The 393,724-nt window shown below is 71.7% G+C and carries 239 protein-coding genes and 7 pseudogenes (1 of these 246 running past the window's edge); 132 read left to right on the top strand and 114 right to left on the bottom strand.

Going from position 1 to position 393,724, the window contains the following annotated elements; translation table 11 throughout:
* Window positions 1-388: 388 nt before the first annotated feature.
* Entirely contained in the window at window positions 389-2,725 is a 2,337-nt protein-coding gene (locus BKA18_RS36580; RefSeq protein ID WP_429638757.1) for a helix-turn-helix domain-containing protein, read from the top strand.
* A gap of 23 nt (window positions 2,726-2,748) precedes the next feature.
* Here the strand turns inward: BKA18_RS36580 and BKA18_RS36575 are convergent, their stop codons facing one another.
* The 8 genes from BKA18_RS36575 to BKA18_RS36540 all read right to left on the bottom strand — a co-directional run bounded on the left by BKA18_RS36575 (window position 2,749) and on the right by BKA18_RS36540 (window position 10,578).
* A complete protein-coding gene (locus tag BKA18_RS36575) occupies window positions 2,749-3,495 on the bottom strand; it encodes a hypothetical protein (protein ID WP_366048202.1) in 747 nt (248 codons plus the stop codon).
* A gap of 108 nt (window positions 3,496-3,603) precedes the next feature.
* Window positions 3,604-4,650: a hypothetical protein gene (locus BKA18_RS36570; RefSeq protein WP_366048201.1), complete on the bottom strand. Its 1,047-nt coding sequence runs from the start codon at window positions 4,648-4,650 to the stop codon at window positions 3,604-3,606.
* Window positions 4,647-4,817 (bottom strand): hypothetical protein, encoded by a 171-nt coding sequence (locus tag BKA18_RS36565; protein ID WP_366048200.1) that lies wholly within the window; start codon window positions 4,815-4,817, stop codon window positions 4,647-4,649. The genes BKA18_RS36570 and BKA18_RS36565 overlap by 4 nt, the downstream gene beginning before the upstream one ends.
* A 205-nt stretch (window positions 4,818-5,022) precedes the next feature.
* On the bottom strand, window positions 5,023-5,223 hold the full coding sequence (locus BKA18_RS36560; RefSeq protein ID WP_366048199.1) for a hypothetical protein: 201 nt from the start codon (window positions 5,221-5,223) through the stop codon (window positions 5,023-5,025).
* A 124-nt stretch (window positions 5,224-5,347) separates the two neighbouring features.
* The gene (locus tag BKA18_RS36555; RefSeq protein ID WP_366048198.1) at window positions 5,348-7,006 is read right to left on the bottom strand and encodes a hypothetical protein; all 1,659 of its coding nucleotides are present in this window, start codon (window positions 7,004-7,006) and stop codon (window positions 5,348-5,350) included.
* Between the two features lie 137 nt (window positions 7,007-7,143).
* Complete coding sequence (locus tag BKA18_RS36550) at window positions 7,144-9,222, bottom strand: hypothetical protein (RefSeq protein WP_366048197.1); 2,079 nt, start codon at window positions 9,220-9,222, stop codon at window positions 7,144-7,146.
* Window positions 9,223-9,259: 37 nt separating this feature from the next.
* Entirely contained in the window at window positions 9,260-10,240 is a 981-nt protein-coding gene (locus tag BKA18_RS36545) for a hypothetical protein (RefSeq protein WP_366048196.1), read from the bottom strand.
* A gap of 71 nt (window positions 10,241-10,311) precedes the next feature.
* A complete protein-coding gene (locus tag BKA18_RS36540; RefSeq protein WP_366048195.1) occupies window positions 10,312-10,578 on the bottom strand; it encodes a cold shock domain-containing protein in 267 nt (88 codons plus the stop codon).
* A gap of 258 nt (window positions 10,579-10,836) precedes the next feature.
* Between BKA18_RS36540 and BKA18_RS36535 the strand changes: the two genes are divergently transcribed.
* Window positions 10,837-11,220 (top strand): AQJ64_40280 family protein, encoded by a 384-nt coding sequence (locus tag BKA18_RS36535; RefSeq protein WP_366048194.1) that lies wholly within the window; start codon window positions 10,837-10,839, stop codon window positions 11,218-11,220.
* A gap of 350 nt (window positions 11,221-11,570) precedes the next feature.
* Here the strand turns inward: BKA18_RS36535 and BKA18_RS36530 are convergent.
* Window positions 11,571-11,786 (bottom strand): annotated as a pseudogene (locus tag BKA18_RS36530) (aldehyde dehydrogenase family protein); the annotation flags it as partial.
* A gap of 477 nt (window positions 11,787-12,263) precedes the next feature.
* Window positions 12,264-12,935, bottom strand: coding sequence for a TetR/AcrR family transcriptional regulator (locus BKA18_RS36525; RefSeq protein WP_366048193.1), 672 nt, complete (start codon window positions 12,933-12,935; stop codon window positions 12,264-12,266).
* A 141-nt stretch (window positions 12,936-13,076) separates the two neighbouring features.
* On the opposite strand from BKA18_RS36525, the gene BKA18_RS36520 reads away from it, so the two are divergent.
* On the top strand, window positions 13,077-14,210 hold the full coding sequence (locus BKA18_RS36520) for an FAD-dependent oxidoreductase (RefSeq protein ID WP_366048192.1): 1,134 nt from the start codon (window positions 13,077-13,079) through the stop codon (window positions 14,208-14,210).
* 809 nt (window positions 14,211-15,019) lie between these two features.
* Here the strand turns inward: BKA18_RS36520 and BKA18_RS36515 are convergent.
* Window positions 15,020-15,412 (bottom strand): hypothetical protein, encoded by a 393-nt coding sequence (locus tag BKA18_RS36515; RefSeq protein ID WP_366048191.1) that lies wholly within the window; start codon window positions 15,410-15,412, stop codon window positions 15,020-15,022.
* Between the two features lie 588 nt (window positions 15,413-16,000).
* Here BKA18_RS36515 and BKA18_RS36510 point away from each other — a divergent pair.
* On the top strand, window positions 16,001-17,554 hold the full coding sequence (locus BKA18_RS36510) for an AfsR/SARP family transcriptional regulator (protein ID WP_366048190.1): 1,554 nt from the start codon (window positions 16,001-16,003) through the stop codon (window positions 17,552-17,554).
* 179 nt (window positions 17,555-17,733) lie between these two features.
* Here BKA18_RS36510 and BKA18_RS36505 read toward each other — a convergent pair whose 3' ends face one another.
* Both BKA18_RS36505 and BKA18_RS36500 read right to left on the bottom strand, forming a co-directional pair.
* A complete protein-coding gene (locus BKA18_RS36505) occupies window positions 17,734-19,500 on the bottom strand; it encodes a sigma-70 family RNA polymerase sigma factor (protein WP_366048189.1) in 1,767 nt (588 codons plus the stop codon).
* A 276-nt stretch (window positions 19,501-19,776) separates the two neighbouring features.
* Window positions 19,777-20,403, bottom strand: coding sequence for a helix-turn-helix transcriptional regulator (locus BKA18_RS36500; RefSeq protein WP_366048188.1), 627 nt, complete (start codon window positions 20,401-20,403; stop codon window positions 19,777-19,779).
* 574 nt (window positions 20,404-20,977) lie between these two features.
* Here BKA18_RS36500 and BKA18_RS36495 point away from each other — a divergent pair.
* Window positions 20,978-22,213: a GntR family transcriptional regulator gene (locus BKA18_RS36495; RefSeq protein WP_366048187.1), complete on the top strand. Its 1,236-nt coding sequence runs from the start codon at window positions 20,978-20,980 to the stop codon at window positions 22,211-22,213.
* Window positions 22,214-22,669: 456 nt separating this feature from the next.
* Here BKA18_RS36495 and BKA18_RS36490 read toward each other — a convergent pair whose 3' ends face one another.
* Both BKA18_RS36490 and BKA18_RS36485 read right to left on the bottom strand, forming a co-directional pair.
* Entirely contained in the window at window positions 22,670-23,077 is a 408-nt protein-coding gene (locus BKA18_RS36490; RefSeq protein WP_366048186.1) for a hypothetical protein, read from the bottom strand.
* Between the two features lie 434 nt (window positions 23,078-23,511).
* Complete coding sequence (locus BKA18_RS36485; RefSeq protein ID WP_366048185.1) at window positions 23,512-23,646, bottom strand: hypothetical protein; 135 nt, start codon at window positions 23,644-23,646, stop codon at window positions 23,512-23,514.
* Between the two features lie 102 nt (window positions 23,647-23,748).
* Here BKA18_RS36485 and BKA18_RS36480 point away from each other — a divergent pair, with 102 nt between their 5' ends.
* Window positions 23,749-24,528 (top strand): SDR family NAD(P)-dependent oxidoreductase, encoded by a 780-nt coding sequence (locus BKA18_RS36480; protein WP_366048184.1) that lies wholly within the window; start codon window positions 23,749-23,751, stop codon window positions 24,526-24,528.
* A 352-nt stretch (window positions 24,529-24,880) separates the two neighbouring features.
* Here BKA18_RS36480 and BKA18_RS36475 read toward each other — a convergent pair whose 3' ends face one another.
* Window positions 24,881-25,798, bottom strand: coding sequence for an EamA family transporter (locus BKA18_RS36475; protein ID WP_366048183.1), 918 nt, complete (start codon window positions 25,796-25,798; stop codon window positions 24,881-24,883).
* A gap of 825 nt (window positions 25,799-26,623) precedes the next feature.
* Here BKA18_RS36475 and BKA18_RS36470 point away from each other — a divergent pair.
* Window positions 26,624-26,980, top strand: a complete 357-nt coding sequence (locus BKA18_RS36470; RefSeq protein ID WP_366048182.1) for a VOC family protein — start codon at window positions 26,624-26,626, stop codon at window positions 26,978-26,980.
* A gap of 348 nt (window positions 26,981-27,328) precedes the next feature.
* On the top strand, window positions 27,329-29,737 hold the full coding sequence (locus BKA18_RS36465) for an ATP-binding cassette domain-containing protein (protein ID WP_366048181.1): 2,409 nt from the start codon (window positions 27,329-27,331) through the stop codon (window positions 29,735-29,737).
* Window positions 29,738-29,798: 61 nt separating this feature from the next.
* Here BKA18_RS36465 and BKA18_RS36460 read toward each other — a convergent pair whose 3' ends face one another.
* Window positions 29,799-30,614, bottom strand: coding sequence for a methyltransferase domain-containing protein (locus BKA18_RS36460; protein WP_366048180.1), 816 nt, complete (start codon window positions 30,612-30,614; stop codon window positions 29,799-29,801).
* Between the two features lie 179 nt (window positions 30,615-30,793).
* Between BKA18_RS36460 and BKA18_RS36455 the strand changes: the two genes are divergently transcribed.
* Entirely contained in the window at window positions 30,794-31,093 is a 300-nt protein-coding gene (locus tag BKA18_RS36455) for a hypothetical protein (RefSeq protein WP_366048179.1), read from the top strand.
* 127 nt (window positions 31,094-31,220) lie between these two features.
* On the opposite strand, the gene tpg is transcribed toward BKA18_RS36455, so the two are convergent.
* Both tpg and tap read right to left on the bottom strand, forming a co-directional pair.
* Window positions 31,221-31,778: a telomere-protecting terminal protein Tpg gene (gene tpg / locus BKA18_RS36450; RefSeq protein ID WP_358919861.1), complete on the bottom strand. Its 558-nt coding sequence runs from the start codon at window positions 31,776-31,778 to the stop codon at window positions 31,221-31,223.
* A gap of 9 nt (window positions 31,779-31,787) precedes the next feature.
* A complete protein-coding gene (gene tap, locus BKA18_RS36445; protein WP_366048178.1) occupies window positions 31,788-34,013 on the bottom strand; it encodes a telomere-associated protein Tap in 2,226 nt (741 codons plus the stop codon).
* 142 nt (window positions 34,014-34,155) lie between these two features.
* Here tap and BKA18_RS36440 point away from each other — a divergent pair, with 142 nt between their 5' ends.
* Window positions 34,156-34,545 (top strand): VOC family protein, encoded by a 390-nt coding sequence (locus BKA18_RS36440; RefSeq protein WP_366048177.1) that lies wholly within the window; start codon window positions 34,156-34,158, stop codon window positions 34,543-34,545.
* Window positions 34,546-34,751: 206 nt separating this feature from the next.
* Window positions 34,752-36,437, top strand: a complete 1,686-nt coding sequence (locus tag BKA18_RS36435) for a pentapeptide repeat-containing protein (protein ID WP_366048176.1) — start codon at window positions 34,752-34,754, stop codon at window positions 36,435-36,437.
* Between the two features lie 241 nt (window positions 36,438-36,678).
* On the opposite strand, the gene melC2 is transcribed toward BKA18_RS36435, so the two are convergent.
* The 4 genes and pseudogenes from melC2 to BKA18_RS36415 all read right to left on the bottom strand — a co-directional run bounded on the left by melC2 (window position 36,679) and on the right by BKA18_RS36415 (window position 39,623).
* Window positions 36,679-37,497, bottom strand: coding sequence for a tyrosinase MelC2 (gene melC2 / locus BKA18_RS36430; RefSeq protein WP_366048175.1), 819 nt, complete (start codon window positions 37,495-37,497; stop codon window positions 36,679-36,681).
* 40 nt (window positions 37,498-37,537) lie between these two features.
* Entirely contained in the window at window positions 37,538-38,014 is a 477-nt protein-coding gene (gene melC1 / locus BKA18_RS36425; RefSeq protein ID WP_366048174.1) for an apotyrosinase chaperone MelC1, read from the bottom strand.
* Window positions 38,015-38,348: 334 nt separating this feature from the next.
* A pseudogene (locus BKA18_RS36420) lies at window positions 38,349-38,684 on the bottom strand (hypothetical protein); the annotation flags it as partial.
* A gap of 195 nt (window positions 38,685-38,879) precedes the next feature.
* Entirely contained in the window at window positions 38,880-39,623 is a 744-nt protein-coding gene (locus BKA18_RS36415; RefSeq protein ID WP_366048173.1) for a GntR family transcriptional regulator, read from the bottom strand.
* A 141-nt stretch (window positions 39,624-39,764) separates the two neighbouring features.
* Between BKA18_RS36415 and BKA18_RS36410 the strand changes: the two genes are divergently transcribed.
* From BKA18_RS36410 to BKA18_RS36400, 3 genes are all read left to right on the top strand, one after another.
* Window positions 39,765-41,240, top strand: a complete 1,476-nt coding sequence (locus BKA18_RS36410) for an MFS transporter (RefSeq protein ID WP_366048172.1) — start codon at window positions 39,765-39,767, stop codon at window positions 41,238-41,240.
* A gap of 112 nt (window positions 41,241-41,352) precedes the next feature.
* On the top strand, window positions 41,353-42,189 hold the full coding sequence (locus BKA18_RS36405; RefSeq protein WP_366048171.1) for a purine-nucleoside phosphorylase: 837 nt from the start codon (window positions 41,353-41,355) through the stop codon (window positions 42,187-42,189).
* Window positions 42,190-42,472: 283 nt separating this feature from the next.
* Window positions 42,473-42,967, top strand: coding sequence for a nucleoside deaminase (locus BKA18_RS36400; RefSeq protein WP_366048170.1), 495 nt, complete (start codon window positions 42,473-42,475; stop codon window positions 42,965-42,967).
* 3 nt (window positions 42,968-42,970) lie between these two features.
* Here BKA18_RS36400 and BKA18_RS36395 read toward each other — a convergent pair whose 3' ends face one another.
* A complete protein-coding gene (locus BKA18_RS36395; protein WP_366048169.1) occupies window positions 42,971-43,147 on the bottom strand; it encodes a hypothetical protein in 177 nt (58 codons plus the stop codon).
* Window positions 43,148-43,212: 65 nt separating this feature from the next.
* Here BKA18_RS36395 and BKA18_RS36390 point away from each other — a divergent pair, with 65 nt between their 5' ends.
* Window positions 43,213-43,665 (top strand): GNAT family N-acetyltransferase, encoded by a 453-nt coding sequence (locus BKA18_RS36390; RefSeq protein ID WP_366048209.1) that lies wholly within the window; start codon window positions 43,213-43,215, stop codon window positions 43,663-43,665.
* Window positions 43,666-43,690: 25 nt separating this feature from the next.
* Entirely contained in the window at window positions 43,691-44,257 is a 567-nt protein-coding gene (locus BKA18_RS36385; protein WP_366048168.1) for a DinB family protein, read from the top strand.
* A gap of 98 nt (window positions 44,258-44,355) precedes the next feature.
* On the opposite strand, the gene BKA18_RS36380 is transcribed toward BKA18_RS36385, so the two are convergent.
* The gene (locus BKA18_RS36380) at window positions 44,356-44,937 is read right to left on the bottom strand and encodes a hypothetical protein (protein ID WP_366048167.1); all 582 of its coding nucleotides are present in this window, start codon (window positions 44,935-44,937) and stop codon (window positions 44,356-44,358) included.
* Window positions 44,938-45,222: 285 nt separating this feature from the next.
* Entirely contained in the window at window positions 45,223-46,053 is an 831-nt protein-coding gene (locus BKA18_RS36375) for a helix-turn-helix domain-containing protein (protein WP_366048166.1), read from the bottom strand.
* Between the two features lie 111 nt (window positions 46,054-46,164).
* Here BKA18_RS36375 and BKA18_RS36370 point away from each other — a divergent pair, with 111 nt between their 5' ends.
* Window positions 46,165-46,941: an alpha/beta fold hydrolase gene (locus tag BKA18_RS36370; RefSeq protein WP_366048165.1), complete on the top strand. Its 777-nt coding sequence runs from the start codon at window positions 46,165-46,167 to the stop codon at window positions 46,939-46,941.
* Window positions 46,942-47,019: 78 nt separating this feature from the next.
* Window positions 47,020-47,284, top strand: a pseudogene (locus tag BKA18_RS36365) (IS5/IS1182 family transposase); the annotation flags it as partial.
* A gap of 17 nt (window positions 47,285-47,301) precedes the next feature.
* On the opposite strand, the gene BKA18_RS36360 reads toward BKA18_RS36365, so the two are convergent.
* Window positions 47,302-48,198: an alpha/beta fold hydrolase gene (locus BKA18_RS36360; protein WP_366048164.1), complete on the bottom strand. Its 897-nt coding sequence runs from the start codon at window positions 48,196-48,198 to the stop codon at window positions 47,302-47,304.
* An 800-nt stretch (window positions 48,199-48,998) separates the two neighbouring features.
* Here BKA18_RS36360 and BKA18_RS36355 point away from each other — a divergent pair.
* The 4 genes from BKA18_RS36355 (at window position 48,999) to BKA18_RS36340 (ending at window position 54,854) form a co-directional block, all read left to right on the top strand.
* On the top strand, window positions 48,999-50,285 hold the full coding sequence (locus BKA18_RS36355) for an AMP-binding protein (RefSeq protein WP_366048163.1): 1,287 nt from the start codon (window positions 48,999-49,001) through the stop codon (window positions 50,283-50,285).
* A gap of 53 nt (window positions 50,286-50,338) precedes the next feature.
* Window positions 50,339-51,928, top strand: a complete 1,590-nt coding sequence (locus BKA18_RS36350; protein ID WP_366048161.1) for an acyl-CoA carboxylase subunit beta — start codon at window positions 50,339-50,341, stop codon at window positions 51,926-51,928.
* Between the two features lie 505 nt (window positions 51,929-52,433).
* Entirely contained in the window at window positions 52,434-53,651 is a 1,218-nt protein-coding gene (locus BKA18_RS36345; RefSeq protein WP_366048160.1) for a cytochrome P450, read from the top strand.
* A 123-nt stretch (window positions 53,652-53,774) separates the two neighbouring features.
* A complete protein-coding gene (locus tag BKA18_RS36340; RefSeq protein WP_366048159.1) occupies window positions 53,775-54,854 on the top strand; it encodes a Gfo/Idh/MocA family protein in 1,080 nt (359 codons plus the stop codon).
* Between the two features lie 250 nt (window positions 54,855-55,104).
* Here the strand turns inward: BKA18_RS36340 and BKA18_RS36335 are convergent, their stop codons facing one another.
* From BKA18_RS36335 to BKA18_RS36325, 3 genes are all read right to left on the bottom strand, one after another.
* Window positions 55,105-55,587, bottom strand: coding sequence for an ATP-binding protein (locus BKA18_RS36335; RefSeq protein ID WP_366048158.1), 483 nt, complete (start codon window positions 55,585-55,587; stop codon window positions 55,105-55,107).
* Window positions 55,588-55,594: 7 nt separating this feature from the next.
* Window positions 55,595-57,115, bottom strand: a complete 1,521-nt coding sequence (gene glpK, locus BKA18_RS36330; protein WP_366048157.1) for a glycerol kinase GlpK — start codon at window positions 57,113-57,115, stop codon at window positions 55,595-55,597.
* A 226-nt stretch (window positions 57,116-57,341) separates the two neighbouring features.
* Window positions 57,342-58,247, bottom strand: a complete 906-nt coding sequence (locus BKA18_RS36325) for a 1,4-dihydroxy-6-naphtoate synthase (RefSeq protein WP_366048156.1) — start codon at window positions 58,245-58,247, stop codon at window positions 57,342-57,344.
* A gap of 243 nt (window positions 58,248-58,490) precedes the next feature.
* Between BKA18_RS36325 and BKA18_RS36320 the strand changes: the two genes are divergently transcribed.
* From BKA18_RS36320 to BKA18_RS36310, 3 genes are all read left to right on the top strand, one after another.
* Entirely contained in the window at window positions 58,491-59,573 is a 1,083-nt protein-coding gene (locus BKA18_RS36320) for an arylcarboxylate reductase (RefSeq protein ID WP_366048155.1), read from the top strand.
* Between the two features lie 64 nt (window positions 59,574-59,637).
* The gene (gene mqnE, locus BKA18_RS36315; protein ID WP_006608176.1) at window positions 59,638-60,801 is read left to right on the top strand and encodes an aminofutalosine synthase MqnE; all 1,164 of its coding nucleotides are present in this window, start codon (window positions 59,638-59,640) and stop codon (window positions 60,799-60,801) included.
* 60 nt (window positions 60,802-60,861) lie between these two features.
* Complete coding sequence (locus tag BKA18_RS36310) at window positions 60,862-61,167, top strand: ferredoxin (RefSeq protein WP_006608177.1); 306 nt, start codon at window positions 60,862-60,864, stop codon at window positions 61,165-61,167.
* A gap of 244 nt (window positions 61,168-61,411) precedes the next feature.
* Here the strand turns inward: BKA18_RS36310 and mqnC are convergent, their stop codons facing one another.
* From mqnC to BKA18_RS36295, 3 genes are read right to left on the bottom strand one after another with little or no spacing between them, the layout of a single operon-like run.
* Window positions 61,412-62,635: a cyclic dehypoxanthinyl futalosine synthase gene (mqnC, locus tag BKA18_RS36305; RefSeq protein WP_366048078.1), complete on the bottom strand. Its 1,224-nt coding sequence runs from the start codon at window positions 62,633-62,635 to the stop codon at window positions 61,412-61,414.
* 46 nt (window positions 62,636-62,681) lie between these two features.
* Window positions 62,682-63,587 (bottom strand): menaquinone biosynthetic enzyme MqnA/MqnD family protein, encoded by a 906-nt coding sequence (locus BKA18_RS36300; RefSeq protein WP_006608179.1) that lies wholly within the window; start codon window positions 63,585-63,587, stop codon window positions 62,682-62,684.
* A gap of 47 nt (window positions 63,588-63,634) precedes the next feature.
* Window positions 63,635-64,405, bottom strand: coding sequence for a thioesterase II family protein (locus BKA18_RS36295; protein WP_366048040.1), 771 nt, complete (start codon window positions 64,403-64,405; stop codon window positions 63,635-63,637).
* A 324-nt stretch (window positions 64,406-64,729) separates the two neighbouring features.
* Between BKA18_RS36295 and BKA18_RS36290 the strand changes: the two genes are divergently transcribed.
* The 4 genes and pseudogenes from BKA18_RS36290 (at window position 64,730) to BKA18_RS36275 (ending at window position 69,695) form a co-directional block, all read left to right on the top strand.
* Entirely contained in the window at window positions 64,730-65,131 is a 402-nt protein-coding gene (locus BKA18_RS36290; RefSeq protein WP_366048041.1) for a DUF6069 family protein, read from the top strand.
* A complete protein-coding gene (locus tag BKA18_RS36285; protein WP_366048042.1) occupies window positions 65,128-66,111 on the top strand; it encodes an ACP S-malonyltransferase in 984 nt (327 codons plus the stop codon). The genes BKA18_RS36290 and BKA18_RS36285 overlap by 4 nt, the downstream gene beginning before the upstream one ends.
* A 151-nt stretch (window positions 66,112-66,262) precedes the next feature.
* A pseudogene (locus BKA18_RS36280) lies at window positions 66,263-66,436 on the top strand (hypothetical protein); the annotation flags it as partial.
* 238 nt (window positions 66,437-66,674) lie between these two features.
* Window positions 66,675-69,695 carry a non-ribosomal peptide synthetase gene (locus BKA18_RS36275; RefSeq protein ID WP_366048043.1) on the top strand — a complete coding sequence of 1,007 codons (3,021 nt, stop codon included), beginning with the start codon at window positions 66,675-66,677 and terminating at the stop codon, window positions 69,693-69,695.
* Window positions 69,696-69,743: 48 nt separating this feature from the next.
* Here BKA18_RS36275 and BKA18_RS36270 read toward each other — a convergent pair whose 3' ends face one another.
* Entirely contained in the window at window positions 69,744-71,090 is a 1,347-nt protein-coding gene (locus BKA18_RS36270) for a serine hydrolase domain-containing protein (protein WP_366048044.1), read from the bottom strand.
* Window positions 71,083-71,766: a TetR/AcrR family transcriptional regulator gene (locus BKA18_RS36265; protein WP_366048046.1), complete on the bottom strand. Its 684-nt coding sequence runs from the start codon at window positions 71,764-71,766 to the stop codon at window positions 71,083-71,085. Before BKA18_RS36265 ends, BKA18_RS36270 begins: the two co-directional genes overlap by 8 nt.
* A gap of 165 nt (window positions 71,767-71,931) precedes the next feature.
* Between BKA18_RS36265 and BKA18_RS36260 the strand changes: the two are divergent.
* Window positions 71,932-72,471, top strand: a pseudogene (locus BKA18_RS36260) (glycosyltransferase); the annotation flags it as partial.
* Window positions 72,472-72,636: 165 nt separating this feature from the next.
* Here BKA18_RS36260 and BKA18_RS36255 read toward each other — a convergent pair.
* From BKA18_RS36255 to BKA18_RS36245, 3 genes and pseudogenes are all read right to left on the bottom strand, one after another.
* Window positions 72,637-73,173: pseudogene (locus tag BKA18_RS36255) on the bottom strand (adenylyl-sulfate kinase); the annotation flags it as partial.
* A 1-nt stretch (window position 73,174) separates the two neighbouring features.
* Window positions 73,175-74,413 carry a sulfotransferase family protein gene (locus tag BKA18_RS36250; RefSeq protein ID WP_366048047.1) on the bottom strand — a complete coding sequence of 413 codons (1,239 nt, stop codon included), beginning with the start codon at window positions 74,411-74,413 and terminating at the stop codon, window positions 73,175-73,177.
* Window positions 74,414-74,729: 316 nt separating this feature from the next.
* The gene (locus BKA18_RS36245) at window positions 74,730-75,461 is read right to left on the bottom strand and encodes a VC0807 family protein (protein WP_366048048.1); all 732 of its coding nucleotides are present in this window, start codon (window positions 75,459-75,461) and stop codon (window positions 74,730-74,732) included.
* Between the two features lie 405 nt (window positions 75,462-75,866).
* Between BKA18_RS36245 and BKA18_RS36240 the strand changes: the two genes are divergently transcribed.
* From BKA18_RS36240 to BKA18_RS36215, 6 genes are all read left to right on the top strand, one after another.
* Entirely contained in the window at window positions 75,867-77,099 is a 1,233-nt protein-coding gene (locus BKA18_RS36240) for a class I SAM-dependent methyltransferase (protein WP_366048049.1), read from the top strand.
* 304 nt (window positions 77,100-77,403) lie between these two features.
* A complete protein-coding gene (locus BKA18_RS36235; protein WP_366048050.1) occupies window positions 77,404-78,042 on the top strand; it encodes a dTDP-4-dehydrorhamnose 3,5-epimerase family protein in 639 nt (212 codons plus the stop codon).
* Between the two features lie 15 nt (window positions 78,043-78,057).
* Window positions 78,058-79,038 carry an NAD-dependent epimerase/dehydratase family protein gene (locus BKA18_RS36230; protein ID WP_366048051.1) on the top strand — a complete coding sequence of 327 codons (981 nt, stop codon included), beginning with the start codon at window positions 78,058-78,060 and terminating at the stop codon, window positions 79,036-79,038.
* Between the two features lie 188 nt (window positions 79,039-79,226).
* A complete protein-coding gene (locus tag BKA18_RS36225) occupies window positions 79,227-80,009 on the top strand; it encodes an ABC transporter ATP-binding protein (protein ID WP_366048052.1) in 783 nt (260 codons plus the stop codon).
* Between the two features lie 121 nt (window positions 80,010-80,130).
* A complete protein-coding gene (locus BKA18_RS36220) occupies window positions 80,131-80,886 on the top strand; it encodes an ABC transporter permease (protein ID WP_040902100.1) in 756 nt (251 codons plus the stop codon).
* Window positions 80,887-82,064: 1,178 nt separating this feature from the next.
* On the top strand, window positions 82,065-82,559 hold the full coding sequence (locus tag BKA18_RS36215; RefSeq protein ID WP_366048053.1) for a hypothetical protein: 495 nt from the start codon (window positions 82,065-82,067) through the stop codon (window positions 82,557-82,559).
* A 73-nt stretch (window positions 82,560-82,632) separates the two neighbouring features.
* Here BKA18_RS36215 and BKA18_RS36210 read toward each other — a convergent pair whose 3' ends face one another.
* The gene (locus BKA18_RS36210; RefSeq protein WP_366048054.1) at window positions 82,633-83,559 is read right to left on the bottom strand and encodes a LysR family transcriptional regulator; all 927 of its coding nucleotides are present in this window, start codon (window positions 83,557-83,559) and stop codon (window positions 82,633-82,635) included.
* Window positions 83,560-83,691: 132 nt separating this feature from the next.
* Here BKA18_RS36210 and BKA18_RS36205 point away from each other — a divergent pair, with 132 nt between their 5' ends.
* Entirely contained in the window at window positions 83,692-84,951 is a 1,260-nt protein-coding gene (locus BKA18_RS36205; RefSeq protein ID WP_366048055.1) for an MFS transporter, read from the top strand.
* A 99-nt stretch (window positions 84,952-85,050) separates the two neighbouring features.
* Here the strand turns inward: BKA18_RS36205 and BKA18_RS36200 are convergent, their stop codons facing one another.
* Window positions 85,051-86,445, bottom strand: a complete 1,395-nt coding sequence (locus BKA18_RS36200) for a cytochrome P450 (RefSeq protein ID WP_366048056.1) — start codon at window positions 86,443-86,445, stop codon at window positions 85,051-85,053.
* Between the two features lie 358 nt (window positions 86,446-86,803).
* On the opposite strand from BKA18_RS36200, the gene BKA18_RS36195 reads away from it, so the two are divergent.
* The 10 genes from BKA18_RS36195 (at window position 86,804) to BKA18_RS36150 (ending at window position 99,503) form a co-directional block, all read left to right on the top strand.
* Window positions 86,804-89,569, top strand: coding sequence for a phosphoenolpyruvate synthase (locus BKA18_RS36195; protein ID WP_366048057.1), 2,766 nt, complete (start codon window positions 86,804-86,806; stop codon window positions 89,567-89,569).
* Window positions 89,570-91,225: a hypothetical protein gene (locus BKA18_RS36190; protein ID WP_366048058.1), complete on the top strand. Its 1,656-nt coding sequence runs from the start codon at window positions 89,570-89,572 to the stop codon at window positions 91,223-91,225.
* A gap of 129 nt (window positions 91,226-91,354) precedes the next feature.
* Window positions 91,355-92,536: an SDR family oxidoreductase gene (locus BKA18_RS36185; protein ID WP_366048059.1), complete on the top strand. Its 1,182-nt coding sequence runs from the start codon at window positions 91,355-91,357 to the stop codon at window positions 92,534-92,536.
* The gene (locus BKA18_RS36180; protein ID WP_366048060.1) at window positions 92,533-93,528 is read left to right on the top strand and encodes a nucleoside-diphosphate kinase; all 996 of its coding nucleotides are present in this window, start codon (window positions 92,533-92,535) and stop codon (window positions 93,526-93,528) included. The genes BKA18_RS36185 and BKA18_RS36180 overlap by 4 nt, the downstream gene beginning before the upstream one ends.
* A 15-nt stretch (window positions 93,529-93,543) precedes the next feature.
* Window positions 93,544-94,521 carry a ScbA/BarX family gamma-butyrolactone biosynthesis protein gene (locus tag BKA18_RS36175; protein ID WP_366048061.1) on the top strand — a complete coding sequence of 326 codons (978 nt, stop codon included), beginning with the start codon at window positions 93,544-93,546 and terminating at the stop codon, window positions 94,519-94,521.
* Between the two features lies 1 nt (window position 94,522).
* The gene (locus BKA18_RS36170) at window positions 94,523-95,170 is read left to right on the top strand and encodes a nitroreductase family protein (RefSeq protein WP_366048062.1); all 648 of its coding nucleotides are present in this window, start codon (window positions 94,523-94,525) and stop codon (window positions 95,168-95,170) included.
* A gap of 8 nt (window positions 95,171-95,178) precedes the next feature.
* Complete coding sequence (locus BKA18_RS36165; protein ID WP_366048063.1) at window positions 95,179-96,075, top strand: UbiA family prenyltransferase; 897 nt, start codon at window positions 95,179-95,181, stop codon at window positions 96,073-96,075.
* Window positions 96,076-96,091: 16 nt separating this feature from the next.
* Complete coding sequence (locus BKA18_RS36160; RefSeq protein WP_366048079.1) at window positions 96,092-97,372, top strand: amidohydrolase family protein; 1,281 nt, start codon at window positions 96,092-96,094, stop codon at window positions 97,370-97,372.
* Window positions 97,373-97,431: 59 nt separating this feature from the next.
* Window positions 97,432-98,301: an SAM-dependent methyltransferase gene (locus BKA18_RS36155; protein ID WP_366048064.1), complete on the top strand. Its 870-nt coding sequence runs from the start codon at window positions 97,432-97,434 to the stop codon at window positions 98,299-98,301.
* Between the two features lie 8 nt (window positions 98,302-98,309).
* The gene (locus tag BKA18_RS36150) at window positions 98,310-99,503 is read left to right on the top strand and encodes a macrolide family glycosyltransferase (RefSeq protein ID WP_366048065.1); all 1,194 of its coding nucleotides are present in this window, start codon (window positions 98,310-98,312) and stop codon (window positions 99,501-99,503) included.
* Window positions 99,504-99,577: 74 nt separating this feature from the next.
* Here BKA18_RS36150 and BKA18_RS36145 read toward each other — a convergent pair whose 3' ends face one another.
* The 3 genes from BKA18_RS36145 to BKA18_RS36135 all read right to left on the bottom strand — a co-directional run bounded on the left by BKA18_RS36145 (window position 99,578) and on the right by BKA18_RS36135 (window position 108,439).
* The gene (locus BKA18_RS36145; RefSeq protein WP_040902049.1) at window positions 99,578-100,012 is read right to left on the bottom strand and encodes a cold-shock protein; all 435 of its coding nucleotides are present in this window, start codon (window positions 100,010-100,012) and stop codon (window positions 99,578-99,580) included.
* Window positions 100,013-100,200: 188 nt separating this feature from the next.
* Window positions 100,201-101,232 carry a ketoacyl-ACP synthase III family protein gene (locus BKA18_RS36140; protein ID WP_366048066.1) on the bottom strand — a complete coding sequence of 344 codons (1,032 nt, stop codon included), beginning with the start codon at window positions 101,230-101,232 and terminating at the stop codon, window positions 100,201-100,203.
* 34 nt (window positions 101,233-101,266) lie between these two features.
* Window positions 101,267-108,439 carry a type I polyketide synthase gene (locus tag BKA18_RS36135; protein WP_429638795.1) on the bottom strand — a complete coding sequence of 2,391 codons (7,173 nt, stop codon included), beginning with the start codon at window positions 108,437-108,439 and terminating at the stop codon, window positions 101,267-101,269.
* A 532-nt stretch (window positions 108,440-108,971) separates the two neighbouring features.
* On the opposite strand from BKA18_RS36135, the gene rfbH reads away from it, so the two are divergent.
* Complete coding sequence (gene rfbH, locus BKA18_RS36130) at window positions 108,972-110,273, top strand: lipopolysaccharide biosynthesis protein RfbH (RefSeq protein WP_366048068.1); 1,302 nt, start codon at window positions 108,972-108,974, stop codon at window positions 110,271-110,273.
* A gap of 87 nt (window positions 110,274-110,360) precedes the next feature.
* On the opposite strand, the gene BKA18_RS36125 is transcribed toward rfbH, so the two are convergent.
* The 5 genes from BKA18_RS36125 to BKA18_RS36105 form a co-directional block, all read right to left on the bottom strand.
* Window positions 110,361-111,587, bottom strand: coding sequence for a macrolide family glycosyltransferase (locus BKA18_RS36125; RefSeq protein WP_366048069.1), 1,227 nt, complete (start codon window positions 111,585-111,587; stop codon window positions 110,361-110,363).
* A gap of 103 nt (window positions 111,588-111,690) precedes the next feature.
* Window positions 111,691-112,692: an NAD-dependent epimerase/dehydratase family protein gene (locus tag BKA18_RS36120; protein WP_366048070.1), complete on the bottom strand. Its 1,002-nt coding sequence runs from the start codon at window positions 112,690-112,692 to the stop codon at window positions 111,691-111,693.
* Complete coding sequence (rfbB, locus tag BKA18_RS36115) at window positions 112,692-113,693, bottom strand: dTDP-glucose 4,6-dehydratase (RefSeq protein ID WP_366048071.1); 1,002 nt, start codon at window positions 113,691-113,693, stop codon at window positions 112,692-112,694. The genes BKA18_RS36120 and rfbB overlap by 1 nt, the downstream gene beginning before the upstream one ends.
* 97 nt (window positions 113,694-113,790) lie before the next feature.
* Window positions 113,791-114,858, bottom strand: coding sequence for a glucose-1-phosphate thymidylyltransferase (locus BKA18_RS36110; RefSeq protein ID WP_366048073.1), 1,068 nt, complete (start codon window positions 114,856-114,858; stop codon window positions 113,791-113,793).
* 66 nt (window positions 114,859-114,924) lie between these two features.
* Entirely contained in the window at window positions 114,925-116,181 is a 1,257-nt protein-coding gene (locus BKA18_RS36105) for an activator-dependent family glycosyltransferase (RefSeq protein ID WP_366048074.1), read from the bottom strand.
* Between the two features lie 407 nt (window positions 116,182-116,588).
* Between BKA18_RS36105 and BKA18_RS36100 the strand changes: the two genes are divergently transcribed.
* Entirely contained in the window at window positions 116,589-117,812 is a 1,224-nt protein-coding gene (locus tag BKA18_RS36100; protein WP_366048075.1) for a cytochrome P450, read from the top strand.
* A 29-nt stretch (window positions 117,813-117,841) separates the two neighbouring features.
* On the opposite strand, the gene BKA18_RS36095 is transcribed toward BKA18_RS36100, so the two are convergent.
* The 6 genes from BKA18_RS36095 to BKA18_RS36070 all read right to left on the bottom strand — a co-directional run bounded on the left by BKA18_RS36095 (window position 117,842) and on the right by BKA18_RS36070 (window position 198,086).
* A complete protein-coding gene (locus BKA18_RS36095; RefSeq protein WP_006608219.1) occupies window positions 117,842-118,045 on the bottom strand; it encodes a ferredoxin in 204 nt (67 codons plus the stop codon).
* Between the two features lie 178 nt (window positions 118,046-118,223).
* Window positions 118,224-129,149 carry a type I polyketide synthase gene (locus tag BKA18_RS36090; RefSeq protein WP_366048076.1) on the bottom strand — a complete coding sequence of 3,642 codons (10,926 nt, stop codon included), beginning with the start codon at window positions 129,147-129,149 and terminating at the stop codon, window positions 118,224-118,226.
* A gap of 46 nt (window positions 129,150-129,195) precedes the next feature.
* Window positions 129,196-144,948 (bottom strand): type I polyketide synthase, encoded by a 15,753-nt coding sequence (locus tag BKA18_RS36085; RefSeq protein ID WP_429638756.1) that lies wholly within the window; start codon window positions 144,946-144,948, stop codon window positions 129,196-129,198.
* Window positions 144,949-144,993: 45 nt separating this feature from the next.
* Complete coding sequence (locus BKA18_RS36080; RefSeq protein ID WP_429638755.1) at window positions 144,994-170,340, bottom strand: type I polyketide synthase; 25,347 nt, start codon at window positions 170,338-170,340, stop codon at window positions 144,994-144,996.
* A gap of 49 nt (window positions 170,341-170,389) precedes the next feature.
* On the bottom strand, window positions 170,390-186,157 hold the full coding sequence (locus tag BKA18_RS36075) for a type I polyketide synthase (RefSeq protein ID WP_429638754.1): 15,768 nt from the start codon (window positions 186,155-186,157) through the stop codon (window positions 170,390-170,392).
* A gap of 58 nt (window positions 186,158-186,215) precedes the next feature.
* On the bottom strand, window positions 186,216-198,086 hold the full coding sequence (locus BKA18_RS36070) for an SDR family NAD(P)-dependent oxidoreductase (RefSeq protein ID WP_366045098.1): 11,871 nt from the start codon (window positions 198,084-198,086) through the stop codon (window positions 186,216-186,218).
* A 378-nt stretch (window positions 198,087-198,464) separates the two neighbouring features.
* On the opposite strand from BKA18_RS36070, the gene BKA18_RS36065 reads away from it, so the two are divergent.
* Both BKA18_RS36065 and BKA18_RS36060 read left to right on the top strand, forming a co-directional pair.
* Window positions 198,465-199,601 (top strand): molybdopterin-dependent oxidoreductase, encoded by a 1,137-nt coding sequence (locus tag BKA18_RS36065; protein ID WP_366045097.1) that lies wholly within the window; start codon window positions 198,465-198,467, stop codon window positions 199,599-199,601.
* Entirely contained in the window at window positions 199,598-199,999 is a 402-nt protein-coding gene (locus BKA18_RS36060; RefSeq protein WP_366045096.1) for a hypothetical protein, read from the top strand. Before BKA18_RS36065 ends, BKA18_RS36060 begins: the two co-directional genes overlap by 4 nt.
* A 48-nt stretch (window positions 200,000-200,047) precedes the next feature.
* On the opposite strand, the gene BKA18_RS36055 is transcribed toward BKA18_RS36060, so the two are convergent.
* Window positions 200,048-201,064: an NADP-dependent oxidoreductase gene (locus BKA18_RS36055; protein WP_366045095.1), complete on the bottom strand. Its 1,017-nt coding sequence runs from the start codon at window positions 201,062-201,064 to the stop codon at window positions 200,048-200,050.
* 113 nt (window positions 201,065-201,177) lie between these two features.
* Between BKA18_RS36055 and BKA18_RS36050 the strand changes: the two genes are divergently transcribed.
* On the top strand, window positions 201,178-202,230 hold the full coding sequence (locus BKA18_RS36050) for a GlxA family transcriptional regulator (protein ID WP_366045094.1): 1,053 nt from the start codon (window positions 201,178-201,180) through the stop codon (window positions 202,228-202,230).
* 97 nt (window positions 202,231-202,327) lie between these two features.
* Here BKA18_RS36050 and BKA18_RS36045 read toward each other — a convergent pair whose 3' ends face one another.
* Window positions 202,328-217,174, bottom strand: coding sequence for a type I polyketide synthase (locus BKA18_RS36045; protein WP_366045093.1), 14,847 nt, complete (start codon window positions 217,172-217,174; stop codon window positions 202,328-202,330).
* Between the two features lie 46 nt (window positions 217,175-217,220).
* A complete protein-coding gene (locus BKA18_RS36040; RefSeq protein ID WP_366045092.1) occupies window positions 217,221-229,934 on the bottom strand; it encodes a type I polyketide synthase in 12,714 nt (4,237 codons plus the stop codon).
* Window positions 229,935-230,296: 362 nt separating this feature from the next.
* Here BKA18_RS36040 and BKA18_RS36035 point away from each other — a divergent pair, with 362 nt between their 5' ends.
* Window positions 230,297-231,709 (top strand): NDP-hexose 2,3-dehydratase family protein, encoded by a 1,413-nt coding sequence (locus tag BKA18_RS36035; RefSeq protein ID WP_429638753.1) that lies wholly within the window; start codon window positions 230,297-230,299, stop codon window positions 231,707-231,709.
* A gap of 133 nt (window positions 231,710-231,842) precedes the next feature.
* Here BKA18_RS36035 and BKA18_RS36030 read toward each other — a convergent pair whose 3' ends face one another.
* Together BKA18_RS36030 and BKA18_RS36025 are read right to left on the bottom strand one after the other, a co-directional pair.
* A complete protein-coding gene (locus BKA18_RS36030; RefSeq protein WP_366045090.1) occupies window positions 231,843-232,469 on the bottom strand; it encodes a TetR/AcrR family transcriptional regulator in 627 nt (208 codons plus the stop codon).
* A 44-nt stretch (window positions 232,470-232,513) separates the two neighbouring features.
* Complete coding sequence (locus BKA18_RS36025) at window positions 232,514-233,287, bottom strand: FadR/GntR family transcriptional regulator (RefSeq protein WP_366045089.1); 774 nt, start codon at window positions 233,285-233,287, stop codon at window positions 232,514-232,516.
* 1,044 nt (window positions 233,288-234,331) lie between these two features.
* Between BKA18_RS36025 and BKA18_RS36020 the strand changes: the two genes are divergently transcribed.
* From BKA18_RS36020 to BKA18_RS36010, 3 genes are all read left to right on the top strand, one after another.
* Window positions 234,332-237,151 (top strand): helix-turn-helix transcriptional regulator, encoded by a 2,820-nt coding sequence (locus tag BKA18_RS36020; protein WP_366045088.1) that lies wholly within the window; start codon window positions 234,332-234,334, stop codon window positions 237,149-237,151.
* 318 nt (window positions 237,152-237,469) lie between these two features.
* Window positions 237,470-238,342, top strand: coding sequence for a LuxR C-terminal-related transcriptional regulator (locus BKA18_RS36015; protein ID WP_429638752.1), 873 nt, complete (start codon window positions 237,470-237,472; stop codon window positions 238,340-238,342).
* 1,033 nt (window positions 238,343-239,375) lie between these two features.
* A complete protein-coding gene (locus BKA18_RS36010; protein WP_366045086.1) occupies window positions 239,376-242,252 on the top strand; it encodes an ATP-binding protein in 2,877 nt (958 codons plus the stop codon).
* Window positions 242,253-242,365: 113 nt separating this feature from the next.
* Here the strand turns inward: BKA18_RS36010 and BKA18_RS36005 are convergent, their stop codons facing one another.
* Window positions 242,366-243,082 (bottom strand): 4'-phosphopantetheinyl transferase family protein, encoded by a 717-nt coding sequence (locus BKA18_RS36005; protein WP_366045085.1) that lies wholly within the window; start codon window positions 243,080-243,082, stop codon window positions 242,366-242,368.
* Window positions 243,083-243,454: 372 nt separating this feature from the next.
* Between BKA18_RS36005 and BKA18_RS36000 the strand changes: the two genes are divergently transcribed.
* The 8 genes from BKA18_RS36000 to BKA18_RS35965 all read left to right on the top strand — a co-directional run bounded on the left by BKA18_RS36000 (window position 243,455) and on the right by BKA18_RS35965 (window position 251,503).
* Complete coding sequence (locus BKA18_RS36000; protein ID WP_040901966.1) at window positions 243,455-243,673, top strand: DUF5988 family protein; 219 nt, start codon at window positions 243,455-243,457, stop codon at window positions 243,671-243,673.
* Window positions 243,674-244,012: 339 nt separating this feature from the next.
* Window positions 244,013-244,513, top strand: a complete 501-nt coding sequence (locus BKA18_RS35995) for a hypothetical protein (protein ID WP_366045084.1) — start codon at window positions 244,013-244,015, stop codon at window positions 244,511-244,513.
* Window positions 244,514-244,988: 475 nt separating this feature from the next.
* Window positions 244,989-245,612, top strand: coding sequence for a hypothetical protein (locus BKA18_RS35990; RefSeq protein ID WP_366045083.1), 624 nt, complete (start codon window positions 244,989-244,991; stop codon window positions 245,610-245,612).
* Entirely contained in the window at window positions 245,609-246,889 is a 1,281-nt protein-coding gene (locus BKA18_RS35985; RefSeq protein WP_366045082.1) for a sensor histidine kinase, read from the top strand. Before BKA18_RS35990 ends, BKA18_RS35985 begins: the two co-directional genes overlap by 4 nt.
* A gap of 181 nt (window positions 246,890-247,070) precedes the next feature.
* The gene (locus BKA18_RS35980) at window positions 247,071-249,155 is read left to right on the top strand and encodes a SpoIIE family protein phosphatase (RefSeq protein WP_366045081.1); all 2,085 of its coding nucleotides are present in this window, start codon (window positions 247,071-247,073) and stop codon (window positions 249,153-249,155) included.
* Window positions 249,156-249,327: 172 nt separating this feature from the next.
* Window positions 249,328-250,218, top strand: a complete 891-nt coding sequence (locus BKA18_RS35975; RefSeq protein ID WP_366045080.1) for an alkaline phosphatase family protein — start codon at window positions 249,328-249,330, stop codon at window positions 250,216-250,218.
* Window positions 250,219-250,355: 137 nt separating this feature from the next.
* The gene (locus tag BKA18_RS35970) at window positions 250,356-250,484 is read left to right on the top strand and encodes a hypothetical protein (RefSeq protein ID WP_366045079.1); all 129 of its coding nucleotides are present in this window, start codon (window positions 250,356-250,358) and stop codon (window positions 250,482-250,484) included.
* Window positions 250,481-251,503: a TolB family protein gene (locus BKA18_RS35965; protein WP_366045078.1), complete on the top strand. Its 1,023-nt coding sequence runs from the start codon at window positions 250,481-250,483 to the stop codon at window positions 251,501-251,503. The genes BKA18_RS35970 and BKA18_RS35965 overlap by 4 nt, the downstream gene beginning before the upstream one ends.
* Window positions 251,504-251,543: 40 nt before the next feature.
* Here BKA18_RS35965 and BKA18_RS35960 read toward each other — a convergent pair whose 3' ends face one another.
* A complete protein-coding gene (locus BKA18_RS35960) occupies window positions 251,544-252,275 on the bottom strand; it encodes a class I SAM-dependent methyltransferase (RefSeq protein ID WP_366045077.1) in 732 nt (243 codons plus the stop codon).
* A 176-nt stretch (window positions 252,276-252,451) separates the two neighbouring features.
* Here BKA18_RS35960 and BKA18_RS35955 point away from each other — a divergent pair, with 176 nt between their 5' ends.
* The 3 genes from BKA18_RS35955 (at window position 252,452) to BKA18_RS35945 (ending at window position 256,739) form a co-directional block, all read left to right on the top strand.
* Window positions 252,452-253,264, top strand: coding sequence for an SDR family NAD(P)-dependent oxidoreductase (locus tag BKA18_RS35955; RefSeq protein ID WP_366045076.1), 813 nt, complete (start codon window positions 252,452-252,454; stop codon window positions 253,262-253,264).
* 342 nt (window positions 253,265-253,606) lie between these two features.
* Entirely contained in the window at window positions 253,607-254,038 is a 432-nt protein-coding gene (locus BKA18_RS35950) for a protein-tyrosine phosphatase family protein (protein WP_366045075.1), read from the top strand.
* Between the two features lie 739 nt (window positions 254,039-254,777).
* A complete protein-coding gene (locus tag BKA18_RS35945; RefSeq protein WP_366045074.1) occupies window positions 254,778-256,739 on the top strand; it encodes an ABC transporter ATP-binding protein in 1,962 nt (653 codons plus the stop codon).
* A gap of 106 nt (window positions 256,740-256,845) precedes the next feature.
* On the opposite strand, the gene BKA18_RS35940 is transcribed toward BKA18_RS35945, so the two are convergent.
* Window positions 256,846-257,922: a S1 family peptidase gene (locus tag BKA18_RS35940; protein WP_429638751.1), complete on the bottom strand. Its 1,077-nt coding sequence runs from the start codon at window positions 257,920-257,922 to the stop codon at window positions 256,846-256,848.
* A 982-nt stretch (window positions 257,923-258,904) separates the two neighbouring features.
* Here BKA18_RS35940 and BKA18_RS35935 point away from each other — a divergent pair.
* A complete protein-coding gene (locus BKA18_RS35935) occupies window positions 258,905-259,174 on the top strand; it encodes a hypothetical protein (protein ID WP_366045073.1) in 270 nt (89 codons plus the stop codon).
* 104 nt (window positions 259,175-259,278) lie between these two features.
* On the opposite strand, the gene BKA18_RS35930 is transcribed toward BKA18_RS35935, so the two are convergent.
* The gene (locus BKA18_RS35930; protein WP_366045072.1) at window positions 259,279-259,899 is read right to left on the bottom strand and encodes an alpha-ketoglutarate-dependent dioxygenase AlkB; all 621 of its coding nucleotides are present in this window, start codon (window positions 259,897-259,899) and stop codon (window positions 259,279-259,281) included.
* Between the two features lie 137 nt (window positions 259,900-260,036).
* Between BKA18_RS35930 and BKA18_RS35925 the strand changes: the two genes are divergently transcribed.
* From BKA18_RS35925 to BKA18_RS35915, 3 genes are all read left to right on the top strand, one after another.
* The gene (locus BKA18_RS35925; RefSeq protein WP_366045071.1) at window positions 260,037-260,795 is read left to right on the top strand and encodes an IclR family transcriptional regulator; all 759 of its coding nucleotides are present in this window, start codon (window positions 260,037-260,039) and stop codon (window positions 260,793-260,795) included.
* 103 nt (window positions 260,796-260,898) lie between these two features.
* Window positions 260,899-262,137, top strand: a complete 1,239-nt coding sequence (locus BKA18_RS35920) for a PP2C family protein-serine/threonine phosphatase (RefSeq protein WP_366045070.1) — start codon at window positions 260,899-260,901, stop codon at window positions 262,135-262,137.
* A 191-nt stretch (window positions 262,138-262,328) separates the two neighbouring features.
* Entirely contained in the window at window positions 262,329-262,748 is a 420-nt protein-coding gene (locus BKA18_RS35915; protein ID WP_366045069.1) for a PPOX class F420-dependent oxidoreductase, read from the top strand.
* A gap of 12 nt (window positions 262,749-262,760) precedes the next feature.
* Here BKA18_RS35915 and BKA18_RS35910 read toward each other — a convergent pair whose 3' ends face one another.
* Window positions 262,761-263,645, bottom strand: a complete 885-nt coding sequence (locus BKA18_RS35910) for a SigB/SigF/SigG family RNA polymerase sigma factor (protein WP_366045068.1) — start codon at window positions 263,643-263,645, stop codon at window positions 262,761-262,763.
* A 327-nt stretch (window positions 263,646-263,972) separates the two neighbouring features.
* Here BKA18_RS35910 and BKA18_RS35905 point away from each other — a divergent pair, with 327 nt between their 5' ends.
* The 3 genes from BKA18_RS35905 to BKA18_RS35895 all read left to right on the top strand — a co-directional run bounded on the left by BKA18_RS35905 (window position 263,973) and on the right by BKA18_RS35895 (window position 267,033).
* Window positions 263,973-264,866: a virginiamycin B lyase family protein gene (locus tag BKA18_RS35905; RefSeq protein ID WP_366045067.1), complete on the top strand. Its 894-nt coding sequence runs from the start codon at window positions 263,973-263,975 to the stop codon at window positions 264,864-264,866.
* A gap of 267 nt (window positions 264,867-265,133) precedes the next feature.
* Entirely contained in the window at window positions 265,134-266,423 is a 1,290-nt protein-coding gene (locus BKA18_RS35900) for a PP2C family protein-serine/threonine phosphatase (protein ID WP_429638794.1), read from the top strand.
* A gap of 277 nt (window positions 266,424-266,700) precedes the next feature.
* Complete coding sequence (locus BKA18_RS35895) at window positions 266,701-267,033, top strand: hypothetical protein (RefSeq protein ID WP_366045065.1); 333 nt, start codon at window positions 266,701-266,703, stop codon at window positions 267,031-267,033.
* Window positions 267,034-267,103: 70 nt separating this feature from the next.
* On the opposite strand, the gene BKA18_RS35890 is transcribed toward BKA18_RS35895, so the two are convergent.
* The 4 genes from BKA18_RS35890 to BKA18_RS35875 all read right to left on the bottom strand — a co-directional run bounded on the left by BKA18_RS35890 (window position 267,104) and on the right by BKA18_RS35875 (window position 273,481).
* Window positions 267,104-268,918 carry a M28 family metallopeptidase gene (locus BKA18_RS35890; protein ID WP_366045064.1) on the bottom strand — a complete coding sequence of 605 codons (1,815 nt, stop codon included), beginning with the start codon at window positions 268,916-268,918 and terminating at the stop codon, window positions 267,104-267,106.
* 397 nt (window positions 268,919-269,315) lie between these two features.
* Complete coding sequence (gene amaB / locus BKA18_RS35885; RefSeq protein WP_366045063.1) at window positions 269,316-270,845, bottom strand: L-piperidine-6-carboxylate dehydrogenase; 1,530 nt, start codon at window positions 270,843-270,845, stop codon at window positions 269,316-269,318.
* 47 nt (window positions 270,846-270,892) lie between these two features.
* On the bottom strand, window positions 270,893-272,284 hold the full coding sequence (gene hglS, locus BKA18_RS35880) for a 2-oxoadipate dioxygenase/decarboxylase (protein ID WP_366045062.1): 1,392 nt from the start codon (window positions 272,282-272,284) through the stop codon (window positions 270,893-270,895).
* Between the two features lie 27 nt (window positions 272,285-272,311).
* Window positions 272,312-273,481: an NAD(P)/FAD-dependent oxidoreductase gene (locus BKA18_RS35875; protein WP_366045061.1), complete on the bottom strand. Its 1,170-nt coding sequence runs from the start codon at window positions 273,479-273,481 to the stop codon at window positions 272,312-272,314.
* 173 nt (window positions 273,482-273,654) lie between these two features.
* On the opposite strand from BKA18_RS35875, the gene BKA18_RS35870 reads away from it, so the two are divergent.
* Together BKA18_RS35870 and BKA18_RS35865 are read left to right on the top strand one after the other, a co-directional pair.
* Entirely contained in the window at window positions 273,655-274,569 is a 915-nt protein-coding gene (locus BKA18_RS35870) for a LysR family transcriptional regulator (RefSeq protein WP_366045060.1), read from the top strand.
* Window positions 274,570-274,947: 378 nt separating this feature from the next.
* Entirely contained in the window at window positions 274,948-276,348 is a 1,401-nt protein-coding gene (locus tag BKA18_RS35865) for an amino acid permease (protein WP_366045059.1), read from the top strand.
* A 155-nt stretch (window positions 276,349-276,503) separates the two neighbouring features.
* On the opposite strand, the gene BKA18_RS35860 is transcribed toward BKA18_RS35865, so the two are convergent.
* Entirely contained in the window at window positions 276,504-277,418 is a 915-nt protein-coding gene (locus BKA18_RS35860) for a LysR family transcriptional regulator (RefSeq protein ID WP_366045058.1), read from the bottom strand.
* 157 nt (window positions 277,419-277,575) lie between these two features.
* On the opposite strand from BKA18_RS35860, the gene BKA18_RS35855 reads away from it, so the two are divergent.
* Both BKA18_RS35855 and BKA18_RS35850 read left to right on the top strand, forming a co-directional pair.
* The gene (locus tag BKA18_RS35855) at window positions 277,576-280,530 is read left to right on the top strand and encodes an FAD-binding and (Fe-S)-binding domain-containing protein (protein WP_366045057.1); all 2,955 of its coding nucleotides are present in this window, start codon (window positions 277,576-277,578) and stop codon (window positions 280,528-280,530) included.
* Window positions 280,523-281,671, top strand: coding sequence for a Glu/Leu/Phe/Val family dehydrogenase (locus BKA18_RS35850; RefSeq protein ID WP_366045056.1), 1,149 nt, complete (start codon window positions 280,523-280,525; stop codon window positions 281,669-281,671). The genes BKA18_RS35855 and BKA18_RS35850 overlap by 8 nt, the downstream gene beginning before the upstream one ends.
* A gap of 29 nt (window positions 281,672-281,700) precedes the next feature.
* Here BKA18_RS35850 and BKA18_RS35845 read toward each other — a convergent pair whose 3' ends face one another.
* Together BKA18_RS35845 and BKA18_RS35840 are read right to left on the bottom strand one after the other, a co-directional pair.
* Window positions 281,701-282,003, bottom strand: a complete 303-nt coding sequence (locus tag BKA18_RS35845) for a hypothetical protein (protein ID WP_366045055.1) — start codon at window positions 282,001-282,003, stop codon at window positions 281,701-281,703.
* A 110-nt stretch (window positions 282,004-282,113) separates the two neighbouring features.
* The gene (locus BKA18_RS35840; RefSeq protein ID WP_366045054.1) at window positions 282,114-282,815 is read right to left on the bottom strand and encodes a formylglycine-generating enzyme family protein; all 702 of its coding nucleotides are present in this window, start codon (window positions 282,813-282,815) and stop codon (window positions 282,114-282,116) included.
* Between the two features lie 118 nt (window positions 282,816-282,933).
* Between BKA18_RS35840 and BKA18_RS35835 the strand changes: the two genes are divergently transcribed.
* Window positions 282,934-283,761 (top strand): phosphotransferase family protein, encoded by an 828-nt coding sequence (locus BKA18_RS35835; RefSeq protein WP_366045053.1) that lies wholly within the window; start codon window positions 282,934-282,936, stop codon window positions 283,759-283,761.
* A gap of 440 nt (window positions 283,762-284,201) precedes the next feature.
* Window positions 284,202-284,921: a hypothetical protein gene (locus tag BKA18_RS35830; protein ID WP_366045052.1), complete on the top strand. Its 720-nt coding sequence runs from the start codon at window positions 284,202-284,204 to the stop codon at window positions 284,919-284,921.
* A 148-nt stretch (window positions 284,922-285,069) separates the two neighbouring features.
* Here BKA18_RS35830 and BKA18_RS35825 read toward each other — a convergent pair whose 3' ends face one another.
* Entirely contained in the window at window positions 285,070-285,453 is a 384-nt protein-coding gene (locus tag BKA18_RS35825) for a VOC family protein (protein WP_366045051.1), read from the bottom strand.
* Between the two features lie 201 nt (window positions 285,454-285,654).
* On the opposite strand from BKA18_RS35825, the gene BKA18_RS35820 reads away from it, so the two are divergent.
* From BKA18_RS35820 to BKA18_RS35805, 4 genes are all read left to right on the top strand, one after another.
* Entirely contained in the window at window positions 285,655-287,463 is a 1,809-nt protein-coding gene (locus BKA18_RS35820; RefSeq protein ID WP_366045050.1) for a TIGR03767 family metallophosphoesterase, read from the top strand.
* A 165-nt stretch (window positions 287,464-287,628) separates the two neighbouring features.
* Window positions 287,629-289,245 (top strand): D-alanyl-D-alanine carboxypeptidase/D-alanyl-D-alanine endopeptidase, encoded by a 1,617-nt coding sequence (dacB, locus tag BKA18_RS35815; RefSeq protein WP_366045049.1) that lies wholly within the window; start codon window positions 287,629-287,631, stop codon window positions 289,243-289,245.
* 36 nt (window positions 289,246-289,281) lie between these two features.
* Entirely contained in the window at window positions 289,282-289,728 is a 447-nt protein-coding gene (locus BKA18_RS35810) for an RrF2 family transcriptional regulator (RefSeq protein WP_366045048.1), read from the top strand.
* A gap of 148 nt (window positions 289,729-289,876) precedes the next feature.
* Window positions 289,877-291,157 (top strand): globin domain-containing protein, encoded by a 1,281-nt coding sequence (locus BKA18_RS35805; RefSeq protein ID WP_366045047.1) that lies wholly within the window; start codon window positions 289,877-289,879, stop codon window positions 291,155-291,157.
* A gap of 985 nt (window positions 291,158-292,142) precedes the next feature.
* Here the strand turns inward: BKA18_RS35805 and BKA18_RS35800 are convergent.
* Window positions 292,143-293,132, bottom strand: a complete 990-nt coding sequence (locus BKA18_RS35800; RefSeq protein ID WP_366045046.1) for an ornithine cyclodeaminase family protein — start codon at window positions 293,130-293,132, stop codon at window positions 292,143-292,145.
* Between the two features lie 1,053 nt (window positions 293,133-294,185).
* Here BKA18_RS35800 and BKA18_RS35795 point away from each other — a divergent pair.
* Both BKA18_RS35795 and BKA18_RS35790 read left to right on the top strand, forming a co-directional pair.
* Window positions 294,186-294,443, top strand: coding sequence for a WhiB family transcriptional regulator (locus BKA18_RS35795; RefSeq protein WP_006607855.1), 258 nt, complete (start codon window positions 294,186-294,188; stop codon window positions 294,441-294,443).
* A 301-nt stretch (window positions 294,444-294,744) separates the two neighbouring features.
* Window positions 294,745-295,404 carry an NADPH-dependent FMN reductase gene (locus tag BKA18_RS35790; protein WP_366045045.1) on the top strand — a complete coding sequence of 220 codons (660 nt, stop codon included), beginning with the start codon at window positions 294,745-294,747 and terminating at the stop codon, window positions 295,402-295,404.
* Between the two features lie 81 nt (window positions 295,405-295,485).
* Here the strand turns inward: BKA18_RS35790 and BKA18_RS35785 are convergent, their stop codons facing one another.
* The 7 genes from BKA18_RS35785 to BKA18_RS35755 form a co-directional block, all read right to left on the bottom strand.
* The gene (locus BKA18_RS35785; protein ID WP_366045044.1) at window positions 295,486-295,710 is read right to left on the bottom strand and encodes a hypothetical protein; all 225 of its coding nucleotides are present in this window, start codon (window positions 295,708-295,710) and stop codon (window positions 295,486-295,488) included.
* On the bottom strand, window positions 295,707-296,114 hold the full coding sequence (locus tag BKA18_RS35780; protein ID WP_366045043.1) for a hypothetical protein: 408 nt from the start codon (window positions 296,112-296,114) through the stop codon (window positions 295,707-295,709). The genes BKA18_RS35785 and BKA18_RS35780 overlap by 4 nt, the downstream gene beginning before the upstream one ends.
* 50 nt (window positions 296,115-296,164) lie before the next feature.
* Entirely contained in the window at window positions 296,165-297,691 is a 1,527-nt protein-coding gene (locus tag BKA18_RS35775; protein WP_366045042.1) for a sensor histidine kinase, read from the bottom strand.
* Window positions 297,688-298,398, bottom strand: coding sequence for a response regulator transcription factor (locus BKA18_RS35770; RefSeq protein ID WP_366045041.1), 711 nt, complete (start codon window positions 298,396-298,398; stop codon window positions 297,688-297,690). Before BKA18_RS35770 ends, BKA18_RS35775 begins: the two co-directional genes overlap by 4 nt.
* A 151-nt stretch (window positions 298,399-298,549) precedes the next feature.
* On the bottom strand, window positions 298,550-300,799 hold the full coding sequence (locus BKA18_RS35765) for a xanthine dehydrogenase family protein molybdopterin-binding subunit (protein WP_366045040.1): 2,250 nt from the start codon (window positions 300,797-300,799) through the stop codon (window positions 298,550-298,552).
* Window positions 300,796-301,794: an FAD binding domain-containing protein gene (locus BKA18_RS35760; protein WP_366045039.1), complete on the bottom strand. Its 999-nt coding sequence runs from the start codon at window positions 301,792-301,794 to the stop codon at window positions 300,796-300,798. The genes BKA18_RS35765 and BKA18_RS35760 overlap by 4 nt, the downstream gene beginning before the upstream one ends.
* A 1-nt stretch (window position 301,795) precedes the next feature.
* Complete coding sequence (locus tag BKA18_RS35755; RefSeq protein WP_366045117.1) at window positions 301,796-302,287, bottom strand: (2Fe-2S)-binding protein; 492 nt, start codon at window positions 302,285-302,287, stop codon at window positions 301,796-301,798.
* 187 nt (window positions 302,288-302,474) lie between these two features.
* On the opposite strand from BKA18_RS35755, the gene BKA18_RS35750 reads away from it, so the two are divergent.
* The 3 genes from BKA18_RS35750 (at window position 302,475) to BKA18_RS35740 (ending at window position 305,162) form a co-directional block, all read left to right on the top strand.
* Window positions 302,475-302,933 (top strand): RrF2 family transcriptional regulator, encoded by a 459-nt coding sequence (locus BKA18_RS35750; protein ID WP_366045038.1) that lies wholly within the window; start codon window positions 302,475-302,477, stop codon window positions 302,931-302,933.
* A 256-nt stretch (window positions 302,934-303,189) separates the two neighbouring features.
* The gene (locus tag BKA18_RS35745) at window positions 303,190-304,455 is read left to right on the top strand and encodes an acyl-CoA dehydrogenase family protein (protein ID WP_366045037.1); all 1,266 of its coding nucleotides are present in this window, start codon (window positions 303,190-303,192) and stop codon (window positions 304,453-304,455) included.
* A gap of 194 nt (window positions 304,456-304,649) precedes the next feature.
* Complete coding sequence (locus BKA18_RS35740) at window positions 304,650-305,162, top strand: hypothetical protein (RefSeq protein WP_366045036.1); 513 nt, start codon at window positions 304,650-304,652, stop codon at window positions 305,160-305,162.
* A 61-nt stretch (window positions 305,163-305,223) separates the two neighbouring features.
* Here the strand turns inward: BKA18_RS35740 and tgmB are convergent, their stop codons facing one another.
* The 9 genes and pseudogenes from tgmB to BKA18_RS35695 form a co-directional block, all read right to left on the bottom strand.
* Window positions 305,224-306,153 (bottom strand): ATP-grasp ribosomal peptide maturase, encoded by a 930-nt coding sequence (gene tgmB / locus BKA18_RS35735; RefSeq protein WP_366045035.1) that lies wholly within the window; start codon window positions 306,151-306,153, stop codon window positions 305,224-305,226.
* Window positions 306,154-306,159: 6 nt separating this feature from the next.
* Entirely contained in the window at window positions 306,160-306,351 is a 192-nt protein-coding gene (gene tgmA / locus BKA18_RS35730) for a putative ATP-grasp-modified RiPP (RefSeq protein WP_040901932.1), read from the bottom strand.
* 264 nt (window positions 306,352-306,615) lie between these two features.
* The gene (locus tag BKA18_RS35725) at window positions 306,616-307,320 is read right to left on the bottom strand and encodes an alpha/beta fold hydrolase (protein WP_366045034.1); all 705 of its coding nucleotides are present in this window, start codon (window positions 307,318-307,320) and stop codon (window positions 306,616-306,618) included.
* Between the two features lie 85 nt (window positions 307,321-307,405).
* Window positions 307,406-307,567 (bottom strand): annotated as a pseudogene (locus BKA18_RS35720) (SAM-dependent methyltransferase); the annotation flags it as partial.
* Entirely contained in the window at window positions 307,567-308,886 is a 1,320-nt protein-coding gene (locus BKA18_RS35715) for a class I SAM-dependent methyltransferase (protein ID WP_429638750.1), read from the bottom strand. The gene BKA18_RS35715 and the pseudogene BKA18_RS35720, both read right to left, overlap by 1 nt.
* Window positions 308,883-309,557: a DUF1365 domain-containing protein gene (locus BKA18_RS35710; protein ID WP_429638793.1), complete on the bottom strand. Its 675-nt coding sequence runs from the start codon at window positions 309,555-309,557 to the stop codon at window positions 308,883-308,885. The genes BKA18_RS35715 and BKA18_RS35710 overlap by 4 nt, the downstream gene beginning before the upstream one ends.
* A 92-nt stretch (window positions 309,558-309,649) precedes the next feature.
* Window positions 309,650-310,915, bottom strand: coding sequence for an NAD(P)/FAD-dependent oxidoreductase (locus tag BKA18_RS35705; RefSeq protein ID WP_366045033.1), 1,266 nt, complete (start codon window positions 310,913-310,915; stop codon window positions 309,650-309,652).
* A gap of 210 nt (window positions 310,916-311,125) precedes the next feature.
* A complete protein-coding gene (locus BKA18_RS35700; RefSeq protein WP_006607873.1) occupies window positions 311,126-311,872 on the bottom strand; it encodes an anti-sigma factor in 747 nt (248 codons plus the stop codon).
* Window positions 311,869-312,459: a sigma-70 family RNA polymerase sigma factor gene (locus BKA18_RS35695; protein ID WP_093487875.1), complete on the bottom strand. Its 591-nt coding sequence runs from the start codon at window positions 312,457-312,459 to the stop codon at window positions 311,869-311,871. Before BKA18_RS35695 ends, BKA18_RS35700 begins: the two co-directional genes overlap by 4 nt.
* A gap of 297 nt (window positions 312,460-312,756) precedes the next feature.
* Between BKA18_RS35695 and BKA18_RS35690 the strand changes: the two genes are divergently transcribed.
* Both BKA18_RS35690 and BKA18_RS35685 read left to right on the top strand, forming a co-directional pair.
* Window positions 312,757-313,944 (top strand): lycopene cyclase family protein, encoded by a 1,188-nt coding sequence (locus BKA18_RS35690; RefSeq protein ID WP_366045032.1) that lies wholly within the window; start codon window positions 312,757-312,759, stop codon window positions 313,942-313,944.
* A gap of 72 nt (window positions 313,945-314,016) precedes the next feature.
* Entirely contained in the window at window positions 314,017-315,576 is a 1,560-nt protein-coding gene (locus BKA18_RS35685; protein ID WP_366045031.1) for an FAD-dependent oxidoreductase, read from the top strand.
* A gap of 42 nt (window positions 315,577-315,618) precedes the next feature.
* On the opposite strand, the gene BKA18_RS35680 is transcribed toward BKA18_RS35685, so the two are convergent.
* From BKA18_RS35680 to BKA18_RS35650, 7 genes are all read right to left on the bottom strand, one after another.
* The gene (locus BKA18_RS35680; RefSeq protein WP_366045030.1) at window positions 315,619-316,626 is read right to left on the bottom strand and encodes a DUF5914 domain-containing protein; all 1,008 of its coding nucleotides are present in this window, start codon (window positions 316,624-316,626) and stop codon (window positions 315,619-315,621) included.
* A complete protein-coding gene (locus BKA18_RS35675; RefSeq protein WP_366045029.1) occupies window positions 316,623-317,621 on the bottom strand; it encodes a phytoene/squalene synthase family protein in 999 nt (332 codons plus the stop codon). Before BKA18_RS35675 ends, BKA18_RS35680 begins: the two co-directional genes overlap by 4 nt.
* The gene (gene crtI / locus BKA18_RS35670) at window positions 317,618-319,153 is read right to left on the bottom strand and encodes a phytoene desaturase family protein (RefSeq protein ID WP_366045028.1); all 1,536 of its coding nucleotides are present in this window, start codon (window positions 319,151-319,153) and stop codon (window positions 317,618-317,620) included. Before crtI ends, BKA18_RS35675 begins: the two co-directional genes overlap by 4 nt.
* A gap of 46 nt (window positions 319,154-319,199) precedes the next feature.
* A complete protein-coding gene (locus BKA18_RS35665) occupies window positions 319,200-320,429 on the bottom strand; it encodes a beta-ketoacyl-[acyl-carrier-protein] synthase family protein (protein WP_366045027.1) in 1,230 nt (409 codons plus the stop codon).
* A complete protein-coding gene (locus BKA18_RS35660) occupies window positions 320,429-320,692 on the bottom strand; it encodes an acyl carrier protein (protein WP_366045026.1) in 264 nt (87 codons plus the stop codon). Before BKA18_RS35660 ends, BKA18_RS35665 begins: the two co-directional genes overlap by 1 nt.
* 269 nt (window positions 320,693-320,961) lie before the next feature.
* Window positions 320,962-322,563: an MFS transporter gene (locus tag BKA18_RS35655; RefSeq protein ID WP_366045025.1), complete on the bottom strand. Its 1,602-nt coding sequence runs from the start codon at window positions 322,561-322,563 to the stop codon at window positions 320,962-320,964.
* Window positions 322,560-323,375, bottom strand: a complete 816-nt coding sequence (locus BKA18_RS35650) for a thioesterase II family protein (RefSeq protein WP_366045024.1) — start codon at window positions 323,373-323,375, stop codon at window positions 322,560-322,562. The genes BKA18_RS35655 and BKA18_RS35650 overlap by 4 nt, the downstream gene beginning before the upstream one ends.
* A 438-nt stretch (window positions 323,376-323,813) precedes the next feature.
* Between BKA18_RS35650 and BKA18_RS35645 the strand changes: the two genes are divergently transcribed.
* The 5 genes from BKA18_RS35645 to BKA18_RS35625 all read left to right on the top strand — a co-directional run bounded on the left by BKA18_RS35645 (window position 323,814) and on the right by BKA18_RS35625 (window position 328,766).
* The gene (locus BKA18_RS35645; RefSeq protein WP_366045023.1) at window positions 323,814-324,782 is read left to right on the top strand and encodes an alpha/beta hydrolase; all 969 of its coding nucleotides are present in this window, start codon (window positions 323,814-323,816) and stop codon (window positions 324,780-324,782) included.
* Window positions 324,775-325,944: an acyltransferase family protein gene (locus tag BKA18_RS35640; protein ID WP_366045022.1), complete on the top strand. Its 1,170-nt coding sequence runs from the start codon at window positions 324,775-324,777 to the stop codon at window positions 325,942-325,944. The genes BKA18_RS35645 and BKA18_RS35640 overlap by 8 nt, the downstream gene beginning before the upstream one ends.
* Before the next feature lie 10 nt (window positions 325,945-325,954).
* Window positions 325,955-327,271 (top strand): sensor histidine kinase, encoded by a 1,317-nt coding sequence (locus BKA18_RS35635; RefSeq protein WP_366045021.1) that lies wholly within the window; start codon window positions 325,955-325,957, stop codon window positions 327,269-327,271.
* A complete protein-coding gene (locus BKA18_RS35630; protein ID WP_366045020.1) occupies window positions 327,268-327,939 on the top strand; it encodes a response regulator in 672 nt (223 codons plus the stop codon). Before BKA18_RS35635 ends, BKA18_RS35630 begins: the two co-directional genes overlap by 4 nt.
* Window positions 327,940-328,184: 245 nt before the next feature.
* Window positions 328,185-328,766 carry a hypothetical protein gene (locus tag BKA18_RS35625; RefSeq protein ID WP_366045019.1) on the top strand — a complete coding sequence of 194 codons (582 nt, stop codon included), beginning with the start codon at window positions 328,185-328,187 and terminating at the stop codon, window positions 328,764-328,766.
* A gap of 102 nt (window positions 328,767-328,868) precedes the next feature.
* Here BKA18_RS35625 and BKA18_RS35620 read toward each other — a convergent pair whose 3' ends face one another.
* A complete protein-coding gene (locus BKA18_RS35620; protein ID WP_366045114.1) occupies window positions 328,869-329,579 on the bottom strand; it encodes a TetR/AcrR family transcriptional regulator in 711 nt (236 codons plus the stop codon).
* Window positions 329,580-329,780: 201 nt separating this feature from the next.
* On the opposite strand from BKA18_RS35620, the gene BKA18_RS35615 reads away from it, so the two are divergent.
* On the top strand, window positions 329,781-330,737 hold the full coding sequence (locus BKA18_RS35615) for an NAD-dependent epimerase/dehydratase family protein (protein WP_366045018.1): 957 nt from the start codon (window positions 329,781-329,783) through the stop codon (window positions 330,735-330,737).
* Window positions 330,738-330,840: 103 nt separating this feature from the next.
* On the opposite strand, the gene BKA18_RS35610 is transcribed toward BKA18_RS35615, so the two are convergent.
* Window positions 330,841-331,383, bottom strand: coding sequence for a DUF4232 domain-containing protein (locus BKA18_RS35610; protein ID WP_366045017.1), 543 nt, complete (start codon window positions 331,381-331,383; stop codon window positions 330,841-330,843).
* A gap of 482 nt (window positions 331,384-331,865) precedes the next feature.
* Here BKA18_RS35610 and BKA18_RS35605 point away from each other — a divergent pair, with 482 nt between their 5' ends.
* The gene (locus tag BKA18_RS35605; RefSeq protein ID WP_366045113.1) at window positions 331,866-334,052 is read left to right on the top strand and encodes an FUSC family protein; all 2,187 of its coding nucleotides are present in this window, start codon (window positions 331,866-331,868) and stop codon (window positions 334,050-334,052) included.
* A 60-nt stretch (window positions 334,053-334,112) separates the two neighbouring features.
* Here the strand turns inward: BKA18_RS35605 and BKA18_RS35600 are convergent, their stop codons facing one another.
* Both BKA18_RS35600 and BKA18_RS35595 read right to left on the bottom strand, forming a co-directional pair.
* Entirely contained in the window at window positions 334,113-334,844 is a 732-nt protein-coding gene (locus tag BKA18_RS35600; protein ID WP_366045016.1) for a ribonuclease H family protein, read from the bottom strand.
* Window positions 334,845-334,994: 150 nt separating this feature from the next.
* Window positions 334,995-335,672, bottom strand: coding sequence for an AIM24 family protein (locus tag BKA18_RS35595; protein ID WP_366045015.1), 678 nt, complete (start codon window positions 335,670-335,672; stop codon window positions 334,995-334,997).
* Between the two features lie 442 nt (window positions 335,673-336,114).
* On the opposite strand from BKA18_RS35595, the gene BKA18_RS35590 reads away from it, so the two are divergent.
* Entirely contained in the window at window positions 336,115-337,458 is a 1,344-nt protein-coding gene (locus BKA18_RS35590) for a sugar transferase (RefSeq protein WP_366045112.1), read from the top strand.
* Window positions 337,459-337,573: 115 nt separating this feature from the next.
* Here BKA18_RS35590 and BKA18_RS35585 read toward each other — a convergent pair whose 3' ends face one another.
* A complete protein-coding gene (locus tag BKA18_RS35585) occupies window positions 337,574-338,518 on the bottom strand; it encodes a GDP-L-fucose synthase family protein (RefSeq protein ID WP_366045014.1) in 945 nt (314 codons plus the stop codon).
* 182 nt (window positions 338,519-338,700) lie between these two features.
* Here BKA18_RS35585 and gmd point away from each other — a divergent pair, with 182 nt between their 5' ends.
* From gmd to BKA18_RS35570, 3 genes are read left to right on the top strand one after another with little or no spacing between them, the layout of a single operon-like run.
* Window positions 338,701-339,714 carry a GDP-mannose 4,6-dehydratase gene (gene gmd, locus BKA18_RS35580; RefSeq protein WP_366045013.1) on the top strand — a complete coding sequence of 338 codons (1,014 nt, stop codon included), beginning with the start codon at window positions 338,701-338,703 and terminating at the stop codon, window positions 339,712-339,714.
* On the top strand, window positions 339,711-340,247 hold the full coding sequence (locus BKA18_RS35575) for a DapH/DapD/GlmU-related protein (RefSeq protein WP_006607899.1): 537 nt from the start codon (window positions 339,711-339,713) through the stop codon (window positions 340,245-340,247). Before gmd ends, BKA18_RS35575 begins: the two co-directional genes overlap by 4 nt.
* Entirely contained in the window at window positions 340,244-341,368 is a 1,125-nt protein-coding gene (locus BKA18_RS35570) for a glycosyltransferase (RefSeq protein ID WP_366045012.1), read from the top strand. Before BKA18_RS35575 ends, BKA18_RS35570 begins: the two co-directional genes overlap by 4 nt.
* A 37-nt stretch (window positions 341,369-341,405) precedes the next feature.
* On the opposite strand, the gene BKA18_RS35565 is transcribed toward BKA18_RS35570, so the two are convergent.
* A complete protein-coding gene (locus BKA18_RS35565) occupies window positions 341,406-342,617 on the bottom strand; it encodes a glycosyltransferase (protein WP_366045111.1) in 1,212 nt (403 codons plus the stop codon).
* Between the two features lie 185 nt (window positions 342,618-342,802).
* Here BKA18_RS35565 and BKA18_RS35560 point away from each other — a divergent pair, with 185 nt between their 5' ends.
* The 5 genes from BKA18_RS35560 to BKA18_RS35540 all read left to right on the top strand — a co-directional run bounded on the left by BKA18_RS35560 (window position 342,803) and on the right by BKA18_RS35540 (window position 349,597).
* A complete protein-coding gene (locus BKA18_RS35560; RefSeq protein ID WP_366045011.1) occupies window positions 342,803-344,293 on the top strand; it encodes a hypothetical protein in 1,491 nt (496 codons plus the stop codon).
* Complete coding sequence (locus BKA18_RS35555) at window positions 344,290-345,969, top strand: polysaccharide biosynthesis tyrosine autokinase (RefSeq protein WP_366045010.1); 1,680 nt, start codon at window positions 344,290-344,292, stop codon at window positions 345,967-345,969. Before BKA18_RS35560 ends, BKA18_RS35555 begins: the two co-directional genes overlap by 4 nt.
* Window positions 345,966-347,519, top strand: coding sequence for an oligosaccharide flippase family protein (locus tag BKA18_RS35550; RefSeq protein ID WP_366045009.1), 1,554 nt, complete (start codon window positions 345,966-345,968; stop codon window positions 347,517-347,519). The genes BKA18_RS35555 and BKA18_RS35550 overlap by 4 nt, the downstream gene beginning before the upstream one ends.
* Before the next feature lie 88 nt (window positions 347,520-347,607).
* A complete protein-coding gene (locus BKA18_RS35545; protein ID WP_366045008.1) occupies window positions 347,608-349,146 on the top strand; it encodes a fibronectin type III domain-containing protein in 1,539 nt (512 codons plus the stop codon).
* Between the two features lie 22 nt (window positions 349,147-349,168).
* Window positions 349,169-349,597, top strand: a complete 429-nt coding sequence (locus tag BKA18_RS35540) for an FAD synthase family protein (protein ID WP_040901940.1) — start codon at window positions 349,169-349,171, stop codon at window positions 349,595-349,597.
* Between the two features lie 76 nt (window positions 349,598-349,673).
* On the opposite strand, the gene BKA18_RS35535 is transcribed toward BKA18_RS35540, so the two are convergent.
* Entirely contained in the window at window positions 349,674-350,405 is a 732-nt protein-coding gene (locus BKA18_RS35535) for a CDP-alcohol phosphatidyltransferase family protein (RefSeq protein WP_366045007.1), read from the bottom strand.
* Between the two features lie 40 nt (window positions 350,406-350,445).
* On the opposite strand from BKA18_RS35535, the gene BKA18_RS35530 reads away from it, so the two are divergent.
* From BKA18_RS35530 to BKA18_RS35515, 4 genes are all read left to right on the top strand, one after another.
* The gene (locus tag BKA18_RS35530) at window positions 350,446-351,747 is read left to right on the top strand and encodes a glycosyl hydrolase family 28-related protein (RefSeq protein ID WP_366045006.1); all 1,302 of its coding nucleotides are present in this window, start codon (window positions 350,446-350,448) and stop codon (window positions 351,745-351,747) included.
* 245 nt (window positions 351,748-351,992) lie between these two features.
* Window positions 351,993-353,066, top strand: coding sequence for an HpcH/HpaI aldolase/citrate lyase family protein (locus BKA18_RS35525; RefSeq protein WP_366045005.1), 1,074 nt, complete (start codon window positions 351,993-351,995; stop codon window positions 353,064-353,066).
* Between the two features lie 5 nt (window positions 353,067-353,071).
* On the top strand, window positions 353,072-353,947 hold the full coding sequence (locus tag BKA18_RS35520; RefSeq protein ID WP_366045004.1) for an HpcH/HpaI aldolase/citrate lyase family protein: 876 nt from the start codon (window positions 353,072-353,074) through the stop codon (window positions 353,945-353,947).
* A 260-nt stretch (window positions 353,948-354,207) separates the two neighbouring features.
* The gene (locus BKA18_RS35515; protein WP_366045003.1) at window positions 354,208-354,588 is read left to right on the top strand and encodes a hypothetical protein; all 381 of its coding nucleotides are present in this window, start codon (window positions 354,208-354,210) and stop codon (window positions 354,586-354,588) included.
* A 139-nt stretch (window positions 354,589-354,727) separates the two neighbouring features.
* On the opposite strand, the gene BKA18_RS35510 is transcribed toward BKA18_RS35515, so the two are convergent.
* Window positions 354,728-355,138 (bottom strand): hypothetical protein, encoded by a 411-nt coding sequence (locus tag BKA18_RS35510; RefSeq protein WP_366045110.1) that lies wholly within the window; start codon window positions 355,136-355,138, stop codon window positions 354,728-354,730.
* A gap of 194 nt (window positions 355,139-355,332) precedes the next feature.
* A complete protein-coding gene (locus BKA18_RS35505) occupies window positions 355,333-356,616 on the bottom strand; it encodes a PAS domain-containing protein (RefSeq protein ID WP_366045002.1) in 1,284 nt (427 codons plus the stop codon).
* A 338-nt stretch (window positions 356,617-356,954) separates the two neighbouring features.
* On the opposite strand from BKA18_RS35505, the gene BKA18_RS35500 reads away from it, so the two are divergent.
* From BKA18_RS35500 to BKA18_RS35485, 4 genes are read left to right on the top strand one after another with little or no spacing between them, the layout of a single operon-like run.
* Window positions 356,955-358,328, top strand: a complete 1,374-nt coding sequence (locus tag BKA18_RS35500; protein ID WP_006607917.1) for an ATP-grasp domain-containing protein — start codon at window positions 356,955-356,957, stop codon at window positions 358,326-358,328.
* Entirely contained in the window at window positions 358,325-360,340 is a 2,016-nt protein-coding gene (locus tag BKA18_RS35495) for a PEP/pyruvate-binding domain-containing protein (RefSeq protein WP_366045001.1), read from the top strand. Before BKA18_RS35500 ends, BKA18_RS35495 begins: the two co-directional genes overlap by 4 nt.
* Complete coding sequence (locus tag BKA18_RS35490; protein WP_366045000.1) at window positions 360,337-361,668, top strand: MFS transporter; 1,332 nt, start codon at window positions 360,337-360,339, stop codon at window positions 361,666-361,668. Before BKA18_RS35495 ends, BKA18_RS35490 begins: the two co-directional genes overlap by 4 nt.
* A 22-nt stretch (window positions 361,669-361,690) precedes the next feature.
* Window positions 361,691-362,512, top strand: a complete 822-nt coding sequence (locus tag BKA18_RS35485; protein ID WP_366044999.1) for a class I SAM-dependent methyltransferase — start codon at window positions 361,691-361,693, stop codon at window positions 362,510-362,512.
* A 123-nt stretch (window positions 362,513-362,635) separates the two neighbouring features.
* Here BKA18_RS35485 and BKA18_RS35480 read toward each other — a convergent pair whose 3' ends face one another.
* A complete protein-coding gene (locus tag BKA18_RS35480) occupies window positions 362,636-363,775 on the bottom strand; it encodes an agmatine deiminase family protein (RefSeq protein ID WP_366044998.1) in 1,140 nt (379 codons plus the stop codon).
* Window positions 363,776-363,867: 92 nt separating this feature from the next.
* On the opposite strand from BKA18_RS35480, the gene BKA18_RS35475 reads away from it, so the two are divergent.
* The 11 genes from BKA18_RS35475 to BKA18_RS35425 all read left to right on the top strand — a co-directional run bounded on the left by BKA18_RS35475 (window position 363,868) and on the right by BKA18_RS35425 (window position 381,071).
* Entirely contained in the window at window positions 363,868-364,443 is a 576-nt protein-coding gene (locus tag BKA18_RS35475) for a TetR/AcrR family transcriptional regulator (RefSeq protein WP_366044997.1), read from the top strand.
* Between the two features lie 360 nt (window positions 364,444-364,803).
* On the top strand, window positions 364,804-366,114 hold the full coding sequence (locus BKA18_RS35470; protein ID WP_366044996.1) for an MFS transporter: 1,311 nt from the start codon (window positions 364,804-364,806) through the stop codon (window positions 366,112-366,114).
* 101 nt (window positions 366,115-366,215) lie between these two features.
* Window positions 366,216-367,511, top strand: coding sequence for a condensation domain-containing protein (locus tag BKA18_RS35465; protein WP_366044995.1), 1,296 nt, complete (start codon window positions 366,216-366,218; stop codon window positions 367,509-367,511).
* Window positions 367,512-367,653: 142 nt separating this feature from the next.
* Window positions 367,654-370,842 (top strand): non-ribosomal peptide synthetase, encoded by a 3,189-nt coding sequence (locus BKA18_RS35460; protein WP_366044994.1) that lies wholly within the window; start codon window positions 367,654-367,656, stop codon window positions 370,840-370,842.
* Window positions 370,839-372,752 carry a non-ribosomal peptide synthetase gene (locus BKA18_RS35455; protein ID WP_366044993.1) on the top strand — a complete coding sequence of 638 codons (1,914 nt, stop codon included), beginning with the start codon at window positions 370,839-370,841 and terminating at the stop codon, window positions 372,750-372,752. The genes BKA18_RS35460 and BKA18_RS35455 overlap by 4 nt, the downstream gene beginning before the upstream one ends.
* A gap of 1 nt (window position 372,753) precedes the next feature.
* Window positions 372,754-374,670 carry an amino acid adenylation domain-containing protein gene (locus BKA18_RS35450; RefSeq protein ID WP_366044992.1) on the top strand — a complete coding sequence of 639 codons (1,917 nt, stop codon included), beginning with the start codon at window positions 372,754-372,756 and terminating at the stop codon, window positions 374,668-374,670.
* Complete coding sequence (locus BKA18_RS35445; RefSeq protein ID WP_366044991.1) at window positions 374,660-377,515, top strand: condensation domain-containing protein; 2,856 nt, start codon at window positions 374,660-374,662, stop codon at window positions 377,513-377,515. The genes BKA18_RS35450 and BKA18_RS35445 overlap by 11 nt, the downstream gene beginning before the upstream one ends.
* Window positions 377,516-377,742: 227 nt before the next feature.
* Entirely contained in the window at window positions 377,743-378,468 is a 726-nt protein-coding gene (locus tag BKA18_RS35440) for a TetR/AcrR family transcriptional regulator (RefSeq protein WP_366044990.1), read from the top strand.
* Entirely contained in the window at window positions 378,465-379,700 is a 1,236-nt protein-coding gene (locus tag BKA18_RS35435; protein WP_366044989.1) for a cytochrome P450, read from the top strand. Before BKA18_RS35440 ends, BKA18_RS35435 begins: the two co-directional genes overlap by 4 nt.
* A gap of 126 nt (window positions 379,701-379,826) precedes the next feature.
* Window positions 379,827-380,312 (top strand): hypothetical protein, encoded by a 486-nt coding sequence (locus BKA18_RS35430; protein ID WP_366044988.1) that lies wholly within the window; start codon window positions 379,827-379,829, stop codon window positions 380,310-380,312.
* A gap of 249 nt (window positions 380,313-380,561) precedes the next feature.
* Window positions 380,562-381,071 carry a mycothiol transferase gene (locus tag BKA18_RS35425; protein WP_366044987.1) on the top strand — a complete coding sequence of 170 codons (510 nt, stop codon included), beginning with the start codon at window positions 380,562-380,564 and terminating at the stop codon, window positions 381,069-381,071.
* A 55-nt stretch (window positions 381,072-381,126) separates the two neighbouring features.
* On the opposite strand, the gene BKA18_RS35420 is transcribed toward BKA18_RS35425, so the two are convergent.
* Both BKA18_RS35420 and BKA18_RS35415 read right to left on the bottom strand, forming a co-directional pair.
* Window positions 381,127-381,630, bottom strand: coding sequence for a metallophosphoesterase family protein (locus BKA18_RS35420; RefSeq protein WP_366044986.1), 504 nt, complete (start codon window positions 381,628-381,630; stop codon window positions 381,127-381,129).
* 40 nt (window positions 381,631-381,670) lie between these two features.
* The gene (locus BKA18_RS35415) at window positions 381,671-382,492 is read right to left on the bottom strand and encodes an SDR family oxidoreductase (RefSeq protein WP_366044985.1); all 822 of its coding nucleotides are present in this window, start codon (window positions 382,490-382,492) and stop codon (window positions 381,671-381,673) included.
* Between the two features lie 221 nt (window positions 382,493-382,713).
* Between BKA18_RS35415 and BKA18_RS35410 the strand changes: the two genes are divergently transcribed.
* Window positions 382,714-383,217 carry a C40 family peptidase gene (locus tag BKA18_RS35410; RefSeq protein ID WP_366044984.1) on the top strand — a complete coding sequence of 168 codons (504 nt, stop codon included), beginning with the start codon at window positions 382,714-382,716 and terminating at the stop codon, window positions 383,215-383,217.
* A gap of 127 nt (window positions 383,218-383,344) precedes the next feature.
* Window positions 383,345-383,731, top strand: a complete 387-nt coding sequence (locus BKA18_RS35405) for a thiol-disulfide oxidoreductase DCC family protein (RefSeq protein WP_366044983.1) — start codon at window positions 383,345-383,347, stop codon at window positions 383,729-383,731.
* 100 nt (window positions 383,732-383,831) lie between these two features.
* Here the strand turns inward: BKA18_RS35405 and BKA18_RS35400 are convergent, their stop codons facing one another.
* A complete protein-coding gene (locus BKA18_RS35400; protein ID WP_366044982.1) occupies window positions 383,832-384,563 on the bottom strand; it encodes a L,D-transpeptidase family protein in 732 nt (243 codons plus the stop codon).
* Between the two features lie 192 nt (window positions 384,564-384,755).
* Complete coding sequence (locus BKA18_RS35395) at window positions 384,756-385,181, bottom strand: hypothetical protein (RefSeq protein ID WP_366044981.1); 426 nt, start codon at window positions 385,179-385,181, stop codon at window positions 384,756-384,758.
* Window positions 385,182-385,487: 306 nt separating this feature from the next.
* On the opposite strand from BKA18_RS35395, the gene BKA18_RS35390 reads away from it, so the two are divergent.
* Complete coding sequence (locus BKA18_RS35390) at window positions 385,488-385,976, top strand: EF-hand domain-containing protein (RefSeq protein WP_366044980.1); 489 nt, start codon at window positions 385,488-385,490, stop codon at window positions 385,974-385,976.
* Window positions 385,977-386,034: 58 nt separating this feature from the next.
* Here the strand turns inward: BKA18_RS35390 and BKA18_RS35385 are convergent, their stop codons facing one another.
* Window positions 386,035-387,654: an FAD-dependent monooxygenase gene (locus BKA18_RS35385; RefSeq protein WP_366044979.1), complete on the bottom strand. Its 1,620-nt coding sequence runs from the start codon at window positions 387,652-387,654 to the stop codon at window positions 386,035-386,037.
* 644 nt (window positions 387,655-388,298) lie between these two features.
* Between BKA18_RS35385 and BKA18_RS35380 the strand changes: the two genes are divergently transcribed.
* Window positions 388,299-388,988 (top strand): transglycosylase family protein, encoded by a 690-nt coding sequence (locus tag BKA18_RS35380; RefSeq protein ID WP_366044978.1) that lies wholly within the window; start codon window positions 388,299-388,301, stop codon window positions 388,986-388,988.
* Window positions 388,989-389,177: 189 nt separating this feature from the next.
* Here BKA18_RS35380 and BKA18_RS35375 read toward each other — a convergent pair whose 3' ends face one another.
* Window positions 389,178-389,768: an LppU/SCO3897 family protein gene (locus BKA18_RS35375; RefSeq protein ID WP_429638792.1), complete on the bottom strand. Its 591-nt coding sequence runs from the start codon at window positions 389,766-389,768 to the stop codon at window positions 389,178-389,180.
* 311 nt (window positions 389,769-390,079) lie between these two features.
* A complete protein-coding gene (locus BKA18_RS35370) occupies window positions 390,080-390,514 on the bottom strand; it encodes a CBS domain-containing protein (RefSeq protein ID WP_006607942.1) in 435 nt (144 codons plus the stop codon).
* A gap of 300 nt (window positions 390,515-390,814) precedes the next feature.
* Between BKA18_RS35370 and BKA18_RS35365 the strand changes: the two genes are divergently transcribed.
* Window positions 390,815-392,839 (top strand): M3 family metallopeptidase, encoded by a 2,025-nt coding sequence (locus BKA18_RS35365; RefSeq protein WP_366044976.1) that lies wholly within the window; start codon window positions 390,815-390,817, stop codon window positions 392,837-392,839.
* An 82-nt stretch (window positions 392,840-392,921) separates the two neighbouring features.
* Here the strand turns inward: BKA18_RS35365 and BKA18_RS35360 are convergent, their stop codons facing one another.
* Window positions 392,922-393,539, bottom strand: coding sequence for a maleylpyruvate isomerase family mycothiol-dependent enzyme (locus tag BKA18_RS35360; protein ID WP_366044975.1), 618 nt, complete (start codon window positions 393,537-393,539; stop codon window positions 392,922-392,924).
* A 98-nt stretch (window positions 393,540-393,637) separates the two neighbouring features.
* On the opposite strand from BKA18_RS35360, the gene BKA18_RS35355 reads away from it, so the two are divergent.
* Window positions 393,638-393,724, top strand: partial view of a LysR family transcriptional regulator gene (locus BKA18_RS35355; RefSeq protein ID WP_366044974.1) — the start only. 918 nt of this gene lie beyond the right edge of the window; the window shows 87 of its 1,005 coding nt (coding positions 1-87); its start codon is at window positions 393,638-393,640; its stop codon lies beyond the right edge, outside the window.

Below are 393,724 nucleotides of genomic sequence, written 5' to 3'. Positions count from 1 at the left end.
CACGGCGGGAGCACGGAACACCGCCGGGCGAGTTCGTTGTCAAGGCGCCCGGCCGTGATCGCGAAGGTCAGCAGTGCAGGGACAGGGTGGCGCTGCGGCGAAGGCACAGCACGCGCAGCAGGGCGGTGGCATAGGTTGCGCGTCGATCCGAGCAAGCAGGCCGGCCGCTGCACCTACGAGCGTGCAGAACAGCGTGAGGACCGTCAGGAGCAGGGCCAGGAGCATCAGGTGTGTGGGTGAGGTCATGTCTTTTCCAAGCTGATCGGACGGTGATTACTCGGTGAATTTCGCGGCTTTGGTGTTCACCAGGGTTCGGGCCGAACAAAGTTGAATGAAGACGGTCGCCGGAGGGACGGAGCAGGCAGGACATGGGGGAAGTACAAGATCGTTGTCGGAACTCGGGCTACGGCTGCGCGTGCTCACGGCGCAGCGTGGTCTGCAGGTAGGTGGGCTGAAGGTACGGAGCGGTTTGGGGCGGACAGTGGTCAGCCAGGCGCTGAACGGCAAGAAGGTGCCGTCCGAGGCCACGCTGGTGGCCCTCGCCAAGGCGCTGAGCACAGATGTGAGGCCGTTACTGGCCCTACGCCAGACCGCTGTGCAGCGGTCTGCTGGCCAGGCTCGGGGCAACGCGCGCGAGCGGCTCGGGTGGCTGGTGCGCAACGTCCGTGATCCTTTCGACCTGGAGGTCCAGCGGGCGATCGACGTCTCCGGCGATGACGGATCCGGCCCTTTGCCGGTGCTGCCGGTGTACGTGGAGCGCGAACACGATGCGCTGCTGCGTGAGTCGGTTCTCGGCGCCTTGGATGGCCGCAGCACGTTGGTGACTTTGATCGGTGGTTCTTCCACCGGAAAGACCCGAGCCTGCTGGGAGGCGGTTCGACTCCTGTCGGACGAGTGGCGTTTGTGGCATCCGATCGCACCAAGCCACACTGATGCGGTGCTCACGGGCTTGCCAGAGGTCGAGCCGCGCACCGTGCTCTGGCTCAACGAGATCCAGCAGTATCTGCTGACCAGTGACCCGGCCGTCGGCGAGCAGGTTGCTGCCGGCTTGCGTGAACTGCTGCGTACGCCCGGGCGCGGTCCCGTCCTCGCGCTCGCCACCACCAATCTGGATGACTGGGACCGCCTCACCGCCACTTCTCCGCCGCACGATGGCTACCCCCAGGCTCGGGCCCTGCTCACCGGAGTCGGTGTCCACGCGCGGATCCCGGACCAGTTCGTCTGTGATCCCGCGGTCCTTGAGGAGGTGGCACAGGCCGACCCGCGCGTGGCCGAGGCCTCCGCAGTCGCCATTGACGGGCGGCTCACCCAGTACCTCGCGGGCGTGCCGGCACTTCTGGAGCGCGTTGAGCACGCCTCCCCGATGGCCCAGTGCCTCATCATCGCCGCGGTGCAGTTGCGCCGCCTCGGCCACGGCCCGATGCTGCCCTCGCGTGGGCTGGAAGCCACTGCGGCTTCTCTCGCCCCTGACCACATGTGGGATGAACATGCTCGCCCTGGGTGGTTCGAGAGCGCCCTGGAGTACCTTTCCGCCCCGTGCCGGGGCGTCCCCGGCCCCCTGAGCCCGGTCCGGCCCAGGCCCGGCACTCCCCCACCGGACCAGCCGCTCTACCGGCTGTCCGACTATCTCTTCGAAATCGGCCGCTACGAGCTCCGCCACGACTGCCCGCCCGCGCCGTTCTGGGCAGCCGCCCTGCAGCATGCCGGCACCGACGAGGACCGTCTGGCCCTCGCCCGGTCCGCGTACGAGCGAGGGCGGGTACGCGTGTCCGCTTCGGTCTCAGACGGCAGGGACCTGTTCGGTCTGTACGACCGCAGCTCCTCCTACCTGCTGGGGCAGGAGGCCGACAGGGCGCGTGCGGAGAGCGCTCTGACCACGATTGGCGAGCAGCGAGCGTCCGGGGAACTCCAGCGCAATGCCGTCCTCGCCTACTTCTACCGGCGCAAGGAAGCACGCCATCTCACGGAAATTGGCGAGCTCGAGCGGGCCGCGGCCGTCTGGTGTGAGCTCGCAGACCAGGGGCACCGGGATGCCTTCGTGCACGTCGGGCGCCATCACCTGGAGCTCGGCCAGCGGACGGAGGCCGAGCGGTGGTTTCGGCGAGGTGCTGAGGCCGGCGAGGATGACGCCATGCAGGCGCTGGTGTTCATGCTCGCCGAGGACAGGCTGTTCGACGAGGCTGTCGAGTGGACCGAACGGATCGCGAGAAACGGGAGCGGGGATATCTACGCCTATTCCCGGCTGGCCTACCGCTATGAGCGGGCAGGCAATCTCACGCAGGCCAAGAACTACTTCCGCAAGGCGATCGACGCCGGGCTCGTGGGCTGCTACCAGGAGCTGGTCCGGCTGCACTACCAGGAAGGTGACATCGAAGGGGCCCGCCGCCTGTATGCGGAGGGGATCGAGGCGGGCGAGACCACTGGCCCCATGATGCGGGCCGAGGAGCAGGGAGAGCACGCCAAGGCCGACGAACTCGCTTTCACCGCCCGGGACCGCGGCTGCACTGTGGAGCCACTGCGGCTCCTGCTGTGGCATCGGCTGCAGCAGCCGGACACGGTCGACCTCGGAACAGCCCTCGCGACCACAGCGATCGACGCCGGCGAGGCCTTCATCGTCGAGGCTGTGGCCAGCGAGCTCTCGGCAGCCGGGCACCACCGTGCTGTCGAAGCTCTGCAGGACGTCTTCGATCAGGCCGACGAAAGCGGGGAGGCTCCGGTTCTATAGGGCCCGACAGGGGGAGGCGGTGGTCAGCCAGGGACGATCGCCTCCGCCAGGCCTGTACCACGGGCGATGGCGTTGAACAGGTCCGGGAGCGAGCGGAGCTCCTCCAGGTAGGTCCTCCAGGTCTCGTCCCTCGCCTCGCCGAGGTGGGTGGTGGTGAGGTAGAGCGCAACGAGGTAGCCGGGCATGGCACCGCCCCAGGTCTGGCCGTTTTCGTTGTCCCACCACGCCCTGAGGACAGCCTTCGTATCGTCCAGGCTCATCAGGCCGGCGCTGGGCAGGACGGCGGTACGAGCGACGAACTCGCCCTCGTCGAAGCTGCGCACGCCCATGAGCAGGCCGGGCAGATACGGGAGGAAGTAGGGGTCCGGTCGGATACTGATCACCCGGGACCGCTCGGATACCGGGAGCTTCTCGAACGCGTCCGTCAGAGCGGGCAGGCTCGTACGGACCTCGGAATGAATTACCAGGGCAAGGGCTCGGGTCTCATCGGGCCTGAGGTAGACATTGTGCGGCACCTGGTCGGCAATGGTCGTGATCTTGGTGTTGTAGAGCGTGCGCATGGGATCGGGCAGAGTTCCCCAGAACGCCGGCAGGTCGCCGAGGGCCGCGAGCTGAATGGCAGGCTCGGCCTTCTCGAATCGGGGCATGTGCCTGGCCAGGCAATTACTGGCCAGGCGCTGGTCACGGTCGGCGAATAGACGCAGGCACTGCGCCATACGGTCGGCAAGCACCGGGGCCGCAAGAGCGAAGTCGGGGACCTCGATCTGCAAGAGGGTGAACTTGGCGGCGAACTCGACGACCTTCTCCCGGGAGGTGGGGCGGACACGGTCGAAGAAGGCGTAGCTGCGCCGGCAGCCGGGAGGTGAAGGCGGAAGGCGTCACACGGGGCGGCCGTCCGGTGTTGGCGCAGTGGGTGCGGCCAGTAGGCGGTCCATGCGGTCCTGGTAGCGGTGGAGGTCTTCGGCCCAGGCAGGGACGAGGAGATACTGCACGGTGCTCAGGGTGATCGCGGCCTCCCCCAGCCGGCTGGCGGGGGCGATGCCTCCGACGCGGACCCATTGGTCCCACATCACATCGCTCATCAGCTCTGCCAGCATCTCGGCGTCGGCGCGTTCCAGGAGCAGTTTCATCAGCGTGGAGGAGGCTTTGGTGCATGCGCGGACCGCCTCGCATAGCAGGTATGCGTCTGCTTGTTCGAAGACGCGGACGAGCCCTGGCAGTCCGTGAGCCAGTGGGGAGATGGCGCGCAGGTCGGTTCCGGCTTCGTCGGCGGCGAGGTGGGCGGCGGTGATCCGGTCGAGCTGCTCGGGCGGGCCGGTCCATACGCTGCGCCAGGCATCGGTGAGTTCTTCGGGGCTGACGTCGGCCATGCCGCCGGTCAGCAGCCGGGCGCCGATGCGGATCAGCGTGGTGTCGAAGGGGTTGGACACGGTGCGGGGTTCGGGCAGGGCGATGCCTGCGGTGTCGGCGTGGTTGCGCAGGAGGCCGTCCAGGTCCCGTCCGATGGCGCGTCGCCCCTGCAGTAGCCGCTCGGCGAGGTCCTGGCGGGCTTCGAAGGCGGTGTCGCTGTCGCCCTGCGGGATCTGGGTCAGGGTGATGCCCGCCTGGCGCAGGGGTAGTTGGATGGTCCGGATCAGGGCCTGGCGCAGCAGTGCAGCGGTCTGCTTGGTGTCGTCGATCGCCCAGAACGTCCAGCCGATCCAGCTGATGCCGCGGCCTGGCCTGGAGAGGGCGGCGAGCCATGCGGCTCGGTGGACGATGTCGGGGCGCAGCGCGCTGGTTGCGGGGTCGGTCCACTGGTCGGTGGGGGCCAGCCAGCGCTTGGCGCGCCAGCGTTCGAGCTGGTGGGAGGTGGCAGTCAGTCCGCAGCGGCTGACCTCGGCGGCCAGGGCGAGTTCCGCTGCGGTGGGCGGGGTGCGGGTCACAGTCGGCTCCTGCGGTCCGGGCCAGCGACGGCGTAGACGGCGGTCGCTGTGGTGACGGCGCTGGTCCACTGCTGGTTCCGGGCGGCCAGCACGGCAGCGGCAGTCACCAGCAGCCACAGCAGGACCCAGTGACCGGTATCTGGGCCGGGCCGTCGCGTTCTGTTCACGATCGGACTCCTTTCGTGCCGGCCCCTTGAGGCGGGGACGGCACTTCTATCTGGTCACACCGGTCGGGCGGGGACGGGAAGAACCTCGCGGGGCAGTCCTTCCCGGGTGGTCGCGGTATCGGTGGGCTCGCTCGTTGCTGGGCACGGCGGGACCGGTTGGGGTCCCGCCGTGCGCAAGGGCGCGCCCTGGTTGACGCGTTGGGCGTTACTGGTGGCGGCGGCGGTCGCGCCACCAGGCGAGCCGGTGCGCGGACTCCTGAGGGAAGACCGACTGGAGGGCGACGACGCCCAGGCCCAGTGTGAGGCAGCCGAAGGCGGTGGCGGCCAGCCACCACGGGGCGCCGGTCAGCGCCACGACCAGGCCGGTGACGCCGGCGGCCAGGAACGAGATCAGCGGTCGGGACATTGCGAGGTCTCCCCCATTTCAGGTGGGCGCCCTTTGAAAGGTGCGCGGATGTCGTGCCCGGCTTATGTCTTTGGGCGTGCATCCAGCTCACAGGACAGGGGGTCAGTCTGTGTATCGGTGGGTGTCACATACGGAAGCCGTATTGGTCGAAGGCGCGGTGCCAGGCCGCTTGCATCGCCTGCTCCAGGAGCAGGGTGCTGCGCTGGTGGGTTGCGGTGGCCAGCCACTGCAGGAGGTCGGGCGGGGCTCCGGCGACGAGCTCGGCGGCCACCGTTCGTCCGGGCCAGCTCCAGGTGGCCCGGGCCACGCCGAACGTCGGCCTCTTGTGCTCGTTGTACTTCAGGGTGAGGCGGTGGAACTCGCGGGCGTTGCGGCGGGCCTCTTTCAGCTTCTGGAGGTAGATCTCGCTGGCCCCCGTGTCAGCGACCCGGTCGATGAAGCGGTCCATGTTCTCCAGGGTGATGGCGCGGGCCTCGGCCATGATCCGGTGCTGTTCCTTGGTGGTGATGAAGCCGAAGCGGCGCGCCTTGTCGGCGGGCAGGTCCAGGGCGATCCGCAGGGAGGGCTCCTCGGCGAAGGTGTGGTTCCAGTCGATGAGGAGGGCTTCGATGAAGCCGAGGACCTGGTCGGGGCGCAGCGTGGCGGCCGCTGCGGCCACGGGTTCGAAGCCGGGCACCGGCTGCCATTCCGAGCCCGGCCTGGGCAGGAGCGGCCAGAAGGCCTGCCGTCCCAGGTAGGGGAAGGCCAGCAGTCGGCCGTTTGCCGCCCAGGCAGAAAACGGCTCGGGCGGTTGAGCGGCGGCCCGGGCGGGGGCGTGGGCGAGCCAGGTGGGCGGTGTGCGCAGCAGCCAGCCGGGCGAGGCCGGTTCCTCCATCACGCCGGCTGCGGGATCTCCTTTCGTACGCTTGACCAGCCACTCTTCGAAGTACTCGAGGCTCGCCCGGCGCTGAGCGCGCCAGACCGCGGTTCCGCCCCGGCCAGTGAAGTCGTAGCTCGTGATCCCGTGCCGCCTGCGCCACCGCCTGTCATCGCTGTCGTCGGCCTGTAGGCGGTCCTGGTACATCTCGTTGAACGCCTCGTCCTGGTCGTACAGGACCTGCTCCCAGCGCCCGGCATTGGGGCCGGTGAGGTAGCCACGGGCAAGGCCGGTTGCCTGGCGGAAGCGGTCCGCTGCGTGCCATGCCTCGTCCCGCTCCAAGATTTCCGCGACGCGCAGCACGTATTCATGGTCGGGGGTTAGGGGGACGTTAGACAGGTGGAGGGCGGCTCGCACGGCCTCCGCTTCCACCAGCCATGCCTTTTCGGGACCGGTACTGGTTGCGGCCACCGTCAGCCGCCACAGGCCAAGCGCGGCGCCGTGACGCAGCAGCGGGAGCAGGCCGGTGAGAAAGTTGTCGTCGAAGCGCTCGTTCCGTGCGATGGCGGTCGTCACCGCGTCGGTGAGCATGCGGCCCTGGTAGTCCCGGTAGGCGCGCGGGTGCTGGCCCGGTAGCCGCAGCGAGACCGCGCGGGCTCGCTCCAGCAGGCCGTGCGGCGCCCGCACACGTAAGGGCACGTCTTTCCTTGCATCGCCCCGCCAGCGCGGCGGCGGGGGGTAGCGCAGCACGGTGGAGGTGTGAGTGAGCCGGTCCTCTGGGTGCTTTTGTTCTTGTGCTGTGAGGTGTTCGGTGAGCAGTTGGCGGACCGTCTCGTCCCGAGAGGTGCCCCGCCGGGCCATGATGCGGCGCAGGGCGTCAAGGGTGCAGGGGGCGATGCGCACATTGGTCTCTGCGTTGATGGACACCTCGTCAGTCCTTGCTTTTCCAGAGGTCCCATGCCAGCGACGAGCCCGCGTGATCATCGCCTCGAGCACCATCATGTCGTCGGCGGAATCCTCGTCGAGTGGTAAGGGCAGTGGTCGCAAACTGATGGATGCTTGGCTTACTTGCGGGAGTAGGCGGAGGGTGTGGCGCGGTTGCCGGCGACGATGCCGACAACGACTGCCCGGTCTGTTGTGGCCCCGCGGGGCCGATGGGTGGTGGTCCAGGCGACTTCATCGACGCGCAGGTTGCCTTGGGTGTCGTTCTTCGGGGTGAGGTCCAGGACGAGGAGTTGTCCGAAGGGGGCGTTGGTGTTGCTGTACTCGGCGGCCTGGGTGAGGTAGCAGCTTTCGAGGTACTGGGGATCGTTGTCGGTGGCGTCCTGTTTGATCTCGGTGAGGTAGCGCAGGGAGCCGAAGTGCGCCATGACGTCGGCGCGGCCCATGCCCACGTCAACGGGTTCGACGAGGACGACGTTGTGCAGGGGGCCTTTTTGGAGCCACTGATGGAAGTCGCGTTGTAGGTCGGCCTCGACGGGCTTGCGTGTTCCCTCGGGTTTGCGCCGGTAGTCGAAGGGGGGTGGTTCGCCCTTCTTGGTGGAGCCGAAGAGGTTGGTGCGGGTGATGTCGGAGCGGCTCTTGAGGAAGAGAAGGGTTTGCTCGACCAGCACGGAGAAGGTCTGGCGGACTTCCCCGGTGAACGAGGGATGGGCGGACAACTCGGCCATGAGCTTGTCGAGTCTGGGCACGATGAGCGGGTCGGTGGCTTTGAGGCGGGCGACGTCGCTGGCGTGGGCGAGGCCTTCCAGTGTGAGGAGCTGCTGGTCATCGAGTGTGCTGGCGATGCCCAGGGCTTGGTCTTTGAGCTGGAGGAGCAGGGTGGGTGCCAGGCGTTGCAGGCGGGCGAGCGCCGTTCCGCCGGGGTCGTCGTCATCGCTGCCGTCGTCGGCGGCGTTGGAGGAGTTGGCGGAGTTCGTCTCGCGCTGGGCTGCGGTTTCGATTGCGGTGAGCAGGGTGTTGGCGGTGGCGACATCGAAGCCGCGGGCGGCGTGCTGGGTTGTTTCCTGGGCGGCGCGACGCAGTTGTGCCAGGAAGGCCTGCTGGCGCAGGAAGCTGTCTTCGATCGCGGGCTGGACCAGCAGGGCCAGGCCTTGGCCGGTGTCGCCTGCCAGGGGATGGACGGTGCGGGCAGCGCTGTAGGCGGCGAGGACGGTGTCGAGGGCGTGCCAGGCGTCCATCCAGGCATCGTCCTGGAGGGTGGTGGCCGCGGCGCGTAGTTGGAGGACGAGGTGGTGCCAGGTGATTTCCGCTGAGCGGCGCGGTCGGAGCCATTCGGGCTGGTGGGTGCGGTGGAGCCAGGCCTGGCTCTGGTCGAGGGTGTCGGCGATCTCGTCGGCGGCGTGGTTGATGGCTGCTGCGTCTTCCCGGCCGAAGGCGAGGATGGCGTCGCAGACCGCTGCGTAGGTGAGGGCGTCGTGGCGGGCTTCTTCGGCCTGGGCGGCGGTCTCGAACTGATGGCGGGCCTGGACGAGGTGGGTGGTGACGGTGCCGATGTCCTGGGAGGAAAGGGCGCGGCGGAGCAGGTCGCAGCCGAGTTCGAACATCGCGTCCACGTCGGTGGCTTCGTCGTGGGTGAGTTGCTGCAGCAGGGTGCGTACCGTGTCGGCGATGGTTTCCTCGTCGGCCCATCGGTCGAGGGTGAGGCCGAGGAGGCGGGGCAGGCGTTCAAGGAAGTCTTCGGGGCCGTCGGTCGGCACGTCCTCGAGTGCTTGCCACAGTTTGAAGGGGGTGACCGCTTCGGCGACCGCCAGGCGTACGGCGGCTTCGAGGCAGGCGGCGGCCAGGAGTGGTGCGGCCTTAATGCGGTCGGGCAGTCCGTCCAGCAGGGCTGCGGTCAGGGGCTTGCCCAGTGCCTTGGCGGCGGCGGGGCTGTGGAGGAGGGCGTCCATGGCCGCGGTGAGGTGCAGGACACTGTGCTGTGCGGCGAGTCCTTCGGGGAGTGCGGTGGCCGCGGGCTGCCATTGGGTGTCGCTGCGGTTGTATGCGTCGGCGACGGCTTCGGCGAGGTAGGGGGCGAAAGGGCCGGCGGCCACGTCGCCGGCCTGGCTGGCGACGGTGTCGAGGGCGAGGCCGAGGGCAGGGAAGGTGATGGGCTGGCCGTCCGCGGCCAGTTCGGTCAGCCGGTCGGCGAGTTGCGGCACGGCAGCCGTCCTTTCCTGCGTGCTCTCGGGTGAGGCATCACCATAGGGAAGCGCCGGGCTCGGCCTGCCGGATGCTGTCGGCGGGCAGGGCTGCGCGAGCCAGGTCGAAGTCCGCGGTGGTGATGACCACCTGCAGGTCGCTCTCGGCTGCGACGGTGGCCAGTTCCTTGAAGAGCTTATGGGCGTCGGCGGACTGCATCTCCTCGGACTTGGGGCTGTCGATCAGCAGCAGGCCGGGGTGGGTGGATACGCCGTTTGCCCGACCGACCCTGAGCAGGGCGATGGCGACCGCGATGCGCAGCCGCAGGCGTGCGCCGGCGGTCTGGTCCTTGAACCATTCCTGCTTGCTGCCGAGGGGGAAAATCTTCAGGCGGGCGCCGCGGTCGATCGCCACCGACTTAAGGGAGGGGACCCCGAACAGGGTCGCCAGCTCGGCGGTCTCCTCGTTGACCTCTTTGAACAGTGCCTCGGCTGCCGTCTTGCTGTCCTTTTCCAGCAGGTCGGCGGCGGCCGCCAGGACCTTGATGGCCTTGGCCTCGCTTTCGTCCAGGGCCGGTTCCTCGGGCTCGCGGAACACGCTGAATGCGCCTTCCAGCCGCAGCACGTTCTCCTGTGCGGCCAGGCGAGCGGGCAGGTCGGCGGCGGACTGGGCACGCCGCAGCTGCTCCTGCGCACCTTCCAGCTGGCGTGTCAGGCCATCGACGGTGGCCTCGGCCTGCTCCAGAGCCTGCTTGGCTGCCGCTTCGGCGGCGGTACTCGTCACCAGCCGCTGCTGTGCCTCGGCGGTGATGTCCTGCGGGTCTTCGTCGTCTCCGGCCACCTCGCGCGCACATACAGCGCAGGTGTGGGCGTGCCGCTCCTGCTGGCGGCGCGTGTCGTCGATCTGCTGGTCGCAGCGGGGGCAGCTGGTGGGGTTCAGGCCATGGAAGAGCAGGCGGGCAGTGGCGCTTTCGGTGACGTCGTTGAGGAGCTTGGCGGCCTGCTGGCGTTCGGTGCGCGCCCGGCGGAAGACGCGCACAGCCTCGTCCCACGCGTCCTGCGCGTCGGCCAGCGCCCGAGCGAGCTGGACCGCGTCGTGGGCCAGGTCTGTCAGGGAAGCGTCCTCGCCGTCCCTGGTGCGGCGGCCGTCTCGGGCCGGTCGTCGCCGGTCCAGACGGCGGTGGCCCGGTAGTCACATCCGTCCTGCCCACCACGCTCGAACTCGAACGAAACCGTCTGGCCCGAGCTGAGTGAGCGGTAGCCGCTCATCAATACGCTGCCGAAATGGGCCCAGCAGCCGCCTGGGGTGGTGTCGGAGTCGATGACTCCCCAGCCCTCGTCGCTGTGCCACTCCCGCACGACGCCAATCGTCCTCATGGAGTCAGTGTCGCATCTGACCGTGGCGACGGTGGGGCCGCTGTTGGCACTGGCACCGGTACGTCGCCGTCCCACAGGTCACAAGATCCGCGCTCGGGAGGTAATCGCAGATCGCCTGGTGCCGTGCTCGTTCAGGCTCAAGCAACCTTCGCGAGCGCCGGGCGGTCTTGCCAGATGCCGAGGGCGGGGCGATGCCGGTGCCGACGCGCCGGCATAGGGGCAAAAGACGACGTGCCGAGTGCCTGAGTGAGGGTGAAGATGACCAATCCGAACACCGTGGTGACGTGGGTTGACGCACGCGAGAGGCTGCCTCGGAGCGGTACACCGGTGGCAGCAGCGATCACGGGCCGATATCCAGCTGACAGCGCCACCGAGTCCGACACGGCGTTGGGTGAGGAATTTTGGCTGGTGAGACCGATGTACTTCACGACTCTGCACTGGAGTGAGGACGGGGCTGAGCACAGAGACTGCTTCGTCGACTCCGACGGGGTTGTCCGTTTGCCCTACGGCCTTACCAGCGCTGAAACCGTGACTCACTGGGCTGAGCTGCCCACCCTGCCAGGCGGGATGACGCACGTCGTACTTGGGGAAGACGTGCAGCCAGCTCTCCGGAACGCGTGGGCCGCTCGTCCCCTCACCTGACCCACAGCTGCTCGGACCCTCTACGCGAGTCCCACATGGCGGCCGAGCCAACTTGCCTGTGACGGCATCAGTTTGACGGCCACTCACTGCTCGCCGGAGGGGGCATCCGCCCCAGGGATGCCCTTCTTATCGAGTGATGGACACACCAAGGCCAGCAGCGACCTCGGTGAGTTTCTCGTTCTTACGCAGGTGCGCCAGAGCGAGAACGGCCTGCACGGAACAAAGCCCAACCTCCCCCAGCACGAGCCGAGTTCACACACTTTTGCATAGGCGAGCCAGGAGATGCGCTCACGACGAAAAGGGTTCGGTCAGAGTGCAGGGCAGACCCGCCAGTGGCGTCACCCGGTACATCAGCACTGTCGGAGTTGTAGCGACTTCGTCCGTAGAAATTCCATGAGCCCGTGCTTGCCGAGTTCTCGCCCAACGCCTGATTGCTTATTGCCGCCGAAGGGAGCGAGCGGGTTAGATGCCCCGCCGTTAACCCTCACTTGGCCGCACTCCATCGAGCGCGCAAAGGTGATTGCCTGGCCCTCCTCGGCCGCCCAGACGGCCCCTGCCAAGCCGTAGTCGCCCTGCCGTGGGCGCGTCAAGGTATACGAGCCCTGTCTACGATCGTTCGTGAGCGAACTGCACGGCTTCCTGCGCCTCGGCACCGGGTGCGAGTGCCGCAAGGCCGGCCAGGTGGCCGCCCGCGGAGAACCCCACCAGACCGATGCGGTCCGCCCCACGCGCGCGGCGTTGCCGGATCTCGGCACGGAGGGCATGAGGCGGTGCTGGATGCCTGGCGTTGAGCGAATAGCGGAAGACACTCGCCTGGATCCCGAGCCCGCCGAGCGGGTACTGCTGCGTGCCGCCGACGTTCCTGCCCCCTACGTTCTGGTCGCACACCACCCTCGGCTGTGCCTACGCCCGCCGCTTCCTGCAACTGTTCCCTGACGAGGTGGCGGAGCGGCCGCGGCGCCTGACCGTCGAATGTCTCGGCTGCGCATGCCCGAGCGACGACCAAGGGATGCCGGCTGTGACGGTGGGGGGCGGCTGGTCGGCTACTGGCGAGCGGTGATTCCGGTGAGGATGAGGTCGATACCGGCGAGGAACTCTGCTCGGTCGTCGTGCTTGCGCAGCTGTCCGGCGACGGTTCGGGTGAACGCGTACTGGTCGGGGTCGAGCTCTGTCCATGCGGTCGCCACGGCGTCGAGGAACTCCGTCCGGTCCGTGCCCGGCTGGAGCGTCCGGAGGTTGGCGGCGTTCTGACCCGCCACCCCGAGGATGTAGTTCATCAGCGCGGACGCTGCCGTGAACTGGGCGGCTTCGGGCACCCGGAGCGCCTGGACCCGGCGTCCGATGCGTTCGAAGACCCGCAGCATCGGCGACTGTCCGGGCGTGCGGGCGAGGTACGTACCGACCCATGGGTGGGCGTCGAAGGCGTCGAACACGCCGAGCGCGAGGGCGCGGATCGCCTCCTGCGGCGTCGCGTCGGTGTCGTCGCCGGTGATGGTGGTGGTGACGACAGCGTCGGTGGCGGCAGCGAGGAGTTCGGCCTTACCCGTGACGTGCCAGTAGATCGCCCCTGGACCGGTCGTAAGGCGCTCGGCCAGGGCGCGGAACGTGAGACCACTCTCGCCCACCGTGTCGAGGAGTTCGACGGCAGCGCTGATGATGCGCTCCCGGGAGAGCGGTTCCTGCCGTCGTTCCGGACGACGCGTCCTGCTTGCCATGCCTCCATTCTAGACACCTTGGAACACTGTTCCACCTTGACAAGACATGGAACGCCGTTCCACTCTGAGCCGTCTGGAACGGCGTTCCAGGCGTGCCGTCCGGGCGACCGCCCAACGGTCCGCGATCAGGAAGGAAGCACCATGACCACTCCGGTCACGATCATCGGCGCGGGGCTTGGAGGACTGACGCTCGCCCGCGTCCTCCACGTCAACGGCATCCCGGCGACGATCTACGAAGCGGAGACGTCGCCGATGGCTCGCGCCCAGGGCGGCTTGCTCGACATCCACGACTACAACGGGCAGCTCGCGCTCAAGGCGGCCGGGCTGTTCGAGGAGTTCCTCGGGATCATCCACAAGGGCGCCGAGGCGTCGCGGGTACTCGACAAGGACGCAACGGTCCTGCTCGACGAGCCCGACGACGGTACCGGCAGGCGTCCGGAGGTACACCGCGGCGCCCTCCGGCAGATTCTGCTCGACTCGCTGCCCGTCGGCACGATCCGGTGGGGGCGCAAGGTCACCGCGGTCCGGCCCCTCGGGGGCGGCCGACACGAGGTGACGTTCGCGGACGGGGCGACCGTGACGGCCAGCCTGCTGGTCGGTGCGGACGGAGCATGGTCGCGGATCCGTCCGCTGCTGTCCGATGCCAAACCCGAGTACGTCGGCACGTCCTTGATCGAGACCTACCTGTTCGACGGCGACACCCGGCACCCGGCCAGCGCCCGGGCCGTCGGCGACGGCTCGCTCTTCGCCCTCGCCCCCGGCAAGGGGATCTCCGCCCACCGCGAGCCGGATGGCGTCCTGCACACCTACGTAACGCTCATCAAGTCTCAGGAGTGGATAGACGCCATCGACTTCACCGACGCCGACGCGGCCACGGCCCGCGTCGCCGCGGAGTTCCATGGCTGGGCCCCGGAACTCACCGCCCTGATCACGGACGGCGACACCGACCCGGTCCCACGCACCGTCAACGCCCTGCCGATCGAACACCGCTGGGACCGCGTGCCCGGCGTGACGCTGCTCGGCGACGCCGCCCACCTGATGCCCCCGTCCGGCGAGGGAGCCAACCTCGCCATGTACGACGGCGCCGAACTCGGCAACGCCCTCGCCGCGCACCCGGACGACATCGAGGCCGCGCTCACCGCATACGAGGAGGCCCTGTTCCCGCGCAGTGCCACCGCTGCCGCCCAGGCTTCCCGCATCCACCAGCTGTGCCTCGACGACAACGCCCCACACAGCCTCGTCCGTTTCTTCACCAACTACGGGCAGGCCGGGTGAGCCACAGCCGCTCCGGAACGGGCCATCAAACGGAAGCCGCCTGCGGGCGCGTGGGACGGGGCCTGGTCCGGACGGCGTCTAGGGCGACCTGGACGACGAGAAGCGCCTTCTCGCCAGCCTCGGCGACGACCAGGACGCTGCGGCAGGCCGCGGGAGCGGGCTGAACCATCCGGACCGTCGGTCGGTACGGGCCGGGACCACCGCTCTGGACCAGGCCAAGCGCACCGGGCGGTCGGTGGAAGTCACCTCTCTGCGGGGTGAGTCGGCTGATGTCGTGGCGACTCCGGAGGGCAAGCTTCAGGCCCGCCAGCGCCGGTGGCGGCGCTGTTCTTCTGCTTCCAGCGCTACTTCGTGCAGGGCGCCAACCCGGGGCGGCCAAGGAGTAGCCCTGGGGAACTCGCTGCACCCGACCCCCAGCATGTCGTCGCTGTCGGCGGGCGGCGGATGCGGCGGCGCCACAGCATCAGCTCGCGGTCACCGCGGCCGTGGGTATCGGGCTGACCGTCGTCACGGCAGGCTTTTCGAATCTGGTGGCCGCCGGGAGCACGGCTTCTGGGAGAGGACAGCTACGGGCGCAGTCATCAGCGGGGCCGGCCAGATGGCCGCCGACGGGGTCGATGCTTCTTCCCGCCGTTCGTGCTGGTGGGCCGCCCGTCCCTCCTGGTGGGCCGCCCGTCCCTCTCCGGTGGCGAGGGGTACCGAAGAGGGACGGGACGGCTGGGCGGTCCGCCCGCCGGCGAAGGCGGACCATGCCGTCCGCTGGGGGAAAGGACGGCGTCTGGGGCCGGGCACCCGTGCGTCATCTGGCTTCAAGGGCCACAGAACGGTGCGACCGCGGCCTCGATGGCCGCTCGTAGCACCCGGACGTCGGTGATCAGCCAGCCGTCGGTGGGGCATTTCCGCCAGTGCGGCCCCGGCCCCTCGACGCGGGGCGGCGGCGGGACGACGAGGTGTTGCGTCACACCGAGCGGACGGGTATCCGGGACGTCCCACCCGGCCGTTGAACCCACCCGTACGAACCAGTAGACAGCCGGCTCGCGCGGGTCCTCGATCACGGCACCGCTGCGGTTCCCCAGGATCGCCAGCGCGCGTAAGCCGACACTGCGGGGCACACGGACCGCGTCCCAGTCGACGCCTGCGGCCTGCAACTCGCAGCCCCCGATGGTTGGCAGAGCAGCTGGTCGGTATGTCCTGGTGTGCATGGGTAGCGGCTCCTCACCGTCTTCGTCGCGCGCAGGACCGATGTCCGGACCGGCTCGTCGTTCTCCAAGGGCCGATGGGGTGCGACAGCGGCGGGACTGCCGACGTGTGCACGTCCGATTCCGCGCCGGGCGGGATGGCTCTGACGAGATCTCCCACCGGTTGCCCGCCGCCGCCCGACCGGCCGGTCTCCTCCCTCCCACAACAGGAACCGGCCGCGTCGGGCGGGCCAGGGGCGGCGCGTCCGCGACCGCGAGGAGGAGTCGTACGGCGACCGCCAACGCCCAAGGGAACGGGTAGGTGTCCCTCAGCCGACGCCGTCGTCGTACGGTCATTCGCCTCGCCTCTGCGGTCACCGTTCGCATCGGCCACCCGTCAGATGGTCAGCGTCCGGGCCGTCTTCCGCAGCCGCCATCAGGGCGGCCTTGGGGGCAGTTGAGCCGCACCAAGGGGCGCCCACTCGCGAGCAGCTTTTGCCACACCACCGGAAAAATCTTGGAGTTCTCCCGTCATAACGCGGCACGGGACGTCTCTGAGTAGGTGTGGACACGAACTGTGAAGCTCAGCCAGGAAAGGAGAAGGATGCCGAAGTGCGGAAGCCTGACGCGCCCTTGCCGAGGGGACACCTCGTCGATGACGAGGACGGCACCTGCGACACCGGCTCAGAGCCGAACGACCTGTCCGAGGCTGACATCGGACTGCGGCTGCTGCGGATCGCCCTGCGCCTGATCCAGGATGCCGGGGGCTGCGGCGAGGACACAAAGATGCTCGAGCGGGTGGCCGGTCATCTGGGCTCGACCGCCATGGACCGGGCAAGCGAGGCGGTCCGTACCGCCTGGCTCATCGCTGCCCGGAGGCCGGACGCCGCCTCGTGCACCGCTGAGTGCGGCTGTCGTGACGACCACGTCGGCCAGGAGCTCTGCCGCTCCGTGTCCTGCCAGGCCGAACTCTCCTGTGAAGGGTGCGGACAGCGCCTGACCTCGTCGGCCCGGTTCCGCCGCGCGAAGGACGCCGACCTGGTCCGCTCCTGGGCCCGGGAACTCCTCGTGCTGCTCGATGCCGGCGAGGAGCCGTCAGGCCTGGACCCCGGGACCGTGCTCAGCGGGCACCCCGCGAGCGCCGGGGACGCCACCGCGCCGCGCGCGGTTCCCCGCTCCGACGGGGAGCGACACCGAGGTCCACATTCCACTGTCTCGCCGGGCTCCACCGATGCTTCACGCCTCGCCGTACCGAACGGCCCGCACGGCCCGCACGGCCCGCACGGCCGATGGCATCCGTCGCCGGCCTTCGCGCGCCCCCACCAACGGAGGCCCCAGGTGGCGATCAGGTGCTTCGGCGGATTCCGGATGACCGTCGGTGACCTGCTGATCGACTGGATGAAGGTCCGTCCCCGCGCCCGCGCCGCAATGAGGCTGCTCACCATGCGTGCGGGCCGGCCGGTGCACCGGGAGGCCCTCATCGAGGCACTGTGGCCGGACGTGCCTCCCAAGTCGGCCACGGCCAATCTGCAGGTGGCTGTCTCCAGCCTGCGGAGTCTCCTGGAACCCGACCGGGATCGCGGCAAACCACGACTGGTGGTCCGGGTCGGTGACGCGTACCTGCTCAACCTGCCTTCCGACGCCTACCTGGACACACTCGCGTTCCAGACCGCGCTGACCCGGGGTAAGCAGGCGAGGGCAACAGGGGACACCGCCACGGCCGTACAGGGCCTTCGGGATGCGCTCGCCCAGTACAACGGCGAGCTGCTCCCCGAGGACGGCCCCGCCGAGTGGCTGCAGGAGGAGCGCGAGAGCTACCGGCGCCAGGCGGCCGACGCCGCCGCGGAACTCGCCGCCGTCGAGTTACAGGCCGGCAACCCACAGGAAGCCGTGACCGCAGCCCAGAAGTGTCTCGCCATCGACCGCTTTCACGACACGGGGTGGCATCTGTTGCTTCGGGCCTACCACCGCAGCGGCGCACCCGCCGCCGCCGAGCAGGCCCGACGCCGTTATGCCGCCACGCTCGCCTCACTCGGCATCGATACCGACAAACCGACGGCTGGAGGCTTCGCCACCGCCCCGTCCACCGCTCTTCGAAGGGTAGCCCCGGAAGGAGGCAGCATCCGGGCCGAACGCTCCACGTACGCGGTTCACAGGCATTGTTGAAACCCGCAAGTGCGGTATCGCGGTATCGCCGCCGTCCTGATCACGACGTAGGCCTCCGGGCGCGGTGCGGAGGCTCGACTGCGCACCGCCCCCGGAGCCCCGGCCGGACAACGCTCCGGTCCCTCGTCCCCCACGCGGACGAGGTGACGGACCGGCTGCCGGCCGCGTGACCAGGTGGATCAGTGTGCCCTCTTGCCGGCAGTGACCTTGAGGTCGTCGATGGCAGGCCCGCAGGGGCTGTTGGGGTCGGTGGTACTGGCAAGGCGCAGTGTGGTCCGCTCACCGGTCGCAGTAAAGGGGACGGTCACTGACCGCCACCCCATGGCGGAGGGCGTATGCCCGGTGTTGTCGAAGAAGAAGCCCTTGGAGACGCCGGCGACCTGGACGATCAAGGTCATCACAGCGGCCCCGCAGGTGGGATTGCCGGCCAGGTAGAAGCTCGCTGTGTACTGCTGACCAGGCTTGGTGGCGAAGCTTTGGCTGATCGCTCCGTTCGCGGCGGGCGGATCGCCGTTCAGATCGAGTGACTGTTTGCCGCTTGCCGGGTGCCACCCCTTCGTACCGGTCAGGTTCACGGAGTTCTCGACCCGCCACCCTCCGATGAACTGTCCATTGCCGTAGCGCATGTTGTCGGCTTCACCGATGGACGGCGACTCGAAAGCACCGCCGCTCAACCGGGGGTTGGGAACGGGGCCGGGGCTGGCGGACGGGGAGCGGGACGAGGCGCCGGACGGGGCGTCGGCGGTGTGGCCCGCGGAGGTGCCTGGGGCCGGCACCGAACGTGGGCCGGCCCTGCGGTCGCCCGGCCGGGTCTGCGCCGGCCAGGGCGGCATCGGGCCGGAGGGGGCGGACGTGGGCGATGCGGGTGGGGTCGTGAGCCTCGGGGTCTGGCTGGGCCCGGTGACGGGGGCTCTGCCTGCTGTGCGGGGGCGCGGGACGGAGTTCTCGGGCAGGAGGAACGCGCCGGCCACCGCGAGAGCGGCAACGACGGCGGCCAGCGAGGTGACAGCGAGTGCGGAACCGGAGGCAGCACCGCCGCCCGCCGCCCCCCGGCCGAGCCCGGACTCGGCATGCTCCCCCGCGCCCTCCGCCGTCTCCCCCGGTGATCCGTCGGCCAGTGCGGCGAAGTACCCGGCAAAGGTCGGTCCCAGAATCAGCGGAGCCAGGATGCCGCGCAGGCGACCGGAGATCTCACGAAGCTCCGGCACCAGCGGCGTGCACCGGTCGCACTCGGCGAGGTGCTCTTCGACGCGGCGACTGGCCCGCGCGCCGAGCGAACCGCGCACATAGGCCCCCAGCCTGGACGCGCACCGGCGGCACTCCCGCTCCATCTTCTCCGCCGACAGATGCGCCTGCAGATACTCCTTGCGCAACCCCTCTCGGGCGCGGACGGCCAGTGCGGCAACCCCGTTGGCCGATAACCCGAGGTGCTGCGCCACCTGAGCCGGGCTCTGCCCCTCCACTGCTGTGTGCCACAGAACGGCCTGCCAGCGCTCGGGCAGAGCCGCGAACGCACGTGCAATCAGCGACGCTTCCAGGTCGGCCAGGACGGGGTCGTCGAAGGGGACTTGGGGCGCGTAGCTCTCCAGCTCCGGCGTGGGCATGTCCCGCTTCGCCCCCGCTGCTTTTCTGGCCGCGATGCGGCGCACCGTGGTCAGCAGGTAGGGCCGGAAAGCCTCCCGTGGCCCGCCGCCGGCACGCACCGCGCTGAGTACCTGGGTGAAGCCCTCGGAGGCTACGTCCTCCGCATCCGCCGCGCTGGAGGCGTAGAGCTGGGCCAGCCTACGGGCCGACTCCACATGACGCTCATAGAGCACGCCGAACGCGGAATCGTCCCCGGCCCTGGCCCGCACCACGAGTTCCGCGTCGCACTGCTCGCCGCCTGCGCCGGCCCCCGACTCCACGAACTCCTCCGAGTCCCCGCCCTGCCTCGGCTTCGCCGCCATCCCAGCCCAACCTCTGTACCATCCGGACACGCCTCCCGGCCGCTCGGTGCACGAATCCCGACAGCGCAGGCGTTGCCCGAAGGACCCTATCCACCCTCGTGGTCGGTGTTCCCGCGTTCCGCGAAAACCGCCCCATGAGGCAGCGTCCACCACACCATGGGGCACCGTCCGCACCGAACGATGCGCGACCGGGGGAAGCGACTGCCGTTCACGCCGCCCCGGGCCGGGAACCAGCCGGGGTCCGCGTTGCCCAGTGGACCGGCGTCCGTCCGCCCTTCAGATCAGGCCGTTCCGCATGGCATAGGCCACGGCATGGCATCGATTGCGGAGCTGAAACCGGTTCTGGAAGTCGTGGAGGACCTGCTTCACCGTTCGCGCGGAGTAGGCGACCGCAGCCGCGATCTCATCGGTGTCGAACCCCTCGGCGGCCAGCCGCAGCACCTGCGCCTCCCGCTCCGTGAGGTCGTTGAAGTTCAGGCCGCGCGGCCGCAGCACCTGACGCTGTACCCGACCGACCTGGTCGAGGAGCCGGCCCAACAGGTCGGGGGGCACAGCTCCCTCCCCCGCCGCGGCTGACTGAAGTACTTTGACCAGCCGTTCCGCTGTGGCCTCCCTGCGGCGGACCACCCCCATCACCCCCGCCTCCACCACCGGCACCAGGTCGGCCTCCTCGATCTCCGGGGTGACCAGCACCAGTCGAGCCTCGCTCATCCGGGCAGCGACCGACCGCAGGACGCGTGGGGTTTCCGCGGTCACGGCCCCGGTGACGATCACGGCGACCCTCGCCTCGTCCGTCTCGTCGGCGCCGAGTACCCGCACCTCCGGTCGCGGCCTGAGCTCCGTGGTCACTCCGAGCTGTGAGATCGGATCATCCGCGCGGATACACACGGGAATGCGGTCCATCCATGCTCCTCGTCAAGCGCACTGACGTCGCCGCCTGATGCAGCGTCTCGGAGGGCAAGCATCCTCGTCGCGCTGGGCGTCCGCTTAACGTGCACTTAACGCACGGTTGTCACGCCGCCCTCCCCCGCAGCAGCGACCGATCCCGCTGGTCACGGCCGCGAGCTGCGCAGCGTGCGCACCCGCCGGCGGCGCCGCCTGGCTGGTCCGGTCGCCCACCCGCGAGCGGCAGCGCCGACGCCGATTGCGCAAGCACCGCTTCACCAACCCTCTCACTCCGCAGGCGCACGGCACACAACGCCGCATGGACGCAATGCCCCATCGCGCAACAGGAGTTCCCGAACCACTGCCTTCTTGGCCGTGACGACACCTTGGCCGTGTCAGCACGCTTTCGGTGAGCCGGAGCGGCCCCGCCCCCGGGCCCCTCCGGCTCACCGAAACCAATGTCGTCGATTGCGGCAGGAGTCACACACCGACGACGGCTGCCAGGCCCTGATCCATCGGACAGGCCCCGGCCCGCCGCCGTGACGATCCCCAGCGACATCAGCCCATCCGACGAACCTCTACGGGAGAACGCATGACGGCCACGACCACCTCCGAAGAGACCACCGCGGGAGTGGACCTTCCGCTCGGACAGCGAATTGTCCGCCGCGCTCTCACCAGCGAACTCATACGGCTCGGCAGAGTCGACGGCCCCCGTGCCGGCCACTCGGCCGCCGCGGTTGCCGAGGGCTACGAGAAGGCGTGGCAGATCGCGGACAGGTGGCTGCCGCTGGCGATGGAACGCCGCCGGGCCGCATCGGGCTCGGCGGCGGACCACGCGCGGTGGGACGGCCTCGTCAGGGCGGTCACCCGGCCCGACACGAAGGTGGGGAACCCGTCCTTCACCGGCCTCGTGGAACTGGTCGGACACACACGTGAGCTGCTGCGAACCCTGCGCAACACCGAACCGTCCTACGTCCCCGTGGCAGAAGTGGCCGCACAGATCACCGAAGCGGTCCAGAACGGCAAGTACCTGGCCGGCATGTCGCTCTCGCCCGGCCGGATCGCGACCGACCTCGGCCTCCCCCGCGCCAGTGTGAAACTCGCCCTGACCGATCTCGCCGAGGAGAACGTCGTGGAGCTGAGCGGAACCGGCCGCGCCCGCCTCTATGGGCTCGGCCACACCGACCGCGCCCAGCAGATCGCGGACTGGTTGCGCGAGCTCATCGCCGCCGGCGCATATCCACCCGGTACGAAGCTGCCGACCCGGCCGATGCTCGCCCGCAGCTTCATCTCCGCCGAGTACCACGTCGTTGCCGCGATCCGGATCCTCACCGCGGACGGAACCCTGATCTGCCACCCGGGCCAGCGTCCCGTCGTGCGACCGGGCCATCCCCACGCGGGCACGAAGGCCACCGAAATCTCCCGGACGTTTCGCCAACTCCCCTGTCCCACCACACCAATGGATCTGAGCGACACCGGCATCCGCGAGGCCGCACGCGTGGCCCAGTCCTGGTGGAGAGCCCACCTCAGCCCACACCCCGCCACGCTGGACCACCACTACACCCAGCTCGTCGCCATCGCCCGGCACCTCATCACCCGGGCCGGCACACGGCACCACCGCCCACGGGCCGGCGACGCCGGTCACTGGGAGGACGTTGATCCCGTGATCGCGCGCATCACCGCCACCGCAGCCGGTGTCGCCCAGGCCGGCCCCGAACACCGCGTCTGGCGCACCGCCTGCCTCGCGGCGGCCGTCATCGACCTGCTGAAGCTCACCCTAGAAGCCGGTGAGGCCACCGGACCTCGGCCACGTCACGCGTTCCGGTAGCTGCGAACGCATCTCCTCTGCGTCGAGTCCGTCTTCGGGTCCCACACTCACCACCGGGGCCGTGCAGGCCCGATCCGACCCACCCGCCAGTCACCAGGTATGGCAAAAACCTACATTTTGGTGATCAAGGACCGCTCTCCGCTCCCCATCTTCCCCAGACACTCAAAGACCAAGCGAGTGGGGCGAGGAGCAGCCCCGGCCGTTTTCAAGGCTCTGACCGGAGTTCCGTGAAGCTCATGGTTGGGTGAGGATCCGGGTCCGAAGGGAGCGTGAAGGACGCGCGTCCGTACATTGCCCTCTTGAGCGTTTTGATCCTGCTGACGTGGCCTTCGACGACGCCTTGGGGCGGCGGTCGCGGGCGGAGACCAGCAACTGGTCGAGGTCGGTGTCGCGGAAGCGGCGTCTACAGGTCGATGGTGTACCGGCCACGGCACGGCCGGTACACCGTCGGTAAGGTCACCAGAGTTTGATGCCCATCACCTCCGCCGCCTTGTGGATGACCTCCCAGTGCCACACCGCCATACCCGCCCGCTTGTTCGGGGCACTGGCGTCCAGTCCCCGGAACTCCTCCCGCGATTTGGCCAGGAGGGCGGTGCCGTAATGGACCGCTACGGAACTAGTGCCGTGGATGGGATGAGACTTGGCCGCCCAATAGCTGCCGGCCTGTGCCAGGATGCTCCGGGCTCGGTTGTACGCGCCGGTGTTGATCTGCGTCGGGTTTTTCGACGCACGGGTGTCAAGCTGATAACGCACCTTCGCCGGTTGGTCGGGCTTGGCGTTGGCGGCGACGGCTGGAGAGACGGCTACTGCGAGGGCTGTGGCCGCTACCGCGGCGGCCAGTCCGGTGCGGAGAGCATGCTTCATGGCTGTAAGTCCTAACGCTGGTGCATTATGGCGATCCGAGTTCGCAATGAAGGAGCATTGGCTCACCCGTTCGCAATCATGAGGACGCCGGGCTTCGCCGGAGCGGTTCAATCCGGGGGCGAATTCCGGCCACTCCCGTACACCAGGCTCAGGGGAAGTACCGGCTCGAACGCCTCGCCACGAACAAGGGAAACAGCACATCTTCGATCGTCTTGATCACCACGGAGCACGAGACCTGTGAAACGATTCGTCGTTCCCGGCGCTGACCTGGGGATTCACGGAACTGCGGTGAGAGCCGTTTTCAAAGGTCCCCATCAGCTCTCACTGGCAATGACGGTTCCTCAAGTCCGATACGAGCCGCACCCTTCGCCATGCGGTGGGTTACCAGGCAGCTGGTGTCTGTCGCTCTTGGATCTGTTGCGGCCGTGGCGGGTTCAGGCCTTCGAGTCGATGATGTGGTGAGGGTCATCGCGCAGGGCGGCATTGTCGGCGTTGCTATCCCAGAGGTAGGTATGGCGGTCCTGGTAGACGTTCCGGCAGTTGTCGTGGCCGATGCCGGACGCGGACACCCCCTCCTGCCCTCCGTTCGTTCACGAGTCCGTCGGTCCCGCAGGCCGTCAGATGCGGCCCCGGCCAGGGGGTCCCTGCGCCACCAGTCCTAAAATTCAGGCATGACCTCGCAGGCGTACCTCTCTGAATTGTTTTCGCTGGACGGCCGGGTGGCGGTGGTGACCGGCGGCAGTTCCGGCATCGGCCGGGCTATCACTGAGGCCCTCGCGCGTGCAGGGGCGAGCGTGGTGGTCGTGGCCCGTAGGAAGACCGAGCTGGCCGCCACCGTCGGTGAGCTGACGGCTCAGGGGTGCCGGGCGGCCTGGGTGAGCGCAGACCTCGGCACGCGCGACGGTGTTCGCGCGGCGGCCGAGGAAGCGGTCGAGGTGTTCGGTGAGCCCGACATCCTCGTCAACTGTGCCGGGGTCAATCTGCGACCGCCGATAGGGGAATTGGACGACGAGGTCTGGGACACCACGATGGCGGTGAACCTTGAAGCGCCTCATCTGCTGGGACAGCGCTTCGGGCCCGGCATGGCCGAACGGGGCTACGGGCGCATCATCCACATCACCTCACAGCAGGCGCACCGCGCGTTCGTCAAAAGTGGCGCTTACGGGGTCTCCAAGGGGGCGTTGGAGTCGCTGGCCCGGTCGCAGGCCGAGGCGTGGTCGCCGTTCGGCGTCACCTGCAACACGCTCGTGCCAGGGTTTGTGATGACGCCGCTCAATCAGAGGCTGTCGTCCGACCCGGAGAAAGTCGCGGCGCTGGCGGCACGCACGATGGTCGGGCGCAACGGGCTGGCGGAGGACTTCGCCGGCGCGGCGGTTTTCCTGGCGAGCAGCGCGTCTGCGTACGTCACCGGACAGGCGGTCTTCGTCGACGGCGGCTTCTCCGTGCACTGAACCCGGCGCTGGGAGTGCGTACTGGGCTGCCGGTGCGCTGGCCGGCGTCCGGGCTGCCGGTGCACTGGCCGGCGCTGCCGCACCGTGGCGGATGCGGGGATGGAACTCCTCCGCTTCGGTGGGCGATCCTTCTCCTGTCTCCTGCAATGTGTCTCCCTCCGTCCGCTCTCAGGAGCAATAACCCTGCGGACGCCAGTGCCTGTTTCGGCTCGCCGGTGCACTACGGAGTCGGATAGGCGCTGGTGTCAGGTGTGCGTTGTCTCCGCTCGGGGAGGAAAGACGGACGGCGTACGCTCGCTCGGCAGCCTCCGCTCCCGTATGTGCTTCGTGGGCGTCGCTTGCGCGTGGAGGGTCAGGCCTCGCGCGTTCCCCGGCCGACGGTGCCGACCGAGGCCAGCGCCACCGCCGCCACTCCGGTCCATTGCTGCGGGGCGAGGTGCTGGCCGAGGAACGACAGCCCGATGACGGCCCCCACCGCGGGTTCGAGGCTGGTGAGCACGCCGAAGACGCCCGGCGGCAGGCGGCGCAGTGCCGCCATCTGGAAGGAGTAGGGCAGCACGCTGGAGAGGACGGCGACCGCGAAGGCGATGGCCAGGGTTCCCGGGTCGAGCAGCCGTGTGCCGGCCTGGAGGATGCCGTACGGCAGGCTCAGCAGCGCGCCCCAGCTCACGGCGAGCGCGAGGCCGCGGCCGTCCGGCAGATGCGCTGCGAGCCGCTTTCCGACGAGGATGTAGCCGCCCCAGCAGCCTCCGGCGAGGACGCCGAAGAGGAGGCCGATCCCGTTCATCGGGACGCCGGAGCGGCTGAGGAGTACGACGCCGGTGGCGGCCAGCGCGGCCCAGAGGATGTCGGCCGGCCGGCGGGAGCCGGCGAGCGCGAGGGCGAACGGACCGATGAACTCCATCGTCGTCGCCGCGCCCAGCGGGACCCGGTCCACCGCCTCGTAGTAGCTGAGGTGATGGACGGCGATCAGGGTGCCGGCGCCCAGAGCCAGGCTCCACGTCCTGCGGTCCCAGCGCCATCCCGGGCGCCATAGGGCGACCAGCAGCACGGCCGCGAGCACCAGACGGAGCGCGACGACGCCCGCCGGCCCCACGAGCGGGTACAGGCTGGTGGTCAACGCGGCACCGCCCTGGAGTCCGAGCACTCCGCCCAGGACGAGCACCGGGGCGGGCACCGTGTTCAGGCCGTGGCTGAGCGCCTCGGTGACCGGTCGGCGCAGAGTGGCGGGCGCGGCGATGGGTCCTCCTGGGGCGGCGGCGCCGGACATTCGGTGGGGGGCAGCGGGGGCCGGCGGCCACCCCCTCCAGCGGGCGTCCGGGGTGTGGCGGCCACGCTGCCTCCCGGTGTGCGGTCGGTATCGGCCGCGGGTGGCGGGCGGTCGGCGTCGGTGACGGGTGGCGGGTTCGGGTGTCCGTGGTGTCCGTGAGCGCGGTGTGGCTGTGCAGGATGCGTCAGGGTCGGAGATGGTCAGGTTGCGACACCGGTGACCTTGACACTCAACGAGCCGCTCTCACAAGGCTCGTTGGACGATGGAATCCGCAGGGTTAGGCGGACGCAAACCCTGGAAGCGACGGTCGGTCCCGTATGACTGCCCTCCTCCCCCGGCCAAGGGGATGCGCAGCGCACACACTCGGCGAAGGCCGCTTCTTTGCCCGCTCTTTGTGCGGGGCATGCCCGGCTCTTTGTGTGGGGCGTGCCCGGCTCCTTTTGTGTGGGGCATGCCCGTCCGTCACCGGCCGCCACTGACGGCACTCCTCGGAACCGCGAATCGCTGCCGGCACGACTTATCCACAGGCAACGACGAATCCCTGGCTCAGGGCGCTAGCGTGACCGCCATGGACATCCCTCACGCGGGTTTCCTCCCGCACGACGCCCCGGACGCATCCCTGGCCTTCTCCTACGACCGCCCGGAGGTGGTCCCGATGGTCTTCCTTCTCCGGGCCCCGCCCGGTTAAGACAGCGGCCAACCCGCCATCTGGGGCGATCGGGCGGTCGATGTCCGAATTCCCCGCTCTTCCCCACTCTTCCCCGCCCTTCCCCGTTCGTCTCGAACCAGACCACCCCGCCCAGACCCACGACTTCAGGAGTGACCATGACCGGCTCTTCCACTCAGGGAATCAAGACCGTGCTGCATCCCGTTTCCGATCTGGCGGCGGCCAAGGAGGTGTACACCGCCCTGCTCGGCGTACCGCCGCAGGCCGACGAGCCCTACTACGTCGGCTTCGATGTCGCGGGTCAGCACATCGGGCTGGTACCGGGCGGTGGAGGTCAGGGCATGACCTCACCGGTGGCCTACTGGCACGTGCCGGACATCGAGGCGAAGCTGGCCGAGCTGACCGCCGCGGGTGCCACCTTGAAGGAGCCCGCGCGCGACGTCGGTGGCGGCCGCCTGGTGGCCACCGTCACCGACCCCGATGGCAACGTCCTCGGTCTGCTTCAGGACCGATGAGTGCCGGCCCGCCGGTCAGTTCCGGCCCGCCGATGAGTACCGGCCCTCCGCCCCGCTCGCAGCATCGTCGCGACACCCGTGTGAGCCGGCCACGCCGTACCGCTGGGTCCGCATCTCCCGGCGCCGCATCCAGGCCTGGCGCGAGGTGAACGAGCTGTCCGACCGAGAGCTGGTGCGCGACGACCGCTGATGGGTTTGCAGGCTCAGCCCGGCGCGCCGCGGGGCCGGGCCGCAAAGCTCCACGGGCCGCAGCGAAAGAGAACCGGACGTACTGCTTAAGCTGGCCCAATCGAGCCAGGCGACGCCGACGGATGCCGCCAAGGCGGCCGCCCGACAGAGGGAGACACGATGAGCATAGCCGCGAGGACGGATACGCAGTCGCCTGCGCTGCACGTTGCCGACAGCCACGGTCTGATCCGCGTGCACGGCGCGCGCGAGAACAACCTCAAGGATGTCAGCGTCGAGATTCCCAAGCGCCGGCTGACGGTGTTCACCGGCGTCTCCGGCTCGGGCAAGAGCTCTCTGGTGTTCAGCACGATCGCCGCGGAGTCTCAGCGGATGATCAACGAGACCTACAGCGCCTTCGTGCAGGGCTTCATGCCGACGCTGGCTCGGCCCGAGGTCGATGTGCTCGAAGGGCTGACGACCGCGATCATCGTCGACCAGCAGCGGATGGGTGCCGACCCGCGCTCCACCGTCGGCACCGCCACGGACGCGAATGCGATGCTGCGCATCCTCTTCAGCCGGCTCGGGCAGCCACATATCGGCTCGCCCAACGCGTTCGCGTTCAATGTCGCCTCCGTCCGGGCGCGCGGCGCGATCACGGTCGAACGCGGCGCCGCCACCAAGGCCAAGCCCGTGACCTTCACCCGCACCGGCGGCATGTGTACCCGTTGCGAAGGCCGGGGCACGGTCTCCGACATCGACCTCACCCAGCTCTACGACGATTCCAAGTCGCTCGCCGAGGGCGCGTTCACCATCCCCGGCTGGAAGTCCGACAGCTTCTGGACCGTGCGGGTCTACGCCGAGTCGGGCCTCCTCGACCCGAACAAGCCGATCCGGAAGTACACCAAGAAGGAGATGCAGGACTTCCTCTACCGGCAGCCGACCAAGGTGAAGGTCGAGGGCGTGAACCTCACCTACGAGGGGCTCATCCCCAAGATCCAGAAGTCGATCCTGTCGAAGGACAAGGAGGCGATGCAGCCGCACATCCGGGCGTTCGTGGAGCGGGCGGTCACCTTCACCAGCTGCCCCGAATGCGACGGCACCCGGCTCAGCGAGGCGGCCCGGTCGTCGAAGATCAAGCGGATCAGCATCGCCGACGCCTGCGCGATGCAGATCAGCGATCTGGCCGAATGGGTCCGCGGCCTCGACGAGCCATCGGTGGCGCCGCTGCTCGCCAAGTTGCGGCACACCCTTGAGTCTTTCGTGGAGATCGGGCTTGGCTACCTCTCGCTCGACCGGCCGTCGGGCACGCTGTCCGGCGGCGAGGCGCAGCGCGTCAAGATGGTCCGCCACCTCGGTTCCTCGCTCACCGACGTCACCTACGTCTTCGACGAGCCCACCATCGGCCTGCACCCGCATGACATCCAGCGGATGAACGACCTGCTGCTGCGGCTGCGGGACAAGGGCAACACGGTGCTCGTCGTGGAGCACAAGCCGGAGGTGATAGCGATCGCCGACCATGTCGTCGACCTCGGCCCCGGCGCCGGTACGGCGGGCGGCACCGTCTGCTTCGAGGGCACCGTGGAGGGGCTGCGGACCGGCGGCACCGTCACCGGACGCCACCTCGACGACCGGGCCGCCCTCAAGGGGACGCTGCGCACGCCCACCGGCTCGCTGGAGATCCGCGGCGCGACGACGCACAACCTGCGCGGCGTCGACGTCGACATCCCGCTCGGGGTGCTGGCCGTCGTCACCGGGGTCGCCGGCTCCGGCAAGAGCTCGCTCGTGCACGGGTCGCTGTGTCAACAGTCGGGGGCCGCCGGCGCCGGTGTGGTATCGATCGACCAGACCGCGATCCGCGGCTCGCGACGGAGCAACCCGGCGACGTACACCGGACTGCTCGACCCGATCCGCAAGGCGTTCGCGAAGGCCAACGGTGTGAAGCCGGCGCTGTTCAGCGCCAACTCCGAGGGCGCCTGCCCCACCTGCAACGGCGCCGGCGTGCTCTACACCGACCTGGCGATGATGGCCGGCGTCGCCACCACTTGCGAGGAGTGCGACGGAAAGCGGTTCCAGGCCTCTGTCCTTGACCACCACCTCGGCGGCCGCGACATCAGCGAGGTGCTTGCGATGTCGGTGGCCGAAGCCGAGGCGTTCTTCGGCGCCGGCGAGGCGCCCACGCCGGCCGCGCACCGCATCCTCGGCCGGCTCGCCGACGTCGGGCTCGGCTACCTCACCCTCGGGCAGCCGCTCACCACGCTGTCCGGCGGCGAGCGGCAGCGGCTCAAGCTGGCGACCCACATGGCCGAGAAGGGCGGCGTCTACGTCCTCGACGAGCCGACCGCCGGCCTACATCTCGCCGATGTCCAGCAGTTGCTCGGCCTGCTCGACCGGCTCGTCGACTCCGGCAAATCGGTCATTGTCGTCGAGCACCACCAGGCGGTCATGGCGCACGCCGACTGGATCATCGACCTCGGCCCCGGCGCCGGCCACGACGGCGGCCGGATCGTCTTCGAGGGCACACCCGCCGACCTCGTCACCGCCCGCTCCACCCTCACCGGCGAGCACCTCGCGGCCTACGTAGGCGCGTGAGCGAGGCCCTTGCGGACACCGTGGGGGGAGTTTTCTGGCGACGGGCCGGGCCGGCGGGCCCTCATGGACGGCGGCCCCACGCAGAGATCATCGGGGAGGTAGCGAGGTCGAGCCGTCCCGAAGTGACGTTCGCGAGATGCCGATTGATTTCCTCGTCCGTCGCGAGGCCTGCCGCGACCAGTCCGTCGCGCACGTGTCCGACCGTCGCGGCCTCCAAGACGTCGCAGGCCGCAGACGTGATCGGGAAGTAGGCGTCCGCGGTGACATCGGTCAGCCCCGCCTCCCGCAGCAGCCGGGGGAGTTTGCGTCCGTAGGCCAGGTCGACACCGCGAGCCGTCAGCAGCGAGCGGAATCCGGCTCGCAGCCTGTTGGCCAATGCCTGCTCGGGCCCGTACTCGTCCAGGCAGATCAGCGGCTGCGATGCCGGATCAGCGTCTTCCAGCAGCAGCCACCCGCCCGGCCGGAGTGCGCCGACCATCGCGCGCAGGGCACGTTCCCGGTCGGCCACATGCACCAACACCAACCGGGCGTGGACGAAGTCGAAGCCGCTCCCTGGCGGCTCGTCCCGGCCCACGTCGTGGCGCAGCACCTCGATGGCCCCTCCCGCTGCCCGAGAGGCCCAGGAAGTGTCGATGTCGGTCGCCACTACCCGACCGGTCGGCCCGACCCGGTCTGCCAGCCATGTCACTACCGAGGGGCCGCCCGCCCCGACCTCCCAGCACTGCCACCCCGGAGCGATCCCCAGGCCCTCGATGTGCCGGAAGGTGGTGGGGTCGAAGAGCTCGCTGAGCGCATCGAAGCGGGTGCCCGCCTCGGGCTGTGCATTGTCGAGAAGATAGCCGCCATCGTTGCGGGAGTCCGGTGCAGAGCTCGTCATGAGGGGATTGTCCTCCTCCGGCACACCCTCGTCGCGATGCGGTACCGACTTCCGGCACGTCGTCCCGTAGCTGTGCCGATCCTGTCGGCCGTGCCCCTGGGGCCCGCCCGGAGCCCTGGGAGAGCTCTCGGGACGCGAAGCGCGCCGTCAGTCGCCCCGACTCCGTCCCGCAAGGCGTGGTGCTCCCCACCACCATCGACTGGCGGCCTTGGAACGAGGCCCTGAGCATGGTGAACCTCGTTGCTGACAGGGACATCGCGGAAGCCGCGCACGCCCTTGACGAGCAGATATGGCGATTCCACATCATCGTCAGGCGGGGCCTGACTCCAGAGGAGAGCTGGCTCGTTCTGCGCGGGCATGTGGTAGCAGCGCAGAACGACTTCATCACCGTCGCACGCCGCCAGCTGTCGCCGGCCGGAGATCCGCTTGAGCGCTTCTCCGGGCGGCCTGCTCCAGATGATCCGATCCGGACTTCGTGACAGCCCACCCCTGCGGATCCCGAAATGAGGCCCCGTGGTTGGCACTGACGACGTCAAGCCTGCCCTTGTGACAACTACTGCGCTTCGGCTCAGTGTCACGGCCTCGCACATGCAGGGATCACAAGGATCAGTAGTCGAGTTCTACGTAGTCGATGTCGGTGAACTCGACCAGGAGGCCGTCGGCGCGGCGGCCGCGGTCCTTGAAGTAGATCTCCTGCAGGCCCTCGGCGGCGATGTTCTGCAGCTCCTGCTCGGCGGCGCCCGCGGCCTGCGCGTCGAACAGCCGGGCCGCGTAGGCGGGCGGCAGGGCCTGGGTGATCAGGCGGATCCGGCCGTCGTCGGTCGAGCCGGGGGCGGCGGTGAAGCCGAAGCGGGCCCGGGTCTCGATGACGATGCCGTCGGTGGTCGCCGCCCGCTTCTTCGCCCGCTCGCGGACCCGCGGCTGCCACCGCTTGCGGACCTCCCGCTCTATACGTGCGGCGAGGTCCTTGCGGGGCCGCTTGATCTGCGCCTTGACGTAGCGCTCGACCGTACGCTGCGAGATGCCGAGCAGTTCGGCAACGGCCTTGGTGGAGCCCTTCTCCGTCTTGACCAGGAACCGCATCTGCGCCGGCCCCGACTTGGGGATGGGTCGGGTGGTGGTGTGCTCCGCGGCCTTGTCGAGGCTGTCCTGGATGATGCCCATCGCGCTGGTCTACTCTCCGTCGGCGGCGGCGTCGGTGCCCTTGATGTGCCGGGCGGGATTGATCTGCTCGTCCTCGATCATCGAAGCCAGCCACAGGAAATCCTGGGTGCCCTCGTGCTTGACCATGCCAGGGGACACCCCGAGCCGGAACCCGCCCGGCACCGGCTTGCCTTCGGGGGTGTACGGAAGGAAGTCGAGCGGCGAGGGGCCGCGGGAGAGGTACACGGCGCAGTCGGACAGCACCGCCACGGGGAACAGGCCGGCGGCGGCGAGCCTGGTCATCTTGCGATGCATGTTGGTGCGGGCCTTGCCGATCAGCTCCGCCCGGATGTGCGGGCTCCACGTCGGGCGTTCCAGGGCCGGCCAGCGCTCACCGTGCTTGTGCTTCGCGCTCTGCGGGCGTTCGCGGAGCTTGCCGATGCCGCCCTTGACGCTGGATTTGATGGCGGAAAGCACCGCAGCCCGGCCCGGGTCGACGTTCTTGTGGCGGGCCATGGCGGCGAGGAAGTCCTCGTCGGTCATGCCGGTGGTGACGCCGAGGTCGGCCATGGTGGCCAGGTAGGCGTCGCGCAGTCTGGTGTACCAGGGGTCGAGGTAGGCGCCGCTCTCAGGGCGGACATACGCCTCTGCCGGCTGCACCCGGGCACCGAGTTCCACGGCGTAGGCGACGGTGGAGGTCGCGTACCAGGCCGGTCCGGTCGGGCGGATGCCCTTCGGAGTGAACGGGGACGGGAGGCGGGGGTCGAGGTCGACGTGGGACAGATCCACGAGCCATGAACCGGGCAGCTTCGGGTCGAAGTCGGGGCGCTTCTCATGGGTGGCGGGGCCGAGGCCGACGACGAGACGGTTGGCGGCCGCGGCGAACGCCATGTTCACATCGAGGCCGACCGCGTGGGTGTAGCCCGCGGTGCACTCCTCGTCGGTGAGGGGGCGGAACCAGTCGTACGCCTCCTCGTCGACGACCTGGTCGGGGGTGCGTTCGTGGAAGCGGGGGTAGCAGGCGGCAACGACGGGATGTTCCATCGGGGCCTCGGGCGGCGCCGGATCCACCGCTTCCGTGAGCGAGCCCGGCATCGGACCGGACTCCCAGGATCCGGACGCGTTCTTGACGGCGCGGGTCGGCGGGCGCAGCGCGGTCATCAGTTCCAGGCCGCATACGGCGGTCGAACCGAGCGGTGTGATGACGCGCTGGGCGTAGGAGCCGAGGACCGCGGCGACGTCGGCCGGCGGCAGCTGCCCCGTGGCACCCCAGGAACGCTCATCGAGTGCGCCCCACGGCAGGACGGCCAGCTGCACGCACTGGCGTCTGCCGCCCTCCGTGGGACGGTAGATGCGTGCCCAGGGACCGAAGCCGCGCCGGGTCAGCTTCCACTCGGCACGCGCCAGCTGCTTGATCACCTGGTGGTCCTCGGGCAGGCGCAGACCGCGCCGGTCCTCCAGTTCGGCCGGCAGACCGAGGCGTTCGGCGGCCGCAGCGGTCAGCACGATCAGCGGGTCGGCGTCCTTGCCGGACCGGTGCAGGCGCGGTGCACCGAGCTTCGCCTCGGACAGCGTCCATTCGACCAGCGCCGGGAGGGTCTTGGCCGGGCAGTCGAGGACCAGGCCGCCGACGCAATACAGCGAACCGTCCTCGTCCAGCACGCCCAGCGGTCCGTGGGCGAAGCGCGGGTCGGTGCCGGCCGGGGCATCGGCCGGCTTCTTCGTCGGGGTGTTTTTCGGTGAGGCGTATCTCGGCGGGGTTTTCTTCGGGAGTCCGTTTTTCGGCGGGGTGTTCTTCACGGCCGGTCGCCCTGACGGGGACGGCGGCTCGCTGTGGTCGGCCGGGCGGGGCGCAGCGCCGGCGGCAGCCGGGGCCGGTGTCTGCTCCGGGGCGGCCGGGGCCGGGATGGCGGGTGCGGGGGCGACGGTCGGCGGCGCGGTCGGCACGGAGGCCTCCGGCACCGTCGGCGCGGGACGGTCGGCCGTGGTGGGGTCTGCGGGGTAGCGGGCGGCGAGGCCTTCCAAGAGCCGGGCGTATGCGGCGCGTTTGGGCGGCCGCGGCTCGGTCCTGCCCACCTCCCAGCTCGTCACCGTCTCCCGCCGTACCGACAGGGCACGCGCCACCTGATCCTGGCTCAAGCCGCCCGCCTCACGGAGCCGCCGGCGTTCCGCCGGATCCGGCAGCGCGTCCTGGTCCGCCACCTGCTCCAGCAGCGCGTCGACCGATGCGAACAGCTCGTCCTGCTCGTTGGGCACAGGATCACCTCCAGGCCCCACTCTAGTTGAAACACACCTGGCGTCGCACTGAAGCGCACGGCCGACACCAGGCAGAATGCCGGCCCGCCCGGGCAGCCGGCAGCGCCGTGCGCGGCCTTGCCTGCCCTGAGAGGATCAGGGCATGGCGGACTCACCTATGCGGATCAATGCCCTCATCGTCGATGCCAGCGACCCCGAGCGGCTGGCCGCGTTCTGGTCCGAGCTGCTCGGCAGGCCGGTCGTGGGCCGCACGGGACCGTACGTATGGCTGCGGCGCGAGAACGGCCTGGGCCTGGGCTTTCAGCAGACGGCCGCACCCAAGGCGGGCAAGAACCGTATGCACTTCGACATCACATCACCCGACCCGGCCGCCGAGCAGCAGAGGGTCGAGGCGCTCGGCGGGCGCAGGCTGGAGCAGTACGCCGACGGCGGGTTCCTGGTGATGGCCGACCCCGAGGGCAATGAGTTCTGCATCATCCCCGAGGGCTCTTTCGAGCTCGACGACGAGGGACGCGCGCACTACCTCAGCTGACCGACGTCCCACCACCCAAGGTGCCTTGGCACCCCCACGGGTTCGATGGCCCAGGACAGGCACGGTCCTCGACCAAGAGCGGTGGGCGACGGGCGGCCGACGGGGCGGCGGGTCGTATCACGTAGCCGGAGCACGGACCTTCTTGAGCGCGCGCGGGACGTGGAAAGTGGCTGCGCACCACACGCGGTGCCTGTTGAGATCAAGCCATGGAGTCGACTTCACCAGAATGGAACCACTGCGGCACCGGCGCAACGGACGCCGACCCGGTGGGGTGCCGGGGCGTCCGAGCCGGCGGGCGGGCCAGGTGCCTGGCGCACTTGGCGGCGGGTGCCCGTGCGGTCTATCTCGCGCGGCTGGCTGCCGGGGCGGACGTGGACTGCCGGGGAGTCACCTTCGACGACGGCCTGTTGGCGGCGGTGCTCGCCGGCGTCACCGGTGAGGACGGGTATCCGGTATTCGGTGCCGGGCTCTTCGCGCAGGCGCGGTTCGCGGAGAGTGCGTCCTTCGCCCGCGCGGAGTTCCGGGGCCCGGCCTCTTTCCAAGGGACCGGGTTCGAGGGCTCGGCGGACTTCGGCAGCGTTCGCTTCCGGCACGGCGCCTGGTTCAAGGGGGCGTGCTTTGCCGGCCCTGCCGAGTTCGGCGGGGCACACATCAGCGACGACGCGGGCTTCGCCGACACGTGGTTCGGCGGGACGGCGTGGTTCGGCGGGGTACGGATCGAGGGCAGACTGTGGCTGGAGCGGGCGCGGTTCACCGGGGATGCCGTATTCCTCCGTGGCGTGTTCGGCGCGGACTGGGTGGGTCCTGTGACGTGTGACGGGACGCTGTCGTTGTCCGAGGCGGAATTCAGGAGCCCCTTGCGGTTGGCGCTGGCGGCGTCCCGGGTCGATGCGCGAGCGGCACGATGCGAGGGACCCGTAGCCCTCAGCGTCCGTTATGCCGCGATCGATCTGACCGGTGCCGTGCTGCTGCACCCCTGCCGGATCTCCACGGACCTGGCCACCGAGCTGCGGCAGCCGGCGGCGGCGCGCGCGGACGGCGCGGACCACACGGCGTCGATCGTCTCCCTGCGCGGCGTGGACGCGGCGATGCTCACCGTCGCCGATGTAGACCTCCGCGGCTGCGTTTTCGCCGGCGCGCACCACCTCGACCAGCTCGGGCTCGAAGGAAACTGGCGGCTCGGCGCGTCTCCGAGGGGTCTCCGGTGGCACCGGGGGGTGCCACGCTCCTGGACACGACGACTGGTCCTCGAAGAGGAACGGCAGTGGCGTGCTCTGCCGGGCCGGGGCGCAACGGCCCGGCAGGGCTGGGGAGCGGCCCCCGACAACCCCGATACCGTCCCGGGACTGGCCACCCTGACCTCCCTCTACCGGCAGCTCCGCAAGGCCCGCGAAGACGCCCTGGACCAGCCCGGGGCCGCCGACTTCTACTACGGCGAGATGGAGATGCGCCGCCACAGCCACACCTGGCGGCGCGCCGAGCGGTGGCTGCTCCAGGCGTACTGGCTCCTGGCCGGCTACGGGCTGCGTGCGTCCCGCGCACTGGGGTGGCTCGCCTGTGCGATGGCCGGCACGGTGGTTTTGATGATGGGACTCGGGCTCCCCGACACCGAGCCGCAGCAGCAGGTCAGACGGGTGCAGGGCGGCGGTTCCATACGGATGGTCATGGACAAGGCCGAACCTCACCTCACCCTTCCCGTGGGCGAGCGGTTCACCGGGGAGCGGTTCGAGAAGTCCCTGCGGGTCGTTCTGAACTCCGTCTTGTTCCGGTCCTCGGGGCAGGATCTCACCCCCTGGGGCACGTATACCGAGATGGTCTCCCGGCTCACCGAACCGGTGCTGCTGGGACTTGCCGCACTTGCCGTCCGCGGACGCGTCAAACGCGGAAGCTGAGGGCCCGTCCCGGCCTCCCCTTACCGTCCGGGCCTCCCCCGCCGGCACGGCCACGCACCGCGGCGAGCGGCCGTGCCCGCAGAGCCCGAAGGGCCGTAGAGCCCGCACCCCGTGCGCACCGCGCAGTCGGGGCGACCTTGGGCGGCGGAGGAGGCGGGCCCACGGTCACGGTCCGGCCCGGACGGAGCCGCGATCAGGCACCTTTCACGGTCCTGGATGGGCAAAGAATGTCATGGACCTGTCACACATAGTTATAGAACTTGGTGTGGTCCAGCATGTCCGCCGGCGTGACGTCGTTCCATGGCTTCATCGTGTCGTGGAGGTCGACCACGTCGGGTGTGTCGCCGGTGGGCAGATAGCCCGACTTGGGGTGCATCCCCTGCCAGTCGGCCCAGAGCTTGTCGATGAAGCAGTGGTGCAGCCAGAAGACCGGGTCGTTGGGCGACGCCCCGGTGGTCATCTGCCCACCGACCCAGACGTGCACCCGGTTGTGCAGATTCGGGCCGCGCCAGCCCTCGATGTTGTTGCGGAAACCGTCGGAGGAGCTGTTCCAGGGGGCGGCGTCGTAGACGCTCATGGCGAGCACCCGGTCGACCTCGGCGCGCGTCGGCAGTTCGCGGACCCCGGTCCCGAGCGAGCGGCGCAGGAACGTCCGGCCGTCCACCCGTATGTTCATCGGCCACTTGCCGCTGCCGAAGGCGAACGGCCCGGAGGTCACCCGGCCGTCGCCGCTCCGTCCATCACCGCCCAGGAAGTCGTCGGCCCACAGGGAGCTGCGGGGCGTGCGGTCGGCGGTCCAGTCCCAGTAGGGAAGCATGACCGACGGCGTGACGCTCTGCAGGGCTTGTTCGAACTGCAGCAGGAACCTGCGGTGCCAGGGAAGGAAGGACGGTGACCGGTGGCCGGTGCGCTCTCCGTCGTCGGTGTCACCGATGATGAAGGCGTTGTGGGTGCTGATGAACTCGTCGTAGCGGCCGCTGCGCTTGAGCTCCAGCACCGCGTCGACGAAGTTCCGCTTCTCGGTGGCGGTGAGGTCCGCCTGGTTCTTCCGGACTGCCATGTCGAGGACTCCTCGGTGGGGGGACGGTCAGCGGCGGGCCTCAGCCGGTGACGACGGGGACCAGGTCAGCGCCCTGGAGTTCACGGACGGCGGCGCGCGCCAGGGCGCGTGGCGTGGTGAACGTCTCGTAGTGGTTCACCAGGCTGATCCAGGTGCCGTCGGCGTTCCGCATCACATGGAGGTCGTCGTTGTCGATGCGGACGACGAAGTCCATGCCGTCGTGCGGGCCGGCCTGGCCGGCGTGGTGCCCCGCATGCGCTCCGCTGCTGTGGTGACCTCCGCTCTGTGCACCTTCTTCGTCTGCCGGCCAGCCCTCTATGTGGCGGCCCTCATATATCTCGTCGAAGGGCTCCGGCATCTCGTGGCCACCGGAGGGTCGGTCTCCCGCTGCTTGCCCGTGGCTGTCGGCGGGGCGGGCGGCAGCGGCGTCGGCGAAGGCGACCGGTGCGGCGAGCGCCGCTCCGGCCAGGGCCGCAGCGCTGCCGTGCAGCACCTGGCGTCGGGTGGGACGCGACATGTTCCACTCCTTGGTTCGTCTCGGCTCCCCTCCGGGGCCGGGCCGCAGAGGGTTGTGAGCCGGCGCGCCGACGGTCGGCCCGCGCCGCCACATGCTGGCAGGGACGAACGGATCATCAAGTTGCACCGGCGAATCAAGCAACGAACGAGACAACACCTGGGCGGAGGTGCAGAATTCAACGGCCGTGATCGTACTGATGGGCCGTCAGGTTTCTCCGCGGAACCGGATATTCCGTGTTGCGGGGCGCCCTCGGCCGCAGATCCTTCTCCCGCGCGGTCGAAACCGTGAGACCTCGCACGGGCGGAACTCGGCGCGAATGCAGGGGGCTTCGGGCCTACGGGGTTTGAGAGGCGGCCCGGCGACGACGGGGCCGCGACATCACCCGGCCCCTAAGCGTGAAGCGACGCAGGAGGTCCCACATCTCTCGGTGCTCGGCCCTGCGATCGTCCCTGCCGTCGGTGGGCCGGACGCTCCAGACCCGACGCGCGAGAGCATCGGCGAGATCGACTGTGTCGCTGGCGCAGCGTAGGCAGGGGGCTGAGCGTGCCTCCTGCATCCGGTTCGCCACCTCGTCGGCTCCGGGGCCGTCGTCACCCAGCTGTGTTTCCTTCAGGTAGTCGAGTAGCTGACCTACAACCGGGGTGAAGCCGATCCCGGCTTTGAGCTTCTTCAACGGCCCCTGGAACCCACTCCGTCTGACGTGGAAGACGTCCTGGTTGCCGGCCTGCGTCAACACGCGGTCCCTTGATAGCCCGCCCGGCCCGGTTCGGGCCATCAAGGTGCCGTGCACGGCCGACCACGCAGGAGCGAGTTGTCAGACAAGTTCAGCGGGAGATGGTGACGGCCGGCGGGTTGCCGCTGCGTTTCACCGGGCCTGCAGTACCGGCAGGGCGCGGGCTCCGGAGGGCAGCATGTACTTGGCTGCCAGTACTGGGGTCCGCCCTACCTGTACGACCTGCGTGGCCAGGATGGCGGGGGTGTCCGCGGGGCGTGCGAGCTGTTGGCCGCGGCGCTGCCCGAGCATGGAGGCCACAATCGTGGCCGAGCCGCGCAGCGGCAGCTCCCGCCCCACCTCCAGGAGCACTTTGAGCATGGAGCTCGGCGGCGTCGGGGGCCCGCTCAGCGCATCGGCGAGCTCGGGGAGCAGCTCGCGCAGCCTCTCCTGGGGGGCTGCCCACTCCTGGGCCAGGCAGCAGGCCAGGCCGTCGAGCTCCAGTACAGCTTCCCAGAACGGGACCCGGTCCTTGGCGGAGAGCAGCAGGTGCTGGGTGGAGAAGTCCGTCGGCTCCACGATGTCGTGCCGCAGCACGGTTGCCCGCACCGGCCGTCCGCCGCCGAGCAGCTGTTCCATCGGGCGCAGCTGCTCGAACCCGCGCTGCGGCGGGTGGTTGACCGTGCGGCCGACACCGCGCCGTGCGTCGAGCACGCCGTCCTCCTGGAGCAGGATCAGCGCCTCGCGCAGTGCCGGCCGGCTCACTCCCAGGTCCGCGGCGAGCTTGGGCTCACTGGGCATCGGTGAACCCGGCGGGTAGACGCCCTCGTGAATGGCTTCCACGATCCGCTCGTACAGCACGACCACCGGTCGCCGTCGGGGCTGGTTGGCAGCCACCGGCACCTCCTCCGCGTCTTGACGCATCCCTCGCACTCAGGTTAGAAGTGTCTCGCGAGGCAGCTTGTCTGACAAGTGGCCCCAGAGAACGAGGTTGCCGCTCGCAATCCCCATTCCCCTTACGAAGGTGGAGGCGCCGTCATGTCGCTGACGAGCCCAGTCGTTGGCCGTTCCGCCGGGCGCCAGTTCGGGCTTTTGACCGCTCTTGTGCTGGCCGTCCTCGGATACCAGATCAACGCCACCATGATCAGTCCGGCCCTGCCGCATGTGATCACGGAATTGCACACCACCCCGGGCACTGCCGGACTCTCGCAGACGCTGTTCTTCCTGCTCGGATCGCTCAGCCAGGTCACTCTGGGCCGGCTCAGCGACTACCGGGGCCGCAAGCAGATGATGCTGCTCGCCTGCGCGATGCTGCTGGTCGGCAACCTTGCCTGCGTTTTCGCTCCCAACGTCGAGGGCTTCCTCGCCGGCCGAGTTCTGCAGGGCTTCTCTGCTGCCAACTTCCCCCTGGCCTTCCTCACACTGAACCAGGTGATGACCCGGGAGCGGTTCGGCTGGGCCGCTGGAGTCATCACCGCGGTCAACGGGGGCTTCGCCGGAGTGGACGCCATCGCCGGCGGACGGATCGCGGACACCATCGGCTTCCGCGGCGTCTTCGGTGCCAGCCTGGTGGTCAGCGTCATCGGCATCCTCGCGGTGATCTTCGTGGTGCCGAAACTTCCGGCCCCGTCCGTCGGACGGATGGACTGGGGCGGCGCCACGCTGCTCTGCATCGGCCTGTCCGGCATTCTGATCGGCCTCGCCCAGGGCCAGAGCTGGGGCTGGGCCTCCGCACCCACGGTGGTCTGCCTGCTCGGCGGGCTCGCGGCCCTGGCGGTCTTCGGCTTCACCCAGCGCGGCGCACGGCGCACCGGGACCACCAAGCCGCTCATCGACCTCAGCCTGCTCGGCTCCCGCCGCGCCTGGCCGCTGCTGGTCACCTCGGCGCTGACGCTGGGCGGCGCGTTCGCCGCGCTCGCACTGACCATTCCGCTGTTCACCCAGGACAGGCACGCCGGGTTCGGGATGTCCTCCTTCACCTCGGCGCTGCTGTTCTCCACCCCGGCCCAGGTCATCGGTGTGATCGGCGCCCCGATCGCCGGCTGGATGGGCCCGCGGCTCGGATGGAATCGCGCGATACGGATCGGCTGCACCAGCACTCTGGTGGTCTTCGCCGTCGCCTGCGCCTTTCTGGACTCGCGGTGGACCGTCTTTGCCATGCTCGCTCTGCTCGGCATCACCTACAACGGGTTGAGCATGACGGCACTGAACGGCTACTCCGTGGTGGCCATGCCGGAGGCCGAGGGAGCGCTGGCCGGGCTGAACGGCGCCTGTATCGGCCTCGGCGCCTCGTTCGGCATCGCGCTGTCATCCGCACTGATCACCGCAGGAACGCACAACGGGCAGACCGGGCACTCCGCGTACGCCGAGGCCATGTGGGCCGGGTTCGGCCTGCTGGTGCTGGCGCTGATCGCCGCCGTCACGCTGGCCAAGCCGCCGACGGCCGAGCAGGCCGAGAGGCTGGCGCCCGAGGCTGACCGTCCGGCCGCCGTGATGGCACCCACCGGGCACTGAACCACACCACGCATCGCCTACCCAAAACACACGACCCAGGCCGACTGCGGGGCACGGGGCCACGCACCGCCCAGTACCGATATGCCCAGTACCGATAGGAGACCGACCCCAGATGACCACAACCACCGAAACGCCCACTGAGACCGCTACCCCCGCCTGCAACCCCACCCCCACGGCCGAGCAGGCGGCTGTCTGCATCGCCGAGCTGACCGGCGTCGCCCAGCACGATGTCGCACTGGTCATGGGCTCCGGGTGGAGCCTGGCCGCAGCCGCGCTCGGCACCCCGACACACGACCTCGCGTTCACCGACGTCCCCGGCTTCGCACCGTCCGCAGTCGCCGGACACGCCGGCCGGATCCTCTCCGTCCCGGTCGGCGACCGCCGCGCTCTGGTCTTCCTCGGCCGCACCCACCTGTACGAGGGGCGGGGCACCGACGCGGTCGCACACGGGGTGCGCACCGCGGTAGCCGCCGGCTGCCGCACCGTGGTGCTGACCAACAGCTGCGGGGGACTGCGCGCGGACCTGCGACCCGGCCGGCCTGTGCTGATCAGCGACCACCTCAACATGACCGCCGCCTCCCCGCTGCACGGCGCCGACTTCGTCGACCTGACCGACCTGTACTCGCGCCGACTGCGCGAGCTGTGCCGCCGGATCGACCCGACACTGACCGAGGGCGTGTACGCACAGTGGCGCGGCCCGCAGTACGAGACCCCGGCCGAGATCCGGATGCTGCGCACCCTCGGCGCGGACCTGGTCGGCATGTCCACCGCCCTGGAGGCGATCGCCGCCCACGCCGCCGGCGCCGAGGTCCTGGGACTGTCCCTGGTCACCAATCTGGCAGCCGGAATGGGTGCCGAGCCCCTGGACCACACAGAGGTCCTGCGGGCCGGACGCGACTCGGCCTCCCGCATGGGCGATCTCCTGACCCGACTGCTCACAGAAATGTGACCGCGGGCCCACCCACCACGACCGGAGAAACCGGATCGCTGGGCAGCTAGCGGCCTGCGGGAGCCGTCGCCTGGACGACGCCTCCCGCCAAGTCCGCGAACCGGTCCGTCGGCCCGCTGCGATTTGACACCGCCGGACCGAGCGGCGCGCCGACACGGGACCGAACCAGAGGCAACCACAACTGATCACCACACCACCGCCGGGCTGAGCGCGAGCGACACCCCCACGGCCGGCCCGCGGCAGCTTCGCCGTCCAGCTTCACACCGCCTATGAGGAGCACGTCATGCAACCAGCTTCGAACACACCGACCGACCAGGACCGGGTTCACCTCCTGGCGGCCATCGACCTCGCGGCCAGCGCGCGTCAGCACGGCAACCATCCGTTCGGCGCGCTGCTGACCGACGCGACCGGGAGTGTCCTGCTCACCGCCGAGAACACCGTGATCACGGAGCACGATGTCACCTGCCACGCAGAGACGAACCTGGTCCGGCAGGCGTCGCGCACGCTGACGCCGGATCAGCTCGCCGAGGCCACGCTCTACACCAGTACCGAGCCGTGCGCGATGTGCTCGGGCGCGATCTACTGGAGCGGCATCCGCCGGGTGGTCTACGCGCTTGCGGCGACGGATCTGAATGTCCTCGCCGGGGCAGACCCCGATGAGCCGCAGCTCGATCTCCCCTGCCGTCAGATCTTCGCGGCCGGCGGGAACACAGTCGAGGTATCGGGGCCGTACCTCTACGAAGAGGCTGCCGCGGTGCACCTCGGGTACTGGGGGTAGCACTCAGCCCCTACCCGCACCTTCGGCCGACCTGGTGCCGGGTACGGGGCGCAGCGAGGCCAGTTGCTCGGGTGAGTTCGCCATGTCCAGGCCTGTGGTGACTCCCCGGGCGGCGAGCTGGTCGAGGAAGTCCGGGCCGTGCAGGTGGACGTGGGCGTCGATCAGGCCGGGCAGCAGCACCGCGCCGCCGGCGTCGAGGGTCCGGGCGCCGCCGGCGTCGGTGCCGATCGACTGGGCCCGGCACCCTGGTAGCCCAACGCCCGGAGCGCTGGGCGAGCGGCGAGGAGTTCACCCACGCGATCGTGTTGGACGGGGCGATCGTCGGCGCCTGCGGACTGTTCCGGCGCGACGACGTCCCGGGCAACGGCCGCGAGATCGGCTACTGGCTGCACCCTGGCGCCACCGGCCGTGGTGTGGCCACCCGGACCGCCCGCGCCCTGATCGAGCAGGCCTTCCGCCTCCCCGGCGTCGACTTCGTCGAGGTCGTCCATGACCGGGCCAACCGCACCAGCGGCGCCGTCCCGGCCCGACTCGGCTTCACCGAACACCTCCGTCGGCCCGCCGAGCGCCTCGCCCCGGCCGAGACCGGTGTGGACCGGATCTGGCGGCTGACCCGCCGTCAGCTGGAGGTCTCGTCGTCGAGACCGGCACCGCATCTTGATGCCACCATGGCGTCACCTCGAAGCGAAACTAAGTAGCGAACTGGGGCCGTCAGAGGCGAACATGCCGCGCATGAGTGAGCAACCCGCACGATGGACCAAGGCGACCGTCTACCCCGACATGTGGACCGATCCGGACGACGACCCCCGCGACCAAGGAGTCAGTCCGGACGGCGAGCTCGCGACGCTGCAGGACTTCCTGACGGGCTACCGCATGACTCTGCGGATGAAGTGCGAGGGCCTGGATGCGGAGCAGCTGGCCCGTCGGTCGGTGCCGCCGTCCACGATGTCGCTGCTCGGCCTGGTGCGGCACCTCGTCGAGGTGGAACGGGACTGGCGGAACTGGATCAGCGACGGTGACCCGCTGCCGAAGCTGTACGGCAAGCGTGACGCGGACTTCGACGGAGCTGTCGCCGAACAGGCCGTGGTCGACGCGGCGTACGTCGATCTGGAGCGTGAGCAGGCGGCGACCGACGCCGCGCTGGCCGAACACCCGGACCTGGGCGAGCGGGTGGGGAAGGACGGGATCGCGATCCGGGAGCTGATGGTGCACAGGATCGACGAGTACGCCCGTCACTGCGGGCACGCCGACCTGTTGCGCGAGTGCATTGACGGAAGGGTGGGTCAGTGACGAGGGCATCAGGCTGAGCCCAGCTCGATCCGCGCCCACTGCGTGTCAGTCAATGGCACGCCCGGGCCCACGACCCCTGCTGATTCACACGAGACTGCCTATTCGCCGACGCCCAGATCGGCGCGCATCGAGTGCCTCAGTGCCCCCAGGTAAGGCCAGACTTCCTCACGGAGTTCACCCTCCAGGGCCGCCAGTTCTTCCGCGTATGTGGCGGGCGCCGCTCCGTACTTCCTGACCTTGCCGTACGCGGCGTTCAAACGCCTCTTCGCCGTGCTGGAGGCGCGCAACACCGCGTCCGGAACGACCATCTGGGATTCCGCGTAGCTGTCCCGATAGGCCAGCCTGCCAGCCTCCAGATTCTTGAGGGACGTGTCGACGTCCTCGTTGCGTTGAAGCGCGTAGAGATAGCTCGTCATCGCCGTCAGGTACTGGCGTGAGGCAGTGTTCAGTGTGATGTAGCACGTGCGCCGCCGTTCGAGGCTCTCGCGCTGACATTGTCTGGCCTGCTCCGCCCGGAGCAACTCCTCGGCATGGCCGCGTTCCTCGCGCCGTTGTTCAGTGGCGGCCTGGAGCTCCATGCGCTTGGTGCGGTCCGCCCGGTTCTGTGTCAGCAGCGCGGCCCCCAGCGTTCCCGCCACACCCACCATGGCGATCAACAACCCCGCCCAACTGGCGCCCATGATGCCCCCTTCGTGACGTCGGAAGAACTCGACCCCACGGCAGGTACTCCCCCGTACGCCGCTGCGGAACCCTCGGACTTAGGGCGCCGCCGGGAGCCCTGAAGCAGAGTCTCCCCCACCGTGCCGGGGCACACGAGCCCGACATGATCCGAACGAAAGACCCTAAGAGGTCGCGCGGGTAGGCACGGTGGCGCACCGATACAGAGAGGCGAGCGCGGAGTTCCGGTGATCACGGGGTTGTGACGCCACGTGATCACAGATGTGAGTGTTCTTGTGGGCACCTCCTCACTCGGCGGCCACCGTCGCCTGCCACGCGCCCGGGCGTTTGCCTGTGGCCTTGTGGAAGAACACCGAGAAGTGGGATGCGTCGGAGAAGCCGAGTATGTCGGCACAGCGGGCGGCGGTGAGGCGGTCGTGTGCGAGGAGCCGTTTGGCTTCCAGGGTGATCCGTTCGACGATGTACGCCTTCGCGGTGCGGCCGGTGGCCTGCTGCACCGCTCGTGAGAGGGTGCGGGGCGCGTATCCCAGCGCACGGGCGTAGTAGCCGGCGTCGTGGTGTTGCCGGAAGTGCGCCTCGACGCTGGAGCGGAACAACCGGAACACCGGATGTGTGAGCCGTGCTTCGGCGTGCGGTGGGTGCAGCCGGGTGATGAGCGCGGAGAGCAGGATTTCGGGCAGCTCCGTCGAGGAGTCACTGGGGGGTGGGGCGGATGCTTCGAGGAGGAGATGGCTGCGCGCCGTGTCGACGAAGGGCCAGTCGGCGTCGGGGATGCTCCAGTGCGCGGCCAGGTCCGGGGACGCGACGAGTTCTCGGGTGGTGTGGGTGACCGGCGCGGTCGGCACGAACAGCACGAGGTGCCCCGCCACTTCGGCGATGTCGTCCCACCGGTGCACCGCGCCGGGGGGAATCCACACCGCGGACCGATCTTGGAGCGGGTGGAGGTGGAAATCGACCGTGACTGAGCCGGGTCCGGCGTCGATGACCGCAAGGACGTGGAAGTCGGCGCGCTGCGTGCCGCCGTCGTTCAGCTCGCGAAGGCGGCCGAACGTCATCGTCTCGACCGAGGCGGCGCGGCGTCCTGCGGGCTGGTAGGTCATCTGCCGGATCACGCTCACGTGTCCAGTTTTCACCATCGGGCGACCAGTCACGCCGATGCCCCGTCCGGGTGCAGAAGTTTCAATGCATACACAGGGAAATCGCCTGGAGCATCGACCGGAAGAGCCATCATGAACACGACGCAGCAGACGCTTCTGCCCGCTTACGACCATCGGCCGGGGACCGGGCCGACTCTGGTGTTCCTGCACTATTGGGGTGGTTCTGCCCGCACCTGGGACCTCGTCGTCGACCGCCTGGCGGGCCGTGACGTGCTCACGGTCGACTTCCGCGGGTGGAGCCGGTCGAGCGCTCTGCCCGGTCCCTATACGCTCGGTCAGCTCGCCGACGACACGCTCGCCGTGCTCGCGGATGCGGTCGTCACCGACTACGTCCTGGTGGGGCATTCGATGGGGGGTAAGGTCGCACAGCTGGTCGCGGCCACCCGGCCCGCCGGCTTGCGCGGCATCGTTCTCGTCGGCTCCGGCCCGGCGAAGCCCGCCGCACAGGTCACACCCGAGTACCAGGAAGCCCTGTCGCACGCCTACGACTCCGCCGAGTCCGTGGCCGGGGCACGGGATCACGTCCTCACCGCGACCGAGCTGCCCGCTCCGGTCAAGGCGCAGATCGTGACCGATTCGCGGACCGTCACCGACGCCGCCCGCACCGAGTGGCCGCAGCGCGGCATCGCGCAGGACATCACCGAGCACACGCGCATGGTCAGCGTGCCCGCTCTCGTCGTCGCCGGAGAATACGACCAGGTGGAGCCCGTCGGCGTGCTCCGCGACAACCTGGTGCCCTACCTCTCCCAAGCCGACTTCGTGGTGGTCCCCCACACCGGTCACCTGATCCCGCTGGAAGCCCCGGCCGACCTCGTCGACGCCATCACCGCATTCGCGCCGGCAGCCTGACCGTCCCCGCGGCCCGACGACGGGCTGTGCCCCTGATCACCCGCCCACAGGGCCGGGACAGGCCCTGCCGCGTTGCACCGCACCCTGCTCGACGGCCGCAACTTGCGCGGCCGGATTGCGCGCAAAGGAGAGAAGGACCGAGTCAGGAAAGTCGACGGTGGCACGTGGAGCGCACCCACGCCTGGCACAACGCCTTCCACTGCCTCACCCGATGCTACGAGCGTCGACTCACCATGAGTGACGCCTTCTTCGACCTCGCCGACGCCGCTACACCGTACGTAGTCCGAGCCGCCAAGCATGGAGGACTCACCGCGGGAAGGCCCGCCCTTACCTGCGCCCATGAGCAGACGCCCTATCTGCCTATCTGCGCGAGTTCTCAGCCCCGCCCGCGAAGAACGCCCCCAGCCGACGGTTGATTTCCTTCGCGTTCGCCATCGGAAGGCCGTGGTGTGAGGCCTCGTCGATGACCGCGCACTCGACGTCCGGCAGCAGCTCCTTTGCCCCGGCCCGCACACGCTCGATGTCGTGCACCTTGCTGTGCCGGGCCAGGAGCACGAGCGTGGGGACGGTGAGTTCGCGCAGCCGGTCGGCGGGCGGGCGACGCGCCATGACCACCTTCGCGCGCGGCGTGCGGGCCGCGCCCAGGGCGTACACCTCCCGCCAGGCCGCGTCGGGCGGCAGACCGCCCGCCTCCCAGGCGATATGGGCGCGGGCGCGGGCGGCGGTGGGGCGGGTGAGGAGCGGCAGCGCGTGCAGGAGGTAGCCGGGTTTCATACCGGCGAAGCAGTTGTTGGGGTCGATGAGGGCGAGACGGCGTACCCGGTCCCGGGCGTGCAGGGCGTAGCCGAGGGCGATCCGCGCACCGTACGAGTAGCCGCACATGTCGGCCGCGCCGATGCCGAAGTGGCTCAGGAGCGTGTCGAGCCAGTCCATGAGGTCGGCAAGTTTTTTGACGGGCCGCGGGCCGTCGGCCGGGCTGTGGCCGACATCGCCGAGGATGTCGGGCGCGTACACCCGGTGTGTGGCGGCGAGTTCGGCCACGTTGGCGTACCACACGGTGGACGTCGTCCCGCCGCCGGGCAGCAGCACCAGCGGCGGGGCGTCCGCGGGCCCGCAGACGTTGACGCGTGTGGTCCCGAAGTCCGTACGGACGTCCACCGGCTCGACGGGGACGGGCCATGCGGCCAGTACGGCGTCGTACGCCGCGGAGAAGGACGCAGGAGCGCGGGTGGAGGAGGAGTGCGCGTCATCGACCATGGAATTCCTCAGCGTTGCCGGGTTTTCCTCGCAAGAATAATCTCGGCGGTGGCGGTGGCTGAGGGGTGTCAGAGGGGCCAGGGCCCCGCCCCGCGGCAGTTCTGGAGCAGATCGGGGCAAATAAGCCAGGGACCAGGTAGCCAGGTAGCCAGGGCATCGACCGGGGGCCGGGCCTGCGGGCTCGACAGCCCCTCCGACCTCCGGCTGGATTTCCGGCAGGCCCTGGGGCACCTCCGCAGGCCCATCGCAGGCCCCCGCCCCCCGAGGACGAGAAGGCCGCGGGCTGAGTCCCGCGCCACTACCGCCGCGGCGATCCGGGCCGGGGGCCGCCTCGATCGGCAAGGATCGTGGCGGTCGGGCAGTCAGGGCGGTCGGGGCGATCAGGGCCTCCCGTGCCTCGTACGAACACCGCCGCACCATCCGCCCCACGCCACCGGACTACCAGCAATTCTCCTAGTTCCCGGCAAACGGCCTTGTCCGCGTCCAAAACGTGCGGCGAAGCTGGCGGTCGGCCGATGGTTCGTCCCGGTGGGAAAGGCTGCGGCCGACGCGGACACCGTTGCCGGGTTCGGGCGGCAGCTCGTCCGAGGTCGCGCCGGTCCGGCCGTTTCTGCCGCGGCCGGCGGAAGCTCCCGTTCCCGGCCTCTGCCGCCGGGGCGGCCACGACTGCGCACCAGGATTTCCGCGCGGAAGTCACTCGGGTTCTTTTGTGGGGGCCGGCACGAAAGGGGGACGAAGTGGTCGCTCAACAGACACTGTCCGACCAACAGACACTGTCCGACGGCAGCAGGCTCGGACAGGTGGAACCCAGACCGTACCGCCGGCGGCTTCCGCAGACTCTGCCGCTCACCCTCGACGGCATGTTCACCAGCATCGCCCGCAGGTTCCCGATGGCCAGAGCCGTCCAGGAAGGGCAGCACCATCTGTCCTACGGCGAAGCCGAAACCCGGGCCGAGCAGTTGGCGTCGGCGCTGGTACGCGGCGGAGTGCAGCTGGGCGACCCCGTGGTCGTCCACTGCGGCGATCACCGGCAGGCGGTCGTGGGCCAGCTCGCGGTGCTGAAGGCGGGAGGGGTGTGCGTACCGGTCCCCGCGGCGTCGCGCGGTGCGCGGCTCGACCGGATCATCGAGGTCAGCGGGGCCCAGGCGGTGCTGTGCAGCACCGTGACGCGGCCGGTCTGGAGCTACCGCTGTATGTCGTGGGTGCTGGACGACCCGGCCACCTGGAGCAAGATCGCCGTCCAGCGACCGGACCCCGCGCTGCCGCGCTCCGGGCATACCGAGGCCGCCTACCTGCTGGTCTCCGATGTGGACTGCCAGGGGGTCGGCGGCTATCTGACCGACCATCGCGCATGGCAGCTGGCGCTGTCCGCCAGGATCCGCCGGGCCGGCAGTGCGCACGACGGGGTGATCGTGCACCATCCTCCCGTCCGCACGACGACGCTGCCCGCGATGTGGTGGGCGTTCGCCTGCGGGGGCACGCTCCATGTGCCGTCCCGCTACGACGGTTTCACCTGCTCACCGGCCCCGAAGCGGAAGGCCGCCGCGGTCTTCGGCCCGGACGAATACGGGCTGCTTCTGCAGTCCCCCTCCCTGGCCTCCCACCCGGTGCCCCCGCGGCTGACCGTGCTGATCGGCGGCCCCTGTCCGCGCACGGTGATCGATCGGCACTTCGAGGTGCTGCCCCGGGCGCCGCTGTGGGTGGAGTTCGCCGCTGCGGACGGCACGATGCCGTGGACGGTACGGGAATTCAGTCCCGACAACCCCTGGCCGGAGCATCCAGGGGCGAGCCGCCCGGTGCCGGGTGTCCATGTGCAGGTGGTGGACCCGGCCGGCAGCCCCGTGCCGACCGGACAGACCGGTGAAGTCCACGCCACGGGGCCCGCGTTGCCCTACGGCAGCATTCGCAGCGCCGACGGGGCCTGTCTGGCGGAGGACACCGCGCCGGTGCTGGCCTCGGGCCGGCTCGGCCGCTGGAGACGGGACGGCACGCTGGAATTCTGCGGTCCGGCCTCGGTGCCGCCCGCCGCACGGCCGCGGGACCCGGCCTCGGTGCCGGCACCCGCCGCATGGCCCCGGAACCCGTAGACGCCCGGGGACCTGCCGGAAAGCGCCGATGTGGAGAGGTGGAATCGCTGCCGATGACCTACTGCGAGCAAGGCCCCGCCGAGCGAGTGCCGCACGAGGCCCGGGGGCGGGTGGCCGAACTCCACGCCCTCCACGAGCAGGCCCGGAACGGACCCGGTGAGCGTGCGACCAGGGCGCAGCACGCCAAGGGCAAGCTGACCGCTCGTGAGCGGATCGGCCTGTTGCTGGACGAGGGGTCCTTCACCGAGGTCGAGCCGTTGCGCCGGCACCGTGCCAGCGGGTTCGGTCTGGAGGCCCGGAGGCCGTACACCGACGGTGTGGTCACCGGGTGGGGACTGGTGCACGGCCGGACGGTGTTCGTCTATGCGCACGACTTCCGGATCTTCGGCGGCGCGCTGGGCGAGTCCCATGCCGCCAAGATCCACAAGATCATGGACATGGCGCTGGCGGCCGGCGCCCCGCTCGTCTCCCTCAACGACGGCGCCGGGGCCCGCATCCAGGAGGGCGTCGTGGCGCTGGCCGGCTACGGCGGCATCTTCCACCGCAACACCCGCGCCTCGGGCGTCATCCCGCAGATCTCCGTGATGCTCGGCCCGTGTGCCGGCGGCGCCGCCTACTCCCCCGCACTCACCGACTTCGTCTTCATGGTCCGTGACACCTCGCAGATGTTCATCACCGGCCCCGATGTCGTCCGGGCGGTGACCGGCGAGAAGATCACTCAGAACGGTCTCGGCGGCGCCGACGTCCACTCCGAGATCTCCGGTGTCTCCCACTTCGCCTACGACGACGAGCAGACCTGCCTCGACGACGTGCGCTATCTGCTGTCGCTGCTGCCCGGCAACAACCGGGAGCGGCCGCCGACCGTCCCCACCACCGACCCGGTAGACCGTCGCTGCGACCGCCTGCTGGACCTGGTCCCGGCGGACGGCAAGAAGCCGTACGACGTCTGCGAGGTCATCGAGGAGATCGCCGACCACGGCGAGTTCATGGAGGTCCAGGAGCGCTGGGCGACGAACGTGGTGTGTGCGCTGGCCCGGCTCGGCGGGGAGGTCGTCGGCGTCGTCGCGAACCAGCCCCGGTCGCTCGCCGGTGTGCTGGACGTCCATGCCTCGGAAAAGGCGGCCCGGTTCGTCCAGCACTGCGACGCGTTCAACATCCCGCTGCTGACACTGCTGGACGTGCCCGGATTCCTGCCGGGCGTCGGTCAGGAGCACGGGGGCATCATCCGCCACGGGGCCAAGCTGCTGTACGCGTACTGCAACGCCACCGTTCCCCGGATCCAGCTGATCCTGCGCAAGGCCTACGGCGGAGCCTATATCGTCATGGACTCCCGTTCCGTGGGCGCGGACCTGTCCTATGCCTGGCCGACGAACGAGATCGCGGTGATGGGCGCCGAGGGTGCCGCCAACGTCATCTTCCACAAGGAGATCGCGGCGGCCGACGATCCCGAGGCGATGCGGGCCCGGATGGTCAAGGAGTACAAGTCCGAGCTGATGCACCCCTATTACGCCGCCGAACGGGGTCTGGTGGACGACGTCATCGACCCCGGCGAGACCAGAGCGGTGCTGATCCGCTCCTTTGCGATGCTGCACACCAAGCAGGCCGACCTGCCGCCGCGCAAGCACGGGAACCCTCCGCAGTAGGCGGCGGGGGGCGTGGTGCGATGGTGGGTACGGGCGCCGTACACCGGCCGTCCCGCGGCCGTGCGGCCCTGCCTCGCGGGACGCTCCGGCCGGGTCCGGCAAACCGCCCGATGAACAGGCCCGGAAGGCCCCCTCACGGCGCCGTTGCGCCGGGCGCCCCGACTGGCAATTCCCTAGAGTTCCCCCACCGGACTGGCTCCCTCTGACCGGTCCGTGCTGGGCTGTGGCTGTCATCGGGCTCGGGCCACACCGAAAGGGGAGTCGCCATGGGATCCACTACCCCGGGACGCCGCTCGCGCACCCCGTAGTGCGGACCTGCCCTCGACCGCAGACTCGACCGGCCACCACCCGCCCCCGTGGAGCACGGCATCGAGCTGTCCCGCTTCCCGAACCGGACCAGTGTCTTCGGTCTGCGACGGCCGCCCGTCGTACCCGGTGCGGCTGCCCGCTGCGCACGGGCCCCGAGCGCGGCACCCCAGTGGCCACCAACAGCAACGGAGGAGTCATGGTTTACGAGCCGAAAGCGCCGGTGATCCCGTACAAGCGCACCTGCCCTTTCGATCCGGCCGCCGAATACGCGCAGCTGCGCGAGGAGGACCCGATCAGCCCGGTGACCTTCGAGCTGTCGCCGCGCGAGAAGGACGGCTGGCTGATCACCCGGCATGATCACATCCGCCAGATCATGACGGACCCGCGGTTCAGCCACCGCAGCGAGCTGCTGGCGCTGGTGCACTCGCCGCCGTTCGAGGTGGAGGAGTACTCCCCCGAGCCCTCCGCACCGGGCAACTTCGTGCGGATGGACGCTCCGGAGCACACCCGCTACCGGCGGCTGCTGACCGGGTTCTTCACCGTACGCAAGATCCAGCAGTACGAGCCCACGCTGGAACGGATCATCGACGGAGTGCTCGACGAAATGGCGGAGATGGAGCCGCCGGTGGACCTGGTGAAGGTCTTCGCGGAGAAGATCCCCGCCAGGTCGACCTGCTCCATCATGGGGGTGTCGGAGAGCGATCTGACGGCCCTGGCGGAGCACTTCTCGGTCATCATGCGGATCGACTACACGCTTGAAGAGTTCATCCATCACAACACCGAGCTCAATGCCACGCTGGAGCGGATGATGGCCGAGCGCTTCGCCGGCGATCCGGGGGACGACCTGCTCGGTCAGCTCATCGCGACCGGCGAGCTGACCGAACAGGAGATGTTCAACATCGCCTGGATCGCCATCGGCGGTGCGCTGGACACCACTCCCAACATGTTCGCGCTGGGCACCTTCGCGCTGCTGGAGCACCCCGAGCAGCTGGCGAAGGTGCGGGAGCGGCCGGAGCTGATGGAGAACACCGTCGAGGAGCTGCTGCGCTATCTGACGATCTCTCACTTCGGGGCGAGCCGGGTGGCGCTGGAGGATGTCGAGATCGGCGGCCGGACCATCAAGGCCGGTCAGACGGTGGTGCTCTCGCTGCCCTCGGCCAACCGTGATCCGCGGTACTTCGAGAACGCCGACGAGTTCGACATCGACCGCCCCTCGCGCCGGCATCTGGCGTTCGGCTTCGGGATCCACCAGTGCCTGGGACAGCACCTCGCGAGGGCGTCGCTGCGCATCGGCTTCCAGAAGCTGTTCGACCGCTTCCCGGATCTGCGGCTCACGGTGCCCGCGCAGCAGGTGCCCCTGCGGGAGACCGCGATGCACTACGGCGTGTACGAACTGCCGGTGACCTGGGGCTGATTCCCCCGGGCCCGGCTGTGACGGCAGGGCCGGCGTTCCGTGGCCGTAGGGCCGCCCACCGATTACCTGGGTGGTGGCAGACCGCCCCGCCTCAGCCCCCGAGGATTTCCATTGGATGACTCCGTGCCCGCTCAGCGAACCACTCCCCCACAGCAGCTGTCCGCGCGTACCGGCCCGTCCCTCGACCGCAGCGACACGGGTGCCGGGACGAAGCCGGTGCGCTTCGGTGCGCTGGGTACGTCGTCCTTCGGGTGGCGGCGGGTGCTTCCGGCGATGTCGGACTGCCCGGAGACCGAACTCGTCGCGGTGGGCGGCCGCAGTCCGGAGCGCACCCAGCGGTTCGCCGACCGGTTCGGTTGCGCCGCCGCCACCACGGAAGCGCTCCTGGAACGCGACGACATCGACGCCGTCTACATCTCCCTGCCGCCGTCGCTGCACGGCGAGTGGGCGGCCCGGGCGCTGCACGCGGGCAAGCACGTCCTGGTCGAGAAGCCGATCGCCACGACGGCGGACGAGGCCCGGGCCGTGGTCGCCCTGGCCGAGGACCGTGACCTGGTGCTGCGGGAGAACTTCATGTTCCTGCACCATCCGCAGCATGACGCGGTCGCGGCCCTGATCGCCGAGGGGCGGCTCGGGGGGCTGCGCTCGTTCCGCGGCGCGTTCTGCTTCCCGCCACTCCCCGCGCAGGACATCCGGTATGTGCCCGGACTCGGTGGCGGTGCGCTGCTGGATGCCGGGGTGTATCCCCTACGAGCGGCCGCGATGCTGCTGGGTCCCGGGCTGCGGGTGGCGGGCGCCACGACGCGTGTGCGGCGGTCCGACGGGCTCGATCTGTCGGGCCAAGCGCTGCTGGTGTCACCGTCCGGTGTGCTGGCGAGCGTCGAGTTCGGTTTTGAGCACGCCTACGGCTCGTTCTACTCCCTGTGGGGCGCGGGGGCGAAGGTCACGGTGGACCGGGCGTTCACCCCGCCGGCCGGGTACCAGCCGGTGCTGGTGCTGGAGGAACAGGACCATGTCGAGAAGTTCACGCTCCCGGCGGCGGATCAGCTCAGCCGGTCCCTCGCCGGATTCGCCGCGGCCGTGGCCGCCGGCGGCGCCGCGGCCGACCCCGGGGAGGCCCGGTGGCGGCAGGAGGCGATCGCCACGATGGAACTCGTCGACGCGGTCCGTGCGCAGGCGGTGCCGGTGACCGTGGAGGGGTAGGGGCCCGGGGCGCCCCCGCGGGCGGGTCTGACTGCCGTCGGTTCGGACGGTGCGCAGACCGGCCGCGGGGCCGGGGCGGCAACTGGGACGATGAACCTTGTCGAGGGTTCGGGACGGACCGCAGCACGAGCAGAGCGGCACGGATCGTCGCGCAGGCGCTGCCCGCCATGGAGGGCTGCAGAGTTCGTGGCGGCGTACGCGGAACCGGCGCCGGCCGCCGACCCGCGGGTCGGATCATGCGGTGGGCGTATCAGGCCGCAGCGCAGGCAGGCAGAGCGACACGGAGACCGGCGCGGGCGCGCCAGCCGTGGCGCGGGTGCCGTGTCTCGGTCCAGTCGGCCAGAACGCTGACGATGCCCAGGCCACGGCCGCATTCGTCCCGCGGTCTGGTGGAGCGCGGGCGCAGCCCGGGCGGCTGGCCGGTGTCGAGGACGTCGATGCACACGTCCCGGCCGGCCAGGGACAGGTGCACCGTCATCTCGGACCGTCCGTGGCAGGCCGAGTTGGCGGCCAGCTCCCCGACGATGAGTGCGATGCGGTCCCGGTCTTCTTCGGCCACACCCCAGCGGTTCAGGTGAGCCAGGACGAAGCGGCGTACGGTCCGCACGTGGCGCTTCTCGGCGGGCAGGGCGATCACGGCGTGCCGGCACGCCGGTTCGGGAAGCCCGGGCGGCGGCAGTGCCGATGGGCCGGCAGGGACGCATGCCTGTGACCTCGCTGAGACTCTGTTCATTCCTTCCTCAGTGGTCCTCTCCGATCCAGCCCAAGGTCCGCTCGACTGCCTTGTGCCAGAGCTGGTATTCGTGGTCGCGTTCGGCCGCGTCCATCCGGGGCGTCCACTCGGCGGCGCGGCGCCAGTTGGCGCGCAGCGCGTCGGTGTCCGGCCAGAAGCCCACAGCCAGGCCGGCGGCGTAGGCGGCGCCGAGGCACGTGGTCTCGGCGACCATCGGGCGCACCACGGGCGCGTCGAGGGCGTCGGAGATCGTCTGCATCAGCAGGTTGTTGGAGGTCATGCCGCCGTCGACCCTCAGCGCAGTCAGGTCAACGCCGGAGTCCTTGTGCATCGCGTCGACGATCTCGCGGGTCTGCCAGGCGGTGGCTTCGAGTACGGCGCGGGCGATATGCGCCTTGGTGACGTATCGGGTCAGGCCCGCGATCATGCCGCGGGCGTCGGAGCGCCAGTAGGGGGCGAACAGTCCGGAGAAGGCAGGGACGCAGTAGCAGCCACCGTTGTCCCCCACCGACCTGGCCAGGGTCTCGATCTCCGCGGCGGTGCTGATCAGTCCCAACTGGTCGCGCATCCACTGGACCAGCGAGCCGGTGACCGCGATGGAGCCCTCCAGTGCGTAGACCGGCGCCCGCCGGCCGATCCGGTGGCCGACCGTGGTCAGCAATCCGCTGTGGGATCTGACGGGCCGGCGGCCGGTGTTCATCAGCAGGAAGGTGCCGGTGCCGTACGTGGCCTTGGCTTCGCCCTCGGAGAAGCAGGTCTGGCCGAACAGCGCCGCCTGCTGGTCGCCGAGCGCGGAGGCGACCGGCACGCCGTACAGGGCTCCGCCGGCCATGCCGTACACGTCGGCGGAGGAGCGGATCCGCGGCAGGATGGTGGCCGGAATGTCCATTGCGGCGAGGATGCGCTCGTCCCACTCCAGGGTGTGCAGGTTCATGAGCATGGTGCGGGAGGCGTTGGTGACGTCGGTGACGTGGACGCCGCAGTACGGGCCACCGGTGAGGTTCCAGATGACCCAGGAGTCCATGGTCCCGAAGAGGATCTCGCCGCGTTCGGCGCGCTCGCGCAGGCCGGCGATGTTGTCCAGGAGCCAGCGGATCTTGGGGCCGGAGAAGTAAGAGGTCAGCGGCAGGCCGGTCTCACGGCGGAACCGGTCCTGGCCGACGTCGCCGCCGAGCTCCTTGCACAGCGCGTCGGTGCGGGTGTCCTGCCAGACGATGGCGTTGTGCACCGGCTCGCCGGTGTTCTTGTCCCAAAGGACGGTGGTCTCGCGCTGGTTGGTGATGCCGATCGCCCTGAGGCCCCGGGTGATTCCGGCTTTGTCGAGGGCGCCGGCGACGACCTCCTCGACGTTGGTCCAGATCTCACTGGCGTTGTGCTCCACCCACCCCGGCCTGGGGAAGATCTGCTCGTGCTCCTTCTGGTCGATGGAGACGATCCGGCTGTCCCGGTCGAAGATGATGCAGCGGCTTGATGTGGTGCCCTGGTCGATGGCGGCGATGAACGGCCCGGCGGTGTGCGCGTCGGTCACGGTTGCTCCTGGAGCGGCTCAGTACGGTGCGGGGCGGCGGGGCCCGATGTACAGAGGAGCCAACTGGTGCAGGGCAGCGCCGATTCGGCTCGGCGACCGCGCCCAGGCAATAGCCCCGATCGGAGCGCGGCTACTCCGATTCCCGTCCACTGTTCGACAATGTCGACCGCTGGGCGGCAGTCTTCTTGCCGCGGGGAATGACGTCAAGTGGTTGCCGGACGGTAACTTAAAGTTCCAAAGATCCTTGAGTGGTGATCTGGCGCGGTCCGGGAAAGTCCAGTGCCCCGGGGGTCACCGGCGGCACGAGGCCCTCGGTGGCGGCCCGGCCGAGCAGTTCGCGCACTGCTGCGTAGCCGTCCTCGCCGAGGGCGGCGGTGTAGTCGTTCACATACAGGCCGATGTGCTGGTCGATCACGTCCGGGGCCATCTCCTGGGCGTGTTCGCGGACGTAGGGACGGGATGCCGACGGGTTGTCCCAGGCGAAGCGGACGGAGTCGGTGGCGGCGCGGGCCACTGCCCGCAGGCGGTCCTCCCCGAGGTCCCGTCGGGCGACGATCGCCCCGAGGGGGATCGGCCGGCCGGTGACCGCCTCCCATTCCTCGCCCATGTCGGCGAGGCGGTGCAGCCCGTACTGCTGGTAGGTGAAGCGGGCCTCGTGGATGACGAGTCCGGCGTCGATCGCGCCGTCCCGGACCGCGGGCATGATTTCGTGGAAGGGCATCACCACGATCTCGCCCACGCCGCCCGGCACGGCTCGCGCCGCCCACAGGCGGAACAGCAGGTAGGCGGTCGAGCGCACGCTGGGCACCGCGACGCTCCGCCCGGCCAGCCGCTCCGGGCCGGAGCCGGCCGGGCCGTCCTCGGGCCGGGTGAGGACCAGTGGCCCGCAACCATGGCCCAGTGCGCCGCCGCACGGCAGCAGCGCGTACTCGTCCAGGACGTACGGCAGGGCCGCATAGGAGATCTTGAGCAGATCCGCGGCGCCGCGTTCCGCGAGGCCGTTGGTGACGTCGATGTCCGCGATGGTCACCACGAGGCCGGGAGCCTCCGGGAGCAACCCGTGGGACCAGGCATGGAACGCGAAGGTGTCATTGGGACACGGTGAGTGGGCGATCGTCAGCCGCTGGGCCATGGGTCCCCTCCGCCGGGGTTCGTTCGGGCAGCCGGCGCGGAGCTCCGGCGCCGTCCCTCCCAGGAAACCCGTTGTGGGTATGGGGAATTCCCCAGAGTGGACTCGGCGAGTATGAAGAGGGGCCGCCGGCGTCGCCGTGTCGGACTGCACCCCGGTGCCGGTCCGGCCGGGTGACGCGGGCGGCAGCCCGGCTCCCGCAGATCCGCGCGCGACTGCGGCCTTCCCGGCAGGAAAGGAACGGCGATGCCGCCGACCACCGCACCACTGGACACCTCCCGCATGGAGCGCTGGCTGTCCATGGACCTCGACGCGTGGACCCGGCATGTCGTACGGCGCCACTTCGCTCCGGACACCGGGAGTCCCTATTGGCTCAAGCGCCGTGACGAGCTGGATTTCGACCCGCTCGACATCACGCACTACACCGAACTGTCGGCGTTCGGTCACTTCACACTCGCCGCGCTGCGGGACCTCGACCCCGTCGACCTGGTCCCGCAGGCCGTGCCGCGCCCGCTGTCGGGGCGCGTCTTCGACTCGGGTGGCACCACCGGCCGGCCGTGCCATGTCTTCTACACCCGGCCGATGCTCGACCACCACTCCCGCTGGCGCCGGTTCGGCCTGGTCACCGCAGGTTTCGAACCGGGCCGCAGCTGGGTCTACGCCACTCCCGGAGGGCCGCATGTGGTGGGCGAGGGCGCCGCGCAGATCGCCCATCTGTATGCGTCGGTCGTCTACGGGATCGACCTCGACCCGCGCTGGATCAAACAGCTCATCCGGGGGTGCCGGCTGGCCGAGGTCAACCACTATGTCGATCATGTCGTCGACCAGATCACGGACCTCATGAGCAGTCGGCGGATCGACTACCTGGAGACGACGCCGGCGCTGTTCCAGGCGCTGGTGCGGCAGCGTCCGGAACTGGTCGAGCAGCTCGACGGCGTCGGACTCGGCGGCACACAGATCGTGCCGGCGATGTACCGGGAGTTCGCCGGGGCGCTGGACGGCGGTCCGATCGGGACGGCCTACGGGAACACCTTCGGCTGTGCCATGGGCCTGCCCGCGGAGGAGGACGGCGACGTCCTTCCGTACGTCCCGCACTATCCGCAGGTGACCATGGCCGTCGTCGACAAGAAGGATCCGACGCGGACGGTGGGCTACGGGGACGTGGGGCAGGTCCGGCTCACGGTGTTGCACGAGGATCTCTTCCTGCCCAACATCCTCGAACGCGACCAGGCCGCGCGGTACCGCACCTCGGCCGACTGGCCCTGCGACGGGGTGGCGAACGTACAACCGCTGCAGGTCTCCCGGGCCGCTCCCGAAGGAATCTACTAAGGCGATGCCATCAGCGCCTGTGAGCACTCTTTGCCAAGGTCAAGCACTAGGAAGGTAGTTGGGGATGGACGCAGGACTCAAGCGTGAGCTGGAGGAGAAGGTCTATGCGGGAGAGCGGCTGTCCCGCGAGGACGGTATCGCTCTCTACGGGTGTGACGACCTGGCATGGCTGGGCGGGCTGGCGCACGAGGTGCGGACGCGCAAGAACGGCGATGTCGTCCACTTCAATGTGAACCGTCACCTGAACATGACGAATGTGTGCACCGCCTCCTGTGCGTACTGCTCCTTCCAGCGCAAGCCGGGCGAGCAGGATGCGTACACGATGCGGATCGAGGAGGCCGTCCGCCTCGCCAAGGCGATGGAGAACGACAACCTCACCGAGCTGCACATCGTCAACGGTCTGCACCCGACGCTGCCGTGGCGCTACTACCCGCGGTCGCTGCGCGAGCTGAAGAAGGCGCTGCCGGACGTCTCCCTGAAGGCCTTCACCGCCACCGAGATCCACCACTTCGAGACCATCTCCGGGCTGAGTGCCTCCGAGATCCTCGACGAGCTGATCGACGCCGGTCTGGAGTCGCTGACCGGCGGCGGCGCCGAGATCTTCGACTGGGAGGTGCGCCAGCACATCGTCGACCACCGCACCCACTGGGAGGACTGGTCGCGCATCCACCGCCTCGCCCACGAGAAGGGCCTGAAGACCCCCTCGACGATGCTGTACGGGCACATCGAGGAGCCCCGCCACCGCGTCGACCACGTGCTGCGGCTGCGTGAGCTCCAGGACGAGACCGGCGGCTTCCAGGTCTTCATCCCGCTGCGCTACCAGCACGACTTCGTCGACATGCAGGACGGCAAGGTCCGCAACAAGCTCCAGGCCCGGACCACCATGGCCTCGGGCGCGGAGGCGCTGAAGACCTTCGCGGTCTCCCGGCTCCTCTTCGACAACGTGCCGCACGTCAAGGTCTTCTGGGTCATGCACGGGGTGTCGACGGCTCAACTGGCCCTGAACCACGGCGCCGACGACATGGACGGTTCGGTGGTCGAGTACAAGATCACGCATGACGCGGACGACTTCGGTACGCCGGACAAGCTGACCCGCGAGGACATTCTCGACCTGATCCGGGACGCCGGCTTCCGCCCCGTCGAGCGCAACACCCGCTACGAGACCATCCGCGAGTACCCGGGCCCGGACCCCGAGCGCCGTGAGTCGCCCCAGCCCATGCGGGTCTGAAGCCCGCCGGCCCCAGCGCCCGAAACCACAGACCAAGACCACGATCGGCAGGCAGGCGGTATGTCCACCAACGTGAACGTGAACAACGACGAACTCGAGGTCTGGATCGACCAGGACCTGTGCACCGGAGACGGCATCTGCGTGGAGTACGCGCCGGAGGTCTTCGAGCTGGACATCGACGGCCTCGCCTATGTGAAGGGGGAGGACGACGAGCTGCGCCAGGCGCCCCGGGCCACCGTGCCGCTGCCGCTGGATCTGATCCGGGATGTCGCGGACTCGGCGAAGGACTGCCCGGGCGAGTGCATCCACGTACGGCGCGTCAAGGACGAGGTGGAGGTGTACGGACCGGAGGCCGAGTCGGCCTGACCGGGCCGGCGGGCCCGCCGGACACGTAGGAACGCCGGACACGCAGCGCACAGGCCGGTTCCCGAAGAGATGTCTTCGGGAACCGGCCTGTCGGCGTGGGCGGCCGGCCGGCAGTCGGCGGCGTCCCGCACCCGGCACAGCAGTCGGCGTCCTGCCCCCAGCACAACGGTGACCGGATCAGCCGAGTGATCCGGTCACCGTGTGGGAAGGGCCGTCGCGCCGCGCGGCACCGAGGACGAGGCCGTCAGCTCGCCCCGATCACCTTCAGTTCGGGGTGGCTGCGCGCCTCGTCCAGGCCGTCGAGGGCGGTGGAGGACAGATGGGAGACGACGTGGTCGTCGACCGGGTCGTTGGCCGGGTCGTCGTGCACGAGAAGGTGCTCGTAGGTCGTGGCGCGCTGGGCCGGGACCCGGTCGGCCGCCCGGATCAGCTGCAGCAGTTCCATACGGTTGGAGCGGTGCTTGGCGCCGGCCGAGGAGACCACGTTCTCCTCCAGCATCACCGAGCCGAGGTCGTCGGCGCCGTAGTGCAGGGCAAGCTGGCCGGCCTCCTTGCCGACGGTCAGCCAGGACCCCTGGATGTGCGGGACGTTGTCCAGGAAGATCCGCGCGATGGCCAGCATGCGCAGGTACTCGAAGACCGTCGCCTGGGTCTGGCCCTTCAGCTTGTTGTTCTCGGGCTGGTAGGTGTAGGGGATGAACGCCCGGAAGCCGTGGGAGCGGTCCTGGACGTCGCGGATCATGCGGATGTGCTCGATGCGCTCGGCGTTGGTCTCGCCGGTGCCCATCAGCATCGTGGAGGTCGACTCGACGCCGAGGCCGTGCGCCACCTCCATGATCTCAAGCCAGCGCTCGCCGGACTCCTTCAGCGGCGCGATGGCCTTGCGGGCCCGGGCCGGCAGCAGCTCGGCGCCGGCGCCCGCGAAGGAGTCGAGCCCGGCGGCGTGAATACGCTGGATCGCCTCCTCGACCGACACCTCGGAGATCCGGGCCATGTGCTCGACCTCGGAGGCACCGAGGGAGTGGATGACCAGCTCCGGGAAGGCCTTCTTGATCGCCGAGAAGTGTTCCTCGTAGTACTCGACGCCGTAATCCGGGTGGTGCCCGCCCTGGAACATGATCTGGGTGCCGCCCAGTTCGACGGTCTCCGCGCAGCGGCGCAGGATGTCGTCCAGATCGCGGGTCCAGCCCTTGGCGGTGTCCTTGGGCGCGGCGTAGAAGGCGCAGAACTTGCACGCCGTCACACACACATTGGTGTAGTTGATGTTGCGCTCGATGATGTACGTCGCGATGTGCTCGGTGCCCGCGTAGCGGCGGCGGCGGATCGTGTCGGCCGCTGTGCCCAGCGCATGCAGCGGAGCGAAGCGGTAGAGGTCCAGCGCCTCTTCGGGGGTCACCCTGCCGCCCTCGGCGGCACGGTCCAGTACGGACTGGAGGCCACGGTCGGTGGCTTCGGACGGTCGGGGCATGTCGACGGCCTTTCCGGGGGTGTTTTCGGGCTCGTTGCCGGTCATGTCACGTGCTGATCGCGTCGGTGCCCAGGAGCTGGACGCGGACGTCCGGCGGGAAGCCGGCCTGTCCGCCGCCGACCCGGCGGGCGAATTCCGCGATTCCGGCGAGCTGGCGCTCACCGAGGCTGAAGTCGAGGGCGGTGGTGTAGTAGTGCTCCAGCGTCTCGGCGTCGAACGCCTCCCACCGGGCGGCCTGTTCGCAGACCGTCTTGACCTCGGTGAGGGACAGATCGCGGGACGCCAGCAGGTGGGCGTGTACGCGGCGGACGGTCTCCGGCTCCCGGGCGAGGAAGTCCTTGCGGGCGGCGAAGACCGCGAAGACGAAGGGCAGTCCGGTCCAGTCGCGCCACATCTGGCCCAGGTCGTGCACCTGCAGGCCGAGCCGGGGCGCCTCGTGCAGGGAGGCGCGCAGCGCGGCGTCACCGATGACCACGGCCGCCCGTGCCTGCTGCATCATCGCTTCGAGGTCCGGCAGGCAGCTGAAGTATGCGGGCCGGACGCCGATCGACTCCGCGAACAGCAGCTCGGCGAGCCGGACCGAGGTCCGGCTGGTGGACCCGAGTGCGACGGGTTCGCCGTCCAGCTGGTCCAGCGGCACCTGGCTGACGATCAGGCAGGACTCCACGGGGCCGTCGCTGCCCACGGCGATGCCCGGCAGCGCCACCAGGTCGTCGGCGTGCTTGAAGAATTCCATGAGGCTGATCGGCCCGATGTCGAGCGTGCCCGCGACGAGTGCGTCGTTCAGACCGTCCGGGGTGTCCTTCCTCAGGTCCATGTCGAGCAGGCTGCCGCTTCTGGCCAGTCCCCAGAACAACGGCAGGCAGTTGAGGAAATCGATGTGACCGACCCTGGGCCGTCGCCCGGTGCGCGGTGCCGGCGTGGCCGACGCGGTGAGTAGCGGTTCAGGCATGGCTGTCAGGGCTCCAGGGTGGCTCGGTCGGGGCAGCGGGGCGGCACCTATGCATGGTGGGGAAGGGCGGCGGAGGTGAAGTGCTCGCCGAGCACGTCCATCACCTCTGTCGGTCGGTCGGCCAGATAGAAGTGCCCGCCGGGGAAGACCCGCAGGTCGCAGGCGTCGGTCGTGTGCGCGTCCCAGCACCGGGCTTCGTCGAGGGACGTCTTGGGGTCGTCGTCCCCGACGAGCACGGTGACGGGGCAGCGCACGACGGCCCCGGGCTCGCTGCGGTACGTCTCGACGGCCTTGTAGTCGCTGCGGAGCGCGGGCAGCACCATCCGCAGCATCTCCTCGTCGTCGAGGACCCGCGCGTCGGTGCCGCTCAGCGCCCGCAGCTCGGCGACGATGCCGTCGTCGTCCCGCCGGTGCACCTGCTCGTCGCGGTACGCGGACGGCGCCCTGCGCCCGGAAGCGAACAGCCGCACGGGGCCGTCTCCGTCGCGTTCCAGCCGCCGTGCCACCTCAAAGGCGACCAGGGCGCCCATGCTGTGGCCGAAGAAGGTCAGCGGCCGGTCGGTCCAGGCTCGCAGCGCCTCGGCGATCCGGTCCGCCAGGAGGCCGATGTCGTCGAGGGCCGGTTCCTGGCGGCGGTCCTGCCGCCCGGGGTACTGCACGGCGAGCACGTCCACGCGTGGACTGAGTGCGGCCGAGACGGGATGGTAGAAGCTCGCGGAACCGCCGGCGTGCGGGAAGCACACCAGGCGCCGGCCCGCGTCCGGGGCCGGGTGGAACCGCCGGCACCACAGGCCGTCGTCCGCAAGGGGTGAACTCATCGTGGTGATCCGTCCTTTCCAGTGGACCGGCCCGGCCGCGCCGCGGCCGGCACCGTCGTCCCGAGCGGATCGGGAAGCACTTACTGCCGCCACTATCCAGTGGGCCCGGACCACCAGCACAAGGTCTATCGGCCCGATACGGCGGAAGTCTGGGCGTTTCCCCGGTTCTCAGGGGTGGGGGAACCGGACCGGTGGCGCTGTACCGCGCGCCGGGCCTAGCCTCACGGTGCAGCGGTCGGTGCCCAAGGAACCACAGGGGTGCGGTGCCCCGTTGCGCCCCGCCCGTACCGGTCTTGTACGTCCGCCTCAGGAGGTTGGTTCATCATGGCCGCGACATCACCACGGTCCGCCCGGGTTCTGGCCGTCCTCGGGACCATCGCCGCCACGCTCGTGGTGTGGGTGATCTCCGCGGTGCTGGTGGGGGTGCAGCTCGATGTGCGGATGAAGCCCGGTGACGCGGTCCAGCACATCGGACCGGCCGCGGTCGTCCTCGCCGGCCTCGTCGTCTCACTGGCTGCCTGGGCGCTGCTCGCCCTCCTGGAGCGCCTCACCCAGCGGGCGCGCCAGGTGTGGACGGCCGTCGCGGTCGTGGTCCTCGCCCTCTCCCTGATCGCCCCGGTCCAAGGCGGCGTCACGACCGGTGTCAAGGTGACGCTGCTGTGCATGCATCTGGTCGCGGCCGCCGTCCTGGTGCCGACGCTGGCCCGGTCGGCCGTTCGCCGATGACGGACGCCGGTCTCGCGTTCCTCTGCGGTACCGATCTCGACGCCTGCGACCCGAGCGGACTGGCCGCGTTCTACGACAGCTCTCCGGTGCTGCGCCACCGGTACCAAAAGGTCGCCGACTGGACGGGCGTGGACGCCGAGCGGCTGCTCGGCAGGGGCCACGAACGGGCCGGAGCGCGGGAGCGCGCCCTCATCGGCCGGCTGGCGCTGGCGACGGCGATGCTCGGGATCCATGACGTACTCGCGGTGCACAAGATCCGGCCCGGTGTGCTGGGCGGCCTGGGCATCGGGACGATGGTCGCGTCCGCTCTGGCGGGCGCCCTCCCGCGCGAGGCGCTGATCCGGACGCTGGCCGACGAGGCCGCCACCGAAGGCCCGGACCGGGCGGGGGCCATCGCGCTGGCCTTTCTGCCGGCCGGCGCGGACCCCGAGTGGTACCGCGGCGCCGTGCACGGTGGGGTCCGGTTCGGCGGCGCTCTGGGCCGGGACACCAGCGGAACGTACCGGGTGGTGCTGCTGACCGGGGACGGCGAGGCACTGGCGCGACTTGCCGCCGAGGCCCCGGAGGGCGCCGTCCGGATCAGCCAGGGCAACCGCGTCACGGTGCACAGTCCGCTCGGCGGGGAGGCGCACGCCAGGATGCGGCGTGTGGTGCCCGGTCTCCCGTTCACCGCCCCCGCCGTGCCGCTGTGCTCCGCGCTGGAAGCGAAGACGCTGCGTACGGCGGACGAGGTCGGCGAGCTCTTCCTGCGGAACGTGGTGCAGCCGGCCGAACTCGGCGCGCTCACGGCGGAGATGCAGGCGCACGGCACCCGGCTCGGGCTCGTCCTCGGACCGTCGCTGCCCAGGAATCTGCTCCGGTTTCCGTTCCCCGTCGTCCATGTGGAGTCCCCGGCCGATATCGCCCAGGCGATCTCGGCGATCCTCGAATTCGGCGTGGAGCTGTCCCCGGCCGGGCACAGCGTGCCGCACTGGGTGTAGGGCGCCCGTCGGGCCTGCACCACGTCAAGGGGCATGAAAGGGCGGCGAGTTCGCTCGGCCTCTCCCCCGACACCGTCGGGGGGGCGGGCCAGCCGGTGACGGTCACCGCGACCGTGACTCCCGTCGCCCCCGGTGCGGGGCGCCCACCGGAACCGTCACCGTCGCCATCACCGCGCGCACTCCACAGACCGTGCCGCCGGTCGGCGGGACGGCCATGACGTCGTTCAATCCGCTGTCCAAGGGGAGCCACGTCGTCACCGCCCAGTACAACGGCGACGTCGGCTTCGCCGCTTCCACCGGGAGCACTGTCCAGTCGGTGCCGTAAGGGCCGGTTCGATCGGCCACCACTCGCTGCCGCCGTCCGGCGCACGTCGGGCGCACGGCTGCCGCATGTCGGACCGAAGCGGATTCTTAGATTCCATAGTTCCCGGTTCGGCAAAAGCTAAGGGCTCCCCTAGTCGCCGAGGGCGCATGATGTGCGCCGACCGGCAGCATGGAGCCGGCTTTCTCCCCGGAGGCCAGGAATGCGTGACTCTTCCGAGTGTCAGCCCTACACCAGACCCTTGTCGGCCGAGGAATGGCTGTACGTGGGCATGGGCGGCCGGAACACCATTCAGCACGTCATCGAAGGCGACGGGACCCTGGATGCCGAGGAGCTCCGCACGGCGGTCGCGGCCGCCTCGACGGCGTGCCCGGGGACCCGGCTCAGACGGCAGGGGCGGCGTTGGGTGGACAGCGGGACCGCTCCCTTGGTGCACGTCCTGCCCGGCCCGTTCGACGGGCAGCTCCTGGACTCACCGGCGCTGCGCAAGCCGCTGAGTCCCTCGGGGCCGACCTGTGAAGTGCTGCTGTTTCCCGGGGATCCGGTCACCGTGGTCTTCCGGGCCTGTCATGCCGTGACCGATGCCCGGGGCCTGCTGCCCTGGGCTGTCGATGTGTTCCGGGTGCTGCGCGGTGAGCAGCCGCTGGGCGCGCCCGCGCGGTGGAACAGCGACGAGTTTCTGCGGCAGCTCGACCTGCCGGACGGGCTGCCGCCGATCCCGCAGGGCGTGGGGAAGCTGGCCTGGCCCTCCCCGCTGGGGCAGCTGCCGCGACGAGGGCGCGGGGTGCTCTGGCGGCGCCGGACCGTCGACGGCAGTCACCCGGCGATCACGGCCAAGGTGACCACCGCGCTCGCCGCGGAGTACGGACCGGAGGGCAGGGGGCAGTTCTTCGTTCCGGTCGATCTGCGCCGCCATGACGCGACGATCCGTTCCACGGCCTGGCTGTCCCAGGCGCTGGTGCTCGATGTCGCCCCCGGGGACGGCTGGGAGGAGACGCATCGCAGGATGCTCACCGCCCTGTCCGCGAAGGAGGAGCTGGCGCTGCGCACCGAACCCCGCCTGCTGCAGGCGCCGTTGCCGGTGCTGCGCCTGCTGTCGGCGGCGGTCGACCGTGCGGCCGTCCGCAAGGGCCGGTTCTCCGCCCTGGGCTTCGTCACGCATCTGGGCGCCTTCGATCTCCAGGACTTCAGCGCCGCCGGATTCCGGGCCAGGACGCTGTACACCCTGGGCGGTACCGGTCCCGGCAGCCCGCCGTCGATCGAGATGATGGAGAGCGCGGGCCACACCGAGATCACCTTGGCGTGGAAGGACGGCCCCGGCGTCGCGGAGCGCGCCGAGGCGCTGCTCGACCATGTCGAAGAGGCGCTGTCGCCCCGTGCGCACCGCCACTGGGCGGGCAATGACACCGCGCGAGCGCTGCCCACGGACGGTTCGGTGGTCCGGCTCTTCCGCGAGCAGGTCCGCCGGACGCCCGACCGGGTGGCGCTCAGCGGGCCGGAGGGGACGGTCACCTATGCCGAGCTGAGCCGCCGCGCGGATGCCGTGGCCGCCGAACTGGCCCGCCGCGGCGCCGGCCGGGGCAGCGTCGTCGCCCTGCTCGCCGGCCGGTCGGTGGCGGGGGTGGCGGGGCTGTGGGGGGTGCTGCGGGCCGGCGCCTGCTATCTGCCGGTGGATGCGCAGCATCCGGACATCCGTCTGGCCGGGCTGCTGGCCGATGCGGGGGCCGCGTACTGCCTGGTGGAGCGGCCGTACGAGCAGCGCGACTGCATACCGGACGGGTGTGTGCCGCTGGTGCTGGACGAGCTGATGGCCGCGGCGGCGGACCCGGAGCGTTCCGGCGCCGCGGGGGACGACGCATTCGAGGACGTCGAGGTGGCGCCGGACGACCTGGCCTACCTGATCTACACCTCGGGCTCGACGGGCCGGCCCAAGGGGGTGCAGATCGAGCACCGCAGCCTGCAGCACTATGTCCACTGGGCCACCAGGGAATTCGGAGTGGATGCCGAAACCCGCCTCCCGCTCCTGACCTCGCCGTCCTTCGATGTCTCGGGCACGTCCGTGTTCCTGCCCCTGCTGGCGGGCGGCGAAGTGATCCTGCTGCGTGACGAGCCCCATCACCTCTCGCTGCGCCGCCTGTTGGCGGAGTCGGGCGCCAATACGCTCAATCTGACGCCCTCCCATCTCGATCTGATCGGGCAACTGGACATGCGCCCGGCGGGGTTCCGCACCATCATCGTGATCGGTGAGCAGCTGCGGGTGGAGGTCGCGGCGCGGGCGCAGGAGATGTTCGGGGCCCAGTGCCGGATCGTCAACGAGTACGGGCCGACCGAGGCGACCATCGGGTGCACGGCGTACACCTTCCGTCCGGAGACGGATCTGAGCCGGGCCGTGGTGCCGATCGGGATGCCGGCCGACAACACCCAGGTGTTTCTGCTCGATGCACAGCGGCGGTTCGTCGCCCCCGGTGAGGTGGGCGAGATGTATCTCGGCGGGGCGCAGCTGGCCCGCGGCTACCGTGGCCGCCCGGACCTGGACCGGGAGCGCTTCCCCAGGCTGGCGGACGGCACCCGGGTCTACCGCACGGGCGATCTGGCCCGGGTCCTTCCCTCGGGCGGGCTGGAGTTCATCGGACGCATCGACAACCAGGTCAAGGTGCGGGGCCACCGGGTGGAGCCGGCGGAGGTGGCGCAGTGCCTGGAGGGCCACCCGGCGGCCGCCCGGGTCGTGGTGGTGGCCCGGGCCAGGCCCGGCCGACCGGGCAAGTCCCTGTACGCGTACGTACTGGCCCACGCGGAGGTGACCCCGAAGGAGTTGACCGCTTTCGCCGCCGAACGGCTCCCTCGTTACATGGTGCCGGCCGCGATCGTCCTCGTGCCGGAGCTGCCGTACACGGTCAGCGGCAAGATCGACGAGAAGGCCCTGCCGGACCCGTTCACCGAGGAGCCGGGCGCCGGGTCACCGCTCCGCGCGGAGGTGGCCGCGCCGGTGGATCCGGTGGAGGAGGCGGTGGCCCAGGTCTGGGCACGCACCCTGGGCGTGGAGCGCTGCCGCCTCGACGGGCAGGCGGACTTCCACCGGATGGGCGGTGACTCGCTGTCGCTGCTCGCGATGGTCGCGGGTGTCTGCCGTGAGGTGCTGGAGTCCGGCCGGGAAGAGGCGTTCATGGCCCAGCTCGCCACGATCATCAGCGAGCCGACGCTCGACCGGGTGGTCGCGCTCTCCCGCGCGGCGGCCACCGGGGACCGGCAGCCGCAGGTCTGAAAGCCCAAAAGAAGGTGCGGGTGCCCGTGGCGGCAAAGTAGGTAGCGGTCAGCCGGACTGAGCGATGGCACGCAGGGCGTCGAAGGTCTCCTGTTCGTCCTGCTGGTCCCCGTAGTCGCTGAGTTTCACTATGACGGTCCTGCTGACGGGGTCGACGTAGAGGTACTGGCCGTACACGCCGAGGGCGGAGTAGTCCTTGCCGTTGCCTCCGGCGGGGTGCCACCACTGGGCGGAGTAGCCCCAGCCGTCGACTTTGTGGGGTGCCGGGGTGGCGATGCGTGTGATCCATGCCAGGGGAATGATCTGTTTGCCCTGGGCGCTGCCGTTGTTCAGGACGAGCTGGCCGAGCTTGGCGTAGTCGCGCGCGGTGGCGTTGATGCAGCAGAACGCCTTCTCGTTGCCGTTGTCGTGGTCGAGGTTCCAGGTGGCGCTGTCCTGGGCTCCCATAGGTGCCCAGATGTTGTCCGCCAGAAGGTCGGACAGTGGTCGGCCTTCGACCTTGGCCAGGATCTGGCCGAGGAGTTCGGTGTCGATACTGCGGTAGGACCCGCGGCTGCCCGGCGGGAATCGCAGGGCGCGATGGTCGTGTGCGAAGGCGGGCAGGTCACGGGTGAGGTACATCCGGGCGGTACCGGTCAGCGGGTAGTGCTCGTTGTAGTTCTCCGGGACGTCGACGCCTGAGGTCATGTCCAGCAGGTTGCGCACGGTGATGGTGTCGTAGGCTCCGCCGGTCTTCAGCTGGGGCAGGAGGTCGACCAGGCGATCGTCCTCCCGGAGTCTGCCCTGCTCGATGGCTTGCCCGGCGAGCAGGGAGACCACCGACTTGGCGGCCGACCAGGAGGACAGGCGGGTGGTGGGGCCCACCCCGTCGCGGTACCACTCGTGGGCCAGCCGGCCGTCCTTGAGGACGAGGAAGGCATTGGTATGGGTGGTGGCCAAAAACTGCTCCGTTGGCACCCGCTCGCCCTTCCATGGCACGGTGGCAGGAAGCGGCTCGTCGTGGACGGGCAGGGGCGCCGGTGCGGCCGAGGCGCGGATGGTGCGGGTGGCGAACAGGTTTCCCTGCTGCGAGGGCTCGGTGGTCAACAGCTGGGCCAGCGTAGGCGGCGAGGGGATGTCGAGCAGCGCGGTGGCCAGGTAGGAGCCGGCCACCAGCACGCCCAACGCGACCGGCAGCGCGATCAGGGTGCGCCGTAGTGCGCGCCGTGCCCGCGGCCTCCCGGACCGCGAGGTGCCAGGGGTGCTGTCGGTCGGCGCGGACATCCAGGTGGCGGGGTCCGGGGCGGAAGCGGGCCGGGGCTTCACTGCCGGCTCAGGGCCGCTGCCCTGCGGGGCTTTGTGGTCGGTATCGACAGCCTCGTCGGCGGCTTCCGCGGCGGGGTGCCGGTCAGACATCGGCGTCCTTGGAGGCGGCGCGGGCGGTTGCGTCGACGGCCAGCCAGAACGCTTCCATCAGCGTCTGGAAGACGGCCTCGTCGTCCTGCGCGGCCAGGTGGGACAGATGCGTGGTGAGGGCCGGATAGCGCTCGGGGGAGATGGTGGCGTACGCCCCGGCCCAGGCATGCTCGTCAGCGGCGCGTACCTCCTGCGGGAGCGCGGCATACCCGGCACGCATGCCCGCGTATGCCAGCACGGTGTCGGCGAGCATCCGTTGGTATCGGGCCACGCTGCCCTGGTCCAGACCGATCTCCTCCAGCGCCGCGAGCATCGTCTCGATCGCGGCGAACTCCCCCGGGCCGCGGGTGGTCCGGCACGCGACGGCCGCACCGACGTAGGGGTGCGCCTCGAAGACCTCCACCAGGGAGCGGGCCAGCTCCTGCAGCATCTCCCGCGGCCCCAGGTCGTCGGGCACCCGCTCCACGGCCATGGCCAGCAGTCGGTCACCCACAGCCAGCAGCAGTGCGTCCCGGTCCGCGAAATGCCGCCACACCGCCGACCGGTCCACGCCCAGCTCCTCGCCCAGAGCCCGTCCGGTCAGCCCATCCGGTTCCGCTCGCGCCGCGATCCGCACGGCCGCCTCCACGATCAGCTCCGGCGACAACCGCACAGCCCGGCCTTTGCCCACTGTCATATCCGCCCCACGCTCCGAAATCATCGATGTTGTCATCAATGATGACACTGCTGGGACGGAATGGTCAACTCTGGTGCGGCCAGGAATTGTTGCCCGGGAGGGTGGCACGGCGGGCCGCCGCTTCGCGAAAGGCCGTCCGTCCACAGCGGACGGCAAAAGAAAAAGGCGCTGTACGGGGAGGCGCTCAACCGTCACCGGGCGGCGATCGGCCTGCCGCCGGTGGACAACGTCCGTGACCACGTCTTCACCGATCAGCCGTGGCTGGCGGCGGATCCGGTCCTGGGCCCGTGGCAGGAGATGACGGATCTCCACCTCGTGCCGACCGGGGCGTGGATCCTGCCGGACGAACGCCCGCTCCCGGAAGGTCTTGAGGCGTTCCTGGGCGCGGGTGAACCACCGGTGTACGTGGGCTTCGGCAGCATGGCCATGCACACCTCGAAGGACATCGCCCGGGTGGCCATCGACGCGGTCCGCGCACAGGGCCGTCGCGCGGTCGTGGCCCGTGGCTGGGCCGACCTGGCCCTGATCGACGACCGCGACGACTGCTTCGTCGTCGGCGAGGTCAACCAGCAGGCGCTGTTCGGGCGGGTGGCCGCCGTAGTGCACCACGGCGGTGCGGGCACCACGACGACGGCCGCCCGAGCCGGCGCACCTCAGGTGGTGGTGCCCCAGCTCGTGGACCAGCCGTACTGGGCCGCCCGGGTCCGCGTGAACCGCCCGGATCGTTGATCCAGGGACCGGCGGGCGACAGCACCGGCTTCCGGGGTCGTGCCGTCAGAGGTTCCAAGTCCCTTGACCGGCATGGGGATCGGGACCGGGATCGGGATCGAGCAGCCGTAGGTCCGAAGTCTCGTCGCAGCGGGAGCGCACCACGCCCTTGTCCGCCAGCAGGGCGTAGACGGCGGCCGCGGATTCCGCGACCGACATGTGGTGTGTGGCCAGGCGCAGGTCGGGCTCGGCCGGTGGCTCGTACGCGGCGCCCGCCGCCGTCGGGCCGGCGGCGGGCCCGGCCTCTTCCTGGGCGGATCGGCGCTTCGCGCAGACCGACTCCGGTGCGTCCAAGTGGACTTCCACGTACGGGGTTCCGGTCGCCTCATGGCGACGGCGCACGACGGCTCGGCTGTCCGCTCCGGGCGCGGTGGCGGACACCAGGGTGAGGAAGCCGTTGCGGGCCAGGACTTCGGCGGCGAGGCCGGTGCGCTCCGCGTGCCGGCCCGGGTCGTCCCGGGTGGGTCCGGTGGGCATCGTCGCGTGCCGGGCGTCGCCGTCGAGGAGTTCCACCCGGTGGCGCCGGGCGCGCAGGGTGCCGGCGAGGGCCCGCGCGACGGCGGTCTTGCCGGAGCCCGGCAGGCCGGTGAACCAGACCGTGGCGCCGGCGCATCCGCACCTGAGGCCGTCATCGTTCATGTCAGCGCTTCTCCTGCGGTACGTCGAAGCGGTCGTAGTAGAAGGCGAAGCGTTCTCTGAGTTCGCCGACGTTCAGGGCGAAGTCCTCGGCGGCGTAGCGGTGCCGGCCGCTGCGGTGCTTCTCGGCCGTGGCGTACTCGCGCATCGCCTTCTCGGTGACGTCGTCGAGTTCGCGGCCGGCCACCTCGTACACCCGGCTCACTTCGCGGATCGGGTCCTCGACGAGCGGGCGGAAGAGCACATCCACGACCTGGTGCTCGTGGCCGGCGCGGTCGCGCAGCGCGGCGCGCAGCGACCGCTCGATGACGTCGGCGGCGAACTTCCCGATCAGATGCGGGTTCGGGTGGTCGAAGTAGACCCTGGCACCGTAGGCGACCATGTTGCTGTAGGAGATCACCGAGGTCACCGGGTCCCGGTGGGTCTGCACCACCGTGGCGTCCCCGAAGGCCCCGAACAGCGGCACCAGCATTTCGGCGTGGCCGGGGGACTTCAGGACCCAGCGGTCTCCGGCCGGGCGGCTCCACTGGAGGAATTGCAGCATGCGCTTGAAGTAGCGGTAGCCCTCGGCGTGGTCGGCGGTGGTGTACCACTGGGCGTACGCGGGGACCAGCCCGATGTCCTCGTACATGGGTGAGCAATGGCTCAGCGACAGCAGGAGGTTGTCCTCTTCGGCCTCGTCGTGCACCAGCTCGTGCATCGAGGCCTGTTCGGGCAGGATCCGGTTGGTCATCCCGACCTCGACCCGGCTGGCCTTGATCCGGGGGTCGGGGTCCTTGCGGGGCGCGGTGAGATCACCGGCGGGCAGGGGGTGCGTCGATTCCCACAGCGGGAGGGAACGGGAGCGCTCGTCCCGGGCGATGAGCCGTTGCAGAAAGGTCGTGCCGGTGCGCGGGGCGCCGGTGATGAAGAGCGGTTCGGGTACCGGGGCGTCGAAGATCTCCGGGCGCCGCGCGGCCAGTTCCGCCAGTCGGAGCCGGATCGACAGGTTCTTGACCAGCTGGCTGTGGAGCATGAATCGGCCGTTCGCGCTCAGCTGGACTTCGTTGGTGAGCGAGTGGCACAGCAGGGCCAGCGGCTCCTCGAAGGCGCTGCCCGCGGCGGCGGCCGGCACCTTGGCCCTGAGGGCCGCCTTGCGCTTGAGCGCTTCGGGGTCCAGCGGCCACAGCCGCGGCGCCAGCGGCCCCAGCAGCCCGTTCATCGCCCTGAGCGGCCACGGCAGGCGCGGGTGTGCCAGGAACATGCCACGTGAGGTGAGCTCTTGACGTTGCGGAAGCGGCACGTGGGTCAGCATCAACTTCTCCCATGGCGGTGAACCGATCGCCGGTATTCTGGTCACGCGCTGTGCACACCCGGCAAGGTCGTTCAGGAATAACTAGGAATTCTTCTGGGTTTCGGGAATTCCCCGCACGGAGAAAGTCCAGGCGACATCCGGACGCACCGGAAGAGCGCTTTGGAAAAAGGCGTGGCAGCACAGCACAACACCCGGGAAGCCGGTCACGAGCCGTTCTGCTGCGTGATCGTCCACCCGGGTGCGGAAAGCTTCCCCTCGGCTCTTGTCAGGCCGTTCCGTCGTCCTTCGTGCCCGCGGAGGCCCGGGATCTGGCCGGCCGCCTCCCCCGTCCGGGGAAGAGCAGCTGGAACACACCGGTCTTGTGCAGGATGATGTGCGTGATCACCTGCAGCACGATGTAGGTCACGAAATACAGCGCACCATCGAGCGCCGGCACCGTATCGACGGACAGCGTGTACGCCATGATGACGCGAAGCGCCGCGTCGACGAGCAGCCCGCCTCCCCACAGCACGGTCAGGCCGCGCCAGATACCGCGGAATTGCGGATCGGCGTGCCAAAGCCCTTCCAGGGTCTCCGACTTGCCCGGGAGCAGGGTCTTCATCGCCCGGTAGGTGAACGGGCGGGAGGTGAACAGCGACCCGAGGATCCACAGCGCGATCAGGCCGGTGAACCAGCCGCCTCTGGCGAGGGCCAGGCGGGGGCTGCCGGAGATGAGGGAGCCGAGCCCGGCGAGCACGAGGATGGCGATGACGAAGAGGCCGACGCTGTCGACCCTGCGCTGTTTGACGATGGAGTATCCGGTGCTGAGTGCCGGCGCGGCGGCGCTGATCAGCAGCGCCACCAGTTCGCTGAAGCCCGCGCTGCGCAGCACGTAGTAGAGGCCCACGGGAAGGACGACATCACAGAGCAGGGTCACCGCGAAATGCCGGCGGGCTGCGGTCTGCTCACGTTGATTGCTGTCTTCTGTCAACTCGGTCTCGTCACGCAGTGCAGCCATCGCTGCTCCTTGACTCGTCTGTTGCTGCCCGTCCGTGCGGGATCGGACCACTCTCCGAAGAGTCTGCGCCACCAGAGCTCGATCGACCCTGACACCACGGCGAGTTGCATAGCTAAGCAAAAACTAGCACACGCAAGCAGACGGGGCGACCCTGCGCAGGGGTAGTGCGGTGGTGCGGTCGGGGCTCCCCGGGGCGCAGAGCTTGCCACCGGCTCCTGTGGAAAGTGGCCCCGGCATGCGGGTTCTGGAGCATTTTCCAGAATGCGCGCCGGAATCGGGAGGACCCGGGACTTCGGCATTAGGGTCACCGGCAGTTACCTGGCGGGGCTCGCCGCGCCTGGCGTGGGATCACGACGCCGGTTCCGATCCGGTCCAGCCGATGGTGGAACGCGACCTGGAGAATCCATGATCATCGAAGACTGCCGTATCTGCGGCAACCGCAACCTGCTGCCGGTCCTCGACCTGGGCCCGCAGGCTCTCACCGGCGTCTTTCCCCGCACCCGGGACGAGGCCGTCCCGACGGTCCCGCTCGAACTGATCAAGTGCTCGCCGGACGGCTGCGGCCTCGTCCAGCTCCGCCACACCGCCGACTTCGGGCTGATGTACAACGAGAACTACGGCTACCGCTCCGGGATACGCCCGTTCATGGTCCAGCATCTCCACGGCAAGGTCGCGGCGATCACCGACCTGGTCGACCTCGGCCCCGACGATCTGGTCCTGGACATCGGCAGCAATGACTCGACCCTGCTGCGCGGCTACCCCACGCCCGGCCCGACGCGGGTCGGCATCGACCCGACCGGGCCGAAGTTCCGCGAGCACTACCCGCCGGACGCCGAGCTGATCCCCGACTTCTTCTCCCGCGACCTGTTCACCGAACGCTTCGGCGCGCGCCGCGCCAAGGTGGTCACCTCCATCGCGATGTTCTACGACCTGCCGCGGCCGATGGCGTTCATGCAGGACGTGTACGACGTCCTCGACGACGACGGCATCTGGGTGATGGAGCAGAGCTATCTCCCGGCGATGATCGAGGGCACCGCCTACGACGTGGTGTGCCATGAGCACCTGGAGTACTACGCGCTGCGGCAGATCGAGTGGATGGCCGAGCGCGTCGGGTTCACCGTCCTCAAGGCCGAGCTCACCGAGGTCTACGGCGGCAGCCTCTGTGTCACCCTCGCCAAGCGGCCCGGCCGCTACCCCGTGGACGAGGCGGGGCTGGCCGCCGTCCGCGCCCGGGAGACCGCTCTCGGACTGGACACCATGGCCCCGTTCGAGGCGTTCGCCAAGCGCGTCCACGGCTATCGCGACGGCCTTCGTGACTTCCTCGACGAGTCGCGCAAGGCGGGCAAGGTGACCCTCGGGTACGGCGCTTCGACCAAGGGCAATGTCATCCTGCAGTTCTGCGGGCTGACCGAGGACGATCTGCCGTGCATCGGCGAGCCCAACGCGGACAAGTCCGGCTGCTTCACGCCCGGCACGGGCATCCCCATCGTGTCCGAGGAGGAAGCCAAGTCCCGGCGCCCCGACCAGCTGCTGGTGCTCCCCTGGATCTACCGGGAGGGCTTCATCGAGCGGGAGAGCGAGTTCCTGGCCGGTGGCGGCAAGCTGGTCTTCCCGCTGCCCGAACTCTCCGTCGTCTGACCGTGCCGCTTCCGCCCGACAGGGACCGTCCGGACCCGGCATTAGGGAATCTTCCACATGGGTCCCGCCCATACTGAGGCAGCCACAGCCGGGTCCGGCCCGTCCCTCCGGTCGGAGCACACGGACCGTGCGCGGTGCGGCGACGAGCTGCACCTGCCTGCGCAAGGCACAAACCTGATTCCGAACGTGGTGGGAGCGCGAAAACGTGAGTGACATGAGGCGCACCGAACCGATCCGGCCGCGGCGGCCCGGGGCGCGCCCCGCGGCGTCGTCCGCACACGACGCGACGGGCAGGTGATCCGTGATGCGTACCCGAGAGCTCGCCGTCGCCGGCGGCTTCGAGTTCACGCCCGACATCCACTCGGACCATCGCGGCCTGTTCGTCTCGCCGTTGCAGGACGAGGCGTTCGTCGCGGCGGTCGGCCACCGGTTCCCCGTGGCACAGACCAACCACAGCCGGTCGGCGCGAGGGGTGCTGCGCGGGCTGCACTTCACGGCCACTCCCCCGGGCCAGGCCAAGTACGTCTACTGCGCGCGGGGGCAGGCGCTGGACGCCGTCGTGGACATCCGGGTGGGGTCGCCCACCTTCGGCCGGTGGGACCTCGTCAAGATGGATGCGGAGTCCTTCCGGGCCGTGTACATCCCCGACGGGCTCGCCCATGCCTTTCTGGCACTTGAGGACGACACGGTCATGTCGTACCTCGTCAGCAGCGCCTACCAGGCCGAGCTGGAGCATGCGATCGACCCGCTCGACCCCGCGATCGGGCTGCCCTGGCCGTCCGAGGTGGAGTTCCGTCTCTCCGCGCGGGACACCGTCGCGCCCAGCCTGGCGGAGGCCGAGGCCCAGGGCATGCTCCCGAAGTACGCCGACTGCCTGTCGGCCGGGCCGGCCGGCGAACCGGCGGGGCACCCCGACCGGCCGGCGGTCCGGCTCGGTGACTGAGGAATATCCGGATCGGTGAGTGATGAGGAAGGTGCCGTGGCACCGTTGATGCCGTCTCCCGGCCCCGTCCGTGTCGCGGTGCTGGGGGCCACCGGTTGCATGGGCCGGCACCTGTGTGCCGCCTTCTCGGCCGAGGGGAACGAGGTCGTCGCGATCGCCCGCCGGTATGCGCCGCAGGTCGCCGCCCACCGGTTCCTGTCCCTCGATGTCGCGGGCAGCACCAGCGACGAGCTTGCCAGGGTGCTGACCCGTGAAGAGGTCGATGTGGTGGTCAATGCCACCCTCGGCTGGGGAGACGAACTGCACTACACCAACGTGCAGTTGGTGGACCGGCTGATCGGCGCGCTGGCGAAGCTGCCAGCCCCTCCCCGGCTGGTCCACCTCGGCACCATCCACGAGTACGGCCCGGTCCCCTTCGGGACGTCCATCCGCGAGGACACGGCACCCGCTCCGGAGAATCCCTACGCCAAGGCGAAGCTCACCGCCTCGCGGATGGTTCTCGACGCCGCCCGGGACGACGGCCTCGACGCCGTGGTCCTGCGGCTGGCCAACACCCTGGGGCCGCACCCCGCGCTGGAGAGTTTCTTCGGATCGCTGGCGGTCCGGCTCCGCGGGCCCGACGCGGCCACCGGCATCGAGCTGACGATCGCCGATGCCCGGCGTGATTACGTCGATGTCCGGGACGCCGTGGACGCCGTGGTCCGGGCGGCCCGGATGAAGCACGCCGACCCGCTGGTCAACATCGGCTGCGGCCGGGCCATGGACGTACGGACCCTGGTGGGCGAGCTCGTCGCGGCCGCCGGGCTGCCGGCGGAGACGATCCGCGAGCAGCGCGGTGAGGTGCGCAGCAGGGGGGCCGACTGGATCCAGGTGGACATCTCCCGTGCCGGACGCCTCCTGGGCTGGCACCCCCGGTTCACCATCGGGGAATCCATGCGGGCCATGTGGGAGACCGTGTGCGCGGACCAGCCGCTCCCGGCCCGGCACCTCGGCTGAGCTCGGCGGATGCGCCGCTTCCTGCGCGGCGGCGCAAACGCTAGGGATTTGCCAGGGAGTTCGTGCTCGGCGCGACGGAACTCGAAGAGTCTTGCTCAGCCATGTCAGAATATGCTCAAGCGAGCAAATCATTCGAGTGCGCGGTGAACGACCGGACGAGATGCGCATCCGCGAGGCAGGAGGCCGCCATGACCGCCCCGATCATCAGCGCCAAGGGGCTCGCCCGCACGTACACGACCAAGAAGGGCCCGGTCGAGGCGGTGCGGGGCATCGACCTGACCGTGGCCGCCGGGGAGATTCTCGGCTTCCTCGGCCCCAACGGCGCCGGCAAGACCACCACGATGCGCATGCTCACCACGCTGCTGCCCCCCACCGGGGGAAGCGCCACGGTCGCCGGGCACGATCTGGCGAGCGACCCGGCCGGGGTGCGCCGGCGTATCGGCTATGTGGCCCAGGCGAGCGGGGTCGACCCGGCCATCAGCGTGCGCGAGGAACTGGTCACCCAGGGCCGGCTGTACAGGCTCGGCAAGGCCGAGGCCAAGAACCGCGCACGGGAACTCGCCGAGGATCTCGACCTGGCCGATCTCCTCGACCGGCCCACCCGTGCGCTCTCCGGAGGCCAGCGGCGCCGCCTCGACATCGCCCTGGGCCTGACCCACCGGCCCGAGCTGCTGTTCCTCGACGAGCCGACGACCGGACTCGACCCCGGAAGCCGCTCCGACGTATGGGATCTGGTGCACCGCATCCGGGCCGAGGGCACCACGGTCTTTCTGACCACGCACTACCTCGACGAGGCGGACGTCCTCTCCGACCGGCTCATCGTCGTCGACGACGGCCTGGTCGCCGCCGAGGGCGCCCCGCAGGACCTGAAGCTGCGGTACGCGGGCTCGGAAACGGCCAGCCTGCGCGAAGCCTTCCTCGCCATCACGGGCCACCACACCCCCGCTCCCGAAGCCCCTGTCGCTGTCTGACCGCCCGCTCCCCCCGGAGGCTGACGTGCCGCACTCGTCCCCCGCCGCGTCCTCGGTGCCGACGGCATCCGAGCCCGCGGAGGTACCGTCCCGACGCCATGCGGCCAGGAAGAGTTCGGGCCTGGCCGACCTCGTGGCCGACACCCGCCTGATCCTCGGGCGTTATCTGCGGCAGACGCTGCGCGCCAAGATCGGCCTGGTGGTGGGCGTCCTCATGCCGCTGCTGGTGCTGTTCTTCTTCGGTCCCCTGCTGACACATGTACAGCTCGGTACGGGCGGTGACGCCTGGCAGACACTGGTGCCGGGACTGCTGGTGCAACTCGGCATGTTCAGCGCCGCCTTCGCCGGCATCGGCATTCTCATCGAGAAGCAGCACGGTGTGATCGAGCGGATGCAGGTCACCCCGGTCAGCCGGCTGGCGCTGCTCATGGGGCGGGTGCTGCGCGATGTGGTGCAGATGCTGGCCCAGTCGCTGCTGCTGGTGCTGGCGGGCATGGTCATGGGGCTGCGGGCCCCGGTGCTCGGCGTCCTCATCGGCTTTCTGTTCGTCGCCGCCCTCACGGTGGCGCTGGCCTCGCTGTCCTATGGGCTGGCCATGCGGCTGAACTCCCCCGAGGAGTTCGCCCCGGTGGTCAACACCATCAACCTGCCGGTCATGCTGCTCTCCGGCATCCTGCTGCCGATGTCGCTGGCGCCCCGGTGGCTCGACGTGGTGTCGCAACTCGTGCCGCTGCGCTACCTCGTGGAAGCGGTCCGGGCCGCGTTCCTCGGCCAGTACAGCAGCACCGCGATGATCCGGGGCGCGCTGGTCGCGGCGGTACTCGCCGCGATCTCGGTCTTCCTCGGCGCCCGGATCTTCCGCAAGGCGGGGGCGTAGGTGGGTTGGCCCGCAGGGAAGCGTCGTCATGCGGGCGGTATCAGGGTGATGAGGAATTCCTGGTCGCGGGCGCCCGAGCAGCGGATGGTGCCACTGGATCTGGACCAGGTTCTCGCCGACGGGTTCGACGTAAGTGCGCGGCGGGACGGCTTGTACACAGGCGTACTGGGCCGCGATGGCCGTGGCGTAGTGGTGCGTGCGGTCTCGTCCTTCGGTGACACATGGCCGTGGGGTGCGGGCGAGGTGGACCTGTGCCCAGCTGCCAACGGCCAGGATGGCCAGGCCCCCGCACCGAGTGGGTGGCGGTTGTCGTGCGCTGCGGTGCGTACAGGGCCGACAGCAGTGTCTGTACGCCCAGAGCCGCCCCGGCGCCGATCGCTGCGGCCGCAGGCGCAGGTGGCCGTACCGGTGTCCGGACCGCGGCTCACGGTCGACTTCGGCCGTGTCCGATGTCGCCTGCCCGTCGGTGCCGGGCGGGACGGGATCGGTACGGGGACCGGGGGGCTGCTGAGCCATGGCCAGGCGTCGGCGGGCGTCGAGCCACCGCTGGGCCTCGGCCGCACCGAGTCCGCAGGCGCGGGTGAACGCGGCGACGAACGGCTCGCGGGGGAGTGTGGCGCGCCCCAGAGCGGTCGCGATCGTGCTGGAGGCCAGCGTGTCCCCGCGCGCTGCGGCTTTCCCCTCCAACTGCCGCCAGGACAACCCGGAACCAGGTCCGCAGGGCACGCAACGTCGCGGTGAACTCCTCGGCAGTGCGGGCCCGTTCCGGCTGCGGTGCTCCCGGTGGCGGCTGGGCGCCGTTGCTGTCTCCCCCTTTACGGCCGGGCCTGCGGCCGGGAGCTTGGCCAGGGCCGGGGGCGCCTCGTCTCAGTTCACCGGACGCGGCTGACCGAACGCGGCCGGGAGGTGCGCGTGACGTGCGCCTGCGCCCCACATTCATGCGCGATAGATTGACGGTGTGGGACCGGACGCAGCCACTCTGACCTCACTGGCCGTCCTCGGTGGCGACCTGCGTCGGCGCATGGTCGAGTTGCGCGGCGCGCGCGGCGGCCGGTCACCCTATGCGGAAATCGCCGGAGACGAGACTGCGGGAAGTATCCCGGCGAACGGCACCACCTGCGACGATGCCCTCTGCCCCGCTTCGGATCGTCGTCACTGACAGGGATGCATCAGATCGCGTGATCCACGTGATGGATGCATCTGGAGTCGCCATGAACTCCATGACAACCACGGAAGCCGCCCTACGAGGGCTGGGTGTGTGTTGCGCCATCGGCAACGCGGTGCTGCATGCGCTCCTCATCCCCGACCACCTTGAGGAGAAGTTCTACATCGGCGTCCTCTTCGCCGTGGGCAGCGCCGTGATGCTGGCCGTGGCGGTCGGCCTTGGCACCATGAGGCGCCCGACGGCCGCGTGGGTGACAGGGACCGTCGTGAGCCTGGGAATGATCATCGGGTTCGCGCTGTCGCGCACCGTTGGCCTGCCCGACGGCTACTACGAGCCCGGCTGGGAGCCGCCATACGGGCTCCTCTCCTTGATCGCCGAAGGGTTGTTCGTCATCGCCTTCCTGGCGTGGCTCACGAGACGGGAGGGACCGCAGCGCATCCTCCGGCCACCGCGCATGCCGGGTCGTGAGCGGATCCACGCCCGACGGAGCGCTTCCGAACAGGATTGACGCACACGCTTCAGGGGACGCGCCCGCTCCAGGGGGCATGTCGTTGCTGCTGGGTGCGCAGCGGCCCTGCCCCCTACGCCCATGTCGGTGTCCAGCTCTCGGCGTCCGTGTGATGAAGCCGCCCGGAGCGGAGGTGGTCGCGGAGTGCGGCGAGTGTCGGGTGCGGGTTGTCGCGGTGCCATACCAGTGAGTGCGGGTAGACCGGTGTCGGATGACGCACGGCGATGCGGCGCAGGTCGTGGTCGGCAGGCCAGATGAGGCGGGTGTGCTCGCCGACGAAGGTCGCCAGTGTCCGGGAGTCGGCGAGGGTGTCCAGCAGGGGCTCGGTGCCGAAGTCGGGGCCGGTGATCTCGATGGTGAGCCCGAACGCGGCGGCGAGGTCACCGTAGAAGGCGGCCCACTCGGTTCCGGGAACAAGACCGGGCATCCAGATCCGGTGCCCGACGAGCTCGGCGGGCGTGACCACGCGGGCGGCGGCGAGCTCGTGGGCCGGTCCGGTGAGGAGCTGGACGGGCTCGTCCAAGACCCGGGCGGCCCCGATGTCGTCGGGGAGCTGCCGGCCGGGCATGGTGACGGCGCGGAAGGACGCGTCGATCGTGCCGGAGCGGATGGCGTCGACGGCCGCCTCGGCGTCGAAGAGGGTCACGACATCGAGCTCGGCCTCAGGGCACGCGCGATGGAAGTCGCCCAGTACGACAGCCGGGCCGAGCCGCCGGCCGATCACGTCCACACGCAGCGCGCGGCGGCCGGGACGAACGGAAGCCACTGCCCGCTCTTCGGCCCGCAGCAGAGCGCGGGCGTGCGGCAGGAACGCCTGACCGTCGATGGTGAGCTGCGTCCCTCGCCCGGTGCGGGTGAACAGCCGCACGCCGAGGATCTTCTCCAACGAGGCGATGCGCTTGGAGACACCCTGCTGGGTGATCGACAATTCCGTGGCGGCGTCCTGGAAGCGTCCCGCGTCCGCAGCGGCCACAAAGGTGCGCACAGCCTCGATATCCACACCGGTCACGCTACCGGCACAACGGACGGTTGTGCTTCCTGGCTGATCAGTTGTTTGATCTCGCCGTGTCCGACTCGCTTAGATGCGGGTGGCCAGCGCTGGTTGGTCGGTTCGGCGGGGGGGACGGTGGGCATGACGGGCAGGCGGGCGCTGGGGCGTCGGTTCGGGTGGTTGTGGGCGGCGTATGCGGTCAGCGCGTACGGTTCCGGACTCGGCTTCGGCGCGTTTCCCATGATCGCGGTGCTGGTGCTGCACTGCGGGCCGGCCCAGGTGGCGACGCTGGCTGCCGCCGGGCGGGCCGTGGGAGCCCTGGTCGCGGTGCCGCTCGGCCCCTGGGTGGAGTTCCGTCGCAAGCGGCCGGTCATGGTGGCGATGGACCTGACCCGGTTCGCGGTGTTGATGAGCGTGCCCGCCGCGTTCGCGCTCGGCCGGCTCAGCTTCGCCCAGCTCCTCCTCGTCTCCGTGGTCACCGCCGCGGCCGACATCGCCTTCAAGGCGGCCAGCGGCGCGTACCTGAAGGCGCTCGTGCCTCCGGAGGACCTGCTCGTCGCGAACAGCCGGTTCGAGTCCACGACATGGACCTCGACGACGGTCGGACCGCCGCTCGGCGGAGCCGCGATCGGATTGTTCGGCCCGGTGACGACCGTGGTGGCCGACGCGGTCAGCTATCTGCTCTCGGCGCTGGGCATCCGCGCCATCGGCGGGACGGAACCGCATCCCGCGCGGACCGGTGCGGCACGGCTGCGAGCAGGCGACCTGCTCACAGGATGGCGCCACATCCTCACCCACCCCGCGCTGCGCCCGCTGTTCTTCAACGCGATCGTGGTCAACGGCCTGATCATGGCCTCCCAGCCGCTGCTCGCCGTACTCCTGCTGGGCCCCCTCGGGTTCGCGCCCTGGCAGTACGGTCTCGTGTTCGCGGCCCCGTGCGTCGGCGGCCTGCTCGGCTCACGCCTGGCGCACCCACTCGTGGCGCGGTTCGGCCGGTACCGGGTGCTGCGCGCCGCCGGGCTGCTGCGCGCGCTCTGGCCACTCGGCCTGGCATTCGTCCGGCCCGGCGTCCCGGGGATCGTCCTGATCATCGTCGTGCAATTCGGCCTGGTGACCTGCTGCGGGCTGTTCAACCCGCTACTGGCGACCTACCGGCTCGACCACACCGCCCCCGACCGGGTCGCGCGCACCCTGGCGGCGTGGTCGGTCAGCAGCAGCGCCGCCATCGCGGCCCTGACCGCTCTATGGGGCCTGCTGGCCACCGTCACCGGCCCCCGTACCGCGATCGCCGCCGCGGGAGTCGTCCTCCTGGCCACCCCGCTGCTGCTCCCCCGCCGCGAGCACGCGTCCCAGGATGAGCTCAGTGGGGCCGGAGTGCCAGATGTTGTCGATCGCGTCTGAGGCTGTAGCCGCAGTCGGTTCTTGAGCCACCGGCGGATCGGGGCCAGGGGGTGCCGTCACATGATCCGCCGGGCAGGAACCCGGCCACTCGGTACGGGCCTATTCCGACGCGGCGGGGTGTACGGGGCACCCCGGCTCCTCGGTCAACGGCCTGCGACTGAGCGGCTGTTGGCGGGCCACGGCGACGGCGTGCTTCCCCGGGACGAGGGTGGCGTGCCACATTCGCTGGGTCTCCGGGGCGGGGTCGGTGGGTGTCAGCTCCACCCGCTGGAGAACCTCGCGAATGATCACCTTCATCTCCATCATGGCGAGTTGCGCGCCGACGCAGTAGCGGCGGCCACCCCCGAAGGGCAGGAAGGACTTCTGCGCCGCTTTGGCGCTCTCGTCGAGGAAACGCTCCGGCCGGAACTCCTGGGGCTCGGGATACACCTCGCTGTCCTGATGGATGAGCGAGAACATGGGGATGGCCGCCCATCCGGCCGGGATGTCGTATCCGCCGAGCCGCAGCGGCTTGTCCAGGAGACGCCCCGAGCCGTATATCACCGTGCGCAGCCGCAGCACTTCCTTGACGACCGCTTCGAGGTAGCGTTCGTCCTCTCCCCGCTCACACTCCTCCCGCAATCGCCCGAGTACCTCCGGGGAGCGGATCAGGCGCTCGAAGGCCCAGGAGAGGCCCGTCGCCGTGGTCTCCAGTCCGGCCTCCAGCAGGGTGATCAGCTCGTCGCGGATCTCCACGTCACTCATCGACCGGCCCTGTTCGTCCCGGGCCTGGAGCAACCGCCCCAGCACATCGGTGGCTTCGCGGTCCTCCTCGTCCCTGCGCCTGGCGATCTCGCCGAAGACCACGTGGTCCACTGCCGCGCTGGCCTTCATGGTGCGGGTCGTCGGCAGCAGCGGGAGGCGCATCGCCAGCGGTGACTTCTCCGCCCAGGCACGCAGTCGCGCGGGCATCAGAAACAGCGACGCGGAGCCGCTGGCTTTGGACAGGGCGAGGAGCGAGGCCCGCAGCCGTGCCTGCCGGTTGACGTCGCGGACCCCGAAGACCAGCCGCAGGGTGACCTCCAGCGTGATGGCCTGCATGCGTTCCTGCAGCGCGAAGGGCGTGCCGAGCGGCCACTTCCGGATGTCCTCGGCGGCGATCTCGGCGATCAGATCGGGGTAGCTCGCGAGGGACCGGCCGTGCAGGGTCGGGCTCAGCAGCTTGCGGTGGCGCCACCACGGCTCGCCGTCGTTCGTGAACAGCGAATACTTCCCGAGCCACGGCACATATCCCGCGCGCAGTGCGCCGGCCCGACTGCCGTCGCCGTCCGTGCGGTAGATCTCCGCGGCGAGTTCCGCGGTGGAAACCACCACCTGGGGCGGAAAGCCGAGCAGCTTCATACGGAACACCGGACCGTGGCGCCGCCGTAGCGATTCCACATACCGGACCGGATCACGCATCTGCAGGGTCTGCAGGAAGGCGGGCTGCCGCGAGCCGGGAGGAAGATGGGGCATCGATTTTCTCCAGTCGTCCAGCGTCTGCTCAGTTCTCCGGCGTTTGTGCCGGAGCGGCCACGGGATTCCTGACCACCGGGGATTCGCCACCGGCCGGGGAGAACGAGGAGTGCGGGGGCAGGAATCGGGGCGGGAGCACTGACAGGAGTCGTAGCGTCCACCCAGCAGGCTACTTCCCCGCGAATCATCGATGACTAGGGAAACTGACAGCGATCCAGGGGAACTTGCGGTGAACGCTAGGGGAACTGATAGACGTGGATAGCGCTCTGAATGCGCGTGGATTCCGGCGGTACGGTGAACCCTCGCCATTCCCGAGCGGGGTGGCATTCACGACGGGTGCCCGAAGGGCAGGGATCGGATGCGAACCATAGTCGACGACAGTCCTCCGGATGAGGCCGAGAGGCTGGCGGGCGGCAAGGGGAAGAACCTCTATCAACTGTCCAGGAACGGACTCCACGTTCCCCGGTGGGCAGTCGTGGGCCTCGATGTCTTCGAGGAATTCATCGCCTCGCTCGACGCGGCGGGACGCATCGAGAATCTGCTCGCCGAGGTCACCCGGGACAACGTGAGCCGAATCTCCGGGCAGCTGGCGGAGTTCATCGAGTCGGGGGAATGGAGCGACGAGGCCGCGGCGGCTGTCGAAGACGCGTATACGCATGTGGGGCGCTCCCGGGTCGCGGTGCGCTCCTCCGGTGTCGAGGAGGACGGCTCGGAGCTCTCCTTCGCCGGGCAGTTCGCCACATTCCTCAATGTGTCCGGGCTCGCCGAGGTGAAAGCGCACGTCAAGAGGTGCTGGGCGTCCGCGTTCTCCGAGCGGTCGCTGCAGTACCGGCTGCGCCACGGGCTGCCGCTGCGCGGCGCGGGCATCGCCGTTGTCGTGCAGGACATGGTGGATTCCGAGCGCAGCGGCGTCATGTTCACCGCCCACCCGGTGACCGGCGACCGGCGGCAGTATGTGATCAGTTCGGTGTACGGGCTCGGAGAGGGGCTGGTCTCGGGCGCGGTGGACGCCGACACCGTCGTTCTCGACGCGGCGACGGGCGCGGTGCACGACACCGTGCTCGGCGACAAGCAGGAGCGTTACCACTCGGACGATACGGGTTGCGGATATCGGGTCAGCGAAGTGCTGCCGGCCGAACGGGAGAAGCTGTCGCTCGAACCGAAGGACGTGGCACGGCTGCATGAAGCCGGGGCGCGTATCGCCGCGGTCTTCGACACTCCGCAGGACATCGAGTGGGCCTTCAAAGACGATGTGTTGTGGATTTTGCAGGCCCGTCCCATCACTGCGCTGCCGAATGCGGTCCAGCCGCCGGAGGCCGAGTGCGGGCCGAGCGAGGGCGAAGCCCGGATATGGGACAACGCCAACATCATCGAAAGCTTCTCCGGGATCGTCTCACCGCTGACCTACAGCTTCGCGGCCCATGTCTACGGCAAGGTCTACGACTATTACGCCCGAGGGCTCCGGGTCCCGCACACCGCGCTGCGCGAAATGGAGGAATGGACTCCGCAAATGCTCGGCTATTTCCATGGCCGGGTGTACTACAACTTGCTCAACTGGTACCGGATGGTGCGGATCGCGCCCCTCTACACACTCAACAGGAAAGTCCTGGAGAGAGCGATCGGCGTCGAGGAACCGCTCGACGACGAAACGGCCGAGTCGCTCTACCCGTACACCTTCTCCTCGTCCCTGCGCGGCCGGCTGTCCCGCGCGGTGACGGTAGCCGCGTTCGTGCGCCGCTTCCTCACCATGAACCGCTCCGTCGAGCGGTTCATGGCCTACTTCTACAAGGCGTACGAGGAGTTCGACAACGTCGACTACGACGCCATGGAGGGCCAGGACGTCTACCGGCGTTTCCGCGCTCTGGAAAAGGACCTGTTGGAGAAGTGGGGTCCGATGCAGACGCTGGACGCGGCGATCCTGTGGTCCATCGGCGGGCTCGCCCTGCTGCACCGGCGCTGGCTGCCGAACGCCCCCGAGTGGCTCACGTGGAGCGCCGCCAGTCCCGGCCCCCAGGTGGAGTCGATCGAACCCGCCCGTGCGCTGGCGGACCTCGCCCTCGCCGTCCGCGACGATGCCGAACTGGGCCGCATCATCCAGGAAACCCCGGCCGCGGACACCTATCAGGCGCTGCGCAAGGGCGGCCATACCGCGTTCCTGGCGTCGGTGGACGCGTACATCGCCGCGTACGGCTACCGCAGTCTCGACGAGCTCAAGCTCGAAGTACCCGATCTGCGGGAGGAGCCGTCCAGCCTGTTCGCCATGGTGCGCGCCGCACTGCCCGAGGTGAACGCCCCTCCCGGTGAGAAGGCCGACGCCTATCTGGACGCACACCTTCGCGGGCCGCGCCGACTGCTCTACAACGTCGTCCGCCGCAAGGCACAAAGCTCCCTGTACAACCGGGAGCGGTTGAGGTTCTGCCGCACCCGCGCCTTCGGCTCGGCGAAGCGGATGCTGCGCGCCATGGGGCGCGATCTCGCCCGGATGCGAGCGATCGACCACGGGAACGACGTGTTCTTCCTCCGCCTGGAGGAGTTGCGCGGCGCCTATGAGAGCACCACCGCGCACACCGATCTGCGCAGCCTCGTGGAGCTGCGCAAGCGGCAACGGGGCGAGGACGAGCAGTTGTCCGCGCCATCCCGGTTCACCACGCGTGGGGCCGCCTACTGGCGGGGCAATCTGGAGCAGGCCGGCTTTGTGCGGGGCACCGCGGCACCCACCGGCGTCCGGGAGTTGCGCGGCACCCCGTCCTGCCCCGGTGTGGTGGAGGCCCGCGCCGTGGTCACGGACACCCCCGTGGAGGTGGACGGCGGTGTGCTGGTGACCTACCGCACGGATCCGGGCTGGGTGGCCGCGCTGCCGTCCGCTTCGGCACTCGTCATCGAACGGGGCAGCCCGCTGACGCATGTGGCGATCGTCGCCCGTGAGCTCGGCATTCCGACGGTCGTCCAGGTCAAGGGCGCGGTCACGGAGATCGCGACGGGGATGCGGCTGAGGCTGGACGGAGGCACGGGGGCCATCACGTTGCTGGAGAACACCCCGGCCGGGACGGACGGCACGGCGGAAACAGCGCACACGAAGGACGCACAGAGCGCGATGCGCCCACGTCACGACCGGGAGGCCTGAGTGATCCTCAGCGAGGACCATCTGCAGAACCTGTTCGACAAGACCCTTCCGCACCTCCACGCCGCGGCCAACTGCGGTGTGGTACTTGAGGGTTCGATCGCCGAGGGCTTCGGCAACTCCTCGTCCGACATCGACTTCCTGCTGATCGCCGACAGCGATGCGGATCTGCCCACCATGCCGTCGCTCTTGTTCCTGGACGGGCGACGGGTCGAGGTCCGGACCCGCTCCGTGCGGCAGTTGGCGGAGCAGTTCTCCGCGGTCACGACGGCCGCGCAGGGCGACCCGGGCGCGGTCCCGGAGGATCTGCTGAACCGCTGTCAGCGGCTGCTGCGCAGCTTCCCGCTGCGCAATCCGGAGCTGGTCGCGAAGGTGAAGGGGCTGATGTCCTTCGACGACTTCCAGGCCACGGCGCGGGAGTGGTGGGCGCACCACGCGCGCCAGTCGATGCGGTACGCGCTCGTCCTGCGGGAACTCGGCCAGGAAGAGGAGGCCGCGGCATGGACCGAAGCCGGGCTGCTGCAGGCCGTGAAGTCGTGGGCGGCGGGACGGGGCGAAACCTACCTGGAGCCGAAGTGGCTGCCTCTGCAATTGGACCGTCTCGGTGATCACCCGCTGTCCGCCCGGTACCGGACGCTCGCTTCGCTGGACGCGTCCGGTCTCGCCCCCGCCACCTACCTCACCGAGGGCGCGCGGCTCCTGGCCGATCTGGGGGTGGCGGGCGCCGCGCCCGGTTCCGAGCAGATCACCGTGGCCCGGGCCGACGGGGTGACCACGTGGCAGACCGGCGACCGTGTGCACGTCGTACGCGGCAAACAGGACGTGTTCGTCCTCGGTGACCAGGCGGCGCGGGCCTGGCGTTCCCTCGTCTTCGGCCGGCCCCTGAACGGGGTACTGGCCGCGGCGGACGCGTCAGGAGCACCGCACGCGGGCCCGCTGATCGCCCGGTTCCTCCGCTTCGGCCTGGTGAAGGCGGCGTGGAAGGGCGACGGCCCGATCGTGCCCGCCATGCCGCTCGCCGCCCCTGCGGGTGCCGTCACTCCGCCGCCGAGCACCGCGCAGCCCCTCGTCGCCGTGGGCGGGGCGGTGGTCGGCGATGCGGAGGCCATCGCTCTCGTGCCCGTGCCGGCCCGCCGTTTCAGCGCCGCCGCGATGATCCTGGTGTGGTCCAACGTGCTGGTGGAGAACGCCCGCGAGGACCTGGTCGGCGCCCTGGACCGCGAGCAGTGGAGCGTGGCCGAGCTCAGCGCCCGAAGGATGCTGCGGTTCGCGCTGCGCGGGCTGCTCAGCGCGTACGGCGTCAACCCGCTGCCGCCGGACTCCGAGGTCGTCCGCGCGCTGTCCCTCCTTCCGGCGGGGGCCCACACCGACGGGATCCGCGCGGAGGCCCGGCGCCTCGAAACGCTCACGATCGACTCCGTCGCTCAGGGCAGCGCGGCGCTCACCGCACTGGACGGCTTTGTCGCACTGATCCGGCAGGCGACGGGGGCGCACAGCTTCCCGTCCTCCTTCGGCTCCTCGGACGGATGGCGGCAGACCTTGGAGATCGGCTACGACTGGCTGCGTCTCGGCGCATATCTCGACGCGGACCTGCCCCTCGACGAGGCGAGCGATCTGCTGGCCAGCGGGGGTGCGCAGCCGCATGTGGCCACCACCTGACGCTGCGAAAGGGACGTTGACGTCACGCACCAGCACACCCCGTGAACGAGGACGAGGCGCCAAGCACGGTGTCCGCGCACGTCGGCGCGAGGGCGCCCGGAGTGCGGCACGGAGAGAGGAGGCAGGTCGATGAAGGAGAGCCTGAGGGTTCTGGTGACCGGCGCGGCCGGGCTGGTCGGCGCGGAGGTCACCGCCCGGCTGGTGGCGGCCGGGCATGAGGTGACCGCGCTGGTCCACGACAACCCGGTGCTCGTACGCAACGACGGCACCCGCCTGGAGACCGGCGCGGTCACGTGCCTGTCCGGCGATGTGAGCAAGCCCCGGCTAGGCCTGCCGGAGGCCACATACCAGGCGCTGGCCGCGGGCGGGCTCGACCGGATCGTGCACTGCGCCGCGATCACCGACTTCGGCCTTCCCGACGAGGTCTACCAGGCGGTCAACGTCGACGGCACCGCCCACGTCGTCGAGCTGGCCCGCGCCGGCGGCGTTCCTCTGGTGCACGTGAGCACGGCCTACGTGTGCGGTGAGCGCGACGGGCTGATCCGTGAGACGGAGCTGGACGAGGGCCAGCAGCTCGCCAACGCCTACGAGCAGAGCAAGTTCCGGGCCGAGACCTTGGTGCACAAGGCCCAAGCCGACGGGGTGCGCGCCGCGATCGTCCGCCCCAGCATCGTGGTCGGCGAGGAGCGCACCGGCGTGGTGCGCGACTACAAGAACATCTACGCCGTCCTGAAGCTGACCACCGAGGGCAGGGTCCGTTCCCTGCCCGGCCAGTACGAGGCGCGGCTCGATCTGGTGCCCGTGGACTATGTGGCGGACGTCGTCACGGAGGTCACCCACCGGTTCGAGGAGGCGGCGGGCCGCACCTTCCACGCGGTGGGGGCACCGCTGACGCTGCGGGACTTCTCCGATGTGATGGCCGAGTACCCCCCGTTCCAGGTGCCGCGGTTCGTCCCTCCGACGAGCTTCGACGCCCAGCGGCTGTCCCGGCGGGAGCGGCTGTACTACGAGCGCGTCATGACGCTGTACGCAAGCTACTTCCGGCGCCGGATGCGTTTCGACGACTCCCACACGGCAGGTCTGACCACCCGCCGGGCACCCGAGAACGGGCAGGAGTTCCTGCGCACGATCTTCGACCACTGCCTGGAGTCGGGCTACTTGGGCGTTCCACCCGCCGATGGCACGGAGGCAGGCACCCGGCCGGACGTCGCGGGACCGCACGCGACCGCCGTGGCGCACGGGGCCGGCTCGGCCGCCGTGGCGCACGGCACCGGCTCGGCCGAAAGCGGCGCGATCGGAGCCGGCCGATGACCGGCGACACGGCGAACGGCCGCCCCTTCGGCGACGACATCTCCCCGGCCCTCAGCTGCGATCCGCGCAAGCGCACCCTGTTCGGCTCGGACACCTACTTCCTGGAGAGCCTCGAACAGCTCGGCACCCTCACCGCCGACGTCGACGGCTTCCTCCACCGGCACGCCGCGCTGCTGCTCAAACCCGATGCCGTGGTCAGCCGGCAGATACCGACGACGGTCGACTGGCTGGCCCGCGGCGGCTTCCGGATCGTGGCCGCGGAACGCACCCGGCTCACCCGTACCGCCGTGCGGGCGCTGTGGTACTTCCAGTGGAACCTGGCCACACCGCAGCGCCGCCGTCTCGCCGACATGTTCATGGACTCGTGCGACGCGCTGGTGCTCGTGGTGCGCCCCGAAGCGGACGAAGGCGGGGCTCCGCCGGCGTCGGTCGTCGTGACCGAGCGGAAGGGCCCGACCGACCCGCGGGCCCGGGTCCCCGGCCAGCTCCGCTACGAGATCGGCCGCTACAGCTATCTGCTCAATCTCGTCCACACGCCGGACGAACCGGCCGATGTGGCACGGGAGTTGGGCATCCACTTCGATACGGCGCTCCGGGAGCGGGTCTACGCCTCCGCGCTGGCGGGCGACGACCAGTCGGCCCGGGCACGTGAGCTGGCCGGACAGTTGCACGCCGAGGTGCCCGAGCGGGATCTCACCTTCGAACCGGCCGCGGAACGGCTCAAGCGGGCCGTGCAGGAGGCGGAGGAGTCGCTGGCCTCCGGTGCCGTCCGGGACGAACTGCGCGCGGCCCGGCTCGCCGCATGGGACCAGGACGGCTACCGGCGGCTGATGGAAGCAATCTGGCGGGCCGGCCTTCCGCTCGACGCCTGGGACGTGGTGATCGTCGGCACTCATGTGCTGCCGATGAAACGCACGGGGCTGGGCCCCGTGCTCGACGGAGTCAGCGTGCCCGACTGGCAGCGCCACATGGCGCAGCTCGCGGTGCGGTAACGCGGAGGGAGAAGCATGGACACGGTGGAATTCAGCCGCACGGTGCCACGGGAGCTCGTCCATCGGATGAGCCTCACCGAGGTATTCGTGACCGGCGTCCTCGCCCGGGACGAGGACACCCTCGACGTCGGGATGCAGATACCCCGCTCGCACGCCTTCTACCGGGACACGGCGGGCTGCCACCACGTCTACGACCCGATGGTCCTGGTGGAGGCGGCCCGGCAGACGCTCATCATGCTGGGCCACCAGCTCTTCGAGATGCCGTTCGGCACGAAGTTCATCCTGCGGGACATCGCCCTGCGCGACACGGACCCGGCAGCGCTGACGGTGCACGGCGTGCCCACCGAGGTGGTGCTGCGCTGCCGCATCCTGCGCCGCTTCCATGGCCGCGAGGGCGTGTCGGGGGCACGGGTGAGCTACAGCGCGCTGATCGGCGACCGGGTGGCGGCGACGCTGGAGTGCAACATGTCCTGGGTGACGGCCACCCGTTGGCAAACGATGCGCGAGGAACGACGAGCCGCGCTGGGGTTGCCCCTCAACGCCCCCTTCGAGGCCCACGACTCGGAGCGGCGGATTCCCAAGGCTCTGGTCGACCGCAGGGATCCCGCGAACGTGGTCATCTCCCCGCTCCGACTCCCGCCGGGCGGGGACGGTACGGGGACCGCGCGACTCGTCGTCGACACCGGCCACCCCGTCCTGTTCGACCACCCCCTGGACCATGTCCCCGGCATGCTGATCCTTGAGGCGTTCCGGCAACTGAGCATCGCCACCGCCGTCGAAACCGGGACGCTGCCGTCGGCGTCGGCCGTCCTCACCGGACTGAGCGCGCGCTTCACCGGCTTCGGCGAGCTGGATCTGCCGATCACCTGCGAGAGCGTCCGGACGGCAGGCGACGGGACGAACGCCGTGCTGCGCTGTGCCATGAAGCAGGACGGACGCACCGTCGCCGACGGCGAACTGCGCCTCACCGCCGCACCACGGACGCGGGGTTGAGATGACCGGCGCCCCTGACAGTGCCCCCACCCTCGACATCGACGAGTTGCTGACCCGCACCCCCACCGTGCGCCGCAGGCTCGATCTGTCGCGACCGGTCTCCCGGCCGCTGCTCGCCGAGTGCCTCCAGCTCGCCCTCCATGCACCCAATGGAGGAAACCGGCAGAACTGGCGCTTCCTGGTGATCGACGATCCGGAGACGAAGGCCGGGATCGCACGGCACTACAAGTCCGCCTCGGACGCCTATCTCGCCGCCACTCCCCCGGCGGCGATGAGCGAGAAGGCCGTGGCCGGCGTCCGCTACCTCGCCGACCATCTCCACGAGGTGCCCGCGCTCGTCCTGGCCTGCGTACACGGACGGCTGCCCGCAGACGCACCACTCGCCCGGCAGTCCGGCTTCTTCGGCACCATCTATCCGGCGCTGTGGAGCTTTATGCTCGCGGCCCGCAGTCGTGGCCTGGGCACCGCGCTGACCACGGTGCACCTCGCCCACGAACGCGAAGTGGCGACGCTGGTGGGTCTCCCGGCCGACGAGTTCACGCAGGTCGCCCTGGTGGCCGTCGGGCACGTCACCGGCGGCCCCGGCTTTCGTCGCACCCGGCGGAGGCCGCTTGACGACGTCATGTCCTGGAACCGGTGGGACAGTTGAGTGCCGCCTTGACGGCCTCCCGTGTGCCGGCCCGGCTGGGCCGTTTCGTCCTGCGGATGTTCCGCCCGCAGATCTACGTCACCTATGGCGTGCTGTGGACCCTGGCCCTGGAGGGCACGGCGGAGGCACTCTCGGGACCCTCCTCGCACTGGACGCCTTCCTGGTCAACCGTGGTGCGCGCGGTGAGCGTGGTGCTGGCCCTGCTGTTCGCCCGCATGGTCGATGAGCAGAAGGATCTGGACTACGACCGCCGGCACCACCCGGACCGGCCCTTGGTAACGGGCGCCATCACGGTGGCGGAGTTGCGCGGTGCCATGGCGCTGATCGCCGTACTCGTCGTCGTGCTCAACACGCTCGTCTCGGCCCTCTCCGTCCTGCTGATCCTGCTCGGCCTCGGATACACGCTGTTCCTGGTCGCGCTGGAACACTGGTCCCCGCGGATCGGCGAGGGCCTCCTCGTCAATCTCCTCGTCAGCTACCCGGTGCAGTTGCTGCTCGCCGTCTACCTCTATCTCTCGCTGCTGACCAGCGATGCGATCGACGGTGACGGGCGGGCTGTGCCCTTGCTGGCCATGTTCGCCTGCGCCTTCCTCCAGTTCGAGTTCGCGCGGAAGACCGAGTGGCGGCGGGACCCGCAGGCACGGCTGTACTCGGAGGTGCTCGGCCCGCGCGGCAGCGCGGCGGTCTCGCTCGCGCTCGCCGTGGGCGCGGTGGCACTCGCGCTCCTGCTGTTCGGGGCGGCCGGCTGGGTGCCGGCGCTGAGCATCGTCTTCCCGGCCCTCGGCGCCTGGCGCTTCCTCGTGCGCAGAAAGCCCTCCGGGCTGATGCTCCCGGCGATGGGCTTTGTGCTCTTTTTCCACCTGCTGTGTTTCTACGAGTCCACAGCGATCGGAATCGGACGGTGAGAGAACGGTGCGAGAGGTGCAGCCGGTGATCATCGACCACGTCCGGATCTTCGACGGGGAGCGGATGCTGGGCCGCGGCTCGGTCGAGTTCGCCGACGGGGTCATCACGCGCGTCATGACAGATCCCGCCCCACGGGCATCCGCATCGGCATCGGCATCGGCATCGACCGAGGTGATCGACGGAGCGGGCCTGACGCTGCTGCCAGGGCTGATCGACGCGCACACGCACGTATTCGGTGCCGAGAGCAATCTCGACATGGCGCTGGCCTTCGGGGTGACGACCGAACTGGACATGTTCATGGGCCCGCCGGACGCCACCCGGGCCCTGTGCACGGCGGCCGGCGAGCGCGCCGACCTCGCCGATCTGCGCAGTGCGGGGCTGCTGGCGAGCGCGCCCGGAGGGCACCCCGGCGTCACCATGCCCGACCTGCCGACGGTGGCCGGGCCTGCGCAGGCCGACGACTTCGTGGCCGCCAGACAGGCGGAGGGCGCCCACTTCATCAAGATCATGGTGGAGGACGGCGCGCACCACGGGGTGTCGCTGCCCGCTCTGGACCGGGCGACGGTGACGGCGCTCGCCGAGGCCGCGCGGCGCCGGGGCCTGCGCACCGTGGCTCACGTGGCCGCGCTGTGGTCCGCGCGGCTCGCCCTGGACAGCGGCGTGGACATGCTGACGCACCTACCGCTGGAAGCAGCTCTGGACGACGCGTTCGTCCGCCGGACCGCAGAGGAGAAGCGGGTCGTCATCCCCACCCTGGTCATGCTGGAGATGTCCACACCGCAGACCTCCCGCTCGGCCCACACCGGACGATCGCTGGCGGACGACCCGCAGATCGCCGGCCATCTCCCGGAGCACGCCCGTACCGCGATCGCGGAAGGTCACGAAGGCCTCTGCATCGAGCCGGCCTCCCCCGGACAGCACTTCACCCACGCCCTGTCGAGTGTCCTCAGCCTGCACCGGGCCGGCGTGCCCGTGCTGGCGGGCACCGACGCCAACTACCGGCCGGACCGTGCCTGCCCGGTCGTCCACGGAGCCAGTCTGCACGCCGAGCTGGCCCTCCTCGTGGCGGCCGGACTGACTCCGGCGGAGGCGCTCACGGCGGCGACCTCGGCGCCCGCCGCGCACTTCGGTCTCGCCGACCGCGGGGTGATCGCGCCGGGGCGGCGTGCGGACCTCGTCCTCGTCCAGGGCGACCCCACGAAGGACATCCGTCGCACCCGGTCGATCGAGGCGATCTGGCGGGGCGGTGTCCGCTTCGACCGCGCGGCGTACGGCAAGCGCGCCGCCACCTCATGAAGCCGCCGCCGCATGAACGGGAGCGACATGACAGCGAAGCACACGAAACGGAGGACCACGTGACCGACGGACGCAAGCGCTTGGCGGGGGTCAGCAGCACCGCGCTGGTCGTGGCGATCGCCCGCGCGGCCGAGAGCGACCGCCCGGACCGGCTGTTCGAGGACTCCCTGGCCAGGCGTTTCCTCGACGCCGCGAGCGTCGACCAGCAGGCGCTCTGGACCACCGGGCAGGGAGAGCTGTTCGCCGAGGCCATGGGCGACTACTTCGCCCTGCGCACCCGGTACTTCGACGACTACTTCAGGCAGGCGTGCGCGGCGGGCTGCCGCCAGGTGGTCGTGCTCGCGGCGGGCCTGGACACCCGTGCCTTCCGGCTGGACTGGCCGGCCGGGGTACGCCTCTTCGAACTGGACCAGCCCGAGGTGCTCGCCTTCAAGGAGGACGTCCTCCAGGACGAAGTGCCGTGCTGCACACGCGAGGTGATCGCGGCGGACCTCCGCGAGGACTGGCCCTCGCTGCTGGTCAAGCGCGGCTTGCGCGCACACGAGCCGACGGCCTGGCTGGTCGAGGGGGTACTGGTCTACCTGACCGAGCGCGACGCGGATCACCTGCTCGACCGGATCAGCACGCTGTCGGCGCCGGGCAGCCACCTGTCGGTGGAGCATGTCACCCGGTCGATGGTGAACACGGACCAGGCCCAGGAGGCAGCAGCGGCCGCGCCGGAAGGCGTCATGAAGCTGCTGTCCTCCCTGTGGAAGAACGAGATGACCCGGCCCCCCGCCGACTGGCTCGCGGCCCACGGCTGGAGCGCCGAGGAAGAACCCCTGACCCACCTGGCACAGCGCCATTCCCGCCCGGTCCCCCCGGCCTTCGACCCGACCCTCCCCGGCACCGGCCGCGTCGGACTCTTGACGGCCGTCCGCTCTTCTTAAGGACACCCATGCCCCGTCACATCGTCGTCCTCAGCATCCCGGCCCATGGGCACCTGCGCCCCTTGCTGGCGGTCACCGAGCAACTCGTCCGGCGAGGACACCGCGTCAGCTTTCTGACCTCGGAGGAGTTCGCGCCCGCGGTGCGGGCGACGGGCGCCACCGCGCTGCCCTACGACAGCCTGCTGACGGAGGCCCTGGGCCCGGGGCAGTACCAGACACTCACTTCGGACATGCTGGCGTGGTCGGGCGTGCTGTTCCTCCAGGAGAGCGCGCAGCTGGTGCCGCTGGCCCGGCAGCTCTTCGCCGACGACGTACCCGACCTGGTGCTGTACGACATGATCGTCGGCCCTGCGGGCCGGGCCCTGGGACAGCTCTGGGACCGCCCCGCGGTGCAGTCCACCCCCTCGATGGCGTCCAATGCCCACCACTCGCAGCTGCGCACGGTCCATGAGCAGTCCGGGGTGCCCGACGACCACCCGGCCGTGCTCGAACTCTTCGACCGGGCCCAGCAGTTCGCGACCGACCTGGGACTCACCACCACACCGGAGTACCTGGTGGACTGGGGTGCCGACCGGAGCCTCGTCTACGTGCCCCGGGAGTTCCAGCAGGCCGGGGAGACCTTCGGGGACGAGGCGGCGTTCGTCGGCCCCTGCTTCTCCGCGGAGTACACCCGGGACACCTGGGACGCCCCCCGGGACGGGCTGCCGCTCGTCGTGCTCTCGATGGGCACCCTCTACAACAACCAGCCGGACTTCTTCGCCACCTGCGTGCGCGCCTTCGACGGCCGGCCCTGGCGCGCGGCGATCACCCTCGGGGGCGGAATGGACCCCCGGACGCTGGGCCCGCTGCCGTCGAACGTCACGGCCCATGCGTGGATTCCCCAGCTGGCGGCGCTGCGGCGGGCCGACGTCTTCGTCACTGCGGCGGGGGTGGGCAGCCTGATGGAGTCGCTGTACACGGGCACGCCGCCCGTGTTGGTCCCGCAGATGCCGGAGACCGAGGTGGCGTCCCGTCGGGCGGTGGAACTGGGGCTCGGCACGCTGCTGGAACCCGCGAAGATCACGGAGGACACGCTGCTGGGCGCCGTGCGCGAAACGGCCGCAGACGAGGCGCTGCGCGCACGGGTGCGGCGCATGGCCGAGGTGTGCGAACGGGCCGGAGGCGCCGTACGGGCCGCCGAGGCGCTGGAGTCCTGGTGCTGACCACGTTGCCCGGCCCAGCGCCGGTGTGACGGCCGCCCCGCACGGCCCGCGCCCGGGCCGTGCGGGACGGTGGGTCAGGACTCGATCCAGTGGTGGGTCTGGACGAGTTCCATGACGCGCTTGCGCACCTGTACCAGCTGCGCGGCGGTCAGCGTCGGGGCCGCATCGAGCAGGGCCTCGGTCAGTTCGCCGCGGAATTCGGCGGCGGACAGGATCTCGCACACCAGCTCCTCGTCCGACTCGGCGGCGGAGCGCTCCGCCGTCACCGCGCTCGGCGCCGGCCGCCGCACGGTGGCCGTGCGCGCCGGTTCCAGCAGCTGCACCTCACCGGCCTTCAGCCCGCGGTCCCCCACTTCGGTGGTGTACTCGACCCGCAGCCCGCTCCGGAACAGATGCTTCTCGTCGCACAAGTCGTTGGCGTGCATGAAGACATCCTCCCCGCCGGCGTCGGGGGCGATGAAGCCATAACCTCGCACATCGTCGAACCGCACTACCGTACCCGTAGCCACCTCAGGCTCCCCTCATCTCAACCATCAGCACTCACACCGCACACGCTCCGGAGGGGCGCCCTCCGAAGTCACACACGACACCTGTCGCACCTCGGGCCGGCGCCTTCGACAGCCTGCGTTCGACTGTCGGCGGTCCGCCGGCCCGGTTCCACGGTCCGGCCGGTCTCACCCGGCCGCACACAGCGGTGTCACACGGACCACGGAGGCAGATCCAGGATGGTCACGACACTGGCCGTGCAGATCCATCCGGGCCCCTGGGACACCAGCAGGACGTTATCACCCGCGGTCAATTCGCCGGTACGCACGAGGTGTTCCAGCGAAATGAAGACATCTGCCCCGCCGACATGCCCGACCGACTTCCCGTAATCAAAGCTCGATCGCGACATGGGGAGGCCGAGCGGCATCATGGTGCCGAATTCGACCATGCGCCCGTCCATGTTGATCGGGATGACCTTGGCGAGGTCGGAGGCGTTCAGATCCGCGTCGACCAGGGACCGGTGAATGATGTCGAGGTTGAACAGCGTGATCTTCTCCAGGGCCTCGGTCAACGGCATTTCGGTTTCGTTGAACTGCTCGGCCCGCTCCGGCATCGTGGGGTCCGGCCCGTCGCGCTCCAGCAGGGGTCCGTTGCCGCGGTGCCACTTCTCCAGTGCGTGCAGCACCCCCGCGTTGAGCGAGCGCACCTGCGCGAATCCCTCGTCGGCGCTGAGCAGGACCGCCATACCGCCGTCGGAGAAGAAGTAGGACTGGCCGAAGCCGTCGTTCCAGCGGTCGGCTCCCGGGGCGGTGAAGTTCTCGCCCGACGTCAGCAGGACGGCCTCGGCCTCCGCGGCACCGGTCATCTGGCCGATGGCCACCTCCAGCGCCCCCAGCATGCCGTTGCACCCCTGCTGGAGGTATTGCGCAGGGACGTTTTCGAGGGCCAGCTCACGCATGATGTAGCCGGGCGGATAACAGCCCACGGGGCCCTGGTAATTGACGGAGCTGTGGATGTGCGAGCCGATCGCTTCGATATCCAGCTTCGAACGCTCAAGGGCCGTCCGGGCCGCGGAGACCGCCATGTCCATCGCCGGAATGTCGCCTCCGACGTGGGCGCCGGTCAGTCCGTTGCTCTGCGGAATCTCCGCGTCCAGGATGCCGTCGGCGACCGCCTGCTCCGCGCTCGCCCATTCCGGAAGGAATGCTCCCAGCGAGTCGATGTAGACGTCTTCCACCTTCATGAACATTCTCCTCTTTGCGTGCTGGCGGGCCCGATCAGCATTCGAGCAGCTCTCGCTTGAGGTGCTGGGCCAGGGCGCTGGGGTCGGTGAAGTCGAATACCACCGCGGGCGGCAGGGTGAGTTTGGTCGCCGCGTTCAACTCGTTGCGGACGGTCAGCGCCGTCAGGGAATCGAAGCCGAGGTCCTTGAAATCCTGCTGGGCTCCGATCGCGTCGGCGGAGGCATGGCCCAGCACCGTGGCCATCAGACGGCGCACGAGGTCGAGGAGGGTTTCGTCCCGTTCGGCGTCGGTCATCGCGGCGAGGCGGTGCTTGAGCTCGGATGCTTCCGCGGGCGCGTTGCGTGCGGCCGGCCGGGACGGCTTGTGCACCAGGGCGCGCAGCGTCGGCGGCAGGTTCCCGGACGCGGCCTGGCGGCGGAGTTCCGCGGTGTCCAGCCGTGCGGCGACCGGGTTGCCCTGGTCCAGCCCGCATACCGCATCGAACAGCTCCAGGCCCTCGGCGAGCGGGAGCGGGTGTACCGGCAGCCGGGAGGTGCCGGAGGTCGTGAGGTCCCGGCCGGCCCACAGGCCCCAGGCGATGGAGGCCGCCGGGAGGCCGTGCGCACGGCGGTGCCGGGCGAGGGCGTCCAGGAAGACGTTGGCCGCGGCGTAGTTGCCCTGCCCGGCGCCGCCCAGGATCCCGGCGATGGACGAGAACACGAGGAACGCGGAGAGGTCCAGGTCCTTGGTCGCCTCGTGCAGGGCGAGCGCGGCGTCCACCTTGGGCCGCAGCACGGCGTCCAGCCGCTCCGGCGTCAGGGACAGCACGATCCCGTCGTCCATCACCACCGCGGTGTGCACCACGGCCTTGAGCGGACGGTCGGCGGGCAGCGTCGCCAGCAGCCCCGCGAGCGCCGCGCGGTCGGCCACGTCGCAGGCCGCGATGGTCACCCGGGCGCCCAGTGCGGTCAGTTCGGCCTCGATCCCGGCCGCGCCGGGGGCATCGGGCCCCCGGCGGCTGGTCAGCAGGAGGTCGCGTACGCCGTGGTCGGTGACCAGGTGGCGGGCGAGCGCGGCGCCGAGCAGGCCGGTGCCGCCGGTGAGGAGGACGGTGCCGTGCGGGTCGGTGAGCAGCGGGGCGCTCTGGGCCGGCGCGGCGAGCCGGGTCAGCCGCGGGATCCGCAACGCACGTTTGCGCAGGGCCAGTTGCGGCACGTCGGATCCGGCGACCTTGCGCAGGGTGCGCCAGGCGGGCTTGCCGGCGTCGGTGTCCACGAGGGTGAAGCGGCCGGGGTTCTCGGTCTGTGCGGACCGGATCAGCCCCCATACGGCAGCCGTTGTCAGGTCCGGTTCGGCGGTGTCGTCCCAGGCGGCCACCGCACCCCGGGTGAGCAGGATCAGCTTCGAGGAGGCGAAGGCGGGGCTGGTCAGCCACGTCTGGGCCCAGGCCAGCGCCTGCCGGGTGCGGCGGTGGACGGCGTCGGCCAGGTCCGCGGTGGCTCCGTCCGCGGTGGCTCCGTCCGCGGCGGGGGCGGCGGTCATCACCACGAGATCCGGTACGGCGGCGCCGCCCTCGATCTCCTTGGCGAGGGTCTCCAGGTCCGGGTAGGTCTCGGCGTACTGTCCGGCGCCCATGAGGCCGGACCGTGCGCGGAGCGGGTCCTCGCCCACGACGGCCCAGGCCGTCGGGGCGTCCGCGGCGATCGACCCGGCCGGTATCTCGGTCCACTCCACCTGGAACAGGCTGTCCTGCTGTGCCGCGGCGGCGCCCCTGATGGTGCGGGCGGACACCGGCCCGGTGGCGAGGGACTCGATGGTCAGCACGGGCCGGCCGGTCGCATCGGCGGCGGCGATGGTCAGGTCCTCGGATGCCGTACGGGTGATCCGGACCCGCAGGACCGAGGCGCCGGCGGCGTGCAGGGTCACGCCCTGCCACCGGGCGGGCTGCCGCGCCTGCCGCTCGTCGCCGAGGAGTCCGCCCGCCCACACCGGGTGCAGTGCGGAGTCCAGCAGGGCGGGATGGAGGCCGAACGCCGCGGCCTGCGGCGTGCGGTCCTCGGGGAGCGCGACCTCAGCGAAGAGGTCGTCACCGCGCCGCCATACGGCCGTCAGGCACTGGAAGGCGGGGCCGTGGTGGTAGCCGGCGTCGGCCAGGGCGGCGTACACCTCGGCCGGCTCCACGGCGGTCGCCTCCGCCGGGGGCCACACCTCCAGGTCCCAGGAGGGCGTGGGCCCGTCCGCGGTCAGGGTGCCGGTGGCGTGGCACGTCCACGGCCGGCCGGTGCCCTCGTCGTCGCGTCGCGAGTGGATGGCGACGGGCCGGTGGCCTCTCTCGTCCGGCGCGCTCACCGTGACCCTGAGCTGGACGGCGCCCTGCGCGGGAACCACCAGCGGTGCGTGCAGGGACAGCTCTGCCAGCCGGTCGCAGCTCACCTCGTCACCGGCGCGGACCGCCAGCTCGACGAGGGCCGGGCCGGGTAGCACGGCGCTGCCCGCCACGAGGTGGTCGGTGAGCCAGTCGTGGGTCCGGGCCGACAGCCGGCCGGTGAAGAGCAGGGCCTGGGAGTCGGGCAGTTCCACGGCCGCGCCCAGCAGCGGATGCGCTGCCTCCGCCAGTCCCAGGGCTGAGACATCGCCGGCGCCGTCGGGGGGCGTCAGCCAGAACCTGTCGCGCTGGAAGGCGTAGGTCGGCAGGTCGGTCCGGGGCGCCGCGGCGGCGGGGAACGCCGGCCGCCAGTCCACCGGTGCCCCGTGCACCCATGCCTCGCCCAGCGACAGCAGGAAGCGGTCCCAGCCGCCGTCGTCGGCACGCAGCGACGGCACGGCCGCGGCGGAGGATCCGGCGGACTGGAAGGTCTCCTGAAGTCCGACCGCCAGTACGGGGTGGGCGCTGGTCTCGACGAAGATCTCGTACCCGTCCGCCAGCAGGGCGCGGGTGGCGGCCTCGAACTCCACGGTCTGCCGGAGATTGCGGTACCAGTAGGCCTCGTTCAGTTCCGGCCCGTCGACCTGTCCGCCGGTCACCGACGAGTAGAACGCCACCTCGCACGGCCGCGGTGACACGGACGCCAGCACCTCAAGCAGCTCGGCTTCCAGCTGCTCGGTCTGCACCGAGTGCCCGGCGAAGTCGACCGGGACCCGGCGCACCCGCACCCCTTCGCCCTCCAGCAGCGCCATCGCCTGCTCCAGGGCCTCCGCATGACCGGAGATCACGGTGGAGGAGGGACCGTTCACCGCCGCGACGTCGACCTTCCCGTGCCAGCGCTCCAGGTGGGCCCGTACCTCGTCCGCGGGCATGCCCACCGACGCCATCCCGCCGGAGCCCGCCACCCGGGAGATGGCCTGGCTGCGCAGGGCGACGACCCGTGCCGCGTCCTCCAGGCTCAGGGCCCCCGCCACGCATGCCGCCGCGATCTCGCCCTGGGAGTGCCCCACCACCGCGTCCGGCTGCACGCCGAACGAGCGCCACACCTCGGCCAGCGACACCATGACGGCGAAGAGCACCGGCTGCACGACCTCCGCCCGCTCCAGCCCCGGAGCGCCCTCGGCCCCCTCCAGCACGTCCGCCAGCGACCAGTCCACGAAGGCCGACAGCGCCTTCTCGCACTCGGTCAGCCGGTTGCGGAACACCGCCGAGGACGCCGACAACTCCCGGGCCATGCCCACCCATTGGGAGCCCTGCCCGGGGAACACGAAGACCGTGGCGCCCGGCCGCGCGGCCCCCCGCACGACACCGGCACCCGCCTCTCCCCGCGCGAGGGCATCCAGTCCGGCCGGCAGCCCCGCACCACTGCTCACCACCACACCCCGGTGGTCCAGGGCGCTGCGGCCCAGCAGCCCCAGCCCCACTCCCGCCGCGTCCACGGGATCCGCTCCGGCCTCGGCGAACTCCCGCAGCCGGGCGGCCTGTCCGGCCAGTCCCCGCGGTCCGCGGCCGGATACGACCCAGGGCACCACACCGGCGTCCGCGACCGGCTCCGGCGCCGTGTCACCGGCGACGGGCCCGTCCGGTGCCTGCTCCAGGATGAGATGCGCATTGGTGCCGCTGGCTCCGAACGAGGAGACCGCGGCGCGCCGGGGCCGGTCGGTCTCCGGCCAGCTGACCGGCTCGGTGAGCAGCCGCACCGCTCCGGCCGACCAGTCCACGTGCGGCGACGGTTCGTCGACGTGCAGGGTCCGCGGCAGTACGCCCTGCCCGAGCGCCTGCACCATCTTGATCACGCCCGCCACACCTGCCGCCGCCTGGGTGTGGCCGATGTTCGACTTCAGCGAGCCCAGCCACAGCGGCCGGTCCGGTGCCCGCCCCTGGCCGTAGGTCGCCAGCAGTGCCTGTGCCTCGATCGGGTCGCCCAGCGTGGTGCCCGTGCCGTGGCCCTCGACCGCGTCCACCTCGTCCGGGGTGAGGCCGGCCCGGTCCAACGCCTGCCGGATCACCCGCTGTTGGGCCGGTCCGCTGGGCGCCGTCAGACCGTTGCTCGCGCCGTCCTGGTTCACCGCGCTGCCCCGCACCACCGCCAGCACCGGATGCCCCAGCCGGCGGGCGTCCGACAGCCGCTCCAGCAGTACCAGGCCCGCTCCCTCGGAGAACCCGGTGCCATTGGCCGCCGAGGAGTACGCCTTGCAGCGGCCGTCGGCGGACAGCGCACCCTGGCGGCTGAATTCGACCAGGGCGGTCGGCGCGGTCATCACCGTCACCCCGCCGGCCAGTGCCAGGGAGCACTCCCCCTGGCGCAGCGACTGGGCCGCCAGATGGATCGCCACCAGCGAGGACGAACAGGCCGTGTCGACGGTGAGGGCGGGGCCTTCCAGACCGAAGCTGTAGGCGATCCGGCCCGAGGCGATGCTGATCGCGCTGCCGTTGGCGAGATGCCCCTCCAGGCTCTGTGCCGACCGGTCGTGCGGGCCGGGGCCGTAGCCGCCGTGCATCACACCGGCGAACACGCCGGTGCGGCTGCCCTTGAGGGACGCCGCGTCGATCCCGGCGCGTTCGAAGGTCTCCCATGCGGTCTCCAGCAGCAGCCGCTGCTGTGGGTCCATGGCCAGCGCCTCGCGCGGGGAGATGCCGAAGAAGGCGGCATCGAACCGGTCCGCCCCGCGCAGGAACGCCCCTTCGTGGGCGTCCGATCGGCCGGCGGCGGCCGGGTCGCGGCCGAGGAGGCGTTCCAGGTCCCAGCCGCGGTCCGCCGGCAGCGGACCGACGGCGTCGACCCCCTCGGCGACCATCCGCCACAGGGCCTCCGGGGAGTCGCTGCCGCCCGGGTAGCGGCACCCCATCGCGATGATGGCGACCGGTTCGTCCGGCTCCGCGCGCAGCGGGGCCTCGGCGGCGCTCGCCACCGGTTCGTCCAGCAGCTGTGTGTGCAGGTGCCCGGCGAGCGCGGCCGGGGTGGGGTAGTCGAAGGCGATCGCGGCCGACAGCCGCTTGCCGGTCAGGGACCGCAGCCGGTCGCGCAGCTGGACGGCGGCCAGCGAGGTGAAGCCCAGCTCCTTGAACGCCTTGTCGGGCGCGACGTCGTCCGCCGTGCCGAGGCCGAGGACGTCGGCGACGGCCGAGCGCACCATGGTCAGCAGCGCGCGGTTGCGCTGGGAGCCGTGCAGCCGGCGGGTCAGCAGCGCGGCGGCCCGGTCGGCGGAGCCGTCCGCCGAGGAGGCCGCCTCGGTGCGCAGTTCGGCCAGGGGGTTGACCGCCAGCAACCGGGCCGGCAGCTGCGCCAGTTCCTGCCGGGCGATCTTCCCGGCCGGGGTGCGGGGGACGGCGGCGATCTCGTAGAGCGCGTCGGGCACCTTGTAGGCGGACAGCTGCTCGCGGCAGGTGGTGAGGACCAGGTCGGGGTCGATGCCGTCCGGGCCCGGTACCAGGTAGCCGACGGGAACCTCGCCGAGCACCTCGTGCGGGGTGCCGGCGACCGCGGCCTCGGCCACCCCGGGGATTTGCTGGAGGACCTCTTCGACCTCGCCGGGGTGGATGTTCTCACCGCCCCGGATGATCAGTTCCTTGACCCGGCCGGTGAGGGTCAGATATCCGGCGTCGTCGCGGCGGCCGAGGTCGCCGGTGCGGTACCACCCCTCGGACAGCACGGCGGCCGTTGCCTCGGGCTGGTTGTGGTAACCGAGCATGAGGGCGGGGCTGTTGACCCATACCTCGCCCTCCTCGCCGGTGGCGGCCTCGTCCCCGGTCCGTGGATCGGTCAGCCGCAGGTCGAGTCCGGGCAGGGGCACCCCGCAGGAGCCCGCCACCTGCGGGCCGTCCGGCAGGTTCGTGGTGATCGCGCCGCCGGTCTCGGTGCTGCCGTAGCTGGCCAGCAGGGAGATCCCGAAGGTCTCCTGGAACGCGCGCTGCAGCCGGACCGGGCAGGCGGAGCCGGCGACCAGGCACAGCCGCAGATCGGGCGCGGTGAAGCCGCCGTCGCGGGCCGCCTCGACCAGGTGGTGGAACATCGTGGGTACGCCGACGAGAAAGGTGCTGGCCCGGTCCTGCAGGGCCTCCAGGACCTCGTCGGCCGCCAGCCCCGGCATGAGGTGCGCCGTGGCGCCGACGGCCACGACTCCCAGCAGGCACACATTGTGCGACACGAGGTGGAACATCGGCAGCGGCCAGAGCACCCGGTCGCCGGCGGAGAGACCCAGCACCGGTGCGGTGCACGAGGCCGTCGCCCACAGGGACCGGCGCTGCGTCGACAGCACGCCCTTGGGCCGGCCGGTGGTCCCCGAGGTGTAGAGCATCCACGCCGGCTCGTCCAGGCCGAGGTCGTCGCGCGCCGGGGTGGCCGGGTCGGTGGTGGCGAGCGTCTCGTAGTGCGCGGTGCCTTCGGGGGCCGCGTCCTCGCCGGTGACCACGATGCGCAGCCCGGGGCGCTGCGGCAGCATCCGTCGTACCTGGTCGGCCTGGGCCGGACCGGTGATCACCACCTGGGCGTCGCTGTCGTCGAGCAGATGCGCCAGCTCCGCGTCGGAGGACTGCGGGTTGAGCGGCACCCCGACGGCGCTCGCCCGGGAGGCGGCAAGACAGCTCTCCGCCATCTCCACGCAGTTGCCCAGGTAGACGGCCGCCCGGCCGCCCCGGGCCAGGCCCAGCTCCGCCAGCCGGCCGGCCAGCCGGGCGGTGCGCCGGTCGAGCTCGGCGTAGGTCACGCTGCGCCGCGCGTCGGAGAAGGCGGTCTTGCCGGCGAACCGGTCGGCGTGCTCGGTGAGCAACTCGTGCACCGGGCGGATCAGTTCGGTGCGCATCTTGGCACTCACGTCTTTCGCGCTCCCACCACTTCGGAAACAGGTCCTTGCCTCGGGCAGGCGCAGGCCGTCCGGGCAGCCCCGGCACCGGGTCCGGGAACGCCGGGAACATCCTCGTCCACTCTGCCGAGACACGCCCTGGCGAAAGGTCTCACCGGAACGTCATTGCGCCTTACGGGAGGGAGAACACGTCCCGTCGCTCCGACCGTGGTGAAGCGCCGTCCCCCTGTCCGGCCCCAGTATGGGCAGGGGCGATGTGGGACATTCCCTAGTGTCCCGTGCGCCGGCGGCGCCGTGGTGCCGCGCCGCCCACCCTCTATGGCACTCCCTAGAGTTCGCGGCCCTTACTGGCCCCGTACGGGCCCGGCGTGCTGAGCTGATGACCCCGATCAGCCGACCGGTGACGGGAAACCGGTGTACCGCATGGCCGGACACGCCGTCGGCCTGTCGTGCTCCGCGCCGCGACCCCGGATCGCACCCCCGCGGCAACGCGACGAACATCCCGCAGGACACTCACAGGAGGCGGCAGCCGATGGGGTACAGCAAGAGCGACATTCTGGATCAGGTACGCGCGTACCACCAGGACAATGTCGCGTCCGGATTTGTGCCCGGGGTGACGCCGGTTGCGGCGTCGGGCGCGGTGCTCGACGAGGAGGACCGGGTCGCCCTCGTCGAGGCGGCCCTGGATCTGCGGATCGCGGCCGGTACCAGTTCCCGCCGGTTCGAGCGGGCGCTGGCCAAGTACTTCGGGCTGCGCAAGGCGCATCTGACCAACTCGGGTTCCTCGGCCAACCTCCTGGCGCTCAGCGCGCTGACCTCGCACCAGCTGGAGGACCTCCGGCTGGTGCCCGGCGACGAGGTCGTCACCGTGGCGGCCGGCTTTCCCACCACGGTCAACCCGATCCTGCAGAACGGTCTGGTGCCGGTCTTCATCGACGTCGAACTCGGCACCTACAACGCCTCCCCGGAGCGGATCGCGGAGGCCATCGGTCCGCGCACCCGGGCCATCATGATCGCCCATGCGCTCGGCAACCCCTTCGCCGTCGAGGAGGTCGCCAAGATCGCCGGCGACCGCGGGCTGTTCCTCATCGAGGACAACTGCGATGCCCTCGGCAGCACCTACCGGGGCCGGCTGACGGGCACGTTCGGGGATCTGGCCACGGAGAGCTTCTATCCGGCCCACCACATCACCATGGGCGAGGGCGGCTGTGTGCTGACCGACAACATGGTGCTCGCCCGCATCGTGGAGTCGCTGCGGGACTGGGGGCGGGACTGCTGGTGTGAGCCCGGCGAGGACAACCGCTGCTTCAAGCGGTTCGAGCAGCAGATGGGCACCCTGCCGAAGGGCTACGACCACAAGTACATTTTCTCCCACATCGGCTACAACCTGAAGTCGACGGATCTGCAGGCCTCGCTCGGCCTCAACCAGTTCGGGAAAATAGACGAGTTCGGTGCCGCCCGGCGGCACAACTGGGCGCGGCTGCGAGCGGGGCTGGACGGCCTGCCGCATCTGCTGCTGCCCGACCCCACGCCGGACAGCGATCCGAGCTGGTTCGGCTTCGTGCTCACGGTGCTGGACAGCGCGCCGTTCTCGACGGCGGAGCTCATCGACCACCTGGAGTCCCGGCGGGTGGCCACCCGCCGCTTCTTCGCCGGCAATCTCACCCGCCACCCGGCCTATCTGAACAGCACGTTCCGGGTGAGCGGGCCGCTGACCAACAGCGACATCATGGCCGAGCGGACCTTCTGGATCGGGGTCTTCCCCGGCCTGACCGACGAGATGATCGACCACAGCATCCAAAGCGTCACCGAGTTCGTCACCAGTCGTACCTGACGGGACGCCAGAGGGCGCCCGGCACGCTGGTGAGCGTGCCGGGCGCCGTGCGGTCCGGGCGCAGGGGCGGGAAGGGGCCCGGACGGTTCAGACCCCGGAGACGGACGGGGCCCGGTCGGCGGCCCACTGCTCCAGGAGGTCGGCGGACCGGACCGCGCCCCCGGCCCCGCGGACGTGCGCACGCATCCGCGCCATCCGCTCCGGTGTCCCCGGGTCGGTCACGAGTTCCTCGACGGCGGCGGCGAGGGTGTCCGCGGTCAGCCGGTCGCGGTCGATCCACCGGCCCAGCTTCAAATCGTCCAGTCGCCGTGCGGTCAGGGCGAGTTCGAAGGTCTGCGGCACCGCGATCAGCGGGGTGCCGAAGTACAGCGCCTCCATGACGCTGCCCATGCCCGCGTGGCAGACCAGCAGATCGGCGTACGGCAGGACCACGGGGTGCGGCAGCCACTCGTGGAGCTCCACGTGCGGCGGCACGGGCCCCAGGGCGGCGAGGTCGCTGCCGCGGCCGAGGGTCATCACCACATGCCAGTCGTCGCCGTCGAAGGCGTCCAGGCAGGTGCGGAAGAAGTCGCGCTGCCGGTTGGACTCGGTGCCCAGCGAGACCAGCGCCAGCCGGCGGCCGTCGCCCGGCGGTGTCCACGGCGCGGCGGCGTCTTCGGCCACCGAGGGGCCCACGAACGCGAAGCGGTCGTCGAAGGTCGAGCCCTCGATCTGGAACTCCCGCGGCAGGAAGACCAGGTTCCGGTCGTCCCATTCCGCCAGGAAGCGGCCCAGCTCGTCCGGGGCGAGGCCGTGCTCCCGAGTGAAGCGCATCAGCGCGGCGCCACCCTCGCGCATCGACGGGTCCTCGGGGTCGAACAGCTGGGCCCGCATGGAGAACGCCTCGTTCGACGCATGGCTGGGACTCAGCTGCACGGTGGTGGTGCAGCCCAGCAGGCGTGCGGTCATCCGGGCGGCGGCGAACGACTCGAAGTCGTAGAGCACGACGTCCGGTACGTCGGAGGCGAGGGCGGCCACGGCGCGCGGGCAGACCGTCTCCATCGTCTCGACCAGCAGCTCGTAGCCCTCGGCGGCCAGGCGTTCCGCGCTCGGGTCGGGCACCTTGCCGAAGGCGCCGCGCCGGGAGGTGTAGCCCACGGTCCGGGCGCCGGCCCGCTCGACCAGCTCGGTGTAGCGGTGATCGACGACATAGGTCACCCGGTGGCCGCGGGCGACGAGTTCACGGGTCAGGCCGAGCGTCGGGTTGACGTGCCCGAAGTCGGCGAAGACGAAGACGGCCACATGCCGCCGGGATACCGCTACGGACCCTGACACTTCCACACCTCTGCTCGGGCTGCTGTACGGGGCGGTCCAGGGGCGTTCGACGGCAGCCGAGTCCCCCTGCTGCCACCGTAGGGACGGCGGCCTAGGGTTTCTGCTAATGCTGTGCCGGCGACGGGCTCGCGGGCCGGGAGGTCTGCGTGGCGGTCGCCCGCCACAGCTCCCGGGCCGAGCTGTCGAGGCTGTGCTGCGCCGACCAGCCGAGCAGCCGCCGGGCGGTCCCGGTCGCCACCTGCATCCAGTCCAGGCCGGTGTTCGTCCGGACGCCGGCTCCGGCCCCTTCGACGATCCGGGTCGGCCTTCCGCTGGCCTCGATGAGCCTGTCCACCATGGCGCGCACCGGCACCGCCTCGCCGCGCCCGATGTTGATGACCTGGCCGCCGACCGGCAGCGCCGCCGCGGCCAGTACCGCGTCCGCGGTGTCCCGGACGTCCACGAAGTCGCGGCTCGCCCGCAGCGGGCTGACCCGCACCACCGCCTCCTGCCCGGCCTCCGCGGCGCGCAGCTGTGCGGCGACCTGCCCCAGCAGGCTGCTCGGTGAGGTGCCCGCCCCGATCACATTCGACAGCCGCAGCACCACCGCGTCCGCCCGCCCCGCCTCGGACGCCGCCAGGACCGCCTGGGTGCCTTCCAGTTTCGACCGTCCGTACGGGGTGGTCGGCCGGGTCGATGCCCGCTCGTCCAGCGGAGTGCCGGGCGGGGGCGGGGCGTACTCGAAGACCGACCCGAGGTGGACGAGACGGGGGCGCCAGGAGGCGGCGGCGATCGCCGCCAGCACCGTTTCGACCAGGGTGTGGTTGGCCTGCTGCATGGTCTCCTGCGTGCGGGACCACACGGCGCCCGCCGCATTGACCACGGCGGCGGGCCGCTCGGTGTCGAGGAGGCGGCTCAGGGCGTCCGGCCCGCCGCCGATCAGGTCCAGCGGGATACAGCGCGAGGTGGCGTCCGCGAGGGGCCGGCGGGCCACCAGCAGCGGTTCGCCGCCGGCCGCGCGGACCGCGGCGGACACCTGCCGGCCGATGAATCCGCTCGCACCCAGCACGACCACCCGGCGGACCGGGCCGTCCGGGCCCGTTCCCGGCGTGTCGCACCGGGCCATCAGCACGTCCCGGCGAGCCGCACCGCGCGCTCCTTGAGCGGCTCCCACCAGTCGCGGTGGTCGCGGTACCAGGCGACCGTCTCGGCCAGGCCATCGGCGAAGTCCTTGCCCGGCTTGTAGCCCAGCTCGGTCTGGATCTTGCTCCAGTCGACCGAGTAGCGCCGGTCGTGGCCCTTGCGGTCGTCGACGTACTCGATCATCTCCGGCGCGGCGCCGCAGGTCTCCAGCAGCAGATCGGTCAGTTCCCGGTTGCTCAACTCGGTGCCGCCGCCGATGTTGTAGACCTCGCCGGGGCGGCCGCCGGTGCGGACCAGCTCGATGCCCTGGACGTGGTCGTCGATGTGCAGCCAGTCGCGGACGTGCAGGCCGTCGCCGTACAGCGGGACCTTCTTGCCGTCCAGGAGGTTGGTGACGAACAACGGGATGACCTTCTCCGGGAACTGGCGGTGCCCGTAGTTGTTGGAGCAGCGCGTGACCCGGACGTCGAGGCCGTGGGTGCGGTGGTAGGCGAGGGCGATCAGATCGCTGGAGGCCTTGGAGGCCGCGTACGGCGAGTTGGGGTTGACCGGGTGGGTCTCCGAGCAGGACCCGGTGGCGATCGAGCCGTAGACCTCGTCGGTCGAGACGTGGACGAAGGTGGCGAGCCCGTGCCGGAGCGCGGCATCGAGCAGGACCTGGGTGCCCAGCACGTTGGTGCGGACGAACTCCGCGGAGCTGCGTATGGAGCGGTCGACATGGGACTCGGCCGCGAAGTGGACGACCTGGTCGTGGCTGGCGATCAGGTCGCCGACCAGGGCCTCGTCGCAGATGTCGCCGGCGAGGAAGCGGAAGCTGTCGAGGTGGCGGACCTCGTCGAGGTTGGCCGTGCTGGCCGCGTAGGTGAGGCTGTCGAGCACGGTGACGTGGACGTCACCCGGCCCGAAGGGTCCCAGGAGCGTACGGACGTAGTGCGAACCGATGAAGCCGGCGCCGCCGGTCACCAGGATTCTCGTGGGGCTCATCGAGGTTGTGGCGCGAGGCCTGGGAGCCAGGCCGGTGAGGAGCGCCTACCCCCTTCCGTTGTTCGTGCGGGTGGGACGGCCCACCGCGCGGGCGGCGTCAGGACTGGATGTGCACCTTCGCGTGGTCGCCGATGACCAGCCGGTGGGCCACCGGACGCTGCGGTGCGAGCGCCACCTGGGCGTTGCGTCCGACCAGGGAGGCCTCCACCCGGCGCACGCTCTCGAACGACGAACCGCGCAGCACGATCGAGGCGGCGAGTTCGCTGTCGTGGATGCGGCAGTCCTCCGCGATGGAGGTGGACGGGCCGATATAGGAGTCGGTGACGACGGTGCCGGCACCGATCACCGCCGGCCCGACGATCCGCGAGGTGCGGACCGTCGCGCCGGGTCCGATGCGCACCCGGCCGAGGATCTCGCTCGCACTGTCCACGGAGCCCTCGATGCAGCGTTCCTGGCTCTCCAGCAGCATGCGGTTGACCTCCAGCATGTCGACGACGCTGCCGGTGTCCCGCCAGTAGCCGGACAGCTCACCGGAGCGGATGTCCTGGCCCGCCTCGACCATCCACTGCACGGCGTCGGTGATCTCCAGTTCGCCGCGCGCGGACGGCCGGATGGTCCGCACCGCCTCGTGCACCGCGGGGGTGAAGAGATAGACGCCGACCAGCGCCAGATCGCTCTTGGGGTGCTGCGGCTTCTCCTCCAGGCCCGTCACCCGGCCCGTGGCGTCCAGTTCGACCACGCCGAAGGCGGTGGGGTCGGGGACCCGGCTGAGCACGAGCTGGGCGTCGGGGCGCTCCTTGCGGAAGCCCTCGACGAGATCGGTGATGCCGCCGGAGATGAAGTTGTCCCCCAGGTACATCAGGAAGTCGTCGTCGCCCAGGAAGTCGCGGGCGATGAGGACGGCGTGGGCGAGGCCGAGCGGGGCGCTCTGCGGAATGTAGGTCACCTTCAGGCCGAACCGGGAGCCGTCGCCGACCGCCGCACGGATCTCCGGTCCGGTGTCGCCGACGATCATGCCGACGTCGGTGATGCCGGTCTCGGCGATGGCCTCCAGCACGTAGAAGAGGATCGGCTTGTTGGCGACCGGGACGAGTTGTTTGGCGGAGGTGTGGGTTATGGGCCGCAGGCGCGTACCCGCGCCTCCCGAGAGCACAAGAGCCTTCACGGTTTCCATCCAGGGGCGAGTGGTGTCAGGGGGAGGGCCTGTCGGTCGCCGGCCGACACGGCCCGGTCAGCGCTCCGCGACCAGTTGCTCCAGTGTGGCGACCATGTCGCGCGGGCTGGGCATCGCCGCGGATTCGTCGCGCAGTCGCTGCGCGGCGGAGGCGAAGCCCGGGTCGTCGAGGATCTGCAGGGTGTGTCGGAGCACCAGGTCGGCGGTGACCTCGCTGTGGTGGGCGAAGATCCCCGCGCCGGCGCGCTCCAGGGACCGGCCCCGCCACTCCTGGTCGGCGACGTTGGTGGAGAGGGCGAGCTGCGGTACCGCGTTGATCAGGGCGGTGGCGTAGGTCCCCCAGCCGCCGTGGTGGATGACGGCCGAGCAGCTGGGCAGCAGGGTGTGCAGCGCCACGCCGTCGACGGCGCGCACATTGGCAGGGATGTCGGCGATGTCGGCGAGTGCCTTCCGCTGCTGCGGAAGGAGCGCGGCGACCACCTCGATGTCGAGCGCGGCCAGCGCTCCGAGGATGTCGGGGACGGAGACGTAGTCACCGCCGTACGCCTCGGTGTTGCTCGTGCCGAGGGTCAAACAGATCCGGGGCCGCTTGGGTGCCTCGCGCAGCCACGGCCACCACACCGCGTCCCCGTTGTACGGCACGTAGCGCATGGACAGCGACCGCAGCGTGGTGGGCGGCCGCAGGCTCGGCGGCAGGGTGTCGAGGGTGTACTGCCCGTGGAGCAGCTCTTCGTCGCAGGAGACGCCGAACGGGGCGCCCCGCTCGTCGAGCCAGTCGGCGAGCGGGTCCACCCGCTCGGCGGGCGGGAGCTGGTTCATCAGGCCGAGATAGGTCTGCCGGGCCCTGCCGTAGACATCGGCGCACCACAGCAGCCGGACGTGGACGGCATCGCAGGCACGGGCGGCGATGGCGCCGGCGTAGCAGAGCGGGTCACGGATGACCAGATGCGGCTGCCAGCTCTTCGCCAGGGCGGTCATCTCGTCCAGCACCGGCTCGTTGTAGAGCGCGAAGCCGTAGGGGACGCTGATCTCGTAGCGGCCGCGGAGGGCGGGCCAGTCCACCTCCCCGGGTCCCAGCCGGCTCCAGTTGGCGACGTCCTGGTCCTGCGACTCGGGGGCCAGTTTCATGGCCTGGTGCAGTTCGTGGTCGCGGCCGACGGGGGCGGCGACCAGGCCGGTGCCGGTGACGATGTCGGTGAGTGCCGGGGCGTTCGCCATGCGCACCTCGTGCCCTGCCGCGGTCAGCGCCCAAGCCAGCGGCACCATGGAAAACAGATGCGACTTCTCGGACAGTCCGGCGAACAGCACGCGCATTGGGGATCCCCTCTCGGTCGCGCACAGTTGGGTGGCCTCGATATGACCGCCAGGCACGCATTCACGGCCAGAGCGCGGATGGTGTCGATGCTTATCCTGTGGTCTGGAACAGTGCCCCGCGGTGCCGCACCGCCATGGTCTGGGGATTCCTCCAGACAATGACGTCCGAGCCCACGGCCCGCCTCCCGGGCGCCGGATCCGCGCGCTGCCGTGCCCTGCCGCTCGGGAGGGGGCCAAAGGCCCGCCGAGGCCGGTCCTGAGGCTTCGGAAATCCCTAGAATTTCGCCGCATTCCTGTCCTGCGCCGCACCGCCGTGCTGAGCTTCGGTCTTATCTGTGAAGAAAGGTTTCGACGGCAGGACGCGTGCTCCGGTATGCGCCCGGGCCGGCGTGAAAGGGGAATCACCGGTGCCGCAGCAAATGTCGAATGTCCTCCCGAATGTGCCGCACCCGCCGTGGGCGCCCGGCCCGGAGGTCGTTCAGCCTCCGACGGTGGAGCCGGACGGCGGCGCCACTCTGCTGGCCTGGATGCGCCGGATGCGGAACGAAAGCCCGGTCTGGCGGGACGAGTCGGGGAATGCGCATGTCTTCAGACACGCGGACGTGGTGCACATCCTGGGCGATCCGGGGTTGTACTCCTCCGACACCGTGGGGCGGCTCGGCGGCGAGACACCCAGCGGCGTCCTGCTGCTGCTCGACCCCCCGCAGCACGGCAAGCTGCGCCGCCTGGTCAGCCGGGCGTTCACCAGCCGGCTGATCTCCGAACTGACCCCGCAGATCACCACCCTCACCCGCGATCTGCTCGACGCGGTCGATGGTGAGCGCTTCGATCTCGTCGATGCGGTGGCCAATCCGCTGCCGGTGATGGTGATCGCCGCGATGCTGGGCGTACCGCTCGACGACCAGGCCATGTTCCAGGCGTGGGGCGCCCAGTTGCTCGCCACCGATGCCGCGGACCCGGAGAGCGTGCGGCGCATGGAGCTGACCGGCAAGGAGATCTCGGCGTACTTGCAGGAGTTCGTGGACGCCCGCCGGCGCACTCCGCACGACGACCTGATCGGCACCCTGGTGCAGGCGGAGGTCGACGGCCAGCGGCTGTCCGACGACGAGATCGTCAGCTTCGCCACGCTGTTGCTGCTGGCGGGCCACATCACGACCTCGGTACTGCTCGGCAACATCCTGCTGTGCCTGGACAGCGCGCCGGAGCGCTGGGAGGCGCTGCGCGCGGACCGGTCCGGGATTCCCGCGCTGATCGAGGAGACGCTGCGCTGCCGGCCGCCGTTCACCCGCGTCGAACGGGTGCCGACGCGGGAGGTGGAGATCGCCGGGGAGGTCATCGCGCCGAACACCCTCATCCACCTGTGGCTGCTGTCCGCCAACCATGACGAGCGGGTCTTCGACGACCCCGCGGCCTTCATGCCGGAGCGGTCCAACTCCCGGCAGGCGGCGTTCGGGCACGGCATCCATTACTGCATCGGTGCCCCGCTCGCCCGGCTGGAGAGCCGGATCGTGCTGGAGCTGATGCTGGACCGCTTCCGCAGCGCGCGGGTGGATGCCGACTCCCGCCTGTCGTTCCACGGCAGCAACGTCTTCGGTGCCGAGCAACTGCCGCTGGTGGTACGGCGGGCGTGACGTCCTCACGTGGGGCCTCGCCGCACCGGTCAGCCGGCGGCGGGGTCCACCGTGATGGCGCGGGACGGACACAGCTGCTCGGCCTCTGCCACGTCGTCCGTCAGCTGCGCGGGCGGCTCGGTCATCCGCAGCACGACACGGCCGTCCTCCTCGTGCTGCTCGAAGACCTCGCCGGCGGTCATCGCACACATCCCGGCACCGACGCACCGGTCCCGGTCAACCGTGATCTTCATGGTGTCTCCCTCGTCTGGTGGGCCCGCGACCTCGTCCCGCGGGCCTGTGACCATGGTGTCCGCTGTGCGGCGCGCCGTGGACCGTCGCCGGCAGGGTCTGGTGAATCGCCCAGACAATGGACCCGGGGCCGTACGCCCAGGCGCGAACGTCCGGGCGACCCACGCCCGTCCCCGCCGCTCATCGTGGCGTGCCATCGCCCTGCGGCCGGGAGCCCGGCAGGGCCTCCAGCCAAGCGGTGACGGTCTTCGCGGTGGAGCCCGCGTGGTCCTCCATCATCGTGAAGTGGTTGCCCGGTACCTCGGCCACGGTGTCCGCGCCGTCCCAGGACGCCTGCCACTCCTGTGCCGCGAGCTCTCCCGCCTGCTCGACGCTCACCGGCGGCTCACTGGAGCGCACCAGCAGCACGGGACAGGACAGCCGGTCCGGCGCCCATGCGCCGACGACGTGGATGTACCAGCTCATCGCGGTGAGCCGGTCCGCGTCCATGTGCGCGAACAGGGACTCGCGGGCGAACATCCCGCCGATCATCTCGCCGGCGAACCGCGTGAAGGGCGAATCCTCGCGCGGCAGATAGGTGTCCAGCAGCGCGACGCCGGCGGGCGGTGTTCCCGCCTTCTCCAGGTAGTGCGCCACGGCGAGGGCCAGGATGCCGCCGGACGACGAGCCGAGCAGCACGAACGGGCCGCCGTCCGCGCACCGCAGCACCGCCTCGGCCTGCACCCGTACGACCGCGTCGAAGGACGCGGGCAGCAGCTCTCCGCGGCCGAAGCCCGGGGTGGGCAGCGCCCAGACGTCGCGTGTGCCCCGGTGGACGGAGGCGAACCTGGCGTATTGGTGCACACCGGCGAGCGCCACATACGAGCTGAAGCAGATCAGCGCCGGCTCGGCCGGATCCGGGGAGGCGCCGCCGCGGGCGAGGCGTACGGGCGTGCACTGCGCCCCGACGTCCTCCGGCGCGTCGAACGTCGGCCGCAGCCGGGCGGCCGCCTGGAGCAGCGCGAATGCCTCTTCCACCCGTCCCGACTCGCAGGCTCCCCGGAAGAGGGCGCCGAGGGTGTCCTCGGCCCGTCCCGTCGCGGACGGCCGGTCGTCGGATTCTGCGGTGCCGGTGCCGGACCGCGGGAGGCCCCCCGCGGTCAGCTCCTCGCCCAGCCGGGCGGCGAGATCCTGTGGGGTGGCGACGTCGAACACGAGGGTGGGCGGGAGCCGCAGGCCGGTGACGGTGCCGAGCTGGTTGCGCAGCTCCACGGCGGTCAGCGAGTCGAAGCCCAACTCGGTGAAGTCACGGTCCGGTTCGACGTCCTCCGGTGACCCGTGGCCGAGGACCGCGGCGACCTGACGCCGTACCAGATCCAGCAGCAGCGCGTCCCGCCCGCCGGGGCCGGCGGCCGCCAGCCGCGCCAGCAGATCGTCCTTGTCCGCCGCGGACGCGGAGACCGTCCGCCGGGTCCGGCCGGGTGCGGCGCCGCCCAGCAGCGCCGCGAGTCCGCCCCGGCCCAGGCCCACGGTGACCAGGGCGGGGTCGCCCGTCGCCAGCGCGGCGTCGAACAGCGCGAGCCCGTCGTCGGCGGAGAGCGGCCGCATGCCACCGCGGGCCATCCGCCGCCGGTCGGTGTCGGCGAGCCCGGTCGTCATCCCGCCGTCCTCGGCCCACAGCCCCCACGCCAGCGAAGTGGCCGGCAGCCCCTGGGCCGCCCGGTGCGCGGCCAGCCCGTCCAGGAAGGCGTTGGCGGCCGCGTAGTTGGCCTGCCCCGCCGAGCCGAAGGTACCGGCCGCCGAGGAGAAGAGCACGAACGCCGACAGCTTCCGGTCCTTGGTCAGCTCGTGCAGCAGCCAGGCGGCGTCGGCCTTCGGGCGTAGCGTCCGGTCGATCCGCTCCGCGCTGAGCGCGGTCAGCACCCCGTCGTCGACGACCCCGGCGAGATGCACGACGCCGGTCAGCGGGTGGCCCGCCGGGATCGAGTCGAGCAGCGCCGTCACGTCCGCCCGCTCGGCGACATCGCAGGCCACCAGGGAGGCTTTTGCTCCCTGCTCGGCCAGCTCCGCGCACAGCTGCGCCGCCCCGGCCGCCGCGGGGCCGCTGCGGCTCGCCAGCACGAGGTGCCGTACGCCGTGCCGGGTGACGAGATGGCGGGCCAGGAGCCGCCCCAACGCGCCGGTGGCCCCGGTGACCAGCACCGTGCCCTCCGGGTCGAACGGAGAGTCCGAGACCTGGGCGGGCTCCGTACGGGCGAGGTGCGGCAGCCGCAACTCGCCCGCCCGCAGCACCGCCTGCGGAGGGGCCGCGGCCACGGCATCCGCGAGCACGCCGCGGGACGCCTCGCTGTCGTCGAGGTCGAGCAACCACAGCCGGCCGGGGTGTTCCAGCTGCGCGGTGCGGACCAGCCCGCACAGCGCCGCGCCCGCGAGATCGCCGACGTCCTCCCCGGGCCCGGCGGCGACGGCGCCCCGGGTGACGATCACCAGCCGGGAGCCGGCGAACCGCTCCTCGGCGAGCCACTGGCGGCAGACGGCGAGGGCGCCGGCGAGCACTCCCCGGACGTCCGGGGTGTCGGTGCCGGCCTCCGGTGCGCACTCCAGCAGCACGGTGTCGGGCATCGTCATCCCGGTGGCCACCGCGGCCGCGAGCGCGTCGAGGTCGGCGTACGACTCCGCGTGGACGCCCGCCCCGTCCAGCGCCTCCGCGATCCCGGTGTCCGCGGGTCCCGCGGAAGGGGCGCCGAGCGGGCTGCCGAGCACCACCCACCGCGCGGCCTCGGCGCGCGGGGGCAGGGAGGCGGCGGGCTGCCAGTCGAGACGCAGCGGCACCTCCGGCCCGGCCGGCGGGGAGGCGGGCAGCTGCTCGGGGGCGACCGTGCGCAGGGTCAGCGCATCGGCGGTGGCGACGGCCCGGCCGGAGACGTCCGTGACCAGCACCGAGAAGGCATCGGCCCGGCCCTCGGCGGGCGCCAGACGCACCCGCAGCGCATCGGCCCCCTCGGCATGGAACCTCACCCCGCTCCAGGCGAACGGCAGCATCGCACCGCCGTCACCCGTGCCACCGGCGTCCCGGCCGCCGACGAGCAGCGTCTGCACGGCGGCATCGAGCAGCGCGGGGTGCAGCGTGAACCGTGCGGCGTCCGCGCGGTACGGCTCGGGCAGGGCGGCCTCCGCGAACAGCTCGTCCCCGCGCCGCCAGACGCGCCCGAGGCCCTGGAACGCGGGCCCGTAGGCGAACCCGGCGTCGGCGAAGGCGTCGTACCACTCCCCCGTTCCGACCGGTTCCGCGCCGTCGGGCGGCCAACTCCCCAGAGATTCCGGCTCGTTGGGCGGGGCGGAGGCCAGGGTGCCCTGCGCGTGCCGGGCCCAGGGCGCGGCATCGTCGGCTTCCACCGGCCGGGAGTGCACGGTGAACGACCGGCTCCCGGTGTCGTCGGGTGCGCTCACCGCTACCTGGAGCTGGACCGCGCCCTGCTCCGGGAGGACGAGCGGCGCCTCCAGGGTGAGTTCGGCGAGATGGTCGCATCCGGTGCGGTCACCGGCGCTGACGGCGAGGTCGAGGTACGCCGTCGCCGGCAGGATCACCCTGCCCAGCACCGCATGTCCGGCGAGCCAGGCATGGGTGGCCAGCGACAACCGCCCCGTGAACACCACGGATTCCGAACCGGCCACGGTGACCGCCGCACCGAGCAGCGGGTGACCGGCCGCGCGCAGCCCCACGGCGTCGAGGTCGCCCACCCCGGCCACCGCATCCCACCAGTAGCGCCGCCGCTGGAAGGCATAGGTCGGCAGATCGACGCGGCGGGCGCCGGGGAACAGCGCGGACCAGTCAAGGCCGGCGCCCGAAGTGTGCAGCGCGCCGACCGCGGCCATCAGGGCGGGTGTCTCGGACCTGTCCTTGCGCAGCGCGGGGATCAGCGTCCGGTCGCCGTCCAGGCACGCCTGCGCCATGGCGGTCAGGGTGCCGTCCGGCCCGATCTCCAGGAACCGGGTCACGCCCTGCTCCGCCAGCCGGCGGACACCGTCGGCGAAACGGACGGCTTCACGGACGTGGCGCACCCAGTAGGCAGGGGACGTCAGCTCGTGCGACGTGGCGAGCTCACCGGTCACATTCGAGACCACCGGGATACGCGGCTCCGCGTACGCCACGCTCTCCGCGACGGCACGGAACTCGTCGAGCATCGGCTCCATCAGCGGGGAGTGGAAGGCGTGACTGACCTGGAGTCGCTTCACCTTCCGGCCCTCGGACCCGAAATGCTCGGCGATCTCCACCACGGCGGATTCCTCGCCGGAGATCACGACCGACTTCGGGCCGTTCACCGCGGCGATGCCCACCCGCTGCTCCTGGCCCTCCAGCAGCAGCAGTACGTCAGCCTCCGACGCCTGGATCGAGACCATGGCACCGCCGACCGGGAGGGCCTGCATCAGCCGGCCGCGGGCAGCGACCAGACGGCAGGCGTCCTCCAGCGACAGCACGCCTGCCACATGCGCGGCCACCAACTCGCCGATGGAATGCCCCACCAGGAATTCCGGCCGTACGCCGAAGGACTCGACCAACCGGAACAGCGCCACCTCCACCGCAAACAACGCCGGCTGAGTGAACCCCGTCCGATTCAGCCTCTCCGCATCCTCGCCGAACACCACGTCCCGCAACGGCGACGCCAGCTCACCGTCGAAGTACCCACACACCGCATCAAACGCATCCGCGAAGACCGGGAAGGTCTCGTACAACTCCCGGCCCATTCCGGCCCGTTGTGCCCCTTGGCCGGTGAACAGCAGCGCCGTTCGGCCCTCGCCGCGTACCACCCCGGTGACGACCTGTGCCGAGGTCTCGCCGGTCGCCAGTGCGCGCAGGCCGCTCAGCAGCTCGTCCCGGGTGCCGCCCACGAGTGCGGCGCGGTGCTCGAAGGCGGTCCGGGTCGTGGCCAGGGAGAGTCCCACGTCCTGCAGGCCGAGTTCGGGCCGGGTTTCGAGATACGCGTGCAGGCGGCCGGCCTGTGCCCGGAGGGCGTCGCGGGTGGTGCCGCTGAGGGGCCAGGTGACGGGTACGGACAGGGGGCCGGCCGGCGGCGGGGCCGGGGTGGCGGGGGCCTGTTCCAGGATGGTGTGCACATTGGTGCCGCTGATGCCGAAGGAGGAGACCCCCGCCCGTCGCGGCCGGTCGGTCTCGGGCCACGGCACGGTGTCCGTGAGCAGCCGTACGTGCCCTGCCGACCAGTCCACATGGGTCGAGGGCCGGTCGATGTGCAAGGTGGGCGGCAGGACGCCGTGCTGGAGCGCCAGCACCATCTTGATCAGGCCCGCCACGCCCGCCGCTGCCTGGGTGTGCCCGATGTTGGACTTGACGGAGCCGAGCCACAGCGGCCGGTCGGCCTCCCGGTCCTGCCCGTAGGTGGCCAGGAGCGCCTGGGCCTCGATGGGGTCGCCGAGTGTCGTGCCGGTGCCGTGCGCCTCGACCGCGTCGACCTCCGTACCGGACAGGCCGGCGCCGGCCAGGGCCTCGCGGATCACCCGCTGCTGCGAGGGGCCGTTGGGGGCGGTGAGGCCGTTCGAGGCACCGTCCTGGTTGACGGCGGAGCCGCGGAGCAGCGCCAGCACCGGGTGCCCGTTGCGCTGTGCGTCGGAGAGCCGCTCGACCAGGACGACGCCGACTCCCTCGGAGAAGCCGGTGCCGTCGGTGCGGTCGGCGAACGCCTTGCAGCGGCCGTCGGCCGCCAGGCCCTGCTGGCGGCTGAAGTCCAGGAAGAGCCCCGGGGTGGACATCACGGTGACGCCGCCGGCCAGCGCGAGATCGCATTCGCCCGACCGGAGGGCCTGCGCCGCCAGATGGAGGGCGACGAGCGAGGAGGAGCAGGCGGTGTCGACGGTGACCGCGGGCCCCTCCAGGCCGAAGGTGTAGGAGAGGCGGCCGGACATCACGCTCGCGGAGTTGCCGGTGCCGAGGTGTGCCTCGGCGTCCGGTGCCGAGGCCAGGGAACGGGAGGAGTAGTCCTGGTAGTTCGTGCCGGCGAAGACACCGGTACGGCTGCCGCGCAGCGCGACCGGATCGATCCCGGCCCGCTCGAACGCCTCCCACGACGTCTCCAGCAGCAACCGCTGCTGCGGATCCATCGCCACCGCCTCCCGCGGCGAAATCCCGAAGAAGCCCGCATCGAAACCACCGACGTCCTCGAGGAAGCCACCGGCACGGGTGTAACTGCGCCCGGGAACCCCCGGCTCCGGGTCGTACAGCGCCTCCACATCCCAGCCACGGTCCGCCGGCCACTCACCGATCGCATCCACCCCACCCGCAAGCAGCCGCCAGAACTCCTCCGGCGAACCCACCCCACCGGGAAAACGGCAGCTCATCGCCACGAGGGCGATGGGGTCGTGCTCGTCGGCCGGCGCCTTGGCGGGGGCCGCCGCGGCCGGGGCCGGCGCGTCGTCGAGGTCCAGCTCGGTGCGCAGCCGGGTGGCCAGTGCCGCCGGGGTCGGGTGGTCGAAGATGAGGGTGGCCGGGAGCCGTTTGCCGATAGCCGTGCTGAGCGCGTTGCGGAGTTCGACCGCCATGAGGGAGTCGAAGCCCAGCTCGCGGAAGGCCCGGTGGGGGGCGACCTCGTCGGGGTCGGTGTGGTTCAGGACGGCGGCGATGTGGGCGCGGACGAGTTCCGACAGGGCCTGGCGCTGCTCGGCCTCGCCCAGGGCGGCGAGTTGCCGGGCGAGTGCGGGGCCTTCGGTCGTCTCTTCCGTCGCCGGTGCGACGGTGGCTCGTGCCCGCTGTGCGTCGGGAAGGTCGGCGATCAGGGGCCGGGGGCGGGCCGTGGTGTAGGCGTGGGTGAAGGTGTCCCAGTCGATGTCGGTGACGGCCACGGTGGTGTCGTCGTGGTCGAGGGCGCGTTGCAGCGCGGCGACGGCCGACTGGGGGTCCATGACGCGGACGCCGTGCCGGTGCAGTCGCTCGCCCACGGTGCCCTCGGCCATGCCTGCCTCCGCCCAGGGCCCCCAGGCGATGGAGGTGGCCCGGTGCCCGGCCGCCCGGCGCTGCTGGGCCAGGGCGTCGAGGTAGGCGTTGCCGGGGGCGTAGTTGGCGTGGCCCGGTGCGCCGATGGTGCCGGCGGTGGAGGAGAACAGCACGAAGGCCGACAGGTCGTGCGGTCGGGTCAGCTCGTCGAGGTTGCGGGCGCCGCCGGCCTTCACCCGGAGGACTCCGGCCAGTTGGGCAGGGGTCAGGGAGTTGATCGTTCCGTCGTCGAGTACGGCCGCGGTGTGCAGGACGGCGGTGAGCGGCCGGTCGGCGGGGATCGTGTCGAGCAGGTCTGCGAGCGCGTCCCGGTCGGCGATGTCGCAGGCCGCGAATTCGGTGTGGGTGCCGAACTCGGCGAGCTCGGCGGCGAGTTCGGCGGTTCCGGGGGTGTCGGCGCCGCGCCGGCTGACGAGCAGCAGATGCGGTGCGCCGTTCCGGGCGAGCCAGCGGGCCACATGCCGTCCGAGGGCACCGGTTCCGCCGGTGACCAGGACGGTGCCCTGGGGGGTCCAGCGCCGCGTGGTGTCGAGCTCGCCGGTGGCGGCGCGGACCAGCCGCCGGGCGAGGACACCGTGCGGCCGGATGGCGAGCTGGTCCTCGTCGCCGATGCCGGCGAGCGCCCGGACCACGGCGGTGGCCGCGGCCGGGTCCAGGGTTTCGGGCAGGTCGAGCAGTCCGCCCCAGCGCTCCGGCTGCTCCAGGGCGACCACCCGGCCGAAGCCCCACACCAGGGCCTGCCGTGGTGCGGTGACGCCGCGCTGCGGATCGGTGGCCACGGCACCCCGGGTGGCGAACCACAGCGGGGCCTCGACGCCGGTGTCGTCCAGTGCCTGGACGAGGGCGACGGTGGCGGCGAAGCCCCGGGGCAGGCCGGGGTGGGCGTGGTGCTCGTCCTCGTCCAGGGCGAGCAGGGAGACGACGCCCGCGACCGGGGGCAGCGGTGCGTCCGGGGAGGCCGTGCCGCGCAGTGCCGCGTCGATCGTCCCGGCGAGCGCGGCGCGGTCCGCTTCGGCGTCCACCGGCACGAGGACGGGGTGCGCTCCGGCCGCCGAGAGCGCCGTGGTCAGGTCGTCGGCCGGGGTGTGATCGCCGCCGGTGACCACCAGCCAGGTGCCGCGGAGGGTGGCCGGTGCGGCGCCGGCGGGGACGGGCTTCCAGGTGATGCGGTAGCGCCACGAGTCGGCCTGGGCCCCTTCGCGGTGGCGCCGGCGGTAGTCGGACAGGGCGGGCAGCAGCTCGTCGAGGGTGGCCGGGTCGAGGGCCAGCGCGGCGCCGAGCGTGTCGGCATCGCCGCTCTCGACGGCCTCCCAGAAGCGGGAGTCGGTGGCGTCGCCGGGGCCGCCGCGCAGGGCGGGGGCGGGCTCGGGCCAGTAGCGGCGCCGCTGGAAGGGGTAGGTCGGCAGGGCGACCCGCCGGGCGCCGCCTGCCCCGGCGGGGTCGAGGACCGTGCGCCAGGTGACCGGCCCGCCGGCGACGGACAGTTCGGCGAGCGAGGTGAGGAACCGCCGGGGGCCGCCCTCCCCCTTGCGGAGGGTGCCGACGACGGCGGCGTCCGCGATGTCGAGTGCGTCGAGCGTCTCGCGTACGGCGGTGGTCACCACCGGGTGCGGTGAGGCCTCGACGTAGGCGCGGTAGTCCTGTTCGGCCAGGGAGCGGACGGCGTGTTCGAAGCGTACGGTCCGGCGCAGGTTGCGGTACCAGTACTCGGCGTCCAGCCGGCCGGTGTCGATCCAGTCGCCGGTCACCGTGGAGAAGAACGGGAGGGCGCCGCTGCGCGGGCTGACCGGTGCCAGGTCGGCGAGCAGTTGCTCACGGATCTCCTCGACCTGCGCGGAGTGCGACGCATAGTCGACCGGTATCCGGCGCACCTGGGCCCCGTCGGCCTCCAGCGCGGCGAACAGCTCGTCGAGGGCGTCCGCTTCCCCCGAGACGACCACGGAGCGGGGGCCGTTGACGGCGGCGACCGAGATGGCCTCGCCCCACGGGGCGAGGCGCTCCTCGACCTCGGGCAGCGGCAGCAGGACGGACATCATGCCGCCGCACCCCGCGAGTGCGGTCAGCGCGCGGCTGCGCAGGACGACGACCCGGGCGGCATCGTCCAGGCTCAGCGCCCCGGCGACACAGGCGGCGGCGATCTCGCCCTGACTGTGCCCCACGACGGCGTCGGGCTCCACCCCACGGGCGCGCCAGAGCCCCGCCAGGGCGACCATCACGGCGAACAGTGCGGGCTGGACGACATCCACCCGGTCGAGGGACGGCGCCCCCTCCGCGCCGCGCAGCACCTCGTGCAGGGACCAGCCGGAGAACCGCTCCACGGCCTGGGCGCACTCGGTGAAGCGGGCGCGGAACTCCGCATCCGTATCGAGGAGTTCGGTGGCCATCCGGTCCCACTGGGAGCCCTGGCCGGGGAAGACGAAGGCGGTCCGGCCGTCCGCGCCGCTCGTGCCGCGCACCACTCCGGGAGCCGGAACGTCGCGGGCGAGCAGGTCCAGGCCGCGCAGCAGCTCCTCGTGGTCGGCGGCGATCACGGTGGCCCGTTCCTCGAAGGCCGTGCGGGTGGTGGCCAGCGACCAGGCGAGGTCGCGCAGCGGCGGCACCGGCCGGTCGGACAGCCGCTCGTGCAGCCGGGCGCTGAGCGTACGCAGCGATTCCGCGGTGCGCGCGGAGAGCGGGAAGGCGAGTGGCCGGGAGCCGGCGTCCGTCGCGGGGACACCGTCGGCTTCGGGGACGGGCTCCTGGGCCGGGGCCTGTTCGAGGATGACATGGGCGTTGGTGCCGCTGACGCCGAAGGAGGAGACCGCGGCCCGGCGCGGCCGCCCGTGGTCGGGCCAGGGTGTGGCGTCGGCGAGCAGCGAGACGTTCCCCCCCGACCAGTCGACGTGGGACGAGGGCCGGTCGAGGTGCAGGGTCGAGGGCATCAGCCCTTCGTGGAGGGCGAGCACGGCCTTGATGACACCGGCCACGCCCGCCGCTGCCTGGGTGTGCCCGATGTTGGACTTGACGGAGCCCAGCCACAGCGGCCGGTCGGCCTCCCGGTCCTGCCCGTAGGTGGCCAGGAGCGCCTGGGCCTCGATGGGGTCGCCGAGTGTCGTACCGGTGCCGTGGGCCTCCACCATGTCGATGTCCGCCGTGGCCAGGCCCGCGCCGGACAGCGCCTGCCAGATGACGCGTTGCTGGGAGGGGCCGTTGGGGGCGGTGAGGCCGTTCGAGGCGCCGTCCTGGTTGACCGCGGAGCCGCGCAGCACGGCGAGGACGGGGTGTCCGTGGCGCCGGGCGTCGGAGAGCCGCTCGACCAGGAGCATGCCGACGCCCTCGCCCCAGGCGGTGCCGTCCGCCGCGTCCGCGAACGCCTTGCACCGGCCGTCGGCGGCCAGTCCGCGCTGCCGGCTGAACTCCAGGAACAGACCGGGCGTGGACATCACGGTGACCCCGCCCGCCAGCGCGAGATCGCACTCCCCCGACCGGAGGGCCTGCGCCGCCAGGTGGAGGGCGACGAGCGAGGAGGAGCAGGCGGTGTCGACGGTGACCGCGGGCCCCTCCAGGCCCAGTGCGTAGGAGATCCGGCCGGACACCACGCTGGCGGCGTTGCCGGTGCCGATATGGCCTTCCAGCCCCTCCGCGGCACCGAGCAGCAGCGCCGTGTAGTCCTGCCCGTTGGTGCCGGCGAAGACGCCGGTACGGCTGCCGCGCAGCGCGACCGGATCGATCCCGGCCCGCTCGAACGCCTCCCACGACGTCTCCAGCAGCAACCGCTGCTGCGGATCCATCGCCACCGCCTCCCGCGGCGAAATCCCGAAGAAGCCCGCATCGAAACCACCGACGTCATCGAGGAAGCCACCGGCACGGGTGTAACTGCGCCCGGGAACCCCCGGCTCCGGGTCGTACAGCGCCTCCACATCCCAGCCACGGTCCGCCGGCCACTCACCGATCGCATCCACCCCACCCGCAAGCAGCCGCCAGAACTCCTCCGGCGAACCCACCCCACCGGGAAAACGGCAGCTCATCGCCACGATCGCCACCGGCTCCTGGCGCCCGGCCTCGACTTCCTGGAGGCGCTGGCGGGTCTGGTGGAGGTCGTTGGTGACCTTCTTGAGGTACTCGAGGAGCTTCTGTTCGTTCATGCACCCTCATCCACGTGGCGGTTCCGGTGGTTCTTCGGCCGGCGTGTCATGACATGCCGAGGTCGTTGTCGATGAAGTCGAAGATCTCGTCTGCGGTGGCGGAGTTGATCCGGTCGCTCACCCCGGCGTCGTCCTGCGTCACCGCCTCGGTGTCCGCCGGCTCGTGCCACTTCGTGAGCAGCGTCTGCAGGCGGGAGGCGATCCTGGCCCGCTGCGGATCGTCCTGCGCCACCTCCGCCAGCAGGTCCTCCAGCCGGTCCAGCTCGGCGAGCGCGGGCAGCGCCCCGGCCGTCTCCCCCGCCGCGACCTGCGTCCGCAGATGGCGGGCGAGGGCCGCGGCGGTCGGGTGGTCGAACAGCAGCGTGGCGGGCAGCTGGGTGCCGGTGGCGAGACCGAGCCGGTTGCGCAGCTCGACGGCCATGAGCGAGTCGAAGCCCAGCTCGCTGAACGCCCGCTTCGGGTCGATCGCGTCCACGGAGTCGTGCCCGAGGACACCGGCGACACTGGTCCGGACGAGGGCGACGAGGACGCGTTCCTGGTCCGTCTCGCTCCGCCCGGCCAGCTGCGCGCGCAGCGCCTGGAGACCGCCCGGTCCGTCACCGTCCGCGGACTCGCGTTCCGGGGACGCGCGCCGCGCCTCCGGCAGATCGGCGAACAGCGCACTGGGCCGCACCGCGGTGAAGCCGGGTACGAACCGCGCCCAGTCCACATCGGCCACGGTCAGCGTGGTGTCGCCACGGGTGACTGCCCGCTCCAGCGCGTCGACCGCGAGCCGCGGGTCGAGCGTGCCCATACCGCCCCGGGCGAGGCGCTCGGCCAGCTGCTCGTCGCCCGCGGCGCCGGCCGCCATCCCGGCGCCGGCCCACGGGCCCCAGGCGAGGGAGGTGGCCGGCAGGCCCAGGGCGTGCCGGTGCTGGGCGAGGGCGTCCAGGTAGGCGTTGGCGGCGGCGTAGTTGGCCTGGCCGGTCGCCCCCGCCGTACCGGCGAAGGACGAGAACAGCACGAACGCGGTCAGGCCGTCGGTCAGTTCGTGCAGATGTGCCGCGGCCGCCATCTTGGCGCGCAGCACGGCGTCCAGGCGGGCGCCGTCGAGCCCGGCGATCAGCCCGTCGTCGAGCACCCCCGCGGCGTGGAACACCGCGTCGACGGGGTGCTCGGCCAGCAGCCGCGCCAGCGCCTCCCGGTCGGCGGCGTCGCAGGCGGCGACCGTCACCCGGGTGCCGCGGGCGGTCAGTTCGGCCTGCAGCTCGGCCGCGCCCTCGGCCTGCATACCGCGCCGGCCCGCCAGGACCAGGTGTGCGGCGCCCCGGTCGGCCAGCCGGCGGGCCACATGCGCGCCGAGCGCGCCGGTGCCCCCGGTGATCAGGACGGTTCCGGCGCACGTCCACGGCTCGTCGGTGCCGGGCCCGGCGGTGTCCGGGGCCTGGGCCCGGACCAGTCGCCGGACGAACACCCCCGAGCCGCGGACGGCGACCTGGTCCTCGCCCGGCCCGGCCTCCAGGACCGCGCACAGCCGCTCCACGGCCCGCTCATCGGGCTCCGCGGGCAGATCGACCAGACCGCCCCAGCTCTGCGGCTGCTCCAGCGCGGCGACCCGCCCCAGGCCCCAGACCGCGGCCTGTACGGGAGAGGGCACGGCCTCGCGCTCCCGGACCGCCACGGCCCCGGTGGTCGCGCACCACAGCGGTGCGCCGGTGCCCAGGTCGTCGAGGGCCTGGACGAGGGCCATGGTGGCGGCGAGCCCGCCGGGCGTGGCGGGCTGGCTCCGGTGCGGCTCCTCGTCCGTGCCGAGCAGGGACAGCACGCCGTCCACGGGGCCCGACTCGGCCAGCAGCGTGCCCAGTTGGTCGGCGAGCGACTTGCGGTCGGCGCGACCGCAGTCGACCTCGACCGGGACGACCCCGGCTGCCCCATGGGCGGTGAGTCCGGCTGCGATCGCCGTCTCCCAGGCACGGCCGCCGCGGCCCGCGGGGTGGGCGAGCAGCCAGGTGCCGGACAGCACCGGAGCCGGGGCGTCGCCGGCCGGCCGCCAGGTGACGCGGTATTCCCAGCCGTCGGCGACGGTGCGTTCGCGCTGCTGGTGGCGCCACGAGGACAGCGCGGGCAGCACCTCGCTCAGCGGAGCGTCACCGGCCAGGTGGAGACGCTCGGCCAGCTCGCCCGGGTCGGCGTGCTCCACGGCGGCCCAGAACTGGTCGTCCACCGTCTGCGCCGCATCGGCCGCGGTCTGCACACCGGCCGGCTCCAGCCAGTACCGACGGCGCTGGAAGGCGTAGGTGGGCAGCTCGACCCGGCGCGCCCCCGTGCCGTACAGCGCGGCGGGACCCGCCCCGAGTCCGCGTACGTGCAGGCTCGCCGCGGCACGGAGGGCGCTGCGCACCTCGGGCCGGTCGCGCCGCAGGACGGGGAGCGCGGCGGTGTCCTCATCGGGCGCGCGCAGGCTCTCCCATGCCGTGGCGGCGAGCGCGCCGTCGGGCCCCAGCTCCAGATACGTCCGTACGCCGTCGGCCTCCAGGCGGCGGATGCCGTCGCAGAAGCGGACGGCCTCCCGCACATGCCGCACCCAGTACTCGGGCGAGGTCAGGTCGGCGTCGGTCGCCGGTTCCCCGGTGAGGTTGGAGACGACGGGAAGGCGCGGCGGTGCATAGCGCACTCCCCGCGCGATCTCGCCGAACTCCGTGAGCATCGCGTCCATCAGTGGAGAGTGAAACGCATGGCTGACCCGCAAACGCCTAGTCTTTCGCCCGCGTTCGGCCAGCTGTCCGGCGATCTCGGTGACCGCGTCCTGCTCGCCGGAGACGACGACGGCCGAGGGCCCGTTCACCGCGGCGATCCCCGCCCGGTCCGCCAGGCCCGCCAGCAGGGGCGCCACCTCTTCTTCGGCGGCCTGGACGGCGATCATGGCGCCGCCTTCGGGCAGTGCCTGCATCAGCCGGCCGCGGGCGGCGACCAGACGGCACGCGTCCTGCAGGGTCAGCACCCCGGCCACGTGCGCGGCGGTCAGCTCTCCGATGGAGTGGCCGATCAGGACTTCGGGCCTGATCCCCCACGATCCGACGAGCGCGTGGAGTGCCGTTCCCACGGCGAACAGGGCGGGCTGGGTGTAGGCGGTGCGGTCGAGCAGCGCGGCCTCGGGCGTGCCCTCGTCCGCGAAGACGAGTGCGCGCAGCGGCCGTTCGAGGTGGCGGTCGAACTCCGCGCAGACCTCGTCGAAGGCCGCCGCATAGGCGGGGAAGCGCGCATGGAGTTCGCGTCCCATGCCGGCGCGCTGGGAGCCCTGGCCGCTGAAGAGGAAGGCGAGCTTCCCACCGGCGTCCGCGCGCCCGCGCACCAGCTCCGCCGAGTCCTCCCCGCGGGCCAGCGCGGCGAGTCCCGTCAGGAACGTGTCCCGGTCCCCGGCGACCAGCGCCGCCCGGTGGTCGAAGGCGGCCCGGGTGGTGGCGAGCGAGTACCCGACGTCGCGTACCGGCAGGTCCGGGCGGTCGGCGAGGTGGGCGCGCAGCCGCTTCGCCTGGTCGCGCAGTGCGGCGGCGGACCGGGCGGACAGCGGCCAGACGACGGGCTCCGGCCGAGCGACAAGCCCCTCGTCCGTGTCGTCGAGGGGGTGCAGGTCGTCCCCCTCCGGCCCCCCGTCCGCCGTCCCGTACTGCTCCAGCACCACATGCGCATTGGTGCCGCTGATCCCGAACGAGGACACCGCGGCCCGGCGCGGCAGTTCGCGCTGGGGCCACTCCTCGGCCCGGGTCAGCAGCCGCACTTCGCCGGCCGACCAATCGACGTGCGAGGAGGGCTCGGTGACGTGCAGTGTGCGGGGCAGCACGCCCTTCTGGAGCGCCAGCACCATCTTGATCACACCGGCGACGCCGGCCGCGGCCTGGGTGTGTCCGATGTTCGACTTCACCGACCCCAGCCACAACGGCCGGTCCGCCGCACGGTCCTGACCGTAGGTGGCGATCAGCGCCTGTGCCTCGATCGGATCGCCCAGTGCGGTCCCGGTGCCGTGTGCCTCGACCGCGTCCACCTCATGGGCGTCGAGCCCGGCGTTGGCCAGCGCGGCCCGGATGACCCGCTGCTGGGAGGGGCCGTTGGGGGCGGTCAGACCGTTCGACGCGCCGTCCTGGTTGACCGCGGAGCCGCGGAGCACGGCGAGTACCGGGTGCCCGTTGCGCCGCGCGTCGGAGAGCCGCTCGACGAGAACGATGCCCGCGCCCTCGCCCCAGCCGGTGCCGTCCGCGTCGTCGGCGAAGGCCTTGCACCGCCCGTCGCCCGCCAGTCCCCCTTGCCGGCCGAACTCCACGAAGGCACCCGGGGTGGCCATCACGGTCACCCCGCCCGCGAAGGCGAGATCGCACTCCCCGAGCCGCAGGGCCTGCGCGGCCAGATGCAGCGCCACCAGCGACGACGAACAGGCCGTGTCGACGGTGACGGCGGGCCCTTCGAGCCCGAGCGCGTAGGAGACCCGGCCGGACGTCACGCTGGTGGCATGGCCGGTGAGCAACTGCCCCTCGGTCCCCTCGGGCAGGGTGTGCGCGGCCGAGCCGTAGCCCTGGTAGTTCGTCCCCGCGAACACGCCGGTGCGGCTGCCGCGCAGCACCGCCGGATCGATGCCGGCGCGCTCCAGTGCCTCCCAGGAGATTTCCAGCAGCAGCCGCTGCTGCGGGTCCATGGTGACCGCCTCACGCGGCGAGATGCCGAAGAAGTCCGCGTCGAAGTCGCCGCTGTCGTGGAGGAATCCGCCCTCGACCCGGGCCGCGTCGTCATCGGTCTGCCAGCCCCGGTCGGCCGGCAGCGGCGACAGCGCGTCCACGCCGTCGGCCAGCAGCCGCCAGAACTCCTCGGGGCTGCCCGCCCCGCCCGGGAACCGGCAGCTCATGGCGACGATGGCGAGCTGCTCCTCGCCCGTCGCCGGCCGCTCGGCCACGGCGGCCGGGACGGCGGCCGGCTCGTCTCCGAACAGTTCGGTGCACACATGGCCGGCCAGTGCCACCGGCGACGGGTAGTCGAAGACGAGCGTCGCCGGCAGCCGCAGCCCGGTCGCGGCGCCCAGCCGGTTGCGCAGCTCGACGGCGGTGAGCGAGTCGATGCCCAGGCCACGGAAGTCCCGTGCGGGCTCGACGGCTTCGGGGCCGGTGTGCCCGAGCACGAGCGCTGCCTGCGAGCGGACGAGTTCCAGCACCGCCGGCTCCCGCTCGGCGGCCGGCAGCGCGGCCAGCCGGGTCCGCAGGCTCTCCGCGGCGTCACCGGGGGACGCCGACGCGGCCGAGCGCCGGGCGGACCCGGTCACCAGAGCGCGCAGCAGCGCCGGCGGCGCGGAGTGCGGTGCCCGCAGCGCCGCATGATCGAGCCGCACCGGGGCGTAGACCGCTTCGGCCGTCCCGAATGCGCCGTCGAACGCCGCCAGGCCCTGCTCGGCCGTGAACGGCAGCATGCCGCCCCGCGCCATGCGCGTGAGGTCGGCGTCCGTCAGCTCGCCGGTCATCCCCGCGCCGGGGGCCCACGGGCCCCATGCCAGTGACGTGGCGGGCAGTCCCTCACCGTTCCTGGCCTGCGCGAACGCATCCAGGAAGGCGTTCGCCGCCGAGTAGTTGCCCTGCCCCGAGCCGCCGAACATGCCGGCGACGGAGGAGAAGACGACGAACGCCGCCAGGTCCTCGTCCCGGGTCAGCTCATGCAGGGTGCGCACCGCGTCCGCCTTCGGCGCGAGCACCGCATCCAGCCGCTCGGGCGTCAGCGAGGACAGCACGCCGTCGTCGAGCACTCCGGCCGTGTGCACGATCGCGGTCAGCGAATGCTGCGGCGGGACGGAGCCGAGCAGCCCGCGCAGCGCCTCGCGATCGGCGGTGTCACAGGCGGCGACGGTGACCTCTGCGCCGAGGGCGGCGAGTTCGTCGCGCAGCACGTCGGCGCCCGGAGCCTGCGGGCCGCGGCGGCTCGCCAACAGCAGATGGCGAACCCCGTGCTCGGCCACCAGATGCCGGGCCACCAGCGCGCCCAGCCCACCGGTACCGCCCGTGACCAGGACCGTCCCTTCCGCATCGAGCGGAACCGGCATCGTCAGCACGACCTTGCCGACGTTCTTGGCCTGGCTGAGGTAGCGGAACGCCTCGGGTGCCTTCCGTACGTCCCACGCGGTGAGCGGCAGGGGCCGCAGCACGCCTTGCTCGAAGAGGGCGACGAGTGCGGTCAGCATCTCCCCGATCCGCTCCGGACCGGCGTCGAACAGATCGAACGCCTGGTAGCGCACCTCCGCGTGTGCGGCCGCCACCTCCTGTGCGTCGCGGACGTCGGTCTTGCCCATCTCCAGGAACCGCCCGCCCCGCGGCAGCAGTCGCAGCGAGGCGTCCACGAACTCCCGCGCCAGGGAATCGAGCACGACGTCGACACCCCGGCCCGCAGTCGCGTCCAGGAACGACCGCTCGAAGTCCAGATCACGCGACGACGCGATATGCGCCTCGTCCAGACCCGACGAGCGCAGGGTCTCCCATTTCCCCGGGCTCGCGGTACCGAACACCTCCGCGCCCAGATGCCGCGCCAGCTGCACCGCGGCCATCCCCACACCACCCGCGGCGGCATGTACCAGCACCGACTCGCCCGCCTGGAGCTCCCCCAGGTCCACCAAGGCGTAGTACGCCGTCAGGAACACCACCGGAACCGACGCCGCCTGCGCGAACGACCAGCCCTCGGGTATACGGGCCAGGGTGCGCCCGTCGGCCACCGCGAGGGGACCGAAGGACTGGGTGAACAGCCCCATCACCCGGTCGCCCGGGGAGAACCCGGTCACCCCGGGTCCGACCTCGGTGACCACGCCGGCGCCCTCGATCCCCAAGGCCACGGCGTCACCCGGATACATCCCGAGTGCGTTCAGCACATCACGGAAGTTCAGCCCGGCGGCGCGTACCGCGATCCGCACCTGCCCGGCACCCAACTCGGCCTGCGCCGTGGGGGACTCCGCGAGGTGCAGGTTCTCCAGCGTGCCCTTCTCCGCGATGTCCAGGCACCACGCGCTGCCCTGGCCGGGCACGGGCAGCGCATCCGGCCGTACGTGCCTGCTGAGCCTCGGGACGTAGACCTGGCCTGCGCGGACGGCCAGTTCGGGCTCGTCGCAGGCCAGTGCGGCGGGAAGCACGGCGAGGGACTCGCTCGCCCCGTCGAGATCGACCAGCGTGAACCGGTCCGGGTTCTCCGACCGCGCCGACCGGACCAGCCCCCAGACGGCGGCCAGCGCCGGATCCGGACGCCGTTCGTCCACGGTGACCGCGCCCTGGGTGACGACGACCAGCCGGGCCGCGGCGAACCGCTCCTCGGCCAGCCATGCGTGGAGGAGCCCGAGCGCCCGATGGGTCGCGGTGTGCGCGGCGGCGGCCGGGTCACCGCCGGGAGCGTCCAGCCGCAGCAGGACGTGGGACGGCACCTCGCCCCGGGGAAGCGAATCGAGGTCCGGGTACACGGACGCGCCGATCGCGGTCAGGTCGAGTGGGCTGACGGTGCCGTCGGTCCCGTCGGTCCCGTCGGATGGGTCGACGGCCGCATCGAGGGGTACCGGGGGCGCGGTGTGCCCGCTGACCTCGATGGGCTCCGGCAGCGGAATCCAGTCCATCGTGTGCAGCGCGGTGTCCTGCCGGCCGGCCTTGGCCTGGGCGATCCCGTCTGCCGACACCGGTCGCAGGACCAGGGAGTCGATCGTCGCGACGGGCCCGCCCGAGGCATCGGCCAACTCCAGGGCGACCGCGTCGGGACCGTGCACGGACAGCCGGGCACGCAGCACCGACGCTCCGGACGCGTGCAGCGTCACCCCCGACCAGGAGAAGGGCAGCCTGCCCCGGCCCTCGTCGGCCTGGTCCGCGGCCACGAGTCCGAGTGCGTGCAGTGCCGAGTCCAGCAGCGCCGGGTGCAGCCCGAAGCCGGCAGCGTCGGGAACGGCGCTCTCCGGAAGTTCGACGGAGGCGAACAACTCGTCGCCACGGCTCCATACCTGGCGCAGCCCGCGGAAGACCGGCCCATAGCCGAACCCCGCCGCCGTCAGCCCCTCGTACAGCCCCTCGACGGCGACGGGCTCCGCACCGGCCGGCGGCCACTGGGACAGGTCAGCGCCGGGCGCCGCACTGTCCGTGCCGAGGACGCCGGCAGCGTGGCGTATCCAGGGCTGTTCGGTCTCCGCGTCCTGCGGCCGGGAGTAGACGCCCAGCGTCCGGCGCCCGGACTCGTCCGCGGCCCCGACGGCCACCTGGAGCTGTACGGCACCTCGCTCCGGCAGGACGAGGGGCGCCTGCAGCGTCAGTTCCTCCACCTGCCCGCAACCGACCTGGTCCCCGGCACGGACGGCCAGCTCCAGGAAAGCGGTACCGGGGAGCAGGACCGAGCCCGAGACGACATGCTCGGCGAGCCAGGGCTGAGCGGCGACGGACACCCGCCCGGTGAACACCACGGCGCCGGTCTCGACGGTGCCGTACGCGCTGTCCGTGCTGTCCGTGCGGTCTGCGCTGTCGGCCAGGGAGAGGGCAGCGCCCAGCAAGGGGTGATGCGCGGACTCCAGTCCGGCAGAGCCGAGATCGCCGGCCGGCAGGCCCGTGAACCGGGGCCAGTAGCGCTGGTGTTGGAAGGCGTAGGTGGGGAGGTCGATGGGGGTGCGGGCGGGGGTGGGAGTGTCGGTGGTGGCGCTTTCGGTGGCGACAGCCGTGGTTGCGGTCGTGGCCGGGAAGAAGGTCTGCCAGTTGATGGTGATGCCGTGGGCGAATGCCCGTCCGGCGGCGGTCAGTACGGCGGATATCTCGCCGCGGTCGTCGGCGCGCAGGGTGGGGATGAGGACCTGGTCCGCGTCACTGTCGAGGCAACCCTGTGCCATGGCGGTGAGGGTGCCGTCCGGTCCGATTTCCATGAACCGGGTGACCTCGTGGTCCGCCAGCCAGCGGATCCCGTCGGCGAAGCGGACGGCCTCACGGACATGCCGCACCCAGTAGTCGGCGGACGTCAGCTCCTGTGCCGTGGCGAGCGTGCCGGTCAGGTTCGAGACCACCGGGATACGGGGCTCGGCGTAGGTCACACTTTCGGCGACGGTGCGGAACTCGTCGAGCATCGGCTCCATCAACGGGGAGTGGAAGGCGTGGCTGACCTGGAGCCGCTTCACCTTCCGACCGTCGGACCCGAAGCGCCCGGCGATCTCGGCCACTGCCGCTTCCTCACCGGAGACCACGACCGACTTCGGACCGTTCACCGCAGCGATGCTCACCCGCTGCTCCTGGCCCTCCAGCAGCGGCAACACCTCGTCTTCGGTGGCCTGAAGGGCGACCATCGCGCCACCCGCCGGGAGTGCCTGCATCAGGCGACCACGGGCCGCCACCAGACGGCAGGCATCCTCCAGCGACAGCACGCCGGCGGTGTGCGCAGCCACCAACTCACCGATGGAATGACCCACCAGATAGTCGGGCCGTACGCCGAACGACTCCACCAGCCGGAACAGCGCCACTTCGACGGCGAACAATGCCGGCTGAGTGAACCCGGTCTGGTTCAGACGCTCCGCGTCCGCACCGAACATCACCTCCCGCAACGGAGTCGCCAGCTCGCCGTCGAAGTGCGCACAGACGGCGTCAAAGGCATCGGCGAACACCGGGAACGCGTCGTACAACTCCCGACCCATCCCCAACCGCTGCGCACCCTGCCCCGTGAACAGCAGCGCCCATCGCGCTTCGGGTGCAGCCAGGGCGCTCACCACGGAAGCAGCATCGTCCCCCTTGGCCAGCGCCTTGAGTCCGTCCACCAGAGCATCGCGCTCGGTGCCGAGGACGACGGCCCGGTGTTCAAACGCCGAACGCGTCGTGGCCAGCGCAAACCCCACTTCCGGCGCGCCGAGCTCAGGCCGCGCCTCCACATGCGCCAACAACCGCTGCGCCTGCGCCCGCACACCCTCCCGACTCCGCGCGGACACCACCCACGGCACCACACCCACCCCACCGACCGGCTGGGCTTCCGCGCTCTCCTCCACCGGAGCCTGCTCGATCACCACATGCGCGTTGGTGCCGCTCACTCCGAACGCAGATACACCGGCCCGACGAAGCCGCTCCCCCTCCGGCCACGCCACCGCCTCGGTGAGCAGCCGCACGTCGCCCGCCGACCAGTCCACATGCGACGACGGCTCCTCGGCATGCAGGGTCCGCGGCAGGATGCCGTGCTGGAGCGCCAGCACCATCTTGATGACACCGGCGACACCCGCGGCGGCCTGGGTGTGCCCGATGTTCGACTTCACCGAACCCAGCCACAACGGCCGGTCCTCTTCCCGGCCCTGGCCGTACGTCGCCAGCAGCGCCTGCGCCTCGATCGGGTCACCCAGCGACGTCCCCGTCCCGTGCGCCTCGACCACATCCACATCCGCCGCAGACAGCCCCGCACCCGCCAGAGCCTGCCGGATCACCCGCTGCTGCGACGGACCGTTCGGCGCCGTCAAACCATTCGACGCACCATCCTGATTCACCGCAGATCCAGCCACCACAGCCAAGACGCGATGCCCATGACGCCGAGCATCCGACAGCCGCTCCACGACCAGCACACCGGCGCCCTCGCCCCAACCGGTGCCATCCGCAGCATCCGAGAACGCCTTGCACCGGCCATCAGCGGCAAGGCCACGCTGCTGGCTGAATTCGATGAACGCACCCGGCGTCGACATCACGGTCACACCACCGGCCAGCGCCAGATCACATTCACCCGAGCGCAGGGACTGCGCGGCCAGGTGCAGGGCGACCAGCGACGAGGAACACGCCGTGTCCACCGTGACCGCCGGCCCCTCCAGGCCCAGCGCATACGAGATCCGGCCCGACACCACAGCTGCTGCGTTCCCGGTACCGAGGTAGCCGTCCTGGCCTTCCGGAGTGCTCAGCAGCAGGGCGGGGTAGTCCTGCCCGTTGGAACCGACGAAGACCCCGGCCCGGCTCCCGCGCAACGTCTGCGGATCAATACCGGAACGCTCAAGCGCCTCCCAGGAGGTTTCGAGCAGCAGCCGCTGCTGCGGGTCGATCGCGACCGCTTCCCGTGGGCTGATACCGAAGAACGCCGGATCGAACTGGTCGACCCCGCTGACGAATCCGCCGTGTCGCGAGTAGCTCTTCCCTGGCCGGCCCGGAGTCGGGTCATAGAGGGCATCGAGGTCCCAGCCACGGTCATCGGGAAGCTCGGAGATCGCGTCCTCGGCCCCGGCCACCAGCCGCCACAGGTCCTCGGGGCTGACGACCCCACCGGGCAGCCGGCAGCTCATCCCGACGATGACCACCGGATCGTCCGAGACGGAAGCCGGCACCGGCAGACCGGGGACCGCGTCCGCCCCGGTGCCGAACAGCTCATCGCCCAGGAAGCGGGCCAGATCGACCGGCGACGGATAGTCGAAGACGACGGTGGCGGGCAGCCGCAGACCGGTTTCGGTGTTCAACCGGCCGCGCAACTCCACAGCGGTCAGCGAGTCGAAGCCCAAGTCCCGGAAGGCAGAGCGTGCTTCGAGCGACTCGGGCTTTGGGTAGCCGAGGACCGCCGCGGCATGGGTACGCACCAACTCCAACAGCGCGCGCTCCCGCTCCACAACCGACAGCCCGGACAGCCGCTCCCGCATCACGCCGGCACCGGCACCCTCACTGCCGACGCCGACAGCCAACGCCGCCCGCACCTCGGGCAGGTCCTCCAACAACGGACTCGGACGGGCACTCGTGAACGCCGGAGCGAAGCGCTCCCACTCCACATCCGCCACGACCACCGAACCCTCACCCGCGCCGACCGCCGACTCCAACGCGGAGACCGCGAGGGCCGGATCGAGCGCCCTCAGGCCACGCCGCAGCAGATGCTCCTCCGCGCCCTCCGCGCCGGCCATTCCGCCGCCGGCCCACGGGCCCCACGCCACCGCACAACCCACCGCACCCCGCGCACGACGTGCTTCCACCAGACCCTCGACGAAGGCATTCCCCGCCGCATACGCCGCCTGACCACCACTCCCCCACACACCGGCAATCGAGGAGAACACCACAAAGGCATCCAGCGCCCGATCCCGCAATGCCTCGTCCAACACCACAGCACCGGCGACCTTGGCCCCCATCACCTCGGCGAAGTGCTCCGCATCCACGTCGTCCAAGGGCACGGAATCCACTACACCTGCCGCATGCACGACGGCGTCCACGGAACAGCCCGCCAACAGCTCCTCGACCGCATCCCGGTCTGCGACATCGCAGGCCGCCACCGTCACCCGCACACCGAGCGCCGACAGCTCCGCCTCCAGCTCCACCGCACCAGGAGCCTCCGGACCCCGGCGACTGGTCAGCACCACGTGCTCCGCACCGCGCTCAGCCACCCAACGCGCCACACGAGCACCGAGCGCGCCCGTACCACCCGTGATCAGCACCGTGCCGCGCGGCTGCCAACCACCCTCCACGTCTTCAGCCGGAGCCGGCGCATGCACCAGCCGCCGCCCGAACACCCCCGACGCCCGCACCGCAACCTGATCCTCGCCACCATCGGCCAAAACGCCGGCGAGCCGATCAAGAGCCCGACGGTCCACGGCCTCCGGAAGATCCACCAGACCGCCCCAACGATCCGGCAGCTCCAACGCAGCCACCCGACCCAGACCCCACACCGCCGCACCCACCGGATCCGGCCCACCATCCGCCCGGCCCACCGCGACAGCCCCCCGCGTCACCAGCCACACACGCCCACCGACACCGGCGTCCCCCAGCGCCTGCACCACCACAGCACTACGCGCCACATCCGCGCAGTCCACCACCAGCACCCCGGCAACCGGCTCCTCACCAGCCACCTCACGCACCCGCTCGGCCAACAACCCCCGGTCCACCTCCCCCGCGACACACTCCACCCGCGCAAGCGGCACCCCACACGCCGCCAATCCCTCCACCACAGCCTCGGACCACGCCTCACCCGCAGCCACCACCGCAAGCCAACGACCGCCCCACACCCCACCCGACGGCGCCACAAGCGGCTTCCACTCCACCCGATAGCGCCAGCCGTCCACGACCGACCGTTCACGCGGCTCGGGTGTGGCGCCCGTCGATTCCAGCCAGTACCGCTCGCGCTGGAAGGCGTAGGTGGGCAGATCCACCCGCCGCGCCCCGGTGCCCGCGAAGTACGCCGCCCAGTCGATCGGTGCGCCCGACGAGAAGGCGCCGGCCACCGCCGACATCAGCGACGTGGTCTCGGGCCGGTCCGTCCGCAGGGAGGCGAGGAACAACCGCTCGGTGTCCTCGTCACCCGTATCCGAGAGGCAAGCCTGTGCCATCGCGGTCAGGGTGCCGCCGGGCCCCAGCTCCAAGAGCCGTGTCACGCCGTGCTCGGCGAGCCACCGGACACCGTCAGCGAACCGGACGGCGTCACGGACATGCCGCACCCAGTAATCAGGGGACGTCAATTCCACGGCCGTAGCGAGCTCACCGGTCACATTCGAGACCACCGGGATACGCGGCTCCGCGAACACCACGCTCTCCGCAACCGACCGGAACTCGTCCAGCATCGGGTCCATCAACGGCGAATGGAAGGCATGACTCACCTGGAGCCGCTTCACCTTCCGCCCCAGCCCCTCGAAATGCCCGGCGACCTCCGCCACAGCGGATTCCTCACCGGATACCACCACCGCCTGCGGACCATTCACCGCCGCCACACCCACCCGCTGCTCAAGCCCCTCCAACAGCGGCAACACCTCACCCTCCGACGCCTGGAGCGACACCATCGCCCCACCCGCCGGCAACGCCTGCATCAACCGACCACGCGCCGCCACCAGCCGGCACGCATCCTCCAGCGACCACACCCCCGCCACATGCGCGGCCACCAACTCACCGACGGAATGGCCGACCAGGTATTTGGGCTTGATGCCCCAGGACTCGATCAGTCGATAGAGGGCCACTTCCACCGCGAAGAGCGCCGGCTGAGTGAAACCAGTCTGATGCAGCCGCTCCACATCATCGCCGAACACCACGTCCCGCAAGGGAGTTGCCAACTCACCATCGAAGTACGCACACACCGCATCGAACGCAGCCGCGAAGGCCGGGTAGGCCGCGTACAACTCCCGTCCCATTCCGGCACGTTGGGCTCCTTGGCCGGTGAAGAGGAAGGCGGTGGCGCCGCGCATCGTGCGGCCGCCCACCACTCCCGGGCCCGCTCCCTCGATGCCCTGGGTGGCCAGTTCCTCCAGGCCGCGCAGGGCCGCGGCCCGGTCCTCCGCGAGTACCACGGCCCGGTGTTCGAACGCGGTCCGGGTGGTGGTCAGGGAGTGTCCGACATCGGTCGGGTCCAGCTCGTCCTGCGTGACCCGCGACAGTAGCTGGGCCGCTTGTGCGCGAAGGGCGACCGCGCTGCGGGCGGAGACCACCCAGGGGACGAGGGGAAGTGCGCGGACGGGCTCGCCGTCGTCCTCCGGTGCCGTGGCGTCCTCGTCCGCGGGCGCCTCCTCCAGGATGGCGTGGGCGTTGGTTCCGCTGATGCCGAAGGACGAGACGCCGGCGCGGCGCGGGCGCCCGTCCTGCTGCCAGGGCAGCGCCTCGGTCAGCACCTCGACATCGCCGGCCGTCCACTCGATGTGGCGGGACGGCTCGGAGATGTGCAGGGACTTGGGGAGCGTCCCGTGGTGCATCGCCATGACCATCTTGATGATGCTGCCGACGCCGGCCGCCGACTGGGTGTGGCCGATGTTGGACTTGAGCGAGCCGAGCCGCAGCGGCCCGTGGTCCGCGCGGTCCTTTCCGTAGGTGGCGAGCAGCGCCTGGGCTTCGATGGGGTCGCCCAGCGAGGTACCCGTCCCATGGGCGTCGACGGCGTCGACATCGCTCGGCGACAGCCCCGCCCGGGACAGCGCGGACCGGATCACCCGCTGCTGCGAGGGGCCGTTGGGGGCGGTCAGGCCGTTGGACGCGCCGTCGGAGTTGATGGCCGTACCCCGGACGACGGCCAGCACCGGATGGCCGTTCTTGCGCGCGTCGGAGAGCCGCTCGACGAGCAGCATGCCGGCGCCCTCCGACCAGCCGGTCCCGTCCGCGTCGTCGGAGAACGGCTTGCAGCGGCCATCGGCGGCCAGGCCGCGCTGCCTGCTGAACTCGAAGAACATGGCCGGGGTGCACATCACGGCGACCCCGCCGGCCAGCGCCAGATCGCATTCGCCGCGGCGCAGCGCATGGCACGCCCAGTGCAGGGCGACCAGCGACGAGGAGCAGGCCGTGTCGACCGTGACGGCGGGTCCTTCGAGGCCGAGGGTGTAGGCGATCCGGCCGGAGGCCACGGAGGTGGCGTTCCCCGCGAGGAGCAGCCCCTGTACGCCGTCGGGGAGCTCGGACACGCCGATGCCGTAGCCGGAGGTGGCGGCGCCGACGAACACTCCGCCGTTGGAGCCGCGCACCGTCGCCGGGTCGATGCCCGCGCGTTCGAAGGCCTCCCAGGCCACTTCGAGCAGCAGCCGCTGCTGCGGGTCGGTGGCCAGCGCCTCCCGGGGGCTCATCCCGAAGAAGGCCGGGTCGAAGTACCCCGCGTCGTGCAGGAAGCCGCCTTCGCGCACATAGATGGAGCCCGGCTTCTCCGGGTCCGGGTCGTAGGCGCCGTCGACGTCCCAGCCCCGGTCGACCGGGAAGCCGGAGACGGCGTCTCCCCCTTCGGCGACCAGCTGCCACAGGTCTTCCGGAGTACGCACACCGCCGGGGTAGCGGCAGCTCATCGCGACGATGGCGATGGGCTCCCGGTCCCTGCCCTCAGCTTCGCGAAGCTGGCGACGGGTCTGCCGAAGCTCGGTCGTCACCCGCTTCAGGTACTCCATGTACTTCTCGTCGTCAGCAGCCACCAACGTCACATCCTCGAACAAAGCCGAGCGGTTCCCCGCGTCCGGTCACGACGTTCCCAGTTCCTTGTCGATGAGGTCGAAGAGTTCGCCGGCGGTCGATGCCGAGGCCAGCTCGCCGTCGTCCTCATCGGTTTCCGTGCACGGATCCGCGCCTTGCTCCTGCGTGCCGCCGCCCTGCCAAAGCTCGGTCAGCGCCCGCAGCCGGTCGGTGATCTCGGCCCGTTCCTCGTCGCCGACCGTGGCCCCGGCCAGCGCTGCCGCCAGCCGGGTGAGCTCGCCGAGGATCGGCTGCGCACCCGAGGTCTCGGGCAGGTCGATCTCGTCCAGGACATGGCGGACCAGAACGAGCGGCGTCGGGTAGTCGAAGACGAGGGTGGCGGGCAGCCTGAGCTGGGTCGCCGCGTTGAGGTGGTTACGGAGTTCCACCGCCGTCAGCGAGTCGAAGCCCAGCTCCTTGAAGGCCTGGTCGGGCTCGATGTCCTCGGCGGATCCGTGTCCGAGGACGAGGGCCACCTGGGTGCAGACCAGGTCGAGCAGATACTGTTCGCGGTCCGCCGCAGGCAGCGCGGCCAGTCGCTCCGCGAGATCCTGCGGTGCCTGCGTTCCCTTCGCCGCGGCGGAGGTCGCGGTCTGGCGGCGGGCGGGTGCCCGGACCAGGCCGCGCAGCAGCGGCGGTACGGCCTCGGGGTGCGCACGCAGCGGCGCCGTATCGAGGTTCATCGGCAGCAGCAGGGGACGGGCCAGGTCCCGTGCGGTGTCGAGCAGACCGAGCCCCTGTTCCGGGGTGAGCGGAAGCATGCCGCCGCGCGCCATGCGCTGGAGATCGGCCTCGCTCAGCTCGCCGGTCATGCCGACGCCGGGAGCCCAGGCGCCCCAGGCCAGCGACTGTGCGGGAAGCCCCAGTCCGCTGCGCCGGCGGGCCAGCGCGTCCACGAAGGCGTTCGCGGCCGCGTAGTTGGCCTGGCCGGCACTGCCGAACGTCCCGGCCACCGAAGAGAAGACCACGAACGCGGCCAGGTCCTCGTCCCGGGTCAGCTCGTCCAGGTGACTCACCGCGTCCGCCTTCGGCGCGAACACCTTGTCCAGCCGCTCCGGCGTGAGCGAGGACAGCACGCCGTCGTCCAGCACCCCGGCCGTGTGCACGACCGCGGTGAGCGGGTGCTGCTTCGGTACGGAGTCCAGCAGCCCCCGCAACGCCTCGCGGTCGGCGCTGTCGCAGGCGGCGACGGTGACCTCGGCACCGAGGGCGGCCAGTTCGTCGCGCAGCGCCTCGACGCCCGGAGTCTGCTCGCCGCGCCGGCTGGCCAGGAGGAGGTGGCGCACTCCGTGCGCGGCCACCAGATGCCGGGCCACCAGCGCGCCCAGCCCGCCCGTACCACCGGTCACCAGCGCCGTGCCCCGGGGGTCGAGGGGAGCCGGCACGGTCAGCACGACCTTGCCGACATGCCGGGCCTGGCTGAGGTACCGGAAGGCCTCCGGCGCTCTGCGCACGTCCCAGGCCGTGACCGGCAACGGCTGCAGGGCGCCCTGCTCGAAGAGGTCGAGGAGTGCGGTCAGCATCTCCCCGATCCGCTCGGGACCGGCCTCCCACAGGTCGAAAGCCCGGTACCGGACATCCGTATGCGCGGCCGCGATCTCCTGCGCATCGCGGACATCGGTCTTGCCCATCTCCAGGAACCGCCCGCCCCGCGGCAGCAGCCGCAGTGAGGCGTCCACGAACTCCCGCGCCAGGGAATCCAGGACCACGTCCACGCCCCGGCCACCGGTCTCTGCCAGGAACGACCGCTCGAAGTCCAGATCGCGCGAGGACGCGATATGCGCCTCGTCCAGACCCGAATTCCGCAGGGTCTCCCACTTCCCCGGGCTCGCGGTGCCGAACACCTCCGCGCCCAGGTGCCGCGCCAGCTGCACCGCGGCCATGCCGACGCCGCCGGCGGCGGAGTGCACCAGCACCGACTCGCCCGCCTGTACTTCGCCCAGTTCCACCAGCGCGTAGTACGCCGTCAGGAACACCACGGGAACCGAGGCCGCCTGCGCGAACGACCACCCCTCGGGGATGCGGGCCAGCAGTCGGCGGTCGGCCACCGCGAGGGGGCCGAAGGCACCGAAGAACATACCCATCACCCGGTCACCGGGCTGCAGGTCCTGCACTCCGGGACCGACCTCCAGGACCACCCCGGCGCCCTCACTGCCGAGTGCGCCGGCCTCGCCGGGGTACATCCCCAGCGCGTTGAGCACATCACGGAAGTTGACGCCTGCCGCACGCACCCCGATGCGGACCTGTCCGGCCCCCAACTCGGTTGCCACATCCGGGCATTCGGCCAGCCGCAGATTTTCCAGGGTGCCCTTGTCGGCGATGTCCAGCCGCCAGGCGTCCCCGTCCGTGTCGGGCCGGCGCAGCGCGTCGGCGGACGCGACCCGGGCCAGCCGCGGTACGTGCACCACTCCGGCGCGGACCGCGGCCTCGGGCTCTCCGCTCGCCAGTGCGCCGGGCACGGCGGCGGTCGACTCCGCCGTTCCGTCGAGGTCGATGAGCGTGAACCGGCCCGGGTTCTCCACCCCGGCGGCCCGTACCAGGCCCCAGACGGCGGCCTGCGCCGGGTCCGGGTGGTCCGCGTCCGAGGTACTCACGGCGCCCTGCGTGAGCAGGACCAGACGGGAGGCGGCGAAGCGCTCGTCCGCCAGCCACTTCTGGAGCAGTGCGAGCGCGTCGTGGGCGACGGTGTGCGTCCCGGCGACCGCGTCGGCCGGGTCGTCCGTCCTGGTGGAGCTGACGAGAACCACGGGAGGCACCTCGTCGGCCAGCTCACTCAGGCTGTCCGTCGCCTCCACCCGTACGGCGGTGCCGTCCAGGGCCACGGCCAGCGCCATGTTCCCGACGACCGCCCACTGTTCCTCGTCCTGCACGGGAGGCGTCGGCGCGGTGACCCAGTCCACCTGGAACAGCGCGTCGTGGTACGGCGCGCTGCCACTCATCTGCTCACCAGATACCTGACGGAGCGTCAGCGACTCGATGGAGGCGACGGCACCTCCGGTGGGGTCGGCCAGTTCGAGAGAGACGGACTCGGGTCCGGACTGCACCAGACGGACCCGGAGGGCGGTGGCGCCGGCGGCCTTCAGGGAAACGCCGTTCCAGGAGAACGGCAGCCGGCCGCGGCCGACGTCCTCCATGGACACGAACATCATCGCGTGCAGCGCGGAGTCGAGCAGCGCGGGATGCAGACCGAACGCGCCGGCCAGCCCGTCGTGCTCGGCCGGCAGTCCGACCTCGGCGAAGATCTCATCGCCGCGCTGCCAGACGGCCGTGAGCCCCCGGAAGACCGGACCGTAGGCGAACCCGGCCTCGGCGAAGCGACCGTAGAAGTCGTCGACCGAGGTGGCGTCCGCGTCGCGCGGAGGCCAGACGGTGAAGTCGTACGGCTCGTCCGGGGCCGCTGCCGCTCCGGTGGACACCACGCCGCTGGCATTGAGCACCCACGCCTGCTCGGCGGCGTCGTCCTCCGGCCGGGAGTACAGGTTCAACGTCCGCCGCCCGGCCTCGTCCGGCGACTCCACCGCGAGCTGTAGTTGTACCGCCCCGCGCTCGGGCAGGACGAGCGGCGCGGCGATGGTGAACTCGTCCACGCGGTCGCAGCCCACCTCGTCGGCCGCGCGGACGGCCAGTTCGAGGAAGCCCGTGCCGGGGAACAGGACGCTCCCGGTCACCGCATGGTCGGCGAGCCACGGGTGGGTGTGCAGCGACAGCCTTCCGGTGAAGAGGAAGGCGTCGGAACCGGCCACCTCGACCGCCGCGCCGAGCAGCGGGTGGTCCGCCGATCCGAGACCCGCCGAACTGATGTCGCCGGTCGGCATGAGGGGCGGCCTGGGCCAGTAGCGGTGCCGCTGGAACGCATAGGTCGGCAGACCGACGCGGCGGGCATCGCCGCCCGCGAAGGCGGCCTCCCAGGTCAGCGGGGTACCGGCGGCAAACACCTGGGCGAGGGCGGTGAGGAGCCCGGTGGCCTCCGGACGGTCCTTGCGGAGGGCGGGGACGAGGAGAGGGTCGGCGGCCGCGTCGGTGTCGAGGCATCCCTGTGCCATGGCGGTCAGGGTGCCGTCCGGCCCGATCTCCAGGAATCGGGTGACCTCGTGCTCCGCCAGCCACTGGATGCCGTCGGCGAAGCGGACGGCATCGCGGACGTGCCGCACCCAGTATTCGGGAGAGGTCAATTCTTCCGCCGTGCCGAGCGCCCCGGTCACATTCGAGACCACCGGGATACGGGGCTCCGCGTACGCCACACTCTCGGCGACCGACCGGAACTCGTCGAGCATCGGCTCCATGAGCGGGGAGTGGAAGGCGTGGCTGACCTGGAGGCGCTTCACCTTCCGGCCCTCGGACTCGAAATGCCCCGCGATCTCCGCCACCGCGGATTCCTCACCGGCTATCACGACCGACTGCGGGCCGTTCACCGCGGCAATGCTCACCCGCTGTTCGTGGCCCTCCAGTAGCGGCAATATCTCATCCTCGGCGGCCTGAAGGGCGACCATCGCGCCGCCCGCCGGCAACGCCTGCATCAGCCGGCCGCGCGCCGCCACCAGACGACACACATCCTCCAGCGACAACACCCCCGCCACATGCGCAGCCACCAACTCACCAATGGAATGGCCCACCAGATAGTCGGGGCGCACACCGAAGGACTCGACGAGCCGGAACAGCGCCACCTCCACCGCGAACAACGCCGGCTGGGTGAATCCGGTCTGGTTCAGCCTCTCCGCATCCGCATCCGCATCCGTATCCGCGTCCTCGGTCTCACCGAAGACCACACCCCGCAGCGGCGAGGCCAATTCACTGTCGAAGTGCGCGCAGACGGAATCAAAGGCGTCCGCGAAGACCGGAAACGCGTCGTACAACTCCCGGCCCATTCCCGACCGTTGTGCGCCCTGCCCGGTGAACAGCAGGGCCAGTCGGCCGTCGGCCTTTGCGGCTCCGGTGACGGCGTTCGGAGCGGATTCGTCGGCCGCTATGGCGGCCAGGCCGCGGAGCAGCTCGTTCCGGTGCGCGCCGAGGACCACGGCGCGGTGTTCCATGACCGACCGGGTGGTGGCCAGCGACAGCCCCACATCGACCGTCCGCAGGGCCGGGAATGTCTCCACATGCGCGAGCAGCCGGGCGGCCTGGGCCCGGAGCGCGGACCTGGTCTTGCCGGTGATCACCCAGGGGGAAGGGGCGGCTTCCGCTGCCGTCCGGTCGTCCTCGGCAGCGTCAGCAGCATCGGCGTCGTCCGCGAGTACGGGCGACTCCTCGGACGCCACGGGCGCGGCAACGTCCTTGGACGGGGCTTCCTCCAGGATCGTGTGGGCGTTGGTGCCGCTGATGCCGAACGAGGACACACCCGCCCGCCGCGGCCGATCCGTCTCGGGCCACTCCACCGACTCCGTCAGCAACCGCACGTCGCCCGCCGACCAATCCACATGCGACGACGGCTCATTGACGTGCAGCGTCTGCGGCAGCACACCGTGCTGCAACGCCAGCACCATCTTGATGACACCCGCCACACCCGCAGCCGCCTGCGTATGCCCGATATTCGACTTCACCGAACCCAGCCACAACGGCCGGTCCTCATCCCGGCCCTGGCCATACGTCGCAAGCAACGCCTGCGCCTCGATCGGATCACCCAGCGACGTCCCCGTCCCGTGCGCCTCGACCACATCCACGTCGGAGGGCGAGAGTCCCGCACCGGCCAGCGCCTGCCGAATCACCCGCTGCTGCGAGGGGCCGTTGGGGGCGGTCAGACCGTTGGACGCACCGTCCTGATTCACAGCGCTGCCGCGTACGACAGCGAGCACCCGATGCCCATTCCGCCGCGCATCCGACAACCGCTCCACCACCAACACACCCACACCCTCAGAAAACCCCGCACCATCCGCAGCATCCGAAAACGCCTTACACCGACCATCAGCAGCCAACCCCCGCTGCCGACTGAAATCCACAAACAACCCCGGCGTCGACATCACCGTCACACCACCCGCCAACGCCAAATCACACTCACCCGCACGCAACGACTGCACCGCCAAATGCAACGCCACCAACGACGCCGAACACGCCGTATCCACCGTCACCGCAGGACCCTCAAGACCAAACGTGTACGACAACCGCCCCGACACCACACTCGCCGCATTACCCGTACCGATATAACCCCCCAAATCCTCCTCACCCGACGCCACCAACAACCCCGTGTAATCCTGACCATTCGTCCCCGCAAACACCCCCGTACGAGAACCCCGCAACGACCCAGGAACAATCCCCGCCCGCTCAAACGCCTCCCACGACGCTTCGAGTAGCAGTCGCTGCTGCGGATCCATCGCCACCGCCTCACGCGGCGAAATCCCAAAGAACGCCGGATCGAACTCATCAACCCCCGGCAAAAACCCACCCTCACGCGTCGACACCTTCCCCGGCACACCCGGCTCCGGGTCATACAACCCCGCAACATCCCAACCACGATCCACCGGGAACGGCACCACACCATCCCCACCCCCCACCAACAACCCCCACAACTCCTCCGGCGACCCCACCCCACCCGGGAACCGACAACTCATCGCCACAATCGCCACCGGTTCGTCGTGCTCCGGCTGTCCCGCCGGCGCGACGGCCGGCGCCGTGGCCGCCCCTTCGTCGGCTGCCGTGTCGGACAGTTCGGCGAGCAGGAAGTCCGCGAGTACCGCGCAGGTGGGGTAGTCGAAGACGAGAGTCGCGGGCAGCCGCAGACCGGTGATGCCGTTCATGCCGTTGCGCAGCTCGACGGCGCTGAGCGAGTCGAATCCGAGGTCGCTGAAGGCGCGTTCGGGGTCGACGGCGGAGGGGCCGGCGTAGCCGAGGACGGTGGCGACATAGCTGCGGACCACGTCCAGGACCATGGCGGCGCGTTCGGACTCGGAGAGTCCGGCGAGGTGCTGGAGCAGCTTGCCGGCGTCGGACCCGGTGTCGTCGCTCTCCTGTGCCGTCTCCAGGACGCGTTGGGCGTCGGGGAGGTCGCGCAGCAGGGCGCTGGGCCGGGAGGCGGTGAAGGCGGGCGTGAACTTGTCCCAGCCGAGGTCGGTGACGGAGACGTAGGTCTCGTCGTGGTCGAGGGCCTGCCGGAGCGCGCCGCAGGCCAGCTCGGGCTGCATGTCGTAGACGCCGTAGCGCCGGAGCCGCTCGCCGACGGCGCCCTCGCCCATGCCGTCTCCGGACCAGTGGCCCCAGGCGACGGCGGTGGCGGGGAGCCCGTCGGCGCGGCGCCGGTCGGCGAGTGCGTCGAGGAAGGCGTTGCCGGGGGCGTAGTTGCCCAGGCCCGGGCCGCTGATGGTGCCGGAGGTGGAGGAGAACAGCACGAACGCGGACAGGTCCCGGTCGCGGGTCAGCTCGTGGAGGTTGAGCGCCGCGGTGACCTTGGCGCGCAGCACGGTGTCCATGCGGCCGGGGTCGAGGGAGTCGAGCACACCGTCGTCCAGGGAGCCCGCGACATGCATGACCGCATCGAGCGGGTACTGCTCGGGGACGGTGGCCAGCAGGTCGCGCAGCGCTTCACGGTCGGCGACGTCGCAGGCGGCGAAGGTGACGCGGGAGCCGAGCGCGGTGAGTTCGGCTTCGAGTTCTGCTGCGCCCGGCGCGTCGGCGCCGCGGCGGCTGGTGAGCAGCAGGTGCTCGGCGCCTTCGCGGGCCAGCCAGCGGGCGATGTGGCCGCCGACGGCTCCGGTGCCGCCGGTGACGAGTACGGTGCCGCGGGGCCGCCAGGTGCGCTGTGCCGGTGTGCCGGCCAGGGGGGCGCGTACCAGGCGGCGGCCGTAGGCTCCGGAGCCGCGCAGGGCGATCTGGTCCTCGCCGTCCGGGCCGGCGAGCAGGGCGCAGAGGCGGTCCGCGGCCCGCTTGTCGAGCGTCTCGGGCAGGTCGAGGAGGCCGCCCCAGCGATCGGAGTGTTCCAGGGCGGCGACCCGGCCCATGCCCCAGACCAGGGCCTGGTGGACGTGGGTGACGGACTCGGACCGGCCGATGGCGACCGCCCCGCGGGTCCCGCACCACAGGGGCGCCTCGATGCCGAGATCGCCGAGCGCCTGGAGCAGGGCCAGCGTCCCGGACAGGCCGAGGGGCACGGCGGGGTGGTCGGGGTGGGCGCGCTCGTCCAGCGGGAGCAGCGAGAGGACGCCGGTGATGTCGTCGTCGGCGAGCGCCTCGCGCAGCCGGCCGGTGGTCCGCTCGCGGCTGGAGCCGTCCTCGGGAGCCAGGTCGACGAGGCGTACCCGGGCGCCGTGTGCGGTGAGCGCGTCCTGCACCGCGGCCACCTGGCCGTTGGCGGGTTCCGCCGCCGGGGCGACCAGCAGCCAGGTGCCGTGCAGGGCGGCGGCGGTGCGCTCGGCGAGTGGTGTCCAGCGCACGGCGTAGCGCCAGCTGTCGACGGTGGACTTCTCGCGGCTGTTCCTGCGCCACGACGACAGCGCGGGCAGTACGGCGCTCAGCGGCTCGGTGCCGTCCAGGTTGAGCGCGTCGGTCAGCGCCTGGAGGTCTTCCTGTTCGACGCTCTCCCAGAACTTCGCTTCGACGGCGTCGGACAGCGGGCCGTCCTCGCTGCCGGCGGCGGCCAGTTCGCGTGCCTGGGGCCAGTACCGCGCCCGCTGGAAGGCGTACGTCGGCAGGTCGACGCGGTGTGCGCCGGTGCCCGCGAAAACGGCGGTCCAGTCGACGGCCACGCCCTGGGCGTGTGCTTCGGCGAGGGAGGTGAGGAGCCGGCCGAGGCCGCCCGCGTCCCGTCGCAGAGTGCCGAGCACGGCGGCGTCCGTGCCGAGCGCGTCCACGCAGTCGCGGATGCCGCCGGACAGCACGGGGTGCGGGCTGACCTCGATGAAGGCGCGGTGTCCGGCGGCCACCAGACCGCGGATGGCGTCCTCGAACCGTACGGTCTGCCGCAGGTTCGTGTACCAGTAGTCGGGGTCGAGGCCGGTGGTGTCCTGCCACCGGCCGGTGACGGTGGAGAAGAACGGGATGGTGGCTTCGGCCGGGCTGATGCCGTCGAGGGCGTCGAGGACCTGGGTCCGCACCGGCTCGACCTGTGCCGAGTGGGAGCCGTAGTCGACGGACACCTTGCGGGCCTGCACACCGTCCGCGGTCAGTGCGGCGAACAGCTCGTCGAGCGCGTCCGCGGCACCGGAGACCACGACGGAGGCGGGGCCGTTCACGGCGGCGACGGACAGCCGCTCGCCCCACGGCTCGATGCGCTCGCGCACCGCTTCGGCGGGCAGCTGGACGGACATCATGCCGCCGCTTCCCGTGATGGCGGTCAGGGCCCGGCTGCGCAGGGCCACCACCCGCGCCCCGTCGTCCAGGGTCAGCGCCCCGGCGACACAGGCGGCGGCGATCTCGCCCTGGCTGTGCCCGACGACCGCGTCGGGCTCGACTCCGTAGGAGCGCCACAGTTCGGCGAGCGACACCATGACGGCCCACAGTGCGGGCTGGATGACGTCGACCCGTTCGAGGTCCGGTGCGTCGGCGTCGCCGCGCAGGACAGCCGTCAGCGACCAGTCGACGAAGGGGTCGAGGGCGCGTTCGCAGGCGGCCAGCCGGTCGGCGAACACCGGTGAAGTGTCGAGCAGTTCGCGTGCCATGCCGGCCCACTGGCTGCCCTGGCCGGGGAAGACCAGGACGGGGCGGGCACTGCCGTCACGGGCGACGCCCCGGGGCACGTCGGAGACCATCGCGCCCTCGGCGATCTCGCGCAGGCCGCGGTCGAGGTCCTCCCGGTCGGCCGCGACGAGCACCGCCCGGTGCTCGAATGCGGAGCGTGTCGTGGCGAGCGAGAAGCCGAGACCGGTGAGGTCGCCCTCGGCGGGCCGGGCGAGCAGGTGGGAGCGCAGCCGTGCGGCCTGGTCGCGCAGTGCTTCCGCGGTGCGCGCCGACAAGGGCACCGGCACGACGGGGAGGGCGGTCTGTGCCGGGGCGTTCCGCTGCGCCGGCTGCCGGGGTGCCTCCTCGACGATGACGTGCGCGTTGGTGCCGCTCATGCCGAACGAGGAGACGCCGGCCCGGCGGGGCTCGTCCGCGTCCGGCCAGGTGACGGCCTCGTTGAGCAGCCGTACGTGGCCTGCCGTCCAGTCGACGTGCGGGCTGGGCTCCTCGGCGTGCAGCGTCCTGGGCAGCAGCCCGTTGCGCAGCGCCATCACCATCTTGATGACGCCGCCCACGCCGGCCGCGGCCTGGCTGTGCCCGATGTTCGACTTGAGCGAGCCGAGCCACAGCGGACGGTCCTCGTCCCGGTCCTGCCCGTAGGCCGCGATCAGGGCCTGCGCCTCGATCGGGTCGCCGAGGGTGGTCCCGGTGCCGTGTGCCTCGACGGCGTCGACCTGCCGGGGGCCGAGTCCGGCGGCGGCCAGTGCCCGGCGGATGACGCGCTGCTGGGACGGGCCGTTGGGCGCGGTGAGGCCGTTGGAGGCACCATCCTGGTTGAGGGCGCTGCCACGGATGACGGCCAGGACGGGATGCCCGTTGCGCCGGGCGTCGGACAGCCGCTCGACGGCCACCATGCCGACACCCTCGGCCCAGCTGGCGCCGTCGGCGTCGGCCGAGAACGGCTTGCACCGGCCGTCCTCGGCGAGCGCCCGCTGCCGGCTGAACTCGATGAGCGAGCCGGGGGTGGACATCACCGTCACACCGCCCGCGAGCGCGAGATCGCACTCCCCCTGACGGAGCGACTGGACGGCCAGATGCAGGGCGACCAGGGACGACGAACAGGCGGTGTCGACGCTGACCGCCGGCCCTTCGAGGCCGAGGGTGTAGGCGATCCGCCCCGACAGCACGCTGGGCGAGTTACCGGTGCCGACGTACCCCTCGAAGCTCTCCTCCGCCCCGCCGAGGATGCCGATGTAGTCCTGATAGGTGACGCCCGCGAAGACGCCGGTGAGGGTGCCGCGTGCGGCGGCGGGGTCGATTCCGGAGCGCTCCAGGGCCTCCCAGGACGCTTCGAGGAGCAGCCGCTGCTGCGGGTCCATCGACAGCGCCTCGCGGGGGCTGATGCCGAAGAAGCCCGGGTCGAAGTGGCTGGCGTCGTGCAGGAAGCCGCCTTCGCGGGTGTAGCACGTGCCCGGGTGGTCCGGGTCCGGGTGGTACAGGCTGTCGAGGTCCCAGCCCCGGTCGGCCGGGAACGGGGAGATCCCGTCGCCGCCCGCGGCGACCAGCTCCCACAGCTCCTCGGGGGTACGGATACCGCCCGGGTAGCGGCAGCTCATCCCGACGATGACGACCGGGTCGTCGTCGACGGGCACACCGGTCGGCGTGGGCGCCAAGTCGCCTGTCTCTCCCGTGAGTTCACCGTCCAGGTAGCGGGCGAGTGCCACCGGGGTCGGGTAGTCGAACACGAGCGTGGCGGGCAGGGCCATGCCCGTCGCTTCCCTGAGCTGGTTGCGCAGCTCGACGGCGGTGAGGGAGGTGAACCCGAGATCGGTGAAGCTCCGCGAGGGCTCCACCTCGTCGGGCCCGGCGTAGCCGAGGACGTGGGCGATCTGGGTACGGACGAGAGTCAGCAGCACGCGGCCGCGTTCGGCCGCCCCCTTCCCGGCGAGCCGGCGCGCCAGGCCGGAGACCGCGGTCGCCTGCGCACGTGTGGCGATCCGCCGTCCGGAGCCCTGCGCCAACGCGGTGAGAATCGGCGGCAGTTGGGCCGAGGAGCCGCGCAGTGCGGCGCGGTCCACCCGGGCGGGAAGCAGCACGGTTCGGCCCGTGGCCTGGGCGGCGCCCAGCAGCGCCGCACTCTCCTCCACCGACACCGCGGAAAGCCCCGGGGTGCCGGCGCCGGACGGCGGGAGCAGCGCCAGGGCCGGCAGGCCGGCGGCGGCACGGCGGTGGGCGAGCGCGGCCAGGTGCCCGCAGGACGGGGCGCCGGCCGAGCCGATGCCCATGAGGACGAAGGCGGACGGAGCGCCGTCCTCGTCGGTCCCGCGGGTCAGGTCATCGAGGCGCCGTGCCGTGTCGACGTCGCGGGGCTGATCGAGGTCGGCGGTGTGGACTACGGCGGTGAGGGGGCGTTCGGTCGCTTGGATCGCGGCAATGGCCGCCTCCAGGCCATCGGGGCCCGGCCTCGGGTCGCCTTCCCCGTCCTGGTCCTGGTCCCCGTCCTGGTCCTGGTACGCGACGGTCTCCACTTGCGCCTCAAGCACAAGGGCAGCGGCGACCTGCTCGGCGAACGGTCCGGTGACCAGGACCGTTCCTCCGGGCGCCACCTCCAGCGCAGTGGCGGCGGTCGATGCGCACCGCACCAGCCGGGCCGCCGACACCTCGCCCCCGCGGACGGCCATCTCGGGCTCGTCCGTGGCGAGCGCGGCGGGCAGCACACGGAGGGAGTCGGGGTCGTCATCGACGTCCACGAGCACGATCCGGCCCGGGTGTGCGGCCTGGACCGCGCGGAGCTCTTCCCGGAGGGCGGCGGCCTCGGCGTCCGGAGCGTCGTCACCGAGGGCGATGGCGCCTCGGGTGACGAACACCAGACGGGCCGCCGGCTCCTGCTCCAGCCGTTCGCCGAGCGCGCTGAGCACGGTGTGTGCTTCGGCCGCGGTGGCGACACCGGTCACGAGCACCGTTCCGTCCGTCGTGGAGTCGGCAGCCTCCGCAGCCTCGACGGCGTACGTGCCCAGCGCCTCGGCCAAGCCCAGCCGGTCGCTCCCCACTACGGTCAGCCGCGGCGCATCGGCATCCGCTGCCGCGTCCTCGCCGGTGTCCGACTCCATGGCACGTTCCACGGCGATCGGTGCCCAGTCGAGACGGAGCAGCGAAGCCGGCAGCGAAGGCGTCCGGTCGTCCCGCAGCTCGCCGGTCTTGCGCATCAGCATCGACTCGACCGCGAGCACCGGCTGCCCGGAGCCGTCAGCTGCCTGGAGGGACACCTCGTCAGGCCCGCGGCGGGTCAGTCGGATGCGGAGCGAGGTCGCGCCGGTCGCCTGCAGGGCGGCGCCGCTCCATGCGAACAGCACGGCCTCTGTCGCCACACCGTCCAGCAGGCCGAGACCGAGCGGATGGAGCGCCGCGTCCAACAGCGCCGGATGGAGGGCGAATCCCTCGGCCGCGGACTCCGGCAGTTCGGCCTCGGCGTACACACCGTCGGCGCCCTGCCAAACGGCGCGCACACCGCGGAAGGCCGGACCGTAGTCGAACCCGGCCGCCGCCAGCCCGTCGTACAGGTCGTCGATGTCCACGGGCTCCGCGCCGGCAGGAGGCCACTCCGCGAAGTCGAAGCTCTCCGAGAGCCCGCTCTCCGCCAGGACGCCGCTCGCATGCCGCGTCCACGGCGCATCGGCCGGGGCCGCCGCGGGACGCGCGTACACACCGAGCGCCCGGTCACCGGAGGCATCCGGGTCCTCGATGCGGAGTTGCAGCTGTACGGCACCGTCCTCGGCGAGCACCAGCGGTGTCTCAAGGGCGAGTTCCCTGATGTGCGAGCAGCCGACCTCATCCCCTGCGCGCACCGCCAGCTCCAGGAGTGCGGTGCTCGGTAGGACGATCGCGCCCGCAATCCGGTGCTCGGCAAGCCACGGCTGCGTCCGGGGCGAGAGACGCCCGGTCAGCACCACCTCATGGCCACCGGCCAGGGCCACCGTCGCACCCAGCAGCGGGTGCTCGGCCGCGGCAAGGCCGATCGATGAGGCGTCTGCCGTGGTGGACGGTATCTCAAGCCAGTAGCGCTGGTGTTGGAAGGCGTAGGTGGGGAGGTCGACGGCGGTGGGGGCAGGAGCGGTGACAGTGGCGGTGAAGAATGCCTGCCAGTCGATGGCGGTGCCGTGGGCGAACGCTCGGCCGGCGGCAGTCAGCAGCGCGGACACCTCGCCACGGTCATCGCCGCGCAGAGCAGGGATGAGGACATGGTCCGCGTCCGCGTCGGTGTCGAGGCATCCCTGCGCCATGGCGGTCAGGGTGCCGTCCGGCCCGATCTCCAGGTACCGGCTGACCTCGTGCTCCGCCAGCCAGCGGACACCGTCGGCGAAGCGGACGGCTTCGCGGACGTGCCGGACCCAGTAGGCGGGGGAGGTCAGCTCCTGTGATGTGGCGAGCTCGCCGGTCAGGTTCGAGACCACCGGGATACGGGGCTCCGCGTACGCCAGGCTTTCGGCGACCGACCGGAACTCGTCGAGCATCGGCTCCATGAGCGGGGAGTGGAAGGCGTGGCTGACCTGGAGGCGCTTCACCTTCCGACCCTCGGACTCGAAATGCCCGGCGATCTCCGCCACCGCGGATTCCTCACCGGAGATCACAACCGACTGCGGACCGTTCACCGCGGCAATACTCACCCGCCGCTCTTGGCCCACCAGCAGCGGCAATACCTCATCCTCGGCGGCCTGGAGAGCGACCATCGCGCCACCCGCCGGCAACGCCTGCATCAGCCGCCCGCGCGCCGCCACCAGTCGGCACGCATCCTCCAGCGACAGGACACCCGCCACATGCGCAGCCACCAACTCGCCAATGGAATGCCCCACCAGGAAGTCCGGCCGCACACCGAAGGACTCCACCAGCCGGAACAGCGCCACCTCCACCGCGAACAACGCCGGCTGAGTGAAACCGGTCTGATTCAGCCTCTCCGCATCCTCGCCGAACACCACGTCCCGCAACGGCGTTGCCAACTCACCATCGAAGTGCGCACACACCGCATCAAACGCATCCGCGAAGACCGGGAACGCGTCATACAACTCCCGACCCATCCCCAACCGCTGCGCACCCTGCCCCGTGAAGAGCAGCGCCAGCCGACCTCCTGCATCCACCGCACCGGTTACTGCACCGACCGCGGCATTTCCCTCTGCGACGGCGGTCAGGCCTTCGAGGAGTTCGGCGCGCTCGGTGCCGAGGACGACGGCCCGGTGTTCAAACGCCGAACGCGTCGTGGCCAGCGCAAACCCCACTTCCGGCGCGCCGAGCTCGGGCCGCGCCTCCACATGCGCCAACAACCGCTGCGCCTGCGCCCGCAACCCCTCCCGACTCCGCGCGGACACCACCCACGGCACCACACCCCCGACCACACCCAACGGCCCGGCTTCCGAAGCTTGCTCCACCGGAGCCTGCTCGATCACCACATGCGCGTTGGTCCCACTGACGCCGAAGGCAGAGACAGCCGCCCGCCCCGGTCGGCCGCTCTCCGGCCATCCGACAGCCTCGGTGAGCAGCCGCACGTTGCCCGCCGACCAGTCCACATGTGACGACGGCTCCTCGGCATGCAGGGTCCGCGGCAGGATGCCGTGCTGGAGCGCCAGCACCATCTTGATGACGCCCGCCGCACCCGCGGCCGCCTGCGTGTGCCCGATGTTCGACTTCACCGAACCCAGCCACAACGGCCGGTCCTCATCCCGGCCCTGGCCATACGTCGCCAGCAGCGCCTGCGCCTCGATCGGATCGCCCAGGGACGTACCGGTGCCGTGCGCCTCGACCACGTCCACATCCGACGGCGACAGCCCCGCACCCGCCAGCGCCTGCCGGATCACCCGCTGCTGCGAGGGACCGTTCGGCGCGGTCAGACCGTTGGAGGCGCCGTCCTGGTTCACGGCGGAGCCGCGTACGACCGCCAGCACCCGATGACCGTTGCGCCGGGCATCCGAGAGCCGCTCCACCACCAGCACACCGGCGCCCTCAGCCCAACCGGTGCCATCAGCAGCATCCGAAAACGCCTTGCACCGACCATCAGCAGCCAGGCCGCCCTGAAGGCTGAACTCGACGAAGGCTCCGGGGTTTCCCATGACCGTCACACCACCGGCGAGGGCGAGATCGCATTCGCCCGAGCGCAGGGACTGCGCGGCCAGATGCAAGGCGACCAGCGACGACGAGCACGCCGTGTCCACCGTGACCGCCGGCCCCTCAAGACCCAGCGCATACGACACCCGGCCCGACACCACAGCGCCCGAGCTACCGGTGAGCAGGTGTCCCCCGAGCCCTTCCGGAGCCTCCCGCAGTCCGGCCCCGTAGCCCGAGCTGCTGGCACCGACGAAGACGCCGGTACGGCTGCCCTTGACCGAAGTGGGGCTGACGCCCGAGCGTTCGAGGGCTTCCCAGGAGGTCTCCAGCAGCAGTCGCTGCTGCGGGTCGATCGCCACCGCTTCACGTGGGCTGATACCGAAGAACGCCGGATCGAACTCGGTCGCATCGTGCAGGAATCCGCCCGCACGTGTCCGACTCGCACCTGACTGGTCGGCGTCGTTCCCGAAGAGGGAATCGAGGTCCCAGCCACGGTCCGTCGGAAATCCGGAGATCGCGTCCTCGGCTCCGGCCACCAGCCGCCACAGGTCCTCGGGACTGGCCACCCCACCGGGAAGACGGCAGCTCATCCCGACGATGACCACCGGATCGTCCGAGGTGGACGCCGGCACCGGCAGACCGGACACCACGTCCGCCGCGGTCCCGAACAGCTCACCGTCCAGGAAACACGCCAAGTCGGTCGGCGTCGGATAGTCGAAGACCAAGGTGGCGGGAAGCCGAAGGCCGGTCTCCGCGTTCAGGCCGTTCCGCAGCTCGACCGCGGTGAGCGAGTCGAAGCCCAAGTCCCGGAACGTGACGCCGCTTTCGAGGTCAGCGGACTTGCCGTAGCCGAGGACTGCTGCGGCATGCGTACGCACCAACTCCAGCAGCGCCCGCTCCCGCTCCACACCCGACAACCCCGCCAACCGCTCCCGCACCACACCGGAACCCCCACCGCCGGCACCGACAGCCAACGCCGCCCGCACCTCCGGCAGATCCTCCAGCAACGGACTCGGACGGGCGCTGGTGAACGCCGGAGCAAACCGCTCCCACTCCACATCCGCCACCACCACCGAACCCTCACCCGCACCAACAACCGCCTCCAACGCGCAGACCGCGAGGACCGGATCGAGCGCCCTCAAACCACGCCGCAGCAGATGCTCCTCCGCGCCCTCCACACCAGCCATCCCGCCACCGGCCCACGGACCCCACGCAACCGAACAACCCACCGCACCCCGCGCACGACGCGCCTCGACCAGACCCTCCACAAACGCGTTCCCCGCCGCATACGCGCCCTGACCGCCACTCCCCCACACACCAGCAATCGAGGAAAACACCACAAACGCGTCCAACTCCCGATCACGCAATACCTCATCCAGCACCACGGCACCGGAAACCTTCGCCTCCATCACTTCAGCGAAATGACCCCCGTCCGCCTCGCCCAGCGACACGGAATCCACCACACCCGCCGCGTGAACGACCGCGTCCACCACACACCCGGACAACAGCTCCTCGACCGCATCCCGATCAGCGACATCGCAAGCCGCCACCGTCACTCGTACCCCGAGGGCGGACAGCTCCGCCTCCAACTCCGAAGCACCAGGAGCCTCCAAGCCCCGGCGACTCGTCAGGACCACATGCTCGGCACCACGCTCGGCCACCCAACGCGCCACACGCCCACCCAACACGCCGGTCCCACCCGTGATCAGCACCGTCCCCCGCGGCTGCCAACCATCAGCCGTCTCACCGGCGGGAGCCGGAGCGCGCACCAGCCTGCGCCCGAACACCCCGGACGCCCGCACCGCCACCTGATCCTCAGAGCCATCCGCCAGCACACCCACCAGGCGGTCGAGCGCCCTACGGTCCACCGACTCCGGAAGATCCACCAGACCGCCCCAACGATCCGGCAACTCCAAAGCCGCAACCCGACCCAGACCCCACACGGCAGCCGCCGCCGGATCGAGACCACCATCCGACCGACCGACCGCGACGGCCCCCTGGGTCACCACCCACACACGCCCGCCGACACCCGCATCCCCCAACGCCTGCACCACCACAGCAGTACGCACCACATCCGCCGAACCCACCACCAACACCCCAGCGACCGGTCCCTCACCAGCCACCTCAGCCAAACGCTCGGCCAACAGCCCCCGGTCCACCTCCCCCGCGACACACTCCACCCGCTCAAGCGGCACCCCACACGCCGCCAACCCCTCCACCACGGCCTCGGCATACGCGTCCCCGGCCGCCACCACCGCAAGCCAACGACCGCCCAGTACCCCACCCGACGGCGCCACAAGCGGCTTCCACTCCACCCGATAGCGCCAGTTCCCACTCGGGTCGGAGGCAGGTGCAGGAATCGGCCAGAAGCGTTCGCGCTGGAACGCGTACGTGGGCAGATCCACCCGCCGGGCGGCGGGGAAGCACGTACGCCAGTCCACATCCATGCCGAGCACGAACGCCTGCGATACCGCGGTCAGCAGGGCCTCGGTCTCGGAGCGGTCCTTGCGCATCGCGGGAAACAGCGACACATCAGGTGCCGAGAGGCAACCCTGCGCCATGGCGATCAGGGTGCCGTCCGGGCCGATCTCCAGGAACCGGGTGACCTCGTGCTCCGCCAGCCAGCGGATGCCGTCGGCGAAACGGACGGCATCGCGGACGTGCCGCACCCAGTAGGCGGGGGACGTCAACTCATGTGACGTAGCGAGCTCGCCGGTCAGGTTCGAGACCACCGGGATACGCGGCTCCGCGTACGCCACACTCTCGGCGACCGACCGGAACTCGTCGAGCATCGGCTCCATCAGCGGCGAATGGAAGGCATGACTCACCTGGAGCCGCTTCACCTTCCGACCCTCGGACTCGAAACGCCCGGCGATCTCCGCCACCGCGGATTCCTCACCAGAGATCACAACCGACTGCGGACCGTTCACCGCCGCAATACTCACCCGCTGCTCCTGGCCCTCCAGCAGCGGCAATACCTCGGACTCCGACGCCTGGATCGAGACCATGGCGCCACCGGACGGCAAGTCCTGCATCAACCGGCCACGGGCAGCCACCAGCCGGCACGCATCCTCCAGCGACAACACCCCCGCCACATGCGCGGCCACCAACTCGCCGATGGAATGCCCCACCAGGAATTCCGGCCGTACGCCGAAGGACTCGACCAACCGGAACAGCGCCACCTCCACCGCAAACAACGCCGGCTGAGTGAACCCCGTCCGATTCAGCCTCTCCGCATCCTCGCCGAACACCACACCCCGCAACGGGGTCGACAACTCACCATCGAAGTACGCACACACCGCATCAAACGCATCCGCGAAGACCGGGAACGCGTCATACAACTCCCGACCCATCCCCAACCGCTGCGCGCCCTGCCCCGCGAACAGCAGCGCCAGCCGGCCCTCGGTCTGGGAACCACGGATGACACCGGGCGTCCTGTGGTCATCGGCGAGCGCGGTCAGTCGGTGGAGTGCCGATGCCGGGTCGTCCGCCAGAACCACCGCGCGGTGGTCGAAGCGTACGGAGCGGGTCGTGGCGAGGGAGAAGCCCAGGTCCGCCAGGTCCAATTCGGGGTCGTCCGCGTAGGCCGCGCGCAGCCGAGCAGCCTGCGCGCGGAGGGCGGGCTCGGTACGTGCGGAGAGCACCAGCGGTGTGACGGACGGGCGTTCCGGTGCGGCCCCGGGGGCCTCGGTGGTGGGCGGCGGTTCGGGGGCGCGTTCCAGGACCACATGGGCGTTGGTGCCGCTGATGCCGAACGAGGACACGCCTGCCCGGCAGACGTGGCCCGCTGCTTCCTCGTCGAGCGGCCAGGCGACCGGCTCCGTGAGCAGCCGTATGTTGCCCTCCGACCAGTCCACGTGGGGCGAGGGCGCATCCACGTGCAGGGTCTGCGGCAGGACGCCGTGCTGGAGCGCCAGCACCATCTTGATGACACCGGCGACACCCGCGGCGGCCTGGGTGTGCCCGATATTCGACTTCACCGAACCCAGCCACAACGGCCGGTCCTCGTCCCGGCCCTGACCGTACGTCGCCAGCAGCGCCTGCGCCTCGATCGGGTCACCCAGCGACGTCCCGGTGCCGTGCGCCTCGACCGCGTCCACGTCCGAGGGCGTCAGGCCGGCGCTCGCAAGTGCCTGCCGGATCACCCGCTGCTGGGAGGGGCCGTTGGGTGCCGTCAAACCGTTCGACGCACCGTCCTGGTTCACCGCGGATCCGGCGACGACGGCCAGTACGCGGTGGCCGTTCCGCCGGGCGTCCGACAGTCGTTCCACGAGCAGCATTCCTACGCCTTCACCCCAGCCGGTGCCGTCGGCGCCCGCTGCGAACGCCTTGCACCGGCCGTCGGGGGCGAGCCCGCGCTGCCGGCTGAACTCCACGAAGGCTCCGGGCGTGGACATCACCGTCACGCCGCCCACCAGCGCCATATCGCACTCGCCGGAGCGCAGGGCCTGTGCGGCCCAGTGCAGCGCCACCAGGGACGAGGAGCACGCCGTGTCCACGGTCACCGCCGGGCCCTCCAGGCCGAGGGCGTAGGCGACTCGTCCGGACACCACGCTCGCGGCGTTTCCGGTACCGATATAGCCGTCGAAATCGTCCGGGGAATGGGCCAGTAGTGCCGGGTAGTCCTGGCCGTTCGTGCCTACGAAGACGCCGGCCCGGCTGCCCCGCACGGAGTGCGGATCGATGCCGGCGCGCTCCAGCGCCTCCCAGGACACTTCGAGCAGCAGTCGCTGCTGCGGATCGGTTGCCACCGCTTCCCGGGGACTCATGCCGAAGAAGGCGGGTTCGAAGCGGTCCACGTTCTTCAGGAAGCCACCGACATTGACGTACGTGGTTCCCGAGTGTTCCGGGTCGGGATCGTAGACCGCATCCAGGTCCCAGCCTCGGTCGGCCGGGAACGCTCCGACGGCGTCCGCGCCGTCCGACAGCAGCTTCCAGAAGGATTCCGGGGAGTCGACGCCGCCCGGGAAGCGGCAGCTCATCCCCACAATGACAAGGGGGTCGCCGTCGACTGCGGAGGGGGCCACCGGCTGCTCGACGTCCTCATGAGCCGGCGCGATCCGGGTGCGCAGAAAGCCGGCCAATGCCGTCGGCGTCGGATAGTCGAAGACCACGGTCGCGCTCAGTGTGATGCCGCACGCCAGGCTCAGCGCGTTACGCAGTTCCACGGCGATCAGCGAGTCGACACCGAGGTCCCGGAAGGGCCGGTTCGGCGGTACGTCGGCGGTGCCCGCGTAATGCAGCACCCCGGCGGCGTACGACCGGACGAGGTCGGTGAGTACGCGTTCCTGTTCGGCCGGCTCCAGCCCTGCAAGCTGTCGGTGCAGGTCGGAGCGGTGGTCCTCGCCGCCCGTCCCGTCGGCGCGCTCGATCGCGGTACGGATCTCCGGAAGATCACCGATCAGCGGGCTCGGGCGCACCGTGGCGAAGCCGGAACGGAAGTCCGCCCAGGTGATGTCGGCGATCACCAGTCCGGGCGTGCCGGAGCGGATCGCGTTCTCCATGGCGTCGACGGCGAGGTCCGGCCGCAGCGGGGACACTCCGCCCCGACGCATGCGCTCGGCCATCGAGGCGTCGCTCGCCATGCCGATCGCGCCCCACGGCCCCCAGGCGAGGGAGGTCGCGGGCAGTCCTTCGGCCGCTCGCCACTCGGCCAGGGCATCCAAGTAGGCGTTGGCAGCGGCGTAGTTGGCCTGGCCGGCGGCGCCGATGGCGCCCGCGAAGGAGGAGAACAGGACGAAGGCCGACAGGTCACGACCGCGGGTCGCCTCGTGCAGGTTGCGGGCCGAGACGGCCTTGGCCTGCATGACGGCGGCGAACCGCGCGGGCGTGAGGGCGTCGAGTACGCCGTCGTCGAGTACGCCGGCCGCGTGGAAGACGGCGTCGACGTGGTGTGCGGAGAAGAGTGCCTCGACCGCGTCCGGATCTGCGACATCGCAGGCCGCCACGGTCACTCGTACTCCGAGGGCGGACAGCTCCGCCTCCAGCTCCGGGGCACCGGGAGCGTCCGGGCCCCGTCGGCTGGTGAGGAGCACATGGTCGGCACCGCGCTCGGCCGCCCAACGCGCCACACGGGCACCCAACGCGCCCGTACCACCCGTGATCAGCACCGTGCCGCGCGGCTGCCAACCGTCGGCGGTGCTGTCCCCTGCGGGAGCGGGAGCGTGCACCAGCCTGCGCCCGAAGACCCCGGACGCCCGCACCGCCACCTGGTCCTCAGAGCCATCCGCCAGCACACCCACCAGTCGGTCGAGCGCCCTGCCGTCCACGGCCTCCGGCAGGTCCACCAGACCGCCCCAACGGTCCGGGAACTCCAGCGCCGCCACCCGGCCCACGCCCCACACGGCAGCCCGGACCGGATCGGGGCCACCATCCGCCCGACCGATCGCGACGGCCCCCTGCGTCACCACCCACAGACGCCCGTCGACACCGGCGTCGCCCAAGGCCTGCACCAGCACCGCAGTACGCACCGCGTCCGCGGCACCCAGGGCCAGCACGCCGGCGACCGGCTCCGCACCGGCCACCTCACGCACCCGCGCGGCGAGCAGACCCCGGTCCGTCTCCCCGGCGGCACACTCCACCCGCTCAAGCTGCACACCACACGCCGCCAGCCCCTCCACCACGGCCTCGGCGTACGCGTCCCCGGCCGCCACCACCGCGAGCCAGCGACCGTCCGGCATCGCACCGGACCGCGCGGCGAGCGGCTTCCACTCCACCCGATAGCGCCAGCCGTCCACCACCGACCGCTCGCGCCGCTGCCGCCGCCACGACGACAGCGCAGTCAGCGCCTCGTCCCACGAGGCATCACCAGCGATCGCGAGCTCCCCGGCCAGCGCCGCCGAGTCACCGCGCTCGATCGCGTCCCAGAGTTCCGCGTCGGCTCCGTCCAACGCGGGGGCCGCGACGCCGTCGGCCTCGGACGCCGTGGCAGCCAGCCAGTAGCGCTGACGCTGAAAGGGATAGGTCGGCAGGTCTACGGGCCGCGTCCCGGGCAGCAGCGCAGCCCAGTCGAGTACCACGCCGTGGGCATGCAGCTGCGCAAGCGCCGTCACCACGTGCTGCGCCTCGGACCGGTCCCTTCGCAGTACGGGGACCGCCACCTGCTCAGCGCCCTCCCCACACGCCTGCGCCATCGCGGTGAGCGTGCCGTCGGGCCCGATTTCCAGGTATCGGGTGACCTCGTGCTCCGCGAGCCACTGGATGCCGTCGGCGAAGCGGACGGCTTCGCGGACGTGCCGGACCCAGTAGTCGGGGGAGGTCAGCTCCTGTGATGTGGCGAGCTCGCCGGTCAGGTTCGAGACCACCGGGATACGCGGCTCCGCGTACGCCACACTCTCGGCGACCGACCGGAACTCGTCGAGCATCGGCTCCATCAGCGGGGAGTGGAAGGCGTGGCTGACCTGGAGGCGCTTCACCTTCCGACCCTCGGACTCGAAATGCCCGGCGATCTCCGCCACCGCGGATTCCTCGCCGGAGATCACGACCGACTGCGGACCGTTCACTGCGGCAATGCTCACCCGCTGTTCGTGGCCCTCCAGCAGCGGTAGTACCTCGGCCTCGGTGGCCTGGAGGGCGACCATCGCGCCACCCGCCGGCAATGCCTGCATCAGCCGACCACGCGCCGCCACCAGCCGGCACGCGTCCTCCAGCGACAACACCCCCGCCACATGCGCAGCCACCAACTCACCGATGGAATGCCCCACCAGGAAATCCGGCCGGACGCCGAAGGACTCCACCAGCCGGAACAGCGCCACCTCAACGGCGAACAGCGCCGGCTGGGTGAACCCCGTCCGATTCAGCGCCTCCACATCGTCATCGTCGCCGAACACGACGTCCCGCAGCCGCGCCCCCAACTCGCCCTCGAAGCACGCACACACCGCATCGAACGCATCCGCGAAGACCGCGAACGCCTCATACAACTCCCGTCCCATTCCCAGACGTTGGGAACCCTGACCCGCGAACAGCAGAGCTGTCTTGGCGCCGGTCCGGGCAGTCCCCCGCACGATGCCTTCGGCGTACGCGTCGCGGGCGAGGGCGTCCAGTGCCGCGAGCAGTTCCGCGCGGCTGCTGCCGAGGACGACAGCACGGTCCTCCAGTGCGGCGCGCGTCGAGGCGAGCGAGCGGGCAAGGTCCCGTATGTCGTCACCGGGCCGGGCCTCGACGTGCGCGAGCAGCCTTCGGGCCTGCGCACGGAGGGCGGAGTCACTGCGCGCCGAGAGCACCCAGGGCACCACCGGCAGGTGAACGGATGCGGCCGTATCGTCGTTCTGACCTTCTTCGGGTACGGGCTCCGGCTCGGGTGCCTGCTCGATCACCGCGTGCGCGTTGGTGCCGCTGACGCCGAAGGCGGAGACCGCTGCCCGTCCCGGTCGCCCGTTCTCCGGCCATCCGACAGCCTCGGTGAGCAGCCGCACGTTGCCCGCCGACCAGTCCACATGTGACGACGGCTCATCGACGTGCAGGGTCCGCGGAAGGATGCCGTGCTGGAGCGCCAGCACCATCTTGATGACGCCCGCCGCACCCGCGGCCGCCTGCGTGTGCCCGATGTTCGACTTCACCGAACCCAGCCACAACGGCCGGTCCTCGTCGCGGTCCTGACCGTACGTCGCCAGCAGCGCCTGCGCCTCGATCGGGTCGCCCAGGGACGTACCGGTGCCATGCGCCTCGACGGCGTCCACGTCGGCGGGCGACAGGCCGGCCGCCCCGAGGGCCTGCCGGATCACCCGCTGCTGCGAGGGACCGTTCGGCGCGGTCAGGCCGTTGGAGGCGCCGTCCTGGTTCACGGCGGTGCCGCGGACGACCGCCAGCACCCGGTGGCCGTTGCGCCGGGCATCCGAGAGGCGCTCCAGCACCAGCATGCCGACGCCCTCGGCCCATCCCGTGCCGTCCGCCGCCTCCGCGAAGGCCTTGCACCGGCCATCGGCAGCCAGGCCGCGCTGCCGGCTGAATTCGATGAACGCACCCGGGGTGGCCATCACCGTCACGCCGCCCGCCAGGGCGAGCGTGCATTCGCCGGACCGGAGGGCCTGTGCCGCCAGATGCAGCGCGACCAGGGAGGAGGAGCAGGCCGTGTCCACGGTCACCGCCGGGCCTTCCAGCCCCAGTGTGTACGCGACCCGACCCGACACCACCGAGGTCGAGTTACCCGTCAGGAGGTGGCCACGGACGTCGTCGGGAATATCGCGCAGGCCGGCGCCGTATTCCTGGCCGCTGGCGCCGACGAAAATGCCGCTGCGGCTTCCCCGCAGCCCGAGGGGATCGATTCCGGCGCCTTCGAAGGCCTCCCAGGACGCTTCGAGCAGCAGTCGCTGCTGCGGGTCCATCGCGAGCGCTTCGCGCGGTGAAATCCCGAAGAAGCCGGGGTCGAACTCGGTGGCCTCGTAGACGAAGCCGCCCTTGCACGAGTAGCTCGTGCCCGACCCGTCCGCCTCCGGGTCGTACAACGCATCGGCATCCCAGCCACGGTCCTGCGGCCACTCGGAGATGGCGTCTTCTCCGCTGTGCAGCAGTCGCCAGAATTCCTCCGGCGAGCTCACACCCCCGGGGAAGCGGCAGCTCATCCCGACGATTGCGACCGGCTCCTGCTGCTGCGATTCCAGCTCCTGCAGGCGCCGACGGGTCTCATGCAGGTCCGCGGTGACCCACTTGAGGTAGTCCCGAAGCCGTTCTTCATTCGCCATGTGGAACTTGCCCCATACGTTGTAGACCGGAACGGTTCACCAGCGGCGTTCAGGAACGGCCGAGCTCCTGATTGATGAAATCGAAGATCTCGTCGTCCGAGGCCGCGTCCAGCTGCTGGGACACGGCGGACTTCGCATCGCCCTCGGCCACCCCGCCCAGCTCAGACAGGATGCTCCGAAGACGGGCCTCGACGAGCCCCCTGGCGGCGTTCTCTGGGGAAAATCCTGAAATCGCGCTGGCCAGACGGTCCAGGTCAGCGAGTACGGCGGCCTCCGGCTCGACGTCTGCGGTGCCGAACAGGGTGTCGTGCACATGCTCCGCGAGAAGCTGGGGCGTCGGGTAGTCGAAGACCAGGGTGGCGGGGAGCAGCATCCCGGTCTCGGCGTTCAGCCCGTTGCGCAGCTCGACCGCGGTGAGTGAGTCGAATCCCAGGTCCCGGAACGCCCGGACGGGCTCCACGGCCTTCATCTCGCGGAATCCGAGAACGGCAGCCGTGTGGCTGCGTACGAGGTCGAGTACGGCCTGCGAGCGCTCCACCGCGGAAAGGTCCGCGACCCTGCCGAGGAAGGACTCTCCCCCGTCCTCGACCTCCGCCCGGGACGTGCCACCCATCGCGTCAGCGACCTCCGGCAGGTCGGCCAGCAACGGACTCGGACGGGCACTGGTGAACGCCGGAGCAAACCGCTCCCACTCCACATCCGCCACCACCACCGAACCCTCACCCGCACCAACAACCGCCTCCAACGCGCAGACCGCGAGGACCGGATCGAGCGCCCTCAAGCCACGCCGCAGCAGATGCTCCTCCGCGCCCTCCACACCAGCCATCCCGCCACCGGCCCACGGACCCCACGCAACCGAACAACCCACCGCGCCCCGCGCACGACGCGCCTCGACCAGAGCCTCCACAAACGCGTTCCCCGCCGCATACGCGCCCTGACCGCCACTCCCCCACACACCAGCAATCGAGGAAAACACCACAAACGCGTCCAACTCCCGATCACGCAACGCCTCATCCAGCACCACGGCACCGGAAACCTTCGCCTCCATCACTTCAGCGAAATGACCCCCGTCCGCCTCACCCAGCGACACGGAATCCACCACACCCGCCGCGTGAACGACCGCGTCCACCACACACCCGGACAACAGCTCCTCGACCGCATCCCGATCAGCGACATCGCAAGCCGCCAACGTCACTCGTACGCCCAGCGCCGACAGCTCCGACTCCAACTCCGACGCACCGGGAGCCTCCAGGCCCCGGCGACTCGTCAGGACCACATGCTCGGCACCACGCCCGGCCACCCAACGCGCCACACGCGCACCCAACGCGCCCGTACCACCCGTGATCAGCACCGTCCCCCGCGGCTGCCAACCATCAGCCGTCTCACCGGCGGGAGCCGGAGCGTGCACCAGCCTGCGCCCGAACACCCCGGACGCCCGCACCGCCACCTGATCCTCAGAGCCATCCGCCAGCACACCCACCAAGCGGTCGAGCGCCCCACGGTCCACCGACTCCGGAAGATCCACCAGACCGCCCCAACGATCCGGCAACTCCAAAGCCGCAACCCGACCCAGACCCCACACCGCCGCACCCACCGGATCCGGACCGGCATCCGACCGACCGACCGCGACGGCCCCCTGCGTCACCACCCACACACGCCCGCCAACACCCGCATCCCCCAACGCCTGCACCACCACAGTCGTCCACCACACACCCGCTGGCACCCCACCAGCGGATTCCGCCTCGATGCCACCCGGCAGCACCATCACACCCGCGACGGCTTCACCCGCGATCTCCGCGAATCGTTCAGCCAGCGCACCCCGCTCCACATCCAGGCCGCACTCCACCCGCTCCACCTGCACACCACCCGCCGCCAGCCCCTCCACCACCGAAGAGGCCGCACGCGACTCCGCCACGCCCTCGGGCGTCACCACCAGCCAACGCCCGGACAACTCCTCGCCGGCTTCCGTACCGACCGGCTTCCACTGCACCCGATACCGCCAGCCGTCCACCGCCGACCGCTCACGCTGCTGCCGCCGCCACGACGACAACGCGCTCAGGGCCTCATCCCATGAGGCATCCCCGGCGATCGCCAGTTCCCCGGCCAGGGCCTCCGGATCTTCGCGCTCCACGGCCTCCCAGAACCACGCGGCCCCGTCGTCCGCCGGCTGAGCCGCGGCGTGCCCGGCCGCAGTCCCCGAGTTGCTCGGCCAGAAGCGCTCACGCTGGAACGCGTACGTGGGCAGATCGACCCGCCGGGCCCCGGCAAAGAGCGCCTGCCACCGCACCTCTGCACCGTGGACGAACATGCCACTGACCGCCGTCAAAAGGGCTTCCGACTCCAGCCGGTCCTTCCGCAAGGCGGGCAACAGCAGCAGGTCCGCGCTGTCCACGCAACCCTGCGCCATGGCGGTCAGGGTGCCGTCCGGCCCGATCTCCAGGAACCGGGTCACCCCCTGCTCCGCCACCCACCGCACACCGTCAGCAAAACGGACGGCCTCACGGACATGCCGCACCCAGTAATCAGGCGACGTCAATTCCTCCGCCGTAGCGAGCTCACCGGTCACATTCGAGACCACCGGGATACGCGGCTCCGCGTACGCCACACTCTCCGCAACGGCACGGAACTCGTCGAGCATCGGCTCCATCAACGGCGAATGGAAGGCATGACTCACCTGGAGCCGCTTCACCTTCCGACCCTCGGACTCGAAACGCGCGGCGATCTCCGCCACCGCGGATTCCTCACCAGAGATCACAACCGACTGCGGACCGTTCACCGCCGCAATACTCACCCGCTGCTCAAGCCCTTCCAGCAGCGGCAATACCTCATCCTCGGCGGCCTGGAGGGCGACCATCGCCCCACCCGCCAGCAACGCCTGCATCAACCGACCACGCGCCGCCACCAAACGACACGCATCCTCCAGCGACAACACACCCGCCACATGCGCAGCCACCAACTCACCAATGGAATGGCCCACCAGGAAATCCGGCCGCACACCAAAGGACTCCACCAACCGGAACAGCGCCACCTCCACCGCAAACAACGCCGGCTGAGTGAACCCCGTCCGATTCAATGCCTCGGCATCCTCACCGAACACCACACCCCGCAGCGACGACTCCAACTCGCCGTCAAAGCAGGCACACACCGCGTCGAACGTGTCCGCAAAAACCGGGAAGGTGTCGTACAGCTCCCAGCCCATGCCCAAACGCTGCGCCCCCTGCCCCGTGAACAGGAATGCGGACCGCCCCAGTCCCTTGGTACCGCGCACCACACCGGCGGCTTTTCGGCCCTCGGCGAGTGCGGTCAGCCCCTGTACGGCCGTTTCGTGCTCATCGACGAGCAGCACGGCGCGGTGGTCGAATACCTCCCTGGACGTGGCCAGGGAGAAGCCGACATCGGCGGCGTCGGGACGAAACTCGTCCAGGTGCGTCAGGAGCCGGCGTGCCTGTGCCGTCAAGCCGGCTTCGTCCCTAGCTGAGATGATCCAGGGCACTGCGGGCAGCTTGAGCGACTCTTCGCGCTCCGCCCTCTCGTCGGTTACCGGCGCCTCTTCGATGATGGTGTGGGCGTTGGTGCCGCTGATGCCGAACGAGGACACACCCGCCCGCCGCGGCCGACCCGTCTCGGGCCACTCCACCGACTCCGTCAGCAACCGCACCTCCCCCGCCGACCAATCCACATGCGAAGAGGGCTCATTGACGTGCAGCGTCTGCGGCAGCACACCGTGCTGGAGCGCCAGCACCATCTTGATGACACCCGCCACACCCGCAGCCGCCTGCGTATGCCCGATATTCGACTTCACCGAACCCAGCCACAACGGCCGATCCTCATCCCGACCCTGGCCATACGTCGCAAGCAACGCCTGCGCCTCGATCGGATCACCCAGCGACGTCCCCGTCCCGTGCGCCTCCACCACATCCACGTCGGAGGGCAAGAGTCCCGCACCAGCCAGCGCCTGCCGAATCACCCGCTGCTGCGAGGGGCCGTTGGGGGCGGTCAGACCGTTGGACGCACCGTCCTGATTCACAGCGCTGCCGCGTACGACAGCGAGCACCCGATGCCCATTCCGCCGCGCATCCGACAACCGCTCCACCACCAACACACCCACACCCTCAGAAAACCCCGCACCATCCGCAGCATCCGAAAACGCCTTACACCGACCATCAGCAGCCAACCCCCGCTGCCGACTGAAATCCACAAACAACCCCGGCGTCGACATCACCGTCACACCACCCGCCAACGCCAAATCACACTCACCCGCACGCAACGACTGCACCGCCAAATGCAACGCCACCAACGACGCCGAACACGCCGTATCCACCGTCACCGCAGGACCCTCAAGACCAAACGTGTACGACAACCGCCCCGACACCACACTCGCCGCATTACCCGTACCGATATAACCCCCCAAATCCTCCTCACCCGACGCCACCAACAACCCCGTGTAATCCTGACCATTCGTCCCCGCAAACACCCCCGTACGAGAACCCCGCAACGACCCAGGAACAATCCCCGCCCGCTCAAACGCCTCCCACGACGCCTCCAACAGAAGTCGCTGCTGCGGATCCATCGCCACCGCCTCACGCGGTGAAATCCCGAAAAACCCCGGATCGAACTCATCAACCCCCGGCAAAAACCCACCCTCACGAGTCGACACCTTCCCCGGCACACCCGGCTCCGGGTCATACAACCCCGCAACATCCCAACCACGATCCACCGGGAACGGCACCACACCATCCCCACCCGCAACCAACAACCCCCACAACTCCTCCGGCGACCCCACCCCACCCGGGAACCGACAACTCATCGCCACAATCGCCACCGGCTCATCCGGCGATATCGTCGCCGTCGGAGCAATGGCCCCCGCATCAGCGGTCTCGTCCCCGTCGGACAGCTCGCCTTCCAGGTGGCGAGCCACCACCAGCGGAGACGGGTAGTCGAAGACCAGAGTGGCGGGCAGCGGCAGCCCGGTGGCGGCCTGCAGATGGTTGCGCAACTCCACGGCGGTGAGGGAGTCGACACCAAGGCCCCGGAAGTCGCGGGTGGGCTCGATCGCCTCGGGGCCGGGGTGTCCGAGGACCAGTGCCGCCTGGGTGCGTACGAGTTCCAGCAGGGCGGTTCGCCGCTCGTCCTGGGACAAGGGGGCAAGCCGGGATCGCAGGGCATCGGCCGGAGTCAGCTCCACCGCCGAGGAGACAGCGGTACGACGCGCACTTCTCCCCAGCAGCCCGCGCATGAGCGGCGGAAGAACGCCCGCGGCATGCTGCTCTCGCAACATCGTGTGATTCAGCTGCACCGGGACCACCACGGGTACGGCGGTGTGTCGAGCGGCGTCGAACGCCTCCACACCGCGCTCCTCGGTGAAGGGCGTGATGCCGCCGCGAGCCATGCGCTGGAGGTCTGCTTCGCTCAGTTCGCCGGTCATGCCCGCGTTCGGAGCCCACGCGCCCCACGCCAACGATCTCGCCGGCAGCCCCGACCCGCTACGCCGGCACATCAGGGCGTCCACGAACGCGTTCGCCGCCGCATAGTTGGCCTGGCCCGCGCTGCCGAAGGTTCCCGCCACCGACGAGAACACCACGAACTCCGCCAGGTCCGCGCCACGCGTCAGCTCGTCCAGATGCACCAGCGCATCCACCTTCGGCGCCAGCACCGCGTCCATGCGCGCGGGCGTCAGGGAGGACAGCATGCCGTCGTCGAGTACGCCGGCGGTGTGGACGACGGCGGTGAGGGGGTGGTGCTTCGGTACGGACTCCAGCAACCCGCTCAACGCCGCACGGTCGGCGATATCGCAGGCAGCGACCTCCACCTCCGCACCCAGAGCCATCAGCTCCTCACGCAGCACATCCACACCAGGAGCCTGCGGCCCCCGCCGACTGGCCAACAACAGATGCCGAACCCCGTGCTCGGCCACCAGATGCCGGGCCACCAACGCACCCAGCCCACCGGTACCGCCCGTGACCAGGACCGTCCCCTCCACATCCAGCGGAACCGGCATCGTCAGCACGACCTTGCCCACATGCCGCGCCTGACTCAGATACCGGAAAGCCTCAGGCGCCCGCCGCACATCCCACGCCGTCACCGGCAACGGCTCCAACACACCCCCCTCGAACAACTCCCGGACCTGCGCAAACATCTCCCCGATCCGGTCCTCGCCCGCCTCCAACAGATCGAACGCCTGATACCGCACACCCGCATGCTCCGCCGCCACCCGCTCCGGCTCACGGATATCGGTCTTGCCCATCTCCAAGAAACGACCACCGCGCGGCAGCAGCCGCAGCGAAGCATCCACGAACTCCCGCGCCAGCGAATCCAGCACCACATCCACGCCCCGGCCGTCGGTGGCCTCCAGGAACGACCGCTCGAAGTCCAGATCACGCGACGAGGCAATATGCGCCTCATCCAGACCCAGCCCCCGCAACGTGCCCCACTTGCCGGGGCTCGCCGTCGCGAACACCTCCGCACCCAGATGCCGCGCCAACTGCACCGCAGCCATCCCCACACCACCCGCACCGGCATGCACCAACACCGACTCGCCCGCCTGCACCCCACCCAGCTCCACCAGCGCGTAATACGCCGTCAAAAACACCACCGGAACCGACGCCGCCTGCGCGAACGACCACCCCTCCGGAATCCGGATCACCATCCGCTCATCCGCCACCGCCACCGGACCGAAGGCATACGGGAACAACCCCATCACCCGGTCACCCGGCATCAGACCCACGACACCGGGACCCGTCTCGGTCACGACGCCGGCCCCCTCCAGGCCCAATGCGCCCGCATCGCCCGGGTACGTGCCGAGGACGTTGAGCACATCGCGGAAGTTCACCCCGGCGGACCGCACCGCGATGCGCACCTGTCCGGGCTCCAGCTCGTCCCTCGCCTCGGGGCGCCGCACCAGGCGCAGGCTCTCCAGCGTGCCTTCGTCGGCGTTTTCGAGGGACCATCCGTCCTGCGGCAGGCACGGCATCGACAGCTCGTCCCGCCGGATGTTCGTGCTCAGCCTCGGCAGATAGGCCGTGCCTTCCCGCAGGGCGAGTTCGGGCTCACCCGAGGCCAGGGCGGTCGGCAGCGCTGCCAGCGAGGCGTCCGTGCCGTCGACGTCCACGAGTACGAAGCGGTCGGGGTGCTCGACGCGTGCGGCTCGGACCAGGCCCCAGACCATGGCCTGTGCGGGGTCGGGCTGCTGTAGTTCCGCCGGGACGGCGTTCCGTGTCACCACCACGAGTCGGGTGGCGGAGCGGTGCTCGGCTTCCGTCCATTCCTGTATGCAGGCCAGCGCCCGGTTCGTGGCGGCCCGTGCGGCCGCGGGAGTTCCGTCGGGTTCGCCGGTGAGGGCGTCGAGGCGCAGCGCGGCGAACGGCGGCATGGCCTCGTCCGGTGCGGAGCCGAGGTCATGGAGACCCCCGAGATCCGCGAGATCGACGAGGTCGACGGGTTCCGCGGCGGTCTCGGGCACACGGGTCCAGTCGACCCGGTACAGGGCATCGGAGTGGGTGCTGCCCTGCCAGGCGCGGCTGAACGTCTCAGCCGTCATCGGCTGCCGGGTGAGGGAAGCGATCTCCGCCACCGGCTGTCCTACGGCATCCGCCAGCTGGAGCGACAGGGCGCCGTCCGCGCTCGTCGAGATACGTGCCCGCAGCACGGTGGCTCCCGAGGCGTACAGCTTCACGTCCTGCCAGGAGACCGGCAGTTGTCCGAGTACGGCAGTCTCGTCCGCTTCGAGCGCCAGGGCATGGAGGACGGTGTCGAGCAATGCGGGGTGCAGCCCGTAGGACGAGGCCTCCGATGATTCGGGGAGCTCGACCGTGGCGAAGAGGTCGGCGTCCCGCTGCCAGACGGCTTGCAGCCCGCGGAAGGCGGGGCCGTAGGCGATCCCGGCGTCGGCGAAGGCCTCGTAGAGACCGTCCGTCGGGACGGGCTGCGCTCCCTCCGGGGGCCAGACGGCGAAGTCGAAGGTCTCGCGGTGATCGGTCGAGCCGAGCAGGCCGGTGGCGTGCCGGACCCACGGTTCCTCCGCGACGCCGGTGCTCCCGATGCGGCAGGAGTGGAGGGTGAGTGCACGGGTGCCGTGCAGGTCCGGCTCCTCGATGCGCATTTGGAGCTGGACGGATTCGTGGGGCGGCAGCACCAGGGGGGCTTCGACGGTCAGTGACTCGACGTGGTGGCAACCGGCCTGGTCGGCGGCGCGGAGCGCGAGTTCCAGGAAGGCCGTACCGGGAACGAGGAGGGAGCCGTCGACGACATGGTCCGCCAGCCACGGGTGGTCCTGCGCGGAGAGCCGGCCGGTGAAGACGACGGAGTGCGAGTCGGCGAGCGTCATGGTGGCCCCGAGCAGGGGGTGCTCGGCCGCCTGCAATCCCGCCGAACCGAGGTTGGTGGCGTTGGTGTGGGCGAGCCCGAGCCAGTAACGCTGGTGCTGGAAGGCGTAGGTGGGCAGCTCGACCTGGCGCGCGCCGGTGCCGGCGAAGAGCGTGGCCCAGTCGACGGGGACGCCGCGGGCATAGGCGTGGCCGAGGGCGGTGAGGAGCCCGGTGGCCTCCGGACGGTCCTTGCGGAGGGCGGGCACGAGGAGAGGGTCCGCGCCCGCGTCACTGTCGAGGCAGCCCTGCGCCATGGCGGTCAGGGTGCCGTCCGGGCCGATCTCCAGGAATCGGGTGACCTCGTGCTCCGCCAGCCAGCGGATGCCGTCGGCGAAACGGACGGCTTCGCGGACGTGCCGCACCCAGTAGGCGGGGGACGTCAACTCATGTGACGTGGCGAGCTCGCCGGTCAGATTCGAGACCACCGGGATACGCGGCTCCGCGTACGCCACGCCCTCCGCGACGGCACGGAACTCGTCGAGCATCGGCTCCATCAACGGTGAATGGAAGGCGTGACTGACCTGGAGCCGCTTCACCTTCCGACCCTCGGACTCGAAACGCGCGGCGATCTCCGCCACCGCGGATTCCTCACCGGAGATCACAACCGACGTCGGTCCGTTCACCGCGGCTATGCTCACCCGCTGCTGCTGGCCCTTCAGCAGGGGCAATACCTCACCCTCGGCGGCCTGAAGGGCGACCATCGCGCCACCCGCCGGCAACGCCTGCATCAGCCGCCCGCGCGCCGCCACCAAACGACACGCATCCTCCAGCGACCACACCCCCGCCACATACGCAGCCACCAACTCACCAATGGAATGCCCCACCAGGAAATCCGGCCGCACACCGAAAGACTCCACCAACCGGAACAGCGCCACCTCCACCGCAAACAACGCCGGCTGAGTGAACCCCGTCCGATTCAGCCTCTCCGCATCCTCGCCGAACACCACACCCCGCAGCGACGACTCCAACTCGCCGTCGAAGTGCGCACACACCGCATCGAAAGCGTCCGCGAAGACCGGGAAGGCCTCGTACAACTCCCGTCCCATGCCGAGTCGTTGTGCCCCTTGCCCGGTGAACAGGAAGGCAAGGCTGCCTTCGGAGGTGGTCATGCCTTCGGCTACGTGGCCCTGGGGCTCGCCGCGGCCGAGGGCGTGCACGCTGTTGAGCAGCGTTTCCCGGTCCTCGCCGAGTACGACGGCTCGGTGCTCGAACGGCGATCGGGTGGTGGCGAGCGAGAGTCCCACATCCCGCGGGTCGAGTACGGGGTGGGCGGTCAGATGCGCGGCAAGGCGCGCTGCCTGCGCCCTGAGGGCCGCCTCGCTGCGTCCGGACAGTACCCAGGGCACGAGGGCCGGTGCGGGCGCCCGAGTGGGTGCGTCCTCAGGGTCGCCGCCCTGGAGTTCGTCCTGAAGCTCGTCCTGGGGCTCGTCCGCGGGAGGCTGTTCGAGGATGACATGGGCGTTGGTGCCGCTCACGCCGAAGGACGAGACGCCGGCCCGGCGGGGCCGGTCCGCCGCCGGCCACGGTATGTCCTCGGCCAGCAGCCGGACCTGCCCGGCCGACCAGTCCACGTGCGAGGACGGCTGCTCCGCGTACCGGGTCCGCGGCAGGACGCCGTGCCGGAGGGCCTCCACCATCTTGATGACACCGGCCACGCCCGCTGCCACCTGCGTGTGGCCGATGTTCGACTTCACCGAACCCAGCCACAACGGCCGGTCCGCGTCGCGGTCCTGGCCGTAGGTGGCCAGGAGTGCCTGAGCTTCGATCGGATCGCCCAGGGTGGTGCCGGTGCCATGGCCCTCGACCGCATCGACGTCCGATGCCGTCAGGCCCGCGCCGGCCAGTGCCTGCCGGATCACCCGCTGCTGGGAGGGGCCGTTCGGGGCCGTGAGGCCGTTCGACGCGCCGTCCTGGTTCACGGCGCTGCCGCGGACGACCGCGAGCACCCGGTGGCCATTGCGCCGGGCGTCCGAGAGGCGCTCCACCAGCACGACGCCGGCGCCCTCACCCCAGATGGTGCCGTCCGCGGCGTCGGCGAACGGCTTGCAGCGGGCGTCCGCGGCGAGACCCCGCTGCCTGCTGAACTCGATGAACGCACCCGGCGTGGACATCACGGTCACGCCGCCGGCGAGGGCGAGGTCGCAGTCGCCCGAGCGCAGGGACTGCACCGCGAGGTGCAAGGCGACCAGCGATGACGAGCATGCGGTGTCCACGGTCACCGCGGGTCCCTCCAGGCCCAGGGCGTACGCCACGCGGCCGGACACCACGGCGCCGGAGCTGCCGGTGAGCAGATGGCCCAGGAGGTCGTCGGGCATATCGACGGAACCCGAACCGTAGCCCTGGTAGCCGCAGCCCACGAAGAGTCCGCTGCGGCTGCCCCGCAGCGACAGCGGGGCGATGCCGGCCCGTTCGACGGCTTCCCAGGAGATCTCCAGCAGCATCCGCTGCTGGGGGTCCATGGCCAGGGCCTCGCGGGGCGAGATTCCGAAGAAGCCGGGGTCGAAGTCGCCGGCGCTGTGGACGAATCCGCCCTCGCGGACGTAACTGGTGCCCGGGCAGCCGGAGTCGGGGTCGTAGACGGCGTCGATGTTCCAGCCGCGGTCGTCGGGGAAGGGCGTGATGGCGTCGCCGTTGTCGGCGATCAGCTGCCAGAGGTCCTCCGGTGACCGTACGTCCCCGGGGTAGCGGCAGGCCATGCCGACGATGGCGATCGGTTCCCCGTCGTCCTGGACGGGGTGCGCGAGGGCTGCGGTGTGCTGCTCGCCGAGGTCTCCCAGGAGTTCGGCGCGCAGATGACGGGCCAGTGCCGTCGGCGTCGGATAGTCGAAGACCAGCGTCGGGGACAGGGGCAGCGCGACGGCCGTGGAGAGGGTGTTGCGCAGTTCGACGGCGGTGAGGGAATCGGTGCCGAGTTCCTGGAAGGTGCGGGTGGTCTCGACGGCGTCGGGGCCCGGGTATCCCAGGACGGTGGCGGTGGTCCGGCGTACCAGGCGGAGCAGGTGTTGTTCCTGTTCGGCTGGGGTGCGCAGGGTGGCGAGGAGGCTGCGGACGTCGTCGGCCGGGGTGTCCTGGCCGGGGTTCTGGGCGGCGGCTTCGGGCAGTTTGCGGAAGAGCGCGTTGCGGCCGGCGGGGAACAGGTCCCAGTCGATGTCGGCGATGACGAGGTGTGTCTCGCCGTGGTCGAGTGCCTGGTGCAGTGCGACCAGTGCGGTCTCCGGCTCCATGGGCGGCAGGCCCGCGCGGCTGAGCTTGGCGCGCAGGGTGGGGTCTGCTGCCATGCCGTCGTGTGCCCAGGGGCCCCAGGCGATGCTGGTCGCGGGCAGGCCGTGGGCCCGTCGGTGCTGGGCGAGGGCGTCCAGGCCGGCGTTGGCCGCCGCATAGTTGGCCTGGCCGGCCGCGCCGAGGGTGCCCGCGATGGAGGAGAAGAGGACGAACGCGGTCAGGTCGTGGGCGCGGGTCAGTTCGTGGAGGTTGGCGGCGGCCTCGGTCTTGGGGCGCAGCACGGTGGCGAACCGCTCGGCGTCCATGGTGGCGAGGGTGCCGTCGTCGAGGACGCCTGCGGTGTGGAAGACGCTGGTCAGGGGCTGGTCTTCGGGGAGGGAGGCGAGGAGCTGCGCCAGTGCGTCGCGGTCTGCGGGGTCGCAGGCGGCGAGGGTGGTACGGGTGCCGTGGGCGGTGAGTTCGGCGACCAGGTCCTGGGCGCCCGGGGCGTCGGGGCCGCGCCGGCTGATGAGCAGCAGGTGTGCGGCGCCTTCGCGGGCCAGTTGGCGGGCGAGTGCGGAGCCGATGGTGCCGGTGCCGCCGGTGATCAGCGTGGTGCCGGCCGGCGCCCAGGCGGACGCGCCGCGGGGCTGATCGGGGCGGGGGGCTCGGACCAGTCTGCGGGCGAAGAGGCCGGAGGCACGCAGGGCGAACTCGTTGCCGTGCGCGGGATCGTGGGCGGGTGTGTGGAGCACCGCGCACAGTCGGTCCAGGGCGCGTTCGTCGAGCTGTTCGGGCAGGTCGACGAGGCCGGTCCAGTGGTCGGGGTGTTCGATGGCGGCGCTGCGGCCGAGGCCCCAGAGGGTGGCCTGCCCGGGGGCGCTGAGCGGGTCGGAGCGGCCGATGCTGACGGCGCCCCGGGTTGCGGTCCACAGCCGGACGGGGGCGTCGGTGCGGAGCAGTGCCTGGACGAGCGCACCGGTCTGGACGAGGGCGGCGGGGGTGTCGGGGTGGTGGGGGTCGCGGGCGGTGCCGAGGCCGAGGAGGGAGAGGACGTGGAGCTCGTCCGGGTCACCGTCCCGGTCGCGGCTCTCCTCGATCCGTTGCGCGATGTGGTCGGCGTCGGCGTCCGGCGGCAGGCTCAGGGTGGTGGCGGTCGCGCCGTGTCCGGCCAGTGCGGTCGTGAGGGCGGCGGCGACGGGCCGGTGGTGTGCTGCGTCCGTGTCGGGGACGACGAGCAGCCAGTGGGCCGGTGCGGTCGTGGCGGGATGGGCGTCGACCGGCTCCCAGTGCTCCGTGTACCGCCAGGTCCGGGCGGTGGAGTGCTGCTGCTGGTCGCGGTGGAAGGCCGCGAGGGCGGGGACGACCGGTTCGAGGAGGGAGCGGTCGAGGCTGAGGCTGTCGGCGAGTTCGGGCACGTTCTGCTGCTCGACGGCGGTCCAGAACGCGGAGTCCGCCGGGCGGCTGCCGGGCATGTCGTCGGCGGGTGCGGCGTGCAGCCAGTAGCGGGTGCGCTGGAAGGCGTACGTGGGGAGGTCGACGCGGCGCGCGCCGGGCAGCAGGGCGGCCCAGTCCAGGGGGACGCCGGAGATGTGCAGCCTGCTGAGCGCGGTGAGCAGGCCGAGGGCTTCGGGTGTGTCCTTGCGCAGGAGGGGGGTCAGCATCCTGTCGCCGTCGGGCAGGCAGGCCGCGGCCAGCGCGGTGAGGGTGCCGTCGGGGCCGAGTTCGACGAGCCGGGTGACGTTGCGGTCGGCGAGGGCGCGGACGCCGTCGTCGAAGCGTACGGCCTGACGGGCGTGGCGCACCCAGTAGTCGGGGCTGCACAGTTCGTCGGCGGCGGCGAGGCGGCCGGTGACATTGGAGATGACGGGGATCTGCGGCTGCTGGTAGGCGAGGCCGCGGGCGGTGGCGCGCAGTTCCTCCAGCATCGGGTCCATGAGCGGCGAGTGGAAGGCGTGGCTGACCCGCAGCCGGGAGACCTTGCGTCCCAGGTCCCGGAAGTGGCCGGCGAGGGTGTCCACGGTGGCTTCGTCGCCGGCGATGACGGTGGCGTCGGGGCCGTTGACCGCGGCGATGCTCACGCGGTCCGCGGCGTCCGCCAGCAGCGGCAACACCTCGGCTTCGGTCGCCTGGAGGGAGGCCATGGCGCCGCCGGGCGGCAGCGCCTGCATCAGCCGTCCGCGGGCCGCGACCAGGCGGCAGGCGTCCGGGAGGGACAGCACGCCGGCGATGTGCGCGGCGGCGAGTTCGCCGATGGAGTGGCCCATGACGACGTCGGGCTTGATGCCCCAGAAGGTGAGCAGCCGGAAGAGGGCCACTTCGAAGGCGAAGAGCGCGGGCTGGGTGAAGCCGGTCCGGTCCAGCGCCGCCGCGTCCTGACCGAAGACGACGTCCGCGAGCGGCTGTGACAGCTCCGGGTCGAGGTGTGCGCAGGCGGCGTCGAAGGCGTCGGCGAAGACGGGGAAGGTCTCGTAGAGCTCGCGGCCCATGCCGAGGCGCTGGGCGCCCTGGCCGGTGAACAGGAAGGCGGTCTTGCCGCGGAGCGGGGAGCCGCTGACGGCGGCCGCGGCGTGCGGGCCCTCCTCGGCGAGTGCGGTCAGCTTGCCGCGCAGGTCGGCCGGGTCGGTGCCGAGCAGCACCGCACGGTGTTCGAAGGCCGACCGGGAGGTGGCGAGCGAGTAGGCCAGATCGTACGGGTCCGCGTCGGGGTGGCGCTCCAGGTGTGCGCGCAGACGGCCGGCTTGTGCCCGCAGGGCGTCCGCGCTGCGGGCGGAGAGCACCCACGGGAGGTGCGGAAGTCGGGCGGAGGTGGAGGGCGGGGTGGCTTCGACGGCCTGTTCCCCGTCCGCTGCGGGCTGTTCCCCGACCTCCGGCGTCTGGGTCCGGTCCTCCGGGGCCTGTTCCAGGATGGTGTGGGCGTTGGTGCCGCTGATGCTGAAGGAGGAGACCGCGGCGCGGCGCGGCCGGTCACCGTCCGGCCAGGCCACGGGCTCGGTCAGCAGCCGGACACTGCCCGCCGACCAGTCCACGTGGGTGGAGGGCCGGGTGGTGTGCAGGCTCTGCGGCAGGATGCCGTGCCGCAGGGCGAGGACCATCTTGATCACGCCGGCCACGCCAGCGGCCGCCTGGGTGTGCCCGATGTTGGACTTCACCGAGCCCAGCCACAACGGCCGGTCGGCCGGGCGGTCCTGGCCGTAGGTGGCGAGCAGCGCCTGCGCCTCGATCGGGTCGCCCAGCGTCGTGCCGGTGCCATGGGCCTCGACGGCGTCCACGTCGGCGGCGGTCAGCCCGGCGCCGGTGAGCGCGGAGCGGATCACCCGTTGCTGGGCGGGGCCGTTGGGGGCGGTGAGGCCGTTGGAGGCGCCGTCCTGGTTGAGGGCGCTGCCGCGGAGCAGGGCGAGCACGGGGTGGCCGTTGCGGCGGGCGTCGGAGAGCCGTTCGACGAGGAGCATGCCGGCGCCTTCGCCCCAGCCGGTGCCGTCGGCGTCGTCGGAGAAGGGCTTGCACCGGCCGTCGCGGGCGAGCCCGCCCTGCCGGTCGAACTCGACGAAGGCAGCGGGGGTCGACATGATCGCCACACCGCCCGCGAGGGCGAGGTCGCATTCGCCCGCCCGCAGGGACTGTGCGGCGAGGTGCAGGGTGACCAGCGAGGAGGAGCAGGCCGTGTCGATGGTGACGGCGGGGCCTTCGAGGCCGAGGGCGTAGGCGACCCGGCCCGAGACGACGCTGCCCGTGGTGCCGGTGAGGATGTGCCCTTCGACGCCCTCGGGGACGCTGCCGCGCAGCCCGGAGCCGTACTCCTGATTGCTGCAGCCCGCGAAGACGGCGGTCCGGCTGCCGCGCAGCGTCATCGGGTCGATGCCTGCCCGCTCCAGTGCCTCCCAGGACACTTCCAGGAGCAGCCGCTGCTGGGGGTCGGTGGCCAGCGCCTCGCGCGGGCTCATCCCGAAGAACTGCGGATCGAACTCGTCGGCGGTGTGCACGAAGCCGCCGCGGGTGGTCGTCACATCGAGGGCGCCCAGGTCCCAGCCCCGGTCGGCGGGGAACTCGGACAGCGCGTCGACGCCCTCCGCGAGCAGCTGCCAGTACTCCTCGGGGGTCTGCACTCCACCGGGGAAGCGGCAGCTCATGGCGACGATGGCGAGGGGTTCACCGGCGGCGTCGACCAGCTGCTGGTGCTGTTTGCGCAGCCGGTCGTTCTCCCGCAGCGAGGCCCGGAGGGCTTCGACGATCTGATCCGCGGACGTGGCCATTGGTCAGCTCTCCATCATTCCGGCTTCGTCGGGTGTGGCTTCGTCGGGACGGCGGTGCTCAGCCGTCCGTGGCGCCGAACGCGAGGCGCACGAGGTCGTCGACTTCCATGCTCTCGATGGCGTCGGAGTCGGGGGCGGCCTCGGGCTCGTGGTCCGGGCCGGGTGTGGCCGGCTGCGCCAGCGCCAGCAGGTCGTCGAGCAGCCCGGCCGCCCGTAGGCGGGCGAGGGGAATGGCTGCCAGGGCCTCCCGTACCGCTGCTTCGTCCTCCGGTGCGACGGCCGGCTCCGCGGGCTGCTCGGGGACGAGCTCCGCGCACAGGTGGTCGACGAGGGCCAGCGGGGTGGGGTAGTCGAAGACGAGGGTGGCGGGCAGCAGGGCGCCGGTCGCGGTGCCGAGACGGTTGCGCAACTCCACCGCGGTCAGTGAGTCGAAGCCGAGGTCCTTGAACGACTGCTGGTCGCCGACCTCGGCCGCGGAGGCGTGGCCGAGTACGGCGGCGACCTGGGTGCACACCACGTCGAGTAGGGCGTGGTGTGCCTCGTCGCGAGTCAGGGTGGCGAGCGTGCGGGTCAGCGTCTCGGCGGAGCCCGGTCCGGCCGGTGCCGCCGGGCCCGCGGCTGCCGTCCGGCGTGCCACGGTCGGCAGGAGGCCGCTCAGCAGCGGCGGTACGGGACCGCCCGAGCCCAGGGCGCGGGGATCGACCAGCATCGGCAGCAGGGCTGCCTCGGGCCGGCCGAGGCACGCGTCGTAGAGGGCGAGTCCGCGGTCGGCGGGCAGGGCGGGCAGGCCCGCGCGTGCCATGCGGTGCAGATCGGCTTCGGTGAGCCCGCTGGTCATGCCCGTCGTCTGGGACCACGGCCCCCAGGCGAGCGAGGTGGCGGGCAGCCCGGCGGCCCGGCGCTCGGCGGCGAAGGTGTCGCAGAAGGCGTTGGCGGCGGCGTAGTTGGCCTGGCCGGGAGCGCCGAACACCCCGGCGGTCGAGGAGAAGACGAGGAACGCCGCCAGGTCCTCATCACGGGTGAGCTCGTGCAGATGGACCGTCGCATCGGCCTTGGGGCGCAGGACCGCGCGGAGCCGCTGCGGGGTGAGCGAGGTGACGACGGTGTCGTCGAGTACGCCGGCGGTGTGGATGACGGCGGTGAGGGGGTGGTGCTTCGGTACGGACTCCAGCAACCCGCTCAACGCCGCACGGTCGGCGATATCGCAAGCAGCGACCTCCACCTCCGCACCCAGAGCCTCCAGCTCCTCACGCAGCACATCCACACCAGGAGCCTGCGGCCCCCGCCGACTGGCCAACAACAGATGCCGAACCCCGTGCTCGGCCACCAGATGCCGGGCCACCAACCCACCCAGCCCACCGGTACCGCCCGTGACCAACACCGTCCCCTCCACATCCAACGGAACCGGCATCGTCAGCACGACCTTGCCCACATGCCGCGCCTGACTCAGATACCGGAAAGCCTCAGGCGCCCGCCGCACATCCCACGCCGTCACCGGCAACGGCTCCAACACACCCCCCTCGAACAACTCCCGGACCTGCGCAAACATCTCCCCGATCCGGTCCTCGCCCGCCTCCATCAGATCGAACGCCTGATACCGCACACCCGCATGCTCCGCCGCCACCCGCTCCGGCTCACGGATATCGGTCTTGCCCATCTCCAGGAAACGACCACCCCGCGGCAGCAGCCGCAGCGAAGCATCCACGAACTCCCGCGCCAGAGAATCCAGCACCACATCCACGCCCCGGCCACCGGTGGCCTCCAGGAACGACCGCTCGAAGTCCAGATCACGCGACGAGGCAATATGCGCCTCATCCAACCCCAGCCCCCGCAACGTCCCCCACTTGCCGGGGCTCGCCGTCGCGAACACCTCCGCACCCAGATGCCGCGCCAACTGCACCGCAGCCATCCCCACACCACCCGCACCGGCATGCACCAACACCGACTCGCCCGCCCGCACCCCACCCAGCTCCACCAGCGCGTAATACGCCGTCAAAAACACCACCGGAACCGACGCCGCCTGCGCGAACGACCACCCCTCCGGAATCCGGATCACCATCCGCTCATCCGCCACCGCCACCGGACCGAAGGCATACGGGAACAACCCCATCACCCGGTCACCGGGGGCGAATCCGATGACGTCGGGGCCGGTCTCCGTGATCACGCCCGCGCCTTCGAGGCCGAAGGCGCCGGCGTCGCCGGGGTACATGCCGAGGACGTTGAGCACATCGCGGAAGTTCACTCCGGCGGACCGCACCGCGATGCGGACTTCGCCCCGTTCCAGGGGGCGTTGGGCGTCGTCGTGGGGCATGAGGGCGAGGTGGTCGAGGGTGCCCTTGCCGGTCATGCCGAGGCGCCAGCCGGTACCGTCGGCGGGTTCGCGCAGTGCGGTGCCGGCGTGGACGGGGGCGACCTTCGGCAGGTGCACGGTGCCGCCGCGGACGGCGAATTGGGGCTCGTTCGTGGCCAGTGCCGCGGGCAGGGCGGCGTACGAGGTGTCCTGGCCGTCGAGGTCGGCGAGGACGAAACGGCCGGGGTGTTCGGACTGCGCCGAGCGCACCAGGCCCCAGATCGGGGCGGCCGCGGAATCGTGGTGGGTGGTGCCGGGGGCGTCGACGGCTCCCCGGGTGACGAAGACGAGCCGGGCCGCGGCGGGCGGGTCCGCCAGCCAGCGCTGGACCAGTGTCAGGGCGCCGGTCGCCGCCTCGTGCGGATCGGCGGTGGGGAGGGCCACGAGGACGGCGCCGGTGGCCTCCTGGAGGTCAGGGCCGGTCAGCCGGGTGGCGGGCAGGCCCGCGGCGTCCAGGTCGACGGCGAGGTCTTCGCTGTCCAGGACGAGGAGTCGGGCCGGCTCCTCGGGGAGCCTCGTAGGGAGGGAGGCCACGGGCCAGTCGAGGTGGTAGAGGGGGCCGGTGGACCGGGCGGAGAGCGCGATCCGGTCGGCGGAGATCTCCCGCAGCGTCAGCGCCTCGATGTCGGCGACGGGCCGGCCATCGGCGTCGGCGAGGGCGAGCGAGACGGTGTCGGGTGCGGACAGGTCGAGGCGGACCCGCAGGTGCGTCGCCCCGGTGGCGTGGATCTGCACTCCGCGCCAGGAGAAGGGCAGACGTCCGCTCCCGGTGTCCTCCGTCAGCAGGAAAGCGGTCGCGTGCAACGCGGCGTCGAGCAGCGCCGGGTGGAGCGCGAAGCGGTCCGCGTCCTGGTGTGCCGGCTGGGGCAGCGAGACCTCGGCGTGGAGCTGGTCGCCGTGGCGCCAGGCGGCATGAAGGCCTTGGAAGAGCGGCCCGTAGTCGAACCCGCCCGCGCTCAGTTGCTCGTAGAGGTCCTCGACGGGGAGGGGCTCGGCGCCGGCGGGCGGCCAGGCCGAGGGGGCGGAGGCCATGGGCTCCGGAGGGGCGGCGGTGAGGGTGCCGGTGGCGTGCAGCGTCCAGGGCTCGCCGGGGGCCGGGTCGGCGGGACGGGCATGGACGGTGAACGACCGGTGGCCCTGCCCGTCGTCGGCGCCGAGGACCGCTTGCAGGTCCATCGCGTCCTGCTCGGGCAGGACGAGCGGGCTGACCAGGGTCAGGTCCGCCACCCGGGGGCAGCCCGCCCGGTCGCCTGCCAGGACGGCGAGTTCGAGGAAGGCTGTGCCGGGGACGACGGCGGTGCCCGCCAGGGCGTGCTCGGCGAGCCACGGCTGGTCGGCTGTCGAGAGCCGGCCGGTGAACAGGTGGCTGCCGTCGGCGAGTTCGACGGCCGCGCTCAGCAGCGGATGGCCGGCCGGGCTGATCCCCGCGGTGGCGAGCGGGCGGGGAGTGGGCCAGTAGCGCTGCCGCTGGAAGGGGTAGGTGGGCAGGTCGGTGACGGCCGTACGCCCCGGGTGGGCGTTGGCGACGGCGGACCAGTCGAGGTCCGCGCCGTGGACGTGGGCGCGGGCGAGGCCGTCGAGCAGCGAGCGGGACTCGGACGTCCGGTCGCGGAGCAGCGGGATGACGGCGGTGCCGGTGGCGTCGGGGGGCAGGCAGCCGGCCGCCATGGCGGAGAGGGTGCCGTCGGGGCCGATTTCGACGAAGCGCTGGACGCCCTGCTCGGCGAGACCGCGGAGGCCGTCGTGGAACCGGACGGCGCCCCGCACCTGACGCACCCAGTAGTCGGGGAGGTGCAGTTCGGTGGCGGTCTCGCCGGTCAGGTTGGACACGACGGGGAGGCGCGGCTCGTGGTAGGTGAGGGCCTCGGCGACGGTGCGGAACTCGTCGAGCATCGGGTCCATGTGCGGGGAGTGGAACGCATGGCTGACCCGGAGCTGCTTGGTCCGGCGGCCGTCGGCGGCCAGCTGGTCGGCGATCCGGGTCACGACGGCGCGGTCGCCGGAGAGCACGACGGAGTCGGGGCCGTTGACGGCGGCGAGGGAGACCTGCTGGTCGAGCCCGTCGAGCAGCGGCCGCACCTCGGCCTCCGTCGCCTGGAGGGCGACCATGGCGCCGGTCTCCGGGAGCGCCTGCATGAGCCGGCCGCGGGCGGCGACGAGCGCGCAGGCGTCGGCCAGGGAGAACACCCCGGCGAGGTGCGCGGCGGTCACCTCGCCGATGGAGTGGCCTATCAGGTGGTCGGCGCGCAGGCCGGTGCTCTCGACGAGGCGGTGGAGGGCGGTCTCCATGGCGAACAGGGCGGGCTGGGTGTATTCCGTCCGGTCCAGCAGTCCGTCGGTGTCGTGGAACATGACGTCGCGCAGCGGCCGGTCGAGGTGGCCGGCGAAGTGTTCGCAGATCTCGTCGAGGGCGTGGGCGAACACCGGGAAGGCGCGGTGCAGTTCGTGGCCCATGCCGGGGCGCTGGGCGCCCTGTCCGGTGAACAGGAAGGCGGTGCGTGCGCCGGGACGGGCCACGCCGAGGGCGGCTCCGGTGGCCGGCTTCTCGCCGGCGGCCAGCCCGCCCAGGGCGGACAGCAGGCCGGCGCGGTCGGTGCCGTGGGCGAGCGCGCGGTGCTCGAAGGACGCCCGGGTGGTGGCCAGGGCGTGGCCGACGGCCGCGGCGGGCAGGTCGGGGTGGTCCGCGGCGTGCGTGTGCAGGGCCTCGGCCAGGGCGCGGAGCGCTTCGGGGCTGCGGGCGGACAGCGGCCAGACGAGTGGCAGCGGGGCGGGGCCGGCGGCCTCTTGTGCGTCCGGTGCGGGCTGCGTGCCGTCCGCCGGCGTGCCGTCCGCCGGTGCGTCGGGCCCGGCCGGTTCCGGGGTGGCCTGTTCGAGGATGAGGTGGGCGTTGGTGCCGCTGAAGCCGAAGGAGGAGACGGCGGCTCGGCGGGGGCGCCCGTGCTCGGGCCAGGTGGTGGGGGCGGCCAGCAGTTCCACGGCGCCTTCGGTCCAATCCACATGGGACGAGGGGGCGTCGAGGTGCAGCGTCTGCGGCAGCAGGCCGTGGCGCAGGGCCTGCACCATCTTGATCACTCCGGCGACGCCGGCCGCGGCCTGGGTGTGCCCGATGTTCGACTTCACGGACCCGAGCCACAGGGGCTGCTCGCCGGCGCGCTCCTGGCCGTAGGTGGTGAGCAGTGCCTGGGCCTCGATCGGGTCGCCGAGGGTGGTGCCGGTGCCGTGGGCCTCGACGGCGTCGACGTCACCGGCGGTGAGGCGGGCGTCGGCGAGCGCGGCCCTGATCACCCGTTGCTGGGAGGGGCCGTTGGGTGCCGTGAGGCCGTTGCTCGCGCCGTCGGAGTTGATGGCGCTGCCGCGGACGACGGCCAGCACCGGGTGCCCGTTGCGCCGGGCGTCGGACAGCCGCTCGACCAGCAGCATGCCGGCGCCCTCGCCCCAGCCGGTGCCGTCGGCGCCGTCGGCGAACGCCTTGCAGCGGCCGTCGGCGGACAGTCCGCGCTGGCGGCTGAACTCCAGGAACGCGGCGGGCGTGGACATCACGGTGACGCCGCCCGCCAGCGCGAGCGAGCACTCCCCCGACTGGAGGGCGCGGACGGCCCAGTGCAGGGCGACGAGGGAGGAGGAGCAGGCTGTGTCGACGGTGACGGCCGGGCCTTCGAGGCCGAAGGAGTAGGCGATCCGGCCGGAGACCACGCTCGCGGCGTTGCCCGTTCCCAGGTATCCGTCCACGGACTCGGCGGCGTTGCCCAGGAGGGTGGTGTAGTCCTGCCCGTTGGTGCCGACGAAGACGCCGGTTCGGCTGCCGCGCAGGGACAGCGGGTCGATACCGGCCCGCTCGCACGCCTCCCAGCAGATCTCCAGCAGGATCCGCTGCTGGGGGTCCATGGCCAGGGCCTCGCGGGGCGAGACGCCGAAGAATCCGGCGTCGAAGCGGTCGGCCTCGGTGAGGAAGCCGCCCTGGCGGGTGTACGTCGTGCCCTCGTGCTCCGGGTCGGGGTCGTACAGCGCCGCGGTGTCCCAGCCCCGGTCGTCGGGGAACTCGCCGATGGCGTCGCCGCCGGCGGCCAGGAACTCCCAGAAGGCGTCCGGGGTCCGGATGCCGCCGGGGAAGCGGCAGCTCATCGCCACGATGGCGACGGGCTCACCGGCCGTTGTGGCATCGGGCCCGGAGGCCTCCACCTCCTGTGCGCTGCCGAGCAGTTCCTCCAGCAGGTAGCCGGCGACGGCCGAGGGTGTGGGGTGGTCGAAGACCAGGGTGGCGGGCAGGGGCAGTCCGGTGCGGCGGCCGAGCGCGTTGCGCAGTTCGAGGGAGGTCAGGGAGTCCAGGCCGAGGTCCCCGAAGGCCCGGTCGGCGTCGACCCGGCCCGGGGAGGTGTGGCCGAGGACGGCGGCGATCTCGGTGCGGACCAGGTCGAGGACCTGGGCGTGGCGCTCTTGCGGCGCCAGGGCGGCCAGGGCAGTCAGGGCGTCGGCCGGGGACGCGGGGCCGGTGCCCGGTGTGGCCGCCGGGGCCGCGGTCCGCTTGGCGGGCCGGCCGGCGAGCGCCCGGAGCAGCGGGGCAACCGCCGGGCCGCTTCCGCGGATCGCGGCGACATCGAGCGGCACCGGGACCGGTACGGCCCGGTCCTGAGCCAGGCAGCGGTCGAACAGGGCGAGCGCCGCCTCGGTGGACAGCGCGCCGACGCCACCGCGGTCCATCCGCCGCCGGTCCGCCTCGTCCAGGCGGGCGCTCATCTCGCTGCGCTCCGCCCACATGCCCCACCCGAGCGCCATGGCCGGCCGGCCCTCGGCGCGGCGCCGGTGGGCGAGCGCTTCCAGGAAGGCGTTGCCGGCGGCGTAGTTGCCCTGGCCGGGACCGCCGAAGGTGGCGGCGGCCGAGGAGAACAGCACGAAGGCCGACAGGTCGAGGTCCCGGGTGAGCCGGTCGAGGTTGACCGCGGCGTCGGCCTTGGGCCGCAGGACGGTGGCGATCCGCTCGGGGGTGAGGGAGGAGATCACCCCGTCATCGAGGACACCGGCAGCGTGCACGACGGCGCCCAGGGGGTGCGCTTCGGGGAGGGCGGCCAGCACGTCGGCCAGGGCGGTGCGGTCGGCGACGTCGCAGGCGGCGAGGGTCACCCGGGCGCCCAACTCGCGGAGTTCCGCAGCCAGTTGTACGGCGCCGGGCGCGGTCGCCCCGCGGCGGCCGACGAGCAGCAGATGCCGTACGCCGTGTCCGGTCACCAGGTGCCGGGTGACGGCGGCGCCCACGGTTCCGGTGGCTCCGGTCACCAGCACCGTGCGGATCGAATCGAAGCGGGCTCCGGCCGCGGGGTGGGTACCCCGGGGGTGCTGGGGCAGCCGGGTCAGCCGAGGAGCCAGGAGGCGCCCGGCGCGGAGGGCGAGCTGGGTTTCCCCGGCTCCCGTGGCCGCGCTGACCACTGCGGTGGGCAGGGCGTCGCCTCCGTCGTCGTGGTCGGCGTCGGCGTCCACGAGCACGAAGCGGTCGGGGTTCTCCGACTGCGCCGAGCGCACCAGGCCCCACACCGCGGCGGCGGGCAGGTCGGTGACGGTCTCGTCCGGGCCGGTGGCGACGGCGCCGCGGGTGAGGAGGACCAGTCGTGCGGGAGCGAGGGCCGGCCGGTCGAGCCAGTTCTGGAGCAGCGTCAGGGCGTGCCCGGCCGCGGTGCGGGCGGTGTCGGCCGGTTCGCCGGTGTCGCCGGTCCGCCAGGGCACGACGACGAGGTCGGGGACGTCGGCGCCCTGCTCCACGGCCGTGGCGAGCGCGTCCAGTGCGCGGTGGAACGCGGGTGGTTCGGCGTCGATCCCGGTGTTTTCCGCGCCCAGGACGGCGATTCGGGCGGGCGGCTGCTGCGGCGCGGACGGCTGCAGTGCGGTCCACTCGACGGTGAAGAGATCATCGCGTCCGGAGGGCGCCTGCGGCGGTGCCGCCTCGACGGCGGGTACGGGCGTGACGGAGCCGAACGAGGCGACGGGCTCGCCGAGTTCGTCGGTGAGGTGGATGTCCAGGCCGCCGTCGTCCGCGGGGGCCAGTCGGGCGCGTACCGATTCCGCGGCCACCGCGTGCAGCACGCAGTCACGCCAGGACACGGCGACGGCGTCGGGGTGTCCCGCCGCCGGGAGCGCTTGGAGCACCGCGTCGAGCAGCGCCGGGTGCAGGGCGAACCGGGTCGCGTCGCCGCGGTACGCCTCGGGCAGCGCGGCCTGTGCGTACACCGTGTCGCCCTGCCGCCATGCGCCCACCAGCCCTTCGGACGGGGGCTCGGCGCCTTCCCGCGGCGCGTGGAGGGCGTTCATGTCCACCGGCCGGGCGTCGGCGGGGGGCCAGCTCCGCAGGTCATGGCCGGGGAGTGCGGGCGGCTGCGGGGTGAGCACGCCGTGGGCGTGCCGGGTCCACGGCGTCTCGTCGTCCTGCCGGTCGGCGGGGCGGGAGTGCACCGTCAGGGTCCGCGGTCCGTCCGGGTCCGCGGCGGCGTCGAGCACCACCTGGATCTCGACGGCGGACCGCTCGGACAGCACGAGGGGGGCGTCCACGCCGAGTTCGACGACGTGCTCGCAGCCGGCGAGCGCGCCGAGGTGGAGGGCGAGGTCGAGGTAGGCGCTCGTGGGGAGCTGGACGCAGCCGTCGACGGCCCGGTCGGCGAGCCAGGGGTGGGCGGACGGGGTGAGGCGTCCGGTGGAGACGACGGCGCTGCGGTCCGCCAGCGTGATGGCCGTGGGGAGCAGCGGGTGTTCGCCGGTGCGGTGCGCGGTGGCCGCCTCGGGCGCCAGCCAGTAGCGCTCACGCTGGAAGGCGTAGGTGGGCAGGTCGATGCGGTCGGCGCCGGGGAAGAGGCGGTCCCAGTCGGGGCTCGCGCCCCGGGTGTGCAGGGCGCTCAGCGCGGCGAGGACGCTGTGGGCCTCGGCCCGGTCCTTGCGCAGGGCGGATACGTAGAGGTGGCTGGGGTGGCCGGGGTGGCCGGGGTCCGCGTCGAGGCAGCCCTGGGCAAGGGCGGTGAGGGTGGCGTCGGGCCCGATTTCGAAGAAACGGGTGACGCCCCGCTGGTCCAGTGCGCGGATGCCGTCCGCGAACCGCACGGCCTCCCGTACGTGCCGCACCCAGTATGCGGCGGTCGCCAGGTCGGTGGCCGGCTCCCCGGTCACATTGGAGACGACCGGAATACGTGGCTGATGGAACGTCAACTCTGCTGTGACCGCGTGGAATTCGTCGAGCATGGGGGCCATCAGCGGCGAGTGGAAGGCATGGCTCACCCTGAGCCGCTTGGCCTTGCCGCCCTGCTGTTCGAAGCGGCGGACGAGCGGGGCGAGCGCCTCCTCGTCGCCGGCCACGACGGTCGTCTCGGGCCCGTTGACGGCGGCGATGCTCAGCCGGTCGCCGGCGTCGGCCAGCAGCGGCAGCACCTCGGCCTCGGCGGCCCGGAGGGAGACCATCGCGCCCCCGGCCGGCAACGCCTGCATCAGACGGCCGCGGGCGGCCACGAGCCGGCAGGCGTCCGGCAGCGAGAGAACGCCGGCGACGTGCGCGGCGGCCAGCTCGCCGATGGAGTGGCCGAGCAGGAAGTCCGGCGTGAGGCCCCAGGATTCGACGAGCCGGAACAGCGCCACCTCGAAGGCGAACAGGGCGGGCTGGGTGAAGCCGGTCCGGTCCAGCGCCGCCGCGTCCTGGCCGAAGACGACGTCCGCGAGCGGCTGTGGCAGCTCCGGGTCGAGGTGGGCGCAGATCGCGTCGAAGGCCTCCGCGAAGGCGGGGAACGCCGCGTGGAGGTCGCGGCCCATCCCGAGCCGCTGGGCCCCCTGACCGGCGAAGAGGAACGCGGTCTTGCCGCGGCCGGCCGTGCCCCGGACGGCCGCGGTGTCGTCGCCCTGCGCAAACCGGGCGAGGCGCTGGAGCAGTTCCTCGCGGTCCTCGCCCAGCACCACCGCGCGTTCCTCGAAGGCGGTACGGGTGGCGGCCAGCGAGGCACCGAGGTCCACGGCGCGGACGTCCGCCGGCAACTGCCCTGCGTGAGCGAGCAGTTGAGCCGCCTGGGCCCGGAGGGCCGGTTCGCTGCGGGCGGAGAGCACCCAGGGCACCACCGGGAGCACGGCGGCGGGTCGCGGCGCCGGGGCGGACTGCTCGGCGGAAGGTGCGGGCTCCGCCGCGTCGGGGCCGGCGGCCGGGGCTCCGGTTGCGGTGGCCGGTGCTGCGGTTCCGGCGGGCGGGGCCTGTTCGAGTACGGCGTGGGCGTTCGTCCCGCTGACCCCGAAGGCCGAGATCCCGGCGCGCCGTGGCCGGTCGGTGTCCGGCCAGTCCACGGCGTCGGTGAGCAGCCGGACCTCGCCCTCGCTCCAGTCGACGTGGGTGGAGGGCCGCTCGGCGTGCAGGGTGCGGGGCAGCACACCGTGCTGCATCGCCTGCACCATCTTGATGACTCCGGCGACACCGGCCGCGGCCTGGGTGTGACCGATGTTGGACTTGACCGTACCGAGCCACAGCGGGCGGCCGGCTTCCCGTCCCTGGCCGTAGGTGGCGAGCAGGGCCTGGGCCTCGATGGGGTCGCCGAGGGTGGTGCCGGTGCCGTGCGCCTCCACGGCGTCCACGTCGGACGCGGCGAGGCCCGCGGCGGTGAGTGCCGCGCGGATGACGCGCTGCTGGGACGGCCCGTTGGGAGCGGTCAGCCCGCTGCTCGCGCCGTCCTGGTTGACGGCGGTGCCCCGGACGAGGCCGAGGATGCGATGGCCGTTGCGGCGGGCGTCGGAGAGCCGTTCGAGCAGCAGCATGCCGACGCCTTCGCCCCAGCCGGTGCCGTCGGAGTCGTCGGAGAACGCCTTGCAGCGGCCGTCGGCGGACAGCCCGCGCTGGCGGCTGAACTCCAGGAAGGTGACGGGGGTGGACATCACCGTCACGCCGCCGGCGAGTGCGAGGGAGCACTCGCCCTGGCGCAGTGCGTTGCAGGCCAGATGCAGGGCGACCAGGGAGGAGGAGCAGGCGGTGTCGACGGTCACCGCCGGGCCTTCGAGGCCGAAGGTGTAGGCGACCCGGCCGGAGGCGATGCTGGCGGCGCTGCCGTTGCCCAGGTGTCCTTCGAGGCCGGCGGGCGGCTCGGTGAACCGCGAGCCGTAGTCGTTGTACATGACGCCGACGAAAACGCCGGTGGGGCTGCCCTTGAGGGTCTGCCGGCGCAGTCCGGCCCGTTCGAAGGCCTCCCAGGACGTTTCGAGGAGGAGGCGCTGCTGCGGGTCGGTCGCCAGCGCTTCGCGCGGCGACATGGCGAAGAAGTCCGGGTCGAAGTCGGCGGCGTCGTGGAGGAAGCCGCCTTCCCGGGTGTAGCAGGTGCCGGGGTGGGCGGGGTCCGGGTGGTAGAGGGAGTCCACGTTCCAGCCGCGGTCCTCGGGGAAGGGCGTGATGCCGTCGGTGCCGTCGGCGACCAGCTGCCAGAGGTCCTCGGGCGAGCGCACATTGCCGGGGTAGCGGCAGCTCATGGCCACGATCGCGATGGGCTCGCGTTCGCGGGCCTCCATCTCGCGCAGCCGCTTGCCGGTGCGGTGGAGGTCCGCCGTCACCCTTTTCAGATAGTCGCGGAGCTTTCCCTCGCTCACAGTTCAGCTCCCTTCCCCGGACCGCTCGGCGGACCGGCGGCCTGCCTCACAGCGGCGACCACGACGCTGGATTCCTCTACTCGCAGATCACATTCTGTGGGCGCCGGTCAGCCGATTTGCGCGCCGGCCGGGGACTCTAAGAGAACCCCTAGGAGCAATACCGGTGACTTCGTGTGGGGCATTGGGTGTGGTGTGCCAAGGCGGACAGAGGAAGTCGTCGCCGGGTGGGCGTCCGTCGGATCGGGCACCGGCTTGGGGAGCACCGACCCACCGAGCGCGCCACAGTGAGTGCTCGCCCGGACACCATCAGTCGACGTCCGCGTTCCGTAAGGAGACGATTCGTTCCACCGTGCCCTTGCGGCCGCTGTGATGGGACGCATGAAATCGCGCTTCTCTCCGCCGGTGTTCAAGGGCGGACTCCATGACGCCCGCACGGCGACCTCGATCGGCCGTTGGCTGGGCCTGACGTTCGCCGTGTGCTTCGCCACCGGACTGGTCAGCCACGTCATGCAGCATCCGCCGGGCTGGCTGGCCGACCACATCCCGAGCCGCCCGTCGTGGGGATACCGGCTCACCCAGGGCCTGCACGTCGCCTCCGGCATCGCGGCAATCCCCTTGCTGCTGGCCAAGCTGTGGACCGTGTATCCGCGGCTGTTCGCATGGCCGCCACTGCGGTCGGTCAAGCACGCCCTGGAGCGACTGTCGATCGCCGTACTGGTGGCAGGGGCCGTCTTCGAGCTGGCGACGGGGTTGCTGAACACGGCCCAGTGGTACCCGTGGCCGTTCTCGTTCGTGCCGGTGCACTACGCCGTGGCGTGGCTGGTCGTCGGGGCGCTGGTACTGCACCTCGCGATCAAGGCCCCCGAGATCCGGGCGCATTGGAGCCGGCGGTCGCCCGGGACGCTCGCCCTGCCGCCGCAGGACGGACCGGACCGGCGGTCCCTGCTGGCCGCGGTGGGCGCTGCCGTCGGGGCCGTCACACTGACCACCGTGGGCCAGTCCTTCACCCCGCTGAAGGACTTCACCCTGTTCGCACCGCGCCACCCGGACAAGGGCCCACAGTCCCTGCCCGTCAACCGGACGGCTGCCGCGGCCGGCGTCGGCCGGATCGCCGACGAGGAGTACCGCCTGGTGGTGGACGGTCCGCAGCGGTACGCCCTGACGCTGGACGAGCTGCGCGCTCTGCCGCAGCACGAGGTGGAGCTGTCGATCGCCTGCGTGGAGGGGTGGAGCAAGTCAGCGCACTGGACGGGTGTGCGGGTCGTGGACCTGCTGGAGCGGGCGGGCGCGCCGCCGCACGCGCGGGTGCGGGTGACGTCGTTGCAGCTGCGCGGCGGCTACCGGGTGTCGGAGATGGGGCAGGCGCACGCCCGCGACCCGTTGACCTTGCTCGCCCTGCGCCTGAACGGAGAGGAACTCGACCCCGACCACGGCTACCCGGCGCGGCTCATCGCCCCGAACCGTCCCGGCGTGCTCCAGACCAAGTGGGTCGGCCGACTGGAGGTGCTGGCATGAAGGTGATGCGTGCCCTCGCGGGCGTGGGTGGCGTGGTGCTCATGGGCGTCGGGGCGTCCTTGCTGAGGGGCGTCCCTGACCTGACCGGCGTGCTGGTCTGGTTGGGCGGAGCGGTGGTGCTGCACGACGGGTTGATCGCACCGCTGGTGTTGCTGGTCGGGCTGGTGCTGGTGCGCGGTGGCGTGCGCGGGCCGGTTCGTGGCGCGCTGACGGTCGCGGGCGCGTTGACCATGGTGGCGCTGCCGGTGCTGCTGCGCCCGGGGCAGCGGGCCAACTCCTCGGTGCTTCCGCTGGACTACTCGCGCAACTGGCTGCTCGCGATGGTGGCCGTGACCGCGGTGACGGCACTCGTCGTGGCCGCCCGGCGCTTCACCCGCAGGCGACGGCCACCATCGTAGATCAGGAGGGCAGTTGCCGGCCGGAGCGGCTTCTCGGTCGTTCGCCGATCAGTCGCTCGCGCCGCTCGTGGCTCCCATGACGAGCACCAGCTTGCCCGTGGTGCGATTCGTCTCGCCGAGCTCGTGTGCCTTCACGGCCTGAGCCATCGGGAACGTTCCCGCGATGGCCGCCCGGAGCGCGCCCCCCTCCGCGAGCTCGGCGATCGCCTTCATCCCGGTGTGATCGGCCTCGACGAGCAGCAGTTCGGTGCGCATCCCGAGCCGGTCGGCCGCTTCCGCCAGCCCCTGCGCCGGGAAGGGCAGGATCGAGACCAGCAGGCCGCCACGGCGCAGGGTACGCAGCGAACGCAGCTGGTACTCGCCGCCGATGGTGTCCAGGACGACATCGACGTCGCGGACGACCTCGGCGAAGTCGGCCTGCTGGTAGTCGACCACTTCGTCGGCCCCGAGGTCGCGCACGAATGCGTGCTTGGCCGCGCTGGCCGTACCGATCACATAGGCGCCGCGCGCCTTGGCGATCTGCACCGCGAGGTGGCCCACTCCCCCGGCCGCGGCGTGGATCAGCACCCGGTCTCCGGCCCGTATTGCGGCGGTGTCGACAAGTGCCTGCCAAGCGGTCAGTGCGGCGAGCGGGAGTGCTCCGGCCTGGACATGGTCGATCGTGGCGGGCTTACGGGCAAAAGCGCGCGCGGGCCCGGTGACGTACTCGGCGTGGGAGCCCACCCCGTATGGATACGGCAGCATCCCGAAGACCTCGTCACCCGGCTTGAAAAGGGTGACCCCCGTTCCGACTGCCTCCACCACCCCGGAGACGTCCCACCCCAGGACGAACGGCGGTTGGCCGAGGAAGATGCCCAGTTCCCGATGCTTCCAGTCGGTGGGGTTCACCCCCGCCGCATGGACTCTGACCAGCACCTCGCTCGGACCGGGTTCCGGGCGCGCCACCTCCACTTCCTTCAGCACCTCGGGCCCGCCGAGAACGTCCTGGCTGATCGCCCGCATCGTGGCCGGGTGCGCGGTCCCGGCCTGCTCTGTGGTGGTCTGTTGTGAAGTCGCTGTACTCATGCGGTCCACACTGCCGCCGCGCGGCGGCACGGAGCAATGGCATGATGGTCACTATTCGATGGGATTCTGCCAATCGAGCAGCGGGGAGGACGGATGGACGGGATGGCCGTGTCATGACCCAGGTACCGCAGCGGGAATCGGCGCACCGCATCGTCGTCCTCGCACTCGACAGGGTCTATCCGTTCGAACTCGGCATCGCCAACCGGGTCTTCGGCAGCGCGGACGGCCGCTACGAGCTGCTCACCTGCACCGTCGACGGGCGCCTGGTGCGCACGAACGCCGACTTCGAGATCGCCGTCGACCACGGTCCCGAGGCCCTGCGCACCGCCGGCACCGTGGTGATCCCGCCCTTCGACCTGGCGTTGGCCACCGGCGAACTCTCCGGCCCCGTCGCCGACGCACTCGCCATGATCCGCCCCGGCACCCGCCTGGTCTCCATCTGCACCGGTGCCTTCGTCCTCGCGGCAGCCGGCCTGCTCGACGGCCGCCCCGCCACCACGCACTGGGCCCTCGCCGAACACTTCCGGCGCCTGTTCCCCCGGGTCCGGCTCGACCCCGGCGTGCTCTTCATCGACGACGGCGATGTCCTCACCTCGGCCGGTGCCGCATCGGGTGTGGACGTGTGCCTGCACGTCATACGCACCGACCACGGCAGTGCGGTGGCCAACCATGTCGCCCGGCTGTGCGTGGTGCCACCGTGGCGGGAAGGCGGCCAGGCACAGTACATCGAACACCCCGTCCCCGAACCGACCGCCGTCACCACGGCCGCCACCAGGCAATGGGCCCTCGATCACCTGCACCTCCCGCTCACCCTCACCGACCTCGCAGGACATGCCCAGATGAGCCTACGGACCTTCGCGCGCCGCTTCCGGGGCGAGGTCGGGGAGAGCCCGGGACGGTGGCTCACGCAGCAGCGCCTCTCCCGGGCACGCCAACTCCTCGAAACCAGCGATCTGTCCGTGGACCAGATCGCCGGTCACGTCGGCTTCACCACCGCCACCTCGCTCCGCCAGCACCTCCACGCCGCCATCGGCGTGGCCCCCCTCGCCTACCGGCGCACCTTCCACGCCACCCGCGAGGGCGCACCCGTGGGAAGGAGTGCGGAAGGGTGCGGTGATGCTGTGACCGGGAACGTGCACCGGGTGGAGCCGTCTCCGCAGACGTAGAGGGGCGCGCCGACACCGGCTCCGGCAGCCCGTCAGGAGGCTGCCGGAGCCGGTGCACGGACGCTCAGCCCCTACACCGGCACGGGCACTCAGCGCCTCACGATCCGCCGAGTTCGTTCTCGATGAAGTCGAAGAGCTCGTCGTCCGACGCCTGGTCCAGCCGGCTCTCCAGTGCGGCGTCCGGGTCCGCGGGGAGGCTGTCGAGCCGGTCCATGAGTCCCTGGAGCCGGCTGCGCAGCGCTGTCCTGGCGGCGGTGTCGTCCATGAGCCGCTCGGTCTGTGCCTCCCACGCGTCGAGCGGGCCGGATACGGGGCCGCCGTTGGCCGGCTGCTGTTCCACCGCGGCTGCCAGCCTGCCGAGCAGGTGGTCGGCGAGTGCGCCCGGTTCCGGGTAGTCGAACAGCAGGGTCGCGGGCAGCCTGGTTCCGGTCACGGTGGTGAGGCGGTTGCGCAGCTCGACGGCGGTCAGCGAGTCGAAGCCCAGCTCCAGGAAGCCGCGTTCGGGGTCGATCGCGTCGGCCGAGGTGTGGCCCAGGACCAGCGCGGCCTGGCCCAGGACGGCATCGAGCACCGCCTGGCGCCGGTCCCGCTCGGGCAGCGTGGCGAGGCGGGTGCCGAGCTGTCCGGCTTCGGCGGCGGCCGCGGGGCCCGGCCGGCCCGCCGGGGGCCGCGGTCCGGTCAGTGACCGCAGCAGCGGGGGCACCTCGCCGGCCGCGGCCCGCAGCGCCGCCATGTCGAGCTTGGCGGGGGCGAGGAACGCCTCCTCGGTGGCGAGCGCGGCATCGAAGAGCGCCAGCGCCTGCTCCGACGGCATGGGGCGGACCCCGCCGCGGGCCATCCGGTGCAGGTCGGTCTCGTCCAGCTTGGTGGTCATCCCGCTGCGTGCGGCCCACAGGCCCCAGGCGAGGGAGACTGCCGGCCGGCCCGCTGCCCGGCGGGCGTGCGCGAAGGCGTCCAGGAACGCGTTGGCCGCCGCGTAGTTGCCCTGCCCGACCCCGCCGAACGTCCCGGCGAGCGAGGAGAACAGGACGAATGCCGTCAGGTCGAGCTCGCGGGTCAGCTCGTCGAGGTGGAGTACGGCGTCCGCCTTGGCCCGCAGCACGGTGTCCATGCGGTCGGGCGTCAGCGAGCCGAGCACCCCGTCGTCGAGGACGCCCGCGGTGTGGACCACCGCGGTGAGCGGACGTTCGGCGGAGACCGAGGCCAGCAGCCGGGCGGTGTCGTCCCGGTCGGCGAGGTCGCAGGCGGCGATGTCGACCTCCGCGCCCAGTTCGCGCAGCTCCTTCTCCAGTTCGGGCATCCCGTCCGCGGTCCGCCCGCGACGGCTGGCGAGCAGCAGGCTGCGCACGCCGTGTGCCGTCACCAGATGACGGGCGACGAGCCGGCCGAGCATGCCGCCGGCCCCGGTGATCAGCACGGTGCCGTCGGTGCCGAGGCCCCGGAACGGCTCGGCCGCCCGGGCCCGTACCAAGCGCGGCACCCGGGCGGCGCCGTCGCGCAGCGCGATCTCGGGTTCGCCGGTCGCCAGGGCGGCCGGCAGCGCGGCCGCGGACCGTGCCGTGCCGTCGTGGTCGAGCAGCGCGAAGCGGCCCGGGTTCTCGGCCTTGGCGGTGCGCAGGAGGCCCCAGACGGCGGATTGCGGCAGTCCGGAGACCGCCGCGCCGGCCCGGTCGGCCACGGCGTCACGGGTGCACAGGACCAGCCGCGAGGCGCTGAACCGCTCGTCGCTCAGCCAAGCCTGTGCCAGGCCCAGTGCGTGGTGCACGGCCCGGCGGGTGGCCTCGGCCGGATCGCCCTCGGTCCGCGGGCAGCCGACGAGGACCGTTGCGGGCACCTCGGCCCCGGCGTCGACGGCCGCGGCCAGCGCGGACAGCTCCGGGTACCGGGCGCCGTGCCCCTCGGGCTCCGGTACTCCGTCCGTGCCGATGACCGCGTACTGCTCGGCCGATTGACCACCCAGCGGCAGATCCGTCCAGTCCATCCGGTACAGGTCGGCCGGCTTCGGTCCGGCGGCGGCCAGTTGTGCGGGGTCGACCGGCCGCAGGACGAGCGCCGGTATCGTGGCGAGCGGGGCGCCCGAGGCGTCCGCCAGTTGCACGGTGTAGGTGTCGTCGGCCTGTCGGACGAGGCGGACCCGCAAGGTGTCCGGGTGTGCGGCCGGTGCCGCGGTGACCGCCCGGAAGCTGAAGGGCAGTACGGCCCGTTCGGTGTCGGGAGCGGCCAGGGCGACGGTGTGCAGGGCGGCGTCCAGCAGCGCCGGATGCAGCACGAAGCCGGTGTCGCGGTACTGCTCGGGCAGGGTGACCTCGGCGAACACCTCGTCACCCCGGCGCCAGGCGGCCTCCAGGCCGCGGAAGGCAGGTCCGTAGGCGAAGCCGTTCGCGGCGGTGCGCTCGTACAGGTCGGAGACGTCGACCGGCTCGGCGCCGGGCGGGGGCCAGGCGGTGAGGTCGGCGGGCGTCCCGGTCTCGGGCGGGCCGTCGGCGAGGGTGCCCTCGGCGTGCCGGGTCCAGGGCCGCCCCTCGTCGTCCGGGCGGGTGGCGGGGCGCGAGTGGACGGACAGCGGGCGACGGCCCGACTCGTCCGGGTCCCCGACCGTGAGCTGGAGCTGGACCGTGCCGTCCTCCGGGATCACCAGCGGGGCCTGCAGGGTGAGTTCCTCCAGGTGGCCGGCGCCGGTCCGGGCGCAGGCCTGGAGAGCCAGTTCCAGGAATCCCGTGCCGGGGAAGAGCAGCGTGCCGTCCAGGGCGTGGTCGGCCAGCCACGGCTGACGCCCCGCCGAGAGCAGCCCGGTGAACAGGGCACCGCCGGAACCGGCGAGCGGCACGGCCGCGCCGAGCAGCGGATGGCCCGCGGCCTCCAGCCCCACGGCGGAGACGTCGGTCAGGTCCGTGCCCGCCTCCAGCCAGTACCGCTGCCGCTGGAACGGGTAGGTCGGCAGCGGCACCCGCCGGCCGCCCGAGGGCGCGAGGCAGCGGTGCCAGTCCGGGCCGTGGCCCTGCAGATGCAGGTGGGCGAGCGCGGTGGTGAGCGACTCCGGTTCGTCGGTGTCCCGGCGCAGCACCGCACCGAGGGCGGTCCCGTCCGTGGTCAGGCACTCGTCCGCCATGGCGGTCAGCACGCCGGACCCGAGGTCGAGAAGTGTCCGCGCGCCCAGCTCCTCCAGGGTCCGGACCCCGTCGTGGAACCGGACCGCCTGCCGTACGTGCCGCACCCAGTAGGCGGGGCTGCACAGCTCCTCGGCCGTGGCCGGGCGCCCGGTGACGTTCGAGACGATGGGCGTAGTGGGCGGCTGGTAGTCCAACTCGGCTGCCACGACGGCGAATTCGTCGAGCATCGCGTCCATGTGGGCGGAGTGGAAGGCATGGCTGACCCGCAGCCGCTTGGTCCGGTGACCGGAGGCTTCGAGTTGACCGGCGAGCTCGGTGACCGCGTCCTCGTCGCCGCTGAGGACGACGGCGGCCGGCCCGTTGACCGCCGCGAGCGCGACCCGGTCTTCGTACGGGGCGAGCAGCGGCAGTACGTCCTCCTCGGCCGCATCGACGGACACCATGGCTCCGCCGGCGGGCAGGGCCTGCATCAGCCGGCCGCGGGCGGCGACCAGCCGGCAGGCGTCCGCAAGGGAGAACACGCCGGCGACATGCGCGGCGGCCACTTCACCGATCGAGTGGCCGAGCAGCAGGTCGGGGTGCACGCCGTAGCCTTCGAGCAGCCGGAACAGGGCGACTTCGAGGGCGAAGAGACCGGCCTGGGTGTAGACGGTCCGATCGAGCAGATCCGCCTCGGGGGTGCCGGGTTCGGCGAACAGCACCTCGCGCAAGGGCCGGTCGAGGTGGCCGTCGAGGTGGGCGCAGACCGCGTCCAGGGCGTCGGCGAAGGCGTCATGGGTCGCGTAGAGGCGCCGTCCGGTGCCGGCGCGCTGCGATCCCTGCCCCGGGAAGAGGAAGGCCAGCTTTCCGCCGCGGGCGCGGCCCACGGCGACCCGCGGGTGCTCCCGGCCCTCGGCGAACGCCCGGAGCGCCTCGGTCAATTCACCGGTGTCCCGGCCGAGGACGGCTGCCCGGTCCTCGAATGCGGTGCGCGAGGTGGCCAGGGACAGCGCGACATCGGCGGGCGCGAGTTCGGGGTGGCGGGCCAGGTGTGCGGCCAGCCGCCGGCCCTGGGCCCGCAGGGCCGTGACGCCCCGCGCGGACAGCAGCCAGGGGACGACGGCCGCCGGGGCGTCGGGGGTCTCCGGCCGAGGGCCCTGCGGTGTGGCGCCGGACTCGACGGCCACCGGCTCGGGCTCCTCCAGGATCACATGTGCGTTGGTCCCGCTGATGCCGAAGGCGGAGACGCCGGCCCGGCGCGGGCCGTCGCCCGGTGTCCACTCCTGCGGCTCGCTCAGCAGCCGCACGTTCCCCGCCGACCAGTCGATGTGCGGCGACGGCTGCGCGACGTGGAGGGTACGCGGCAGCACACCGTGCCGCATCGCCTGCACCATCTTGATGACGCCGGCGACACCGGCCGCGGCCTGGGTGTGACCGATGTTGGACTTGATCGAGCCGAGCCACAACGGGCGCTCCGCGGGCCGTTCCTGGCCGTAGGTGGCAAGCAGCGCCTGGGCCTCGATCGGGTCGCCGAGCTGGGTGCCGGTCCCGTGCGCCTCGACGGCGTCGATGTCGCCCGCGGTCAGGCCCGCGTTCGCCAACGCCTGGCGGATGACCCGCTGTTGGGACGGACCGTTGGGTGCCGTCAGGCCGTTGGAGGCACCGTCCTGGTTGACGGCCGTGCCCTTGACGACGGCGAGTACCGGGTGTCCGCGCCGACGGGCCTCGGACAGCCGCTCCAGCAGGACGACACCGACGCCCTCGGCCCACCCGGCGCCGTCGGCATCCGCCGAGAACGCCTTGCAGCGGCCGTCGGGAGCGAGCGCCCGCTGCCGGCTGAATTCGATGAACGTCTGCGGGGTGGAGATCACGGTCACACCGGCGGCCAGTGCCAGCGAGCATTCGCCGGACCGCAGGGCCTGGGTCGCCAGATGCAGGGCGACCAGCGACGACGAACACGCGGTGTCCACCGTGACGGCCGGCCCCTCCAGACCGAAGGTGTAGGCGATCCGGCCGGAGGCGACGCTGCTCGCGCTGCCCGTCGCCAGATATCCCTCCATGCCCTCCGGGGCGGTGTGCGCACGGGAGCCGTAGTCGTTGTAGTTCGAACCGACGAAGACGCCGGCCGCCGTGCCGCGGAGCACCTCCGGGTCGATGCCCGCCCGTTCGATCGCTTCCCAGGAGGTCTCCAGGAGGAGCCGCTGCTGCGGGTCGATCGCGACGGCCTCACGCGGCGAGATCCCGAAGAACGCCGGGTCGAAGTGGTCGGCGTCGTAGAGGAATCCCCCGTCGCGGGCGTAGAAGGTGCCCGGCTTGTCGGGGTCCGGGTCGTAGAGCCGCTCGATGTCCCAGCCCCTGTTGGTGGGGAAGCCCGAGACGGCGTCGGTGCCCCCGTCGAGCAGCCGCCACAGCTCCTCGGGCGAGTCGGCCTGCCCCGGGTAGCGGCAGCTCATCCCGACGATGACGACCGGATCGTCGTCGACCGGAACGGCAGGTGCGGCCGGGCCCGTGCTCTCCGCCACCGCGCCGAAGAGGCCGTCGTGGAGAAACGCCGTGAGCGCGGTCGCCGTCGGGTGGTCGAACACCAAGGTGACCGGCAGCCGCAGACCCGTCGCCTCGGCGAGCCGGTTGCGCAGCTCGACGGCGGTCAGCGAGTCATAGCCCAGGTCGCGGAACGCCCGGTCGGCGGGGAGCGCGTCGGGTCGGTCGAAGCCGAGGACGGCGGCGGCCGCGGCCCGTACGTCGTCCAGCAGGGCGGCACGCCGCTCTGCCGGTGCACGGTCCCGCAGTCGCGCGAGGAGCGGCGCGGCGTCACCGCGCACCGCGGCCTCGTCCGCACCCGCCCCGGCCGACGCCTGGACCTCGGGCAGCTCACGCACCGCGGCGACCTGCCGGGCCGGGGCCTTGTGCCAGTCGACGTCCGCGACGACCAGGAACGTCTCGTCCTCGTCCAGGGCCGTCTGCAGGGCGGAGACGGCCAGGTCGGGATCCATCGGCGGCACTCCGTCGCGGCGCAGCCGCTCCGCCAGTTCCTCGCCCACCAGACCGCCGCCGCCCCAGGCTCCCCAGGCGATCGAGGTCGCGGGCAGTCCCTCGGCACGGCGCTGCAGGGCGAGCGCGTCCAGGCAGGCGTTCGCCGCCGCATAGCTGCCCTGGCCGGGGCCGCCGAGCGTGCCCGCCATGGAGGAGAACAGGATGAACGCCGAGAGGTCGAGCTGCCGGGTCGCCTCGTGGAGGGCGAACGCGGCGCCCGCCTTGGGCTCCCACACGGTCCCGGCGCGGTCCGCGGTGAGCTGGTCGATCACCCCGTCGTCGAGCACTCCCGCCGTGTGCACCACGGCCGTCAGCGGCTGCTCCGGCGGCAGGCTCGCGACGAGTGCCGCCACCGCCTCCCGGTCACCGACGTCACAGGCCCGCACGGTCGCCCGCGCGCCGAGCCCGGCCAGCTCCTCGACGAGCTCGGCGGCACCCGGCGCCTCCGGGCCCCGGCGGCTGACGAGTACGAGATGCTCCGCCCCGTTGCGGGCGAGCCAGCGGGCGAGGTGCCCGCCCAACGCGCCCGTACCACCGGTGACCAGGACGGTGCCACGCGGCCGCCATCCCTCACCGGCGGGCCGGTCCCCCGGCAGCGACCGCACCATCCGACGGGTGAAGACGCCGGAACCGCGCAGCGCCACCTGGTCCTCACCCCAGGTCTGCGCCAGCAGGGCGACCAGCCGTCGCCCGGCCCGCTCGTCCAACTCACCCGGCAGATCGACGAGTCCGCCCCACCGCTGCGGATATTCGAAGGCGGCGATCCGGCCCAGCCCCCACGCCATCGCCTGCGTCGGCCGAGCGACGACATCGGCACGGTTGACCGACACCGCGCCCCGGGTTGCACACCACAGCGGAGCGTCGATCCCGGCGTCACCGAGCGCCTGGAGCAGCGACGTCATCAGCACCAACCCGGCCGGCAGGGTCTGGGTGGCGGTCCACGGCTGCTCGTCCAGGGCCACGAGGGAGAGCACCCCGGCGATCGCCCCGGCCGCCGCCCCGGCCTCGTCCCGCAGCCGGCCCGCGAGCCGTTCCCGGTCGGCGTCCTCCTTACCGACGATCAGGGTCCGGATGTCCACGGCGCCCGACCGGAGCGCGCCGACGACGCCCTCGACCACCGGGGAGTCCTGGTGACCGTCAGGTACGACGACCAGCCACGTACCGTCCAAGCCGACGCGCTCGGGCTCGGGTTGGGGCCGCCAGACGATCCGGTAGCGCCAGCCGTCGACCGTGCTGCGCTGCTGCCGCTGCTGGTGCCACAGCGAGAGCGCGGGCAGCACCTCGCGCAACGCACCGTCATCGGACAGCCCGAGCGTCTCGGCGAGCGTGTCCGCGTCCCCGCGCTCGACGGTCTCCCAGAATCCGGCATCGACGAGTCCAGAAGCGGCCGACCCGGCTGCGGGCTTGGCCGATTCGAGCCAGTAGCGGCGGTGTTGGAAGGCGTACGTGGGCAGGTCCACGAGCTGCGGCCGAGCGGCAGCGAAGGCCGGGGACCAATCCACCTCCACGCCGTTTACGTACAGCTCGCCGAGGGAGGCGTAGAGACGCGACAGACCACCGTCGTCCCGGCGGAGAGTGCCGGTCACCACCGCATCCGCACCCACGGACTCGACGGTCTCCTGTACCGGCATCGTCAGCACCGGATGCGGGCTGACCTCCACGAACACCCGATGATCCGCGTCCAGCAGCGCACGCACGGCAGGCTCCAGCCGCACCGTCTGCCGCAGGTTGGTGAACCAGTACCCGGCGTCCATCTCCGTCGTGTCCAGCCACTCCCCCGTCACCGTGGAGAAGAACGGCACCTCGGCCACACGGGGTGCCACCGGCGCCAAAACCTCCAGCAACTCCTCGCGAATCGACTCCACATGAGCCGAATGCGAGGCGTAATCCACCTCGATGCGACGCGCACGGACCTCGCGCTCCCGACACCCCTCCATCAGCTCATCGAGCGCATCCGCATCACCGGAGACCACCACGGACGACGGACCGTTGACCGCCGCAACCGAAACCCGACCGTTCCACGGCTTGATCAGGTCCGAGACGTCGGACGAGGGCAGGGCCACCGACACCATTCCGCCACGGCCCGACAGCGCACGGATCGCCTTACTGCGCAGTGCGACCACACGGGCGCCGTCCTCCAGACTCAGGGCGCCGGCGACGCAGGCCGCGGCGATCTCCCCCTGGCTGTGACCGACGACCGCCGCGGGCTCCACACCATGAGCCCGCCACACCTCCGCCAACGACACCATCACCGCCCACAACACCGGCTGCACCACATCCACCCGCTCCAGCCCCGGCGCACCCTCAGCCCCCCGCAACACCGCAGTCAGCGACCAGTCGACAAACGGCTCCAACGCCCCCTCACACTCCGCCAACCGACCCGCAAACACCGGCGAAGCATCCAACAACTCCACCGCCATACCGACCCACTGCGACCCCTGCCCCGGGAAGACGAACACCGTCCTGCCCGGATCACCCACCGCAGCAGCCGGGCTCAACTCCCTCAGCTTTGCGGCCAGTTCATCGGTCTTCGAGCCCACGACAACCGCCCGATGCTCGAACGACGACCGCGACGCCACCAACGACCAACCCACATCAACCGGCGACAGCCCCGTCCCCGCCACCCACGACGCCAACCGCTCCGCCTGCGCCACCAACGCATCGGCAGACCGCCCGGACACCACCCACGGCACGAGCACGCCACCCGAGGACGAGGACAGCGAAACAGGCTCCCCGTCTTCGGACTCCGCCTGTTCGTGTTCCTCCGCCTGCTCGACGATCACATGCGCATTGGTCCCGCTCACGCCGAACGAGGAGATGCCGGCGCGGCGCGGACGGCCGTGTTCCACCGCCCACGGCCGGGCCTCGGTCAGCAGCTCCACCGCGCCCGACGCCCACTCCACATGCGGCGACGGCTCGTCGGCATGGAGCGTCGCCGGCAGCTCGCCGTGGCGTAGCGCCTGCACCATCTTGATGATCCCGGCCATGCCGGAGGCGGCCTGGCTGTGTCCGATGTTCGACTTGACCGAGCCGAGCCACAGCGGCCGCTCCGCGTCCCGCTCCTGCCCGTACGTGGCGAGCAGCGCCTGCGCCTCGATCGGATCGCCCAACGACGTACCCGTACCGTGCGCCTCCACCACGTCCACCGCATCGGCCGACAAACCGGCATTGGCCAGCGCCGCCCGGATCACCCGCTGCTGGGAGAGGCCGTTGGGTGCGGTGAGACCGTTGGACGCACCGTCCTGGTTGACCGCCGTTCCGCGGACGACCGCCAGCACCCGGTGGCCGTTGCGGCGGGCATCCGAGAGGCGTTCCACCAGCATTACGCCGACGCCCTCGGCCATGCCCATACCGTCGGCCGACGCCGAGAACGGCTTGCACCGCCCGTCCCGCGCCAGCCCCCGCTGCCGGCTGAAGCCCACGAGGCCGATCGGTTCGCCCATCACCGCCGCGGCTCCGGCGATCGCCAGGGAGCACTCCCCGGAGCGAAGCGCCTGTACGGCCAGATGCAGCGCCACCAGCGAGGACGAACAGCCCGTGTCCAGCGTGACCGCGGGGCCTTCCAGTCCGAGCGTGTAGGAGATGCGGCCGGAGGCGATGCTCGTCACCGTTCCGGTGATGAGGTGCCCCTCCAGTCCTTCGGGGGCTTCGCCGGTGCCGTACCCCTGGTAGGCGGCTCCGAAGAAGACGCCGGTCGATGTGCCCCGCAGGGTTCGGGGGTCGATGCCACCGCGCTCGATCGCCTCCCAGGAGGTCTCCAGGAGGAGCCGCTGCTGCGGGTCCATGGCGAGGGCCTCGCGCGGCGAGATCCCGAAGAACTCGGGGTCGAAGTCACCGGCCGCGTCGAGGAATCCGCCCTCGCGGACGTAGCAGGTACCGGTGCGGTCCGGGTCCGGGTCGTAGAGCCCGTCGAGGTCCCAGCCTCGGTCGGCGGGGAACTCCGAGATCGCGTCCGTCCGGTCCCGTACGAGCTGCCACAGGTCCTCGGGCGACCGCACGCCACCGGGGTAGCGGCAGGCCATGGACACGATCGCGATCGCGTCGTCCTCGGCCGGGGCGACGGGGGCCACGGTTTCCGGGACGGCGGCCGGTACGGACCGGGCGCCGCTCGCACCGACCAGGGTGGTCTCCAGATGTCCGGCGAGCGCCTTCACGGTCGGATGGTCGAAGACCACGGTGGCGGGGAGCTTCAGTCCGGTGGCCGCGTTGAGCCGGTTGCGCAGCTCCACCGCGGTGAGGGAGTCGAAGCCCAGCTCGCGGAAGGCGCGGCCGACCTCGACCTCCGAGGTGTCCGAGTATCCGAGTACGGCCGCGACCTGCTTGCGGACGAGGTCGGAGAGCTGCCGCTCGCGTTCGGCGGGGGCCAGCCCGGCGAGCTGGGTGCGGAGCGACTCAGAGGTGCTTTCGGCGGCGTCCGTGTCGGCCTCGTCGGCCTCCAGCGCCCGCAGGACCTCGGGGACCTCGTGCAGCAGCGGGCGGCGATGGGCGGCGGTGAAGACGGGGACGAAGCGTTCCCAGTCGATGTCGGCCACGGCGAGGAAGGTCTCATCGTGGTCGAGCGCCTGCTGGAGTCCCATCACGGCCAGGTGCGCGGGCATGAACGGAATGCCGCGCCAGCGCAGCTGTTCCTGGACCACGTCGACGGCCATCCCGCCGCCTTCCGGGCTCCAGATGCCCCAGGCGATCGAGGTACCCGTCAGACCGCGGGCGCGCCGGTGTGCGGCGAGCGCGTCGACGTAGGAGTTCGACGCGGCGTAGGCACCGTGGTCTCCGCTGCCCCAGGTGCCGGCGACGGACGAGTACAGCACGAACGCATCGAGTCCGTCGCGGTCGAAGAGCGCGTCGAGGTTGCGGGCACCGAGCAGCTTGGCGCGGGCACCCTCGGCAAACTCTTGCAGCGTGGTGTCGGCGAGCGGCACGAGCAGCCCGACTCCGGCGGTGTGCACGACGGAACGGATGGCCGGGCCGTCCGACTCGACCTGGGCGACCAGCTCGGCCAGCGCATCGGCGTCCGTCACATCGCAGGCGGCGATGGTGACGCGGGCGCCCAACGCGGTCAGTTCGTCCCGCAGTTCGGCCGCGCCCGGTGCGTCCGGGCCACGCCGGCTGGTCAGCACCAGATGCTCGGCGCCACTACGGGCGAGCAGCCGGGCGGTGTGCGCACCGAGACCACCGGTACCGCCGGTGACCAGGGCAGCTCCGCTGGTACGCCAGGGGGCGGCCGGCTCGCCGCCGTCCAGTGGGGCGCGGGTGAGTCGGCGGGTGAGGAGCGCGGAGCCGCGGAGGGCTAGCTGGTCCTCGTCCCCGCCCGCGGCGAGGACCCCGGACAGCAGGGCCGCACCACGGTCGTCCAATGCGGCGGGCAGATCGACGAGGCCGCCCCACTGCTTGGGGTGCTCCAGGGCGAACACCCGGGCCAGGCCCCAGACGGCCGCCTGGAGCGGGTTCCGGACTGCGTCGTCGGCGGAACCGGTGGCGGCGGACTCGGTCGTGAGCAGCCACAGCGGAGCCTCGACGTCGGCGTCGAGGAGCGCCTGCATCAGGGCCACCGACTGGACCAGTCCCACGGTGACCTCGGGGAACTCGGTCAGCGGCCGCTCGTCCAGGGCGAGGAAGGAGAGGACACCGCTGGGGGCGCCGGTCACCAGGGAGTTCCGCAGCTGGTCGGCCACGCCTTGGCGGTCGGTCGTCGAGTCCTCAAGGACGAGGAGTACGGTCTCTGCGCCGTTGTCACCGATGCCCTGAAGAGTGGCGCGTACGAGGTCGTTGTCCAGGTAGTCGGCGGGGACAACGACGAGCCAGGGTCCCGCCAACTTGGCTTGCTCCGGCTCGGGTTGGGGTCGCCATACGATCCGGTAGCGCCAGCCGTCGACCGTGCTCCGCTGCTGCCGGCCCTGCCGCCACGACGACAACGCCGGCAACACCTCACGCAAAGCACCCGGATCTGCCAGCCCCAACGTCGCCGCCAGACCCTCCAGATCCTCCCGCTCCACCGACTCCCAGAACCGCACATCCACCGGATCCACAACACCGGCCACCGAGGACCGCCCGGACTCCAGCCAGTAACGACGGTGCTGGAAGGCGTACGTGGGCAGATCCACAAGCTGCGGCCGAGCGGCAGCGAAGGCCGGGGACCAGTCCACCTCCACCCCGTGGACGTACAGCTCGCCGAGGGAGGCGTAGAGGCGCAACAGACCACCGTCGTCCCGGCGGAGAGTGCCGGTCACCACCGCATCCGCGCCCACGGACTCGACGGTTTCCTGAAGCGGCACGGTGAGCACCGGATGCGGGCTGACCTCCACGAACACCCGGTGATCCGCCTCCAGCAGCGCACGCACGGCAGGCTCCAGCCGCACCGTCTGCCGCAGGTTGGTGAACCAGTACCCGGCATCCATCTCCGCCGTGTCCAGCCACTCCCCCGTCACCGTCGAGAAGAACGGCACCTCGGCCACACGGGGTGCCACCGGCGCCAAAACCTCCAGCAACTCCTCGCGAATCGACTCCACATGAGCCGAATGCGAGGCGTAATCCACCTCAATGCGCCGGGCACGGACCTCGCGCTCCCGACACCCCTCCATCAGCTCATCGAGCGCATCCGCATCACCGGAGACCACCACGGACGACGGACCATTGACCGCCGCAACCGAAACCCGACCGTTCCACAGCTTGATCAGATCCGATACGTCAGACGAGGGCAGCGCCACCGACACCATCCCGCCACGGCCCGACAGCGCACGGATCGCCTTACTGCGCAGTGCGACCACACGGGCGCCGTCCTCCAAGCTCAACGCCCCGGCCACACACGCCGCAGCGATCTCCCCCTGACTGTGCCCGACGACCGCCGCAGGCTCCACACCATGGGCCCGCCACACCTCCGCCAGCGACACCATCACCGCCCACAACACCGGCTGCACCACATCCACCCGCTCCAGCCCCGGCGCACCCTCAGCCCCCCGCAACACCGCAGTCAGCGACCAGTCGACAAACGGCTCCAACGCCGCCTCACACTCCGCCAACCGACCCGCAAACACCGGCGAAGAATCCAACAACTCCACCGCCATACCGACCCACTGCGACCCCTGCCCCGGGAAGACGAACACCACATCGGCGTCCCCCTCCAGGGTTCCGGCGTCGCCCACCACCGCACCGGCGGGCGTCTCGCCCTCCGCCACGGCACGCAGTCCGGCGACCAGTGCGTCCTGGTCGGTGCCCACCACCACGGCTCGATGCTCAAGGGCCGCACGCGAGGCCACCAGCGAGTGCCCGGTGTCCACCGGCGACTGGCCGGCGGTCTCCGCCCACGACGCCAGTCGCTCTGCCTGCGCGCGCAAGGCCGTCGCGGAGCGTCCGGAAACCACCCAGGGCAGCGCGGCAGGCGCAGCCTGCTGTGCGGGGGCGGCCGCTGCGAGCTGTTCATCGGCAGGTTCCTCGGCCGGTGCCTGTTCGAGCAGGACATGGGCGTTGGTGCCGCTGCCGCCGAAGGACGACACTCCGGCCCGCCTGGGCGCGTCGGTCTCGGGCCAGGCGGTCTCGTCGGTGAGCAGACGGACGTTCCCCGTCGACCAGTCCACATGCGGTGAGGGCGCGTCGACATGGAGCGTCGCGGGCAGTACGCCATGGCGTATCGCCTGCACCATCTTCATCACTCCGGCGATGCCGGAGGCGGCCTGCCCATGTCCGATGTTCGACTTGACCGAGCCGAGCCACAGCGGCCGGTCCGCGTCACGCTCCTGCCCGTACGTGGCGAGCAGCGCCTGCGCCTCGATGGGGTCGCCGAGCGTGGTGCCCGTACCGTGCGCCTCCACCGCGTCCACCTCACCGGCGGACAGACCGGCGTTGGCCAGCGCGGCGCGGATGACCCGCTGCTGGGAAGGACCGTTCGGCGCGGTCAGACCGTTCGAGGCACCGTCCTGGTTGGTGGCGCTGCCGCGAATGACCGCCAGCACCGGGTGGCCCTTGCGGCGGGCCTCCGACAGGCGCTCCAGCAGCAGGACGCCGACGCCTTCGCCCCATGCGGTGCCGTCGGCGGCCGCGGCGAACGGCTTGCACCGGCCGTCTCGCGCGAGCCCCCGCTGACGGCTGAACTCCACGAAGTTCCGTGCCGAGGACATCACGGTCGCTCCGCATGCGAGCGCCATCTCGCACTCGCCGTGCCGCAGCGCCTGGACGGCGAGATGCAGGGCGACCAGCGAGGACGAGCACATGGTGTCGACGGTGACCGCCGGCCCCTCCAGCCCGAAGCTGTAGGCGAGCCGTCCGGAGAGCACAGCTGCCGAACCTCCGGTCAGCAGATGGCCCTCGACGCCCTCCGGGGCGGTGCTCTCGTCGGCGGCAGCGGCATAGCCCTGGTTGCTCGACCCGACGAAGACGCCGGCTGCGCTGCCGCGTACCGATGTCGGGTCGATGCCCGCGCGCTCGAAGACCTCCCAGGAGGTCTCCAGGAGGAGCCGCTGCTGCGGGTCCATGGCGAGGGCCTCGCGCGGCGAGATCTCGAAGAAGCCGGCGTCGAACTCCGGGGCGTCGTAGAGGAAGCCGCCCTGGCGGACGTAGCTGCTGCCCGGGCGGTCGGGGTCCGGGTCGTACAGCTTGTCCACGTCCCAGCCGCGATCGGTCGGCATGGGACCGATGGCGTCGGTGCCCTCGGCCACCAGCCGCCACAGCTCTTCGGGGGAGGCCACTCCTCCCGGAAGGCGGCAGGCCATCGCGACGATCGCAATGGGATCGTGCTCTCGCGACTCCACCTCCTGCAGCCTGCGGCGGGTCTGCCGCAGGTCGGTGGTGACCCGCTTGAGGTAGTCGCGGAGCTTGTCCTCGTTGTCCATGTAGCGTCAGCCCTTCAAGAAACCGGCGGTCGGTGTACGTTCCGGATCAGCCGATCCCGAGTTCCCTGTCGATCAGGTCGAACATGTCCTCATCGCTCGCTTCCGCGAGTTCGTCGTCGACGGTCTCCACCGGCGGCGTCGCCTGGCCTTCCCAGTGGGCGAGCAGGCCGCGCAGTCCATCGGTGAGCGCCTGCCGGGTGTCGTCGTCGGTGGCCGCTTGCAGTGCGCTCGCGACCTGTTGCAGCTCGGGGAGCACGGGGGTCTCGCTCCCCGCGTCCGGTTCCGGGGGCAGGAGTGCGTCCCGCAGGTACTCGGCGAGTGCGGTCGGTGTGGGGTGGTCGAAGACCAGAGTGGCGGGGAGGGTGAGCGCGGTGGCCGCATTGAGCCGGTTGCGCAGCTCCACTCCGGTCAGTGAGTCGAAGCCCAGCTCGCGGAAGGCCCGCGCGGGCCGGACCGCATCGGTGGAGGAGTGCCCCAGTACGGCGGACGCATGGGTGCGGACGAGGTCCAGGAGCATGCGCTTGCGCTTGGGCTCCGGAAGCGCGGCCAGCCTGTCCGGCAGGTCCGAGCCCTTGTCGCCGGCCTCGTCCGCCTGCTCCTCCTGACCCGCGAGCAGTTGCCGTACGTCCGGCAGCTCGTCCAGGAGGGGCCGGGGCCCGCTGACCGTGTAGGCGGGGAGGAAGCGGTCCCATCGGATGTCGGCGACGACGAGGGTGGTCTCCCCGTGGTCGACGGCTTCCCGCAGCGCGTGTACGGCCAGGCCGGGATCCATTGCGGGGACACCGCGGCGACGCAGCTGCTCGGCCACGGCCTCGTCGACCATGCCGCCGCCCGCCCAGGCCCCCCAGGCGAGGGAGGTGGCCGGGCGGCCCTGTGCCCGGCGCCATTCGGCGAGGGCGTCGAGAGCGGCGTTGGCTGCCGCGTAGGGCCCCTGGCCGCCGTTGCCCCACACTCCGGCGCCGGAGGAGAACAGCACGAAGGCGTCCAGCGGGTGATCGGCCAGCAGCTCGTCGAGGTGCCAGGCGCCGGAGACCTTGGCGTGTACGGCGGCCATGGCGTCATCGAGGGAGGTCTCGTCGAGTGGGCGGGCCTCGCCGACGACGCCCGCGGTGTGCACGACGGCGGTCAGCGGGGCCTCGTCGGTGAAGGAGTCCAGCAGCTTGGCCACGGCGGCCCGGTCGGTCACATCGCATGCGGCCACCGTGACGCGCGCACCGAGTGCGGTCAGCTCGGCGGACAACTCGGCCGAGCCGGGGGCATCCGGTCCGCGCCGGCCGGCGAGAACCAGGTGCTCCGCGCCGCCGGCCGCGAGCGCCCGCGCCACATGGGCGCCGAGGGCTCCGGTGCCGCCGGTGATGAGGACCGTGCCGCGCGGCTGCCACGGCTCGGCCACCGCCGACGGGTCGAGGGGCGCACGCACCATGCGCCGGACATGGACACCGGACGGGCGAATCGCGTACTCGTCCTGGCTGCTGCCGTCGCCGCTGAGCAGGGACAGGAAGCGGCGCAGCGCGTGCTCGTCCAGGGTCCCCGGCAGATCGACGAGACCGCCCCACCGCTCGTGGTGATCGAGGCCGAAGACTCGGGCCAGGCCCCAGATGGCCGCCTGCCCGGGGTGACGTACCGGGTCGGACACCCGGTGGGTTTCCGGTCCCCGCGCGCAGGCATCGGTGGAGACGGCCCCCTGGGTGACCGCCCACAGCCGGGCCTTCACCTCCGTATCGGCGAGTGCCTGGGTGAGCGCCAGGGTGCTGAGCAGACTGCCGGGCACTCCCCGGTGGCCCCCGGCATCCCGGTCGTCCAGCGCGAGCAGCGACAGTACGTGCAGCGGTTCATCGGCAGTACCGCCCAGCGCCGCCAGTTGTGCCACCAGTTCCGCACGGTCGGCGGTGGCCGACACGGGCATGATGCGGGCCCGGTCGCCGAGACCGCGGGAGGTCGCCTGCACCAGGTCGTCGTCCAGGTGGTCGGCGGGAACAACGATCAGCCAGCTACCCTCCAACTCGCCGCGCTCCGGCTCGGGTTGGGGTCGCCATACGATCCGGTAGCGCCAGCCGTCGACCGTGCTCCGCTGCTGCCGGCCCTGCCGCCACGACGACAACGCCGGCAACACCTCACGCAAAGCACCCGGATCCGCCAGCCCCAACGTCGCCGCCAGACCCTCCAGATCCTCCCGCTCCACCGACTCCCAGAACCGCACATCCACCGGATCCACAACACCGGCCACCGAGGACCGCCCGGACTCCAGCCAGTAACGACGGTGCTGGAAGGCGTACGTGGGCAGATCCACGAGCTGCGGCCGAGCGGCAGCGAAGGACGGGGACCAATCCACCTCCACCCCGTGGACGTACAGCTCGCCGAGGGAGGCGTAAAGGCGCGACAGCCCACCGTCGTCACGCCGCAAGGTGCCGGTCACCACCGCATCCGCGCCCACGGACTCGACGGTTTCCTGAAGCGGCACGGTGAGCACCGGATGCGGGCTGACCTCCACGAAGGTGCGGTGACCGGCCGCGACGAGGGCTTCGACGGCGGGCGCGAACTCCACCGTCCGCCGCAGATTGGTGAACCAGTACCCGGCATCCATCTCCGCCGTGTCCAGCCACTCCCCCGTCACCGTGGAAAACAGCGGCACGGACGACTTCCGGGGCGCGACCGGCGCCAGGACCTCCCTCAGCGTCTCCTCGATCGACTCCACATGAGCCGAATGCGAGGCGTAATCCACCTCGATGCGTCGCGCACGGACCTCGCGCTCCCGACACCCCTCCATCAGCTCATCGAGCGCATCCGCATCACCGGAGACCACCACGGACGACGGGCCATTGACCGCCGCAACCGAAACCCGACCGTTCCACGGCTTGATCAGGTCCGAGACGTCGGACGAGGGCAGCGCCACCGACACCATTCCGCCACGGCCGGACAGCGCACGGATCGCCTTACTCCGCAGCGCCACCACCCGGGCGCCATCCTCCAGACTCAACGCCCCGGCGACGCAGGCCGCAGCGATCTCCCCCTGACTGTGACCGACAACTGCCGCGGGCTCAACGCCATACGTGCGCCATACCTCCGCCAACGACACCATCACCGCCCACAACACCGGCTGCACCACATCGACCCGCTCCAGCCCCGGCGCACCCTCAGCCCCACGCAACACCGCAGTCAGCGACCAGTCGGTAAACGGCTCCAACGCCCCCTCACACTCCGCCAACCGACCCGCAAACACCGGCGAAGCATCCAACAACTCCACCGCCATACCGACCCACTGCGACCCCTGCCCCGGGAAGACGAACACCGTCCTGCCCGGATCACCCACCGCAGCAGCCGGGCTCAACTCCCTTAGCTTTGCGGCCAGTTCATCGGTCTTCGAGCCCACGACGACCGCCCGATGCTCGAACGACGACCGCGACGCCACCAACGACCAACCCACATCAACCGGCGACAGCCCCGTCCCCGCCACCCGCGACGCCAACCGCTCCGCCTGCGCCACCAACGCATCGGCAGACCGCCCGGACACCACCCACGGCACCACCGGACCCACACCCGATGCCGAAGACGACGAAGCCGACTCCCCTCCATCAGCCGACTCCGCCTGATCAGATTGCTCCGCCTGCCCGGACTCCTCCGCCTGCTCGACGATCACATGCGCATTGGTCCCGCTGATGCCGAAGGAGGAGATGCCGGCGCGGCGCGGACGGTCCTCTTCGGCCGTCCACGGCCGGGCCTCGGTCAGCAGCTCCACCGCGCCCGACGCCCACTCCACATGCGGCGACGGCTCGTCCACATGCAGGGTCGCCGGCAACTCGCCGTGCCGCATGGCGAGCACCATCTTCATGACACCGGCCACGCCCGAAACGGTCTGGGTGTGCCCGATGTTCGACTTGACCGAGCCGAGCCACAGCGGCCGCTCCGCGTCCCGCTCCTGCCCGTACGTGGCAAGCAGCGCCTGCGCCTCGATCGGGTCGCCCAGCGTCGTCCCGGTACCGTGCGCCTCCACCGCGTCCACCTCACCGGCCGACAGTCGGGCATCGGCGAGCGCGGCCCGGATCACCCGCTGCTGGGAGGGACCGTTGGGTGCGGTGAGACCGTTGGACGCACCGTCCTGGTTGACCGCCGTTCCGCGGACGACCGCCAGCACCGGGTGCCCGTTGCGGCGAGCCTCCGAGAGGCGTTCCACCAGCAGGACACCGACGCCCTCGGAGAGGGCGAAGCCGTCGGCCGCCGCCGAGAACGGCTTGCACCGCCCGTCCCGCGCCAGCCCCCGCTGCCGGCTGAAGCCGATGAACGGCCCGGGATCAGCCATGATCATCGCGGCTCCCGCGACGGCGAGCGAGCACTCCCCCGAGCGGAGTGCTCGCACCGCCATGTGCAAGGCGACCAGTGACGACGAGCACGCCGTGTCGACCGTGACGGCCGGGCCTTCCAGTCCCAGCGTGTAGGCGACCCGTCCGGATGCGACGCTCGTGGCCGCCCCGGTCGCGAGATATCCCTCGATCTGCTCGGGGGCCGCCATGCGCAGGCGGTTCCCGTATTCCTGGTCGGTGACGCCCATATAGACGCCCGTACCGCTGCCGCGCAGGGACTTGGGGTCGATGCCCGCACGCTCGAAGACCTCCCAGGAGGTCTCCAGGAGGAGCCGCTGCTGCGGGTCCATGGCGAGGGCCTCGCGCGGCGAGATCCCGAAGAATTCGGCGTCGAAGTCAGCGGCGTCGCCCAGGAATCCGGACTCCCGGACGTAGCTCCGGCCCGGCTGGTCGGCATCGGGGTCGTAGAGCCCGCCCAGGTCCCATCCCCGGTCGGTGGGGAAGGCGGACATCGCGTCGACGCCCTCCCGTACCAGCCGCCACAGGTCCTCGGGCGACTGCACGCCACCGGGGTAGCGGCAGGCCATGGCCACGATGGCGATCGGGTCGTCGTCTGCGGGGGCCGGGAGGGGGGCGGGCGCCGCGGCCGGCTGCGCGGCGGATTCCTCAGCGCCGGTCAGTTGGGTGCCGACGTAGCCGGCGAGCGCTGCCGGGCTGGGATGGTCGAACACGACGGTCCTGGGCAGCCGCAGCCCGGTGGCCCGGCTCAGGCGGTTACGCAGCTCGACGGCGGTCAGCGAGTCGAAACCGAGCTCTTTGAAGGGGCGTTCGGGGTCCACGGGGGCCGTCTTGTCGTGACCGAGCACGGAGGCGACCTGTTCGCGGACGAGATCCAGCAGTGCTGCGGTGCGCTGCCGGACATCGAGTCCGGCCAGTTTCTCGGCGAGCGGCGACCGGGCGGAGCCGCGATCCGTACCGCTGCCGCCGTCTCCGTCCTCGTCCGCCGCGAGTTGCGGGATCTCCGTGAGCAGGCGGCTGGGCCGTACGGAAGTGAAGACGCTGTGGAAGCGCCGCCAGTCCACGTCGGCGACCGCGATCGAGGTGTCGTCGTGGTCGAGCGCCTGCTGGAGCGCGGTGAGGGCGGTGTCCGGGTCGATGACGGGCACTCCGCGGCGCCGCAGCACGTCGTGGATCGAGTCGGCGATCATGCCGCCGCCCGCCCAGGGGCCCCAGGCGACCGACAGCACCGGCAGCCCGTCGGCCCGCCCGCGTGCGGCACGGGCGTCGAGGAGCGCATTGGCGGCGGCGTACGCACCGTGATCGGCCACTCCCCAGGTGCCGGAGATGGAGGAGAAGTAGACGACGGCGTCGAGTTGTGCGGGGTCGAGTGCGGAGGACAGATGGTCGGCTCCGGCGACCTTGCCGGCGAGCGCCGCCGCGAGATCTGCCGGCCCGGCCTCCGCCAGCGAGCCGAGGGCGCTGACACCGGCTGCGTGCACCACGGCCCGGACCGGCTCCCCGTCCCGCTCGATCTGCCGTACGAGCTCCGCCACCGCCTGCCGATCGGCGAGGTCGCACCCCGCCACGGTGATCTGGACGCCCTGGTCACGGAGTTCGGAGCACAGTGCGGCCACGCCGGGGACGTCGGCGCCACGACGGCCGGTGAGGACGAGATGTTCCGCGCCGTCGGCGGCGAGCCAGCGGGCGATATGGGCACCGAGGGCTCCGGTGCCGCCGGTGACGAGGACGGTGCCGCGCGGGCGCCAGGAGCGCCGCGGGGGCTTCCCGGCGACGGGTGCGGGGAGCAGTCGCCGCCCGAAGAGGGCGGACCCACGGACGGCGAGCTGATCCTCGTCGCCCCCGGCTGCCAGAATCCGCGCCAGCAGCGCCACTTCCTGACCGTCGGCTGCTGTCCGACCTTCTGCCGCGGTCTGCCCACCGGCCCGGCCGGGCAGGTCGATCAGGCCACCCCAGCGCTCCGGATGTTCCAGCGCGGCGACCCGCCCGAGCCCCCAGATCCCGGCCTGGTCGGGGTTCGTCGGCGCATCGTCCTCGCCCGCGGAGCCGCCCGTGGCGGCCTCAGCGGTGGGACCGATCCCGACCGCGCCTCGGGTGACGCACCACAGCGGGGCGTCGATCCCGGCGTCGCCGAGGGCCTGGAGCAGCGCGAGGGTGAGCGAGAGGCCGGTGGGAACGCAGGGGTGGGTACGGTCCGGCCGTTCGTCCAGGGCCAGCAGCGACAGCACACCGGCCAAGGGGCCGGGCCCGGGACGCAGCAGGTCCGCGAGCCCGGCACGGTCGTCCACCGTCAGCGAGTGGGTGCGTGCGCCCGCTTCCGCCAACGCCTCGCGGGCGCCGTGCACCAGCGCGTCGTCCTCGTACCCGGCCGGGACCACCACGAGCCACTCGCCGTCGAGTTGCCGGGCGGCAGGCTCCGTGAGGGGCCGCCACACGACGCGATAGCGCCAGCCGTCCGCGGTGCCCCGCTGCCGCCGATTCCGGTGCCACGACGACAGCGCGGGCAGCACCTCGTCCAAGGCCTCGGCGCCGGGCAGGCCGAGAGTCCCCGCCAGCGTTGCTGCGTCCTGGTCCCCGACGGCCGTCCAGAACGCCTCTTCCTCCGGGGAGGCTGCCACCGCCGGAGCATCCGGCTCCAGCCAGAACCGCTGCCGCTGGAATGCGTACGTCGGCAGCTCCACCCGGTGCGGACGGCGGTCGGCGAACGCGGGAGACCAGTCGACGTCCACGCCGTGCGCATACAGCACACCGAGTGAGGTGTAGAGCCGGGCGAGGCCTCCGTCGTCCCGGCGGAGGGTGCCGGTCACCACCGCATCCGCGCCCTCGTCCTCGACGGTTTCCTGAAGCGGCACGGTGAGCACCGGATGCGGGCTGACCTCCACGAAGGTGCGGTGGCCGGCGGCGACGAGGGCTTCGACGGCGGGCGCGAACTCCACCGTCCGCCGCAGATTGGTGAACCAGTACCCGGCATCCATGGCCTTCGTGTCCAGCCACTCTCCCCTCACCGTCGAAAAAAGCGGCACCTCAGCCGGACGGGGTGCCACCGGTGCCAAAACCTCCAGCAACTCCTCGCGAATCGACTCCACATGAGCCGAATGCGAGGCGTAATCCACCTCAATGCGCCGGGCACGGACCTCGCGCTCCTTGCACCCGTCCATCAGCTCATCGAGCGCATCCGCATCACCGGAGACCACCACGGACGACGGACCGTTGACCGCCGCAACCGAAACCCGACCACCCCACGGCTTGATCAGATCCGATACGTCAGACGACGGCAGCGCTACCGACACCATTCCGCCACGGCCGGACAGCGCACGGATCGCCTTACTCCGCAGCGCCACCACCCGGGCGCCATCCTCCAAGCTCAACGCCCCGGCCACACACGCCGCAGCGATCTCCCCCTGACTGTGACCGACAACCGCCGCAGGCTCCACACCATGAGCCCGCCACACCTCCGCCAGCGACACCATCACCGCCCACAACACCGGCTGCACCACATCCACCCGCTCCAGCCCCGGCGCACCCTCAGCCCCCCGCAACACCGCAGTCAGCGACCAGTCGACAAACGGCTCCAACGCCGCCTCACACTCCGCCAACCGACCCGCAAACACCGGCGAAGCATCCAGCAACTCCACCGCCATACCGACCCACTGCGACCCCTGCCCCGGGAAGACGAACACGGCTCCTGGCCCGGGGGACGTGGGTACGGCGCCGGTGGCCGTGTGGGGGCCGGGGTCGCCCGCGGCCACGGCGTGCAGCTCCGCGAGCAGTGCGGCGCGGTCGGCGCCGATGAGCGCCGCTCGGTGTTCCAGTGCCGCGCGAGTCGTGAGCAGGGAGTGCGCGACGTCGTAGGGGGCGGCATCGGGGAGGGAGTCGAGGTGGGCGGCGAGTGCGGATGCCTGTGCGCGCAGTGCGTCCGAGGTCCGGCCGTGCACGACCCATGGCACGACGGGCTGTTCGGCGCTGCCACCGTCCGCTGCTTCCGCGCCGTCCTGGTCCTCGTCGGCAACCCGGCCCTCGCCGTCGGCCCGGCCCTCGCCGTCGGCCCGTTCGTCCGGGGCTGTGGCCGGAGACGCTTCTACGATCACATGCGCATTGGTGCCGCTGATACCGAACGACGAGACGCCGGCCCGACGAACCTGCCCGTTCTCCTCCCACGGCTGGGCCGCGGTGAGCAGCCGTACCGTGCCCGCCGACCAGTCCACATGCGGGGACGGTGCGTCGAGGTGCAGGGTTTCCGGGAGGACGCCGTGCCGCAGCGCGAGCACCATCTTGATGACCCCGGCGACACCGGCGGCGGCCTGGGTGTGCCCGATGTTGGACTTGAGCGAGCCGAGCCACAGCGGCCGGCCCTCGTCCCGCTCCTGCCCGTACGTGGCGAGCAGCGCCTGCGCCTCGATGGGGTCGCCGAGCGCCGTGCCGGTGCCGTGCGCCTCGACCGCGTCGACCTCGGAGGGCCGCAGCCCGGCAGCGGCGAGCGCGGCCCGGATCACACGTTCCTGCGAGGGGCCGTTGGGGGCGCTGAGGCCGTTCGAGGCACCGTCCTGGTTGGTGGCGCTGCCGCGCAGCACGGCAAGCACCGGGTGGCCGTGGCGGCGTGCCTCCGACAGACGTTCCAGCAGCAGGATCCCGGCGCCTTCGCCCCATGCGGTGCCGTCGGCGGCCGCGGCGAACGGCTTGCACCGGCCGTCGGGCGCGAGCCCCCGCTGCCGGCTGAACTCCACGAACATGCCGGGCCGGGACATCACCGTCGCCCCGCCGGCGAGCGCGAGGGTGCACTCTCCCGCGCGCAGGGCCTGCGCCGCGAGATGCAGCGCCACCAGGGAGGAGGAGCACGCCGTGTCCACGGTGATGGCCGGTCCTTCGAGACCGAGCGTGTAGGCGATCCGGCCGGAGGCCACGCTCGTGGTCGTTCCGGTCAGGACATGGCCCTCGACCTGGTGGTTCGCCTGGTGCAGCCGGGGGCCGTACTCCTGCGCCATGGCACCGACGAACACGCCCGTGAGGCTGCCGCGAACGCTCGTCGGGTCGATGCCGGCCCGTTCCAGCGCCTCCCAGGAGGTCTCCAGCAGAAGCCGCTGCTGCGGGTCCATCGCCAGGGCCTCGCGCGGCGAGATTCCGAAGAACCCGGCGTCGAAGGAGGCCGCATCGAGGAACCCACCCTCGCGTACGTAACTGGTGCCCGAGCGTTCGGGGTCGGGGTCGTACAGCCCGTCGGTGGGCCAGCCCCGGTCGGTGGGGAACGGCGTGACCGCGTCCACCCGGTCCCGCAGGATCTGCCAGAGGTCGTCGGGCGACTGCACGCCACCGGGGTAGCGGCAGGCCATCGCGACGATGGCGATCGGCTCGTCGGGGTCGGTGGCCGGGCCGGGCGCCGGCTCCGAGGTGTGGGGGGCGCCCAGGAGTTCGGCGTCGAGATAGCGGGCCAGCCGGGCGGGTGAAGGATGGTTGTACAGCGCCGTGGACGGCAGCCGTACCGTGAGGACGCGGTTCAGCCGGTTCCGCAGTTCTACGGCGGTGACCGAGTCGAAGCCCAGGTCCTTGAATGTCCGGCCCGCGTGGAGCGCGGAGGGGTCCCGGTGGCCGAGCACGGCGGCAGCATGGTCCCGTACGACGTCGAGTGTCGGTCGGCTCGCCCCGGAGCCCACGGTCGTGGGGCCGTCGGTCGTGGGGTGGTCGGTCGTGTGGCCGACAGACCGGCCCGGCTCGTAGGTGGCGGTCCGGCGGGGGCGCTCGGCGGTTGGCTCCACCCAGTGCCGCTCCCGCTGGAAAGCGTAGGTCGGCAGGTCCACGAGCCGGGGACGGTGGGCGGCGAAGGCCGGGGACCAGTCGACGTCCACGCCCTGCACATACAGCTCGCCAAGTGAGGCGTAGAACCGGGCGAGACCACCCTCACCGCGGCGCAGTGTGCCCACGACCACCCCCTCGGCGCCCACGGCCTCGACCGTCTCCCCTACCGGCATGGTCAGGACGGGGTGCGGGCTGACCTCGACGAACGTGGGGTGGCCGGCCGCGGTGAGGGCTTCGATGGCGGGCGCGAACTCCACCGTCCGCCGCAGGTTGGTGAACCAATAGCCGGCGTCCATCTCGGCGGTGTCCAGCCAGTCCCCCGTCGTCGTCGAGAACAGCGGCACGGACGACTTCCGTGGCGCGACCGGCGCCAGGACCTCCCTCAGCGTCTCCTCGATCGACTCCACATGCGCCGAATGCGAGGCGTAATCCACCTCGATCCGCCGCGCACGGATCTCACGCTCCCGGCACTCCTCCACCAGCCGGCCCAGAACATCACCATCACCGGACACCACCACCGACGACGGACCATTGACCGCAGCAACCGAAACCCGACCACCCCACGGCTCGATCAACTCCTCCACGTCAGGCCGGGGCAGCGCCACCGACACCATTCCGCCACGGCCGGACAGCGCACGGATCGCCTTGCTCCGCAGCGCGACCACACGAGCGCCGTCCGTCAAGCTCAACGCCCCGGCGACACACGCCGCGGCGATCTCCCCCTGGCTGTGGCCGACGACCGCCGCGGGCTCCACACCATGGGCGCGCCACACCTCCGCCAACGACACCATCACCGCCCACAACACCGGCTGCACCACATCCACCCGCTCCAGACCCGGCGCACCCTCAGACCCACGCACGACCGCAGTCAGCGACCAGTCGACAAACGGCTCCAGTGCCGCCTCACACTCCGCCAACCGACCCGCGAACACCGGCGAAGTGTCCAGCAACTCCACTGCCATACCGGCCCACTGCGACCCCTGCCCCGGGAAGACGAACACCGTTCCGCCGGAGCGGTCGGTTGCTTCGCCGAGTGTCACGGCGGCATCGGGGCGACCCTCCGCCACCGCCCGTACCCCGGCGGCCAGTTCGCCGGGCTCCGCGCCCACGACGACGGCCCGGTGCTCGAACGACGACCGCGACGCCACCAACGACCAGCCCACATCAACCGGCGACAGCCCCGTCCCGGCCACCCGCGACGCCAACCGCTCCGCCTGCGCCGCCAAGGCTTCGGCAGAACGCGCGGACACCACCCACGGCACCACGACGCCCGCTGCCGACGAGGAAGACGACGAAGCAGACTCACCTCCCTCAGCCGACCCTGCCTGCTCGGCCTCCTCGGCGCGCCCCACGATCACATGCGCATTCGTGCCCCCCATGCCGAACGAGGAGACCCCGGCGACGAGTTGCCGCCCCTCCTGCGCCGTCCATGCGCCGGACTCGGTCTGCACCCGCAGGTTCAGGGCGTCGAGCGGAATGTCGGGGTGGGGTGTCGCGAAGTTCAGGCTCGGTACGAGGTGGCCGTGCTCCACGCACAGCACCACCTTCAGCAGTCCCGCGATGCCGGCGGCGCCTTCGAGGTGGCCGATGTTCGTCTTGATCGAGCCCACCGGCAGCGGGGTGCTCCGTCGTGGGTCGGTGCCGAGAGCGGCGCCGAGCGAGGCCGCCTCGATGGGGTCGCCGACCTTGGTGCCGGTGCCGTGCAGCTCCACATAGCCGATGTCGCCGGGGTGGATGCCGGCGCGTGCGCAGGCCAGGCGCAGCACCTCTTCCTGCGCTGCGGCATCCGGGGTCGTGAGGCCGGGCCCGCCGCCGTCGTTGTTGACCGCCCCGCCGCGGATCACGCAGTGCACGTGGTCGCCATCCGCCAGTGCCCTGGAGAGGGGCTTGAGGACGACGAGGCCGCCTCCCTCGCCGCGTACGAACCCGTCCGCACGGGCGTCGAAGGTGTGACAGCGGCCGCTCGGGCTGAGCGCGCCGAAGCGGGCCATGGCGATGGTGCTCTCGGGGGCGAGATTGAGGTGCACCCCGCCGGCCAGGGCGGCGTCGCAGTCTCCGCGGCGCAGGCTGTCGCACGCGGCCTGGACCGCGACGAGCGAGGAGGACTGGGCGGTGTCCAGGGTCATGCTGGGGCCGCGCAGACCGAGGTGGTAGGAGAGGCGGTTGGCGATGAGTGAGCGGTTGAGGCCGGTCGGAGTGTAGTGGTCGAGCGCTTCGGGGCCCTGCTGGTGTACGAGGACGGCGTAGTCCTCGACGGTGGCACCGATGTACACCCCGGTCCGGTGGCCGTGGAGCCGTTCCGGGCGGATGCGGGCGTTTTCCAGAGCCTCCCAGCCGAGTTCGAGGGCGAGCCGCTGCTGGGGGTCCATCGACTGCGCCTCGCGCGGGGAGACGCCGAAGAAGGCGGCGTCGAAGGCGGCCACCTCGTCGAGGAAGCCGCCCCGGGCCGGCTCGGACACCCCTGACTGCGCGAGGAGTTCGGCGGACCACCGGTCGGCCGGCGCCTCGGTGACCGCGCTCCTGCCGTCGCGGAGGAGTTCCCAGAGGGCGTCGGGGTCGGCGGCCCCGGGCAGGCGGCAGGAAAGGCCGATGACCGCGATCGGCTCGCCGTGCGGCGAGGGAATCGTGGAGCCCGCGGTTTCCGACCCGTTCATCAATCGCACTCCCTACGCGAAGCGACACACTCACGGCTGGACTTCACCGTTCCACAGCGGCGGGCTCCCAACGGCGGGCCGACGGCCACCTCTAGGGGAACTCCTAGGGGCGTCGGAGGGCCCTTTCGTACCGCCCTGAGCAGGGCTTCCGCAGCGGTCCGCGGCAGCCGCCCGGAGCCTTCGACGGCGCGGCCCCGGCGCCGGCTTCCCGGGTACCGGGGTGCACCGGCCGCCGCCCGGCGTCGGGGACGAGCCGCAGAGACTAGGTGAATGCCAGGACTCCCCGGTGCAGGCTGCGGGAGGAGAGGTCGGCGGCCGTCGGTGCCGTACACACATCAGCGTGGAGGGGCGCAGTAATGCATATGGACAGCACAGTGGAGCCCTTGCACTCACCCTGCTCCGCAGTGTCTTCCCGGCGGGCGGTGTCACTGTCGTCCCGGCTGGCCGCCTCCGCGCTGGCCATCGAGGGCGGGGTGATGAGCAATGAGGCGTTCCACGCGTGGTTCGAGGAGCGGCAGCACACCCATGCGCTCCAGGTCAGCCGGATACCCTTCGAGGAACTGCGGGGCTGGGGCTTTGCTCCCGACACCGGAAACCTGCGGCATGACAGCGGGCGCTTCTTCTCCATCGAGGGCCTCCTGGTCCGCTCCGACTACGGGCCGGTCCGCGAATGGTGCCAGCCGATCATCCACCAGCCGGAGATCGGTGTGCTGGGCATCGCGGTCCGGGAGATCGACGGGGTGCTGCACGCTCTGATGCAGGCCAAGCCGGAGCCGGGGAACGCCAATGGGGTGCAACTTTCCCCCACGGTGCAGGCCACCAAGAGCAACTACACGCGGGTGCACGGCGGTTCGTCCGTGCCGTACATGGACTGCTTCATCGATCCCGATCCGCGGCGGGTGCTGGCCGATGTGCTCCAGTCCGAGCAGGGATCGTGGTTCTTCCGGAAGCGCAACCGCAACATGGTGGTGGAGGTGGGCCCCGAGGTCGAGGCGGGCGAGGACTTCTGCTGGGTCACCCTGGGCCAGCTCGGTGCGCTGCTGCGGCAGCCCGATCTGGTGAACATGGACGCCCGCACGGTGCTGTCCTGCATCCCCGACTGGCGCGCGGGTTCGTCGACGGCCAATGCCGGGCTGCACTCCGATACGGAGCTGCGCAGCTGGGTCACGACGCGACGGGCCCGGCACGAGATCAGCACCGAGCCGCTGCCGCTGCGCAAGGCCGAGGGCTGGCGCCGCTCGCCGGAGGCGATCTCGCATGAGAGCGGGCTCTTCTTCAGCATCGTCGCCGTCGATGTCAGCTCGCACCGACGCGAGGTTCCCGCCTGGTCGCAGCCGCTGCTCGCACCGCACGGTCTGGGGATGGCCGCGCTGCTGGTGAAGCGGATCGGCGGCGTGCCGCATGCGCTGCTGAGCGCCCGGGTGGAGCCGGGTTTCCTCGATGTGGTGGAGCTGGGGCCCACCGTGCAGTGCACTCCGCAGAGCTATGCCCATCTTCCCGCCGGGGACCGTCCCCGTTATCTCGATGCCGTGCTGGAGTCGGACCGCCGTCCGGAGCGGACGCTCTTCGATGCCGTGCTGTCGGAGGAGGGCGGCCGCTTCCTCGACGCCCGCAGCCGCTATCTGATCGTCGAAGTGGACGAGGACTTCCCGACCGAGACGCCCGAGGACTTCCGGTGGGTGACACTGTGTCAGATCAACGAGCTGCTGAAGCACAGCCACTATCTGAATGTGCAGGCCAGGACCCTGGTCGCGGCGATGAGGACGCTGCCGTAGCCGGACCGGAGGGGCGCCGCACCGGCACTACGGGCGGCTTCGGAGTGCCAGTGCCCGCCGTGTTCCCGGCACGCGTGAGGACGGCACGGGCTTCCTGCGCGCGCCGGGACGACGCGGGGCGGCCCGGCGTCGTTCAGGAGGCGGACCGGGTAGCGCGGTCGAAGATGTCGGCGAGCTTGCTGCCGTAGCTTTCGAGGTCGACGCCGGGGGTGAGCATGTGGTGCCGAAGGGTGTTGTCGATGGCCCCGCGGATGGCCACGGCCATCACCCGCGGCTCGACGTCCGCGAACTCCCCGGCGGCCAGCCCCTTGTCGAGACAGTCCACGAGGGCGTCGATGGATGCGGTGGCCTGGTTGATGGCGCCGACGGGGACGTTGTCGCGGTCCCGGGTGCCGATGATGATCTCGGCCAGGGCGAGGGTGTGCCCGGGGTACTTCGCCATGAAGTCGAGATTGGACTCGATATAGGCGCGGAGCTTTGCCCGGTAGGTCTGCGCGTGCTGTACGCGGGGCCCGACGAACTCCTCGGCGGCCCGCAGGACCGTGGCCACCACCTCGTCGAAGAGCTCGGCCTTGCCGGCGAAGTAGTACGAGATCATGCCCGTGCTGCTCAGGCCGGCCCGTTGGGCGATCTTGCTGAACGAGGTGTTGGGGTAGCCGTGCTCCGCCACCGTGTCGATGGCCGCTCGCACGATCTGGGCGCGCCTGGCCTCCTCGGTGAAGGTCCGGCCGCCGTGCTCACTCACCCTCTTCGCACTCACGAGCAAAAAGTAGCATAAGCAAGCAAGACGCGGTGGTCTGCCGGTTATGGGATCTCCGAAGCCCCCGCGCACCGGCAGCTCGGGGCGGCGGTGCGGGCATCGGCGCCGGGTCCCGTACGGACCGGCCGGACGATGGTGCTCAACGCCGACTCGACATGTTCGAGGTGCGCGGTCATGGCCCGCACGGCGCCCTCCTCGGAGCGCTCGACGATCGCCTCGACGATGGCGCGGTGCTCCCGGTTCGACTGCTCGCGGCGGTCCCTGGCCAGCATGTCGAGAAAGGTGGACTGCCGGGCCAGGGCATCCCGGATCTCCTCAATCACCTTACGGAACACGGGGTTTCCGGCCGCCTGGGCGATGGAGATGTGGAACAGGGTGTCCAGGGCGACCCAGGCCGTGGTGTCGGTCTGCCGCTCCATCCGTACGAGCAGCCGGTCGAGGAGATCCAGGTCGTCCTGGGTGCGCCGGGTGGCGGCATAGGCGGCGACCGGGATCTCGACGTGCCGGCGGACCTCGACGAGGTCGCGGGAGGAGTACGCACCGAAGGTCGGGTCTTCCGTAGCGCCCGGCGAGGCGACGTAGGTCCCCTTGCCGGCACGGGAGGCCGTCAGCCCCAAGGCCTGCATGGCGCGGAGGGCTTCGCGGACGACGGAGCGGCTCACTTCGAAGCGCTGACCGAGCTCCGCCTCCGAGGGGAGCTTGTCGCCGACGACGTAGTCGCCGCGCTCGATGGCGCCACGCAGGTCGCTCAGCACGGCCTCCATCGCATTGACGCGCCGAGCGGGAAGCCGTGCTGTCCTGCTGTCCAGGTCGACCATGCTCGCATCCTGTGGTCGCGCTGCGAAACGCGTCAACGAGCCCCGGGGACTTCTGCGTTTTTCCCTAGAAGAGTGGCCGACCGCGATCACCCGAGGTCAGGGCACCGGGCACGACCTGCGTCGACACAAGAGGGGACGTTTGGCAGTGCAGAACGGGCCGTTGGCCCGGTTGACACCTCTCACCTGGCGTTCGACGATGCGTCGTGAACTTGTCAGACAGCCGGACAGGCACGACTGAGAGGTTCGGTTCCGGCTGCCCGTTCACCACCCCTCGGCGCGGCGGCCGGACCGGCACAACCCCCGGCCCGGCCACAAGCCGCGGCCACCGCCGGCGGAGGAGAAGCCTCAGATTCTCCTCAAGAGCCTCGCAGCGCACCGGAGATGGGTGCGTAATATAGGTCACACCGTTACGGCCCGGCAGTCTCCCCGACGGAATTCTGCTTTGCCCTCACCATGCGATCCATGGTGCCGGCACCGCTCGGCCCCCGAGGCCGCACCGAGTCCGAACCTCCCGCGAAAACTTTCCTGAGGGACGCCGTTCACAGCCACATTTCCTTTCCCCGGAGAGGCTACCGCCGAGTATTTCCGCACGGCCCTCCCGGGATCCGCCGGGGTGTGCCTCCGATTGCCGCCCCAGCGCACCGTTCCACGCCCCTGAGAGGGGTTCTCAGAATGATGTGGCAACCTTGAACACAGCGAATGACGAAATACCCGTGAACCGCACTGCCGTTGGAAGGTGAACGCAGACAGGAAGCACAGCAGAAACCAGCTCACCGCTATCCACGCCGGGCGCTCGGCGTGAGCGGCAAAAACCCAGCAGGCTCCTCGACCGCACTGCCCAGCCGGATTTTTGCGCTTCCTGCCCCTCCTCCAGCGCCACCTACGGCGGCATGTCCGTAGCCCTACGCACCCTGTGCGCCGAGCGCCGACGGCGGTGCGGCCGGGAGATCCCCGGTACCGCTCCCCCGCTTGCCTGCACCGCGTGCGACACCCTCGGCACACGCCGCCGCGACAAAGCTCGCGGTCTGAAGGGATCTGAACCTGATGTTGCTGGACCGCGATGCTGAACTGGACCTGACGGCCACCGCCCTGAGAAGCGGACGAGGCGCTCTGGTGCTGGTCAGCGGTCCGTTGGGGGTAGGCAAATCAGCGCTCCTCGACGGCATCAGCGCGCTCGGCGCGGCGCAGGGGGCCCAGCACCTGCGGGTGAGCGCGGCCCCGATGGAGCGGGACTTCTCCCTCGGAGTCGTCCGCCAGCTCCTGGAGCCGGCGCTGCGGCAGGCTTCGCCGGAGACGAGGGCGCGATGGGCCTCGGGCGACGCGGGCCCTGCGTGCAGCGCACTGGAGGCCGGCCGGCCCGGCGGCGCCGGAGCATCGCAGACCGTCGTGGGCGGCCTCACCGCACTCCTGGCGAACATGGCCCATGACCAGCCCGTTCTGATGCTCGTCGACGAGCTGCAATGGGCGGACCCGGCGACCCTCGAATGGCTGCTTCACCTGAGCGGGCGGCTGGCCGACCTGCCGGTGGTGCTGGTGTGTGCGGTCCGCGAGGGCGACACCCTCACCGGACACCCGGCGGTCCAGGAGATCGTCCGACAGGCCACGCACACCCTGCGCCCCGGGAACCTGGGTCTGCAGGACACCCACGAGCTGATCCGGCGGTATTACGGGGAAGCGCCGGACGAGGCGTTCGCGGCGGCCTGCCACCAGGCCACCGGCGGCAATCCGCTGTTCCTGAGCTGCCTGCTGGCGGATGCGGCGCCCCGGAGCCTCCGGCCCACCGCGGACAACGCCGAGGAGGTGGCCGCGCTCCGGCCGGCCTCGCTGCAACACCGGCTGATGCTCCGCCTGGACGCGCGATCGAAGCAGGTCAGGAGGGTTGCCCGGGCAGTGGCCGTGCTCGGCGACGCCACGAACCTACAGCTGCTGAGCAGGCTGGCCGAGGTGGACTCCACCGGGCTGGATCATGCCCTGCGGCAGCTGACGGATCTCGGCCTGACGACCGGCATGCAGCGGCCCCGGTTCGTCCACGCCCTCGTGCAGTCGGCAGTGGCGGAGGGCATCCCCCTGGAGGAACGGACCGCCATGCATGCGCTGGCGGCCGAGTCGCTGCACCGGGCCGGCCGGCCGCCCGAGCAGGTGGCCAGGCATCTGATGACCCTGACGACACCGACGTACGCCTGGGCCACCGAGGTGCTGCGCGCGGCGGCCTTTGCCGCGCAGCGCAGGGGCGCGCCCGAGGTCGCCGCGAGCTATCTGCGGCGCGCACTGATGGGCAGCTCACCGGACCACGACCGGGCGGAGCTGCTGATCGACCTGGCCACGGCGGAGCGCAGCTTCGCCCCGTACGCCTCCGTGCGGCACATCGCCCAGGCCGTTTTGCTGTGCGACGGACCCATTCAGCGCGCGCAGGCCGTGGTGCGGCTGGCCCCCAGCGCGTTCGCCTCGACGCTGCTGCCCGTCCACGAGCTGCTGCGCGAGGCGGCGGACGCGCTGGGGCCCGGGGAGCGGCTGGAGGGATCGGACCGGGAGCTGGCACTGCGCCTGGAGGCCCGGGTCCGGCAGTCGACGCTGCCGGAGCCGGAGCAACTGGCCGACTCCGTGGCCCGCCTCGTCGGTCTGGGCCCCGAGCCGAGGACCGAGACGGTGGCCGAGCGGGAGCTGCTCGCCCCGCTGCTGGGTGCCGCGACGTTCTCCAACGCGCTGCCCGCCCATGAGGTGGCACAACTGGCGAACCGCGTCCTCCGGCACGAGCCGGCCGTGCCCGCGCATGTGCACACCACGATGCCGCTGCTGGTGGCCAGCCTCGTGGCCGCGGACTCCGTCGACGAGCTGGATTCCTGGCTCGGTGCGGTCCAGGAGAACGCGGCGGGTCGGCAGACGCGCGTGGAGCGGGCCATGATCGGCACCGAGCAGGCGCTCGTCTCGCTGGCCCGTGGCCGGCTGACCCAGGCCAAGGAGCAGGCGCTCGCGGCCTTCGAGCTGGCCGGGGCGAAGCACGAGGAGGTCTTCACCCTGTCGTCGATGACCCTCGCCGCCTGCGCGATCCTCACCGGTGACCACCAGCTCGCCGACCGGCTGATCGCCGTCAAATACCGGGCGGAGGAAGATCCCTACGTGTGGTCGGGGCTGGCCATGCTGAAGGGGCAGAGCGCGGCGCGGAAGGGCGATCTGGACGCCGCACTGGGCTGCTTCCTCGACGCCGGGCGCCGTCTTGAGCAGTGCGGATGGCTCAATCCGGCGCTGCTGCCCTGGGCCTCGGCCGCCGCGTTCCTGCACCTCTACCTCGGCGAACACAAGCAGGCCAGGGAGCTGAGTGCGCTGGAGGTGGAGCGGGCCCGTGTCTGGGGTGCGCCGGGGCCGCTCGGCCGGGCGCTGCGCGTGCACAGCCATATGGTCGAGGGCCCGGGCAGCGCAGAGGTGCTGCGGGAGGCGGTGGACGTGCTGCATCTGTCCGCCAACCGCTTCGAGCTGTGCCAGGCCCTGCTGGATCTCGGCGAGCACCTCGGCCCGGCCGACGCCCGTGGCCGTGCGGCGCTGCGTCAGGCCCGCGCGGAGGCGGTCGGGTGTGACACCCCCTGGCTGGCCCGCCGGGCGGAGGAACTGCTCGCCGAGGCACCGCCGGACCCGGAGGCCGCACGCGGTCAACTCACCCCCGCGGAGCGGAAGGTCGCCGAGCAGGCCGCCTCGGGGCGCACGAACCAGATGATCGCCGACGAGTTGAACATCACGTGCCGCGCCGTGGAAAAGCATCTGACGAATTGTTACCGCAAGATGTCAATTCCGGGGCGCGCGCATCTCTCTGCCGCATTGGAAGAACTCGACCGGCAGCCCGACTCGTCCGGCGCGGCGGCGCCTTACTGACCCGCCCCGTCCTCGTCTTTGTGGTATCGGCCGGCGCCGCCAAGCGGTGCCGGCCTCTCTCAACAATCCGGTCATGACAAAGAGTTATTGCTACCGCACCGTATTGACACCGAACCACCGAACCCAGACACCACAGTGTTTTGCTATTTGCCACATGTCGCGTTGACTCCCGGGATGTGGCGTTCCTAGGCTCGGAGCAGCGGAATACCAATGCAAAGAAAGGCACTTCGCTCCGTGGACCGAAGGAGCGGGGACGACCAATGCCTCATTCGACGGCGGATTTTCCGGCGCGTCGACCGCAGAAAGACGGTAGCTCCCTTGACATCCCAGCACTACGCCGACCCGATCCCTCTGGCGGCGCCCCCTCATGCCCCGGCCCCCCACACGCCGCGTGCGCCCGACCAACCCGCCCTCGCGGCGGGACGGCGCCCGCTTGAGCACCAACAGGCCTGTATGGCCAGCCTCGACGCCACGCTGGCCATCATGGCCGCCGACGCGGAGTTCTTCCGGCTCTTCGGCCAGGACTCCACCGAAGCGTGTGGACGCAGCCTCTACTCGCTCTTGCACCCCAGCGCTCCCGCCCTGCTGAACCGGCACTTCGCCCGCCTGGCAGAAGGGCACCGCGCCCGGTTCGTGGAACGGATGGTGGGGATCCGTGGCGAGGAGGTGCCGTTCTCCGGCGAACTGACCGGCATAGCGGTACGGAGCGACTCGGAACAGGCCCCGTCCTTCGTCGTGGTCGTACGGCCCGACGACGAATCGGCCTCGCTCACCGGCCAGGATGACGCGCCGGCCGGCCGCAGGCAGCTGCTCACCCAGCTCGACGCACAGATCCTCGAAGGTGTCGCGAGCGGCGCCTCCACGGTCCAACTGGCCGCCCGGCTCTACCTCAGCAGGCAGGGTGTGGAGTACCACGTCGGCCTGATGCTGCGTCGGCTCAAGGCGCCCAACCGCGCCGCGCTGGTCGCCCGGGCACACTCCATGGGGATGCTCACCATTGGCAGTTGGCCGCCCAGGGTCCTCCCCGAGTTCGTGAAGGACACCGACAACCGCCGCAGCCGCGGCCGCCGGGCGGACGCTCCCCGGGCTCGCACCGCGGCCGCTTCCCACCGCGAGGCCGCGCCTCGCACACCGCCGGTCGTACCCGGCGCCCGGACCGCGCCGAGCATGCCCAACTCCCGGGCCTCATAAGGCTTCAGCATGGCCGGCAGCACAGTGGGGCGTCCCCGATGGGGCGCCCCCTCTCTGTTCACCCGGCGCCCGGTCTCCGTGCACCAGGGCCGCCGTTGCTCCTCGCTGTCCGGCAACCCGGAGCCCCTCCTCGGATGTAGGGAATTCCTCAACTGCCTTGGGCGACAATGGAAATGTCGCCGACGCCGCCCTCGGGACCCGGGCCCCCGCCCTCCGAGGGCCGAGCTGGGACGGCGACGTAGGCCGGCCCACGCCTCCGGCCGGAAACACACCGGCTCCGTGAGGACAATCCCCCTCCTCACGGAGCCGGTGTTGCGTGGCGATGATGGACGACTACGCCTGGTAGCCAGCCCATCTACCTTTCCTTCGCGGCTAGTTGACGCAGCGTCGATTTTCTTCCGCGCCCCCGTTCGGCGCCGCACCCACCTCTGCCTGCCGCAGGAACCACCGTCCCGCGCTCCCGGACAACCGGGCCGCTCGCAGCGACGTTGCGGCCCCGGTGACGAGGATGGTGCCGTACCGAACCGACCACCCTGGCCGCGGAGCGGCACTGCCGTCACCGCCGTCCGTCGAGCCGCACGGTGCACGGGTCTCACTCCCGGCCGGGTGCTCGGGCTAGAGTCAACTCAGCTGGAAAGCGCCGTCGCCCGGCGGGCGTCACCGGCGGCCCGGCGCATGCCCCTGAACGGAGATGTCCCGGCCCAGGTAGGGGCAGTCGGCATGTTCGGCACTGCGCCCATGTGGCCCCGGGGAGATCTCTTCGCCCAGGCTTCGCCTCCCGGGCACCCCCGGAGGTCTTCCGTTCACCACATATAGGAGAAACTGGAGAAAGCGTCCCTACGGGGAGAGGGCAAGGACACAGCCATGGACAGGCAGCATTTCTGTGCGCACGGGCGCCGCCGCAGACCACGCGGGGCCTGCGCGGGAGCGGACCGGCCGGAGGCCGGCGGCCGCGGGGATGCTGCGTCCCTGCCCGCAGGGGACTGCCCGGCACGACCGTGCCGGGTGCAGGTGCGGACAGAGGAGATTCCCGATGACCGACGGGATACCCACCGACGCGTTCGAATGCCAGCGGGACCGGTTGACGCTCGTCAACCGCGAGGAGGAGATGGCCTCCCTCCATGCTCTCGTGCAGGACGCCCGCGCCGGATCAGGCGGTATCGCGCTCCTGGAGGGCGTCGTCGGCATCGGGAAGAGCGTGCTGCTGCACAGGCTGGTGGCCACGCTCCCCACCGAGGGTCTGCACGTACTGGAGGCCCGGTGTGACGCGCTGGAGCGCGACTACCCGTTCGGTGTCGTGCGCCAGCTCTTCGAACCGCTGCTGGCCACCCTCGACGAACCGCAGCTCACCCGGCTGCTGGCGGGCAGCGCGCGGACGGCCGCGCAGGCGCTGAGCGGGGAGACGCTGCCGGGCGACGTCATGCTCTCCAGCGAGGACATGTCGTACGCCGTGCTGCACGGGTTGTACTGGTTCACCTGCAATCTGGCGGCGGAGGCGCCGCTGGTGATCGTGGTCGACGATGCGCACTGCGCCGATATGGCCTCGCTGCGCTTCCTGACCCACCTCGCCCGCCGGATCGAGGGCCTGCCCATTCTGCTGGTGCTGTCCCAGCGCACCGGCGACGAGGCGACGGACGCCGCGCTCCTCGGTGACCTCGCGGGACAGCCGCTCTGCCGGGTGCTGCGGCCCGGTCCGCTGGACTGCCACGGGATCGGCCATCTGGTGAAGACCGTCTTCGGCCATGAGGCGGACGACGAGTTCCACGAAGCCTGCCTGGCGATCACCGGCGGCAACCCGCTGCTCGTGCACTCCCTGCTGAGCGTGCTGCGGCTCGGCGGCCGGCCTCCCACGGTCGACGGTCTGCAGTACATCACCGCGCAGGACGGCGCCTTCTTCCACGAGGCGGTGCGGGCCGTCCTGGAGAGCCAGCCCGAGTCCGCCGCGGCGGCCCGCGCACTGGCCGTGATGGGCGACGACGCCCTGCCGGAGGTGTGCGCCCGGCTGGCCGGGCTGGACGACGCGACCCACTCGGCCGCGATGCGGGCGCTGCGGTCCAACGGACTGGTCTCGGAGGTCGACGACGGCCGGAGATGGTCCTTCAACCACGGGCTGATCAGGGAAGTCATCGTGGCGGACCTGCCGCCCGAGCAGCTCGCGCAGGCGCACCAGCGCGCGGCCCGTCTGCTGCTGGACGCGGGGGCGCGCGTCGAGCAGGTGGCCGGCCATCTGCTGCTGACCACCCTGCCGGCCACCGAGGACTGGGCGGTGACCGTGCTGCGGGAGGCCGCCCGGGAGGCGTCGTTCCGTGGCACCCCGGCGCTGGCGGTGGATCTGCTGCGGCGCTGTCTTCCCGCGCAGGGACCGCCGCCGGAGGACACCTCGGTCCTGGTGGAGCTGGGGCTGGCCGAGGCGGGCGTGGATCCGCAGGCGAGCGTCCGGCATCTGCAGGCCGCACTGGTGCACGTCCATGAGCCGTCGCTGCGCTTCCGCGTGCTCAGTTCGCTGGCGAGCGGCCTGGTCCGCAGCGGGCAGTCCCTCCCGGCGGTGCGGCTGCTCGCCGAGCAGGCGCCATCGGTCCACGACGCCGATCTGCAGCGCCTTCTGGAGGGGCAGCGGCTGATGGCGTCGGCCGAGGACCTCCAGAGCCTCGCGGTGACCCTGCGGGAGTATCCGTTCGACATCAGCCGGCCCGGCAACACCCCCGGTGAACGAGCCCTGATCGCCGCGGGGGCCGGCCTGTGCTCGGTGCGCGCGGACCGAGCACAGGAGTCGGCCGCCGCGGCCCGCCGGGTGCTGGAGAGCAGCGTGCCCGGTGTCGACTCGCCGTTCTTCCTGACCACGGCGGCGACGGCGCTGCTGTACGCGGGGCTGCCGGACGAGGCGGATGCCGCCTATCAGCGGGTCCTCGACGCCACCCGGCAGAGCCAGCGGCTGTTGCTGTACGGCCTGTGCCAGGCGCTGCGGGCCGAGGCGCTGTACCGGCTGGGGGCGCTGTCCGAGTCGCTGGCGGCCACGCGGTCGGCGCTGAATGTGGTGCCGTCCAGCCACTGGGGCCGCACGCTGGCGCTGCCGGTCGCGACCCAGGTGCATGCGCTGATCGACTCCGGTGATCTCCCCGGCGCCGACGCGGCGGCCGCCCAACCCTTCCCGTCGACGAGTATGGACACCTGGCAGTGGAACGAATTCCTGTGTGCGAGGGGTCGGCTGCGGCTCGCTCATCAGGATCCGAAGGGGGCGCTGACGGATCTCCTGGAGGCCGGCAGACGGCAGCGCGAGTGGACCCGGACGAGTCCTGCCGTGTCGTCCTGGTGGTCCTGGGCCGGCCGTGCCCATCTCGCCGTGGGGGCGCTCTCGTCCGCCCGGGACCTCGCCGAGGAGGCGGTGGAACGCGCCCGGGAGGGGCGGCTGACCGATGCGCTGGGTGCCGGTCTGCGGCTCCAGGCGACGACGGAGACCGGCCCCCGGAAGCTAGGCATGCTGGAGGAGGCGCTGTCCGCCCTCGACGGTTCCCCGGCCCGGCTCGAACTGGCCCATACGCTGGTCGACTACGGCTCCGCGCTCCATGCGTGCGGACACACGGAAGCGGCCCGGGAGACGCTGCGCCGGGGACTCGATCTGGCGTATTCGCTCGGCGCGGCCCGGCTGCGGGTCCGGGCCAATGACGCACTGCTGGCCACCGGTGCCCGTCCGCGCCGGGTCACGTCGAGCGGGGTGGAGTCGCTGACTCCGAGCGAGGCCCAGGTGGCGCGGATGGCCGCGGTGGGTGAGACGAACCGGGAGATCGCCGAGGAACTGTTCGTGACCCAGCGCACCGTCGAGCAGCATCTGACGTCCGTGTACCGCAAACTCGGGGTGTCCGGGCGCCGGGGTCTGGGGTCGTTCTTCGACCCCGAACGGGCAGCGAAGTGACGTCGCGGCAGTAGGGCGTCCGGGCACCCTCCGGCAGGGAGCGGGCCTACGGCAGGGAGCGGCCCTCCGTGGCATCCGGCCCCGGTCCACGGCGGCCGTGGCGCAGTGGCCGGTCACCGCGTGGCCTCCGTGGCCGCCCCGGACCCGTGCGCCGGGCTCGTCCGCCCTCCTTGGGCGGCCGGGACGACGACCGCCGTCACGATCAGGCCCGCCCGCACGGCCCAGCGCCCCTGGAAGCCGGTCAGCACCTCGTCGCCGAGCCGCCATCCGGGCACCAGCAGCCGCGCGGTGAAGGTGCCGTCGTCCGGGTCGAAGGAGAGGAATGCGTCCTCGAATTCCAGTGGGCGCCCGGTCATCGGGAACCACGCCTTGTATACGGACTCCTTGGCGCTGAACAGCATCCGGTCCCAGGGCAACGGCCGTGCACCGGACGGGTGGCGGGGAAGCCCGGCGCGTTCCGCGGGCAGCGCCACGGCCTCCAGGACCCCGTCCGGGAGCGGCTCCGCCGGCTCGGCGTCGATGCCCAGGGCGCACACCTCCGTGGACCGTGCGACGACCGCGGCGGCGTACCCCTCGCAGTGGGTGACGGCGCCGACGAGCCCGGAGGGCCAGCGCGGTTCCCCGCGCGGTCCCGGCAGGATCGGGACGCGCGGCGCGCCGAACCCGGCCATCGCCCGGCGGGCACACCAGCGGCCCGCCGCGAATTCGCGTCTGCGTTTGTCGACCGCGCGGGAGACGTGCGGCTCCTCCTCGGGCAGCAGCGCCCCGGCCGGCGGTTCACCGAAGAGTTCCGCCGCGGAGACCGTCTCCGGCAGTAACTCGTCGATCATCGCGGTCTCTCCTGTCCTGTGCGCCGGTGAGGGTGCGCCTCGCTGGGCTACGGCGCGGAGCAGTACCTCACGGCGCTGCAGGGCCCGACACTAGAGCGCGTGGCCGGGCGGAACCACCGCAGTGACCGGTCACACCTCAAGTCCCGGGGAAATGCCCAGTCTTTCATCGTCGTACGGGGCCGTTCGACGGCGCGGGCGGGCACGGCCGCCGGCGTCGTATACCGGTGGGGAACGCCGTCCGGCGGTGCGCCCCGGAGCCCGGCCCTTTAGGGATTTCCCGAGCGTCGCGCTGCTCCAATGGCGGCCAGCGATTCGTCACCCCGAAAATCGGTCGTTACGCAGTCGAACGGGCTCGAAGAAGGGCAGTTGACCATGCTGATGAACGAAATGAACGCACTGCTTCGTGGGGGCCCCACCACCTACGTCCCCGACGAGGAGCGGGTCCGCTATGTGCCGGACATGACGTCCCCGCTCAAGCTGCTCTGCGGAAACCGCTATGAGCATTTCGAGCCGACGGCGGAACGGGTCCGGCAGGACGGTCATACGCTCCAGGTGTTCGTCTGGACGGGCTGCACCTACGTGGCCGAGTAACGCCGCCGGCCGGCGGCGAGCCGGGTGGCCCGAGGGACGTACGGGCGCCCGGCCGCCGTCCGTGCCGGCACGGGCGACGGGCGCTGCGGTGTGCCCGTCGCGCAGGGGCGTCCGGCGTCCCACGATCTCCTCAGGGGCCCCGACGTCCCAGCAGCTCAGCGCCTATGGCGTCCCACGCGTTCCCTTCCTGGCCGGCGACGGTGTTCCCCCGGCCGCCCCGGCGACATGCTCGGTGGCGAGGTGAGCGGCGAGGCCTGGCTCGTACCGGCCGTCCGGCGACGGTCCCCGCGGTGCGAGTCCGGCCGGCCCGCCTCGAACCGTCCTCATGAAGGGAACTCGATGCTGTCCACACACCTGTCTGCCCGCAGCCGCCTTGCCGCGGTCGCCCTGACCGCGGTCGCGGTCGTCGCGCCCCTCGTCACCGCGGACGCCGCGGCCGCCAGCGGTACGAAGCTGACCCAGGCCCAGGCCGCCCGGAAGCTGCGGGCGGCCGGCATCAGCTGGACCTCCAGCGGTCACTGTTCGGACCGCAACAACCGCCGGTGCACGTCCTTCTCGCGCATCAACTCCGGCACGGTCAACGGGATCATCGCCTTCAAGAAGGCCAGCCACTGTGCGGTCACCATCACCGGCGGCACCGAGACCGGTCATGCGCCGGGCAGGCAGAGCCACTGGAACGGCTACAAGGTCGACATCGCCCCGACCTCGTGTGTCAGCAACTACATCAAGCACGCCTTCCACTACTCCGGCAAGCGAGGCGACGGCGCACCCATGTACAAGTCCTCCGCGGGCAACATCTACGCCCGGGAGAGCAGCCACTGGGACATCACCTACAAGTGACAGGGATACTGACCCTCCGGGCACGGAGACGGGTTCGTCGCCCCCTCAAGTAGGGGCGGTGGCCCGGCTGTTGGCCGAGGGTGCCGCCGGGTGCCGGGGGTCTGACGCCCCGGCGCAATCCGCACGTGCAATCACCTCCTCACGCGGAGGAATATCCACCCGTACAGCACGGTGCGCCGGGCGGCCCCGTAGGGCGGCAAGCCCCCGAGCCGGCCGGTGAGCATTTCGAGGCGCGTTTGCCCGGTCACGGAAATCTGCCGGGCAAGCGCGCCTTTTGTCGCTGCATATCCTTTCGTTACACTTCCGCGGGATTGCTGCAATAGTGAGCAGCCACCATCGTGTGTCACATGACCTTCCCGCTGAACCGACTGGAAATGCTGTGTCCCTCCCCCGCTCCCGGCCGGTTCCCGGTCGCATACGGGTCCTGCCGCCGGTTCTCGGCGTGGCGGTCGGGGGCCTGCTGCTGAGCGGGTGCATGGAAGGAACCGGAGAGCCCAAGAGCGCGGGGCGTACCGCTGCCGCCTCGGCTCCCGCGCGGCTGTGGCCCGAGCGCCCGCCGGCCCCGCAGCCCTCCAAGGATGAGGTGGGTGCGCGCGAGAAGCCCTCGCCGCTACGCGGAGTGCCCCACGTCCCGTCCGGCGACATCCGCCGGGTGCCGCTGCTCACCGTCGTCAAGGCGCAGGTCCTCGCGGGCTCCGAAGACGACGGCTCACCGCAGTTCGACGCGGCCACCGCGGAGAAGATCGAACACTGTGCCACCGACCGGAAGCGGTGCCCCGTACGGGCTCCGCAGTACCGGGATCTGAACGGCGACGGCAAGGACGAGCTGATCGTCGGCATCGAAGGCGCGGACCACGTCCTGGCCCTGTGGGTCTTCATGCTCAAGGACGGAGTGGTGACCCGGATCATGGACGCCAGTGCCACCCCGCTGTCGGTGGAGGTGACCGGCGGGGACGTGATCCTGCGGGAGCCGACCGGGACACCCGGCTACGACATGCGCACGGTCTACTCCTGGGACACCCACAGCCAGGCCATGATCCTCCGGGTCATGGAATTCGATGAGATCCTTCGGACCGCGCCCCCGAAGAGCGCGCCGTGAGCGCCGGTCGGTCCGCCCGCCGGCGCCTGTTCGCGTGGACGGCGACGCTGCGGTGGAAGGCCGCCTTCTTCACCGTCGTCATGTGCTGTTTCCTCGCCGCGGTGCTCGGTGTACTCGTCCATGTCCTGGTCGGCCGGCAGACCGCGGACCAGGCGCGCGAAGCGGCCCTGGTCGAGCTGGACTCGACGGTCGAGGCGTACGTCGACGGCGAGCCCCTCGGCCGCGACGCGGCGGTGAACCCCTCGGACCTGCCGTCGGCGCTGCGCGACATGGCGCGGCGGGGCGAGCGCGGCACCCAGCTCGGCCGGCACGGCGACCGTCAGGTGATGTGGGCGGTCGCCCCGGCCGACGGCACGGCGCTGGCCATCAGGCAGGACTACACCCAGCGGGCCGCGGTCCTCCAGGGGCTGGACCGCGCCATCATCGGCTCCGCGGCCGTCGCGATCTTCCTGACGCTGCTCGTCGGGCTGTACGCCGCTTCGGGCGTCACCCGTCGTCTGCACCGCACCGCGCAGGTGGCGCGCAGGATCAGCGACGGGGATCTCGACGCCCGGGTGGACGACCCCCGCGGCCTGCGCCCCGGGTACGCCCGGGACGAGCCCGCCGCCGTGGCCGCCGCGCTGGACGCGATGGCCGCGAGTCTGCAGACCAAGCTGAACAGTGAACAGCGTTTCACCGCCGATGTGGCCCATGAGCTGCGCACTCCGCTCACCGGTCTGCATGCGGCCGCCGAGCTGCTGCCGCCCGGCCGGCCCACCGAAATGGTGCAGGAACGGGTCCGGGCGATGCGCCGGCTGACCGAGGACCTGCTGGAGATCTCCCGGCTCGACGCGGAGGTGGAGCGCGCCGACCTCGATGTGCATCAGCTGGGGCCGCTGGCCGAGCGCGCAGTGCGGGCCACGGGGCTGGCAGCCGAGGTGCGGGTGGTGCGTGACGCCCGGGTGGAGACCGATCAGCGCAGGCTGGAGCGCGTTCTGGGGAACCTCGTCGGCAATGCCCACAAGCACGGCCGGCCGCCGGTGACGGTGACCGTGGACGGGCCGGTGATCACCGTACGGGATCACGGCGACGGCTACCCCGAGGAGCTGCTCGCCCACGGCCCCCAGCGGTTCCGGAGCCGGCCGGGCAGCGGGAAGCAGGCCGGGCACGGTCTGGGGCTGACGATCGCCCTCGGGCAGGCTCGGGTGCTCGGCACCAAGCTGCGGTTTTCGAACGCGCCGGACGGCGGGGCCGTCGCCGAACTCACCGTCGCCCCGGAAGAGCCGGCCGCGCACTGACCGGGCACATCGCGCGCAGGCACGCTCCGTGCCCAGCCACCCCGCGGCGCCGCCCGGTGAAGCTGCGGGAGCCACCGGTGTCGAGAGAGGATGAAGGCACCCCTGGTCTTCAGGGGTGTCGGGTGAGCGAGGCCAGAGGGGCCGTACGTCGTTGCGGCGGGCGGCATCAGGAGCGGCTGGTATGGACACCGAGGGGTTCCAGGCCGATCTCGGCCCGTCCGAGGGCCGCGCCTCGGCCGGGCCGCCGCCGCCTCGTGGCCTGCTGGACGTGCTGGCCGTCGCGGCGGTCGTCCTCGATGCGTCCGGGCGGATCGTGCTCTGGAGCCCGCAGGCCGAGCAGCTCCTCGGCTATACCGCCCGGGAGGCGCTCGGCCAGTACGCGGCCCGGCTGCTGGTGGCCGAGGAGGACTTCGACCGCGTGCTCCAGCTGTTCGCCCGGGTGATGGACAGCGGCGAGACCTGGGCCGGGATCTTCCCCGTCCGGCACAAGGACGGCAGCACCCGGCTGCTGGAGTTCCGCAATATGCGGCTCACCGACGACAGCGGCGGCGTCTACGCCCTCGGGCTCGCCACCGACCAGGCGACCCTGCGCCAGGTGGAGCGGGATGTGGCGCTCTCCACCCGCCTGGTCTCGCAGTCGCCCATCGGTCTGGCCGTGCTGGACACCGACCTGCGCTATGTGGCCGTCAATCCGGCGCTGGAGCGCATCAACGGCATCCCCGCCGAGTCACACATCGGCCGGCGGGTCCGTGAGGCGCTGCCCTTCCTCGACGCCGAGGCGGTCGAGGCGGTGATGCACGAGGTGCTGGCCACCGGTGTCCCGCAGGTCGATCAGTCGGTCGTGGGCCGGACCCCCGCGGACCCCGACCACGATCATGCCTGGTCGGCGTCGTACTACCGGCTGGAGGCGCCGGGCGGCACCATCCTGGGGGTGGCCATATCGGTGATCGACGTCACCGACCGGCACCGGGCGGCCACCGAGGCGTACCACGCCCGCCAGCGGCTGGCGCTGATCGCCGATGCCTCGGTGCTCATCGGCACCACTCTCGATCTTGAGCAGACCGCCCGGGAGCTCGCCGATATCGTCGTCCCCGACCTCGCGGACGTGGCCGCCGTCGACATCCTCGACACCACCCTGCACCACGCCCCCGGCCCGGGGACCTCCACGGCCGGGCAGTCGGTGTTCCGTGCGCTGGCGGTGGCGGCGGCCTACGACACGGAAGCGGTCGGGGCCGCCGACCCCGTCGGCGAACCCGCCCGCTACGAGGCGGACCGGCTGGTCACGCGGTGTGTCACCACCGGCACCCCGGTCCTCGTGCAGCATGTCACCCCGGACGAGCTGCCGCGGATCGCCCGCGACGAGGAGTCCGCCGCCCGTCTGACCCGTGCCGGGCTGCACTCGTACATGGCGGTGCCACTGATCGCCCGCGGCACCGTGCTCGGCGCGCTCGACCTCAAGCGCCTGCGCAATCCGCTGCCGTTCGACGACGACGACCTCGTGCTGGCCGGCGAGCTGGCCAACCGGGCCGCGGTGTCCATCGACAACGCCCGCTGGTACCAGCGCGAACGCACCACCGCCCTCACCCTCCAGCGCACCCTGCTGCCGCAGCGTCCGCAGTCCCAGCCGGGACTGGAGATCGCCTCCCGCTACCAGCCCGCCGGAGCGGCCAGCGAGGTCGGCGGCGACTGGTACGACGTGATCCCGCTGGCCGACGACAAGACCGCGCTGGTGGTCGGCGATGTGATGGGCAGCGGCATCAACGCGGCCGCCACCATGGGCCAACTGCGCAACACCACCCGCGCGCTGGCCGATCTCGGGCTCGACCCCGCGCAGGTCCTCCAGCACGTCGACCGCAGCAGCACCGGTCTGGAACAGTCCATCGCGACCTGTGTCTACGCCGTCCACGATCCGCACCGCAGCGAGTGCCGCATCGCCACCGCCGGCCATCTGCCCCCCGTTGTCGTCCGGCCCGGCCGTGCTCCCGAACTCCTGGACCTGCCCACCGGTGCCCCGCTCGGCGTGGGTGACGTCACCTTCCACGCGACCACCGTCGCCCTGGCCCCCGGCGACCAACTCGTCCTCTACACCGACGGCCTGGTCGAAACCCGGGACCAGGACATCGACACCCGGCTCCAGGTCCTGCTCGGCCTGCTGGATACCCCCCGGCTGAGCCTGGAGGAGACCTGCGACCACCTCCTGCGCACCCTGCGGCACCCCGACGACTACGACGATGTCGCCCTGCTCATCGCCCGCGCCGTCGGCTGACCACGGCGGCTCGGCCGACCATGGCGGGAAGTGCGCGCCGTACATGGCCGATTGTGGGCGGCAAGCGTTCGTCTGGTCTTCATCCGCCGGACCCGGCCGGCAGCATGCGCGGCTTCTAGGGTTACGGCGCCCCCACCCCCCGCGCTCGTCACTTCTGTCCAGGAGGACAGTCATGACCGAACACCAGGCTCCCCCGCGCAGCCGTCGCACCCTCACCGCACTGGCCGGGGCCATGGCCCTCACCGCCGCCTCGCTCGGCCTGTGGGCCGTCACCGGCTCCACCGCCCAGGCCGCCGGTCTTCCGGCCCCCGACCACGTCGTGGTCGTGGTACTGGAGAACCACGCGTACACGCAGGTCATCGGCAACTCCGGCGCGCCGTACATCAACAACACGCTCAAGGCGGGTGGCGCCAACCTCACCCAGTCGTACGCCCTGACCCACCCCAGTGAGCCGAACTACTACATGCTGTTCTCCGGCTCCAACCAGGGCCGCACCGACGACAGCTGCGTCGGCGTCGGTTCGATCAACGCGGCCAACCTCGGCTCCGAGCTGATCGGCGCCGGCAAGACCTGGGCCAGCTACAACGAGTCGCTGCCCAGCCAGGGTTCGACGGTCTGCAGCAGCGGCCAGTACGCACAGAAGCACAACCCCTGGTTCGGCTTCTCCAACGTGCCGACCAGCACCGCGAAGACCATGACGCAGTTCCCGACGGACTACACCACACTGCCGAAGGTCTCCTTCGTGGTGCCGAACCTGTGCAACGACATGCACGACTGCTCGGTGTCCACCGGCGACACCTGGCTCCAGAACAATCTGGGTGCCTATGCCACCTGGGCGAAGACCCACAACAGCGTCCTGGCGGTGACCTTCGACGAGGACAACAAGCAGTCGGGCAACCGCATCCCCACGGTCCTGTACGGAGAGCACGTCGCTCCCGGCAGCTCCGTCAGCACCACCTACAACCACTACAACCTGCTGCGCACCGTGGAGGACCTGGCCGGTCTGACCACCCACGCCGGCAACGCCGCCAACGCCTCCGACATCACCGGCATCTGGAACTGACGCGGGTGGCCGCGGCACGGCCGCCGGCCGTGCCGCGACGCGCTACGCACCGGTCCCCGTGCCGGTGTGGCCGGCGCCCCGGCCGGGCATCACTGGAGGTGCCGGGCCGGGAGCGCCGCTGAACTCCAGCCGGTGGCATGCCCGTTGGTGCCACCACCGCTCAACTCGCGGGCTCTCTCCCGGTGCTCGCCGGGATCCCCACCGTGCCGGCCGCCGGCACCGCGGGCCCGCTCGCCCTCCGTACCGACGATGAGGTGTCCGCATGAACCGCACCACCCGCCTGGTCATCCTGCTGGCCGCCGTCGTCCTGCTCGGGACGGTGGGCACCGCAGCGGTGCTGCGTGCCGCCGACCGGTCAGGCGCGCGCGACCAGGACCAGGCGGGTGGTCCGCCGGTACGGACCGGTGCCGTCGCGCTGCAACCGCCCGGCGGGCGTCAGCTGCTGGTGCGCAACCTCGCCTGGGGCCCGCACCGTGACGAGATCGCCGCCGTACCCGCCGGCCGGCCTGCGGGACCACGCACCGTTTCCGGCATCAAGTGCCTGCGCTTCCACGCCGCCGCGGCCACCGGCATCTGTCTGCAGGCCGAGCACGGCGCCCTGCGGGACACCTACCGGGCCGTCGTCCTCGACTCCCATCTGCACGAGCGCCGCCACTTCCCGGCCGCCGGCATCCCCACCCGCGCCCGGGTCTCGCCGTCCGGCCATCTGGTCGCCTGGACGGTCTTCGTCAGCGGGGACTCCTACGCGGGCACGAACTTCTCCACCCGCACCGCCCTCGTCGACACCCGCACCTGGGCGATCGACGCCAACCTGGAGTCTTTCGCCGTCACCAAGGACGGCCGGTCGTACCACGCCTCCGACATCAACATCTGGGGAGTCACCTTCGCCGACGACCACCGTTTCTACGCCACCCTGGCGACCGGCGGCCGGACCTATCTCGTCCGGGGCGATGTCACCGCCCGCACCCTGACCACCCTGCACCGCAACGTCGAATGCCCCTCCCTCTCCCCCGACGGCACCCGCCTCGCGTACAAGAAGCGGGTGGCCCACGCCTCCCCCGACGCCCCCTGGCGGCTGTACGTCCTCGACCTGCGCAGCATGACCGAAACCGCCACCACCGAGCTCCGCTCCCTCGACGACCAGGCACTGTGGGCCAACAACTCCACCCTGGTCTACGCCCTCCCCGGCGACTACGGCTCCGACCTGTGGACCGTCCCGGCCGACGGCAAGGGGACGCCGCGCCGGCTGATGACTTCCGCGCTGGCGCCGGCTTATCTGGGGTGACGGGCCGTTGGGTAGGCGGGCCGGAATCCTTTTCTGCCGGTCACATCCGGCGGGCGACGGTGATGATCTCCCGGCTCCGTCCCGTGATCGGACCGCCGCCCCAGTCGCCGTAGCGGCCCTCGATCCCGAAGCCCGCCCCGGCAAGGAACGCGTCGAGCGCGGCCACGTCGAGGAAGCGCAGGGTCGTGCGGTCGACGCGGAGCACCCTGCCGCCGGGCTCCGCCGTCGTGCCGGTGAAGGTGACCAGGTCACCTTCGCGGGACTCGACGCGGTGCCAGACCCGCAGGGCGCGTCCGGCCGGGTCGGTGAGGTCGCGGGCGTTCGACGGGTTCCAGTCCTCCCAGGCGCGAGCCTGCGGGTGCCGTGTCTCGAAGGTGAAGCGGCCGCCCGCGCACAGCGCCGCACGGATCGCGGCGAGCGAGGCCCGCAGTTCGTCGTCGGTGACCAGGCACTGGAAGGCGTGACCGGTCATCGTCGCGAGATCGAATGCGGCCTGCCATGCCGCGTCCCCCGCGGTGCCCTCGACCCATTCGATGTCGTCGCGACGCCGGGCCCGGGCAAGCGCGGCACGGTCCGGGTCGAGGCCGGTGAGACGCCCGGTGTGGCCGTGCTCGCGCGCCCAGTGCAGCATGGCGCCGGTCCCGCAGCCGATGTCCAGCACCGAGTCCGCGGCCCCCACCAGCTCGTCGTAGAAGCGATCGCTGGGCCGGCTGTCGGGTTCCCATGGATTCAGCAGGTCATACAGCGCGGCGGCGTCGGCGTCCGAGAACATCACGGCAGTATCCATCCGCCGTCGGACGAGCCCAACTTCATTTTCCGGCACGGCAATTGACCGTTGCCCCGGGCGGAATCCCCGGCTTCCCACCGGGTACGACGGCGGCTGGTGGTCGCAACACCAGGCTCAGCGCACACTCCCGTACCGGGAGCCGTCGGGTCATGATCACGGGCATGAGCCCACAAACCACCTTGATCACCGGCGCGACCCAGGGCCTGGGCCGCGGTATCGCGCTCGACCTGGCCACCCGTGGCGGCACCCTGCTGCTGCACGGCCGCGACCGCACTCGTCTCGATGCCGTCGCGAACGAGGTGCGGACCGCCGCGCCGGACACCACCGTCCGCACCTACCTCGCCGACCTGGGCGACCTCAACCAGGTCCATGCGATGGCCGCCCGGATCCGCGCGGCCGAGCCCCGGCTCGACGCACTGGTCAACAACGCGGTCGCGGGCGGGGGCGCCGAGCCGCTGCGACGGGAGCTGAGCCGGCAGGGCCATGAACTGCGGTTCGCCGTGAACCATCTTGCCCCTTACGCCCTCATCCGCGATCTGCTCCCGCTGCTCATCGCCTCGGCTCCCGCCCGCGTGGTCAATGTCGCCTCGATCGGACAGGAGGCCATCGACTTCGACAACATCATGCTGGAGCACGACTACGAGGGACTGCGCGCCTACTGCCGCAGCAAACTCGCCATGATCACGGCGACATTCGAGCTGGCCGCCGAACTCGACGGCACCGGTGTCACGGTGAACACCCTTCACCCGGCGCATCTGATGGACACCGAGGGCGTGCGCGCCTACGGCCTGACGCCCGCGGTGGGCGTCGAGGAGGGAGTGCGGCCGACCGTACGCCTGCTCCTCGACCCCGACCTCGAATCCACCACGGGCCGCTACTTCGACCGCTTCACCGACACCCGGGCACACGACCAGGCATACGACCCCCGCGCCCGGGAACGCCTGATGCATCTGACGCACGCCCTCATCGGCTGAGTTCAGTCCGAGCACAGCGGCGGGAGTGCGGAGTACGGGGGTGCGGAGTACGGACGGGCCGGGGGCGTCAGTGGCCGTACTCCATCTTGGCGCCCGGGGGAGGCGCTGCGCCCGGGGAAGGCGCTGCCCTGCCGGACAACCCTCAAGGCCGGTAGATGCATGCCGCCAGCGGTGCATGCCCCTTCCAGCCCAGCGTCTCGGGAGGCGAGTTGACGGGCTCCTGCGAGGCGTACGACCCGGAGCGCGGTGGGAGGTCCAGGAGAGCCTCGGGCCGGCTGCCGACGGAGGCGTCGGGGCGACGGTGGCGGCCGGCGTACGCCTGCCCAGCACTACAGTGAGCGCGTGACCGAGACCTGGAGAGCCACCGACCCGGGAGTTCTGGAGCTTCCCTCCGGACGCCTGGTCCGAGGGCGCGCCCTGCGCCGACCGCTGCCGGACGGGCCGACGCCGCACTTCACCGTCTGCCTTCTCGGCAAGCAGCCTCCCCCTCTCCCCTGGGAAGTCCGGTGGCTTCGCTGGCCGGACTTCCGGCTGCCCAGCAACCGTGCGGAGGCGCGAGCGGCCCTCCGCGAGGTGTGGACCCGCGCCGAGGCCGAGCGCGTGGAGGTCGCCTGCGGCGGCGGCCGTGGCCGCACCGGCACCGCCCTGGCCTGCCTCGCGGTCCTGGACGGCGTACCGGCCGGCCAAGCCGTGCAGTTCGTGCGCCGGAACTACGACGCCCACGCCGTCGAAACCCCCTGGCAAAAGCGCTACGTCCGCCGCTTCACCGGCTGAACCGCCCACGCCGCCCCGCCGCACGCCGGAGCTCCGTCTGCGTACGTGCTCCGCCCAGCCGTTGCCGGGCTCCAGCGGGTCTTCCACACGATCGGTCACCTCACGAGCCTGACACGGGCCACTGACAATCGACCCGATCGCCCCCGAGCGCCCCGCACGCCTCGCCGCCGAGCGCCCGCACCCCTCACCGGCGGGCCGCACCGCCGCACTTCATCCCCGCGAGCCGCGGGCACTCCGGCCGCCCGCCGCTCCACGTTCCCCGGCCGGCCCCCTGCGGCACCGCGCCCCGCAATACCCCACAAGAGTGACCCAAACCCTCACGAGTGAATCGAACGCGGCGCTGTCGCACGCCACCGAACTCCCGCTTGGCTTCCCACCCCCATGCCGAATTCACGTTCGATGATTCGCCCCCGGATCCCCGTTACGGGCACCGATCAGGCCCGTTTTCTCGATTGTCAGTACCACCCGCTCCCTCCTGGAGGAACCGTGAATCCCGTACCTGTGCTCGCCCTTGCTCACGCCGTGTTCGAGAACGCTCCCGGCCTCGCCCCCAAGGGCAGGCCCATGGTTGACGCCGCTGCGCGCCACGGCTTCGGGTCGTCAGCACGTCCGTCACCGCGGTGGTGGGCATGAGTATCCGGCGCTTCCTTCCCGCGAGGCCGCGCGCAGCGGCCGGGCTCCGGCCCGGCTCGCCGTACGGCCGCCGCACGCTGACTCGACCGACGACGGGGGACTTCGCATGAAACGGACCTTCAGCCACCACCTGCCACCCGCCCGTGCCGCCGCTTCCGACGCCCCGGGGACGGACCACCGGCCGTCCGTCCCCGCCGCCCGGCGTGAACTGCCCCGTACCACGCCGCCGCCGGAGCTGGACTACAACGGGCGCCGGCACCGCCGTGCGATGGACGACGCGACACTGCGGGAGATGGCCCGCCGGGTGCCCGCGGCGCTGCTCCAGACCGCCCGGCTCGCCTGGTCGGTCGACCGGCGCATGGTGCTCACCATCCTCGTCAGCCAACTGCTGTCGGGGTTGGGCACCGCCGTGATGCTCACCGCCGTCGCACGAGCCATGAAGCCCCTGGTCGCAGGCGGTACGGCGGCGGCGAAGTTCCACGAGGCGATGCCGGCTCTGATCGTCGCCGGGGTCGCCATGGCGGTGGGTTCGGCGGCCTGGATTTTGGCCGACTGGGCCACGCGGCGACTGAACCCGCAGGTCGCCTCGGCGGCCGACCTGACGATCGTCGATCTGCACATGCGAGCCGAGTTGTCGGCCTACGACCAGGAGGGGTTCAAGGACCGCAGTCAGGCCGCGGAGATCGGCGCGCTGCGTGCCATGGACCTCGCCGACGACGCCAAGACCCTCACCAACGGGCTGGTTCAGTTGGTCTCCGCGGCCTCCGTCCTGACAGTGCTGCATCCGCTGCTGCTCGGTGTGCTGATGCTCTCGGTCATCCCCCGCGGACTGGGCGGGGTGATCGCTGCCAGGATCGACTACCGGGTCCACGACCGTACGCTCTCCGCCCGCAATGTGCGGGGCATGATGCGCTGGTGGCTGACCACCTCGGAACTCGCCGACGAGGTGCGCGCCAACACCATGCGCAGCTATCTGTATTCCTGGTACCGGACGATGTGTGACCGGGTGGAGGGGCGCGAACTGGCGGGCGCCGGACCGTACTTGAGGATCACCCTGGTCGCCGCGGCGCTCTCGGGGTTCTTCACGCTCGGCATGTGGGCGTCACTCGCCGCGCTGGTCCTCACCGGCCAGATGGCGCTGGCCATGGCCGGGACCGCCATCGTCGCCTCGCAGACCGCGGGCCGCGCCCTCAACAGCATCATCAGGTACGGCGCGGTGATGTTTCATCACGGCCTCTACCTCGGCGACTACCACGACTTCCTCTCCGAAGTGCGCACGCTGACCACCGCACGCGGCACCGCCACGGTCACGGCGCCGAAGGAGATCCGCCTGGACGACGTCGCCTACACCTACCCGAACAAGACCTCCCCGGCGCTGCACAAACTCTCCCTCACCCTCCGGCGCGGCGAGGTCGTCGCCCTGGTGGGCGCGAACGGAGCGGGCAAGTCGACACTGGTCCGGCTGCTCAGCGCGCTGACCCTGCCCACCCACGGCACAGTGTCCTGGGACGGCACCGATCTGGCCAAGGCCGATGCCGAGTCCGTCTGGCGGCACGTCGGGCTGGTACCGCAGAAGTACGGCCACTGGCCCCTGGCCGCCCGCGAGAACATCACCCTCGGCCAGCCCCACGCCCATGACCACCACGACGAGGAGGTCTGGCGGGCCGCCGAGGAGGTCGGTATGGCCGCCGTCCTGCGAGAACTGCCCGAAGAGCTCGGCACGTTGCTGGCCCGCTCCGTATGGGGCGGCCATGAACTCTCCGGTGGGCAGTGGCAGCGGCTGGCCTGCGCCCGGGCCCTCTACCGGCGGCCCGGACTGCTCATCCTGGACGAGCCCACCAGCGAAATGGACGCCCGGGGCGAGCACCAGCTCTTCCGCTCGCTGCGCCGGATGGCCGCAGACCGCATCACGCTCGTGGTCACCCACCGGCTGGACAACGTGAAGATGGCGGACCACATCATCGTCCTCGACGACGGTGGAATCCGCGAACAGGGCACCTTCGACCAGCTGATCGCCCAGGAGGACAGTCTCCTCGGCGAGCTGTACGCCCTCTCCCAGGACCGCTGACCACCACGGCCGCGCCCCCACCGGGGGCGCGGCTCGTCAAGAAGGACGCCCTGCTGCACACCCCGTAGTGCAGCAGGGCATTGCGCTTCGCCGTCGTGCCGACGGTTCAGCCGACGTGTGCCCCGGTGTCCTTCAGGGCCTCGCGCACCGGCTGGTAGTAGCTCTGACCGTCCGTGGCACAGTCGCCCCTGCCGCCCGAGGTCAGGCCCAGCGCGGTCTCGTCGTCGAAGAGCGCGCCACCGCTGTCGCCGGCTTCTGCGCAAATACTGGTCTGGATCAGGCCGTCGACCGTCCCCTCCTGGTAGTTGGCCGTCGCGTCGACCGCGAGGACGTCGCCCTCACGCAGGTGGGTGGTACTGCCACTGCGCTCCACGTGCTGGCCCACGATCGGGTCGTCGGCCTCGGTGATCTCCTGTGTGTCGCCGTCGTAGAGGTCGACCTCGCTGGGGTGCTCGATGTCGTCGTCGGTATACCGCGCGAGCCCGTAGTCGTCACCGGGGAAGCTGCTGGAATCCGACACCGCGATCTCGGGTCCGCCCTGCTCGTCGGACCAGTTCCGCATGGCGCTGGTGCAGTGCCCGGCGGTCAGGAAGTACGGCTTTCCGCCCTTGGTGACGTTGAAGCCGAGCGAGCAGCGTGCGCCACTCCCCCAGATGGCGTCGCCACCGGCGATCAGCGGCTGGAGCCGGCCCGCCGACCGATGGAGGGCCGCGCGGTCTCCGAGCGCGGAGACGACCTTCGTGAGCTGCCGCAGCTTGCGGCCCTGGACCGTGCGGTCCGCGACGACGACCACCCGGTTGGTCTTCGGGTCCATGGCCCAGGACGTACCGGGAATCGTGGCCTTCTGCTTGAGGGTCGCGCGGGCGGCGTCCAGTGCGGCGAGGGAATGCCTCACGACCTTGGGCTCGGCGCCGGCCACCCGGACCGTGCCCGCGGCGGCCTTATCGGTCACATTGACGACGAGCCGGTGCTTACCGGCGTCGTAATAGGCACCGGCGCCGCGAGCGCCGAGGGCGGCGCTGATGGCCTTGGCGCGCTGTACGGCGGCATCTGCCGACTGGGGGTCAGGGCCCCGGGCGGGAGCGGCTTCGGCACTCTGCAGGGTGAGTGTGGCGGCGATCAGGGCCATCACACCGGCACCGACGATGACGGTGCGGGGCGTAGGTGCACTTGTGTGCTTCAACTCAACACCTCTGGTGGGGGTGGGCCAACGGGGCGCCCCGCCCTCGGGGGTGTCGGCGCCACTAAGGGCTGTCCGGCGGATCAGGGTGGATAGGCCGCGGCGTTGATCCGCCGGACAGCCCTTAGTGGCCTGAGGGCGTGGCACGGCGGCGCGGAGCCATTCTGGCCTCCGCCGCACGCCGCACTGCGCCCACCCGGCCATGGGTCCGCAGGAATCACCTGTACGGCCGTGGGCCCCCCGCCGTTCGCGCCGCGGACGGCGGCAGCAGCGTCCCAGGAGCCGGGATCGGCGTACCCCCGGTAGCCGGGGACGCTTACGGCGGAGCAGAGGGGGCGGCTGCCGTCAGGGAGCAGCTGCCGTATGACATCGCGGGACGGTGCCGGGGGGGGCGGCCGGGGCCTGACTGCGGGGCGCGGCGCGCGGCGGTGGCCCGGGCGACCGAAAGCCCGAAAGCCCGACGGCCCACGGCGCGGCCAGGTGCATCCGTTCGCAGGGCAGCTGCTCGGAAGTCTTCGGCAGCAGCACGCGAGCGCCGAATTCGGGCGGGCCGCCGCCGTGGTCTGCGCTGCCCTCCCGCATTCCGCGAACTGCGCCTATTCCAGTACGACTTGAAGGAGCGGCCGACGTATTCTCCCCCGGAGGCTCACTTCCCGGGAAAGGACTGTGCATGGCCGGGGCGTTGACCCGACGACTCATCACCGCCGTCTACGAGGGACGGTTGCGCAAGGTGGAGACACTGCTGCAGCGCGGGGCTTCCGGCGCAGCTCGCTGCGATCGTGGCGCTCCTGGACGAAATCCCGTCGGCTTGAGCCGGAAGTGACGACAGATAAACGAGATGCTGCTTTCTTCCGCATTCTCTATGCGTTGCGTAAAGCCATTGGTGTTGACCGGATTTGGCGGGCGCCACAGGTGCATGGTCATTCATGCCCGGCCGTCGGCAGGGCATCTCGCACCACGGCAATGCAGAAAGGCACGATCCTCAATGATTGACGGATTCAAGCGCGCCCTCGCTCTCGGCGCCGCCACCGTTGCCCTCGCCGGAGGCACCGTCCTCTCCTCGGCGGGAATCGCCTCGGCCGCCCCGTCGCACCACGGCGACCACACAGCCACCCGACACCTCGACCGGGGCCGTTGTCACATGGTCCACGGACACTGGATCCGCGTCTGGCGGGACGGACGCGGTGGGCGCCACGGCCACTGGACCAGGGTCTGGCACCGCGAGCGCCTGGTGTGCCACCACCACCGGCGCTGAGCCTTGTGCCTCGGCAGTTGCCGGGCCCCCGAGCCGCTTCGGCTCGGGGGCCCGTTCGCTGTGTCGCCGCGGCCCGTCACCCGCGGCGGCACCCCGTCGTCATGTCAGCGCACGCCATGCGGCCGGAACTGGATGCTGATCCGCGGCCCCGCCGCCCGTGCGGACTTGGGGATCGCGTGCTCCCAGGTCCGCTGGCAGGAGCCGCCCATCACGATCAGGTCGCCGTGGCCGAGCGGCCGTCGCACGCTGCTGCCACCGCGCCGCGGGCGCAACAACAGGTCGCGGGGCTCCCCCACGGACAGGATGGCGACCATGGTGTTCTCGCGCCGGCCGCGACCGATCCGGTCGCCGTGCCAGGCCACACTGTCGCGGCCGTCCCGGTAGTAGCAGAGCCCGGCCGTGGTGAACGGTTCGCCGAGCTCGTCGGCGTAGTGGGCGGAGAGCGCCTCGCGCGCCTCGTCCAGTACGGGGTGCGGCAGCGGGTCGTCGGACCGGTAGAAGGCGAGCAGTCGCGGCACGTCGACCACCTGCTCGTACATCTGCCGGCGCTCGGCCTGCCAGGGAACCTCGGCGGCGAGCTGCGCGAACAGGGCGTCGGCCCCGCTCAGCCACCCCGGGAGCAGATCGAGCCAGGCCCCGTCGCCGAGCACGGTCCGGCGCATCCCGCGCAGCGACCCGAGCCGGACCTCGTCGGTCTGATCGAAGAGCGAGCCCTGAAGATGCATGCCTCCAGCGTAACCACGTATTCGAATTTGTGTTCCCATCATGGACAGAGGCAGACTCCCCGCCCCCACCCACACACGCCTAGCGCCACCCGCCGATCACCCTTGCCTGAGCGGGACGCCGGGAGCAGGCTGAACGTATGGGCACCGCAGAAGGCCCGACGCTCATCACTTCCGTCCAGCGCGCCTTCCGGTTGATGGAGGCCGTGGGTGGGCACGAGTGCGGCGCCCCGGCGAAGCAGCTGGCACGGGAGACGGAGTTGCCGCTGGCCACCGCCTATCACCTGCTGCGTACGCTCACTCACGACGGGTACATCCGGAAGCTGGAGGACGGCGGTTACGTCCTCGGCGACAGGCTGGCCACGCTGCAGTCCGGCGGGCAGGCGCAGGCCCTGCTCAACCGGGTCCGGCCCGCGCTCGCGGCCCTGCGCGACGACCTGTCGGCCGCCGCCTATCTGACGTTCTACGAGGACGGCGAGATCCGGGTGGCCGAGATCGTCGACGGCCCCCGGGCGCCGCGGGTCGACATCTGGGTGGGCTTCGAGGACGCCGGGCATGCCACGGCGCTGGGCAAGTGCGTTCTGCGCGAACTGGACGCCGAAGCCCGCGACGACTATCTGTCGCGGCACCCGCTGGCCGATCTCACGCCACGCACCATCACCGGCCGCGCCGAACTGTGCCGAAGGCTCGACATGACGCCCGCGCCGGCAGTGGTCACGGACATGGAGGAGTACACCCTCGGCACGTTCTGTGTCGCGGTGCCGGTGTACAGCGGGCAGACACTCGGCTCGCTCGGCGTCTCGCTCCGGGCGGACCGGATCTCCCGTCTCGACGAGGTCCGGGACCGGCTGCTTCCGGCAGCGAGCCGCGTGACCAGGGGTTTGTCGCTCACTATCTGAAATCCGGGTCCTTGCGCCTGCTGCGCGATGCCCGTTTCCTTGATGAAACGGACATTTAGGTACGTAAGTGCCATGAGCAGGGAAGCGAGCTGCGGACGAGGACATGCGCCAGGCCCGAATCCACCACCACGAGCCCCGGCCGCGATGGCAGCTCACCACACCGCTCTCCGCCCTGTGGGCGCCGGTGCGCCGCACCGCGGAGCAACCGTCCGGAACCAGGGGCGTCCGCCGGCACTACGCACACGGCGCGCCGGTTCTGATCATCGCCGTCGTCGCGTTCCTCGCCCTCGCCGGCGGCACCGGTATGAGCTGGCTGCCGCTGCTCGCCGTCGGCCCCGCGCTGGCCGCCGCGACCAGCGGGCCATGGGGAGTGCTGCGCATCGGTGCCCTGGCGGTGGCGCTGGGCGCGACACTCGGGGTGCATGGCGGTGCGCCGGGGACCGAGCAGGCGATCGTGTTGTCCGCACTGACCGCCGTGACGTTGGCCAGCGCCCTGGCCAGCGCCCTGCGCAGGCGCCGCGAACAGGTGCTGGCCGCCGTCCGTTCGGTGGCCGAGGCCGCCCAGCACGCCTTTCTCAAGCCGGTGCCGTCGACCGTCGGGCCGTTCCAGACGGCGGTCCACTACAGCGCTGCCGCTGCCGAGGCGCGGATCGGCGGCGACCTCTATGCGCTGGTCTCCACGCCGTACGGGGTGCGGCTCATCGTGGGCGATGTACGCGGCAAGGGACTGCCGGCTGTGGGGGTCGCCGCCCTGGTGCTGGGCGTGTTCCGGGAGGCGGCCTACGACGAGCCGGATCTCCTGGATGTGGTGCACAGAATCGAGCGGAGCCTGGCGCGCAACCTCGGTCCGGACGATTTCGTCACGGCAGTGCTCGCCGGGTACCCCGAGGACGGCCGCATGGAGCTGGTCAACTGCGGGCATGCCGCTCCGCTGCTGGTCCATGATTCCGGCATCCTGCCGGTCGAGCCCGTCCATCCGGCCCCGCCGCTCGGACTGCGGTCCCTCTCGGGCGAGTCGCCGGGCCTCCAGCACGTGACGCTGGCGGACGGGCATCAGATGCTCTTCTACACGGACGGGGTCACCGAGGCCCGCGACCACGAGCGGGCGTTCTACCCGCTCGGGGAACGGCTGGCCCGGCACCTGTCGGAGGAGCCTTCCCGCACCCTCGCCGCGCTCCATGAAGATCTGCTCGCGCACGTGGGCGGCGAGCTGCATGACGACGCCGCGATGCTGCTCCTGAGGAAACCGGCCGGCACCGCCTCGGCGGCCCCGACCGGACCGGCGCGGACAACGGGCCGCAGCAACCGGTGTGCCTCTCCTCCGGTGGGTGCTGCCGAATAAGGCGCAGGAATCCGTGCAATCCGTGCAAAATGACCCCGGGCCGGTCAGTTGGGCCGTACGTCCGTCGTGCCCGACGCGGTCCGGCCGGACCGGCCGGACCGGCGGAAGACCCGTCGGGCCGGTCCGTTGCCTGCGGGCAGCCGGTCACCGCTGTCCGGCCGGATCGAGCAACCCAGCAAGGAGCGCCTCTTATGTCGAAACCACCGCTGCCCGATGCGGCAGTCGCCGTATTGGCCAAGGTGAATCCGGCGGTCATCACGACGCTGCGGTCGGACGGCCAGCCGGTCTCCATGGCCACCTGGTACCTCTGGGACCACGGCCGGGTCCTGGTCAACATGGACGAGGGCCGCAAACGGCTGGCGCACATCCGCCGTGACCCCCGGGTCAGCCTCACCGTGCTGGACGAAGGCAACTGGTACACCCACCTCAGCCTGATCGGTCGCGTCGCCGACATCACTGCGGACGAGGACCTCGCCGATATCGACCGGCTGGCACAGCGCTACCTCGGCAAGCCGTACCCGCAGCGGGACCGCCGCCGGGTCAGCGCCTGGATCGAGATCGACCGCTGGCACGGATGGGGCGCGATGAAGGACAGCGACCAGGCCGGCTGACGACGCCGGGCCTCAGCCCTCGGCCAGGAGTCGCTTGCGGAGCGTGGTGCAGGCGCGGGTCAGGAGGCGGGAGACATGCATCTGGGAGAGGCCGAGTTCCTCGCCGATCTCCGCCTGCGTCATTTCCGCCCCGAAGCGCAGCTGGAGGAGGGTGCGGTCACGGTCGTCCAGATCGGCCAGATGCGGCTTGAGGGCCTGGATGTCTTCGGCCAGCGCGAGAGCGGGGTCCTCGGTGCCGATGAGGTCGGCAACTAGTCCGGTCTGCTGCTTTCCGCCGCCGGCCTGGATGGGCCGGTCGATGGAGTCGCTGTCATAGCCGTTGGAGGCCACGAGTCCCTCTGCCACCTCATCCTCCGTCAGGTCGAGGTGGGCGGCGAGGTCGGCGGCGGTCGGTTCGTGGACGCCCTCGCACTCCAGCTCCTCCCGGGCGCGGGCCAGGTCGATACGGAGCTCCTGCAGCCGCCGGGGCACGCGCACCGACCAGGTCGTGTCGCGGAAAAACCGCTTGATCTCGCCCTGGATGTACGGGACGGCCAGCGTGGTGAACTCCACGTCGCGGGAGGAGTCATAACGGTCGATCGCCTTGATCAGACCGATCGTGCCGACCTGCAGGACGTCCTCCATGGATTCCCGGCGGCTCGAGAAGCGACGCGCGACATAGCGCACCAGGGAGAGGTTCATCTCGATCAGGGTGTTCCGTACGTACTGGTACTCGCTCGTCCCCTCCTCCAGCTCGTCCAGCCTCAGCAGGAACCGCTTGGACAACTCCCGTGCGTCGGCGGGGGCGACGCGCTGCGGGGCCTGGATCTTCGGCAGCGCCCTCGGGGCCTCTGCGCCACACCGCTTCGCCGTGGCCTTCGGGTCCCTTTCTGCCGTCAACGTGCTGTTGCTCGTCATGCTCTGGCTCCTCCTCTTGCCGAGCCCCCGTCGGTCGGTCCCCTACCCGGCGCTGCGGTCGGTATGTCCCTACATCTGGACGACGCTTGGGGATCGGGGTCGGACGGGCTCCGGTCCGTCGACGGTCCGGCAGTGTCTCTTCACAGCCTGAACACGCCCTGGACCTGGGGGAGTTCGGCATCATGACGCGCCTGTCGGGCGGTGGCGCGCGGCAGGGTCGGGCCGCCCGGCGACGTCAATCCGCTTGCCTGCGCGGCGGCGCCATGGCAGCATTCTTAATGCAACTTATGTAGCACTAGTGATGTCCAGTAAGGAAGAGCCCCAGCCATGTCGCCCCGTGCCGCCTCGTTCCAGCGGTTCCCCGTCTCCGACTCCGGCGCGGGTCCGTACGCCCTCACTCCCGGCCCCGACCGCGCACTGTGGTGCACCCTGGTCCACGCCGGGCAGATCGCCCGCCTGACTCCTGACGGTCAACTCGCTTGCCACCAGCTCGACTCCGCGACCTGCGGGCCGACCGTCATCACCGCCGGGCCCGATGGCGCGTTGTGGTTCGCCCGGAGTCAGGACCATCGGATCGGACGGATCACCGTCACCGGGGAGGCGACCTCGTTCCCCCTTCCGACTCCGGGCAGTGGGCCGTTCGGCATGGTGTCCGCCCCCGACGGAGCACTGTGGTTCACCCAGCTGCACGCCGACCGCATCGGCCGGATCACCACGGACGGCCAGGTGACGGAGTTTCCGTTGCCCGTCAGCGGCGCGTTCGCCTCGGCCCTCACCACCGGCCCTGATGGCGCACTGTGGTGCACCCTCAATCAAGCGCACGCGATCGGCCGTATCAGCCTCGGCGGCGAGATAACCGCCTACCCCCTGCCGACCGAGAACGCCGCACCGGTCGGCATCACCTGCGGCGCCGACGGCGCCCTCTGGTTCGTCGAAATCGGCGCCGGCCGGATCGGCCGAATCAGCACGGACGGCCGTATCGAGGAGTTCCCCCTCCCGGACCCCGCATCCCGGCCGCATGCGATCGTCGCGGGCCCGGACGGAGACTGTTGGTTCACCGAATGGGGAGCCAACCGCATCGGTTCCATCACTCCGGACGGCCGTATCGAGGAATTCGACCTGCCGACCCCCTCGTCGGAACCGCACGGTCTGACATTCGGGCCGGACGGCGCCCTCTATGTGGCACTGGAGACAGGAGAGATAGTCCGGATGGTTCCCTGACCGCTCGTGCGCCGAGAAGCTGCGCGCAGCCCGACGGGTCGGTCGGCACGTCAAGAATCTGCGCTCCGAGGTGTCGCTCTCGTGCCTCCCCGCGGTGTCGCTCCGGGCGAACTCCGTCTCGGTGTCACCATCGACAGCACACGCACCGCCGCAGGGTGCGCCGGCTACCGGCGGTGCGACGAAGGGACAGCCCACAGGGCGCACGGCTCGGCGAGCCGGGGCCCGAGGAAAGGTGCCTGAATGAGCAGTCCAGCGGGCCGCGGACGGATGCTGGGTGATCTGATTGCTGCCAGCCATGTGGTCACACTCGATCAGGTCCCGGACATGGTCGCCAAGCATGCGGCCCGGGTGGGCTGGCAGGAGGTGCTGATCTACCTGGCCGATCTCCAGCAGGATGTGCTGTGCCTGCTCGCGGGCCAGGAGTCCGAGGCCGGCGGCGGGGCGGAGACCGTCCGCGATGAGCTGCGGATCGAGGGCACGCTCGCGGGGCGGGCCTTCCAGACGGGGAGCATCGTCGCGGGCGCCGCCTCCGAAGGCGGGCTGTGGTGGGTGCCGTTGCTCGACGGCACCGAGCGTCTGGGAGTGCTGCGGGCCACCGCGGCCCCCGATACGGAATGGGACGCGCAAGCGGCCCAGGACCTGCGCAATCTTGCCGGGCTGCTCGCATTGATGGTGGTCAGCAAGCGCGGGACGAGCGATACGTACGCACGGCTCGTACGGCGCCGGCGGATGAATATCGCAGCGGAGATGGAGTGGCGCGTGATGCCACCGAGGACCTTCGCCACCGGCCGGGTGCTGATCAGTGCGGTGATGGAGCCCGCATACGAGGTCAGTGGCGATGTCTTCGACTACGCGGTCGCCCATGACATCGTGCACCTCGCGCTCTTCGACGCCATGGGCCATGACACCGCCGCCGGGCTGACCGCGAACCTCGCGGTCGCCGCCAGCCGCAACCACCGCCGACAAGGCTCCGGGCTCCTGCCGACCGCCGAAGCCGTGGAACGCATCCTCGCCGAGCAGTTCGACACCAACCGCTTCGCCACGGGCGTCCTGGCCGAGCTGAACACCGAGACCGGAATCCTCATCTGGACCAGCCTCGGACACCCCCCACCGGTCATCATCCGCAACGGACGCACCGCCCTCAGCCTGCCCTGCTCACCCGCGCCACCCATGGGCACCGGCCTGGGCCTGCCGCCCTCCCTCTGCCGGGACCAGCTGGAGCCCGGTGACCGCCTGCTGCTCTACAGCGACGGCATCACCGAGGCCCGCAACAGCGAAGGCCGGGAGTTCGGCCTGCCCAGCTTCACCGACTTCCTCATCCAGCACCATGCCGACGGTCTACCGGTGCCCGAGACGCTGCGCCGCCTGATGAGGCGTCACCTCAGGTACCACGACGGGCGGCTCAACGACGACGCCACCGTCCTGCTGCTGGAGTGGAGTGGCCCCACCCCCTACCGCCCGGCCCACGTCGAAGCCCTCGCCGGCCTGCCCGAACACACCACTCCCGCCACCGCCCTGCCCGCCCGCTGGACAAAGCCCGGCGCCGAGGAGCCGTGAGTGTCCGGGCGTATGGTCGATCGCGGTGCGTGGCAGCAGCCGCCCGGGCGGCCCGCGGCCACGGCCGGGCCTGCGGCCGGAGCCGGAGCCGGAGCCGGACCACCGCCCGGCGGCGGAAGCTCTGCACAGCCGGAGCCGGAGCCGGACCACCGCCCGGCGGCGGAGGCTCTGCAGAGCCGGAGCGGTGGCACCGTACGCTGCCAGACTTCACCGGCAGACTCTCCCTACGCGCCGCACTCCCCACCGCCTCACCGCCCACGACAGGAGCCCACCCCTCATGACCGAAACCGACCAGAACACGCCGGCCGCGCGAGCCGTCTACCGCGCACAGGCCTTCGTCCGGCATGGCCGCTGGCACCTCGAAGTCGCCAGCCTCGACCGCGAACCCGACACCGGCGACACCGAAGCCCTGCTCGTCACCCTCTGGCCGGTCGGGGAGACCCCCGAGGGCAGCGGCTTCCCGGCCGACTCGCTCCGCGCGCAGCTGCTCGACAACGGCTTCGCCCCGGTCGACCCCGACCAGGGCACCGACGGCTGGACGCCCGCCGGCGACCGGGACCGGGACCGCTACACCACCGCCTGCTACCAGACGGACGAGACGTCGGCCTGACCCACCGCGGGACGCACCGGAGGGGCAGGTCCGGTGCGGGCCTGCCCCTCCGGCCTCGTTCTTCGAAGGGTCAGCCGGTCTGCAGGGCCGCGTCGTCGAGGACGAAGCTGCTCTGGAGGCCGGCGTCCTCGGTGGCGGTGAAGGTGAGGGTGATTCGCTGTCCGATGTAGGGGCTCAGGTCCAGGGTGCGCTGGGTGTAGCCGGCGGCTGCGTCGGTGTTGGAGAGGGTCGTCAGGGTGGTGCTGCCCACCTTGACCTTGAAGGTGTCGTAGGCGACGGAGCCGGTCTCAGCGGTGTCGATGTGCAGCCAGTAGGTCAGGGTGGCCTTGCGGCATCCGGTGGGCACGGTCACCGATTGGTTGAGGGTGTCGGTGGCCGAGTATCCGTAACCGCCGAGCCAGGCGAATCTGCTGCCGCCGTGGGCGGACTGGCCGGTGTGGGCACCGATGGCGCCGGTGTCGCCCGTCCATGGTGTGGTGCCGCTCTCGAAACCGCCGTTGGCGAGGAGCTGTTGGCCGGTGCAGCCGCCGGCACCAATGACCGTCAGGGTGTAGGTCGTGGTGTGGGTGGTGGACCCGGTGCCGGTGACGGTGAGGGGGTAGGTGCCCGGCGCGGTGGCCGAGGTCGTGGCGACGGTCATGGTGGAACCGGCGCCGGAGGTCACCGAGGAAGGGCTGAAGGAGACGGTCACCCCGGCCGGTGCGCCGGACACCGACAAGGTCACGGTCTGGGCGGACTCGCTGGTGGTGGCCGTGGAGACGGTGCTGGTGGCCGACGCACCCGGGTCGACACTGCCCGTCGTGGGGCTGGTGGACAGCGAGAAGTCGTTCGCCGGGGTGGAGGAGGTGACGGCGAGCTGCCACAGGGTCGAGGCGATGCCGTCCACGCTGCGGTTGAGTCCGGTGGCGTTGATGTTGCCGGTGGTATCGCAGGACTGGTGGTAGCAGGAGTCATAGGCGCGGTTCGCGGTGCCGCCCCATTTGGCCGCCTGGGCCGTGGTCTTCCTGGCGTCGGCGCCCATCGCGTAACCGGAGGTGGCGATGCCCGCCTGCTCGAAGGAGTAGTCGTCGGAGCGGCCGGCGCCCTCGGTGTTCTCCTCCGGCTGGAGGCTCAGCGAGTCCCAGTAGGCCTTCATCGGCTGGGCCGCGGCGGAGCCGATGTGGTTGATGAAGTAGCCGCCGTTGGTCGAGGCGATCATGTCGAAGTTGTAGTACGCCTTGATCTTTGCGCGCTCGGCGGAGGAGAGGGAGTTGACGTAGAAGTCGGAGCCGTTGAGGCCCTGTTCCTCGTCCGTCCACCAGCCGAACCGGACGCGGGCCGCCATGGCGGGGTGCTGCTCGGCGAGGGTCAGTGCCGTCTCCAGCAGTGCGGCCGAGCCGGAGCCGTTGTCGTTGATGCCCGGGCCGGCGCCGACGCTGTCGAGGTGGGAGCCGAACATGTACACCTTGGTGGCGTCTCCCTGCGGCCATTCGGCGATCAGGTTGGGGCCGGCGCCAAAAGCGCAGCCGGAGGTGCAGGGCTGCTCGGTGACGGTGTAACCGGCCGCCTGGAGCTTGCCCTTGACGTAGGCGACGGAGTCCCGGTAGCCCTGTCCGCTGGATTTGCGGGTGCCGCCGTTGCGCGTCGCGATGCTGTTCAGCTCGGTGAGGTGGGCCTGGACCTTGGCCACGTCGATGTCCGGGGCGTCGCTGAGCGCGGTGCGGACGGCAGCGGGACGTGCCTGCGGTACGGCGGGACGGTGACCGACCCGGTCGGCGGCGGAGTGCGTGTGGGACGGCGGAGTGGGGGGCGGGTCCGCCAGGGACGCGGCGGCTGCGGGAAGGACGGCCGCTCCGAAGGTGACGGCCAGGGATATGCCGGCCACCACGAGTCTTCGTATCACCATGGCTCCTTGAGGGGGTAGGGAGTGCTACCGACGGAGGTTCTGGTGGAACGCCGGGCCGCGTACGCCGTACCGTCCTGCCGGCTCCGACGACGTGGTGCGCTGCGGGCGGGAAAGGCGACATGTCCATGACCCGGGCAGCCGCACCATCACACCGTGACCGTGCGGCGTCAAGGGATGTCCTTGAGCAGAGCGGTGTTTGTCGAAAAATGTCAGGCGACGCCCGATATTCGGGCACTCGCCGCTGTCTTGGCGACGCTCCGGCTCCGTGCCGGCGGCCCAGGACACCGACAGCCCCCGCACCGGCTCGTGGTCGGCGCGGGGGCTGTCGGTGCGGTGACGGAGCCGGCTAGAGGCTGTCCGGCGGATCAGGGTCGGATAAGCCCTAGGGGGTGTCCGCCTAGAGGAAGCTGACGTTCTGGGCGAGGGCCAGCCGGCTGGAGTAGTTGATGGTGTTGGTGGCGGACCGCATATAGGCGCGCCAGGCGTCGGAGCCGGACTCGCGGCCGCCGCCGGTTTCCTTCTCCCCGCCGAAGGCGCCGCCGATCTCGGCTCCGGAGGTGCCGATGTTGACGTTGGCGATACCGCAGTCGGAGCCTTCCGCGGACAGGAAGAGCTCGGCTTCCTGCTGGTCACGGGTGAAGATGCTGGACGAGAGGCCCTGCGGGACATCGTTGTGCAGGGCGATGGCCTCGTCGAGGGTGTCGTAGGTCAGCACGTACAGGAGGGGCGCGAAGGTCTCTTCGCGGACGACCTCGGTCTGTTCGTCGACGCGGACGAGGACCGGTTCGACGTAACTGGCGTGGGGTGCGGCGTCGGTGAGGCGCCGGTTGCCGCCTGCGAGGATCTTGCCGCCCTCGGCCTGCGCCCGGGTCAGGGCGTTCTGCATGGTCTCCAGGGCCTGGGCGGAGATGAGCGGGCCGACGAGGGTGGTCTCGTCGAAGGGATCGCCGATGGGGAGCTTCCGGTAGGCGGCGGTGAGGCGAGCAAGGAGGGTGTCGGCGATGTCGCGGTGCACGATGAGCCGGCGCAGGGTGGTGCAGCGCTGACCCGCGGTGCCGGCGGCGGCGAAGACGATGCCCTGTACGGCGAGATCGAGGTCCGCGGAGGGGGCGACGACGGCCGCGTTGTTGCCGCCGAGTTCAAGCAGGCTGCGGCCGAAGCGGGCCGCGACGCGGGGGCCGACCTCCCGTCCCATGCGGGTCGAGCCGGTGGCGCTGACCAGCGCGACGCGGGGGTCGTCCACGAGCTGTTCGCCGATGGTGCGGTCACCGAGCAGCAGCCGGTGGACCTCGCGCGGGGCGCCGACCTCCTCGGCGGCCCGGGCGAGCAACCGGTCGCAGGCGAGCGCGATCAGCGAGGTGAGTTCGGACGGCTTCCAGACCACGGTGTCGCCGCAGACCAGGGCGACGGCGGTGTTCCACGACCACACCGCGGCGGGGAAGTTGAACGCGGAGATGACTCCGACCACGCCGAGCGGGTGCCAGGTCTCGGCGAGACGGTGGCCGGGACGCTCGGAGGCGATCGTACGGCCGTAGAGCTGGCGGGACAGACCGACGGCGAAGTCGCAGATGTCGATCATTTCCTGGACCTCGCCGAGCGCCTCGGAACGGATCTTGCCCGCTTCGATGGTGATGAGGTCGGCCAGGTCGCCCTTGTGGTCCCGCAGCAACTCCCCCAGCCGCCGCACGAGTTCCCCGCGTCGCGGCGCCGGGGTGGTACGCCAGGTCAGGAAGGCCGCACGGGCGTCCGCGATGGCCTGTTCGGTGTCGGCGGCGGTGGCGGCCCGCAGGCCGAAGAGGTCCTCGCCGGTGATCGGGCTGCGGGCGGGGAAGTCGCTGCCTTCCTCGACGGTGACGCCGAGGCGGGCGAGGCCGGCGCGGGCACGGGCGCGCAGGTCCTCGGTGGTGGGGAGGGCCGTGCTGGACATGGTGCTCCTTCGGGGAGTGGTGGGGTACGGGTGGCGGCTCGGGCGGTTCAGCGGGGTGGCCGGTCCAGTCCGAGTGCTCGGGCGACCTGGGCGAGGGAGCCGTTCTGTTGCTCCTCGTAGAGGTCGAAGGGGTCCAGGACCTCGCGTCCGAGGACGCCGGAGAGCCAGGCGCTGTCGTAGGCGGCGCCCTCCTGGTCGTTGTTCCTGGTGCCTTCCTCGCTGAGGTTGGACTGGAAGATGCCGGCCGCCGAGCGGGGCAGGAAGTCCTCGTAGACGACGGGTTCGGCGCGGACCCAGCCCTGCTCCACCAGCTCGTCGAGGCGCGTGGGCGGACTGCTGCCGTCGCCCGGCCGGTCGGACACGACGTGGTAGGTGAAGTGCGCCAGGCCCTGTGCGGCCAGTTCCTGTTCGGTGTCGGGGAGTTCCTCGGCCCACAGGGCGCGGGCGAGGTCGGCCCGGTCGGTGCCGGGCCGGCGAGCCGCCTCCTCGTCGACGCGGGCGAGCAGCGCGTCATAGCGGGCCCGGCCCTGGCGGGTGAGCGCGATGCCACGGGCTTCGACCTCACCGAAGCGCACCCGCAGGGCACCGCTGATCACCTCGCCGTCCGGGGTGCGCAGGGCGCGGGGCTCGGCGAGGGCGCGGAAGGAGGTCTGGCGCAGCAGGACATCGGGGCCCTTCCAGCGGGGTGGCCCCTGGATGGTGTCGATCATCTCGATGCCGCGCTCGGTCATCCGCCGGTAGAGCTCGTCGATGTCCAGGACGCGCGGGGTGAGGTGGTTGATGTGGGTGCTGCGTACGCCCCCGATGTCCGCAGCGACGGCGGAGACCCGCTCCAGGGTTTCGTACCACGCCCGGTCCACCGGCTCCGGCGACAACTCGAAGACCTGCACGGCGAGTTGGAGGAACCGCTCGGCGTCCGCTTCGGGCAGTCCCCCGGCGGCCTCCGCGCGGTCGGCGAGGGCCAGCAGCTCCGGGGGGAAGAGCCGGCGGCCGGCGAGGAAGTTCTCCAGGCGGGCGCGCAGGTCGGCGTCGAAGAAGCGGGGGTCCGCGGGGGTGAGCAGGGAGGTGAAGACGCGGAAGGGGTTGCGGGCCAGTTCCTCGCCGTCGACGGGGCGGAAGGCGGTCGACACGACGGGGACCGCGCTGGCGGCAGCTTCCCGCAGGTCGTAGAAGCCGACCGGGTGCATGCCCAGGGCGCCGAAGATGCGGGCGACCTGCTGGAGCTCAGCGGGGGTGCCGACGCGGATGGCGCCGTGGCGCTCCGCGGTGACCCGGCTGATGGACCCCAGGCGCTCGGCGTCCGCGCCCTGCGCGCGCAGCACGTCCTCGTTGACCTCGCGCGAGACGTCCACGAGCGTGGTGTAGGCGGGCACCTCCCGCCCGTACATGTCCGAGAGCCGCTGCGCGAAGGCCGCGCGGAGTTGCCACTGGCTGATCATCGGGAGGTCGTCCTTCCGTCGGGGGATTCACACCACATGGATTTCCGGGCGTACCGCGGCACCGGTCGTGAAGCGGTCGGCGCTGAACGGGGTCACGTCGACGAACGGTGCGCGCTCCAGGTGGAGGTCGCGCATGATCTCGCCGACCGCGGGGGCCTGCAGAAATCCGTGGCCGGAAAAGCCGGTGGCGTACAAGAAGTTGTGCACCGTGCCGGAGCGTCCGATCAGCGCATTGCGGTCGGGGGTGACCTCGTACAGTCCGGCCCAGCCGCCGGTGGTCGCCATGTCCGCGAGGGCGGGGGCCCGGCGCCGTGCGGCGGCACGGAACAGTTCGAGCCAGTCCGGTGTCCAGGTGGTGTCGAAGCCTTCGGCCTGGCCGGGGTCGGCGAGGCCGAACAGCAGCCCGTCGTCGCTGTTGTGGAAGTAGGCCGTCGAGGCGAAGTCGATGGTGAAGGGGATACGCGGGGCGGGCGGCGCGAGGGGGGCGGTGAAGGCGAGCTGGCGGCGGACCGGGCGCACCGGGAGGTGGACGCCCGCCATGTCGCCGATCTCCGCGGACCAGGCGCCGGCGGCGCAGATGACCGTGGCGCAGGAGATCCGGCCGTGCGCGGTGTGGACGGCCGTGACCCGGTCGCCGGTGGTGTCGAGGCCGGTGACGGCGGTGTGCGTGGCGAAGACGGTGCCGGCCCGGGCAGCGGCGCGGGCATAGCCCCGGACCGCGAGTCCGGGGCGGGCGTGGCCGTCGTCCGGGGAGTAGGCGGCGGCCACCAGTCCGTCGGTGCTGACGTAGGGGCAGAGCTGTTGTGCCTCGCGGGGGCCGATCATGCGGCTGGGGACCCCGAGCTCGTTCTGGACCCGGATGCATGTCTCGAAGTCCGCGGCCTGCTCGGCGCTGGTGAGCAGGAAGAGGTAGCCGACCTCGTCCAGCCGGACGTCGGCCCCAGGCCGCTGCCCGAAGTCCCGCCAGGCGCGCAGACTCCGGCTGCCCAGTGCGATGTTGAGCGGGTCGGAGAACTGGGCCCGGACCCCGCCGATCGGCTTGCCCGAACTGCCGCTGCCCAGCTCGCCGCGCTCGATGACGACGATCCGGCGCACCCCGGCCTCGGCCAGGTGGAAGGCGATGCTGGTGCCCATCACACCGCCGCCGATGATCACGACATCGGCGGTGGACGGCACGGGACGGGAGCTGGAGGACATGGACAAGAGGCCGATCCCTTCCGGAGGCCGCAGCCCTGCGCCGTGGGGACGGACGGCGCGGGGCCCGGGCGGTCAGTGCGAAGTGCTGATCAGCTAGCTGCCCGTCATCGTGCAGCACGCCAACCGTTGACGTCTACGAACAGTTAGTGCGTCCGATCTATTACGATCTCTATATGGATTGGACGAGTGCCCAGCTGCGGTCACTGGTGGAGCTGACCCGGCGTGGCACGATCACCGCGGCGGCACAGGCCCTTGGATACACGCCCGGCGGGGTCTCCCAGCAGATCGCCGCGCTGGAGAAGGCCGCCGGCATGGAACTGCTGCGGCGGGTCGGGCGGCGGGTCGAGCTGACCGATGCCGGACGGACGCTGGCGTGTCATGCCGAGCGGATCCTGTCCACGGAGGCGGAAGCCGTCGAGGCCCTGGAGCGCACCCGTCAGGAGGTCTCCGGGGTGCTGCAAGTGGGCCTGTTCGCCACGGCGGCCGCCGAGATCCTGCCGCCGGCCCTGCAGGAGGTGCGCCGGGTGCATCCCGGGCTGACGGTGCACAGCCGCGATATGGACGTGGACGAGGTGCAGCGCGCCGTTTCCTCCGGCGCGGTGGATCTGGGGCTCGGTCTGGACTACCCGGATGTGCCCATTCCGCGCGAGCCCGCCGTGCGGGTGCGACAGCTGTACCGCGAGCGGTTTGCGCTGGCGGTCCCCGCCGGATCGCTGTCCGGACGCGAGGTGGTCGGCCTGGCGGACACCCAGGAGCTGGGCTGGATCCTGCCGTCGCCCGGCAGCTACTACGGCCGCGCGGTGCGCACCGCCTGCCGGCGGGCGGGCATCGAGCCCCGGGTGGAGCACGAGGTGACGGACACGGCGGCCACGCTGGCGCTGGTCGAGGCGGGGATCGGGGTGAGCACGGTGACGGATCTGATGCTGGGCCTGCGGGCGTCCCGGCTCGACGTGGTACGGCTGCGGGAGCGCATCGAGCGGCACATCGTCGTGCTGTTCCGTTCCTCCGCCGAGCACCGGCCGACGGTGGCGGCGCTGGTCGAGGTGTTGCGGGCGGTGTCCGGAAACCGACGCGACACCGCCGGATAATCGGCCGCGAGCATCGCCGCCCCTCGCCCACCACCCCTGATTCCAGGGCCAGTTGCCGCGACTCTCCGGGCCGGTGCGCCCGCCGCGCAAGAAGGGCCTCCACTCGCCCTGCGGGCCCCGTCCACCAGCCCTCCTTGCCCTCAGCCACGCAAGTTGTCGCGCTGCGGTCCCTTTTGCCGGGGCGGATCGTGAGTGATGGTTTCAGGCCAGTGGTGACCCACGCCACGACGGTGGCCCGTCGTGCTGCCGTTGCCGGATAGGGAGCGAACGATGTCCCCCCATCACACCCCGAAATCTCCGCTTCCCGCCGTACTGGGAAGAGGTCCGCAGGGCATCTTCAGGCGCACACTGCCCCATGAACAGCCCACCGGCGAGCGCATGGTGCGCACCCTGGGCCTCACCCAGCTCACGATGATCGGCATCGGCGCCATCATCGGGGCCGGCATCTTCAGCCTGGCCGCGGCCGTCGCCCGCGATGTCGCCGGTCCCGCGGTGCTCATCTCGTTTCTGGTGGCCGGGGCCGCGTCACTGTGTGCGGCCTTCGCCTATGCCGAGTTCGCCGGCATGGTGCCGAAAGCGGGCTCGTCCTACACCTACTGCGCCGCGGTCCTGGGAGAGATCGTCGGCTGGATCGTGGGCTGGGACCTGCTCCTGGAGTACACCGCGATCGTCGCCGTCGTGGCGATCGGGATGTCGGGCTATCTGGGCTTTCTGCTGGAGGCCGTCGGCATCCATCTGCCGGCCTGGGCGCTGGGCGCGCCCGGCACCGGCGACGGCCACCGGATCGATCTGCTGGCGGTCGCGATCTGCCTCGGGGTGGCCTGGCTGCTGACCCGCGGCACCCGCACCTCGGCCCGGGTGGAGACGGTGCTGACCATCGTCAAGATCGCCATCGTGCTGCTGGTGATCGTGGTCGGGTTCACCAAGGTCAAGACCGGCAATCTGCAGCCCTTTGCGCCGTTCGGCCTCGGTGGGGCGTTCACCGGAGCGGCGACGGTCTTCTTCGCCGTCTTCGGTTACGACGCGCTGAGCACGGCCGCGGAGGAGTCGCTGGAGGCCCGCCGCAAGCTGCCGAAGGCGATGATGCTGTCGCTGGCGGTCTCCATGGTGCTCTATGTGCTGGTCTGCATCGTGCTCACCGGGATGCAGCACTACACCGAGATCAACCCGGAGAGCGGGATATCCAGCGCCTTCCGGAGCGTGGGGCTGAGCGGGCTGGCCAATGTGATCGCCGTCGGCGCGGTCATCGGCATCGTCACCGTGACCTTCTCCTTCATGATGGGCGCCGCCCGCCTGTGGTACGCGCTCAGCCGGGACGGCCTGATGCCGGCCTGGTTCGGTGCCATCCACCCCAAGCGCAAGGTTCCGCACCGCGCCACCTGGCTGATCGGTGTGGTCTCCGCCGTGCTGGCGGGGGTGCTGCCCATCAATGCGGTGGCCGAACTCACCAATATCGGCGTGCTGCTGGCGTTCGTGGTGGTGTCCGCGTCCGTGCTGGTCCTGCGCTACCGCAAGCCCGACCTGAAGCGCACATTCCGCTGTCCGGGCATGCCGGTGGTGCCCGTCCTGGGCATGGCGTTCTCGATGTGGCTGATGTCGTTCCTGCAGTGGGAGACCTGGGTGCGGCTCGGCGGCTGGCTGGTCGTCGGGCTGATCATCTACGCCACGTACGGCTACCGCCGCACCCGCACGGTCATGCCGGGCGGGTCGGTGGACCTCGACGCCCTGAACCAGATGCCCGACTCCGACGACGACTCCCCGCCCGTAGCCGCCGTGTGACGGCCGCGCCCCAGCTGCGCCCCTCCCCCGCGAGGGGCGCAGCTCATCGTCCGGGGGCCGGCCGCACCGCGCACCGTGCCGGGTACGCCAGGTGTCCGGGCAGGGCGCGTCAACCGCCCGCTCCCCGCGCCCCGTCTGCCGGGGAGCCGGGGCAATCACTCGGCCTGTGCCGGGTGAAGGTACGGCTCCCCGGCGGGCACCGCGCGCCGCAGGGCGTCGAGCGTGGTCGTGAGCAGCGGGTTGCTGTTCTCGCTGCGGTGCAGTGCCATGACGGTGCGGTGTGCGGAGCGCTGGGTGAGCCGGGTGGCTTCGATGCCGTCGTCGGGCAGATGGCCGAGCGCAGGCACCACGGCCGCCCCGAGGCCCGCGGACACCAGCTCCCGCACCACGGCGTAGTTGTTGCTGCGGAAGGCGACGGCGGCCTCGAACCCGGCGGCCGCGCACAGTCGGACGAACGAGCGGGCCCCGGCGCTGCCCTCCCGGCTGGTGATCCAGCGGGCCCGGGACAGCTGCGGCAGCTGTGCGCTCAGCCCGCTGCCGCGAGCCCGGAGCAGGACCAGATCCTCCCGCAGCAGGTGATGGCGGGTCAGTCCGGCCGGCCACTGCCGGGGGCTGAGCCCGTACTCGTACACCAGCGCCACATCCAGATCGCCGTGGCCCAGGGCGGTGAGCAGTTCTTCGGGTTCGCCCTCCTCCAGCTGGATCTGCGCCCGCGGATGGGTGGCGACGAGCGCGGACAGGGCGGAGGGGACAAGCCGGACATCGGCCGTGGGGAAGCTGCCCAGCCGCAGCCGGCCGGTGGCGCCGAGGGCGAGCTCGTTGACCTGGTGGTCCAGCTCGTCCATGGCGGCCAGCACATGGGCGCTGAGGTCGACCAGGCGGTGTGCCGCGGCGGTGGGGCGGATCCCGTGCGCCTCCCGCTCGAACAGCGACAGCCCGGTCTCCTTCTCCAGGGCGGAGATCTGCTGCGAGATGGCGGAGGCGGTGTAGCCGAGGTCGCGGGCGGCGAGGGCGAACGATTCGCTGCGGACGACGGCCTTCAGCGTGAGCAGATGCAGTGGCTTCAGCATCGCGGGCTCCCAGGGACGCAGGAGGGACGAGCATAAGCACCCTTTGCCCTCAAGCGTCAATTGTTTCGTCCTGCTGGGTCTTGTTCGGGTGCCCGGCCGACCCACATCGTGGTGGGGACGAGGCCGAAGTGGCCGTGAGCACGAAGGAGCACGCGCTGTGACCACGACAGCCCAGGGCCATGGCAGCCTCGATGCGGCAGCTGTGGCCGAAGCCCTCCGGCAGGGGGACTGCGGCACGGTCGCGGGCGACCGCGGCACCCGGGCACAGTACTCCGCCGACGCCTCCAACTACCGCCGGATTCCGCTGGCCGTGGTCTTCCCCCGGGAGCGCCGGCACGTGCTCAACGCCCTCGGCGTGTGCCGGCGCCTGGGCGCGCCGGTGACCTGCCGGGGAGCGGGCACCAGTACCTCCGGGCAGGCCGTCGGACCGGGCGTGGTGCTCGACTTCTCCCGCTCCTTCAACCGGCTGCTCGCGCTGGATCCGCACGCCCGGACCGCGACCGTGCAGCCCGGCCTCGTACTCGACGAGCTCCAGACGGCCGCCGCCGGGCACGGGCTGCTGTTCGGCGCCGACCCCTCGACCCACAGCCGCTGCACCCTGGGCGGCATGATCGGCAACAACGCGTGCGGATCGCACTCCCTCGCCTGGGGACGCACCGCCGACAACATCGTCGAACTCGAAGTGGTCACCTACCGCGGCACGGTGGTCCGGCTCGGCGAGATGACCCAGGAAGAGATCGACGAGGCCATCGCCGCGGGAGACGACCGCGCGGAGCTGATCGCCGCGCTGCACCGTCTCGCCCAGCGCAATCTGGCGGTGCTGCGCACCAAGCTGGGGCAGTTCCCACGGCAGGTCTCGGGTTATGCGCTGGAACAGCTGCTGCCCGAGCGGCGCTTCCACCTCGCCCGCGCGCTGGTCGGCAGCGAGGGCACGCTGGCCGTCGTGCTCACGGCGACCGTCCGGCTGCTGCGCCCGCCGCCCGAGCGGGCTCTGGTCGTCCTCGGCTTCTCGGACGCCTGCGCCGCGGCCGATGCGGTCCCCGCGCTGCTCGGGCACCGGCCGTTGGCGCTGGAAGGGCTCGACCATGCGCTGACCGACATCGTCACCCGGCCCGAGACCCGGGCCGCCATCGACACCCTGCCCGCCGCCCGGGCCTGGCTGTTCGCCGAGCTCGGCGGCACCGCAGACACCCTGCCCGGGCAGGCCGAGGCGCTGGCCGAGGCCGCGCAACAGGCCCCGGGCTGCACCGGCAGCGAGGTCATCACCGACCCGGCGCGCGCCCGCCGGCTGTGGCGGATCCGCGAGGACGGCGCCGGCCTGGCCACCCGCTCGCCCGACGGCCACGAAGCCTGGCCGGGATGGGAGGACGCCGCCGTCCCACCCGACCAACTGGGCTCCTACCTAAGGGAGTTCACCGTACTGATGGACCGCCATCGACTCCAGGGCGCCGTCTACGGACACTTCGGCGAGGGCTGTCTGCACGTCCGCATCACCTTCGACTTCAGCACCGAAGAGGGCACCGCCGTCTTCCGCACCTTCGTCACCGACGCCGCCCGGCTGATCGCCGCGCACGGCGGTTCGCTGTCCGGCGAGCACGGCGACGGCCAGGCCCGCTCCGCGCTGCTGCCCCTCATGTACGGGTCCGAGATCATCGCCCTGTTCGAGGAGTTCAAGTCCGTCTGGGACCCCGACAACGGCCTCAACCCCGGCATGATCGTGCAGCCGCTGCCCGTCGACACACACCTGCGGGTCAGCCCGCACCGCACTCCCCTGCCGCTGGCCACCGTCCTCCCCTTCTCCGCCGACGACGGTGACTTCGCCAAGGCCACCCGGCGCTGCGTCGGCGTCGGCAAGTGCCGCTCGGCGAGCGGGGGCGGCGACGTGATGTGTCCCAGCTACCGGGTCACCCGGGACGAGAAGGACTCCACCCGCGGCCGCGCCCGTCTGCTGTACGAGATGACCCAGGGCGAGGTGATCACCGACGGCTGGCGCTCCACCGAGGTCCGTGACGCCCTCGATCTGTGCCTGTCCTGCAAGGGATGCAGCGCCGACTGCCCCGTCGGAGTGGATGTGGCCACCTACAAGTCGGAGTTCCTCCACCACCATTACCAGGGGCGGCTGCGCCCGGCCTCGCACTACTCCATGGGCTGGCTGCCGCTGCTGGCACGGCCGGCCGCCCGGGTCCCCCGGCTGGTCAACGCGCTCACCTCCTCCCGGCTGGCCCCGGCCCTCAAATGGCTCGGCGGTATCGCCGCCCAACGGGAGGTCCCGCGCTTCGCCGACCAGACCTTCCTGAGCTGGTTCCGCCGCCGTACCCCGCAGGGCGACGGCCGGCGCGGCCCGGTCATGCTGTGGGCCGACTCCTTCAACAACCACTTCAGCCCCGAGGTCCTCACCGCGGGCGTGGCCGTCCTGGAGCACGCCGGTTTCCGAGTGCAGGTCCCCGACGGCACCCAGTGCTGCGGACTCACCTGGATCACCACCGGGCAGCTCGGCGTCGCCCGCCGTATCGCCCGGCGTACCACCGCCGCACTACGGCCGGCCGTGCGCGCCGGCGTCCCCGTCGTCGGACTGGAGCCGAGCTGCACGGCGGCCCTCCGGAGCGACCTCCCCGAACTCCTCGACGGCGACGAGGACGCCCGGGCCCTCGGCCGGTCCGCCCGCACCCTCGCCGAACTCCTCATCCACCAGGCCCCCGACTGGCAGCCCCCGCAGGTGGCGGCCCACTCGATCAGCCAGACCCACTGCCATCAGCACGCCACCTCCGGCTTCAGTGCCGACAGCACGCTGCTCGCCCGTATGGGCATCGACAACACCACACTCGATTCCGGATGCTGCGGTCTGGCCGGCAACTTCGGTTTCGAGCGCGGCCATTACGAGGTCTCGGTGGCCGCGGGTGAACAGGTGCTGCTCCCCGCGGTGCGCGCGGCCGCCGCCGACACCCGGATCCTGGCCGATGGCTTCAGCTGCCGCACCCAGATCGCCCAGCAGACCCCGCGCCACGGCACCCACCTCGCCCAGCTCCTCGCCCACGCGCTGCCCCCGTCCGACACCTCCGGCCGGCCCGCCTCGCCCGCCCTTCCTCCCGATGAGGAACACGCCCGTGACTGATGCACTCTCTCTCGTCGACGAGTGGGGCCCCGAGAAGATCGTCGTAGTCTCCCACCGGCGCACCGGCATGAAGGGCGTCCTGGTGATCGACAACACCGCCCGCGGCATCGGCAAGGGCGGCACCCGTATGAGCCCCGGCGTCACCGTCGACGAGGTGTCCCGCCTGGCCCGGGTCATGACGTGGAAGTGGGCCGCCGTCGATCTCTTCTACGGCGGCGCCAAGGCCGGCATCGTCGCCGACCCCGGCTCCCGCGACAAGGAGGCGGTGCTGCGGGCCTTTGCCCGTGCGCTGTCCAACGAGGTGCCCCACGAGTATGTGATGGGACTCGACATGGGGCTGACGGAGGATGACGCCGCGATCATCCAGGACGAGCTGGGCGACCGCGGGGCCGCCGTCGGCACCCCCGCGCATCTCGGCGGGGTGGCCTACGACCGGCTCGGGGTCACCGGCTACGGGGTTGCCGAGGCCGCCGACGCCGCGGCACAGCACCGGGGCCTGTCGCTGGCCGGCTCCCGGGTCGCGGTGCAGGGCTTCGGTGCGGTCGGCAGCGCCGCCGCCCGGCGCTTCGCCGAACTCGGTGCCACCGTCGTAGCGGTGTCCACCGCCCATGGAGCGCTGCACGACCCCGGCGGTCTCGACGTCGACGCCCTGCTGACGGCGCGTGCGGAACACGGCGACCACTTCGTCACCCGCCACCCCACGGGCACCGCGCTCGCCACCGGCAGCGAACTCACCGTGGACTGCGACCTCGTGGTACCCGCCGCGCTCCAGGACGTCATCACCCACACGACCGCCCAGGACATCAAGGCGCAACTCGTGGTGGAGGGCGCCAATCTGCCCACCTCCGTGCAGGCCCGGACCCTCCTGGCCGAGCGCGGGATCACCGTGGTCCCCGACTTCGTGGCCAACGCCGGCGGCGTGGTCGCAGCCGCCTTCGCCATGGACGCCCGCTACTCCGGGTTCCCGCCCGACACTGCCGGCATCTTCCAGACGGTCTCGACGAAGCTGCGTGCCAACACGGTGACCGTCCTGGACGAGGCCCGGCAGCAGGAGGTCACCCCGCACGCCGCCGGTCGCCGGCTGGCCGAAGAGCGGGTGCGTGCCGCCATGGAGAGCAAGGGCCGCCTCCCACGCAACTGACCGCGGCCCGCACTACCGGCCGCCGTGGGTCACGGCTCACACGACTCGTCGTTCTTGACGACGAGGAGCGTGACCTTCCGGTCCTGCAACGGGGTGCCCGCCTCCGGGTCCTGCGCGCAGACCTTCCAGCTCGCGGGCCACAGCACATGGCGCCCCGCACCCCGCCCGTCCCTGAGCTGGACCGAGGGGTCGTAGTGGAGAGCCTGATAAGCGGCGACCAGTCCCCGGCCGGCGACCTGAGGCATCAGCTCCGGGCCGTCGGCATGAGCCGGCACGGCCGGGACGAGGCAGAACAGGGCAAGGACCGAGGCAGTGACGATTCTCTTCACCACCTGGGAACGATCACCGACGGCAACGGTCACCGCGGACCGGCGATCGGCGCCCGCGCACCGCCTCCCGGCCACGCACCGCCTCCCGCTCCGGCCCGCTCCGGCCCGCCCCGCTACCCCCGCGACCCCGACCGTGCGAGCCGGAAACCCAGGTCGTCGACCCGAAAGGTGGGATGGCTCTTGCGGCGGCACGATGCCCGGCAGCCCCGGGGCCAGTCGTCCGCGCCACCGCCGCGGAAGACCCGGTACGGGCCGTAGACCTGGGGGTCATAGACGTCCCAGCACCACTCCCACACATTGCCGATCATGTCGTAGAGGCCCCAGGCATTCGGCGCCTTGGTGGCGACCTCGTGCAGCTCACCGCCGGAATTCCCGCGGTACCAGGCGATGTCGTCCAGCTCGCCGTACCGGACGCCGGAGGTGCCGGCCCGGCAGGCGTACTCCCACTCCGCCTCGGTCGGAAGGCGATAGCCACCGGCTTCCGCGTCGCAGACCACGTCCTGGGCGTCGGGATCCTGGCCCATCGAGTAGCAGGGTTCCAGCCCCTCGGCCTGGGAGAGGAGGTTGCAGAACCGCAGGGCGTCCGGCCAGGAGACCTCGGTCACCGGCGTCCGCGGCCCCGCCGTGCTCACGGGCACCGCACCGCACACCGCCTGGTAGAGCGCACGGGTCACGGGATACGGCGCCAGCCGGAAGGCTCCGACCTCGACCCGCCAGTTCGTCTTCGTGCCCTCGTCCCGCAGGACGATCTCCCCGGCCGGAATCTCGGTCAGGCGCTCGACGCCGGCCTCGCTGAGCGACGGTTCACGACTCATCGCACTTGCCGCACGGACACACCATGCGATTCCACGAGGCTTTCGGATGTCATGCCGTGATCGTAGGCCAACGCCGAAGACGTCTCCTGCGAATTGTCCCTCTGCCAGGATCGTCGCCATGACGCCCGAACTGCCCGAACACTGCACGCATGCCGTCGAATTACTGCCGGACAGGGTCATCAAGCGGTTTCGGGGGACGGATCGCGAGGGTGGTCCGCGCGAGTGGCGGGCGCTGACGCTGCTGGCCGCTCATGCTCCCGGGCTGGCGCCCGAGCCATGGGGTTGCGCTCCGGCCCTTGCCGCGCCCGTGGTGGTGATGTCGCGGCTGGCCGGTGTGCCGATGCGTGGGCGTGCCTTGTCCGACGTACAGGTCGCCGCCCTGGCGGCAGCCCTGCGGAGGCTCCACGCCGCGGTGCCCGCCGAGGTGCTGAGAGCGGTCCCGCCCCGGCCGGACCACGCAGCGGAACTCGTCGCCAGGATCCGTCGTTGGACGCCCACGATGCGACCGCACGTCAGCGGGCAGGTGGCACAGGCCATGGATGCCGGGGTGGCCTGGTTGGCGTCGGCGCATCTCGACCGGCCCGGCACGCCGGGAATGCCACCGGTTTTCGGAGCCGGGGACGGCAATCTCGCCAACTTCCTCTGGGACGGCTCGACCGTCCGGATCGTCGACTTCGAGGACTCGGGCCGAAGCGACCGGTTCTTCGAGCTGGCGGAGATCACCGAGCATGTGGCGAGCTGGGCGGAGCACCCCCTCGACGTCTCCTCGTTCCTCGACCAATTCGACCTCACCCGGGCGGACTTGGGCCGGTTGCGGGACCGTCGCCGTCTGCTTGCCCTCGTCTGGCTGTTCCTGCTGCTGTTCGACGCCAGGGCCGGTAATCGACGGAATCCGGTGGACGCGGTGGAGCGGCAGGGTCAGCGGCTGCTGGATCTCCTCGGCTGAGTCGCGGCCGTCAGGAGAGGGGCCGACACAGCAGGGCGTCGGGGCTGCCCTGGTGCGCAGGCTGTAGCGGCGAGGGGTGGACGAGCCCGAGCCCTGCCCAGCGCAGCTGATCCCCCATCAATCGACCTGACTTCAGGGCGACTTGCAACCCTCATGGCACGTCAGACGTTCAAGCCGCTCCACGGGTGGCCGGCGATGACGCCGAGGCCGCCGTGCGGGCCGCCGTACGCCTCCCGGGACACCCACTCCGACCGGCCCCGCGGCGCCACCACGCCCCCGGACGGGCGAGCGCCGACCGACGACCGCCCGAATGCGGCGGCACCGCCGGGCGCCGCCCCGGGCCGTGCACCCGTGAGACCACCCCGTGAGCACGTAAAGTGATTTTTCTATCACGCACCGTGCGCACCCGGCGCTCGGTGGCACCGGAGAAAGGGACATGCATGCGCGCTCGCCTTCTCGCCACGGCTGCCGTCGTGGCGCTCACCAGCACTCTTCTCGCCGCCGCACCCGCACCGGCGAGCCCCTCCGCCGTCGCCGGGCCGCCCGGCGAGCCGGCCGCCACCGGCCGTCGCGCCGGAAACACCGAGGTTCCCGTCGAGGGCGGCACGGCCCGCTTCGACGCTCCCCCCACTCTCCTGGCCGCCCTCAAGGACCACGGTGTGGCGATCGCGGACGTCGATGCCGACGGAAAGATCAGCCAGCACCACTCCACCGATGCCGGAGTGAGCCTGGACATCGAGGGCGGTGCGGTCACCAACAGCGGCGGAAAGGTCGGCGGTGAGCTCCGGTTCGCCGAGGCGGGTCTCGCGCTGCTCAACAGCAGAACCGGCAAGGCCGTCAAGATCTCCGACTTCGTGGGCGACCTGTCCCAGGGCACCCTGCGGGCCGGCCTGGACCGCGGCGCGGACGTCATCCTGGGCACCTTCACCCGGCTCGCCGCCAATGCGTCCATCGACACCGATGCCGCGATGCTGCGGATGAACACCAGCATCACCGTCACCGCGGTCGCCGCCGCCAAGCTCAATGCCGCGCTCGGCACCAAGATCTTCACCACCGGCGGACCGCTGCTGCACGCCCGCCTCGACGCGCGCCTCGACCCGTCGGTCGACCTCCGCACCGCCCTCAACCTGAGCCGCCGCCCGGCGCGACGCCAGGCGTAGGGGCGGGCCGGCGGGAGGCCGCCGCACCCTCCGCGGCCGCTCGTCGATGAACAAGGCGGGAACTCAAGCACAAGCTCAGGTGCTGACACCAACGCCCGCCCCGGCCCCGGTCGTACGGCCGAGCGGCTTGGCGCCGGGACGCAGGTGGTCAGAGAGGCTGGAGCCGGGTGCGCAGGAGGCAGAATTCGTTGCCTTCCGGGTCGGCCAGGACGTGCCAGTTCTCGGTGCCGGTCTGGCCGACGTCGACGGGCCTGGCGCCGAGCGCGAGCAGCCGCTCCAGCTCGGCGTCCTGGTCGCGGTCGGTGGCGTTGACGTCGATGTGCAGCGGGAGCTTGCCGGTCCGTGGGTCGCTGCTGGGGCTGAGGACGAGGGTGGGCTGCGGGCCGCCGAAGCCGGCGTCGGGCGGGCCGATCTCGATGCTTCCGTCGTCCTCCCGGCCGAGTTCGACGTAGCCGAGGACCTCGCTCCAGAATGCGGCGAGCCGGTCGGGGTCTGCGCAGTCGAGGACCAGCTCACTGATGCGGCATGCCATGCCCGTGAGTGTAGGTGGACGACCCGAGACGCCGGGCATCCCGGCCGACCCGGCAGCGGACCGTACCGACGGGCAATGGGTGCGCCGCGTTCCGGGCAAGTTCAGCTAGCGGTCACGCACGTCACCCAAACTCTGGAACGAGACATTCCGTTTGGTGACACCGCCGTGGTCAGGCATGCCGGCCACGGCACGGAGGGCCTGATGGCCGGTATCGAAACCCACATCCCCACCAACCGTCGTCGCTTCCTTCTCAGCTCCGGTGCCGCCGTCGCCGGAGCCAGTGCCGCATGGGCACTGCCGAGCCAGCGCAGCAGCAGCGCGGCTCCGAGCGCGCCGCCTCTCCCCCGCACGTCGCCGGCCGGTCCGGCCGGGCGGCGGGCGGCCCCGTACGGGGTCACGACACTGGACACCGCGGCGCACCTCACCGGCAGCGGCAGCTACCGCCGCCTCGGCTCCGGCCCCGGATGGCCGCTGGTGGTCCGCGGCGACCTCGCCTCCGCCGGGACCGGGCGCCAGGACCGGCGGACCGCCCTGGCCTGCTTCGTCCAGTTCACCGATCTCCATGTGGCCGACGTCCAGAGCCCGTTGCGCACCGAATATCTGCGCGCCGGCTCGCCGGGGTCGTGGCGCGCGCAGGAGGCACTGTCGGTGGCCGGCGCCGTGTCGCTGGTGGAGCAGGCCAACGCGCTGGGCGGCGGACCCCACACCGGCCGGCGGCCGGCCTTCGTCATGTCCACGGGTGACAACATCGACAACCACTCCATGATCGAGCTGGAGTGGTTCCTGACCCTCATGAGCGGCGGCCGTATCACGCCCAACACCGGTGACCCGGCGGCCTACGAAGGTGTACAGAACTGCGGCCTCCCGCTGTACTGGCATCCGGCCGACGGCCTGCGCGACCAGGACAAGAAGCGGGGGCTGCCGTCGATACCCGGCTATCTCGACGCCGCGATCCGCCCCGTCACCAGTCCCGGCCTGCGGATTCCCTGGTACTCGACGCCCGGCAACCACGACGATCTGCCGGGTGGCTGTCTGGCCCCGCAGGACCCGGAGCTGACGGACTACATCACGGGGGCACGCAAGCTGTTCTCCGTACCGGATTCCGATGTGGCCGCGTTCGCCAAGGTGCTGGACAGCGGCGACGACCCCAAGAGCACCGTGCTCAAGGAGATCCTCGGACGCAACGCCGCCAGGGCCCGGACCGTGACGGCGGACGAGCGGCGCCGCATGTTCACCCCGCACGAGTATCTGCGGGCGCATCTGAACCCGGCGTTCGCCGGCGCGGGACCGGTCGGGCACGGCTACACCGACGACCACCTCAACGACGACCAGACGTATTACTCCTTCACGGTCGCGGACGGTGTCCTCGGCATCAGCATCGACACCACCTACCGCAGCGGCCACTATGAAGGGTCGCTGGGCACCGGCCAACTCCAGTGGCTGGAGCGGACCTTGGCCGCCCACAGCTCCCGTCATTACGACGCGGACGGCCGACTGGTGCGCAATGCCGGCGCCGACGACGCGCACATCCTGGTCTTCAGCCACCACCACAGCCCGAGCATGACCCGGCGCCCCGATGCGGCGCGCGCGGAAGAGAAGCGGCACGACGGTGCGGAGCTCATCGCCCTGCTGAGCCGGTTCCCCAACGTGGTGGCGTGGATCAACGGCCACAGCCACGTCAACCGCATCACGCCGCACGCCCACCCGACGGCCGCCCGCTCCTTCTGGGAGGTCAACACCGCCTCGCACGTGGACTATCCGCAGCACGCCCGGATCCTCGAACTGGTCGACAACCACGACGGCACGCTGTCGCTGTTCACCACCCTCATCGAGTCGGCCGCTCCGCACCGCACGGACTTCGACGACCTCTCGGCGGTCGGCCTCGCCTCCCTCTACCGCGAGCTGTCCTACAACGCTCCCGGCCTGGCCGCCGGCATGAGCGGCGGCGTCCATGAAATGGCAGGCCGGCCGGCGGACCGCAACACCGAACTCCTCGTCCACCGGGCATGACGGGGCGGGCGGCGCTCCCGCCCGCCTTACGCACCGCGACGGCCGGAATGGATCGTCCGGGGGACCCCGACGACGCGCCGCGCCCCGGCACCGGGGGTGAGCAGTACCTTCAGGAGGAACATAAGGGCAGATATACGTCAGAACAACACCATTGGTGGAGCCTGCATGTCACCCTCCGTCACGCACCGGACGGCCCGACGGCGCATTGCCGGCACCCTGAGCGTTGTGCTGGCCGTCGGCGTCGTCGTCACCGGCCTCGTCCAGGCAGCGCCGTCCACCACCCCCCGCCGTCTCGATCCGCGCATCGCCGCGGTCATGCGGAAGCCGGACTACCGCCATGCCCAATGGGGTCTGTTCCAACAGAACCCGGCCGGCGGCGAGGTGACGCAGTCCCGCTACGCCGACCAGTTCTTCATCCCCGGGTCGACGGCCAAGCTGTTCAGCGTCAGCGGCACCTGGCGCACCCTGGGCAGCGACCACCGCTTCGTCACGCCGGTCCACGCCGTCGGGCGGCGCCTGGGCAGCACCCTCAAGGGCAACCTGGACCTGGTCGCGCAGGGCGACCTGACGCTCGGCGGCCGCACCCGCAAGGACGGCACCGTCGCCTTCACCACCATCGACCACACCTACGCCGACGACGTCCCGGGGGCCACCCTCACCCCGGAGAACCCGCTGGCCGGTATCGACCAGCTGGCCCGGCAGGTACGCGCCTCGGGCATCCGGCGGGTCGACGGCAACGTGGTCATCGATGCCCGGCTGTTCCGTCCGGACCCGGTGCTCGACCCGACCCCCACGCCGCTGATCATCAATGACAACCTCATCGATCTGCTGACCTCCCCCGGCGCCGGCGCGGGCGCCCCGGCCGGCCTCGACTGGCGGCCGAAGGTCGCGCCGTACCACGTCACCTCGGCCGTCCGCACCGTCGCGGCGGGCCAACCGACCGACATCGACGTGACCAGCTCCCCCGACGGCACCCGCATCCGGCTGTCAGGAACCATCGCCGCCGGCTCCGCCCCCGTCCTGCGGGTCTCCGGCATCAAGGACCCGAACGCCTTCGGCCGGACGGCCCTGATCGAGGCACTGCAGCGCGCCGGCGTCCAGGTCCGGGCGAAGCCGGTGGGCCCCAACCCTGCCGGCCAGTTGCCGCGCTCCTACCAGGGCGCGCCCGCGGTGGCCCGGTACACCTCCCCGCCGTACGCCCAATACGCCAAGCTGATCCTCAAGGTGAGCCACAATCTCGGGGCCAACCTCGGGGTGTGCCTGATGGCGACGACCACGGGAAGCTCCAACTGCGAGGAGGGCTTCCCGGTGCTCGCCGCCTTCCTGGACCGTGCGCACGTGGACCGCAGGGCCGTACAGCTCGCCGACGGCCGGGGCGGCAACCCGGCCGACCGCACCACACCACGCGCCCTGGCGCAGATCCTGACGTACTGGCAGCACACCCCCGAAGCGCAGCGCTTCCGCACCTCGCTGCCGGTACTGGGCGTCGACGGGACCTTGGCGGACTCCTGCCGGCACTGCCCCTCACGCGGCAAGGTCTTCGCCAAGACGGGCACCGCCGCGGGCGGCGACGCGCTCAACGACCGGCTGGCGGTGGGCGCCGAAACCGCGGCCGGCTATCTGGAGACCCGCAAGGGCCACTTCGACGTGTTCTTCGACGGGGTGAACGGGGCCTCGACCCCCCATGCCGACATCAACGGCGTCCTGGCCATCGGCAACGACGTCGCCGCCATCGCCGCCTACCTCCAGCAGCAGGCCGCCGGCGGCGGGCACCGCTCTTAATTGGCATCCTGGATACCACTTCTATAGAGTACGGGTGTGCGACTGACCAAGAGCACCGACATCGCCCTCCGTATTGCCATGCGCCTGGCGGTGCTCGGCGACGAGGACGCCGCGCCCACCACCCGCGAGGTGGCGAGCGCCGTCGAGGTGCCGTACACCCACGCCGCCAAGGTGGTGAGCAAGCTGACGCACCTCGGCGCCGTCGAGGCTCGGCGCGGGCGCGGCGGAGGGCTGACGCTCACGACCGCGGGGCGTACGGGGTCGCTGGGACGGCTGGTGCGCGAACTGGAGGGGGTGGACGACGTCGTGGGGTGCGAGGACGAGCCGCCGTGCCCGCTGCGCGGCGGCTGCCGGCTGCGCGGTGCGCTGCGGGCGGCACAGGAAGCGTTCTACGCCTCGCTCGACCCGCTCTCCATCGCCGATCTGATCGAGAGCCCGACCGGCCCGATCCTGCTCAGCCTGGCTCCCCGCCCCGCGACCTGAGTGCGATCGGCAACCCGAGCCCGTCACCGGGGACGAGTCCACCTCCAGGACCGCGCTTCCCCTTGGCCAAAAATGCGCATCCAAGATGCAAGTTTCAGTTCCTTCCTCCTCCCTCCCCTCTCCTCCTTTTCGAGAATCGGAGCAGTCGATGCTGTCGAGCGAGTCCGCCAGGACCGTCACCGCCACCCTCCCCGCCGTGAACGGGGCCATCGATGAGATCACGGCGCTCTTCTACGAGAAGCTCTTCACCGCGCACCCCGAGCTGCTGCGCGACCTCTTCAACCGCGGCAACCAGGCCAACGGCAGCCAGCGGCAGGCCCTTGCGGGGTCGATCGCCGCGTTCGCGAGCCATCTCGTCGCGCACCCGGACAGCCGGCCGGACACCATGCTGGCGCGGATCGCACACAAGCATGCCTCGCTCGGGGTGCGCGAGGACCAGTACCCGATCGTGCGGGAGCACCTTTTCGCGGCCATCGCCGAGGTGCTCGGCGATGCGGTGACCGATGACGTGGTGCGCGCCTGGGACGAGGTGTACTGGCTGATGGCCCATGCCCTGGTCGCCATCGAGAAGCGGCTCGGCGCCGAGGCGGGCGTCCAGGACGGCAAGGTGTGGCGGCCGTATCGAGTGGCCGGCCGCATCCAGGAGACCGACGCGATCGCGACCTTCCTCCTGCAGCCGGCCGACGGCGCGCCCGTCCCGCCGTCCCGCCCCGGCCAGTACGTGTCCGTACAGGTCCAACTCCCCGACGGCGCACGACAGATACGCCAGTACAGCCTGTCCGGACAGCCGGACGGCGGGCTGCAGATCTCCGTGAAGCGGGTAGCGGCCGGGCGCCGGGCCGGGGCCCCGTCCGAGGACCCCGCGGGCGAGGTCTCCGGACATCTGCACGCACACGTCCACGGCGGCGAAATCCTGTATGTGAGCCCGCCGTTCGGCGAGGTGGTGCTCTCCGAGGACGGCGCGGGCCCGCTGCTCTTCGCCTCGGCGGGCATCGGTTGTACGCCGATGATCGGCATGCTGTCGCATCTCGCCGCCGCGGGCTCCCGGCGCCGCATCATCACCGCCCACGCCGACCGGTCGCCCGCCACCCACCCGTTCCGCACGGATCTTTGCCGGCTCACCGACAAGCTCCCCCACGCCACGGCGGAACTCTGGTACGAGGAGGGGCTCCAGGGCAGGGAGGGGCTCCAGGACGGCGAAGGGCTCCGGTGTGACCGGGACGAGACGGAGCAGGGGACGGCCGAGGCGGTGACCGTGCGCACCGGTCTGATGGATCTGACGCAACTCGCCCTTCCGGCCGGCACCACCGCGTATCTCTGCGGGCCGGTGCCGTTCATGAAGGCGGTGCGTACCCAACTGCTGGCCTCGGGAGTGCCCGCCGCGCAGATCCACTATGAGGTCTTCGGTCCGGACCTCGGTCTGGGCTGATATCCGTTGCCGGCCGCCGCCCGAGGGGCCGGTGCGGCTCCGGTCGCTGTCCATGTGAGCGGCGGGCCTAGGGGGTGTCTCTTCGATCTCCGTGGATCAGCCTGCGGCGTCTGGTGCCGTGCATCGCAAGGCGGAGCATCTCCCGCGGACTGGGTGTCCGTGGGTGATGCGACAACGCCGCGAGGCGCGGTGCCTGGGGGCACCTCCCAGCGTTAGCTGGGGGAGCGCCGCAGGCCCACGGAGATCGGAGAGACACCCCCTAGACGCGCCCCGTGCCGCTGCCGTCCCGCCGTGTTCGAACGCTGCTCGTCAGCGCGGGAGTCCCACGAAGGTTCGCATCTGTCCTTCGTCCGCGTGGAGTCCCGGCGCGTCGTTTGGCCAGCCCCCGAGCCTCCGACACCGTGAAGTCGTGCGTCCTCTCCTTCTTCGTCTTGCCGCGGCGACCGCCGTCCTCCTTGCCGCCACCGGGTGCGTCTCCCTCCCGGCCGGTGGATCCGGGCACGGGCCCGGTACCGCTCCGGGCGGCCGTACAGTCGCTCCGGCCCGGCCCTCACCGCTGCTGATGCCCACCGAGAAGTCCACGCGGGAACGGCTGGTGGATGTGGCCTCCGCACGGCACAAGCCCGGACGGCAGCGGAAGGTGCCCAAGAAAGCTGCCCCCCGAGGGCACGCTGCGGCGGTCAACGGGCTGGAGCGGCGCAAGGGACGGGCCATGCCGCATCACCCGCGTTCCGCTCCGCCCAGGGCGCGTACGCGTACCCAGCCCGTTCGCACCGTGCCACGGCAGCGGCACCACGCGGGTGCGCAGACGCGGGCGCTCCCGCGGCCGGCGCGGCGCGGGGCGACGGTCGACCCGGGTGTGGTGTGCCGGATGGCGTCCGGCCGGGTCCGCGCGGACCTGGTGCAGCTGTGCCACCGGACGTACGGGCGCTGAGCGCGCCGGGCCCGCCTCGCCGTCCGCGACGGGGCCGCCGGCGCTCGTGCGTCACCCCAGCCGGATCTCCGTCCCGGCCGACTGCTCCCGGGCGGCCGCGACGACCAGCGCCGCGGCCGCGGCGTCCTGTACGGCCACACCGACGGACTTGTAGAGGGTGATCTGGTCCGGTGAAGTGCGGCCCGCTTTCCGGCCGGTGAGGAGTTCGCCCAGCTCGGCGTGTACGTGTGCTTCGGTGATGAGGCCCGCGCGGAGCGGGAGCAGCAGATCGTTGCTGCCCGCGGGGAAGGGAGCCAGTGCCGCCTGCCGGGATTCGACGCACACCAGCGCCTCCGCGATCGTGGCGTCGTCGATCTCGCGGCCGTCCGGGTTGAAGCCCACCGAGGTCACATGGACGCCCGGCGAGAGCCAGGAACGGCGGACCACGGGGTCGACGGCATGGGTGGTCGCGGCGGCGATGTCCGCGCCGTCGAGCGCCTCGGCGTAGTCGGCGAACGCCGCGGCGGGGACCTGGAGTTCGGCCGACAGCAGGTCGGCCAGCGCGGCCGCCTTCGCCCGGTCGCGGCCCGCCACCCGGATCTGCCGGATCGGGCGGACCCGGCACATCGCCGCGGCGTGCGATCGGGCCTGGGCGCCGGTGCCCAGGAGTGCCAGCACCGAGGCGTCGTCACGGGCCAGCAGGCGGGCCGAGAGCGCCGAACCCGCGGCGGTCCGGGCCGCGGTGATCGCCGTACCGTCCAGCAGTGCGGCGGGCTCTCCGGTGTGCGGATCGAAGGCGACGATCAGCGCCTGATGGGTCGGCAGAGGGGTGCCGCCGTTGTGCGGGAAGACGGAGACCAGCTTGGTCATGAGCATCTCGGCCGACGGGACATGGCCCGGCATCGCTGCCAGGAAGCCGTCCCGTTCGGGTACCCGCACGGCAACCCGGTCCGGGGCCGCGGCACGGCCCGCGCTGAGGTCCGTCATCGCCGACGCCAGGGCATCGATCAGCGCATCGATGTCGAGCAGCGCCTCGACCTGCGCACGTCCGAGAACCAGCATGCCTCTCACCCTCCCGATCACCGCGTACCGGCCGGCGTCACGCCTGGCCAGGATGCCGACCGTAGCGCCCATGACTCCGACTGCGCCGGGTCACCGTTCGCGACCCTGTGCAACCCCCTCACTCGTGTCCGATCTGGGGTACGTTTCCTTTATGCCGCTTTTATGCGAGCCGGGTGCCTGGCGGACCGAGAGGGACGGAAGCCGGAAGGCAGGAACGGTCCCCGCACACGGAGTCGCGGGCGGTTCGGACGCCGACGAATCCTGGGCCAAGCCGCACGGATCGCTGCGGCAGTGCCCCGAGCGTCCCTTCGCGAGCCCCAGGGGCTCAACAGGAGGTGTAGATCCATGCGAGCAAAGCAGCTGAGGCGCTCCTTGGCGGTCGCCGCGGCCGGTGCCATGCTGGCCGGCGGAGCGGCCGTGGGGACCGCGGGCACGGCCGCCGCTGCGGCTCCCGCCGCGCCGGCCACGGCCAGCCAGACCGTGCACGCCAAGTGCACCTGGCACTCGGGTTATTGGACCAAGCGTTGGTACAACGGGCGCTGGGAGTACAGGTGGCACGGCGGCTGGTACGACGGTCACCACCGCTGGCACCACGGGTACTGGAGCAAGTACTGGCACCCCGGCCACTGGGAGAGGCAGTGGCACAAGGGCTGGTACAGCTGCAGGCACTGAGCCCGCTGGACACAGCTGAGCCCCGGTGCGGTTCCCTGATGAGGGAGCCGCACCTTGCTGTTTCGGCATGATATTGCCGCTCCGTCCGGCCATCGGGTCCCAGGCCGCCCTCGGCCGGGCATCTCCTCTCTCCTTGAACCGGCTGTGCGCCGGGCGAATTTCAGCTGCCGGGCTGCCGGGTCCGGTCCTCCCGGCACGCCGCGGAAGAGGTGTACGAGCGGCGAATCCGTTTGCCCCGCGGGGACGACGCATTGCGGGCGCAGGAGCGGGCACGCGAGGACAGCGAGGCGCCGTCGCAGGGACGTGTGAGGCATGCGGCCGATCCGGCGCCTCGACGCATCGCCTGTGGACCGCGTTCGACCGCGGAGAATGGAGGAACCCATGGACTGGCGCCATCAGGCGGTATGCCGCGAGGAGGACCCGGAGCTGTTCTTTCCCGTCGGCAACACCGGCCCCGCGCTGCTGCAGATCGAGGAGGCCAAGGCCGTGTGCCGCCGCTGCCCGGTGATGGGACAGTGCCTGCAGTGGGCGCTGCAGTCCCGTCAGGAGTCCGGCGTCTGCGGCGGGATGAGCGAGGAAGAGCGGCGCGCCATGCGGCGCCGGGCCGCACGGAACCGGGCGCGTAGTGCCGCCGCTTAGGGGCATAGGCGCCGGGGCCCGTACCGCGGACCGCACGCCGGTCCCGCGTTCCCGGATCAGTCAGGGGCGGTGGCGGTGCACGATCCGCCGCCGCCCCTCCGTCGCGGTCGTACGTGGGCGGGGCCGCGGCGCCCCGCGTCGGTGAGCCGTGGCCGGGCGGCGGGGCCTGGGTCCCGTCGGGCATGGCGTCGTGGGTACCGGATTTCCCGGCCCGGCGCCGGTACGCTTTTGTCACCCCCGGACGGTGACCCGGCGCGTGCGGCGACGGGCCCCCGGGGCGAGGGACCGGAAGGACGTCACCATGACCACGGATGCACACCCCGGTCCGCTGCGCATCCTGGTGCTCGGCGCCGCGCTGCGCGCCGCATCGACCAATGCCAAGCTGGCTTCGCTGGTGGCCCGCATGCTGACCGAGGCCGGCGCCGACGTCGATCTGGCCTCGATGCGGGAATTCGACATGCCGCTGTACGACGGTGATGCGGAGGCCGCACACGGAGTGCCGGACGGGGCGCTCGCGCTGCGCGACCGGCTCGAACGCTGCGACGCCTTCGTCCTCGCCTCCCCCGAGTACAACGCCTCCGTTCCGGGGGTGGTGAAGAATGCGATCGACTGGGTCTCCCGCGTCCGGCCGCAGCCGTTCAAGACCAAGCACGCACTGCTGGTTTCCGCCTCGCCGTCCTTGGTCGGCGGCAACCGGGGGTTGTGGGCACTGAGAGTTCCGCTGGAGCATCTCGGCACCCGGGTCTACCCCGATATGTTCAGCCTCGCCGGGGCGCACGAGGCGTTCACCGACGACGGGCAGCTGACCGACCCCGCGCTCCAGCAGCGCCTGGAGGAGACCGTCACGGCCTTCCTCCACCTCGTCGAGGCCGATGCGCGCTACGTCTGTCTGCAGCGGCGCTGGTACGAGTTCCTCGGCGACCGCACCGGGGCCCCGGTCACCCAGCGGGCCGAGGACTGAGCCGGTTCCCCTCAGAGTGCCGGTGGCGCGCGCCCGCACCTCGTGCGCCCCACCCCGTGATGGGGCGCACGTGTGCGGTCGTCAGCGGTCCGCGGCCGCGTCGGAGTCCGCGGCGGCGGCCGCGCTCGCGGCGTCGTCCACCAGCTTCTGCATCTCCGCCGCGCTGGTGGGCGCCGGGGAGGCGGGCGACGATGCCGCAGGGGAAGCGTCGCCCTCGGCGCGTACCCCGTTGCCGCATCCGGCGACGAGCAGGCCGCACGCCAGGGTGGTCACCACGAGCACCGCGAACTGTCCGGTGCGGGTCACGACGAGGCCGTGTTGTGCTGCGTACGGCACCAGGCGGCGACCTTGGCGAGGTCCTTCTGCCGCTGCTGGAGCGTGGGGACCAGGGACTTGCGGTGGGCGAGCTTGTGGCTGAGGAAGGTCTCGATCTCGTTGTGTCCGGCGGCCTTCGCGTGCGCCACCCGCTTCTCCAACCGGGCGACGGAACCGCGGACTTCGGCGTTGCCCTGGAGTCGGTGCAGGGCCTTCGTGAGGCGCTTGTCGATCCTGGGGGCGCGCTTGCACAGCGACTTCGCGCCGTCGCCCGTGGGGCTCTTGGCGGACCGGGAGGGCGCCGGGGTGCTGCCGGTCGCGGCGGCGGTGCCTGCGATGCCGAGCAGGGCCGTACAGGCAGCCACCGAGGTGATGACCAGGTTGCGGGTACGCATGGAGTCCTCCTCACGGGAAAGCGGGCGCGGTGCCCGTCCGTGCGGAGAAATTAGGGACGTTCCTTGTGGAAACCTTGTGGCCGGCCCCGGTCCGCGGGGTCGGCCGGCCGGTCCAGGTCCGCTGGGTCGGCCAGCCAGTCACGGTGCGCGGGAAGCGCCGGTTGCCGGGGGTGGCCGGACCACTCGGCGGGGAACGTGACCTGGAAGCGGGCTCCTTGCCCGCCGGGGCCGTCCAGGACCCGTAGCTCCGCCCGGTGCAGGGCGGCCTGTTGGGCAACCAGGGTGAGCCCGAGGCCGGAGCCGGGGCTGTCCGGACGTCGGTGGAAGCGCCGGAAAACCTCCTCCCGCCGCTGCGGCGGTACGCCCGGGCCGCGGTCGTCGACGCGGAGGACGATGCCGGGCGAGGTGCCCTCGTCGGCGGGGCGCAGGGAGAGGGCGGCATACGCCCCGGGGCCGGCGGACCGGCCGTGGACCAGCGCGTTGGTCAGGAGGTTGTCGAGCATCGACCGCAGACCGGGCCGCCAGCCGTGGAGGGTCAGCCCCGGGCTGCTGTCGACCACCACCTCGGCCGCGGGATGCCTGCGCCGCAGATCGGCGGCGGCTTCGTCGGCGAGCTCGGCCAGATCGATGACTTCAAAGGATTCCGCCTCGACCAGATCGCCCTGGGCCAGTGCCCGCAGCATCACCAACAGGCCCAACAGGCGGGCGTGTTCGTGCCGCAGGTCGTGCACGGTCTCGGCCCGGTCGGCGGCGTCGAGGTCCCAGAACGCCTCCAGGATGTCGAGGTTGGTCTGCATGCTCATCAGGGGCGTGCGCAGTTCGTGGGAGGCGGCGGCGGAGAACGAGCGGGCCGAGGCCAGTGCCTCGACGGTGCGGGCGGCCTGCTCGTCGTAGCGGGTCAGAAAGGTCTGCAGCGTCCGGGCAAGGTCGTCGACCTCGGTGATCCCGGTCGGGGTGTGCTCCAGCCGGGCGGCGCCGGTGTGCGGGTCGAGGCCGCCGGCCGTCTGCTGGAGCCGGCGCAGCGGCCGGGCCGCGCGGGCCGCGAGCAGCCAGCCGATGCCGCCGGCGAGCGGAGCGGCCAGCAGGGCCACCGTGAGCACCCTGCGGCGCACCAGCCCGAGCTGCGCCTCGCGTGCCGTGTCCGGGGAGAACAGCCACAGCATGCCGCGCGCCTCGGGTCCGCCGCCGTTCACCGGTACGGCGAGCACCCGCCAGCTCTGCCCCTGCGACCGCACGGTCGACGGACGGGTGCCTGCTTCGGGCAGCGGCACCGGCCTGGTGGGCTGCGGGCCGTCCATGACGGTGCCGCCCGGGCCGGTCAGCCGCACTCCGACGTCCAGGGCGGAGGTGAACAGCTTGCGCTGGCGGGCCTGCTCGGCGCGCGGCCGGTCGTGCGAGGTGGCGCGCAGCACGCCGCGGGCCGCCACCGCCACGCTCTGCGCACGTGCGCCGAGACGCTGATCGGCCTGGGCGCGCAGGTCCTTGCTCACCAGCGTCACCAGGACCCAGCCGGACGCCACCAGCAAGAGCGGCACCACCGTCCCGGCCACCAGCGCGATCCGGGTGGACAGCCTCATTGTGCCGCCCCGCTCTCGTCGTCACGCAGGACGAACCCGACACCGCGCACCGTGTGCACGATCCGGCTCCGTCCGCCCGCTTCCAGCTTGCGGCGCAGATAGCTGATGAAGGTGTCGACGGCGTCGGTGCGGACCTCGACGTCATAACCCCAGACGCGCTCCAGGAGCTGGTCCCGGCTCAGCACCAGCCCGGCGTTCCGGGCCAGCACCTCCAGCAGGGCGAACTCCCGCCGGGTCAGCGTCAGTTCCCGGTCGTCGAGCCGCGCGCGGTGGGCCGCCGGATCGAGCACCAGGGCGCCGAGGTGTACGGCATCGGTGGCGGCGGGCGGGCGGCGGCGCAGCAGGGCGTGCAGCCGCAGCACCAGCTCGTCCAGGGCGAACGGCTTGACGAGGTAGTCGTCCCCGCCGGCCTGGAGCCCGGCCACCCGGTCGGCGACCTCGTCGAGCGCGGACAGCATCAGCACCGGTATGTCGTTGCCGCTCTCCCGCAGCCGCCGGCAGACCGTGATGCCGTCGAGATCCGGCATCGAGATGTCGAGGACCATGACGTCGGGCGGCGACTGCGCCAGCCGCTCCAGCGCGGCTCTGCCGCCCTCCGCCAGCCCCACGGTGAAGCCGTTCAGCCGCAGCCCGCGGCCGAGCGACCGCCGGATCGCCGCGTCATCGTCCACCAACAGGACCCGTCCGGTACTGGTTTGTCCGTACATGCACCCCTCCGCGGTGACGGCAGCCTGCCGAAATCATGCGGCATGGGCTCCGCGCCGCCACAGGGGGATGGGCCTTGACCTGCGCCGCTCGGTACGCCGGCGATGTCCGGCCGGGCGCGGCCCGCCGCCCTACAGCAGTTCTGGCGCCGCCCTACAACAGATGCTCGATCCTGATCGGCAGCTCCCGTGCCCGGTATCCGGTCGCGTGGAAGACGGCGTTGGCGATGGCCGCCGCGGCGCCGACCATGCCGACCTCGCCGAGCCCCTTGACGCCCAGCGGATTGACGACCGGGTCCGGCACCTCCACGAACTCGACGGCGACGTCGGGAGCGTCGGCATTGACCGGCAGGAGGTACTCGCCCAGGCCGGCGTTGGCCCAGCGGCCGTCGCGGGTGTCGGTCACGGCGCCCTCCAGCAGCGCCTGGCCGATGCCCCAGAGCATCCCGCCCATGGCCTGGCTGCGGGCGGTCTTGGCGTTGAGGACCCGGCCGGGGGCGAAGACGCCGACCATGCGGCGCACCCGGACCACCCCGAGGTCGCGGTCGACGGCGACCTCGGCGAACTGGGCGCCGAAGGTGGCGAGCCCGTACGGCACATCGGGCGCGGGCGGACTCCAGCTGCCGAGCGCCTCCATGTCGGTCATGAAGTGACGCTCCATCAGCTGGGGGTAGGTCTCGCCGGTACCGGAGTCGTCCCGCAGCTCCATCCGCCCCTGGCGGACGACGACGGCCGCGGGGTCGGACCCGTGCAGCGGGGAGGCGGGGTCGAGGACGGCCTGCGCGATCAGCTGGTCGCGCAGTGTGGTGACCGCGGTGTGCACCGCGGCGCTGATCATGCCGGCGCCCGCCGAACCGACCGTGGCGGCGACGTTCGGCAGATCGGTGTCGCCGTACTCGAAACGGACTTGGCTGAGCGGGACACCGAGGCCGTCGGCCGCGACCTGGGTCATCGCGGTGGCCGCTCCGGTGCCGAACTCCTGCGTCCCGGCCTGTACGACGGCGGAGCCGTCGGCGTAGAGACGGGCCCGGGCGCGTTGCGGCTGCATGGGGAAGAACACCGGGTATCCGGCGGTGGCCATGCCCTTGCCGATCAGCCAGTTGCCGTCCCGCTCGGAGCGGGGTTCGGGGTTGCGGGACTGCCAGTCGAAGCGGGCCGCGCCGCGGCGGTAGCACTCCTGCGCGCCGTCGCTCGACCAGGGGTGACCGGTGTTGGGGTCGGCGTGGGCGTGGTTGCGCAGCCGCAGCTGTACCGGGTCGACGCCGATGCGGTGGGCGAGTTCGTCCATCGTGCATTCCAGGGCGAACATCCCCGTCGTCTCACCGGGGCCGCGGGTGAAGGTGGGCGTCATGGTGTTGCTGCGGATCAGCCGGTACACGCCCTCGTAGTGGGGGCAGGCGTACGCCTGCGCGGCGATACTGAGCGAGGGTTCGGCCCACTCGTCGAACGGCGACGTCAGCGACAGCTTGTGGTGGCGCAGCGCGGTGAGCCGGCCGTCGTCCGTCGCCCCCAGTTCGATGCGTTGTTCCTGCTCTTCGCGGTGGCCGCAGGAGGTGGCCATCTGCTCCCGGGTGAGCGCCAGTTTGACCGGGCGCCGCACCCATCGTGCGGCCATGGCCGCCAGGGTCACATGCGGCCAGATCATGGCCTTGCAGCCGAATCCGCCGCCGACGAACGAGGCCCGTACCCGCACCTTCGACGGGGGGATGCCCAGCAGCGCCGCGACGGTGCGCTGGCTGGCCACGATGCCCTGGGTGGCGTCATAGAGGGTGAGCCGGTCGCCGTCCCAGACCGCCGTGGTGGCCGAGGGTTCGATGGGGTGGTGGTGGTTGGCGGCGAAGTGGTAGGTGACGTCCAGGCGTTGGGCCGCCGCCGCGAAGCCGGCCTTGATGTCCCCGCGCACGCTGCGGGCGGGGACGAACCCCGCGAAGATCGCCTCGGGTTCGTAGGCCTGGTCCCTGCCCTCTTCGAGGGTGGTGACGGAGGCGCTGGGCGCGTAGTCGACATGGATCTGCCGGGCCGCGAAATGGACGCGTTCGTACGAATCGGCGATCACCATGGCCACCGGCTGGCCGAAGTAGTGCACGACCTCGTCCTGCATCGGGAAGAAGCTCTCCCCGGGGGCGGCATGGCCGGCCAGGGACGGCAGCAGCTGCGGTGGGGCGGCGACCTTCGGCAGGTTCCGGTGCGTCAGCACGGCGAGCACACCGTCGGCGTCCTCCGCGGCACCGGTGTTGATGCCGATGATCCGCCCGCTGGCCGTACGGGCGCCGACGAGGGCCGCGTAGGCGGTGCCGGGCGGGGTGAATTCCGCTGCGTAGCGGCCGCTTCCGGTGACTTTGGCGGGACCGTCGACGCGGTCGAGGGGTCGGCCGACGGCTTCGAGGGTGCTGCCCGTGGTCATGCCGGCTCACCTCGCAGGGCGGCGGCGGTCCGCAAGGCGCGGACGACGGTGCGCCGGGCGAGCTCGGCCTTGAAGGCGTTCATCGGGCGGGTGACGGCGGGGGCCAGCTCCGCGTCCGCGGCCCGCGCGAAGGCGTCCTCGTCGGCGGGCTGTCCCAGCAGCATCTCCTCGGCCCGGTGCGCCCGCCACGGCTTGGTCGCGACCCCGCCCAGCGCGAGCCGGACCCCACGGATCACCCCGTCCTCCAGCGCCAGCGCCACCGCGGCCGAGGCGAGCGCGAACTCGTAGGACTCCCGGTCGCGCACCTTGAGGTAGCGCGACCGCCTCGCCATGGGGAGCGCCGGCACCTCGATCGCGGTGATCAGTTCGCCGGGGGTGAGCGGGTGTTCCCGCTCGGGTGTGTCCTCCGGGAGCAGGAAGAAGTCGTCGACCGGGATGGTGCGGGCTCCCTTGACGCCCTCCACCTGCACCACGGCATCGAGCGCGACGAGCGCGACCGCCATGTCGGAGGGGTGGGTGGCGATGCAGTGCTCGCTGGTGCCGAGGATCGCATGGCCGCGATGGACGCCCTCGAGCGCCGAACAGCCGCTGCCGGGAACGCGCTTGTTGCAGGCGGACTCGGGGTCGCGGTAGTACGAGCACCGCACCCGCTGCATCAGATTTCCGCCCATGGACGCCATGTGCCGCAGCTGGGCGGAGGCTCCCAGCAGGAGCGACTGGGACAGCATCGGGTACCGCTCCACGACACCTGGCGCCTCGGCCACCTCGCTCATCCGGGCCAGCGCCCCGATGACCAGTCCCCCGTCGGCCCGGTCCTCGATACCGGCCAGCGGCAGCCGGTTGATGTCCACCAGCCGGTTCGGACGCAGCACGTCCAGCCGGAGCAGGTCGACTTCCGTGGTGCCGCCCGCGAGGAAGGAACTGCCGGGGTCATTCGTCACCGCCGCGACCGCACCGGGGACGTCCGTCGCACGGGTGTAGCTGATGGCACGCACATCACTGTCCTGTCTTCCGGTCCCGCACCTCACGTATGGCGGAGCGGATATGGGGATAGGCCGCGCACCGGCAGATGTTGCCGCTCATCCACTCGGCGATCTCGCGGTCGGTCTCGGCGTGCCCTTCGTTCAGCAGCGCGACGGCGGACATGATCTGGCCCGGGGTGCAGTACCCGCACTGCAGGGCGTCGTGCTCGAGGAACGCGCGCTGCATCGGGTGCAGCTCATCGCCCTCGGCGAGGCCCTCGATGGTGGTCACGTCCCGGCCTTCACAGGTGATGGCCAGCGTCAGACAGGCCAGCACTCTGCGCCCGTCCACCCATACCGTGCACGCCCCGCAGGTTCCCTGGTCACAGCCCTTTTTGGTACCGGTCAGTGCCATGTGCTCACGCAGCGCGTCCAGCAGACTCACCCGTGGTTCCAGGTGCAGAACACGCGAGACGCCGTTGACGACGAGGTCCATCTGCACGCCGTCGGGCCCGCGGATCTCCATGACGGAAGGCTTGGCGACGGATAGGGACGCGCCTTTGTCTGCCACGACACTCACCTCGGAGTCGATGCCGTACGTCGAGCGTCCGTCCGGTCGTCGGGGCGCGCAACCGGACGGGTGAGGTGCTCGGGACCAGGTCGCGGATGCCCCGACGGGCCCGGGCCGTGACCCGTACGGGATAATGCGGGGCATGCGGATCTCAGCCAGAGCGGACTATGCCGTGCGTGCCGCGCTGCACCTCGCTGCCGCCCGGGACGCGGGGCCGCTCAAGGCAGAGGCCATCGCCCACGCCCAGGACATTCCGCACAAGTTCCTCGAAGGCATCCTGAACGACATGCGCCGGGGCGGGCTGGTGCACAGCCAGCGCGGCGGCAACGGCGGCTACCGGCTGGCCAAACCGGCGGAGGCGATCAGCATCGCGGACGTCATCCGTGTCGTGGACGGGCCGCTGGTGTCGGTACGCGGCGTCCGCCCGCCGGAGTTGTCCTACACCGGCCCCGCCGAATCCCTGCTGCCGCTGTGGATCGCGCTGCGGGCCAACGTCCGGCAGATCCTCGACGGGGTGTCGCTGGCCGATGTCGCCTCGGCCGAGCTGCCGTCCCAGGTGTCCGCCCTGACGGAGGACCCGGCGTCCTGGGAGAACCCGTAGGGGCTGCTCCAGCACACCAGGAACGGTCTCGTATCCCAAGACCGGGTTGTCCGCCCCTTGAACGCCCCTTGATCCGCGCCTAGTCCGCACAGCATGCTTTCCCTATCAATTCAGTGGGAAAACTAGGGAAGGGGACTGGGTGTGCAGTGTGCACACAGCACGGTGTTCCGTCTCTGCGGCCGGCGGCGCAGTCTGTCCGCCCGCACCCGCCCCACCCGACACACCCGACACACCCGACAGGACGGTGCACCGCGCCATGCCGAACAAGTCCGCAGCACGGGCCGGCTCCGCGCCGGCCGACCGGCTCGTCGACGAAGCGCTCCGGCCGCGACTCACCCGGGAGGTCGCGGACGATCTGGCGGTGGACGCTCTGCTGCGCGACCGGGCGGGCAAGCCCCCGTTCGACGAGGCCGCGCGGCTGCGCGAGGCGGGGATGCCCGCGCTGCTGACGCCGCCCGGCCCGGACCGTCGGGGCACCGACTGGCGCACCGCCTGCGGGGTCATCCGGGAGATCGCGGCGGCTGACAGCTCCATCGGCGAACTGCTGGGCCGGCACTATGCGCTGTCGTGGAGTGCCCGCTTCTTCAGCACCCCGGAGCGGGCCGACGCGCTGGAACGCCGGGCGGTGGCGGAGCAGTGGCTGTGGGGCGGGAGCACGGACGTCCCGGGCGCCGAGGCGGCGACGGAGGACGGCCTCACGCTCACCCCGGCCGACGGCGGATACGTACTCAGCGGAGGCACGACCCTCGCCGCGGGTGTGCAGGTCGCAGACCGGCTGGTGCTCGGCGGGGTGGGGACCGACACCGGTGACTCGCTGATCGTGTGTCTCGACCCGGAGCGTCCCGGGGTGACGGCCGACGCCGAGCACGACCGCCTCGGCCAGCGGCTCGCCGGAGCCGGCAGCCTCAGCTTCGACGGCGTCCTCGTCCCCGCGGACGAGGTGCTCGGCACCGTCCCCCGCGATGAGCACGCCGTCTCCCCGTTCGCCACGCTCGCCCCGCTGGTGCTCCGGCTCGCCCTGGTCCACGTCAGCCTGGGCACCGCCGAAGGCGCACTTGCCGAGGCGCGGGACAGCAACCGGGCGGCACCGGGCCGTTGGCCGGTGACGGGGCCGGACGAGAGCGCGTACCCGGACCGCCCCGGTGTGGATCCGTATCTCCTGCTCGCGTACGGGGAGCTGGTGACGGCGGCTCATACTGCGGCGGCGGTGGTCGAGTCGGCGACCGAGGCGCTGGCGCGGGGGCTGCTCGCCGGGTCCGCGCTCGGTGTCGACGAGCGGGCCGATATCGCGGTCCTGGTGGCCGCGGCCGAGGCCACCACCGGCCGCTCCGCGATGCAGATCACCACGCGCATCCTGGAACTCACCCAGGGCTCCGGTTCCGCCGCCGACCCCCTCGGCTTCGACCGGTTCTGGCGCAATGCCCGCATCCTGACGGCGCAGGCCTCCCCCGCCCACCGGCTCCGCGATATCGGTGACCACTATCTGAACGGCACGCACCCGCCCTTGACGCTGCGCGCCTGACCGCTTCGGCCCGCGGGGTCGCGTACTGCCGGGCGGGCGCGCGGCCGGTGCGGTGGTCACGACGGGCGGTGCGGTGGCGGGGTAATTCGCCGGGGCCCTCGGCGCAGCTTCGAACGGATCGGCACCGGGGGCTGCTACATCTCGTCTGTACACCCCGGAACGGGGGAGCTCCGTCGGTCCTGTGAGGTGGCGCCTTGTCAGAAAGCAGCAGTGTTCCGGTACGGCCGGGCAGACGGGCGGAATTCCTCCAGCGGATGCTGTTCGGCGCCGTATACGGGTCGGTGCTCGCCAGCGCCCTGGCAGGCGCCCTGAGCCACGAAGGCATGGACCCCGGGTACGACGCGGCGTGGGTGACGCTGTCCGCGGTGGCGGCGGCCGCGGCGCACGGCTATGCCCACTCCATCGCGCACCGGGCCGAGGACGACACCCACGCCACCGCGAGCGCGGTGCGTTCGATGCTCACCGAATGGCCGCTGGTGACCGCGATGCTGCCGACGATCGCCGCCCTGCTCGGCGCCTATGCGACGTGGTGGACCGAGGCGGGCGCGGTCGAGGTCGCCCTGACCATCAACATGGTGGCGCTGTTCGGCTGTGGCGTATGGGCGGCCCGGGTGGCGCGCCGGGGGTGGTGGGCGTCGCTTCGGGTCGGTGGCGTGGACGTGCTGATCGGGTTGTTCATCGTGATCGCCAACAGCCTGAGCAAGTAGCCGGAAGGCGGCAGGGGCCGGACCGGATCGCGGTCCTTCGGTGCACGTGCCGCCTCCGGGATCAGAGCGCGGTTTTCACCGCCAGCCAGCCGGCGATGGCCTGGGCGATGGGCTGGTCGGTCTCCAGCTGGACGAAGCCGAACTGGCCGCCCTGGTTGCATTCCAGGAACCACCAGGCTCCCTCGGGGTCCTCGGCGAAGTCAAAGGCTCCATAGGCAAGTTGGGCGGCATTCATATACGCGAGCACTGCTCGATGGACGGCGTCCGGAACCTCGACGGCCTCCCAGGTGCCGTGGTGGGTGAAGCGGCTGTCCACTTCCTCGGGGTCGGCCTTCTTGCGAGCGGCGAAGAGCTGATCCTCGATACACGTCAGCCGGATATCGGCCTCCTTGGGGACATGCCGCTGGAGCAGGGTCGGGCCGGCCGCCACCCCGGAGAAGTCCGTGTCCGGGCTGATGCGCGTGGTGGGCAGCACCATCGGCGGGTCGCCGGGGTGCTTTCCGCTGACCGACTTCACCACGAGGTCCCGGTGGGTGGCGGCGAACTGACGGGCGGCGGACGGAAAGGAGGTGAGCAGTGTGGGGGGTACGAGGAAGCCGCTTCGATGGGCGATATGGAGCTGCCACGGCTTGTAGCGGGCCTGCGCGGCCGCGGTGGGGTGGTTCATCCAGCGCGCGTGGGTGCAACTGAGCATGCCGTACAGCGCCTGCTCGGCCTCGGCCGTGATCCAGGCGGACTGTTCCGCGGAGCGCGCTCCGGGGACGCCGGGCCGGCGGACCCATACCGAGCGCAGGCTGTTCAGGCTCACCATGCGTTCGCCCGACTTCAGATATCCGTGGAAGTCGTTGTCGGCGTACTCCGCCGACAGGGAGACCCGCCCGGGCAGATCGGCGGGGTCGAGGCGGACGAGCGGAACCCCGAGCTCGTGCAGCGTCGCGACCACGATATCCGCGGTCAGATCTTCCTCGCAGGTAAGGACCAGGACGGTCATCGGTGCTCAGTCGTCGAAGTGGGTCTTGGAACCGGCGGTGGAAGCGGTGGTGCCGGTGGCCAGCAGCACGGCCCGGCTGCAGGTGGCCGGGCGTCCGTCCGGCAGGACGTTGAGTTGCCGCGTGGCGTCGTAGCTGTACGGGGTGCTGGTGGCCGACTTCACCGCCGGGCGGGCGTAACTCAACGCAAACGGTCGCATGCCATCTCCTTCAAAAAACGGTTTCCGAGCCTTAGGCGCGGGGCAGGGGTGGAAAGCCCCGCCTTATGACTCTGCACGGAAGACGCGACAATCTGGCCGTTTAGTTGCCTCTTTTGCTCGTTTCCAGCGTTCCCCTTGACTGAAAAGCGGCTAACGCGTACTCCCTGTCTTCCTTATGTGTCGCCGAGTAGGCATCTGGACCGAGGCACACACGAAAGCCCCGCCCGGTCGGGCGGGGCTGATGGGTCGTCAGTGACCGGTGGGCTACCCCGGTCCCGTCCCGTCGACCGCGTCCCGCACCGGTGTGCCGTCCAGGAGGGCGGCGACCAGGTCCACGGTCAACCGGTGCCAGTGGCGGGCGCCGCGGAGCATGGTGTGTCCGCCGCGCGGCATGGCGACCGTATGGACCCGGGCCCCGGCCCGCCGGGCGCGGTCGGCGAAGTGCCAGGAGGCCTCCGCGTCGGTGATCCGGTCGCGTACGTCGTGCAGCAGCACCAGGGTCCGGTCCCGCAGATGGGCGACGGGCTCGCCGGGCGGGCACCACGGCGCAAGCGCGACCACGCCCCGCACCGCACGGTGCCCGCCGGTGAGCAGGGCGGCCCGGCCGCCCATGGAGTGGCCGACCAGCACCACCGGTACGTCCGGGGCGTACCCGGCCAGTTCGTCGAGGGCCGCGCGGGCGTCCTGAGCGGCATCCGCCTGCGGCCCGTTCCATCCCCGGCAGCGGTAGCGCACGGAGGCCAGCAGCACCTCCTGCCCACGTGGGGTGCGGGAGAGCGCGCAGCCGAAGGGCCGCATCCGCAGCGCGGGGAGGTTGAGTCGGGTCGGCGGGGTGTGGTCGTCGGGCCGTCCGCCGTGCAGCAGCAGCACCGCTGCCTGCGGGGTGTCCGGGCGGTGGTGTACCACCAGCGGCCGGTGCGGTTCCTGCCCGCCCGTGGGATCCGTGGGCCGTTCCGGGCCTGTCGTCATGGGCGGAGGTCCTCTCGCAGCACCGCGAAGGCGGCCCCGGCCGCCGCCGCACAGTTGACGGCGAGGGCCGCCCAGGGGAGTCCGGTCATCCCCAGCCTCCCGGCACGTACCAGTCGTACGGCGTGGGCGGCATGGCGGCCTCTCCTTCCGGAGTGGGGCGGACGGCGAGGATCTGGTCGACGCCCATCCGGCGCTCGCGGAACGCCAGTCCGCTGCCGGCCAGGTACAGCCGCCACACCCGGGCGGTCATCGGCGCTCTCCGTCCGTCGTCGCCGGGGTGGCGCGGGTCAGGAGCAGCTGGCGTACGTCGAGGTAGCCGGCCCGGAAACCGGCTTCGGAGTAGGCCAGATAGAACTCCCACATCCGGCGGAAGATTGGGTCGAAGCCCAACTCCGCGACCTCGGCGGACCGTTCGGTGAAGCGCTCGCGCCACAGCCGCAGCGTCTCGGCGTAGTGGCCGCCGTATCCGTCGTTCTGCCGTACCCGGAGCCCGGCCGTCGCCGCGCACTGCTCGATGGCCTCGACGGAGGGGACGAGTCCGCCGGGGAAGATGTATTTGTGGATCCAGGTGTAGGTGGTGCGGGTGGCGCGCATCCGTGCATGCGGCATGGTGATGGCCTGGAGTGCGATCCGGCCGCCCGGTGCCACCAGGCGTGCGAGCGCGTCGAAGTAGACGGGCCAGTAGTCCGCGCCGACCGCCTCGATCATCTCCACGCTCACCACGGCGTCGTGGACCCCGGTCACCTGCCGGTAGTCACACAGCTCGACCGAGACCCGGTCCGCGTACCCGGCCCGGGCGATCCGCGCGACGGCCAGGTCGCGCTGCTCCCGTGACAGGGTCACGGAGACGACGCGGGCGCCGCGGGCGGCGGCGCGCAGGGCCAGCTCTCCCCAGCCGGTGCCGATCTCCAGCAGCCGGGTGCTTGCGCCGACGCCGGCCAGGTCCAGCAGCCGGTCGATCTTGCGGTGCTGGGCGTCGGGCAGTTCGCTCCATTCGGCGGGACCCTTCCGGAAGACGGCCGAGGAGTAGCTCATGGTCCGGTCGAGGAAGAGCGAGAAGAGGTCGTTCGACAGGTCGTAGTGCCGGTGGATGTTCTGCCGGGCGCCCTCCAGGGTGTTGCGCTGCCCGCTCGGCCGGCGCCGCGCCCAGGCGCCCCGGAGCCGCTGGAGCGGGCGGGGCACCAGCGAGGTCAGGTGGCCGGCGAGCACGGTCAGCACGCCGACCAGGTCGTCCGCGTCCCACTCCCCCGCCATATAGGACTCGCCGAAGCCGATCAGCCCGTCGGTGCCGAGCCGGCGGAAGAACACCTCCGGGTCGTGCACCCGCAGCAGGGGACCCTCGGCGCCGGTGACGGGTGCGGCACCGCACGCGACCCGCAACGGCAGGGCGGCCAGCGCCCGTTGGACGATCCATCGGGTCGCGGCCGTACGGAGGGCCGAGGCGTGTGGGCTGCGCGCCACGTCCGGCCACGCTGCCGCGTCCACCTGCGTCGAAGCCGTCGCGACAGCGGCCACCGGGGCGACGGGGGCACGGGTTCCGGTGCGGTCCGAGACGGATGCGTTCACTTCATGCCCTCCTGAAGACGGTGGCGGGGCCGGGGCTGGACGGGCAGCCGTCGTAGGAACAGCCGGACGCCGTGCCGGCGGATCGCGGCCGAGACCGCGGCGGTCGACCAGGGGTGGCGCAGCGCCGCGGCCAGCAGCTGCCGGGCGGTGGCCGGCCGCCGGGTGCCGCGTACGGTCGCGGTGAACGGCGTGGTGTCGCCCCGTCGCAGCTGGACGGTCAGATCGAGCCGGCCGGCGGGTTCGGGCAGGCGCATCCGGTAGGCGCCGTCGACGGGGAAGAACGGCGAGACGTAGAACTCCTTGGTGGCCGCCGCCCGGCCCTGGGCGTCGGTGCGCAGCAGATAGCAGTACCGCTCGCCGTAGGTGTTGTGCACCTCTGCCACGACGCAGACCTGTGCGCCGTGCCGGTCGTGGCACCAGTACAGGGTCAGGGGATTGAAGACATGGCCCAGGACCCGGGCGTGCGCGAGCATCAGCACCTGCCCGCCGTCGAGTTCCACTCCACGGCTCGTCAGGAACCGTTCCAGCCCTGCCCGGAGGGACGGCGCGGTGCCGCCGAAGTGGTCGCGGGGGTCGAACCGGGCGAGCGGGCGCAGGGCGGCGGGGAGCCGGGGCGGACGGTCGAGGTCGATCAGCCACAGATAGGTCCGGTGGCGCAGGGCGTGGTGCATCGGGGCGGTGCGGGTGTGGGAGACCACGCACGCGTAGAGCGCCGGAGTGCGCACGGCGGTGCCGGGGGCGGCCGGGGCGGCCGTAGGGGAGGTCACCAGCGCACCCCCAGCGCCGCGGCCGCCTGGACGCCGGAGCGGCAGCCGTCCTCGTGGAAGCCCCAGCCGTGGTAGGCCCCGGCGAACGCGGTGACCGCCGTGTTCAGCTGCGGCAGTTGCTGCTGGGCGGCGACCGACTCCGGGGTGTACTGGGGGTGTTCGTAGACCATGCGCGCCAGGACCCGGTGGTCCGCCACGCGGTCGCCGGGGTTGAGGGTGACCACGAAGTCCTCCGGGGTGTCCAGTCGTTGCAGACGGTTCAGGTGGTAGCTGACCTGCACCTCGTCGGCCGGCGTGGTACAGGAGGCCAGCAGGTAGTTCCAGGAGGCCCGGGCGCCGCGGGCACGGGGCAGCAGCGAGGTGTCGCCGTGCAGCAGGGTGGTGTTGCGCGAGTAGGGGAACGCGCCGAGCAGCCGCCGCTCGTCCTCGGTGGGCACGGCGAGCATCCGCAGTGTCTGGTCGGGGTGAGCGGCCAGCACCACCGCGTCATGGGGGTGTTCGGTGCCGTCCTCGGTGACGATCCGGGCATGGTCGGGCGCGCGGTGGACGGCCCGGACCGGAGTGCCGGTGTGCACCGCGGTGAGCTGCTTGCCGATCCGGCTGACGTACTCCACCGAGCCGCCGGTCACCGTCTTCCACTGCGGGGAGCCGCCGACCGACAGCAGGCCGTGGTGCTCCAGGAAGCGGAAGAGATAGACGGCCGGATACTGCACGGCGGTCGCGGGCGGGCAGGACCACACCGCGGAGACCAGCGGCATGACGAAGTGGGCGACGAAGTACCGCGAGAAGCGGTGCGCGGTGAGGAACCGGCCGAGGGTCAGGGCGTCGCCGGGGTCCAGGGCGAGCGTGGTGCGCGCCGCGCGGTGGAACGCCCGGATCTCGGTCAGCATCCGCAGATAGCGGCCCCGCAGGACGTTGCGCGGTCGGGCGAACACCCCGGCCGGCCCGCGGGCACCGGCGTACTCCAGGCCGCAGCCCTCGCACCGTACGGACATGCTCATCTCGGAGTCCTGGGTGCGCACCCCGAGTTCGCGGAACAGCCGCAGCAGCAGCGGATAGGTGCGGTCGTTGTGGACGATGAACCCGGTGTCGACCCGTACCGTCCGCCCGTCGCCCGACGGCCGGTCGAGGGTGTGGGCGTGGCCGCCGAGCCGGTCCGCCGCCTCGTACAGGGCCACTTCGCACCCGCCTTGCTGTAGCACATAGGCGGCGGTGAGCCCCGCGACCCCGCCGCCCACCACCGCTATCCGTCGACGCTCCACAGCCGGCCGCCTCCTCCTGTCGGGGCGGGGCCGCTTCCTTGCTGCGGCACCCCGCTCACCAGGGGATTCGGAGCCGGTGGCGGTGCGGATTGGTCTCGACGCACACGATCTTGCCGAGCGGATGTGGGCGGTACGAGGCCGGCCCCGCCGCGGCAGGTGCGGCGGGGCCGGGCCGTCGGCCGGGGGCGGACGGCCGGTGGTGCGCGGCGGTCACACGCCGAGCAGGGCCAGCGGCGAGCTGGTGGGCCGGCTGGAGCCGCCCGGCGGTTCTGCCGTGACGCCGACGCCGTCCGCGCCCTGTGGTCCGCCGGTCAGCAGCAACGTGCCGCTGGAGCGGCCGGTTTCGACGAGTCCGGCGGGCACCATCTGGCCGTTGCGGCTGTACCAGAGTTCGTACACCCGCTGACCGGACAGCGCCGGCAGGCCGTGGTACAGGAACGCGGTCCGCCCCAGCCGTTTGGAGGCCACCACGGTCCCGCTGCCGCCGCCCTTGAGCGCCGTGGTGTGGAAGGTGGCGTCCGGTGCGGTCATCAACGCGCTCACCACGGCGGCCTGTTGCTCGGCGCGGACGTTACGGTCCCGCTGCTCCTGGGCGTCGTGCCGGGCCTGGACGGCGTACCCGCCGGCGACCGCGGCACCCACCAGACAGGCGGCGGCCGCCAGGTAGGGCAGCCGGTTCCGGAACCGCCGGCGCATCGGCACCACGGTCGTCCCCTGTTCCGCCGGCGGCAGCTGCCGGACCGTGGGGAGGGCGGCCATCACTCGCGTACGCAGGGCGGCCGGGGGGACCTCGGCGACCGCCAGGGCGAGCCGGGCCGCGGTCTCCTGGAGCTCCCGTACTTCCTGGGCGCAGGCCGCGCACCGGTCGAGGTGACGGGCGAACTCCGCGGCCTCCCGGCCGGTCAGCGCGCCCAGGGCGTAGGCGCCGGTCAGGGTGTGCAGTTCGACGGTGCTCATGCCGATACCCCCAGGCAGTCGCGGAGCCGGATCAGCCCGTCCCGCAGCCGTGTCTTGACCGTCCCCAGTGCCGTGCCGAGCAGGTCGGCGGTCTCCCGGTAGGTGTACCCGCGGTAGTAGGCGAGCGTCACCGACTCCCGCTGGAGCTCGGTCAGTTGTCCCAGGCAGCGCCGCACCTGCTCGCGCTCCAGCCGTCGTTCGACCTGCTCGCTGACCTCGTCGAACGCCGTGGTGTAGCCATGTACCCCGGCCCGGTGGTCGCGGTCCGCCGCCGCCTGGACCGAGCGCACCCGGTCCACCGCGCGGCGGTGCGTCAGCGTCATGATCCAGGCCATCGCGCTGCCCTGCCGCGGGTCGAAGCGGGCCGCGGTCCGCCACACCTCGATGAGCACCTCCTGCGCGACCTCCTCGGACTGGGCCGGGTCCCGCACGACCCGGCGCACCAGGCCCAGCACGGTGCCGGCCACCGCCGTGTAGAGACTCTCGAACGCCTGCTGGTCGCCGCGGGAGACGCGGTCGAGCAGGGACTCCAGCGCACCGGCATGCGGCGCTGGGGAGCGGTCGCCGCGGCGGGCTGCGACGGGCATGGACACCTCCGGACTGTGACGTGGTCACAGGTGATTCGGCGCCGGGTGACACCTGGATTGGTGGGGAGAGGATTCTTGCCGATGGCCCGTCGGTCTCCGCGCCCGCCCCCGTCTTTCGCCGCGGGGCACCGGTCTGCGGAGCCCCGCGCGGCCCGCCGGTCTGTGCGCACAGCGGCCGCGGCCGCGGCCCGACGCCCGGCCGGATCCGCCGGAATGCCCGCGCGTCGCAGGCCTCCCCCCGGCCGGGACCTGCGCAAGGATCACCGTCGGGGCACCGAGGCGGAGAGAGGACCGGGTGTGCGGGACGCGGATGCCGTCATCGTCGGCGCGGGAGCGGCCGGGCTCTCGCTCGCCCACCGGCTGTGCGCCCCCTCGACGGGCCCCGGGCCGCGGGTGGTTCTCGTCGAGGCACCGCCCGGCCCCCGCACCCCACCGGAGCGGACCTGGTGTTACTGGGAAGCGCCCGGCGGCGCGTTCGACGGCGCGCTGACCGCCTCGTGGGAACGGCTGCGTGTGCACGGGCCCGGCGGCGCGGCGACCGTGGGCAACCCCGCGCCCTTCCGGTACAAGATGCTGCGCTCGCGTGATTTCGAGGCCCTCGTCGGCGCCCGGCTCTCCGCTCGGGACACCGTCGTCCGGGTCGAGGCGACCGTGGAATCCGTACGGGACGTTCCCGAGGGAGCCGAGGTACGGGGACGCGACACGTCGGGGCGGCCGGTGCTGCTGCGGGCGCGCTGGGCCTTCGACTCCCGCCCGGCCGGCCGCCTCCCGCCGGCCCGCACCACGCTGCGGCAGCATTTCCGCGGGTGGTTCGTGCACACCCGGCGGCCGGCGTTCGATCCCGCGACGGCGGATCTGATGGATTTCCGCACCCCGCAGCCGGGCCATGGGCTGTCCTTCGGCTATGTGCTGCCGCTGAGCGACCGTGCCGCGCTGGTGGAGTACACGGAGTTCTCCCGCCGCATCGCGGACACCGCGGCCTACGAGCGGGCCTTGCGCCACTACACCGAACGGGTGCTGCGGCTGGGCGCGTTCCACGTCACGGCGACCGAACAGGGCGCGATCCCGATGACCGACGGCCACTTCCCGCGGCGGGCCGGCCGCGCGGTGTTCCGCATCGGGACGGCGGGCGGCGCGACCCGTCCGTCGACCGGATACACCTTTGCCGCCGTACAGCGACAGAGCGCGCTGATCGCGGCGGCCCTGCTGGCGGGCCGGGCCCCGGTCCCCCCGCCCGCGCACTCCCCCTGGCACCGGGCGCTGGATGCGGTGCTGCTGCGGGCACTGGACAGCGGCCGGGTGGACGGGGCCGAGTTCTTCACCGGGCTGTTCCGCACGGTGCCGACGGCGCGGCTGCTGCGGTTCCTCGACGGCCGCTCCCGGCTATGGGAGGACCTCACCATCGGGCTGCACACCCCCGTGCTGCCCATGCTCCGCACCGTCGCCGAGCTTCCGCTGCTGCCCCGCCGTGCCGCGCTCTGGTGACCCGCCCCGCTCCCCCGCCCACGGACGTCCGCAGCGCCACCGCCCCTCGTACCGACCCCCTGAGGAGGGCTCGTGACACCTCGACAGCGGCACGACGGGGCCGCACGGCGCGGACGGGACCGCCGGGCCCGCCGGGTGCCGGGGCCGGCGGGGCGGGACCGGGCCGCGCCCGACGGGCCGCGGGTGGCGGTGATCGGCGCCGGCCTCGCGGGCCTCGCCGCCACGACGGCGCTGGCCGAGCGGGGGGTACGGGTGACCCTGTACGAACGGGAGCGGAGCCTCGGCGGCCGGCTGGCGGGCTGGCCGGTGCGGCTCGCCGACGGCTCCCCGGCGACCATGAGCCGCGGATTCCATGCGTTCTTTCCGCAGTACTACAACCTGCGGGGGCTGCTGCGCCGGGTCGACCCGGGGCTGGACATGCTCCGGCGGCTGCCGGACTATCCGCTGCACCACCGCTCGGGCCTGCGGGACAGCTTCGCGCGGGTGCCGCGGACCCCGCCCTGGAGCGCGCTGGGCTTCGTGGCGCTCAGCCCCACCTTCGGCTGGCGGGATCTGCTGCGGATGAGCCCCGGTGCGGCGCTGCCGCTGCTCGACGTACGGGTGCCGCAGGTCTACGCGCAGTTGGACCGCGTCAGTGCCCGGGACTTCCTCGCCCGGATCCGGTTCCCCGAGGCCGCGCGGCATCTCGCGTTCGAGGTGTTCTCGCGGAGCTTCTTCGCCGATCCGGGCGAACTGTCGGCCGCGGAACTGGCGTTGATGTTCCATATCTACTTTCTCGGTTCCAGCGAGGGCCTGCTGTTCGATGTGCCCGGCGAGCCCTTCCCGCAGGCGCTGTGGGACCCCCTCGGCCAGTATCTGGCCGGGCACGGGGCGGTGCTGCGTACGGACACGGAGGTGGTGCGGGTCGAACCGGCGGCGGACGGCGGGCTGTACGTCGCCGAAGAGCGCGCGGAGAGCCGCTTCGATTCGGTGGTCCTGGCGCTGGACCCCGGCGGGCTGTACCGGCTCGTCGCCGCCTCGCCCCGGCTGGGAAATGCCGCCTGGCGGGCACGGATCGGGCGGCTGCGGACCGCACCGCCGTTTGTGGTCTCCCGGCTGTGGCTGGAGCGACGGGTCCGCGCCGACCGGCCCGGTTTCCTGGGTACCAGCGGTTTCGGCTCGCTGGACAACGTCAGCGTGCTGGAGCGCTGGGAGGGGGAGGCGGCCCGCTGGGCCGCCCGTACCGGCGGCTCGGTGCTCGAACTGCACGCCTACGCCATGGCCCCGGATGCCGACCGGGCACGCGAACAGCGCGCTCTGGTGAGCCAGTTGCACGCCGTCTACCCGGAGACCCGCGACACCCGGATCGTCGACGAGCGCCATGAGTGGCGCGCGGACTGTCCGCTGTTCCCAGTGGGCGGTTACGGTGACCGGCCCACCGTGCACACGCCCGACCCGCGGGTGGTGGTCGCGGGCGACGGGGTGCGCACCTCGTTCCCGGTGGCGCTGATGGAGCGGGCCGCGACGACCGGGTTCCTCGCCGCCAACGCGCTGCTGGCGCGCTGGGGCGTGCGCGGCCAGACCTTGTGGACCGTACCGGCGAAGGGGCGTTCGGCGGTGCTGCGGTGGGCGGCCCGGCAGACCGGACGGTGACCGGGGGGCGCCCGGCGCCCGTCGGCCCGGTGCCGTACGGCCTCAGCCCGGGTGGCGTCCGCTGCTGCGCAGTTCCCAGCGGCGCTCGGCGTAGGCCAGATCGTCCCGCCACAGCCGGGCCGCGGCGGCACGCATCAGCGGACGCAGGACCGGCGCGGCCGCGCGCGCCAGGGCGAATCCCGGGCGCCGGGACGTGGCGACGATCGCCTCGATGACGGCGGTGCGCGGGCGTCCCCGGTCGTCCGGGCCCAGCGGCGTGGCGTGGGTCTCCACCACCGAGCCCCGCCCTTCGCCGGCCACGATGTGCATCACCACGGTGCGCGGCTCGGGGGCGGTGAACAGCGCCGTGACCGGGACGACGGCCCGGCCGGCGACCTTGAAGGAGACCTCGACGGCGAGGCCTTCGGCCCGCTCCCCGTCGGCCGGGGGGCCGGCGACGGTGAGGTCGGCGAAGGAGTAGGGGTGGAACCACGCACCGTGCCAGGGGTCGAGGCGGTTGGCCACGACGTCCTCGGGTTCGCAGGAGCCGGTGGCGGTGTGGACGGCGGCGACGGCCCCGGCCAGCCGCGGCCGGGCGGGAATGACGGGCTCCGGAAGCGGGAGTTCGCCGCCCGCCTCGTCCAGCCGGACCCAGGCCAGCAGTCCGTCGTCATGGGCGGGGAACGGCTCCCAGCCGGAGAACGGGGCACCGTCCAGGGCGAGTCCGTGCCACCGGCAGCGGAGGATGCCGCCGTGCACGGGGCCGAGCGCGAGGGGGGCGCCCAGATGCGGGCAGGCGCCGGGACCGGCGACCAGGCAGCCGGCGGCGTCGCGCCAGGCGACGACCTCGACGCCGGCGACGGTACGGCCGAAAGCGCGGCCGGCGGCGATGTCGCGGGCCGCGCCGAGCACGAACCAGTTGCCGGAGGGGCGGGCCAGCGCGGTCTTGACGGCGTCGGCGATGACCGCGGGTTTGGCGTCACGCCAGGTGGGGCGCTGCTGTGCCCACGGCTGCGGACTGCGCCGCAGCCGGAGCGGGAGGCGGGGGCGGGGGCGGCGCGTCCGGCTCATGGGGCTTCCTCCGGCACGGGTACCGGCACCTGCCGCGGCCTGCCGGGCGGCACGACCGGCCGCCGGGCAGTGAGCCGGGCGGCGGCCACGCGGGCCAGACCGCCCGCGGCGGTGGCCGCCCGGCGCCTGCGGGTGACCACCGCGCGGCGGTGCAGGACGGCGTAGCCGTCGTCGCGCACGGCGTCGAGGATGGCGCCGTAGAGGACGAACGCGGTGCGGATGCACGGGCGGGCGGGCGGATCGAGCAGGGCGAGGCCGGGTGCCGCCTCGCGGTAGACCTCTCGGGTGAGGTCGGCGGCCGCCCTCAGGGCCGCGGTGATCCGCGGGTCCCGCGCGCCGGTGTCCCGGCTCCAGCGGAGCAGTCCGCGGTCCACGCCGTGTGCCGCGAGCAGCTCCGCGGGCAGATAGACCCGGCCCCGGTCGAGGTCCTCGCCGACGTCGCGCAGGAAGTTGGTGAGCTGGAAGGCGACGCCGAGGGCCGCGGCGTGCGGCGCCGCCTCCTCCTGCGGGACGACCGTGCCGAGCACCGGCAGCATCTGCAGCCCCAGCACCGCGGCCGAACCGTGCATATAGCGCCGCAGGTCGGCGTAGGTCGGGTAGTCCGTCACCGTCAGATCGCTGCGCATCGACGCCAGGAAGTCGAGGAAGTGGCGGTGGTCGATGCCGTACCGGGCGGCGGTGTGCACCACCGCGCGCACCACGGGTTCGGTGGTCGGGGCGCCGCGCAGGCCGTCCTCCAGGCACCGCTGCAGGGCGTCGAGCGCGGCAGCGCGGCCGGCGGTGGTGCGGCCGGCGCCGGGCTCGTCGACGAGGTCGTCGGCCCAGCGGGCGAAGCCGTACAGGGCGTGGACGGCGGGCCGCCGCGCCGCGGGCAGCAGCCGGGTGGCGAGGAAGTAGGTCTTGCCGTGCCGGGAGTTGAGCCGGCGGCAGTGGGCGTAGGCGGCGCGCAGGAGCGGGTCCGTGATGCCTGCGGCGTCCAGTTCGCGGTCGGTCATGCCGGGGTGCCTCTCAGCGCGGGGCGGGACGGGACGGCGGCGGAGCGGGGCGGCCGCGGTCCGGTGATGCGGGCCGCGGCGAGCTTGCCGGAGAGCACGACGGTGGGGATGCCGACGCCCGGGGTGGTACCGCAGCCCGCGAGCACGGCGTTCTCGGTGCCGCGCACGAGGTTGCGGGGGCGGAAGGGGCCCGTCTGCGCGACGGTGTGGGCGAGCGAGAACGGGGTTCCGGCGGCGAGCCCCTGCGCCGTCCAGTCGGCCGGGGTGACCAGGTGCTGCTCCTCGATGGCGGCGCCGATGCCGGTGAGTCCCCGGCGCTCCAGTACGGCGAGCAGGCTGTCGCGGTAGCGGGGGGCGAGGTCGTGCCAGGTGCGGGCGCCGGGGCCGGTCTCGGTGTTGGGGCAGGGCGCCAGGACGTAGTGCAAGTGGCGGCCCGGAGGGGCGAGTTGCGGGTCGGAGACGGTGGGGCGGGAGATCAGCAAGGAGGGGTCGCTCATCAGCCGGCCGGTGCGGGTGAGTTCGTCGAAGGTGCGCTCCCAGGCCGCGCCGAAGGAGAGGGTGTGGTGCGCCAGGTGCGGCCAGGTCCGGTCGGTGCCGGCATGCAGGATCACCGCGGACGGCGCGTGGCGCAGGCGCAGCGGGCGGTGCGGCCGCCGGCCGAGGAGACGGTGCACGACCGGCAGATCGGGGGTGAGCACCACCGCGTCACAGGGGATCCGCTCGTGCGCGGTGCGCACGGCCGTGATCCGGTCGCCGCTGCGCTCCAGCCCCGTCACCCCCTGTCCGTAGTGGAAGGCGGCGCCGGCGTCGGCGGCGGCATCGGCCATGGCCTGCGGCAGGGCGTGCATCCCGCCGCGGGGGAAGTACACCCCGGCGACGGTGTCCATGTACGCGATGACGGCGTAGGCGGCCAGGGCGCGCGCGGGCGGCACACCGGCGTACAGCGCCTGGAAGGAGAAGACCCGGCGCAGCCGCGGGTCGGGCAGGAAGCGGCGGATCCGGGCGTCGAGGCGGCCGAACCCCCCGAGGGCGGCGAGCCGCACCAGGTCCGGGTGCAGCAGCTGGCGCGGCGAGTCGAAGTTGGCGTCGATGAAGCGGTGCCGCTGGAGGGCGTACATCTGCTGGAGCCAGCGGCGCAGTAGGCGGTAGCCGTGGGCCGCCCCGGCGCCGGCGAACCGTTCGACCTCGGCCTCCATGGCCTCCGGGTCCGTGTGCACCGCCAGTTCGCTGCCGTCGGCGAATCGGGCGCGGTAGGCCGGGTGCAGGGCCCGCAGTTCCAGCCGGTCGGTGAGGCGTTCGCCGACCGCGGCGAACGCCTCGTCGAGGAGGTCCGGCATGGTCAGCACGGTCGGTCCGGTGTCGAGGTGGTAGCCGTTGCGCTCGATCCGCCCGGCCCGGCCACCGGGCCGCTCCGCGCGCTCGACGACCGTCACCCGACGCCCGGCGCCGAGCAGATGCAGCGCGGCGGACAGCCCGGAGAGCCCGGCACCGACCACCACCACGTGGTCGGTGCGGCCCGGGACGGCTCTCATGCGGCGCTCCCTTCGGTACGGCGGGTCGGACGGACCGGGCGGCGGGTCAGACCGACCGGAAGACGAGTGCGGCGTTCTGGCCGCCGAAGCCGAAGGACGTACTGGCGGCGGCGGACAGCGGCGTGCTGCGCGGGGCCTTGGCCACGATGTCCAGGTCGATGTCGAGGTCGGGGTCCTCGTGGTTGGCGGTGGGCGGGATGGTGGACTCCTGCAGGCTCATGACGGTGACCGCTGCTTCGATGGCGCCGGCCGCTCCGATGGCGTGGCCGAGGGCTCCCTTGAGGGAGGTGACGGCCGGGGGCGCGGGGAAGACGGCGTGCAGGGCCCTGGCCTCGGCCAGGTCGTTCAGGCGGGTTCCGGTGCCGTGCGCATTGACATGGTCGATGTCTCCGGGCGTCAGACCGGCGTCCGCCAGGGCCGCGGTGAGGGCCGCCGCGGCGCCCCGGCCTTCCGGGTCGGGGGCGGCGTAGTGGTAGGCGTCGCAGGTCGCGCCGTAGCCGGCCAGCTGTGCGCGCGGGCGGGCACCGCGGGCCCGGGCGTGGGCGGGGCGTTCCAGCACCAGGACGGCGGCGCCTTCGGAGAGGACGAAGCCGTCGCGGCCGGCGTCGAACGGGCGGCAGGCGCCCGCGGGGTCGGCCACCCGTGGGGAGAGGGCGCCCATGCGGTGGAAGCAGGCGGCGGGGATGGGGTGGCGGGCGGACTCCGCGCCGCCGGCCAGGACGATGTCGCAGGTCCCGGCGCGCAGCAGGTCGCGGGCGACGCCGAGGGCACTGCTGCCGGAGGCACAGGCGGTGGAGACCGCGAAGTTGGGGCCGGTGGCCGTCAGGTCGAGGGCGATTTCGGCGGCGGCCATGTTGGGCACGCTGCGGGTGACGGCGAGCGGCGAGATGTCCAGCGGGCGGCCGGCCGCGAGCTTCGCGAACTCGCCGACATAGCGCTCCATGCTGGCCGTTCCCGTCCCCATGACCACGCCGACGCGGGCGGCGTCCCAGTCGGCGGGGGCGAGGCCGGCGTCGGCGACGGCGTGCCGGGCGGCGAGGAGGGCCATGGCGACGAAGCGGTCCAGCCGCCAGGCGGCTTTCCGGCCGACCAGGCGCGCGGTGTCGAAGTCCGGCACCTGGCAGGAGATGTCCACCGGCAGTCCCGCCAGCCCCGGGTCCCGGGTGGCGGTGGACCGGCCGGTGAGCAGTCCCTCCCAGGTGGCCCGGGCGCCGATACCGGCCGGGCTGACGACGCCCAGGCCGGTGACGGCGACCTCGCGGCAGGGCCCGGGCATCAGCTGGTGCTGTTCGGTACGGCCGTCAGGGCCTGGTCGGCCTCGTTCCGTTCCATGAGCTCCGCCAGCCCGGCGATGGTCGTCCGCAGGGGCACCTCGTCCAGGGAGATGCCGGTGCGTTCCTGGAGCATCAGACCCATCTCGACCAGGGCGAGGGAATCCAGGCCCAGTTCCTCGAAGGTGCGCTCGGGGGTGACGTCGGCCGGGTCGAGGTCGAAGGTTTCGGTGAGGGTGGTGGTGATCAGCTCGGTACTGGTGGGCACGGAGGACTCCTTCGGTGGAGGGGGTGGTGCCGGCCGCGGGCCCCGGGCGCGGTGTCGTCCGGCCGCGGGACGCCGGTGGGAACAGCCCTCGCGCGTCCGTGCGCGGGAGCGCGGGCTCGCCGGGCCGTGCGGGTGCGGACGGGGGTGCGGCATCGCGGCTCCAGACAGGCGGGCGGCACCGGGGGCGGTGCGCAGTCGGTCGCGCGCCTTCCACTGTCGCCGACCGTGTCCTTCGGCACCGGGCATGAAGGCACCTCCGAACGAGTGACTTATCGCTCCGGGGCGCCGGGGGTTCGTCCCCGGTCCGCGGCCAGGGTGCGCGGAGCCGGCGGGGTGGCGCGGCGGGCGTCACGGGGGCGGGGCGGCCGGCCGAGCCAGCGGGCGGCCGCCGCGGCGGTGAGCAGGGTGACGGCTCCGGCGACGACGGCGGTGAGCGTCATCGCGTCGGTGAAGGCGCTGCGGGCGGCGGACAGCACGCCGGCGCGCAGCGGTGCGGGAAGGTGCCGCGCCTGTTCGGGGACGGACAGCATGCTGTGTTCGGCCGCCGCGGTCACCGGGGCGGGGGCGTGCAGACCGGTCAGCGACGTACTGAGCCGGGAGGTGAAGACGGCCGCGAGCAGGGAGCCCTGGACCGCGACGCCGAGGGCGGAGCCGACCTGGCGGGTGGCGTCGTTGATGGCCGATCCGAGTCCGGCCCGTTCGGTGGCGACCGAGCCCATCACCGATTCGGTGGCCGCTGCCGCGACCAGTCCCGCGCCGACGCCGGCGACCAGTTGGAAGACCGCACAGTGCGGGTAGCCGGAGTCGGGGGTGGTCGTCGCCAGGACGGCGAAGCCGGCCGTGACGAGGGTCAGGCCGGCGACGACGGGGATCCGGCCGCCCAGCCGGGTCCGCAGCGGCACGGCGCACACCGCGCCGAGGGCCAGTCCGCCCGGCAGCGGCAGCGTCCGCAGACCGGCCTGCCAGGGGCTGAAGCCCAGCACTCCCTGGAGATAGAGGGTCAGCACGAACAGCGCCCCGAACATGGCGAAGGACATCAACGCCAGGGCCGCTGCCGCCACTCCGATGCCCGGCACCCGCAGCAGGTACAGCGGCAGCATGGGGGCGGGCGTACGCAGCTGCCGGGCGACGAAGGCGGTCAGCAGCAGCGCGGCGGCGGCGAATCCGGTCAGGGCCGCCGGGCTGGTCCAGCCGCGGTGCGGGCTTTCGGTGATGGCCCACACCAGCGCCAGCAGCCCCGCGGCGGACAGCGCGGCACCGGGCACATCGAAGCCGGCGCGCTGCACCGTACGGGACTCGGGCACCAGCGCCAGGGCGAGGACGACGATGACGGCGGCCAGGGGCAGATTGATCCAGAAGGCGGCGCGCCAGGAGTAGTGCTCCACCAGCCAGCCCCCGATGACCGGACCGCACAGTCCCCCCATCCCGCCGACCGCGGCCCATGCGGCGATCGCCCGGCTGCGCAGCCGGGGTTCGGGAAACAGGTGGTGCAAGGCCGCCAGGGTGGCCGGCATCAGCAGCGCGGCCCCGGACCCCATGACACAGCGCGCGGCGATCACCTGCCACGGGTGCCCGGCCAGCGCGCCGCCCAGCGAGGCGCCGGCGCAGACGGTCACTCCGCAGACGAAGGAGCGCCGCCGGCCCCAGGCGTCGGTGAAGGCGCCCACCGCCAGCACCGTTCCGCCCAGGACCAGGGCGTAGCCGTCGACGATCCACTGCACCTGCGCGGTGGAGGTGTCGAGGTCGCCCTGGAGGTCGGGGACGGCGACATTGAGGACGGTCAGATCCAGGCCGAGCATGAACAGACCGAGGCACACCACGGCGGCGGCGCCCGCACGCCGGGCGGCTCCGGCCGGCCGAGTGGCCGTCATGCCGTCGCCACGGGGCGGTTGATGACGGTGCCGAGGACGTCGGTGAGGTGGCCGACCAGTTCCTTTGTCGCCGTGTGCAGATAGCTGTGCCCGCCGGGGAAGAGCTGTGCGGAGGCGGGGGTGGTGACCAGGTCGTTCCAGGCCTGGAGCGGCCGCAGACCGGTGACGGGGTCGTGCTCGCCGCCGTAGAGGGCCAGGGGCACCGGGAGCGGCGGTTCCGGGTGGTGCCGGTAGTGCAGGAGCAACAGCAGGTCGGCCAGCAGCGGGGTACAGGCCGCGGCCATCAGGCGGGCATCGGCGAGCAGTTGCTCGGGGATCGGGCCGACGAGTTCACGAAGGCCTGCCAGACCGGCCGTCAGGCGCGGCGGGAGGTCCGCGGTGTAGGCGTCGAGATGCGGCGCCGACAGGGAGGACACCGCCAGCAGCGCGGGCGGGCGGCCGTGGGTGCGCCGCAGATGGCGGGTCGCCTCGTAGGCCAGCAGCGCGCCCGCGCTGTGGCCGAAGACCGCGAACGGCCGGGGATCGGTCCAGTCGTCGAGCACCGCGGCGAGCCGGGCGCTCAGATACGCGGGATCGGTCAGCGACGGTTCCCCGGCGCGGGTGCCTCGGCCGGGCAGCGCCACGGAACACAGCTCGATCCAGGGCGGCAGCAGGGGCGCCCACCGCAGATAGCAGTCCGGGCCGGCCCCGGCGGGCGGGACGGCGTACAGACGCAGCGAGGCCTGCGGACGGGCGGCGAGCACGACGCGTTCCGGCACCGCCGTCGCCGCGGCCGGCACCGACGTCGACTCCTGTGTGAAACCGACACCCATGACTCACGCCCTTCGCCTCGCGCTCCACCGGTTGGCCGCTCCGGCCCCGCGCCGCGGGCCGCCCCGGCGGGACCGCGTGCGGCCGTGGTTTCCGGGCACCACGGCCCGCCGGCCGACGGGCCCAGGGGGCCCCGGACCGATGCCCACGCCGACCCTGCCCTCCCCCGCCCGCTCACTCCACACACCACGCAAGGCACCGGCCCCGTCTGACACCAACGGCGGCAGCCACCGCCGTGAGCGGGCCCCGGTGCCGGGGGCGCGGGGCACCTCGCACCGGGCTGCCGTGCACCGTCCGTTCAGCGGCCGCCGCCCCCTACCCCTAGTACTTCAGAGCCAGGCCGGAAGTGCGCTCCGCGGCGGGACGTGGACCAACCGGTGCGCTTCATAGCTTCCTCACGGAAGCCACGACCGGCTTCCGTGACGGAAGGACCGATCCTCATGGCGTCCCGCCCGCGCAGCGGCCGACTGCTGCGCACCCTGCTCGCCGCCCTCGTGGCCGCCTCGGTGGCCGTGCCCGTGTCCGGCGCGGCCCGCCCCGCGGCCGTCCCGGCGCCCGCGCCGGTGGCCCTCGCCCCGTTGCGGGTCGCCGGCCCCGGCGCGCTCGCCGAGCGGTATGCCGTCAACCGTGCCGGCATCCGCGCGGCGGCCCGGATGGCCGACGGTCACGGTGACCGGGCACGGGCCCGTGCGCTGCGCCGGATGGCCGGCCCGGCGCGGCAGTTCCTCTCCTTCGACGGCCGGGGCGGGGGCCGTACCGCCGAGGTCTTCGGCGATCTGGCGCGGGCCGAGCGGATCGCCGTCCTCGTGCCGGGCTCGGACACCAACCTCGACACCTATGCACGGTTCCAGGCCGGCGCGACGGCGCTCCGGCGGACGCTGGACGACCGGTCCGCCGTGGTCGCCTGGCTCGGGTACGAGACGCCGGGCACGGTGAGTCCCGAGGTGCTCACGCCCGGCCGCGCGGCATCGGCCGCCCCGCAACTCCGCTCTTTCCTCGGCGAGTTGGCGGCGCTGCGGCCCTCGGCCCGGATCTCCGTGCTGTGTCACTCCTACGGTTCGGTGGTCTGCGGCCGCGCCGCGCCGGGGCTGACGGTGGCCAACCTCGTGCTGTACGGCAGCCCCGGCGCCGGGGTCGACAGCGCTTCGGCTCTGCACACCCGGGCGACCGTATGGGCCGGCCGGGGGGAGGGCGACTGGATCGCCGAGGTGCCGCACGGTCAGCTGGACCTCCCGTTCACCACGCTCGGGCTGGGCGCCGATCCGGTCTCGGACGCCTTCGGGGCCCGGGTCTTCGCAGCGGGCACCGGCGGCCACAGCGACTATCTCGCGCCCGGCTCCGTCGCCCTGCGGAACATCGCCCGGATCGTCTCCGGCCGGGCCCCGTCCGGGGAGCACCGTGATGCGTGAGCTCGCCCGGCGGATCGCCGCCGCCACTCCGGACGGCCGGGACCGTGGCGTCGACGCCCTGCGGGCGCTCGCCATCCTGGGGGTGGTGCTCGGACACTGGCTGGTGACCGCCCTCGTCACCGACAGTGGCGCCGTGCACGGCGCCAGCCCGCTGCACGCCATGCCGCAACTCACCCCCGTCTCCTGGGTGTTCCAGACCCTGGCGGTCTTCTTTCTGGTCGGGGGCCGGGTGGCGGCGACGAGTCATGCCGCGGCCCGCGCCCGGGGCGAGAGGTACGGGCGGTGGCTCGGCGCCCGGACGGCCCGGCTGTTCCGGCCGGTGGCGGCCGTCGTGCTGCTCTGGTGCGTGGTGCTGGTCGCCCTGCTCGCCTCCGGGGCCGGTCTGGAGACCGTTCGCACCCTGGGCACACTGGCGTGGTCCCCGCTCTGGTTCCTGCTCGTCCTCATCGCGCTGACGGCGGCGACCCCGCTGGTCGCCGGGCTGCACCCGCTGTGGCCGCTGGCCGTCGTCCTCCATATCGACCTGCTCCGCTTCGGGTTGGGCGGTCCGGAGTGGCTCGGCTGGCTCAATGTGCCGGCGGGCTGGCTGGTTCCGTACTGCCTGGGCGCGGCCTGGGCACGCGGGCGGCTGGGCGGCCGGACGACCGGCTGGATGCTGCTGCTCGGCGGCGGCGCCGCCAGCGCCGGACTCGTCGGCTGGGCCGGGTATCCGGCCGCCATGGTCGGGGTGCCCGGCGCCGGGATATCCAATCTCAACCCGCCCACCCTCGCGGCCGTCACCTTCGGCCTGGCCCAGTGCGGGGCGGCCCTGCTGTTGCTCGGCCCGCTGCGGCGAATCCTCCAACGCCCCCTGGTCTGGGCGCCGGTGGCGCTGCTGAACCTGTCGGCGATGACCGTCTTCCTGTGGCACCAGACCGCGATGATGGCGGTCACCGCGCTCGGCCTGCTCGCGGGCCGGCCCCTCCCCGGCCTGCACACCGCCCCCGACGGTGCCTCGTGGGTGCTGGCCCGGCTGGCCTGGCTGCCGGTGTTCGGGGTGGCGCTGCTGGTGTGCGGGGCCGCGTTCCGCGCGTACGAGCAGGGCCGGGCGGGGCGGCGCGGCCGCGCCCGGGCCGTGCCGGAGCGGCGCCCCGCCCTGTCGGGGGCGGGGAGGCGTGTCTAGGGTGGTTCACATGATCACGGGGGGCGTGCAGGGCGGGGAACCGCGGTGGCGGACGGCGCTGTTGGCGGTGCCGCGTACGCTGCGCGACGATCTGTGGACGGCGGCGGCCGATCCGCTGCCGAGGTTGAGCAGGCCCCGCCTGCTGGCCCGGCTGCCGCATGCGGTGGTCGGGGTGCTCGCCTATGCGACAGGCATCCTCACCGCGGACTTCCTCATCCATGTCTACCGGCTGGTGCCGGGCCTGGCGCTGCTGCTCGCGCTGTGCCAGTCCGCCGCACTGCTCGCGGCCATGTTCCGTCCGATACCGGCCTGGTGGATGTCGACGGCCGCGATGGTCGGCGCGGCCGTCGCCGCTCGGAGCGACCTCCCCTGGGATGCGGGCTTCCCCTGGACCGAACCCGGCCTCCTCGCGCAGGCCGCGACGGCGTTCCTGCTGGCGCTGCGGGTACGCCCCCGGGTCGCGGCCGAGGCGCTGGGGATCAATGTCCTGGCCGGGCTGGGCTGCCTGATGTTCCTCGGCCGGGGTCAGCACGAAAACCTGACGCAGGCGGTTTCCCTCCTGATCATCGCGACGCTCCTGGGCGCCGCACTGCGCGGCCGCCGGGTGGCCCGTACCCAGCTCGTCGCGCAGGAGGAGCTCACCGCCGAGGAGCGGGCCCGGCGCACCCTGCTGGAGGAGCGCAACCGGATCGCCCGGGAGCTGCACGACGTGGTCGCCCACCACATGTCCGTGATCTCCATCCAGGCACAGGTCGCGCCGCATCTCGTCGAGGACCCCACCGACGAGCTGAAGGAGAACCTCGCGGGCATCCGCGCGAACGCCGTCGACGCGCTGACTGAACTCCGGCGGGTGCTGGGCGTGTTGCGCTCCGAGGACCCCTCGGCGGAGGGCGTGCGGCACGCCCCGCAGCCCACCCTCGGCCGGCTGGACGAGCTGATCGCCAATGTGACGGCGGCCGGACTCGCCGTCACCACCGAGACCACCGGCGAGCCGCACGCGCTGTCGCCGGGGGCCGAGCTGTCCGCGTTCCGCATCGTCCAGGAGGCGCTGAGCAACGCGATGCGGCACGCGCCCGGCGCGACGGTGCGGGTGCAGCTCGGATACGGTCCCGACGGCCTCACCCTCCGGATCACCAACACCGCGCCGGACGGGCCTGCCCCGCCCTCCCCCGGCTCCGGCCACGGACTGCTGGGCATGCGCGAACGCACGGCCATGCTCGGCGGCGAACTGGCCGCCGGCCGGACCCCGGACGGCGGCTACGAAGTGACCGCCCTGCTGCCCGCCCCTGCGAGAACACCGGCCGACGCCGGCGAGGACACCCCATGACGACCATCCGTGTGCTGATCGCCGACGACCAGATGATGGTCCGCCAGGGCTTCACCGTGCTGCTCAATGCCGAACCGGGCATCGAGGTCGTCGGCCAGGCCGTGGACGGCCTCGACGCCGTCGCCAAGACCGCCGAACTCGCCCCGGACGTCGTCCTGATGGACGTCCGGATGCCCCGGCTCGGCGGCATCGAGGCCACCCGCCGCCTCACCGAACCGGCCGGCGCCACCGTCAAGGTCCTCGTCCTGACCACCTTCGACCTCGACGAGTACGTGTACGAGGCGCTGCGCGCGGGCGCCTCCGGTTTTCTGCTCAAGGACGCCTCGGCGGCCGAACTCGCCCAGGCGGTACGGGTGGTGGCGGCCGGCGACGCCCTGCTCGCCCCGAACATCACCAAGCGCCTGATCGCCGAGTTCTCCCGGGTGACCAGCGCCCCGCGCACCCCGCTCAAGGACCGGGTCGGCGATCTGACGGAACGGGAGACCGAGGTCCTGTCCCTGATCGCCCAGGGCCTGTCGAACGGGGAGATCGCGGAGCGTCTGGTGGTGGCGGAACAGACGGTCAAGAGCCATGTGGGCCGCATCCTGGTCAAGTTGGGCCTGCGCGACCGGACGCAGGCCACCGTCTTCGCCTATGAGACGGGGCTGATCCGTCCGGCCGGATACTGAGCGGCCGGGCGGCGAGGCGCGGCCGCGGGAGCGCGCGCAGGGACGGGTGCGGCGGACCTCGGGTACCGGCATCGGATACCCGGCATCGTCCTCCGGTACCGGTCCCGTTCCGCCGCGCGGCGGAGCGGAACCCTCCCGGGGAGCGAGGTACGGCGCCGCGGCGGACGGAAGTGTGGAGTGCCACGGGGACCGGCTCCCCGCCGCACACCCGTTGTGCGCGCCGACCTCATCCGCAGGAGGATGTCATGCCTGGAATGCGCCGCCCGTTCGTCACGGCCGCCACCGCTCTCGCCGTCTGCACCGCGACCGCACTGACCCTGGGCACGACCGGCCCGGCCGCGGCCGCCGGAACCGCGCCACAGGCCACCCGGCACACCGCCGACGAACCGTCCCTGACCGGCTCCGCCCAGCTCCGGCGGAAGCCGGGCGACAACGTCCACTTCCGCGTCGACGCCCACGGGTTCGCGGACAAGGCGCACGGCACGTTCTTCGTCAGCCATCACTTCGGCAAGGTCTGGGGCGGACACTTCAAGGGCCGGATCGACTGTCTGGTGACCGGCGGCCCGGTGGCCGTCGCCACCGGCATCGTCACGGAGTCGCACTTCAAGGACGCACCGGGCCTGCCGCACATCGGGGACCTCAGGGGCAAGCGGTTCGGCTTCACCGTGCTGGACAACGGCAAGAAGGACCGGCTGGGTTACAGCTGGGCCGTGGACGGCCTGCCGAAGAACAGCGTCGGCAAGTGCCTGAGCTCGGCCCCCTTCGAGACCCTGGCGAAGGGGGACTACACGGTCCACCACTGGATGCCGCCGCGCGGGATGAAGTGAGCCGCTGCCCGACGGGCCGGGTGCTGCGTGCCGTGGCGCGCGGCACCCTTCGTGCGTCCGGCCCGGCCAGGGCCTTTCCGACCCTGACCCATCGGACAGGCCCTAAAGCTGGAAAGAGTCCGCCAAGGTGTCGATCTGCGCGGTGAGCAGTGTCGGCGCGCGATGCCCCATCCCGGCGTACTGACCCAACACCTCAAGGCCGACCGTGCCGTGCAGTTGTGACCAGGCCAGCACCGTACCGGCGAGCGCGGTGCCCGCCGCTTTGTCGTGCGCCGGCAGTCCGGTGTGCTGGGCCACCCAGTCGGCGACGCCGTCGTCCTTGCGCACCCACGCCTCCATCTCGGCGACGACCGGCCGTAGCGCCTCGGCGGGCTCACCAGCGGCGAACACCTTGAGGAACGGGCCCAGGACGGCCCGCGCGCGCTGCAGCGTGTCGGGCGGAGCCGCGTAACCGGGGAGTGGCGTTCCCTGGATCAGGAGATAGCGGTGCGGCTGCGCGACGGCCCAGCTCCGGTAGGCGCCGGCGAGGGCGTGCAGGGTGGCGCGCGCGTCCCCGGCCGCTGTCCCGCCGGCCTGTCCGATGGCCTGCGCCACGTCGTCGTAGGCGTCCCGGATCAGCTCGCCCAGCAGATCGTCCCGGCCGGCGAAGTAGCGGTAGAGCGCCGGCCCGGACAGGCCCATGTCCTTGGCGATCCGGGTGAGCGCCACGGCCTGGATGCCGCCCTCGGCGAGCTGCTGCAACGCGGCCGTCTTGATCTCCGCACGGTTCTGCTCGCGATAGCGCGCCCGGGGGCTTCGTACCTCGGCGGCCATGTTCTCCTCCTGCGTTGCGGGGCGGCGGACGGCCACGGGTGAGCGGTCCTCGCTCATCGTAGCCATCACTTCAGTTGCAATGACCATTCCCAGAAGTTATGGTCTCTAACAGAAGTGAGGGTGTGCGGCGAAAGCCTGCTGCACCGCCTCACCCACCGTTGATCCGCTCCAGCCCGCCGCCCCGTTAGAGAAGGAATCGCCATGTCTGTTGCAGCACGTCGTCTCCATGCCGTCCTGGGTGCCGGCCCGGCCGGCACCACGCTCGCCGCCGAGCTCGCCCGCCGGGGCCACGCCGTACGGCTGGTCAGCCGCTCGGCGCCGGACGCCACCCCCGACGGCGTGCAGGGCTGCGCCGCCGATGTGAGCACGCCCGCGGAGGCGCTGGCCGCCGTCGAGGGCGCCGATGTCGTGTACCACTGCGTGAACGTCGCCTATCACCTGCAGACCGAGGTCATGCCCCGGGTCCAGGACGCGGTGCTGGCCGCCGTCGAGACCACCGGCGCCCGGCTGGTCGTGCTGGACACGCTGTATCCGTACGGACAGACGCAGGGCGAGGTGATGACGGAGGAGACCCCCTGGCGGGCGACGAGCCGCAAGGGCGTGATGCGGGCGCAGCTGGACGAGGCGTACCTCGCCGCCCACCGTGCGGGGCGGGCCCGGGTCGTCCTGGGCCGGTCGGCCGACTTCGTCGGTCCCGGCGTGCTCAACTCGACGCTCGGCGGCGCGGTCTTCCCGGCCGCACTGACCGGCGGTGAGGCCCTCGCGCTGGGCGACATCGACCTCCCGCACAGCTACACGGCCATCCAGGACGTGGCGAAGGGACTGGCCACCCTCGGCGAAGACCCGGCAGGCGACGGCCGGGTGTGGCATCTGCCCACCGCGCCCGCCCGGACCACCCGCGAGATCCACTCGATGATCGAGGAGCGGGTGGGCAGCCCCCTGCAACGGGTGATCCTCACCGAGCCCCGCCCCTTCGGGCCGTTCGACGCGACCTTCATGGACGAGTACGCGGAGATGTTCTACCAGCACACCGAGCCGCAGATCGTGGACTCCTCGGCGTTCGAGCGCGCCTTCGGCCTCCGCCCGACGCCGCTGGAGGCGACCCTCGACGCCACACTCGACTGGTACCGCACGCTGGTGGCGGGCGCGCGGAACTGACCTGCCGCAACTGGCCGGTGACGTCCCTGGAGCGGCCGGCCCGCCGCACGCACACCGGGGGCCGACGCAGAAATGCGTCGGCCCCCGGCAACTGCGGCAGCGGTCAGGAGGCGCCGGGCGGCGTCGCCGACCAGGCGGTCACGGACAGGGCCGCACCGTCGACGTCCTTGTCGAACGCCAGGATGCTGTGCGCGTTGCCGCCCGACGGGGAGACCTGGAGGTACTTGGCCTTCGCGGACGGACCGGCGTGCGTCCAGACGAGGTCGGCGTAGGCGCTCTTGCCCGGCTTGAGCGTGACCCGGTGCGCGCCCGGGTCCTGGGCGAAGTAGGTGTCACCGCGGTGCACGGTGGTCTTCATGGCCGAGTGCCCGGCGCCCTCGAGCGCCAGCCCCGGGTACCCGGATATCGCGCAGGTGCTCTTGCCGGTGTTGGTCACCCGCAGGTAGGTGCCCTCGTGGTTCATCCCGGCCTGGTCCGAACCCGCGCTGGTGGTCGTGACCTTCAGCGCCCCCGGTCCGCACGAGCCGGCAGCCGCCGCGCCGGATCCGGCCGGACCCGCCGCGGCGGCGATTCCTGCACTCGCCCCCGCAGCCAGCACGACGGCGGCGGTGACGGTGACAGCAGTACGCAGACCACGGATGGTCATCAGTCATCAACTCCCTCTTCTCCGGCATCCGGAGAAATAGCGGTGCCCTCCCCACCGCCCGGTTGCGCGCGCTTCCGTCGCGCCGTCCGCGAAGGGCACCGGGCAGGGCGCCCCCCGGGACGACAGCGCCGGACCGTCGGGCCGGGCGGTGGGTTCTGCATTTTTTGTGCACCACCCACCCTGGGCGCCCCCGCTGATGATCCACTAACGCCTCACTAACACCGGAATTACCCAAAAAAACCGGTGAGGTCAGGGAGTGGGAGAAGGGTGCGGGGCGCGGGGCCGGCAGACGGTGCCGGGCGTGGTGCGGCCGGGGCGGGGACGAGGCGGCTGAAGGCGGTCCGAGCAGACGTGCGATGCTGGAGCACCGGGGATCATGGCAAGAAGTGGGAGCGTACGGCAGCGTGGTGGCAGCGATACGGCGGGCTGGGACGAACGTCTGGGACCGCTTCGCGGCATCCGATCCGGGGCTGCTGCGGCTGATGGCGGGACTGCGGACGGTCGGGGCCATCGTGCTCACCCTCCTCGTCCTCGCGCTGCTCGGCACCGGCGTCCCCTTGATGGTCGCGGGCTCCATGGTCGCCATGGTGTCCACCTTCGCGATCAGGGAGAAGGAGGTGCGCGGCCAGGCGATCACGCTGGCTCTCGGCCTGCCCGTCGCGCTCGCCGCCATGTCGCTGGGCGCGGTGCTGCACACCCTGGTCATCGCCGGCGATGTGTTCTTCGTGCTGCTGATCTTCGGTGCCGTCTACTCCCGGCGGTTCGGTGACCGCGGCACCGCACTCGGCCTGATCGGGTTCCAGGTCTACTTCATCTCGCTGTTCGTGCAGGCGAGCGTCCCCACCCTGCCCGTGCTGTATCTGACGCTGGCCGTCGCCATCGGGTCCAGCGCCCTCGTCCGGTTCGCCGTCGTGCCACAGACTCCCCAGCGCACCCTGGGCCGGCTCCGCGAGGCCTTCCGGGCCCGCCTCGCCCAACTGCTGGCGACCCAGAACGAGCTGTTGGACGTGGACCCCGAGGAGCTCGACAAGGTCCTGGACGACCTTCGGCGGCACACCGCCCGGCTGCACGAGGCGGCGCTGCTGATCCAGGGCCTCCTGGAGGAGGGCACGCGGGACGAGGCCGCGGCTGGCCTGGTGCAGCGCCGCGTGGCGGAGGCCGAGGTCGCCGCCGAGCGGCTGGGCATGCTGCTGCTCAACGCCCGCAGCGCCGGGCGCGCGGACACCCTCACCATGCATCTGCCGCATGCGCCCGTGCCGGCCACGGGCACCCGCATACGGACCGAGGACGACGCGATCCGCACCTTGCGCCGCGATCTGAACGCCCTCCTCGTGCTGGTCGCCCGGCCCGCGCCGGGCGGCCGCGGCACCGCACTCGCCCACGTACGGAACCGGCTGCTCGGCTACCGGGACGAGGACAACCTGCCGCTCGCCTCCCCCGCCGTCCAGGACGTCTTCCGCGGGCTCGGTGAGGCCGCGCGTTCCGTGCTGGGTCTGCGGCTGGCGCTGGACGGACCGCAGGACGAGTCGGACGACTCCCCGGCCACCACGCGCTCGCGCGAGGAGTTCGACGCCGAGGACCTCGCGATCGTCGTCGCCGAGGAGACCGAGGAGCCCACCGACGACCGCACCGGACTGCAACGGCCCACCACCCGGGCCGCGTTCCAGGTCGCGGTGGGCTCGACGCTGGCCATGATCGGGGGCGAGTTCCTGTCCAGCCAGCGATGGTACTGGGCGGTGCTGACCTGCTGGGTGGTCTTCCTCAACACCGCGTCCACGGGCGAGATCCTGGTCAAGGGCTACCGCCGGCTGGTGGGCACGGTCCTCGGCGTGGTCGCCGGTGTCGCGCTCGCCGGGCTGGTCGGCAACCACACCTGGACCGCGTTCGCGCTCGTACTGCTCTGCATCTTCGGGATGTTCTTCACCGCGCCGCTGTCCTACGCGCTGGTGTCCTTCTTCGTCACCGCGATGCTCGGACTGCTCTACACCCTGCTCAACACCTACAGCCTCGATGTGCTGGTGCTGCGCATCGAGGAGACCGCGCTGGGTGCCGCCTGCGGGATCATCGGCGCGGTGCTGGTGCTGCCGGTGCACACCGACCGCCGGACGGACGAGCTGCTGGGCACGGTGCTGGTCCGGCTGCGGGACGTGGTGTCCGCCGCGGTGGAACAGCTCAGCGGTGGGCCCGCCGTCGACCTGCTGGGCAAGGCGCGCGAGCTGGACGAGGCGCTGGACGAGCTGCGCGCTTCCATCCAGCCGCTGACCCACCCGATCACCCCGCTACGGGTACGGCGACGGACCGCCCGCTATCTGGTGGCCCTCCTGGAGACCTCCGCCTATCACGCCCGTTCCCTGGCGGCGACCGCGGAACTCGTCCCGTACAGCAAGACGATCGCGGCCGACCCGCGCCTGGAGCGGGCCGGCCGGCGGATCGCCTACAACATCGATCTGATCGTCGCGCGGGTGCTGGAGGAGAGCACCGAGGGCGAGGTCCAGTCCGGCGCCAGCATCGCCTCGATGCTGGAAACGGCCGGCTCCGGCGCGCTGCGGACGGGCACGGTCACCTTCCGCGTGCTGCGGCATCTCCAGCGCCTCGACGAGGGAGTGGTGGGTATCGCCCGCCCCCTCGACGTGCCGGTGGCCGGCCGCAGCGGCGGCAAGGCGACCTGACCTCGCCGGCCGTACACCGGAGCGGGCGCGACGAAGACCCTGAGCTGCGGCTGGGTGGGTTCAGTCGGTACCGCCCGCGCCGGCTCGGCACGCCGGGTGCCCCCAGCCCTCGTCGTTCTTGGAGATCGGCTCGCCCGCCGCATAGGAGCGGCCGCAGCGGCAGCGCCCGGGGAACTTGGCCTTGAGCGTGCGCACCGCCTTGCCCGCGCCGCGCCGCTGCGGTGCGGAGGCCGTCCGCGCCGTGGCGCCGGAAGTACTGCCACCGCCGCCGGCGGACCGCGCGGCAGCCGGGGCGGCCGGCGGCGGCGGTGAGCCGAGCTCGCTGCCGGCGGCCTCCTGCTCGGTCGCCGCCCGGCTCGCGGCCCGGTCGGCGAAGTCGTTCAGCGGGTCCCCGTCGACCTGGTGCGCGGGCACGTACCGGAACTCCACGGAGCGGCCCGTGAGCAGCGCGTCGATGCTGACGACCAGTTCCTGATTGGCGACCGGCTTGCCCGAGGACGTCTTCCAGCCCTTGCGCTTCCAGCCGGGCAGCCAGGTCGTGACGGCCTTCATCGCGTACTGGGAGTCCATCCGGATCTCCAGCGGTACGGCCGGATCGGTGGCGGTCAGCAGGCGTTCCAGGGCCGTGAGCTCGGCGACATTGTTGGTCGCGGTGCCCAGCGGCCCGGCCTCCCACCGCACGACGGTGTCCGCCCCATCGGCGATGACCCAGGCCCAGCCCGCGGGCCCGGGGTTTCCTTTCGACGCGCCGTCACATGCGGCACTCACGCGTTCAGCCATGAGCGCGATCATGCCAGGCGGCGGTGTGCCGGGGCGAAGCCGCCTCCGGACGCGTCCGGTGCCGCCCGCTCCCCGGCGCAGGCCCTGCGGGCGCACGCGGGGCGGGCCCGGGGCGCCGCGGAAGGGAACATGACAAGGTACCTCGGCCCCGAGCCCGCAAGGTCAGTTCCCGGCCGACTTCTCCGGGCGGAGTTCGCTGGGCCGCACGATGACGAAACCCTCGCCTTCGAGGCGGAGTTGGACGGCCTCCCCGGAGCCGCCGCGGAGCATCGAACCGAGGCTCTGCGAACGGTGCAGCCCCGTGTGCAAACTGCTGCTCCAGCCGACCACGGCATCGGTGTCGACGAAGACCGGGGAGTGCGGGGAGACGGGTATGACGATGGGGTTGCCCTCGCACATCACGCCCAGCTTGCCCTGGCCGCTGAAGACGGAGTTGAAGAGTCCGCCGCCGACCATGCCCGCGCCCTTGACGACCTTGATCTCGTAGGAGAGGGACGGGTCGAAGCACAGCACGTTGCGGCCGTTGACGGTGAGACCGTCGCCGGCGGCGAGGTCGATGATGAAGCAGTTGGCGGCCTCGTGCGCGAACCACACCTCGCCGCGGCCCCGTACGGCCATCAGCGCCAGCCCCTCGCCGGTGACCGCGCGCTTGAGGAACTTTCCGACCCCCTGCCCCTGCTTCTCGAATTGCAGCTCACCGCGGTAGGCGATCATCGCGCCCTGCCGCGCATAACACTCCCCGTCCAGCGCGTACTTGAGCGACTTGGCGTTCTGCTGCACCATGCCGGGCGCGCCGGCCTGCGTCGCCATGTTCTCGGCGGCGAAAAGATCACTGTTCATGACAGGAATGCTAGAGCGGCCCGTGGCCGGGTGTACGCGGGAATCCCCCCGACCGGCACCGGAGCCGCTGCGTCCGGTCCGGATTCCCAGCCCACGACATGACGGCTGAAACCGGATCAGGTCTTCCCCGACTTGTAAACAATCAGACACAAGAACACTCAAAATAGGTAAACCACAGCCGTCAGGCGCAACGTGCTCTAGCGTCACGTCCGACACGGGGCGGTTTGTCAGTGCCAGGGGGCGACGGCTGCGCCGGAACGTGAAGGGGACGACCAAGTGGGGGGCCATGGGGTTGTTCGAAGCTGCCGGATCACGGGTGCTGGAATCACCCGCCGGATCAGCCAAATTGGATCGAGCGCCGGAACACTACAGGGGAGGAAGGCACACACCCGCCGAACGACGGCTCTTACCGGTGGCGTTGGCCGTTGACGCAGTCGGTGCCATGCTGCCGGTCGCCGCGCTGGGTGCCGTCACGGGGCAGCCCCATCCGCTGCTCACCGCAACGCTGGCCGGTGCATCGTGGCTGGCCGTTGGGGCATCGAAGAATCGTTACGTCGGAGACGCGCTGGACGCCGGTGCGCTGCTGCCCGTCTTCCGGGACTGGCTGACCATGCTGGGGGTACTGGCCGTCGCCTGCGTGGGGACGCGGATCGATTTCTCTCTTGAGGTCTGTGTGCCGGCGCTGCTGCCGTGTCTCGCACTGGGCGTGGCCCGGCGCAAGATCGCACACCGGTATCTGCTGGCCATCCGGCGCCGTGCGCGGGCGCTGCGGCGGGTGCTGATCGTCGGGGAGGCAGGCGCAGTCGATGTGGTGCTCGCGGAGCTGGGGCACCGCACCGACCACGAATATGTCGTCGTCGGCAGCTGTCTGGTCGGGGAGGAAGCGACCGATTCGGCACTGCCCGTCTGCGACCGGCTCACGTCCGACGGTGACGGGCCCGAGGGGGCACTGGACGGGGAGCGGGTCCTGAGGTGCGCCGCCGAACTCGGCGCCGATCTCGTCTTCGTGGCGCCGGGCCGGCAGATGCCCGCGGCACGGGTGCGGCGGCTGGCCTGGGCGCTGCACGACGGGGGCCGGAATCTGGCCATACTCCCGGGCCTGATCGACGTCTCGCAGCACCGTGTCCGGCTCGCCAAGGCGGCGGGGCTGACGGTGATGCATATAGACCCGGCGGCGCGACGGGGGCTTCCGGTCCTGCTGAAACAGGCCACCGACCGGCTGGGGGCGTTACTGCTGCTGGTGCTGCTCTCCCCCGTCTTCGCGGCGGTGGCCGCGGCCATCAGGCTCAGTACCGCGGGCCCGGTGTTCTACTGGCAGATCCGGGTCGGCCAGGATCTGCGGCCGTTCCGGATGTGGAAGTTCCGCACCATGGTGGTCACCGCCGACCGGATGCGGGCCGCGCTGGAGTCGGCCAACGAGCACGACGGGGCGATGTTCAAGATGCGGCAGGACCCGCGGGTGACGCGGGTGGGGCGGCTGCTGCGCCGCTTCTCGCTGGACGAACTGCCGCAGCTCTTCAACGTCCTGGCCGGCCATATGTCTTTGGTCGGTCCACGGCCGCCGCTGCCCGAGGAGGTCGAACGGTACGACGGGACCGAGATCCGCCGGCTGTCGGTCAAGCCGGGCCTGACCGGTCTGTGGCAGGTCAGCGGGCGGTCGGACCTGTCCTGGGACGAGACCGTCGCATTGGATCTGAGCTATGTGGACAACTGGTCCTACTCCCGCGACATAGGGGTACTGATGCGTACCGTGCGGGCCGTCGTGGACGGGCGCGGTGCGTACTAGGAAGTGTCCACCACGTCCCGCCGGGCCCGCGACGCCTGGTCGCCGTGGGTCGCGGTGTGCGGCCGGTGTCTCGCCGAAGGGCGGGCGCCGGCCGCACACCGCGGGCCGGTCCGGCTTACGCCGTGGCCGGCTCCGCCTGCCACGCCTCGTAGGTCCGGGCGATGCCCTCGGCGAGCGGAATGGTGGGCGCCCAGCCCAGGGCGCGCATCCTGCTGATGTCGAGCAGCTTGCGCGGGGTGCCGTCGGGGCGGGAGGGGTCGAAGGCGATCCGTCCTTCGTAGCCCACAGCGGCGGCGACGCAGGAGGCGAGCTCGGCGATGGTCAGGTCCTCGCCGCAGCCGACGTTGACCGTGTCGTCACCGTCATAGCGGCGCAGCAGTACCTCGCAGGCGGCGGCCAGGTCGTCGACGTGCAGGAACTCCCGCAGGGGCGTTCCGGTGCCCCAGAGGGTGAGTTCGGGCCGGCCCTGCTGCTTCGCCTCGTGGAAGCGGCGGATGAGCGCCGGCAGCACATGCGAGGTTTCGAGGTCGAAATTGTCGCCGGGTCCGTAGAGGTTCGTCGGCATGGCGGAGATGAAAGAGGCACCGTATTGGCGGCGGTAGGACCGGATCTGCACCAGGCCGGCGATCTTGGCGATCGCATACGCCTCGTTGGTGGGCTCCAACGGCCCGCTCAGCAGGGCGTCTTCGGTGATGGGCTGGGTGGCGTGCTTGGGGTAGATGCAGCTCGATCCGAGGAACAGCAGGCGGCGCACCCCGGCGTGGTGGGCACCGGCGATGACGCTGAGCTGGATGCTGAGATTGTCCTCCAGGAACTGTACGGGCTGGGTGCTGTTGGCCATGATTCCGCCGACCTTGGCGGCCGCCAGCACGACGGCGTCGGGCCGGGCCGCGCGCAGCCAGGCCGCCGTGGCGTCGGCGTCGCGCAGGTCGAGTTCCGCACGGGGGCGGGTCAGTACGTCATAGCCCTGGGCGGTGAGCCGCCGGGCCACGGCGGATCCCACCAGACCTCGGTGGCCGGCGACGAAAACACGAGCAGGTGTGGGCAGCAAGTCATCCATGGGGCGGATTGTCGCAGTCAATCCGATACGCCCACCGGCTATTTCAGGAAATATCTGGCGCTTCTTGTGCTCGACCACCGGCCACGGTGCAGGTAGCGTCCACCGCCCGCGGTCTGTCGTCCGGCACGTGGGCAATCCATCGTTCGATCCCGATGCACAGTCACTTCTCGTGGGGGGAAGCCATGCCGAAAACCGCGGTCATCACCGGAATTACCGGTCAAGACGGTTCGTATCTCGCCGAATTGCTGCTGGGCAAGGGCTATGAAGTGCACGGGCTGATGAGACGCTCCTCGAGCTTCAACACCGAGCGCATCGACCACATCTACCAGGACCCGCACACCCCGGACCGCCGGCTGCTGCTGCACCACGTCGACCTGTCGGACGGGGTGGCGCTGGTGAATCTGCTGCGCGATGTGCAGCCCGACGAGGTCTACAACCTCGGGGCCCAGTCCCATGTCCGGGTCTCCTTCGACGCCCCGCTGTACACCGGCGATGTGACCGGTCTGGGCGCCCTGCGGCTGCTGGAGGCCATCCGTGCCAGCGGGGTCCGGACCCGGCTGTACCAGGCCTCGTCCTCGGAGATGTTCGGCGCCACACCGCCGCCGCAGAACGAGGCGACGCCCTTCCACCCGCGCAGTCCGTACGGCTGCGCCAAGGTCATGGCGTACTGGTCGACCGTCAACTACCGTGAGGCGTATGGCCTGTTCGGCGTCAACGGCATTCTCTTCAACCATGAGAGCCCACGACGGGGCGAGACCTTCGTCACCCGCAAGATCACTCGCGCGGTGGCCCGCATACAGGCCGGTCTGCAGAAGCATCTCTATCTGGGCAACCTCGATGCCGTCCGCGACTGGGGCTATGCCCCGGAGTACGTCGAGGCCATGTGGCTGATGCTCCAGCGTGACGAGCCCGACGACTACGTGGTCGCGACCGGTGTGGCCGCGACCGTACGGGACTTCCTGCAGGCCGCGTTCGAGACGGTGGGGCTCGACTGGGAGCGCAGTGTGCGCTTCGACCCGAAGTACGAGCGGCCCTCCGAAGTGGATGCGCTCATCGGTGACCCGTCCAAGGCGAAGAGCCTGCTGGACTGGTCGGCGAAGGTGCAGTACGACGAACTCGCCCGGATCATGGTCGAGTCGGACGTACGCCAGCTGGCGGACGAGCTGTCCGGCCACCGGGTGCGGGTGGACCGATGACCACTTCCACCACCGCCCGCCGGCTGCGCGGCTTCAGCGGCGCGGGCTACGACAAGGGCCGGGGGGTGCTGACCCAGGCCGCCTGGTTCGCCGTGCTCAACCTGGTGTTCATGAAGTGGTGGTTCCCGCCGCGGCTGCGGCCCCCGCTGCTGCGGGCCTTCGGCGCCCATGTCGGTCAGCGGGTCCTGATCCGGCACCGGGTACGGGTGCAGTGGCCGTGGAAGCTGACGATCGGCGATGACGTCTGGGTGGGCGAGGACGCCTGGCTGATCAATCTGGAGCCGATCAGCATCGCGGCCGACGTCTGTGTGTCGCAGGGCGCCGTGCTGTGCACGGGAAGCCACCAACGGCGTTCGCCCACCTTCGAGTTCGACAATGCGCCGATCAGTGTGGAGGAGGGCGCCTGGGTGGCCGCCCGTGCCGTGGTGCTGCGCGGCGTCACGGTGGGGAAGGGTGCGGTGGTCGGTGCCGGCGTGGTCGCCCACCGCGATGTGCCGCCCGGCGCGGTGTACACCACCGGGGGTGCCGGATGAGGATCACCCATGTCGTGACCCTGGTGAGCGACGACGGGGCCTACGGCGGTCCGGTGAGCGTGGCCACCGGGCAGCTGGGCGAACTCGCCTCCCGGGGGCACGAGGTGGAGCTGGTGTCCCTGTGGCGGGGCCGGGGCGCGCCGCCGCGCGCGGTGGACGGGGTCCCGCTCCGCGCCCGGCCCGCCCGCACCCTGGTGCCGGGGCAGGGGTTCCTGGGCCTGTTCCACCCGGGGCTGCTGCCGGTGCTCTGGCGCCGGGTGGGACGGACCGACGCCCTCCATCTGCATGCCGGGCGCGATCTGGTCTCGCTGGCCGCGCTTGCGGTGGCCGTGCTGCGCCGCCGGACGTTCGTGGTGCAGACGCACGGCATGGTCCAGCCCCGCGGTTCGGCGGTGGCCCGGCTCTTCGACCGGGTGTATGTACCGCTGCTGCGCCGGGCCCTGGCCGCGCTGGTGCTCACCGACGAGGAGGAGGCCGGGCTGCGGCAGGTGCTGGGGCCACGCGGCCCGCGGCTGGTCCGGCTCCCCAACGGGGTGCGTACCCGGCCGGCGGACGAGGAGCGCGACGGGGCGGATGTGCTGTTCCTGGCACGGTTGCAGACCCGTAAACGCCCGGAAGCCTTCGTCCGGATGGCGGCGCTGGTGCACCGCAAGCGGCCCGAGGTGTCCTTCACCCTGCACGGTTCGGACGAGGGCCGGCTCACGGAGGTCCGCCGGCTGATCGCCGAGGAGAAGCTCGATGAGGTGGTGACGTACGGCGGTGCCCTCGATCACGACGCCGCGGTGCGGCGCACCGCACGCGCCACCGTGTACGTCCTGCCCAGCGTCGACGAGCCGTTCCCGATGAGCGTGCTCGAGTCGCTGGCCGTGGGCACCCCGGTGGTCTGCACGGACAGCTGCGGGATCGCCGGCGTGCTGCGGCGGCGCGAGGCCGCGCTGGTGACCGACGGTTCGCCGGCGGAGCTGGCGGACGCGGTGCTGCGGCTGCTGGAGGACGGGCCGCTGCGGGAGCGCGTCACCCGCGCGGGCCGGACGGCCGTGGCGGAGGAGTTCTCGCTCGCGGCGGTCGCCGACCGGCTGGAGGAGTGGTACCCGCTGCTCGCCCGGCCCGGAGCCGGATGACGGCGGGCGGCGGGGGCCGGACCCCCGCCGCCCGCGGCTACCGGCCGGCCGTCGCCAGCCGCAGCAGCGCGGTGATCCGTTCCAGGCCGGCCCGGCTGCTGAGCCGCTGCTCGACGTACTGCGGACCGCGGGCGCCCAGCCGGGACGCCCCCTCGGGGTCGGCGGCGAGCGCACGGACCTCCGCCAGCAGCGCCTTGGGGTCCTCCGGTGCGATCACCGTGCCGGCCCCCGAGCGCAGCACCTCCTGGGCGGTGCCCCCTTCGGCGGCCACCGAGGCGATCACCGGCCGGCCGGTCATGAAGTACGAGGTCAGCTTGGACGGCAGACTCATGTCGAGCACGGAGGCCTTCTGGGTCACCGCGAGCACATCCGCGGCGGCGAGCACCTCGGGGAACTCCTCGGCGCCGGCCGGCGGCAGGAAGGTCAGCGCGGAGCTGCCCGCGGCGAGTTGTTGCAGGTGGGCGCGCTGATTGCCGTCACCCATGAGCACGAACCGGACCGGTGCCGCCTCCTGGTCGGCGAGCCGGGCGGCCTCGACCAGGACCTCCAGGCCCTGCTTGAGGCCCATGTTGCCGGCGTGCAGCACCACGGTCTCGTCCGCCTGCCACCCCAGCCGGGCCCGGGTTTCCGCCCGGTCGCCGCTGGGGCCCTTCACATGCGTCCAGTTGGGCACCACATGCACCCGTGCGCGCGGCACACCCATCGCCGTGACCCGGTCCACGAACGACTCGTGCACCACCCCGACGACATCGGCGCCGCGCAGGATCCGGGCCTCCAGCGCCCCTGCCACGGCGGCGGCCCGCCCCCCGCCCTGGATGCCGCTCTGTGCGGCGGCGGCCCCCATCAGGTCCTGGACGACCACGACATGGGGAACCCCGGCGCGCCGTGCCAGGCGGCCGCCCAGCACTCCCCCGGCCAGCGTGGGCATCTGACTGAGCACCACATCGGGCCGGACGCCACGCGGCGGCGCCGCGACGCCGTGCGCCAGAATGCTCGCCTCGAACACCGCCCGGCGCAGGGCGGTCTGACGTGGTGGCACGGTATGTCTGCGGCGGTGCACCGTCACCCCGCCACGGCGTTCCCGCATCCGCCACTGTCCCCGATACCCCTCCGCCACCCGCCAGGCCGGGTAGTGCGGCATGCCCGCGAGGACATGGGTGTCGGCTCCGGACGCGGCCAGATGCTCGGCTATCTGCGTCGAGTACGGCCCTATGCCGGTGTGTTCGGGTGCGTAGTTGGTCGAGACCACGAGCACACACCGGCCTGCGAACGAGTCTTCCACGACTGGCCCCCCTCTGAATGTGCCGTCATCGTAGGAGCCCGCCGGGGGCCGCGGGCTGTGAATTGGATTGCGATTGTGTCCCGAAGACGACCTTGCTTTCCGAAGTCGCTTAGATTGTGGTCGCTGGTGGGGAGTTGGGGGGAGGTGGGCCGATGATGCCCGGGAAGCGGGGCACCGCGCGGCCGGTACGCGGCATCGCCGCGCTCGGCTGCTGGGCGCTGCTGTTGGTGGTGCTGCTTCCGGTGCTGATCCTGCAGTCGCTGGACGCCCGGTTCGGCGCCGCGCTCGCGGTGCAGTGCGTGGTGGTGGTGCACACGGGTGCGGCGCTGGCCAGGGTGCTGACGGATGTCCGGGCCCGGGTGATCGGCTTCGGGTTCTGGCTCTTCGCGTATGTGTGGCTGGGGCTCGCGCCGTTGGCCATGCTCGCGACGGACGCGTATCCGCGGGGGTTCATGGTCGATGCGCAGTCCGCGTTCGTGACCACGCTCGTGGTGGAGTCGGGTCTGCTCGCCTACAGCGCCGGTTCCGCGGTGGCGTCGTGGCGGGCGTCGCGCGGCTCCACGGTCCTCGAACCGCTGCTCGCCCGGCGGCTGTCGCCGGCGCGGGTGCTGCTGCTGTGCGGTCTGGCGCTGCTGCTGGCCGTCGTGCTGATCCCCGGTCAGGGCGGTCTGTCGGCGTTCTTCCTGAGCCGGCAGGCCGCCAACGAGGCGGCGGCAGCGGCGGAACCGGCCGGGACGGCGGACCGGGCGATGGCGGCCTGGGCGCTGTCGGTGCCGGCGTTCTGGGCGCTGGTGGCGCTGGTGCACGTCCCGCGGTTCACCGCGGGCGACCGCACGCTGCGCGGATTACGGTGGCTGCTGCTGCCCCTGCTGATCGCGTTGAACGCCACCGTCAACAACCCCATCAGCCAGCCGCGTTTCTGGGCCGGGACGGTGCTGCTGGCGCTGGTCTTCAGCGCGTCCTGGCTGCGCGGGCCGCGGGCCTTCCGCCTCGGCGCGGCGGCCGTGGCGGCCGTGGTGCTGGTGGTCTTCCCATACAGCGACTACTTCCGCTACGACAAGCGGGAGCCGGTCAAAGTGGTCTCGCTCGCCGAGCAGTTCACTTCCAACGGCGACTACGACGCCTTCCAGCAGATCGAAACGGGGGTGGACTACGTCCGTACGCACGGCTTCACCCCGATGGCGGCGCTGGGCCCCCCGCTGTTCTTCGTGCCGCGCGCCGCGTGGCCCGGCAAGCCCGACGACGCGGGCATCCTGCTCGCCCGGCACGCGGGCTACACCTTCCAGAACCTCTCCGCGCCGCTGTGGATCGAGACGTACATGTGGGCGGGCTTCCCGTCGGTCATCGCCGTCTTCGGTCTGATCGGCGCGGTGGGACGGCGCATCGACGACCTCCGGCACCGGCTGCGACGCCGCCGCGGCACCCTCGCGGCGCTGCTGGTCCCGGCGTTCGGCTTCTACCAGCTGGTGTTGCTGCGCGGCAGTCTGATGGCCATCGTGGGGCCGCTGGCGCTGCTGGTGTGCATCCCGATTCTGATCACCCGTAAGGCGGGACGGCGAGCCCTGCCGCCGTCCGCGAGCGCACCCGCGCCCGGGGCGCAGCGCGACGCCTTGTCCCTCAGCACAGGAGGAGCACGTACGTGAGCGTCTTCGACGAGCCCGCGGAGGAGCCGGACCAGATCCGTGACCAGTTGCGCCAGCTCTTCCGGTATCGCGCTTTGCTGGTGCTCGGGCTGGTGCTGGGCATGCTCGGCGGGGCCGCCGTGTCCGTGCTCGGCGGCTCGACGTACACGGCGACCGGCGAGGTCGTGGTGCATGCGATCAGTACGGCGCCCTTCGAGGCCGGCGGTGTCTCGGCGGACAAGCAGATCAGCATGGGCACCGAGCGGCAGATCGCGCAGAGCGCCTCGGTCGCGGCCAAGGCGGCGAAGACGCTGGGGATCCATTCCGATCCGGCGGCGCTCCAGCGTGATCTGCGGGTGAGCAATCCGCCCGAGACACAGACCCTGATGTTCGAGTACAACGCGGACTCCGCGGACCGAGCCTCCGCATTCGTCAACGCCTTTGTGCAGGCGTATCTCGACTACCGGCAGGACGCCGCGTCCCAGCGGATAGACAAGACCGTCAGCAAGCTCGGCGACGAGCTGAAGCCCCTTCAGGATCAGCGCAAGGTGCTGGACCGGCGGATCGCGAATGCCGGTGCCGGGGCGGGACGGGCCACCGACGAGTCCGAGCGCAGCAATCTGGTGTCGGAGATAGCGGATCTGCAGGGGCGGATCTCCAGTCTGAAGTCCCTGGACACCACGCCCGGCGACATCGTCCGCAAGGGCGATCCGCCGGCCTTCCCGTCGAGCCCCGGGCTGGCCATGATGCTGCTGACCGGAGCGGTGGTCGGTCTGGTGCTGGGCATCCTGGCGGCCTGGGTGCGGTCGGTGCTGGAGCCGCGGGTCCGGTCGGTGGCGGATGTGCAGGACAATCTGCGGGCACCGGTGCTGGGCATCCTGCCGCGCCGGCAGGGTGGCACCGACGTACTGGAGGTCGGCCGGGCCGGCCGGGGCAACCGCGCGGAGGCCTACCGCACCATCGCCTTCCGGCTGGTGCACGACCAGCGCTTCGCCGGGCGGGGCAGCCTGCTGATCGTCGCTCCCCGGGAGAACGCCGATGCCGTGTCGGTCGCGGTCAACCTGGCCGGTGCGTTCGCCGAGATCGGCAACGACATCCTGCTGGTCGAGGCCGATCTGCGCACCCCCGACCTCGCCCGGCGGCTGCCGGTGCGCCCGGGCCACGGCCGGCCGGTGCCGGGCAGCTGGGCGGACGGCGAGCGGCTCGCGGTGGACGCGGGCGTCGACGGGCGCTTCGACCTGCTGCCCGGCCGGGAGGTGCCCAACCCGGCCCGGGCGCTGTCCGCTCCGGAGTTCGCCCGGCTGCTGAATGCACCGTCCGGCCCGAATGAGAACGTCGTGGTCGTCACCGGTCCGCTGCTCGCTCATGCGGACGGACTGGCCGTCGCCAAGCAGGCGGCCGGCGTGGTGGTGGTCTGCGATCTCAACGAGGTCCGCCGGGACGATCTGGACCGGGTGTGGGAGCTGATCACCGGAGCCGGCGGCCACATCCTGGGTGCCGTCCTGGACAAGGGCAGCCACGGGCCGTCGCTGCGCCGCCTCTCGGACGGCGGGCCGACCCATCGCAAACGCGGCCGGAGCCGTCCGCGTGCCGGCGTGGTGCCCCCGCCGCCGCTGCCCGGCCCGCCGCCCCGCACCGGCCCGGCGCCGGCCGCCGGTGCGCCCACCGACGCCGACACCACGTCGCTCCACAGGTGACGGCCGTCGGCCCGCCGGCGCCACCGGCCCCCGGGCGGACCGCTGCCGCCGGACGGAGTGTCGCCACCACGGCCCGCGGCAGCCTGTTCGGCCTGGCGGGCTCGGCCGCGAACGCCCTGTTCGGGTTCGTTCTCGTCGCCGTCGTCACCCATGGGCTCGGGGCCCGCGGCGCCGGCGCCGTCTTCACAGGTGTCGCCGCCTTCACCATCCTCAGCAACGCACTGAAGCTGGGGGCCGATACCGCCCTGGTCCGCTTCGTCTCGCGGGACCTGGAGCTCAGCGGGGGCGCCGGCGTGCCGGCCCTGCTGCGGACCGCGGTCTGGCCGACGCTGCTGGCGAGCAGCGCGGGGGCGGCGGTGCTGCTGTGCTCCCCCGGCCTGGCCGGCTGGCTGCTGCCCGATCTGGATCCGGGTCAAGCAGCCGCGCTGCTACGGCTGTTCGCGGTCTTCCTGCCGGTGACGACGGTGGCGCTGGTGCTGCTCGGGGCCACCCGGGGGTACGGCTCGGTGGTGCCGTTCGTGGGTGTGGAGCAGATCGGCAAACCGGCGCTGCGGGTCCTGCTGGCGGTGCCGCTGGTCCTGCTCGCACCGAGCGTGGCGGGACTGTCCGCGGCCTGGCTCGCGCCCGGGGTGCTGGGTGCGGTGGCGGCCTGGGTGTCGCTGCGCCGCTCCCGTCGTAGGCATCCCGGCACCGCCCAACCACCGTCGCAGACCCGGGAGTTCTGGTCCTTCGCCGGGCCGCGTGCGGTGTCCTCGGTCTTCGACATCACTGCGGTGTGGATCGGCGTGATCCTGCTGTCGGTGCTGGGCACCGGCACCGAGGCCGGTATCTATACGGCGATCGGGCGTCTGATCACCGCCGGGACGCTGCTCCAACTGGCGATCCGGCTGGCGGTGGCGCCCCAGATCAGCCGGCTGCTCGCGGGCGGCGACGAGGACGGAGCCCATCGGCTGCACCGGTTGTCGACCCGCTGGATCGCGCTCTTTTCCTGGCCGGTGTTCGTGATCCTGGCGGCGTTCCCGGGGACCGTGCTGTCGCTGTTCGGGCCGGGCTTCGCCGGCGGCGCGGCGGGGCTGCTGGCGCTGGCGGTGGCCTGCCTGGTCAACGTGGGTGTCGGCAATGCGCAGACGGTCATCCTGATGGCCGGTCGGAGTGTCTGGAATCTGGTGGTCGCCGGCGCCGCGTTCGTGGTCCAACTGGGCAGCGGTGTATGGCTGGTGCCGCGGTACGGGGTGCTGGGGGCGGCGGTTTCCTGGGGGCTGGCGATCGTGGTGGACAACGGTGCCTCGGCGCTGCTGGCCCGCTACCGGCTGGGCTTTCGCACCGTCGACCGGGGGTATGTGTGCGCCGCGGTGATCACCGTTGTTGCGGTGGCGCTCCCGGCGTTCGCCCTGCGGACGTTTTGCGGGGACCGCGTTCCCGGCGCCCTCTTGGGAATTGTTTTAGCCATTGGGGCTTTCGGCGCGGCCGTCTGGCGCTATCGTTTGCCGCTGGGGGTAGGAGAGTTCTTCGGCGCGCTGCGCAAGCGCGGTTCGGAAAACTCGCGATGAACACCGGGACCATTTCCGCACAGAACGCGTCTGGTCCCCACTTCCTATCCTGACAATTCCAATCGCGCCATGCTTCCAGGGGGGACCTGTGCGCCCAAGAAACAAATCAGCCCATCTCTTGCTCGCCGCCGCGCTGCTGGGAACCGCGTCGGCCGCGCTTGCCGCCGGGCCCGCTCAGGCCACCGGCGAGACCACCCTGACCGCCGATCCGCTGAGCACCTGGCAGACCGACGGCATCGTGTGGTCCATGGCCTATGCCAAGGGGATCGTCTACGTGGGCGGCACCTTCAGCCACATCCGGCCGCCGGGCGCCGCCCCGGGAACCCATGATCTCGCCCGTACCAACTTCGCGGCGTTCGACGCCAAGACGGGTGCCCCGCTGCCGTGCGCCCCGGCGTTCACCGGCGGGACGGGCACGGTCCGGGCCATGAAGGCCTCGCCCGACGGCTCGATGATCTACATCGGGGGCTCGTTCGGGAAGGCCGGAGGGGTGGGACGGTCCAACACGGCCACCCTCAACACCGCCGACTGCTCCATCGGTGCGGACTGGAAACCGACGGTCAGCTCGACCGTACGGGCCATCGACGTGACTCCCGACTCGGTGTACATCGGCGGCGGGTTCGGCACGGTCCAGGGGCAGACCCGCGAACGGGTCGCCGCGCTGCGGCCGAACGGCACGCTGCTGCCGTTCAAGGCCACGATCCGCGGTTCGTCGGTCGGCAACGACCCGACGCCGGCGGTCAACGCCCTCACGGTCGTGCCCAAGCTCAACAAGGTCATCATCGGTGGCCGGTTCACCTCGGTGAACGGCAGCCTGTTCGGCGTGCACGCGCTGGCCGGGCTCGATGCCACCACCGGCAGGGTCGTCGACTCCTTCACCGGCTGGATCCCCAACCGCTCGGCGGTCAAGGCGCTCGCCAACGACGGCACCAACTTCTATGTGGGCGCCGAGGGCACCGGCGGCGGGGTCTTCGACGGCCGGATCGCCGGCCGGCTGTCGGACGGCGCGCAGATCTGGAAGGACACCTGCCTGGGTGCCACCCAGACCGTGCTGCCGTACAAGGGCGTCCTCTACAGCGGCTCGCATGCGCACGACTGCTCCAACACCCCGGGCGGATTCCCCGACATCAACAACCGCCAGCACTTCCTGGCGCAGTCGATCTCGGACAAGACGATCCTGCCGTGGTTCCCGGACACCAATGACGGGATCGGCGAGCAGATCGGCCCGCGGACGATGACCATGGCGGACGGCATCCTGTGGGCGGGCGGCGAGTTCACCACCGTCAACGATGCCCCGCAGCAGGGCCTGACCCGGTTCGCGGCCGGCCCGGACACGGGGGCGCCGCAGGTGCCGCTGCTCAGCGGCGCCAGCGGGTCCCGGGGGAAGATCACGCTGAAGTGGAAGGCCTCGTGGGACCGGGACAACGGCGTCCTGACCTACAAGATCTACCGTGACGGGGTGTATCTCACCTCGGTCAGCCAGGACTCGCGGTACTGGAACCGGCCCGACATGAGCTACACGGACACCGTGGAGCCGGGGGCTCGGCACCGTTACTCGATCGAGGTCACCGACGGCACCAATGTCTCGGGGCGCAACGGCCCGGTCTATGTGACGGCGAGCAACTGACCGTCTGCGAAGTGGGGGGTAAATGACACACCGAGTAGGTTATGCGCCCGGGGTCTACGACCTTTTCCACGTCGGGCACCTGAACATTCTCCGGCACGCCAAAAGCCAGTGCGACTATCTGGTGGCCGGTGTGGTCTCGGACGAAATGGCGGCCCAGGCCAAGGGAAAGGCACCGGTTATTCCGCTCACCGAGCGGCTGGAGATCGTACGCAGTGTCCGGTTCGTGGACGCGGCGTTCGTCGAGACGGTGCCGGACAAATTGGAGACCTGGCAGCAGGTGCGGTTCGACGTCATTTTCAAGGGCGACGACTGGCGGGGCACGGCCAAGGGCGACAAGCTCGAACGGGACTTCGCGACGGTCGGGGTCGATGTGATCTATTTCCCCTACACCGTACACACGTCAAGTTCCCTGTTGCGCAAGGTACTTGACGGCCTCGCGGATTCCGCGTGACTGACGCGTCGGCCCGGTGCATCGTCCGGGCCGGCGCAGCAGGCGGGCCGCCCGAGGGGTCGTCCGTCCCCGTCCGTCAGCGGCCGGGGGCGGACAATTCGCGGTACCACTTGACCAGGAACGCCGCCATGAAGAGCACATGGGCGGCGAGCAGCGCGCAGTACAGCGCCACGAACACGTCCCGGCTGCCGAACAGCAGGAACACCGCGCAGAAGACGCCGTAGTCGACCGGCAGCAGGGCGACGGAGCGCAGCGTGGAGGCGGGTGCCGCGGGTGCCGGTCCGCCCGCTTGGTTCCTGAGCCGTTCGGCGCGCTTGAGCTGTTCGGTGAGAATGCCGCCGAAGAAGACCAGCACCGCGGTGAACTGGAAGGCGATGGGGAGGAACAGATACCGAGGGTCGGAGAATCCGAAGTAACGGTAGAACGAGAGGAGTACGGCCATGTGGAGGGCCAGCATCTTCGCACAGTCGACCACATGGTCCAGCCACTCCCCCGCGGCACTTCCGGTTCCGGTCAGCCGGGCGAGCTGTCCGTCGGCGGAATCGAGCGCGAATCCGATGACCAGCGCCGCGAAAATGCCGAGGGCCGCGGCGGGCGAGGGGCGCAGCATCGCAATCATGACCACGCCGACGAAGGTGAAAACGCCGCTGATCATGGTGACTTGATTCGGCGTCAGTTTCATACTGTAGCCCGCGGCGGCCAGTATCCGGCCGGCCGGCCGGTTCACATAGCGCGAGTACAGGGACACCCCCTTCGCGGATTTCTGGGCCGCAGACAGCTGTCTGATCGCATATCCGAACTGGCTCATATCCCCCACCTGGTGAATGGACCCCCGAAGGAGCAACATCATGGCAGGCAGGACCTCTCCGTCAACCGGTGGCGCCACCCGCCGGACATTGCTGGCGGGTACGGCCGCCGCATTGGCCGGCGCCCTCTCCGGGTGCGATGCGGCGCCGCCTGCCGGCCGGCAGACCTCCGACGACGCCAAGGCTCCCGTGGTCACCGGCCACAAGCCCAAGGGCAGGGACGTCGTCGATGTGGTGGCGGACTGCGGCGCCAAGGGTGACGGACGCACCGACGACAGCCGGGCGTTCGCCCGTGCGTACTCCTACGCGGCCGGCCGGGTGTGGGACCACATCGGACGGACGGTGATCGACATACCGGCCGGCACCTACCTCATCCGGGCGCCCAACGCGCTGCTCAACGCCCAGCGGGGAAAGCTCAAGGCGAACGGCTTACGGTTCCGCGGGGCCGGCAAGCGCATGACTCAGCTGATCTTCGCGCCGCAACGGGCCGAGGACGCCTATCTGTGCCGCAACGAGGACAGCTGGGCCAATGTGATGTTCGAGCAGCTCGGCTTCGCCTGCGGCACCCCCGGCGCCTCGTTCTTCTACTCGTACTCGACCGGTCAGGCGCAGGACTACCGCTTCACCGAATGCGAGTGGACCGGCGAGTGGACCTACGGGGTCGCGCTCGACGGCAGCAACACCAACTCGGAGATGCGCTGGGACGCCTGCCGGGTGGGCGGCGCGTACCGCAAGGCGTTCCTGTACTCCGGGCTGTCGCAGAACTCGCTGAGCCGCAAGCAGCAGGACCAGTTCCTCAACTACTGGTTCAACGACATGAAGGTCGAGTACTCCTGGGGCAACTTCCTGGAGTTCCCCTACGGCGGCTCCATCACCTGCCGCGGCGGCTCCTACATCGTCACCGGCAGCCGCCCCGAGCACTCCCCCGACTACGGACGCACCAGCACGTTCTTCCGCTTCCCGCGCGGCCCGCACCACGATTCCGTCCAGCGCTTCCATGCCGAGGACATCCGCTTCGAGGTGCGCACCCCGGACACCGTCGTGATCGACTGCGCCTGGGACAGCGGAACGGTGCACTTCAACGACTGCGACGACACCGCGATCGCCTTCAAGTCCTTCGCCCAGGACAGCCGCCCCCATCGCTACCGCATCGGCGGGCAGGGCCCACTGGTGCGCTACGACTCGTGCCAGCTGTCCGGGCAGCACTCCTACGAGCCGGACGGCACCGGCGGAGCGGGTCCCCGGGCGCGCTACGACATGTGCCGCCTGCGCAATCACTCCCAGCAGGACTTCATCGCCGGCTCGGGCGACCGGGTGCGCTTCGTCGACTGCGTGGGGCCCTGAGCCTTCCGGGGCGGGCGGGGTCCGGCACGAAGACCCCGCGCCCGACCCGCCCCGGAACACCCCGACCCGCCCTGGAACGCCCCGAATCGGCCCCCGGCGCGCCCGGCGCCCCGATTGCCGACGGTGATCAACGGCACACGTACTGGCCAGTAGCGTAGGCGTCGTGCGGGCCTAGAGTGAGGCCCGAATGGCGCCGCCGGGCACCCGGTGGCGGCCCCGTCCTGTGAGCCGACCAGGGAGACTGCATGCGCTCTCCGAAGGATTTCTTCCGCCCGCTGGCCGTCGGGGCGCCGACACCGGTACGCGAGGTACCGTTCCGGCCGTCCCGGATGATCCACTTCTTCGACCCGGGCAACGAGAAGATGGCCGCGAAGGTGCCGACCATCGCGCCCACCGTGGACGTACTGCTGGGCAACCTGGAGGACGCGGTCGCCGCCGACCGCAAGGAAGCGGCCCGGTCGGGCCTGGTGAAGATCGCCAAGGCCACGGACTTCGGCGACACCCAGCTGTGGACCCGGATCAACAGCCTGGACTCGCCGTGGGCGCTGGACGACCTGCTGACGCTGGTCACCGAGATCGGCGACAAGTTGGACGTCATCATGGTGCCGAAGGTGGAGGGCGCCGAGGACATCCACTACGTCGACCGGCTGCTCGCCCAGCTGGAGGCGAAGGCGCAGGTCCGGCGGCCGATCCTGGTGCACGCCATCCTGGAGACCGCGACCGGGGTCGCCAATGTCGAGGAGATCGCCGGCGCCAGCCCCCGGATGCAGGGCATTTCGCTCGGCCCCGCCGACCTGGCCGCCAGCCGCCGGATGAAGACCACCCGGGTGGGCGGCGGACACCCCGGCTATCTGGTCCGCGAGGACCCGCACGGTACGGACGGCGCCGCCCCGCGGGCCACCTTCCAGCAGGACCTTTGGCACTACACCCTGGCGCGCATGGTCGACGCCTGTGCGGCGCACGGCATCCTGCCGTACTACGGTCCGTTCGGTGACATCAAGGACACCACGGCCTGCGAGGACCAGTTCCGCAACGCCTTCCTGCTCGGCTGTGTCGGCGCCTGGAGCCTGCACCCGGTGCAGATCGGCATCGCCAAGAAGGTCTTCTCGCCCGCACCCGCCGATGTCGCCTGGGCCCGCAAGGTCATCGAGGCCATGGGCGACGGCACCGGCGCGGTGATGATCGACGGCAAGATGCAGGACGACGCGACGTACAAGCAGTGCCAGGTGGTCGTCGAGCTCGCGGAGGCCCTCGCGGCCCGCGACCCCGAACTGCGTGACGCCTACGCGGCGGCCGAGTCCCGGCAGAACGAGGAGTAATACCGATGTCCGACGCGATCCTGCGACCGCGCCGCTCCGTGCTCTACATGCCCGGTGCCAATGAACGCGCCCTGGAGAAGGCCAAGTCCCTCCCCGCCGATGCGCTCATCCTCGACCTGGAGGACGCCGTCGCCCCCGACGCGAAGGCCGAGGCCCGCAAGCGGGTGGCGGCCGCCGCGGCCTCGGGGGAGTACGGCTTCCGCGAGCTGACGATCCGGGTCAACGCACCGGGCACCGCCTGGCATGACGACGATCTGTGGGCCGCCGCCGAGGCCGGTCCGGACGCGGTGGTCGTGCCCAAGGTGGAGTCCGCCGACACCGTGCGCGCCGTCGAGCGTGCACTGGAGGCCGCCGGTGCTCCGGACCGTACGGCCATCTGGGCCATGGTCGAGACGCCGCGCGCGATGCTGGACGCCCGTGCGGTGGCCGCCGCGAGCGAACGGCTCACCGTCCTGGTGATGGGCACCAACGACCTGGCCAAGGAGCTGCACGCCGAGCACGTCCCCGGCCGGGCTCCGCTGCTGACCGGGCTGTCGCTGGCACTGTTGGCGGCGCGGGAGAGCGGCAAGGTGATCCTGGACGGCGTCTACAACGATGTGAAGGACGCCGAGGGCTTCGAGGCCGAGTGTGTGCAGGGGCGGCAGTTCGGTTTCGACGGGAAGACGCTCATCCACCCGTCGCAGGTCGCACCGTGCAACCAGGTGTTCGCCCCGTCGCCGGAGCAGGTCACCCGCGCGCAGCGGATCATCGACGCGTTCGAGGAGGCCACCCGCGAGGGACGCGGGGTGGTCACCGTCGACGGCCGGCTGATCGAGAACCTGCATGTCGAGGACGCCCGCCGGATCCTCGCCCTCGCGGCGGCGGTCGCCGGTCGCGCATAGCCTCCTCCTTCTGATCCGACAGTTCGTCAGATGCTGTCGGTGGCAGGTCAGTTGGAGGTGCCCGGGGAGGGGGAAGGGCCGGGGGCCGGCGCTGTGGTGACGCCGCCCCGGCCCTTCCGGTCCCGATCCTCCGGGCAGGCCCTGAGGGCCGTCACGGTGAATCCTCTCATCGGACAGGGTGAATACCGGTGACGGAGGTTGCTCGGCCCTGGTGGTTCGGGGCATCCGGGATAGCAAGATCCCCGGGTACCAACCATGAGGTGCAGGAGCACACAGTGAAGAACACGGCACGCGTCCACACCGTGATCGCAGGAGCCTGCGGTCTGCTCCTGGCCGCCGGCGGGGCTCCGGCCTGGGCCGGGTCCGGCGGCGACGGGGTCTCCAACAGCAACACCGTCGCCCGCTTCGACGCCAAGTTCCACTGCGGCCACCGGGCCAGATTCTGTATCAACGGGCCGGTGCTGAGCGGGAACCCCAGAAAGGCGCAGAACGTGCATGTCTACGGCACGGTCAGCAACAGCGGCAGCCCCACCAACACCAACGCCAACACCAACTCCGACACGGGCGGTACGACCGGTACGGCGACGAAGAGCGGCAACAACCAGCAGCACCTCGGCAGCGACGGAGAACAGAAGCTGTGACCGCACGCTGAACCCCCACGGTCTCCGCGTCCTGCGGGGCTCGTGGGGGCAGCCGTCGCAACGGCGCGCGCCCGGCGGACACCGCCGGGCGCGCGTGCGGCCGCTCCGGACGGTACGGTCCGCCGGCGCCGTATCCGGGTCAGCGGTGGAAGAGGCCGCCGAGGCTCCCGATGACCCGCTGCACGTTGTTGTTGCTGCCCGTCGCGGCGCCCGCGACGGCGTCGGCGCTGTTGGTGGACCCGTTGGTGTTGGAGAGATTGCCGCTGTTGTTCGGGTTCCCGTGGTTGATGAAGTTGCCGCTGTGCAGGCTGTTGCCGCTGTTTACGGGCCCGTTGACACAGGCGTGGGGCGAGGCGAACACCGGCGACCTGAAGTGGATCTGGCCGAGGCGGTTGTTGCAGACCACCCCGTTGACCGTGCCGGTGACGGTGCCGAGATCGGCGTCCGCCAGGGCCGAGAGCAGTGAGTCACCCGGGATGGTCGCGGCGTGCGCCGCCCCGCCACCGAACATCATCAGCCCGCATGCCCCGACGATGGTCCCTGCCTGCACGATTCTTCTCACGTCGCTCCTCGCCTCCGCGTCCGTCCGGTGCCAGACGTATCGTGCTGCCGTCGGCGCCTGGGAACGTCGTTCAACCCGCGGGAACAAAACGCCCGCAGCCCACAATCAGCCGGGTGGCCCAACACGTCGCGCGGCTGTCCGCGCGGATCCGGGGGACCGCCTCCGGCCGCCCGGTGCGCCCGTCAGGTGACGCTGTGCGGATGGCAGGCCGTCGCCGAGCGGGGCGGCCAGGTCTGCGGGGCGAGGATGCCCAGGACATAGGCGCGCGCGACGAGAGCGGGTCGGGTCGGGGCGTCCAGCAGGTCCCGCAGCCGGCTGAGGTGGTAGTCGACGGTCTGCCGGGAGAGATGCAGGAAGGTGGCGATCTCCGCGTTGCTGTGGCCGGCGGCCAGCAGGGACAGCAGGCGTACCTGAGTGGCCGTCAGCGGAGGGCGGGCGTCGTGCGCGATGCCCTGGTGGGTGACGACCGCCCAGACGCTTCTGGCCCGGTCCGCGCTCCAGCCCACCGACGTGAGATGCAGCCGGGCGCGGCGCTGGCGGCCACGGGCGTCCACGAACAGGGCGGAGGTCTGGATCCGTCGGCTGCGGCGCGCGATCAGGTCGTGCCAGCTGCGCCGCAGCCCGGTTAATTCCGGGGCGGGCGCCAGCACCGTGTGTGCCCGGCGGCCGACGAGGTCCGAGAGCCGGGTCTGCAGCAGTTCGGCGGCCGCCGCGCTGGCCTGCCGGATGCGTCCGCCCGCCGATATCAGGGCGCAGGGCAGTCCGCTGTGGTCGCGCAGCGCATGCAGATTCTCCTCGGCCTCGCGGCGCTGGTGCAGGGCGCGGGTGTAGTCGCTGATGTCGATGTAGATGCCGGCGACACAGGTCTGGCCGCCTTCCAGGACGGGGAAGCGGTGGCCCGCCGCGTGCCCGCTGCCGCCGTCGAAGCGGTGGTAGGTGAGGGTGTGCCGCACCGGTTTGCCGCGGGCGAGCACCTCCCGGTCCAGGGCGAGGACCTGCGCCGCGTCGTCGGGGCCGTCGACGTCGGTGACGGACCTGCCGATGATGTGTTCAGGGGTGGTGCCGTACACATGGGCGTAGGCGTGGTTGGTCCAGAGGTAGCGCCCGTTCGCGTCCCGGATGAAGGCCGCGGCGGGCGCGAGGTCGGCGAAGGCGTCGTAGCGGCGGGGGTCGGCCGTACGCGGACCGACCTCCACCGCCAGCCCGCGGGAGCGGCCCTGCCGGGGCACGCCGAGGGGCCAGTTCACATCGAAGAGGCGGCCGTCGAACTGGGCCTGCCAATGGCTTGTTCCCGGGGGTGCGGCGGGCTCGGGGAGCTCTTTGCGCACGGTGTCGAGAAAGCGCTGGGCCGTGCTGGTGTCGTCGAAGGCCCCACCGCCGCTGTCGATCACCCGTAATTCGCGGTCGGCTTCCCACCAGGACACCGGCAGGTTTTCGAGCAGCGACTTCAGACTGGTCTCGTCCACGACGGGCCCCTCTGCAAGGAAGAGTTCAACGGATTCGCACGGCGCGTCATCGCCATGCGTATCCCTCGGCGTTGTGTGGCATGCCTGGTTCTCGGCCGATCTCGCGGCGGCCGGGCAACGGTGTGCCACATGGGCCGCCCTACGGCATCACGGAACCTTCACGGCGAACCGACCATATCCGCAACTCTGGCGTTTGCCTGAGCGGTTGCGGCCCGATCCGGGGAAGCAGGTCCCGCACGGCTGCTTCGCTTGGAGTCGGCGTGCGGACGACGTGGTCCGGGCGCCTCCAGTCGCCGATGGTTCCTGCCCGTATGCAGATGAAGAGGAGTCGGATTCCAGTGAGCAAGGTGCTGTTCGTATATGCCAAGGGTGGACCGCCCTTGGGGTATGCCCTGTCACGGGTCGCCGCACGGTCGGCAGTGCACCTGCTGGCGCTCAGCGCGCTCCCGCCCACCATGGCCGCGTCCGTGGACCGGCTGTGCGACTCGTTGCTGAGCCCCTCCGAAGCGGAGCGGCGCGATCTGGTGTCCCTGATCGTCTCCCGGGCCCAGGCCGTCGGCGCCGATGCGGTCGTCACGTTCTCCGAGTACGCGGTCGTCGCGGTCGCCGAGGCCTGCGAGAAGCTCGGCCTCGCCGGGGCGGGCACCTCCTGTGCCCTGGCCCGCGACAAGCGGATGATGCGGCGTACCTGGGAGGAGCGGGGCATATCCCAGCCCCGGTTCCGGCCCGTCGCCACGGAGCGGGATCTGCAGGACGCAGCCGGCGCGCTGCGCTTCCCGCTGCTGCTGAAGGCCGCCTGGAGCGCCGGTTCCACCGCGCACCGCACCCTGCGCGCGCCCGACGAGGTGCCGGCGGCCTGGGAGCGGGCACGGGAAGTGATGGCCGAATCGGCGCAGTTGGGGTATGCCGAGCTCCATGTCGCCGGTGCCGGAGCGGACTTCCTCGTCGAGGAGATCGTGCCGGGCACCGCGGCGGACTGGTTCGACCAGGAGGGCTGGGGCGACTACGTCAGTGTCGAGGGCGTCGTCGTGGACGGCGACTTCCGCCCGGTCTGTCTCAGCGGGCGGATGCCGACGGTGGAGCCGTTCACCGAGCGCGCCGGGATCACCCCCGCGGCGCTGCCGGACGACGCCCAGCGGCGCATCGTGGACCTGGCCCGCGAGGCCGTCGACGCGCTGGGGCTGCACACCTGCGGGACGCACACCGAGATCAAGCTCGGGGCGGACGGGCAGATGTGGGTGATCGAGACCGCGGCCCGGTTCGGCGGGGCGATGACCGTGCCGCAGATCGAGGAGGTCTTCGGCCTGGACCTCATCGGGATGCTCACCGACCACCTCCTGGGGCGTCCCGTCTCCTGGCCCGCCGAGGTCCGCACCCCGCAGGAGGCGCGCGGCGCGGCCGGCTCGCTGGTCGTCCTGGCCGTCGACGGCGCCGGCGAGGCCTGGCCGGACCAGCGGGTCTGGGACTTCCCGACGGTGCGGGACGCCGTGCCGCTGAGCGTCGGCAGCCATCTGTCCGTGGTCGCCGAGAACTCGCTGCCGGACGGGGCCCCGGTGCCGGTGTACGACCCGGCCGCGGGCGCCAACACCATGGCGGCGCTGTGTCTGCTGTCCGCCACCGACCCGGAGACCGTGCTCCGCGACTTCCGGACCCTGGTGGACGCCCTGCCGAAGGTCCTGCCCACGGACGGCATCATGGAGGCGCAGTCATGACCACCACTCTCCTGCCCTCGGGCGCCCCGGGGCCCGTCACCGACCGCACCGTCATCGGTGAGAACCTCTCGCTGCCGCTGTTCCGCACCCTCTCCGGCGTCCTGGCCGGCCACCCCTACCTCAAGGTCGTGGTGGACCGTACCGAGAACACCTGGCATCTGCTCGACACCGCCGTCCACCCCTTCCACGTCAACTACATCGCCACCCGGGTGCTCGGGATGGACCTGGCGGACCTGGACTCCGGGCTGGACGCCTTCAACGCCTCGGTCTACATGGACCCGGAGCGACGGTTTCTGCTGGGCGTGCTCTCCCTGCACACCGACGAGGACACCGAGGGCCGGGATCGGCCGTTCCTCGTGCTGGAGACGACCGAGGCCGACACCATGAACGGCCTGCTGCTGGAGGAGTTCTACACCTTCGTCCGCCACCGGGTGGACGGCCGGCTGCCGCTGCTGCTGAAGCCGGCGAACCACGGGCAGGAGCACGAACTCGCCGCGATCAGCGACGTACGGGTGCCCCGGATCCTGGGGCACGAGCTCTTCGGCAACCGCACCCGTACGCCGCTCAACCCCGGCGAGGCCGTCGGCCGGCTGCGCTACTTCCGGACCCCGGAGGAGTACGCGGCCGTGGCCGGCGACCTCGGCTGGTCCGACATCGTGGCCATGCCCTGTCTGCCGGACGACGTCCCGCGGGTGGCGGGCTTCCTGAACACCGCGCCAGGTACCCCGCTGTCGCACACCAATGTGCTGGCCTCCGGCTGGGGCATCCCCAACGCGATCGTCCGCGACCTGGACCGCCTCGTCGAGAAGGACGGTCTGGACGGGGCCTGGATCCGCTACCGGGTGCAGGACGACGAGATCAGTCTCGTCCCGCTGGCGCACGCCCCGGCCCTGGACGCCCCGACCTGGCACCAGCAGCGCATCCGGATGGAACCGCCGCTCCTGGAGGACGTCCCCGCGCTGGCCCTGCACCGGCTGCGCCGCGCCGACCACGACCGGTACGGCACCAAGGCCGCCAACCTCGGCGAGCTCCATCACGTCCTCGACAGCCGCAGCGCCGACCTCACCGCCTTCTACGGGCAGCCGCGGCCGCCGCGCGCCCACCTCTACGGCCACCTCGCGGCCCGCCTCGGCGTCCCCGGGGCGACCGTGGACGATGAACTGCGGGCGGCGGCGGCCGACTTCGTGAGCCAGGTGATCGCGGCACCGCAGGGGATCGCCCTCCCCTTCGCCCTCCAGCACCGCTTTCTGACGTCCTCGCCGGCCGTGCAACAGGGCCTTGGCAAGCTCAAGATGGCCCTCGAACTCGACGCCGTCGATGTGCTGGACTCGCTCTGCCTGCATCTGCAGCACCTCATCCGCAACACCCCCATGCCCGAGGACGTGACCCGGCAGATCACCCTGGCGCTGCCCGACGGTCCCGCCGCCGGCAGCCGGCTGGTGGTCCGCTCGTCCTCCAACGCCGAGGACCTGCCCGGGTTCTCCGCGGCCGGGGTCTATGACTCGATCACCACCGTCCACGGGGCGGAGGAACTCCTCGACGCGGTACGGCAGGTGTGGGCCTCGCTGCTGTCGCCGCGCAGCGTGCGGCTGCGCCACCAGGCGGGCATCTCTCTCGACGACACCTATATGGGCGTGATCATCCAGCAGTACGTGCCGGCGGACCTCGGCGGTGTCCTGGTGACCTGCAACCCGACCCGGCGCGAGGACTTCCGCAACGTCTACCTCAACTGCTCCCCCGGCTCGCCGGAGACGGTCGTCGACGGCACGACGCTGCCGCTGCAGTACCTGTACAACACGGTCGAGGGCGGCGGCCGCACCGTCGCGCTGGGCTCGACCGGCCGGGACCTGCCCGACGGCACCCGGGACCGGCTGGCACAGCTGGCCCTGGCGGGACGGCTGCTCCAGTCCCACTTCAGCGACACCGATGTGGACCATCCGCTGGACATCGAGTGGCTGATGACCGATCAGGGGGACTTCCGCCTGGTCCAGATCCGCCCCTACGCCCTGTGACCGGCTACTTCACCGGTCTGCGCGGTGCCCGTGGGCCGCGGGCCGGCCGTCCGTCCCTGACCCCGCGGGCCCGCCGGATCATCGGGCTCAACAACGGCTTCCAGCTGCTGTTCAACCTGTTGTGGTGGATGCCGGTCTTCTACGCCTACCAGCGCGAGGCGGGCCTGAGCGACGGGCAGATCTTCGGCATCCAGAGCATCTACTACGTCGCGTTCTGCCTCTTCGAGATCCCGACCGGGATGGTGGCCGACCGGATCGGGGCCCGCAACTGTCTGCGGGCCGGTGCGGTCGTGATGACCGCGGCGAACCTGGCCCCGGTCCTCTCCCCCAGCTACACCGGATTCCTGGTGCACTTCCTGGCGATCGCGGCCGGCCGCTCGCTGACCTCCGGCGCCGCCAGCGCCTATCTGTACGACGGCCTGGCGGCCGAGGGTGCCGGGGAGCACTATCTGAAGGCCGAGGGGCAGGCGCGGGCCCTGGGGCTGGCGGCGAAGGTGCTGTGCTGGCCGCTGGTCGGTCCGCTGATGGCCCTGGCGCATCCCGCGCCGTACGTCCTCAGTGCGGCGAGCGCGGCGGGGTCGCTGGTCTGCGCCGTGGTACTGCCGCGGCAGGCCACGGCGCGTACGGGCGGCCGGGCCCGTGCCAAGGGGACACCGCGCGACGGGCTCGCCTTCCTGCGCGATGCCACCAAGGCGCTGCGCTGTGTGTGGGCCACCCCGTGGCTCGGCCTGCTCATGCTCCAGGGTGTCGCCGTCTTCACGCTCTCCCGTATCTGCCAGGTCAATCTCTTCCAGCCGATACTGCTGGACCACGGCATCCCGGAGAGCTCGCACGGCGGGGTGCTGGCCGCGATGACCGTCGCGGAGGCGGTCGCCTCGGCCCGTCCGCAGTGGCTGGGTTCGCGGCTGTCGCCGGTGGCCTGGGTGTCGCTGCTCAGCCTCGCGATGGCGGCGGCGCTCGCGGGCAGCACCCTCGGCGGGCCCTGGACCGTGATGGCGCTGCTGTGCGTGTTCGCCGCGGTCACCGGGTTCGCCTATCCGCTCCAGCGCAAGCTGGTCAACGACGCGATCCCGGCGGGTGCACCGCGGGCCACGCTGCTGTCGGTGGAGAGCATCGTGGACCGGGCGGTGTGCGCGCTGGCGGCGGTGGCCGCGGGGGCGTACCTCTCGGCGGGCCGGCTGGATGCGCTGCTGTGGCACAGCGCGCTGGTGACCGGCGTGGTGATGGTCGTCCTCCAGCTGATCCTGCGGCGCGCCCCGGGACGGCGGCGCAACCCGCCGGACGCGGAGTCGGCGCCGGAGCTGGTCACCACAGCAGGAAACCCCTGACCGGCACCGTCATACTGGGGACGTGCCGGGTACGGAGGCCGGGCGGTACGGCGAAGGCCTGTTCCGCCCGGAGGAGACCGGCGAGGCCGGTCGCATCGATCTGGGGGCGCTCGCCTATGACGAGGTGAGCGCCGCCCGGTTGACGGCGCTCGGGGCCGGCCCCGGCTGGCACTGCCTGGACGTCGGCGCGGGAACCGGCACCCTCGCCCGGTGGCTGCTGGAGTCGGCCGGTGTCGAGTCGGTCCTCGCGGTGGACCGCGACACCCGGTTCCTCGCCGCCGGGGACACACCGGGGCTGTCGGCACTGACCGCCGACATCACCGCGCCGGACTTCGATCCCGGCCGCTTCCAGCTGGTCCATGCGCGGTTCGTACTGATGCATCTGCGCTGCTGGCGCCGCATGGTCGCCACGTTGGCGTCCCTGGTCGCGCCCGATGGTGTGCTGGTGCTGAGCGACGCCGCGGACCTGACGAGCGCGGACGCGCCGGCCACTCCGTACACCATGGTGATGCGCGCGATGTGGCAGGCGCTCCGGGAGACCATCGGCACGGACATCTCCTGGGTGCCGGACTACCCCTACCTCCTGAAGGAGGAGGGGCTGTCCCGGGTGGGCGCGGAGTTGCACGCTCCCCCGCTGGTGCCGGGTAGTCCCCTCAGCCGCTTCTGGGCCGACACCTGGGACCGGGCACGGGACGCCATGCTGGCGACGGGGCGGGTGGACGAGGCACAGATCGAGCGGGCCCGGCACGAACTGGCCTCGCCCGAGGGCGCCGCCCTCTCCCCCGGGATGCTCACCGCGTGGGGGTGGCGGACCGACCGAGCCGCCCCGGACCGGCATGGCTGACCCGGACCGGCATGGCTGACCGGGTCGGCATGGCTGACCGGGCCGGAGCGCTTCCGGGAGCCGTCCACGAGCTGCGGAGCCCTGCCGGTCGGGGCGCCGTCGGTGCCGGGCCCTGCGGTGGCTTCAGCCGGCCTCGGGGAGTTGTTGGGTGGCGCAGTGGATACCGCCGCCGCCCTCGCCGAGGTGGTCGAGCGGCAGTTGGACCACCTTCCGCCCCGGGTAGAGGTCCCGGACGGTGGCCGCGGCCCTGCTGTCGGCCTTCTTGTCGCCGTAACAGGGCATGATGACGGCGCCGTTGGCCACGTAGTAGTTCACATAGCAGGCCAGGAACCCGTCCCCGTGGCGGCCGATGTGCAACGGCTCGGGCAGCTCGACGACCTCCAGCCGCTTCCCCCGGGCGTCGACGGACCCCTCGATGACCGTGCGGGCCTGTTCGTAGGCGGCGGTGAAGGCGGTCCGCGGGGCGCCGGCGGCCGGTGTGCTCATGACGACGACGCCCGGTTCGGCGAACCGGGCCAGCGCGTCGATGTGATAGTCGGTGATGTCCTTGCCCTTGACGCCCTTCACCCAGATCACCCTGGTGACGCCGAACAGGTCCTTGAGCGCCCGCTCGATGCCCGCGCGGGACCTGCCGCGGTTGCGGTTGTCGTTGACCAGGGAACTCCCGGTCGCCAGCAGGGTGCCCCGGCCATCGGTCTCCAGCGCTCCGCCCTCGGCGGTGATCGGCGCCTTGATCCTGGTGATGCCCGCATGGTCGAGGAGCGCGCGGGCGACATGCCGGTCCCGGCCGTGCTCCTGCTTGTTGCCCCAGCCGTTGAAGTTGAGGTCGACGCCGGCGACCCCGTCGGGTCCGAGGACGAAGACCGGTCCGCTGTCGCGCATCCACAGGTCGTCCACCGGGATCGGGAGCACCTCCACCCCGGACCCGCACGCCCGCCGGGCCGCCGGCACGTCCCGCTCGTTGGCCAGCAGGGTCACCGGCTCGAACTCGGCGATGGCCCGTGCGATACGGGCGATGTCGTCGCGGACACCGGCCGCGGCCGGCCCCCAGATCCGCCGGGTGGGCCAGGCCATGTACGTCGCGGCGTGCGGATGGGTCTCCTCGGGCAGCCGCCGACGGCCGGCTGTCCGCGCGGCCGCGGTGACCGCGTGGTCCGTACGGGGTGCCGACCGGGCGCCGTCCTGGCTGCCGCAGGCGGTCAGCGCGCCGCCGAGCGCGGCGGCGGCCGCTGTTTGCAGGGTCTGACGTCGTGATATCTGCACGATGAGCCTCCTGACTGAAATTTTAGTCAAACTCAGCGTAAGGCATGATCGGACCCGAGCCACAGTGGATTTCTCGTACCCGGGAGCCTTCGATGCCGGACCGCCCCACCCAGATCCTCGAAGCCGCCGCCCGGCTGATCGCCCGGCGCGGTGTGCGCGGGCTGCGCGTCGAGGAGGTTTCCGCGGAGGCCGGCGTCTCGACCGCGCTGATCTACTACCACTTCAAGGGCCGCGCCGGACTGCTGCGGCGCACGCTGGAGTTCATCAACCGGCGCGCGGTCCGCTACACCGACGCCGCCCTGGACGCCTCCGACGCCCCGCTCGCCCAGCTCACCGAGATGCTGCTGCTGGAGTTCCAGGACGTTCCCCAGGTCAGGGAGAACAGCGCGGCCTGGGGTGAGCTGCGGGCGACCGCCGTCTTCGACCCGGATTTGCGGGAGTTGCTGGCCGACGCGACCCGCGAGTGGACCGACGACCTCGCCGATCTGATCCGCCGGGCCCAGGCCGCCGGCACGGCCGCCCCGGGAGCCGACCCGCAGGCGGCGGCCGAGCGGCTCTCCGCGCTGGTCGAGGGGTTGAGCGAGCGCTGGCTGAGCGGCACCACCACGCTGGAGCGCGCCCATGCGCTGGTGCGCGGCGCCGTCGCGGCGGAGCTCGGGCCGGCCTGACCCGCCCGACGCCGTCGAAGCTCGGGCCGGCCCGAGCCGCCTGCGTCGGGCCTCACATCAGGCGGTTGCCGCGTCGGACGCCATAGCGGATGAACCGACTGCTTCGGTCAATAAGCGGACATCGGCGACGGTTTTCGGTCGGATTTCGACAGGTCACTCTCTGTATGCGACCCCTCCGGTGCGCCCGGCGAGCGCGACAAGATCGCACCTCACGATGGGTGCGATTCAGAAAGGTCATCCGGTCGACGCCAGGATCTGATGAAGAATTTTCTGTCTTGGTAGCGAGTTCGTAAAGAAATGCGACCGAAAGTGTGCATCGGGTTTTGACCCCTGATCGACCGTTCAGCCATGGTCCTTCGCATGTCCGCCATACCCCGACCCGCGGCCAGCGGTCCGCTGCGCATCCGCGACTTCCGTCTTCTGCTCGCCGGCGCCGCGGCCGGACAGCTCGGCGCCCAGGTCACCCTGGTCGCCCTGCCGCTCGTCGCGGTGCTGCAGCTCAACGCCCCCGCCTTCCAGGTGGGGTTGCTCACGGCCGCCGAGACCGCCGCATTCCTGCTGGTCGGGCTGCCGGCAGGAGCGTGGGTCGACCGGATGCGCAAGCTGCCGCTGATGATCCGGGCCGATGTGGTGCGCGCCGTGGCGATGGCCAGCATCCCGCTGGCCGGCGTCGCCGGTGTGCTGACGATGGCGCAGCTCTACCTCGTCGCCCTGGTCACCGGCGTGGCCACGGTGTTCTTCGACGTGGCCCACCAGAGCTACCTGCCCCAGCTGCTGCCCAAGGACCAACTGGTCTCGGGCAACGGGGCGCTGGAGACGATCCGCTCCACGGCACAGGTGGCGGGCCCCGGGCTCGGCGGCGGTCTCGTCCAGCTGCTCGGGGCCGCCCTGGCCATCGCCGCCGACGCGGCCGGCTATGCGCTCTCCGCGCTGTTCCTGTGGGCCATCCGGCAGCCCGAGGACCGCCCCCGGCCCGTACCGGGTGCCTCGCTGCGCAAGGACATCGGCGAGGGGCTGCGGTTCGTCTTCGGGCACTCCCTGCTGCGGGTGATCGCGTTCACCACCGGGCTGGGAAACTTCTTCACCGCCACGCTGATGGCCACCCAGTCCGTCTTCCTGGTCCGGGTGCTCGGGCTGGCGCCCGGGGTGGTCGGTCTGGTGCTGTCCGCCTCCGCGCTGGGCGGGCTGGCCGGCGCGCTGTGCGCGGGCCGGCTCGCCGCCCGGCTCGGCCAGGCCCGGCTCATCTGGCTGTCCGCGCTGGTCACCGGCCCGTTCGCGGTGCTGTGGCCGCTGTCCGGGCGGGGTGCGGGAGCCGTGCTCTTCGCGATCGGCTCCGGCGTGGTCTTCTTCGGCGCCGTGGTCTACAACGTCGCGCAGGTGAGCTTCCGTCAGGCCCTGTGCCCGCCCCGGCTGCTCGGCCGGATGAACGCCACCCTGCGGTTCCTGATGTGGGGCACCCTGCCGCTCGGGGCCCTGGCCGGCGGTGCGCTGGCCGATGCCTTCGGCGCCCGTACGGCGCTGGCGTGGTGTGCGGCCGGCTTCCTGGCCGTCCCGCTGCCGCTGCTGCTCTCCCCGCTGCGCCGGATGCGGGACCTGCCCGCCACCGGACCGGACGAGGACACCGCCCGTCCCGGCTCCGCGGACGCGCCCGAAGCCGCCTCGCTCGGCTGACCGCCGACGCCGGCTCGCTCTCTCCCCCTCCCCCCTTGCACGGCCGTTCCACCCGCATCGCGCTCCCGCGATGCGCGTCCGCCACGACACAGAGGATCACGGTGCCCAGCATCACGAGCCAGTATCTGGCCCGCTTCCGGCGACTCGACACCGGGGAGGGGGCTCCCGTTCTGCTGCCCGTCACAGGTGCCCAGCGTCGCTTTGCGCTGGTGCGTGCCATGGACCCCGCCGGGCGGCCGGATCTCGTGCCGATGTTCTTCGCCTTCCCGCGCGGCACGGTGGACCCGGAGCGCCTCGCGGCGGCCGCGAACCGTCTCGCCGCGCTGCACCCCGTGCTGCGGTCGCTGCCCACCGTGGTGCGCGGCACCCCCGCGCTGCGTCTGGAGCAGCCGCGGATCCCCGTGGTCCGGCTCGCGTGTGCGCCCGGCGAGGATGCGGCCACCGTGCTGCGGCGCGCCCTTGAAGGGTGGAGCGCACCGGGCGCACCGCTGCGGCTGTTCCTGGTGCCGGACGGCCCGGAAGGCACCGAGGAGGTGCTCGCCGTGGTCCTGGACCATCTCGCCTGCGACGGGCAGTCGTTGGCCCGGCTGGCCGGAGAGCTCGGCGCCGCCTACGAGCAGGGCACCGGTGCCGAGGGCCCCTCGCCCGCCGAGGCCGCGGCCGAACTGACCGCCTACCGGGACGCCGTTCTGCTCCAGCTCGCCGCGGAGGAGCGCGCGGGCTCGCCGGAGGCGATGGCGTACTGGGGCGAACGGCTGCGCGCGGTGCGCGAACAGTCCCCGGCGCCGCAGTCGGCGCCGCTGCCCGCCGGCACGCTGCCGAGCGGCTCGGCCGCCGTGCGGCTGCCCGCATCCGCCGACGGGGTGCCGTTCCCCGCACTGCTCGACGCCTGCCGGGCGGCCGCGACGGCCCTGTACGGAAGCGGCCATGTGGTACCGGTCGGCTATCCGTGGGGCGGCCGGCCGCCCGGCGCCGCGCCGGTGCTGGGCTGCTTCCTGAACACCGTGGTCTTCCCCACCGCGACCGGGCAGCAGCCGGGCGCGAGTGCGACGGCCGATGCCTGGTGGGACGACCTGGACCAGGCCGCCACCCCCTTCGACGCCGTGGTGCACGCCGCCCGGGCGGCCGGCTCCGGCTGGAGCGGCCGGCTCGACGGCCTGCTCACCGTGGACGACTCCCGGCGCCATCCCCCGCTGTGCCTGGGCGGAGTGACGGGCCGTGAGATCCATATCGACGGCAGAGCGGTACGCGGCCCGTTCGCGGTCTCCGTCACCCAGGGAGCCGAGCTGCGGCTGCGCATGGTGTGGGACCGCGCGATCCTCCCCGATCCCACCGCCGAGCAGGCCTTCGCGGCACTCGCCGACGCACTGCGGAGTCCGGCCCCGACGGCCGGCTGATCCGCCCCGGGGCCCCGCCCCTCCTTCGCCACCCCACTCCGCCGGACCCGTCGCGCAACCCGCGGCCCGATCCGCGCACACAGGCCGGGCCCGACCAAGCCCCGGCCGGAGAACACCGACCCGACAACCTCAGGGATCGCCCATGCTTCCGCTCTCCTCCTCGCAGGAGATCGTCTGGCTGCACGAGCAGGTGCAACCGGGCAGCCGCGCCTACAACTTCACCGCCGCCCTCGATCTGTGGGGCACGCTCGACGCCGAAGCGCTGCGCCGCGGTCTTGCCGCCACACTCGACCGGCACGCCGGGCTGCGGCTGGAACTCGTCGCCGTCGCCGGGGCGATGCCGGGTCAGCGGGTCGCCGAGAGCTGTGCCCCGCGGCTGCGTACGGTGGACCTGAGCGGGGCGGCGGACCCGGAGACCGCCTTCCAGGAGCTGCTGCGCACCGAGGCGGAGACCCCGCTCGACACCTACGAGGCACCGCTGCTGCGCTGGACGCTGGTCCGGCTGGGGGACGACCGGCACCGGCTCATCCACGTCGAACACCATCTGATCCACGACGGGCACTCGTTCGCGATCCTGCTGCGGGACGTGTTCACCGTCTACCGGGGCCACGTCCTGGGCGAGCCGGTGCAGCTGCCGCCCGCGTCCTCGTACGCCGACCACGTCCGTGCCCGGTCCGCCGACGAGGTGAGCGCGGAGCGGCGCGACGGGCTGGAGTTCTGGACCGGTGAACTGCGCGAGCTGTCCTATGACATGCCGCTGCCCGGTCTGACCCGGCCGGGCTCCCGGCGCCGCCACCACGGCGGGCAGCTGCGGCAGTCGATCGGTGCGGATCTGGCCGAGCGGCTGCGGGCGCACGCCCGTGACCGTGGTCTGACGCCGTTCGCCACGCTCCTCGGGCTCTTCGCCGAGCTGCTGCGCCGGCACAGCGGCCGTGCCCAGATGGTGGTGGGCACCGCGGTCGGCAACCGCCCGCGCGGTTTCGAGGACGCGGTGGGCATGTTCGTCAACACCATCCCGCTCCCGCTCCGGCTGGACCCGGCCGCCCCGGCCGAGGAGTCCATGGACGAGGTGACCGACACCCTCTTCCGTGCGCTGCCGCACCAGGAGGTGCCGATCCAGGAGCTGACCCGCGCGCTCGGCCTGCACACCTCGGGCGCCGACAACCCCCTGTTCAGCGTCATGTTCAGCGCGCACGACGCCGAGCTGCCGGAGATCGAGGTCCCCGGCCTGGACATCACCCTGTTCGAGGGCTTCAACACCGGCACCACCCGGTTCGACCTGGACGTGGTGCTGCTGCCGGACGACCGGCGCGGCGTCGGTCCCCGGCACGGTGCGCCGGGGATGACGCTGGTGTGGGACTACGACGCCGACATGTTCGGCGAGGACGTGGCGAAGCTGCTCGCCGGACGGTTCCTGGGGCTGCTGCGGGCGTATCTCGACGCGCCCGGGACGGCCCTCGCGGACCTGGCGCTGCCGCCCGTACCGCCGGCCCTTCCGGCACCCGCGCCGCAGATGTCGGCGCACGACCCGCTGGACCCCTCCGCCGCCCATGACCCGTCCCTGCCCGCGCTGTTGACCGGCGCCCGCCGGCTCACGTACGGCGACCTCGACGAGCGGGTGACCTCGCTCGCGGAGCGGATGCGGGCGGCCGGAGTGACCGCAGGGCAGCCGGTGGCCTCGGTGCTGCCGCGCGGCGCCGACTCCGTCGTGACGCTGCTGGCCTGTCTGCGGACCCGGGCGGTGTACTGCCCGCTGTCGCCGTCCGACCCGCCGGCCCGGCTGGAGCTGCTGCTGAGCCGGCTGGCTCCGGCGCTGGTCCTGACCTCGGCCCAGGCCCCGGTCACCGTGCCGGACGGCCTGCCGACGGCCACGGTCGACGCCGAGGTGCTGCCGACGGCCCGTGCGGCGGAGGTGGTGCCCGGTGCCGCGTACCTCATTCACACTTCCGGTTCGACCGGCATACCCAAGCCCGTCGCCGTGGGCCGGGCGGCGCTGGAGAACCATCTGACCGGAGCGGCCGGGCGGTTCGGGCTGGCGTCGGGCGACCGGGTGCTGCTCTTCGCCCAGCCGTCGTTCGACGTGGCACTCGAAGAGGTGCTGCCGACGCTGTACGCCGGGGCGTGTCTGGTCGCCCCCGACCGTGAGGTACCGACCGGCGCCGAGCTGGCCGCCCTCCTGGTCGCCGCCCGGGTCACCGTCGCCAATCTGCCGACCAGTTACTTCCTCGCCACCCGCGAGGAGCTGCGCCCCGCCCTGCGCGAGGGCCAGTGGGCGCCGCGGCTGCTGGTGCTCGGCGGGGAACGGCTCCCGGCGGATGTGCTGCGCGCGTTCCTGGCGGACACCGACAGCACCGTGTTCAACGTCTACGGCGTCACGGAAGCTGCCATCAGCTCCACCGTCCACGAGATCACCCGGGAGGGCCTCGTCGACGGGGCGGAGATCCCGCTGGGCACCGAACTGCCCGGCGAGCGGATCCATGTCCTGGACGCCCACCACCGGCCGCTGCCCGACGGCGCGGTCGGTGAACTGGCCATCGCCGGCGCGGGGTTGGCCGAGGGGTACGTCGGCAACCCCGAGGCCACCGCCGCGCGGTTCGTCCCCGTCGAGGCCCTCGGCGGCGAGCGGGTCTACCTCACCGGTGACCTCGGCTACCGCGGCCGCGACGGGCTGCTGTACTTCCTGGGCCGCCGGGACCACCAGATCAAGCTGCGGGGTTACCGCATCGAGCTAGAGGAGGTCGAGGCGGCCGCCTCTGCCGTGCTCGGCGGCCGGTCCTGCGCCGTGGTGCTGGACCGCGAGGCCGCGGGCGGGCCCCGGCTGGTCGGCTTCCTGGAGAGCGCCGACGAGCGTGCCCCGTGGGACGAGCAGGCGCTGCACACGGAGCTGAGCAGCCGGCTGCCGAGCGCCCTGGTACCGGGGCGCTGGGCCGTGCTGGACACCATGCCGAGGCTGGCGGGCGGCAAACCGGACCGCACCGCGCTCACCCGCCGGGCCTCCGCGCTGGAGCCGGCCGCGCCCGCCGTGGCGAGCGACGGCGGGCAACCTCAGGTGCCGGCCGATCCGTTGACGGCACTGCTGGCCGAGGGCTGGTTCGCGGCGCTGGGCCACCACCGCTTCGACGAGTCCTCGGACTTCTTCCGGGCCGGCGGCCATTCGCTGCTCGCCGCGGAGCTGGCCGCCTGGCTCGAACCGCGGCTGGGCAAGCGGCCGCCGCTGCGGCTGCTCTTCCAGAACCCGGTGCTGGCCGACCAGGCCCGTGCGCTGCGCGCCGTCGGCACCGCCGCCGTCCCCGCTTCCGCCGCTTCGACCCCCGTGACGGAGTCCCGATGACCCAGCCGATGACCGCCCCGGCCACCGCCCCGCACACCCCGGACGGCCGGCCGCTCAGCATCGCCCGCGGCTCCGCGCCCGCCACCGGGGCCGACATGGGGGTGCTCGCCCGCTTCGAGGAGTGGGCCCGGCGCACCCCGCAGGCGCCCGCGGTGGTCGACGGGCCGCACCGCTGGACGTACGGACAGATCGGCGCCGCCGCCGACGAGGTCGCGGCCGCGCTGCGCGACCGGGTACGGCCCGGGGACCTGGTCGGCGTCTGCCTCGACCGTTCGGCCGCCCTCGTGGTGACCGCCGTCGCGCTCGCCCGGCTCGGTGCCGTGTATCTGCCGCTCGGCCCCCGGCCCGGTGAGCGCCGTACCGCCGCCGTCACCGACGACCTGAACGTCGTCGCTCTGATCGGCGACCCCGCCTTCCTGCCGCCCCGGCACCGGTCGGCCGAGCTGCGGGACCTGGCGCTGCCCGACACGGGCGCCAATGCGGCCGCCCGGGTCGTGGCGGCCTTCGCCGCGCCCTCCGGGCCGGCCCGTTCCGGGCCCCCCGAGGCGTTCTACGCCGTGCTGACCTCCGGCTCCACCGGCCGTCCCAAGGCGGTGGCGGTCGGCGAGCCGGCGCTCGGCACGCTCCTGGACTGGTACCGCACCACGACCGGTCTCGTCCCCGGGGACCGGCATTCCCTGCTGATCGGCGTCGCGTTCGACCCCCATCTGATGGAGCTGTGGGCCGGGCTGACCTCCGGGGCGGCGCTGGTCCCCGCTCCGGACGAGGTCCGCTGGGACCCGATGGTGCTGGCCGACTGGTGGCGCGAGGCCGGGGTGACGGTGGGTGTCGCGGCCACCCCGATGGCCGAGCCGCTGCTGGAGCGGCCCTGGCCCGCGGGCCTGAAGCTGCGTCATCTGATGGTGGGCGGTGACCGGATGCACCGCCGGCCCGGCGCGGATGTGACCGCCACCGTCCACAATGCCTACGGGCCGGCCGAGGCCACCGTGGCCTCCACCGTGTACACCATGCAGGGCACCGACCCCGGGGCGGGCACGGATTCCGCGCCGCCGATCGGGCGCCCCCTCCCGGGCGTGACCGTGGTCGTCACCGACGCCGACGGCCGGCCGGTCCCGCAGGGCACGGAGGGCGAACTCCGCCTCGGCGGCAGCGGTCTGGCACTGGGCTATCTGGATCCCGAACTGACCGCGCGCCGCTTCACCGCGGTGCCCGAGAGCCTCGATCTGCCGGGCGTGGAGCGGTTGTACCGCACCGGGGACCGGGTGCGGATGGTCGACGGCGGGCAGCTGGAGTTCCTCGGCCGGCTGGACGACCAGGTCAAGATCAGCGGTGTCCGGATCGAACCGGCGGAGGTGGCGGCCGCGTTCGAGCAGGACCCGGCGGTCCTGAGCGCCGTCGTCACCGCGCCGCGTACCGCCGACGGCCGCACCCGGCTGGTGGCGTACGTCCGGCCGGCCGCCGGTGCCGCCCCCACGGCGGAGTCCCTGCTGCCCGCCCTGCGGGCCTGGCTGCCCGAACAGGCCGTGCCCTCGGACGTACGGATCGTGGACGCCTTCCCCCTGGACGCCAACGGCAAGGTGGACCGCGCCGAGCTGACCCGGCAGGCGGCGGCCGACGCCCGTCCGGACACCGGCGCCGCCCCCGCCGCACCGGACGCCGGCGCCACCCCCGGCGAACAGCTTCTGCTGATCGCCGTGCGCGATCTGCTGGCCCGTCCCGAGACCTCGCTGACGGACAACTTCACCGAGGCCGGCGGCACGTCGATCATCGCCGCCCGGCTGCTGACCGTCATCGAGAAGGAGAGCGGGGTACGGCTGCGCGCCCCCGAACTGCTCCGCCAGCCGGACCTGCGCGCGGTGGCGCGGCTCATCGACGAGCGCCGCGCCCGGCAGCAGGCGGCGGGAGCCTGAGATGACCGCCCGCACCCCGTACTCCCCCGACGCCCCGAAGGAGGGCCCCGTGCTCACCGAAGGCACCCTGCCGCACGAGCGCACCCCGTCCGGTGACCGCACCGGGACCGTCCCGGCGGCCGGCCGGCCCGCGCCCGCGGCCGGACTGGCGGCCCTGGTGGCCTGGCACGCCGAACGGACCCCGCACGCCCTGGCCGTGGCGGACGGCGACAGCACGCTGACCTATGCGCAGCTCGTCGCGTCGGCCCGGGCGCTCGCCGCCCATCTGCACGAGCACGGCGTGCGCCCCGGTGACACCGTGGCGCTGCTGCTGCCCCGCTCCGCCCGCACCGTGGTCGCCCAGCTCGCGCTGTGGTGGGCGGGCGCCGGGTGCGTTCCGCTCGATCCGGCCCATCCGCGGGCCCGTTCGGAGGCGCTGACCGCCGACGCGGGTGCCACGCTGACCGTCGGTGACCGCAAGCTCCTGGAGTCCGCGGCGCCCGCCGGTGCCACCCTGGTGCTGCCCGGTGAACCGCTGCTCGGCGGCGATGCCCTCGCCGCGGCCGAACTCGGTCCGGACGCCACGGCGTTCACCATGTTCACCTCGGGCTCCACCGGCCGCCCCAAGGGCGTGGCCGTCCCGCACCGCGCGATCGCCGAACTGGTCCTGGATCCGGCGTACCTCACCCTCACCGCCCGCGACCGGGTGCTCTTCCACTCGCCGATGACCTTCGACGCCTCGACCTTCGAGGTGTGGGGCGCGCTGGCCAACGGCGCCGCCGTGGTGGTCTGCACCACCGAACGGCCGTCGCTGGAGGACCTGGCGCGGCACGTGGAGCGCCACGGCGTCACCGTCGCCTTCTTCACCACCGCGCTGTTCCACCAGCTGGCCGGCCGGCGCTCCCGGATCTTCTCGCTGCTGCGGTCGGTGATCGTGGGCGGCGAGGCGCTGTCCGCGCACCACGCCGGCGAGGTACTGCGGGCCTTCCCCTGGCTGGAACTGGTCAACGGCTACGGCCCGACGGAGGCGGCGACGTTCACCACGGCGCACCGCGTCACCGACGCCGACTGCCACGGCCAGATTCCCATCGGCCGGCCGATCGCCGGGGCGAGGGTGCATGTGCTCGACGACGCCGGTCGGCCGGTCGTGGACGGTGCCCGCGGGGAGCTGTGGATCGGCGGCAGCCGGCTGGCCCGGGGCTACACCGGGCAGCCGGAGCTGACCGCCGAGCGCTTTTGCGACCTGCCCGAGTGGGGACGGTGCTACCGCACCGGCGACCTCGTCTCGCTGCGGCCGGACGGCATCCTCGACTTCCACGGGCGCACCGACGACCAGGTGAAGATCCGCGGCTTCCGGATCGAGCCGGGCGAGATCGAACACGCCCTGCGGGAGCGGCCGGAGGTGGCGGACGCGGCCGTCACCGTGCACCACCCCTCGCCCGACGACGCCCGGCTGGCCGCGTTCGTGGTGGCCGCGCCCGGCCCGGTGCCGCGCCCCGGCGCCCTGCGCGAGGCGCTCACCGCCGTCCTGCCGGCCCATCTGGTCCCGGACGACATCCAGCTCGTCGAGGCGCTGCCGCTCACCCCCTCCGGCAAGGTCGACCGGCGCGCGCTGACGGATCTCGTCGCCGACGGCGGGGCCGAGGCCCCGGCCGGGCCGCTGAGTCCGCTGGAGCAGGCCGTCGCCGAGATCTGGAGCCGGTCGCTGGGCCGTGAAGTCGCCCGCGCGGACGCCGACTTCCTCGCGCTGGGCGGTCATTCCCTGCTCGCGCTGGCCGTCACCGACGACCTCCGCGAGGACCTCGGCGTGGAGCTGACGCTCGCCGACTTCTTCGCCGCCCCAACGGTGGCGGGGCATGCCGCGCTGGTCGAGCGCGCGCTGCTCGCCGCCCACAGCGATCTGCACCCCGGCGCCCCGGAGGACACCGATGGCCACTGATTCCCCCACCGCTGCGGCGCTCCAGGAGGAGCTGCTGCGCCGGGCGCGCTCCCGCACCGCCCGCCCCGCTCCCGCCGACGAGGCCGTCCACCAGGGTCCGACGCCGCTCTCGCATGCCCAGCGCCGGATGTGGCTGATGGACCGGCTCGGCCGGGACCGCGCCTCGTACGGCGTGCCCTTCGCCACCCGGCTGCGCGGCCCGCTCGATCTGGACGCGCTGGCCGCCGCGCTGACCGCACTGGTACGCCGCCACGAGATTCTGCGGACCCGCTACGGGCAGCAGGACGGTGAGCCGTACCAGGAGGTGCTGCCGGCACCGGAAGCGCTCGCGCTGCACGTCGTGGCGACGGACGAGGCGGGCGCGCCCGCGCTGCTGGCCGAGGAGGCGCACCGCCCGTTCGACCTCGCCGCCGGCCCGGTCCCGCGCGCCCTGGTCCTGCGACACGGGCCGCAGGACCACACCGTCATGCTGACGTTCCATCACATCTCCATCGACGGACCGTCGTTGGAGACGGTGGCCGGGGAACTGAGCGTGCTCTACGCGGCCGCTGCCGAGGGCTCGGCCGCCGGTCTGCCGTCGCCGCCCCCGCAGTACGCGGACTTCGCCCGGCGCGAGCAGGCGGCCGCCGGCCGGCTGGCACAGGGGCTGAGCCACTGGGCCGAGCGCCTCGACGGCGCCTCCCCCCTGCCGCTGCCGCGCCCCGCGCAGCCGGCCGCCGACACCGGCGCCCGGCCGGCCGGCACCCGCACCGTCCCGCTCGACCCTCAGGTGCCGGCCGCCCTGCGCGCACTCGGCCAGGACCACCGGGCCACCCTGTTCACCGTGGCACTCGCCGGGGCCTTCGCCGCCCTGCACCGCTTCACCGGCCGGGACGACCTGGTGATCGGCGTGGCCGGCACGCACCGGCAGGGCGCGGACATGCGCGGCCTGGTCGGGCTCTGCGTCAACACCCTCCCGGTCCGCGTGAACACCGCCGGCGACCCGTCCTTCACCGCGCTCGTGGCACGTGTACGGGACGCGCTGCTCGACGCCCAGCAGGGCCGCGAGGTGCCCTTCGACCTCATCCTGGAACGGCTCGGCGCCACCGCACGCGACGCCGACGGGACCCCGCTGGTCCGGGTGACCGCGGATGTCCTGGGCGCACCCACCACCCTGCAACTGCCGGGCATCGAGGGCGAGTACGTCGAGGTCAGCGCCGGGGAAGCCAAGTTCGACCTGTCCTTCGGCCTGGTGGACGGCGCCGAGCCGGCCGGCCTCGTCCAGTACAGCCGGACCGCGCTGGACGAGGAGGCCGCGGCCGCTCTCGGCACGCACTACGCCGCCCTGCTCACCGCGGTCGCCGCCGACCCGGGCCTGCGGCTGTCCCGGCTGCCCGGTGAGCCGCCGGCGCGCCGTGGCGAGGCCGGCGGGCATCCGGCCGAGGCGCTGCTGCGGGCGCACCCCGAGGTGGCCGAGGCCGTGGTGGTCGAACCGGCGGGCGGCCCGCTGCTGGCGTACGCCGTGTTGCGGGAGATCGGCGGCCCCGCACCGGCCGTGCTGCGCTCCCACCTGCGCGCGGCACTGGCCCGGGACTTGGTGCCCGCCGCGGTGACCCTGCTGGATGCCATGCCGCGTACGGCCGCCGGCACGGTCCAGGTGTCCCGGCTGCCGGGCATGCCGTCGGCTCCCGCGCCGGAAGGCGAGCGCGCCGAGGCCGTGACCGAGGGCTTCGCCGCGCTGCTGGGTCAGGCGCCCGGTCCGGACGACGACTTCTTCCTGCTCGGCGGCCACTCGCTGATCGCCGTGCAGCTCGCCGAACGGCTGCGTCAGGCGCTGAAGTTGCCGCTGACCGGCCTGGACATCCTCCAGGCCCGTACCCCGCGCGCGGTCACCGCCCTGCTGGACGCGCGCGAGGCGGAGCGTGCCGCCGCGCCCACGGCCGCCCCCTCCCGCCCGCGGCGCGCCCGCGAGGGCACGGTCCTGGTCACCGGTGGCACCGGCGGGGTCGGCGCGTTCGTGCTGCGCGAACTGGCCGCCCGGGGACGCCCGGTGCTGGCGCTGGCCCGTCCCGAATCCGCGCACCTGGTCGCCGCGCAGGGGGTGGACGTCATCGAGGGCGATCTCACCGACCTGGACGGTCTGCGCAAGGCCGTGGACAGCGCCGATGCGGTGATCCACGCGGCTTGCACCTTCACCCGGCCCGAGGTCGATGTGACGGCGATGGCGGCGATGATCGGCGCCTGGTCGCGCGGCCCGTTCGTCTTCGTCAGCAGCGTGGACGCCTATGGGCATCCCGAGGGCGAGTGGGTGGCGGAGGAATCCGCCCCGCGCGGGCCGCTGAGCGGGTACGGCCAGGCGAAGGCCGACTGCGAGGGGCTGCTGCTGCGGGCCGCCGGGGCCGAGGGCCGGGGCGGGGCGAGCGCCGTCCGCTCCCCTCTGGTGTGGGGAGCGCACCAGCGGCTGCGGGACCAATTGCGCTGGGGCGCCACCGGTCTGCTCTACCAAGCCGCGCGGGAGGGCCGGCCGATCGCCCTGCCGCGGCCGGGCACCGGCGGCCACGCCTGGTACGGCGCGGCCTGGGTGCACGCCGCGGCGCTGGCCCGGGCCGTGGTCTCCTGCCTGGACGCCCCCGTGCACGGTGTCGCCAACGCCGTCAGCGGACATCTCGCCTGGCGGGACCTCGCCACCGAACTGACCGCACTGCTCCGCAGCGGCAGCGAGATCCGTGACACCGACGAGGTCCACCCGGACCTGGACCACCGCTGGCACTACCACGCCGCGCGGCTGGCCCCGTCCCTGGTCGCGCAGCCGGGCGAGGACTGGCGTGCCGTGCTGGCCGCCATGGTCGGCCCCGAGGAGGACTGAGCCGCCGCGACGGCACCGGTCCGCCGGGCCGTACCGCCGCACCGCGCCGCGGGTGACAGCCGTGCTGTCACCCGCGGCGTTGCCGTTTCCGCGGCCGCCCGCACCGAACGAATCCGCGCGCACCACCGGCCGCACGGTGTGCAGCGAAACCGCCGGAGCCCGCAGTAGCCGGTGCTCACATAGCGCTCACTATTGACATAGCAATCACTATCTCTACTGTGGAAGACATGAGCCCGGATGCCGACCACACCCCGAAGCGCCGCCCGACGAGAGCGGAGACCAAGGCCCGCACCCGGCGGCTGCTGCTCGACGCGGCGGCGCGGACGTATGCCCGTAAGGGGTTCGCCGGTGCCTCCGTCGAGGAGATCGCCGAGGCGGCGGGATTCTCCATCGGGGCGGTGTACTCGAACTTCGGCAGCAAGGAGCGGCTCTTCGTGGAGCTGCTCAAGGAGCGCGCGAGCGAGCAGGTGTCCCGGGCGACCCGGATCGTGGCCGACGCACAGGCCGGCGACGATCCGGTGCCGGCGCTCGGCCGGCTGCTGGCGAACGCCGCCGACAAGGACCCCGACTTCGCTCCGCTCCAGGCCGAATTCTGGCTCTACGCGGTGCGCAACCCCCCACTCATGGAGACGCTGGCCGAGGAGCTGCGCGGTCCCCGGGCCGAGCTGGAAAGCCTCATGGGCAAGGCGCTGGAGCACATCGGGGCGCCCGCGGCCGTGCCCGCCGACGCGGTGGCCACGATCGCGATGGCGCTCTTCCAGGGGCTGCTGCGCCAGCGGCGGATCGACCCGGCCAGCGTGCCGGACGAGTTGCTGGGCCAGGCGATGCAGTGGCTGTTCGCCGGTATCGCGGCGAGCGGCCCCGCCACCGGCGCCCAGGGCCCCGACAGCACGGACGACCCCGCGGCCACGGACGCCCCCCAAGCCGCCGACCGGCCCGAGGAGAACCGATGACCCACGTCGACACCACGGCTGCCCTGCCGTCACTTCAGGACCTGCTCGACCCGCGGAACCAGGCCGACCCCTACCCCCTCTACTCCCGCTGGCGGGCGCAGGCGCCGTTCGCGCGACTCGACGATCGGCTGATGGTGCTCACCCGGTACGAGGACTGCGCCGCGGTCCTGCGCGACGGGCGGTTCGGGCACCCGGAGGCCGACGATCCCCGGTTCGCCGGCCGTCGCCCGTCCCTTGAGGTGCTGGTCGATGACGACGGCCGTCCCGTACGCGGCTTCCTGGGTCTGAACCCGCCCGACCACACCCGGATGCGGGCCCTGGTCTCCCAGGCCTTCACCCGGCGACGGGTCGAGCGTCTCGCACCGCGGATCGAGGAGCTCACCGCTGAGCTGTTCACGGCCATGGAGCGCACGCAAGGACCCGTCGACCTCATCGAGGGCCTGGCCACTCCCCTGCCGGTGGCGGTGATCAGCGAACTGCTCGGCGTTCCCACGGAGGACCGCCACCGGATGCTGACCTGGTCCCATGCGGTCGCGCGCGCCCTCGTCCCGGACTTCCTGCTGCCGCCCGGTGCCGCCGAACAGGAAGCGCAGGCGCGGCGCGAGTTCACCGACTATCTGCGCGAACTCGTCGTCGAGCGCCGCCGCGCACCGGGCGACGACCTGCTCTCGGCCCTGGTCACCGTGCACGACGACGGCGACGTGCTGAGCGAGAACGAGCTGCTGGCCACCTGCACCCTGCTGCTGATCGCCGGTCATGAAACCACCGTCAACTTGATCGGCAACGGGACCCTCGCCCTGCTGCGCCACCCCGACCAGTTGGCGCGGCTGCGCAGTGACCCGGCCCTGACCGACAACGCGGTCGAGGAGCTGCTGCGCTATGACTCGCCGGTCCAGCTCACCGTCCGTTTCGCCCTGGAGGATGCCGAGGTCGCCGGGGTCCCGGTCCCCGCGGGCAGCACACTTCTGTTGCTGATCGGTGCGGCGAACCGCGACCCCGCGGCGTACGAGCACCCCGAGCGGCTGGACATCGGCCGCACGCCCCTGCGGCATCTCGCCTTCGGCCAGGGCATCCACTTCTGTCTGGGCGCTCCGCTCGCCCGCCTCGAAACACAGATCGCCCTGCGAATGCTGCTGGCGCGCGCTCCCCAGGTGCGACTGGCCGGCGAGCCCGAGTGGAAGGACCACATCACGCTGCGGGGGCTGAGCCGACTCCCGCTCTCGCTCGGCTGACGCGCTCCACCCGACCGACGCACGGGGATGCGGTGTCACCAGCACCGCCACCCGCGCCCTGACCAGTGATCCGGTGTCACAAGCACCGCCACCCGCGCCCTCGTACGAGTGACCCTCGGAGGCCCCTTGCCCACGCCCGCGCGCCGCCCTCCGCACGGCCCGGCCGGAACCGGCGCCACCATCCCGCCCAGCGGCACCGCTGCGGCGTCCGACGCCCCCGCCCCGAGCCCCGGGAAGGGGAGCATCGCCGGGCTCTACCTCGTCGCCGGGCTCGTCATGGGCGGCGTCTGGGCCTGGAACCACGACTCACCGCTGTGGGAACACGCCGTGAAGCTGCTGGTCCTCCTGTTCGTCGCCGCACCGCTGCTGCACCTCGCACGCAGCCGCCGCGCCGCCCGGCGTCCGGCACACCGCCACCGGCTGTCGTTCGTCCGGCTGGCCACCGCGAAGATCGCCCTGGTCGTCCTCGCGCTCGGCGCCAGTTGGCTGCTGGAGGACTCGATGCCACACCCCGACCTGATCGTCGCGGCGGGGCTGGCCGCCGTCATCACCCTCCTCGGACCGCTCCTGCACCGCTGTTTGCTGGTGCGGTCGCCCGCCGCCGTTCCCTGACAGGAGCGGCGCACCGCGGCTCCCCCCGGATGCGGCCCCCGGCCGAACGAGTTCGGTGCGCCGGGGAAAATGCCGCCCGTCGGCCTGCCCCCGCCGATTCCTCCGCTCGGCTTGCGACCATGGTCGCGCTGCCGGGGCCGGGACCCGCCGGGTGTGCGACCGCCGCCGGAGCGCGACGGATCGGTCGACCGGTACCGGCAGCCGCGGACCGTCCGCGCGCAGACCTCCGTCGCCGCAAAGGAGCCCTGTATGAACGCCAGCACGGACCTGCTCGTCGATGCCTTCGGCCGGATCCGGGAGGTCGTCGAAGACGTGGTCACCGGGCTCGACCCCGACGAACTCAGCACCCGCCCCGAGGACGACGCCAACTCCATCGGCTGGCTGGTCTGGCACCTCACCAGGATCCAGGACGACCACCTCGCCGGAGTGGCCGGCACCGAGCAGATCTGGACGTCGGACGGCTGGTACGACCGCTTCGGGCTCCCCTTCGCCGCCGACGACACCGGCTTCGCCCACTCCACCAAGGACGTCGCCGCCGTACGGGATCTGAGCGGGGAGTTGTTGACGGGCTATCACGGCGCGGTGCACGACAACACGGTGCAGTACCTCGCCGGGATCGACGACAAGGACATGAAGCGGGTCGTGGACCGCGCCTGGAACCCGCCCGTCACCCTGGGAGTCCGTCTGATCAGCGTGATCGCCGACGATCTGCAGCACGCCGGCCAGGCCGCCTACGTCCGCAGCCTGCTCGGCCGCTGAGGAGCCGGGCGGGCGGCCCGGACCGGGCACGCGTCACCGCCCGGGCGGGCGTCTCTCATGTGCGGTGCGGCAGACGGTGCAGCTCCACCGCGGTGAGCCGGCCCGTGGCGATCTCCGCGGTCAGGTAGGTGCAGTACGGCTGCCGGCGGCGGTCGGTCGGCGAGCCCGGGTTCAGCAGGCGCAGCCGCTCGCCGGCCATGGTGTCCCAGGGGATGTGACTGTGGCCGAAGACCAGGACGTCGAGGCCGGGGAACCGTTCGGCGCACCGGCGCTCCCGCCCCTGCGCCGGGCCCGTTTCATGCACCACGCCCAGCTGTACTCCGGCCAGTTCGGCGAAGGCCACCTCGGGCAGCCGGGAGCGCAGTTCGGGGCCGTCGTTGTTGCCGTACACCCCGATCAGCCGGGCGGCGCGCTCCTCCAGCAGGTCCAGGGTCGCGGTATCGACCCAGTCACCGGCATGCACCACGACATCCGCGCGCGGCACTTCGTCGAGCAGCTGCGGCGGCAGCGTCTTGGCGCGGGTGGGGAGATGGGTGTCGGAGACGATCAGCAGGCGCACGGGGCTCTCCTCGGCAGGGCTCGTGGAGACGGCAGAGCGGTCAGTGTTCCTGGGCGGTCGGCCGCACCATGATCTCATTGATCGCCACATGCGCCGGCTGGGTGACCATGAAGGCGAGGGAGCGGGCGATGTCCTCGGCCCGCAGCCAGCGCTCCGGCGGCAGACCGTGGGCCGACGCGGCCTGGCCGCCGCGCGTCATCTCCGTCCGGGTCATGCCCGGCTCGACGAGCCCGACCCGGACCTGACGTCCGGTCACCTCCCGGCGCAGCGCCTCGCTGAACGAGCAGAGGGCATGCTTGGTGGCCGAGTAGACGCTGTTGTCCTTGCGGGGCACCCGGCCCGCGACCGAGCTGACGTTCACCAGGTCGGCCACGCCGCGCGGCCCCGCACTCGCCGCGTGCAGCAGATGCGGGAGCGCGGCTCGGGACATCCGCAGCACCGCTCTGACGTTGAGGTTGATCATCCGGTCCCAGTCCTCGGGATCGCTCTCCGCCACCGGGCCGCGCACGCCGAAGCCCGCGTTGTTGACCACGATGTCCAACCGCCCGAAGTGCGCCACGGCCTGCTCGACCGCCTCGGCCGGCTGCGCCGCGTCGCGGAGGTCGGCGGTCACGGCCAGGGACGTACTGCCCTGCGCGCCGAGGGACCGGGTGAGCTCCTCCAGCCGCTCGGTACGGCGGGCGACCAGGGCGACGGAGCAGCCTTCCCGGGCGAGCGCCAGTGCGGTGGCCGCACCGATGCCGCTGGAGGCGCCGGTCACCAGGGCCACGGTGCCCGACAGCGGCCGTTGGCCGGCGCCGCCGGCCGGCGCGGAGGCGTTCCGGCGCGCGGCCGGGGGGTGCTCGCTCTCTCCGGTGCCCATCGTGCGCTCGCTCCTCCTGCTCGTTCCCTCCGACCTCCGGCGGGCCGTATCCCGGTCCGGTGACCAGTACCCCGCCGGGAGTCCGATTCCCCTCCCCCTCCGCCATCTGCCCTGCCCCGGCAGCGACCGGAATTCGGCCACGCCACTGCGCTGTGCGGTCCGCCTGACGGTCCAGCGGGTATCACCTCCGGGAACCCCCCTTTGGCTCCCGGGAGCTGCTCATGAGGCACACCCACCCCCTGCCCGGCGACATCGGACTCACCCAAATATCCGGCATCACAGGCCGGTTGATCCGCTTCGGACAATGGATCAACGGAGACGGCTTCGCCGACTACGAACACGCCTTTCTGGTCCTGCCCGACGACCAGCTACTGGAGGCCGAACCGGGCGGGGCCCGCATCGTGCCGCTCGACACCTACGACGGTGCCGACGTGCGCTATGTGTGCCCGGAGCGGCTCACCGAGCGTCAGCGCGCCGCGATCTGCGCCGCGGCCACCCGCTACACCGGGGTGCCGTACAGCTTCCTCGACTATCTGGCGATCGCCGCGCACCGCTTCCGTCTGCCCCTGCCGGGGCTGCGCCGCTATGTCGCCAGCACCCGGCACATGATCTGCTCCCAGCTCGTCGACCAGTGCCATGAGGACGCCGGCGTACATCTCTTCGCCGACGGCCGCTGGCCGGGCTATGTGACGCCGATGGCGCTGTACAACCTGCTGGCCGACTGACCGGCCGTCCCCCTGCGGCGGCCCCTCGCGTCAACGCCGCACGATTCCTCGCGCAACGCAGCGAATACCATGGTCGTCGGCAGCACACATCGCTACGGACCGCGCGAGGGGTCGAGGGGGACGGGAAATGCAGCGGCAACCCGTACTCGTCTATGACGGCGACTGTGCCTTTTGCACGTCCGCGGTCCGATTCGCGGAACGATGGCTGCGTCCGCGCTGTACCGCCACGCCCTGGCAGTTCGCCGATCTCGCACGGCTGGGTGTCACGCCCCGGAGCGCGGAGCGCGAGGTGTTGTGGGTGACGCCGGCCGGAGCGGTGCACGGTGGCGCCCAGGCCGTCGCGAAGCTGCTGCTGAGCGCGTCCGGCGGGTGGCCGCTCGTGGGGGCGCTGCTCACTCTCCCGCCGGTGCGCTGGATGGCCCACGGCCTGTACCGGCTGATCGCCCGCAACCGTCATCGGCTGCCGGGCGGCACGGCGGCCTGTGCGCTGCCCTCCTCCCGCGCCTCCCGCTAGCGGGCCGAGCAGGACACGGCCGTACGGGACGGGTCGGGTGTGCGGAGGGCACGGCGCCCGGTGGCTGTCCGCCATCGGGCGCTCCCGGTGCAGGGTCGGATCAGGTGCCGGGCTTACGGCCGTAGACGTAGACGTCGTCACCGTTCTTCAGCAGCGACCAGTACTTCTTGGCGTCGCCGGTGCGCATATTGACGCAGCCGTGCGAGCCGGGTGCCGACCAGACGCTGCCGCTGATGGCGTGGAATGCCTGGCCGCCGTCGAAGAACTGGCTGTAGGGCATGGCCACGTGATAGATCGTCGAATAGTGGTGCAGGTTGCGCCAGTAGATCTTCTTGGCGCCGGTGCGGGTCTCGTAACCGTCGCGACCACTGCGGACCGGCACCGGCCCGTACACCAGCTTCGAGCCGTCCTGGACCCAGCTGAGCTGGCGGGTCAGGTCGACGCAGGCTATCCGCCCCTTGTTGGTGGGGCACTTCTGTGCCTTGTTCGGGTTGTTCCCGGCCGCCTGCTGCTGCGCGACCAGGCTCATCACCCCCCAGGTGACGGGGCCCGCGTAGCCGATGTTCGGGGTGATGCCGTGGCTGGTCTGGAAGGCACGGATCGCCCGGCAGTCCGCGGCCGACTGCCGGCCGTCCACCGGAAGCCCGAGGAACTTCTCGGCCTGCTTCTGGTAGGGACCGCGGGCCGCGGTGCACGAGGACGCGGTGGCGGCCTGGGCCGTGGAGCCGAAGGCCACCGTCAGCGGAACGGTCAGCGCCGTGAAGGCGAGCGCGGCGCCCACCCGGCGACCGGCAGCGGACCGCCGCATGCGCAGGTTCAGTCGTCTTTTCATGCCCCGTAGGACTGTTTGCCCGACCCGTCGGTTGCAGGCGTGACCGACCCGAAATATCTGCTGTTGCCACCCTGCGCTCCGGCCGGCAGGTACGGGCCGCGCCGTCGACCTCGACCCGGGAGACTGCCGGGCTCCAGGAGGTGGTACCGCCGGCGGACGGGAGGGCGTCCCGTCCGCCGGGGGCCGGCTCACTCAGAGCACCGCGGCGGTCTCCTGGCGCGCGTAGCTGAACCCCTCGTCGTCGAAGTAGAAGACGACGGCCTTCACCTTGTCGCCCTTGTCGAAGGACGAACCGACCTCCACCCGGAGGTTCACCTGCACCGTGTGGTCGGCGTAGTCGCAGATGAGCTTGTCCTTCTTGATCGTCCCGGCGGCTTCCGAGCCATTGTGGACGGTCGAGGCATTGAACACGTTGGCGACCAGCTGATGGTTCATGCCGGGGTCGCAGGAGTAGGTGACCTTCATCTGCAGGCCCGGGGCACGCAGGGCGACCTTGTTGATCGCAATGAGGTTGGCCTTGGCGGACGCGGCCGGCGCGGTCGCGAGCGCACCGGCCCCGACCAGGACGGTCAGGGCCGCGGTACCGGCGAGACGATGCCGGAGACGGGATGACTTCATCGGGTTTCCTTCCCCCCTGCGCAGCCACCCTGGTCCGAGACGACGGAGAAATATCCGCCTGTGCGGGCGACTGCGACAGATATTCGTTTTGGCTCGGGATCATACGTGATCTTCCGCGGCCGAACCGAATAGTTATTCGGACGGCGCCGACCGACTCCGGCCCCCGGGGAGCCACGCCGGACACACCCACTGATGACCCTCCGCAAGAAGTCGGCCACTTAATGTGCTCATGGCGGCTCTTCGTGGCGCCCGCGAAGAGCCGCCGCTCAGGCTCCGCCAGGAGCACCTCGTCCGGAAGGAATGCCCATGATCCCCAAAGCCCTGCGCGCGGAGTACGAGCAGCGCTTCGCCACGTACGACACCGACGGCGACGGCTATCTGACCGCCCAGGACTTCACCGCGCGGGCCCGCGTGCTGGCGGACGCGGTGGGTGAGCCGGCGGACTCGGCCAAGGCGCAGGCGCTGCAGGCGGGGATGCGCCACACCTTCGAGCAGCTCGCCGACCTGGCCGACGTGGACCGTACGGGACGCCTGAGCCAGGAGCAGTTCATCAAGGCGTTCTCCCGCGCCGGCATGTCGGGAGCCATCGGCTCCGTCGTGGGCCCGTCGATCGCCGCGACCATCGCGCTGGCCGACACCGACGGGGACGGCGTGGTCAGCCGGGAGGACTTCGCCGCGCTGCACCGGGCGGCGGGGTACTCGGCCACCCAGGCCGACGCGGCGTTCACGGCACTGGACCGCGAAGGTGAGGGCCGGCTGATGGTCGAGGCCTGGCAGGCCGCCGTCAGCGAGTAGCCGTCGGCGACGGCGCCGGCGCACGGCCGCGCCGCCGGGGAGAGCGGCACTGCGCCCCTCACGTCCGGAAGGTCGCCGCGAGGTACGACACCAGCTCCGGACCGCTCACCTGCGAAGAGCGCAGCCCCAGGTAGCCGTCGGGGCGGATGACGAACCCCGCGCCGCCGGCTGCTCCGTAGCTCTGCCGGAACTCGTCCAGCGCATCCCGGACGACGGGCAGCAGCAGGCCGTCCGTCGCGGTGTGCGGGGCCACGATCACCCAGGCGTCCAGCTGCCCGTGCGCCGCGCTCCGCGCCGACGCCACCAGCTCGCCGTACGGCAACAGTTGCTCCGGGTGGTCCGCATAGAGCAGCACGGTGTGCTCCTGGCCGCGCAGGAGGTCGAACAGCCGGGACGGGAAGGCGGTGAGGTCGAAGCGGAGACCGCCGCAGTCCGGTGCCCGGTCCCCGGGTGCGGGGCCCTGGTGCGGCGGCCGGTCCGGCGCGACGATCGGGCTGCCCCGGTAGTTGACGAGCAGCTGGGCCTCGCGCCGGATCACCGTCGACGGGTCGTCCGGATCCGCCTGGACGCCCTCAGCGGCGTGCCGCACCGTCCGCTGCACCACCTCCTCGCCCACGGGGCGGCGTTCCGCGTCGTAGCTCCGCAAGAGCTGTGCACTCGCCGTCGACCGCACCGCCATGGCCACCTTCCAGGCGAGGTTGCAGGCGTCCTGGATACCGGTGTTCATGCCCTGTGCGCCCGTGGGCGGATGGATGTGGGCGGCGTCCCCCGCGAGGAACACCCGGTGCGCGCCGTAGTGGTCCACCAGGCGGTGGCTGATCCGGAAGACCGAGGACCAGCGGAGCCGGGAGGCGGTGGCGGGCTGCGGGGCGAGCCGGTCCAGGACCGCCTGGAGGTGTTCCAGACCGGGGGCGGGGCCGCCGCCCTCCAGGCCGTGCAACACGCCCTCGTCACCGGGGAGTTGAGCCCGGGAGAGTTCGGGCGGGACGAGCATGGACATCCGGTAGCGGTTGCGGCCGGGCAGCGGAATGCACACCAGCAGGTCGTCGGTGTGCCCGTCGCGCTGGTGCATGGACCGGACCGCGTAGCCGGGCGGCAGTTCCCAGTCGACCTCGACGTCCCCCAGCATGTACTCCTCGGGGAGAGCGGCACCCTCGAAGCCGAACCCGAGAACCTTGCGGACGATGCTGTGGGCGCCGTCGCACCCGAGGAGGTAGCCGGCGCCGATCCGCTCCCGGGCGCCGGAGGGCAGCGCGAGTTCGGCCCGGACCTCGTCCGCGTCCTGCTCGAAGCCCACCAGCTCGGTGCCGCGTTCGACCCGGCCGCCGCCGCGCACGAGCACTTCCTCCAGGATCCGCTCGGTGTCGTTCTGCGGTAGCGCGGCGAAGCGGTACGGCACCTCCGGCGGCAGCGTCAGTTCTATCCGCGCCTGCTGGGCGCCGTTGACGTAGAGCAACTGTCCCCGCAGCGGCACCGCGGCCGCCAGGACCTCCCGGACCACCCCCATCCGGTCCCAGATCTCCAGCGTCCTGGGCTGGATGCCGACCGCCTTGGCGTACGGCTGCCGCGCGGGGAGCCTGTCGACGATGCGGCACCCGATCCCTCGGCGCCGCAGTTCGCAGGCCGCCGTCAGGCCGACCGGCCCGGCCCCCACGACCAGCACCTCCACGTCGGCCACTGCTGCCTCCCCTGCTGCCTCCTGTGTGCAGACACACTTCTTTCCAATGGACCACAGGGTGGGTCGCCTGTCCATTTCGTGGCGGTTTAAAGACATACGCCCTTTTGTTGGGAGCCCCGCCAGGTGCAGATACAGGTGGAGGCGTTTCCTGCGGCCGGCCGCCGCGTTTCAGGGTGCGGCCGGCCCCTGCACCTCGCCGTACCGGCCGACACGGGCCGTTGCACCGTGCCGACACGGGTCGTTGCACCGCGCCGGCGCCCGTGCGCGGTGCATGCGGACCTGCGCAGCGCATGCAACACGTGCGCCGGATGCGCTCGGCGGACACCCCGGGGCCGGGCAGGTGATCGCGGGGCTCGTGGGTGTCATGCGCCTCGGGCAAGAACGGTGCGCCCCTGCCGGTCTGATCAGGTGCGCCGTGTGCAGGCACGGTCGCGGACGGACGGCAAGGGTGCAGGGCGGAAGGCGATGGCGCTACCGCGCGCTCTGCCGGGCGGAAGTCGGGGCATGGTTGTCTCTTCCCCGTCAAATTCACGGCGCCGTACGGAAATGCGGTTCGAGCATCGTTCGAACACGCCCACCGTTAAGGCGCCGGGTTTTCTGAAATGCCGCCAGGCAACTGCGCGGCGGGCGACGGGAGTACCCGCATGGAATTTCGTCAGGCATCGGAATCGACCGCCCGGAATGAATTTCGGGGCCAGCGGATCCGGGGCATCACGGCGGCGGCCGTCCTGTTGGCGGCCGGTGTGCTGAACCTCGCGTCCGGAGCGCCGGCCGAGGCCCGGGGAGGCGCCTGGGACCGTCTCGCCGGGTGCGAGAGCGGAGGGAACTGGCGTATCGACACGGGGAACGGCTTCTCCGGAGGGCTGCAGCTCGCCCACTCCACCTGGCACTCGTTCGGCGGCGGCGCCTATGCGTCACGGGCGGCGCGGGCGAGTCGGGCGCAGCAGATCCAGGTCGCGGAACGGGTGCTGGCCCGTCAGGGCTGGGGCGCCTGGCCGGCCTGCTCGGCCTCGCTAGGACTCAACTCGGCCACCCGGCACAGCGCGCCGCGCTCCACCACCGCGCACGCCGCCCCGCAGCGGCACGCCGGTGCGCCGGCCCGCGGCCGGGTACGGCATCCGCAGCTCCATGAGAAGCGCCACAAAGACGGAAGTCATCGGAGTACCGGCAGGTCGCTCGTCGTCAATACCGGGGACACGGTGAGCGGCCTCGCGTATGCGCACGGATGCGACTGGCGCGAATTCTACCGGCTGAACCGAAAGGTGATCGGGGCGAATCCGCACCTCATTTTCCCCGGCATGCGACTGGTCCTGCCGCGTTCCGCGGGGCACTGAGCACGGTCCGCAATCCCCGGCATTTCCCGGCCTGTTGAGGGAAATCCGTTGATGCTCCGCCTTTGCACGGCACGGTGGCTCGTCCGTCACGGACGAGCCACCGTCAGGCGCTCTCGCCGTGCGGGGAATCCCACTGGAAACGGTCCGGCTCCCCCGCCGGCCAGCCAGGGCATTCCGGCTGCCGGCGTCCTAGGAGGCCGCGGCCTTGTCGCCGACACGCGTCATGCAGAGGTTCAAGGTCTCGTAGTGGCCGTCGAGTTGCCGGTAGCGGGTCTCTCCGGGCCCGCATTCGGCGTGCGGTTCACGCCTCACGACCTTGTACTTCGCCGCGGGCTCGGCACAGCCGACCGTCCGGAGAATCGGCTCTTCGTCCGTGCCGCCGGTCTGCCGCAGGCAGTCGCCCACCTGAGCCGTACCGGCGCTGTGCGGATCGACCTTGGGGCCCTTGCGGCTCTCGGCGTTGTACTCGTCCTGGTGCAGCGCCACCCAGGTGGCCACCCCGCCGAAGATCACAAGGACGAGGAGCGCACGGACGATGCCGGGTATCCGCACCTGCCGCGGCGGCCGGCCGCCGGGAGGCCCGGGTACGGGGCCGCCGGGCAGCTGACCGCCGGGGTAGCCGCCCTGCTGCGGCATCCCGGGCCCGCCGTACGGAGCCTGCGCCGGCTGCCCGTAGGGGACTTGTCCCGGCGGGCCGTACGGGGAGGGGCCCGGCTGTCCGTAAGGGGCCTGGCCCGGCTGTCCGTAAGGGCCGTAACCGCCCTGCGGTGGGGAGGGCATGGACACAGGAGCAAGTCCTTTCGTGTGGGCGCAACCGAGCATGCGCCCAGCGCTCCGATCCGATGTTGATCACCGCAGGCTAATCGGTTGGGCCACCGTCCCCAACACCGGCCCATGGGGCGGACACCGGGCTCCGTCCCGCCCGGAAGCGGTACGCCGGCACCCGGACGCGGCAGGCCGGCTCGGACGGCCCGGCTCAGGCCTGCCCGGCTCAGACGTGCCGGCTCAAGCGTGCCCGGCTCAAGCGCGCCGCCGGACTCGGTACCGGTAGCGCGCCTGGCCGGTGCTGAACGGACGGAGCCGTTCCGGGGTCAGGCGGTTGCGTAGACGGCGCTTGCGAACTCCGCGATCTGTTTGTCGCTGAGGTTCTTGGCGAGATCGGCCTCGGTGATCATTCCCACCAGTTGGTGGCCGCCCTTGACATCGATCACCGGCAGGCGCTTGATGTGCTGCTGCTCCATGGTCTTCAGCACCTCGCTGGCGTCCGCGTCGGCGTCGATCCAGTGCAGCCGTCCGCCCATCGAACCGGCCTGTACCGTCGCCGGGTCGATCCCTTCGGCACAACACGAGACGACGATGTCACGATCGGTGATCAACCCGGTCAGCTTGTTGTTGTCACCGCAGATGGGCAGGCAGCCGACGTCCAGATCGCGCATCATCTTCGCCGCGTCCTTCAAGGACTCGTGTGCCCCCACGCAGTGTGCTCCGCCGGACATGATGTCCCGCGCCCGCAGCTTGCTGGCCATGATTCCTCCTGCCTCAGGAGTGTGGTTCGCCTTGCCTTCGATCACATCACGGATGGTCCGTCGTCGCTTCCCGGGAGCGGGCCGAGCGCGGGCCGGGCGCGGGCCCGGGAACGGCCCGGGATGCTTGTGCCGCGGCGGGGAGGGGCTCAGTCGCCGTCCGGCCGGCAGAAGAGCGGGGTGCCCCACCGCCCCTCCCCTCGGCCCCCGCACATTTCGGGTCTCAACTACCGGCGCGCACAAGCTGTTCTCCTGGCGCGACTGCCGTACCCGGGCCGGGCCTCCGGCGTAGTGTCGAACGCTGTGACGTCGAATCCCTTCTTTGCGCCGAGCGATCTGCCCTACGAGCTGCCGCCCTTCGCGCGGATCCGTAACGAGCACTTTCTGCCCGCCTTCCTGCGCGGCATGGACGAGCAACTGGCCGAGGTGGCGGCGATCAGCGCCGGTGCCGGGCCGGCGACCTTCGAGAACACCGTCGAGGCGCTGGAGCGCAGCGGAGCGGTGCTGGACCGGGTGAGCCGGGTGTTCTTCAACAAGGCGGCCTGCGACACCGATGACGAGATCCAGGCGCTCGAAGCCGAGATCACCCCCCGGCTGGCCGCCCATGACGATGCGCTGCTGCTCGACCCCGCACTGTTCGCCCGGCTCGACGCGCTCCAGGAGCGGCGCGAGCAGCTCGGGCTGGACGCGGAACAGCAGATGCTGCTGGAACGCCATCACACCCGCCGGGTCCGCGCCGGTGCGCGCCTCGCCCCGGAACAGCAGCAGCGGCTGCGCGAGCTCAACGCCGAAATCGCCGCCCGGTCCACCGAGTTCGGGCAGAACCTGCGCACCGCCGATGCGGCCGCCGCGCTGGTGCTGGACCGCGCCGAGGAGCTGGCCGGGCTGTCCGCGGACCAGATCGCGGCCGCCGCCCGGAACGCCCAAGCGCTCGGGCACGAGGGCAAGTTCGTGCTCAGCCTGAAGAACTTCTCGAACCAGCCGGAGCTCGCCGCGCTCGACGATCCCGCCCTGCGCGAGCGCCTGCTGGCCGCCTCCCTGGGGCGCGGGATCGACAGCAACGGCCCCATCGCCGTCACCCTGGCCAGGCTGCGCGCCGAGCGCGCCGCCCTGCTCGGCTACCCCAGCCACGCCGCCTGGGAGGTCGCGGACCGGACCGCCGGCACCACCGAGGCCGTCGAGGATCTGCTCGGCCGACTGGTCGCCCCCGCCGTCGCCAACGCCGAGCGGGAGGGCGCGGCCCTGGCCGAGGCGGCCGGAGTTGCCGAGATCGGCGCAGCGGACTGGCAGTATTACTCCGAGCGGGTGCGCCGGGAGCGCTTCGACCTCGACGCGGCGGCGCTGCGGCCGTACCTGGAGCTGGAGACCGTGCTGCACGACGGTGTCTTTCATGCCGCCGGGCTGGTCTACGGGATCGGCTTCACCCCGCGCCCCGATCTGGTGCCGCACCATCCGGACGCCCGCGTCTACGAGGTGCACGACGCCGACGGCAGTCAACTGGGCCTGTACATCGGCGACTTCCACGCCCGCGAGTCCAAGCGGGGCGGCGCCTGGATGGACGCGCTGGTGTCGCAGTCCCGTCTGCTCGGCCACAAGCCGGTGGTGGTCAACCATCTCAATGTCGCGAAACCGCCGGCGGGCGAACCGGTGCTGCTGACGTGGAGTGAGGTCCACACGCTGTTCCACGAGTTCGGGCATGCGCTGCACGGTCTGTTCTCGGACGTCCGCTACCCGCTGCTGTCGGGCACCCAGGTGCCGCGCGACTTCGTCGAGTTCCCGTCCCAGGTCAATGAGGTGTGGGCGGACTGGCCGGAGGTTTTGGCGCATTACGCCCGACACCACGTCACCGGCGAGCCGATGCCGCCCGAACTGCCTGCCCGGCTGCGCGAGGCGGAGACCTTCGGTGCGGGGTTCCGGATGGTGGAGCATCAGGCGGCCGCGGTGATCGACTGGGCCTGGCACAGCCTCTCCGCCGACCAGGTGCCGGAGGAAGGCGCCGCCGAGGCCTTCGAGACGGCAGCCCTGCAGCGCTACGGGCTCGCGATGGCCGCGATCCCGCCGCGTTACCGCACCGGCTACTTCGCCCATGTCTTCCACGGCGGCTACGCGGCCGGGTACTACGGCTACCGCTGGGCGGAAGTCCTGGACGCCGACACCGTGCGCTGGTTCCGGGAGAACGGGAAGACGGTGCGCGAGAGCGGGGAGATCTTCCGCCGGGAGCTGCTGAGCAAGGGCGGCAGCGTCGATGCGATGGGGGCGTTTCGCGCGGTGGTCGGCCGGGATGCGCAGATCGAGCCGCTGCTGGCGCGGCACGGGCTGGAGGGCTGAGCGTCCCGGCCGCGGGCCTTGGGACCGCGGGCCGTTGGCGCACGGCCGACGGCCCCTCCGCGGATACGGCAGGCGGCCGCCCTCAGCCCGCCACGAAGCGGTGCTGCGGCTCCCCCTGGAGACGGCCCGGCGGCAGCTTGCGGCCGTACGCGACCAACAGCAGGTCCTGGGCGGTGCCGTAGAGCGGGGCGCCGGTGCCCAGGGACCAGTCGAGGTCCTCGGCGCACAGGGCGATGCCGCCGAGGTCGGCTCCGAAGAACCGAGCGGTCCTGGGGGTGATCTGCTCCAGGAGGAAGCGTATGCGGGCGGCGGGCACCTGGCGGTCGAGGCCGAGGGGGACGGTGAAGTCCAGGCCGTGGACCACGTCGTGCCCGAGCGCCGACGCCAGGCCGCCGACCGGCGGGGTCCAGGGGTGCGTCGCATTGTCCCGGAGGAAGCCGGCGAGCTCCCCGGTCGACGCGCCAGCGGCGTCCCTTCGGGCGCACCGGTCGGTCATCCGGTGGAGGCGGCCGCCCGATCGGACCAGTTCGGCGACCGTCCTGGGGAGCGAGTAGCGGAACCCCAACGACATATGGGCCGCCAGCTCCCGTACCCGCCACCCCGCGCACAGCGTCGGTGCCTGCCACTGTCCGGCCGACAGGCCGTCCAGCACGTCCGCCAGTTCCCGTCGTTCGGCCGCGATCTCCGCCTTGATGTCCATCGGCGCATCCCCTCTCCAATGTCCTCCGGTCTCAAGGATCTTGGAGCGTTGGCCATAAGTCCAAGAGCTGCTGTTTCTGCTCACTAGAATGATCAGTTATGGAACTTCGACAGCTGCGGTACTTCGTCACGGTGGTGGAGGAGGCCAACTTCACCCGGGCCGCGGCCCGTCTGCATCTGGCGCAG

The sequence above is a fragment of the Streptomyces auratus genome (genome assembly GCF_050433025.1).
GTDB lineage: Bacteria > Actinomycetota > Actinomycetes > Streptomycetales > Streptomycetaceae > Streptomyces > Streptomyces sioyaensis.
The sequence above is the reverse complement of the archived record's forward strand: the minus strand, read 5'-3'. Positions and strand labels throughout refer to the sequence as shown.

Coding starts and splice junctions, on each gene's coding strand:
- BKA18_RS36560 (WP_366048199.1), bottom strand. CDS start 5,223: ATGTCCCGACCGCTGATCTCGTTCCTGGCCGCCGGCGTCACCGGCCTG.
- BKA18_RS36540 (WP_366048195.1), bottom strand. CDS start 10,578: ATGAGGACGATTGGCGTCGTGCGGGAGTGGCACAGCGACGAGGGCTGG.
- BKA18_RS36535 (WP_366048194.1), top strand. CDS start 10,837: ATGACCAATCCGAACACCGTGGTGACGTGGGTTGACGCACGCGAGAGG.
- BKA18_RS36525 (WP_366048193.1), bottom strand. CDS start 12,935: ATGGCAAGCAGGACGCGTCGTCCGGAACGACGGCAGGAACCGCTCTCC.
- BKA18_RS36520 (WP_366048192.1), top strand. CDS start 13,077: ATGACCACTCCGGTCACGATCATCGGCGCGGGGCTTGGAGGACTGACG.
- BKA18_RS36515 (WP_366048191.1), bottom strand. CDS start 15,412: ATGCACACCAGGACATACCGACCAGCTGCTCTGCCAACCATCGGGGGC.
- BKA18_RS36505 (WP_366048189.1), bottom strand. CDS start 19,500: ATGGCGGCGAAGCCGAGGCAGGGCGGGGACTCGGAGGAGTTCGTGGAG.
- BKA18_RS36500 (WP_366048188.1), bottom strand. CDS start 20,403: ATGGACCGCATTCCCGTGTGTATCCGCGCGGATGATCCGATCTCACAG.
- BKA18_RS36495 (WP_366048187.1), top strand. CDS start 20,978: ATGACGGCCACGACCACCTCCGAAGAGACCACCGCGGGAGTGGACCTT.
- BKA18_RS36490 (WP_366048186.1), bottom strand. CDS start 23,077: ATGAAGCATGCTCTCCGCACCGGACTGGCCGCCGCGGTAGCGGCCACA.
- BKA18_RS36480 (WP_366048184.1), top strand. CDS start 23,749: ATGACCTCGCAGGCGTACCTCTCTGAATTGTTTTCGCTGGACGGCCGG.
- BKA18_RS36475 (WP_366048183.1), bottom strand. CDS start 25,798: ATGTCCGGCGCCGCCGCCCCAGGAGGACCCATCGCCGCGCCCGCCACT.
- BKA18_RS36470 (WP_366048182.1), top strand. CDS start 26,624: ATGACCGGCTCTTCCACTCAGGGAATCAAGACCGTGCTGCATCCCGTT.
- BKA18_RS36465 (WP_366048181.1), top strand. CDS start 27,329: ATGAGCATAGCCGCGAGGACGGATACGCAGTCGCCTGCGCTGCACGTT.
- BKA18_RS36460 (WP_366048180.1), bottom strand. CDS start 30,614: ATGACGAGCTCTGCACCGGACTCCCGCAACGATGGCGGCTATCTTCTC.
- tpg (WP_358919861.1), bottom strand. CDS start 31,778: ATGGGCATCATCCAGGACAGCCTCGACAAGGCCGCGGAGCACACCACC.
- BKA18_RS36440 (WP_366048177.1), top strand. CDS start 34,156: ATGGCGGACTCACCTATGCGGATCAATGCCCTCATCGTCGATGCCAGC.
- BKA18_RS36435 (WP_366048176.1), top strand. CDS start 34,752: ATGGAGTCGACTTCACCAGAATGGAACCACTGCGGCACCGGCGCAACG.
- melC2 (WP_366048175.1), bottom strand. CDS start 37,497: ATGGCAGTCCGGAAGAACCAGGCGGACCTCACCGCCACCGAGAAGCGG.
- melC1 (WP_366048174.1), bottom strand. CDS start 38,014: ATGTCGCGTCCCACCCGACGCCAGGTGCTGCACGGCAGCGCTGCGGCC.
- BKA18_RS36410 (WP_366048172.1), top strand. CDS start 39,765: ATGTCGCTGACGAGCCCAGTCGTTGGCCGTTCCGCCGGGCGCCAGTTC.
- BKA18_RS36405 (WP_366048171.1), top strand. CDS start 41,353: ATGACCACAACCACCGAAACGCCCACTGAGACCGCTACCCCCGCCTGC.
- BKA18_RS36400 (WP_366048170.1), top strand. CDS start 42,473: ATGCAACCAGCTTCGAACACACCGACCGACCAGGACCGGGTTCACCTC.
- BKA18_RS36385 (WP_366048168.1), top strand. CDS start 43,691: ATGCCGCGCATGAGTGAGCAACCCGCACGATGGACCAAGGCGACCGTC.
- BKA18_RS36380 (WP_366048167.1), bottom strand. CDS start 44,937: ATGGGCGCCAGTTGGGCGGGGTTGTTGATCGCCATGGTGGGTGTGGCG.
- BKA18_RS36370 (WP_366048165.1), top strand. CDS start 46,165: ATGAACACGACGCAGCAGACGCTTCTGCCCGCTTACGACCATCGGCCG.
- BKA18_RS36360 (WP_366048164.1), bottom strand. CDS start 48,198: ATGGTCGATGACGCGCACTCCTCCTCCACCCGCGCTCCTGCGTCCTTC.
- BKA18_RS36350 (WP_366048161.1), top strand. CDS start 50,339: ATGACCTACTGCGAGCAAGGCCCCGCCGAGCGAGTGCCGCACGAGGCC.
- BKA18_RS36345 (WP_366048160.1), top strand. CDS start 52,434: ATGGTTTACGAGCCGAAAGCGCCGGTGATCCCGTACAAGCGCACCTGC.
- BKA18_RS36335 (WP_366048158.1), bottom strand. CDS start 55,587: ATGAACAGAGTCTCAGCGAGGTCACAGGCATGCGTCCCTGCCGGCCCA.
- BKA18_RS36325 (WP_366048156.1), bottom strand. CDS start 58,247: ATGGCCCAGCGGCTGACGATCGCCCACTCACCGTGTCCCAATGACACC.
- BKA18_RS36320 (WP_366048155.1), top strand. CDS start 58,491: ATGCCGCCGACCACCGCACCACTGGACACCTCCCGCATGGAGCGCTGG.
- mqnE (WP_006608176.1), top strand. CDS start 59,638: ATGGACGCAGGACTCAAGCGTGAGCTGGAGGAGAAGGTCTATGCGGGA.
- BKA18_RS36310 (WP_006608177.1), top strand. CDS start 60,862: ATGTCCACCAACGTGAACGTGAACAACGACGAACTCGAGGTCTGGATC.
- mqnC (WP_366048078.1), bottom strand. CDS start 62,635: ATGCCCCGACCGTCCGAAGCCACCGACCGTGGCCTCCAGTCCGTACTG.
- BKA18_RS36300 (WP_006608179.1), bottom strand. CDS start 63,587: ATGCCTGAACCGCTACTCACCGCGTCGGCCACGCCGGCACCGCGCACC.
- BKA18_RS36295 (WP_366048040.1), bottom strand. CDS start 64,405: ATGAGTTCACCCCTTGCGGACGACGGCCTGTGGTGCCGGCGGTTCCAC.
- BKA18_RS36290 (WP_366048041.1), top strand. CDS start 64,730: ATGGCCGCGACATCACCACGGTCCGCCCGGGTTCTGGCCGTCCTCGGG.
- BKA18_RS36285 (WP_366048042.1), top strand. CDS start 65,128: ATGACGGACGCCGGTCTCGCGTTCCTCTGCGGTACCGATCTCGACGCC.
- BKA18_RS36270 (WP_366048044.1), bottom strand. CDS start 71,090: ATGTCTGACCGGCACCCCGCCGCGGAAGCCGCCGACGAGGCTGTCGAT.
- BKA18_RS36265 (WP_366048046.1), bottom strand. CDS start 71,766: ATGACAGTGGGCAAAGGCCGGGCTGTGCGGTTGTCGCCGGAGCTGATC.
- BKA18_RS36250 (WP_366048047.1), bottom strand. CDS start 74,413: ATGTTCCTGGCACACCCGCGCCTGCCGTGGCCGCTCAGGGCGATGAAC.
- BKA18_RS36245 (WP_366048048.1), bottom strand. CDS start 75,461: ATGGCTGCACTGCGTGACGAGACCGAGTTGACAGAAGACAGCAATCAA.
- BKA18_RS36240 (WP_366048049.1), top strand. CDS start 75,867: ATGATCATCGAAGACTGCCGTATCTGCGGCAACCGCAACCTGCTGCCG.
- BKA18_RS36235 (WP_366048050.1), top strand. CDS start 77,404: ATGCGTACCCGAGAGCTCGCCGTCGCCGGCGGCTTCGAGTTCACGCCC.
- BKA18_RS36225 (WP_366048052.1), top strand. CDS start 79,227: ATGACCGCCCCGATCATCAGCGCCAAGGGGCTCGCCCGCACGTACACG.
- BKA18_RS36205 (WP_366048055.1), top strand. CDS start 83,692: ATGACGGGCAGGCGGGCGCTGGGGCGTCGGTTCGGGTGGTTGTGGGCG.
- BKA18_RS36200 (WP_366048056.1), bottom strand. CDS start 86,445: ATGCCCCATCTTCCTCCCGGCTCGCGGCAGCCCGCCTTCCTGCAGACC.
- BKA18_RS36195 (WP_366048057.1), top strand. CDS start 86,804: ATGCGAACCATAGTCGACGACAGTCCTCCGGATGAGGCCGAGAGGCTG.
- BKA18_RS36185 (WP_366048059.1), top strand. CDS start 91,355: ATGAAGGAGAGCCTGAGGGTTCTGGTGACCGGCGCGGCCGGGCTGGTC.
- BKA18_RS36180 (WP_366048060.1), top strand. CDS start 92,533: ATGACCGGCGACACGGCGAACGGCCGCCCCTTCGGCGACGACATCTCC.
- BKA18_RS36175 (WP_366048061.1), top strand. CDS start 93,544: ATGGACACGGTGGAATTCAGCCGCACGGTGCCACGGGAGCTCGTCCAT.
- BKA18_RS36170 (WP_366048062.1), top strand. CDS start 94,523: ATGACCGGCGCCCCTGACAGTGCCCCCACCCTCGACATCGACGAGTTG.
- BKA18_RS36150 (WP_366048065.1), top strand. CDS start 98,310: ATGCCCCGTCACATCGTCGTCCTCAGCATCCCGGCCCATGGGCACCTG.
- BKA18_RS36140 (WP_366048066.1), bottom strand. CDS start 101,232: ATGAAGGTGGAAGACGTCTACATCGACTCGCTGGGAGCATTCCTTCCG.
- BKA18_RS36135 (WP_429638795.1), bottom strand. CDS start 108,439: ATGCGCACCGAACTGATCCGCCCGGTGCACGAGTTGCTCACCGAGCAC.
- rfbH (WP_366048068.1), top strand. CDS start 108,972: ATGGGGTACAGCAAGAGCGACATTCTGGATCAGGTACGCGCGTACCAC.
- BKA18_RS36120 (WP_366048070.1), bottom strand. CDS start 112,692: ATGGCCCGGTGCGACACGCCGGGAACGGGCCCGGACGGCCCGGTCCGC.
- rfbB (WP_366048071.1), bottom strand. CDS start 113,693: ATGAGCCCCACGAGAATCCTGGTGACCGGCGGCGCCGGCTTCATCGGT.
- BKA18_RS36105 (WP_366048074.1), bottom strand. CDS start 116,181: ATGCGCGTGCTGTTCGCCGGACTGTCCGAGAAGTCGCATCTGTTTTCC.
- BKA18_RS36095 (WP_006608219.1), bottom strand. CDS start 118,045: ATGAAGATCACGGTTGACCGGGACCGGTGCGTCGGTGCCGGGATGTGT.
- BKA18_RS36090 (WP_366048076.1), bottom strand. CDS start 129,149: ATGAACGAACAGAAGCTCCTCGAGTACCTCAAGAAGGTCACCAACGAC.
- BKA18_RS36080 (WP_429638755.1), bottom strand. CDS start 170,340: ATGGCGAATGAAGAACGGCTTCGGGACTACCTCAAGTGGGTCACCGCG.
- BKA18_RS36075 (WP_429638754.1), bottom strand. CDS start 186,157: ATGGCCACGTCCGCGGATCAGATCGTCGAAGCCCTCCGGGCCTCGCTG.
- BKA18_RS36065 (WP_366045097.1), top strand. CDS start 198,465: ATGAAATCGCGCTTCTCTCCGCCGGTGTTCAAGGGCGGACTCCATGAC.
- BKA18_RS36060 (WP_366045096.1), top strand. CDS start 199,598: ATGAAGGTGATGCGTGCCCTCGCGGGCGTGGGTGGCGTGGTGCTCATG.
- BKA18_RS36055 (WP_366045095.1), bottom strand. CDS start 201,064: ATGAGTACAGCGACTTCACAACAGACCACCACAGAGCAGGCCGGGACC.
- BKA18_RS36050 (WP_366045094.1), top strand. CDS start 201,178: ATGACCCAGGTACCGCAGCGGGAATCGGCGCACCGCATCGTCGTCCTC.
- BKA18_RS36045 (WP_366045093.1), bottom strand. CDS start 217,174: ATGGACAACGAGGACAAGCTCCGCGACTACCTCAAGCGGGTCACCACC.
- BKA18_RS36040 (WP_366045092.1), bottom strand. CDS start 229,934: ATGAACGGGTCGGAAACCGCGGGCTCCACGATTCCCTCGCCGCACGGC.
- BKA18_RS36035 (WP_429638753.1), top strand. CDS start 230,297: ATGGACAGCACAGTGGAGCCCTTGCACTCACCCTGCTCCGCAGTGTCT.
- BKA18_RS36025 (WP_366045089.1), bottom strand. CDS start 233,287: ATGGTCGACCTGGACAGCAGGACAGCACGGCTTCCCGCTCGGCGCGTC.
- BKA18_RS36020 (WP_366045088.1), top strand. CDS start 234,332: ATGTTGCTGGACCGCGATGCTGAACTGGACCTGACGGCCACCGCCCTG.
- BKA18_RS36010 (WP_366045086.1), top strand. CDS start 239,376: ATGACCGACGGGATACCCACCGACGCGTTCGAATGCCAGCGGGACCGG.
- BKA18_RS36005 (WP_366045085.1), bottom strand. CDS start 243,082: ATGATCGACGAGTTACTGCCGGAGACGGTCTCCGCGGCGGAACTCTTC.
- BKA18_RS36000 (WP_040901966.1), top strand. CDS start 243,455: ATGCTGATGAACGAAATGAACGCACTGCTTCGTGGGGGCCCCACCACC.
- BKA18_RS35995 (WP_366045084.1), top strand. CDS start 244,013: ATGCTGTCCACACACCTGTCTGCCCGCAGCCGCCTTGCCGCGGTCGCC.
- BKA18_RS35990 (WP_366045083.1), top strand. CDS start 244,989: ATGGAAGGAACCGGAGAGCCCAAGAGCGCGGGGCGTACCGCTGCCGCC.
- BKA18_RS35980 (WP_366045081.1), top strand. CDS start 247,071: ATGGACACCGAGGGGTTCCAGGCCGATCTCGGCCCGTCCGAGGGCCGC.
- BKA18_RS35975 (WP_366045080.1), top strand. CDS start 249,328: ATGACCGAACACCAGGCTCCCCCGCGCAGCCGTCGCACCCTCACCGCA.
- BKA18_RS35970 (WP_366045079.1), top strand. CDS start 250,356: ATGCCCGTTGGTGCCACCACCGCTCAACTCGCGGGCTCTCTCCCGGTG.
- BKA18_RS35965 (WP_366045078.1), top strand. CDS start 250,481: ATGAACCGCACCACCCGCCTGGTCATCCTGCTGGCCGCCGTCGTCCTG.
- BKA18_RS35960 (WP_366045077.1), bottom strand. CDS start 252,275: ATGTTCTCGGACGCCGACGCCGCCGCGCTGTATGACCTGCTGAATCCA.
- BKA18_RS35955 (WP_366045076.1), top strand. CDS start 252,452: ATGAGCCCACAAACCACCTTGATCACCGGCGCGACCCAGGGCCTGGGC.
- BKA18_RS35945 (WP_366045074.1), top strand. CDS start 254,778: ATGAAACGGACCTTCAGCCACCACCTGCCACCCGCCCGTGCCGCCGCT.
- BKA18_RS35935 (WP_366045073.1), top strand. CDS start 258,905: ATGATTGACGGATTCAAGCGCGCCCTCGCTCTCGGCGCCGCCACCGTT.
- BKA18_RS35930 (WP_366045072.1), bottom strand. CDS start 259,899: ATGCATCTTCAGGGCTCGCTCTTCGATCAGACCGACGAGGTCCGGCTC.
- BKA18_RS35925 (WP_366045071.1), top strand. CDS start 260,037: ATGGGCACCGCAGAAGGCCCGACGCTCATCACTTCCGTCCAGCGCGCC.
- BKA18_RS35920 (WP_366045070.1), top strand. CDS start 260,899: ATGCGCCAGGCCCGAATCCACCACCACGAGCCCCGGCCGCGATGGCAG.
- BKA18_RS35915 (WP_366045069.1), top strand. CDS start 262,329: ATGTCGAAACCACCGCTGCCCGATGCGGCAGTCGCCGTATTGGCCAAG.
- BKA18_RS35910 (WP_366045068.1), bottom strand. CDS start 263,645: ATGACGAGCAACAGCACGTTGACGGCAGAAAGGGACCCGAAGGCCACG.
- BKA18_RS35905 (WP_366045067.1), top strand. CDS start 263,973: ATGTCGCCCCGTGCCGCCTCGTTCCAGCGGTTCCCCGTCTCCGACTCC.
- BKA18_RS35900 (WP_429638794.1), top strand. CDS start 265,134: ATGCTGGGTGATCTGATTGCTGCCAGCCATGTGGTCACACTCGATCAG.
- BKA18_RS35895 (WP_366045065.1), top strand. CDS start 266,701: ATGACCGAAACCGACCAGAACACGCCGGCCGCGCGAGCCGTCTACCGC.
- BKA18_RS35890 (WP_366045064.1), bottom strand. CDS start 268,918: ATGGTGATACGAAGACTCGTGGTGGCCGGCATATCCCTGGCCGTCACC.
- amaB (WP_366045063.1), bottom strand. CDS start 270,845: ATGTCCAGCACGGCCCTCCCCACCACCGAGGACCTGCGCGCCCGTGCC.
- hglS (WP_366045062.1), bottom strand. CDS start 272,284: ATGATCAGCCAGTGGCAACTCCGCGCGGCCTTCGCGCAGCGGCTCTCG.
- BKA18_RS35875 (WP_366045061.1), bottom strand. CDS start 273,481: ATGTCCTCCAGCTCCCGTCCCGTGCCGTCCACCGCCGATGTCGTGATC.
- BKA18_RS35870 (WP_366045060.1), top strand. CDS start 273,655: ATGGATTGGACGAGTGCCCAGCTGCGGTCACTGGTGGAGCTGACCCGG.
- BKA18_RS35865 (WP_366045059.1), top strand. CDS start 274,948: ATGGTGCGCACCCTGGGCCTCACCCAGCTCACGATGATCGGCATCGGC.
- BKA18_RS35860 (WP_366045058.1), bottom strand. CDS start 277,418: ATGCTGAAGCCACTGCATCTGCTCACGCTGAAGGCCGTCGTCCGCAGC.
- BKA18_RS35840 (WP_366045054.1), bottom strand. CDS start 282,815: ATGAGTCGTGAACCGTCGCTCAGCGAGGCCGGCGTCGAGCGCCTGACC.
- BKA18_RS35835 (WP_366045053.1), top strand. CDS start 282,934: ATGACGCCCGAACTGCCCGAACACTGCACGCATGCCGTCGAATTACTG.
- BKA18_RS35830 (WP_366045052.1), top strand. CDS start 284,202: ATGCGCGCTCGCCTTCTCGCCACGGCTGCCGTCGTGGCGCTCACCAGC.
- BKA18_RS35825 (WP_366045051.1), bottom strand. CDS start 285,453: ATGGCATGCCGCATCAGTGAGCTGGTCCTCGACTGCGCAGACCCCGAC.
- BKA18_RS35820 (WP_366045050.1), top strand. CDS start 285,655: ATGGCCGGTATCGAAACCCACATCCCCACCAACCGTCGTCGCTTCCTT.
- dacB (WP_366045049.1), top strand. CDS start 287,629: ATGTCACCCTCCGTCACGCACCGGACGGCCCGACGGCGCATTGCCGGC.
- BKA18_RS35805 (WP_366045047.1), top strand. CDS start 289,877: ATGCTGTCGAGCGAGTCCGCCAGGACCGTCACCGCCACCCTCCCCGCC.
- BKA18_RS35800 (WP_366045046.1), bottom strand. CDS start 293,132: ATGCTGGTTCTCGGACGTGCGCAGGTCGAGGCGCTGCTCGACATCGAT.
- BKA18_RS35795 (WP_006607855.1), top strand. CDS start 294,186: ATGGACTGGCGCCATCAGGCGGTATGCCGCGAGGAGGACCCGGAGCTG.
- BKA18_RS35790 (WP_366045045.1), top strand. CDS start 294,745: ATGACCACGGATGCACACCCCGGTCCGCTGCGCATCCTGGTGCTCGGC.
- BKA18_RS35780 (WP_366045043.1), bottom strand. CDS start 296,114: ATGCGTACCCGCAACCTGGTCATCACCTCGGTGGCTGCCTGTACGGCC.
- BKA18_RS35775 (WP_366045042.1), bottom strand. CDS start 297,691: ATGAGGCTGTCCACCCGGATCGCGCTGGTGGCCGGGACGGTGGTGCCG.
- BKA18_RS35770 (WP_366045041.1), bottom strand. CDS start 298,398: ATGTACGGACAAACCAGTACCGGACGGGTCCTGTTGGTGGACGATGAC.
- BKA18_RS35765 (WP_366045040.1), bottom strand. CDS start 300,799: ATGACCACGGGCAGCACCCTCGAAGCCGTCGGCCGACCCCTCGACCGC.
- BKA18_RS35755 (WP_366045117.1), bottom strand. CDS start 302,287: ATGGAGATCCGCGGGCCCGACGGCGTGCAGATGGACCTCGTCGTCAAC.
- BKA18_RS35750 (WP_366045038.1), top strand. CDS start 302,475: ATGCGGATCTCAGCCAGAGCGGACTATGCCGTGCGTGCCGCGCTGCAC.
- BKA18_RS35745 (WP_366045037.1), top strand. CDS start 303,190: ATGCCGAACAAGTCCGCAGCACGGGCCGGCTCCGCGCCGGCCGACCGG.
- tgmB (WP_366045035.1), bottom strand. CDS start 306,153: ATGACCGTCCTGGTCCTTACCTGCGAGGAAGATCTGACCGCGGATATC.
- tgmA (WP_040901932.1), bottom strand. CDS start 306,351: ATGCGACCGTTTGCGTTGAGTTACGCCCGCCCGGCGGTGAAGTCGGCC.
- BKA18_RS35725 (WP_366045034.1), bottom strand. CDS start 307,320: ATGACGACAGGCCCGGAACGGCCCACGGATCCCACGGGCGGGCAGGAA.
- BKA18_RS35710 (WP_429638793.1), bottom strand. CDS start 309,557: ATGCACCACGCCCTGCGCCACCGGACCTATCTGTGGCTGATCGACCTC.
- BKA18_RS35700 (WP_006607873.1), bottom strand. CDS start 311,872: ATGAGCACCGTCGAACTGCACACCCTGACCGGCGCCTACGCCCTGGGC.
- BKA18_RS35695 (WP_093487875.1), bottom strand. CDS start 312,459: ATGCCCGTCGCAGCCCGCCGCGGCGACCGCTCCCCAGCGCCGCATGCC.
- BKA18_RS35680 (WP_366045030.1), bottom strand. CDS start 316,626: ATGAGCCGGACGCGCCGCCCCCGCCCCCGCCTCCCGCTCCGGCTGCGG.
- BKA18_RS35675 (WP_366045029.1), bottom strand. CDS start 317,621: ATGACCGACCGCGAACTGGACGCCGCAGGCATCACGGACCCGCTCCTG.
- crtI (WP_366045028.1), bottom strand. CDS start 319,153: ATGAGAGCCGTCCCGGGCCGCACCGACCACGTGGTGGTGGTCGGTGCC.
- BKA18_RS35665 (WP_366045027.1), bottom strand. CDS start 320,429: ATGCCCGGGCCCTGCCGCGAGGTCGCCGTCACCGGCCTGGGCGTCGTC.
- BKA18_RS35655 (WP_366045025.1), bottom strand. CDS start 322,563: ATGACGGCCACTCGGCCGGCCGGAGCCGCCCGGCGTGCGGGCGCCGCC.
- BKA18_RS35650 (WP_366045024.1), bottom strand. CDS start 323,375: ATGGGTGTCGGTTTCACACAGGAGTCGACGTCGGTGCCGGCCGCGGCG.
- BKA18_RS35645 (WP_366045023.1), top strand. CDS start 323,814: ATGGCGTCCCGCCCGCGCAGCGGCCGACTGCTGCGCACCCTGCTCGCC.
- BKA18_RS35640 (WP_366045022.1), top strand. CDS start 324,775: ATGCGTGAGCTCGCCCGGCGGATCGCCGCCGCCACTCCGGACGGCCGG.
- BKA18_RS35635 (WP_366045021.1), top strand. CDS start 325,955: ATGATCACGGGGGGCGTGCAGGGCGGGGAACCGCGGTGGCGGACGGCG.
- BKA18_RS35630 (WP_366045020.1), top strand. CDS start 327,268: ATGACGACCATCCGTGTGCTGATCGCCGACGACCAGATGATGGTCCGC.
- BKA18_RS35625 (WP_366045019.1), top strand. CDS start 328,185: ATGCCTGGAATGCGCCGCCCGTTCGTCACGGCCGCCACCGCTCTCGCC.
- BKA18_RS35620 (WP_366045114.1), bottom strand. CDS start 329,579: ATGGCCGCCGAGGTACGAAGCCCCCGGGCGCGCTATCGCGAGCAGAAC.
- BKA18_RS35615 (WP_366045018.1), top strand. CDS start 329,781: ATGTCTGTTGCAGCACGTCGTCTCCATGCCGTCCTGGGTGCCGGCCCG.
- BKA18_RS35610 (WP_366045017.1), bottom strand. CDS start 331,383: ATGACCATCCGTGGTCTGCGTACTGCTGTCACCGTCACCGCCGCCGTC.
- BKA18_RS35605 (WP_366045113.1), top strand. CDS start 331,866: ATGGCGGGACTGCGGACGGTCGGGGCCATCGTGCTCACCCTCCTCGTC.
- BKA18_RS35600 (WP_366045016.1), bottom strand. CDS start 334,844: ATGATCGCGCTCATGGCTGAACGCGTGAGTGCCGCATGTGACGGCGCG.
- BKA18_RS35595 (WP_366045015.1), bottom strand. CDS start 335,672: ATGAACAGTGATCTTTTCGCCGCCGAGAACATGGCGACGCAGGCCGGC.
- BKA18_RS35590 (WP_366045112.1), top strand. CDS start 336,115: ATGCTGCCGGTCGCCGCGCTGGGTGCCGTCACGGGGCAGCCCCATCCG.
- BKA18_RS35585 (WP_366045014.1), bottom strand. CDS start 338,518: ATGGATGACTTGCTGCCCACACCTGCTCGTGTTTTCGTCGCCGGCCAC.
- gmd (WP_366045013.1), top strand. CDS start 338,701: ATGCCGAAAACCGCGGTCATCACCGGAATTACCGGTCAAGACGGTTCG.
- BKA18_RS35575 (WP_006607899.1), top strand. CDS start 339,711: ATGACCACTTCCACCACCGCCCGCCGGCTGCGCGGCTTCAGCGGCGCG.
- BKA18_RS35570 (WP_366045012.1), top strand. CDS start 340,244: ATGAGGATCACCCATGTCGTGACCCTGGTGAGCGACGACGGGGCCTAC.
- BKA18_RS35560 (WP_366045011.1), top strand. CDS start 342,803: ATGATGCCCGGGAAGCGGGGCACCGCGCGGCCGGTACGCGGCATCGCC.
- BKA18_RS35540 (WP_040901940.1), top strand. CDS start 349,169: ATGACACACCGAGTAGGTTATGCGCCCGGGGTCTACGACCTTTTCCAC.
- BKA18_RS35535 (WP_366045007.1), bottom strand. CDS start 350,405: ATGAGCCAGTTCGGATATGCGATCAGACAGCTGTCTGCGGCCCAGAAA.
- BKA18_RS35530 (WP_366045006.1), top strand. CDS start 350,446: ATGGCAGGCAGGACCTCTCCGTCAACCGGTGGCGCCACCCGCCGGACA.
- BKA18_RS35525 (WP_366045005.1), top strand. CDS start 351,993: ATGCGCTCTCCGAAGGATTTCTTCCGCCCGCTGGCCGTCGGGGCGCCG.
- BKA18_RS35520 (WP_366045004.1), top strand. CDS start 353,072: ATGTCCGACGCGATCCTGCGACCGCGCCGCTCCGTGCTCTACATGCCC.
- BKA18_RS35495 (WP_366045001.1), top strand. CDS start 358,325: ATGACCACCACTCTCCTGCCCTCGGGCGCCCCGGGGCCCGTCACCGAC.
- BKA18_RS35475 (WP_366044997.1), top strand. CDS start 363,868: ATGCCGGACCGCCCCACCCAGATCCTCGAAGCCGCCGCCCGGCTGATC.
- BKA18_RS35470 (WP_366044996.1), top strand. CDS start 364,804: ATGTCCGCCATACCCCGACCCGCGGCCAGCGGTCCGCTGCGCATCCGC.
- BKA18_RS35460 (WP_366044994.1), top strand. CDS start 367,654: ATGCTTCCGCTCTCCTCCTCGCAGGAGATCGTCTGGCTGCACGAGCAG.
- BKA18_RS35455 (WP_366044993.1), top strand. CDS start 370,839: ATGACCCAGCCGATGACCGCCCCGGCCACCGCCCCGCACACCCCGGAC.
- BKA18_RS35450 (WP_366044992.1), top strand. CDS start 372,754: ATGACCGCCCGCACCCCGTACTCCCCCGACGCCCCGAAGGAGGGCCCC.
- BKA18_RS35445 (WP_366044991.1), top strand. CDS start 374,660: ATGGCCACTGATTCCCCCACCGCTGCGGCGCTCCAGGAGGAGCTGCTG.
- BKA18_RS35440 (WP_366044990.1), top strand. CDS start 377,743: ATGAGCCCGGATGCCGACCACACCCCGAAGCGCCGCCCGACGAGAGCG.
- BKA18_RS35435 (WP_366044989.1), top strand. CDS start 378,465: ATGACCCACGTCGACACCACGGCTGCCCTGCCGTCACTTCAGGACCTG.
- BKA18_RS35425 (WP_366044987.1), top strand. CDS start 380,562: ATGAACGCCAGCACGGACCTGCTCGTCGATGCCTTCGGCCGGATCCGG.
- BKA18_RS35415 (WP_366044985.1), bottom strand. CDS start 382,492: ATGGGCACCGGAGAGAGCGAGCACCCCCCGGCCGCGCGCCGGAACGCC.
- BKA18_RS35410 (WP_366044984.1), top strand. CDS start 382,714: ATGAGGCACACCCACCCCCTGCCCGGCGACATCGGACTCACCCAAATA.
- BKA18_RS35405 (WP_366044983.1), top strand. CDS start 383,345: ATGCAGCGGCAACCCGTACTCGTCTATGACGGCGACTGTGCCTTTTGC.
- BKA18_RS35400 (WP_366044982.1), bottom strand. CDS start 384,563: ATGAAAAGACGACTGAACCTGCGCATGCGGCGGTCCGCTGCCGGTCGC.
- BKA18_RS35395 (WP_366044981.1), bottom strand. CDS start 385,181: ATGAAGTCATCCCGTCTCCGGCATCGTCTCGCCGGTACCGCGGCCCTG.
- BKA18_RS35390 (WP_366044980.1), top strand. CDS start 385,488: ATGATCCCCAAAGCCCTGCGCGCGGAGTACGAGCAGCGCTTCGCCACG.
- BKA18_RS35380 (WP_366044978.1), top strand. CDS start 388,299: ATGGAATTTCGTCAGGCATCGGAATCGACCGCCCGGAATGAATTTCGG.
- BKA18_RS35375 (WP_429638792.1), bottom strand. CDS start 389,768: ATGCCCTCCCCACCGCAGGGCGGTTACGGCCCTTACGGACAGCCGGGC.
- BKA18_RS35370 (WP_006607942.1), bottom strand. CDS start 390,514: ATGGCCAGCAAGCTGCGGGCGCGGGACATCATGTCCGGCGGAGCACAC.
- BKA18_RS35360 (WP_366044975.1), bottom strand. CDS start 393,539: ATGGACATCAAGGCGGAGATCGCGGCCGAACGACGGGAACTGGCGGAC.